This is a genomic window from Algimonas ampicilliniresistens, from assembly GCF_030159955.1.
Taxonomy (GTDB): domain Bacteria; phylum Pseudomonadota; class Alphaproteobacteria; order Caulobacterales; family Maricaulaceae; genus Litorimonas; species Litorimonas ampicilliniresistens.
The window spans coordinates 1,095,760-1,552,893 of record NZ_BSNK01000002.1 but is presented as its reverse complement, the minus strand read 5'-3'; the positions used below and the strand labels follow the sequence as shown (position 1 = coordinate 1,552,893).

The window sequence follows — 457,134 nt, the reverse complement described above, 5'->3', positions numbered from 1 at the left end:
GCTTCGTATCGGCAGCCATATGATGCAGTCGGAAGATCGCGGCGGAGCCTTCAGACTCGGTCGTCGAAAAGACGCGGTCCAGTGTTGGCAACGTATCACCCAGAACCTGCACATCGAGTTTACGCGCGACATCCAGATAAGCGCGATTCGCGAGGGTCGGTTTTCCATCGCGCGTGATCAGCTGCGGTCGAACGGATTGAAAGAACGCGTCGCTATACAGACTATCCCGGCGTTCTGCGCGGCGATCATTCCGTCCCCCGGCACGCATTACGATCAACATGGCTGAGGCCAGCAGGACCGCTAACGCGATCACGCCGCCGACCAAGACCTGCAAGCCCGGCTCAAGACTGTTCCAAGCCAAGGCGCCCCAAATACTACCGACAAGCACCAGCGCGACAAGCACGATAATGCCAATCCACCCCGCCAACTGGCTCGGTTCCTTATAGGGCGTCGTATCACTGGGAATCACGTCACTCATATTTCTAGCTTTAGCGTTTAAATTGACATTGTGGCGAGAGTTTAAGACCTTAGCGAACCATAGTGCTCCTTCCACGGATTTCCGCTTCATGAAACATCTCTCCACCGCTGCCATTGCTAGCTTGATGATCGGGGCGACTGTTCTGCCGGGATGTCTCCCTGGAAGCAGTCAGGACGTCAGTCGCGAAGCGATTGTGGAACAAGAGAGTGAGCGCCTCAACGCTTGGTTTGTCGAACGTTACGAGGAAGGTCTTGCACGATCGCCGATGAGTCAGACCTATCTGGGCCGATCTGAGGGTTTGGACCGCCTTGATGACATTAGCCAGACCGCAGCTGATGAGGAAGCCGCGCTGCGTCGCAGCTGGCTCACAGAAATGCGGCGCGACTTCGATATTGATCGCCTCGATACTCAGACACGACTGTCTTACGAACTGTTTGAAGTCGAACAGAATGATTGGCTAGCCACCCATTCCGTTTCGCAAAACGACTACGTTTTTCAGCATATGAACGGGCCACATTCGAACCTGCCGAGTTTTCTCATCAACTTCCACAAAATCGAAAGCGAAAGCGACGCCCGCGCCTATATCTCTCGTCTTGAAGCGTTTGACGACTATTTCGGACAAGCTGAAGCCCGCGCCCGCGCGCAAGCCAACGCCGGCGTGCTATTACCGCGCTTTGTCTATGACAAGATTTCAGGACCATCGCGCAATATCATTACTGGCGCCCCCTTCACCGAAGGGGATGGCGACAGCCCGATCCTGACCGACTTCAAAGCCAAGTTAGAAACAGCTAACCTTGGTGATGCGCTCACATCGGAACTGCTTGACCAAGCCGAAACGGCCATGCTGTCCTCTGTTCAGCCTGCCTACCTCTCTTTGCTACGCATGTTTGAAGAACAGGCCGCGATGACGACAGATGAAGACGGCGCTTGGAAACTGCCGGACGCGGACAATTACTACGCCACGCGCCTGAAACATTACACAACGACGGATATGACTGCCGAAGAAATCCATGAGATTGGCTTAAATGAGGTCGCCCGCATTCAGGCCCGAATGCAGGAAATCATGGACCGGGTGGAATTCGAAGGCAGCTTGCAAGACTTCTACGCTTTTCTTCGTAGCGACCCGCAATTTTCATATACAGATGATGCAGACGGTCGCGCTGCCTACATCGCTGATGCGACAGCGATCATCGACGATATGCGCGGGCAGTTGAACGGATTATTTCTGACCAAACCCAAAGCTGACATGATCGTCAAACGGGTCGAGCCTTTCCGCGAAGCCACAGCCTTTGGCGCTTTCTATGATAGCCCTGCGCTCGACGGCTCTCGCCCCGGCACCTATTATATCAATCTCAAAAGCATGGCTGATCAGCCGAAGTTTTTGCAACAGGCGCTGGCCTATCATGAGGGCATTCCGGGCCATCACATGCAGATCGCCATCGCACAAGAATTGCAGGGACTTCCCCAATTCCGCACGCTTGGCGGCCACACAGCCTTCGTTGAAGGATGGGCGCTCTATGCTGAGGAAGTCCCGAAAGAACTCGGTCTCTACACCGACCCCTATAAAGAGTTCGGGCAGTTGGGCATGGAGATTTTCCGGGCTGCGCGCCTCGTTGTCGACACCGGTATTCATGCCAAGAAATGGGACCGCGAAAAAGCGGTCAGCTACTATCTAGAAAACATCCCCAATCCCGAAGGCGACGTGCGGGCCGAAATCGACCGCTACATTGTCTGGCCGGGTCAAGCGACGGCTTACATGATCGGGAAGCTCAAAATCATCGAATTACGCCGGAAAGCCGAGGCCGAATTGGGTGACGATTTTGATATAAGAAAGTTCCATGATGCGGTCCTGACAAACGGATCTGTTCCACTCGAAATTCTCGAAGCCAATATTGATCAATACATCACTGATACGAAGGATAAGTCATGAGCTACCTCCGCCCCCTTGCCGTCACGCTCGCTCTACTCGCCGCTTGCTCTCAGGCTGACGTACCCGCGACCACATCGACCCCAACGCCGCAAGTTGACGCCGCGCCGATCGCATCCGATCAATCCGAGTCAGATCGCGTCAATGCGTGGTTCGCCCGCCGATTTGAAGAAGAAGCGCTCAACCGTCCCGAATATCTGGCGCAGCTTGGACGCAAACAACGTCAAGGCGAATGGAATGACGAAACCAAAGCCGCGTGGCTTAACCGCATGGACCGCGCCCAGTCCGACCTCGATTTCCTGACCGAGGAAGTCGATGTCGCCACGCTGGATGAAGACGCTACTCTATCCCACCGACTTTACGTCAAGAATGCCCAAGACCGGCTCGAAGGAATGCGCTGGTACGGCTATTCTTACCCATTCAATCAGATGCGCGGCACCCATTCCGGGATTCCAACTTTCTTGTTGAATCAGCACAACATCGACAATGAGGCCGAAGCGGAAGCCTATATTGCGCGCCTAGCTGGTATTCCAGAGAAGCTCGATCCCGTCATCCAACGATCGGCCGAGAGTTTTGATCGCGGCATCGCGCCGCCCAAATTCGTCTACGCCCATGTTTTGCGCGATATTAGCAACATATTGTCCGGAGCTCCGTTTGAGGACTCTGAAGACCTCAACCTGATCCTGGACGACTTTAAAAAGAAGGTCGATCTGCTCGACCTGCCTGATAACACGCGCGAGAGATTATTCTCTGACGCGATTGAGGCGATGGACGATGCTGTTGGCCCAGCCTATCGGCGTTTGGAAACGGAATTACGCCGCCAGCAGGCGGGTGCGAGTGACGATGACGGGGCTTGGAAACTCCCCGACGGTGCGGACTATTATGCGTATCGCCTGCGTCGGATGACCACGACAGATTTATCGGCCGATGAGATCCACGATATTGGCCTGCGCGAGGTCGACCGCATACACGGCGAAATGCGCGAGATCATGAAATCCGTCCGGTTCGAAGGCGATTTACAGGACTTCTTCGAATTCATGCGCACGAGTGAGCAATTCTACTATTCGAATGATGACGATGGAAAAGCGCGCTATCTGCGTGAGGCAACATCGATCATCGACGTGATGGAAGGCCGATTGGACGAAGTCTTTCTACGGAAACCAAAAGCGGAGATGGAAGTCCGCGCGGTCGAAGCCTTCCGCGAACAAAGCGCGGGCAAAGCCTTCTATTCGAGGCCGGCAGCCGACGGCTCTCGTCCCGGTTATTATTATGCCAATCTCTATAATATGGCGCGGATGCCGACTTATCAGATGGAAGCCCTCGCCTATCACGAAGGCATTCCCGGCCATCACATGCAGATCGCCATTGCTCAGGAATTGGAAGGTGTGCCGAACTTCCGCAAGTTTGGCGGTTACACGCCTTATTCCGAGGGTTGGGGGCTCTACTCAGAATATCTGCCCAAGGAGATGGGCTTCTATGAGGACCCCTATTCTGACTTTGGGCGTCTGGCGATGGAACTTTGGCGGGCCTGCCGTCTGGTTGTCGATACGGGCTTGCATCACAAACGGTGGACCCGTCAGGAGGCGATCGACTATTTGGCCGAGAACACGCCCAATCCTCAGGGTGACATCGTCAACGCTATCGAGCGCTATATCGTTATGCCGGGTCAGGCGACCGCTTACATGATCGGTAAAATCAAAATCCTAGAGTTGCGCGAAAGATCAAAGGCGGCCCTAGGCGACGCATTCGATATTCGCGACTTTCATGAGGTGGTGCTGTCAAGCGGTGCGGTGCCGCTCGACGTGATGGAAGAACGGGTCAACGCTTACATCGAAGCGGCCCGTTAGGCCAAACCACCTAACCTCAAAAACCGATTAGACAGATGCGGGTTGGCTTAGCCGGCCCGCAGGCGCTCTTCGCGCTCGTGCATTTCCTGCGCTTCGACCGACATAGTCGCGATGGGGCGCGCTTCGAGGCGGCGTGCGCCGATAGGGTCGCCCGTTTCTTCGCAATAGCCGTAAGTCCCGTCCTCAATGCGGGCGAGCGCCTTGTCGATTTTACGGACAAGTTTGCGAAGTCGGTCTTTCGTGCGCAGTTCGAGTTGACGGTCAGCATTATAGGTCGCGACGTCGGACGGGTCAGGGTGATTGACCCGCTCGCCTTGCAGATATTCGACCGTTCCGCGCGTCTCCACCGAGATTTCCTCTCGCCAATTGATCAGACGACGGCGGAAATATTCCCGCATCCGATCATTCATGAAGGTCTCATCATCGCTCGGCACATAGTTGGCCGGAATGATGACCGATTTGGCGGTTTTTGATTTGGATTTGGTCATGGTCGTTCCCCGAACAAGCGCTACGCGTTGATGCAGAGACCGCCGGGCATTTTGCCTCTGTCGGTCCAATTCGCTCATCCCATCGAGAGCGTTCCGAACACCGTCCGGATAGAGGCGCGTTATTTCGCAATGCGTTCAAGCTCAAGAGGCAGGCGCACATATAGCTGATAATTCCAAGGAACGCTTCAAAAGCCTGATTTTTTAGCGTCAGACGCTCTTGCGTTGGGCGGATTTACTCCCGACAGAGCGACCAATTAACCGGAACAGAGAGATTTTTAAGATGCGATTCGAGGGTACGAAGGATTACGTCGCTACCAAGGACCTGATGATGGCGGTCAATGCCGCGATCACTTTGGAACGTCCGCTATTGATCAAAGGTGAACCCGGAACCGGCAAAACTGTCCTCGCCCATGAGATCGCCAAAGGACTCGGCGCGCCCTTGCTGGAATGGAACATCAAATCCACAACCAAAGCACAGCAAGGTCTCTACGAATATGATGCTGTGGCTCGCCTGCGTGACAGTCAACTCGGCGATGGTCGGGTCAATGAGATCGGCAACTATATCAAGCGCGGCAAGATTTGGGATGCATTCGCGAGTGAAGAGCGCCCGATCCTGTTGATCGACGAAATCGACAAGGCCGATATCGAATTTCCAAACGACCTCCTGCATGAACTCGATAAGATGAGTTTTCATGTCTACGAGACCGGCGAAACGGTCACGGCTGAACAACGTCCCATCATCATCATCACGTCGAATAATGAAAAGGACCTGCCGGACGCGTTTCTGCGACGTTGCTTCTTCCACTATATCCAATTCCCGGACGAGCAGACGATGGCCGAAATCGTCAACGTTCATTTCCCGGATCTGAAGCCACGACTTCTGTCAGCTGCACTGAAACGTTTCTTCGAAGTTCGCGCCATGCCTGGTTTGAAGAAGAAGCCCAGCACGTCTGAGCTTCTTGACTGGCTGAAACTGCTGCTGGTTGAAGATATTGATCCGGAAACGCTGCGTGAAACCGACAAGTCCAAACTGATTCCACCGCTGCACGGCGCTTTGCTCAAGAATGAGCAAGATGTGCATCTGTTTGAACGTTTGGCGTTTCTGACCCGTCGCGAGGGGTAACGGCGTCACTTCGACTGTCGGCTATCGACATCACGGAAAGGTGAAGGGTCCTCTGGCGGAACTATTTCATCTGTTCGTTATGTTTTGAGGGGGCAGCCAATCGCGCTCAGCCAAGCCTCACCCGCAACCAAAATCACGATTCGGTGAGGTTAAAGGCCTAACAGCAGTGCTAAAAAGAACATCAGCACGGCCAGAAGAAGATGTTTGATCGCCTCAAGCATGATCGGCTTTTAACAGATTAAACCCTGCTCGCCTAGACGGCAAATGCCGAATGCCGAGGAACAACTCGGCATTCGGTTAACAAGACGATCAATCAAGATCAGACGATTTAGCCATCCATATCTTCTAGTTCCTTGCCCTTAGTTTCATTGACGAACCAGAGAACGAAGAAGACTGAGATCAGCGCGAAAGCCGCGTAGATCGAGTAGGCCGCTGCAAGACCAATACCTGCAAGGAAGATCGGGAAAGTGAAGGTGATGGCGAAATTCGTCAGCCATTGCGCCAGCCCTGCGATGGCCAGACCGGACCCGCGAATCTGGTTCGGGAACATTTCGCCGAGCATGACCCACATTACCGGCCCCCAAGACATGTTGAAACAGACCACATAAGCATTGGCCGCGATCAGCGCGATTAGGCCCATCTGACCTGGAAGCTGCAACGTCCCATCGACGACGACGCCTTTGGAGAAGGCAAAGGCAACAAGAGCCAATGAAATCGCCATGCCGACAGAACCCCAAACGAGGAACGGCTTGCGCCCGATTTTGTCAATCGTGGCTAGCGTGATCAAAACGGCGGCGATGGAGAGACCGCCCGACAGAACGTTGATCAGCAGGGCATCACTTTCGGTAAAGCCCACCGCTTGCCAAAGCACGGCGCCGTAATAGAAGACGACGTTGATCCCAACGAGTTGCTGGAACATGGCCAAGCCAATGCCGACCCAAACGATGGTACGGAAGACGACGCCTCCACTCGCTTTCGTGGCCAGTGTATCAGACAAGCGCGGCTTGTGGTCATTGGCAAGCGAGTCACGGATTTCACCGACTTTAACCGCCGCTTTCTTGGCGCCGAACAGTTTGGTCAGCGTGTTCATGGCGGTCGTTTCGTCGTCCTTGAACATAGAATAGCGCGGGCTCTTCGGAATGAAGAACAACAGGCCAAGGAAGAGGAAGGCCGGGATCAGTTCCATCCAGAACATCCAACGCCAAGTTTGGAACCCGCCCCAGAATTCCGCAGTCGAACCGCCAGCCATCTTGGCCAAGAAATAGTTGGACAGAAAGGAGAGGAACAGGCCGAAAATAATCGCGACTTGCTGAATGGAGGTCAGTCGGCCCCGCTTCTCAGCGGGTGCAATTTCGGAAATATAAGCTGGCGCCATCACGGAAGCCGCCCCAACCGCGAGACCGCCAATGATGCGGTAGATAATGAATTCCGTCGGTGCGCCTGCGACGCCCGAACCCCATGCGGAAATGATGAAGAAGATCGCCGCGGCAATCAGCATGTTCTTGCGACCGAACTTATCCGCCAGCCAACCCGCCGCAAAGGCACCAACAGCGGAACCCAGCAACATGGACGATACAGAGAAGCCCGTTCCGACGCTGTCAGAATTGAACGCTTGCTGTAGCCCGTCAACCGTGCCGTTGATAACACCGGAGTCGTATCCGAACAGAAAACCGCCCAGCGTCGCTACGATTGTGATTAGAAAGATGAAGCTGGCATTTGCCTGCCCGTCATTATCGACTGGCTTGACCGTCGTACTGGCCATGGTTTTCCCCTTGTGACGTGCCGCCCGATGAAAATTCGAGCTGACCTGTTTACGGTGAACATCTTGCAAAATGACAGCGGTGTCAATTCAGACTGAAAGATTTGCACAAAGCCAACCCGTGAGTTCGTCAGGCTCTCGACTTCCGATCCTGAGATTGGCATGGAGGCGCGCATGGCCAGCCCACTTTACGGAAAACATTTTCTCAAACTGCTCGATTTCGACGCGAGACAGATAAGCTACCTGCTCGATCTGGCGATTGAGTTGAAGCATGCGAAACGATCCGGCACTGAACAGCGCCGATTAGTCGGCAAAAACATCGCACTCATCTTTGAAAAAGGCTCAACCCGGACCCGGTGCGCGTTCGAGGTTGCGGCAGCCGATCAAGGCGCAGGCGTCACCTATCTTGGGCCGGAAGGCTCACACCTTGGCAGCAAAGAAAGCGTGAAGGATACGGCGCGCGTTCTTGGCCGCATGTATGACGCCATCGAGTATCGGGGTTTCGGACAGCAGATCGTCGAAACACTGGCCGAGCACGCGGGTGTCCCTGTCTATAACGGCCTGACCGACGAGTTTCATCCAACGCAGATGTTGGCTGATTTGATGACGATGCAGGAACATTCCGACAAGCCGCTTGGTAAAATAAGCTATGCTTATGTTGGCGACGCGCGGTGCAATATGGGTCACTCACTGATGATCGCTGGGGCTTTGATGGGCATGGATGTCCGCATCGCTGCGCCAAAAGATTTATGGCCGGACGACATCGTCCGCCAAGCGGCGCAGTCAGCCGCAGAGGCTAGCGGCGGTTCTCTGACCATTACGGAAGACCCAAAAGCCGCTGTTGCGGGTGTGGATTTCATTCATACGGATGTGTGGGTGTCTATGGGCGAGCCTGACACGGTCTGGGCAGAGCGCATCAAACTACTCAAACCTTATCAAGTGAATGCCGCACTGATGGCGGCATCCGGTAATGCGGAGACCAAATTCATGCATTGCCTACCCGCGTTCCACAATCCGGAGACCAAAGTCGGTCAAAATATCCAGAAAGCGTTCGGTCTCAGCGAAATGGAAGTGACGGATGAAGTCTTCGAAAGCCCTGCGGGCATCCAGTTCGATCAGGCGGAAAACCGGATGCACACGATCAAAGCTGTGATGGTCGCCACTTTAGCGAAATAGCCGAAAAGCTAGAACGGTTTGACGGCACCGAGGAACGCTGTCCCGGCAATCAGGATCCAATAGAAATAAGCGACGCCGCGACCAATCGCGATGGAACGTTTTAACGACGCTTCAACTTCCGCATTCGGTCCCTCGGCGAGTGTTCTGAAATGGGTGTGCCATTCGGACATCACCCAGCGCAGGACGACACCGATGCAAAGTGCCAAGGCAAAGGTCAGGATTTTCGCCGCATACCAATTCTGCCCCTCACCTGCTTCAAACGGTCCCATGCCCATCAAAGACGTGATGGAGACGATGAACAGCGTCGGAATAAGAAGGTAACGTGTCCAGTCTTCGATCTTGTAGAGCTTATCCGAGATTGGTTCTTTGCGTTTCGCAAAGGCAGTCCAAGTCAGCGCAAACCAGAGACCAAAGACAAGCCACATGCCGGTCATCCAAGCCCCGCCATAAGGATGGAAGCCCCAAATATATCCCATATGTAGGCCGAGCGGCAGCAAGGAAATAATCCCGGTCCGGGCCATGATATCAATGCGGTAGGCCGTATCCATATGCCGCATTCTCTCCTCTAGAGAGAGCTTCGGATTACAGACTTTGTAGGACGTTTGGAACACGCCCCATTCCCCGCCGAGCCAATACACCATCGCTAGGATGTGCAGCCATCTCAGAATATCAACTGTTGCCATAATATGTTCCCCTGCAGGACGTTATGAAACGAGCCTGCGGCGAACGTTATGATTATCCTCAAACTTGCCTTGGAGTGGGGCTACGGCATGATTTCCTTGAGCTTTGATGGCACTTTTTCTGTTAGTGACGGACCTTCCTCGGACGCCAACGCCGTCCTGATATTATCGATGCAGCGACTAATTTCGCGAAGAGCGAAGGCGACGGAGGCAGCCCCTTTGGTATCTGCGTCCTGAAGGTCTCGACCGGACAGGCTATCGTCGACATTGTCGATGGCCTGTTCGAAGGCGTCATCCGCCTCTCCATCATGATCCTCTTCCGACAACGCTTCAATCGCTGTCCGGCCCGCTTTTATAAGGTCGTCTCGTGTGATGACGCTCTCGTCAAAACGGGACAATGGACTGTCGACGCGATCCAGAAAAATGATCGAATTATAGAGTTCCTGAATGGCTTCTATCGTCGCGTGAAGCCTGTCCTTCTGTGTTGATTTCGCTGCCCCCGCTACTGTTCGACAAGATGACAGCGATTGATGAAACTTCTGACGCGCAGCCTCAGAGCGATCACTGTCTTCTTCGTCTTTTAACGCCCACTCATATCGGTCAGCAGCGGCTCTTAGGGCCTGCCGTCTATGACGGGCGGCCCGCTTAGCTGCGCTTTCAGGCCAGACGATCAAGCTCACACCAATCCCGACCACAATTCCGATACCAATGGCGATAGCGCGGGCTTGGGCGACATCAATATCACCACTCGTATCTGCGAGCGCGAGGGCCACGGCGGCTACCACGCCATATCGCCAATTTGAGCGAAATCCGGCGATGAAGTTCATCACGAACATGACAATAGCGAGCGCAACGGCAACGCCATACCCGTTCGGCAGCAAAAACAGGCATACCAATCCGATCGCGCTTCCGACCAGTGTCGCTAGAAGTCGCTCCCACCCCGCCGAAACCGTACGACCAATACTCGGCTGCACAATAAGGACTGCGGACAGGACCGCGAGGAAGGCATCGTCCGAGCCCATCCATTTGATAATGATATAACACAGGGTTGCTGCGACGGCGGATTGTAAACCTAGCCGGAAAGCATCCCGCGTTTGCTGGTGATCAAAGTCGAAATTCATGGGAAGCCTTCGGTTAACACGAACCAACCCATTCAACGAAGGACCGACCAAAAAGTGCCCAAAGAGTTACAGCGCGTCTAAAACCACCGACCCATTTTGACGGGCGATATTGAAACTCACATCAACCATCGCTGTGTAATCCGTTGTCAGTATCGTATCGACCCTGACGAAATCGGCCCGGGCAGAATCCCGACCAATAGAAAGATCGATATAGCCCTTTCCAAACGGGTTATGATGGCGAACCATCACATTGCGTTCGTTCAGCAGTCGAGAATAGGTTGCCGCATCTTCGCCGAAATAGGCCGACCCACCAGGCGATGTCACCGCGGATGTCGCAAGCTCTACCCCCATCCGTCGGCCATCTTTGGCGAACAGTTCATTCGCCCACCATTCATGCGTATCTCCCGTCAGCACGATAAGGTCGCTCGCGCCGGCGGCCGTCATCATGTCGTAGAAGCGCTCTCGTGCTGCCGGATAGCCGTCCCACGCATCTAAATTGAGCGGCACGTCTAGGGTCGTCAGCGCAATGTAATCTCGGATCTGAGGCACTTGCTTTGCCAATGCAGCTATTGATGGCGAGTTGATAAGAGGCATCAAATTCGGCGCTTGGACTTCCGCCATAATGATTTGATTGGCGATCAGGCGCCAGCGCGTTCCGGATTGAACGGACTGGGTCATGGTCATCTTTAGTGCGGCGGCTTGCGGCTGTCCAAGCAGTTCACGGCGTTCGTCCACTAGGTCAATCGTCTTGAATTGAGCCACCCCCTCAGGCGTAGCTAACGTTGGGCCAACCGTATCGTAATTGAGCGGTTCAGACCGCGCCATGAGCCGCGTTTCCAGAGTCGCAAGTGTCAGCAGATCGCCCCACTGAAACGTTCGTAGCAAAGCCTCGGCAGCTATCCCCGGTTTCGGATCACGAACTGGCATCCACTCATAATAGGCACGCAAGGCGGCGCTGCGGCGTTCGTCCCAATCCCCTTCGCTCAGATCATGATTTTCCGCCCCGGCCTTCCAACTATCATTACTTGTTTCATGATCATCCCAGATCGGAATCAGCGCATGAGCCGAGTGCATCGCAATGCTGCCCGGGTCCGATTTGTACTGGGCATGACGCGCGCGATAATCAGCGAGCGTGATGATCTCGTGGCTCGGCACATGCTCACGACCGATCTGTTTCGAGACCTCGCCGCCATACCCATCAATACCATATTCGTAGATATAATCGCCAAGATGGATGACCGCGTCGATATCGTCGCGCCGAGAGATGGCGTCATAGACATTGAAATGTCCGAATGCGTAGTTGGAACATGACACGACGGCGAACCGCGCTTTGTCAACCATCCCTGCGGGCAGTGTCTGACTGCGGCCTATGGGCGAAACAGTCTCCCCAACCCTGAACCGATAATGATAGACCTGACCCGGCTTAAGGTCTTGGACTTCACTCTTGACCGTCCAATCGCGGACGCCGTTTGTTCGCGTCTTGCCGCGCGCAACAATCCTCTCGAAATCTAAATCGATCGCGACTTCATAGGCGACCGGAACGTCACCACTGACACCGTCTGGCAGGCTGACGCGGGTCCAGATCAAGAACCCGTTCGTCATCGGTTCACCCGATGCGACACCGTGCAGGAACTGTGCGCCAGACAAGTCCGCATGCGGCTTTGACATAGAAGACGTGGCGCATCCTGACAGGCCGCCAGCCAAACCGCCTAATAGGCTTGTCTTCAAAGCTCCTCGTCTGGAAATCCGCATTCTGTCCTCCCAAAGCCGCGACTCGCTTTCTCTTTGCACTTGTTTCATGACCTTAGCATGTCAACCAACTCAGGCTTTGCCTCATCCGGCATCTGATGACGGTCGATTAATACAAGACAGGAGCCCTCACATGTCCAAGGATATCCCAGCTCTTCTTGAAGAGGCTGCCGAGCGGGGTTTCGTCAAGAATTTCGAAATCCGTGAAACAGCTTTATTCTGCCGAGAAACGAAACGGTCCTACATAGACCGAGCCATCCGCACCGTAGACATTATTCAAAAAGATGCGGGCACCGACCCGGGCGATGAAGCCACACTGTTCCTGCTTGAAGCGGAAGATGGCGAGCGAGGCATTTTGCTGATCGGCAACCCCGCGTCGCTATCGGCGGAAGAGCGCGCTATTCTGGACAGTCTACAAAGCTAAGTTTGACGTCTTAGCCACTCTTGGCTTCCGTTTCCGCCGCACTTTTTCCACCTAAAGCTTTGCTAAACGGCGCAGCGGTCATGCCGTGTAAAACGATGCTCATAAGTACGGTGACCGCTACAATCGCCTGAATGAATTCGGCATCTTTCACACCAAGATCTTCGAGGATCAGGAGCGCGAATAGAAGTGACGCCAATCCGCGTGGCCCAAACCACCCCATGAACGCAATTTTTGGCAGCCCAATTTTACTCCCGATCATGGCTATTGCGACCGGCAGCATTCGTACTAGGGTTAGGCTCAAACCGGCATAGACAACCATCTGGATCGTCACATGATGCAGGGCTTCCGGCAGGATCAATGCCCCGAACAAGAAAAATGTCATCTGAGCAAGAAACTGGCTTTCAGTCTCGGTGAACTCGTTCAAGAACTTCGCGTAATTCGCTTTGAGGTTTCCATACGTCAGACCCGCAATGAATGCGGCGATGAATCCGTTTCCGTGGAACGTCTCAGCAACGGCATAGGCGATGACAGCGAGCGCCATTGCGGCCACGCCTTGAAACTCCGGTGTAATCCATTGCTTGTCAGCCGCCTTCGCAATCAACTTTCCGCCGATCCATCCAACGATCACGCCCGCCAGAGGCCCAATAATCAACTGGAGCGCCAGAAAGATCAGCCAGTTTTCTTCGCCCGTCTGGTGGGTCATATTCAGGAAACAAGCGAAAAATAGAACGGCTGGAAGCGCGATCCCGTCATTCAGTCCGCTTTCAACATTCAGCCCCTGCCGAACTTGAAGTGGGACTGACTTATCCGCCAAAACAGCACTACCCAGAGCCGCATCTGTGGGGGCCAGAATGGCCGCGACTAAAGCCGCCATGAACCAAGGCATGGTTGGGAAAAGTAAAATTCCGACAATTGTGCCGGTTAGAATGATTAGAGGCAAAGCAATACCAAGAAGACGTCCGGGTATCGCCTTCATCATCTTCAGTTCGGACAATGAAATCTGCGATGCGTCTGCGGCCAACACCAGAATAAGTGTGAGTTCTGCCAGCGTGTGCAGCCCACCCTCATCATAGGTCAGCCCGCCCTGTTCCATAAGGACTCGGCTCAGCAGAAACCCACCGAGCGTGAACAGCATCGGCAAAGTCAGAATACTGCCCTGAATCCGCTTCGACACCAGCGCAAAAATAAAGAAGGCTGACCCAAAGATCAGAAACAGGTTCAAGGTCATGCGAGCCTCTGCAGGCTATCTTCAACCAGTGTCAGCCGAGACATATTACCCATACGGTCGAGCTTAGCCGTCATAGAAACCGGCACAGCGATATGATCCAATATAAGTTGGTTGATCGCACCACCATCCGGCGCTGCAAGAACAAAGCCGTTACCGCCACAACTCAGCCCGCCAGCCGCATCTTTAGATGGACGAATACCAGGCGAAAAATAGACAGGCTGCCCGCCCCGAATACATAGCGTGGCGCAGCCTCGGTGAGTCCGGCCATAGCCCGGGTTCATGATCCCCATAAAACATTGCGCATCGAGAATTTCACCGATCATCGAGACAGTTTCGGACGGCTGAGGAACTGGAGCCGCAGGCAGGTCAGCATCTATCGCCGCTATGTCGCCCTCAGCGACGCCCAGCATGAAGCAATTACCGCGTACAATACGAACGCCTGTCGCCCGAACCACTTGCCCGTCTAACGGACGTGTATAGCGATCCGAACCGTGCTTGCCGAAGCCTGCCAAGACAATGGCTTCGTCACCGATCCATAAGGTCGGGTAAGGATCAAAACTCAACCGTCCCGTCAGCGTTACCGGTGTCCCGGTTTCCCAGCGACCACCGCCAGATGAACGTGCGCGACTGCCAAGAACCGCTCCGGCCGCGGCTAGACCGATAAGTCCGGCAGGCACGGCTTTGAACAGGAAACGTCGGTCTTGATCGGGCAAAGGGCTGTAGCCGGCGTAGAAGTCGTTATTGTCTGTCATGTCGCCACCGGAACTGCGGGTCGTGTTGTCCCCAACGGATCGGGGGTCGAGCGAACCCAAATGGTCCCGTCTTCGAGCTTCACTTCGTGGGTTTGCACACGGTCTTCGAACGGCGGCGGGGCCGCACCCGTTTCAGGGTCGAATTGAAAGCCATGCCAAGGACAGGTCACTAAGCCGCCAAGAATACAGCCTTCGCCCAACGGACCATTCTGATGCGAACAGACGCCGACGATTGCTGAGATACCTTTTTCATATCGAAAAACCGCAATCCGTTCGCCCGATTTTGGAGTCAGCGTAATGGCCCGGTTGAGAGGGATTTCGTCTGGACGTCCTGCGGACATCCACTCACCAGACAGTTCAGACGCAAGATCGGCTTTCCGGCCTTTCAGGATGGCACCAATGTGGAGCGCAGTTAGGCTCACCGCGCCTAATGTCAGCGCAATCAGAAGTCCGCCCGATTTGTCAAATTGCGCGGTTCCAAGCGCGACATGGCCGATGAGGAGCGCATAGGCCGCATAGACGCCCATATGTAGCGCTTTCCAGACGGGCGGAGACAGGCGCGACAGCCAGAAATCATGGCTAGTTGCGGCCATTACGCCAAGGATAAGCAGTGCGGCGAGGCCAAGGCTTTCAAACGGAAACTCAATCGGCACAACATAATCACCGTAACCGCCAATCGCAGACGATATCGGGTTAATCGGCCCCGACCCGTGATACCACATCAAGGCCAGAGCCGCGTGAGCCAGCGAGATCAGAGCCGTCACCACGCCGAAATGTCGGCGGTTATAGAGCAGCGGCTTGATCCGATCTGACAGGCGCGCCAACGGGCCGATTGCCAAGATGATATGCAGAAGAACGATCGCACAGGTGCCCAAAGCCCGCATGATTAAGACAACTGGATCAGCAGCCTGTTGCGCGATGCCAACCGCGGTGAATGTTCCAAGATAGACGGCAATCGCGGCCAGCAATATTAGGTCATAAGCCTTCTTCTGGCCATTCCATTGTACCGAGACAAAGGCGTGACTCATAATCCTGTCCCGTGAATTTGGACCGCGACGATGAGAATGGCGGCCAGCACAATGGGCAGGCCCATCCAAATCAACGTGTGAGCCTTACGGTGTGCACGCTTCATGATTTTCGTCCGAGGATAAGCAAAGGCCAGAGCAGCAAGGCCCCCGGCATGAGCATCAGTCTTAGAATAACCGCCTTACCCTCAATCGGCGCTTCGCGGACGCCAAGGATCACAAACCAGAGGGCAAAGATTAGACCGATCAGCCCGTAAACGCCGAGACCGTAAGCGATCCAATTCGCGACCGTCAGCACGAGCCGCGGCCCACACCGCCAAAGCGGACGCCCGACAGGTCCGCCATATCACCTTTCCAAGTGATCAAATCGTCAGCGTTGAACTGAGACAGATCGTCATGGCCACAGGCGCGCGCTAGGATTTTCATCAGCTCGACTGACGTCTCGAAATACCGCGCCAACTGTTTGGCGGATGTCTCAGCAATCAGGCGCGCGACCAGATGTTCTTTCTGCGTTGCGATACCGACGGGGCAATTATTCGTATGACATGCCCGCATACCCAAACAGCCAATCGCTTGCAGCGCAGCATTGGAAACAGCCACGGCATCGGCGCCAAGCGCGAGAGCTTTAGCGAAATCACCGGGCGTTCTCAGCCCGCCTGTGATGACCAATGTGATATCACCCCGGCCCCGATCATCGAGATGTTTCCGAGCCCGCGCCAGAGCCGGAATGGTCGGCACCGAAATATTGTCGCGGAAGATCAGCGGTGCCGCCCCCGTGCCGCCGCCGCGTCCATCGAGGATGATATAGTCGACGCCCACTTCCAACGCGGCGTCGATATCCTTTTCGATATGCTGGGCAGAAAGTTTATAACCGATCGGAATCCCACCCGTGTGAGCGCGGACTTCTTCCGCAAATTCTCGGATCTGTGAGGGTTTCGTCCATTCCGGAAACCGAGCCGGGGAGATCGCAGGCTCTCCCTCTTTCAGGCCGCGAACCTCTGCAATCTTACCTTTGACTTTCTCGCCCGGAAGATGCCCGCCTGTTCCGGTCTTGGCGCCTTGCCCACCTTTGAAGTGAAACGCCTGAACTTTGAGGAGCTTGTCCATGGAAAAGCCAAACTTTGCAGAAGCGAGTTCGTAGAAATAACGCTGATTGGCTTCTTGTTCTTCAGGAAGCATCCCGCCCTCACCCGAACAAATCCCAGTCCCCGCCATATCCGCGCCCATCGCCAAGGCGACCTTGGCTGAGGCGGACAGGGCCCCGAAACTCATGTCTGACACGAATAAAGGGATGTCTAAAACCAACGGCTTTTTTGCGTTCGGCCCGATCACAGTCTTGGTCGACACATCGGCATCATCCAAAAGTGGCGGTCTGTGAAGTTGAGCTGTGACGAACTGAATATCGTCCCATTTGGGAAGCTCGCCGAGTGGAACACCCATAGCATCCGTTGTTCCGTGATGACCGGTCTTGGACAAGCCGTCGCGAGCATAAGATTGGATCATCGCCGTATGCGGTTCTTCCGATACACCGTGTGATGGGTCGGAAAAACGCCCGAGATACGTATCACGATCAAAGGGTTGCGGATTGCCAAGTTCCCACTCGCGAACTTCGTCCTCATCCACGAAGACATCTCCGTCCTCCGTCCAAGACGTAAACTTGTTCAGAGCCTCGCCATTATCGTATTCGCTAACACCCGTATCGATCCGGAAATCCCAGTTGTGAACACCGCAAATCAGATTGTCGCCGTCGACGTGACCATCTTCCAGCAAGGCACCGCGATGTAGGCAACGTCCGTAGAGAACAGAGACTTTGTCATCGTAGCGAACGATGACCAAGTCGACATTGGCTACAATGGCACCCGCAGGCTTACGATCTTCAAGTGCCGCCCAATTTGCGACCTTCACTGGAGTCATACTATATTCCTAAATCAGATGTTCCTCGGGAAAGAGGGCGATGACGGCGTGTTTTCGAGCGAAGTTAGTCTCACCCCTGCCGCTCCCACCACAAATAGATGGGACGCATACGTCTTTTGCCATGTGCTGATACAAACGCGCGCCCTTCCCCGTGGCTGACGGTCTCCGCCAGCCATTAAGACTGTTAGCCAGACGCCGGTCACAGGCAAATCACGTTATTTTTGTTCTGAGATGATTTTGGCGGCAGTTTTAGACCACGCAGTAAACAGCTGGTCTATAATGTGACGTCATAGATCTTGCGAGTAGAGGTCACAAAATCACACGCCGGGACTGTCTCAAAATAAAGTTAGTGGCGACAAACATCGCCCCCAAAAATAAGTCATCAATCTGACTAGCAGGCTACAGACCTGACTTAGAAATGGTGATGTCCAGACGGTGCCGAAGCGGCCGTCTGGACGTCTAAGCTGGCATCCAAGTTAGAACTGGACGCGGGCACCGACGTAGAATTCACGTCCGACGGGGTCAGCAAGATCCGAAACGATATTGCGGGACGAACCGCTATCCAAGCCACTCGGCAGGAAAGCGCCGTAATTGTCGAACATATTGTTCACGCCGCCATAGATCCTGTACTGATCGTCCCCGCCAAAGGTGTAGCTGGCGTAGACACGGTGGAAGGTTTCATTCCCGGTCTGGAAGAAGCGCTCATCCAATTGCGTTGGATCGTTGACCAAATCGTCGATCCCACCCTCTTCAAAGATCATCGTGTAGCGTAGGCGAAGACCATCATTGCGCCACCCAAATGAAGCCCGGAACTCATTTTGGGCTGTACCAATCTCGCCAAGACTCGTTGTCGTCAGGTCGACGCCGCCAATTGCAGAGAAAGTAACTTGGTCTTTGAAGTAATGCGAATAGCGCAAATCAAGATCCCAACGGCCCGGCAACTGTTCGATCTCGAAGTTGTAATCGAGTGAGGCATCAATCCCTTCGACGAGTTCGTTGTTGAGGTTTTCTTGGAAGTTGATCACCTCTGTGACCGCTCCATCGACAGGGTTCCGGGTGATGACATCGCAGAACTTATTGTTCGGGAAGTCCGTCGATGAATAGCAGAGATCAACCGTATCCTGCGTGCTCACTGAGGTGATCGCGTCATCAATATCGATCCGGTAATAGTCGACAATCAATGTCAAACCTTCAATGGCATTCGGCTGAAAGATCGCGCCGACTGTGAACGTGTCCGCTGTCTCTTCCTGCAAGTTGGGGTTACCCGCATTCGGACCCTGAACAGCGCCCGGCGCGTCGAAGGCTTCGACAACGCCGTTCACGATATTATCGGGATCAGCAAAATAGGCCTGAATACCGGCTTCGGAGAGGCAGTTGGCCGTGACAACGGCAATGTCAGCATTTTCGCCGCCCGTGCCCGTTGGCTGATCAATACCTGTACCATTTGGCAGCAGACCCTCGCAGGGGTCGTCCAGACCATCGGAGTCAGGCCGCGGCAGCGAGAAAAACTCTGTCAGGTTTGGGGCCCGCTGAGAGCGTGAATACTGCGCGCGTAGACCAAATTGCGGATCTGGTCGCCAGACGCCGCCCACATTGTAACTCGTGATCGTCCCGACCGTTGTATAATCACCGATCCGAGCAGCGGTCTGTAAGGTCAGTGTGTCCGTCAGCGGAATATCAAGTTCTACGAAGCCTTCGAACACGTCGAAACTAGCCTGAAGATCTGGGAAGGTCGCAAGTGTTGTGACATCCACATCAGCCGTAGTCGGATCACCGTCGATCCCGCCAACGAGATCGCCGTCTGGATCACCAAAGGTGGATTGTTCTTCACGACGATATTCGACACCGACAACACCTTGAATCTGGCGCCCGCGGAAATCAACTAGATCGCCCGTAACGTAACCGCCTGCGGAGTATTGGTCTCGGGTTTGTGACCCAAAGCCATTATATCGGATGTAATCGGCGGCGGCAGCCGTGATTGAGCCTTCGCCAAACGGGTTTAATGGGACACACCCACCCGCGCGGGCCGCTGCGTCAGCACACTGGAAGCCTCCATTGCCGTCTGATTCAATGTCGAGCGCGAACTGCGCTTTTTGAATATTATACTCGTTCGGATTTTGCTGATCCTGCGAGAAGTGGCCGTAGGTACCATAGATTTCCCAGTCATGTCCGCTGGCGAACTGACCTGTCAGATCACCCATCAGGCGGATCGTCTCACGATCATTGATCCGCTGTTGCTCGCCAAGCTCAACAAGACGCCGTGCGAAAGACACACTACCGGATCGAGTTTCTTCGACCTCAGGCGGAATGAAAGGATGGTCGCTAGCGATGTTTCCAAGCGTCTGCCCATCACCGAACGAGTCTGAATTATTCAGAGTTTCGAACCCGCCAGCTGTGACACTATCAACTTGGTTATAAAGCGCGAGGAGCGATCCTTTGACAGCGTCCGTAAATTCATATTCTGCGTAGCCACCAAGATTGACGATTTCCCGCGAACCAATCAGTGTCCGGCCTTCGCGGAAATTAAATCCATCCACATCGGAGAAGAAATCGGAACTCCCTGTACGGTCTGATGGCTGAAGCGAACGATCATTAAACCACTGGCCATCCACGAACCAAGCGTCACCGCCTTCAAAGACGCCACCCGGCGTTGATGAACTATTGTTCCCAAGGAAACAGTGGAAGTCGTTATTGACCGGCTGCGGCAGGCAACCCGGCTGGTTCGGTTGATCGGCAAAACTGTCATTGGATGAGAAGGACGGATCATCAAAACTGATCGCAGCGATCGAGAGCGGGCGTGACGAGTCTGCCCGGATCATATTGCGATCTTCATAATCAGCTGCGATCATGAAATAGCCACGCCCACCAGCGAAATCCTTGCCGTATTTGGCCTCGACTTGCCATTCCTCACCGCCTGACGCTTCGGGCGTTGAAAAGCGCGCATCGACTTCTCCGCCTTCAAAGTCATCTTCGATGAGAAAGTTCGCAACACCTGCAATGGCGTCAGAGCCATAAATCGCCGACGCACCACCCGTCGTGATTTCGGTCCGTTCAACCAAACCCGCCGGAATTGTCGAAAGGCTAACCCGGTCAGAGTTCCCTGAGTTCGAAACGGCGCGTTTGCCATTGATGAGAACCAGTGTCCGATCGTCACCCAAACGACGCAAGCTAATGGTCGACAGACCAGAGGTCTGGATCAAGTTATTTGATGATTGCGGAGAGATACTTTCTGAAACACCTGGAATTTCTACCAAAGCTTCGGCCAGATCGGTTGTGCCAACTTCATCAAAAGCCTGATTGTCGAAGACCTGCAACGGTACCGCAGAACTCGCATTGCTATCGCGACGAATCCGCGAACCCGTCACAACAATTTCATCCTCAGAGTTTGCGGCTGGACCTGCCGTATTATCGACCTGCGCGTAGGCTGGTCCTGCGGCTAAACCGACAATAAGTGCAAAGACCGCACTTCCGTTCAATATGGTAGATTTTTTCATTTTTGTCTTTCCCTGACTGGCACGCGGACACCTAACGGTACCGACAGTATGTCGTTAAGGCCCGGCACGAGCGCGTCTCGTCCAGTTCATAAATCAAAAATAGTGATGACAAAAATGCAAGACGTTGTAATATAAGGCATTATGGAACTCAAATGGATGGAAGACTTGATTAGTGTTGCAGAAATGGGACACTTTTCTCGCGCTGCTGCTCAACGGAACATCACACAGTCGGCGATGAGTCGGCGTATCAGCGCCTTAGAGACTTGGGTCGGCGCCACATTGCTCGACCGATCGCAGCATCCAATTCAGCTGACCAGTCCAGGCGAAGAGTTCATCAAATATGCGCGAGATATCGTGTCTCAGTCTTACGAAGGACGCGGAGTCTGCAGCTCCTTTTCCCGTCTTGAAAAGGACAGTCTTTCAATCGCGAGCCTGCATACTCTGGCCCTTAATTATGTCCCTCGGCTGGTGGGGTCGCTTCAAGCCAAAATTGGGCATTTTGCCGTTTCAGTCGTTGCTGAAACACGAACGATTGAAGAGTATTTTTCTAGCTTGCAGACTGGCGCTAGCGACGTTTTCATCTGTTACGCGCACCCGTCTCTGCCAATGGAAATTGAGCCGAACCTGTTCGAATGGTTCGACATTGTGAAACACAGCGTAAGACCTTACGTCGCCAAATCATTCCGAGAAATTGACCTAGATGATCCGAAGGAACGCGTCCCCTATCTGGAATATTCTCCCTACACTTACATGTCGCGCGTGGTGCGAGAGATACATCGTGCCAACAATCTGGCGCCTGTATTGCAACCCGTTTACCGGGCATCGCTGGCAGAGAGCCTGTTGACGGCCACCAGCGAAGGATTGGGACTCTCTTGGCTACCAGAAACAATTGTCACGCCTAGTCAAAATGGCGACGCGAAGGACCTTCGCGTGGCATCAGAAGACTATCAGACGGACCTAACGATCCGGATCTATAAGACCGTCGGCAATCCAAACGAACAAACCGAACGTGTTTGGAATGCCCTGACTGAAGGACAGGTTTAATAGCTCAACAGCAGGATCATACCTTGGGGCGTCTCACCTTAACCTGATCGGTCGTAAGCCGATTTCATCCACGCTTTAACATTATCATCAAAATCTGCCGACGTTTCCAATCGGACCCGATGGCTACACATCGCATTGTAGGTTTCAAGACGCCCCTCTGCCTCTTCGCCCTTCAAAGCTAAACCAAGGTCAACACGCGTTTTCGTGGCAGGCGTAATAAGCGCAAATTGCTTCTTTCGACGCAAGCTGACGCTGGACTTTTTGGGCGAAATTTCGACATCCGGCCCGAGGGACTGAGCGTAGTCGACAATCTCATTATGCAGAGGACGGAGGCCCGCTTTTGGACCTGAATATTGTGTAGCAACTAGATCGACGCTCTCTCCTGTGTCTAACGCCTTGCTCGCAATCAGATTGGCGAACCCGTGGGTCACGCCATGTTCGCTCTTGAGGAACTTTACAATTTGCCCGTGCTTCTCATGCGGACTTTGCGCGATCAGTGTCAGCCAGTCCGGAAGCGACTTGCCTGTTTTCTCAGGAATATTGGCGATCATTGTTGCCAGTTGATCGTTTGGTTTCGTTGTCATCTAAGCCTCCCCGCCAATTAAAGGTTTTCGATTTTATCGAACGGCCAGTTTTCTGATCGGCTCGCTTTTGGCGCCAAAGGCTCAAACAGTCCCATAACCCCTAACATCATCCGTGCCACTGAAGGGGGCCGTCCCGTCTCAACAACAGATTTAAGTGTTTCAACGATGAACTTGCCGCCTTGCTTCATACTCTTCTCGGTCTTCGTATCTCGCGGAACATTCGTGGTAATAAGCGAAAACTCGACACCCCCCTCCACTTCCTTGAGATCATAGGTGACCGTGCAAGGTGGATCATCATAATTGGTAAATTTAAACGAATGGGAATACCGGTGGGGTGGGGTGAATTCCAACACGACGCCCACGACGCTACGGTTTTTCCCGCTTGGGGTTTGCATCGCCATCGGGACCCCGACCTTCAACACACCGGGCGTCTTGCAGACGGCCCCGAAGAAAAAGGGCAACACCGCATCGGTCTTAACTAGCTCAGCCCAGACCGTTTCAATCGGGGCCGCGATAAACGTTTTATAGATTGCTTTTTCGGCCATTGGTGTTGGTTGAGTCATGATGTTCCTTTCAGTTTGGTCGCTTGCTCGGCGCCATATTTGAGCGAGGCCAGTCGATCAGACCAATAGCCGCTATAGCGGTCGGTCCAGCGGTCATAGACCATCTGGATCGGCATGAGATTGAGGTAGAGGCGCCGTGAACGCCCATCTTTCTCACTGATAACAAGACCCGCGGTTTCAAGCACACGCAGATGGTTGATGATGTTGATGCGGCTGACGTCAAAGTTGGACGCAAGATGCCCAACCGCCTGTCCGGGTTCTGCGCGCAAAAGATCTAGAATGTCGCGTCGTGTCCGATGCGCGAGCGCTTGGAACACTAAATCCATGTCTTCAGATGTATTCATGTAATTACATGATTACATATTGTATCACATGTCAAGTCCGATCGCAGAAACTGCGCTGTCAGTTGATAACGGCCAAGCGTGTTCTAGATTGGGAAGACCGCGGCCCTAAAACGTGATCCAAAAGAACTAATCTCGCCAATCCTTTGAGACCAAAACGACGAGCCATCGGGCGAGAGATGTAACGCATTAAGATGCCGCTTCGGAAAAATTTTCTCGGCCTCTTAATGCGTTCTAGGTGTCACACTCTTATGACACTGCGCCGAGATACACTGACACGTTAAATTTTGTGTGATGTCATACCCCATGGAGATCGTGTGACCCTCGCCCGTCAGTTCTTTCGCCGCACCGGATTTGGTGCAGTCTTGGCAGTGTGTCTGAGCTCGATAGTGTTTGCCGATAGTGCTGACAGCGTATCTCTCGAACAAACCAAGAGCAGCCTTGATGATCGCGCGACCGTATCTTTTATTTGGGAGAATGATTCCTTCGCCAATACGGACCGCAACTATACGAACGGCATGCGTATCTCTTGGCTCTCGGGACAGGCGCCCGTCGGTGGATTCTCGACGTTTGTCGCCGACATTTTGGGAAGAGGCGAAGGCACAGTAAGACGTCGAGGTTTTGCGTTAGGCCAGACAATTTTTACGCCTGAAGACATTGAAACAACCGAATTCGTTCCCAATCAACACCCCTATGCTGGCTGGCTTTACGCAGAAATGAATGCTGTGCTTGAACGCCCTGATGTGGTCGACACTTTTGCCCTACAATTTGGCATTGTCGGTCCCAGCGCACTCGGTGAAGCGGCCCAGAACAATTTCCACACGCTTCTGGGGATCGACGAGGCTCAAGGCTGGGATAATCAAATCGCAGATGAAGTCGGAATCAACTTTTCTTATGACCGCAAGATACGTCGCCGTAGTCGGTCGTTTCTTGAGGACTGGCGCGCTGACCTAACACCCAATGCGGGTTTTACACTCGGTACAATCTACACGAATGCTCATGTCGGTCTGACAGCCAGGGTCGGTCCCGGAGTCGGAGATGATTTCGGCCCGCCCCGTGTCGCACCATCATTGGGCGGCGCAGGCTATTTCAAATCACGGGATGGGTTTGGGTGGTATGTTTTCGCAGGAGTCCAAACGCGCTTTGTTGCTCACAATATGATCCGGGATGGAAGCTTGTTCCGCGATGACGTTAGAACAATTACCAGCCGAGATTGGGTCAATGACATTCAAGTTGGGCTCGTGCTTCAATATGAGGAAATTCAAGCCAGCCTAACGCTTGTGCAACGATCCAAGGAGTTCGCTGAACAATCCAGTCCGCAACAGTTCGGCGCATTCACCTTGGCTCGCAAATTCTAAACTCCATCTTGACCTCGCTCACAGAGTTCGCGATCCACAATAAGGACGGTGAAAACAGTCACATCTATTCCGCTTAGGACGAAACATGACGGATTTGGAAATCAACATCTCACGCATGGATGAAACCAAAGGCGGTAAGCTAATCGCTACGGTCATCGGCCGCGAGGGTGAAGCCGAAATGACTTGGTCTAGTACAGGAGATGCCTTGCGGATTGTGGACCACACCGCTGTCGCTGATAGCCTACGGGGGGCCGGGGTAGGCTTAGCCTTGGCCGACAGAATGGTCGAGGAAGCGCGCGCCGACGGAGTGCGGCTTTACCCACTCTGCCCTTTCTTTTTGGCAACCGCCAGAAAGCACCCAGAATGGCACGATGTCGTGGAGATGCCGCAGGCTAAGAGATAATCGAGCATCACGAACACGAAGCTGCTGACACTGAGAGACCTAAGAATAAGAAAAAAGATCAAGCACATTGGTTTTGTGCGACTATGCTAGGCATCCGAATAGACAAAATAACAAAGAGGGACGCTAGTGGGGATGCAAGTTTTAAAATCTGAGGATCTATCCAAGCAAGGGCAGCAGCGCATTCGACGCAATCTGTTCCAAGCCTTTCTGGATGCTTGCGAAACTCAAGGCGCCAAAAAGAAAATCGTGACCGATGGAGACGGACGCGTATTCAGTTACGGCGAGATTCTTAGAGCCGCGTTCGCCCTATCCTCACCCCTCAGAAAGCGCACTGATCCGCGCGACAATATTGGCATTCTTCTGCCGACGGGCGCAGGCGCAGTGATCGCGCTTTTGTCAATTCATGCCGCAGGCCGTACCCCGGCTATGCTAAACTTCACGGCTGGCATCAAAAACCTGAAAGCTGCAGCAAGTACCGCGCCACTTAAAACGGTCGTAACGGCTCGGAAATTTATCGAACTGGCTAATCTATCGTCTCTGATTGAGGGCTTCTCAGAGACTGTCGATATTATCTATCTGGAGGATATGCGAGAGGAGATTGGCTTAGGCGGAAAGCTAAAAGCGGTCCTTGGCCCCATAATACCCCAAATATTCTCTCCGAAATCTTCCCCCGATGAGACGGGTATAATCCTGTTTACATCAGGAACTGAAGGCAACCCCAAAGGCGTCGTGCTGAGCCACGCCAATATCCTAGCCAACATCGAACAGATCGAAGAACATGTTAAGCTGGAAGAGGGCGACAAGTTATTCAACCCCCTGCCCACATTTCATTGTTATGGGCTAACGGCAGGAACCTTATGGCCAATTTTCAGTGGTTATCCGGTCGTGCTGCACCCCTCCCCGTTACAGACAAAAACCATTGCGGAACGCATTGCAAAAACCCGCTCAACCGTCTTGTTCGCGACAGACACATTTTTGCAGCAATATATGCGCGCCAGCGTGGGCGACGGCCTGAATTCTTTGCGCATCGCTGTTTGCGGCGCAGAACGTGTACGCGAAGAAACCCGAAAAGTGGCTGAGGACCGTTTCGCCTTCGAAGTTTTAGAAGGATATGGCGTGACGGAATGCGCGCCTGTTCTCGCAGCCAACCAACCGGGCGATATTCGCGCCGGTACGATTGGCAAGATGCTGCCCGGAATCGAAACCCGGCTAGACCCAGTTGAAGGCCTAGAAGATGCTGGTCGTTTATGGGTCCGAGGACCCAATATTATGAAGGGTTATATCTCACCGGATAAACCCGGCGAAGTCATGCCCTTGGTGGAAGGTTGGCACGATACAGGCGATGTCGTCTCTGTCGATAGCGAGGGTTACTATGTCATTCGGGGTCGCGTAAAACGGTTCGCCAAAATTGGGGGTGAGATGGTCTCACTCACAGTCGTTGAAAATTGTGCGTCCGCGGTTTGGCCCGATCACACGCACGCCGCTGCGATTGTTCCTGACCCCAAAAAGGGTGAGCAAATCATCCTCATCACCAACCATCCCAAGCCTAAGCGTGAAGAGTTATTGCGCTGGTCACAGACACACGGCGTGCCGAAAATCGCTGTGCCAAAAAAAATCATATCCGTAGACAGCCTACCAGTTCTAGGGACAGGCAAGCTTGATTATGTGTCCGTCACCAATGTCGCCAAACAGGCGATGGGGCTTGTTGATTGACAGGGCCGCAATGCTAATTGGACGCGGGACGATAGGCTAGTTTGAGCCACTCTCTGACTAAGCCAGATAGTACTTCAATAAAGCCAGCTAGAATAATCCGGGCTCTTCGCTTTCATATCTTCATAGAGCCAAGCCATTCGATCGACGAACCAGACTTTCAAAGCTGATGCTAAGATTGCCCCTACAAATGCGGCCCAAGGGTCTAGCGCCCATAATCCCCATATCATCGGGATCAAGGCCACACCGCTAGCAATCGCTAATCCTAGCGCCCAGATTTCATGGTGCCGTGGTATTGGCACCATCTTACGGTTGAGCCAGACCCTTTCCCCAAATGTTCCCTTAGACGCCCAATTTTGGGTGCTGATGGGCACCGGAAAGATACGAGGGTTTATGAATGTCCAGACAGCCAGCAAGCTAATTGGGATCAAACAGAGCCCTCCGATCCAAACACGAGACCAGATTGCAAATGCCAACAATGGTAGCACGGGGATGCGCGTATAGACGCTCCACGGGTTAGCATGACGCTTCCAAGTTGCGTCGTTCATCGCCATGGAGGCTTCGAATGACTTATCCCATCTCATCTGCCGCCATACTGTCAGTCTTGACCAGCGATGCAATCTGAAAATTGAGGCTATAAGGTTGCAGATAACGCTTAAGCGAGCCCTTTCATACGGTGTGAGACCTCAGGTCATCCACAGACGAAACTGACCGAAGGACACACTCTCGATTGACTGGCACCATTTCGATCAAGGTCCGCTGACATTGACGAATTCTATGATAGTTGCTCTCGCCTATTCAAACCGATTCCGGATCCTTCATGACACACGCACTTGTAATCCATGGCGGCGCGGGCGCTCAGCCCGGAACGGACTATACAGTCCAGAAACGTCATATGCAGGAGTTGCTCAACCTCGGTGAAGAACAGCTCAAGGCCGGAGAGACTGCACTCAATGTAGTGACTCTGGTGGTTGAGCAACTGGAAGCCTCAGGCCTCTATGTCGCGGGCAAGGGATCCGCACCAAACACGGACGGCTTGTTCGAACTCGACGCCAGCATCATGGACGGAGCCACCCAGAAAGCCGGGGCTGTATCCGCCATTCCAAACATGGTCAGCCCAATCAAGGTCGCGCGGCTGATCCTCGATGACGGACAACATGTCATGATGACAAGCCAAGGGGCCCGTGATTTTGCCCTCGCAAATGGTCTTGAAAGCATTGACGATCCCGACGGCTATTACACCGAGCATGAGGGCCACGGCTCCGGAGCCGAGAACGCCGATCACGGGACAGTTGGCGCGGTAGCGCTCGACATAAAAGGTCAATTGGCAGCGGCGACCTCAACGGGTGGCATTTTCAATAAACGGCCCGGCCGCGTTGGGGACACGCCCCTGATCGGCGTTGGGACATGGGCTGATGATCAGGTCGCAATATCCTGCACCGGACATGGGGAACCCTTCATTCGCGCCTGTGCGGCCCACGATATTGCCGCCCAAATGCGCTATGGTGGAGCGGATATGAATGCGGCGGCGCGGGCGACTTTGGACAAGGTCAAAGCATTTGGTGGCGACGGCGGCATCATTGCCATCGACCGGTCCGGAAACATTATCATGCCGTATAATTCCGACGGCATGAAACGCGCGGCCATTTCAAGCCAGATGATGAAGGTCGTTCGGGTGTTCGAGCCGGAGCCTTAGACCTTTACCGCTTGTCCTGGCTGCCAGTTTTCAGCTTGTAGTTTCTGGATCAAAGCCAATGTTTCATCTCGGTCCGCATAGACAAGTAGCACGAGCATATCTCCGGGCTGGGCCCAATCAAAGGCCGTAACGACGGAGTCGAATTCGGACGCGGCGTCCAAAACTCGCTCTTCGGAATAATTCATTTCAGTCAAATATTGACGGATGAGCGCGGGGACTTCGCCTAACGCTCGCCCCCGCAATTTATTTGGTATCTCTTTAATAATAATCGCGTCCGGTTCAGCGTCGCGAATGACTTTTACCATGTGATGGATGTCCGCATCACTACGGTCCCCGCCCTGACCGCAAAGGTAGAGCCGTCTTTTGGCCGGGATGTTGTTCAGTGTTTCGGTCAGAGCTGAAAGCGCGTGCGGATTATGGGCGAAATCCAAGACGATTTTCACGCCTCCGACCTCCATAAAATTGCCCCGTCCCGGATTATCTTCGGGGGTGCTTTCAAAATTCAAGAGGCCGGTTTTGATGGCATCAGTTTCAACGCCCAAGACGCTCATCAAAAGGATCGCACCGAGCGCGTTGGACACATTATAGGTTGCTGCGCCGCCGAGAGCAGGAGCGAAATCTTTCACAGGCAAGATGGACGTCACCATTCCGTCTTTGGCTAAGGCGAAGCTGTCGTCGAGGATAAAGGCCGCATAACCGCTCGCTGGAACATCGTGTTCGCTTAGCGATAATCCGTACCACGCAACGGTCCCGGTAAAGCCTGTACCCCGAAATTTAAGCCGTGCATCGTCAGCATTTAAGATGAGAACGCCGCTCTGTTTGACCGCTTTGGAGACGGTGAACTTGGCGTCTGCCAAAGCTTCGACATCGTGAATGCCATATTCGCCTAAATGATCGGATGCGATATTCGTGATCAGGCAAGCCGCCGCTTTCGGCAGCGGAAGCCCTCGGCGTAAAAGCCCACCGCGCGCGGTTTCAATCACAGCAAGTTCGACGCGGCCATCCCTCAAGGCAAGACGTGCCCCTTCCGGCCCCGAATAATCGCCCGTCGCGATTTCCTCGTCGCCAACTTTTACCCAGTCACTGGTTGAAAACCCGACAGTTAGACCTGCCGCCGCACCAATTGCCGCAGCGAGGCGAACGGTTGTCGACTTACCATTTGTACCCGTCACAAACGCCGCAGGAATGTCGGATACACTGTTCCAGTCGACCTTATCGGGTGATGGAGTGGCATCACGCGCCCAGCTTTCGCTCGACGCGCCGAGCCCCAATGTCACTGTGTCATCGTCTGGCAGACAGGTAACACCTTTGGCATCAGCCACATCCGCGAGCCTAATCAAGGCAGGATGGCGCTCACTCGAAATCTCATCTTTAAGACGTTCGACAACCACAATGACATCAGGCGTCTTTCGACCCTCAATCTGAGCTTGAGCATACTCCCATGCCGCCTCAACGATCTCAGTTGCCGCATAGAGAGCGTCCATTGGCGCCGTTATGGCGAGCGTGGCACCCCCATTATATTCGCGAGTCGCCGTCTGCTCTTCCGTCCACCCAACCGCGTCAAGCAGCTCACGAACATGCGCGATCCAAAGTGCAATCGCTTTGATTTTATTTTCTTCAGGCAGACTGATTTCCGCTGCCGCGCCCGGACTATCCAGAACTAGACTTGGTCCCGTCAGCCGTCGTGAATCGGTCAACATCATGATTGAGGATCAGTCCGACTCTTCCGGTTCAACGGCCAATCGAACACCCCGCTTATCGCGTATCAATTTCATGCCTTCCAGATCTACGGAGGTAGGGTGATCCTCGCTGTCATCCCCATCAGGACGACTTTCGAGAGTCTCATAGCTATCAGGCGTGCCGTCATCATCCATTCTATTTGAGGCCGACTCTTCATAGCCCGGATTGGAATTGTGAGGGCGGTTGAAATAGATAATCTGCTTCCAGCACCGTGAAATCTCATCCCCGAAGACGACGACGAGATCTCCTGCACCTGCCATACGAAGGGCCGCATCGACGGCAGCTTCTTCCGACGGAATTACGCTGATATCTTTTTCGGCAACCCCGTTTTCTAGGAGTGCGGCTTTGATGATCTGAGGAACCTCGTCAGGACCACGCCCTCGGGGGTTGTCATCTCGCTTACAGATGTAGTGATCATAATGGCCTGCGATAATTCGCGCGGCTTCCGCCATATCCTCATCACGGCGATCGCCCGGAAGGGCAAAAACACCGATGCGTTTACCGGCAGGGGTAAGCTGATCGACGAGGTTCGTCATCGCCTCAATCGCGGCCGGGTTGTGAGCATAATCAAGAATGACTTTGAAGGGATGTTCATCGAAAACATTCATCCGTCCCGGCGCTTGCGAGAAGCTTGTCGCGAATGAGGACAAACCATGCCGTATGTCTTCAAGACTTTTACCCATGCTGAAAGCAATACCTGCCGCAAACATGGCATTGTTCACATTGTGCATGGCCCGACCTTCCATCGTAGACGGGATAAGATGCGTCCACATCAATGGGATGTGCGCGCACTTTTCATAAATAGTGATCATCTGGCCATTGATGCCTTGTTCGAGCACGACGGCACGACCGCCGACCCGGATATGCTCTTTCACCAGAGGGTGGGTCGCATGCATGGTCACATAACAGATGTTCTTGGCGTCCGTATGTTCCGCCATCTTGAGACAGTGTTCATCATCAGCATTGAGCACGGCGGTGTCGCGCGCGATTTCTACGACCAGACGTTTGACGCGCGCCATGTCCTCCAGCGTATCCACGCCTTTCAGGCCCAGATGATCGGCTGAAATATTCAAGACCGCACCAATATCGCAATGTCGGTAACCCATACCGCTGCGCACCATACCGCCACGCGCCGTTTCCAGCACCGCCACATCAACCGTAGGGTCACGCAATACCATTTGCGCTGACATAGGCCCGGTCAGGTCGCCTTTGACCGTCAGATTGCCATTAATATAAACGCCGTCAGTCGTCGCTAATCCGACCGTATGACCGCTCATTTTGCAGATGTGAGAGATCATGCGCGCGGTTGTCGTTTTACCATTTGTCCCAGTGATCGAAATCATCGGAATCCGGGCTGGAGAGTTTTCCGGAAACAGCATGTTCATCACGGCGCCAGCGACGTCACGCGGTTTCCCTTCCGATGGTGCGACATGCATCCGGAAGCCCGGCGCAGCGTTAATTTCACAGATCCCTGCGCCATTATCTTTGTAAGATTGCGAAATATCGGCCGAAAGGAAATCCACGCCGCCAATATCCAAACCAATCGCCTTAACCGCCCGGACCGCCATCTCACGATTATCGGGGTGGACGATATCGGTGACATCGATCGCGGTGCCCCCCGTCGACAGATTGGCCGTAGATCGCAGATAGAGTTCTTCACCGTCCGCCAAGACAGTCTTAGGCGTGTAATTCTTCTCTTCCAGATGCTCGAGTGCCTTGGCGTCAAGCTCAAGACGCGTCAGCACTTTCTCATGACCAACGCCCCGGCGCGGATCTGAATTGACCTCATCAATCAGCTCGCTCACCGTGCTCTTACCGTCTCCAATGACGTGACCCGGAACACGCTTGGACACGGCCACGAGGTCATCATTGACAACCAGCATGCGGTGATCGAACCCTTTTATGAAAGTCTCGACGATGATGCTTCGGCTTCGACTATGTTCCTTAGCAAAATCGAAGCCTTCGAGAATCTGTTCATCCTCTTCAAGTTCAATCGAAATTCCTCGCCCATGATTACCATCAAGCGGCTTGATGACGACGGGAAAGCCCAGTCGTTTGGCTGCTCGCAGAGCATCTTCGCGGCTGCGAACCAGATATTGCTTGGGTACTGGCAGACCGAGGTCGGCGAGGATTTTATTCGTCTCATCCTTATCTGACGCCAGTTCGACGGAGATGTAATTTGTCTCGCTCGTAATCGTGGCCTGAATGCGTTTCTGATATCGACCATGACCAAGCTGGATCAGGCTGCTGTAATTATTCAGCCGCATATACGGAATATCGCGGTCCTTTGCGGCTTTCACGAGCGAGGCAGTACTCGGTCCCAATGCTAGTCTTTGCGCGCTGCGGATGAAGCTTTCGAGTTCAGCCTCGAAGTCGAAATCCTCAATTTGGTTCTCCGGGTCGACCAACTCATTCGGCAAAAGCGAGGTCAGAAACTTCATCGCAAGGTCGGCAGCCTCTAGACCAACTCGTTCTTCTTCAAATTCGAAAACCATGTTGTAAACGCCGGGCTCATCGGCGCTACGGGTTTTGCCGAATGTGACATCAGCACCCGCGATATTTTGGATTTCAATCGCAACATGTTCCCAAACATGGGCAAACCATGTGCCTTCACCTTCGCGCAGGCGTCGTATGAACCCGCCCGCGACACCGTAAGAACAGCCATGTTCATGCAAGCTCGGTAGAGCGGCGATCAGAGGATTGGTAAAACTTTCTCCGAGACGTCCAGTGGGCCAGTCTTCCAGCACACCAATATCGACTTTGTGGCGGACGACAGGAAAGAGAGCGTAAACATTGGGCCCTCTGTAAACGGACGTTTCAAGGATTTTCATAGTCTCTCCCAACGTCCATTATATCTGGGCCCTTATCCAGATGCAGGACTCGCTTCACGCGTCGAGAGATCGTAGCGCCCCCCGTCCAGCAATATATGCAGCCTTATACCAATTAGACAAACGGGTTTTAAGCGACCGACGTCCGCCATTGAAGAATGTTGCAAATCTGTGGGGTCGATGACGGTTATTCCACCGCTTCCGATTACTTCGATCACATCATCGGGGCCGATGAAGGCGGCCGTGTCTTCATCAACGCCTAAACCGATTGCAAATGGATTATAGGCCAAGGCCGATAGGAGGCGACCCAAACGACCGCGTTCGCGAAAATGCTGATCAATGATGACTTTGTTTGTCAGGCCCAATCCTGGCGCAAGGGTCGCTAAACCGCTTTTCGGCGTGGCGCCGCCGCGGCCAAACGCAATCATATGTTCGGGAATAAACGCTGCGCCCGCCGAAGTCCCCGCAATATGAACACCTTCGGAATTTGCCTTGCGCATTAGTTTGGATACTGACGTTCCACCGATGATGGTCGAGAGCCTCAGCTGATCACCGCCCGTCATGAAAATGCCTGTCGCGTCTTCGAGCTTTGCGAGCTTAATCATATCCTCGCAGTCTTCACGCTGATCCAGCGAAACGACGCTCACACTCTTGACCCCGATCTCGGTAAACACTTCAAGATAGCGGTCCCCCGTATCCTCTAGCCGGGACGCGGTCGGTATAATCACGATACGGGCGTCTCGCCCGCCGGAAAGTTCAATAAAACGGTTCAAGATAGAAGAAGTTTTGACCTTCTTCTCTCCACCGCCGATCGGGATGATGAAGCCACGATCATATCGATCATTTACTTTTGCTGGGCACACAGTCCGAGGATCCTTTAAGACAATCTCGCGGGACTGGCCTGCTTCGATGAAGCGGCCCAGTCCATCATTAGAATCGGCGGGTTATGGTCGGACCGACTGGCTGAGGCAAGATCGTTTTCAGGTATGCGGTCAGCACACACATTGCGCCAATTAGCACCGATCTTTGCTTGCTCAAGATCAGACCCAGTGCGTTTTTGCCTGTCGTTGACGGTCCATTTGGCGCTGCGCACAGACTTTGAATATTACAACGGGATTGAGCGCAGAGCGGCCATTTAAGCCTGTAACCTTACCCTCAAAACAGGTCGAAAAAGCAATTTCGTGCCCACGCACCCTTTCAATTCATCCATACTTGTATAAAGATACCCTCTATGACAACAAAGCATGTGTACATTCTCGGCGGAACCCAGACCGACTTTTCAAAAAACTGGGCCCGAGAAAACCTTGATATTGAGCAGGCATTTTCCGAAACGCTTCACTCTGGCCTCGAGTCAGCCAAACTTGATGCCAGCGACATCGAAACCGGACATGTCGGCAATTTCGTCGCGGAATTATTTGCCGGTCAGGGCCTATTGGGCGGCTTTTTCGGCATGGCGGATACTACTTTAGACGGTCTGCCCACTGCCCGACATGAGGCCGCCTGTGCGTCCGGCAGTATCGCGATCCTAGCAGCGATGAGCGAAATCGAAGCAGGACGTTATGGCTTGGCCTGCGTTCTGGGGCTCGAACAGATGCGCAATGTTCCTGGCCATGTCGCCGCCGACTATTTGGGCGCGGCCGCTTGGCGGGGTCATGAATATCAAGACGCCAAATATATCTGGCCGCGGTCCTTTTCTGATCTCGCGGAGGAGTATGAGAGACGTTACGGGTTGAACTATGATCACTTGATGCGAATTTCGGAGATCAACTTCGACAATGCTAAGCGTAACCCTAATGCGCAAACTCGCAATTGGACCTTCACGCCTGATAACTTCACCGCGGATGACGACGCCAATCCGGTCATTGAAGGGCGAACGCGCAAGATGGATTGCGGACAGGTCACGGACGGCGCGGCGGTTGTCTTCTTAGCGTCCGAAGCGCGTGCGAAGCGCTACGCCGATGAACATGGGGTCGCATTAGAATCCCTGCCCCGTATTACGGGTTGGGGTCATCGCTCTGCGCCAATCTCTTACCAACGCAAGGTCGAAGCCAGCGCGAATGATGATTATGTGTTTCCGCAAGTCCGCCGCGCCGTGCTGGACGCGCGACAACGTTCGGGCGTCAACAGCATCGATGATCTTGATCTGGTAGAGACCCATGATTGCTTCGCCATGACTGAATATATGGCGGTCGACCATCTTGGCATCACGGCGCCAGGTGAAGCTTGGAAAGCTGTTGAGGACGGCAGCATTGAAATGGGGGGCCGCATTCCGGTCAATCCATCCGGCGGGCTGATTGGTCTCGGTCATCCTGTGGGTGCGACAGGGGTTCGCATGGTCCTCGACGCGGCCAAGCAAGTCACCAACACCGCGGGCGACTATCAGGTTGAGAGTGCCAACAGGGTGCAGACGCTCAACATAGGCGGATCCACGACCACCACAGTCAGCTTCATCGTCGAGACTGCAGCCTGATGTTGGGACGAAGAGACGTTCTCATCCTATCAGCCAGCCTGGCCGCAACAGCCTGCACTAAAACAACACATCCATTGGGGAGTACCGACGTGTCAGATAAGAGATTTCAGCAATTTAAGTCCGTGATCGAAGCGTGGACACGCAAGGATGTTGACGCTGTCATGGCAGCGATGGATGAAGATATAGTTTGGCACTATGCCGCTGCCATTGCCCCGCCCGCACGCGGTAAAGCGGAAGCCCGTGCATTTTTGGATCGGTTTGGTCCCGGTGTGCTGGATGTTCGTTGGCGTATCTTCGAACACGCCGAAACCGCGGACCGTTTGTTCGTGGAAGGCGTCGATGAATATACGACTCCGGACGGGACTGACGTGGCCGCACCTTATGCGGGTGTTATCGAATTTAAAGGCAATAAAATTGTCGGCTGGCGCGACTATATTGATCGCGCTGTCATCGATTCCATGAAGGCCGGAAATCCATACCCGGATCAAGTCAAGGAACTCATCAACCGCCCCGCTAAATGACAAACAAAAGTGATTACCGGGACGCGCCGTTCCGTGACGCAGAGTTTATGCCTGTCGACCTTACGGTTGAGCGGTCATCGGACGGTACGATTGTGTTGCATTCATCTGTTCCAATGCCGCCGCATGATCCCAATCTTGTCGCAGCGATCTTTGGCATGGCTGAAAGCCAGCCCGATGTTCTGGCCCTCGCTGAGAGGGGCTTAAACGACGGCTGGGAGCAACTAACTTACGGCCAATTTCAATCAAAAGTCCGCTCTGCGGCACAATGGATAATCGACACACTGCCGCGGGGACGGGCCTTTATGGTGGTCTCGGAAAACAGTCTCGATGCAGCGATCCTGAACATCGCCTGTTACTGCGCAGGCTTGATCCACACGCCTGTCAGCCCCTCTTTTGCGATGGTCCCGGACCCAACCCGCTTGCGTCATGTGGCCGACCTGACCAATCCTGCGGGGGTCTATGTCTCTGGCAACCCAGCCTTCGTCACCGCTGTGGAGCATGTAATCGGAGCGAATGTTCCGATCATTACGCCGCAGCCTGATAATTTCTCTCGCGCCGCAACTGCCCTCTCAGATATCTACGATACGGAAACACGCAACGACGTCTCTGAGTCCATCGCCGCGATCAATCCGCAGGATATCTGCACATATATGATGACATCCGGTTCGACGGGTCTGCCAAAAGTCGTCACACTGACCATGGCTGCTCTGGCGGCGAACACGGCTCAAACTTACGCGGCCGTTGGGCGCGCCGCCGGATGGGATGATGTGATGCTCGACTGGCTGCCTTGGCACCATGCGGCAGGCATGTCGGTCCTGCGATCATGCCTCGTCTTCGGCGGCAGCCTTTATATCGATGCGGGTAAACCCCTGCCCGGATTGATCGATACGACCATCCGAAATCTGACCGAAATTCCGATCACCTATTTCAACAATGTCCCGACAGGCTACGCCATGCTGGTCGAGGCGATGGAAACGGACGCCGCACTAAAACGCAACTTCTTTTCCAAAATGCGATTGATGCTCTATGGCGGCGCAGGCCTATCGCAAGACGTTTATGACCGTCTGCAGGCAATGGCCGTTGAGGAAACAGGCTGCCGGATCCACATGACCACCGGCTATGGCATGACCGAAACCGTCTCGGGTTGTCTGACTATCCATTACCCGACCCGCAAAGTCGGCATCGGCCTACCCTGCCCCGGCGTTATCATGAAACTGATCCCATCGGATGACCGTTATGAAGTCCGGCTTAAAGGCCCCAACCTCATGTCCGGCTACCTCAACGCACCAGAGAAAAATGCCGAGGCATTTGACGCAGACGGCTTCTACCGAACGGGCGATCTGGCACGGTTCGTCGCGGACGATAATCTTGATGAAGGGCTCGCCTTCGCTGGTCGGCTCGCAGAGGAATTTAAGCTGCTGAACGGTGGCTGGGTCTATGGCGGTGAGCTCAAAGCGAAGCTGCTGAGTGCGCTCACGGACGACGTTCTGGAACTGGTGCTGTGCGACGCGAACCGCCCATTTCTGACCGCGATGATCTGGGCTCGACCCGGCGGAGCTGACGGAGCGGCCGAACGAATTGCTGACACTATCGCGCGGTTCAATGCGGGTCCGGGCGGACAATCCACGACCATCCGTCGGTTTACGCTGCTGGACCAGCCCCCTAGCCCAGCTGCGCATGAAGTGTCTGACAAAGGCACGATCAATCGCCGCGCCGTGTTGAAAAACAGGGTCGATATTCTGGACGCGCTTTACGCCGACTCGCCGTCCCCTGCCATCCACAGCGTCCCCTAGACCCGGAACCCACCATGTCCCCTCTCTCCCTTCTATTGACCAACGCACTGATCCTCGTCGGAGGCTTCATCATCTTGTGGCTGATTTGCCTGAAGACGCGGGACGTCACACCTATCGACAGTGTTTGGGCTTTTGGCATGGTGGTTCTGGCGACCACGACCTTTTTCCTGACTGATGGCACACATATGCGGAAATGGATCCTGCTCGGTCTCTGTTCGGCTTGGGGGTTGAGGCTCGGCGGCTACATGTTGTGGCGCTGGCGCGATCATGGTCCCGACCGTCGCTATCAGGCGCTTATCGGCAAAGCGCAAAGAGACCGCGGTTGGGGTTTTGGCAAAGCTACAGCGCTTCTCGTTTTCGCCACACAAGCGCCATTATTATTCATCGTCTGCTTGCCCGTTCAGTTGGGGCAGGTGGGCAGTTCAGTACCGATTGGCCTACTCGCGATCTGCGGCATTGTGCTGGCCATCGTCGGCATCTTGTTTGAAACAATTGGCGATGCGCAATTAGTTCGCTTCAAAAGCGATCCAGCGAATGCGGGTCAGGTGATGGATAAGGGTCTGTGGCGTTACACGCGCCATCCCAACTATTTCGGCGACGCCTGTGTCTGGTGGGGTCTATTCTTGATTGCAGCGGAGACGCCTTACGGGCTGTTCGCTCTCCCTGGGCCAGTTCTTCTAACCTGGACGTTGATGAAGTGGAGCGGCGCGCCGACGGTCGAAGGTCGCTTGCACAAGACTCGTCCCGGTTATGCTGACTATGTCAAACGGACATCCGGCTTTATTCCAATGCCGCCGAAAAAGACTTAGCTAGAGCCTCCGTAGGCGGCCAATCGTTTCTGGGCCGCTTTGAATTCCTGCTCAATCTGATCAGTAATTTTGGCGACTGGCTCACTCGCCTCGATCGCGCCAACGCCCTGGCCTGCGGCCCAGACATCTTTCCAGCGCTTACCAACATCTGGTCCGCCATAATTGCGTGTGACCGCCTTGGCTTCGCCGCTGAGATCATAGCCATTGGCTTCTAGCGATGGCCGGAGCCAAGAGGCGGCTGTGCCTGTGACGATATCGCTCACGACAATATCCGTCAGCTGCGCGTCAACCACCATACGTTTGTAATCTGGGACGGCTAAGCTTTCCTCTGCGGCAAGAAAGCGCGTGCCCATATAAACAATATCCGCGCCTGCCGCGACCGCACCTGCAACGCCCGCCCCATCAGAAATTGCGCCGCCAACGCAGATTAAACCATCAAACATGGAGCGTAATTCTGAGATGAAGGCAAAGGGCGACAATGTGCCTGTATGACCGCCAGCTCCAGAGGACACAGCGACCAATCCGTCCGCGCCCGCTGCAGCAGCCTTAAGTCCCAAAGTAGGTGACGTGATGTCAGCCAGCACAATACCGCCATAGCCATGCACGACCGAGATAGCCGGAGCTGGACTACCCAGCGCCGTTATAACGACTGGCGGTTTGTGCTTAGCGACCAGCGCCAGATCATCCGCCAGCCTCGTATTGGTCCGGTGGGTGACGAGGTTCGCCGCCCACAATCCGGGCGCATCCTTCGTCTCAGCCACAATCTGGGTCATCCAGTCATCAAGCTGCTCACCGGTTCGACAATTGGGCGTGGGGAAAGCCCCGATCACACCACTTCGTGCGCTTGCAATGACCATCTCTGGTCCCGAGACAAGAAACATCGGCGCAACCATCACTGGAAGGCGTAGCGACAGTAAATGATCTGGTGTCATCGCAAACGCTCCACAATAATGGCGGCACCTGCGCCTTGGGCCCCTGTGACGACCACCAACCCGAAACGACCCTCTGCGAAGTCTAGCGCATCCAACAAAGTCGAGAGCAAAATAGCCCCGGTCGCGCCCATTGGATGACCTTTGGCAATATGGCCGCCCCCGACATTAACCTTGGATATATCAGGCACGAAATCCCGTTCGAAAATCGCCACGGGTGGGGCGAAGGCTTCCATGAATTCAATCCGGTCCATTTGCGCCAAATCCATTCCTGCCCGCGCCAGCACGGTCTTCATGGCGGCGATGCCAGCCAGTAAAGACGGTCGGGCGGCCCCGCCCGCTTCCGCGAAAGCCACGATGCGCGCGCGGGGCGAAGCAAAACTGTCCTTGCCGCCGAGTAGAGCCAGCGCAGCACCATCTGTCATAGGCGGGGCGTGGGATTTGGTCATACGGTGGTCAATGGCCTCACCGCTGAGCGCGTGCGCGAACTCTTCGGCGATCGCAGCAAAAGCCGGTCGTTGCTTGGCCAGAGTCTCCGCGTCTGTTGGGCGAATAGCTTCGTCTCGGTTGAGACCGCCTACGGCGATACGAGACGCTTGCAAGGCCGGGTCTGCGTCGGCGGCAAGTGCACGTTGCTGCGAACGGAGTGCAATAGCGTCCATAGTTTCGCGCGAGATATTGTGTGCTTCGGCTAACATATCAGCCGCAAGCGCCACAGGGATGTAGCGCTTATTCCGCGAAAAATCCTGATCCGAATAATAGCTTGCCTTATCCGCCATGAATGGAACGCGGGACAGCATTTCGACCCCGCCCGCCAAAGCCTGACCAGAATGTCCGCACTGAATTGCCGCCGCTGCAAGCCCAATCGCCGTGAGCCCAGAGGCGCAAAAATTATTAACCGAATGAGCCGTGCAGCTTGGGGTCAGGTCTGCGTGTATTTTCGCTGTCATTGCGACGTGACCGCCCTGCGCATCAACTTGACCGACACAACCAAGCGTCAGCCCGTCAACGTGGTCGCGCGACAGTCCGGCCCGGTTCTCAAATGCATCCACCAGATGACCGATCAAGCCATGTGGCGTTTCCTGCGCCAGCCCGCCAGTCGGACGCCCCTTGCCGCGTGGTGTGCGCAAACAATCCTGAATATAAACATCCATCTAAGCGAGTCCGATCGGGTCGAAGGCGAATAATCCCGGCGGCGCGGCGCACACGGCGGGGATGGCATTGATCGCCACTGCGCAGACGGCGTCCGTCAGAGCGCGCGATGGCGGCTTGGTTGGATCCGCCTCTGAAATATCAAGCGTCATGGTGATGTTGGGCCGCCCGACGACCTTCAACGTCCAGTGTCCTTGCTTATCGCTATCATGCAGCGACGGATCTGCCGTCCAAATGATGGATAGGATCAGAACGGTTCCGTTTTCGAGCATGGCCCGCCAATTCCATTCCGTCGCCGCCACAGTCCCTTTGGCGATTGTTCCTGGGATCAATGTAATATCATGGGGCGCCAAAGTGAGTTCATGGTGCGGTTCGATAGAACTTATCCGACTGCCCAAATGATGCGCGCAAAAGTATAGGACCTCGGAAAACAGCGCGCCGTAAAGCTTCGCCAAGGGGCCGTCTCGAATATCGCGAATGTCCGGATCTGACCCTAGACCCATTAGGTCAAAGACGAAGGCACCGCTGGCCATTGCCGATGCATCGACCGTCTCAAACAAACGAAGCTCATCGATCTCGACTGACATCGCCGTTGCACTGAGCAGAAGGCGCTCGGCCACAAGGCCCGGGTTTACGCCTACCCCTGCCAGCGTCACACCGCCTTTAATGGCCGCATCACGCAACCGATCCGCATATGCGTCGCCATGTGCTTGCGGCCAATGAAATCCCGCTGTCGAAATCACGTTCTTGCCAGATTCCAGCAGTCGAACAACATCCGGCACAAGGGCATCATATGGCAGAGTAATCCGTGGCATATGAATCACCACGTCTGCGTCCAATGCAAAAATTTCATCTCGATCACGAGTCGCTGCGACCCCCAAAGAAGGACGGTGGATCATCTCGCCAAGATCAACACCAACCTTTTTCTCAGAATAAACCAGAGCGCCAACCAGCTCCAGCTCGGGCCGATCGACAACCATTCGCATCGCTGTTCGACCCATAGACCCCGTCGCCCATTGAATGACTCGCCTGACCTCATTCACTCCCATAAATCCGGTCTAGACGAGTTGCCCTTGCCTGTCAGTATCTTTATGAAAGCGAGTTAATTGAGGACCGGCAATAGGGACCCATTCCATGATCTTGACGAATGCAGAGACTGTATCAGCTTATCTGGACAAGGGGTGGTGGGATCACCGCACCGTCGATGATCTGTTCAAAGCAGCCATCACCACAGGCCCAGATGCCATTGCCTTGGTTGATCCGATCAACCGGATCGACATGGATGGTCACGCGCCACAATCACTAAGTTGGGCAACGCTCGACGCAGCTGTCGACCAGGTTGCGTCAAACCTAATCAAAGCGGGTCTGAAGAAGGACGACCGCATTCTGGCGCAACTACCCAATACGGTGGATGCGGTCATCGTTTTTCTCGCGGCGGCGCGTTTGGGGCTGATCGTCAGCCCGGTCGTGATGCAGTATCGCGCGCACGAGTTGCGTCATATTATCGAACGGATTGAACCCGTCGCGTTTGTCACTGTCGAGACGTTTGCAGGTTTCGATCACGCCGCACTCGCGCGTGAATTGGCGAGCGAGACAACCGACTTGCGCGTCATGCATATGCACATGCATGACGGATCTGGCCTTCTCAATGGTGAGACAGATACAGTATCGCTTCAGCATTTTCGATCCAACAACCCGATCAACTCCGCCGAAATCCTAACAATATGCTGGACGTCAGGGACAGAGTCGCGCTCCAAAGGCGTGCCGCGATCCCACGCCCATTGGGTGCTCAATGCCGACGTCATTATCGATGCCACAGAGATGACGCCTAACGACGTGCTGCTTAATCCGTTTCCCCTCGTAAACATCGGATCGATCGGCGGGCTTGTCTTACCCTGGTTGCAGATCGGGGCGAAACTGGTGCTTCATCATCCCTTCGACATTAGTATCTTTCTGGAGCAGATTCAGACAGAGCGGGTCACGTATACGATTGCCCCGCCAGCTGTCCTAGGGGCGCTGCTCAAACAGCCAGCTCTGATGGAGCGTTTCGATATCTCATCCATGCGCGCCGTGGCGTCGGGCTCGGCACCGCTGTCGCCTTGGCTGATCGAGACTTGGAAGTCTGACCATAATATTGAGATCACCAATGTGTTCGGATCGAATGAGGGTTCATCGCTCTTTTCTACGCCGCGTTCAGTGCCTGATCCGGCCGAGCGCGCACGCTACTTTCCGAGGTTTGGGGCTGACGGTGTGAGCTGGAATAGCCGTGCCGCCGAAGTCATGCAATCTCGGCTCATTGATCCGGACACACGCGCAGTCATTACTGAGCCCGGTCAGGTTGGCGAACTGCAACTCGCGGGCGCGACAATTATCAGCGGTTATTGGAACAGCCCTGACCTAAACACTCGCGCTTTTGATGCAGACGGATGGTTCAGCACGGGCGATCTTTTTGAGATTGCCGGCACAGAGTCCCTGTCGCGCCTCTATAGTTTTGTCGGACGGTCTAAGGAAATCATCATGCGCGGTGGAGTCAATATCTCCCCCGCCGAACTGGATGATCTCATCGTCGATCATCCGAAGATCCGAGAGGCCGCAACCGTCGGTCTGCCGGATGATCGGCTCGGTGAACGGATCGCCGTCGCCGTCGTGCCGCATGACAATGAGACCGTTACATTATTGGATATTTCCCAATGGCTCGAAAATAAGGGAACGGCGATTTTCAAGCGCCCAGAATTCATCGTGACGGTCGACCGATTGCCGCGCAATGCCATGAATAAGGTCGTGCGCGACACGCTAAGAGATGTCGTAACGGCGAAACTCTAGAGTCGGTCGCGTCCGACCCAAGTCGAGTGCGTCCCACTGCTGATTTTGTGTGGCAGCTTAATGCGGCAAACTGGCCCTTCTGAGAAACGCAATGCATCGATTAGAATGCATTCCGACGTGCCCGTATTCTCATCAATGATAAAGCTCACAAGATAACCATCATCTTCTGACTTAGCATTGATCCGCGGCGCAAAAGGCGCCTCCGACGCATAGCGCCCGGTCTCCAGATGAATTTCTTCTGTCTCACCGGTTTCCAAATCATGCTTGTAGAAGCCAGTGAACAGGAACCAGCCTGGCTTTGACGTCACGCTGTAAATATAGCGATGCTTTCGTCCGTAATAGCTCTGATTGACCATGCCAAATTCGACCACCTTATCGAATAGGCGCTCTTCTTTCGTCGTCCCATCCGTCAGATTAAAGCGCCAACGATGAAGCTTAGTCTTCATACTGTGCAAATCTAAAAAGCCCATCATATGGCCATGTTCGCCGTGGCCTTCTATAGGTCCGGGGGTCGGGTCCTCTTGGAAATATCCGTCCAAGATCACTTCGTCGCCCTCTTCATAGGCGTTAAGAAAGTGAAGGACATAAGTCGGATCAGCTTCGAACCACCGAACATCCTCAGTCTTCCCATGTCGCGGAATCAGACCAAATCGAGATGGAATACCCTCATGCGCGCGCACGGCGTGAATTCCGCGTTTCAATAAGTCTTGGTCCCAGAAAACAGGCAGATCGTTGAGGATCGACCAATTTTCTGTGAATGACATATCATGCGGCAAGCGCGGGCCCGGCAAATCGATCGGCACATAGGTGACGAGTTTTCCGTCCCGATCAATCACGCCGTAATGCATGTAAGGGGCGGTTTTGCTATAATTGAAGAACATCAATTCTTCGGTGCTTTCATCCACTTTTGGATGAGCCGAGATTCCGTCAAGCGGCACCCAAGGGGCGAGCCCTTCATAATCTAATGTGTTTGGGTCCATCACATGACCTTCACCGCATTGGTAGAATGTAGCGAGCGCTTTGCCAGCGTGAACAACGATATCGGTGCTTGCACTATCTTTGAGGCCACCATGCGCACCAAAGCCGGGACGTTTCGAAACGCCAGCTGGATCCATCAACCCACCCCAGAGTGAGCCTTCCACAATCTGCTCAGCCTCGAAGCATCGTGTGCGGATAAACCTGTTCCGATAACTCGCGCGACCCTTGGAAAAGCTGATCTGGTGAATCATGCCATCGCCATCAAACGGGTGATGGCGACCTAGCGGCTGGTGTACTTGGTTCTCGGTATTGCGCAGATAAATCCCGTCAATGTCGTCCGGAATAACGCCCTCAATAACCTCCAAGTCGTCAACATCCACTTCCTCATACTGCGGTGTCCAAGCCCCTGTAAGATAAGGATGATTAGTCTGTTGCAGCGTTGTTTTTACGGGCGGGTGTCGGACGATGTTCATGGCAGGCATTTCCTTACTAAGCTCGGGGCAATCTGGGAAGCCTCACGCGCCCTCAGTGGGTTATCGATTGAACCAACATTCGGCTTGACGACATCTTCCCCATGCCTCAGACGTAACTTTCATAACAATACCGAGAGGGGAATTCCATGACTTTTCGCAAGATTATTCTTTTGACCGCGATGAGCGGGTTAACCTTGGCAGGATGCGCGCACTCTATGACATCAACATCGGACTATCGAGACCGCGGGATGAGCATGCAGCAAAAAGAGGCTCTCGTCGCAAGCGATCCTGATATTGCCGTTGTGCAGAAGATGATTACCGCTTGGAATGTGCGTGATTGGAACTTGGTCGCTGACCTCTTTACCGAAGACGGGAACCTTCATTCAATGATGATTGATCCGGTCATTGGTCGCGAGACCATTCGAAAACGCATCGTTGGGCTCGGCGCGGGCATTGACGACATTACGCTTCACATTGTGAATATGGGCCGCGTGGGCAATGTAATCATGATCGAGCGCGTCGACGAATTTACCTATAATGGCCATTACGGGAAAGTTCCCGTGGTCGGCATCCTCGAGATCGAAGGCGATTTGGTCAAAGAATGGCGCGAATATTACGATCGGGCTGAACTGATTCATGCTTTGGGGCTGGAGGAAGACTTCGGATAGGCGGCCCGTTCGATGAGCGACATCGACATAGAGCCCACGCTTTTATTGGATGAGGATGACACCCCGTTTCCTAGTGGTTGGATGGCGTGGGGCATCGTCGCCGCATTCTTTGTCGCCTATATATTCTCTTTTATTGATCGGATGATTATCGGGCTTCTGGTCGAACCCATTAAAGCGGATCTCGGACTGTCTGATACGCAAATCGGACTGTTACAGGGCTTCGCGTTTGCGCTTTTCTACACAGTCGCCGGCATTCCGATCGGCCGCCTGATCGACCGAGCCCCCCGCATGAAAATCGTTGCGGCCGGTGTCTTTGTTTGGAGCGTGATGACAGCGATTTGCGCGGGCGTGACCAATTTCTGGCAATTCTTCGCAGCCCGCATGGGTGTCGGCGTTGGTGAAGCCGTTTTGTCTCCAGCGGCGTATTCGGTCATTTCTGACAGTTTCCCGAAGCGTAAGCTGGGCTTGCCAATGGGTGTCTATGGCTTGGGGTCAGCCGTCGGTGCGGGGCTGGCTTTTATGGTTGGAGCCTTTGTTGTGGCAGCGGTTGCTAATGCAGGTGATGTGAGCGTTCCGATCCTCGGCGAAATCAAAGCGTGGCAAGTTGCGTTCCTCGTTGCTGGTCTGCCGGGACTTCTCATCGCGGTTATGTTTCTGTTTATTCCAGAACCTCGTCGACGGTTTTCTAAAGCGGAACAAGCTGCGACTGAGCCCGTGCCTTTCAAGGCTGTTCTGTCCCACATGCATGACAATCGGCTTTATTTCTGGAGCCTTTTTGTCGCCGTAGGGGCAATCAATTTGGCGGTGCTGGGCTCGATCTCTTGGCTACCGGCTATGCTCATGCGCAGCTTCGATATGGCTTTAGCCCCGACAGGCTGGTTCAGTGGCGGTATGCTGATCGTCGGAGGCCTCATCGGCATGATTGGAGGCGGGGCGATCATGGACCGGATTGGCGGCGGGACTCCGCAGGTCCGATTGCGCTTCTGCGGTTGGTCAGCCCTTATTGGTTCTTTCGGCGCTTTGCTCTTTCCTTTGACGGGGAGCATCCCTCTCTTAACCGTCTCATTTATTCTGTTTTTCTCTGCAGCCGCCGTCGCAGTGGGTGCGGCCCCATCGGTTATCCAACAACTCGCCCCCAATCGGATGCGGGCAACCATTTCCGCGGCCTATGTGTTCGTCATCAATGCCATAGGTCTTGGCGTCGGTCCCACGCTAACCGCCGTGATTGGAGATACGTTCTTCCCAACCGAATCGGGCATTCGGTACGCCATCGTGATTGTCGCTGTGTCCGGCTATCTAATTGGTGCCATCCTGTTCTTTGTCGCTGCAAAAAGCCTGGATCGGCAGACTAAATAGACCAAATCGAGGTCAATGAGGCTAAGAGCGGGTTTGAAAAGACGCGCCGTATAGACAAGAGGTTCATGAACTCCCATTTAGGTGAGGTCATGGAAGAAAAATTCATCCGTTCCTGTTCGATCTGGCGTGCCCTTGAAGTCGTCGGCGATTATCCAACGCTGTTGATCCTAGAAGTTAGCTGGTTGGGCGGAAAACGCTTTGATGGGATCCGGCGCCGTACGGGTTTGTTAAAAGCGTCGCTCTCCAGTCGCCTCCGGCGTCTAGTTGAAGCCGGACTGATGGAAAAACGGCGCTATTGCGACAGCCCTCCCCGATACGAATATATTATGACTGAAAAGGGCCAGGGCCTATATTGGGTGGCCCTTATGCTACTGCGTTGGGAACGACGCTGGCAGGAGCCTGGAAAGATTTCTGTCGAGCTCACTCACAAAACCTGCGGGAAAGTCTTCGATCCAGTCCCAGCTTGCGGAGCCTGCAATGTTGAGATTGATCCGAAAGAAGTCGAGTGGTCTGAGGGTCCGGGTGTCAGTCAAATGAAAGCCCTCTATAGCCGCCGACGCCGTAGCCGCGACGCCGAACAGAAATCAAATTCACTCATGGATCAAGCGGCGCAAATCATGGGTGATCGGTGGTCCAGTCTAATCCTGCGTTCGATCTATACAGGTATCAACAGGTTTGATGAAATCCTTGCCGACACCGCCATAGCGACGAACATTTTATCCGAAAGACTGGCCTGGCTCGAAGAGATCGGCATGATCCGTCCCAAACAATATCACAGCAACCCACCGCGATATGAATACCGTTTGCGCTCCAAGGGCGTGGATTACTACCACGCGCTCTTGATGCTGCAGAAGTGGGGCGACACGTATTATTGTGCGCCCGAAGGCCCGCCGCTTCTGCTGACCCATAAACTTTGCGATAGTTCGCTCGATCCCAAAGTCATTTGTTCGGAGTGTCAAGAACCTATCGATGTGCGTGCGGTGACTTACAAAATTGTTGGAGAGATTGATGTTACATCAACAGCCGGGGTCGTCGACGCCACGCAGGCCCCAGCAGCATAAAAACTAGCCCGCCTAGTTCCCTGCCTCCACTATAGACTTTCATTAACATACCGTCCCTGCTAAGCTTTGAGTTTAGGAGGTATGATGGCGGAACGACCGCGAACTGCACTTGTGACAGGCGCTGGAAAGGGACTTGGCGCGGCCTTCGCGACGGGCCTTGCAAATGACGGGTGTCAGGTCGTCGTCAATAATCGTACTCATTCCAATACACCAAGTTCGGCGCAGCATATCGCCCAGTCTATTCGTCAATCAGGCGGTATAGCGACCCACCAAGAATCCGCTGTGGATGATCCCGGTGCTGCCGCAGTGATAATCGATGACACAGTAGAGCATTTCGGCGGACTCGATATTCTTGTTCTCAATGCTGGCATTTCAGGTCCAGCCGTTAAAATCGACTCAGAGGCTGACACGAAACTCCGCGACGTCATGGAGATTAACTTCTTCAGCAACGCCGCTTTAATCGCGGCCGCCATGCCACATTTGCAAGCATCAAAAGCTGGTCGCATCCTCCTCATCGCGTCTTCCGCTGGCCTTTATGGCGTACGCGGCCGTGCCGCCTACGCCGCATCCAAAGGCGCGCTGATTGCTTATGGGAAAAGCCTCGCGGACGAGCATCGGCGCACGCCAATCCGGGTTAACATGCTGGCGCCCTATGCTGCTACGGCAATGACCGCTGGTGAAGGCGGCGCCGCAGACCCAAGACTGGACCCGGTTAACGCAACAGCCGCAGCCGTATGGTTATGCCGTCCAGAATGCGACCGAACTGGCGAGGTCTGGGTAAGTGGTGCGGGTCATGCAGCACGAGGCGCCGTGATCGAAAGCCAAGGCGGCACCATACCCGACGGAACGCCGGACGGATTTGGTCACGCAGTAGCGACTCTCGCCCAGCTAACCGACATACGTGAATATAACAGTGCGCAGCAAGCCTTTGCCAGTTTCATGCGCCCAATCACCCAATCATCCGTTTAATAGGAACACCTCAATGGCACGACCCAAATCCGTTGAAGAATTATTCGACCGTCAAGAGATTTACGATCTTCTCGTCAACTATGCGAGAGGCGCTGACCGCGGCGATATTACGCTCATCGAAAACGCTTATCATGATGACGCGATTGAAGATCATGGTGGAACTTTCATGGGCCCCGCGAGCGAATATGTGGACCTTCTTCGCACCGTTCTGCCCAAAGCGCCGCGCATGTCGCATATCGTCACGAACATAAATATCGAGCTCGATGGCGACCGGGCTTATACGGAATGCTATTTCCTGACCTTTTCACGCCGTGAAAAAATTGAAGACCCGTTCGACAGTTTTACAATGGCGCGCGTGATCGACCGCATGGAACGCCGCGACAGTGGCCCATGGAAAATCGCCCATCGTCGCCTGGCTTGGGATTGGAACCACGAAATGCCGCTTAATGAAAGCTGGGGTCGCGGCGAGATCGCGCCAAATCCTGCGAAACTGACACGCGGTGCGAAGAAGCCCGATGATATTCTGTATGGCAGCTGGTTACGCGCAAAATAATTATAATAGGGGAATTAAAATGAAAATAGACGGCTGTACCGCCATCGTAACCGGGGGAAACCGCGGCATCGGATTGGGCTTTGTTGAGGAGTTATTAGACGCAGGCGCAAAGCGCGTTTACGTAGCAGCCCGAAAACTTTCGGATGCACAAGCCATTGTCGAACGCGACCCCGACCGTTTGCATCCCATACAACTCGACGTGACCCGCATGGATGAGGTTGAGTCGGCAGGAAAAGCCTGCCCTGACGTTAATCTCGTCGTCAATAATGCGGGCGCATTCTCACGACAGACCCTTTTAGGCGCAGACGATATGTCCGGCATGCGCCAAGAAATCGAAACGAACTATATCGGCGTCGTTGCCATGTGCCGGGCGTTTGCACCCATCCTCAAAGACAATGGAGGCGGCGCGATCGTCAACGTCCTATCAGCAGGCGGTATCATCGCGGTGCCGGGCATGGGCGGATATAGCCCGTCCAAGTTCGCAGCCCGTGCCGCAAGCGACTGCATGCGCGCCGAGTTGGAACCGCAGGGCACGCATGTCGCCGCTTTGATCGTTGGGTCCGTTGACACACGCATGGCCAAACATGTGACTTGGCAGGAAAAATCAACCCCGCGCGATATTGGCAAAGCTGGCATCCTGGCTGTCGAGCAGAAGATCCCGGAGCATGATACCGATCCGCATTCCGTCTCCGTCCGCGCTTTCCTAGCTAGGGACCCTCACACAATTAAGCGCTCCATGGCCAAAGCTCTGCATAGTGGAAGATCCTGATGTATAAAAATACGATTGAAACCGTCATCGCAAAGCAGGACATCAGTGATGTCATTATGCGCTACGCCCGTGCGATTGACAGAGCGGATGGTCCCTTGCTGCACAGTTGCTATTGGGAAGACGCCATTGAAGAGCATGCCAATAGCTATACTGGGCCGGCACACGACTATATCGACGGGGCCATGAAACGTCTGCAGGGCGGTGACGTTATGATGCACAATGTCGGCAATATTCATACGGAGCTAGAAGGCGACACGGCTTGGGTTGAGACATATCTAATTACATTCGCCCGCTTCCCGAAAGATGGTGTGTCTTGGGACACATTGACCGGAGGCCGTATCTTCGACAAGTTCGAGCGCCGAAACGGTGAATGGAAGATCGCCCATCGCAAGATTGCACTGGATTGGAACCGGGATGAACCATCCTGCGAGGGTTGGTGTCTCGGCCTATTCAAACCTGAGGACCCTCGCACGATCATGGGCGAAAAGGGCAAAGGCGATTTGACCTACACGCGCTTCTAAATTCAACAGGTTTTGAGATAAAAAAAAGCCCGGACACTGTCCGGGCTTTTCAAGTTGCCGAGTTACGCTTTAGAACTTCACGGCGACGGAGGCACCGTAGGTTCTAGGCGCACTCAGTCGGGAAACTTCATCGCCGAAGAAAGCAATAATGTTCGTGCGGTACAGTTTGTCTGTGAGATTACGACCCCACAACGAGACTGTCAGATCGCCACCATTAGGGGTGACCGACAAGCGGCCATCCAAGGTCCCGTAGGCGTCTTCGAAGTTCGTGTTTTCGGGCGCCCAGAACATTTTGCCTTGATGCGAGTAACCAAGATGCGCGCGGAGGCCATCTTGCCAGTCACCAAGATCGGTTTCGTAATCGACCGAAACATTAAATTGATAATCAGGTGTGCGTTGCAGGAAATTTCCTGACGCGTCACGTCCGAGCGAGTCAACAAAGTCGATATATTCCGTGTCGAGATAGGTAAGTCCGCCAGACAGGACTAATCCGTCTGTCAGAAGGAATTCACCCTCAACCTCGAAACCGCGAATATCCGCATCAGCCGCATTGTCCGTAATATTGCACAGACATTGCGCATTCGTCTGCGTAACCTGAAGGTTCTGATACTTCATGTAAAACGCGGCCAAGTTGATGCGAGCTCGATTACCCATGAAATCAAACTTGCCGCCGATCTCATAATTATCGACATTCTCAGGGTCATAGCCTGCCCGTGCAGCAGCCGGGTTCGCAGGGTCGTCTTCGAAACCACCCCCTTTATAACCCGATGAATAGGTGGCGTAGAGGAACATATTTTCGTTGGGTTCAAATTCGAGTGTAACCTGCGGCGTCAACTCGCCCCAATCCTCACCATACTCAGTCGTGAAGAAGTCCCCTTCGGAGAAGGTGCCGGCGATAGGCGTGAGTGCGACTTGGTCATTGGGACTAAACTGGTCGCCGCCTTCAACAGCAATTGCTGTCACAACACCGGATTTCTCATCCTTCGTATAACGGAGACCACCCACCACACGGAACTGATCATTGAAGCGGTATCCGACTTGGGCGAATGCGGCATAACTGCGGTTTTCTGCCAAATTATTCCAATGGGATTCCCCGTTCAATGTCGGGATAGGCAGCGGCGTTTCTGCCCAAAACTTATCCTGCTTGTTGACGTGATCGCGCTGCAAATAACCTCCGATGATCCAGTCGAAACCCTGATCAACCGGAGCAGAAACCAAACGAATTTCCTGCGAGAACTGTTTAATCTCTTCGGTCTCATTCACTGGGAAAGAGAAGGTGGGTGGCAACACACTGAAACCAAAACCATTGTCCGGACCGATACCTGTCTGGTCATAGAGATTGAAAGCGTCGCCCTGGCGAAATCCCGTGATGGCCGTCAGCGTTGCGAAATCAAAATCATTCTCTAATTTCAAGCTGATGCCAAAGGCTTCACGATCCAGTTGTTGTGGGGTTTCCTGAGCATCACCTTTGTAGCGTGGCCATTCAGGAAGGCTTTCGCGAAGCGAGAGCGTGCGACCAAGGCCTGCACTGACAAGTTCGCGCGCCAAACTCCAACCACCTTGGCCTGGAAATGGATCGTCAATCGCAACGGAATGAAAACCGTTGGACTCGTCCTTCGTATAGTCAAAGCCAAGCTTTGCTGAAAAATCTGAATTTTCAGGTTGGAACAGTAGCTGTGTACGGAATTGCACTGAATCGACATTATCGAGGTCGACATTATGCAGAATGTCTTCGTTAAAACCGTTCCGTTTACGGGCTTGGAACGAAAAACGTCCGGCCAGTGAGTCTGTGATCGCTCCGGTAATGTGTCCGTTCGTCAGGACTTCGCCGTAATTACCGTAAGACGCCGAGACTTGACCGCTCGTTTCGAACTCAGGTTCTGCGGCATAAATGCTGATGGCCCCGCCGACGACATTTCGCCCGAGCAGCACACCTTGTGGACCGCGAACAACTTCGACCCGTCCAATGTCGTACATGTCGAAGTTAAAAAGACCGGACCGTCCGACATATACGTCATCAAAGAAGATGCCGATGGATTGGTCAGCCGACGGAGAATCCAAACGAGTATTCGTGATGCCGCGAATGTTAAATTCTTGGTCCAACGGGGATAACGCCGTGAAAGAAAGAGACGTCGCGCTACCTGCGAGTTCTTCGAAACTTAAGATCCGCTCATTTTCTAGGTTCTCACCAGTAAAGGCTGAGATGGCGGCTGATGTGTCCTGAACACTTTTGGATCGTCGCTGCGCCGTGACAATGATATTATCGAGTTGAAAGTCCTCAGCCGCCTCATCGTTATCCTGCGCCCATACGGGTTGGGCTGTCATGCCACTTAGAGCCAGACCCATGGTCAAGGCGAATACACTGCTCTGCAACCTAAACTTCATAAGATTTCCCCGATGATATGATGCCGTCTAACGTGCGGCTTGTATAAACAGACTGATATGCGAGTTTAGTAGGTTCGTCAACGCAAGTTACCCAAGCCAGTCTTTTTTCATGTCGACTGTGCCTCATTCGCCACAGGGTCACATGAGTTATTCGTACACGCAAAGATCGGCCTAAGCGTCTATCCGTATAGGCGGAGTACTTTTTGATTTAGTGAGAACCTTCTACGCGATCCGAACAGACAGCGTGATCTGTCCACTCGCTGACACCGTGAAACCAATAAATAGTAACGGTCATCCCCAGAAAGGGGAGTTTGCTTAGAAAGGTAGTGGCGGAGACGAAGGGAGCCACACCCATATATCTGGTAATCTCTAGCTGTCTCAAACTTTGCTGATTTCGTATAAAGCACAACGACTTCTATCTCATTCAACCCCCTAGCGCCTCTGACTGTCTCACGCTATAGATAGGGCTAGCGGTAGGGCCACGGTTTTGGCCCTACCCGAGACGGGCATAGCTATGGCAGGCATCAAACTACTGAACACGGCGCGCATAAACGCGCTCCCGCTTCCCGAAAGGGGTAAGCGCAGGGTTTCCGATGGCGGGGGACTTTACCTCGTCCTGCGCGCTACTGGATCGAAAGCTTGGGTATTCCTCTGGAAACGAAATGGGCAACCTACGGAGATTGGGTTAGGTAGGCTGTCAGACTTAGGTTTGGCTGATGCTAGAAAGATGGCAGAAATTGCACGGGTTGAAGTTGCCGCTGGTCGCGACCCTCGCGAAGCTTTCAGACCGAAAGACGAAAAAACGTTTAAGGACGCTGCGCTGGCAGTCGTAGAAATGAAATCCAGAGGGAGAGAAGCGAAAACGCGCCACCAGTGGGAGCGTGACCTACTCTACCGCTGCAAAACGCTACATAGCCGCCCTATTGAGAACGTCACGCGATCCGACATTCTCAAGCTCCTGCGGCCCATTTGGAATGATACGCCAGAAAGCGGCAGAAGATTTAGAGCGCGTCTAGAGGCGTTATTCGGCTACGCAATCGCGATGAAATGGAGGCAGGGCGGCAACCCTGCTGTTTGGAAACATGGCCTAGAGCACGTCCTTTCTGCCCATACCGACACAAAGGGCCATCATGACGCTATGCCTTGGCAAGATGTTCCCGCGTTCATGGTGGAGCTTTCCGAACGCAAGGCGATTTCAGCTAAAGCCCTCGCATTTACGATTTTGACCGCACCTCGCACAAATGAGGCTCTTCAGGCGCAATGGGGCGAATTCGATTTCTCAAAAGAGACTTGGACCATTCCCGCAGAACGGATGAAGGCAAAAACCGGGAAACGTAAGCCGCATACGATTCCACTCTCCCCCCAAGCCCTCGCGATAATTCATGAAATGGGCGAAACGAAAATCAGCGACTACGTATTCCCCGGTCAGAAGCGCGATAAGCCATTATCGAACATGGCCATGCTAAACCTGCTGCAAAGCCGAATGAAGAAACCTTTCACGGTACACGGCTTTCGCTCATCTTTTAGGGATTGGGTAGGGGAGACTACAGACTATCCGCGTGAACTCGCTGAAATGGCTCTAGCACATGTCGTGGGGAATATGTCGGAGCAGGCATATAGGCGCGGCAAGGCGATAGAGCGCCGCAGGCCGATGATGCTGGAATGGGCGGCATTTTGCGTTCCTTCAGAGATCAACGCGAACGTGGTACGCCTCCATGGCTGATAATCTTGAAAAGTTCATTCGGGACACAGCAAAACTTTTGTCTGCGTCTGATGCGGTAGGCTACAGTAAGCTTGAAATCGACCTCACGATAAAAATACTTGAGGGCGATTTGTCGGAACTATCTGCTATTTTACAATCGGATCCAGCGCGTGTTCCCAATGGAGTCCTCTATTTGCTTGGACAGCTAATGGATGAAAAAAGCGGGAGTGATGTTTTCTTAAAGTTAGTTGACGCCAAGAAACCGTACACGCTGCCTAAAGCGGCAAAACACCGAGCGGCGAATAGCGAAGCCGCTGCGATATTTGGACATTACATGGACTTGCGACTAATCGGCAAAGTCAGCTCTGAGGAAGCGATCAAATTACTCTGGGCTAAGTTCCCTACTAGTGAGCGCAATTTCCGCAGAAAGATAAGGCGCGGTAGGGGTGTGGTCTTGAAACAAATCGAAACCTTATCGCCTGAAGTTCAGGATATTCTCAAATCTGACTTTGGCATGTGAGGTGACAAAAAACTCGGAAATCTGTCATGACAGATATAAAAAATCATTGTCGGTTACTTCGTTCCCGCTGTGCTTAGGAAAGGTGTCGTTCACAGCAATATGGAGCGACACCAATGGACACCACAACACTGCAGAAGGGAGCGTTTTCGGTAAACGGCTTTCTAGAATGGGCTAGCATTAGTCGGGCGACGTTCTACCGCGAGGTAAACGCTGGACGAATAAAGACGCGCAAGCTTGGTAACAAAACCCTAGTAGCTCGCGCCGACGCCGACGCGTGGCTCGATGCGCTCCCAGAGGCCGCTTAAGATGGCCGCGCAGGTCAAAGCCCGCTTGCAGAAATTCCAGCGCGCGGACGGTTCAACACTCACAGTCACAGCCCGACGTGAGAACGAAACCATGGTTCACTTTATCGCAAATGGTGAGTTGGGCATTTCATCCCTTACCCATCCCGGTTTGCGGTTATCTCATTATGTTTTCATGCTGCGCACAAAATACGGCGTGCCTATCCATATGGAAAAGGTTGCGCAGCCGGGCGGCGTTGGTTGGTATGGCCGTTACACGCTTCGAGAGCGGATTAAATTACTGCCCGATGAAACGACGAAACCGACCACGGGGCAAACCGGGCCGGTTCCAATATCCAAGCTGGCAGGCAAAGGACGGGCATTAGATACCCCGACCGACTGCGATTTGCAAGGTCGCGGGGCTGGTCATGACGGATAATTCCACCGCCCCGATTACCTCGCCAGATACCTACCTAGAAGTGTCGCCTTATGACGCTGATAGAGGCGAAAAAGTGGGGGTTAACCCCGCCTCACTTTCTAAGCGGGAAATTCTGGACCTAGGACACCCGCCTAGCCCCATCAAAGCTATACGGGCCAAGTGCCTCGACTGTTGCGGCGGTGTGATTAGCGAAGTTCGCAAATGCACGGCGCTTGGTTGCGCCTTGTGGCCACTTCGGATGGGTAAGAACGTTTATCATGCTCGCGCCACCCGGTCGAAAGGGGGCGATGATGCATAATCCAGCCCTAGACTTTAATCGAGACGCAGCCGCCGCCTATGCCCGGTTTGGGACTATCGGAATGGTCACATTTGATCCGGTTCCAGACCATGAATGCGAGGCGCATGTTCGCGAAGCCTGCCACCTGTTAGGCGGAACGATGCACGGCGTTATTGCCCGCGTTCCATCGCCAGATAAGAGCCGGGCTAATCGGTCAACGGTCATCATGCCGAATCCTGGCCTGCAATATGGGATCGGCGTTCATTGCCATAACGACCCCGGCGCGTCCCTCGCGTTCAAAGCGGACATTGCCGCACGTTTGCACTGGTCTAATGCCTCACCACGGCGCGAAACCCGCCCTAAACAGCCTGCCATTCGGCACATGCCAAAGCCCGCCCATAAAGTCGCGAAAGACGACGATAGAGAGGCGCGGGCCAATGCGCGGTGTAAATCCCTATGGGGGGAGACGTTGGCGACAGGTGAGCCGCTTAGAGCTTATCTACACGGGGCGCGGGGCTTGTCCGCTGCAAGTCTACTGGACGGACTAAGCCATGACCTGCGGTTCCATCCTGCCTTGCCCTTTTGGGAGCAAGACGGCGTGAAGTCGGACGGCAAGCCTAAATGGGTCCAACGCTTCACCTCGCCTGCCATGATGGCCCGTGTGGTCGATTGCGTCACGGGTAAGTCTATCGGGCTCCATACGACCTACCTCACACCGGACGGGCGCAAGAACCCGAACGCTGGCGATAGGGTCCGCAAGATGCGCGGCAAGGTGAAAGGCGGAACGGTCGCGCTGGCAGGTCCAGACGGGAACGGCCTGATAGCGGTCTCCGAAGGGATTGAAAGCGCCCTGTCTCTCCAAGAGTTGATGGGCTTTCCCTGTCATGCCGCCTTGTCCGCTGACGGCGTTGCCAACTGGACGCCACCGACCGGGACGAAAGCTGTCTTGATCGCACATGACGATGATGCAGGGGGACAGGGCCAGAAAGCCGCTGCGGACCTGACGGCCCGCTTGTGCGCCCTTGGCATATCATCCCGTCCTTATCCGCCCGCCGCTGCAAACCCGGCCTTTGTCGGCTGCAATGATTGGAACGATGCCCTTTTGGGTCAGCGCACGAAAGGCGCGACATGACAGACACAAACCTAGATCCATTTGAAGGCGTTCCCGTCAATGGCGGATATGGCGACAACGTTACACCGCTGGACTTTAACGCAATCCCGACCGTCAATGCGCCGGAGCGATTGGGCAGCGCGCCCGCGATGCTCGAATATCCGATAGAGGCGCTAGGTCCATATCTGGCAGACAAGGCAAAGCACATTCAAGGCATGACCGGGGCAGACCCGCGCTTAGTCTGCCAATCGCTTTTGGCTCATGTGAACTTGACGGTTCAAGGCTTAGCCAATGTGCGCCGGGACGCAGGCAGTAGCCTACCTATCTCGCTCGCTATGCTTTCTATAGCCCGTAGCGGTGACAGTAAAAGCGAATGTGACAAACACATCGGGCGCGCTTTCGGAATTGTCGAGAGCGAGGCATGGGATGATTACCAAGCCGAGTTGGCAGATTGGCAGCTAGACAATGATTGTTTCGACCGGGATCGGGCCGAAGTCTTAAAGGCGAAGGGCGCGGTGAAGCGGAACGAGGCCAAAGCCAACCTTGGCGACCGCCCGGTAAGGCCGCTGTCACCTATCCGCCGCATTGACACGGCCACAGCCGAGGCGCTTGTGTCTAAGTTGCAAACGTCCTTTCCATCGCGAGGCTTGTTCTCAGATGAGGCCGCGACATTCTTAGGGGGGTATTCCGCCCGCGAAGCTAAAACGGCGATGCTAGGGACGCTCACAAAGCTATGGGATGGGCAAGGCGTCACATCTGAGACGAAGGGCGAGGACGGCACGACGCGCATTCCGGGACGGCGCTTTGCGATCCACCTTCAAGGCCAGCCGGAAATCATGAACCCGTTTTTGATGGATCGCCTTGCGACCGGGCAAGGCTTACTCCCTCGCTGTTTGTGGGTTGGCCCAAAGACTACTCTAGGCGTGGTTCGCACACCTAACGCAACACAGCTTCAGGTCCGCGATGATTTGACCGAGACAATGGCTCGCCTATTGCGAGCTGGGCTTGAAACCTACCGCGAAGGGTCCGACCGGATATTAGAACCGCCCGCGCTGGACTTGTCAGATGAGGCCCGCGCCCTTTCTCTCGCTTACACGAACGAGATGCGAATTGCTGCGAATGACGGTCATGAATTTGCCGAGGTTCGCGGTTATGCCGTCCGGTCTGGCGAGCAAGCTTTGCGGATTATGGCGACCCTCGCCCTATTCAACCGTTATGCCGCAGGAACGCCCCTGTTTGAGTCCCTGACAGCCGATGAGGCGCGAAGGGGAGTAGACCTAGCCCGCTTCTATTTGAATGAGGTTAAGCGCCTTAGAGCCGAGCAAATGGGCGATATTAGCGAGCGTCTGGCAACGGACTGGCTTGCAAAGATTGTGCGGCAATTCGCAGACGGCACGTTCACAAAATCGGACGCCTACCGCTTCGCCCCTAACCGCCTTCGCCCGAATGGATCGGCGGTGAATAGGGACGCTGTGAAAGCCGAACGTGAAGATATTTGGAGCCTGTTACTGCAAACCCGCAACGTCCTGTCATGCGGCCCGCAAGAGGTGGACGGCGTGAAGCGAACCGAAACATTCACCGTGAACCGGGAAAGCGAGGTGAGCCATGACTAGGCCGCTATTCCGCTATTCCGCTATTTTTAGAGGTGCATCATGAACCGCCTCACCTACTGCTATTTGCAGACACGCGACCTGCTGGACAGCTTTCTAGCCCCGCCCGCGCAGACCCGAACGCCAACGGTCCAGAACGTCCCGCCGTTGGTATGGGATAACGTGCTTTCGTTCCGCCCGTCTGAGTTGGAAGCGATGGACCCGGACACGATTGCTCACATTGACCGAGTGAGCTTGAACCACGGTGAAGCCTTAGCGCTATCGCGTGGCCTGCCCGCTGTTTCGGATCGGGGCGAGTTGCGAATGGCGCTCACAGCACTTGAAGCCGACACGCTGGCACACCGGGCTAAGGTCATCATGGCTTTGACGCACAGTGCGGGCCTTGAAGACGGGGGGCGCTGATATGAACCGCGTCTACACACCGTTTCTTATTCAAATCGACTTGCGTGCGAACCTTGAGGATTGCCCGGAGGTTATCGCGCTTATCAAACGCAAATTGTTGCGCAGCGCCTTTGACGGCAAAGATGGCCCGATGCGCCTCACCTTCGTCAAAGAGGAAGCCGGAACCGCTCATTCCATCATGGAAAAATATCGCGCAATTTGGGAGCATTCAGACGTGATGAACATGCGCGTTCTCAGCACAAACCCGAACAATGCGTCTAGCTCAGGGCCGGGCGATCCAGTCGCCGTCAAACTGGAAAGTATGTGGCTCAAAAACGGGAAGCGGCGCAAAGCCGAGAATGTGGCGAATGCCGACAGGGCGCTGGTCAAACAGATGCAGGGTGCAAGCGGTCAACCTGTCATGGGTAGTCGCCGTGGACGCAAAGCGTCTGCAAAGCCGAATAAGAGCGAGCTTCATAGGCAGGCTCATAACCTATTCGCCCCAGCTGGCAAACCGTCCACGCCGCGTCCGTTATGAGAGCGGGAAAGGTGCTAGATAAAACTTCACCTTGTCCGATGCGGACTAGGCTTTCATTTACGAGATGACAGCGCGAACCCCTGTTGAACAATGTTGAACCTAGGGCCGCTTCGCATGGGGTAAGACTGCGGATAGATTGCTAGGTGAATGTTGGTTTACGCGACTGGTCTAATCCGCCCGGCCATGACAGCGAGCGCCTAGCCCTAAGACCGCCCTAATGCGGTCGCCCTTGCCCTATGACAGCACGCCCATCACTGTAAGGGTTTCGGGACCACTACGCGCGCCTTGTGCGTGGTTTGAGAGCGGGAAAGCATGTCAACAAATGTTAACCTTGCAGCGCCCATCGCTCGTGGCCTTTTTGTGTGTAGAAAGCGGGGAAGTGGCCTGCCAAAACCTGACATTCCAGCGCGCTTTACCCGGCCCGCATTTTTGCCTTGAGAGCCGCGATATGGTATGAATCAGCGTGTCTATCGCGCCCTATAAATCCGATCCGCTCACCATCCCGCAAATCCCTAACGTGGCCGTCCCGCCGTCGTTTTGGGATGACCTGATTACCTACCGCTCGCCTAGCATGGTGCAACTCACATTGCAGGACCGTGACCGGATCAATCGGCTTACATTCGACAAGGCAACCGAGATATTCGCCAGCGACCTAACGACCACTCGAATTGAAACGCGCGGGCTCGACTTCGCCCTGCGCAAAGCTGGGGAGCGGGCTAAGAGCTATAAACGCTACTATGTCGATTGCGCTGTATGGGATCGCGACCACAGCAAGGCGACGAAACGCCGGGTTCCCTGTGGCGCTCGCAAAAAGGACGGGGCGCAATGCCGGGCTATGAGTGAGCCGGGCCGGAACCGTTGCCGCTTCCACGGTGGCTGTTCGACAGGACCGCGCACAGTGGAAGGGATGCGCAAAGCGTTGTCCTGTTTGCCGCAATATAGAAACGACCCGGAACGCCTTGAAGCGAAGCTATCGGAGTGGCCCAAGGCGTAGGATTTTCGGACTACCCCATGCCTGTTTTAACAGCCATTCGGTAAGCTGTTAATACAGCACAAGAACAGCACAGCGCCCGGCCTTTTTCTGACTGCCCGTTACCCTGTTAATACAGCGTAAGAACAGCGTAGCAGTTCACTGATAAAACAGTGACCGAACAGTGAGGCCGCCCGTCATTTTTCTGACAACTCTGCAAAGCAAAATGCGGGCGACCATACTTTGCTTTGCAGAAGGAGGCTGCAATCAGAGCAAAAAGGCGGCTACCCACCCTTTTGCTCGTAAGGAGATGGCAAGAGCCGCATCAGATTGAGACAACCTAGTGTCGCCGCCGTCACTAGGTTCCAGATCGGTCCGTTTTCCAGCCGCATCAGATTGCTTGAGCAACTCCCCGGCCCGGCGAACTGCGCGCCCGCAAAAACAAATGGTGGTCGCCCGCCCTTTGTTATCGCAAAAAGAGGCGGCACTTTTAGAACCTAGTGAGGGCGACCGCACTAGGTTGTCGAAATCGGATGCGGCTCAAAGCGAAAGTATGGTCGCCCGCATTTTCGGTCAGGCGGACGCGGCTCGCGAGGCGGGCAAAATCTGCCAACCGCTAAAAGCAACGCAGAAAAACAAAGTAACGGCAGCGACACTTTGGTTTCTCAAAAGCAGGTGGCTGAAAAGGCTGGTATGTCATTTCGGTGATAATACACCGATGGAACACCGAAGCTCTCCCCCTCGTAATGACGAAAATTTAGAGCCGCTTTGGCCTGTTAAAACAGGCGCAGAACAGGCGTGACGACGACAGCGCCTAAAGGTGTTTCGAGCGGCAAGACTACGGAAATGAAATCCACATAATTTCTCATAATATCGTTGCGCTGAACAGGATATTATGAGAAATATGGCAGGCATTGAACTTTTGGCACTGGCCTACAGGATTCACGACTTACACCGCGCCTTCCCCGCCCCGTTCAATGCACCCCGGCCCGCTTAGGGAATGGCGCGGTGTAAACTTTGGAGAGGGTGCATATGTTCGCCAAGGCAAAGAAGCGAAATTACGGCTCATCCGTCTTTGATGACGTTCAAGAGCAAGTGAGCGCACTTGCGCGCCATGCGAATGCACTCCCCGCCCCGCGAAAGCGCGGCAAGGGAATGTTCGGTAAGGGGCCCGGCTCAAGACCGCACTTACCCGGCGCTTTGCAATCGACAGCTTCACCGCAGACCCCGCCTGCAAAGGCAAACCCCGGTGGCAATTCCGCAACGAAACGAGAAAAACCCAAAGAGCCGGGCCGCTTCGACATTGCCCGTCTTCTGATTGGCGTTAGCGATGCCTTGGGCGGCGCATATGGCGCTAACATTCGGGCCTTCGATGACCAGCGAAATTCCAATTACAAAACCAAGCTCGCGAATTACAATCAGCAATCCACGCTGGATAGTATTTTTGGATCGCAGGGCGGGCCTTCTATGGCGGCGGTCCCGTCGAGGCCACAAAATACACCACAGCCGAATGCAGGCGCAACATTGCCCTATCTGCCAGCCGGGCAAGGTCAAGCCGGAGCTTACCACGTCCCCGCAGGCGGATCGTCGGGAATGACCTCGCAAGCGTCTGGACAGTCGTTCTCTCCTGCCATGCAGCAGCTTGCCAGAGCGAACCCCCAGGCCTTCCTTAGTCAATACATGGAGGGCGAATTTGAGAACCGTTCGACCATGCAGCAACGAACGCGCAATGAAGCTATGGCAGACGAGTATGGCCTGTCAGGGCAATCACGCCTCGCCTTTCTTGCGAACCCAGAGGAATATGGCGACAGCTTAGCGACGAACTTTGAAGCGTCCAATGTTGGAGCGGGTGAAAGCCGTGTCTTTGGCGATGGTCGCCCGGCCTTCCACAACACCGACTATATCGGGCTGTTGGATGCCGAAAACGATGCGGAGCGCAATAACGTTGCACGCTATGGCCATGACGTGACGGCGGACGGTCACAGTCTATCCTATCAGTCTGACATGGCTAAGAACCAGCTAGGCTACAGCGAGCTTGACCTTGCTCGCCAAGTAGAGGCCCGCGAGGCCGCAGGCGGTGGAGACCAGACATACGGCCTCACGCCTGAATACGTCCAGCTTCCAAATGGCGATTACGTGCCTGTCCAAATGTCCAAGCAAGGGGGCGCGCAGGTCGTGCCAATGCCGGACGGTTTGCCGGATGGAGCCCGCTTTGCCGGGCCAGCCGATGTAGCCGGGCAGCGGTCCTATGGCGCGGCGAGAGGTAAAGCCGACGCCGTGAGGGAAACAGGTCTGCCCAAACAGGCGCAAATGCTCCAGACCTTCGGCACAAAGGTCGATCAGTTGGACGGCTGGATTGATCAAGCGATTAATCAGGTCAACGACTTCAACACTGGCCCGCTCGCACAGCATAATCCCTTTGCGGGTGGGACGGACCTGTCTGGCACAATCAAAAGTATCGTTGCCAATAGCGGTTTTGATGAGCTGCAACGGATGCGCGATGAAAGCCCAACGGGCGGCGCGCTTGGACAGGTCACAGAACGCGAAATCAGCTTATTGCAAGCGTTGAAGGGCAATCTTGAACGTTCTCAATCTCCTGAACAACTTGTTGCAAATCTGACGGCTTATAAGTCGCAATATAGAAAATCCCTCACTGCGATGCAGTCTGCCTATCAGCGCGATATGGAGGCAGGTTTATTCAATGCGCCCGCACAGTCGGAACCACGCCGCCCGCTTGACTATGTTGGACATGGATCGGGAAGCGGGGCTGGATGGTCGCCGCAAGATGAAGATGAGCTTGCGAGACTAACACGCGAGATGGAGGGCGGACGATGAACCCTAACGTAAATCCCATGCTCGCAACGCGAGAGCCCGGCTTTTCGCCAGCGGCTTTACCGACAGACCCGTCAATTCAAGAAAAGCAGGCTCGTTTGGATCATCTTCGCAAACGTAAGCGGCTATATGAGTTGCAACAAAAGAAAGCCCTCGCCACGTCGAGAGCGCAGGTGGAGACCTCGCCTATCCAACCTATGCAAGAGCAAGAGAGCGCCCCGCGTCCGCTGGTGAGAAATAATCGACAGCGCGCATTGCCGCCTGAATATCAGCGCGCGCTTAATAGCGAGCTGCAATCCATGCCCAACGCCATGCGAAACGGCCCGATTGGCGGATTCGCCGATGGGATCGGTTCAGGCTTAGGCGGGAAGTATCTCGCGGCGGCGTCGGACTTTGCCGGACGCGGGATCGCGAACCTGTTTCGCCCGGAAGATATGGACAAGCCAAACAATTATGCCGACCACTTGGAGGCGCAGCGACAGCGCTATGATTGGCGCAATGAAGATGCGGGCGCGGGTGATGACCTTGGCTCGCTATTTGGAACCGGGTTAGGGCTTGGAAAACTGGCTAGAGGCGGTGTTACAGCCACGCGCTTCGTTCCGCAGGGTTTGAGCAAGGGAAAGGCCGCAATCGCCTCCACAGGGGCCTTAGCCGCCGATGGGGCCGCTCTTGGTGGATTGGATGCCCTATTATCCGGTGGCAGTGTCGGAAAGACGATGGCTCGCGACGGCGCTCTCACAGCCGGAGCCGATTTAGTCTTACGTGGATCGGGAAAGTCCCTTGCCCGCATGGCCGATCCAATCCGCCGTATGGACTTGCCGACCGCCTCGCAGATCAAAGGGAAAGCAAACGCCGCCTATGATGCTCTAGGCGCTCGAGCGGAGCCCGTGGGCGATAGCATTCAGGATTTACTTGCTCGTGTCACGGGACGGCTCAATGCCCCTGACGTGGCGCTAAACAAAGCCTTGCAGCCCGCCACATCCCGGGTGGTTCGCGACATGAAGAGGTTGACACCAGATGACCGCGTTGCCGAGCTGATTAACCTGCGCAAACGGGCGAAACGTGTCAGTGGCGGAAAGGGCGAGGATAACCACGCCGCCAAGCTTCTAAATCAAGAGTTAGACGGGTTTATGAGTGAGCAGATGCCGGATGCTTTTGCAGCGCTTCGCAATGCAGATGGTCTATGGGCGCAAAGTAAGAATGTTGGACGGATTGATGATGCTTTGAAAGCCGCTCGACAGTCTACATGGTCGTCTGGCAGCGGCGGCAATACGAACAACAATGTTCGCCGTGCGATGCAGAAAGTCGCCACCGGGAAGCACTCGAAGTATCTACCACAAGAGGCCAAGGATCAGGCCCTATCAGTTGTCAAAGGCTCGCCCCTGAACAATGCGGGTCGTCTTGTCGGGGGCGCGTTGGACCCTACGACGAGTAAATTGAATTTGGGAATACAAGCGGCTGCGGCGGCAGTCGGCACACCTGTAACAGGCGGAGTGAACCTAGCCGCACAGCTTCCTCTCGCCGCGGTAGGTTTTGGGTCAAGAGTAGCGGCGGATCGAGGAACAATCAGAGCCGCCCGCGACGTGTCATTGCGAATCCGGGCTATGGGTCTCGATATTCCAGAAAGTCAGATCCAAAAAATGTTAGCCGATCCACGACAAGCGGCGGCGCTCGCCCGACTGTTAGGGCAAGGGGCAGCACCAGCGGCGGCACAGTCAGACCGGACGGGTTATCGACAAAACAAGCAGGACGCAGCTCTTAGACTTGCGGGGCCGTCCCAATGACGGAAAGTTGCACAACCGAATGGAGCAAGATTGGCCTTCGCGGGCCGATCCTGCAAATCATGGCCGACCTTTGCTCGATCCTAAGCCCTCATATTCCTGCGGCGGGCGACCCGTATGCATGGACCGCCCTCGTTACCGAAACACAGCGGCAACTCGGACTGTCTGAGGATGTTGATGCGCTTGCTATCATAGTCGCGATTGGTGGGATGGGGTTCGGATTGCGCGAAGTAGCGGACTGGCCCGCAGCGTGGGAGGTGGCGAACCTTGGCGCGTCCGAGATTCAGCGTAGTGAGGATAATGGACAAAACTGGACGCCAGCCCGGATGAAGGATTTAGCCGCGTCTGAATTGACGGCTCGCCCGGCCTTTTATGAGATATTGAGCCGACTCTTTGATGATACCGAATACGAAAAAGCCGAGTTAACGTTCATGCAGCGGACGAATAGCGACCTGCAAACATTCTATACGGCTAGGGTTGATATGGAAACCGATGGGCATAGGAGCTTATGCCTGTTTGGACCGTGGCGCTATGTCATGGAGAAGCCGGATCAAACCGCCGCCGCAGCTATTCCATCCGAAGCGCTCAAGGCAGCGCAAGCAGCTATCAATCGCGAGGTTGGGTAATCGCGGCAATCTCAATATGGATCGTCAAAACTGTCTAAGCGGTCTTCCTCGTCTTCGTAACCAGCGTCACGAGCAAGCCGGTCAACCAGCTCATCAAAACGTCTTTCCGCAAGACCTGCCCGGTTATCAAGACGGATTATCCAGACAATAACAAGGGCGGCGATGAAACAGAATAAGCCGTAAGAAACGGGACTGTTTATCCAATCGATCACTATGCGCCTCGCATTCCAATGTCTGGTGATAGCCACATCGCCGCTACCAAGTAAACCAAGACAGCTCTAATCGCGAGCTGCCCTTAGCTTAGCAATCCCTAGGGCTCCCGATCAAGCGAACACCGGGCCTGCCCCCGTTGATAAATTCGACGCCAGCGGCTTCTAACGCCGCTCGAATTGCATCGCGTGTGCCGTCCCTGACAGACCCACCATTTTCAAACTTGCGCAGTGTCCGTGGGGCAACCTCATCGGTGCTATCCGCAAGCTCTTGCGCCGTCCACCCGACTAGCGCTCGCGCGGCCTTGCAAAGCGATGGAGTGAAATCGGAATCTGAAAGTCTAGCCATAACGGTCTTTAGAACGTGCATATTATTTGCACAAGGGGTCTTGTTTTCACATGTCTAATAGTGCATATAGTATGCACGTTAGGGGTTGCTCTAACAGAGTTGGACCGGGTGACAGTCGCCAAACACACCACCCGGCCCGCTAACCCGATGAAAGGCTAGACCCGATGAATAACACGACTCCATCCCCGGCAAGCAATAGCGAAGTTGTCTCGCGCTTCGGACGCCGGGCAATCATGTGGCGGGCGCATGGCTTCATGAAGCGCCCCCTAAAGGGCATTGTGACCTTCGCAGACGCCCTACGCGCCGCATGGGCTTCGTTCCGCTCACAAATCGACCGGGAGCGTCAAGCGCAAGTCCGTCGCGCCAGACAGCGGGCTATGATGGCAAAATATCGCCAGCCCCGCACCGCGTCCCTCTTGGATCGCAACCCGCGTCCTGCGCACCTCGCATGGGGCAAGGGTTCCGAGCGTTACCTTCACACTCAGATGGGAGCGTGAGGCCATGACCGATCCGACACCTCAAAACCATGACGCCGGGCCAATCTATATTCGGGCCATAGGCGAGCCGTTCCTATCGTTCCTGACTGCGCCGACAGGCCGTATTGTCGCAACCTATTGGGCAACCCACGCCAGACGCGAAAAGCACGGAACCGGGCTCACTTATGTCGAGCGGGAAGCTATCGAAACGCGAGAGCGCGAGGCGATGGCGTCAATGCACTACGGTGATGATGCGCGCCTTGATTGGCTCTTAGATCAATGCACCGAAACACTCACACTCACCACCTTGCAAGCCTACACACGACCTTGGTTTGCGCACTCGAAACCAGACGGGAAGGCCGCATGATGACCACAGCAACAAACCAAATCAGGGCGAAGCGCGAACGGCGCGGCCTATCCCTTGCAGAGCTTTCCGACATGACCGGGATTATCGAACAGACCCTACAGGGCTTGGAAGACGGGACAATGCCTTATAACCAGACACAGTTAGAAGCGATTGCCGTTTCAATGGAGTGTGAACCCGGACATTTGCTTGCACCCCTCGCCACTCCGTTTGCTAATCAAATGGCGGAATGGATCGACTATCATGCGGCCATGGAAAAGGCGCGGGAAGCCAACCCAAATTGGCTAGAAGACCTAGGCGCTGACCCGGTGCAGACGAAGGCCGCAGAAAGGGAAGATCAAGCGCGTTTCGATGCATTGGCGACGCCAGCGGCAACCGTGGCGGATTTGCTGGACAAGATGCGCCTCTATCTCGACTCAACAAATCCAGATGACGGAGACCATCCGCGACATAGCGAGGCGATGGAATCGCTACAATCCGACTTAGACGCTATTTGGCCCGGACAAATCCCGAATTACGATAGGCAATTCGATATTGAGAAAGCCGCATGACAGACGCGCCGGAACGTCACAGCGACAGGCAGGCGCGGGAAGCGAGCGAAGTCTTAGCCGAGATTGTTGAAGCGGGCGGCGTTCTGAATGTCCGCTTTGACAAGACCGGGGGCGCACGGTTGGCTATTCGGTTTGACACAATCGACGGACCCCATGCCGTGCGTCTATTCATCGCCTATAGGACCGCGAGAGAGCTTCGCCCGGACGCGTTGCGAGCCGCAGCATTGGGAATGGTTCGTGATGAACTAGAGCGGCCCATAACCGTAAATACTGTTGAATAACGGTTATGAGCGGGAGGCAAAGCCCCGCCACGAAGAAGTGGCGAAAGGACAGCCTTAGAGGCAAAATTTACCCTACGCAGGCTTAGACGGTCTTGGTCGACAATCTACTTAAAGGCTGAATCACAACTGAATTTTACCCCTTGATAGGAACTTTTAGTGTATCTACGTTGTATATACGCTGTGAAGGGAGCCACACACACCTTTGGTTCACGGCTAGGAGACCATTATGCAAACTATCAAAAAGTGGGGAAACAGCCTCGCAGTAAGGATACCAACACACATTGCCCTACAAGCTAGGCTAACTGAGGGCGCGCACGTTGCTATCGACGTAGACGACAACGGCGAGATCAACATTAAACCGCAAAGACCACGATTTAAACTTACTGAGCTTCTTGCTGATTACCAAAAGCCAGAAGACGACTCAGCCGAAATTCAATGGGGTGAGTTGATGGGTGAGGAAATCATTTAACGTGGCAGTTTATCAGCCCGAAAGAGGTGACTTAGTATTCCTAAATCTCGACCCAAGAACCGGGGTTGAGTTAGGAAAGCGCCGCCCCGCGCTCGTGCTGTCACCTCAGAATTTTAATATTGCCACTGGCACAGCCGTCGTCTGCCCCATCACGAGTACTATTACCGAGTCACCATTCGATGTAAAATTACCTCGTGGCGCGCGGTTAGATGGGTGCGTGGTGAGCAACCAAATGCGCTCCGTCGATTGGATCGCGCGCGAAGTCGATTTTCACTCCAAAGTAGACCGTCAGGTCATGCTTGAAGTGTTAGGGAGAGTCGAAGCAATTTTAGGCTTGGACTTAGACCCTGTCTAGCAAGAGCGAAAGCAGAGCGGTCAGGGGGATGAAATGAGATCAAGTCCAAGACTTACCAACATGGCAATTACCAACGCTAAGACGATCCAGCCGAGCCAACCGCTACGGCGTTGATTATTTCGAGGAATGCGGGACAGGAACAATCTCGATACCGTCGATGAAGAACTTACCATTTGGCGTCCATGCCGACACCGGGGCATGTTTTCGGATTATCTCATATAGATCACGGCTCACATCAATCGACCTAACAACGAGTAAATCAAGGTCAGTGAGGTTTTTCGAGAACGCCTCCACGTTGTCCCGAAAACCTCGATAGGCTTCGTACTCCAAATCTTCCAAATCGGTCATTGCTCGTATCCGATCCCATCGTTCGCATTTGGCTGGCCAACTTAGCTGATAATTCAGCTTAAGAATAGCTTGGCCCCTCGCCTGATAAAACAGGCGTGGAACAGGCAGCGCCACGCCTGTTAATACAGCCATAGAACAGCCATTGAGCAACCTCGCCTCTCGCTGATAATACAGCACAAGAACAGCACAGCCCGCCCCTGTTAATACAGGGAAAGAACAGGGAAATGACGACCCTGATAAAACAGTGTCAGAACAGCGTGGCGGTCGGTGATAATACACCGAAAGAACACCGAAGGCGATACGAGGGAACAATCCGTCTTTAGACGGCAAGATTGCAGCAAGTCTTAGACCCGGCTTTTACTGATAAAACAGTGAGAGAACAGTGAACGCGCATTCGCTGTGATGAATGGCAACGCGATACGGATGCACTAGCACTGGTGAAGGAATCGTCTCACATTCGTCTTCGTGGAAGAGCATGACCTAACTGTAGTCCCCAACTATCGCCAACATGAGGCGCGCGACGTTTTCGCCAGTGTTGGAACACTCATTGCAAGTTGGAACGGGACCTATATACTTAGCTAGCCAAGTTTCTCTTGCGTATTTTGGCTAGTTATGTTCTAAGGTCGTATGACCGAGACTCACCTTAGCCTGTTTAAGTTCTTCGAACAGTTCCCGAATGAAGAAGCCGCCCGCCTATACTTTGAGAAACGTCGCTGGAATGGTGAAGCGACTTGCGGTCACTGTGGAAGCGAAGACGTTTCTGAATGCAAAAATCATAAGCCAATGCCTTACCGCTGCAAGACGTGCCGTAAGCACTTCTCCGTTCGCACTGGCACCGTCCTAGCTGAAAGCCGTCTGCCGCTCCAGAAGTGGCTATTGGCGATGTATATGATGACAACAGCCCGCAAGGGTATCTCATCGGTGCAAATGGCTAAAGAGCTTGGCACGACACAGAAAACGGCTTGGTTCCTAGCCCAGCGCATCCGTGAGACGTGGATGAACAATGGCGACAGCGACAAGTTGGAAGGCACTGTTGAAGTCGATGAAACATATATTGGCGGCAAGTCCAAGAATATGCACGCGCGTGACCGCGCGGCGCGCAAGCAATTCACAAACAAGCAAGCCGTTGTTGGCGTTCTAAAGCGTGACGGTGAAGTCCGCGCCGCTCATGTCGAAAGACGCGCCGCAACACGCATGGTTCACGATAATGTCGCACAAGGCGCAACCGTTATGACGGACGCAGCGAGCGTTTATAAGCACCTCGACCAGACTTTCGATCATCACGTCGTAAATCATTCAGTCGGTGAATATGTGCGTGGTCAAGCTCATACGAACAGCATTGAGAGCTTTTGGGCGCTTTTGAAGCGCGGTCACTACGGTATCTATCACTATATGAGTCCGAAACACTTGCATCGCTATGTGACCGAGTTTGCTCATCGTCACAACACACGCAATCAACCCACCATGGACTTCATCGCCTCAACAATTACCAAGGCTGCTGGCAAACGCCTAACTTATGCGGAGCTGATCAGTGCCTAAGAAGATAATCGAACCCATCAATGCCGATTTTGACGACTTAGCGCTAGCTATCGTCACGCCAGAAAAGGACCCTGCTATGATTAAGACCGCTATCAGACTTCACGAAGCTGACCTTTACGTCCCAACGCTTCGTTATTTAGACTCAGCTCCGGGCGGGTTCGCTGAAACCTCAGATTTGATCGAACACCTAGAGACCATATTCAATATCTCTGGCGAGGACGCACAGATACTAGATGGTCGATCTGACACAAAGTTTTCACAGATAGCTCGCAATATGATCTCACATAGAACAAGTAGCACCAACTTCATCAAAAAGGGCTACGCGGAATACGATAACAACCGAAAGGGTTTGCAGATTACCGTGACAGGTCGCTCGTTGCTTAAGCAGATTTACGGTTAGCTGAAACGCTTTTTCAGGCCGGGGTTTATCCAGTTAAGTTGCGTTCCGATTTCTGCGGCTTTGTCCCAAACGAACCAAGCGTAGGCAGTCGTGCCAGACCCTTTTTTCTGAGCGCCCCTAGGGTAAAAAGTAATGCGTTCGCTGAAAATCCATACGCGCGATGGCGGGTGATCTGTGAAGATTGTTTTCGCTCTATGAGACCCCTCCAAGAAAGCGAGGCGGAGTAAAAGCGCAAGCTTATTGTTGGATTGTTGCAATCCGCGCTCAACAAAGCCTTGGGCTGAGTTGTAAGGGGGGTTCGTGATTATATTATTCGCCCGCCGATTATGGGTAAGGAAATTAACACCCGACTCGCCGAACCCGCGATCATATAAATCGGAACTGAAAACCTGCGCTCCACGATCTGCTAGAACGGAAGACATTGCGCCGTCTCCACATGCGCACTCCCAAATGTCGCCATCGAAGCACTCATTCTCTAAAAGAGCATGCGTTGCCCAAGCGGGTGTCGGGTAAAAATCCGGCCCGTCAATATCCGCGAAGCGCTTCTTAGTCGGCTTGAAACCGCCATTAATGTTGTAGGTTGTGTCCATGCTATCCTCCGCTTTCTAGCGGTTCGCATGTTGTTTCCAGCAATGAAAGCAGCTTGGGAATCCGGCCTAAATTAAACGATATCTTTCATTTGATCCGCATAGCTTTTCAATGCGTCGCTTACGATGTCCGCAGTGCCATCCGCTGCCGAAAGACTTATCAACTGGTCAATCGTGTGAACCGTATCATCATCAACTCTCGCAACCACGAGGTTCGAATATTGGCTGGCGATATATCCCCGTGCACCGCACCAAATATGCTCCGGGATGTTAACGCCATGATCTATAGCGAGTGAAACAATCGCTTCTGTTTTCTCTAGCAGCCCAGAGAAGTCACACCTTCCTATCGTAGTGTTGGTGACTTTATAGTTTGAATATTTAGTGAGGTAGATGTTGTGTGCAGGGTCAAGGAGAAGAACAAAGAATGTTGGGCCTTCGAAGAATCCCACGACCCTACCTAGAGACTGTGAGACAGAAAATTGAAAGAACGGATACTCGTTTTCGTTCTCAATTATTTCTTGGTCAACCCAATCAAAATCCTTTCGGTCAATGGGCGCATGATCCCACTTAATATCGTGATAATGAAATTGATCTTTGAGACTTGCTTCTTGGATGAATCGGTCTTTCGTGATTTCGCATAATGATCTCAGGCGCTTGAGTAATGCGACAAACCAAGTTTGGCTTTGCTCTCCCAAACCAAAGTTTTCGATTTGTTTCCAATACCTCAGTGAAAATCGGAAATACGACTCTGGGGGCGTTCGGGTAACCGGGCGGTTTGCTTGAGAGGGCGGATGAGCCAGCAGGGGCTTCATCGTCACTTAACTCAGGCGCGCGCGATAGAAGCTGCCCATCGTTTCTTGGCTAATGACTTCCGTGCTTCTTTCGGTAGGCGACAGGTTCGCCCGCGCTTCAAGCCAAGGCTGTTCTTCGTGCGTTAGCTGTTCCAGCTGATCTCCAGAAAACCCACCGTAAACGTCCAAAACCGAATTAATGTTGTTTACCGTCGCTTCTCGCAGCGAGCCCGCGTCAAAGCCTTCTCTTATGTCCTGGACACCGACTGATGAATAGAGGGACTTTGATTCTTTGAAGCGATCAAAAATTCTACGGCTGACCGGACCGTGAACCCAAGCTTGGAAATCTTCATCGAACATAGGCTCGTTATCATAGGCCAGCGCCCACGCTTGAACGTAATACAAAAGCTTGTGAAGCTTCAATAGATTTATGTGAACGCCAGCAGCTCTGAGGCGAGCAATGACGTAATCGCAAATATCATCAACGTCATACATAACCGTCGCCTTTCTATGCCGATAGCTTTACCAAGTTGTTCACAGGTGGCTTTTTGGCCGAAAAGATCAAGCCCACTAACTAGCCGCTCGCTGCCTTTATTTTTGGCTAGCTAAGTATATAGGTCCCGTTGGAACGCCTTAGAAACTACATTGCGAATGCTGTTGGTGGACATGATTGGGGCGGGCGCGCCCACAAGAATCATGGTAAATCACCTTCCTATCCTCGGTGTAATACGCTCACTCGAAGGTTACAGTCGCATTCGCGCAGACGTGCTGCCCCACATCTCTTTTGTTACGAAATCTGCTGATATGTTGAGAGAGCACCGTAATTTCTTATCGCACAGCATTAGCGACGTAAGGCTTCATAGCGCGACAAACAGAATAGTTCTCATCCTTCGCGACGAGGCCTATACCGCCAAACGATATTACCTGAAGGAACGAATAGTCGGGCGAGAAGAGATTGACGAGATTGTCATTTCGACTGCCGACTTAGCTGATTATATCAGAGCAGCGTGCAAAATCATTCAGAGCAAAATGTCTGATGAAACGATAACTCAGCTCTTAGCCCTACCAAAGCCTTCCTTGCCAAAAAGGCTCGAAAAGCGCCGACGAGATATGCCCCGCGTTCAGAGCCCGCCCACCGAAGGCTAGGACATCTTTAGCCAGATAGAGGTCAGCGTCCTGAAAAAAGGGAAATCAACGGAATAGCGGGAATAGCGGAATAGCGGCTTTCCCGGTTCTAAAATGGATTTAGCCGGGGGCGTTTAGCGACACGGTGAAAAGGGCACAGATTGGGCAAAAGTCGTCGGCTTGAGCGCCGTTGTTCCCGAAAGCGCCAATCATGCGGTAGGGGCCAGCGGTAGGGCCGGAACTACCCCGAGCGGGGAAACTTTAATAATTTCAATGGATTGCCAGAAGGTAGTGGCGGAGACGAAGGGATTCGAACCCTCGATGGGCTTTTGACCCATACTCCCTTAGCAGGGGAGCGCCTTCGACCACTCGGCCACGTCTCCGTCGGCGCGTCTAACGATGCGCACCCGCCCCCGCAAGCATTTGTCTGCCCAGAATTCAGCCAATTACAGATAGAGCGAGGCTGCCTTGTTTGCTCACTCGACCGTCTGTTTCCACACAAACAAAGCCGAACTGCAGATTCGTCAAGCTGTTTACCGGATGTTTCCGTGCCGCCTGTATTGGGCCCGCATAGAAATGGTGGAATAGATGGCTGAAAACCTGAAGACAGTTCGGACCGAGACTGCGGACACAACCGCGCAGACCCGAGCAAGACGCGAAGATGAACGCCGGGTCGCGAGACCCGGACCGGACGGTGCCGCGCCGGCTGTGGATAGGCGGCGAAAGCGTCGGACGATTGATGATCTGGTCGTGCCAACGCGCCAGACGAATATGAATGCGGTGCGCTTCGGGATGCAGGCCGTGGATATTGCCGCCGTGCTCGGTGTGATCGCGCTGGGTATTTGGCAAGGGTATGTCGGTGTGAATGAGAAGACTATTCTGGCCCCGATCATCGTTTCGATATTGGGCTCAGCCGTCTTCATCTTCATGATGTTCTTTGCGCGGGCTTACCGCTTCCCGCCGACCGAAACGATAGGAGCACATGTTAAAACCGTATTCGTTGCCGGTCTCGCGGCCCTTGGGGTCTGGCTGTCAACGGCCCTGATCATCCGCCCTGACAGCTTCTTGCCCGATGCGCTGGCTCAAGCCGGGCTCTGCGCCATTGCCGTATTGCTGGCTCTACACATGCTCTATTCGCGCCAACTACAGCGTCTGCATGCCAAGGGACGATTGGCCCCGACCGTTGTCATGCTCGGCGCAACCGATAGCGCGCGACGGATTATCGAAGAAAACGCCAAAACCAAAGAACTCAACATCGTCGCTATTTTCGACGAACGTTTGGCGCGCGCACCGCTTAATATTTACGGGGTCCCAGTTGTCGGCAAGATCGGTGATCTGCTGCAGTGGGAAGGCCTTCCCTACGTCAACCGGATCGTTGTCACCTTGCCAAGCGCCGCCGCCGCACGGAAGAAAGATTTTGTCGAAAAAGTCCGGCTATTGCCCAACCGTATTGCGTATGTGGCCGATGCGTTTGAAAATCTCGATCACGTCAAACAACGCCTCGCTGAAATCGCAGAGGTCTCGCTCAACGACATTACGGGCAATCCAAAATCCGGTAGCCATACGGCCCTGAAGCGTATGACTGACATTGTAATCGGTTCGGTCGCTCTAGTCGTCCTTGCCATTCCGCTAGGCATCATTGCTATTATGATCAAGCGCGATAGTCCCGGGCCTGTCTTGTTCCGCCAGCCCCGTCATGGGTTTAACAACCGCATTTTCGATGTGCTGAAGTTTCGCACTATGCGCACCGATCAATGCGATGTGAAAGCCGAACGACAAACCGAAGCCAACGATCCACGCATCACGCGCCTCGGTCGGTTCATTCGCAAAACCTCGATCGATGAGCTGCCACAGCTTGTTAATGTTATTCGCGGTGAGATGAGCCTTGTCGGTCCTCGCCCACATGCTGTCGGCATGAAGACGGCCGGACGCGACTCTATCGAACTGGTCGAAGAATATGCGCATCGTCACAAGGTCAAACCGGGCATGACCGGTTGGGCCCAAATCAACGGCTCACGCGGCCCGCTTCATAATGGAGATGATGTGCAGCGCCGGGTCCAGCTGGATGTGGAATATATTGAACGGTCCAATATCTTCTGGGATCTGCTGATCATGGCCAAGACGATCCCGGTCATGTTGGGTGATCGGGAGACAATCCGGTGAAAATGGGTCGGTCGCTTCTGGCCTACCTGCCCGTGAATCTGGCCAATATTGTGGTCAGTTTCGGGTTGATTGTGGTGCTCACACGCTTGCTGAGCCCTGAGGAATTCGGTCGCTACGCGATTGCGATGATTACCCTACAATTTGTGCATATGGGCGCGTTTACATGGCTCGAAGCCGCCATGGCACGCTTCCAAGCGCGGGCAGAAAAGGACGGCGACGTACCGTCTCACCTCCGGACTATCTATCTACTCGGTGGCGGCATCGGCGCGCTATCGGTTGGGCTCTTTCTTGGCATTATCTATCTTCTGCCTCTCGCCAGCGAACTTAAAACCGTGCTCGCCTTCGCGCTTGGCACAGCCGGACTACAACTCATCTTCAATCTCGGCATGGAAGCGCACAAAGCGGCTCACCGGGTGACGCGGTACAGCCTGACCTATTCGAGCCAGATGCTTCTGTCTTTTAGTATTGGTATTGCGCTCGTTATCTTCACACCGCTGCGTGAGAGCGGCCCTTATGTCGGGATCATTATCGGTCTGCTGATCGCTTTAGCGATTGACCTGCCCTTTATGCTCCTGCGGCAAAAGCGGGGCCAGTTTCAAACTGCGCGGGCGAAACGTTACGCGGCCTATGGCTTTCCGATCTGCATCAGTCTGCTGCTAGGCTACACACTGAATTCCTCGGATGTTTATATCATCGCCGCCATTATGGGTGAAGCCTCAGCGGGCCATTATAATGCGGGCTATAATCTCGCTAATCGGTCCCTTGAGATTCTGTTTATCTGGCTCTCAATGGCTGTCACGCCTGTCGCTGTCACAGCGTTTGAAAAAGCCGGACAGGACGGATCCCGCGACATTATGCGCGACTATGGCGCCAGCCTGCTCTGGCTCGCCATGCCGGCCGCAATGGGGATCGCGCTTGTGTCTAAGGATGCCGGGTTCATCTTAGGCGAAAGCGTCCGTGATGAGGCCGTTACGGTGATGCCGTTCATCGCCTTTGCCGGATTGATCAACGGCTTGATTACCTACTACGTCCAGCGCGCCTTTATGTTGTCTGGGAAGACCCGCGACTTTGTCTGGGTCATGGTGCCGCCTGTCGTTCTCAACATCGCGCTCAATATAATTCTGGTTCCGAAGTTCGGCTTGATGGGGGCAGTCTGGTCCACCATTGCCGGTTACGGGCTTGCCTTTGTCTTCGCGGTGCTATTGGCCCGTCGTCATTACCCGCTGCCTTGGCCACTGAGAGCCACCTTCGAGATCGCGCTGGCCTGTTTCGCAATGGCCGCCGTTGTGACAGCTTTACCGCTGGATACTCTTTCGCCTGGACCCCTGACCCTGGTGATTAAAGCATCAGTCGGAGCGCTCGTCTATCTCGGGACCTGCTGGGTTCTGAATGCAGCTGATTGCCGAACGATCATCCGAGGATTTGCCCAAGGTATAAGACAGAGAAACCAGATCATCGAGATGTCCGAATGACCCCTCGCCTATCTATACTAATCCCTTTCTATCGAGACGACCCGTCAGGGCTTTTGCGCTCGCTTGACGCCCAAGACGTTACGCCGAAAGCCATCGAAATTTGTATTATGGATGATGGTACGGGCGATGCGACGTTGACCCGAACCGCACAGACCACCGTGGAAGGGATGGCTCTGCCAACTCATCTCACAACCGCGTCTGCTAACCGTGGACGATCCGCCACACGCAACGCCTTACAGCAACAAGCCCAAGCCGATTGGGTCCTGTTTCTCGATGCTGATATGCGGATCGACCACCCAGATTTCTTAAGCCGCTATCTCGACCAGATCGCGGATAATGATTGCGATATTCTATTTGGTGGTTTCGGGGTTGAAGATCATTCTGACGACCGCGACACGGATTTGCACCGTCTTCTGTCCCACAGCTCCGATTGCCTCAGCGCTGAAGACCGCGCACGGAATGGCGCGCAAAATGTAGCATCATCCAACCTCTGTGTGCGCAAGAACGTGCTCGATGCGCAACCATTCGATCCAGAATTTAAAGGTTGGGGTTGGGAAGATAGTGAATGGGCGGCGCGCGTCTCGCAAAGCCATCGCCTGCGCCACATCGATAATCCAGCAGTTCATCTTGGACTTGAGAGTACGGAAACCCTCTTGTCTCGCTTCGCGACATCCGGAGCGAATTATCGCCGTTTCGTGCAAGCCCATCCGGGTCTCGCTCAAGCCTTGCCGCTTTACCGCATAACGACAAAGCTGCGGCATTTGCCGGGGCACAGCCTGGCTCGTTCGCCGCTACGGTGGCTCGTTCGGATGCAACAGCTGCCGACACGGCTTCGGGTTTTAGCGCTGAAGATGTGGCGTGCGTCTCACTATGCGGAGGCGCTGAAATGAGTGCAGCCGCCTACCAGCCACGCACTGACTTGATCGCTAAGCTGCGTCGACGCAGCGCGCGCTATCTGTCATGCGACACCGTTCGCCCGCAACTATCACGAGGCATGGTCAGCCTATCGTTCGATGACTGTCCCCTTTCGGCCTTCGAGACAGCATTGCCGATGGTCGAAGCCAAGGGGTGGCGAGCGACGATTTACGCGGCGATAGGTCTGTGCGGGACCACCAACCATCTCGGCTTACATATGAGCGAGGAGGACATGATTTCCGCTCACACACGCGGTCATGAGATCGGCGATCATACATTCTCGCATATTGACGCACTGGTTTCCGGCGCAAACGCTGTAACAGCCGACATCGCCCTCAATCGCGAGGCTTTTGCACGGCTTGGCCTACCTAGAGCTAAAACCTTTGCCTACCCCTATGGTGAGGTGACACCGGCAGTGAAACGGACGCTCGCTCCCGAATTCGACCTCCTTAGAGGCATACATGCGCCCGCGAACGATCAGCTCGACCTGCGCTTGACGGCTTCGGCCCGACTATACAGCAGTGAGATCGACACCACCCTGTCACTGATCGAAACTGCCGCGAAAGACCGCCGCTGGTTGATCCTGTTTGGTCATGACGTGCGCGAAAACCCCTCTGATTTTGGCTGCACACCCTCGGAACTCGCCACGGTTTTGAACACTATTGAACAATCCGGTCTCGACGTTTTGCCCGTGCGCGACGCTTTGGAACAGGTCCGATCATGACCCTCAGCGCCCCTCTCATAACCATCGTCATTCCGACGTTCAAAAGACCGAAGGACCTGACGCGCCTGCTCAACAGCATCGACGCGGATCTAGGCCAACGTGATGACACTGCAATTATAGTTGCCGACAATGACGTCGCGGAGACGGCGCGCAAGGCAGTCGAAACATTCGCCGCTGAGACGGGTCGATCCGTCGACTACCGGGTTGCACCAGAACCCGGTGTTTCCAATGCAAGAAATGTCGGAATGTCAGGCGTTCACTCTCGCTACGTTCTGTTTCTAGACGATGATATGGAAGTCGTCCCGCCCTATCTTGAACCGATACTGAAAACGTCGCGTGATCTCGGCACTGCGCTCACATTCGCCCCCGCTATAGCCGCGCTACCGGCAGGAACTGAGATGCTGGAACGCTGGCTTTCACCCCTCTTCTCACGGGTTGTGGAAGGGGACACGCGCGTCATCGAAGAGACTCTCGGCACGGGTGGCTGCCTTGTCGACTTAAAAGGGGTGTCGCTCCCCTCACCGATCTTTGATCCGGCCCTCAACGAAGTGGGCGGCGAAGACGATGCGTTCTTCGCCCACATCATCGCCCAAGGGGGAACAGTCGGCTGGTGTGCCAACACTAAAGCCTGGGAACATGTGCCCCCGCATCGCGCGACCCCGTCCTATCTCTGGCGTCGGCATTTCGCATTTGGTCAGACTCCCACACGCGAAGCGGCGGATCGCGGTCTACGCGGATGGCCCGAAATCGGTAAATGGACACTGATTGGTGGGGCGCAGACCCTCATACACGGACCACTTTACCTACTGCATCGTCTGCTTAAGCGCCCATCCCGTATCGGCCATTTTGGACGATTAGCCCAAGGCTTAGGGAAGATTTTCTGGTGGGACGGGTTAAGCCCGCGCCTTTACGGCTCTAAAGCGCGCTAGCGAAACGACCCCGCTGAGCGACCCCTAGACAAGTAGGGATTGTCTGACGTCTCGTCTTGCCCATCATACCCATATCCAGACTGCGGTGCCTCCGGATAGGCTAAGAGATTCTGTGCGGGAGGTTGCTGATAAGCCTGCGGATGCTGATCCCATTTATGGTGCTGCTGTGGAGGTTGATAGTGAGCCGCTGGCTGATACGGCTGCGGTGCGTAGGGGTCAGTCGCGGTTTGGCGTGGCTGCGGCGCAGCCTCATAGCGTTGCAACCGTGCATCGAGAGGACTGAGTTGCATTTGGCCGTGGGGCTCTGGATTAGGCTCATAAGGATGGTAAGCCTGTCTCGGCATCGGTTCTGCGGCAGCAGACATGGCGGGCGTTGCATAGAGACGCGGATCAGAAAAGACGCGGAACAGCGCCAGCATGAACAAGGTGAACGCCCACGCAAGTGCCGCGCCTGCAAACGCCATCAGACGCATGTTGCGACCTTTGATCGGATAGGTTGCCGCCGACAGGACGCGCACATTCTCAGCCGCCGCTTCAGCTTGCTGTTGATTGATCAGCGCTTCTTGTTCCTTGTTCAGATAGGTTTTCAATCGCGTATTAAGCGTCTCTTGTTCGCGCAGCAGGTCATTATAGGCCGGACCGAGTGAGGTCATGCGACGGAGCTTCCCATCAACGCTTTCAAGCTGACGCTGCATCGTGATTTCACGCTCACGCAGGCTGTCTGCTGTGGCTTGCAACGTATTGCGCGAACGTGTCAGATCCTGATGGACTGTATTTACACCGACACGACGACCACCCGTGGCCCGACCGCCATTGCTCTGTTGTAAAGACCTAAGCTGTTCAATTTCTTGTTGTTTTTGACGCACCGGGTCGGCGGTGGGGAGATATTTAGCGAGCAATTGTTTCAGTTCGAGTTCTGCCTGCGCGATCCGGTTCGACGCACGATCATCAATATAGAGATCGATAGAGGCCGGCGTTTGGCGGAGCTGATCTTCAACAATGGCGAGCGAGCGCTCTGTTTCAACGATCCGGGCACGGAGCGTATTCAGTGATGCACGCAAATCTTCGGTGCGTTTGCTCGCGCCTTTCTGTTCCGACTCGAAGTCTGAGATCTGATGGCGCGCCAAGAATGACGCCATTCGTTGCTCATTGGCCTTGAGTTGTCCTGCCGCATCCTCACGGCGCTGAGTCACAAGCACGCTGGCCCCATCGACAAAGACTTGGCGACGATAGTCCATATAGGCGTCAATGAAGTCATTGAGCGTTGAGACCGCGAGTTGCGGATCTTCATGTTTGAATGACAGGTCGATAATGGATGACCGAGGCCGGGCCGCAACATGGAAACTACTATCCATTGTCTTGCGCAATTCCATATAGGCCAATTTGTAATCCATCGACCCTTCGGAATGGCCGGCCATTTTCTTGGCAATGCGCTCATCAAACGCCATCAGCCCGCCGGGGCTATCAATGATCGATTGAATAACCCGGTCCATGACTTCAGGGTTTTTGATCAACGCCACTTCATTGAGAGCAATCGTGTCGGGCGTTTGCAATAAGCTCGACTGAGCGTCGCTCCCAGCAATCGGCTGATAGACATATTCATCGCCGAGCTGGACCAGCAACGTGCCCTCACCCGTATAAGTGCGCTTGAAATCGGCTGTCATCACCCATGCCACACCCCAGCCAATCACGAGTAACGGTATAAGCCATAGCAATTGACGCAGAAACGACACGAACATCGAGCCAAGCTTGATGTTCGGAATGCCGTTCGCATAGTCGCCGACCGTTAGATCGGCCGCGCGAACAGGCGCCGCATAAGCGGGCTGCGCGCCGCTGACCTGCTCAGGGGCCGATTTACGGCTCCGTCGGTCGCTGCGTTTGAACAATCCCATTCGACAACCTTCGACTCACGTCCCGGAGGTGGGGCGTTAACGTGGTTAATGCCTTGGGCTATTTAACAATTCCTTATCCATTCTTGTTAAGAAACAGAGCTTGCAGAACCGCTCAAACGGAATGGCTATGGCCGCGTGGATAACAACATCGAAAAAGACGACCGCTCTGGCTTTACTCGCCAGTCTGGCGCTGGTTGGCGCGAGCGTCGATGACGCCGAGGCTCAGTCTCGATATGGGCATACAACGCAACAAAAATCCGCCCCAGTGCAGCCTCAAACCCATAATTATCGCGTACAGACACCCCAATCTCCGACCATGGGACGATATGGTGTTGCTCCGCACCCATACCAAACCTCGCAAGGGCCTGCCACGCAGCGCGGCCAAGTCAGCACCGGACGCTATGATTTAAGCCAACAGCCTCCGAAGAAATATGACAGTATTTTCCATCGCTTGAGAGGGCAAAAGACGGTCGCCTATCAGACGCCGCACAGACCGCTCGGTCAATTTCAGCAATGGATTAACTGGGAACCGCAATATTTGCTCGTTCCCGGCGACCAACTCGATATCGTCGTTGGGTCCGCGCCTGAATTGTCACGCACGCTTACAGTCGGCCCCGATGGCCGCGTGGTTATGCCGATGAGTGAGCCGATCATGGCCGCCGGTCGAACCTTCGCAGACCTACAAACTGCTCTGATGGCAGAGTTGGGCAAACAGTTACGCGATCCGCGCGTATCCGTGACGCCGCGTGCCTATGCACCCGAACAAATTTATGTGGGGGGTCAGGTCGGCCAGCCTGGAACCTATACGTTAAACAACCGCGTCGGCGCACTAGAAGCCATCTTAATGGCGGGTGGTATGCGACCGACAGCCAAGGGACGCGAAGTGGCCGTATTACGACGCGCACCGAATGGCGGCATGATGCTGCGCACCGTCAATATCCGCGGCGGGCTTCTGAACATCCATGAGTATAATGACACGATCCAATTGCGCCGTGGCGACATCGTGTTTGTTCCGTCCTCAACGATCGCAGAGGTGGGTCAGTTTATGCAAAACTTCCGCAACGCCCTGCCCGTCGATTTCAACCTCAGCTACCAATTTGGCGCTGATGGCGGGAATGGGACGACGGTGATCTCACCTTAGTTTGGCTGCCCAGTCGGGTCTGCGGAAAAACCGTCATCCAGAGCTCGTTGGGACCACATGCGCCTGCAGAGCGCATTTCGTAAGTCGCAGAGACAAGCCGCGACATAACTTTATCTTAGACCGGATTTGACCGCTTTGCGGTCACACCCTCCAGGCCAACAGATTCACCTACCGCCCCTCGCTCACGCTCGAAGCGGTGAATCTGTTGATTACGCGGCCATCACTTCACGATGCTCGACCATCCAACCCCGCGCGGCTCTTTGGGCCAGCGTTAGATCTTCTGCGCTCATCTCAAACTTGATTTCGTCGCGATAGGCTTTGGCCGGAGCCGATCCCATCATCGCCGCAAGACTGAACCATTTATGTGCTTCGACATAATCTGGGCCGCGATCTTCGACATCAGTTGAGTAGATTAAACCGAGCTTGAACAGATCGTCCTTGCACGCCGCCTCTACGACCGCATCAGTCGCTTCTTTCACTTCCAACATTGTGTAGGCCATATCGCCCTCCAAAATTTCCATTCACCCAACCCTTCGGGTCGGATCATGCCGAGCATCGGTGTGTCCCGATGTCTGCGGTATGAGAGAACTTTTGCGGGGCGAGACTAACAACTGGTAAAGAGACTCAGCGTTAACCAGAGTTTAGTCTTGTTACTTCGCGTTTATACCCATTAATTCAAAGATAAAATTGAACGAAATACAAGTATAAAGAATACTATACTTTAAAAACAGCAAGCGCTGGCCAAGTATGCCAGTTCATCATTCAGTTACGAAAAAGATCGGATTTTCTGACTATTTGTAGAATTTTGCCACATCGGACAGCGACGCACGGTCTGAATAGAGCGTATTTACGGGAGCGTCGGGGTTGGCATAGCCTAGCGCCATGCCCACCATGACATGCTGTCCTTCAGCAATATCGAGCATTTCGTGACATACGGACGGCCAGTTTCGCCACCATCCCTGCGGTGCCGTATGCAACCCTTGCTCGCGCGCTAACAACATGATCGATTGCAACAGGATACCAATATCCATGTGTTGTGGCATCTCCAGCCTTGTATCGCCTGTAATAATCAGCCCAACAGGCGCGCCGAAGAAGCGAGCATTTTCGGCAAACCAGCGCAATCGACCCGGCTTGTCGTCACGCGGAATACCGAGCCGCGCATACATATCTTCGCCCAATTTGTAGCGCCAAGAGCGATGCGGTTCCCAGAGCGGACTTGGATAGGCGCGAAAAGTCGGCTCTTCCTGATCGCCGCGCAGCGTGCGTTCCGTCGCGATCCGTGTGAACTCGGCCAGCGTCTCGCCCTGCATCACATGGATATTCCACGGTTGAAGATTGCCCCCAGATGGGCTGCGCAACGAAGTTTCCAGAAGAGTCTTGAGCGTATCGTCCGGCACTGGCGTATCGAGAAAGTCACGAACAGTGATGCGCGACAAGATCGCATCGGTCACAGTGTGCGTTGGATCGGTCGTAAAGTTCATTTGCGGAAACGCTCTTGGATGAGGACGATGAAGAAGTAATCAGCCAAGCCAACAATCAGCCCAGCCCCGAGCGCCTGCCAAAGCGGAAAGCCCTTACCGTTCATCAGAAAGGCGAGACCCATTCCGATGATCAGCGCGCCAAAAGCCGGACCTTCACGGAGTTTCATTGGACCTGCCTAAAGGCCCAGCTTCTGGCGCAGCAACTCATTGACGGCTTGCGGGTTGGCCTTGCCTTGGCTCTTTTTCATCACTTGACCGACGAAGAAGCCGAGCAGTTTCGGGTTCTGTTTGGCTTTTTCGACCTGATCTGGGTTGGCGGCAATGACCTCATCCACGAAACCCTCGATCGCACCCATATCTGTGACCTGCTTGAGACCGTCGCGTTCGATGATCTCGTCGGCTGTTCCCTCACCCGCGAACATTTTACCAAAGACATCTTTGGCAATCTTGCCCGAGATGGTCTTGTCCGCGATCCGGTCGATCAAGCCGCCCAGCGCGTCCGCGCTAATCGGGCTGTCCGCCAAATCGGTCTCAGCATTGTTCAGCGCGCCGAACAGCTCACCCATCATCCAGTTAGAGGCGATTTTGGCGTCGCGGCCAGTGGCCACAGCTTCAAAATAGTCGCCCGTCGCTTTGTCAGCGGTCAGCACGCCCGCATCATAGGCCGGCACGCCATACTGCTCGACAAAGCGCGCTTTGCGGGCTTCGGGGAGTTCCGGAAGGTCCGCTTTGATCTTCGCGATGAAGTCATCGGTCAGCTCCAGCGGTAATAAGTCCGGGTCCGGAAAGTAACGGTAATCATGCGCGTCTTCTTTGGACCGCATTGTCCGTGTTTCGCCTTTTACATTATCAAAGAGCCGCGTTTCCTGATCAATCGAGCCGCCCGCTTCAAGAATTTCGATATGACGGCGCGCTTCGTAATGGATCGCTTGGCGAATAAAGCGCAGCGAGTTGACGTTTTTGATCTCGCAGCGCGTGCCGAGCTCGCCGCCTGGACGGCGCACAGACACGTTCACATCGGCGCGCAGATTGCCCTTCTCCATATCGCCGTCACACGTTCCCAGCGCGCGCACGATCTGGCGGAGCGCATCGACATAGGCCGAAGCTTCAGCGGCAGAGCGCATGTCCGGCTTGGACACAATTTCCATCAGCGCGACGCCGGAGCGGTTCAAATCGACATAGGTCTCATCCGGCGACAGATCATGGATCGACTTGCCCGCATCTTGCTCAAGATGAAGGCGCTCAATCCCGACACTTACGGGCTCACCACCTTCGGGCGTAATCTCAATCTCACCTTCACCGACAACCGGGAACTCGAACTGGCTGATCTGATAGCCTTGCGGCAGATCGACATAGAAATAGTTCTTCCGGTCAAAGCGCGAGAACTTATTGATCTGAGCATTCAGGCCCAAACCTGTGCGCACGGCCTGTTCAACGCAAAACTCGTTCACGACCGGCAACATACCCGGCAGGCCAGCATCGACGAGCGATACCTGCGTATTTGGCTCCGCGCCAAATTCGGTCGGCGCGCCGGAGAACAATTTGGCCTTGCTGGCCACCTGCGCATGGACTTCCAGCCCAATGATCAATTCCCAGTCACCCGTCTCTCCGGATAACCAGTCTTTCTTGTCCGCGACGCGGGGTGCAATGAAGGTCATTTTGTTATCTCAGTAAGAAGCACGTCGGCAGCCTCCCCGATCTTTGGATTGCTAGCAATAATCCTTAGCTCGGAAACGAATGGTCCAAGATTTCTCCAATGCCGAATGAAAGTTGAACGGTTCTGCGCCAGATAGAATCGCTCATCTAATGCACCTTGGCGAATTCCTTGAGCCGCGGTCTCATAGTGGTTCAGCATATATAGCAGAGCTTTGTATTCGTTCGAAGCGCTACGTCTTGCATATCCGGCCAGTTCTTCTTCAGATGCGCTCTCGCAAACGGAGTTGAAAAAGTCTCGGAACGACAAAAATTTGTCGTCTGCGTACATATTTGTAAAATAGTTGAACGTTTCCCTTGACCTCGCTTCCCTCCGAGCTTCGCGGAACTGATGCAGTGAAAAGACCAAGATGCCTACAGTCGCCAAAGCGGCGATGATAGATGGCAGCTGAGTAATAAATTCAGGAAAACTGAAGTGTCCGAGGTCCATCAAGCCCACCACTTCTCTGGCTTCGCCGTAAATCCAGCCGCCTTCTCCAACGCACCCGCAGCCTTAAACACCGTGCTTTCATCCAGCGCTTTGCCGATCACCTGCAAGCCGAGCGGAAGGCCATTGCCGTCGAGGGCGGCGGGGACAGAAATCCCGGGCAAACCCGCGAGATTGGCCGTCACGGTGAACACGTCATTCAAATACATTTGCACCGGGTCATTGATCTTGCGTCCAACCGGGAAGGCTGCGGACGGCGCGGTTGGTGTGAGCAACACGTCACAGCTGTCCCACGCATTGCGGAAATCGTCGGCGATCTTGGTGCGGACCTTCTGCGCGCGTAGATAATAGGCGTCGTAATAACCCGCGCTCAGCACATAGGTGCCGATCATGATCCGGCGGCGAACTTCGTCGCCAAAACCTTCTGTGCGCGTACGCTCATACGTGTCAGCAAGGTTCTCACCGTCCACCCGCAGACCATACCGCATGCCGTCATAACGCGCGAGATTCGACGACGCTTCCGCAGGCGCGACGACGTAATAGACGGGCAGCGCATATTTCGTGTGCGGTAAAGAGACTTCAACAATCTCTGCGCCTGCATCGCGCATCCAATCGACACCTTGTTGCCAGAGCGCTTCAATTTCGGACGGCATACCGTCGATCGTATATTCTTTCGGCACACCGACGCGCAGACCTTTGACGGATTGACCACAAGCCCCACGCCAATCCGGCACAGTCTCATTGAGCGACGTGCTATCTTTCGGATCGTAACCGGCCATCGACTCTAGCAGGATCGCCGCGTCTTCGACTGTTTTGGCAATCGGACCAGCCTGATCCAGCGAACTGGCAAACGCCACGATACCGTAGCGTGAACAACGGCCATAGGTCGGCTTGATCCCCACAGTGCCGGTGAAGCTAGCGGGCTGGCGAATCGAGCCACCCGTATCCGTGGCCGTCGCACCGAGGCATAAGCCCGCGGCAACCGCTGAGGCCGAGCCACCGGACGAGCCGCCGGGCACTAAATCTTCGCCATTACGCCATGGGTTGATCACAGGTCCGTAGAAGGATGTTTCGTTGGCCGAGCCCATCGCAAACTGGTCGAGATTGAGCTTGCCCAACATCACCATCCCGTCGGCTTTCATGTTCGCGCTGACCGTGGATTCGTAGGTCGGAGTGAAGTCGCCGAGAATCTTTGACGCTGCGGTGCTCTTCACGCCCTCCGTGCAGAAAAGGTCTTTCATGCCCAGTGGCGCCCCTTCGAGCTTCCCAACCGTTCCGGACGCCCGGCGCTCATCTGACGCTTTCGCCTGATCTCGCGCTAGGTCGAAGGTCGGCGTGATGAAGGCATTCAGTCCACTAGCCGCCTCGCAAGCCTCAATATGCGCGTCAGTCAGCTCAACGGAGGAGAAGTCGCCCGCTGTCAGGCCGTCAAGCGCCCCCGCGAGAGTTATTTTGGTGAGATCTGTCATGGTCTATTCCACCGAACGTGGGACGACAAAGAAGCCATCCTCAGCTTTAGGCGCATTGGCGAGAATTTGATCGCGGATACCACCGGCTGTGACGATATCAGGCCGCATCGGCGCACGCATATCGACGGCAGAGGTCATCGGCTCGACGCCTTCGACATTGACTTCGCCGAGTTGCTCGATCCAAGCGAGAATACCGTTCAAATCATCGGCGATAGCGCCGCATTGGCTATCTTCGACGTGCAGGCGTGCAAGACGGGCGATCTTTTTGACATCGTCACGGCTGACGCCATGTTCTGGTTCGGCCACGGGGCTCTCCAAAGGTTGAAACGACGCCCGTTACCAATGCGGCTGACGGCTCGCAAGCATTGTGCGCGTCATATACGTTGAAACATCCGAAACGCCTCGCTATCGGGCACTTCCTTATGAAATACGACAACCCACATATGTCTCCGCATTCGCCGCGTATGGGCAATGCCTTTACCCGCTGGGTTGGATCGTTCGGCCTTAGGCTGATCGGTTGGAAACTGAAGGGCCGGATGCCCGACGCACCAAAATTCGTCATCATTGGCGTTCCCCACACATCCAATTGGGACGCCATCGCCGCGTCCCTCGCTATGCTGGCCAGCGGGTTCAAATACACGTTTCTGATCAAGAAAGAGTGGTTCTTCTGGCCAATGGGGCCGATGTTTCGCGCGATTGGCGGCTATCCCGTTGATCGAAGCAAGGGCAGCAATGCCGTGCGGCAGCTTACGCGCATTTTCAAAGACAATGACCGAATCTGCATCGGTTTTCCGCCAGAAGGCACACGTAGTAGAGTGGATCGCTATAAGACTGGCTTCCTGCGGGTCGCCTATGCCGCCAATGTCCCCGTCTTCATTTGTGCCTTTGACGGCCCGAACAAACATGTCGTGCTCGATCGGGAATTCCCGCTGACGGGCGACATCGACGTCGATGCGAAAGCGATCAAAGACTATGTTGACGCTACTTGGGTCGGTATAAATCCTGAAAACCAGTTCCCGCCGACGACCTCCAACCTGTCAGACGTTTAATGAGGTCCGAAAGCGAACTATCGATCGCGACACATTAGGCTCGACCCTATGGACCCATATCCACATCTCGCCCCGACCTCTCTGGTCAAGCCGGAATACCGGATCGGAAACCGATTCACCCGGTGGATCGGGCGTAACCTCCTGTCGATTCTGGGCTGGAAAACTCTCGGTGATCCGCCGGACATGCCCAAGGTCGTCATTATCGCCGCGCCGCATACATCCAACTGGGACCTGATCATCGCCCTCAGCGCCATGCTGGCCTATGGGATGCCGATCTACTTCATGATGAAGAAGGAGGCCTTTTTCTGGCCTCTGGGTCTCTTGTGGAAGAAGATGGGCGGCATTCCCATCTCCCGGAAGTCGAAGAATGATGTAACCGGACAGATGGCGGACCGTTTTGCGGAAGAAGATACGCTATGGATCGCCATTACACCCGAAGGAACCCGGTCCAGCGTTCCCGGTTATAGGAAGGGCTATTTGCGGATTGCGCAGGCCGCCAATGTTCCGGTCTATCTGTTTGGCGTTGATGCCCGGCACAAAATCGTGATTTTCGACAAGGTGTTGGAAACGACTGGCGATATTGATGCCGACGCCGAGGCCCATCGAGCCTATGTCAGCGCGCATTATAACGGCATTAAGCCCAGAAATGGCTAAGCCAAATATAGGCCAGTCAGGCTCACGCTCAGGCGCCACCCGCTCGCGACGATCAGCCCCTTGAACACGCCAACACACGTCATCGTGGCTCTAGCCGCCCTGTCGCACCGCGAGAATCGCACCCGAAATATCTGGGTTTTGGCCGGAGCGCTCATCCCCGACGCCATCATCTTCCTGTGGGCCCCGTGGCAACGCTGGGGCCTCGGACGAGACTGGGGCGCGATCTGGGATCAGCATTATTTTGAAGAGCCGATGCAGACATGGGTCGCCCTGTTCAACAGTGTTCCGGTCTATGCCGGGCTGCTACTGATCGGTTGGTGGCAGCGAGGAACAGTATGGGGCGGCCTACTTTTGGCCTTTGCCGCTGCGGCTCTGCTTCACATTGCTCTTGATGCGCCCGTTCACGGCCATGACGCTTACCGCCATTTCTGGCCGATCAGCGATTGGCGCTTTTACAGCCCGGTCTCCTACTGGGAGGGGAATTTACACGCACGCTGGGTTTCGCTGGTCGAGGCCGCGCTGATGTTGGTCGGCACGATTGTGCTTTGGCGACGCTTTCCAAAGACTTGGGTTCGCGTCGTGCTGTCTATTTTGCTCGCTCTGACACTGATTGGCACAGCGATGCAGCAGCTTGCCGCCATGCAGGTCTCCGGCTAGGGCGCTCTCCCATGGCTTTTATCGATCTTTCCACGCTTGCCGCGACCTCTGGTGCGCTGCTCGGCCTTGATCCGGGGACGAAGACACTCGGTCTGGCCATTTCCGACCGGACCCGTCTGATTGCGACTCCCCTGCTGACCATCAAGCGTAAGAAGTTCACGCCCGATGCCACCCAGCTACTTGAGCATTACCACGTCAATGACTGCAGCGCGCTGATCGTCGGTCTGCCGCTCAATATGAACGGCTCTGAAGGACCGCGCGTCCAGTCCGTCCGTGATTTTTGTAACAACCTACTGCGTCTGGATGATCTTCCAATCTTTCTTTGGGATGAGCGCTTATCGACGGCGGCCGTCACGCGTGACATGATCGAAGCTGATGTCAGACGGTCCAAGCGCGCAGAAAAAGTCGATGCATTAGCGGCCGGATATATTCTACAAGGTGTGCTTGATAGGTTGCGCGCTTGATTGACTCGCCTGCCCTGCCTTTCTAAGGCCCGCACAGTTTTGCACCGGAGCGCTTGTGACCCCATTCGAGGGATATGAATTCACAAAGAGGCATTGCCTCGATATTTCCGATTTCAACCGTGCCGATATTGAAAATCTGTTGGCGCTCGGCGCGCATTATTCTGATCTCAATGTGCAGAAGCATGGACCGCGCGACGCTCTCGCTGGAAAAACGCTGATCAATCTCTTCTTCGAGAATTCGACACGGACAGAAAAATCCTTCGAGCTCGCCGGGAAACGACTCGGCGCGGACGTGATTTCAATGCAGATTGGTAGCTCTTCCGTAAAGAAGGGCGAGACCCTGCTCGACACAGCGGCCACTCTCAACGCGATGAACCCCGATTTGCTGGTCGTACGACATGGCTGTTCGAGCGCACCGTCATTGCTGGCACAGAAAGTGTCTTGCTCCGTCATCAATGCAGGCGACGGCATGCATGCCCATCCGACCCAAGCTTTACTGGATGCACTTACCCTGCGTCAGGCTTTCGACGGTGACTTCTCTGGCATCCGGATCGCAATCTGCGGCGATGTTCTGCACTCCCGCGTGGCGCGGTCCAATGTGCAGCTGCTCAATATGCTGGGCGCTGAGGTCCGGCTTGTCGGTCCCCCCACGCTGATCCCGACCGATGCGGATCAATGGGGCGTTGATGTGTTTCACGACATGAAGTCGGGCCTCGCCGGATGCGACGTGATCATGATGTTGCGCCTTCAAATGGAACGGATGAGTGGGGCGTTCGTCCCATCAAAACGCGAATATTTTCACTATTATGGGCTCGACAGAACCAAGCTGACTTACGCGAAAGACGGCGCGCTCGTCATGCATCCTGGCCCGATGAACCGCGGCGTCGAGATTAGCTCCAACATCGCTGACGATCCGGACGTGTCGCTGATTACGCAACAAGTCGCTGCCGGAGTCGCGATCCGCATGGCGGTCCTTCATGCCTTATCAGAGGGCATCCGATGAGCGCCCTAACCCTCACCGATATTCGCATCATGGATCCAGAAAGTGGCCGTGACGAGGTCGGCCATGTGCTGATCGAGGACGGGCGGATTGCCGCTCTCGGCGACACGCCCGTGCGCGGCGAGGTCATTGACGGACACCGCCTGACCTGTGCGCCGGGGCTGATCGATGCGCGCGTCAAAGCCGGAGAGCCCGGCCAAGAGAACCGAGAAACACTCGCCACGGCTGCGAAAGCTGCGCTGGCGGGCGGCGTGACGCAGATCGTTGTCCAACCCCAGACCGAACCGATCATTGATGATTTGTCGCTCGTCGACTTCATTCTACGCAAGGGCGAAGCGCTCGACGTTGACGTTCATGTCGCCGGCGCGCTGACCAAAGGGCTCGACGGGCGCACCATGACCGAAATTGGCCTGATGACCGATGCGGGCGCCGTGTTCTTCGCGTCCGGGCCGAACCCGGTCGAGGACGCACAAATCATGCGCCGTTTGATGGCCTATTCAGCGACCTTCAACGCGCTGATCAGCAACAGCCCAGTCACGCCCGCTCTGTCGAACGGCACTTGCGCGCACGAATCGGATGTTTCCGCGCGTCTTGGCCTGCCCGCCGCTCCAGCGATTTCCGAGCGCATTATGGCCGAGCGCGACATGGCGCTGGCCGAGTTAACCGGCGGTCGCCTGCTGCTCGACCTGATTTCCAGTGCGGAGACCGTCGATAGTGTGCGCCGCGTCAAAGGCCGCGACATTGACGTGTCCGCTTCCGTTTCGATCAACCATCTCGCGCTCAACGAACTCGACATTGGCGATTACCGCACCTTTGCCAAGCTCGACCCGCCGCTGCGCGAGGAACGCGACCGCCAAGCCTTGCTGCGCGGCGTCGAAGACGGCACGATCGACATTATCGTGTCCGATCACGATCCGCAGAGCGCCGGACGCAAACGCCTGCCTTTTGCCGAAGCCGCCCCTGGCGCGGTCGGGCTCGAACTTCTGCTCGCCGTCGGCCTGAAACTCGCCGCCGAGGAAGAGCTTGACCTGATGGCGTTCCTACGCGCCGTCACCATCAACCCCGCAGACCTGTTAGGCCTCAAGGGCGGACGGCTCAGTGTCGGCGCGCCTGCCGATCTCGTCATCTTTAGCGAAACTGATCCGTGGGTGCTCGATTCAGAGGCGCTGTTGTCGCGGTCTAAGAACACGCCGTTTGATGACCGGCGCATGACCGGACGCGTGCGTCACACGATCAAGGCTGGCCGAATCGTCTACTCCGCGACCTGATCCGGCGTGACCCCTGCCTTGCGCAGCTCTGCGCCCATCTGTCCGGTCAATACGCAAAACAACATGCGGAAATCCGAGAAGAGCGACCAGAGCGGATAGGTAAAGGTGGCGGGCTTGTTCTTTTCAATCAGCCCGTGGCTCACCCAGGCGAAGAAATAGCCTGCGACCAAAACCAACGGCAAAAACGCCCAACGCCCCGTCATAATCACAGCGATCAACACGCCAATCGCAATCGCCGTTCCGACATAGTGCCAGGCCCGTGTGGCTGGCCGCGCATGCTCGCGCAGATAATAGGGCCAGAACTCCGCATAGCTTGTGATCGTTTTCATGCTCCCACCCTACCAAAAACCAACAGGTTAAGCAAAAGTGACTCCTATTATCGCTTCATTAACCCTGTGTCTTTACCACACCCCTGTCTCCTATGAGACACCCACCATTCACCTAATACCTTCGGGCGCTTCGGCGCCCTTTTTTTTGCCCGTGCCTCACCCTCACCTTTTCGCCTCTGCGCAAAGATGAGGATCGGTGAAGAAAACGGCTTGAGGTGTGTGATGCGCGCGTTATATAGCGCGCCACCCCGCGTGGTGATCCGCAATAGCTCAGTTGGTAGAGCAATTGACTGTTAATCAATGGGTCGTAGGTTCGAGTCCTACTTGCGGAGCCACGCGCGGGGCTTTTCTCTTTACCATCCTCATCTCAATAGCCGTCCGGGCAAGCGCCATCGTGCGGTCAGACGGCTTGGCCTGACGGGGATCGGCACTCCCTTGGAAGTGACACAGGGCGCGGGTCTCTACCCGCCGAAGGATAGAGCAAAAGACACACCTATTTACGACGGGAAGACACCCGCGCGAGGTGATCGGCTTGATGCCGCCGCCTTTGCGCGCGGTCCATCTTTGCGGGGTCCCCGGCCTAACCTGAATTGCCAGACGCGGCGAAACAGGATGTTTGGCTCTCGGGGTCCGCATCGACCAACAACGCACAGAGGCGAGACATCAAAGGGCGCAGTGCGGGTGCATAAGCCCGCCCGCATCCCGCTTAAGTCTACGCGGTTCCCGTTTGACCGAGCGCCGCCAGATCACTCTGGCGCGGGACGTCCCCCGCACGCAAATCCAAGCCCTCACACCTGCTCGCTACGCCAAGGGTCATGCACCTCCCCGTGTCTGTAGCGAACGGTCGCCACTCTATCGGACCGGCGGGCCGGGTGGATGGGATTATGAGAATAGCCACCGCCATAAGGGCGCGACAGCGACAGAGTCGCGGACGGATCGTCCCCACAGCCGAAGGGCGGCGCGCGCAGCGCAGCGAGCACGGGGCACGCAGCGTTAAGGGAACATCCCTTTGGATGTTCATAGCGGAGTTGCCGAAATGCAATGCGTTTCGGACCGCGCACACCGTGCGTGGCTCAAGGCTAGCATCGCGAAGCGATCAAGCCCCAAAGGGGCTTTAATGGGTCGGGATTGAAAATAGCGTTGCGCCGAACGGCACAGGCCGCTCAGAGGTTTAGGTGAGGATAAAAATATTTATCATCATAAATCAGATGAGCCAGCAATGAAAACCAAAAGTAATTAAGAGCGACTTTTGACTCTTTGTGCTGAATAGAAACCTACGGCATATCCACGGACTTCCATTTGCTGGCTGATTACGGACCTCTTGTAAGGTAGAGGGGAGCTTGATGTGCTTTTTACTTCGCCTTTTAAAGTAGTATTGCCTGATTTTGCTCTCTTGGTCATAGTGTCCCTCCGTGGATGCTAAAGCGTACATAAAGTACGAGGTGTTGTCGCGGACTTAATGTGGGAAAAGTGAATGCAAAAAGTGGCGAAGAAGCAGCAGGTAAAAACGAAGCTAAAACCGGAGCTTGTAGTTGGTTTGGTCGCAAAGATCGGTACAGATATCGAAACGGTCAATGACGCGTTAGAAGATGAGCTGCGGTTATACGGTTACAAATCTGAGTGCGTTCGAATCACTGAAACACTGTCTGCAAACGACATAAAACGCCTTACAAAAGAGCAAATAGATAGATCAAGTTTCGAAACTTATTGCGGTTCAGCGATGGATGTTTGCAATGAACTCCGCTCAGAGATGGGTAACAGCGTAATGGCGGAACTCGCAGTGCGTGAGATCGTCGAAAAACGAAAAGAGTCAGGTGGTGATGAAACGAAGCAGTCTAGAGCTTTTATCGTAAGGCAGCTTAAACGTCATGAAGAAGTGGTCTTTTTGAGAGAACTTTACGGCGATAGGTTTGTCTTAGTGTCTACATACTGCCCGATAGATTTGAGAAAAAAATTCCTCGCAGAAAAAATTGCCAAGAGCAAAAGCTCTATTTCTTGGAAGGAGTATTTTTCTGAAGCTGAGGCGCTTATAAAAAGAGATGAAGACGAAGTTGGAAATTCATCAGGTCAGAATGTTAGAGATGTTTTCCCATTAGCAGATGTGATCATAAATGGAGCTTCGCGGGGCTCAATTAACGAGACAATCAGGAAATTTCTCCGAGCATATTTTGGGGATCCGAGTGTATCGCCTACTAATGATGAACATGGCGCTTACATTGCCTATGCTGCAAGTTTGAGATCTCTTGATCTCTCCAGACAAGTAGGAGCTGCGATATTTGGATCTGATCATATGGTTCTATCAATAGGCGCAAATGAGGTACCAAAATATGGAGGCGGAACTTATAAAACCGATGATATTATAGAACTTGGACAAGACGGTCGTGATGTTGCTTTGGGGAAAGACACGAACTCTGAAATGAAAGCATTGATGGCGAAGGATGCAGCTCTGAGAACTCTCGGTTATCTTGAGTCCAACAAGCTTATAAGTAAGAGGTCGTCGAATAAGTTCAAAAAGCAGCTGCAAGACAACCATTTGCTAAATCTTGATGGGCTGAAAGACATGCTCGTTCTTGATATTGGGGAGTTCGGACGTGCAGTGCATGCTGAAATGAATGCTATTACTGATGCTTCGCGATCACATGCATCAACGGCAGGCGCGACTCTATTTTGCACAACATTCCCGTGCCATAATTGCGCAAAACATATTGTTGCTTCGGGTATTATTAGGGTAGTTTATCTTCAGCCCTATCCAAAGAGCAAAGCCGACGAAATGTACCCTGATAGCATAGCCATTAATCCGGCCGATGAAGTAGATAAGAAGGTCCGATTTGAAGTATTAACTGGAGTTGCACCAGTAATATTTGAACGTATATTTGGCAATAAATCATCGAGAAAAGATAAGGACGGAAAGGCAATTCCTTGGTCAAAGCAAGAGGCTTGGCCGTTAGTTTCTCATCTTAAACAGAGTTACATGGCTGATGAGGATAATATACTCCATATATTAACGAAGGGCATTCGTACGATTTCATCTAAAAAGTAGCCCACCCCGCTTATAAATCACAATCCCACTTTTACTCTCCCCTCAATCAAAATCCTTCTTCCACTGCACGGAGAGCTTTTGGCGCTCATCTGGCAAGGTCTCCGCTTCGAGGGAGATGTTGTTTCGGACCTGCCATTCGACGGCAATGCCCGGTGTGCCTTCGGCGGCGGTTCGGACTTCCAGATAGACGTCGTCCGATAGATATTTGCCCGTTGTCAGCTGTGCCTGCCCCGTATCGTTCTGACCGATTTCGAGCGTGTCGAGCCCGACCGCATTTTCCAGCGATCCGAACAGATCGAAGCCCGACCCGCCGGAGAGCTGCGTCAAAGCGGCGGCGAGCCGTGCAGCTTCAATGGCGGAGAGTTGGGTTGGCGAGCGCCCAAATAGGATGCGCGAAAGCACTTCGTCTTCTGGCAAGTTTGGTTCTGACGTCAGTTTGATTTCGGGTCGATCCAGCGTCCCGGTAATAGCGACGACCGCCGTTAGGTCTGGCGTTTGCCGCACCGCTTCGAGCGAGAGGATTGATTGCATCACATCATCGCGCAGAATGACGGAGCTTTCCCGAAACTCGAACCGTTTGCTGAGGAAGTCAAACCGTCCGCGCGCGATGGACATGTCGCCGGCAACGACGGGGTTATCGAACGCGCCGCGCACGCGCGCATTCAAATTCATGGATGCGTTCAGGCCGCGACCCGTCACTTTGATCCGTCCGTTGGAGATGATTTTCACATCCAGTTCGGTGACAGCTGTGGCAAAACTTCGGTCGACCTCTTCTTCCGGCTGATCACCGAAATCGACGTCTAGCGTCGGCAGGCCCGGCTTGGGCAATCGCGCTATATTAAGATCGGCATCGGTGACGCGGAGCTCTCCCGCCAAGCGGAACAGCTCCGCCGTGCGGGACACGGTCAGCTCGCCGCTGACTTCGGCATGGCCTTCGCGGCGGTCGACGACCCGCAATTTCTCGGCCTGAATATCCACTGTCCCGGTGCCTTCGCCCAGCCCCATGCGCCCCGATCCGCTGAGTGTACCGCCGCTCACCCCTTCGGCGGACAGGGTCGGCACATTAATCGTTTCGCCGGATAGCTCGGCGATCATGGTAATGTTTTTCAGGTTGAGGCCGAGCACGCCTTGTTCAAACCGGCCCTCCGTCAGAGCGATCCGTCCCGCCAATCCAATCGGCGTGGCGGGAACAGTAAATTCGATATTCGTATCGATTTGCCCGGCCACATCCGTACGCGGCGGTAAGAAGAGCTCAACCACCGGGCCGATTTCGCCGCGCAGGTTAGCCCGACCTTGCAGCGGTGTCGTCAACGGATAGACCAAGAACGGCGCGGTGGGCAGCGTGTCGAGCGGGCCTTCGATCACGGCTTGACCGTCAAGGCCGCCTTCGGTCGCGCGCATCGTGGCGGTGAGCTGCTCGCCCACCAGCTCTATCTGCGTGACGACGGAGATCGGGACGGCGTTGCTGATCGGGCTGCGCAGATCATCAAGGCTGAACATGGCGGAGCCTTCAATCCCGTCTACAACAGGCGTGAAGCGGCCTTTCCCAGAAATTGTGCCTTCGCTGACTGGGCGCGCCAAGAGCCGCAAGATTTGCGCAATCGAGACGGATTTCAGATCGAATGACAGTCCTTGATTAGTGTCCGGTTCGAGCGCCGCTTTGATCTCGCCGCCCAGCCCGGCGGCGTCGAGCGCACCGGCCCAGCCCTGCTCTGTCTGGCGCGCGGACGCCTCGCCCGCCAAGGTCAGCGTGCCGATGGCAATGTCGAAATCGCCGCGTGTGGCGAGGGCGTCTGTTCTGAGGTCAGCCACGCCGTTCGTTGTAAGGGTTAGCGGGCGCTCAACATCCCGCACTGTGGTTCGGCCTTCAGCATCCACATCAAAGGCGACAGCGTCGCGCGGCCCTTTAGCGAGCAACCGGACATTGGCCTGATCCAAGCGCCACACATTCAAGCCTGTCAGGGTCGTATCAATATCCACCTGCGCATCGCTGAGCAGGATTTTCGCCTCTATCGCGTCAGCGGGGACAATCGGACTGGTTCCCGACACGATCAGATCCCCGCGCAAGGCGGCAATATCGCCGCCAATGCCCGACAGCGTGCCTGTCGTCATCAGGTCGCCCAGCGACCCTTGCAGCTCGCTGACACTCCACTCGCCGTCTTCCAGCACGACCTGACCGCTCGTCCCGATCCGGCCCTGTTCGCTATCGCCCGAAAGGTCGCCCTGCATCGCGATCACGCCCCCCGAATAAGTCCCGTCTGCGTCAATCTCGACCGCCGTCATGTTTAGAGCGCCCGCGTCCAGCGTCGCCACTGTCGCGCTCGTCTCGAAGCTGATCTCGCTCGGCGGGCCGGACAGGGTCGCGCGACCCTGCGCATCCGTCGCGGTCACGGCGGCAAACGCGTAACGCTCTACGTCATAGTCAATATCCGCCTTGATCCGTCCATCGCGCCAACGCGCCGAACCCTTGGCGTCGAACAGCGTGTTGGACGCGGTAAAACGCGGCACGATGACCGCACCGTTCTGGAAACGCAGCGTCGCTTTATAGGTGAACCCGTCCGGCACGAGCGGCTCAACCGCACTGGCGAGGCCCGTAATATTGCGAGCCCGTCCCGTGACATCAGCAACCGGGCCATCGGCCGTCGAGCGAAGGGTGGCCTGACCGGAAAGCTTGGCACGCGGTCGATCGCGGAACAGCTTTGTATCGACATCATAGCGCCCTGAAAATTCGGTGCTGCGCACCTCGCCATAGTCAATCGAACCGCGCCCCTGAAAACCGAGTCCCGGTAGGGCGATGTCGGCCCGAGACAGGGCAATATTCCGCGTCTCAATATTGATTTGTCCAGTCGCGATCACACGCGCACCATTGGCGCGGGTCGCCTGTGTCGTCGATGCACGCCCGGTCAGAGCCGTATCGAACGCTAAGAGTCTGTTGTCGGACAATGTCAGCGTCGCCGGACCATGCAAGCGATCGACGGCGTAATCCTTGTAACGAATGTTCTGGCCGTCAACCTGTCCCTCAAAGCTATAAATCTCACCCAGCCTCGCCTGACCGGTCGCGGTGAGCGTCCCGATACTCATATCCTCCAAATTGAACGACCGGAGCGGGTCGCGGGCAGCCATTGTGAGTTTATCAATGACAATGACATCGTTTTGCTGCGTCCCGCTTGCGTCGAGTGTCACCAAAGGCGACCGGATAGCGACTGTGGCGCGGACGCCCTGATCAAGCGGCAACGTCGCTTCAATCTTGGTTTCGCCGCCCAGTATATCCGAAAGCCGGGCCAGAACCGGAAGTTCGTCGGGCTGCAGCGTACCGGATACTGAGACTTGCGACTGGCTGCGCTGGATTAAAATATCCGCAAAGTCTGAGCTGTCAATTTGGGCGGCGAGCTGTGTTTGCTCATCCTTCGTCGTCACATCCGCTGTAATCCGCTGACCCGGATCTAAGCGTAGCAAGCCCGCGACCAGACCGCCGGGTGCGCCGTCAATATCGGCCTCGCCGCTCAGCACTAAATCCGGTGACCACGCCAGGTCGGCCTCAATACTATCGTCTTGATCGGAGCGAGCCGACAGTACGGCATCGCCACCATCCGGTCCGTGGCGTAGATCGCCAGAGGCTGACATCTGGATCGCCTGCCCGACAATCGGCTCTTCGACGAATATGTCCGGCAATTCAATGCCATCGACATGGAACGTCTCAATACGCTTTTCGCCATTGGACCCGCTCGGCACAAAGATCGGACGGTGCAAAATATCGAGGTCCGCTACCTGAACAGCATTGACGTCGAGCGTCTTGGATAAGAGCGCGCTCGGGCTCCAATCAACGCTAACATTACGGGCGACCAGCCAGACCCCGTCTCGACCTGTAAGCTCAATCCTGTCCACCTTGAACTGCCCCAATACGGAGCCGTGTAGACCATCAATCTCAATGCGCTGTCCGGCAATGTCCAAATCTTCGATCGTGGCTTCGACGAAAGCTTGACCTGCGCTGCTACCGATCCAAACGCGGACCCCGATCACAGCCAGTAAGGCCAGTCCGATCAACCCCAGAAGGATTAAGCCGATCCGTTTGGCCCAAGGGTTTTTCACAGCCCCGGACATCAAAATGCTTGTCCGATAGAGATATAGACTTGGATGGCTTCATCCCGTTCAGACGGATTGAGCGGCGTAGCGACGTCCAAGCGGAGCGGGCCTGCAGGTGTCATATAGCGCACCCCAACCCCGACCCCGGCGCGTAAATTATCGAAAGAGGGATATTGGGTGTCCGACACATTCCCGACATCAACAAATGCAACCGCCCCAATCGTATCCGTAATGCGCGCGCGGCCTTCAAAGCTGGCTTCAGCCAAGCTACGGCCTCCGAGCGGGACATTGTTGGCATCAAATGGCCCAATCGCCTGAAAGGCATAGCCGCGGACAGACCCCCCGCCGCCCGCAAAGAAACGATCATCACCCGGGACATTGACGGCTTCTGCACCGAGCAGCGTTCCCAACCGAACGCGACCGGCTGCTACGAATCGGCCCTCTGGTGACAGCGGTAAATAGTAACGGCCCTGAATCTGACCCCGCACATAAGGCGTATCAGGTCCGTCCGGCGAGAAAGCATAGGTCGGCTTTATACTGGCTTCAGCCCGCCAACCTTTGCGCGGGTCGAGCAGAGAGTCCGCATGGTCGAGTCGGGCGGAGCCGTTCAATGCGAGCACCTGAAAGTCACGGCGCACGCTCTCTCCAGACTGGCGGATGTAGCGCGCTTCAGCCCCATAACTATATTGAAAGACGGGTCCTTTGATAACTTCTACCCCAGCCCCGATTTTGCCGGTCTGCTGATCAAATGCATCCGTATTTTCGTCGAATGCGGAGGCAAAAAGGCTCAGACCTTCGCCATAGCCAAGCTGGTTGGGACGTCGCCAAACCAAATCGAGTCCATATTCGCGCTCGGCCAGCCGGGCCGTACTAATCAGTAAATCGCCACGGCCGGTCAGGTTGCGCCGTAGGAGCTCGGCATCGACACCAAAGCCTTCGGACGTATCGAAGCCGGCCCCGAGCGTCAGCGTATTGCGTTTGCGTTCACTCAGGATCAGTTGAACATCCCGCACTTCTGTCCCGTCGGGGTCTGTGCTGATCGGTTCGTCCGTCAATTTTGCCAATGAGTTCTGGAATAAACGCGTTTCTGCAAGCCGAGAATTATAGAGCGCTAATTCGGCTGGATCGTAGAGCTGCCCTACTTCCAGCGGATTAATCCGCATAATATAGCCGTCTTTGGTCCGCAGCCCATCGGGAATTTTGACGTCACCCAGTCGGACGCGTGGACCCGCTTTGACCGTGTAACGCACACTGATTGTCTTTCCTTCACGGTCACCGATGACCTCGCGCTCTGTAACTTCTGCGTAAGGGTAACCGATGCCGCGCAATTTCGCGCCAATTTGACGTTCCTGATCAAGCACTTCAGCCGAAATAGCTGGCATACCGGGTTGCAGACTGATCGACATACGCGCGGCGTCTTGATCGACTTCGCGCGGCGCTTCGCCATTATAGCGGATGACCAAGCGACGCACGGCGAATTGAACGCCAGGGGTCACAGTCAATTGCGGTCGCGCCTCCCCTCCGAGACCAACGACCGCTATCTCGACCGTCGGGTCAAAATAGCCATAGGCGTTCAGGACCCCCTCAATAAGGGTTTTGACGCGACGCGCTTGCCGCCGAGCGTGCAAAGGACTTTCTGCGTCCGGCTCTTCCGGCATCCGATCAATAATTTGCTCACGGATCTCTTCCGGCAGGTCGCCCTCATAGATGATTTCGGCGGGATAGGCAGACGCAATCGCTGGCAGAGACCAGACAACCAAGCAGCTAAAAATGGCAATGAGAATGCGCATGAAGGCCGTTCGTATCCCTACCCCGATAGGAATTAAATGCATTTAAGCACGGTGAGTTCCCAATGGTTGTCAAAGGGTAGACAGGCTATGAGCAGGCCGCCATGAACAGCGGGTGAAAACCCGCGACACCAGCACACTCAACCGGGTTTCCTATGGGGCCGGACATGGCCTCATCAGTGCGAAGAACATGCTCTTCCACTTCTTCTTTCTGTTCTACTTCGCCAATGTTTTAGGTCTGCCGGAATGGCAGGTCATGGCAGCGACATTCCTAGCCATTGTGATTGACGCCATATCCGATCCGGTCATGGGCCAGATCAGCGATAATACGCGGTCCAGACGGTGGGGTCGACGGCATGGGTGGATCCTAATTTCGAGCGTGCCAACCGCACTGGCTCTGACATTATTGTTCAGCCCACCAGACGGGATGAGTGAGACGGCGTTGTTCTTCTGGATGGCGGGATTCATGATCGGCACGCGGGTGATGATCACCGGTTACACCGTCCCCTACTTCGCCCTCGCCGCCGATATGAGCAGCCAATATGACGAACGAACCTCGATTGTCGGCCTGCGAACGATTTTCGAGAACCTCTTCAATTTACTGGTCTTCGTACTTGGATTTCTGGTCTTCCTGCCAGATCGAGCCGGGCTTGAGGATGGCATGTTGTTCGAGCTAGGCTATGCGCCACTGGCCCTGACACTCGGCCTTATCGGCATCATTGGGGCCTTGGTGATGACGGCGGGCACGTGGAACCGCTTACCCGCGACCCAGCCTCGCGACTGGAGCCCCGGCCCACCATGGCATCACGCCTTTAGCAATATCGCAAAAGCGTTCCGTTACGCCGAGTTCCGAACGCTCACGATTGGATTTTCACTTCTAGTCGCTCTCTATTCCTCGATCAGCCAACTCTCGATCTATGTGAGCGTCTATGTCTGGCGCTTCGATCAGGTGCAAAAGCTCATCGCCTCGCTTGTTCCCTTTGCCGTCATCATTCCGGCTGCGATTTTTGCGGGTTGGCTGTCACGCCGGAAAGACAAACGGATCGCCGTACTGTGGCTGACATGGACTTTCGGCCTATCCTTTTCGCTTCCTTTTGCGCTCTACCTATTAGGACTGACGCCGCCGCTCGGCTCTGACGCTTTGCTCTGGCTCGTCGCGATCACCAGCGGGACCGGATATGCGGGAATGGTCGGCGCTTTGATCCTATCCTATTCCATGATGGCGGATGTCTCAGATCTCGTGACTTTTAAGACGGGCCGTAAGCGCGAGGCGCTTTTATTCGCGTCCTTCACCTTTGCGAACAAACTCGCTTTTGCGATTGGCCTCGTCATGGCAACGCTCGGCTTGACCTTAATTGATTTGCCTGATGCCGCATTGCCCAGCGAAGTTGGCAATGAAACCACCCGTATGTTGGCCGTCTATTCCATTGCGATCAATCTGGGATTGGCGACATTGGCTTGGGCGTCATACCGCCGTTACGCCATGACGCGGACCCGCCATGCCGACCTACAGAAGCAACTCAGCCAGGCGCGCTCTGTGGAAGGCGGCATCTCCGAATTGTGAGGCAGCGAACATCGCCTTGCGGCGATAAAGCTGCGCGTCACAATCATAGGTGAAACCGAACCCGCCATGGAATTGGATTGAGCGGTCTGCGGCGTAAGATAGTGCGCCTTCCGCCTTGGCATTGGCCATACGCACCGCAATCTCGCCGTCACCCTGCTTCTCGCAATGGGTCGCCGCCGCATAAAGTAGCGACCGCGCATTCTCTGCATCCAGAAAGGCGTCGACCGTGGGGTGTTTGAGCGCTTGATAGGCGCCGATCAATTTGCCGAACTGTTTGCGGGTTTTCAGATAATCGACCGTATAGTCGACACAGGCTGCTGCAGCGCCAGACAGTTCTGCCGCTTGTAACAAGTTCGCGACCAGTTCGATGCGTTCCAGCGTTGCCACGGTCAGGTCCGCGGGCATCAGATCACTATCGTCAAACCTCGGCACGTCGAATGCGTAGCTTCGCTTGGTTTCATCAATGATGGTTTCGCGCCGCGCCTCGATCCGCTTGCGCGGGATGAGCGCCAATCGTGTTTCGCCCTCATGACGGACCGTCGTGATGACGATCTCTGCAGCGCCTAAATCCATCGCGAAAGTTTTGGTCTTGCCCTCCACCGCATCCAGATCCCACGCGCCGCTGGGCTCAAACAGAGCGACTGTTGCGATCGTGCCCGAGGCCAGTTTGGATAACCACTCGGCCTTCTGCGCATCTGTACCGCCTGTCAGGATAGCCTGCGCTGCTAGGTTTGTGGATAGGAAAGGCGAACTCATCAAATGTTTGCCCATCGCTTCAGCGACCGGAACCAAATCGGCCAATTCCAAACCGAGTCCGCCCTGCGCTTCCGGGATCGCGATACCCATCCAGCCCAGCTCCGCCATTTCTGTCCAGACGGCAAGATCAAACCCGTGTTCGTCTTGGATGAGCGCGCGCACGCGCGAAATCGGGCTCTTATCGGCGCAGAAGCGCATCGCCTGATCGCGCAGTTCAGCCTGCATCTCGGTCAGGGCAATTCTAGCGAGGTGACGAGTCATTAGCTCTTCGCCCTATTTGGACTTAGGGAGACCGAGGACGTGCTCCCCGACGATATTGCGTTGGATTTGCGAAGTGCCGCCGCCAATCGTGGCGGAGAAGGCGTTCAGATAAGATCGCTGCCAATACCCGTCTTCGCGACTATTCTCTTCGCCGACATAGTAGCCAGCCTGCGCCCCTTCGAGGTCTAGCGCCAGTTCCCCGGTTTCACGCGCATATTCCGTGAATTGCAGTTTGCTGAGTAGCGGCAAAGCAAAGGGTTTTTCGCTGACAAGCGGCGAGATTTTCGCGCGTTCACGGTTCGCCATCATCGCTTGCGCGTCGATAATGTGTTGCACCATCCGGTCGCGCATGACGGGGTCTTCTAAGGCAGGCTTCCCGTTTCGGATCGCCCGCTTGGCGAGGCCAAGAACTTCGAGTGGATCCGTCTGGCTCATCGTATAACCGCCAGCCTGTCCGCCGCGTGCGCCGCGCTCATACTCTAGCGTCCGCATCGCGACTTTCCAGCCGTCGCCCTCTTCGCCCATCAGCGTGTCCGCCGGGATATGCGCGTCGGTAAAGAAAGTCTGCGTGAAGCCAAACTCGCCAGTCAGCTTGCGAATTTTCGTGGTTTCAACGCCCGGAATACGCATTGGCGCGAGGAAGAAGGACAAGCCCGCATATTTGTTCGGCGCGTCGAAATTCGTCCGCGCCAGCAGGATCATATATTTCGCGTAATTGCCCTGCGTCGTCCAGATTTTGGAGCCGTTGAGGACATACTCGTCCTCACCTTGGGAATTAGTGGCACGGACCGCCTTAAGCTGCGCATTTCCGAGATCGGAGCCGTTATCCGGTTCGGAGAAGCCTTGGCACCAAATATCATCTGCCGAGAGGATGCCGGGTAGATATTTCCGCTTTTCTTCCTCCGTACCCGTATCGAGGATGAGCGGCCCAGCCCAACCAATGCCAATCGCGTTGAGCATGATTGGCACGTTGTATTTACGCATCACGCGGGTCGCCGCGTCCTGATGCGCTTGGGTCAGCCCGCCACCGCCATAATCCTTGGGCCAATGCGCACCGAGATAGCCTGCAGTGTAGACCTTATTTTGCCACGCGCGCAGAAACTCGAACTGCTCATCCGTGCCGACCTCCATAAAAGTCAGCGGCAACATGAACGGCACGTCGCGGGGCGTATGCTCCGCGAACCAAGCGTCGGCCTGTTGGGTAAATTCCTCGACGCTTATCATGGGGGTCTAGGTAAACAGAAGAGTCAGGGTTTCGGCGACCAAGGCCGGCTTATCTTCGCCTTCAATCTCGACTGTGACCTCCTGCGTCAGCAAGTGCTGACCCGGCGATTTTTCTTCATAGCCCGTCAGTTTGAAATGACCGCGAACCTTTTTACCGTTCTTGACCGGCGCGATGAAGCGCAGCTTGTTGAGACCGTAATTCACGCCCATGCGCGCACCGGCGATGGATGCGGCGGCGTCGCCATAGCTCATCTTCGGGATCAGCGAGAGGGTAAGAAAACCATGCGCAATCGTCGTGCCGAACGGCGTCATCTTCGCCATGTCAGGATTGACGTGAATGAATTGGTGATCGCCAGTACATTCGGCGAATTGGTTGATCCGCTCCTGATCGACTTCGATCCATTCCGATGTTCCCATCGCCTCACCGACGCGTCCCGCGATTTCATCTGCTTTGATAGCTGGCATTGTCACTCTCCCTCTTTGTTGTTTTTCTTAGAATGAATGCGCCTTGGCATGTTCATTCTGGTGATAGGCTGCGTCGCCGAGCAATTCCTGCAACACACGAATGCGCTTAAGGAACAGGCCAATATCATATTCGTCCGTCATGCCGACACCGCCATGCATTTGCACACCTTCAAGCGCGGCGAGTTTAGCCACATCGCCAAGTTTGGACTTCGCCATGGAACAATAACGGTCGGCTTTAGGATCACCGGCATCAAGCGCCGTCAGCGCGCCCAGAACGGCAGAACGCGCAATTTCCAGTTCAGAATAAAGATGACTAGACCGATGCTGCAATGCTTGGAAGCTACCAACCGCGACGCCAAATTGCTTGCGCTCTTTGATGTATTCGACCGTGGAGCGAAACGCTTCACCGCCCGCGCCGAGCAGTTCGGCAGCGACAATACCTCGACCCGCCGCCAACATTTTGTGCAGTGCAGCTTCGGCATTGCTGTCGCCGATCAGCGCATCGCCATCCACCTCGACATTATCGAGATCAATCCGCGCGGAATTATGCGCGTCGACCATGATCGTCCGTTCAATCTCGACGCCCTTGGCCTTGGGGTCCACGAGGAAGAACGCCAGACCGTCATCCGTCTTGGCGGCGACAATCAGTTGATCAGCCGCGTGACCGTCCACGACCATCGCTTTAGAGCCGTTAAGCCGGAAGCCATTACCGGATTTTTCCGCCGTCGTTTCGATGCCCGCCGGATTGTGCTTTGGGCCTTCATCCAAGGCGACCGCCATGACCGTTTCGCCGGACGCGATCTTCGGCAGCCATGTATTCTTTTGGTCATCGGAGCCCGCTTCGCGCAGCACCGTCGCGGCAAGAATGGCCGTTGATAGAAAGGGCGACGCCGTCAGATTGCGGCCCATTTGTTCCGCCAGCAAGCCTGCCGCTTGAAAGCCCATATCAACCCCGCCATGATCTTCGCCAATGGCAATGCCCGCAAAGCCCATATCGGCCATTTCGGACCATAGCGCCCGGTCAAAACCGGTTTCGTCCCGCTCATCACGGAGTTTTCGCAGGGCCTTTACAGACGCCTTATCAGCAAAGAAGCCTTCCGCCGTATCGCGGAGCATCACTTCATCTTCGTTGAGAACTAGAGCCATTGTCTGCTCACCTTATTGGGTCTGAATAGTGGAAAGGCGCGCTCGTGAGCGCGCCTCAAAAAATAGATGCGTTAAGCGCCGGGCAATTGGAGGATGTGCTTGCTGATAATGTTCAACTGAATCTCAGACGTGCCGCCCTCAATTGAGTTCGCCTTTGTCCGCAGCCAACCACGCGCCAGCTTGCCATCCTTGGACCGTTCGCTTTCCCATTCCAGCCCGTCATGACCGGCGGAGTCCATCATCAGTTCAAACTTCCGCTTATTCAGCTCCGTGCCGTAATATTTCAGCATCGAACTGTCCGCGCCCATGCTCTGACCCGCTTTCGATTCTGCCAGTTTACGGGACATGGTCAGGCCAAAGGCCCATTCGTCGATTTCCGCTTCTGCGATTTTGGCGCGCAGCATCGGGTCAGACAAACGGTCGGCATCGTCTAAGCCGAGGCTCATCGCTGCGATTTCGTGCAACGGTCGCATCGAGCTATTGCCCGCGCCAATGCCTTCGCGTTCATGCGTCAGCAGATATTTCGCAATCGTCCAGCCTTTGTTTTCTTCACCGACGAGGTTTTTCTTCAGAACCTTCACATCCTCAAAGAAAGTTTCGCAGAAGGGTGACCGGCCAGAGATCAGCTTGATCGGACGGGCTTCAACGCCCGGTGTTTCCATATCGAAGAGAACGAAGGAAATGCCATAATGTTTGCCCTGCGTGTTGTCGGTCCGGACGAGACAGAAAATCCAGTCTGCTTTGTCCGCATAGGACGTCCAAACCTTCTGGCCATTGACGATCCAGTGATCGCCTTTGTCTTCAGCTTTGGTCGCGAGTGCGGCGAGATCGGACCCGGCATTGGGTTCTGAATAGCCTTGGCACCAGCGGATTTCACCGCGCGCAATTTTGGGCAAATGTTCGGCTTTCTGTTCGTCATTGCCGAACTTCAACAAGGCTGGGCCAAGCATCCAAATACCGAAGCTGGTTAGCGGCGAACGCGCGCCAATGCGGCGCATTTCGCCGAGCAGAACCTTCTCTTCCACGCGCGTCAGGCCCGCACCGCCATATTCAGTGGGCCAGGTCGGCACGGTCCAACCCTTGGCCGACATGCGCTCAAGCCAGACCTTCTGTGCATCGCTTGAAAACTCAAAGTTGCGACCGCCCCAGCAGACATCTGTGTCGCCTGTAATCGGCGTGCGCATCTCTTCCGGGCAATTTTCTTCTAGCCAGACGCGTGTATCCGCGCGGAATGTGTCCAGATCAGTCTTGCTCATTTGGCAAACTCCCCATTCGCGATGCGGGTCAGGAACTTCGCGCCCTGCTGCCCGCCATTGGTAAACTCTTCCATGCCCTCATTGGACGCAATCCGGTCCCAATGCGCGGCGACATTCTCAGCCGTCTGTTCGCCTTCGGACAGGTTGATCCCTTGGGTCTCAAACACTTTGGTCAGCGCATAACCGCCCGCGCCCGCGGCGAGAATAACCCGGTTCGGCGCATCGTCACAGACAAGATAGACCAGCCCTGCACTCACCGGCTCAACCTTGAGCTTCTCAAGGATTTCTTCAGGCATCAGCCCTTCGGTCATGCGAGAACGTGCCGTTGGCGACAGCGTGTTGATGCGGATATCGTATTTTGCGCCTTCGAGGCACAATGTGCGCATGAAGCCCGACAGGCCCGCCTTGGCCGCGCCGTAATTGGTTTGGCCGAAATTGCCATACATACCAGAACTACTCGTCGTCATAACGATCCGACCATATTGGTTGGCCTTCATATGGTTCCAGACGGCCTTAGTGCAGACCGCCGAACCTTTGAGGTGAACCGCGACAACCAGGTCCCAGTCGGCCATCGTCATTTTGGAAAAGGATTTATCGCGCAGGATACCGGCATTGTTGACGAGGATATCGACTTTGCCAAATCGTTCGATAGCCTCGGCGACCATCGCTTCAACTTCGTCTTCTTTTGTGACGTTGGCACCATTAGCCATGGCCTCGCCGCCCATGGCTTCGATCTCAGCGACAACTTTTTGCGCCATCGTTTCCGAACCGCCCGTGCCGTCGACTGATCCGCCCAGATCATTGACGACGACTTTGACACCGCGCGCGGCCAGAGCCAGCGCATGGGAGCGGCCTAGACCGCCGCCCGCGCCCGTAACAATTGCGACGCGGTTATTGAACTCGATGGACATGAAAGGCCTTTGGGTAACGAGGTTGTAAGTTTGGTATTCTTCCGCGCCGGAGCGCGCAAGGGAGCGGCGGTAAGGGCCGCGTATGTGATGGGTTGCGTCTTCAAACTTTAGCCATCTTCAGTTTCACTATTATAAAAAGTAAAGCCGGAGCTTTCCCTTTTGAAGGCTCCCCAACAAGTTCATCAATTTCTTCAAAAGTGACACTCGCGTTGGGCGATCTTTGTATTAAAATATCATCTGACAGAAAGTCGTCCGCCCTGAGCAATTCTGGGGCTAAGAATTCAACATCCGATGATGAGGAGGCTTCTACAAAAATAATTTTGTAGAAGCCTCTGTTTTTTAACGTTCCTTCGGAACTTACGACAAAGTTTTCACCATGCGCTAAGCATCGGAACCAACGCATTTAAGCGACTTCGAAAAGACCCGCTGCGCCCATGCCGCCGCCGATGCACATTGTGCTGACGACATATTTTGCACCGCGACGTTTACCTTCGATTAGGGCGTGGGCGCTCATGCGCGCGCCGCTCATACCGTAAGGGTGACCGACCGAGATTGCGCCGCCATTGACGTTGAGCTTTTCCATCGGAATGCCGAGTTGATCGGCACAGTAAAGTACTTGAACCGCGAACGCCTCATTCAGCTCCCACAGATCAATATCCTCCATTGTCAGGCCAGCCTGCGCGAGCAGTTTCGGCACGGCATAGATTGGGCCAATGCCCATCTCGTCCGGCTCTAGGCCTGCGACAGCCATGCCGCGATAATAACCCAGAGGCGACAGGCCGCGTTTTTCAGCAGTTTTAGCGTCCATCAGGACAGAGACAGACGCGCCGTCAGACAGTTGTGAGGCGTTACCCGCCGTGATCGTCTTGTCCGGGCCCAAAACAGGCTTCAGCCCCTGCAGACCTTCGAGCGTCGTGGACGGACGATTGCCCTCATCCTTTTCCAGCGTCACGTCTTGCTTAGAGACTTCACCCGTTTCACGGTCCTTGACCATCATGGTCGAAGCCAGCGGAACAATTTCGTCGTCAAATGCACCCGCTTGCTGCGCCGCGTGTGTGCGTTGCTGGCTCATCAGTGCATATTCATCCATCCGGTCACGCGAAACTTTGTAGCGATCAGCGACGATCTCAGCAGTCTGCAACATCGGCATGTAAGCCGCCGGGTGATTAGCGATCACTTTCGGATCGGGCGCGACGCGCATTTCTGGGGTCTGCACCATAGAGATACTGTCCACGCCGCCGCCAATGGCGATATCCATTTCGCCGCACATGATCTTGCGCGCAGCAATACCGATGGCGACCATACCGGATGAACATTGACGATCCACGCTCATGGCCGGAACCGTCACAGGCAGGCTAGAGGCGAGAACTGCGTTGCGGCCGACCGTGACCTGCACGCCCTGCTGCAACGCGCAGCCGATAACGACATCTTGGATTTCAGCACCGTCAACGCCAGCACGCTTGACCGCGTGGTCGATACAGTGACCAGCCAATGTTGGGGACGGCGTGGCGTTGAACGCGCCGCGATAGGCGCGGCCAATCGGGGTTCGGGCTGTGGATACAAGGACGGCTTCGCGCATGGGTGGCTCCTAAAGTGAATTCTTATCGACGTGTTGGAGGCCTTTTGCGGGTCAAAGACCAAGAAGGCAAGTTTACGTTAACGTAAACATCCATGCGATATTGTTGCCCCATCGATCGCTGTCTCTTTGCAAGCCGTTTTCCCTGCCCTAGACAGGCTGGATGGATACAATCGAAATCGAACGCGATGCAGGCTGGGCCACGATCTGGCTCAACCGACCCGAGCGCCGCAACGCCATGAATGACCTCATGATCGACGAACTCATGGCCACCTTCACGGCCTTGGAGTTAGATATGACGGTTCGCGGCGTGACGATGCGAGGACGCGGCGGGTTTTTCTGCGCGGGCGGTGATCTGAACAGCTTTCAGGTCTATCAGTCTGACGAAAAGACACTGGCTGAAACGGCGGCCTTTAACCGCCGGATTGGTACGATGCTCGATGCCTTTAATCATTTGCCGAAACCGACCCTCGTTCTGGTCGAGGGGGCCGCGATTGCGGGTGGGCTCGGCCTGATGTGTTGCGCCGACGTCATCGCAACTACGCCAGACGCCAAATTCAGCCTCACGGAGACCATGATCGGCATTCCGCCTGCGCAGATTGCACCGTTCGTCGTCGCCCGCGTTGGGCTCTCAACAGCGCGGCGCATCATGTTAACAGGCGCGCGGTTTGACGGGACCGAAGCTCACGCGCTTGGCCTTGCGGATTATGCCACTGATGATCTGGACGCCGTTCAGGCTAGCGTGCGGCGTGGCGTCAGAAAATGTGCGCCGGGCGCCAATGCCGCGACCAAGGCGCTTATCCTCAGCAGCACGACTCTCTCTCGCGATGACGCGCTCGACCGCGCAGCGGACTCCTTCGCCGCCTGTCTTCGGAGCGATGAAGGCCGCGAAGGCGTGGCGAGTTTTCTGGAAAAGCGAAAGCCGAACTGGGCGGGATAGAGATCCAAGCCTGATCATATTCCAGTCCAATCATCGGTAAACCGGGATTGCCCCTGCCGATCTAACTGTTACACCCGGCCATGCTTTCAATCTTTGAAATTGCAGCGCTGCTGCTTGTCCTCTCTGCGGTTCTCTCTTGGATCAACCGCGCCTATCTAAAATTGCCGCACACAATTGGTCTATTAGTGATGGCGTTGCTGGCGTCATTTCTGCTCATCGGGCTCCACGCCATCGCCCCCGGACTGCAAGTCTATGAGACTATAACGGGAGCGATTGGGCAGATCGATTTCAACGAAACGCTGATGAAGGGCATGTTGGGCTTTTTGCTCTTTGCCGGCGCGCTACATGTCGATTTCGCCAAGCTACGCGACGCAAAATGGTCGATTGGCTTGATGGCAACGTTCGGCGTGGTGCTGTCTACCTTCATCGTCGGCACAGGCTTCTGGTTGCTGGCCGGTCTGTTTAATGTCGAACTACCCTATATTTGGGCGCTGGTTTTTGGCGCACTGATTAGTCCGACGGATCCCGTCGCTGTACTGTCGATCCTGAAGACCGTGAAAATGCCCAAGTCGCTCGAAACCAAGATTGCGGGCGAAAGCCTGTTCAATGATGGGGTCGGCGTTGTTGTCTTCACCCTGATCCTCGCCATCGCAACGGGCGGTGCCACAGCACATGCCATGATGGACACCACCCTATTGGCGGGGCCAATCATGGCGACCACGCCGGGTGCAAGCATTGGCGTACTGGACGTGGTTGAGCTCTTCATGGTCGATGCGGTCGGCGGCGGCGTGCTTGGCCTGATCGCAGGCTGGATCGGCTATCAGATGATGGAGCGGATCGACGAACCCGCCATCGAAATCTTGATCAGTCTGGCGCTCGTCGCTGGAACCTACGCCATCGCGCAGCGCATCGACATTCTTGGCCACCATCTCTCCGGCCCAATCGCGGTCGTCGTAGCAGGCCTGATGATTGGCAATAAGGGCGCGGCCTTTGCCATGTCCGATAAGACCCGCGAAGCGCTGTTTGGCTTTTGGGAGATGATCGACGAAATCCTCAATTCGGTTCTCTTCCTGTTGATCGGGTTGGAACTCCTCGTGCTCGGCCTCTCACCAAGCTTTGGAATTATCACACTCATCGCTATCCCGCTGGTCCTGCTCGCCCGACTTTGTGCCGTTTACGTACCCATGAAGGCGCTCGGTACGTTCAAGACCTTTACCCAAGGGGCAATCCCGGTACTGACATGGGGCGGTGTGCGCGGCGGTATCTCAGTCGCATTGGCGCTGTCTCTGCCCGACAATGAGTATAAACCTCTGATTCTGACCGCGACCTATGGCATCGTCGTCTTCTCTATCATCGTGCAGGGTCTCACGATCAAAAACGTCGTGCAGCGCACGGTCGATCCGAAGTTGCTTTGATCTATTGATCCACGCCAATAATGTGATTAGGTAACGCTCCGTGACCCGCTCACCGTTCATACCATCTGGCATGAAGACGCTCGCCGTCCTGTTTGCCGCTCTGTTCATGTTTGCACAGGGCATGGCGCAGGCGCACGTCGTCGAATTTGGCGCCAGTCACGAACATGACGGCGTTGCCTGTACAGTCTCAGTACTCGGTGAAGATCAGGCTATTGCACCTGTTCCACTTGAGACCGAAACCGTTCCGGTGGACGAAAGTCCGGTCATCACACTGCGTCCGACCAAAACAGTCACATTCCAAAACGCTCATCCTTGCCGGGCCCCGCCACCGCGAGCCCCACCCCACTAGACTTCACACCTCTTAAACCGGGGCAACGCCCCAAACGCACTCGTTTTGTGAAGTCTATTCCATGTCTAAATATCTTATGGGCTCTGCCCAAGTGGCTCTTCTGAGCCTATCTGTCGTCCTTTCCGCACAGGCGCAGGATACCCTACCCTTCGAAGACGAAATCATCGTCACCGGCTCTCCCCTCGCCCGCTCAGTTGACGAAGCCATTACGGGTGTCTCTGTCCTATCTGGCGAAGAACTGTCACGCCGCCTCGGAAGCACGATCGGCGAAACACTGAAAGCCGAACCTGGCGTATCTTCTACCTTCTTCGGAGCCGGCGCTTCGCGGCCCATCATTCGTGGACAAGGCGGAGACCGAGTTCGTGTTCTGACCAACGGCATTGGATCTATTGACGCCTCATCAGCGTCCCCAGATCATGCCGTCGCAGCTGAACCGGCCCAAGCAGAACAAATCGAGGTTCTTCGCGGCGCTGGTATTCTCCGTTATGGGAGCTCTGGCGCAGGCGGCATCGTGAATGTCATCGACGGACGTATCCCAACAGTCGTGCCAGAGGGCGGTACGGAGGCGGACTTCCGCATGAGCGCAACCACTGTCGATAGCGGGTTCGAAGCGGCGGCTTCAGTCGATCAGGCACTTGGCAGCAATCTCGTTCTGCATCTGGACGGCACATTCCGTGACGCCGGTGACTTCCGTATTCCTGACTTCGCCGAGAGTGCTGCTTTACGGGCCGAGGAAGAGGCGGAAGAAGAAGAGCATGGTGATGAAGATCATGATGAGCATGACCATGAAGAGGAAGAAGAAGTCCGCGGTCGCTTGCCGAATAGTTTCGTGGAAACAAAATCCGCCACTGTTGGACTAAGCTGGATCGGGGAGCGTGGTTTCTTCGGCGCAGCTTTGCACCGCTTTGAATCGGATTACGGCATCCCCGGCGGCCATGAACACGGCCACGAGGAAGACGAAGATCATGACGATGAAGATCACGATGATGAGGATCATGACGAAGAAGAGGAAGAAGAAAACGTCACCATCGGTCTGGAGCAAACCCGTCTTGACGTGAACGCCGCCCTAGAGCTGGACGGCGTCTTCGAAAGGTTGCAATTCTTCGGCGGTTATGCCGATTACACGCATACGGAGTTCGAAGGTCCGGGCGTGGTCGGGACCGTTTTCGCCAATGAGGGCTATGAAGGCCGACTTGAGTTGGTGCAGCGTCAACAAGGGAGTTGGTCTGCGGCGCACGGCATACAACTCCGCACCCGCGAATTCTCTGCCATCGGCGAAGAGGCCTTCGTCCCGCCCACTGAAACACGGCAATATGCCGCCTATACCTTCCATGAGATTGATACGGGCGATTGGCATTTTGAAGGCGCTGGTCGGATCGAACTAACCGATCAGGAAAACACCGTTACCGGTGCATCGCGCGATTTCACCGCTATCAGCCTCAGCGGCGGGGCCGACGTTCACCTCAGTGAAACGGTCCGGCTCGGAGCGACGCTATTCCGTACAGAACGCGCGCCGTCGACTGAGGAGCTGTTCTCCAATGGTCCCCACTTAGCGACCAACCAGTTCGAAATTGGCGATATTACGCTGGATAAGGAAACGGCACTGGGCGGCGAAGTCGCGTTCAGACACCGGGCGGACAATCATGCGGTAACAGTCAATCTGTTCTATACGAGCTATGACGACTATATTTTTGAGACTGAGACCGGTGCAGAAGAAGACGAACTGCCTGTATTCCAGTTTGTCGGCGAGGACGCAGAATTCTACGGTATCGAAGCTTTAGGACAGCTTGACCTGTTCGAAGCCGGCCGCTGGACTGTCAGTGGCGATGCGCTAGCAGAATATGTTCAAGCAGAAACCGATACTGAGAATTTGCCCCGCATTCCGCCCCTATCCATCCTGGCCGGGTTGGAAGCACAAAGCGACGCTGTCACCTTGCGGGCGGAAGTAGACTGGGCTGACGACCAGACCGAAACTGCCCCGTTTGAACGAGGCACTGAAGGCTACACTTTAGTCAATTTGTTCGCTCGATATGACTTTGGTGACAAAATCGGATTCTCGTTGGGTGTAAACAATCTATTCGATAAGGACGCGCGCCAGCACACCTCCTTCCTGAAGGACGATCTGCCGCTGCCAGGTCGGAACCTCAGGTTCACAGTCACCGCTAAACTTTAAAACTGTTTCGCCTCCAGCAGGTGTCACGACCTCCCTTGGAGACTGTTCCAACTTCAAGGGAGACCTGTTTCGACAGGTTAGGCGGCTGATTAGACGGTTTCGTCTTTAACGTCGTTGTGAACTCCCTTGGGGGCATACCCCGCCTTCAAGGGAGACTTTTTGCCCAAAACTTGAACAATCGACGTGGCTAAACCGTGTCGATTTTCAGCGTATTCGTCGTTCCCGGCACGCCGAAGGGGACGCCTGCGCTGATCATGATGCGATCGCCGCTCTCTAGCCCGACGCCTTTAGCGAGATCCCGCACACGCCCGAGCATATCTTCGAAACTGGCTGGGTCTTCAGTCACGACGGGATGTGTCCCCCAAATAAGCGCAAGGCGAGCCGCTGTGCCAGCGTCCGGCGTCAGACCAATGATTCGGCACGGCGGACGTTCTCGCGCGATACGCTGAACGGTAGACCCCGTGCGCGTATATCCGAACACGGCCTTCGCATTGATCGTTCGGGCGATGGTCTCAACCGAACGCGAGATGGCGTCTTCCGCGCTGGATTCATGCGGCAGCGTCGTCTGTTCAAAATATTCCCACAGGATCGGATCACCTTCGGCGGCGGTGATAATTCGGTCCATGATTGCAACGGCCGTTGCCGGATGGCGGCCGACGGCAGTCTCAGCCGACAGCATAACGCAGTCCGCACCCTGATAAATCGCTGTGGCCACATCGGAGGCTTCGGCGCGCGTCGGCGTCGGGGCGTCGATCATGCTCTCCAGCATGTGGGTCGCAACTATAACGGGTTTACCCAGTTCACGGCCTTTGCGGATAATTTTGCGCTGAACGACTGGAACCTCTTCAAGCGGCAGTTCCACACCTAAATCACCGCGCGCGACCATAGCGGCGTCCGCGATAGCAAGAATATCGTCGAGATCTTCGACGGCGGAAGGTTTCTCGATCTTGACGATAATCCCGGCGCGATCGCCGACGATTTTCCGAGCATCAATGACGTCTTGCGCATTTTGCACAAAAGACAAAGCGATCCAGTCCGCCCCATGTTCAAGCGCGAACGCCATGTCTTCACGGTCTTTATTCGTCATTGCCGACATCGGCAGTACTGCATTGACGACGTTGATCCCTTTGCGAGATTTCAGCAGTCCCGGCACATCGATACGCGCCTCGGTCTCGCTAATCATTGTGGCTTGTAGCTTGCCGTCGTCAAATTTCAGAACGAGACCGGGCTTGAGGATTTTTTCTAGCTCTGGGTGCGGGTGGACGATGGCGCCCTCTGACGCATCATCGGACCGAACTACGGAGACAGTATCGCCGTAGCGGAGCTCTAGCCCCTCACCCATCTCCCCCACACGGAGTTTCGGACCCTGCATATCGGCGACAATGGCAATCGGATGACCGACCTGCTCTGAGATTGATCGGATCGTTTTGATATTGGCGAGGTGGTCTTCGTGACTGCCGTGACTGAAGTTCAGTCGGAACGCATCAACGCCGACCTCATGCAGAAGCCGCATTGTGTCTGGGGCTCGTGAGGCTGGACCAAGGGTTGCCAGGATTTTGGCGAAACGTTTGCGCATGCCCCCGCCTAGCGGAGACAGCGCTGTCATGCACCCTAAAAGTCGGTTTTATGGTCGAATGGCTAGCAGCGAGACGCAGGTAGATTGAGCGTCTGGCCGATATCGATACCGAAATCAGACCGAATGCCGTTGGCTGTCATGATTTCAGTGATCGGTGTACATAAGCGCCGTGACAGCGAGTAAACCGTATCGCCGGGCTGGACCGTATAATTCGACGCCGTCGGCACATTGGCTGCCGTGCTGGACCTTGCAGCCGGTTCGTCCGTCACAATGATGTTTTGCGCATAATCGTAGGCAATCGGTCTGGGTCCGCTGACAGGTGCGGATTGTGGCACGGGCTGAGGCGCAGATTGGGGCGCTGGGGTCGCAGGCTGCGCTTGCGCACCTTCGGCCACAAAAATAGCATAACCGGGCGTGCCCTCCATAGCGTCGGCATTATAGGCCTGTTCCGTCGGAGACGTACTTTGACCATTGTCGTGGTTCGCAACAATTGTGGTTGAGCCCTGCATGACAGGTTCGATTGTGGCTTTCGCATAGGTCGGCTCTATCGTCGTCTGAGCGGCCACCTGTACATTGGGCGCTGTCTCAGGCGCACCATATTTCGACGAATATTGATAATTCGGGTTTTCCTGAACGGTCGAGCAGGCTCCAAGCAAAAGAGCGGCTCCAAGGGTAAGAATGCGGGCGGACATGTCTGTCTCCATTAAATTTCCAGCGAAAGCTGCGCGAATAGAGTCAATTTTCGGTTAAGGCGGGCTTTCGATTGTCGCGAAGACAGGCTATCCGTCGCGCGATTTAACGAGGACTTCATGACAATTTCGACCAAAACATTCGAATATGCGGACGGCGACACAAATTGTGTTGGCTATTTGGCGTGGGACGAGAGCATTGTTCGCGCCAAACCCGGCATTCTAGTCAACCACGCTTGGTCGGGCCGGGATGACTTTGCTGAGAGCGTCACCGTGCAGATGGCCGCCAACGGCTATGTCGGGATCGCGCTCGATAATTACGGTGCTGGCGCGCGCCCGGAAACGGTCGATGACAAAATGGCCCTGATGGGACCGCTCAAGGAAGATCGCGCAGCCCTGCTCAAACGTCTCACGGCTGGGTATAAGGCTGCAGCCGCCTTGGACATGGTTGACGAGACAGCCATGGCGGCCATCGGATTCTGTTTTGGTGGACTCTGTACGCTCGATATGGCCCGCGCGGGTCTCGATCTTAAAGCTGCGGTCTCTTATCATGGCCTGCTGGATGCGCCGGATCTCAAAGGTGGCAAAATCGTTGCCGATATCCTCGCCTGTCATGGCTGGGACGATCCAATGGCACCGCCTGACCATGTTATTACTTTTGGCGAGGAGATGGTCGCAGCGGGTTGCGACTGGACCTTGATGACCTTTGGCAACACCCAACACGCCTTTATGGTCCCGGACGCTAATGATGCAGATTTGGGTTTGAAATATAACAAGACCGCAGCCGCTCAGAGCTGGGCGGCCACTTATGATCTGCTGCGCAAACATTTCGAGCTGCACGGCGTCGATAGCGCAGAGGGCACAGCATAACCGATCCAGTCGACATTACCGTCATTCGTGACACGGATGCGCTTGCGCTATTCTGCGAGGATGCCCGTGAGCATGACTTTGTCTGCGTTGATACGGAGTTCATGCGGGAAACCACATTCTACTCCATTCTGTGCCTCATTCAGCTAGCCACGCCGGACAACGAAGTCATTGTCGACCCGATGGCCGAAAACATCGACATGTCGCCCTTTGTCGACTTGTTGATGGACGATACGGTCGTCAAAGTCATGCATGCGGCGCGGCAGGACATGGAAATCTTCTATGAGATGTGCGACGGCACTGTTCCTGGTCCAATCTTCGATACGCAAGTCGCCGCCATGGCCGCTGGGTTCGGTGATAGTGTCGGCTATAGCGGGCTCGTCAAAGGCCGGCTTGGCATCAGTCTCGATAAGGGCGCCCGCTTCACAGATTGGTCCCGCCGTCCGCTCTCCGACAAACAACTCTCCTACGCTCTGGCCGATGTGACACATTTGCGCGATCTGTTCCCGCCTATGGTCGACGAATTGGAAGAGGCGGGCCGTCTGTCTTGGGTGATGGAAGAAATGGCACCGCAGATGGAGGAGAGCCTCTACACCTTTGATCCTGAAGAGGCTTGGCAACGGCTAAAAGTCCGCAATCCGCGCAAACCTTATCTCGCCGCTTTGCGAGCCGCTGCTGCTTGGCGTGAACAGGAAGCCATTGACCGCGACGTCCCGCGCCGACGGGTTCTGAAGGACGATGCGATCTATGATCTCGCCACACAGAAACCGCGGACGCTGGATGCGCTTGGTAAGTTGCGCGGCATCCCACGCGGGTTCGAGCGCTCCAAGGCCGCAAAATCATTGATCGATAAAATGAACGAGGCCCTTAAGAATGCTGACGATTACGCACCGATCGTGACCAAACCGCTGGCCATGCCGCCTAATCTGGGGCCGCGTGTTGAAATGCTGAAAACCCTGCTGCGACTACGCACCGAAGTTGAAGGCATAGCCCCCCGTCTGGTAGCCGGTGCCCGCGACATCGACCAACTCGCCGCTTTTGGTGAGAGCGCAGACATTCAAGCCCTCAAGGGATGGCGGCGCACGCTCTTCGGCGAAGATGCTTTGGCATTGCTTCGTGGTGAGATTGGCTTGCGGCTCGACGGCGATGATGTGGTCGCAGAGCGGCTGTGATTCCTGTCCTTTATGAGGATGACGACCTCCTCTTTATCGACAAGCCCGCTGGACTTTTGAGTGTCCCCGGCAAGACCGAGCCGGATTGCGTCGAAGCCCGGTTACGGGCGCGTTATCCCGGCACGCTGACGGTGCACCGCCTTGATATGGCAACCAGTGGCGTCATGGTCTTCGCCCGCAACAAGGCGGCTCAGCGCCATATCGGCCTACAATTTGAACGCCGCCATTTGAAAAAACGCTACATTGCCGTCGTAGATGGTATCGTTGAGCCGGATGAAGGCCATATCGACCTGCCCCTGCGCGCCGACTGGCCAAATCGCCCCTTGCAGATGGTCTGTCATGAACAGGGCCGCGCGAGCCAGACAGACTGGCGCGTTCTGGAACGTGGCGAGGACCGGACACGGTTAGAACTCACGCCGTTAACGGGTCGCAGCCATCAGTTGCGCGTTCACCTGAAAGCGATCGGCCACGTCATTTTAGGCGATGAGTTTTATGCCAGCGGGCCCCAGCTGGCCGCCAGCGATCGACTTTTACTCCACGCCGAGACTTTGAGCCTGTTCAAACCATCGGGCGGAGACTGGCTTAGTGTGAGCGCGCCCGTTCCGTTTTAGGAGACCCATATGAAACGCTTCGCCCTCATCGCCATCTTCGCGTTCGCTGGATGCGCCCCCGCCGCCGACACAACCGCACCTGCTCCTATTGAAACGACAGACACCGCGATGCCCATCGGAGCCTATATGATTGTGCAGGGCAAGGGATACGCGCCCGGATCTCTGGGTCCATACGCCGCCGCCTTGCCGCCCATTTACGCAAAATATGGCGGGCGCTATGTCGCGTTTGAAACCGACATTGATGTGGCGGAAGGCGACAGCGATTATTCGGCGGTTATCGTCTCCGCATGGCCGTCCAAGATCGCGGCAAGAGCCTTCTGGGACTCACCGGAATATGCCGAAGCCATCAAACTACGTGAAGGCATTGGCGAGTTTGACGTGGTGATCGTCGGCGCGCTGCCTACTGGCTAAAGATAGTCGTCTGCATGGGAGGGCTTGAGCTGGCTGATGACCTGCTCGGCCCGATCCATCAGCGCATCGCGAGTATCACCATCCATATTGTCGAGATTACGGTAGACCATGTTAAGGCGGTTATTGCCGCGCAGCTTGTCCTCATTCCGCGCCATAAAGTGCCAATAAAGCGCGTTAAACGGGCAAGCATCCTCACCCACACGCTCCTTCACCTTGTAGCGGCAGTCACCGCAATAATCGCTCATCTTGTTGATGTAATTGCCGCTCGAAGCGTAGGGCTTAGAGCCGAGCAAACCGCCATCACCAAACTGGCTCATCCCCAGCGTGTTGGGCAGTTCCACCCACTCAAATGCATCTGCATAGACGGCCAGATACCACTCATGCACGCGAACCGGGTCAATGCTGGTCAACAGCGCGAAATTTCCCGTGATCATCAGGCGCTGGATATGATGCGCGTAAGCATGGTCAATCGTCTGATCGATACTCTGCTTTAAACAGTTCATATCGGTGTCCCCAGTCCAGTAAAAGTCGGGGAGCGTGCGTAGGTTGCCGAAGAAATTTTGGTCCTTGTAGTCCGGCATTTTCAGAAAATAGATGCCGCGCACATATTCGCGCCAACCAATGATCTGTCGAACAAAGCCTTCGACCGCATTGAGCGGCGCGGCATCATCTGCATAGGCCTGCGCAACCGTCTCGCAGACCTCTAGCGGACGTAACAGACCGCAGTTCAGATATAACCCAATCAACGAATGAAATAGGAAGGGTTCGCCGCCCACCATCGCGTCCTGATAGTGGCCGAAGCCATTCAGGCGATGGGCCACGAAATCCTGTAATGAGGCAAGCGCGTCGTCACGCGTCACCCCCCATTGAAAGCCTTCAATCGTTCCAAACCGCGTCGGGAATTCTGCCGCAACCATGTCGATGACGGAGCGCGTCAGCCGATCGGGTTGAAACTGTGGGGCCTCTGGATAGTCCAAGCCAGACTTGGGTGGCTTTCGGTTCTCTTGATCGTAATTCCACACGCCGCCTTCTGGTTTATCCCTGACCATGAGCAGCCCGGTTTTGCGCCGCATGTCACGGTAGAAATACTCCATCCGCAATTGTTTGCGCCCCTCCGCCCACTGTTCAAACTCGTCTGAGGAACAGATAAAGCGGTCATCCGGTACAATCGTGACACGCAGGTCGAACATCTCTTCCCAGCTTTTCACCACCTCTTGGACGCGCCAGTTCCCTGGCTGACAGACGAAAATCTCAGAGATGGTATGACGGTCCAGGGCCCGTTTCACTTCGTCCGTGAAACTGTGTGTATTCTGCGGATCCGTCAGCGCGATATAATCGACTCTCCAACCGTCTTCCCGCAGCTCTTCCGCGAAATGGCGCATCGCCGAAAAGAGGAAGATCAGTTTCTTGCGGTGATGTGGGACCGTCTCGGCCTCTTCGCGCACTTCAACCATTAAGATGCGTGCATCCGCCTTGTTCGCATATTGCAGCGCAGACAGATCATGCGACAAATGATCGGCAAATATTGGGATAAGCTTGGTCATAGGGTGATTACGCACCCGGCGGCCCAACCGTTTCACCATTCCGCCCGTAATCAATCCGTGAGCACGGGCAATAAGAGCTATCTTCCGAGCAAGGACTGCGTGACCTGCGGCCGCCCTTTTAGTTGGCGCAAGAAGTGGGAACGGTCTTGGGACGAGGTGAAATATTGTTCCGCCCGCTGCCGGAAGGACAAGCCCAATGCTAGATAGTTTCGAGGCCCCTATTCAAGCCTGCATTATTGGCAGCACTGGCGGGATCGGCGCGGCGCTGGTTGATGCGCTGAGTGAGAGCGCGCGGGTCGAAACCGTCTATGCCTTATCCCGGACAGGCGCGTCGCATCCCTCCTCTAAGGTTCACAGCCTGACTTTCGATTTCCTTGATGAGACGTCCATTATGGCTGCGGCAGAAACGCTCCGTGAAGTCGGCGCCTTCGACCTGATCATTGTTGCGACCGGACTATTGCAGGGCGACGGGATTGCGCCTGAGAAAAATATGCGCGCGCTTGACCTCGACGCCATGCGAACGAGTTTTGATGTCAACACATTTGGACCGGCTCTGACCGCCAAACATTTTCTGCCCTTACTTCGCCGTGACACTAAAGCCGTGTTTGCCGCTCTCTCTGCGCGAGTCGGGTCCATTTCTGACAACCGTCTGGGCGGTTGGTATGCTTACCGTGCGTCTAAAGCCGCGTTGAACATGATGCTCAAAACACTCTCGATCGAGGTCGCTCGACGCTTCAAAAACCAGATCATTATTGGGTTGCATCCGGGCACGGTCGATACGGACTTATCGCGACCGTTTCAAAGCCAAGTGCCCAACGGAAAACTCTTCACCCCCGACTATTCAGCCGCAAAACTTCTAACGGTGATGGATCAAGTCAGCGTGAGTGACACCGGGCAACATTTCGCTTGGGACGGCGAACCAATCCCGTTCTAGTCGAACAGGTCACCGTTTTCGCGCAGAACTTTTCCCGTAAAGGCCTTGGTGACATCCGCCTTTGCACTTGAAGCTGTCTCATCGATCAGGCGGATTGTTGCCCGCAGAGCTGGGACGCTTCGGTCCGTATATTTTAAGAGATAATCAACAACATCGGTCGTTACCTCACGTCCACGGCGCTGGAACAAGGCGCTTGTTATCGGGCGAAGACTGTCATCGTCAGGTTCATGCAATTGAATAATCGGCATCGCAGAGAGCCGAGAGCGCAGATCTGGCAGGCTGACGCCCCACTCGTTCGGCGGCACGCGAGAGGCGAGCAACAAGCCAGAAATCTCACCGCGCAACGCTCGATTGATAAAAGCGAACAGATCGTCTTCCGTTCGCGCATGTGCGTCATCTAGAAAAACGCCGTGGGATTGTTTGAGCCACGCTTCACCGAGATGGGTCTTTCCCGTCCCTTCCGGGCCTAGCAACATCATTGCGGGCGCGGGCCAAGCGGGCCAAGCGCGCACAACGTTAAACGCCCCCGTATTGGAGGGCGCTTCGATGAATGTCTCGAAGGTGAAGTCCGGCTCCGGTGCCAGATCAAACGGAATTTGGCGGATAGGCACCATAGATCCCTGACGGGCTACCGACGGATAACGAGACCCAATCTTGGGTCATCGATTACGCGCACGCCTTTTTGCGCCATTTCCGCCGCTAAGCGATCAAGGCTGCCATAACTCAAGCTCATCAAGGCGCCATCTTTAGACAAAGCATCAAGACGCGCGTCGCGAACTTGCGCTGAGTTATTGATGGCCTGCTGCAGGCCCTGCCACTCATCCATAGACCCATAAAGGACAGTCACCGCAGACGTTTGAGCGCTGTCGCTCGGCACAGCGGCATCGGCTTTCCAATCCGCCTCCATACGCGCGACCAAACCGGCCATGCCGCCACTGGCGTTTAAGCTACGCCGTGCACCCGTATCGAGTGATAGATCGGTCGCCTGAAGATTGCCTCCGCCTTGGGGGCGAATAATCAGAACTTGATTGACGCCATAGCGAGTCGCCAGTTCCTGCAGGCGGGCATTGGACGGTTCTTCATATAGAAACGCCATATCTTCTTCGCTCGGCACTTTGATCGGCGTGAGCGCATGGGCATAGCGACCTGACAATAGATCTGTGGCCAAGGAACCGTCGAGACCGACCCCGATCGGTAAAGCCAGCCGTTCACGGGCCTGACTGGTGACCATGGTCAGACCAGAACTGCGCAAAAGCGTCTGCACAGCCGATGGATTGAAGGAAATCGAGACATCCCCAAGATAACGAGTCGCGGAACGCCGTTCATTGTCAATCGACAAACCTCTTATCAATGGTCCGACCACCTCAATCGTCATAGGCGGCAAACCGCGCGCGGATCGCTCACTTTCCAACGTCAGCCGATCAAGCAACAGACGGGCCGCGGTGATCTGACCATTGCCGATCGCACGGGTTTGCGCCTGGATAGCTGAGTCCGCCCGAGCATCGACCGGGACCTTGGCGACCGTGAAGGGATCAGCGGCAAGGGCAGGCAGCGCCAGGAGGCTGGCGACAAGGGCAGTGACGAATAATTTCATAGGGCGGCTATAGCAGGCTTTGCGTTGTGGAAAAGGTCGCGCCTCATTGCTTGCGATTGCGGCGTTTTTGGCACACATCGCGAACCCATGACAAAACCGACCAAACCTCTGTCCTATAAGGACGCCGGCGTGGACATTGATGCGGGGGACGCCCTCGTCGACCGCATCAAGCCCATGGTGAAAAGTACACGCCGCCCCGGGGCGGACGGCACGATCGGCGGCTTTGGTGGCGTCTTCGACCTAAAAGCAGCCGGATTTAACGATCCGGTGCTTGTCTCCGGTACGGACGGCGTCGGAACGAAGCTCAAAGTCGCCATCGAAACGGGCAAGGTCGACACAGTTGGAATCGATCTGGTCGCCATGTGCGTCAATGACGTGTTGGCACAAGGCGCGGAACCGCTCTTCTTTCTCGACTATTTCGCGACTGGAAAGCTTGACGTGGAGAGCGCAGCCGCTGTCGTGTCTGGCATTGCGGAAGGGTGTCGCCAGGCAGGCGCCGCGCTGATTGGCGGCGAAACGGCCGAGATGCCGGGCATGTATGCAGACGGCGAGTTTGACTTGGCTGGGTTTGTGGTCGGCGCGGTCGAGCGTGACCGGATGCTGCCTCTGATAGAAAAAATGGCGGTTGGCGATGTGCTGATTGGGCTCGAATCGTCCGGACCGCATTCAAACGGCTATTCGCTAATTAGGCGTGTGGTCGAACGGTCTGGGCTATCTTTTGCAGACCCCTCACCCTTTGGCGATGGCACTCTGGGTGAAGCGTTGCTCGCGCCGACAACCATCTATGTCGACGCCGCAAAACCGGTACTCGGCGACATCTTAGGACTAGCCCATATTACAGGCGGTGGTTTGACCGATAATGTCCCGCGTATGCTGCCGGATCACCTGACGGCGGAGTTCGACTTTGACGCTTGGGACCGCCCTTCTGTGTTCCGCTGGCTGCAAGACACAGGCGGCATCGAGGAGGCCGAGATGCGCCGCGCCTTTAATTGCGGCATTGGACTGGTTCTATGCGTGAAACCTGAGTCTGTAATGGATGTTCTGTCCAAACTCGACCCCTCCGGCATAGCAGCCCATGTCATCGGAGAATTGCGCGCGGCATGACACCTTCCGTGCCTCGAAGACTGCGCACGGCGGTTCTGATTTCAGGACGCGGCTCGAACATGATGGCGCTCGTAAACGCTGCGCAGCAATCTGACTATCCTGCCGACATCCGTCTAGTCATCTCAAACAAGCCCGAAGCAGAGGGACTTCGCCGAGCTGATGCAGCGGGCGTCAAAGCCCTTGCTATCGACCACAAAGACTTCGAGACACGCGAGGCGTTCGAGCGCGAATTGGACGCGGCGCTGAACGACCATAATATTGAGTTCGTCGCCTGCGCAGGCTTTATGCGGGTTCTCACAAATTGGTTTGTCGCGCGCTGGGACAGTCGCCTCATCAATATCCACCCGTCTCTACTGCCAAAATATAAGGGTTTGCACACGCATAGACGTGCCTTGGAGGCCGGAGATACGGTCGCTGGAGCCTCCGTCCATTGGGTCGTTAGCGAGGTAGATGGTGGCAGCGTGATCGACCACGAAACGGTCAACATCACGCCGCAAGACACTGAAGATAGCTTGATGGAGCGTGTGTTGGCGCGCGAATTAATCCTCTACCCGAGAGCGCTCGCTACTGCGGCAAAAGACGTGTTGGCACGCCAGTTATAGCGAAGCTTTAACCCTGTTTCGCAACACCGCTGAAACATAGTTGACCTATATATTCGTCCATGACTGAATCTTCTCATCAGCTTGGGCACACCCCAACCAAAACATCTGGCCACATTACTGGCTTCAGGCGGTTCGTCAGACAGATTGGCGGAAAGCCATCCTCACGCATGGCGCGAGATTTCACGACCTCTGAGGGCGGGAACGTCGCGATCATGGCGTCGATTGGCATCACAGCCATCTTGGCCATTACCGGAGCCGCCATTGATTACACCATGGCATCGTCCTCCACAGCAAGGTCACAGCAAATTGCTGACGCCGTGGCGCTCAGCGCAGCCATTTATATGAAAAAGCATGGGGAGATTCCGGATGGATCGAATGGCGGTGTTCCACCCGGTACACATTCCGCAGCATCACTAGGGTATGATCTACAAGGTTGGGTCAATGGCGGTGCTGATGACGTGAATGTCAACGTGACTTATGATGAGGTGACACGCGAAGCGGTCGTGACCGTTCGAGGTAAGACTAACACAACATTTTCTAGCATCATGGGCTTCGACCAGTTGGATTTTTCAACTCAGGCGACCGTGAGTTTTGAAGCCTCACAATTGGCTGATGTCGCATCCGTCGCCCTGGTATTGGACAATTCCGGTTCCATGAAGTGGCACGACAAGCCTTATGTAAAAAACGGTAATGGGAACGGCAATGGGAATGGTGAATGGAAACCCCCGGCGGGCGCTGTCCAGCGAATCAGCGCGCTCAAAACCTCAGTCAATGGCTTCATGGACAACCTCGGCACTCTGGTCGGCGATCAAAGTGGGTCTAAACCCAAGATCGTGCGGACTGGCATGCTCGCTTATAATACAAGCACTATTAGTTCACGTACCAAGACGATGAAGTGGCAACTGCTGTCCAAGTCTGACGTTAATTCCATGAGCGCCGGCGGCGGTACGAACTCATCCACTTCCATGAAAAGTGCGAAAAACTGGATCAAAAGCGAAGATGCGATCCACCATGCCGCGAATGGCAAGACGCCCCTGAAATATGTGGTCTTCATGACCGATGGCGTAAATAATAATAATGGCAGTCAAGTGGTTCAAGCATCTGGCGGAGGCATTTGGCGCCGGGAACGTTGCACATTCAAGAAGAAGCACAAAAACAAGAAATGGAAATGGAACTGCTACACCGAAGAAAAGACGCAAACCAATAAGCCATCTGGATCTGTGGGCTATTGGAATAAGAACAAAGCCTATGACTATGCTTGGATCGAATATCGCAAGACCCTGCCCGATAATGAGGAAACGCTCGGATATTGTCAGGAAATGAAAGACGCTGGCGCCACAGTCTATACGATCGGTTTCGCCTTAGAAGAGGGAACCTATGGCGACGGTGGCTGGGGCACTGTTTGGCAAAACTCAAGTTCAACACAGATCGCGTATAGTTTCCTCGAGGAATGCGCGAGCGGTCCAGACTATTTTATTGCTGCGGAGAATGCGGAAGACCTGAATCAGGCTTTCACAACCATTGGCGAAGAAATCGTATCTGAGGTGATCCGCATCAAATCCTGATCTCAGACGCGGACGATATCGCAAAAGAAAAGGCCGGGTCACCCCGGCCTTTTTGTTTGGTTATGCGAGGCCTGCTTAGCCGACGATCTGATCGTCTGTGAAGAACTGAGCGATTTCTTCAGCGGCCGTTTCAGGAGCGTCTGAACCGTGGACTGTGTTCGCATCAATGCTCTCAGCAAACGCTGCGCGGATTGTGCCAGGCTTAGCTTCGGATGGGTTCGTTGCGCCCATCACGTCACGGTAAGCAGCAATGGCGTTTTCGCCTTCCAGAACTTGCACGACAACCGGGCCAGAGGTCATGAAGTTGACCAAGTCACCGTAAAATGGACGCTCGGCATGAACTTCGTAGAAGCGCTTGGCTTGAGCTTCGCTCAAGTGAACGCGGCGTTGGCCGACAATGCGAAGACCAGCGTCTTCGATCATGGCATTGACCTTACCGGTCAGATTACGCTTAGTCGCGTCGGGTTTGATAATAGAAAAAGTGCGTTGCACGGCCATGGTGTCATCCTTTGTTGGCAGTGATGAAATTTGCGCGGCCCCTAATCCGGGATGACCCGCAATTCAACCCATGTTAGCGGCGCGCTGAAATGCTTCACATCAATGACCTGACATACCGGATTGAAGGGCGACCGCTCTTTGAACAAGCGACCCTCGCCATCGACCAAGGCCAGAAGGTCGGGTTGGTCGGGCGCAACGGGACCGGCAAGTCGACCCTGTTCCGCTTGATCAAGGGTGAAATCGGCGCGGACGACGGCGCCATCACCATGCGCCAGAATATGCGTCTGGGCTGTGTCGATCAGGAAGTGCCGAGCGGGCCTGAAAGCCTGATGGAGACAGTTCTGGCGGCTGATACGGAACGCGTCGCCCTCATGTCGGAAGCCGAAACGGCGACCGATCCGATGCGCATCGCGCAGATCCATACACGGCTGGGCGATATTGATGCCTATACGGCGGAAGCCCGGGCCGGATCGATCTTATCAGGGCTCGGCTTTGACGGGCCCGACCAACTCCGCCCCTGTGCCGATTTCTCAGGCGGTTGGCGCATGCGCGTCGCACTGGCCGCCATGCTGTTCGCGCAGCCAGACATGCTGCTGCTTGATGAGCCGACGAACTATCTCGATATTGAAGGCGCGCTTTGGCTGGAAACCCATATCCGCAAATATCGCGGCACGATTTTCGTGATTTCGCACGATCGTGACTTCCTCAACACCGCCGTTACTCACATCGCCCACCTGCAATATGGCAAGATGACGATGTATGCGGGCAATTATGAGCGGTTTCAGCGGCGTCTGGCCGAGCGCAACCGTCTTGATATGGCCCTCATCGCCAAACAGGAAGATGAACGCCGCAAACTGGAAGCCTTTGTCACCCGCTTCAAGGCTAAAGCCTCCAAAGCCAAACAAGCGCAAAGCCGGGTCAAGCGCCTAGAAAAGATGGAGCCCATCGCGACCTTGGTTAGCGAACCCATCGCGCCCATCGACCTGAACGGGCCAGAACGGATGCTCTCCCCGCCCATGGTGCGCTTTGACGAAGCCGCGCTTGGCTATGGCGAGACGACAATCCTGCGCAATCTCAACCTGACGGTCGATCCGGATGACCGGATCGGTCTGCTGGGCCGCAACGGTGAAGGGAAATCGACTTTCGCGAAGGGCTTGTTGGCTATTCTGAAAGCCCAAGAGGGTCGCATCCGTGCACATCGGAAAATGCGTGTTGGATATTTCGCGCAGCATGAGGTCGATGCGTTGAACGAATCGGCGTCCGCTTACGACCATGTCGTCGAGCTTATGCCCGATGCAACCGAAGCGGAGCGGAGGTCCCGGCTGGCACAATTCGGGCTCGGGGCCAAAAATGCCGAGACGCCGGCGGGCGATCTGTCAGGGGGAGAAAAAGCGCGACTATTATTTTCACTCATCGGTTTCCACAAACCGCACCTTCTCGTGCTCGACGAACCGACCAATCACCTCGACATTGATAGCCGTGAAGAATTGGTCCGTGCGTTGAACAACTATTCCGGCGCTGTACTGCTGATCAGCCATGATCGGGCGCTGCTGGAAGCCACGACGGATCGTTTGTGGATGGTCAATGGCGGCACGGTGACGCCCTATGAAGGCACGTTGGACGATTACCGCGAAATGCAGGTTGAACGCGCGCGCCCAGATAAGAAACCCAAAGTCGATACGGGGCCGTCCAAGGCCGATGAACGCAAAGCTCGGGCCGACGCGCGCAAGGCCATCGCACCGCTAAAGAAAAAAGCGGCGACCCTTGAACGCGATCTCGACAAGGCGACTGCAACCATCAAGTCTATCGACGCCGAGCTTGCCGAACCGGGCCTGTTTGATCGTGATCCAGAACATGCCGTGCAACTCGGCATTGACCGTGGGCTGACAGCAAAGCGGGTCGATGAGTTAGAAAATCAATGGCTTGAAGCCCTCGCCGCCTATGAAGCCGCTGAACAAGACGCAGATCTTTAAAGAACTGTGCTCCCAGCGTCATTGAGACGCTGTTTACCGTGATCCCAATCTTTGCCCGCATTCCGCCATATTTTCTGCGATGGTCGCGCGCGCGGGGGCGCAGAAGGACGAAGGGCTTATGTTCCAGCAGAGACTAATCCGGGATGATGATGCACTGATCATGTTCGAAGCGTTGGCGTTCCTCATTCGCCAGTCTGGCTTGCCAGCTCGACCTCAAGTTCCCTCGCCGCTGCACAAAAGCCAGGGCCTTGATTCTATTGTTTATGATGAGCGCGACACACGTTCGGTACAAGATTGGGCGCAAGACAGTTTTGCGACCATCTTGGACGGCATGGCCATCGACCCCACCGACCTGCGCCTTATAGCGTCTACCAGACCGCTGTCCGACGACCGCAGCACGCTCACCTTCGATCCTGACCGCGCGCAGGAGCCCGGACAATTTATTTCCCGTCTGGCACTCCAGTTGATCGAGCAGCGTATGGTCCGGTTCAATCCGGGGGTTCCCCTGACCGCTATTCAGCGCGCGCTGATCAGACTGACGGGATGCGCCTATTATCGGCAGGGTTTCGCCCTGACCCAATGCCTCCCCGCCCTGACGGAGGAATTATCCGCTTGGAAAGTGCCGCAGCGCCTTGTTGAGAACGCCTTGGTGTTTTCATCCTGTTTGACACTGATCGTACGCCGTCAAACGCCCGAGCAAATTGTCGCGACGTACGGATCCATCATGAGCAAGTCTGTGCGGCGCAAGATCAGACCCGCCTGCCGCCAAATCGACAATTTTAAGCCGGAGGTGAAATTATTGCAGGTCATTGCCGAAGAGAAACGCGCGCACACTCAATCTGACGAATCAACCATGCCTATTTTCACGGAGACTCTTGGGGATCAGCCGCAGCGAATCTCTTGGACATAGCCATCACGGTCGAGCTCAATCGTCAAACGGGATGTGTCCTCGACCCCGATCGTGATTCGTTCTGACACATCTGAGATCGATGGCGCGTAAAGCTGCTGACCCGGAAGATAATTTTGAACCTGCACATAGGTCTCGTTCATCATTTCCCCATTGAGGAAATCATTATCTGCGCCTTCAAAGACGGCTGGGCGGATAATGCGTTTCTGCCCTGGTAATCCGGGAATATAGATCGCCCCTTCATTCACGCCGACCAGCGGCAAATACATTTGCGATTGGCATGGATCGATGGCCGGAAGGCGCGGTGTGGGTGCCGGATCGAGGTAGGCAGGCCGAACATACTGACCCTGCCCCGGTTGCGGCTGGAACGTATAGTCATATCCGCCAACAGCACTGGCGCAGGCTGATAGGCCTAAACATAGCGGTATGAGCAACAAACCTCGCATACTGAAAGCGTGGCGGATCGTGGTTAACGCGACCCTAACGAAGCTGTGACTCAGCTGTGACCCCGCACCCTAAATACGTTTGCTAGAGACTGATTGAGCGAAGATGGAATGTCCCCCAAACCTCTCCACTTCGCTGATCTCGGCCACTCCGTAGATCCCCGGAAGGGCGAAGACGACCTCCCCTTGCGTCTTCGCCCTTCCCCAAACTGCCCCAGTCCCCTACAGGCCCGCCGATGAGCGAAACCTCACATATGGATGGCACAAAGCCGTGGCACGCCACCGTGCTGAGCCTTTATCCGGACGCGTTTCCGGGCGTTTTGGGGGCGTCGATCATTGGAGGTGCTGAAAAAAGCGGTCTCTGGCAGCTTGACACAGTAGACATTCGTGACTTTTCCACTAATAGGCACCGCACTGTTGACGGCCCTCCGGCAGGTGGCGGCGCAGGACTTGTCCTGAAGCCCGACATCGCAGCCAAAGCTATCGACAGCGTGGTCTTAGCGGACCGCCCGTTGCTATACATGACCCCTCGGGGCCGGCCACTGACGCAAAACCGCGTGAGAGAGCTTGCTGCCGGGCCGGGTCTTGTTTGCTTTTGCGGACGGTTCGAAGGTCTCGACGAACGCGTCATCGAATCGCGCAATATGGAGGAAATCTCCATTGGCGATTTTGTTCTCGCGGGCGGAGAGGTTGCCGCTCAGGCCATGATCGAAGCGTGCGTGCGCCTGCTCCCCGGAGTACTCGGCAGCGCGGAAAGCCTCGATGAAGAGAGTTTTGAGACGGGTTTGTTGGAGTATCCACTCTATACCAAGCCCCGCGAGTTTGAAGGTCGGGAAATCCCGGCGGTGCTCACATCTGGCGACCACGGAGCCGTGGATCGCTGGCGACGGGCACAAATGGAAGAGATTACAAAGGCGCGCCGTCCCGATTTATGGGCTGCGTACCCACACAAAAAAGACCCGAAGGCGTAAGCCGTCATCGGCAAGAAAGTGAGTCGCTATGAACGTGATTGAAAAACTCGAGAAGAAAGAGGCCGAGCGCCTACTGGACTCCGGTAAAGTCATCCCTGATTTCTCCGCTGGCGATACGCTGGTTGTGCAGGTCCGCATTACTGAAGGCACGCGCACCCGTTTGCAGGCTTTTGAAGGCGTTTGCATCGCGCGGTCCGGCGCTGGCATCCATGAGAGCTTCACAGTTCGGAAAATCAGCTACGGCGAAGGTGTCGAGCGCGTCTTCCCTGTCTACAGCCCGCTGGTTGAAGAAATCGAAGTCAAACGCAAAGGCAAGGTTCGCCGTGCCAAGCTTTACTACCTCCGTGAGCGTCGCGGTAAGTCCGCCCGCATCGCTGAGCGCACGACAGGTCGCGGCATGGAAAAAGGCCGGGCTAAGAAGTAAGTCAATTTGCTTCCCTCCATTTCTTTTTGGCGGGTCTCCGGCGTAGCCGGAAGAAAATTGAGCCGTTAGGCCGAGCGCCCACAGGGCGCTTTACCAAACTCATAGATAGAAAAGCCCGCCCCTCGGCGGGTTTTTTGCGTTTGGCGAGCCTAATCTACCTATGGGCCGCTTCTAAGCCATCACGCTTTGGCGATCTTACGCATCATGTCGATATCGCAGCCCGTAGCGTAGCCCATGCCCCGCTTGATCCCGGGCAGCAGGGCCGCACCTGTCATGGCGAAACACAGTTCTATCAGAGCCTCTTCGCCGAATTTGCTGCGAATCATCTCTCTCGCGTCCGGGTCATCAGTGCGCTGACCTGTCACGGCGTCCGCTAAACGGGCTGTTGCTGCCAATGCTTCAGGTAGAGCTGAATAGGTCCCGCTGAGGACCTGATCGATCACTGCGGTGTCCATACCCGTCTGCCGCGCCAAATTGATTTCCGCTTCAACACAGGTTCCGCAATCCGCGCTGATCGCGCCGCGTAGGCGGGCGACATGATAGGCGTCCTGAGGCGCAAAGAGGTTCGGATCCAAAAACCTAAACAGGCGATTGTAACGGCTCAGCAAACTAAAGCTCGTATCCGCAATCGCGTGGACGTAATCGAACGTCACCCCCACGCGTTTTTCCGCCTGACCGATCAGGCCGTGAGCGATCTTTTTTAGCATAATTCTTTCCTACAAAGCGGAAACGTCCGCTACGTCGCATCCTTTAGCGCGCGCCGCCGCCCAAGTTCTTCGGCATTGCCAGCCAGCCAGAACGGGTTGGTTTTTCGTTCAACCGCCACCGTTGTCGGCACGGTCGGCTCGCCGCGTTCGCGCATCGCTTCATAGGTCGCAACGGCGTCCTGCAAGTCGGACAAATCGCCATCGACGCTGAGCGCAAATTTCGCGTTGGAGAGCGTATATTCGTGGGCGCAGTAAAGCTCTGTGTCCTCGGGCAAGCTCAGTATCTTGCCGAAACTGTCCCACATCTGCTCGGGCGTGCCTTCAAATAAACGCCCGCAACCCAGTGTGAACAGCGTATCGCCCACGAAACACGCGCCTGCAGCTTCCAGATAAAAGACAATATGTTCGGTCGTATGGCCGGGCGTTTCCATGACGCGGACCGGATGCGCGCCAAAGTCAAACGTATCACCTTCGCCCAGTTTACTGTCGATACCGGGAATGCGGCCTTCAATACGGCCGGGACCATAAATCTGGACGCCGAACCGGTCCTTCAGCCCCATATTCCCGCCCGTATGATCGGGATGCCAATGGGTGTTCCAGATTTCCGTCAGCGCCCAGCCTTTGGCCGCACACTGCCGCGCGATCTCCTCGCCGTCAGGCGTATCGATAGAGGCGGTGCGACCGCTATCCGGGTCGTGGACGAGAATGCCGTAATTATCAGACAGGCAGGGGAAGAGATGAATTTGGATATTGGACATGGCCCAACCCTAACGAGGGCCGATTGATTTGGCGAGGCTTGCGCCGTGAAGACAGCAATTCATCGCTGTCTTCACGGATCACGCCTTACGCCAACTCGTCCCCTCGGCACTGTCCTCAAACACAATCCCGCGCGCAGTGCCCTCATCGCGAATGCGGTCCGCCTCTGCCCAGTCGTTCGCCTGCCGCGCCGCGTGACGGGCAGCGGCGAGCGCGTCGAATTCGGCGGTTTCGTCATCGGAGGCATTGCCGCGGAACCAGTCTTCGGGGTCGCGTTGGAGGAGGCCGAGGAGGTTCGCTCTTTCCATAAAGACTTCGTACTCTTCAACTAGCAAGTTACCATGATACTCCGCGAGAGCATCACCTGCGAGATAGTAAATTAAATTTTTATCATTGTTCTGAATTTGGAAAATTTGTTGAACGGTATCTAAATCTTCTTTCAACAATCCATGGCGGTTTTTTTTCCGAATAGATGCTGTGAGGGCTTCAAATTTATTGCGCACTCCTAATTCAACTTGGTCGTATATGTCCTTGAAACGCGATAACGTATTATACCATCGATCGAGATTTCGCTTACTCTCACGCAGCAAATCCTCACTCCAAATCAGCTCATTCCGGTAATGCGCTTTCAACAGCGCCAACCGGATCACTTCCCCATCCCAGTCTTTCAGCAGGTCATGGACCAGCACGACATTGCCCAGTGACTTGGACATTTTGTCCTTGCCCATATTGAGGAATTCATTGTGGACCCAGTAGTTGGCGAAGGTCTTGTCGTTCGCCGTCTCTGATTGCGCAATTTCGTTTTCGTGGTGCGGGAAGCGCAGGTCGATACCGCCGCAATGAATATCGATCGTCTCGCCGAGCGTTTCCTTAGCCATGGCAGAACATTCAATATGCCAGCCGGGGCGGCCCGGTTTGGTCGCAAAGTCGCGATTGCCGTATTTTCCCCAATCAACAAAATAGCTGGTCGAGGTCTGTTGTTGGCTCCACCCCGGTTCGCCGTCCGGCGAGGGTTTCCACAGCACAAAATCGGCGGCATTGCGCTTGGCGCCCACCACCTCAACCCGCGCGCCCGCCAGATTATCCTCTAGCTTGCGCCCCGACAGCTTCCCGTAATCCTCGTCCTTGGTCACATCGAAATAGATATGCCCCTCGGCGAGGTAGGCCGCGTCCTTGTCCATCAGCGTGACGATAATGTCCGCCATTTGCTGAATATGCTCAGTCGCCTTGGGCTGGACCGTTGGCGGCAGGCAATTCAGCGCATCCAAATCTTCATTATAGATGCGGGCATATTTCTCTGTGATCTCAGAGATCGGCACGCCTAGCTCCATCGCGCTAGCAATGATCCGGTCATCCACATCGGTTAGGTTGCGCGCATAGCGAACGTGATCTTCGCCATAGATATGACGCAGAACGCGAAACAGCACATCCGCCACCACGGCGGCGCGCGCATTGCCGATATGGGCGTAGGAATAGACCGTCGGCCCACAATTATACATCGTCACATTCTTGGGGTCCTGCGGGACAAACCGACGGACCTCACGCGATAGTGAGTCATATAAAGAGAGGGGGTGGTCTTGGTTCTCCATGGGGTCGCTCCCTATATCCCTAGACTATGGCTTGGAACCCTTATGATCAGAATGAGTGGGATCGCGGTTGGACCGAACCCATTCCGAAGCGTCGGCGCTCGCCGATCACGGCGTTTATCGTCGTTCTGCTGGCCGCCATGTTCGTATGGGAAGCCTTACAAATGCCGCCAGATCCTGATGCACGCTTCAATCTCGTGGTCGAAGATACCATCGCCTATGCCTATGGCGGCACGGACAAGGATAGTTTCAACGATGTGCGTCGGCAGCTCGACGCCAATCCGCAACTTCGCACCATCGTTCTAAAACATGTGCCCGGCACGACTCATTTGGGCGAGAACACCCGTATTGCGCAGATGTTTCGCGCGCGCGGCTTGAACACGCATTTAGAGCGGACCTCATTTATTGCCTCAGGCGGGGTCGATCTGTTTTTGGCCGGACAGAGCCGCACAATGGACTGCGGCGCACGGATCGGTGTGCATAGTTGGAAGGGCGAGAATGGCGATACGCCGCGCAAGCTCGGCTATGATCCGATTGAAGAGCGGATGGAGGCCTTTCACAGCACGCTCGACGTCGATCCAGACTTCTACCAATTTGCTCGCGATGCCGCGCCGCACAGCTCACTCTACTTTTTGTCGAAAACCGATCTGGAGCGATTCAATATTCTGAGCGATGGAGCTTGCGAAGGCACCAACTGGTTCGGGTTTCTGAATGGATCCGCGCGGTGAGATGGGACGTGATCGGGCTGACGGCCGCCGCACTCATCATTCTCGGTGGTGCCATTCTGCAGTCGCCTGATCCGGACCGGTTGCGTTTTGAGGTCGATGGCACTGATGCCTATGGTTATGGCTACACCGATGGACGGTCCGAGACGGCTATCGACCGGCTTCTGCGCGATCATCCCGATGTGGACACGTTGGTTTTCATCGACATGCCGGGAACGCGGGATGTGACGTCAAATTACCGCTTAGCCCGGGACATTCGCCGCGCCGGACTGGCGACAGAATTACGCGCAGGCTCTCGCATCGCCTCTGGCGCTGTGGATTTATTTCTCGCGGGACAAAGCCGGACGGTGGCCTGCGGGGCGAAAATCGGCGTCCATGCGTGGGGATCAAGCGGGTTCGACGCACAGGACGTTAGATGGGACACGCATCGCCGTTATTCACGCGATTTCCTGTCCGACATGGGGGTCGATGCTGACTTCTATGATTTCAGGACCAAGGCTGCCGGGTCTGACGACATCCATTGGATGAGCGTGGAAGAGATCAATCATTGGCGCGTCGCCAGCGCGCCAATGATTTGCGATAGCGCATAAAAAACCCCCGGCACAGCATGCCGAGGGTCTCCACTCCCTCCCCTATCGGGGTTCGTGTTTGAGCGGTTTCAGCCGGATTATTGGTCAAGATTTGGCGTATAGTCGCCGGTAATCAGACAGGTCATATCGACTTGTGCGGTTGTGCCAGCTGGACAGGTCACGGTCGTGATCGTTCCGGCTGAGCCTGGAACAACAATTGCATTGTCAGCAATCATTCCGTCATCGTCGGCGGCGCGGAATGCGTCTTCCTTAATCGTGTAATCTTCAACGATAATGTCTTGGTCATCTTGAATGCTCGGCTCACCATCAGCTTGCAAAATTTCACCGACTGTATCGTTGACCTTAGAGGGATCCATCGTCTCTACAGAACCCATGACTTCACCGTTCACGTCTGTCTTTAGGACAACAGTTTCAGCCGTTGTCTTCATCACGACGTCGTTTTTCTTCTGTTTCATGTGACCGTCGCCAGCCAATGCTGGGGCAGCCACAGCAAGTGCAGCGGCGCTGATAAGGGCGGTTTTAAGATATGTCATAAATATGTCCTTTCAAAATTGTTTCGTTTTAAAAAGCCACTGAATTCAATGCATTGAACAACATTGACCACAGTTGCCTCCTTGCTAAAACAACGGGGCGTCCCCCACTTCCGTTCCAAGAAACATTAGCCCTATCATTCCGATTTCGTTGCAATCGCATGGGCGATAGGCGGATTTCACCCTTACGCAGACGCCATTCGCTCCCTATATCGCCGCCATGAGCAAACCGACCCTCAAACCCGTTCCCAAGAGTGAACGTCCTTCGCCCGAAGCCGCTATGGATGCTGTGCGCACGCTGATCGCGTGGGCCGGTGATGACCCGGACCGCGAAGGTCTGCGCGATACACCTAAGCGGGTAATCAACGCTTACCGCGAATGGTTTCGTGGCTACGATGTGGATCCAGCTGAAGAATTATCCCGCACCTTTGAAGATGTGTCGGGCTATGATGACATGGTTATCTTGCGCGAGATCGATGTGGAGAGCCATTGCGAGCATCACATCGCGCCGTTTTTGGGCCGCGCCTATGTCGCCTATCTGCCGACTGAAAAAGTCGTCGGGATCAGCAAATTAGTCAAAGTCGTCGAAGCCTTCGCCAAACGTCTGCAGACCCAAGAAACCATGACAGCTCAGATCGCTGATGCGATTGAGGATGCACTAAAACCGCGCGGCGTCGCCGTGATGGTCGATGCTGTCCACCAGTGTATGAGCACACGCGGCGTACATCACCCTGACGTGTCCACGATCACCACCCAGTTCACTGGCGAGTTCAAGACAAACCCAGCCCTGCAGGACCGTTTCCTCCGCGTAATCGGCAAATAAAAAGCCGCCCTCTGATTATTCAGATGGGGCGGCTCATCTATCTACGGTCGGCAATACGCCTTTTGTCGATCGGAATTGCGCGAACAGGCACGGCGCAGTCTAGCCAACCTCCTTCGCAATCCTCCGGATGACCGGGTTGGGGGTCGAAAGGCATGTTGCCCGTAAGTGCAGCGCATAGGCCCTCACAAATGGCGTCGAAATCAGTTTCGACAATCTCCCCTGACAACGCGCATTCGTCAGAGTGATTTCAGTCATGCGACGATTCGGTAAAGTTTGGTTAACGACCGTTAGGACTTTTTTGCACCGATAGTGTTTTGCACTCCGATTGTGCGGTTTCTACGGTCTAGCCGCCTGCCCAAGCGTCCGCTAAGGCGCGCTCATGCATGTACTTCTTATCGGATCCGGCGGTCGTGAACACGCGCTGGCTTGGAAAATCATCCAAAGCGAACACGTCACAAACCTCACGGTCGCGCCCGGCAATGCAGGTCTGGCCGAGATTGCCAATATTGTTGACGTGAAAGCTGATGACATCGACGGTATTCTCGCTTTGGTGCAACGCGACGGTTATGATTTTGTCGTTGTTGGGCCGGAGCAGCCTTTAGCGCTGGGTCTAGTCGATGCCTTACAGGCACGCGGCGTCAAGGTATTCGGGCCGACTCAAGCGGCCGCCCAGCTAGAAAGCTCTAAGGGGTTCACTAAGGATTTCTGCGACCGCTATAATATTCCGACCGCTGCTTACGGTGTCTTCACCGATATCGATGCCGCCAAAGCCTATCTGAAAACGATGGATGCGCCCTATGTGCTGAAAGCAGACGGGCTTGCCGCAGGTAAAGGCGTGGTCATTCCGGAAACGCTAAAAGAGGCTGAGGCCGAGCTAGAAGACTTCTTCTCTGGCAAGTTTGGCGATGCCTCGACCCGCGTTGTGATCGAAGAATTCATGCGCGGCCCGGAAGCCAGCTTCTTTGCCATCTGCGACGGCACGACCGCCCTGCCCCTGGTCGCGGCGCAGGATCATAAGCGCGCCTATGACGGCGACACAGGGCCCAATACGGGCGGGATGGGCGCTTATAGTCCAGCTCCAGTTTTCACGGATAACGTCCTCGCCGAGACCATGGAGCGCATCATCGCGCCGACTGTCTACGGCATGGCCAAAGACGGGCACCCATTCACAGGAGTCCTGTTTGCTGGATTGATGATCACGAATGAAGGCCCAAAACTGATCGAATATAACGTCCGCTTCGGTGACCCGGAATGCCAAGTCATCATGCGCCGTATGCAAAGCGATTTGATGGACGTCCTGATTGCCGCAGAAGCTGGCGAGCTAGATCGTGTCGAGGCGCCCGCTTGGTTTAACGATCCAGTCGTCAATGTCGTTCTAGCCGCCAAAGGTTATCCGGGGTCTTATGACAAAGGCACTGTGATCGAAGGCGTTCCTGCGGCCAATGCGCGCGACGACGTGGTTGTCTTCCACGCCGGAACGCGCCGTGGGCGTAATTGCGGCAAGCTGAAGGCCAATGGCGGGCGCGTTTTGAACGTGACGGCATCCGGCGACACGCTGCGTGACGCGGTCGATCTAGCCTATCGTGTGATTGATGAAGATATTGACTGGGCCGACGGTTTCTGTCGTCGCGATATCGCCCACCAAGCGCTTTAGGACGTTCAACTCTGGACGTAGCCGATCTATTCGGCCAATCCCCTTCCGAGACTGGGAGAGGACTTAACGATGAAAACGACTTTACTGATGACAGCGGCGCTGATGCTGGCTGCCCCGGCCTTCGCTCACGGCGACGGTCACGATACGCATGAAGGGTTCACCCTGATCCATGCCGGAACAGTCATTGCCGTTCCGGGCGAAACGCCACTGAGCAATCAGACAATTATCGTCAATGAAGGCAAGATCGTCGGGATCGAAGCCGGGTTCATGCCGGACGAAGAGGCCACGATCATCGACGGCAAGACCATGACGTTCATGCCGGGTCTGATCGATAGCCACGTTCATTTGCGAAGCGACCGTGACACCGGATCGCGCTGGGATGTCGTGACGATGGAATCTGGTGACGTCGCCTTGCAAGCCGCCGCCCACGCAAAGACCACACTGATGGCTGGGTTCACAGCTGTTCAGGATGTTGGCGGCCCGAAGGAAATTTTCTCCCTTCGTCGCGCGATCAATAAAGGCGTTATTCCAGGCCCCCATATCCGCGCTGCCGGCTCGGCCATTTCTGCCACAGGTGGACATGGCGACTTTCACGGCTTCAAGGGCGACATTCTTGAGATGTACCAGTCTCAGACGATCTGCGACGGGGTGGCTGATTGCCGCCGCGCCGTACGCCAAGCTGTGAAGAATGGGGCTGACGTTATCAAAGTCACTGCTACAGGCGGCGTGCTGTCCAACACCAACGCGGGCACAGGCCAACAATTAATGGATGATGAGTTGGAAGCCATTGTTCAGACAGCGGCCACAATGGGCCGGAAAGTCACGGCGCACGCCCACGATAAGGGCGGCATTGATGCCGCTCTGCGCGCGGGTATTCATTCCATCGAACATGGCTCTTTCTTGGACGCAGAGACTGCCGCCCTATTCAAGAAACATAACGCCGTACTGATTCCAACCGTTCTTGCCGGGAAAACCGTTGAAGGATGGGCCAATGATCCGGATACGTTCTTACCACCCAACTCTGTGAAGAAGGCGCTCGAAGTCGGTCCGGCGATGCAGGATATGGCTCGGCTGGCTTGGGAAAATGGCGTCACGATTGCCTTTGGAACAGACACAGGCGTGTCCAAACACGGCGATAATGCAAAAGAATTTGAATATATGGTCGCTGCTGGGATGACCCCCATGCAAGCCATCCGAAGTGCCACTGTCGTCGCGGCTAAACACATCGAAATGGATGACCGGATCGGCACATTGGAGGCCGGTAAAGAGGCCGATATCATCGCTGTCGATGGCGATCCGCTCAAAGACGTCGCCGAACTGATGGACGTCGATTTTGTGATGAAAGGCGGCGTCGTCTACAAGCACGACCGCTAGGCCTTTACGACTGACTGAAGTCGCTAAAACGATCCGCGTCTGATCCGTCGCTTCTGGCGGCGGGTCGGTAAGCCCCCCTTGTCCAGACCATAGCGCATCCGACCTAGAACCTCGGCTGGATTAGGAAGCCCGGCACGCGCCTTACGAAGCTGCGCCTTCGTTTTTTCGAACTGCATGACATTAGCGATACGGCGATCAAGAAAAGCGCGAGCATCCGGCTTGTTCGGCAACGCATCAGACAACCAGACCGGCGCGGTCGAGGCCAATACGACTGAGAGCACGGTTCGCTTAGAATAGAAATTCGCGTCCGTTGATGTGTCGCCAATCGCACGCCAGATCATATCTGCCGTTGACCAAGTGATCTTGGCCGCAGTCCCGACACCGCCCGGTAAAGACAGGCGCGCTTGAGCACGGCGTGCGGCCTCATCATGACGGCCAATCTCGGACAGGCGCAGCACGACAGCTTCAGTCACACGATCCCGAATTTTCATCGCCGCGAGATCAAGCGCTTCGATCTTTGATCGGGCAGCCGCATCCATCTGATCCGACCAGAACTGGATCACACCAATCACGCCATCAGGGAAATAGAGGGTGTCGGCGCCTTTTGGCAGGCCCGCCTTCTGCGCAGCCTTGCTCAGCATCACATCCGTCCAACCTTCAAAGGCTGCATCCACCAGCGCTTTGTTAAGAATGGCGATTTTGGCCTGTTCTGGGGTCATGGCAGACATATGGGGCTTAAGCAGCCTTTCGCAAAATGACCCGGCGGAACCAGCTTTTGATCGCGCCCACACCAGAGCCCGACAGGACCCCGAAACGGAAGATCCGCGCGCAGATCCACATCACAACGACGACTGAGGTCGCGAGCAAGAAAATCGACAAGAGTACCTGCCAAAGGGGTGGATCAGAGGCGAGCCGGATCATCATCGCAAAGGGTGATGTTAGCGGGAAGATCGAGGCAAATGCCACGACTGGACTATCTGGCGCGACCGCCCCAAATTGTATCACGCCAATGCCGAGGAACATTAGCAATACAATTGGCAATGATAAGGTCTGCGCATCCTGCATCGATTGCGCCAGCGCGCCCAGCGCAATCAAGATCGAGGCATAGAACATATAGCCCAAAACAAGGAAGATGAGCGACGTCAGGATCGTCGAGAGCGGAAACGCCTCGCGGATCGCGGCGACTTGCTCCGGATTACCGAACAGCAAAAACCCGATCAGACCACCCAACGCGATCAGAATATAAGGGGCTAATGAAGCAAAGGTCAGCATCGCTGCCCCCAGCATCTTACCCAGCATGATTTCTGAGAAGCGCGTGCTTGCCAGCATCATTTCTAGCAACTTATTCATCTTCTCTTCGATCATCGATGTGAGCAGCATGAAGGCCCCAGCAAAAATCGACATCAGAAGGAAGAAGGCGAGGCCCAGTCCGGCAAAGAATGGCAAACGGTCGAGCATTGACACGGCTTCAGCTTCGTCCTCACCGGATAATTCAGCCGGATTGAACAGTTCGACACGAGTCCGTCCCGAAACAGCTTCGTCATAGTCTTCTGCCGAAAGCCCACCAGACTCAAGGTAACGACGTTTAGCTAAGTCGCTAAAGTAGCGATTGATAAGACGTTCAGCCGGCGGACTATTGAAGTTTTTCGACCAATATTGCGCCTCTGGGTCATCCACGGTCCCGCGAATGACAATTACGCCGTTCAATCGTGGAGATTCGTCACCAACCGTCAATCGATCGTCTCCATCAAGATAGGAGGTCAGGGCCGACAGTGAGTTTTCAGGTGGATCAACAAAAATCATAGATGGCGTCGGCATCTCTATCCGTTCAGCGACAGTGGGATAGCGGTCCCGCAGCTCGCTCAACCCGGCTTCGTAGCCGTCCTCATCGACGGAGGTACGGAAAGCCTCTCTATCGGCCTCTGGCAGCAAGGCGGCCATAGCCTTGATCGCTTTCGCGCGAATATCCGATTGCTCTGTTTCATAGAAATCGAGAATGGCCGCACCGTGAACGCCGGTCTCATCCAGCACAGTTTCATAGCGTGGCGGTGACAGGTCAATATCCGAGCTAGCAAACATATAGCCGATCACGCCGCCCAAAATCGGAAACATGAAGGACAGCCAGAAGCCCCACGTCTTCACATAGCCCATGAAGTCTCGCATCGCGATCAGCCAGATACGAGAGAATTTTGGTAAGCCCATAGTGTGTCTGGTCGCCATTACGCCGCCTCCCCAGTCAAATCTGCTGCTGCGTCGGCCTCAAGATCCGCCCGTACATCTTCACCAACCAGCGCAACAAAGGCTTCGTGTAACGTGGCGCGGATCGGCTCAAACCGCGTCAGACGCACACCCGCTTCAACACAGCGTTCCAATATATCGGGCGTTTGCGCCTCTCGCTTTAGAAGCAGATCAAGCGCGCCGTCATCTCGGCGGTCCATATCTTCAGCAAAGGGCCGAACGACTTCGCCCAAGCCTGAATTTTCAGACGCCATAATGACCCGGCGCGGCGCGTGATCCAGCGCCTGCTCGACCGTTCCGTCAAACACCTTCCGGCCCCGGCTCATCAGCAATATCCGATCACAGAGACGCTCAGCGTGTTCCATGACATGGGTTGAAAATAGGATTGTGCGTCCGCGGGCCGCAATCTCTCGGACCATGCTTTCCAACACTTGTTGATTGACCGGGTCGAGACCTGAAAACGGTTCGTCGAGAATATAGAATTCCGGATCATGGGCGATGGCGGATAGGAGCTGCACCTTCTGCGCCATGCCTTTGGACATATCCTTATTCTTTTTGCGTTTTGCATCACCCAGCCCGTAACGCTCCAAGAGATCGTCAGCCGTCGTGAACGCTTCGCGTTTTTTCATTCCGTTCAGCCGCGCCATATGCGCGATCGCTTCACGGGCTGTCTGTTTCTTGTAGAGCCCCCGCTCTTCGGGCAGAAACCCGACACGCCCGAAGGCCGCTTCGCCCGGTTGTCCCCCGAACAAGCTAACGCGACCCGAATCGGGTTTTACATAGCCCAGCGCCATTCTGAGACTGGTTGTCTTACCCGCGCCATTGGGGCCAAGAAAACCAACGATTTCGCCCGGCCGAACATCAATACTGACATTGCTAACCGCGGGAACACCGCCATAGGATTTAGACACATCGTCCAGATGTAAGATTGGGGCCATTTTGCTCATGGCTGTGCCATGGCTCACCGCTTTGAGCGTTTCAAGCGAATAGACCTGTCACAAATACGACCTGCGACAATATTCCCTAGAATGATCGCTAACTGTCGTTTTTCACGATCCTTAGAAACGGTTTTCCTACAGGTGGTCGCGTGAGTTCCGGTTCGGGAATATAGGGCTCGGGCCGTCCGTCTTCAGAACGTGCTTCTGTTTCAGGCGTGAAATCTTCATCCAGCTGACGCACGCGCGGGGTAAATTTTGGGCGCTTTGATTTGAAGGACGATCGCGGCTGACTGCGCTCATAGCGTGGACGCTCAAGCTTATCATCGTCGCTCTCTGGGACAGGTCGTTTTTTGAGGTCTTTGGCCTTGCGGTTCATGCCCGCTAAGACACGTTTTTGTGCGAATGAGAGCGCATCACCGGGTCGACCTTTTTCACGATCTTGAAAGGCAGAGCCAAATCGGTCGAGACGCTCAGAAACGCTTTCAGCGAATTCGTCTTCGAACTCGCTGATCTCGCCTTGCTCTTTCAGCGTGCGCTGCAAACGTTCTAACTTACGCTGTGCATTGCGCGCCGATCGCTCGCGAGCCTTACGTTCTTTGTCGCGTTGCTTATCGAGCGCAACATCACGGGCGGCCTGTTCAGCCTGCCATTGCTGCTTATCCCAATCCGATTTTCCGGATGAGTCTCTATCGAAGTCACTCGCCACGAAAGAACATATAGCGAACAAATTTGTAGAGATCAATCAGTCGTCGAGGGCACCCAAATAGAGGTCGAGCAAGGCTTCCTGTTCGGCGCGCTCATTGACGTCCTGTTTGCGGAGCGAAATCAGCTTACGCATCACTTTACTGTCGAACCCGAACGCCTTCACCTCGGAATAGACTTCGCGGATATCGGTCGTCAGTTCAGCTTTCTCAGCTTCTAAACGTTCGATACGCGCAATAAACTGGCGCAGCTTCTCACGGGTGGCATCACCCATTTGGTCTTGGCGGTCGGCTTCACTCATCATGGCGGTCGTTTCCTCTATCGCGGTCAGGCAGTTTCCTAGCGGGACAGATTTAGTCACGGCAGCCGGAATCAACAGCTTTTCTGTGGATGAGGTCAATTAATAACAGCACCAACGCGTTCTGACGCGTATACAGAGAAATAAGCACAGAAAGTCAGACTCATGTTTTACATTCTCATCTTCTTCGCCGCTCTTGCCATGCTTTACGTGGTCGCAACGCTCGTCATTGGCGGATCGCAAATGGCCCGGACGGGAAAAGGCGCGCGGGAAAAATCCAATAGCTGGATGTGGAAACGCGTCGGCGCGCAAGCCGTCGCGCTTGGCTTGCTCTTTCTTGCCTATCAGATCCGCAAGAATGGCGGCTAACGAACGCCGCCATGGTCAAACTCAATAAGATCTACACGCGTACGGGCGATGACGGATCAACCGGTCTGGTCGATGGATCGCGCCTATCCAAGGATAACGCCCGGGTGTCCGCTTACGGCGACGTTGACGAAACCAATGCCGTGATCGGCTTGGCACGTCTGCATGTCACCAATACATCGCTCGACCAAATACTGGCGCGCATTCAGAATGAATTGTTCGACCTCGGCGCCGATTTGGCGACACCGCTCCCTGATAAGGGAGACGCCGATAGCGAATACGCGCTACGAATGATCGCCTCGCAAGTCTCTCAGCTGGAGTCCGATCTCGACAATCTCAATGATGATATGAGCGCCCTCACCAGCTTCATCCTGCCAGGCGGGTCTGCCCCTGCGGCGCATCTTCATCAGGCGCGAACCGTCGCGCGACGCGCTGAACGCAGCATGGTCACACTATCCGACATTGCAGCCGTTAATCCTCACGCGCTGGCTTACATCAACCGCTTATCAGACTTTTTGTTTGTCGCGGCCCGTTGGTGCAATGACCAAGGATCGGGCGACGTGCTCTGGGTGCCCGGCGGCAGTCGCTAAGTCAGCGCCCTTTGGCCAGGTAAAGCCGCGTCCGAGCCGCAATTTCTGCTGGTGTGCTGCGACTTGTAAAGAAATCGACGAACTTCCCGTCATTGCCGAGCAGGAAGATGATGTCCTGATGGTCGACGGTATAACCCATATCAGAGCCTTCCAGCGGCACTTTTTGAGAAAAGACTTTATAAGCTGTTTTGATCTCGTCGACCTGTTCGACCGTTCCGCTAAAGCCGCGTAGATTGGTCGGGAAGCCGTTATTTGTCACATAAACGGCCAACTGTTCGGGCGTGTCACGTTCTGGGTCGACGCTCACCAGCACGAACTGAGCATCCTCGCCCGCATCGCCCATCAAGTCTTGTGATCGACCGAGTTTTTGAAGCGCCGTCGGGCATACATCAGGGCAATAAGAAAACCCGAAGTAAAGCAGGGTGGGTTGGCCTTCAAAGGCCGCCTCAGTCACCACCGCACCTGTGTCATCAACCAATGTAAAGGGACCGCCGAGGTCGGCTGTCCCAGAACTCACCGTTGCGCCTGCCTGTCCAGCCTCGCCAGATGTGGTGGACGGTCCGCAAGCCACAACGCCAAGTAAGGCCGCGATTGTCAAAGATAAGATAGAAGCACGCATCAATAGTCTCATAAAGGATTGGGTCGGACAGTGTCTTGAATACGTATATAGTCAGACATCCTGTCGGCCACCATAGGGGAGCACGGTCAAATGAACGCATCGAAGGCCATGAATGCTCCGACGGGTCCGCTAAACTCGCAATCAATCCCTAGTCGTCAGCTCACCGGAGCACTTCGCCGATATACGCTGGTGCTGTTGAGGTGGGGCGCCGTCCTAGGTCAGGCCCTGACGCTGTTGATCATATGGCAGATCTTTGGTTTCGAGTTTGCCTTCTGGCCCTCTCTCGGCGTTATCGGCGTCACAGCCCTCGTCAATATCGGCGTCAGCCTGTTGCTGCCTTTGGACCGGCGCGTCTCAGATATTGAAGCCATTGCACAACTTGGCTTCGACATCTTCCAACTGGCACTCTTGCTCTACCTTAATGGCGGTATCGAAAATCCATTCGCGATGCTCTTTCTCGCACCCGTCGTCACATCGGCGACAACCCTATCCAAGTCTGTGATGATGACTGTTGCAGGATGGGCGCTCCTCTTGGCAACCTCATTGCTGTTCTGGCATCAACCGCTGCCTTGGACGCCCGGTGTCGAGTTTGAACTACCGCGTATGTACGAATTTGGGTTGTTGGCGGGCATCATCGTCGGAACGACCTTTACCTCCCTCTATGCCTGGCGCACCACAACAGAGAGCCGGACCATGAGTGCCGCCCTATCCGCGACGGAACAAATGTTAGCACAAGAGCAGAAGTTGTCCGCCCTTGGGTCCCTGGCCGCTGCCGCTGCGCATGAGCTCGGCACACCCCTTGCGACCATCACCGTGACCGCCAAGGAAATGACACGCGAACTGCCGCCCGGACCGTTGGCCGACGATGCAGAATTGGTTCTGAGTCAGGCGCAACGCTGTCGATCCATCTTAGAGCAACTGGCTCTGCGTGGGGACACCCCAGACCTAATCCACGAGACGCTGAGCCTGGAAGATCTTCTAGAAGAAGCCGCCGAGGGCTTTATCGACCGCAATAAGGATCTCATTATCGAGAGTTACCAGAGCGATGGCGGGTTACCGCTGACAATCCAACGACGACCGGAATTGCTTTATGCGTTGAAAAACTTCACGGAGAACGCAGTCGATTTCGCTCAATCACGGGTGCGCCTGACGGCCCGCGTCATAGACGGCGAAGTCACTGTGACCATTGATGATGATGGCCCCGGTTTCGAACCACTGATCCGCACACGTCTCGGCCAACCTTATGTGACCTCGAGAGCCAAGGGCGGCAGTGCTGGCGGACTTGGTCTCGGCGTATTCATCGCATCGACCTTGGTCGAACGGACGGACGGCCGCGTTTATTATGAGCGCTCCCCAATCGGTGGGGCGCGAGTCCGAGTTGTATGGCCAGTGGACCGATTGAAGGCCTGACAGAGGCCATCGACCGATTAGGCTGAGCTGCATCAGATAGCTGATAAACTGTTCTTTTCTACGACCGAACCAAGCCATCGCGACATTTCGTCCGTATTCATCTTAGAAGAGGATATAAGATGAGCGAATATACGCTACCCAACGATCACACGCTGATGATCCTAGACGATGATGCGCCGCTTCGCATCCGGCTCGGACGTGCCTTGGAACAACGCGGCTTTGACGTCAGAACCTGTGAAACTGTGTTCGAAGCCAAACGCGAAGTTCGTGACAATCCACCTGCCTTCGCCGTACTCGACATGCGGTTAGAAGATGGCAATGGATTAGACGTGATCGAACAGCTTCACGAAGCCCGACCCGACAGCAAGATGGTCATGCTGACCGGCTATGGCAATCTCGCAACCGCAGTGTCCGCCGTGAAGCGCGGCGCTGTCGACTACCTCGCCAAACCTGCCGATGCCGACGACGTCTGTAAGGCCTTGCTGGCTGAACGCGGCGAAACACCGGAACCGCCGGAAAACCCGATGAGCGCCGACCGGGTCCGCTGGGAACACATCCAGCGGGTTTATGAGCTGTGCGGCAAAAATGTTTCTGAGACGGCGCGCCGTCTGAATATGCATCGCCGCACATTACAGCGTATTCTGGCGAAGCGCGCCCCGCGCTAATTCGGTTTAACTCCCCAAACAATTAGGCCCGGTCGTTTATAACGACCGGGCCTTTCTTTTTGATCTGTGATCGAGTGTTATTTCGGCAGTAAAACCGACGTCACGACATGCACAACACCATTGGAAGTCTGAACATCAGCCGTTGCTACAGTGGCCTTGCCGCCATTTTCGTCCTTCACATAGACTTTGCCGTCTTTGACATAGGCTTTGAGCTCGGCGCCCGACAGGGTTGTCAGCTTGGCTTTACCGTCATTGGCTTTGGCCAGCGCGATAATTGACGCCGCATCATAGGATCCGGCGACAACATGGCTGGTCAGGATGTTGGACAGCGTGCCTTTGTTTTCCGGTTTCAGCAGCGTGTCGACTGTGCCCGCTGGTAGGGCGCCGAATGCGTCATTAGTTGGGGCGAAGACGGTGAACGGACCGTCTGCCGATAGAGCACCCGCAAGATCGGCAGCTTGAACAGCCGCGACGAGCGTGGACAGCGCGTCAACAGAAACGGCGGTTTCAACGATGTTCGACGTTGGGGTCGCGCTCATCTCAGTTTTCATTTTCGTACCAGCAAATGCCGGAGCGGCGATTGCCGTCGTCGCGAGGAGTGCGGCTGCAAGGAGGGGCTTAAATGTCATGGTCGGGTGTCTCCGATAGGTTTTAGTCGGTCCGGGGATGCGAACCTGTCATAGCTACGCGTCCCAAAGCCGCGCGGACGCCGATATAACGCGAGCGTGAAGAGCGTGACCCAGCTGTCATCTACCCGTAAGCTTGAAGATAGGCTCTGCAGCACGTCCAGCCGACAAGCAGACTGGATTTGCGCGGCCCGCTCTGACATGGCGGACGACATGGCCATCGCCACCCCATCCCGTCTGGATCATGTTCAGGCCCTGCGCGGTCTGGCCGCGATGCTGGTTCTGTTTGCTCACCTTGCTCTGATTGAGGGTCGGACAGCGACGAACCCTATTCTACCCAGCAGTCTCGATTGGGGCATGATGGGCGTGGACCTGTTCTTCGTCATTAGCGGCTTCATCATGGTCTATGTCACGCGTGACTGGCAGGCAGGTGGCGGCCAAAACCGTATGCTGGGGCGCGTGCCGGAATTTCTGTTCGCGCGCGCAACCCGGATTTACCCGCTCTACTGGGTTGTGACAGCAGCCCTGTTCGCCGTCTGGCTGGTTCGGCCCGATCTGGTCTTCTCCAGCTCCCCCAACAATCCCACCGTCATCAATACGCTGTTCCTGATACCGGGTTGGGCTTACCCGCTGCTCGAAGTCGGTTGGACCCTAGTTTACGAGATGATGTTCTACGTCCTCTTCGCTCTGCTGCTGTTCCTCCCGCGTCGGTTTCGTCCGCTCGGCCTGCTCGTATGGGCAGCGATCGCGTTGGCGGGTAATCTGTTCAGCTGGCAGAGCCAGATCCCGGCCCTATCTGTCACCTCCACAGCGATCGCCTTTCACCTGTTCAATCCGCTCGTATTCGAATTCCTCGCGGGCGCGGCGGTCGGCTGGCTCTATCTGACCCGCACGGGTGACAAGACTGTCTCGCTGGCCCTGATCCTCTTCGGCTTGATCGGCATGGGGATGTGGATATTCTCCGCCGTACCGTTTGAGGATGGCTGGCCGCGTGTGCTGCGCTTGACCCTGCCCGCTGGCGCGCTGGTGCTCGGCGCAGCATGGCTCGACCACAGCAAAGTCAAAGCCCCGCGCTTTGCAGTCACGCTCGGCGATTGGAGCTATTCGCTCTACCTCACCCATTTGCTGAGCTTGGTCGCCCTGTCGAAGCTTTGGCAAATGGCGGGCCTGCAAGACCTGCCATCCCCGCTGTTGATCCTCATCATGCTCAGCGGCGCGCTGATCGTCGCGGGGCTGACCTATCGGTTCATCGAGAAACCGCTGATCAATCTCGCCCGATCCGGACGCAAACGCCTGTTCACCTAGTCCCGCAGCGTAATCACCATGCCGTCGCGGCCAATCTCCGCGTCTGCATCGCCGAGAAATAACCGCTCCGCCATCCGGTTCGGGGCTGCTGGCACCAGATGGGTCAGCACAGTGCGCTTCGCGTCGATCCGCTGTCCCAACTCCGCCGCACCCTTCGGAGTCATATGATAATCGGGAATGTCGAAGAAAATCTTGGCGAGCCGGTCATTGCCCGTCGCCCGCGCCGCCGCTTCCAACGTCCCCACCATATCGACATTCAGGGCCTCGGCCAGCAACAGGTCCGAGCCTCGCGCCTCCGGCGGCAGGGACACATTGGCCGTGCTGTCCCCCGTCAACACGACGGTTTTACCCGCATGGGTGACGACATAGCCGAGGGCCGGGCTGACCGGGGCATGCTCCGCTAGAAATGCGATCACCCGCACCGAACCGTCATCATAGACCACACCGGGCGTGATCACCTCGGCCACCGCGCCAAAGCCCGACGGCGGCACGACCGCTTCGCCGTGATGCGCAATGCGAAAATCACGGTCGCGCGCATAGGCTTGCATCAGCCCCGCCACGACATCCTCCACCCCGTCCGGTCCGGCAATGGGCAGCGGCGCATCTGCCCCACCGCCAGCCCAATGTTGCAGCATCAGCTCGCCCAGCCCGTCAATATGATCGGAATGCAAATGGGTCAGAAAGGCGCGTTCGACCTGCCCGCCCGGAAAGCCGATCTCGCCCATCCGGCGCACGGCGCCGCCGCCCGCATCGAAAATAAACAGCCGCCCATCCGCAACAACCCCGGTCATCGGGCCAACCCGGCTCGGATCGGGCAAGGGCGCGCCCGTGCCGATCAAGACAACATGCAGGCCCGGACCCAAATCCGCGACCCGGTCCACGCTCATGCGCTGCGCGACGGCCCGCTCAAATAAGGCCGGGGCGAGCATGGGCCGCAGCCCAATAAACGCACCGCCCATCAGCACCAAAATGCCCAAAATCAAACTGATCCGAAATTTCATATGCGGCCCCTCATCCTCGGATCGACTCTAGGGCAGAACGGACGCGGGTCAAATCATAGTCGTGATGGATGAGACGGCACACGTCCACGTCCTACCGCCCATCACGGGGTCGGCCAATGTCTGCAAATCCCGTGAAGTGACACGAGCGCGGACGCCACCCATCGACGGATGACAAAGGAAATACCGTTTTACGACAGACAAACGTCCGCGCGCTCGGTTGGCACACCCGATCAAAAGCGTCGTGTCTACCGACGGCCCACCATGAGCACACGCCGGGAGGGAGTTAGACGAGAAATGCGCTTTCGACGCACACCCGCCTGCCCCCTGTCTTTCGAGGGACGCACTGTGCGCTGGATATCCGACCCGGCTGATTGCCGGTCCGGTTCCTAGCCAGTCCGTCCACAGGACGGCCTGACCGCGTCACAGCTCGCTCACGCCCGAAAGCCATCATCGATCACTTTGCCGGATGGACCTGACTGCGCCTCATGATCTCGCAGACAGATCAGCCAACCAAACACCCGCCAAAACCAAAGAGCATGCCTCCTTCGTGTCCGGAGCGGGTGAGCCTAACAGACCACGGAAATGATAAGCGGGGATTAGTTTAGGGAGAAATAAAAAGTAAGGTAGAGCCTATTCCCCTTCTTCTAATTCAGGGACGTCTTCCATAATTTTACTTCGAATAAACTCGTCTTCTATAGCAGCAAAAAATGGTCTGACATAGCTGACCTGATTTGCTTCTCGACACAGCTTTGCAAGTTGATGGATGGCAAAACCTTGCAAAAAGCCATCATGGATTTGCAGGACTAAAGTGACAGCCTGGTCGCGAAGTCCCTCGTAACGATTACGTTCATAGTTATCATCAGGACGTTCAATGAACCCTCGAGCTGAGATACTGCCAACCTGACACAAATGTTGAACGCTCTGCGCCATCTTTGCGAACTCATCGATCGATGGTTCTGCATTCTCCACCTCATTCTCGGGTGAGGTTATTTTCTTTTCTGACACATGATCCCAAAAGTTCATCTTTTCCCTTTTGACAATAATCTCGGCGTTAGAATTATATCCGGAAAACTATTTGATCGTTACAATCTTGATAAACCCATAAGCACGAAGCCAATTCGTAAATCAGTATCCTACTCCGCCGCCAGCTTCCCATCCTCCAGCTCGCGCCACCGCAACACGGGTTTCCGCGCGGCTTGGGTCTCATCCAGACGCCGCATCGGCGCGTAGACCGGAGCCTGTTTGAACATTTCTGTCTCTCCCGCTTTCGCCTTTTCTGCGAGGTGACGCATGGAGCCGATGAAGCGGTCTAGCTCTTGCTTGCTTTCGCTTTCCGTCGGTTCGATCAGCATCGCACCGTGGACGACGAGCGGGAAATACATGGTCATGGGGTGGTAGCCTTCGTCGATCATCGCCTTGGCGAAATCGAGTGTTTCCACGCCCGTATCTTTGAGGAAGCGGTCATCGAATAGGGCTTCGTGCATGCAGACGCCGCCAAAGGCCGGGGTCATCACATCGCTTAGCGACGCTTGGACATAGTTGGCGTTCAGCACCGCATCCTCGGTCGCTTGGCGCAGACCGTCAGAGCCGTGGCTCATCATATAGGTCAGGGCGCGCGTATACATGCCCATTTGGCCGTGGAAGGCGCACATGCGGCCGAAGCTGTCGCTATCCACCGCTTCGACGAGGTCATAGCCCTCTTTTGTTTCCACCACATAAGGCACGGGCGCATAGTCTTTGAGCGCGTCGGACAGCACAGTCGGGCCGGAGCCGGGACCGCCGCCGCCATGCGGGGTGGAAAACGTCTTGTGCAGATTGATATGCATCGCATCGACGCCGAGGTCGCCCGGACGGACGCGGCCGACGAGGGCGTTGAAGTTCGCGCCGTCGCAATAGAAATAGCCGCCCGCCGCGTGGATCAGGTCGGCAATTTCGATAATATCACGCTCGAACAGGCCGCACGTATTCGGGTTGGTCAGCATGATGCCCGCGACCGTGTCCGGGTCGCTGGCGATCTTCTCTTTCAGCGCGTCGAGATTGACGCGGCCATCGCCGGATGCCGGGATTTCGTCGACGGTGAAGCCACATTGCACGGCGGTTGCCGGGTTGGTGCCGTGGGCGCTTTCTGGCACCAGAACGCGGCGGCGCTGCGTCTGACCATCCGCGTCGAGCCGCGCGCGGATCGCCATCATGCCGCACAATTCGCCATGCGCGCCCGCTTTGGGCGTCAGCGCGACGGCGGGCATGTTGCAAAGCGTCATTAGCCAATGCGACAGCTCGCTCATCAGCTCCAGCGCGCCTTGCACGGTGCTGATCGGTTGCAGCGGATGCACATCGGCAAAGCCGGGCATGCGCGCGACTTTTTCGTTCAGGCGCGGATTATGCTTCATCGTGCAAGAGCCGAGCGGATAGACGCCGAGATCGATGGCGTAGTTTTTTTGGCTCAGCCGCACATAGTGGCGCATGGTTTCGGGTTCAGACAGGCCGGGCAGACCGATCGTGCCTTGGCGCGCATTTGCACCGAGGCGGCTTTTACCACCTTTAGGCTCGGGTAGGTCGATCCCGGTTGTTTCCAGATCCCCGACTTCGAAAATCAGCTTCACGGCTTGGTCGAGCGCTTTGGAACCCGACACAGTGTGCGGGGTAACAGCGTTCAATGCTGTCGGTGATGTGGGGCGGCCTTGGTTATTCATGACAGCACCTCCTTCAGAGCCGTCTCAAAGGCGGCGAAGTCATCCGTGTGATTGGTTTCGGTCGCACAGACGAGCAGCAGATGCGCGTCGCCGTCCGGTTGAATGCGGGTGAGCGGGACACCGCCGAGAATGTTCTTCTCGGCCAACGCATCGACCACCTCTGCGGCGGGTTTGGAGAGTTTCAGCGTGAATTCGTTGAAGAAGGTGTCATTGACCAACTCCACCCCGTCGATAGCTGACAGCCGATCCGCGAGATCGCACGCCGCTTCGTGGTTGAGCGCCGCCAGTCGCGTGATCCCGGCTTCGCCGAGCAGCGTCATATGGATCGTAAACGCCAGCGCGCAGAGGCCCGAATTGGTGCAAATGTTGGACGTCGCTTTTTCGCGGCGGATATGTTGTTCGCGCGTGGACAGCGTTAGCACGAACCCGCGCTCGCCATTGGCGTCGACCGTTTCGCCGCAGACCCGGCCCGGCATTTGGCGCACCAGCTTTTGCGTGCAGGCAAACAGACCGACATGCGGCCCGCCAAAGTTCAGGCCAACGCCAATCCCTTGCCCTTCGCCGACAACAATATCTGCGCCTTGTTCGCCCGGCGGCGTAATTGCGGCCAGCGCGACCGGCTCTGTGAACACAGCGATCAGCAGCGCCTTATGCGCGTGGGCTTTTTCGGCAATCGGGCGCAGATCAATGATCTCACCGAAAACATTGGGCGATTGGACCACGACGCAGGCCGTGTCGTCATCAATATGGTCGATCATGTGATCATCACGACCCGGACGGCAGTCACGCTCATTGATCTGAATATTGAGGGTTGAGGCGAGCGTTTGCGTCGCGGCAGCGTAATGCGGGTGCAGACCCGGCGCGAGCACGGCCTTGGTCTTGCGCGTCACGCGCTTGGCCATAACCACCGCTTCGGCACAGGCGGTCGAACCGTCATACATGGAGGCGTTGGCTACATCCATGCCGGTCAGCGCCGCGACCTGGCTTTGAAATTCGAACAGGGTCATCAGCGTGCCTTGGCTGACTTCGGGCTGATACGGCGTGTAGGCGGTCAGGAATTCTGAGCGCTGGATCAGGTGATCGACAGTCGCCGGAATATGGTGGCGATAGGCCCCCGCCCCACAGAAAAACGGTACCGATCCGGCTGAGACGGACTTGGCCGACAGCTTGCCCATATGGCGCTCAACCGCTTGTTCAGATTGATGTTTCGGCAGATCCACCAGATCCGACAGACGCGCCGATTTCGGCACATCCTGGAACAGATCATCAATGGAACTGACACCGACCACGTCGAGCATTTGCGCCCGATCGCTATCGGTCAAAGGAAGGTAACGCATCTATTTATCCTGTTTGTCGACGGGAAGACGTTTGAAAAGAAAGAGAACGGTCAGGCCAGTAATCGCACCGATTGCGGCCGATGCGAGCAGATCAAGCCATGCGGGCTCAAGATAGACCAAACCCGCTAGGGCGGGAGCCGCGATGATGGCGGCGAGCAGGGCAATAATACGGAGCCATTTATTGCTCATGCCGCACCCTTCCAGAGACAGACTGCGGCTAAAACGGCAATCACCAAACCGATCACGTCAGCCAAAACGATGGGGCGCAGCGCGCCAGACATTTCACCGTGCGCCCATGCAATCACCAGAAATCCACCCATGCTGACACCCGTCCCAATCAATACGGGCCAGCGCGCGGACGGGATGAAAATCGCATAGATCAGCGCCGCTGACAGGATCGCAAACAGCAAAGCACGGTGCTGCAATAGCGTCGTCAAAACGGTGTCGCTCGCGTCAAACCCATAGAGCGAAGACAGGCGCGCAGGCGCGATGACAGCCATGGCGGGCAACGCATGGATCAGCGCCAAAGCGCCGAAGAGAAACGGGAGAAGTTTAGTCATCTACGCCGTCATCCGCCGAAGAATTGTCATCGGTTTTTTCAGAGGTTTTGCCTGACATCGCCACGCCTAGACCCGCGCCGATCGCAATGCCCACCGCAAGCCAAAGACCGAGATTGCCTGTTGCGACGCCAACAGCCGTCCCGATGGAAATTCCTAATGCGATACCGACGCCTGTCTTCGGACCCTTTTTCATCCTTAAAGTCCCTCGCAATATTCCTTATACGCCGCTTCATCCATCAGTGTATCGAGCGCGCTTTTATCGCTGACACTCATTTTGACGAACCAGCCGCCATCCATTGGCGCGGCGTTTACGGTTTCTGGGGCCCCTTCGAGGTCTGCATTCACTTCGGTCACTTCCCCGGCGATGGGAGCGTAAACCTCAGACGCCGCTTTGACGCTCTCGACCACGGCGAGTTCATCGCCTGCATCGACCTCGTGACCCACATCTGGCAGTTCGACAAAGACGACATCGCCCAGCTGTTTTTGCGCATAATCTGAAATGCCGACTGTCGCGACATCGCCGTCAAGGCGGACCCATTCATGGTCCTTGCTGAATTTCAACATCGACTATTCTCCTCGGAAGTAGCGGTTGGGAACGAAAGGTAGTTTGCTCACAGTTGCCGGCATCGGCTTGCCGCGAACGATCAAATTGACGGTCGTGCCCGTCTTATTATGCGGCACATCGACATAGCCCATGGCGACGGGGCCGCCGACAGAGGGGCCAAAGCCACCGGACGTCACTTCGCCGATAGTCTGCCCGTCCAAATCCTGAATTTCCGTATGTTCGCGCGCCGGTGCACGGCCTTCGGGTTTGAGACCGACGAGGCGGCGTGTCTTGACCTTGAGATCATTGGCGACCCGCGCTGCACCCATATATCCCTCACCCGAGCGACGGTGTTTTTGTACGGACCAGATCAGACCCGCTTCAATCGGCGACGTGGTCGTGTCGATATCATGACCATAGAGGCACAGCCCAGCTTCGAGGCGCAGACTGTCGCGCGCGCCAAGTCCGATCGGCGCGACACCGTCCTGCGTCAGCAAATGGCCGACTAGGCGTTTCATGTGATCGTGGTGGGCAGAAATTTCGACGCCGTCTTCACCTGTATATCCGGAACGCGAGACATGGGCGTAAATCCCGCCATCGGGGAGTTGCAGCTCAAATTCGCCGTGGGTCATGAAGATTAGCTTAGCGATATCAGGGTTCAGACGCGCGATGATCTCCACCGCTTTCGGGCCTTGCAAGGCGACGAGGCTGAGCGTGTCGTCCTTCACATTGACCGCGACATTATCCGGCATATGCGCCTGTAGATGTGCATAATCCGCATCCTTACAGCCCGCATTGACGACCAGATAAATCATATGATCGTGGCCAGGCATATTGATACGACTGACCATCAAATCATCCAGAATGCCGCCCTCCTCATTCAGAAATTGCGTGTAACGTTGTTGTCCCGGCTCCAAATCAGTGATTGAGGCGGGCACGAGCGCTTCGAGCGCTTTCGCTGCCGTCGCAAACGTCTTGTCATCAGCGACTAGGAAGACCTGTCCCATATGGCCGACATCAAACAGGCCGACCGCATCCCGCGTGTGGAGATGTTCTTTCATAACGCCCATCGGATATTGCACCGGCATGGCGTAACCCGCGAACGGCACCATTTTTGCGCCCAGATCGACATGCATGTCGTGCAGGGCCGTTTTTTTCAGATCATCCGCCATAGTCGAGCACCTAGTCGCGGAGGAAATCCGCGCCGTGCCACCTGCTGTCTCGTTGGGCCTGAGAGATTTACTCCGTCGGCGGGACCCTTTCACCAATAGGTCCACTTTCCAGCAATTTAGCCGACCCACGGTCCTGGTTGCCTGAGCGTTTCCGGCGGCGGTTGCGCCTTCGGCGACAGACGTCGAGCGCCTGTTCTCTCCCGTGGGTCAGGAGAAACCGCGAAATGCGCGCGAATCGCCGGGGAGTCAATCAGTCGGGTCGATCAAAAGCTTAATGTCTGTGTGAAACAGAACAGCGCATAGCATTACAGCAAAGGTGCCTCATGACTGGCAAATCCAAAGAAGAAGTCGCGTTCGAAATTCTCTCTAAGCTCAAAGGTGTCGGCGTCTGGGGCGAAAATAACCGCGCCGAGATTTTGGACATATATGCGGAGTGTTTGGAAGCCACATCCGGCAATCGGTCCCGTCAGCCGCATTAATGAATGACAGGCAAGGCGTCACGCACAACTCGCCTGCTCTACATCCGCTCGGGCACGTCCAATCCGATGATGTTCAGCCCATGCTCAAGCTGTTCTAATGTAGCCTTGGCCAGCGATAAGCGTGAGGCGCGGACGTCGGCAGCCGTGCCGTCCACAAGGATTGGGCAGTTCGTGTAAAAACGCGAAAAGGTCTGAGCGAGACCGTAAACATGATCACACAGGAAATGCGGCGCGCGTTTTTCTGCCGCCAGAGCAATCGCTTTTGGATAGGCGTCGAGCGCGAGCACCAAAGCTCTTTCTGCCTCATGGTCGGGATGGATATCACCAAAACCTGCGCCCTCTTCTTCGGCGCGGCGTAGGATCGATTTGATCCGAACAGCGGCGTATAAGAGATAGGGACCGGTCTTGCCTTCAAAGGCCGTAAACCGGTCTGGGTCAAAGACATAGTTCGTCAGGCGGCCGTTCTGCAAGTCGGCAAATTTCAAAGCTGCGACACCGACCAGACGCGCCACTTCGGCGCGCTCTTCGTCGTCAAAGTCCGCACCAATCCCAGATTCTTCCAAGCGAGCCTCTGCCGCCGATTGCATGGTTTCCATCAGATCTTCGAGGCGCAGCACGCCGCCATCGCGGGTCCGGAAGGGCTTTCCATCCGTTCCGTTCATGGTGCCGAAGCCGATATGTTCCAACTGCTCATCGCGGAACCATTCGGCTTTAACGGCCGCGCGAAAGATCTGCTCGAAATGCAAAGCTTGGCGCTGATCCACGACATAGAGGATCAAATTGGGGTCGATCTCCGCTTTGCGGTCGACCAGCGTGGCGAGGTCGGTTGTGTGATAGAGGACCGCGCCAGAACTGGCGAGTAGCATGACAGGCGGCATCTCTTTTTTGTCTGAGTCGCGCTCAACCCGAATGATCAGCGCGCCGTCATCTTCCTCGGCCAATCCGTTATTGCGAAACTCCTCGACCATATCGGGAATCAGATGATCGACACAGGCTTCGCCGTTCCACAAATCAAATTCGACGCCGAGCTTGCCATATCCCTCTTTCAGCGCGGCAATCGATACGGCGATGAAGTGATCCAGCAGGGCGCGATATCCGGGCCGTCCGGCCTGTAATTCAGCCGTCGCCAGCCGAGACAGTTCCATTCGGTCTTCGTCATCCTTGGCCGCGTTGGAGGCTTTCGGGTAGAGCCGCGCCAGATCGTCCATCGTAACAGGTGGCGTGTCAGGATAATTATCCTCATAGTCCGGATCGAAATAGACGAGGCTGGGTTGTTCAATCGCCAGCTCAGAAATGAGATGGCCCATCTGCAGACCCCAATCACCCAAATGCGCATCGCCGATGACCGTATGGCCACGCGCGCGCATCAGACGCTTAAGCGCCTCGCCAATCACGGCGCTGCGTAGATGACCAACATGCATTGGCTTGGCGACATTCGCGCCGCCATAATCGATCACGATAGAGAGTTGTGCGCCCGCTTCCAGCCCGCGTATCGGGTCTTCAGCGAGAGCTTGTGCCGTATCTGTGAGCGCCTTTTCTGAAGGCGTAATATTGAGAAATCCCGGACCCGCGACTTCAAGCGATCCAACAAGAGGATGTTTTTCCATCCGCTCTGCAACCGCGCTCGCAACCTCACGCGGATTGAGCTTTTCACCGCGCTTCTTAGCCGCTCCGGCAACCGCCATAGCGCCGTTACACTGAAACGGGGCATCCCCCTTAATACTCTCGACAACGGCTCCGAAGGAGGCTTCATGCCCTAAAGCGGCAAAGGCCTCACCGAATGCGTCGGACAGGCTAGATTGCAGGGTCATGTCGAGGTTTATTCCTGTCCGGCGGAAACGCGAAAGCGACGGCCTTCAGCGTTGAACGCGCGTTGCGCCTCAGTGACTTCGAAACCGACGATGATTTCAAAGTTCTCGCCCGATGTTGTCTCGGTCACGCGCGCAATTTCATAGTCGGGAATCGTCTCTGTCACTGATATGCGGTCTTGCCCTTCCGGGAAGGTCACACGCAGCGGGAAAGTTTGTTTGTCGATCACGGCGATATTCTTACGCGTGATTGCCATCCAATATTGATAAACAGCTTCGGATTGACCCTCTGTGGCCGGACCCCGACCCAGATTGAAGGTGATGTTAACATCGCCCGTAATCGGATTGTCGCCAACATAGCGGCAGAGCGACGTCACTTTAGATATTTCACCCGTAAAGCCAACATTATCAAAACGCTGTTCACCCCCGCGGAACTCAACAATCCGGGCAGCATCGTAAAGAGCGAACGCGCGTGGACAGGGTCCAACATTCCGGTCTGCCGCTTCGCCGATCTGCAAAACTTCGGCTGTCGAGCGACACCCAACAAGTGTAAGTGCGCCCAAAATCGCGATAGTGAGTATCTGTTTCATTGCAGGATCAATCGTAGTCATTTTGTCGCCCCGGTCCTGACCCACAGTGGTCAGGCCTTGGCAGGGTTACGGCGCGTCTGTTAGGGCGCTGCTTAACCGCCGGGCGAAGGCGGCGCAACATCCACGCTGCGCCAATAGGCTTAGGTGACAGAGCTTTAAGACAGGTCCGAATGAACGTTTCCAGCCCGACCCCCGTCAATAGTGAAGGCCGCAAGGCGAAAACTGTTCTTTTGGCCAGTCCGCGAGGGTTTTGTGCGGGCGTTGATCGCGCTATCCAGATCGTCGAGGAAAGCGTCAAGAAATACGGCGCGCCCGTCTATGTCCGCCACGAAATCGTCCACAATAAACATGTTGTAACCCGACTAGAGGCTCTCGGCGCGATTTTCGTCGAAGAGCTGGATGAATGTCCCGATGATCGTCCCGTCGTCTTTTCAGCGCATGGTGTGCCGAAATCTGTGCCCAAAGCCGCCGCCGCGCGTGAGATGAACTTTCTTGATGCGACCTGCCCGCTGGTTTCCAAAGTCCATGTCGAAGCCGAACGCCATCACAGCAATGGCAAACACATCCTGCTGATCGGCCATGAAGGACATCCAGAGGTGATTGGAACCATGGGGCAGTTGGCGCCGGGCGAAATCACTTTGATCGAGACCGAGGATGACGCTCATAATTACCAGCCTGTCGATCCCGATAATCTGGCTTTGGTGACGCAAACCACGCTCTCCGTGGACGACACGGCGAATTTAATCGAGATTCTACAGTCCCGCTTTCCGACCCTAGCCCTGCCTTACAAGGAAGATATTTGCTATGCGACGACGAACCGCCAAGCTGCGGTAAAGGCCATTGCGGCAGAGTGCGACTTGCTGCTGGTGATCGGATCACAAACCTCGTCCAATTCTAAACGCCTTGTCGAAGTTGGCCAAAATATCGGCGCAGATGAAGCCTATCTGATTAGTTCGGCTGAAAGCATCGATTGGGATAAGGTCGATAGCGCTGACACGATCGGCCTGTCGGCTGGCGCGTCGGCCCCAGAATATTTGATGGACGGCGTGATTGCCGCCCTGCGGTCACGCTATGAAGTCAGCCTACGCGAAGTCGAAGTGACCAAGGAACAGGTTGTGTTCCGGCTGCCCCGTCAATTACTGCCCGCGGCTGGCACGGCAGCGTGAGCGCAGACTGCCTCAGCGATGACGAAAGCCTAGACGGCGCGCTGGTGATTTACACAGACGGTGCCTGTTCTGGAAACCCCGGCCCTGGCGGTTGGGGTGTGGTCATGTTCCACGGCTCCAAACAAAAAGAACTTAAGGGCGGCGATCCGGACACAACCAATAACCGCATGGAAATGCAGGCCGTGATCGAAGCGTTGAAAGCAATCAAACCAAGCTGGTCCGGCAAGACCGTGCTGTTTTCTGATTCGACCTATGTGCTGAAAGGTCTGCAGGAATGGATGCCCGGCTGGAAGAAACGCGGCTGGAAGACGGCGGCTAAAAAGCCCGTCAAAAATGTCGATTTGTGGAAAGAATTGGATGAACTTGCGGCCGCGCGAAAGATCGACTGGCGCTGGGTCAAAGGTCACGCAGGGGATTTCGGCAATGAACGGGCTGATGCGTTAGCCAGCGAAGGGGTTCCCAAGGCAAAACGCAAGTCACGGAAGAAGGCAAAATCATGAAACATTGGCTGATTGGCGCGACATTGTCGTTTCTGGCGATACCCGCCCTCGCTAATCCGCTCTTACTTGTTGGGAATAAGGGCGAGAACAGCGTCAGCTTCATCGATCTTGAAACCGGGGAAGAGCTTGCGCGCCCAGAGGTGAGCGGTCGTGCCCCTCATGAAATCGCACCGTCCCCCGATGGCTCTCAATTCGCCGTCGTCAATTATGGCGACAATGATATCGACATTTTCGATGTGGAGACCCGCACCATTGTTCAAACGATTGATCTCGGCGATGACACCCGACCGCATGGTCTGAAATGGCTGGCTGATAATCGCATCATTGCAACGACAGAAGGCAATCAATCCATCGTCCTACTGTCACCAGATCGGACCGTTCGCTCGATCAAAACGAACCAACGCGGCACACATATGGTCGTGGTCGACCCTGCAGGAGAGACCGCTTTTACGGCGAATATGGGAGCGGGCACGCTCAGCCGGATTGATTTAACCGATGGCGCCATTGTGTCTGCGGCCGCGGGCGTCGAGCCTGAAGGCATCGACATCACACCCGACGGCTCAGAAGTCTGGGTCTCTTCGCGCGGCGATAATCATGTCCGTATCTATGACGCTGACTCGCTGGAGCTAAAAGCAACAATCGAGGTCGGGCTCTTCCCGCTCAGACTCGTCATCTCACCAGACGGCCAGTTTGCAGTGACCTCTAACTTGGCTGATGGAGGCTTATCCTTGATTGACGTGTCGAGCCGTGACGTGGTCCGCACCATACCGGTCAGCGGATCACAGAACGCCGGGCAAGTGACGCTCTTATTCTCTGCCGATGGATCCCGTCTCTATGCCGCCGAAACGGGTACAGACACAGTTGCAGAGATTGATTTCAGATCGGGTGAGGTCTTGCGACGTCTTTCAGCGGGACAGCAAGGCGACGGCCTCGCAATCATCCCCTAGGTCTAAATCCTAGCTTGGAACGCCGACGAAACGGTAACGCAGACCGACGGCGCCAGCTGGTGGGTCCGCATATTCGGACGTGAAAACCATTCTTTCGCCGCCTGCTAACTTGGTCGACCCAATCTCCACATACCATTGCGCCAAACTCTGACCTGCATCATCGTGCAAGGTCAGCTCGATCAATGGAACGGTCTTAGCTTTGCGCGTGAGATTACGAACGGCACTCTCAATGCGAATGACAGAGGCCCCGTCGACAAGGACAGTGCGCGCATCTGGTGGAACAATTTCTAATCCACCTGCCCTGACATCCGCACCGAGCATTTGGTAGACGGACGCCATTTGCGGAATGCGGTTTACAATGCTCTGGCGGTTGAACCAGGCGGCGATGGCGGCGATCAGCACGATCAAAACAGGCACAGCCCAAATGATCCGAATTGTGCGCTGACGACGGGCGAGCTTCTCGCTGTCGGCCATATCCCGCATCATCACATCCGCGCCAATCGCATCAGGTCGCGCTAGACCCGGATCATCCACGGGTGGCTCATCCCGGTAGGTCGGTTCCGTCTGATGACCAGCTTCATCTTGATAGGCCGATGTGGACGGCAGATCAGGCGCATTGTCTGGCTGATATGTCGCTGCAAAGGCGGGTGTCGCTGATGACGCCACCGGTGGAATTGGATCAGAAATAGGGCTGGAGGATTGAACTTCAGGCTCATCCGGCTGACTGGCAGCGACATTGTCCGCATGCGCTAGAGCATCCGGGTCCGTGATGAGCTGATCGATAATATCTGGCGGCGGGACAAACCAAGTCACACCACAACGCGCACAGCGGACATTACGCCCACTTTCTCCAATACTATTGGCATCTGCGTTATAGCTGGTTTGGCAATCCGGACATGTAATGACAAGCCCGCTCACGAACAGGCCCCCACGTGTATGCGTGGTAACAATCCAGTCATTGAGCCCATCCCCCGATTCACGCTATAACTCGTGTTCTTGACCAGCGCGCCCGGATTGTCCAGCCAACGAACGAAAGACATTTGACCTACTGTCCTTTTCATCGAATTGCTCTGTCATGATTCCCTCTGATGACAATACGCTAGAATTACACCGTGTCGGTCTTCGATATGACCGTGGACCTGAAGTTTTGTCGAATATTGACCTAACCCTGCCAGCAGGGAGTTTCACCTTTTTAACCGGCCCCTCTGGAGCCGGGAAATCGAGCCTTCTGAAACTCTGTTACTTGTCGCTGATGCCGACACGCGGGCTGATCAATTTGTTTGGGCAGGATGTATCAACGCTACGGCAGAACCAATTGCAGGTGTTGCGTCGCCGCATTGGTGTTGTGTTGCAGGATTTTCGTCTGATCGATCACCTCTCCGTCTTCGAGAATGTCGCCCTTCCCCTACGGGTCGCGGGTAAACCGAGAGACAGCTATATTCCGGACGTCACCGAATTGCTCAACTGGGTTGGCCTCGGCCATCGGATGAATGCTCTGCCGCCAACATTGTCAGGCGGGGAAAAGCAGCGCTGCGCGATCGCGCGGGCAGTGATCGCGAAACCCGATTTGCTGATCGCCGACGAACCGACCGGAAATGTCGATCCAGAAATCGGCGGGCGTCTGTTGCGATTATTCGGAGAAATGAACCGGATGGGCGCGACGGTTCTCATTGCCACGCATGACCACGGTCTCATTGGCGAATTCCCGGCCCGGACCGTTCATTTACGTGACGGCGAACTTCATGAGGGTCTCGGCTCAATGGTTGTCGCGTGAGGGAGGTCGTCGCATGATCGAGGCAACCGATATCAGCGCGCCGACGCCTGCCAAAATGGCCGCGCCCCAAACTTTGCTGCCCGCGCGACCGGAGCAGGGTCGAGCTTTGCTCACGGTTCTTGTCGTGATGGCCTTCCTCGCCGCGCTGGCGCTATTGTTTGCGCGGGGGGCGGATCGACTGTCGGACCGCTGGACCGCGCAGCTTTCCAGCAGTTCGACTGTGCAAATACTGATCATGACCGAGGCAGAGCGTTTCGCACAAATGAGCGCGGCTCAGGACATTCTGATCAGAGCCTTGCCCAATGATGCGCGTATGACATCCCTCTCCCGCGCCGAGTCCGCACGCTTGCTTCGTCCCTGGCTTGGCGACACGGGCCTGCCTGACGACCTGCCCGTCCCCGGTGTGATCCGAATCGACTCCGAGGTGAGACTGCCGGCCGAAAGTCTTGAGACCCAATTCGAAGCGGCTGGTCTGCGGACGGTCATTGATGATCACTCGCGCTTTTCCGGTCAGTTAAAACGCACAGTGGGGCGTCTCGTCCTGTTTGGCATCGTCTTACTCGGCCTGATCGGCTTGGCAGCGACTGCCGTCAGCATGTTTGCAACCCGGGCCGGGCTCGCCGCCCAGCGCGACATCATCCATGTTCTCGTCCAAGCGGGCGCGACGGATGGCTTCATCGCACGCCTATTCGTAACTCAAGCCGCCCGGCGCGGTTTTATCGGTGCCGGAATTGGGGCCGCCATGGCTGCCGTGCTGTGGTTTCTTATCTCTCTGGGACCTGCGCGTGGGTCTGTCGGCTGGCGCGGGCTCACGGACGGTGCTCTTGATGGGGTCGCTCTCATCTGTCTTGCGATCTTGTTTGCGCTGATCTGTGCCAGCTCCGCGGGATGGGCCGCAATGCGTCAACTCGCCTATGAACGGCGACGCGCGTGAGCGGAAAATCCTCAAACACCAAAAAAGGCGGTGGCTGGCGACGTCTGTTCGGCTTTTTGGCTGCCATGTTGATCGGCGGCGTGGCGGGCGGGTTCATCGTCTTTGCCAGCTATGTCGACCGGCTTAATCCCCCGAACAACCTTCCCAAAGCCGATGGTATCGTCGTCTGGACTGGGGCCGGTGGCGGGCGGTTGGAAATGAGTGGGGCTTTGTTGGAATCGGGACTTGGGGAGCGCTTGCTCGTCTCCGGCGTCAACCCCAGCCTGTCACTCGAAACTGTGTCACGACTGGTTGGCGTGAAAGAGGAAACGGCAGCCTGTTGCCTCGACGTCGATTATGCGGCGCTGGATACGCGCGGTAACGCACGCGAGACTGCCGCCTGGGCCAACGCGCTCGGCTATGACCATGTCATTTTGGTGACCTCAGCCTATCATATGCCGCGCGCACAGGTCGAAATCGGTCATGAAATGGCTCAGCTGCGTATTACGTCTGTGCCGGTGCGCAGTGAATCCGACGCGCGCTGGTGGAATGATGGCGCCCGTTTTCGGCGGCTGTCGGCAGAATATGGCAAGTTCCTGCTCGCTATGGCGCGCGGCCGAGCGGACGATGGACAGGCCCGAGAACCCGTGCTGCCAGAACCGGAGCTGACTTCGCCGCAGCCCGAAGAGATTTAACTCGACACAATCCGTTCTGTTGACGCGGGAAACTTCTTCAACAGCTCAAGGCTGCGCGTCGGGCGCGGCATCAAATCACCCTTGCAATTGGGGCAAACGCCCTTGAGAGCCACTTCATTGCAGCGATCACACCATGTACATTCGAATGTACAAATAACCGCGCCCGGCTGATCCGCCGGAAGATCGGTGTCACAGCGTTCACAGTTCGGTCGCATCTGCAGCATATCTATGTCCTAATCATCTCGTCCAAAGTTGGGTTCGTCCTGTCCACTTTCAACAATACGGCGGCGAATATCTCGGGTCTTAGCAAAATGGTCGAGCAATGTTTCGCCGTCTGACCAACGAATAGCGCGTTTGAGTGCTGTCAGATCTTCGATGAAACGGTCGACCACTTCCAAAGTCGCCTCGCGATTAGACAAGAAGACGTCGCGCCACATCACCGGGTCGCTGGCCGCAATCCGCGTAAAGTCGCGAAAACCGCCGGCTGAGAATTTGACGACTTCGTCCCCCGTCACGGTCTCCATATCGACCGCAGTGCCGACCAGCGTATAAGCGATCAGGTGCGGGACATGGCTGGTTGTCGCCAAAACCGTGTCGTGACGGTCAGGATCCATGATGGCGACATCGGATCCAAGCGCCTCCCAAAATGCCGTTAATTTCGGCAAGGCCGGATCATCCGGGTTGATCGGCGTCAGCACACACCAGCGGTGGTCAAACAGTTCGGCAAAGCCCGCTTCCGGCCCCGAAAATTCCGTGCCCGCAATCGGATGACCGGGAATGACCGAAACATCGTCGCGCAAATGCGGGCGCATGGCCGTAATCACGGCACCCTTGATCGACCCGACATCGGACAAAACGGACCCCGCTTTCATCACGGGTAAAATGTCCGCGGCGACCTCAGCGATTTTGCCGGGTGGCACACAAACAATGATCAGGTCGGCTTTGGACGCGAAGTGATGAGCGGACCCTTCGGCCACACCGTCAGCAATACCCAACCGCTCAATCGTCTCGATAACATCGGCGGATTTATCAGCCATCCAGACGGTCGAAACCCCGGCGCGGGACTTGGCCGCGCGCGCAATCGAGCTACCGATCAGCCCGCCACCGATAATAAGAAGTGAGTCAAACGACATGGGTCAACCTTAAAGGAATACAGGCGGCGGCAGGTAGCCGATGATGCTGTCGCTTTCCACCGCTTCCACGTCCGACATTTCGTAAAGGCGCAGATCGCCGCTCTCAGCCCGCAATAGTCCGTCCGCCATTCCGCCTTTCTGGCCTCGCACAGCACAGAGAATGCGTCCTTCTGCCAGATCAAGATCGATAGCCGCGACAGCGACAGCTTGCGGCCAACCATCCGTCCCAATCCGCGGCAGAGACGCAACAATCTTAAAGTCGGGCATGGCGCCACCCGGCGCAAGCGAGGTCCACCAATTATTCATCCCACCTGGCGCGGGCACGACGGCGATCCCTTCCGCGTCGGCATAGGCAGCGGCCAGCGCCGCCGAACTGGTCGGATAGCTCAAGACGGGCAGGCTACCGCCAAATCGATCTCGGATCAGTGAGAGATTGGCGCGCGTATCACCTTCGAGCGCAAAATGCAGACGGGTTGAGCCTTGCACAGAAATCGACGCGCTCATCAATTCCGCCCAAATGCGCGAGACTAGCGCAGGCGGAGTGCCTGTGTTTTGCGCCATTTCGACCAAATCAGAAACATGACTATCTTCACGGGACGGACGCCAGAGCTTCGCCCCCGCTTTGGCTTTGCGCACATCAGAGGACAGCGCCAACCGTTCAGCAATCAGATCCAGCATCGCCCGGTCCACCCGGTCGATTTCACGCCGCACGCGTTCCAAGTCAGGATTGGCACTCTTAGAATGATTGCTCATTCGGTCCTCTCGACAGACGGTTGCGCCGATGTCCCAAATAAAGGGGCGCGCACCTTGGCCACTTCTAGCCGGTCCGGTTCGACATAGAGACGCTTGACCGCTTCGACCATCACCAATCCGGCAAAACCGGGCCAGACCGTTTCGCCAAATCGTTCAAACCCATGCGCAAATTTTCGACCCGACAAGCGAGCCAGTGGCGGACCATATAGTGCGCCCGATCCGACGGTCGGATGGAACCCAGCGCTGATCAGGCGGGCGCGAAGTTGGTTGCGTGAAAAGGGCCGTCCGGCCCCGAACGGTAGATGGTCCATACGCGCCCACAGGCCGGCGCGGCCGGCTGCGATCACGACAATACGGCCTTCGGGCTGGGTTACGCGCCACAGCTCGCGCAATAGACCCGGAAGATCATCCGCTTCCTCCACAGCATGGACGCAAAGCACCCGGTCAAATGTCGCGTCCGAGAAGGGCAATAAACCCTCATCCGCCACACAGGCCATGACTCCGCGCGAAGACCGATGAGCGATAGCCCCCTGCCCGCGCGGATTGACCAGAACAATCCGATTGGCGCTTTTACGATAAGCGGTCAGGATCGGCGCGGTATAGCCAAACCCGAGAGCGTTACAGCCTGCCAGATCCGGCCACAGCGTGCGCAATCGGCGCAAGGCCATATCCCGCGCCATCAGACCGAGCGGACTCGCATAGAAACTCTCAAGACTTTCGGCGGACTCGCGCATGTCGAAACCTTAGCATGACCGGCCTAACCCGTCATGCGACTCCAAACCGGAGACGGCGCCGGACGACCAAAATAATATCCCTGCAGATAATTCACACCTAATCGGGCTAAAATCTGGGCGTCGGCCTTATCTTCGACCATCTCAGCCACAGTATCGACGGAGAATGTCGCGGCTAGATCAACCATCATTCGAATGAAGGCCTGCTTATTCTCGTCGACCGCCACGCCGAGCACGAGGCTGCCATCAATTTTGATTGAGTCCGCTTCGACGGCGAGCAAATTACGAAAACTCGTATGGCCCGAGCCAAAATCATCGACTGCAAAGCGGCAGCCGAGCCCGCGGACTTCAGCCGCAAAGCGCGACGCTTTCGCCGGATCATCTACGGCTAAGGTTTCAGTCATTTCAATCGTTAGGCGCGCGGCAGCATCCCCAAGGTCGCGCAGGCGATCAATATATCGCGCGCTGGCCTCATCATCTGCAATCGTCCCGGCAGACACATTCAAAGCGAGGTGAACACTGTCGTCGGCTTCCAAATGCGGGATTGCCAAATCCAGCGCCCGAGTGTCGAGCTGATCGACCATGCCGTCTTTTTCTGCCGCCAGAATAACGCGGAAGGCACTTTCAATCCGCCCATCATCGGTCCGCACGCGCAGCAAGCATTCATGATGGTGCAGATCGCCTGAGCCTGCATGTACAATGGGCTGAAAGGCAAGGCTAAGCCGATCATTATCGAGCAGAGCCTGCACATCGACCGCTGTTGCCGCAGCGCGCTCTGGAACATCATCATTGTTCGAAAAATCTTCGCGCGTGGCCATCAAAGCTTCGTCCACTGTCGTCAGCGGGACGGCGCTGCATGTCACTTCGAGCGCCAAGGGTCCGAAGGGCGTCGCGTAGGGCTGGGCCGCGACCGTCGCGCGTAAAAACTGCGCCAAGGTCTCAGGGTCAGAATTCGGACTGCAAACGGCAAAATCGGCCCCGCCCAATCGCGCGACTAAATCCGGCGCGCGTTTGGCGCCGTGTATCCGGGTTGCCGCCGCACGTAAGAGGTGATCCCGCATATCTTCGCCGAAATTGAGGGTCAGGGCATCGAGATTGGAAAGCCGCAATCGGATCAAATGAACCGGAACACCAACACGCGCCCCGAGTGCCGCCATTTGCGTGGCGTCCGCCTGTAAAGCCGAGCGGTTCGGCAGTCGTGTCAGCGGATCGTGACGCGCACGCCAAGCAATCGCCTCATCCGCTCGCCTATCATCGGTCCGGTCGATCATCACGCCGCGTATCAAAGTCGCGCGATTGTCGGCACAGGCCTGTGCCTCTGCAATTTCTCTGACGTAACGGATTTCACCCATCGCATCGCGCAAAGCATAATCGATTTGGTAACGCGCGCCGATGAAACGCAGCGAGCTTATGGCCCGCCGACGCGCGCGGATATCTTCAGCGCTCAGACGGTTTTCCCAATCACTCTGCGCTGTACTCAGCTCACCCGGTCGTTCGACAATAAACCGTTCAACGCTCGGCACATCGGCAAAGTCGAGATAGCCATCTTCGCCCATTTCAAATGCATAGGCGCCAGCCAGTGCCAAGGCATCGGCCAGAAGCGCGGGTTCGGTCAGGGGGGAGCGGGCTTCGCCTGCGACCTTATCCGCTGCGATGTGAGAGGCGTCCAAGCGGCTAATCTGCGTAAGCGGCATCAACGCCGAAATCACGCCGGGCCGACGCGATGGTCACCATGAAGCCGGCGAGGACATCCAATAAGGTCATCGTTCCGATCAAGAAGAACACGCTGGTCGCGAAGGCAGGCATAAGTAAAAATTGCACTAAGCAGAGAATGAATAGAATCAGGGAGAACGCATGGTTCATCACCGCTGCACGACCCGTGCCTGTTGATTTGATCAGTTCGAAAAACAAGCAGACCAGAGCTAGCCCAATCAGGGCATGACCGGGGGTAATTGACCAGCTGACCCCACTTGCCATCGGCACCGACATGAAATCGGTATCGAGACGTATGCGCATGTCTTCCACGCTCGACAAAGCCTGCCCGGACAAGGCCAGCATATTATAAACGACAACCGGCACGGTCATCAGCGGGAATATAGACAGAGCGCCCATTTCGGCCCTCACAAACATAGTTAACCGTGGGTTACTGTGCGCTCATAGGCGTTAAAAGGCCGTTAAGTGCAGCTCAAAGTTCGTCGAACCCACCCGGCAAGCGTGATCGACTAATCAGCCAGCGCACGCCGCGCAGATCATTGATGCTGACTTTGAGGCGTCCGAAGTTGGTGTATTTGCTCTCGCCCTCCCCGCGCGAACGATGGCGGACGTCAACATATTCGCAGGCATAGCCCTCGCGCAGCATCAGAGCTGGCAGGTAGCGGTGAATATGATCGAAATAGGGCAGCTCCAAAAAAGCATGGCGCCGAAAGACTTTAAGCCCGCAGCCCGTATCGTCCGCATCATCATGCAGTAGCCGCTTGCGCACCCCATTACCGACACGGGAAGCCAGACGTTTCCAGATCGTATCAATACGTTTCGCGCGGCGTCCGCCGACCATCGCTAGACTATCTGGCGCATCGTCTCGCATGAGCTGCTTATACAAAGCTGGAATATCGCCCGGTACATTCTGTCCATCTGAATCCAGCGTGGCGATGATCGGGGCACGCGCGGCCATAATCGCCGTGCGTAAGGCGCGAGATTGTCCCGCATTTTTGCGATGCGCGATGACTCGCAACGACGGATAGTCCGTTTTCAGGGCAATCAGTCGTGCCTGTGTGTCATCGGTCGAACCATCATCTACGGCAACGATTTCATAGGCCTTGCCAGACAGGGCTTCATCAATCTCGGCAATTAGCGGGCCGAGATTACCGCTCTCATTATAGGCCGGAAGCACGACGGCGATCTCTGGTGCGATCTCTGGAATGACTGTTTTTGACATGGTGGGAGCTTTGGCAGGCACACCGGGAACGGACAAGAGGCCATTACCGCAAGCCTTGCTCTTCAGCGCCCATCGGGCCAAGGCGCTTTCATGTTGGATTGGTCCTCAAACACGCGGCGCGACTTGTTGATCTTGTCGCTGATCGGGCTGTTGGCGTTCCTGCCGGGACTCGCGTCCCTGCCCCCCATCGACAGAGATGAAGCGCGTTACACGCAAGCGACTGTGCAAATGGTGGAAACGGGCGATCTGATCGACATCCGCTTTCAAGACGATGCGCGGCATAAAAAGCCCGCTGGAGCTTATTGGGCGCAGCTAGCCAGCCTCACGGTCACGGGGCAAATTGATGATGTGAAGCGCGGCGAACGCGCCATCTTGGCGCACCGTTTGCCGAGCGTTCTCGGTGCCCTGATTGCGATTTGGGCAACCTACCTAGCGGGGTTGACCCTGTTTGGACGGCGCGAGGCGCTGTTGGGCGCGGGCTTGCTCGCTGTGTCCGTCTCGCTCGTGTTTGAAGCTCATATTGCCAAAACCGACGCCATGCTGGCCGGGGCCTGTGCCGTGGTTCTATATGGGTTGGCCGCCCGAAAGTCTTGGCCGGTTTGGTTGGGCATGGCCGCAGGCATGTTGCTGAAGGGCCCGGTCATCCTGTCCATCGCTTTTTTGGGTTTGATCGGATCGGCGATTTGGGATCGATCCATGGACCGGGTTCGAGCCGTGATGCGGCCCATGCCGATCCTCGTCGCTCTGTTGATCACCCTGCCTTGGTTCATCGCCATCGGCATTCAGACGGACGGCGCCTTTTTTGCCGAAGCGTTAGGTAATGATTTCGGGGGCAAGCTAGCGGGCGCGCAGGAAACGCATGGTGGAGCGCCGGGATATTATCTGATGACAACCCTCATCATGTTCTGGCCCGGTATTCTGGCTGTTCCTGTTGCAGCGCTCTTTGCATGGCGGAACCACCATCGAAGCAATGTCCGGCTGCTACTGGCGTGGCTCCTACCCATGTGGCTGATCCTGGAATTCGTCCCAACCAAACTCCCGCACTACACACTGCCGCTCTATCCGGCGCTGGCACTGCTAGCCGGAGCGGGGTGGGTGCAGTTGGTCGACGCGCGCAAGTCACGGCTATTTGGCTTGATCATCGTCCTGCTCATTGGGGGCGTTCTATCCGTCGTTGTCGCCGCGACGCTTTGGACAGCCTTATCACCGATTTGGGTTGGCCTCATCGCAGCCGGCTTGATCGGGTTGGCCATTGCTGCCTCTCTATCCATCTGGCGCGGACAGGATATGCGCGGCATCGCTCTGGCTGCGCTGTTCTTGGCGGCAGGGTTTGGTGGGGTTCTTGCTAATAGCCCGCTACTGGATCTGTCGCCTCGAATTGCCGCGCAACTGCCGTCTGGCCAGCGAGTCGTCTCCCCCGACTACCGTGAACCGTCGCTTGTCTTTCTTGCCGGAACGGACACGCACCTTTCCCGGCAAGAGGTAGCCCCAGGTGATGCGTTGTTGTTAAGCCAAGATACGAACGCACCTTCCTGCGCCGTTGCGAGTGCGACGGTAGAGGGGACGAATTATGCCAAGGGGCAAGAGATGGTGCTGACGGTTTTTGAGACCGAGAACTGCGGCACGGACGAGTTGTCGGATTGGGCGACTACCGCCCCCTAATACCTTTACGCACGCCCAACCAGAGCGTCCGGGCGAACAAGGCCCCCGCCATGAGTGGAGCGACTAGGATGGTGGCTACTTTCACGCCAAGCCCCGGACCTGCTGTCCAAAAATAGCGCAGCAGACCTTTGAGTTTATGGCATTCGACCCGCCACCGCGGAATATCGGACGTCGAGCCATAATGCATCGCTCTAGCCCCCGGTACAAAGGTGACCGATCCGCCCTTGCGCCGGACCGCCCGACATAAAGCGATATCTTCAACATGTAGGAAATAGGCTGGGTCAAATCCGCCAACCGCGTCAAACGATGCCCGATCCATCATCAGGCTCGCCCCAGAGATCGTCGGCATCGGCACTGGGCCAGATGGGAGCGGTAAGTTTTCGCGGTGGATGGACTGTAGGCCCGGCAATCGGTGCAGAGCCGTGAAACTGTTTAGAGCAGATCCTATTGTCAGCGCCCCGCGCCGGGCGCCGCGTTGTTCTTCTCCACTTGAATTGAGAAGCAAGCCGCCGGTGATCCAAGGCGACTGAGCGCGGTCGCCTGCATCGGCCATCTGCCGCGCCGCGCCGACTTCCAGAACGGCATCAGGATTGAGAAAGAGGAGATAGTGTCCGCTCGCCATAGCCGCGCCGTAATTACAACCGCGCGCAAAACCGACATTGCCGTGGCCCTGTAGTATGCGGACATTCTCAGTTCGCGATGCAACCTCTAACAGACGCGGGCGATCCGCTTGGGCATTGCCATTATCAACAACGATGAGTTCGTGAATATCCGGATCACGTTGAACCGCGCGGATCGATTCCATCAGCGCCGGTCCCGTCATGAAAGACACGATGATGACGCTGATAGAGCGATCATCAGCGCAAGTTTTGGATGTCGAAGAGGCGGACATGATCTGGACGCCTCTGCGCAAGCGCGTCTGATTTTTCAACCGTTTAATCCGTCAATCTATTCGTATTTAACCTATGTTGTGACGGTATTAATGCGGCTAAAGTGAGGCCGAGCCCGACCAAACCCCACCACCAATATTGCCACGCACCGACTGTGACAGCGCTGGCAATCGTCGCACTCATTAGAGTCCCAGACACAGCGGCACTGCGCCAAGGATCTACCCCAACAAGGCGGCGAAGCGGTCGGTAGAGCGTCAGCAGAGCGATCGTCAGAAGCACAGCCCCGAGCGCGCCTGCCTCCATCCAGGTCTGTAAGCCGAAATTATGCGGGTGTAGCGACACGAACGGCACATCCACACCGATTCGTGTGGTGAAAGCGTCCTGCATGTTCCGAGAGCTATCAAGTCCTTTACCGAGCAGTGGCGCTTCGCTGATCCGCGCGAGGCTGTAATCCCACATGCGCAAACGATGATCCCACGACATAGGCAGGCTGGCCATCACGCCCTCGCCCATCAATCGCGAGATAACCCCAACCAGCGGCGCCAATAGGATAGAAGCGCACGCGGCCCCTAATGAGAGACGCAAGCCCCAACGCGGCGAGCGAAACCCCATCCAGAATAATGGGGCGGCGCCGATGAGAAGAACAGGCGCAACGGCGAGCCGGTTCAACAATGTTCCGGTCAAAAGCACGGCAACAAAGCCGAGGCTCGCCGCAATGGCCCACCCACGCGAAAGCCGCGTTGCGAACAGAGCGATCAGGAGCGGTGTGAGAAGCGCATAGACGACATGGCCGCGCCCGATATTCATCTCGGCTTCGCCCTGACGCTTATTGAGGCTCTCCCCCGGTCCGATGGGATCGAGCAGCGTGTTAATGCCGTAGCCAGACGCTACATCGAGCGCGAGTACAGCCACTCCGCCGAGAGACATGGCCATGAGGATGTGGGACAAGGTATCACGCGTTTGCTCGGTCCGCGTGCGCAGCAAGATCGGAATTGAAGCGAATAATGCCATCTGCCCAGCAAGCCGGATCGCCGTTTCAGGCCCCGCGCCGCTCCAGAGCCCGCTCACGCCGAGCCAGAGAAAGAAAATCAGAAAGGCCGACAGGCAAACCAGGCCAGGACGTGTCAGGGCGGGATATTCCTGCCGCTGCGTCAACCAGACAACCCAGCCCACCGCTCCGAGCAGAATAACAAGACCCGCAAAGGCCAAGCCGCCCATATGAATATAGACCGCGAAAAAAGAGAGCCACAACAGCAACCAACCCGTCGCGACGCGGTCGATCAGGCTCCTGAAAGTCATCTCTAGAAACTAGCGTTTCAGATCGGGCGGTGTGGCTTCGTCCGTCAATGCGGCAATGGCCTCATCAATCGTTACGATCTCTTGGCCTTGTGAGCCAAGACGGCGCAGCGCCAGTTTACCTTCGTCGGCTTCACGGCGACCGACAACAGCAATCACAGGGATTTTCTTATCGGCAGAGAGTTCACGGATCTTATAATTGATCTTCTCATTGCGTGTATCTGCCTCGGCCCGCAGCCCTGCAGCTCGGAGCTTCGCCACAACGTCCTCGGCATATTCATCCGCATCCGACGTAATGGTCGCCACGACGATTTGCGTCGGGGACAGCCAGAGCGGGAATTTGCCCGCATAGTTTTCGATCAAGATACCGAGGAATCGCTCAAATGACCCAAGAACAGCGCGGTGCAGCATGACCGGCGCATGTTTGCCATCATCCGCGCCAATATAGGACGCGCCGAGACGTTCCGGCATGTTCGGATCAAGCTGAATTGTACCCGCTTGCCACTCACGACCAATTGCATCGCGCAGAACAAAGTCGAGTTTCGGGCCATAGAATGCACCGTCGCCTTCATTCAGCACGACTTCCAGACCCGAGGCTTCCGCCGCCTTGCCCAGCGCGTCTTCGGCGATATCCCAATACTCATCGGACCCAACACGAGTGTCAGGCCGGGTCGAAAAATTGACCTTCACATCGTCAAAACCCAGATCCGCATAGACAGACTTCAGCAGTTCCGTGAACGCCTTTACCTCATCGGTGACTTGTTCAAGCGTGCAGAAAATATGGCCATCATCTTGCGTGAAGCCGCGCACCCGCATGAGGCCATGCAGCGCGCCGGATGGCTCGTACCGATGACACGATCCAAATTCGGCATAGCGAACCGGCAGATCGCGATAAGATTTCATGCCCTGATTGAAGACTTGAATATGGCAGGGGCAATTCATCGGTTTGAAGGCGAGCACTTTGTCCTCGTCAGCAATCTCCGCCACGAACATGTTCTCGCGATATTTTTCCCAGTGACCCGACGCTTCCCAGAATTTCCGATCCATCATTTGCGGCGTCTTGATTTCGGCGTAGCCATATTCGCGTTGGCGGCGCGCCATATAGCTGCGCAGGACGGTGTAAAGCGTCCAGCCCTGTGGGTGCCAGAAGGCCTGTCCCTGCGCTTCCTCTTGGAAGTGAAACAACTCCAACTGTTTGCCCAAGCGGCGGTGGTCGCGCGCTTCCGCTTCTTCGAGTTGCTTCAGATACGCGTCCAGCTCTTCTTGGGTTGCCCAAGCCGTGCCGTAAATTCGCTGTAGTTGCGGGTTCTTCGCGTCGCCGCGCCAATAGGCTCCAGCGACCTTCATCAGCTTAAACGCCTTCCCGATCTTGCCTGTGCTGGGCAGATGCGGGCCGCGGCAAAGGTCAAACCATTTGCCCTGACGGTAGACAGTGATCGTCTCGCTCTCAGGCAGGTCTTCGATCAGCTCCGCCTTAAAGCTCTCGCCCATCTCTTTGAACATCTTGATCGCGGCGTCACGGTCCATCTCTTCGCGCACAAACTTGTCGTTGCGGTTGATGATGAAGGCCATCTTCTTCTCAATGGCGGCGAAATCATCCTCAGAAAAAGGTTCGTCACGATGGAAGTCGTAATAGAATCCGTTTTCGATCACGGGACCGATGGTGACCTGTGTGCCGGGAAACAGCTCCTGCACGGCTTCGGCCAGCACATGCGCCGCATCATGCCGGATCAGCTCCAACCCTTCCGGGTCTTTTGCCGTGACCAGCTCAATCTTTGCATCGCTCTCAATCGGATATGTCGCATCCAGCAAAACTCCATCCAGCTTCACAGCCAGCACTTTTTTGGCCAAGCCGGATGAGATCGACTTGGCGATCTCAAGCGCGGTGACGCCGGCGTCATAATCGCGCGCGGCTCCGTCTGGGAAAGTTAGGGTGGGCATGAGTGGATGAATCCAAAGTTTACGTCAGCCGCGCATGTGGCAAATGGGGGCGGTTGGGGCAAGAGCGGGCGTCAGGGTAGAGAACAAAACCGTTCAGGGGGACACTGTTAGAAGAATGTGGGTTTTTCGACCCCTATGCCGCTTCCGCCGACCGATTGAAGGTCCATTTGGCGATCATGGCATCTAGAGCTCCCTGCAGCAGGGGCTTGGACAGATGGTCATCCATGCCAGCCCCTAAAAACCGGTCCCTGTCATGCGGCAACACGTGGGCAGTCACAGCAATGATGGGACAGGGCGCCAGACCAGCTTCAGCTTCATAAACGCGAATATGGCCGACAGCATCTGGCCCATTCATGACTGGCATTGAAACATCCATAAGCACGAGGTCGTAATGTGCCGCTTTGAAAGCCGCGATGGCTTCCTGACCGTTTTCGACCATTTTCAAGCTGACATTTTGATCCTTGAGCATGCTCTCAAGGACCATCCGGTTGATCGCATTATCATCCGCTGCGAGAATGCGCAGCTTGGACGGATCAATTTTAACGGCGGGCGGCTCTTCCGAATTTGAAATGACGGGCTGAATCATAGCGAAATTCGGGTCATTACGAGTATCCTGAATTTGCGTCGCTCTGTCCGTCAGGGTGTAGTCCTGCAATTCGTGCAAGCCGACTTCCGAGAGTTGACTGAAGATCACATCCGTCAAACGGCGGGTTGGAAAAGGCTTTTCGATAATGATGGAAACCCCGTTTTTAGCGTAGCCCGATACGAGTTTATCGGCGCAGGCCGATGTGAGAATCACAAATCGCGTGTCCGATAATGCGGGTGTCTTTCGAACAGCCGCAACCAGATCCAACCCGCTCATGTCTGGCATCGCATGATCGGAAATCACTAAAGGAAAGCGGAAACCATGATCAGATTGAGCCCGGTTCATCAAGCTGATCGCCGTTCTTGCATCCGGAACGCAGATCGGGTGAGCCCCAATCCTCCGTAATTGCTGAGAAATGATATCGCGACTGGCATGCAGGTCATCGACGACAAGGATCGGGGTTTTCTGGGATAGGCGGTGGGTTGGTTCACTGACGCTCACCCCACCTTCACTTGAGTCTTCTACCTCGATTTCAAACCGGAATGTAGAGCCCTGACCCAACTCTGATTTGACGGATATCGTCCCGCCCATCGCTTTTGCGAGTTGCTGACTGATGGACAAACCAAGACCCGTGCCGCCGAAGCGGCGGGTCGTCGTATTGTCTGCCTGCTCGAACTGATTGAAGACTCGGTCCAGCTTTTCCTTGGCAATACCGATCCCTGTATCTTCAATTTCGAAACTCACTCGGACGCAATGACTTTTCAGAACGGGATCCATCTTACGAATGGTCAGTTTCACATAGCCCGTTTCGGTGAATTTCAACGCGTTCCCGATAAGGTTGATCAATATCTGACGAACCCGGCCTTCGTCGCCGATGAGATGCTCCGGCACCTCGACTGGCATATCGCCGAGAAGTTCGAGGTCTTTCTCTCGGGCTGTATGACCTAGCAAGGCCATGACATCTTCGACGGTATTGCGAAGATTAAAGGGTTGTTTCGCGATCCTCAATTCTCCGGATTGCAGTTTAGAGAACTCCAGAACATCATTAATGACGGTCAGCAGAGCGTCGCCAGACCGTTTGATAATATCCACTTGCTGCTTTTGTGAGGGTGTGAGCGCGGTTGAGGACAGAAGCTGTACCATGCCGAGCATACCGTTCATGGGCGTACGAATTTCGTGGCTCATATTCGCGAGAAACTCAGATTTAGCCTGACTGGACTGTTCCGCTTCGAGCCGAGCAATCTCGTTTCGATTCGCATCGCGCTGCGCCGCACGACCCTGCTCTAGCTTGAGACTCATTGTTTGGAAGGCGTTATATAGATCGCCGATTTCATCACGCCGACTCGTTGTGACTTCCCGACCAAAGTTTTCATTGCTGATGTGATCCGCTTCGACGACGAGCCGTTTTATCGGACGGGTTAAATGCCTGGCGGCAATAGAAGCCGTCATCACAGCAAGTGCTATCGCAATCGCAATCGCGCACATCATGACGAGTAAAAGCCTGCGACGGCTGGCGCGCCGCATGTCCGCCAACACCTGTTCAGCATCCGCAATAGCCGCCGATAAATCAGAAGCCGGAAGGGCCAATCGGAAACCACCGATTAGTTGTCCTTTATAAGTGATGAGCCGTGTAGCGACGACCTGATTATCTGCCTGCTTCAGATTTAATGCGTTTGGCTGTCTCGCAATTTGATCAATGGCATTCTGAAAGCTGACTGAGCGAGTTCTCTCGGCAAAGGCGCCTGCCGAAATCAATACACCCGATTGATCGAAAATTTCGAGACTCGCCACCCCTTCATCCTCGCCAAAATCTTTGGCCCATTTTTCAAGCCCGAGAAAATCATATTGGAGGAGAGGCGCTTCGAGCTTGGCAGCCGCCTGCCCCGAGAGATCCTTCACTTTCTTACGATCCTGCGCCTTATATTGCTCAGCCACGAGATCGAACGACACCTGTTCAGTTTGCTTTGTCACAGCGTCGATTTGCGTGAAGAAAATCACACTGACCGTCATGATACTTGCCACGATCAGCGCGACTATGATCGCCATATATTTGAGACCGAGTCTACTCATGCGCGAGGTAGTTCCCTTCAGTATGAGCGTAGGTCTCGATTAGAAAATCAATGTGTTGCTCATCTTCGGGCGAAAGCTTCTTAAAGGGAGCAATTCCGCCTTCGTAAGAGGTTAGTGTGTTCTGGATAACATCACGTCGCTGAACCGAATTCCGGCTCGTCAACGTGACATACTGGTCCATGGGCACATCTTCGTCGACAATCAGGCGGAACGTCTCACGAATATGTAGCGGGGTCTCTTCTTCATTGTTCCAGTCTGTCCGGTTAAACGCGATGGCATCAATGAGTCCGCGGTTGAGCCACGCGACCATATTCACCTCATCCCCAGCAAAAACGAAGTTTATGGCATCCGGCGTCACGTCATTTCGCACGGTGTCTAGATATTCCATTGGATAGCCTGCACGCTGAATGAGAGTAATTGGCCCGAAGTAACCACTCCGATTCCAAACGCCCTCAAATGCCAGCTTTCGTCCTTTCAGGTCCGCCATGGACCGAATGGGCGACCCATCGCGTACAGCAAAGACAACGGCCGCCAGATCCGTACTCCGTCCAGAAGCTTTCATGGCTGGGGTCATCGGGTTCTTGATCATCGCCTTGACCGCGACACGAGCGTCAGAGATCGCCAAATCAACCACCCCATCATTGATCAGATCTGTCAGATCTTTGTTTGAGGAAACGATTATGGGTTGAGGGGCAAATTTCCGGCCGTCAAAAGACGCGCTTTTTAGCCTGTCCATCACTGAATTTATGAGATCTTCGCTGGTCGTGTCGGTCGCAGCGACAATGAACGCATCCGCACTCGCATTGTCAGCACCATATGCGGGACCCCAAACAATGGAGAAGCCGACCGTAGCGATGAGCATGCCGCACCGCTTATTGATCTTGAGCCACCCCATCTCGACCATTCCCACAAACATCACGCGCTTAACTGTGCGTGCCGCAAATCCTTACGGGGAACAGGTTACAAGTTCCCTAAATGGACGACGGATCCAGCATCGCATCATATCGACCGTAAAGCACACTCTCCGCCCTTGGCGTTCTCGGTCCGTTCCCCTATCTATGCGCCATGCCTGTTCAAACTGAAATGCCTGTCCACGCGGCCCCGGCGCTGTGGACACCACACCGACCAGAAAAGCCGTCCAAGTCAGAGGGCGGCAAGACGTTCGTCCTAAATTCACCGTTTGAGCCGAAGGGCGATCAGCCCAAAGCGATTGAAGCCTTGGTCGCAGGTGTGAATGAGCATGAGCGCGACCAAGTGCTGCTCGGTGTGACCGGGTCCGGCAAGACCTTCACCATGGCCAAGATTATCGAGCAGACGCAACGTCCCGCTCTGATCATGGCACCGAACAAAACGCTCGCCGCGCAGCTCTATTCCGAATTTAAAAGCTTCTTTCCGCACAATGCTGTCGAATATTTCGTGTCCTATTACGACTATTATCAACCCGAAGCTTACGTGCCGCGTACCGATACGTTCATCGAGAAGGACTCCTCCGTCAATGAGCAGATCGACCGGATGCGCCACGCTGCGACGCGGGCAATCCTAGAGCGCGACGATTGTATCATCGTCGCGTCTGTGTCCTGCATTTACGGTATTGGGTCTGTCGAGACTTATACGGCGATGACGATTGATCTGGCGCGCGGTGAGGAGATTGATCCGCGCACACTAATGGAACAGCTCGTCAGCCTGCAATATCAACGTAATGATCTGGCCTTTGCGCGCGGCAGTTTCCGCGTGCGAGGCGATACGATTGAACTGTTCCCGGCGCACTATGATGACACGGCATGGCGGTTTGATTTCTTCGGCGACGAGATTGATAGCATTACCGAATTTGATCCGCTGACGGGGAAAACCGGACGGACCATCGACAAGGTCCGTGTTTACGCCAACAGCCACTATGTCACGCCGCGCCCAACCGTGCAGAGCGCGATGAAAGGGATTAAAGCGGAGCTCGACAAGACGCTGAAACTGTTCGAATCTCAGGGCAAATTACTAGAAGCGCAACGGTTGCAACAGCGCACCGAGTTCGATCTGGAAATGATGGCGGCGGCTGGGTTCTGCAACGGGATCGAGAACTATTCGCGCTACCTCACCGGGCGCGCGCCGGGTGAGCCACCGCCCACATTATTCGAATATTTACCCGAAAATGCGTTGCTCTTTATGGACGAATCCCATGTCGGCGTGTCGCAGATCGGCGGGATGAGCCGAGGCGATGCCAACCGCAAAGGTACGCTGGCCGAGCATGGCTTCCGCCTGCCCTCTTGCATCGATAATCGCCCGCTGAAATTTGAGGAATGGGACGCGATGCGCCCCCAAACCGTCTATGTCAGCGCCACGCCAGCCGATTGGGAAATGGAGCGCACGGGCGGCGTGTTTGTCGAACAGGTGATCCGTCCGACCGGTCTGATCGATCCGCCCGTGGAAGTGCGTCCTGTCTCTGGCGAGCATCATAATCAGGTCGATGATGTGGTCGATGAGGTCAAACGCGTGGCGGCGAATGGCTTCCGCTCACTGGTCACAACGCTGACCAAGAAAATGGCCGAAGACCTAACCGAATATATGTCTGATCAGGGCATTCGCGTCCGCTACATGCACTCGGACGTCGACACGCTGGAACGGATCGAAATCATCCGCGATCTACGGCTCGGCACGTTTGACGTGCTGATCGGGATCAACCTACTCCGCGAGGGTCTCGACATTCCCGAATGCGCCTTTGTCGGCATTCTCGATGCGGACAAAGAAGGCTTTCTCCGTAGTGAAACGTCGATGATCCAGACCATTGGTCGCGCAGCGCGAAATTCAGAGGCGAAAGTCGTGCTCTATGCCGACAAGATTACAGGCTCGATGCAACGTGCGATGGACGAGACCGAACGTCGCCGTACGCGCCAGATCGCGCATAATGAAAAACACGGCATCGTCCCGCAAACCGTCCTGCGCGGCGTTGCGGACATGGTCGGCGACAGCCAAGCGGCCCAGCAAATCAAAGACGAACGCGATAGCTACACGCCGTCAGGACGCAAAAAACAGACTGGCAAAGCCAAGCGCGGTCTATTGGAAGCTGCCGAAGGCCAAGAACCCTTCATGGGCGGCAACATGATCGCCGTCGCTGCCGACCTAGAAAAACGCATGTTCGAAGCGGCGGAGAATCTGGAGTTCGAGGAAGCGGCGCGGTTGCGGGATGAGTTGGTGAAGTTGCGGGGGGATGAGTAAGCGATCTGACCAGTCAGCGCTTATGCCTCGCTGAGGCAGGGCTCTAGACCGTAACGTTAAAGAGCCAGCCGACACCAAATGTCACGGCAAGGGCGAAGAGACCAAGGATAACGACACGCAAGACAGCGCGTATAATGGGCGCGCCACCTAGTTTGGCTCCGATCGAACCCAGAACGGCCAAACTCAACACAGTCGATATTAGAACAGCGCTCACGATCCGGTCCGCTGGTGCGGCCCCAGCGGCGAGTAACGGTATGGCCCCGGCCAAGCTAAAAGCGAGAGCCGACAAGAAAGCTGCCTGGAGCGGATTGGCCTCGAGACCCTCGACCATGCCCAGTTCGTCGCGCAGATGTGCGCCCAAAGCGTCAGCTTGGGTCAGTTCTTGCGCCACGCGACGAGCCGTCTCTTCGGTCAGCCCGCGCTTCTGGTAAATATCGACCAACTCATCGAACTCTGCATCTGGAAACTTTTCGAGCGCGTCAGCCTCTCTAACAATGTCCGCACGTTCGATATCCGATTGGGAGGACACAGACACATATTCTCCGGCAGCCATTGACGTCGCTCCAGCAGAAAGACCTGCTATCCCTGCAATCATCACGGCAGTGGGGCTGGCGTCAGCGGCAGCAACTCCGACAATCAACGCTGCAACGGAGATTATTCCGTCATTTCCACCCAGAACGGCGGCTCGTAACCAACCACTTCGAGTAACGTAATGCGGTCCCCCAGGATGATCGATCGGATTGGACATGTGGTTCTCCCTTTGGTCAGGGACAAGTTGACCGACTTAATCAATAACGCGGCACCGCACTGCTAATCAAATTCAACGGCAGCGCTGTCGTGTCCTTCGCTTGCCTCAGCACGATCCGGCTTTGGACGTCTGAGATCAGGTCGATGGACAGCAGGGTTTCGCGCAGGAAGCTTTCATAGGCGTGCATGTCGGTGGTGACGATGCGGAGCATGAAGTCGACGGCGCCAGTGACGACGGCACATTGCACGACTTCGGGCATGCGCGAGACGGATTGTTCAAACTTTTCCATATTAATACGGTTGGGTAGGCTGAGCTTAACCGCGACGAAGACTTCGAAATCAAGGCCGAGCAGTTCCCGGTCGAGTAGGGTCACGCGCTGGTCGATTATACCCAGTTCTTCCATACGCTTGATCCGGCGCCAACAGGGCGAGCTACTGAGCCCAACCTGTTCGCTGATTTCCGCGACGGACAATCCAGCATTCCCTTGTAGAAGATGCAGGATCTTGGCATCAATATTATCAATCTGGCCCGGTGTTTTCATAATCGGATCCCCTTGGCACCACACGGGTCGGCAGACCGCGCGAAGAAGTTTTCGGACTTCCTACTGCATCCCGGTATAATTTGCCAATGATTCTGCAATTGCCGAGGTGCGATGCACGCGATTGTGACATAGATGGGTAGCAATTGGGCGTTTTGAACCCAAAACAGGCTTATAGGGCATATCCAATTCATGGCTAAAACCAAGACCAATCAATCCCGTATGTATGTGCCAGAGCCGCCCTTTCGGCCAGGTGACACGCCGGATTATAGTCACATCTCTGTCCCGGCGGACCATACGCCGCCCCGGCCTGATCCGATGTGCGACGATCACGAAACGGCGGAACATGCGCTTAAGCTGATCCGCGTGATGCGGTTCAATGGCGATACGGCGGGCGAATGGATTCCGGGTCTAACGGCGGATGTGAAGCGCAAAATGCTGCACGACATGATGCTGACCCGCGCGATGGATGAACGCATGTTTGCTATGCAGCGCCAAGGCAAGATGAGTTTCTATATGAAGAGCGCGGGCGAAGAGGCCGTATCCGTCGGCCATGCCCAAGCTTTGCGCGATGACGACATGATCTTCCCGACCTATCGGCAGCAGGGCATTCTGATCAATCGCGGCGCATCGATGCTGGAAATGATGAACCAGTGTCTGTCAAATTCCGGTGACCCGCTACAGGGTAAGAATATCCCGGTCCTCTACAGCTTCCGCAAACATGGCTTCTTCTCGATCTCGGGCAATCTCGGCACGCAGCTGATCCAAGCGGTCGGCTGGGCGATGGCCGAAGCCTATAAGAACAAAGACAGTATTGCGTCGACCTTCACCGGCGAAGGCGCAACGGCGGAAGGTGACTTCCACTACGCGCTCAACTTCGCGTCGACCTACCGCGCGCCCTGCATTATCAATGTGGTCAACAACCAGTGGGCCATTTCCAGCTTCCAAGGCATCGCCATGGGCGAAGGCGAGAGCTTTGCCGCGCGCGGCACGGGCTACGGTCTCGCGACCTTGCGCGTGGACGGCAATGACGCATTGGCCGTTTATGCGGCGACCAGTTGGGCGGCGGAGCGCGCCCGTAAAGGCGGCGGCGCGACGGTCATCGAACATTTCACCTATCGCAAAGAGGGTCACTCCACGTCGGATGATCCGAGCAAATACCGCCCCGCCAATGAAGCCGAAGTCTGGCCGTTTGGTGATCCGGTGGACCGTTTAAAAACCCATCTCATCAAAATTGGCGAATGGGATGAAGAACGGCACGAAGCCCAAGCCAAAGAGGCTAAACTCTTCGTCCGTGAAACCTACAAAAAGGCCGAAGCCCTAGGCACCGTCGATAGCGGTCCACAGGTCGACGACTTCACCATGTTCGAACAAGTCTATGCTGATCCGCCGCAAATGCTGCTGGAACAGGAAGAGATGTTCAAGCGGGAGCTTGGCTAATGCCGCAAATGTCGATGATTGAAGCCATTCGCGACGCGATGGATGTCAAGATGGCCGAAGACCCGAACGTGCTGACGTTTGGCGAGGATGTCGGTTATTTCGGCGGCGTGTTTCGCTGTACGGCGGGCTTGCAGGAAAAACATGGGTTACACCGCTGTTTCGACACGCCGATCAGCGAAGGCGGCATTATTGGCATTGCCATCGGCATGGCGGCGAACGGATTGCGTCCGGTCGCTGAAATCCAGTTCGCTGATTATATTTATCCGGCTTATGACCAGATCGCGAGTGAGGCGGCGCGTTTGCGCTACCGCTCCAATGGTGATTTCTCTGCGCCGATCACGATCCGCACGCCTGTTGGCGGCGGCATTTTCGGTGGCCCGACGCACAGCCAATCCCCCGAATCCCTTTTTACCCATATTGCCGGGCTGAAGACGATCATTCCGAGCAATCCATACGATGCCAAAGGTCTGTTGATCTCAGCTATTGAGAGTGATGATCCGGTCCTCTTCCTTGAACCTAAACGCCTCTATAACGGACCGTTTGACGGCGACCATGAAACGCCGTCTGTTTCATGGAAGGGCCACGAACTCGGCGAAGTTCCGAGTGGCCGCTACACGGTCGAACTCGGCAAGGCGCGCACGGTGAGCGAAGGCTCTGACATTACCATCATCGCTTACGGAACAATGGTCTGGGTTGCAGAAGCTGTGGCGCAAAACCTTGGCATTTCTGCGGATATTATCGACCTACGTTCACTCGTCCCACTGGATATCGACGCGATCGAAGCCAGTGTGAAGAAGACCGGACGTTGCGTAATCTTGCATGAAGCGACACGGACGTCAGGCTTTGGCGCCGAACTCATGTCGCTCGTCCAAGAACGATGCTTCTACCATCTTGAAGCCCCGATCCAGCGCGTCACGGGCTGGGACACGCCTTACCCGCACGCACAAGAGTGGGCTTACTTCCCCGGACAAAAACGGGTTACCGCTGCCGTGCGGACTGCGCTAGAAGCCGCCTAATGGGTACCTATCGATTCAAACTACCGGACATTGGCGAAGGCGTCGTTGAAGCCGAGATTACGGCTTGGCACGTTGCACCCGGTGAGACAGTCGAGGAAGATCAACCCCTTGCCGACGCCATGACCGACAAAGCCACGATTGAGCTGACCAGCCCGGTCGACGGCGTGGTTCGAACGGTTGCTTGTGAAGAGGGCGAGAGCGTCGCCGTCGGGGCAGATCTGGTGGTGTTCGACATAGAGGGCGGATTAGAAGAGGCCGCTGCCGAGCACGCCGCTGACAGCGCACCTACGGCCACTCCGGAAGCCGCCGCACCAACCTCTGGGTCTGGCACCTATGAATTCAAGTTGCCTGACATAGGCGAAGGCGTCGTCGAAGCCGAAATCACGGCATGGCACGTTAAAGTCGGCGATACGGTCGAAGAAGATGATCCGCTCGCTGATGCCATGACGGATAAGGCCACAATCGAGCTAACCAGCCCGGTCAATGGCACGATCACGGCGGTTGCCGGCGACGAAGGCGATATGGTCGCCGTCGGCGCCACTCTGGTGCAATTCGCGGTCGAGGCGGTCGGCAATACCGAACCGGCTGCAACTTCATCAAGTCCGACTCCAGCACCTATAGCCCAAAAAACGAACAGCGATGCTGTTCAGCGCTCCACTAAGATCGATCCACCAAGTCGACCGTCCGGGGTTACGCGCCCCCTCGCCTCTCCCGCCGTGCGTAAACGCGCCCGTGACGCTGGCCTCGATCTGTCTGCGGCCAAAGCGACGGGCGCAGAAGGGCAGATCACTCATGCGGATCTCGACTTGCTGACCACTGTTCTGGAACCTGTCGAAGGCGAAACCCGGATCAAGGTCATCGGCCTGCGCCGCGTCATTGCGCAGCGTATGCAGGAGTCCAAACGCCACGTCGCGCATTTCACCTATGTCGACGAAGTCGACGTGACCGAGATGGAAGAGTTTCGGAAACGCGCCAACATTAAATTTACCGATGATCCAAGCCGGTCGAAACTAACCGTTCTGCCGTTCATCATCCGCGCCCTCGCCGCGACGCTGAAAGATTGGCCGCAATTCAATGCGCTCTATCAGGACGGCTCAGACGGTCTCAATCCGGGCGGCGGCAATTATATCTCGCAATTCTCGGACCTTAATCTTGGCATCGCAACACAGACCGAGATTGGCCTCGTCGTGCCCGTCCTGCGCCGTGCTCAAACCCTGTCGATCTGGGAGATGAGCAACGAAATTGCGCGTCTCGCCAATGGTGCGCGCGACAATCAGCTGTCTCCCGCCGACTTCCAAGGCGCAACAACAACGCTGACCTCGCTGGGCCCCCTCGGCGGCATTGTGACGACCCCGGTCGTCAACCGTCCACAAGTCGCGATCTTTGGTCCGAAAAAATCCGGCCCAAACTAGAACTCCGCAATGGCGAAGTCGTTGAACGCAAAGTGATGAATTTCAGCGTGTCCTGCGATCACCGTGTCATTGACGGGTTTGACGCCGCCTCGATGATCCAAGACCTGAAACGCCGCCTCGAAGACCCGCTTGAGATGTTTCTGTCTTAGCCCTTAGGCAATGGCGCGAGATCGGGCTCAACCCACCCTCGCCGTGCCTCAACTGAGAATAGCCGATCCTTTGAATAGTGCTGGAACAGCCAGTCCGGACGGTCAAACCCTTGACTCAAAAGCGCGTTGGTTCGCTGGGCGATCGAACCCTTACCCATATGCGCCGCAATCGACCGGAGTGAGGCCAAAGTGATCGTGTGGTGGTAACCTTCGCTATCCGTATTTTGCCCGCCGACAGATACATTATAGGTGCGAATTAAACCCGGCATGATCTCGGCTGCGGCATGACCGTGACGATCGAGTAACCAGACCGCCATTGCGATATGCGCAGCATGCGTCCACTCATCCTTTGGCAGCGTAGAGTCGCGCATGCCTTCAGCGATATGAGTGATTTCGTCGTCTGTATTGTACATTATTTTTCCTTCCTATGGAGAGACGGCGGGTGCCGCCTTGTCTGGGAAGGCCCCGCCAAATGGCGGGGTGAGAGCGCAGGCCGCTAGGCCAGCCGGAAACCCGTCCGCCGATATGACGAACGCTGTTGCTGGATAGAATGGGCGATACTGCGCATGTGGCTGCATTAGCGGCGAAATCTGCCTGAAACAAGGCTTGCCGCCTCGCGCGCCTCGCCTTATATCGCGCGCCTGCCGTATGGCGTGGTGAGGTAGCTCAGCTGGTTAGAGCGCAGGACTCATAATCCTGAGGTCGAGAGTTCAAGTCTCTCTCTCACTACGCCGCGGTCCCTACACCCAATATCCCAATATCCGCTCAATCACCCAATAGGCCGCGATCGCGCCGATGGCGTAGGTCGCGAGCGTTGCCGTCGGGCGCGTCAATTTCGGCGCAAATCGGTAGCCGATAAACCCCGCCAGTAAGGCCGCGGCGATAATTGCAAATTGTCCGGCTTCCACCCCAACATTGAACAGGAAAAGCGCAGCCAGTTCCTGTCCCTTGGGCAACCCTAAATCTGCCAGCGCGCCCGCAAAGCCAAGGCCGTGCAAGAGACCGATCCCGAAGCTGACCAGATAGGGCCGTTTCGCCGTCAGCCCGACCTGCCCGTCCCGTCTTCGAATAATCTCTATGGCGAGCAGCAGGATCGAGGCGGCAATCAGGATTTCGACGGGTCGTGACGGCAGGCTAAACAGACCCAGAGCTGAGACCGCCAGAGTCAGACTGTGAGCCAACGTGAAACTGGTAGCCACGCCTAGAATTTGGCGACGTTTAACCAGAAGGCAGAGCCCCAAAACGAACAAAAGATGATCCCAGCCCATGACAATATGGAGGATACCTTCGCCAAAATAGGCGCGCGCTGCAGGCGGAGTCGCAACACTCAAATCCATTACGGGATTGGACGGTTTGACGAGGGTGGAGCGAACTGATCCATCGGCTGCGTTAATTCGGACGAATACATCGGTGAGCGTGCGGTTAAGGCCGTCTATGCGGATAAACCCTCCGGTGAGATCACAAGTTAAGCGGTAGCGTTCTACCACCGTGTCTTCGTCTAGTGTCACGGATGGTTGGCTTGCCTTACATTGGGCTGGAAAAATGGGCGTTAGATCGAGGCGTCGGCCGCTGGTAATCGGCTGCTTCCACGTCACGGCATAGGCGTCGCCGTCTGCATCTAACGATAGCAGGGCAGGCCGGACTTCATGCGCCGATGCCGGACTTGCCAGCAGCAGCAGGATGAGAAAGAGGAGACGCCTCATTCTTCAACGATCACATCATATTTAGCGACGAGATCGCGCATGGCTTGATCGACGCGGGCTGTGTTGGCCTCATCCATCCAATCGGCGAGCACTTCCGCGCGGGCGCGCGTGAAATCTGGTTCAATGCGGGGTGTCACCTCCGTCACGCGAATGCGGTGGATGCCGAACGGGCTTCGGACCGGATCCGACCAGACCCCGACCTCGGCGTCAAATACCGTACTGGCAAAGGGGCCGCCATAATCCTGCTGGACTTTGTTTCGGCTAAGCGGGCCTAACTCTCGCGCAATGATGAAGGGATCACCGACTTGGGTCCAGTCGGTCAGGTCGGCTACCCCAGCATCAGCTTTGGCATCAGCGCGGCGATCATCAGAGAAGAAAACGTGTTGTAGTGACCTGCGTTCGGCCACCGCATAATCTTCTCGGCGGGTGTTGAACCATGTCTTTAGTTCAGCCTCGCTGGGTTCGGTGACAGGGCCTGTATCGGTCAGGAGGCGCATCTTTTGCGCTATACGGCGGCGGATAACCGTGTCGTCTTGATCCAAGCCCAGCCTCTCGCCTTCACGGGCGAGAACCTCTTCCTCGACAAAGGCGACAATGATGCCTTGCAGTTCCGCCTCAGTCGGCGCGCGGCCATTTTCAATGGTGAAGAGATCGGACTGACGCGCAATCTCTCGCGTCTCGACGATAAGCTGACGATCTGCCCGCGTGACGAGGGTCGACCAGAGCGCGTGACCGACAAATAGCAAAGCGCCAAGAGCCAGAAAATGGATCAGCGGATCACGGCTGAGTTTAGACATAAACGGCAGAGCCCCCGAAATCATTCAGGGGCTCATACGCATAGAGACGTCGTTCAGGAAAGCCTTGGCTCGCCTGAGGTGAGGACTATTCCGCCGGCACGATAGCTCCGGAGGTTGGTCTATCCTCGATCGTTGCGGCGAAACGCGGCTGTTCTTGGCCCTTCACCAGATAGATGAAGAAGCGGCGGATATCCGCGCCGATGCCGTAAAGCGCCGGAACGAAGAACAATGTCACGAACAGAGCGAAAAAGACGCCAAACGCCAAGCTAATCCCGATCGGAATGAGCCACTGCGCCTGCAGCGATTTTTCCGTCAGCAAGGGCAGAAGCCCGACAAAGGTCGTCAGCGACGTCAGCAGGATCGGACGGAACCGTCTGACGCCCGCTTCAACGAGGGCCTGAGCCCCATCCATACCGCGATCCCGCAGCTTATGGACGTAATCCAACAGAACGAGGTTGTCGTTCACCGCCACCCCGGCTGCGGCAAACATACCGAGCAATGAGAGTAGAGACATGGTGTACCCCATAGTCAGATGTCCCAAAATCATGCCGCAATAGCAGAATGGGATCGCCGCCAGCAGGATCAGGATCGGCTCAAAATAGGACCGGAACGAGACCGCGACGAGGAAGTAGGCCACACCAATCGCGATTAGGAAGAAGGTGAAGAGTTCTTGTTGGAACTCTGCCTCGCCTTGCGCTCGACCGATATTGCCGCGCGTTACAGCTGGGTGGATTTGTTCGAACGTCTCGAAAAAATCTTCGTTTAGCGCTTCACGGATTTCATCAATCCGTTCTTCCTCGACTTCCGCCGAGATGATGATGGCCCGTTGACGCTCACGCCGCAAAATACGGTTTGTGCCCGGTTCAAAGCGAATATCCGCAACCGTTTGCAACGGAAGTTGCCGTCCATCGCTCGTCCGAATGCGGATCGAATTCAGGAAGTCGAGTGATTCACGATCAATGCGGGGGTACCGCACATAGACGCGCACATCTTCACCGTCGCGGGGCAGTCGCTGCACCTCTTCACCGAAGAAGCCCTGACGAACTTGCCGCGCCACATCTGAGGCCGTCACACCGAGAGCTTCCGCGCCGGGCTTCAGATCAAATTGAACCTCTTCTGTCGCGCTTTCCATGTCGTTGACGACATTGAAGACGCCGTCATAGCTTCTCAATTGAGCCATCAGATCATCACCTGCGGCCGTTAGGTCCTCGAAGGATTTAGCGTTCAGGACATACTGAAGCGCGGGTCCATTATTGCCGTCGCCATATTCAACGGAGATATTCTCCGCATCCGGCACATCGCCAATCAATTCGCGAAGCCGCTCAGCCGCTTCACTGACCTGTAGCGCACGATCTTCTGGCGGCACCAGTTTGACGAGCGCAAGCACATTATTGTCACGCGAACGCGTGTACCAATTCTCGATCAGTTCGCCGTCTTTCGCCGCGATTTCTTGCTGTAGCTCATGCTCAGCGTCTTGGATTTGAGCCAGAACTTCGAGTGTGCGTGAGTAAGGTGTGCCTTCCGGAAGCTCGACCGTAATGTCGATTTGATCGGATTCGCCCTGCGGGAAGAACACGGATTTGACGAGGCCGTTACTGACCAGTCCGATGGACAAGATCATGATGCCGACAAAGATCGACGCGGTCAGGTATCGGCGACGCAAAGCCCCCGTGATCATCGGTCGATAGACCTTTTCGGCCAATGTCGTCAGGCTATCCGAAATCTTTTTCTGAACACGCATAATCCGGCTTTTCGGATTGATCGGTTTCATATGCACGAGGTGAGCCGGCAAGATCAGCAGTGACTCAATTAATGAGAACAGCAGCGACAGGATCACCACGAGAGAAATGGCCCGCGTAAATTCGCTCGTCCCGCCTGACAGATACATCCATGGGGCGAAGAAGATCATCGTGGTCAAGACCGCGAAAATCACCGGTTTCTTCACCATGTTCGTTCCGTTGACGGCGGCGTCTAGCCCGGTCTCACCCTCTTCCGTTTTGAAGTGAATGGCTTCGCCGACAATGATCGCGTCATCCACGATCACACCGATCACCAGCAAAAAGGCGAAGGTCGAGATCATGTTAAACGACACGTCAAAAAGCGGCAGCAAGGCCAGTCCGCCCGCAAAGGCGGTCGCAATCCCAATCGACACCCAGATCGCAATCTTGGGGCGGAGGAACAGCATCAATGTTAGGCAAACCAACAATAATCCGAAGAAGAAGTTCGACGTAATCGAGTTGATCCGGCCTTTATAATCGTCCGCAGAATCGTTCCAGACTGTGATCGACACACCGTCGGGCAGGTCTGCGTTGATCTTCTCCAGATAGCCTTTCACGTTCGCTGACATCTTGATGATGTCCATGCTGGGACCGCTCATAACTTGAACCAGAATCGTCCGCTGGCCATTCACTGTCGCCATCAGATTAACTTCTTCAAAGCCGTCGATCACGGTCGCGACATCCTTGACCCGGATGGTCGCCCCACCCGATTCTTGGCGAACAATGATGTTCTCGAAGTCTTCCTGACTGTCGGCCTGATTGCGTGTGCGAAGTTGCACCGACCCAATTTCCGTTCGGACTCGTCCCGACGAACTATTTACCGATGTGCCCCGCACGGCAGTCGCGACATCATTAAAGGTCAGGCCATATTGGCGCAAAGCTGTCTCTGACACTTCGATCGAGACTTCCTCATTCCGAACGCCAAACAGATCAACGGACGGCACATAACCCAGCAGGGCGACCTCACGTCGTGTCTTCTCGGCAAAGCGTTTCAGCTCGCGTTCCGTCACCGTGTCATCGCCCATAACGGCCAAACGGATCATTTCTTGTTGGTTTCGGAAAATATTGACCTGCGGTTCTTCGGCCGCTGGTGGGAAATTATTGATCCCATCAACCGCACGTTTCACGTCGGCCATCAGTCTCGCTTCATCGACGCCGTTCTTACCCTGAACCGTGACGGAGCCGCCGCCTTCGCCAGCGAAGGCCCACATTCGGTTGACTCCGTCCACGACGGAGAGAGCCTCTTCCATCCGCACGACAATCTGTTCTTCAACATCCTGTGGCGACGCCCCAGGCCAAGACACATAAGTCCAAGCCCCTGGAAATTCGACATAGGGTTCGAGCTCGCGCTCAATCGTGAGGTAACTGACCAATCCGCCAACAAGGCAGATGATCATAAGAAGATTTGCGGCGACTGAATTGGAGGCCCACCAGCGGATAATACGGTCCATGATCTATTCTCCCGCGCCAGCAGCGGTCGGTTCTACAACCTCGATTTTCATCCCATCAGCGACGCCACGGATCGGCGATGTAATGGTCGCATCCCCAGCCCGCAGACCGCTGCCAATGACAACTTGGGTCCGTTCGGACGACAGGACTTCGACAGTTTTGATAGTCAGCGTACCGTCGTCATTCGCGACATAGACCTGATCATCTCCGCGAAGGGCGGCACGCGGAATTGTGACAACATTATCTAGAGTCGGTCCTGCAATATCGGCTTCAACATAAAGCCCTGGCGCGAGCGGCGCCTTCTGAGATGCGTCGACACCGAACGGTTGGCGAACTTCGGCATAGGCATGCAACACGCGCGATTGGCTGTCATATCGGCTATCGGTGCGCGCGATGATGCCCTCCCATTCCGTATATTGCCCCGCCACATTAGCAGAGAGTGTGACTGGAACGGTCGTGTCGCCGCCCGCTTCATAACCAAGATAGAGCCCTGCCTGACGTAAATCAGACTGCGAGAGCGGCAAACGAACATCCATAATGTCCGTGGCATAAATATCGCCGAGACGGTTGTTCGCACCCACAAACTCACCCGCATCGACCAGACGTGTCGTCACACGGCCATGAAAGGGCGCGCGGATATTTGTGCGCGAGAGCTGTAGCTCAGCTTCAGCGAGTTGAGCCTTGGCAGCTTCCAATCGGGCAGCGGCTTCCGCCATTTGTGGTTCACGCAATGTCAGCGGCGTTGGTGTGCCGCCCGTGCCAAGGTCCGCCCAATCCATCCGGGCGAGTTCAGCTTCTGATTTCTCGCGTGCGAGAACCGTATCCGCCTGAGACACATTGGCCCGGGCCTGAATGACGCGCAATTTATACTCTGCCGGATCGATTTGGATGAGGAGATCACCGCGACTGAACCGTCCGCCTTCAATAAAGCTTGGCGACATGTAGGTAATTCGACCACTCACTTCGGTGACGATGTTGATTTCTGTCCGCGGCTGAACTTCGCCTTGGGCTTTGACGGTCAGCGTTACCGAGCCTGTCTGGGCACGCGTCGTCAGGACGGGCAAAGCCTTGATTGGATCTTCGGTTTCTTCGGGTTCTGGCGCAAATGCGCTCATGGCGACCGTTCCGCCGATGGCCGCCACTAAAACGACAACGGGCAGGACAAAAATGAGTGCCCTTAAAATCCAAAGTTTACGGGGCTTTCGGCGCGATTTCGCTGCCGATTCGTTCCCCTGCGCCAAAGTGTTTTGCGCTCCCAAGCTTTGCATCGTCATCTCCTTTAGCCGGCTGGCACGCCGGTGACAGTGTCTCAATAGCAGCATTATTATTGTTTTTCAATAAGGATTTATTGAAAAACAGCGCGCCACTCGTGTTGTCAGAGCCTTCCCACTTCAGTCCAAATGACCCTGAACCCTGTCGATCATCCTTGCATGATCAAGGTTATTTGCCCATTCAAATGGACCTCAAGAGTAGGAATTCACGACATGAAACGCGTAGTAATCGTTGGTGGCGGCTCGGCTGGATGGATGAGTGCGGCCTATTTGGACGGCGCACTCAATGATCGGGGTCGCAACAAAACCGTTGAGATCACATTGATCGAATCGCCTGATGTTCCCCGCATCTCAGTCGGGGAAGCGACTGTGCCGTCGATCCACCACATCTTAGATGTGGTCGGATTGAACGAAGCCGACTTCATGAAGAAGACGGACGCGACCTTCAAACAATCGATCAAATATGTGAACTGGCTGGAGAATAAAGGTGAAGCCTATCACCACCCATTTAGCCGTTTCACGCCGGGCCCGATTGACAGAACGGGTCAGCGCTGGATGGAAAGTCGCCGTGATATTCCATTCGTCGAAACTGTTTCTGCGCAGGCCGTCCTATCCGACATCAATTTGAGCCCACGCCCGTTAGGGCAGACCCAGTTCGCGGCCCAGCTCAAATATGCCTATCATTTCGATGCGCAGCTCTATGCCGACTATTTGAGCGAAGTCGCGGTTGCGCGCGGGGTCCAGCACGTCCGAGCTAATGTTGTCGGCGCAACAAAAGATGATGACGGCTACCTCGAAAGCGTGACCCTTGAAGATGGGACAATGGTCGAAGCCGACTTCTTTATCGACTGCACAGGCTTCAAAGCCTTGTTGATGGAAGGAGAGATGGGGGTTGGATGGGATAGCTACGCGCAGTGGCTACTCTGTGACCGCGCTGTGGTCGCGCAATTCCCTTATGAGGATCACTTCCCAGGTGTTGTCCGCCCCTACACCACCTGTACCGCTATGTCGGCCGGCTGGATCTGGGACACACCGACCCAAACCCGGCGCGCTATCGGCTATGTTCACAGCTCTGACTTCATTTCCGAAGAAGATGCGCGGGCTGAACTGCTCGCCTATCAAGATCCAACTCTAAAAGAGTACGACACGCGGACAATCCATTTCAAAGTTGGTCAGAGACAAAAAGTTTGGACCAAAAACTGTATGGCCATCGGCCTGTCGAGTGGTTTCATCGAGCCTCTGGAATCAACGGGCATCTATATGGCGGAGCTCGGCATTGCGATGCTGGCCGAACATTTTCCAAAACGCCGCGAAGATATGGCGGCTCACGCTTATCGCGTGAACCGGATTGTTTCTAATCGCTATTATGAGGTGCTGGACTTCATCAATTTGCACTACTGCCTGTCGCGACGAACCGACACGGCCTTTTGGCGCGAGGTCCAAAAACCCGACCGGATCAATGACCGGTTAAAGGCAAAGCTGGAGCATTGGACGCGCAAGGCGCCATCGCGATCAGATTTCGACGATCAATCCTTCTATGGCCATGATTACGGTCAGTCCGTCAAAAACGACCCTGAGATCGATCCAAGAGCGCCTGTCGATGCTGCCGGTCTATGGGATCACACCAGCTATGAAGCGATCCTGTTTGGAATGGACTTCCGTGGACCGGAATTTGCCGAGCTCGGTACTGACCGCCCCAATTCACATCCCGCTAGAGCCGTGATTGAGACCATCCAAGCCGGTGCCAAAGCGTTGCCACCCCATCATATTTGGCTGCATCAGGCGCTAGGGATGACACCGTGGCCGCCTGCTCAGCCCCCAGCGGGATGGGTCGCTCAGCCATCAAAATAGCCGAGTAAGGCCCGAAGACCGGGCGCGGTGAACTCGACGAGTTGCTTCTGCGCGTCTGGGAGTTCGTTCGGAACGCTGACGCCTTTAAGGTCCAAATTTTCACGCGCGGTCCCGCTTTGCTTCCGGTCCGATCCGATCCGGATACGCGCGCGCCAATCGTCCGGAAGCTCGATACCTGCAAAATCGAACAGATCACGGAAGAAGACTTCCGCAGCATCCGCATCGAGATTTTTCACATGCTCTAAAAGATCTTCATACTTCAACATGCGGGCCTGGGTTCCCATCCAGGCGGCCGCATTATGGAGATAGATTTCCTGCATATTTGGAAACCGTTCGTGGATGCCAAAAATCATCATGTTCAGGAAGTCGGGCATGTCGACGGCATTGTGTTTTAGATTTTCAAGTCCGCCTTGAAAATTGTCCGACAGGAAGAACCGGGCGCGCGCAAGAACCCAGTCATAGGGGTCACGAACAAGCACAATGTGCCGCGCTTCTCTGAGCAAGATGGAGGATGTGTCCGCAAACAAGAGATGACCCCAACTCAGTTTAGCTGGGTCAGCAATCAGCGCGTGATGGTGTTGTTTCAGCGTCGGAAACTGAATGAAATCAACATCATACTGCTGTTCCACGGGCACGAACATTCGGACGATATTTTTAAGCAGATGGCTCCCGCTTTTCGGGACACTATTCAAAAACAGGTTGGTCTTGAGGGGCGCCTGCTCAAATTCCAAATTACGCTCGTTCAAATTGTCGGGCTTAGCAATGACGACAGGCGGTTTCATAAATCTCGATCAAAAAAAAGGCGGGCCGAAGCCCGCCTTCTAACCTTGGCTGGTTGGAACGACTAGCCGAATTTCTTCGACACGTTGAGGAACGCACGGCGACCACGAAGGTCATACTGTGACCCTAGGCCGATAGTGTTGCCCCAAACTTGTGACAGCGTGCTGGCTGGTGGGTGCTCATCAAAGATATTGTTGATACCCGCACGGAACGTCCAGCCACCATCCATCTCATACTGAGTGGAGATGCTGTGGTACCAAGTCGGCTCAAGAATGTACTTGGCGTAAACCGTTGTACCATCTTGGTTGAGCGTAAAGCCACCGTCAGCATTAATCTGCGTCGAGTAATCTTCGATATCATCGAAGCGAGTCCGCAGCGTATCCATCTTGCCGATGTAATCGAAGCTATAACGGATTTGCCAATTGTCAGTTGCCTGAAGGCTGACGTTACCCAGACCTGTCCATTCAGGTTCGCCGACACCGCCATTCAGGAACTGAGAATTGCCGTCGGCCAACAGTAGGATTTCATCTTCCAACTGATGTGACCACTGCGTGTTCACACTCAAAGGACCCCAAGGCGTATCGGTGCGGTAGCGCGCTGTGAAATCAAGACCTTTGTTAGACTGGGTATTGATGTTGATGAACGACGCCCGAACTTCGTCAATCCGGAATGGACCCGTTGCATCAAGTCCGCGATCAAACAGATCGCAGAGAGGCTCGTTCGCGATATCTGCAGAGTCGAGACAACCCGTAACGATTTGGCTAGCGCTCAATGTCGAAATCTCATCATTGATCTGAATTTCGAAATAATCGACAGCCAAGCTAAGATCCGCAAACCCTGGGGTTAGAACGAAACCAATTGTTTTGTTGTCAGATGTTTCGGGTTCCAGAACACCAAAACCACCACCCGTGATAATTTGAGCCGCAATCGGAGCCCCTGTGTAATCGTCTGGGATACCCAGAGCCGCACAGTTTTGTCCAACTTGTGGCGTAATCGACCCGTTTGCGACGCCTGTTCCCCAACCGACACAAGGATCGATCGCACTCTGACGTAGGGCTCCAGTCTCATCCGCAAGGAACTGTTCAAACAGTCCTGGCGCACGGAACGAAGTCCCGATCGAACCGCGCAGACGCAGAATATCGCTAACTTTCCAATCCACAGTGGCGCGGTAGTTGAAACCGTCAACAGTCACAGTTTCTCCAGTGACCCGCTCCGATGTAATCTCTGTGAAGCGACCAGAAACAACGGCTGTCAGATCGTCAAACAAAGTCACATCTTTCAGAAGCGGAATACGCGCCTCAGCATAGATCGCTTTGGTTGACTGTGACCCTTCAGTGATACCCGCATTGGATTCACTGAAACCATTACCGGCCAAGATCGTGTCAGACGGACGGTCATAGATTTCGTCGTCTTGGTAGAACACACCCAGGGCAGCAGACAGCTGACCGGCAGGCAGTTTCAAGACTTCGCCAGAGAGGTAACCTTCAATGGTTGTCTGAGTGTAGTCAGTTTGACCAACGTCAGATGTCAGAAGGAAATCACGTTCCGCGTCAGTCAGTTCACCGGCCAAGAAGCCTGGATCAAACCAACGCACGTCAATACAGGGAATCCCAGCAATATTTGCACCGTCTTCACCTGTAGCACCTGATGTGGTCTGACCCGCACAGGATCCACGCTGGAAGAATTGGCCCGTCGTGGAGTCACCGCGGATAAATTCTTCCCAATATTCACCTGAACTCTTGGAGTGCTGTACGTAAACATCCCAGTCCCAACCAGGAAGAACCATGTTCTCGCTTAACTCACCACGAAGACCACCGACAAGGCGGTAGTAATCAACCGTTGTTTCCTGATCGCCATGATCCGCGATCGCGGTCGGGCTAAACCATGTGTTTGTGCCGCCCCAATCTTGGTAGAGGAAGTTTGGATTAACCTGATCGTCACCGAAAACATCATTGGCACCGTACTGGTAGGTCCAATATTGTTTTTGTGCGTTCGAATAAGTCTGACGACGATTGAACAGCGCTTCACCATAGGCTGTAATATTATCATCCAACTCATACTCACCATCGAACATCAGTGTGATGCGTTCACGTGACGGAATAACAGACTCAGCCCGTTCTAGAGGGGAATATGTGTCATACACATTGTTCGGATTATTGTTCGACACGTCAACACCCGCCCAAGCCGGAAGACCGTCAATGTGAGCTTGCGTGTAGTCGACTTGGTACCAGCCGGCCGGGGCAATAATGCCTGTTCCGTCCAGAGATGTCGGGATACCTGGAACCAGTCCGGCCAAGTTATTGCCACGGTCGAATTGGAAAATCAGGTTGCGTGGGTTTTGCGCGATATTGTCAGCAGCGCCGCCCGTTTGATAGACCCAGACGTGACCCCAAGGCGAACCACCACAGGTTGGAGTACCTGTCCGTGGGTCAATGTTATCGGCACGCGTCGACAAAGATGCGTCCGTAAATGTGTAATCCTCTGAACAATCAAGGTATTCACGATCTCCGCGAGTTAGCTCTTCTTCCTTGATGTAATCACCCGTAATCCGGAAACGACCATGATCGAATGTTTTGCCGTAAGTGGCGCTACCGCGGAACACTTCACCGCCGCCATTCTCAGGAATGGACGTGAACAAGTCGATCTCGCCACCTTCTGATTTGTCAGTCACATAGTTGATGACACCAGCAATCGCATCGGAACCATAAACAGACGAGGCACCATCTTTCAGGATATCAACGCGTTCAATACCAACGAGAGGGATCGAGCCGAGGTCAAAGGAACTCACTGAGCCACGAACCCCAGATGGACCGGCACGACGACCATTGATCAAATCAAGTGTACGATTGGCAGCCAGACCCCGAAGGCCAACTGTCTCACTCCCCAAACCACCATTCTGCACGAATGCATTCGATGACGCAGAGTTCACCTGTGACGAGCCGGATGCTGCTGTTGCGGTCTGCAAGAGACCCGCGATGTCGGCGATGCCTTCGATGCGAGCATCGTCAACACTCAGAACATCCATAGAAACGGGGCTACTGAAGGTACTGGCTTTAATCCGCGAACCGGTAACGACAACCTCGTCATCACCTTCGGTTTCATCATTAGGCACGTCCTGAGCAGCTGCGGTTGAGATCGCAACGGCGGTAATGGCGGATGTCTGTAGCAACACCCTCATATAATTTTTCATATTTAAGTTCCCTTGTGAGCGCGGAATCTCCCCAGACTCCACGCATTCCTGTGGCCGTGTTATTCGCCGACCTGTCCGTTCGTCAACCAAGCAGTCACGATCCTGTCATTTCCCAGTGATGTGAAACATAAAAGTCACACCCCTGTGCAAGGCGCATTCTTATTGTGCAGACGATAAGTCTATCGGGGCGTTAGTCGCGGCAATCGTCACGTCTGGCATGACGTGCGAGGAAATCGAAGGTGGCCGGATAGTTTTCAAGTTGCGCAGCTAAATTGTCCTGACCACCCCGGCGTAGCGGGTTCCCGCCCGAACCGTGTCCGGCCTTTGGATAAATATAGGCCTCGGTCTCAAGTCCATGCACATCACGCGTCGTCTTAATGGCCCGTGACATCTCACCGGATGGCCAGACCGTGTCCATATCACCGCCAACAACAAGCACAGGCTCATCGATCCGCTCGACGAAAATCCGAGCGGGCTCAACACGGTCCGGATTATCCTTGCGACCGAGAGCATGTGCATCGCTCATCGTATAATCGTCGTCACGCCCCCGCGCCGCGAGCGCTCGGCCTATATCTGTGTAAGGAACAAAATCGAGTGGCTCCCCACGCCAAGAAAAGCCTGACGTCTCTCCCGCATTCGCGCCGGCTCCCCAGCCTTCCCAGACAACGTCACTCGGAACGTTAGCGACAACGCTACAGAACCCGCCTCCCGCACTGTCATCTGAAATCAGTGAGCTTGCCAGCAGCACATATTCCGCGCCCTTGGACGTGCCCATCAGCTGGACCGAGTCTGGATTCACACCATCCAGCTGGCGGGCAGCCATGACGGCACGTTCCAGATAGTCGATGGGTAGATCGGCAAAGGCACGAGGCAAGTCGGGAATGGCAGCGCTATTTCCGAACCAAGCAGGCGAATAATAGGGCAAACCGACGACAGTATATCCTGCCTCGACGAAGGCGGGACTGCCGTAGCGCGCGCCGCCATCGCCGCCTTCGGACCCCCCCAGTACAAACAGAATAGGTTCTGCCGCATCAGCCTCGACCCTCCGCCACACAAAGGCGCCGGGAAACTCTGCACCCAGAGCAAATTCGGTATAACTCGCCGGATCGGTGCCAATTCCAATTGTCCGAGATGTTACAGGCTCTCGAGTCGACGTTAGCAGATCGATCTTAAGACGCCCGGGCTGGACCTGGCTGGGTTCATCCGCATAGCTCATCGACCGGATTGGAAAATAGGGATCAGCGGTAGGCTCATCTTTGGCAAGAGTTACGGACGTATCGATCCGGCCATTCGCATCGGATCGATACAGAGTCGATGATCGCTCCGTCGCCGTAGGCGTATAGGCAGACGCCCTTTCTAAATTCAGCCAGTAATCCGTCTCTGGCTCTAAACCCAACACGTCTATGACCGGGGCATCACGCCAAGTGAATCGCTCAGCAGTCTTGATCTCTGGACCCGGCGGCGGTGCTACACAGGCGACTAAAAGCATCAGAGTCGAGAGAGACAGAGCTTGGGTCATCATTGGTGAAGTCGTCATATGAAATTCAGTAGTTGGAAAGAGACGCTGCCAGCCCTTCTTTCCGTCAATCGACAGCATGTCTCCATGAATAGACAGACGGCTAGATCAGAATGCGCGGTCGCGCAGGCGTATGGCCCCGGCGCGACTCGTTGTCAGCGATTGTCCTTTTGGCAGGTGTAGGGTCAGTCGGCCATTGCCGCCGCTTTCGACTGAGAGGATGGCATCCGTACGGACGATGTGTGACCGATGAACGCGCAAAAATGAGTCAGACGGCAGTTCAGTTTCGAACGTATTTAATGACGTCGTTGACAGGAAGGTCGCGTCTCGCGTTACAACTTCCGTGTAATCCCCAGCGCCTGACAGAAGCAGAATATCTGCCAAGGGCGTGGGCCGAATGGTTTTGCCATCCTTGAGGAAAATTTGCCGCGACTGCGGGACTGCGCTCGGCTCCGCTTTAACTTGTCCTCGCTCAGCTTCCAGGCTCGCCAACCGCAAGCGATAGGTCATCGCATAGGCGAACAGCGCAACGACGGCGTAAAGTGTCATGCCCTGGAATAACTGCCAGGTGAGCGCGATTCCTAATAAGGGCCTGCCGACAATTCCGTCGCTCACCCAACCAGCCTGCAACCCATATCCGATCTGAATACCGATATACCAGAGCAGACCGAATCCGATTCCAAGACCCAGATGCCCCAGACTCTGAATGACAAGCCCAGCATCAATCAAGTAGCGCTCGACAAGTCTAACGACTGGCCAGGAGAGAAGAGCCGCCGGTAGCGTATTGATTAACGATCGCTGCACTCCGGATGCCAGACCATCGTCACTAAACGCCCAAAAAATAAGTGTGTAGGCAATGAAAAGCGTAGTCCAGCCTGTCAGGCCAAGCCATCGGCCCCGGCGCTCCAACACAGCTGACTCAATCATATATGCACCTGGATCATGGGAGCCGAACTCGCCGATACACTCTCAATCATCAACAGGCAGATGGTCACGGCTATTCTGAGCATCTCGCAGTTAGCGCTAGCCCAGTCACATTACCCACTCATCCGCCCGTCGATCAGCGCATCGACCACGCTCGGATCCGCTAACGTGCTCGTGTCGCCAAGATTACCATAATCATTGGCGGCAATCTTGCGCAGGATGCGGCGCATAATTTTGCCAGACCGGGTCTTCGGCAAGCCGGAACTGAACTGGATCAGGTCGGGTGACGCTATCGGTCCGATTTCGGTGCGGACATGTTTCACCAGCTCGGCCTTGAGTGCGTCCGTTTCCTCTGTGCCCGCCGTGGTCGTGACATAGGCGTAAATGCCCTGCCCTTTAATATTGTGCGGATAGCCGACCACCGCGCTCTCCGCGACAGATGGGTGAGATCCCAACGCGCTTTCAACCTCGGCGGTACCCATGCGGTGACCGGAGACATTGATGACATCGTCCACGCGGCCCGTAATCCAATACATGCCGTCTTCGTCACGGCGCGCCCCGTCGCCGGTGAAGTAGCTGCCAGGATAGGTGGAGAAGTAAGTCTGTTCGAACCGCTCATGATCGCCATAAACCGTGCGCATCTGGCCCGGCCAGCTTGTCTTCAGGATCAGATTGCCTTCCGTCGCGCCGCTCAGAGTGTTGCCGTCCGCATCCACCAAGGCAGGCTCCACACCGAACATTGGGAATGTCCCCGCCCCCGGCTTCATCGGTGTCGTACCGGGCAAAGGCACAATCATCGCCCCGCCCGTTTCCGTCTGCCACCATGTGTCGATAATCGGACAGCGCCCCTCACCGACCGTGTGAAAATACCATTCCCACGCTTCCGGGTTTATCGGCTCACCAACCGTGCCCAGCAGGCGCAACGAACTGCGGGACGTCTTTTGCACTGGGCCGTCGCCTTCGCGCATCAGCGCACGGATCGCCGTCGGAGCTGTGTAAAACAGCGTCACTTGATGGTCGTCACAGACCTGCCAAAAACGCGACGCATCTGGGTAAGTCGGTATGCCCTCAAACATCACCGTCGTCGCCCCGTTCGCAAGCGGACCATAGACGATATAGGTGTGACCTGTGACCCAGCCGACATCGGCGGAACACCAATAAACATCGTCCTCTTTCAAATCGAATACATAATCATGGGTCATCGCCGCCCAGACGAGATAGCCCCCGCATGTGTGCAGCACGCCTTTGGGCTGCCCGGTCGACCCTGACGTATAGAGGATGAAGAGCGGGTCTTCGGCGCTCATGGGTTCGGGCGAACAGTCACCAGAAACTGACGCGACCGCCTCATGCAGCCAGACATCGCGATCCGCATCCCAGCTAACATCCCCGCCCGTGCGACGCACCACTAGCTGCGTGTCCACACTGACGCCCGCTTTCGCCGCAATCTGGCAGGCCGCATCAGCATTGACCTTAAGCGGCACTGTGCGTCCGCCACGCACGCCTTCGTCGGCCGTGATCAGAATATGGCTGTCGCAATCGACGATCCGCCCTGCCAGCGCCTCTGGCGAGAAGCCGCCAAACACGACGGAATGCACCGCGCCGATCCGGGCGCAGGCGAGCATAGCCACCGCGGCTTCCGGGATCATCGGCATATAAAGCGTAATCCGGTCACCTTTGGTCGCGCCCCGCGCCTTGAGCACATTGGCAAAGCGGCAGACCTCACCGTGCAACTCCCGATACGTCAACTTACGAGAGTTCCCCGGCTCGTCGCCTTCAAACAGGATCGCAACCTTGTCGCCGCGTGTCTCCAGATGCCGATCGAGGCAACTCTCCGTGACGTTTAGAACGCCGTCCTTGTACCACTCAATCTTAACTGGGCTTTCAAACGACCAGTCCCCAACATGGCTCGGTGCCGTCATCCAGTGAACGCGCGCGCCTTGATCCCGAAAGAACCCCTCCCGGTCTGTGACGGATCGTTCGTAAAGCGTGCGGTAGTCAGATGGCTTCAGGTTGGACACTGAGGCGAAATCGGAGGGGATGGGATATTGGCGATCAGTCATTGCAATTGTGTAGCGGGCAGCGTTCGATTTGCAACGCTACCTATAAACATTGGTCAAATTGGTAGCGATCTATTTCCGGTGCACCCGCGTCATCACCTCTTCATAGCCCATGACAAAATTGCTGGAGACACGTTCGGGTTCTCCGATCACTTCGATCCGGTCGAACCGTTTCAGAGCTTCTTCCCACAGAATACGGAGTTGCATTTCGCCCACACGGTTGCCCATGCAACGGTGGATGCCAAAGCCAAATGACATGTGCCGACGGGCCTCATTACGGTCGATCCGATACACATCTGGATCGCCCCAAAACGCCTCATCGCGATTGCCAGAGACATACCACATCACGACGCGGTCACCTTCGCGGATCTTATGGCCTTTAAACTCGACATCGCGCGCCGCCGTGCGGCGCATATGACCGAGCGGGGTTTGAAAACGGATTGTCTCCGCTACCATATTGGGGATCAGGGACGGATCGGCTTTCAGCTTGGCCCATTCAGCCGGATTGCGATCCATCTGCACAACGCCGGCACTGATCGAATTGCGTGTCGTGTCATTGCCGCCGACAATGAGCAGCATGAGGTTGCCGAGAAACTCCAGCGGGTTGCACATCATGTCTTTCGTGTTCGGATTATGCGCTAGCAAGGACACAAAATCCATCTGTGGCGGCTTTTGCGCCCGCTCACCCCAAAGCGTGGCGAAATATTGCAGGCACTCCATCAGTTCGGCCTGACGCGCTTCCGCATCAACGTCTTCAATCCCAGCTCCTTCGGCGGTTGTGGCCACGTCGGACCACTCCGTCAGCTTGTAACGATCAGCCTGAGGAATATCGAACAAGGTCGCGAGCATTCGTGAGGTCAATTCACGCGAGACTGTGTCGACCCAGTTAAACTCGCCGTCCGGTAGATTATCGAGAATGTCGCAGACATGATCACGGATTTGCGGCTCTAGCACGATTAGTTGTGGGCGCTGCACGGCGGGCTGCGCCGCCTTGCGTTGGTCGTCGTGAATGGGGGGATCTTGCGCGATAAACATCGGCGTAATGAAGTCTTCGGGCGCATCGCCAATAACGATATTATCTTGGCTGGAAAAGTCGGCGTGGTTTGTATCCACTGCCATAATGTCTTCATAGGTCGTGATCGACCAGTAGGGACCGTGCATGCTGTCCGGACAATAATGGATGGGGGCTTCCTGACGCAAACGACGGAAATATTCGCCATGCGCATCAGCAGCGAAGAGCGCGGCTTTCGACACATCCAATGTCTCAAGCGGCAATGAATAAGGGTCAGGAATCTTCATCCCGCCTGTGGCCGCCTGTCCCATCACCGTCTCCCCGTGTACTTTTCAGCCTACGGTAAGGCTTTGGCGACACGCGTCAACGCGGGCCTTAGAATGACGCTTATTCAGAAAAAAAGCCGCCCCTGATGGGGCGGCTTGATGATTAAGACTGTGCATCCAGATTTAGGCAACGTCGCCATCACGGCGCTCCAGCAGGCCCGCCCGGAATGTTACTCCGGCCAGAACAGCGCCAATGGCCGGTGCAAGGATGAACAACCAGAGCTGGCCCAAACCGGTGAATAAAGCGGGTCCAAAGCTGCGGGCCGGATTAACAGACACGCCCGTCACTTGAATGCCAAGTAGGTGGATCGCCCAGAGCGTCAGGCCAATCGCGAGACCCGCCGTGGCAGCCGGAGCCGTCTTTTGCGTCGCGCCAAGAATGACGATGACAAAGATGAAGGTGGCGACGACCTCGAATGTAAAGGCTGCTGCAAGGCTGTATTCACCCAGATAGCCCGCGCCCCAACCATTCTGGCCTAATCCGTCTGTGGCAAGATCGTATCCGGCCGTGCCGCTAGCGATGAAATAAAGGATTGCTGCACCGATACTCGCGCCAATGAATTGAGCAATCCAGTGCCGAACCATCTCCGCTGCGTCGATACGACCAGAGACATAAATACCAAGCGAAACAGCCGGGTTGATGTGACAGCCCGATATCGGACCAATTCCGTAAGCCATTGCGACGATGGCCAGACCAAAAGCGGCAGCGATACCCGCCTGCCCGACTTCCGCGCCCGCGAGCACAGCCGTGCCGCACCCAATGAGAACAAGCACCGCCGTACCGACGAGTTCCGCGGCGAACATTTTAATTTTCATATGACCCTCCCAAGCCTGTTCCGGGTTGGATAGCCCCGTGAACGTGAACTGGAACTAAATGGTCCTAAGTCGCAATCAAGGACGTAATAAAGTGCGACCCGACGTGTCGCATTCGCGAGGCCGCGCTACAGCTAAAAGGAATATGGAGATCGACATGACTGACAAACCCAATCCTCGCCCAGACGGCGTCGGCACGCTGATCCAGTATGAGCGTGAGGGCAATGTCGCCATTGTCACGCTGAACCGCCCTGAGAAACGCAACGCCGTCTCACCAGAACTCGCCGAAGCACTGGATTGGGTGGTCAAGGATGTTGAGGCTGATGACGATATCTGGGTCGCGATCCTGACCTCATCGAATGACAAGACATTCTGTGCGGGCGCGGATTTGAAAGCGATCAGCGAGGGCAAAGGTCATCTGCTGTCGACCAAAGATGGCGGGTTTGCAGGCTATGCGTCCTCTAAACGTAAAAAGCCTTGGATTGCCGCTGTGAAAGGCTCCGCTCTGGCGGGCGGCATGGAACTCGCGCTGGCTTCTGACATGGTCGTCGCGGATAGCGCTGCGCGCTTCGGTCTGCCTGAAGTAAAACGCTCGCTCGTGGCGGCCGCCGGCGGCGTTCACCGCCTCGCTCGGCGCGTGCCACAAGCCATTGCCATGGAGATGATCGCGACCGGCGATCCGATTGACGCGAAGACGGCTCACCAACACGGCCTCGTCAACCGTATTGTGCCAATCGATCGAGTTCTGGACGAAGCCCGGTCTTTGGCGAAACAGATCGCAGCAAACGCGCCCATTGCAGTCCGCGAGTCTTTGTCGGTCACACGGCAAGCCTTTGACGCGACGGATGCAGAGCTGATGAATGCGGGACTGCAAGCCTTTGGTCGTGTCGCCCAGACAGAGGACATGCGCGAAGGACCCATGGCGTTTCTGCAAAAGCGCGCGCCCGTTTGGAAAGGCAGGTAAATAATCCGGCAGAGCCGGAATTTTCGCCCCTGAATGGGCGATAATAGCGTCCTGCTACGAGCTTGAGCGAGCAAACATACACGCCTTGAAATCTAAGCCCACGCCCCCATCTCCCGCCCATGCAAGATATTCAAACTAATGAACTCACCGTCTTCACGGTCGGTGGGACCGATGATGTAATCGCCCCTGTTCGCGGGCGGGCTGTGCGGCTGCCATCTGCGCTGCAAACCGCCCTCGCGGACCGCTATCCCGATCCTGTCGCGCGACTGCTCGGCGAGGCCATGATTGTCGGCGCCCTCGTCGCTCAATCGCTAAAATTTCAAGGGCGACTGGTGGTGCAATGCCACGGCACGAATGATGGCGCGGTCAGCCTGCTGATGGCCGATTGCACGACAGATGGCCAAATTCGCGGCTATGCCCGCTATGATGAGGCCGCTTTGCAATCCGTTATGTTGGATAATCGCGATCCGGGCGCGGAAGCCCTGCTGGGCGGCGGCACTTTCTCTATGACCATTGATCAAGGGCAGGACATGGACCTCTATCAGGGCCTTTCTGCGATTGAAGGCAAACGCCTGTCTGATTGTGCGGAACATTTCTTTGAACAATCCGACCAAATTCCAACCATGATGCGTCTCGCTGTCGGTCAATCTGTCGGCGACACTGGATCACTTTGGGCAGGTGGCGGCATAATGATCCAACGCGTCGCCGAAGACGGCACACGCGGCGACACATCGGATGTTTTCGACACGTCGAAAGCTCTGATGAGCACGGTTGAGGATGCTGAGTTGGTCGATCCGGAATTACCGATGGAGCGGCTGCTCTATCGTCTGTTTAATGAAGACGGTGTGCGTGTCTTGGACCGTCAGAGTGTCAGTGCGGACTGCCGTTGCTCACGCGAACGATTGGCCAATACGCTTAAGTCATTCGATGCAGCGGCCCGCGCCGAAATGGCCGATGAGGACGGCATGATCCGAGCCCTGTGTGAATTTTGCGACGTAGAACATGTCTTCCCCGTCGATGAGGTTGCACCCGCCTAAGCGCGCCAAAATGACGGTGTCACGACCACGAGGGCTGTGACGATTTCCAATCGACCCACGATCATGGCGCTGAGCAAGACCCATTTCGCGGCATTCGGCAGGTCTTGGTAGGTTCCGCTCGGCCCAATGATCTCGCCGAGTCCGGGGCCTACATTGGCGACAGCACTGCCCGCTCCGGACCATGCCGTCACGGGGTCGAGCCCCATCGCACTCAGCGCCCCAGCCGTCACGGCAACCGTGATGAAGAACAGGAAGAAATAGCCCAGCACCGAGTAAACCACCGTGTCGGGTAGCGGTCGCCCGCCATAGCGCATCGGGGCAATTGAGTGCGGGCGTGGCATGCGGAACAGATAGGCGCGCATCGCTTCCATCGCGACTTGGTAGCGAAAAATCTTGATCGAGCAGGCCGTTGACCCCGCACAGCCACCAATAAACATGAAGAAGAAAAACGCGCCAATCGCCAGCGTACCCCACGTCATATAGTCAGCCGTTGCGTAGCCCGTGCCCGTGATAATGGAGATGGTGTTGAACGCAGATAGACGCAGCGAATGTAATAGCCCCAACTCGCTATCTTGTGCGCCCGATGCAATCAGACCGACCATTACGAGCAGGCTGAGCATTGTAATCACGAAGATGAAAGCTCGAACCTGCGGGTCGCGTAGAGGGGCACCAAATTGCCCGCGCCGAACCATGAGCATATACATGCCAAAAGGTAATGCACCGAGCACCATGAAGATCATGCAGACAATATCTGCCCCATCATCCATGAACCCGCCCATCGACGCATCAGATGTCGAATAGCCGCCTGTCGCAATCGTCGTCATGGCGTGGGCATAGGCATCAAAGCCGCTCATCCCCGTCCACATATAAGCCGAAGCGCAAGCGACTGTCAGACCGAGATAGATGAGCGCGATTGTCAGCGCGATTGATTGCGCGCGCGGCAGAATTTTCTCGCCGACGTCGGAGCTTTCTAATCGGAAGAGCTGCATCCCACCGATCCCCAGCATGGGCAGGATCGCCATCGCCGTCACAATAATCCCGATCCCGCCGATCCACTGCAGCATGGCCCGCCAGAGCAGAATGCCTTTCGGCATATCGTCTAAGCCTGTCAGAATAGTCGAGCCGGTTGTCGTAATACCAGATGTCGCTTCGAACAGGGCATCCGTCAGCGATAGGCGAACCGGATCGAGCAGGAACGGAAGGGCCGCCAGTACAGCCAGAACGATCCAGGAAAAGACCGTCAAAACGAAGGCTCCCCGCGCGCGAAGATCAGGCTTTGGCGTGTAGGTCGCGGTCGCCAAGGCCCCGCCAACAAGGGTCACAATCACACCGGAAATCGCAAAGGCCTGCCAGGATTGATCGCCGTAGAGCAGATCCACTCCCATCGGGACAAACATCAGCAGCCCCATGGCCGACGCCATGAGCCCGATAACAAAAAAGACGGGACGAAGGTCCGGCATAGGCGGCTTATCGGTCGCGGCGGCGAAGCTGGCAAGACAATAGCCGAAGGAACTGACAACACCATTTCAGACACGAAACCGAAATCCTGCCTGTCATGTAGCTATAGTTGCGATTGTACGGGCTGCAGCGTAAGCCCGATGTAAACCTATGTCTCGACACCGGAGCTACGACCATGCGCCTTCGCCTTCTCACGACCTGTCTGCTCGGCGCAGCACTCATGGGCTGTTCCGGCTCATCCAGTGAGGACATATCTCCAGTTAGCGAAAGTGAGCCCAACGACACGGTTTCGGCCTTGCAGAAAGCCGCGTCTGACGCACTCACCCCCAGAGCACAGCGTAAGAGTTACCTGACCTCGGATCCGGGCGAAGGGCGACTGACCCCCGAACGTCTTCATGCCAGCACTGGACTGGACGGAGCGTCTCTGACGCGCGCGCGCATCGCGCCCAGCGGAGAATTCGTCACGGTGCTGCAAGGTCGCGACGATGATCCGCTGCAGCAAGATCTCTGGGCTTACGATATCGAAACAGGCGAAGGCCGCTTGCTGGTCAGCTCGACAGACTTACTCGGCGCGCCCGAAGAACTGTCCGAAGAAGAAAAAAATCGCCGCGAACGCGCGCGCCAATATGCGTCGGGCATTGTCGATTATAGTTGGGTTGGCGACAACCTACTCATGTTTCCGCTCGGCGGCGACATCTTCCTCTATGATCTGACAACGAATGAGGCGCGGCAGGTCACGGCAACGTCGAGTTTTGAAACCGATCCAAAAGTCTCCAAAGACGGGTCCTTAATTGCCTATGTTCGCGACAATGAGTTGTTCGTGAAAGAACTCGCAACCGGACTAGAGCGCCAGCTCACCAACTCGTCCTCAGACACGGTCCGCAACGCCACAGCGTCTTTTGTTGTGCAGGAAGAGCTCGCCCGCTCGACGGGATATTGGTTGTCGCCTGATGCCAGACGCGCCGCTTACACACAGATTGACGAAAGCCCGATTGCGATTGAGACGCGCGCCAATATCGGACCTGATGGCATCACCACCATTGATCAGCGCTACCCGTTTGCTGGGACAGATAATGCCACTGTTAAGCTGGGCGTTGTCAGAGTAACGGGCGGTGCAACGCGCTGGGTCGATCTTGGCGATGATGCAGACATCTATCTCACACGTGTCGCCTGGGCACCCGACAGCCGGGCCCTATATGCGGGCGTGCTGAGCCGGGATCATAAAACGCACACCATCTACCGGGTCGATTTATCGGATTATACGTCCGAGGTTTTTTATCAGGAAACCAGTGAGACTTGGCTCAATATCCGGTCGGGTTTCAAGCCCGTCAAAGACGGCCTACGCATGGTCAGTGAGCGCGACGGACTGCGGCATTATTACGAAATCACTGAAGACGGCGCCCAACAGCTGACACCATCCGACATTATCGTCGACAGCATTCGCTGTACCGCCAGTGATGGCTCAATCTATCTGACGGGCTGGCAGGACAGCCCAGTCTCAAAACATCTGTTCAAAGTCGAGACGATGGAAGTCTTGGCGCATGAGGGCGAAGAGGGCGCGACCGACAAACGGGTCATCGCCACCCAAGTGACGACAAGCGACGGCCAGCACGGCGCATCGTTCAATTCGGATTGCAGCCGCTATCTCGGCACCTACAGCAACGACAATGTGCCGTCACAGGTCAGAGCCTTTGAAGCCGACGGCACACCCTTGACCTGGTTGTCACAGAACGCGCTCGATGCGGATCATCCCTATGCGCCTTACCTGGATGCCCATATCGAGCCAGAATATGGCACGCTGAACGCTGAAGATGGCTCAGAACTCCACTACTCGCTCTATAAGCCGCTGGACCTCAAGCCCGGCGAGCCACGCGCATCAATCACGATCGTTTATGGCGGACCCGGAGTACAGCGCGTGATGAACCGGTGGGAGCGTAAGCACCTCGCCCGGATGCTCGCGCATCATGGCTTCGTCGTCTTCGCGCTCGATGGTCGCGGCAGCACGAACCGGGGCAAAGCTTTTGAGGACGTGCTCTACCGCGCCCTTGGACGCGCCGAAGTCGTAGATCAAAAAGTCGGGGCTGAATGGCTTAAGACCCAAGACTTTATCGATCCGGACCGGATGGGCGTTTATGGCTGGTCCTATGGCGGTTATATGAGCTTGATGATGTTAGCGCAGACCGATCTGTATGCTTCAGGAGTCTCGGGCGCACCTGTCACCGACTGGGCGCTTTACGACACGGCTTACACAGAGCGCTATCTTGGTGACCCTCGACCCGACCACCCGAACTATAGTGAAGGCGCTTATGAAAACGGCTCCGTTTTCCCGCATATTGACGGGCTGACAGAACCCGTACTTGTTATCCACGGCATGGCCGACGACAATGTCGTCTTCCGTCATACGGTGAAGTTCATGGATGCGATGCAGAAGGCGGGTCGCCACAATCTGCGCCTGATGACCTACCCGGGTGAAAAGCATGGCTTCCGGGCGGCGACGTCTAAGGTCCACCGTGACCGGCAGATCCTAGAGTTCTTCCTTGAAACCCTGGATCTACCCGCCGCAGAGTAAGGCCTTACTTATTCGGCGCAAAAACAGCGATCTTGTTGCCGTCGAGGTCGCGGAAATAGGCCATATAGAAAATATCGGCCCGGACCCCCGGGGCGCCTTCATCCGTGCCGCCGAGAGCTAAGGCCTTGGCGTGAAGACTGTCGACCTTGTCCTTCGTCCCCGCCAGCAAAGAGACCATCATTCCGTTTCCGACCGTTGCTTTCTGGCCATCAAATGGCGTGCAGATAGCGAAGCTTGGTTGGTTTGGCGCGACGCTGAAGCCTGTGAACGTGTCGGACGACCAGCCCGGTTTCGCGCCTAGTTCCGCCAACAGCTCTCCATAAAAGGCCTTGGCCTTGTCCATGTCGTTGGTGCCGACCGTAGTATAAGCAATCATAACGTCTCCTCTTCGAATTGAGCCAGAGTAGCGCACTCACACTCCGCCATCGATAACAGACGTCGTATGGCCTCTATTCGCTGAGCGTTGCTTCCTGATCAGACAATCGAATGGCCTCATTGATATGGCCGCGTAAGAGCGCCGTTTCGACCGATGTCGGGTCGGCTTTCAGCGACGTTTCAATGTCGTCCTTAGCCGCCACAAACCGCTTTTGCCGTAAGCGGGCATCGGCGCGGTAACGCAACGCTTCGGCGTGGCTTGGGTTTTGGAAAATCACAAGACTCAATTCCGCTTCGGCTTCTTCAAATTCTCCCTGCATGACATCGGCACGCGCGCGGGCAATGCGCAGATCGGCAAACTCATCATCATATTCGAGTCCCGCCGTGGCGGATGCATGGGCCTTTTCTGGCTTTGCGGCGGCTAGCCAAAAATTGGCCGCTTCCGAGCGGAAATTGCGCCGCATCTCTTTAGAACCGCCATCCGAGCCAGAGGCCAGTTGGTCGAGCCGGTTGGCGGCTTCTGCCTCATGACCCACAGCAAATAGCGCCATCGCCTCACAATGGCGCGCCCGGCGACCGCCGCCTTGATCGTTCCAGATCATCGCCTCTTCCAGCGCCAATTCCTGATCGACAGCAATTCGTTCCAAACAGGCCTTATGTTTCGCGTCGAGCGCTTCCGTCATATCTGCAGCATGTGTGGGCAAAGCCAAGGCTAAGCTTGCCAGAAGCGTCGCTGCGGCGGAAAGAAGAGTTTGGGAAAATCGCGTCATGTTGAGCGCGTTATAGAGGCTGGGGGATCATCGCGACAATGCGTCCGCGCGTTACATTGCAGTTACCTCTGACCTCTGGACCCGCTGTGACGCTATCTGGCGCGCATGTGCTGTTGATCGGCTATGGCTATGTCGCTCAGGCGATGGCGCCCGTATTGCAGCGCGCTGGTGCGACGGTCCAAAATACGTCACGAGCTAATGGCGACCTGCTCTTTGGGTCCGCAGCGATGCGAGACACATTTGAACGCGCAGACATCGTTCTCACCTCAGTTCCACCGAGCCGGGACGGATCAGACGCCGCTTTAAGCGCGTTGAGAGGCACAAAGAGCCATGCAAAATGGATCGGCTATTTATCCGCGACGTCCATCTATGGGGACCGGTCCGGACAATGGGCCTTTGAAGGGGAAGCGCCGACGCCGGGATTAGAGCGTGGATACCGCCGCGCGAACGCTGAGTTGGCGTGGCTGGAGACCTGTCCCCAAACGCACATCTTCCGTCTTGCAGGCATCTATGGTCCAGGTCGTGCGCCTTTCACAAAGATCATCGACGGCAGCGCCCGGGTCATTGATGCGCCCGGACATGTGGTCAATCGCATCCATATTGACGATATCGTCTCAGCCCTAATCGCGTCGATAGCCCGGCCAAGTCCGCAGGATATCTATAATGTTGCCGATGGCCATCCGGCTCCACCCGGGGATGTTCTGCGTTTCGCGGCAGACCTTATCGGGCGCGATGTCCCGCCTATTGTCCGCCTTAATGATCCATCCGTCTCGCCAATGGCGCGGAGCTTCTACGCTGAGTCTAAGAAAGTGGACATTTCACATATAAAAACGCGGCTCGGGTGGGAGCCGCGTTTCAAAACCTATCAGGACGGCTTGAGGGCCGTTTTGAAGTCTATGGATGAGACTTAAGGTGTGGGTTGGACATCCATGGCCAATTCAGCCGTTTCAGTAATCTCCAACACATCATCGCTATCGTCTAGGAAAACAGCTGGAAGATCGTCGCCCAGTTCTGTTTCAAGCGTGTAATCGAGACCCTGCATGCAGTTTTCGAAATCCGGATTAAGCGATCCGATCACGTTAGTTTCGTCAAACACCCAATAGCCGTTCGTGCGAGTTTCACAGGCACGCCATTCCGTCATGGACGCTTCACCATTGAGCCGAATGAACAACACATCATCGACGGTCACAATATCATAGGATTTGTTGGCAGAGATTTTGACAGTATCAAGGATATCGCCCGATTGTTTTGCCGTTGTGGTGGTTTTTGTCACCATGGAGGTGCCCATAACTGTGGGGCTCTCAACTTCAACAATTGTCTCAGCCATCAGCGTGATCGGTGCGGTCTCAACAATAGTCACGTCGCTTTCAAGCTCGGCGGCGGCCATCTTCATGTCCGTTTTCACAGTTTTGGTCTCTGTCACTGTTTCAGCCAGTAAGACTGTGTCAGACGTCTCTTTGACGTCATATTTAAGCATGGCGAGCATGGCGTCGCTCAGCTGGGTTTCCAGCGTATAATCCATAGCGCGCATGCAGCTTTCAAATTTCGGGTTGAGCGATCCGGTCATGTTTATGTCGTTATAAACCCAATAGCCTTTGGACTGCACTTCACAGGCACGCCAATCCTTCAGAGATCCCTCACCATTCAGCTGAATGAACGACGTGCTATCGACCGTCACAACATCGTAGGATTCAGTCGCAGAGAGGTTGACTGTCTCGACGATTTCAACTGTCTTCTGAGTTGAGGTTGTGGTCGTTGTCCCACCCTCAATGCTGGCCGTTTTGACCTCGACAACTTCTTCTGTTTCGACAGATGCAAATTGCGTGTCAGTGTCCGGTGCGCCGCGCAGGACCCTGCGAACAGGATATGTGGCGACACCCGCGACGGCTTTAGTACCGCTCCAGGCACCGTTTGCTGCTGACCCTACGATGGAACAGCCAGATAGGCTCGTCCCTGCGAGGGCGACAATAACGAGGGCTTTGATCGATGCGTTTGCCATGACGGCCTCCAAGAACTCACGACTGGCTCAGATAAAATGACTGAGCTTCCCACATCACCATTCAAGTTACGTGCCAGTGTCTTTGCGTATGTCTCGGTGAGGCCAGGAATTACTAGGGCCCGCTGAAGCGACCCTTCGCCTTGACAGTTCGGCGCGCAAATCGCACCGGGGCTCATGGCTAAGAATAAGAAAAAGTCGGACTCTACGGAGACGAAGACATCCAACGGAGCCCGCGCTCACGCACCCGACAGAGCTGCGCGTCTGGAGACTCTCTTCAACGTCGCTGGCCGTTATGGTGAGCTTAGCTTTGAAAACTATGCCCGAATTCGGAGTTTGGCAGAGACTTTGCGCGATGAATTATGCGCGTGGCTGAGCGATCGCCGTGATTGCGTCTATCTGGTTCCGCCCGAAGGCCGGTTTTCCGCTGAAAACTATCAGTCGGCCGCCTTTTCTGTCGCCGGGAAAGGCTATCTGCCGCTCAAACCGATCAGCTTCGGCCTTGCCGTACGCGTGTCTGAGGACAAGGATTTCATGCGGCTGAAAGTGACCTGTCGCAAAGAAGGCGATTCCATGTTCGTCCGCTTAGAGGACGGAGCCGAGATTCGCGTTCCCCAACCCGTCACTGAAAACGCGCTGCTACCGCTTTTCGAAGCGATTTATCGGCATGTGACCGACTTCTTCCAAGACCGGATCGATGATTATGACAATGGCCGCTACGGGACGCAGGAAATTGGTTTTGATATCCAGCGGATGACAACTTGATCGATCCTTTAAATAATACATGGATCATACGCTGCTAAAGCCTGTCTAGCCGCTTCCCCTTACTGACCTCAAACGCTAGAGCGTGTCCTTTGTAGCGGGTTCGCCCGCGTCATTACGGACCCCGCATGGCCGCTTCCGCCGCAGCAGACGCCGCGCATTACGCAGCATTCAGCTTGCCAATCAAGATCGCCCTCATCGGCGTTTTGGGGATTGGCGCACAATGGCTAGCCTGGCGCTTGCAACGTCCTGCCATCGTTCTGATGGCTGTCGCCGGATTGATCTTCGGACCGCTTCTCGGGGCCTTGTTGCAACTCGACCTTCCAGAAGTCCTGCGCACTATAATCACGCCTTTCAGGCTCGATCCCGTCAATGATTTCGGCGATCTTTATAGGCCGCTCGTCGGGCTATCGGTTGCCATTATTCTATTCGAAGGCGGGTTGAACCTGCGTTTCCGAGACTTGGGCGATGCCCGCAATGCTGTGATGCGGATGGTCTTCCTCGGCGGACCGATTGCTTGGGTTTTAGGGGCTGCAGCGGCCTATTATATCGTCGGCCTACCGCTTCTAATCGCGATTATGGTGGGCGGTCTGTTCGTCGTGACCGGCCCGACCGTGATCATGCCCCTGTTACGGCAAGCGCATCTCAAACAAAGACCCGCCAACGTCCTGAAATGGGAAGGCATCGTCAATGATCCGGTCGGGGCATTGTTTGCCGTGATTGGCTATGAAATCATCGTCTTTCAACTGACCGGCGTCAGTGCAGCCGCGATCTTCGGGCGGTTAGCCTTTGCTGCCATCTTCGGGCTCGTGGTTGGCATTGCATCAGCTTATGGACTCGCTTGGTCTTTCCGGCGCGGCCATATTCCAGAATATCTCAAAGCCCCTGTCGTGCTGGCTTGGGTCCTAGCCGTCTATGTTTTGTCCAACAAACTGGCGGATGAAACCGGGCTGCTGACCGTGACTGCCATGGGCATGACAATGGCGAATTTGAAGTTCGCGGCGCAAGTCGAAATGCGACGATTCAAGGAAACGATTACCATCATACTCGTCTCGGGCGTGTTCGTCATTCTAACCGCAACCCTGACGCCCGCCGTCCTCAAAGCCTTCTTATTGGAATGGCGCGTCTGGGCCTTCGTCGCCGCGATGATGATCCTTGTCCGCCCGATCGCCGTTATGTTGTCGACTTTGTGGTCCGGTCTAGATTGGCGCGAAAGCCTGCTGGTGGCCTTGATTGCCCCACGCGGTATTGTTGCCGTTGCCGTTGCCGGTCTCTTCGCTGCCGAATTGCAGGCTCTTGGACTGGATCAGGGTGCGCTATTTGTGCCCCTTGCCTTTGCCCTCGTCGGCGTAACCGTCATCTTTGCTGGCTTCTTTATCGGGCCCTTGGCCAAAGCGTTGGGACAGAGTGCCGGTGGTGGTGATGGGGTGCTGATTGTCGGCGCGAACCCTTGGTCACTGGGCCTCGCCAAAGCGCTGCGCGACATGAATATCGGGGTGTTGATTGCTGACACGAACTGGCGTCGCCTGCGGGCCGCACGTTTGGACGGACATAATACGTTTTTCGGTGAAGTCCTGTCTGAGAACGCTGATTACTCGCTTGATCATTCGCAGTTTAATCACCTGATCGCGGCCACACCCAATGACGCTTACAACGCGCTCGTCAGTGTCGAATTTGCCCCAGAACTCGGGCGTCACCGTGTATTCCAAGTCACCAATAATGACGGCAATGGCGATGCAGAGGATGCTGGCATTGCCTATACGTCGCGCGGACGCACACTGACCTCGCGCGGGCGATCATTCGATGCCCTGACCCGTGATTGGTGGTCGGGCTGGCGCTTCCGCGTCACCAAATTATCGGACGAATATACGCTTGAAGACCTCTATCGTGACCGGGGTGACAATCTCGATCTCATCGTGGCGAAAAAAGCTGAGGGTGGGCTTGAGTTCATCCAACCCGGACAGGAAGACCGCGCCCGAGGGGCTACCGTCCTGTCTTTCTGTGCCGCCACCGACCAAGATGTCACACGCGGTGAAGGCGCGAAACGGGCCGGCGGAAGCACGCTCGCCGGACCAACAGCAAAGCTGCCAAGCTGAACAAACTTAAGCGGACCTTAACCGTGATCGGAGCAATATAGAGGCTCGTTCACGCAAGGCCCGTTATGCGCGTCGCGCTTCCTAAAGTCCCAGCTTGGCTCACCCGCACCACACGCACTCTGCTGCTGAGCGCCGGTACGGCTGGCTACCTGATCGGGATGGCTGTGTTGGGCACATTTGCCTACATCAGCGCGGACCTTCCTGATCCATCCCGACTATGGGAACAGACACGGCCGCCGTCTATTCAAATTGTTGATCGGCAAGGCCGTGATCTTGCTGTGCGCGGCGCACATGCCTTAGCGCCCATGCCCATTGAGTCTCTGCCCGCCCATGTCCGGCAGGCCGTTCTCGCGACCGAAGACCGTCGTTTCTATGCGCATTCCGGTGTTGATCCCTATGGTCTAGCTCGGGCGACGCTCGCCAATCTGCGCGCGGGACGCGTGGTCGAAGGTGGATCGACGCTGACACAACAGCTGACGAAAAACGTCTTTCTGACACCTGAGCAGACCCTGACCCGCAAGGCTCAGGAAATGATTATCGCCGTGTGGTTGGAACGCCGGTTCACCAAGAACGAACTGCTGCGTCTTTATTTGTCCCGCGTTTATTTCGGTGGCGGCGCATGGGGTTTAGAAGCCGCTAGCGAAACCTATTTCGGACGCGCCCCCGATCAACTTTCGCTTTCGGAAGCGGCGCTGCTGGCCGGATTGCTCAAGGCCCCTTCCGCCCTCAACCCGACGCATAACCCCGCGCGCGCCGCAGACCGTATGCACACAGTCTTGCGCAGCATGAATCGTCAGCATCTACTGGACGACGGCGTATTGTCGGCGGCTCTGGCAACGCCGGTTGTGGTGCTACCTCCCCGACGTAGCGATACATCAGATTACTTTATCGACTGGATCTGGCCCGAAGTCGAAGCCCGCGTCGGCGTTCCGAACCGGGATCTCGTCATTCAAGTGACGTTAGACAAAGCTCTACAGCGTGCCGCGCAGACCGCTGTGTCGAGCCATCTCGACCCAGACCTCGGTGCGACGCAGGGCGCGCTGGTAATGCTAGGGGATCGCGGCGAAGTGCTTACCATGGTCGGGGGCGCGAACTATCGGGACAGTCAGTTCAACCGCGCGGTCCAATCCAAACGTCAACCGGGCAGCAGCTTCAAACCCATCGTCTATTTAAGCGCCTTAAGGGCCGGGCTTCGGCCTTGGACAGTGAGGATGGACGCGCCCATTTCCATCGATGGCTGGCAACCACGGAATTTCAAAAAGGAATTCGCCGGAGCGATAACGCTGGAGGATGCCCTCGCGCGGTCGATCAATACCGTATCTGTTCGGATCGCCGAAGAAGTCGGGCGTGAGCAGATCGTAGCCACGGCAGCAGAGCTGGGTCTAGACGGGCTACAACCCTTTGCCTCACTCGCATTAGGCGCGCAGGGCGTTTCTGTCATCGACATGGCGGAGGCTTATTTGCCGTTCGCGACTGCGGGCGACGCGTCTAGCGGCTATGGTCTATTGTCGATTTCGACCGGGGAAGGTGTGCCGCTATACGACCGTCTGTCACCCGAACCGGCCCGCGTGCTGAACCCTGAAGAAATTCGCTATATGAACCGGATGCTGGTGCGGACCGTTCAGGCAGGAACCGGACGGCGCGCCCAAGTCAATGGCCGCAGCGTGGCGGGTAAAACAGGCACCACCAATGATAATCGCGATGCTTGGTTCGTGGGATATGCGCCGGGTCTCAGTCTCGCCGTTTGGGTCGGTGACGATGACAATGCGCCGATGAAACGGGTTACTGGCGGCACGCTGCCTGCCGACATTTTCTCGGATGTTATGGGCGCAGCTTTGGAAACTCGCCCGATGGCTGAACTGCCGCAAATTGCCAAACCGGACAACATCTTGCAGCAATCATCGTTCAATGCCCTACTCGACCGGTGGGAAAACGCGGCTAGCGAGTCCGGCTCTGCATCGCCGAACCTGCCCTAGTTAGGACCTAAGTCAGCGTCTAGCGCAGAGAAATGTCGTTCGGACAGTTCTGGTTATAGATCTCCACCGCCTCTGGCATCCAAGTCTCAAAATCATTGATGCGTGTCTCAGGGCTGGGGTGTGTGCTTTGAAATTCTGGTGGTGTTGCGCCGCCTGCAGCCGCCATACGTTCCCAAAGACGCGGAGCTTCACGCGGATCGTAACAGGCCCGTGCCATGAGGATCAGACCAATATAGTCGGCTTCGGATTCGTGCGCACGAGAGAAAGGTAATGCGTAGCCATATTGGCTGATCCCGCCAAAAACGCCCATTACCGTGCGCTGCGCCGTCTGATCCATACCGCCCGCGCCCAAGGCCACTCCGGTCCCGACAATGCGCTGCATATTCTGCTGCGCCATACGTTCAGCACCGTGGTGGGCCAAAGCATGGCCAACTTCATGTCCCATGACGACCGCCAAGCCATCCTCTGTCTGAGCCACAGGGATCAAGCCCGTATAAACAGCGGTATAGCCGCCCGGCAAAGCAAAGGCATTCACTTGCGGACTGTCGATAACATTGAACGCCCATTCAAAGCCCGGATCTTCGGGCGCAGCCGCGCGGGCAATTCGAGCCCCAATTTCGCGGACAACGTCGACAACCGGCTCATTGGTCACAACTTGAGAGTCCGCCAAAATCTGTCGGTAGCTTTGCAGGCCGAGCTGCATTTCCTGTGCGGGTTCCATGGTCCGCAACTGTTGCCGACCTGTGAACGGGACTTCTTCCTGATTCACGAAGTAATAGATCGCTGCGCCGACTGCGAAGAGTAGCATGATCTGCCAACGAAACCCGCCGCCGCGTCTACTAACTCGGCGACCGCCAAAATTAGAACGTCCCTGCGATGCGCGCCGATAGACCATAGAAAAACCTCCGAAACAGACGTGTCGTTCTTAAACTACGCAGGACTCGCCAAGAGTTTCCACGAAAATCCAAAAACCCCTCACCTGAAGTAAGAAAAGCCGCAGCGACACTGTCGCCACGGCCCCAACATGAATGTCGCTAGACTTATAGTTTGGCATTCTGACGCGCGAGTAAATCGCGGATTTCGGCCAGCAATACTTCATTAGCAGGCGGCGCAGACGGCGCAGCTTCCTCTTTCTTCTTAGCTTTGTTCATCGACTTGATGATGAGGAACATGACGAAAGCAACGATGATGAAAGAGATCAATGACGTCAGGAACTGACCCCAATTGATGATCCATCCAGCGTCAACCACCGTGCCATCAGCGCCCGTGACGGGTTCGCGCAGAACCATCTTCCATTCGGACAAATCAATCCCGCCCATGATGGGTTGGATCGCTGGCATGAAGACTCCGTCGATAAAGTCTTTCACCACAGTGGCGAAAGCCGAGCCCATGACAAAGCCAACCGCCATGTCGATCAAATTGCCTTTCATGGCAAAATCTTTGAATTCTGAAATCATTCCCATCTGATTATCCCCGTCTTGTCGCACCGACATGGCGCGAACCTTAACACGACAATAGTCTGCCTTGGCCTGAATGGAAGATTAATGTGGGATATAGATGGCGACATATTAGCCGCTCAGCCTCACGAAACGTGGACGATCAGCTGGAAAAGTCGATCTTTTCGCGCAAATCCTTACCTGTTCGGAAGAACGGCACATGCTTTTCCGGGACAGCGACTGGCTCACCCGTGCGAGGATTGCGTCCGGGACGCGCTTTACGATGACGCACAGAAAAGGCGCCGAAGCCGCGCAGTTCAACCCGCGCGCCGCGTTCCAAAGTCTGCGTGATCGATTCGAGCACGACGGCGACCACGCGTTCCATATCCCGACGGGTCAGGTGTGGGTTTTCTTCGTGGAGTTTATCGATCAACTCAGAGCGCAGCATAGAGTGTGTAAACAGCCTCAAGGCGCGGCCCGTCAAGAACTATCCGTCATCGGACATAAAAAAACCCTCGTCCGGGCAGTCCGGACGAGGGCAATTCGATAAATCGGGACGTTCGACCCGATAGAAAGCTTAGTTCTGATCTTTCAGAGCTGCGCCCAAGATATCGCCAAGCGATGCACCTGAGTCGGATGAGCCATATTGTGCAACGGCTTCCTTCTCTTGGCTGATTTCCAGCGCTTTGATTGACATCTGATACTGGCGTGTCTTGCGATCCACGCGTGTAATCATGGCGTCGACCTTATCACCGACAGCGAAACGCTCTGGGCGCTGCTCTGTACGGTCACGCGACAGATCACCCTTACGGATGAAGGCTGCGACTTCTGTGTCATCTTCGCCGAAGGTCACATCCAGTCCAGCAGGCTGAACGTTTGTGACTGTACAGGTGACGATGTTACCTTTGCCGAAGCTCTTCGCACCGGCAGGCATTGTGTCTTTCTGCAGCTGCTTGATACCGAGAGAGATACGTTCTTTCTCAACATCGACTTCGAGGATCTTGGCTTCAACCATTTGACCTTTTTGGTAGTCTTTCAGGGCTTCTTCGCCAGACTTGTCCCAAGACAGGTCTGAGAGGTGAGCCATGCCGTCAATGTCGTCTTCCAGACCGATGAACAGTCCAAATTCGGTGACAGATTTGACTTCGCCAGAGATGGTCGAACCAATTGGGAAGCGATCGGTGAAGCTATCCCATGGGTTCGCCTGAACCTGCTTGAGGCCAAGCGAGATGCGACGCTTCTCTTCATCGACATCCAGAACTTCGACTTCGACTTCTTGTGATGTCGAGACGATTTTGCCCGGATGGACGTTCTTCTTAGTCCAAGACATTTCGGACACGTGGACAAGACCTTCGACGCCTTCTTCCAGCTCAATGAACGCACCGTAATCGGCGATGTTCGTGACGCGGCCTGTGTGGCGTGTGCCCGGAATGTATTTGGCGGCTGCCGCATTCCACGGATCGTCCTGCAGCTGCTTCATGCCGAGGCTGATACGCTGAGTTTCCGGGTTGATGCGGATGACTTTCACCTGAACCGTATCGCCGACATTCAGCACTTGGCTTGGGTGAGAGACGCGACGCCAGCTCATGTCAGTGACATGCAGCAGGCCGTCGATGCCGCCGAGATCCACGAACGCACCGTAATCGGTGATATTCTTGACCACGCCTTCGCGGACTTCGCCTTCTTGCAGTTGAGCAACAAGCTCTGCACGCTGTTCTGCACGGCTCTCTTCGAGGATCGCACGACGTGAGACCACGATGTTGCCACGTGAGCGGTCCATCTTAAGGATCATGAAGGGCTGCTCTGAATTCATCAGAGGGCCAATGTCGCGTACCGGACGAATGTCCACTTGGCTGCCAGGTAAGAACGCGTTGATGCCGCCAAGGTCGACTGTGAAGCCACCTTTGACGCGGCCAACAATGACGCCTTTGACTTGCTCTTCGCCTTCGTAGAACTTGGCCATCTTGACCCAGCTCTCTTCGCGGCGGGCCTTGTCGCGAGACAGGACAGCTTGACCGAGTGCGTTTTCGATGCGTTCCAGAAAGACTTCGACCGTGTCGCCGACTTTCAGCTTATTATCAGATCCGGGTTCGTAAAATTCGCGCAGTTCGACACGACCTTCGGTCTTCAGACCAACGTCGACAATTGCGACGTCTTTTTCAATGGCGGTGACGATGCCTTCGACAACTTTGCCTTCGCGCATTGGCGAGGCTTCGACGGCGGCTTCGAACATAGCGGCGAAGTCGTCAGTCGTCGGGGTGAGGGTTTCCTCAATGATGGACATGTTTGGGGTTTCCAGAATGTGTCATGCCAACAGATCTCATGACCTGCGGACTACCCCACGGGATTGCGGGGATGATTGATACGCACGAAATTTCTAGGGTTTGGACCTTGGAAAAGTCCGCTCAACCTTGAGCCTTCGCGTTCAGCACAGCATCGATCAAGATGATCGCTGAGCTAACGGCGGCGTCTATAGAGAGATGCGTCGTATCCAGCAAGTGCGCATCCACAGCGGGTTTAAGCGGCGCGACGGCCCGGTTCATGTCACGGTGATCGCGTTCGCGAAGATCGGATAAGACCGACTCTAACGTGACGTCCTCCCCATAACCGCGCAATTCCTTATAGCGCCGTTCGGCCCGAACCTCTTGGTCAGCATCGACGAAAAGCTTCACATCCGCATCAGGGCAAATCACTGTGCCAATGTCGCGCCCATCCAGCACGGCGCCCTTGGCCGCGAAATCTCGCTGAAACGCTAGAAGTGCGGCGCGGACCGGCGGGTGAACGCTGACCTTTGATGCCGCGGACCCCATACCGCCGCTTTTTAAAAATGGGTCATCAAGCGTTGAGGCGTCGATTGACGATGCGATTTTTGCCGCAGTCTTAGCGTCGTCGACCGAGCCACCCGCGGCCAGCACGTCGCGCGCCACGGCCCGATAGAGCTTCCCCGTATCCAAATGCGCGACGCCGTAATGCGTTGCTAATCGTTTGGAGAGCGTCCCCTTACCCGACGAAAATGTCCCGTCGACAGCAATGGTCAATGGCGTTTTGGTCATAGCGGTCTTCGTCATAGGGGCCTCTAAGAAAGGCTCGGCCCGCTATCAAGGACCAACCGCAAGACTATCTGGATCACGCGGGTCGGCTGCGCCGACAAACCAATCGCCATCCCGTCCGACCGAGTTGACAAGACCCAGCGTCGTGCGGGCTATGGTTCCTTCGCCGTCTTTCGGGAAAATGTGACCCATGGTTTCCAGAATGGTCAGCGTGTCGGGGCTAATTCCCGGTTCAATGATCACCAAATCGGGTAACCATTGATGATGGATACGCGGCGCGTGGAGGCTTTGTGCGACATTCATGTCCCATTCGACCACATTGAGCACGGCTTGCATAACGGACGTAATGATTGTCGACCCGCCCGGCGATCCGGTCGCAAGAACAGGGGATCCATCTTTCAAGACGATGGTCGGTGTCATGGATGAGAGCGGTCGTTTGCGCGGCTCAATTTCATTCGCCTCGCCCCCGATCAAACCATAGCCATTTGGACTGCCGGGCTTTGACGAAAAATCGTCCATTTCATTATTAAGCAGAAAGCCCGCCCCATCGACGGAATAGCCAGATCCATAAGAAAAATTCAGCGTGTATGTAACCGATACAGCGCGTCCATCTTTATCGATAACGGAGTAATGGGTTGTATCCATGCTCTCGACAGGGAGTTCAGATCCGGGCCGAATATCTATCGATCGGCTAGCAGCCGTCGGGTCGATCGTCTCCCGTAGAGCGTCCGCATAATCCCGCGCGGTCAGATCCGCCACAGGCACATCCGCAAAATCAGGATCGCCTAGATAGACACTTCGGTCGGCATAGGCGCGCCGCATCGCTTCGATCAATTTGTGCAAATAAGCCGCCGAATTATGCCCGTCCGCAGACAGGTCATAGCCTTCGAGAATGTTCATCATCTGCACCATGTGAACACCGCCTGACGATGGCGGTGGCATGGCGGTGACTGTGTAACCACGATAGCTCCCCACAATAGGTTCGCGTTCAACGACTTGGTAGTTGGCTAAGTCCTCATGCGTGATGAGCCCATTTCCTTGGGCCATTTCAGCCACAATCAAATCCGCCGTCTCACCGGCATAAAAACCCTCACGCCCATCTTTGACGATGCGACGCAAGGTTTCAGCCAGATCGGCCTGCACCATTTTATCGCCAAATTGATAACCGCCGAAATAGTCGAGCGAACTCTCATCCGCTTTCAAACTGCCAGCACTCGCCAATGATAAAGCAAAACTTGGGGTCACATCGAACCCACGTTCCGCCAATCGGATCGCCGGACCCATGACTTGACGCCGGGTCATCGTACCGTAGCTATCCAGCGCGTGGAGCAGTCCGGCCACAGAGCCCGGCACACCCGCTGAGGCGCGGGAGAATTGGGCTTTGTCATTATCGACCTCACCATCCGCACCCAGATACATGTCGCGAGTCGCGGCGGCGGGCGCCATTTCGCGAAAATCAATGGCCGTTACCTCACCCTCTGGCTGAGCCAGCATCATGAAGCCGCCACCCCCAAGATTCCCGGCTTGAGGGTGTGTGACCGCTAGCGCAAACCCAACGGCTACGGCCGCATCGACCGCATTCCCCCCGCGACGCAGAATGTCAGATCCAACTTGAGCCGCCACCGATTCCTGTGTGCTGACCATACCGTCGCGAGATAATTCGGGCTGGTGGATCGTTCCAGCTTGATAGATCGCGCGCGCCGCCGGATTGGCATCAGCTGCGAAACTGGTCGTCGGAATGAACAGGCAAGCCGCTAAGAAAAAGTGTTTCATAGCGTACTGTAACCGCATTCCCGCTAAACCGAATAGAAATTCAAAAGACAACGATGTCAAAACATGATATAGGATTGCGCGATAGGAGGTATGCGATGATCGGGCTGACACGAAGAACTATGTTGGCGGCCTCTGCGGCCACAACTGTCCTAGGCGGGTGTGGCTCCATTCCCTCCAAACACCTCGACCAAAGAGCGATAGGTTTGAATGCAATTGCTCAATCGCGTGGCCTTCGCTTTGGCACCGCAATTAACTCTAATGCGCTGACAGACCCGGCTTATCTCGACATCATCAAACGTGATTGCGGTGTTCTTGTCGCGGAGAACGAACATAAAATCTATGTCGTGCAGGGTACAGAGGGTCCCATGCAATGGGATCGCCCGGACGCGATTGTCGATTTTGCCAACCAGAATAATATGGCTATGCGCGGCCATGTCCTGCTGTGGAATCGTGACGATTTTCTACCGGGCTGGATGCCGGATGTAGGTTTCGATCAAGCCAGTATGGCGGCCTATCTCGATCGCTACTTTACCGACATGGCAATGCGATACCGGGGCCGGATAGACAGTTGGGATGTCGTCAACGAAACCATCGATCCGGGAACTGGGCTGCCGCGCGACACGCTTTTTACGCAAACATTTGGCCCCGATGTCATCGATTGGGCCTTCCGCAAAGCACGGTCACTGATGCCGGACACCCAGCTTGTTTATAACGACTATATGATTTGGGAGCCGTGGAATGAAAAGCACCGCATGGGCATATTGAAATTACTCGAAGGCTTCCGCGCCCGCGACGTCCCGATTGATGCGTTCGGCATTCAGAGCCATCTCGGCACAGGCGATGGGGACGTGATGGAGGCTTATCCGGACCCTCAGCGGCGAGAATGGCGTGACTTTGTCGACGAAATTGTCGGCATGGATTACGAATTAATTCTGTCGGAGTTTGACGTTAACGACACACGGATCACGGCTGACATTGCCAAACGAGATGCCCAAGTCGCCGCCTATGGCGGCGCATTTCTGGACATGATGCTGGACTATAAAGAGGTCGGCGACGTGCTCGCTTGGGGTATGGCCGACCATTATTCCTGGCTACAGACGTGGTGGCCGCGAAAGGACGGAATGCGCAAGCGGGCAACGCTTTACGATGAAGATCTAAATCCGAAACCGCTCTATGACGCCGTTGCCAACAGCCTTCGCAATGCGCCTGTCCGCCCGGTGCGATCCCCGTCAGCTCTCTGACCCATCAGCCTTCTGAGATGGATTCTGCCAGCATGAGCATATCGGCGATGGCCTGCTGATAGTCGCCGTCTTTGGCCCAGAATTCCAAGCCAATCGGGCGGTCATAACCACCTGCGCGCACTTGTCTGATGACATTGGCATAGTTCACATCGCCCGTGCCGGGCTGTTGGCGGTCTGGTGCATCGGCGATCTGAACATAACAAATGGCGTCAGCGCCTTTGCGCAGATTGCCGATCAACTCACCCTCGGCGCGCTGCATATGGAATAGGTCCCAGTTCAGCTTGATGAAAGGGGATCCGACCGTGCGGACAATCTCGACTGCATCTGCTGAACCATAGATGAAATGACCGGGATGATCATACGGATTGAACGGTTCAATCGCGGCGAACACTTTGGCGTCTTCGAAGATTAGCGCGGCGGCAGCCATGTGATCAGTGTAGGCTTTCAAACTGTCGGCTTTAGATATGCCCTCGACATCCTGATGGCCCACCAAGGTCACAATATCGGTTGAGAGAGTATGCGCACGTTCTACGGCCCGTTTGCAATTGTCGAGAAACTGCGCGCGTGTGTCTGAACGCGCCAATTGGGGCGCATCGCCGACAATCTGCGCGATGGACACACCCGCGTCGGACGCCAGCTTGGCGAGGGCTTCAGCCTTTCGGTCCGCATCATTGAGGAACCAGAATTCGACATGGCTAAAGCCTGACCGCGCCGCAGCGTCAAAGCGTTGCTGAAACGGACGATCAGTGAACCAACTTTCCGTATTCAAGGCAAAGCCCGACAGTCGCTGACGTCTGTCTATAGGGTGCGACGCCGTAGACACTGTCGCACAAGCCGTCGCAGCTGCCGCGCCGGCAATAATCAGAGCACGGCGGTCGATCATTTAAAACGGCATCTTCATGCCGGGCGGGAGCGACATGCCGCCCATCGCCGATTTCATCGTCTCGGCCGCCGCTTGATCGAGTTTAACCTTGGCGTCCTGGTAGGCGGCAATAATCAAGTCTTCGAGCATCTCTTTATCTTCGGCTCCGCCCAGCAAGGACGGATCAAGGTTGAGCGCTTTCATGTTGCCGCCACCCGCCAGGGTCACAGTAACAAGCCCACCGCCTGAGCGACCGGTCGCTTCTGTATCAGCGACTTGAGCCTGCGCAGCTTCCATTTTGGCCTGCATTTCTTTGGCCTGTTTCATCAGGCCCATCAGGTCTTTCATGTTTCATCTCCGGATTTGAAGTCTGCCGCGATTACATTGGGAGAGCGGTCCGTGATCTCAAGCAGTTTGGCATTTTTCAGCAGCGGATGGTCAAACGCGGGATGGGCGCGGTCTTTTTCCGCCTGCTCCGCTTTGGCCGTTCGGCGCTGGTCTGCCAACGGCGGTTCACCGATCTTATCTACTGGGCTCACCAACCACGGCTTACCAGTCAGTTCTTGTAGCGACCGCACCATGCGACCCAGCACGGCGTTGTGGCGCGGCTCGGTGATATGCACCTCGGCCGCACCGTCCGCAAAACTGACGACGCTCACATAGCGTTCGAGATCGGAGCGCAGGCGCAGATCATCAACCTGTTCGACATAGTCCGCGAAACTCTCAAGCTGTAGCGTCGGCGCAGCGGGCGTGATCGGTTTTGGCGCGGTCATGGCGGCTGTGTGGGACGCTGATTGGCTAACCGATCGACTGGGGGGCGGCGTGGACGGCCCAGATGCTGTCGAGGTTTTCGGCGCATCGGGCTTCAGTTGCGGTAACCCCTCACCGCCTTCGCTTTGCATTTTCTGCGCTTCGCGAATGATCTGAGCGGCGAGTTCAGGCGGCGGCATTTGTCCGGCTAGCGCGAGTTTAAGCAGCGCCATTTCCGCAGCCGCAAGCGGTACGGGCGCTTGGCGAACTTCACCGTGCGCGCTCATCAAAATCTGCCAGGCACGGGTCAGTTGGCCAGTAGAGAATTGTTCGCCGAGACCTCGCAACCGTTCGACCTGATCCGGAGCAAAATCAAAAGCCGCGTCTTCACCCAATGTCTGCGCGCGCGAGACTTCGTGGCAAATATCGAGCAGATCACCCATTACGACCTCTGGTGCTGCGCCGTCATCATATTGCGCCCGCATGGCAGTCAGAGAGGCTTTGGCGTCGCCGCTCATCGCATGTTCAAACAGATCGATCAGGCGCACACGGTCGGCCAGACCCAGCATAGACCGAACTTGTTCACCCGTGACTTCGTCGCCAGACAGACCGCTCTGCACGATGGCTTGATCGAGCAGCGATAGGCCGTCACGCACAGAGCCTTCAGCCGCGCGAGCGATCAGAGCGAAGCCGTCATCCGACATCGCGACCTTTTCTTTCGCTGCGATGGCTTTGAGATGTTCAGAGAGAATGTCCGCTTCGACGCGGCGCAGATCGAACCGCTGGCAGCGCGACAGCACCGTAATCGGGACTTTGCGGATTTCTGTTGTGGCAAAGATAAATTTGGCGTGGTCCGGCGGCTCTTCCAGCGTTTTCAGCAGTGCGTTAAACGCTCCCGCGCTGAGCATGTGGACCTCATCGATGATGTAGACTTTGTAGCGTGCGTCGGCAGGCGCGTAGCGAACCCCGTCGAGCAGCTCGCGCATATTATCGACGCCGGTGCGCGATGCCGCGTCCATTTCCAACACATCCATATGCGTCGACGACATGATCGCCTCGCAGTGTCGCCCCGGAGTGGCTAAATCGACGGATGGGTGATCAATCGTGTCCGTTTCATAGTTGAGGGCACGTGCCAGCAAGCGCGCCGTTGTTGTCTTGCCGATCCCGCGCACACCCGTCAGCATGAAGGCATGAGCGACCCGGCCCGTCTTGAAGGCATTACTCAGCGTCGTCACCATCGCATCCTGCCCGATCATATCCTCAAAGGTGGACGGGCGGTATTTGCGGGCGAGGACCTGATAGGTCTGATTGCTGGAACTGTCGGCCATGACCCTAACCTATATGCAGGCCAGCCATGCTTGCAAACATCGCTTGAATGGTTGCGCACAGGCGCAGGCGACCGCAGAGACAGATTATGGGCAAAAGCCGACACGACTATTCCTTTCGACCCGAACCGCGCTGGGAAGAGGGACGGTTCGTGCCGCCCGGCCCACTGCCCATTGAAAGATCCGTGTCCGATTGGGATCGGATCGACTGGATCCGCTACCTATTCGCCTCATCCAAAAACCCGATATTCGGTCAGACAGTCGAGTCTCTTGAAGGTTTTGATGACGTGGCAACTGGCATGGGTCGGACCTTTTTCACGCCCAGTCACCCCGATACGATTCGCGAAACCTTCGTCGCCAAAGCCGACGCTCTGCGTCTGTCCGGTATCCGCAATGCGATTCTCAAACCTGTTCTACGCGAAGGACTACTGACGTCAGAAGGGGAACGTTGGAAGCATGATCGCCGCGCCCTCGCCCCGATCTTCACACCGCGCCATGTGAATGGGTTCGCGCAGGGCATGGCGAGCACGACCGAGGGACATCTGGATCGATTACTGAGCAAAGAGACGGTAGCCTTCGACCAAGTCTGCGTCGATCTGACCTATCAGGTTCTTTCAGACGTTTTGTTCTCTGGTGAGTTGGACGGCGGACGACAGGCGAGCTTACACGATATTGATCGCTTCCTATCCAGCATGGGTCGCCCCGATCCGTTCGATCTGACCAATGTTCCGCAATGGGTTCCGCGCTTCACCCGGATCGGGCGCATGGGAATTGTGAAGCGATTACGCACGCGCATTGGGCAGCTTGGAGAAAACCGTCGAACGCGGATCGACACAGGCGAGACGGTCCCGGACGATCTTCTCACCCTACTTCTGACGTCCACCGATGCCGGCAGTGATCCCTTGAGCGAAGATCAACTAGTCGATCAGCTGATTACCTTCATTGCAGCCGGACACGAGACGACATCGCGCGCCCTGACTTGGTTATTCTACCTTTTGTCGCAGGACACAGAGGCCCGCGCGCGTTTGGAAGACGAAGTGGACGGGCTCGACATTACCCAGCCACCTCAGAATTGGCCGGACGCCCTGCCCTTCACCCGCGCCTGTCTGGACGAAGCCATGCGGCTTTATCCGCCCGCGCCGTTCCTCTCGCGCGAGCTTAACCGTGACGAGACGCTAGCAGGAAAAGCCCTACCCGAAGGCGCCATCGTGTTCGGTAATCTCTGGATGGTGCATCGTCATCGGCAGCTATGGGATCAACCGGACGCCTTTGTGCCAGAGCGCTTTCTACCAGAAGCGAAGACCAAGATCGGGCGCTTCCAATACCTACCGTTCGGCTTGGGTCCGCGTGTCTGCATCGGCGCGCGCTTCGCCCAAATCGAAGCTATGATTCTGACCACTCTGATCGCGCGTCGCTATAGATTAAGCCTCGACGGTCCACATCCATGGCCACTGGCCCGCGTAACGATCCGGCCCGAAAAGCCTTTGATGATGCGTGTGGAGAAACGGTGAAAGTGGAAGACCGGGATCCGACCCGCGAGCTGATCGTTACGGCTGCTTCGTTCCCGACCTGACCGGGTTGGCGAAAGCCCACGTCCGGGCCGATCTTCCGAGGCTGCATATGGCAACCTCATCAAGACCTGACAAGCCGGGCCGTGCACAAAAAAGCTCGCTGCGCGAGATGCGCAGCGAGCTCACATTCAATCGTTAGGACAGATCTAGAACTTACGAATGAAAGAGAGCGACCAAAGGTCTCCGTCTCCGTCCAGATTGGACGTCCCTGTATTGACATCAAGATAAGTATATTCGGCGCGGATGCCGTTCATATTGCCCGGACCGAAATTGAACTGACCACCAACACCGGCAGCAAATCCATCAACGTCTTCGCTAACGCTGACATTGCCAACAGAGCCTTCGACTTCGCCGAAGTAATAGCCAGCGCGACCAATCAACTCGAACTGATCTGACATTGGTAAGCGACCCGTCACAAAACCGGACAGATAATAGTCGATGCCAGCTTCGGCTTGAACGCCGCCGATGGTTTCTTCTTGATCAATGATGCCAAAGCCACCTTGGCCTTCAACGCCAAAGAATTCGTTGAAATTGTAGCCCAGTTTTCCGGATAGGTTGTAGCTGTCAAACTCGACAGCATCGACGCCGACGCCGACATAGGCTTGACCATCTTGGGCCATAGCCGATCCGCCGATCATGGCGATAGCGGCAGCCGCTGCGGTAATTTTTGCAATCTTCATGAGATGCTCCATAAAATGTATGTGCGGGGGTGCACTACGCATTCAACTGGAGACGTTTACGATCAGTTCCAACCCTCCCCTGACATTACAAAAGCAGTGTGCTCTCAACGCAACAGTTTGTTATCATTATATTAATTCCGTTTAATTGCCATGCGCCCTTGGAATGGTTAGGGCCGCTGAATGAACGACACTTTTATGCCCGACTGCCCTATTCCTTTTGCCGGATCGCGGGTCGATTTTGCCGAAATGGACCGAAGTGAGGGTTCGCTCGCCCTTTTACAGTCCCACCCCAAGGCTAGCGTTGTTCTGATGCATAAAGGTCAGGTCGCGTCAGACGGGCCGCAGCTTTTGCGCGCTGCGCCGAATGCAGTCGGCGGCCTACCGCTTTACGACCCGGGTCTGATCTTTCTGGGCCTGGAGAATGACGGCGATCCGGTCTTTGCCGCCTCGTTGAAAGATGACAGCCTGCTCCCGCCAGAGGCTTTGATCGATTTGCGTATGCAGGGCCATCAGCTCGCGCCGGATGAGCTCGCTGTCGCGGGTCGCGCCCGATCAATCTTTGATTGGCATCGGACCCATCCCTTCTGCGCCCAGTGCGGACAGGCGACGCAATCGAGTGATGGCGGCGCAAAACGGGTTTGCGGGGCGTGTGAGACGGAGCATTTCCCGCGCGTCAATCCGGTCGTGATCTTCCTGATCGAACATGAGGACTCTGTCTTGCTCGGTCGCGGACCGAGCTGGCCGCCGGGATATTATTCCGCCCTAGCGGGCTTTGTCTCACCCGGTGAGACCCTAGAGGAAGCGGCGACACGTGAAGGGATGGAAGAAGTTGGCGCCACGCTCAGCCAGCACCGCTATTTATTCTGCCAGCCTTGGCCATTCCCCTCACAGCTTATGGTCGGTCTGGTCAGTCAGGCGGCAGACAAGACGATCAATGTCGACAAAAATGAGCTGGAAGACGCGCGCTGGTTCACCCGCGCGGAGGTCGAAGCCGTGTTTGAGGGTACGGGTCAGGCCTTCATGCGGCCGATGCAAACCACGATTGCCCATCAATTGCTGAAAGCGTGGCTATCTCGACAATAAGACTAACCCCTAGTCGTTTAGTAGCTCTGGCCAACGATCATCGGCCTCTGTGATAAATTCCTCACGCAGCGCGTCCCAGCGCTTCTTCACACGCTTTGAATAGTTCAAATAAAGCTTACCGTCCTCGACATGCCAATGTTCGGCTTTGCCGGGCGCGAGCTTTTCCTTCGCCACAGCCCACGCACAATAGCCGCCATATTGGGGCTCAAAGGCCGATGGATTCATGAGAAAGAGATCCAGATTAGCCTGCGTATCAAACTGCCAGATCGCGGCCTTATAACGGGTCACATAATTGGTTCGGCCCTTAACGGGTTTGCCAGCGTGAAAGCTGACGACATCATAGCCGTCCACAGCCACATTATTACGCCAAGAGGTATAAATTTCTGGTTTTTGTGCGAGCGCTGAAGCGGGCACACACGCCGTTGTGACGGCTAGAAAGGCTGCAATTATAAGAGACTTCATCCAACCTATGTGGCCCGCCATACTCACCCTCACAAGGCCCATCCCATCACAGTTTCGAGCGTAGCGGGTCAGCTGGATAGGTGCCGAGATGACGCACATCTTCAGAGAAAAAGTCTAGCTCTTCCAGAGCATGACGCATCGCGTCGCTCTCAGGGTGTCCCTCAACATCGACGTAGAATTGGGCTGCCGTAAACCCGCCGCCAATCATATAGCTTTCTAGCTTGGTCAGGTTCAGTCCGTTGGACGCAAACCCGCCGAGCGCCTTGTAAAGAGAACTCGGCACGGAGCGGGTTCGAAACACGTAGGACGACACGACCGGCCCTGAGTCGCGTGCAGGAATCGCCGCTGCATTCGCGAGAACGATAAAGCGGGTCGTATTGGATCCTGAATCCTCTATGTCTTCTGCCAAAATTTCTAGCCCATAAACCTCAGCCGCAACCCGACTCGCGACGGCAGCGACAGTCTTATTGCCGCGTTCAGCCACTTTGCGCGCCGCCGCTGCGGTATCAACATCGGCAATCGGATTGATGCCGAGACCCGAGAGGCGTTCGCGCACCTGACCCAAAGCCATCGGATGGGACCGCGCAATTTCGATTCCGTCCAAAGTTGATCCCGGCACGCCGAGTAGTTGGTGGTGGATCGGTTGGTAACGTTCTTGGATGATGAACAATCCGCCCTCAGGCAGCAGGTGATAAATATCGCTGACCCGCCCTGCGACCGTGTTTTCGACAGGGATCATCGCCCGGTAGGCCTCGCCGTCGCGCACGCGCGCAAAGGCTTGCGCAAAGGATTGGCATGCCCACGGCTCTAGGTTGGGGAAATGTTCTTGGCAGGCAAGATGGGAGTAAGCCCCCGGTTCTCCCTGATAGACAATACGTTCGCTCATGCTTCCTGATCCGGCTAATCTCTTAAGCGATAGAATAGAGCGGTTGTGTCCCTGCGCCGCAAGGCCTTTTCCAATTGCAGACGCAACCTAAATCCTTATTAGATCGCTCTATATCGATGCTCACCTGTCGTGGGCTTAAATACGTGTTTTACAAGACGACAAGGACGCCGACCCACATGGATCCGCTTGGCAATAACAAAATTTTCGCTGCTATTCTTGCATCAGCACTCGTCTTCATGGGAATCCGCACACTGCCGGAAATCCTCATGCATCATGAAGTGCCGCATGTTCCCGCCTATATTGTTGGCGAGCTGGAGAGCTCTGGCGCTGAGGAAGAGATTGAGCTGCCGTTCCCGCAGGCGGAGTGGGTGGCCGCTATGGATGCCGAACGCGGCGCGAAAGTCTTCAAGAACTGCACATCATGCCATAGTGCCGAAGAGGGTGGTGCCAACGGAACTGGACCTGGTCTTTGGAATGTCGTCGGCGCGACCAAGGGCGTACACGCTGGTTTCGCCTATTCCGCAGCCATGTCGGATACAGGAACTAGCTGGACCTATGAGGCGCTGGATGGCTTCCTAGCTAAGCCGAAAAGCTATCTTCCAGGCACTAAGATGAATTTCGTCGGGATTCGCAAAGAAAGCGACCGCGCTGCTGTCATCGAATATCTTCGCCTGGCATCCAGCAATCCCGTGCCGCAGCCTGAAGCCGCACCTGGGGCCCTAGAACTGACTGCGGAAGCGGAAGGTGCATCGGATATACCAGAGGTCGCGCAGAGCGTTGATCCAACGACAGACCCGTCAGAGGATGATGGGAATAATGTCGCGGAAGGAGCCGATCAAGCGCCTGTCGTTGAGACACCGGACGGCGCTGAAGTCATGACTCCGGAAGAAATTGACGAAGTCGACTAAAGCCTTTTGACGGCGCGCAGCTTAGACCCTGCGCGCTCTATCCGCTTAAGCGCGGGCCCAAGACTTTCTTCCACGACCGTCATGTGCGTCGCATTGGCGTGAAGCAGACGTGTTTTGGTCGCCAATATCCCGACATGTCCCGGCCAGAATAAGAGGTCACCAACCTGTCCCGGCGCTGCAACAGCTTCGCCAAGCGCGGCTTCCTGCAAATCCGCATCCCGGGGCGCGTCTACACCACAGACGGACAAGCTCATCTGGACTAGACCCGAACAGTCCAGACCACGCGCGCCATTGCCACCCCAAATATAGGGTTGCCCGAGAAATCGGCGCGCAACGGTAACCAAGTCCGTCTCTGGATTAGATGTTAAGCGCAAATGCAAGCGGCTGAGATAGGCCCCGGCCCCGATCTGACAGTAGCCATCCGTCTCTCGCATCACCGTCACCCTCGCCCCCAGAGGGAGCGACATGACGATATGTGACTTCAGGTCAGCCCGGCAGAAAACCGGGGCGCTAATCGCGGTTACGAAATGGGTGGAGCGCGACTGCACATCCCCCAGTGCGCTAAGATTGACCCAACCGACATAGCCCGACCGGCGACTGCCACGAACCAAAGGGCGGGCACGCCCAAAGGCCCATCGTCCCTGTTCCACATGAACATCGAATTCCTGTCCGTGAACGAGCTCTGTCTGCTGCGCGGCACGCGGTTTGGGATGAGACAAAAGCGGCGTGTAAGCGATCACGATGCGCCGCCTCGCGATTCGAGGACCGGTTCCTTTGGGGAGGCTCAAGCGGGAGTCGCGAGCCATAATCCGTTAACGACGCGGTGTGCGGCTCGGATTGAGACTATCGGGCAGTTCGCGCTGGATGATATTCGCAAAAGCGCGGAGATAGTTGATGCCCTCTGGCGTGCGCCGCAACACGATCGAACGACGATCACGAGGATCATCTGCTCGCAGAATATAGTCGTAAGATTTCAACCGATCGATAGCGCGGGAAATAACGGCCTTCGTGACATTAAGGCGGGCCGCGAGAGACCGAACCGTATGCGGCCCTTCTTCCAGATAGACACACATGAGAACAGCCGTCTGACGCGCTGACAGATCCGGCATATCGCCAGCGACAGACGCAACCGTGACATCTTTCCATAACGCCAACGCCAAGGTCGAAGATAATCGTGACGCCCGGATTGGAGCACGGTCTTCACGAGTGGTCGCAGGTTGAGTGGCCGGCGTTTGAAGCGACGAAAGATCAGCATCCTCGGCTTGGGAGTCTGAAACAGGGGTCACCTTTGCCGACATGAACACCCCTCCCAAGGCCATCTGAATCACTTGCTCATGTAGGGACTCGCACGGGTGGGATTCACTGGTCAAGTACAAGCCGGGCTTGCACCCCATCGAATCAGCCAAGTGATTCAAAAGCCTGCCAACTTTTTTAAGACATTCCGTCTAGCCTACTGGCGTGTTCCGCTTACCCGCATATGACGCGTCAATTTCACAGCCTTCAGTTGAGGAAATGACAAGAGACCGCACCGTTCTAGAACGGCTCAACGCGGTCCGACTTATCGTCGTCGTGATGATCAGCATTGGCTACGCTTCAACCATGGCGGTCGGACCTCATGCGAAAGAATGGCTACACACATTCGGCTATGATCCGAGCTGGTTTGGCATTCAGGTCTTGTTCTTTTTATCCGGCTGGCTGGCATGGCGAAGTCTGACTCAGGGGCGGACCGGGCTGAGCTTCCTAGTATCCCGCGCCAAGCGAACTTTGCCTTGGGTTGCGCTCTACACATTGGTGGTCGTCGCCGTCCTCTATCCGGCGCTCTGCAATCATGACGCGCCCGTCGTAAAAGGAACGGGGCAACTCGGCCTCTACTTTATTAAAACGGTCTTGTTGATCGACCCGGGCGGCCCAATGCCGGGCGCACTTGATAACGCGCTCTATGCCTGCCTACTGCAAGGCACGATCTGGACCTTACGATGGGGCATGGTGGCCTATTTCGGTTTGCTGATTCTGTTCACGATAGGATTGCGCAACCGCGCCTGGCTCGCGGCCTTGTTCGTGATCACGCTTCTGGGTCACCTGAGCGTCAGCTGGTGGACTTTAAAAACGGGATCAACTTTGTTTGAGCCGATCATACCAGGACTACGGGTGGGTTATGCCTTCTTACTCGGGGCGCTTCTTTACGGTGCGCGAAACAGGCTGCCTTCTCGTGGACGGTCCTGGCTGGCGATCACAAGCGTCACCTTCGGACTCGCAGCATTCCACTATTATTTTCTACCTTGGACACATCTGATTGAAGTGATCGCCACGATCGGATTTTGCGCCCTGGCCATGACCGTCTTACAGAGCGGTTTCAAGCCGCTCGGGAACTGGCCCAATATCACCCTGCCTGCCTATCTTGGCATTTGGCCCGTCACGCAAACGCTGCTGGCGCTAAACCCGAACATTACTGTCCCAACGCTGGTTGTCGCCAGCCTCTCTGTCACTATCGCAATTGCCCTAATTTTGCGTGGGGTCGCAGACCTACTCAGTAGGCCCGTCCATCGGCGTGTTCAGCCCGCCTGACGCAAGCCAGGAAAACAGCCCTCGGACTGCATACATATCTGCCCCCTTAGGGTGAGCCGGGCGCAACGCAGGGTTCCAGCCATAGACATCAAAATGCATCCAAGGCCGCCCGTCGACAAACCGTTCCAAGAACAACGCCGCCGTGACGGCTCCGGCGAAAGACCCGCCCGAGTTCTTCATGTCCGCAATCGGGGACCGCAGCATGGCATGATAGGGCTGCCAAAGTGGCATGGGCCAGACTGGATCAAGTTCCGCCGACGCATGTCGCGCAACCGGGTCATGCAGATGCGGACGATTGGTAAAGAAAGGCGGGAGTTGCGGCCCTAGCGCGACTCGCGCCGCGCCTGTGAGAGTCGCAAAGTCGATCATCAAGACCGGATCGCTTTCTGTCGCCTTAGCGAGAGCATCGCCCAATACTAACCGTCCTTCAGCATCAGTATTATCGATCTCAACCGTCAGTCCGGCGCGCGATTGCAAGATATCGCCCGGTCGGTAAGCCCCCGCGCTGATCGCGTTTTCCGCAATCGCGACAAGGCAGTGTAGGCGAATCGGCAAACGGGCAGCCATAATCATTGATGCCAAAGCCAGCGCATGCGCGGCCCCGCCCATATCCTTCTTCATCAGTCGCGCCCCAGACGCGCCTTTGATGTTCAATCCACCCGTATCGAAGGTGATTCCTTTGCCGACGATAGCCAAACGCGGATGGGACGGATCACCCCATTCCAGTTCAACCAGACGCGGCGGCTCGTGAGCGGCCCGGCCGACCGCGTGGATCATTGGGTAATTCTCATCGAGCAGATCTTCCCCAACCACGGCGGTGACCGTCGCATGATGGATTTCTGCAAGATCAAGCACAGCTTGATGCAAAGCATCCGGACCCAAATCACCAGCAGGTCTGTTGATCAGATCACGCGCCAGCGCCGCAGCATCGACCGCTTGGCTCACCTGGCCTGCGTCAATGTCATCACTCAGGACCAAAACCGCCATTTCGGGCGTGTCTTTGAGATATTTCGTGAACCGATAAGAGCCCATGCCCCAGCCAATCGCTGCCAAGCGCTCTGACCATTCGGGCGGCGTTCCCGCGAGCTGATAAAACCCACCATTGAGCGAGGCGGCCAGCTGCCCCAACCGCATCTCACGATCAAAATCGACGTCCACCGTACCGCATCCCAGCAGAACAGCTGCAATGGCGCCGTCTTCAGCCGGAAGCTTGACGATCTGTCCCGCCTCGCCGGAAAATCCATTCGCATCGGCAAATGCGGCTTGCTGCGCACTCAGCGCCTCACGCGTATCAGCCCAACCCTCCGGGCGTATCCCGTGGATCGGCACAATCGGTTCGCCGTTTGGAACATCGGCCAGACGGGTTGTCGCTGCAGATCGTGTCATGGTTAGAAAGCTCATTCTCTTGGCGGATCGACCCAGAAAGCCGACCTAATCTGACTGAAACGCATTGAGACTTGTAAAGGTCCCGTTAACTCTGGCTGTTTACGATTGTTAACGAAATCCGGTGGTTACGCAATCGACTTAGCGACGCATCCCGGGACAATGGATCTATGGACCGAGGATAATATGGCGCTCGCACTTTCCCGATCCCGAAAACAGTTATCGTTTCTGCTTGGAACATCGTTCCTGCTATCTGCCTGTGCCATCGCGCCCGGCATAACGCCACAAGAAGCGGATATGCGCGATCAGATATCGGTTGACCGCTTCATGCCGGCCACGCGCGAGATGCGGGACAATATCGAGACACAGGAGCTGTTTGCACAAGCTGCCTTCTGGTCCCATGAGTATGATTTAAACCCCTCCGATCTGGAGGCGACGATCAAACTTGCCGCCGCCGTTCGTAAGCTCGGCAATCCGTCGCGCGCAGTCGAGATCACGCAAACGTCGCGCGCGATCCATCCTCGTGATCCTTATTTGCTGGCCGAACATGCGGCAGGCCTGATCGCGGACGAACGCGCGCTCGATGCCATCCCGGTTCTGGATCAAGGCCTCAGTCTTACGCCCGGCTATGGGCGTCTCTGGTCGCTTAAGGGGGCCGCCTTAGACCAAATGGAGGAGTATGAAGCCGCCCGAATGAATTATTCGAGGGCGCTTCAAATCACCCCGAATGATCCGAACGTATTGGCAAATTTGGGGCTAAGCCACGCGCTCTCCGGGGACTTGCAAACATCTGAAGGTTGGCTGCGACGGGCTGTTGCGATGCCGAGCGCTGGCCCAGGTGTTCGACAAAACCTCGCGCTTGTCTTGCAGTTGCAGGGACGGACAGAGGATGCGGAACGCGAATTGCGACGCGCACGTCTTACGCGCGGCGATAACCGCCTGCCGCCAGACCCAGTTCCCGCCTTAACGCCGCGTGGCGTGCCCGCGCAGATGTCGAGCCAAGACCCGTCCGGCTACCAAGGTCAATCTGGCTATCAGGCCCAACCTAGTTATCAAGCGCGACCTCAGGCTCAGACCGGATATCAAGGTCAATCTCAAAATCGGACTCAGGTCCAAAGCCAACCGCAAATGCGACAACAGCCCCAAGCTCAAGGACAGGCTTTCACGCGAGGCGGAATGCCCGCAACTCGCTTGACCACGACGACACCTGATGGCCGCGCGTTCAATTCCGCATCCGAAGCCGCGCGAGCAACCGCACGTAGACGCGGACGTAACCGTGGGCAAACACAGCAACCGACGCGAGCCCCATCGGCCATTCAGCCAAACTATCAGAACTCACCTATGACGCCTGAACAGCAATCCGTGATGCAGGATATTCAACGGTCGCTCCAGCCCGGCGCTGTCGGTCCGCAAGCGCCTGCTTACAATCAAGCTCAAGGCCAAGTTCAGGGACAAGTTCAGGCACCTAGCCAACCTCAGCCCCATGTGGTCGGACCTGCACTTAGAACGCAGTCTAACCCCTATCAGGCAACTCCGTATCAAGCCCCCGCTAGCCAAGCGCCGACGCCCCAAGGGACCACGGATTATTCGGGTCTTGCTGGATCGCCAGAAGAGGGACGCGCTCCCGCACGCCGACGCCGCTAAACCGTTTCAAATTGTGGAAGTCGCCCGGTCTTATGACCGGGCTTTTTTATGTCTCGTGCAAATCCTTCAGGACAAGGCACTGGCCAGTCGCATCGCGGCTGGAGTCAGAATAACAATGAAGAGAACTGGCAAGAAGAACACAATCATCGGCACGGTCAATTTGGCGGGGAGTGACGCCGCCTTCTTTTCTGCGGCCATCATCCGCAATTGCCGATTTTCATTCGCCATTGTGCGCAGAGAGTCACCAAGCGGCGTCCCGTAACGTTCAGCTTGGATAAGGGACGTGGCCACGGACCGTATACCGACATGGTTATTGCGACGGGCGAGATTTTCAAATGCGGCGCGGCGTGACGACAAGTAGGACAGCTCAGCCGTTGTCAGGTGAAGTTCCTCAGCCAGTTCGACCGAGTTTTCCGCCATCTCATCACCGACGCGCGCGAAGGCCAACTCCACGGACATGCCAGACTCGATACAGATTAACAGTAGATCGAGAGCGTCAGGAAAGACGGCCATGATCGACGCAAGGCGTTTATTGGCGGTATTCTTCACGTAGATGCCCGGTAGGTAGTAGCCAAACAATGTCAGGGCGAGGGTCGCCCCCAACCGTTGCAACATCTCCCAACCCGGCGTGTTCATAATAACCAAAAACAAGAGTCCAAACGTACCTAGGGCGATTGGAAGAATCATTCTGAAGAAATAGAATTTGTAGATCGGCCCCTGCCCGCGCATGCCGGCCTGAGCCATTTTGTCTTTGAGGTCTGATGCCTCCAATAATTTCTCAAGGCTGAACCGGTCCACCCATCGACTCGCCAAACCTTTGTCGCCAGCGCGCAGCGTTTTTTCCGCATTAAGCTGCTTCATCCGATCATCGCGTAATGTGTCACGCGCCGATGACACAGAGGCCATGCGTTTCTTAAGCTGATCCGCTTCGAACATAGGGGCCACAATCACATAGACTGTGGCGGCGAGCAGGAACGCGAGGGCCAGATAACCTGCATTCATCAACATTTGAATGGCGCCTTCGGTCATCTTGCCATCCTAATATTTAAAATCGATCATCTTGCGCATGATCCAAATACCCATGCACATCATGACGCCACCGATCATAAGGTTTTTCTGACCTCGATCAGTCGTGAACAGTTCGGCCATGTAATCGGGCGACATTACGGCCACCAAACCCATCACAACAATCGGCAGAGCGCCGATGATGTATGCGCTCATCTTTGCCTCTGCGGACAAAGCTTTGATTTTCTCGGCAAGAATTTTCCGAGAGCGCAAAACATTGGACAGATTGGCCAGCGACTCACCAAGATTACCACCGGTCGTCTTCTGAATATTCAGAACAGTGGCGAAGAAGTTCACTTCTGAAATCGGCATGCGTTCATACATTTGATCCAGACAGACCTCGATCGGAACTCCCAAGCCTTCGGCTTCGACCACCCGCCGGAATTCTGCCCCCATAGGGTCTGGACTCTCATGCGCGATAATTTTGAGACAATCGCCAAGCGGCAACCCTGTGCGAACGCCGCGAACGATGATGTCCATACCGTCCGCGAAATGGGCCACGAATTTTTTCTGGCGACCCTTAATCTTCTTATTCAAAATGAAGCGCGGCAACCCAAAACCGAAAATGAAAGACGCGGCTGCGATCAAGGCTGGCGGCAGACCTAGAATGAATGTGACGGCCGCTGCCACAACGGCTAAAATCGCTGAAATCGTGAGGAACTTTGAGCGTGTCATGTCGACATTGGCTTGAAGCAGTCTAGCCTCAATCGTTTTCGAGGCCTTCTTTTTTGATTTTTGGTTCTCTTCAATTTTTTTCAGCGTATCTTCGACTTGCCGACGGCGACCGCCTTGATCGCTGCTTTTCAAACGATTGCGCAGGTTAAATCGTGACGGCTTCTTGCCCGTATAGGCACCAACTCTCGCATTCGCGGTCGAGGGTTGTCCCCCCAGAAGCAAATATCCAATAATTCCAACGACACCGGCGCCAGCAATAGCGAGAATGAGTTGCCCTTCCATCAGCTACCCGCCTCATCGAGCGCCATGGCCAGGTCTTTCTCAAGATTGAAATAGCGCGCCCGATCCCAGAAGGCTGGGCGGGCGATGCCGGTCGAGCGGTGTTCACCAACGATATTGCCGGCAGCATCTTCCCCGTCCATCTCATATTTTAGCAAATCTTGGGTAACGATCACATCGCCTTCCATGCCGATGACCTCGGTGATGTGCGTGATACGGCGGGATCCATCACGCAGACGCGTGGCCTGAACGACCACATCGACTGAACCAACGATCATTTCACGGATCGTTTTAGCAGGCAGAGAGAACCCACCCATCGTAATCATGGACTCAAGACGCGACAGAGCCTCTCGCGGGCTGTTAGCGTGAAGCGTACCCATAGACCCGTCATGACCCGTATTCATGGCCTGCAGCAGATCAAAGGCTTCTGGTCCACGCACCTCACCTACGATGATCCGTTCTGGACGCATACGAAGACAGTTTTTAACGAGATCGGCCATCGTGACCTTGCCCTTGCCTTCAAGATTGGGCGGACGCGTTTCTAACCGGACGACATGAGGCTGTTGCAGCTGTAATTCGGCCGCATCTTCACAAGTAATGATCCGCTCGTCGGGATGAATGAAACCCGTCAGACAGTTTAACAGCGTGGTTTTACCGGAACCCGTACCGCCTGAGATGACGATGTTACATTGGCAAGCACCGATGATCTGGAGCACTTTTGCGCCCGCAGGCGAGATCGACTTAAAGCCCACCAAATCATTCAGTGTCAGCTTGTCTTTCTTAAATTTCCGAATTGTCAGAGCGGGGCCGTCAATCGACAAAGGCGGCGCAATAACGTTGACGCGGGAGCCATCCAAAAGGCGCGCGTCACAGATTGGACTGGCTTCATCAACGCGGCGGCCGACTTGGCTCACGATCCGCTGACAAATATTCATCAACTGCGTATTGTCGCGGAAACGAATATTCGTCTTCTGCATCTTGCCATTGGTTTCGATGAAGACGTGCTTGGCACCGTTCACCATGATGTCGGCAATATCGTCCCGAGCTAAGAGCGGTTCGAGCGGACCATAGCCAAGAATATCATCACAGATTTCCGTGATCAGTTGTGTTTGCTCGGCTACTGAAAGACGGACGTTACGGATAGCGATGATCTCATCGACAATGTTCCGGATTTCCGTCCGCGCCTTATCCGGCTGCATGCCTGCGAGCGCAGAGACATCGATCGTCTCGAACAAGGCGTTGAAGATTGTCGCCTTGGTTTCGTAATACTCCTCAGACGGCTCGTCGCTATTTCTCGACATCACCGGAGCAGGCGCAGGGCTAGGCATCGCCGGTTCCGGCGCGGGCGCAGGGGCGCTCTGATCGACCTTTAGAGCAACCGTATCGGAACGCTTACCGAACATGGCGACCTAGCCCTTTTTCCGGAGCAGCGAGGCGAATAGAGATTTGCTCTCTGTTCCCGCGACCACGGGCCCCGTGTCTCTGAGCTTGAAACCTAATTTTCGACCGGATCCGGACTCGGCTGGCGCCGTAAATTGTCCAGTGCGCAAACGATTAGCGAGATAATCAAGACCAGGCACAAGAGCATCGGTCGTCTTCATTTCTGGCAACATCTTGCCTTCATTACAGGCCCGATTGAATGTGTCCGGATCGAAACCAATCACCAGAGATGGATCAAGCCCGACAGCCCCCGCGAAGTTCTCGACGCTGATCTCGTCATCCTTGTTTTTGCAGCGTCCCGTCTGGTTCAAAATAAGCACCGGCTCAGCATCATTCGGGCGCTGGGCCTTAAGGAAATCGATGAGGTTTTTCGTATTACGCAAATTCGCCAAGTCTGGGACGGTCGTAATAACGACATCATCGACGGTGGTCAGGACATTTGTTGTCCAATCATTCCAGATATGTGGCAAATCTAAGATTGCCAACGGGCTGATCGAGCGGACAGCACCAATGATCGCTTCATAAGCTGCGCTATCGACCACCGGTTTGACGTTAAGTGAGCTTGAGGTCGGCAGGATCGACAAGCGCTCCGTGTGCCGCACCATAATACGGTCCAAAAGCGTGTCATCGAGGCGGTCAACCTCAGATAAAGCCTCTTCCAGACCGGACGCACTATCATAAGCAAAGTCCAAGGCCGTCGTACCCCAAGAACTGTCAAGGTCGATCAGAGAGGTTTCTTGCAACAGACGCTCAGAGAGTGTCCAAGCTAAATTATGCGCTAGCGTTGACGATCCGACGCCGCCTTTGGACCCGAAAAACGCGATCGCACGCCCTGTAAATGGCTTGTCTGGATCGGCGTAAATCTCGCTCAAAGAGCGGATCATGTTCAACGGATGTAACGGCGGAACAATGTAATCCGAGACACCCTTATCCATCAGCTGGCGATAAAGGCGTATGTCGTTCGCGGCACCGATGAGGACGACCTTCGTGCCTTCATCGCAAACAGACGCTAGCTGTTCGAGTTGGTTGAAGAGCTCCACCCCTCGCATACCAGATTCGATGATGATCAGGCCGGGCGTGGTTTCTTTGTGATAATAATCGACCGCAGCTTGGAGCCCACCCATATAAATTTTGGTGTTGGTTCGGCGCATGCGCCAGTCCCGTGTCATCTGATCTATGCAGCCCGCCGTGTCGTTACGATCACAAAAGGCATGGATTGAGAGTTGCGGTAAAGCACGCTCTCCGCCCTCTTGGGCGGGCTGATCCACCTGATTCATCAAAGCTGGATTAGCTTCAACGAGACCTGGATAATCAGCATGCGGAGCCGGAGCGGCATAATGCCCCTGGGGATCTGGGTTAGAATGCGGATCAGGGTTGAACTGAGGATGCATCGGCACGGCATTAGCATGGACTGGCGCTGGATAACCTGGCTGAGCGTGATGGGCTGGAGCCTGATGCGCAGGAGTGTGGTGCACTGGAGTGTGATGCACAGGGGCGTGCGGCGCAGGGGCATGTAGAGGCGCGTGAGGTGCTGGCACAGGATGTGCGGGCGCCCGCGGTGCCGGGGCATGACCCGCCTGTGGATAGGCTTGGCCGGGATATGGCGGCGGCGGAACCGGGGCGTTGGCCGCAACGGGGTGCGGCATAGGCATAGGTGATGGCAGCGGCATAGGCCGTGGCATCGGCTGTCCCGGTTGAGGGTGCGCAGGTCTAGACTGATCCATTGGCGGCTGTCCCGGACCGGTCGGCGGATATTGCGGAGGGTGTGTCATATCGTGCCCGCCTAGCCGCCTGCTTCTTGTGAACTTTGGGCCTGACCCGCTGGGCGCTCTGATGCCGTCGATACGCCTTCAATGTAGCGATCATAGACAACCTGACGACGCTGGGCATTCGGGGCCTGTGTCGCATAGGGTTCGATCAGTTGGCGCGGATCAGAAATCATGGCGGCAAGGTTTGCGGAGGCAAAACAGCCGAATTCTGGGGTGACCGTATTGCGGTGCGTGACCGTCAGGTCGCCTAAGCTCGAACAATCTTGCGAAATCGCTCGCAACGTTCGGTAAGAAATCACGACCGGAGCCGGATCGCCAGGGCGGGTATGATAAGTGCCTGATTGGGCGGTGCCAGACGCGATCCCATTCTGCCCCATCAGTCGATTTAAAAGCGCATCTGTCTGCGCGACGCCTTGCCCGGTCAAAGCCGCTGCAGGGCGATTAATGAAGATTGGGCCTGAACCTTCCGCTGCATAGGCTTGCAGGAAGTTAGACACAGCATATTCGTCGCGAGCTGAGAGCTCGAGTCCGTCCGGTCTGGCGTACAGCTCGAGACGTTCGACCGACTCCGCAACTTTCACAGGATGTAGCCTGTGTGTCGGCACCGGTAATGTTCCGCCTTGTATGCAACCACTCAGAAGCGCTGGTGCGATGAAGGCCAGACCTATTGCCGATGCTTTGTAGAATCCTGTCATCAATCTGCCCCTAATCGACCACATGTCCGAACGGACCCGGCAGGGTCTCGGATGTCGCCTTGTCCCCGTAGATCGTATTCAAACGACCGAGCAGAACACGATCACGCTCATTCGCTGGTTTGAACCCTTCAAGCGGGGTCTGAAGTTTATCGGGATGTGTCGGATCCACCAGATAAGGCGTCACGATCACAACTAATTCGGTCTGTACACTCTGGCTGTCGCGATTGCGGAATAAGGCGCCTATGCCTGGAATATCTTTTGCGCCGGGCACACCATCAAAGGCGTTGCGGGCTTCCTCACGGATCATCCCTGCAATGACAAGACTGCCGCCCGCTGGGAGCTCCACCACTGTTTCGGCGCGGCGGACCCGCAAACCCAGAATGTCACCACCTTCTCCGCCCGTCTCAAACGAATTTTCTGTTGTCGGCTCTGACACTTCGGTCGAGATATTCAGTGAAATCAGACCTTCAGACAGGACCACAGGCGTGAAGCCCAGCGAGACACCGAACGATTTGAATTCAAAAGATCGCTGCAGTTGACCATTTTGATCTGTGAAGACACCGCCCAGAACAGGAAATTCACCGCCCGCCAAAAACGTCGCCGTCTCGCCAGATATCGCGACCAGAGTAGGTTCCGCCAAAGTCCGAACCAGACCAACCCGTTCTAGCGCGGTGATTGCGCCGCCGAGAGAACGCAGATCGCCGCCTGTTCCATTGGCAAAGTCGAAACTACCCGTGAAACCAGCCCCGCTGCTCACACCGACATTATTGATCAGTGAGACGGTCGAATCGCCCAATTGCGCGACGGCCGAGAGGTTAAAGCCCATCTGTTTAACGACAGAGCGTTGTAATTCGACGATGCGGACCTTGAGCATCACCTGATCTTTGCCCTCAACAGAGAGGAGATTGACGATTTCGCCGGCGCCTGATGCTGTCCCCTGCCACATTTCTGCAATGCGCTCGACTTTTAGAGCCGTTTCAGCGTTCGGGACTGTACCGGTCAGCATGATATTGTTGTTGATCGACTGGACTTCGATCTGAGCCGACGGCGCATGTTTACGCACCAAATCGGTCAGGCCATTAATGTCGCGCTCGACCCGAATATCAATATTGAGCAATTCCTTGCCATCATGGCCGTAAAAACGGACATTGGTCTGCCCCGCCTCCTTGCCAATCAGCACAGTCCGGCGTGATGTGTGGGTAATGGCCTCCACAATCGCAGGATTGGACACGATTACATCCATCACATTGGCTGGCAGGTCGATGACAGTCGACTTTGAATAAGGCAGGACAATCGACCGGTTCAGGCCTTCTCCAGGCAATTGGATTCGAACCCCGTCCGTCTGGGTCGTCGTCTGAATAGAGGCCAAAGTTGTATAATTACGCTCTCCGGCTTGCGCAGGAATTGTCATTGCTGTCGACAGAGCGAGAGCGGGCAGTACGCTGCTGAGCAAAGCAAAGCGCGGTTTTTTCCGGGTCTTGGCGAACATCATCTCTACTGGCCTCGCACTGCGACAGTTTGCGCGTCGCCAGCGCGGTATATTGTCATGGGCGGTATTGTCTTTTCGGCATCAAGCGGCTGGCTGGCGTGACTGCGAGCCCGCGCGCTAGAACCCGAAAAGCCCCGCAAGACGAGCGACAGATCACCACGGACCTGAGCGACAGTGATGCGCTCGGAGTCTTGCGGCGATAATTCCAACGTTGCAGTGGATCCTGGAATAGCAGCTCCACCATCCGGATTATTTCGAAATGACTGGTCGATTGCGAGGACCGTGACATTCTCAAAAATAGTCGACGCAACGATTTGTGGCTGTGTAGGCCCACCAAGGCTGGTGTCCGGCTGTAGCGTTTCCTGCAAGATGACATCGACCTTATCGCCGGGCTGGATAAAGCCGCCTGCGGCCGTGTCGACGCTGATACGAACAGTGACTGCTCGCATGCCGGGGTTGAGTAATGCTGCCATGATACCGGCGTCCCCCGCTTGTATAAATCGCGACATGACGAGCGGATCGCCAGGTGTCAGCGGTTCCCGAACCAAAGCGCCAAAGAGCGATTCCATCACGGGCTGCTCAGCGTCAGCATCTTCAACAATTAGAGCAGGGGTCAGCGCATCTGTCGGCCAATCAATCCACGTCAGATCGCCGTCTTCAATCCGGTCGCCCATATCCATTGGCTCAGTCACGCTCAAAACCTGAGTGTAATCAATCGGCTCAACAACAGTGCGAACTTGGGCCGCGATTGGCTCGGTCGTCGCATTCATCGTGCGCAACGTATTGAAGACGATGGCCATAAGAATGACCAACGCGGCAATCAGTATAAGCCGTTTCTTGTCCACGTCATCCGCTCCAAATGGAAGGTTCCGAACTAAGGAGTAGACAAACACCCGCTAAGGCATGGTTAACATAAAGCTTTGAGCGCGGCTTTTCTCAGCCGCTTTAGACCGTGGTCGTTGGCTACCCAATCAAAGCTGCATTAATCTGGCTGCTTGGCCAGATGAAAAGCGCCCCAGCGGCCAAGGCCAGACCGTAAGGCATGTCGGAGCCGCCTTGAAAAAGGCGCATACCGACCGAGCTCGTGCGCAACCGAATAGGCATGAATTGGCTCCCGAGCATTAAGAAAACGCCCAACGCCGCACCGAATAAGGTCGTATAGAGAATAAAGGGCAGCATGTCGGGCCAACCTAGCCATAACCCTATCGCGGCCATCAGCTTCGCATCACCCCCGCCTAACCAGCCAAACGCAAACATCGCGAAGCCGGCCACAAGGAAAAACGCCCCGACCAACAGGTGATCTCCAAGAACGGGCAGACCCTGCCAATGCAGAGGTAATGTGAGGAAAAAACCAGCCGCCATTGCAAGGCTGACCTTGTTTGGAATCTTCATCGTCGAGAAATCAGTATAGGCCGCGATCAACAGTGGCACGGCGAAGACGATCAAAACGAACAAGGTGATAAACATGATTTAAACTCTGCTCCTTGGTTGGAGGAGCCTATGCCAGACGCATCCTAACATTCTCTTTCGCTAGCCATGATGGCGGAGCTTAAAATTATGGAGTGCGCCATAGCAAAACGGCCAACCCATAAGGTTGGCCGTCAGACATTTATGTGTTTTGGCTATGGACGATCAGTCGCCACCACCGCCTGCTGCGGCACCCGGGTTAGCATCGGCTACGCCGTCCATAGTCGCTCCAACATCATCCATCTTGTCTGAGATAGAACCTCCCAGCGATGTCGCGCCAGCGATCATCGCGACGGCGATCAATGCGGCGATGAGACCGTACTCTATGGCAGTTGCACCGGACTCGTCTTCAAGGAATTGTTTAAAAAGGGTCATTTGTCTTCCCACAATATGATTGGTGATCGAAAATCGATCAAAAAAAAGGCGCCACCAGTCGAAACCGGAGGCGCCCCGATTAGGTGACGGGCGGGCGTCTAAGCCCAGCCCGTCGCGACCAATCAGTCGCCACCACCGCCTGCTGCGGCGGCAGGTGCTGCTTCAGCAACGCCATCCAGAGTGGCGCCAACGTCAGCCATTTTATCTGAGATAGAACCACCCAGCGATGTAGCGCCGGCGATCATAGCGACAGCGATCAGAGCGGCGATAAGGCCGTATTCGATAGCTGTTGCACCAGATTCGTCATTGACGAAGTTCTTGATAAGGTTTTGCATAATTTGCTCCCACGTATGCTAGTTTAATTCGGGACATCCCGTTTGGCAGGATCATCCCTGACGAGGAGGCTTTTAGGGAACCCAGTTTAACATGGCGTTGGGAGACACGGTGAACGCGGAGTAAATTCGTCTTTTTCTCGCGAACTCCCGAGAATGCAGATTGTCTCCCGCATATATAAAGGCAGATCGCGACCGCCGACGCCATATAAAGACTTCATCAACCCTGCCACGATAGACCGAGCGGGAATTGACGGAGACGGGCCATGCACCGACTGACCAAAATAGGCACATTCGCCACCCGGGCTGCGATCACCGCTAGCCTGTTCTCGATCATGGCCCTCGCCAGCCCCGCGTCTGCGGGCGAACCGATCTATCGCATTGATATCAACAAAACGCAGATTGTACGCCTACCCGCACAGGCTGGCTCTATTGTCATCGGGAACGCGGACATTGCTGATGTGACAATCCACTCCCCGACGACAATATTTGTCGTTGGTCGCGGTTTCGGGGAGACCAATCTCGTCATTATGGATCGTGACGGTCAAACAATGATGGATGCCAACGTCCAAGTGACGTCCGTTACACCCACTAACGGGGTTCGGTTATTCAATGCCAAGTCGCGCGAGACTTATACATGCTCACCCTACTGCCAACCCTCACCCGTTTTAGGCGATGAGGCCGGATTCATTGGAGCGAACTCAGAAACACAATCGGCGCCAGTGTCCGGAGCCTTCGTCTTTGATCAAGGTCCGGCGACATCTTCCAGTTTAAGCCCAACCGAAATTGCCGGCGGCCCGCAAGCATTATCCGGGTCACAGCCAGCGAACAATATACCCTATTAATCATCTTTTAAGCCTGTCTTGCACGCCTTCTTTAACGGCCATCTTATAAACTGGTCACCAAACCCGGCGCGAGACAACGATAGAGCTCTGCACGCCGCAGGAGACGATCAATGACTGTCCGGACCGGATTCTTTGCTAGAAATTGGAAACGTGCTCGCACGCTGCAAGCGCGGTACCGCAAGGACTCTCAAGGCGCGACGGCCATCGAATTCGGGATTGTGTCCTTACCTTTCCTCGCCATCATCTTCGGCATTCTTGAACTGGCACTGGTCTTCTTCACAGGGTCCGTCCTGACGCAGTCTATCAGTGACACTGGCCGTATGGTTCGGGTGGGCTCGTTCCAGAGCTGTGGCCAAGCTGCAGAATTCAAATCTCTGGTCTGCGCCCGCATGAAGAACATGATGAACTGCAACGCCAATCTAAGAGTGGATCTCGTTACGGCGTCAAATTTTCAGGCTGTCACACTAGTAGACCCCGGCGATAGTGGGCTCGACCCTGATGATGAAGACAAGGAGATTGAAGAGGGTGTCTATACGAACACCGGACCAGGCGAACCGGTCGTGTTACGGGCAACCTTTTATTACCCTCTCATCTTGCCAAATGCGATGACACGGCTCGAAAATCTATCCGGCAGTGGGCGACGCGTTATCACGGCGTCGACAGCGTTCCGTAACGAACCTTTTCCAACTGGTGAGCCCTGCAATTCGTCGATTAGTGCCGAACTACAAGACATTGCTGACACTTAGACTGGGTGATGACAATGGCCACTAACATACGACCCATAACCTCTTTGAGGCAGCGTTGCCGTGCTTCTAAAAACCTAGGTAAACCTGTAAGTTTCACAGACGATGAGCGCGGAATTGCCGCACTAGAATTCGCGATCATCGCCCCAGTCATCCTCGGTGTTTATCTCGGCTTGGCCGAGCTTGCCTTGGTTCTCAGCATTGATCGACAGATTTCGCAGTCCGCCAGTGTCGCGGGTGATTTAGCAACCCAAACATCCAAGCTGGAGACAACTGACACGGCTGACATAGTCTCTGCTGTCCTTCGTGTTGCTGGCATCAGCAACACGTCGAACTACACGCTACATCTTGAGAGTTTCGAACGGGATGCTGGCGGCACGACAACAAGCTTAGGCTCGGTTGTCTACAATTCCAGTGGTAGTAGCTGGCTAAAGGATGTTGATGCCGATGGCATTTCTAACAGCATGCTCGACGAAAACTCTGGGATCGTCATCGCCCGTGTTGCCTATCGATATTCCCCAATGGGTTTAAAGAACACAATAGACGGTAGTGATAAAAAAGAATTTCTGCCTAGCGTTGTGACTCTCAGCGAAACATTCATGCTCAAACCGCGTCAGTCAGCCACCATTGATGTCGGCGCCGGAACGGGCACCGTTATTACCTGTACCGGGTCGGCCAACAATGTGAGTTGCAGCGAATCCTAAACGCGTTTTAGGCGAGATAACGCTGGCGCAGCCGATCCAGTCGATCGGCGCTCAATCCAAGCGTTTCGGACGCATAGCGCTCCATATCACCCATCGCGTCTAGACTTGCTTCTAGAAACCCCGGCTCGACACCGAACATGGGTCGAAGCGCATCCACATTGATTGGACGGCCATAACGCTGGGTGAACATGGCGGCGGCTGGTTTCAGGATCGCCTCAATGTCGACGGCGGTTTCCGTCAACATATAGTCGGTCATAATATCCTTATCAGAAACGCCTAAGAGACCTTGGATCAGCGCACATAATGTGCCGGTTCGGTCCTTACCGGCTGCGCAGTGAACCAAAATCCCTGGCGCATCACTGGGTTGATCAGCCGTCATGCGGTTCAAAGTCTCAGAAAACAGCACCCGGAATCCATCATCATGGGGCCGTGTTCGATAGGAATTTAACATATAGCGGCGCGCATCTGCAGCGGCATAAAGCTCTGTCTCGAGGAAGGCTTCATGCGGCGCGACTTTGACACGCTCTCTAGCACCGCTGATGGGTTGAGTCAGAACGACGGCCCGATCTGAATGCGGTGGCCACTTTGACGGTTGGCGTTCGCGTTCGGGCGCATGGCGGAGGTCGACAACCGTGCCCACCGGGAGTGCATCGATGTCTGAGACGTCTTCTTGGCCGAGATTATTCAGATGTGCAGACCGGAATAGCAGTCCAGTACGAACCGGACGCCCATTCAAACCCGAATAACCGCCAAAATCACGGAAATTATAGATCGATTGGTACGGTTTCAGGCGCTCGGATAAATCAATCAGAGACATAGGTCGCAGCTATCAGGGCTAGAGGATGTTGGGAAGCCTTCCCGCGATCACAGTTCCGTTTGTCCCTAACTTAGTGTTTACTCAGCGGGCTCGATGGCCTGCTTAGCATCATAAGTTTCGAATTTACTCCAAACACCACCATCGCCGTGCCAGTCGCCTTCCGTTGCACCCTTGGAATATTCTGTCGCGCGGGCTTCGAAGAAGTTGGCGTGCTCGACACCATTGGTGATCTCAGTCAGCCACGGCAGCGGATGTTCCTCGACGCCCGAATAAATAGACGGCAGGCCGAGCTGACCCATGCGCCAGTTGGCAATGTAACGGATGTAACGCTTGATGTCCTCGGCTGTCATGCCCTCGACCGGGCCCTTCTCGAACGCCAAATCGATGAACTTGTCTTCGAGTTTCACCACAGTTTTACAGCAATCGGCAATATCATCCTTCACTGCCGACGTCAGTGCGCCAGTTTCATGGGCGAAAGTGTGGAACAGCTTGATCATGCCTTCGCAGTGCAGGCTCTCATCCCGGATCGACCAAGACACGATCTGACCCATGCCTTTCATCTTGTTCAGACGCGGGAAGTTCATCAGCATGGCGAAAGAGGCAAAGAGCTGTAGCCCTTCCGTAAAGGCGCCAAATACGGCCATAGACGTTAGGATCTCGCGGTCGGAGCCGACGCCGAACTTGCCAAGATAGTCATGTTTAGCGGCCATCTCCTCATACTCCATGAACATGGAGAATTCGCTGTCCGGCATACCGATGGTTTCGAGCAACAGTGCATAGGCCGCGATATGGATGGTTTCCATATTGGAAAATGACGCCAGCATCATCCGGACTTCAACCGGTTTGAACAGCGGCATGTAGTTTTCCATATAGTTGCCGCCCACTTCGACATCCGACTGGGTGAAGAAGCGGAAAATCTGCGTCAGCAGGTTTTTCTCATGATCGGTGAGATTGGTTGCCCAATCTTTGCAGTCTTCACCCAAGGGCACTTCTTCCGGCATCCAGTGGATTTGCTGCTGACGACGCCAAAACTCATAGGCCCACGGGTAGCGAAACGGCTTGTAGGTCAGACTCGGCATGAGAAGACCCGAAGTTCCAGTGCTGATATAGTCCTGCTTGCCCATGTTCTGTCTCGATCTCAAAATATCAGCCTGCGATTTGTGATCGCTAGCGATTGTGGTGTCGGTCGGTCTTCACACTAGATGTAGTAGTGTTCCTTAATGAAATCCTAAAGCCCCGATTCCATTTGTCCAATCAAGGGCTGACTTTTCTGTGGTGGAAAACGGGGATGACTGCCCAAAACAAGCTAAGTCATTCCGGGCGCACAAAACTTACGTTTTTGTCGCGTCCGGTAATTAAGCCTTTAACCGTTTCGGGTGCGTCACTATAGGCGCGACAATGTTCCGCAAGCTGGCAACATTCCTCCGACTCTTACGCACCGCCTGGGTGCTGGTGCGTCATGATGCGCTAGTTCCGAAGGAATATGAACCGTTTGTCCCGGCTCCAGTGCGGTTCATCGCGGCCATTTCGCGATTCTTTTCCATCCGCGACCGCGACGATAACCCCGGCGCGCGATTCGCGAACGCGCTAGAAGCCCTTGGCCCGGCATACATCAAATTCGGACAAGTTCTGTCCACGCGCGGCGACATGTTTGATCCGGTTTTCGCCGAAGGCCTATCCCGATTGAAAGACAATGTGCCGCCCTTCCCCATGGCAGAGGCTGAAAAGCTGCTCGCCGCCGATTGGGGCGAGCCGTGGCAGAACCGATTGACCTCTTTGTCAGAACCCGTGGCGGCTGCATCCGTCGCGCAAGTCCATAAAGCTGTGATCAAGGCGAGCGGAGAGACTGTCGCACTCAAAATCCTGCGGCCCAATATCGTCAAGCGTATGACGCGCGACATGGATGTGATCGCGCTGGTCGCGAAAACCGCCCATGCCATTGTCCCCGACATTCGCCGGCTTCAACCCAAAGCCTTTGTGGCCGAAGCCCGCCGCGCCGTCATGCTAGAGCTTGATCTACGCTTAGAAGCCGCCGCAGCCTCTGAGATGGCCGATATTGCCGATGACACGGGCCTATTCAAAGTTCCCGCCATCCACTGGGAAATGGTCGATAAGAATGTGATGGCGACGGACTGGGTCGACGGCACCGCCTTCTCATCACCCGACATTTTGGCTTTGCCGTTGGAAGAACGTCAGAAGCTCGCCACTGCAGTGATCCAAAGCTTTCTATCATCTACCTTCACCTACGGCATCTTCCATGCCGACATGCATGAAGGTAATCTGTTCCGGGACCCCGAAGGCAATCTGGTTTTGCTAGACTTTGGCATTCTGGGACGACTGGGCGATGAAGAAATCCGCTTTGAGATCGAAACTCTCTACGGCTTCCTTCAACGCGATTATTACAAAATCGCGCAGGTCCATTTCGATATAGGCTATGTCCCACCGCACCATAGTGTCGAGGAATTCGCCACCGCCTTGCGTGCCGTTGGTGAGCCAATTTTCGGCAAGCAGGCCGAGGATGTCTCCATGTCTAAGGTCTTGCTACAACTGCTCGAAATCACAGACATGTTCGACATGCCGCTGCAACCGCAACTGATCCTGTTACAGAAAACCATGATGCAGGCCGAAGGCGTAGCCCGGCGACTCGATCCTCATTTTGATATGTGGGAAGCCAGCCGACCGATCGTCGAAGACGCAGTGCGTGCCGAGCTTGGCCCTGAACGCTATCTCAATGACTTCCTCGATGGTCTGGAGCGGACCCGTAAAACACTCAACCGGCTGCCAGAAGCGACGGATAATATTGCCAAGCTGGCGAAAGCCTGGGCTGATGGCGAGATCGACCTATCCGCCGCGCCCGTGGTCAAAACGGTCGAAATGCACCGTCCCAGCCCACTAAGGCCTATAGGTTACGCCGCTGTCGGGGCCGCGCTCGCGCTGGGTGGCGCATGGGTGGCGGCGCAGCTCTAGCCGCGCTAGGTTCAGACCATGAACAAATCTGTCCTGCTCATTATTGGTGGTGGTATCGCTGCCTATAAGTCGCTGCTGTTGATCCGCGAACTCGCGCGTCGCGGCGTCGATACGCGCGTCATTCTGACAAAAGGCGGGACACAATTCGTCACGCCCCTCTCCGCCCAAGCCCTCTCGGGCTCAACGGTCTATACTGATCTTTGGGATCTGACTGCCGAGTCGGAAATGGGCCATATTGAGCTGTCCCGTAATAGCGATTTGGTTGTTGTCGCCCCAGCAACAGCCAACATCTTAGCCAAAGCCGCACACGGAGTCGCAGGAGATCTGGCCACGACCACTCTTCTGGCGACGGATAAGCGGATCATGTTCGCCCCCGCCATGAATGTACGCATGTATGAAAGCGCAGCGACGCAAGCCAATATCGAGACATTGCGCGAGCGTGGGGCGCTGTTCGTGGGCCCGGATGCAGGCGAAATGGCCTGCGGCGAATTTGGCGACGGTCGCATGGCGGAACCAGACGTCATAGCAGATGCTATTCTGTCAGCTTTACAAGGCGACATGACGCTTGACGGGCTCAAATCCCACAAACCGCTGACGGGGCGGCGCGCCATCGTCACAGCGGGACCGACACGCGAGCCCATCGACCCGGTTCGCTACCTGTCGAACCATTCCTCTGGGCGGCAAGGTTACGCGATCGCGCAAGCTTTGGCCGATCTGGGTGCAGAGGTTGAATTGGTGACAGGCCCGACATCGATTGCCACACCTTTGGGTACAAAGAACACCACCATCGAAACAGCTTTAGAGATGCGGGCTGCTGTCGAGGCTGCCCTGCCTGCGGATATATTCGTATCGGTTGCCGCCGTGGCCGATTGGCGCCCGGCTGAGCGGACCTCAAAAAAGACCCAAAAGCCCGTCGACGGCCCAGCCCCATTACAGCTTATCGAGAATCCGGACATCCTACGTTCAGTTTGCGAGTCCGATAAGCGCCCCGAACTGGTCGTCGGATTCGCCGCTGAAACGCATGATGTGGTGGAACTGGCGCGGGCTAAACGCCTTCGCAAAGGTTGTGATTGGATTGTGGCCAATGATGTGTCCGGCGATGTGATGGGCGGACAGGAGAATGAAATGATTATCGTCACCGAGACAAGCGAAGACCGCCTACCTCGACAATCCAAACAGGCGGCGGCCCAGGCATTGGCGCGGAAGATCGCCAACCACTTCGGAGAGATTTGATGAGAGCGCTGCTCGCAACAATCGCCATCCTCCTGACGCCAGTTGTGGCGATGGCCGGTGATTTAAGCCGATGTGAAATCGTCGTCGTCAATGATGTGGTCGACGAAGATGGCGGTCGTATGACCGTGGCATCCTACCGGGCCGCAGATGGTTTCATTGCGGGTGTCTATGACGCCGACATCAACCTCGTGATCGAAGATAATGGGCACGCAATTCGTGGGCTCATTTGCGTTCGTAATGATCTGGTCCCGACCGAAAAAGACTATGCGATTCTCGCGACTGGTATTCCGCTATCCTTGTCGCAAGATCTCGATAGCGAAGATTCGGACATCCTCACTTTGTATTTTAGTGACGGTGCCTTTCGACATAAATATACGTCGGACTACCCGATGAGTGGCGAACTCGAAGACGCGCTCATAGCACAGCTCAGCGATTTTTCTGCCCGTGATCACGGTCTGGTCAGCGCAACCACTAACGAATAACGCTGGGCGCTTGATTCAGCACTGGCGAAATCAAAAAAACAGCTTACGATTAAGTCATGAAAACGATTTCAATCGAGGTTGTCCGCCTGCCTCATATGGACGGTATTGCCCTCCCCCAGTTCGAAACTGAACAAGCCGCCGGCGCCGATTTGCGCGCCGCTATTCATGAACCAGTGACGTTAGCCCCGGGAGAGCGCAAACTCATCCCGACCGGTTTTTGCATGGCTTTACCTGCGGGTTACGAGGCACAGATACGACCTCGCTCCGGCCTTGCCCTCAAACACGGAATCACAGTGCTGAACTCGCCCGGCACGATCGATGCGGATTATCGCGGTGAAGTCGGCGTCTTGCTGATCAATCACGGCGACACGGCGTTCACATTCCAACGGGGTGATCGATTCGCTCAAATGGTGATCGCGCCCGTCACACAAGGCATCTTCGACGTCACGACCGAACTCTCAGAAACGACCCGGGGATCGGGCGGCTATGGCTCGACTGGCACCGGATGATCGTCACCCCCGAAGAGACCCGGCTACTGGACGGTTCGTCCTTGCCGATGATGATTCTCGATAATGAACTTCGTTTTGTCTATGGAAATTCAGCGTATCTTCAGGCTGTTCACAAGACATTTGAGGAGCTCGACGGTGTCTTCGTCTTCGATGCCTTTCCCGAAGAGCCGGAGCGTGTCGCGTCCGTTTCCAGCCTTTTTCTGAAGGCACTCGCCGGCAAAACCACTCAATTAGAGGCTCAGCCGTTTCGGCTTGAGCTTGAGAATGGAGAGGTCACTGAAGTTGTCTGGCAAGCCACACAGGATCCAATCCGGGACAAAGACGGCACTGTCGTAGGCCTTATCCAGCGCGCTGAAGATATTACCAAGCAATATGAGTTGGAACAGCGCAACCGGGCGATAGGGTATGAGCTGTCACACCGCGTCAAAAACATCATGGCCGTGGTCAGCTCGGTCGCGCGTATAACGGGTCGCAACGCCGCCAATGTCGATAGTTTCGTCAGAAGTTTCACAGCCCGCATCAATGCTATGAGCCGCACCAATGATCTCTTGTCAGAGGGCGATTGGCATGGGCTGGATGTTGAAGCGATATTCCGCAACGAACTGAGTCCATTCGATATGTCCGATGAGCCGGTCTACTCTCTCTACGGCCAGCCTATTCGCCTTGCGATCGAGGCCGCCAAGGATTTGTCCATGGTCTGCCACGAGCTCACGACCAATGCTGTAAAATATGGATGTTTGCGCAAGGATGGGGGACATCTTAGCGTCAACTGGTCGCGCAAAGGTGATCAGTTGACGATTGATTGGCGTGAAACCTGTTCGCATGAGATCGAACCGGCCGGCGATAGTGGCTTCGGCACACGCCTATTCGACATGCTTCCTTACGCAACGGTGGAGCGGAACTTTACGCCAAACGGCCTGCAGCTTACCATAGTTATGGACGGCAAAAAGGTGTTTGCTTAGTCGACGACCGAAACAGCTTCTCCGGAGACAAACCATGCGCGCCCACGGCAAGATCTATGACAGCATTCTTGATACGATGGGCGGTACCCCGCTCGTCCGCCTTCCTCGGATAACCAAAGGCGTCCCAGCCGATCTCTGCTACAAGTTAGAGTTCTTCAACCCTTGTGCATCGGTCAAGGACCGGATTGGCATCAATATGCTGCGCGAGTTGGAAGCATCAGGCACGCTGAAACCCGGCGGGATTATCGTTGAACCGACCTCTGGCAATACCGGGATTGGTGTGGCCTTCGCCGCGGCGGCTATGGGCTATAAGGCGATCTTAGTTATGCCAGAAAGTATGAGCATTGAGCGCCGCAAGATGATGGCGATCTTAGGCGCAGAACTTGTTTTGACCCCTGCAGCCGGCGGCATTCCCGGCGCGATGGCCAAAGCCGAAGAAATCATTGCCAATACGCTAGGCGCAGTGCGCGCTGGACAGTTCGACAACCCCGCCAATCCCGCCATCCACTATGCGACAACAGGGCCGGAGATTTGGGAAGATTGCGCCGGCCAGGTTGATGCCTTCATCGCGGGCGTTGGGACGGGCGGCACTTTGTCTGGGGCCGGAAAATTCCTGAAGGAAAAAAACCCCAACTGCCGTATCATTGCGATTGAGCCGACAGAGAGCCCCGTCATTTCGGGCGGTGATAAAGGGCCGCACAAAATCCAAGGGATCGGCGCAGGTTTCATCCCTGATAATCTGAACACAGATCTGGTCGACGAGGTCGTGAAGATCAATTCCGATGCCGCATTTGGTACAGCCAAGCATGTTGCCGCCGAAGACGGTGTGCCTGTTGGCATCAGTTCCGGTGCGGCAATTGCGGCATCGCTACTGGTTGGGGCCCGGCCCGACATGCACGGCAAACGCATCGTAACTATCATCCCGAGTTTCGCTGAGCGTTATCTGTCTACGCCACTGTTTGATGACGACTCCGCTTAAACCTTGCCCACAATGCGCGGCCACAGTTCCTGACATTGAGGGCCCGGTTCACCCCTACTTTGCTGCATCCCCCGGGTGCTGGGCAATCTATGGGCAGATTTTGGAGCGCGAGTATTCCGATACGGCTTTCTGGGCGAACCATGGCCAGACCGTGGACGCTTACGCGTTACAACATCCAGGCGATGGAAGTCGTCGGGCAATAAGTTCTGTCATGATACATCTGGTCGGCGCGACGCTATTGTTTCAACATCATGCGCCTCAATCCCAACGAATCTTGATGCTACAACGGCTCAGTAAGATCACTAAGGCAGATCCTTCTCTCATTCCCAGACTCAGCTCACCGGACAATCTTGGTGAGATTACGGTGACAGATATTGCACCGCTTTCGAAAGCGCAGGATCATCTCGTCGGCGTTGACAATTGGGCGCGAACGACATGGCAGGCTTGGTCCGCTCATCACCCTGTCGCAGAATCCTTGATCCGGCGGATAAGCCATGATGCCTGACCAAATCGAGCGTTATGCCCGCCACCTTGTTCTAAAAGAGATTGGCGGGAGCGGGCAAAATGCGCTGCTGACAGCCCGTATCGCCATTGTCGGCGCGGGAGGACTTGGCGGTCCCGCTGCGCTTTATTTAGCGGCAGCAGGCATTGGCCAAATCACACTCATTGATGACGACACAATCAGCCTGTCTAACCTGCAACGGCAAATTCAGTTTGAGACGAAAGATGTGGGCCAGCGTAAAGTCGATGTGTTGGCGCAGCGTCTTCAGACTCTTAATCCCGACACCGCCGTTCGCCCGCGTCACGTCCGTCTGACTGAGGAGACCGCGCAGCCGCTGCTCTGTGATCATGATCTCATTCTAGACGGCACGGACAGCTTCGCGACGCGCTTCATGGTCAATGACGCGGCTCTCGCGCTCAATACGCCCCTCATTTCCGGCGCTGTCGGTCGGTTTGATGCCCAAGTCGGCCTGTTCGGGCGGCCCGGACCTTGTTACCGCTGCTTGGTGCCTGATTTACCGCCGCAGGAAGAGCGCTGCGCCGAAGTTGGCGTTGTCGGAGCGCTAACTGGCATTGTCGGGTCCGTCATGGCGATGGAAGCGATCAAGCACATTACAGCTGCAGGCGACACGCTCAGCGGGCGGCTTTGGATTTATGATGGGCTCACAGCGAAGAGCCGAACAGTGACCCTGCCACGCGACCCGGACTGTCCCGTTTGCGGCGTAAGCTAAGCTGCGATCATAGCGGCGATCCGTTCTAACGCCTCTGCATCAGTCTTATCAAAAGCCGCTGAGCGCATGCTGTCGACATCCAGAACACCAATCAGCGCATCGCCATCGAAGACAGGCACGACAATTTCAGACTCTGTGCGTCCGTCACAGGCAATGTGACCCGGAAAAGCGTGAACATCCTCGACAATCTGCGTTTTTCGTTCGGCGGCCGCCGTACCGCAGACACCGCGACCAAAGGGAATGCGCAAACAGCCCAGCGTGCCCTGATAGGGTCCAACAACAAGTTCGCCGGGCTTGTCCGGATCAACCAGATAAAAGCCGGTCCAGAAATAGTCGTCGAAAGCTTCGCTCAGCAGACAGGCAATCGTGGCCAGACGCGCAGTGCGATTAGGCTCGCCATCCAACACACCTTGAATTTGCATTTCGACATCAGAATAATCACGCATGGCGGGCGACCTAAGCGTCGTCTCCGACGTAATCAAGTCGCCTCGTGCTTTCGTAAGAGGGTCGTTATTTTGACTAAACCGGCCCGGTTGACCAAACAATCATTCCACGTCAAAGCGCCATAAACTGGGGATTACCGACATGAAAACTTTGCTCCTTGGCCTGATCACAGCCATCGGCCTATCCGCCCCTGCCGTCGCGCAGGTTTCAGAAATTCGTTTCGGCGCACATCAGCACGACATTGAATTTTTCGGTCTGGGCGGAAAGAAAGGCAAAGAGACGTCAGCGGCGCTCAATGCTGAGATCATTTTCGCAGAGCCGGACTTCCTTAAATGGGCCTTGTCACCCCAGCCCTATATCGGCGGGTCGCTAAACCTCGAAGACAATACCAGCTATGGCGGAGCCGGCCTGATGTGGCGGCAAACGCTCGGCGATAAACTCTATTTCGATTTTGCCTTCGGTCTAGTCGCCCATAACGGCACCAAGGAAGTGGCTTTGCCGTCCTATTTTGATGATCCGGCCATCGTCGCCGGGATCAATGGTGGAGGCCTGACGGCCGCGCAGTTACAGCGCATTCGGACTGAAAATGTCCCTTATTTCGAAAGCCTCAATACTGAGATCGAGTTCGGATCCAGCATCTTGTTCCGCGAAGCCCTAACGCTGGGCTTTCGAGTGAATGATCGTTGGGCAACGGAAATCTATGTTGAACATCTCTCGCACGGCAACATTCTGGTTCAAAACGAGCCGAATGAAGGCCTGGATGTACTCGGCGGACGTCTTTCTTACCGTTTCGATTGAGCTTATCCCCTCGCCATCGCGGCTAAGGTTCGCTAGACGGCGCGCGGCTCTCGTGATGCCGCGCCGCGAAGGATAGATCATGGCTAATGTCGTCGTCGTCGGCTCCCAATGGGGAGACGAAGGAAAAGGCAAAATTGTAGATTGGCTCTCCAGCCGCGCCGACGTAGTCGCGCGGTTCCAGGGTGGTCACAATGCGGGCCACACGCTGGTCGTTGACGGGACCGTCTATAAGCTCTCTTTATTGCCATCAGGCATCGTCCGTGGTGGCAAATTGTCGGTCATCGGCAATGGTGTGGTTCTGGACCCGTGGGCTTTTCTGGCTGAAGTCACGCGCATGCGTGAGCAGGGCGTGAAAATCACACCTGAAAATCTCAAAATTTCCGAGAGTGCGGCGTTGATACTGCCGATCCATTCCGAATTGGACGGCATCCGCGAAAATCGCGTTGACGGCATCAAGATCGGCACGACAAAGCGCGGGATTGGTCCCGCATATGAAGACAAAGTGGCCCGACGCGCCATCCGCGTTTGCGACCTCGATGATCCGGTGCACCTCAAGGAACGGGTCGAAAACTTGCTGCACCACCATAATGCGCTGCGGGTTGGACTTGGCCACGCCGAAGTGGATGCCGATGCATTGACGAAGAACCTGATCGACATCGCGCCCGAAATTCTGCCCTATATGGCTCCGGTCTGGCAGGTTCTGGACGATGCGCAAAAGAGCGAAAAGAAAATCCTATTTGAAGGCGCGCAAGGCGCGATGCTCGACATTGATCACGGCACCTACCCGTTTGTGACCAGCTCTAACACCATCGCCGGACAAGCCGCCGCTGGTACCGGGCTAGGCCCAAAATCGCTCAACTATGTACTGGGCATCACCAAAGCCTACACAACCCGTGTCGGCGAAGGCCCCTTCCCGACCGAACTGAATGACGCTGTCGGACAACGGCTCGGTGAACGCGGACATGAATTCGGAACCGTGACCGGACGGCAGCGCCGCTGCGGCTGGTTCGATGCGGTCATGGTCAAACAGGCGATTATTACGGGCGGCATTACGGGCATTGCGCTGACCAAGCTCGATGTGCTGGACGGGCTACCGGAACTCAAAATCTGTACTGGCTATAAGGTCGACGGTAAGATTATGCGGCGTCTACCCGCCGGGGCCAGCCAGCAAGCCAAGGTCAAGCCGATCTATGAAACAATGCCGGGGTGGCAAGGCAGCACGCGCGGGGCGCGGAGCTGGGCCGACCTGCCCGCCGAAGCCGTTAAATATGTCCGGCATATTGAGGAACTGATCGGCTGCCCCGTCGGCATGGTCAGCACCTCCCCTGAACGCGAAGACGTCATCCTGATGCGCGATCCGTTCAAATCGATCTAAACAAAGCTCTGCGGATCAATATCGATCTGGATCTTATACTTGGCGGGCGGACGTATCTTGGTCCGCCATGCCGTCATATATTTTGAGAGATCGACGCCCGGCTCAGCCCGGATAAACAAGCGTTGTCTATAGAGCCCGCGCAATCGCGCAATCGGTGCCTCGGATGGTCCCAAAATTTCTATGCCATCTGTGCGCGGCGCTTTGGTCACAAAGTCTTTTGCTAACTTCTGCGTTTTCTTCAGATCCGGCCCCCAGAAGATAACGGCGGCAATCCGGCCGAAGGGCGGAAGCCCCAGCATCTCGCGCATCTCCATCTCGACCCCGACGAACATGTTACGATCACCCGCCACCAGCGCTTGCAGGGCTTCATGCTCAGGGTGGTGCGTTTGGATAAACGCCTCCCCCGCCATGTCGGCCCGACCCGCTCGGCCTGCGACCTGAACTAATGTCTGATACGTCCGCTCTCCTGCGCGCGGATCAGCCCCGCCCATCAAGAGGTCGCCATCGACCACGCCGACAAAGGTCAAACGCGGGAAATTATGACCTTTCACGACCATTTGCGTGCCGACGAGAATGTCGATCTCGCCGCGTTCCATGCGCCCCAAGCGAGCCTTGATCTCATCGGGTGTTGCCGTTGTATCGGAGCTTAGAATTTCAACGCGCGCCTGCGGAAAATGGGTTTGGGCTTCATCGGCGATTCGCTCCACGCCTGGCCCGATTGAAGTCAGTCCATCTTCCGCCCCGCATTTTGGACAGGTGCGCGGCATCCGCATGGAAAAGCCCGTTAGATGACACATGGCGCGGCCCGTCGCGCGGTGTTCGACAAGCCAGCTATCCGTATCGGGGCTCTTTAGGCGCTCGCCGCACACTCGGCACAGGATCAGCGGCGCATAACCGCGACGGTTCATATAGAGCAGTGACTGCTCACCCCGTGACAAGCGCTCTGCGACTGCCTGCACCATCGGCCCAGACAGAAATGAGCCCGCCTCCGGCTTGTGTGACTTCATGTCGATCAAGCCGATGTCCGGTAAGGTAATCGCGCCCGGGCGTTCGGGTAGAACAACATGGGCGTAACGACCCGTTCTTGCATTATGGAGTGATTCGAGCGACGGCGTGGCGGACGCCAGAATAACGGGTCGGTCTTCCAAACGCCCCCGCAAGACCGCCATATCCCGCGCATTATAAATCACACCCTCTTCCTGTTTGAAGGACGTGTCATGTTCTTCATCCACGACGATCAGGCCGAGATTAGCGAAGGGTAGAAACAACGCTGAGCGCGCCCCGACCACGAGCTTGGCGCGCCCAGACGCCACTTCGCGCCACGCCCGGCGACGCGCCATATCGGTGATAGAACTATGCCAAGCGACAGGCTCGGCCCCGAAACGCGCGCCGAAGCGCGACAGCCCCGCCTGCGTCAACGCAATTTCCGGGACAAGGATCATCACCTGCCGTCCTTGTCGTAGCGCTTCGGCCACGGCCTCGAAGTAAACCTCTGTCTTGCCGGACCCGGTTACACCGTCGAGCAAGGACACGGAAAACCTATCCTTACGCACTTGCGTCACCAACTCGTCCGCCGCCGCTGTCTGCGCATCCGACAAATCCCGACCCGGCAGTTCTGGATCGGGCTCGTCATAAGGTGGATCAACGGGGCGTTCATCGGCGCGCATCAGCCCGACTTTGACCATGCCTTTGATGACGCCGGACGAGATCCTAGCCCGACTGGCGATTTCCGACGCTCGTGCTGGGAACGGCCCGCCCTTCGTCAGCGCGGCGCGGCGGGCCGGGGTAAGGTTCAAAGGCCGATCGCCTGTCGGTTCATATAAGGTTGCAATCGGAGATGGGTCGAGTGCTTTCCAACTGCGCAACACCATGCGCAGCACTTGTCCCGGCGAGGCCACATTGTAACGCGCGACCCATTCGATAAAATCCAGAATCGGATCCGGCAGAGGCCGCGTTGATTTGATTTCAGCGATGTCTTTTAGGTCGCGCCCCGTCTCGTCAGCTTTAGTCCCCATGACAATGCCGAGCTTCATCTGCTTGCCGATGGGGGCGAAAACGAAGTCACCCCGTTCCACGCGCATAGGCTCGGGTACCGAATAGTCGAACGCGCCGGGAACATTCACCGGAAAGAGAATTTGAGCATTTTGTCGGCTCATCGTTCGTGTTAGAACCTGTCCAGCGCTGTCATTTCAATTACCTCAGGCCACTCACAGAATCGGCCGCTATGTTCCAAGGGACGTTACCATGAAATTCTTCGTCGATTCCGCCGATATTGAGGCTATCTCCGAACTGGCCGACATCGGCCTCGTGGACGGTGTGACAACCAACCCATCAATCATCGCTAAGTCGGGCCGTGACTTCAAGGACGTGATCAAGCAGATTTGCGGCCTGACCGATGGTCATGTTTCCGCCGAAGTCGTCGCAACCGAAGCGCAGCAAATGATCAGCGAAGGTCAAACATTGCGGAAAATTGCTGACAATGTTTGCGTCAAGCTGCCGCTGACCTTGGAAGGGTTGAAAGCCTGCAAACAGCTTTCCGGTGAAGGCGTGCCGACCAATGTCACGCTGTGCTTCTCACCCAATCAAGCGCTGCTCGCTGCTAAAGTCGGCGCGACCTATATCTCGCCCTTCATTGGACGGCTGGATGACATTACGCTGGACGGGATGGAGTTGATCCAAGACATTCGCGAAATCTACGACAATTACGGCTATGAGACCGAAGTCCTCGCCGCCTCGATCCGCTCAGCCAATCACGTCAAGGACTGCGCCCTTGTCGGGGCCGACGTGATTACCGCCCCGCCGGGCGTCATCAAGGGCCTCGCCAATCACCCGTTGACCGACAAAGGGTTGGCCGCATTTATGAAAGACTGGGACAAGAGTGGGCAGTCGATTTAATGATCGCACCCTATTAACATGGCCTCATAAACGTGCAGGTGACGGCACTTCGTTTAATCTAGACAAACCTTGATCGCACCCGCTGCCTCTGGCAATTTCATGTCGGGGAGCTCTACACATGACATATGCAATCAATCGTTATCTTCAGCGTTTCTTAATCGGCTTCATCTGCCTAACCATATCGGCCACAGCTGCACTTGCTCAGGACACTTATGTCTGGGAAGAGTACGGTATTGGCTTTTCCGTCGCATCGGACATGGTCATCGATGATAGTGATCTCGAATCCTTCACAGCTGCGACAAGCGGAGGTGAAATATCGATCAATATCACACCCTGGAGCGATGATAGTGTCGACGAAGATAATCTAGGCGAAGCCGCTCTAGAGATGGCCGCTGAGCTATACTTGTTTGATGATAGCGAGGTTGATGGCGATTATATCGAGATCGACAGCTTTAACGGTTTCTACCTGATCGTCGCCCCAAGCGAACTCGACGCGCCCGATTTCATGATCATCGCACTTATGCTGGACACAGAATCAGATACAAATTTCGTCGTCGAGATTGGTTTCGAGGATGGCAATGATGACGAAGCCATCGACGTTCTGAACAGCTTTTTCAGTTACTGATTGTCATCAAACCCAGGATAATCCGATGAAGCACTGTCTTGCAGCCTGTCTGACACTTCTTCTGGTGGCTTGCTCCGCCAATGAAGGCGAGGTTTTGCCGGATGAAATCGTTGGTGCCGATCGCGATAATCATGGCTGTATTCCATCGGCAGGCTATCAATGGTCTCAACTTCGCAAAGAGTGCATTCGGCTCTGGGAAGCCGGAACAGAGTTGACCCATCAGGGCAGCGGCGATTCAAATTACAGCGCCTTTGCACTCACTCAAGACGATAAGGCAGAGGTGTTTCTGCCAGAGACCGATAAGAGTATAATGCTCTCCCGCGACGTTAGTGCAGAGGCTGTACAGTCTTGGACGGACGCCTCAGCGGAATATCATCTGACCTATGATCACATTGCCGCAATGATACTAACCGATCAAACTGGCTTCGTAATGTACAGAGACACATCGTCCGAGCCTCAATTCGATGAAATTCCCGATCATGCCTCCGACGAATTGGGCGGAGAGATCATTGTGGACACTGGGGTCGTCACCCGTGTCGAGGACGGTGCCTATCCGATGTTTACTATCGATATTAGACTCGATGAACAGACAGAGCCCACCACGTTCTCTCTCATAGTTGAAGGCGCAAGGATTACGGGCGCACCTGTCTATGAGCTGACCGGGCATACAGTCACTGTGGAATATATAAATCAGACCGAATGGGACCTTATGGATATCCATCCCGCAGACGCAGAGACTACTGACGATCTTGAGATTGGGAATGGTTGGCGTTTCGTGACCGGGCAGTTGACCGGTGCGTCCGAAATCAGCGGCGGTGACCTACCAGACCTTCTGAACATTCAGCTGATGGGTCCTGAGTCCGTCCAATTCGAACTCTATATCGATGAGGACATGGTGGCGCTGAATGAAACGCGCGTGTCGGCTTGGCTCGCACCGCGCAATAGCAAAAACATAATGAGTATCGCGGTCACGCCCTAACGTCCGCGACGCCCACCGCCGCGACCGCCTCTGCGTCCCTTAGCCGATGCCTCGCCAACGGGCGCACTCGGGAACGCCATCGCTTCGATGAAATAGGTTTGGAAACGCGGTTCGAGTGCGGTTTCGATCTTGACGATATCACGGACGGCGGTGCGGATGCGGTCGCGCTGGCTTTTATCCGTAAGACACATGGCCGCGCCCATGCCGGCGGCATTGCCGACAGCCTTGATCGTCGCGGCCCCATTATGCGGGATGATCCCGATTTCGGCGACATAGGCCGGATCAAGATGAGTCCCGAATGCCCCGGCGAGCAGGACCTCATCAAAGATCTCACAACCCAGTTCTTCCGCGACGAGGCGCGCACCCGCCATCAGCGCAGCCTTGGCCAGCTGTACCGCTCGAATATCGGTTTGCTTGAGCGTGATGTCGCCGATCAACCGATAGACTGAGATTTTGCCGTCCAAGCTAAACCGATCCGGCGCAATATTCGGGCGGAACAGACCTGAGCGATCGAGCAACCCCGCGCGGGCGAGTTCCACCATGACTTCAAAAATGGCCGAGCCGCACAGGCCCGGCACGGAGTGGTCACCGATTGTGTCTTCGGTCAACCACTCATCATGGCCAATGATTTTCACTTTGCAATCGTATGTGAGCGGATCGATGCGTAGGCGTTCAATCGCGCCTTCGCAGGCGCGCACGCCGCAGCTGATTTCCGCGCCTTCTAGCGCTGGTCCCGTTGGGGAACTGGCCGCCGCAATCTTGCCCTCATGGCTGAGCACGATTTCCGCGTTGGTGCCAATGTCGACCAAGAGCACAGATCGTCCGTCCATACGGTCCATTTGGGTCAGATAGGCAGCGGCAGTATCCGCGCCAACATGCCCCCCAATGAGCGGCAGCAATGCAACCCGTGCTTGTTGCGCCAGGCCCAGATCTAACTGGTCGCCCGGTAGGTCGAACCAGTCTTTGACGGCGAGCGTGAACGGCGATTGACCGAGCGGCGTCGGATCCACGCCGATCAGAATATGGTGCATGATCGGGTTACCGACACAGACCAACTCTAGCAGCTGATCTGCCTCCGCCCCAACAGTCTCGCGTGCCTCCGCGAGCATATCGCGCAGCTGTCCCTGAATGGCTCCAGACAGTTTTTCCTGCCCACCCTTATTCATCATGACGTAACTGACGCGGCTCATCACATCTTCGCCGAAACGAATTTGCGGGTTCATGGCGGAGGCTTGATGCACCAGCGCGCCCGTTCGCAGACTATAGAGATAAAGCGCAACGGAGGTTGAACCAATGTCGATGGCAGCACCGTAAAGCGCCTCCCGATCCGGGGACCAAAGATCAATCACCTCGGCCTCGTCACGAATGACGGCGATGACCGTGCGGTCATGGTCTGCCAGTAATGGCTGAATTTTTAGCGTGGCGCACGGCGCAACAGACAGATCGCCGCCGAGCTGTTCGATCAAGCTTTCCGTATCTGAAAGATGGTCATGCAAGGTCGGCTCAGGCAATTTGACCATATGCAGACGGATCGGAGGATCGACAGGACCGGATAGAGCAAAGGCCGCTTTACGAATGGCGCTTTGCGTGTGGCGTGCATGCGGCGGAATGTCGATAACGACGTCGCCCATGATCTTGGCGCGGCAGGAGAGCCGTAGCCCCTCCGCCATATCGCCGTCATGAATCGCTTTCTTCTCAGCCGGGCGCAGTTTGAACAGCGCGTCCTCGGCGACCGTCAGGCCAAATTTAGAGTGGTTGCCCGTCTGGAGCGAACATTGGCAGCGCTTGCAAATCCCCTGCCCGCCACAGACCGACTTGATGTCCACGCCAGATCGTAGCGCGACCTCATAGACGGTCTCACCCGCCTCACCCGTCGTCTGAACACCCGACGGGGTGAATATGATTTTATGGCTAGCCACGTCGTCCACGACGTCCGCCGCCGCCACGGCGTCCCCCTTCGCCAGCGACGGGCTTAGGTCGACTCCGAGCGATCCAATTGGCGCAATCCGGGTCATTCCCGGCCAGCATATCGCCAGCCTTAATGGCGGGGACGAGGCCCTCATCATAGACGTTGAGGATCGCGCTGGTCATGCCTGCGGCCTGCAACATCGGCAGAAATGCATTATGCACGGCGTGGCGATTGGGCAGACCAAAGGCGACATTGGACGCGCCGCAAGTCGTGTTCACGCCCAGTTCGTGACGCAAACGTCCGACCAGCTTGAACACATCCTTGCCCGCACTATTGACCGCGCCAATCGGCATAACGAGCGGATCAACGACAATATCTTCACGCTTAATGCCATAATCAGAAGCGCGATTGACGATACGCTTAGCGACCTCGAACCGGACATCAGGATCTTCGCTAATGCCCGTATCATCATTGGAAATGGCGACGACGGCGCAATCATATTTGGCGACGAGCGGCAGAATCCGTTCCATCACCTCTTCCTCGGCTGTGGTTGAATTGATCAGAGGGCGACCCTTATAAGCGGCAATTCCGCTCTCCAAGGCAGCCATGACTGAGCTGTCGATCACGAGCGGCGCCTCGACTTCAGTCTGTAACATGGTAATCACTTCTTCCATGATTTTGGCTTCGTCTGTCAGCGGCACACCAACATTCACATCGAGCACTTGCGCGCCTGCCGCGATCTGCGCTTCAGCTTCCTTCTTCACCCGCCAGTAGTTCCCAGCGCCCAACTCTTTGGAGAATTTCGGCCGGTTCGTCGGATTGATGCGTTCGCCAATCATTACGAAGGGCTGGTCAAACCCGATAACGACTTCTTTGGTCGGCGAGGTGAGAACTGTGCGGGCCATTGCGGGCTCCTTCTATGCAGCCAAATGGGCGGAAAGGCGTGCGAGATCGCGCGCAAATGGGGCAAGCCCGGTGGGGCGGTGTTCGAATTGCAGACCTAGTGTCCGTGCAGCCGATACGGCCTTTGCCAAAAGATCTGGGTCCTGCGTTTGCGACATGAAAACCAGACGTTTGTAATGTCCGAAATACATATCGCGCAATTCTGGCTTCCGGTCGAGGCCGAGCGGACGCATGACCATCGAGTCAAATTGGCGGGCCAAGAAATCTGTCAAGAAAAACGTCCCGAGCTCTTCACCCATCATCGTATCAAAGACGGGTGGGCCAGCGAAAAAGGCGTAGCAATGTGCACCGGGCAAACGCTGCAAACCACGCGCATCGCACAGGCGGTCCAATGCCCCGCCTGTCCCGCAATCACCAAAGGCGAGGATCGTGCGATCATACAGGCCGCCTGTATCGTCCAGAACGGTTTCAATCGCCGGGACGATCTGTTCAGGACGGTTATGCAGCGTGGCCGGAACGCAGCGCAGATCAAAGGCGGGAAGTTGGTCGGCGACGGCGCCGATTTCGCGCGCCAGCGCGCCACAAGCGATGATGAGGACGCTCATCGCCGCGCCTATCGGTTGACGCCGACGATTGTCTTAGCGAGCTCCGCTGTCGTCGCCGCATCTGGGCCATACGCGTTCGCTTTGACCGCATCAGCGAATTCTTGATTCACAGGCGCACCGCCGATCATCACAGGCAGGTTTTTAAGCATGTTCCGCTTTTCTAGGTCTTCGATGACCACGCCCATATAAGGCATCGTTGTTGTCAGCAGAGCGCTCATGCCAAGGATGTGCGGGTCATGTTTGTCGATAGCTTCAAGGAACTCGTCGAGTGAGGTGTTGATACCAAGATCGAAGACCTCAAAACCGGCCCCTTCCAGCATCATGCCGACTAAGTTTTTACCAATATCGTGAATGTCGCCTTTGACTGTTCCGATCACGACACGACCGGTGGAAACTTGCGTATCAGATGCGGCCAGGATCGGCCGAAGCAATTCCATGCCGCCCTTCATCGCATTAGCTGCTGACAAGACTTCAGGCACGAACAATATGCCGTCTGCGAAATCGAGACCGACAATCCGCATGGCTTCGACGAGACTTTCAGACAGGATTCTATTCGCGTCCCAGCCGCGATCCAACAGGATCTTTGTCCCCTCTGTAATCTCGGGGCCCATGCCGTCATACAGATCGTCTTTCATCTGTTCGACGAGGTCATCGTCGGACAGGTCGGCAAGGATCAATTCAGGCTCTTCACTCATGGTGAGGCACATAAGCGACACTCACACTGAAGTCGATATAAAAAAACCTTTATATGATACTCAAGGACAGCTAATAGACCCGCATGGCCAATGATATGACCGAGGAAGAGATAGCTGCGCTGGAGCCCGTCGAGAGCCCCTGCGTGCTGATTTGTTCGATGGACCGTGAGAGTGGCCATTGTTTTGGCTGTGGCCGGACGACAGACGAAATTGCCTATTGGGGGCTGCGATCCAAAACTGAACGCGACGCTATTATGGCTGAGCTGCCCGCACGGTTACCGCCATTGAAGAAAAAACTGGAAGAACGTCGCGCAAAACGACGCGTCAATCGTCGGAACCGCGGCTAAGCCTTCTTTTCCCAACCGCCGCGTTCGCCCTGCTGCCAATAACTCATGGTTGCGCCTGTATCGCTGAGCGTCTTCCAACGTGTTCGCTCGCGCTGCACAGCCTCATGCGAGCGGCCGTCGATCATGACCATGATCCGCGACACACCGGATACGTTCGCGACCTCTGCCCCATCGATTAGAAACACGGCGTCGAACCCGTCTGCTTCAGTCGCTGCGTTCGCTAGGAGAATGGGTTGTTGGTCGGCGCGGCCTGCATCTTCACGACCATGGGGCAGGAAGCTCTGATCCTGATAGGTCCAGAGATAGTCGTCCCAATCTGTCAGGTCTGTGCCTTCAGGGAAGCGCACCAGAGCGCGCCATCCCTTAGATAGAGTTTTCGTCAGAAGATCAGGCAGGACGCCTTTCAGCGTCGAGGCTTCAAGGTGATAGAACCAGTATTCCGGCTCTGAACTCACCTTATCCTTCGTAATTGTCGGCGACCCAACGGTTCAGCAGCCGCACACCAAAGCCAGTGCCAAATGTGGTTTCACGCGGGTCCGTGCGCTGGTTCTTCATGCCGGTCCCAGCAATGTCGATATGGGCCCACGGCGTATCCTTGCCGACAAACCGTTTGAGGAACTGTGCCGCTGTGATGGAGCCCGCAGCCCGGCCCCCAATATTTTTCATATCGGCATTCGGGCTGTTGAGCAGCTTATCGTAGCTTTTCGCCATCGGCAGACGCCAGACTTTATCCGTACTGGCTTCCCCCGCGAGGCTAAGCTGTTCCGCCAATCCATCATCATTGGAGAATAGACCCGCGTAATCATGGCCGAGGCTGATGATGATCGCGCCTGTCAGTGTGGCCAGATCAATCACGGCGTCAGGCTCATATTTTGTGATCCCGTAATGCAAGGCATCAGCAAGAACCAAACGGCCTTCGGCGTCGGTATTTTGAACTTCAATCGTCTGACCGCTCATCGAGGTGACAATATCGCCTGGAAGCTGAGCGCGGCCATCCGGCATATTCTCGACCAGTCCGACAATACCGATGACGTTGGCTTTCGCCTTCCGTTTAGCCAGTGACATCATGGCGCCCGAGACAGCTGCAGAGCCGCCCATATCGCCCTTCATGTCCCACATATTTGCACCGGGTTTAAGACTAATGCCGCCCGTGTCGAACGTTACGCCTTTGCCGACTAGCAAAGCCGGTTTGCCACCGTCCTTACCACCATTCCAACGCATGACGACGAGCTTACTCTCGCGCTCTGAGCCAACGCCGACACCGAGCAACGCCCACATGCCAAGCTTTTCCATTTCGGCTTCACCCAGAACGTCAACCTCAACCCCAATATCGGACAAAGTTCTTAGACGGGCGGCATAGTTCGAAGGATAAATGACATTGGGCGGCTCATTAACGAGGTCGCGCGCGAAAATGATGCCGTCGCCAATCGGACCATAATAATTATCATAGGCCCGCTGCGCCGCCTTAGGGTCATCCGTCGAGATATGAACAGCTTTGAGCGGTTTGACCTTAGAGAGCGTCGCTTTACTCTTATGGCGATTGAAAACATAGGTCGCGAGACGCGCGCCCAATGCGGCGCGGGCTGCATCATCTGCGCTAGCATCAGATCCACCAAGATGAACCGTCAGCTCACGGACGCCAGAGCCCTTCATGTCCTTGGCCGTCGACGCGACAGCATTTTCATAATCGAACACATCGTCCTTCCCACGGGCACGCACAAAGACTTGAACCGCACCCTCACCACTGCCGACAAATGTCGAGAATTTTTGGCCTGACTTCCCCTTAAAGTCCGTTGTCTTTGCGACAGCGTCTAGAACGTCGTCTGGATAGAGACGGTCATAGCCCTGCCCATTTCCGTGATCGGCAATAACGAGTGCCGCGCCGCTGGTTGCGGGGCCGTCCTCAACAAACGTTACGGTGACGGTTTCTGTCAGATCGGCAGAGTTGTTTTTGTGAGTGGCCATGTCTTCCATTCTTTAGGCAATATGATTGGTAAGTAATTGGGTTCTATCTGGTAAAGCGGCGCGCTTGGAATTAAAAGCACCATAACGACGGTGGCGTGTATGGATCGCAGCCATCAACCGTCAAATAAGGACTATTCAGCTTCATGCCGCTTTTGCAGCGATATCTCTGGACGCAAGCCTTCTGGCCAACCGTTCTGACTCTGGCTGCGCTTGCGCTGCTCGCGTTACTGACTCAATCCTTACAAACGCTTGATATTATTGTTGAAAATAGACAAAGCGCCCTAACATTCCTGAAAATTACGGGCCTCGCCTTACCGCAGTTGATCGGCATAATCCTACCACTCGCCGTGTTTATGGCGGCTCTCTACGCCCTCAATCGAATGAACGGCGATTCTGAGATCATTGTCGCAAAAGCCGCCGGTGCATCGCCTTGGCAGATCGGGTCTCCCTTAGTTCGCCTCGGCATTATGGCCATGATTGCCCATTTGATCATCACTATGGCCCTGCAGCCGCTGTCTTTCCGGGAAATGCGAGCCGAGGTGCTCAAAGTCCGTACTGATCTGGCGACACAGCTGGTTCAACCCGGCGAATTTGTCAGCCCAGCCCGGAATCTGACGCTCTATGCCCGCGAAATTAGTCCGAGCGGCGATCTGCTGGACATCATTATTCACGATGCCCGCGATGCCGAGGACGTCATCACACATACCGCCAAGACGGGCGAAATTCAGAGGACGCCAGCCGGCGCGGCCCTTCTGCTGCGCAACGGGGCCGTGCAACAGACATTAATCGATGGCAGCCTTGATGTCATTGAGTTCAAAGATTACCGGCTGGACCTGTCCGATGCCTTTGCTTTTGATACGCGGCTCAGGCTGAAACCATCTGATCTATATCTGCATGAGCTCCTTCGACCTGACCCGCGAACATTTGTTTACGGAACTCAGAAGCAGGAATTTGCCGCCGAGGGCCATTCGAGGTTGGCCGCGCCGCTTTATAATGTCGCACTGGTGATGATCGCGCTTTGCTTCATGATCCGTGGCGAACATTTAAGGATGGGCTATGGTCGCCGTATTATCGCCTGCGCGGCGATCGGCTTTTTTGTCCGAATACTCGGATTTGTTGCCGCCTCATCTGCGGAGGCCAACCTCAGTCTCAACATATTACAATACGCGATTCCTGGTCTGACCTTCTTGGTCTGCGGGGTCTACCTTTCGCGGCGGCGCAGGGTTTATGCGCGCGGTTCGCGCCGGAGACGTGAAGCTTACAAAGCGACCATTGCGGCCATGGATAATCCGGTTGAGGCGTCGAGTTGATGTCCAACACCCTATTTCGATACGTCTTTTTTCGCTCTCTTCGTAGCCTGCTGATTGCACTCTTCGTCGTGACCAGCATCATCATGCTGGTCGATTTCGTGGAAGCCAACCGGGATCTCAGCGCAGATATTGACGTATCGCCATTCCAGCTTTTCGCCCTAACAGTTTTAAAAACACCGAGCCTGATTGAGCAAACGATCCCCTTCGTCGTCCTGTTCGGTATGTTGGGGGCGATTAACGGCCTCAATCGCCGATCTGAATTGATCGTCATGCGCGCATCCGGTCAATCAGCTTGGTCGATCATTCGCCCGGCACTGTGCTTAGCTGGCGTCGTTGGCATCGCTTGGGCGCTCATCTTCAACCCCCTATCCTCCCGCATGTACGACCAATTTGAGGTTCAGTCGGCAAATTGGCTTGGCGCGGGTCCGAAGATATTTGAAAATGATGTCTGGCTACGCGGAGGTCGTGTCGGACAGCAAACCGTCATTCGAGCAAACAGCGTCGACCTGGCAAGCCGAACGATCTCTGATGCCACATTTTTCCTGATGGATGTCCAACCGGATGGGCAGACAAACTTCGCCCGGCGATTTGACGCCGAAAGAGCGCAGCTGATTACACAGGGCTACTGGCAGCTTATCAATGTCATCGAAAACGCACCCGGCGAAGCCATACAGCGCCATGACACAATATCCCTGCCCACATCCATCGACACAGAAGCCTTGAAGGAACAAACCAATCGAAATTCGCGGGCAAGTTTCTGGTCCATGCCCAACACAATTCGTGAGAATGAATCTGCTGGGTTTTCGGCGCGAGAACTCCGCCTTCGGTTTAATCGTCTCTTGTCCCTACCCGTCATGTTGATCGCTATGACCTTTATTGCAGCAGGAGTGTCGATGAGTTTGACCCGAGAGGGTGGAACCCTGAAATTATTAATCACGGGCGCGGTGCTTGGTTTTGCAGTGTTCTTTGCCGATTCGATGGTCGGTGCGTTCGGAGAAGTGGCTGTCGTACCCATCTATATGGCCGCCTGGTCAGTCCCTCTCATCGTTCTGCTACTCGGCATCAGCCATATGGCAAGAATTGAAGATGGGTGAGCCCCTGCCTCATGACTGATAATTAAGGCTCGCGCTGAGTTCGACGGACTATGTAATGGATGGCGTGTCTGGATTGCCGACGCGCGCACATCCGTTTAAGGCGGCGTCTGATTATTAACGGCCATGCCGATGATAGCCGCAATATTGGGAAGGTTCACACATGGGTCATGTGAGATTATCGCTGAACAAAGTCGCCATGGCGGCCAGCCTATTGCTGGGCTCAGCGCTCGTTGCGATGCCCGCATCGTCACAAGATGGCGCTTCAGCAGCTTCGCCCGCCGCTCACTCCATTGCTGCGGTTGTTAATAGCGATATCATTACCAGCCACGATCTGCGTCAGCGGGTCTTATTCATGTTGGCGACGACTGGTGTCGAACGCAATGAGGCCACGCTGGTCAGGATACAAAATCAAGCGCTTCGCAATCTGATCGATGAACATATTCAGATGCAAGAAGCAGAGAAGTTCGACCTGAGCATTGCAGACGGAGAAGTAAACCAATCTGTCGGCGCGCTGATCGGGCGCAATGGGCTGGACCCACAAGAGGTGGTGCAACGTCTGGCTGACGTTGGTGTCTCTATCGAAACTTTGCGTGATCAGGTCCGGTCGGAAATCGCGTGGCAGCGGATCGTCAACGGCCTGTTTGGTCAACGAATTCGTATCTCAGACACTGTCATTGATGAAACGCTCGATCGTATCACAGCCACAGCGGACCAACCCTCCTTCCGGCTTGCAGAAATCTATATTGAGGCGACGCCTGAAATCGGCGGACCCGAAGGCGCACTTGAAGGCGCTAACGCAATGATTGCTCAGCTGGCGCAAGGCGCCCCCTTCAATCTTCTGGCACAACAATTTTCTAGTGCGCCTTCCTCGGCCGCCGGCGGTGACATGGGATGGGTCAAGGCGGGCGATGTTCGGCCAGAAATCGCGACCGTTCTTCCAGAGTTGGATGATAATGAAGTGTCGGAACCGATTGTGGTTCCGGGCGGTGTTTACGTCATTGCTATGGTCGAGCGGAAAATTTCAACGTCAGATACGCTGTATAAATTATCCCAAATCGCGGCGACGGCTGATGATTTCGACACGGCCAGCGCTCGATTAGAAAGCTTGCGTGATCAACTCACGGGTTGCGAATCGCTCAAGGCTATTGCCGATGCATCAGATGATGTGACGACGGCATCTATGGGCGAATTGAAAGCGACGGATCTCGGCGAAGCAATTATGGCTCAACTGACAGATGTTGCCGTTGGCGAAATGTCTACGCCTATCGAACGCCCCACGGGCGCGGTCGGCATCGTTGTCTGCGACCGCCAAGCGACAGGATCGGAAATACCGACGCGTGACGAAATCGAAAACCGTTTGATGGATACACGACTGGCGCAAGCCTCACGCCGTCACTTGCGCGATTTGCGGCGTAAAGCGACTATTTCGGTTCGCGGTTAGATCAATGCGGCCGCTCGCCCTGACTTTGGGCGATCCGGCGGGCATTGGCCCTGAGGTCACGTGGAAGGCTTGGGAGCGGCTCCGCGGCAATCCTGAGCTAGCCTTTGCGGTTATCGCTCCACCATCGGCCTTGAAACGCGTCTCGCGGTCTGAGCATCCACTTGCGCTGCTTGAAGATATCTCTGAAGCATCCGATCAGTTCAGCCATGCGCTGCCTGTCCTGCCTATTGAGGGCAATGCCGCCATTCCCGGGCAGGCTGATCCAGTCCACGCTGACACGATCACACGCAGCATTCAGACCGCTGTAACACAGGCCCTGTTGGGTCAAGCCGATGCGGTCGTGACGAACCCAATCGCCAAAGATGTACTCTATCGGGCTGGCTTTTCTTTCCCGGGCCATACTGAATATCTAGGCGCACTTTGTAAGGGTGTCGCCGCTCCCTATCATCCCGGCCCGGTTATGATGCTCACGGCACCTGACAGCGAGAACCGAGATTTGCGTGTCGGGCTCGCGACCATTCATATTCCGCTTCAAACAACCAGCGGCTCGCTAACGCCTGACGTCGTGATGAGCGCCGCGCGGACCCTCCTCGGGGCATTAAAACTAGATTTCGGCATCGAAAATCCGCGCCTCGCTGTCTGTGGACTTAATCCGCATGCTGGCGAAAATGGCGCGCTCGGTACGGAAGAACAGGATGTGATCAATCCCGTCTGTCGGCTTTTGCGCAGTGAGGGACACGACATTAGCGATGCGCTCCCGGCGGATACGCTATTCCATGCTGAGGCACGCCTGACTTATGATGGCGTGCTTGCCATGTATCACGATCAGGGGCTTATCCCGGTCAAGACGTTGGACTTTCATCGCGGTGTCAATGTCACACTGGGTTTGCCGATTGTCCGAACGTCGCCGGATCACGGTACAGCTTTCAATATTGCCGGTCAGGGTATTGCCCGACCTGACAGTCTGATTGCGGCTTTACGGAAAGCGCGAGAAATCGCGACCCATCGCCATGGTCACTGAACGTATGGACGCGCTGCCGACACTGCATGAGACCGTTCGAATTCATGGGCTGCGCGCAGATAAATCTCTGGGGCAGCACTTTCTGCTCGATCTCAACCTGACCCGGAGCATCGCGCGGCTCGCCACACCCCTCGACGGCGTTCATGTCGCTGAAGTCGGACCTGGTCCTGGCGGCCTGACCCGTGCCTTGATCTTAGAGGGCGCAGAGTCCGTCCTTGCCATTGAGATGGATGATCGGTTTCTTCCTCTGCTAGATGATATCGCCCGCGCTTCCGGCAAACTCTCCGTTCACCACGGCGATGCGTTGAAACTCAATATCGCAGAAGCACTGCCTGGCCCACGGAAGATCGTCGCGAACCTTCCCTATAATGTCGGCACTAAAATGCTGGTTGATTGGATCACGGCCCGTCCGCGATTTTGGGAGCAGCTCGTGCTCATGTTCCAACTGGAAGTCGCGCAGCGTGTCTGCGCCCAGCCGGGAGAGAGCGCTTATGGTCGGCTGGCTGTCCTGTGTCAGAGTGTCGGTGAGTGCCGTATCGCCATGGAGGTTCCAGCGCGGTTATTCACCCCGCCGCCCAAAGTTGATAGCGCCGTTATTGTGATCGACCCTCTGGATACGCCGTTTGAAGATCTCAAAGCTTTGGGTGAACTGACCCAAGCCGCGTTCGGCCAAAGGCGAAAAATGCTGCGAGCCTCTTTGAAGACCTACGCGAAACGTAAGGGGCTCGACCTAGCCGATTGGTTGGGAGCGGCAGGTGTTGACCCGCAGGCTAGGCCGGAAACGATCAGTGTGGCGCAGTTTCAACAATTGTGTCGCGGCGCGGCGATTTAGCAGCGTCTTTGTCTTCAAACACTTGTGGGTTCTCGGCGACGAACTTCTCGATTGTCAGCGGCAGGAATTTTGAACCGCCGCGTTTTAGATACCAATAGCCGGCTCCCGCACCGATCAGGGCGCCAATAGCATCGACGATCAGATCCCCCATCGTGTCAATGAGACCTGATTTTTGCATGTTCAGCCCGAACATAACATCCATGCCAAACTCAAAAATTTCCCAGATCGCCCCGATTGATACGGCGAATGAGAATGCCATCGTTGCAAGTAATAAGGGCGGCGCGGAGAGACGGTCACCGCGCACGAAGATCAGCATGATCACTGTACCGATCATGGCAAACGCAATCGCGGAGCCAGTGTGCATCACCGCATCCCACCACCAGAACCGTTCGTAGAAATCACCAATTTCACCTAGAAAAATCGTACCGACTAGGAAAAACACGACCGCTCCGATGAAACTTTTCGGCAGTCTCAGATCTGTCCAGCTCTCGAAAACAAACGGTAATAGGGTCAGACCGAAAACAACGGCCGCCAGAAACACCTGATCCCAACTACCTGTAAAAACACCCGCTATCGCAGACGCTGCCAGCAACGCCCAACTCACCCACGTAAAGACGCTATGGCTTCGGTTTTTGAGTGTTCCGTTGGTCATCTGAATAGAAGCGCACGAGGTCCGATAGGGTTCCCGTGTGCGGATGACTTTTTGAAACTATTGCCCTTCAATCAGACCTTTAACAAATCCGCTCAGCCAAGGTTGGCGTTTGCGGCGCATGCGTTCTGCTGTGACGATTGATAGAAGCTCGCCCATGGCACGGTCGATATTCTCATTGACGAGAACATAGTCATATTCGGCCCAGTGGCTGATCTCATTTTCAGACTTGTTCATCCGCTTGGCAATCACATCGTCGCTGTCTTGGGCGCGCGTGCGGAGACGCTGTTCCAATTCTCGCATGTTGGGCGGTAGGATAAAAATTTTGACGAGGTCATCCGCTGCGGCTTCGGTCAATTGCTGCGCGCCTTGCCAGTCAATATCGAAGACGATGTCCTTACCGTCAGCCAGCGCCTCCTCCACGGGTTCGCGCGGCGTACCGTAATAATTATCGAACACGCGAGCATGTTCGAGAAGCTCATCCTCGGCTTCAAGTGCAGCAAATTTGTCCTTGGTGATGAAGTAATAATCTTCACCATCGCGCTCACCCGGACGCGGAGACCGCGTCGTGACAGACACAGACATGGCGATTTGTGGGTCTTGCGCCAGCAAGCGCCGAGTCATCGTTGTCTTGCCTGCTCCACTAGGTGAGGAGAGCACAATCATCAGACCACGCCTCTGATCTTTCAATGTATCGAGATTGCTCATCGTTTCTGTTTCACCTCAGTCCCCGGTCCCTCTGAATTTTGCGCCATTTCGCGACGTTGCGCTCATGCTCTTGCAGTGTTGCAGCAAAAGCATGTCCGCCTGTCCCGTCCGCCACAAAAAATAGGGCGTCCGTCTCCGCGGGGTTCAGAACCGCTCGGATAGCGTCTGCACCCGGATTGCAGATCGGCGTCTTTGGAAGGGCGGGGATCTGATAGGTATTCCAGTCCGTTACGCGGTCAATTTCTGATTGGTAAATGCGCCGCCCGATCGGTTCACCCTGTGTGATACCGTAGATAATCGTCGGGTCACTTTGTAATCTTATGCCGCGCCGCAACCGATTGATAAAAACACCGGCTACCTTGTCGCGCTCCATGCCGATGCCGGTTTCTTTCTCGACAACCGAGGCCAAAATGATGGCGTCTTGCTTCGTTTTTATAGGCAAGTCCGGCGCGCGCTTATCCCATAACTCATCCAGCAAGGCGGTTTGCGCATTCGACATTTTCGTCAGCAATGCGGATTGCGTCATGCCGCGCGGAGTCAGGTAAGTTTCAGGAAGCAATGTGCCTTCAGGCGGTATGGTTGGCTCATCATCAACGAGCGTCATCGTGCTATCGAGCGCTCGAACGATCTGCGCTGACGTCATGCCTTCGGGGGCTGTGAACGGATAGAGAATGGCGCGTCCATTGGCCAGATGGTCATAAATCGACGCCATCGACGCGCCGGGGATGACAGCAAATTCGCCCGCCTTGAAGTTCGCTTCATTGCCGCGCATCCGCGTGACGAGCTTAAACACATCCGCATTATCGATCAGGCCCGCGTCCTCTAGGCGATTGGCGATGGATGACAGGCCAGAGCCACGGGGGACATCAAAGGTAATCGCCGTCTCAGCGCTCGGATCAGGCGCACGTTCATATCGGTAATTCAGGTAAGAATAGCCCGCGATCAACAAACCGATGCCAAGCGTAATCAACCCGCCGAGCGCGACAATGACCAGAGTGACGCGATTCTTCCGGCGAAGCGCCTTATCCTGTTGAGGTTGAGGAGCGCGAGCCATCAACGGCTCTAGTCGACTTTAGCAAAAATCACGGCGGCATTCGTCCCGCCAAAACCAAAACTATTGCTCATCGCGGCCTTGGCGTTGAATGGCTTAGCTTTATGCGGCACCAAATCGAGCGATGTCTCAACGCTTGGATTATCCAGATTGAGGGTCGGTGGGGCCATGCCGTCGCGTAGAGCGAGGATAGAAAAAATTGATTCGATGGCCCCAGCAGCGCCGAGCAAGTGGCCCGTCGCGGACTTGGTGGAACTCATCAGGACGTTGGACGCGTGATCGCCAAGCAGCTTTTCGACTGCCTTGATTTCCAGCTCATCGCCCATTGGCGTCGAGGTGCCATGCGCGTTGACATAGCCAATGTCTGAAACCTTGAGCCCAGAATTGCCAAGCGCGGCTTTCATCGCCCGATAGCCACCTTCGCCTTCCGGCGCCGGGCTGGTAATATGAAAAGCGTCACCAGACAGACCGTAGCCACACAGTTCGGCGTAGATAGTCGCGCCGCGCGCTTTGGCGTGCTCATATTCTTCAAGAACGACAGCCCCCGCACCCTCACCCATCAAAAATCCATCGCGATCTTTATCATAAGGGCGTGACGCTTTTTCAGGCGTATCGTTGAATCCGGTCGTCATGGCGCGACAGGCCACAAAAGACGCAATTCCGAGGCGATTTATCGCCGCTTCACCGCCGCCAGCCACCATTACATCGGCGTCGCCATGCATAATGAGACGCCCCGCATCGCCTATGGCGTGCGCGCCCGTAGCGCAGGCTGTCACGACAGCATGGTTCGGGCCTTTGAGGCCATGTCGGATAGAGGTTTGTCCCGACGCCAGATTGATCAGCATAGCGGGAATAACAAAGGGAGAAAGACGCCGTGGTCCCTTTTCGTGCAGAGTGATTGAGGCTTCATAGGTGGTTTGCAAACCTCCTATGCCTGAGCCGAGCATGACGCCCGTGCGGTACTGAGCCTCTTCCCCAAGATCATTGGGAGCCCAATTGGCGTCCGCCAGAGCTTGGTCAGCCGCAGCAATAGAATAAAGAATGAAATCGTCGATGCGCTTGGCATCGCGGGCGCTCATCACACTGTCGGGATCGAAAGCGTCAGCGCGGTCTGGGAACTCGCTTTTCCGGGGAACCGGGGCAGCGATTTTGCAAGCAATGTCTGAGACATCAAAATTGGTGATCTTGCGGGCGCCGGAACGCCCTGCAAGAATATTTTGCCATGCGGCTTCAACACCGCATCCGACGGGCGTGACGAGGCCCAAGCCTGTGACGACAACCCGTCTTCGCATAAGGATGTGTCCTTAGCCGACTTTCTCGGAAATGAATTTGACGGCATCGCCAACAGTCTGAATGTGCTCAGCGGCATCATCCGGAATCTCGATGTCGAATTCTTCTTCGAAGGCCATGACTAGTTCAACATTGTCGAGGCTATCAGCGCCTAGATCATCGATGAAATGCGCGTTTCCAGTGACTTTTTCTTCTTCCACGTCGAGATGCTCGACAACCATTTTCTTCACGCGAGCCAGTACGTCAGACATAGATTTTCCTTGTTCGGCGCCGGACGATTCCGGCCAATTCTTTGGCTAGTTTGGGGTTAGTCCCTTGAAATACAACCCCAGCCGGGTTTTTTGCCCGCCCGCAAGTAGCACAGCAACTATCGCTTCGCTACCCCGCCAAAGGGGCTAAATCCCCAGTAAACTGCGGAGATCGCAGTATTAAATCATCGCCATTCCGCCGTTAACGTGCAGAGTTTGCCCCGTCACATAATTGGCTTCATCAGATGCGAGATAGAGAGCCGCATGGGCAATATCATCGCCTGTTCCGAGCGTTCCCATAGGGATTCGAGCCAATGTCGCGTCACGCTGCGCCTCATTCAGCTCATCCGTCATGGGCGAGCTAATAAAGCCGGGTGCAATACAGTTGACGGTGATGCCACGTGTGGCGACTTCTTGAGCCAAAGCCTTGGAAAAGCCAATCATTCCCGCCTTTGACGCCGCATAATTGGTCTGACCCGGGTTACCCGTCACACCCACGACCGACGTAATTCCAATGATTCGGCCTGACCGTGCCTTCATCATGGGCCGCAAACAGGCTTTGGCGAGACGAAAATAGGATTCGAGATTGATCTTGATGACATCGTCGAAATCATCCTGCTTCATCCGCATCAAAAGTCCGTCACGGGTAATGCCCGCATTGGCGATGAGGATGTCGAGTGATCCGCCGAGCGCGTCCGCCGCTTGTCCGGGCAACGCATCCACAGCGTCGCCATCAGACAGATTCGCCGGCGTGATGACCGCGCGATCACCGAGCTCTGCCGCGAGTGATTCGAGTTTTTCAGCCCGCGTACCCGACAAAGCGACATGGGCACCCGCCGCATGGAGTTTGCGCGCGATAGCCCCGCCCAGACCGCCCGTAGCGCCTGTCACCAGTGCGCGTTTTCCCTCGAGTGAGAACATTCCCTATCCCTTCAACAAGTCTGCGAATTCCGCCAAAGCTTCCGGCGTGTCGAGCGGCAAGCCCTTCGCGTCCGGCAAAGCACGGCGCATCATAACGGACAAAACTTTACCGCAACCCGGTTCCGCGAACAGATCAACCCCATTATCGAACATGAATTGCATCGTTTCACGCCAACGAACGCGGCCTGTCACCTGAGTAACAAGGTCCGTACGCAGCTGGATCGGATCCGTGACGGGTACGGCCTGAACATTATTCACCACGGCCACGCTCGGTACATTCATATCAACATCTTCCAAAGCGTCCGCCATCGCATCCGCCGCCGGTTGCATCAGTGAGCAATGAAAAGGGGCAGATACTGGCAAGATGACAGCCTTCTTCACACCGAGACCTTTCGCGCTACCCGCCGCCGCTTCAACGGCGCGCTTTTCACCTGAAATGACGATTTGACCCGGCGCATTATCATTCGCGATTTGGCAATCCCCTTCGGCCAGACCGGCATCCACAACCGCTTCAGCTTGTTCAAAAGACGCGCCCAATAGAGCGGCCATAGCGCCTTTGCCCGCCGGAACCGCTGATTGCATCGCATTGCCGCGAATTCGGAGTAGCCGCGCCGTGTCTTCAATGGACAGGCTACCCGCTGCGCATAGCGCCGTATATTCGCCGAGTGAGTGACCAGCGACGAATTGTGCCTGATCCACCGTGATACCGTGCGCTTCTTCCAACGCCGCCATCGCCGCCATGCCGCAGGCCATTAAGGCAGGTTGCGTATTCGCGGTCATTGTCAGCTCCTCAGCTGGCCCCGCCCACATCAAATCTGAAAGTTTTTCGCCCAACGCATCATCGACTCGGTCGAACACCGCGCGGGCTGAAGGAAAGGCATCAGCTAAGGCTTTGCCCATGCCCACGAATTGACTGCCCTGTCCGGGAAATGTGAATGCGAATGCCATGAATGCCTCGTCCAGCTGTTTGGCTGTGAAAGGCGAGTTCTAGCCGAAATGGTTCGGGGCTGCCAATGATTTACAGCCTCACAAATACGGCCATTTCTACTTGAAACCGCTTATCCCTCTCTATATGTGGCGCGCTTCACCGGTTGACGGTGGGTTTTCGGGAATGATCCCGTCCTACCCATCCATCGATGTTTGGTCTCACCTTCACGGGCCCACATCGCCGTCGCCACGATCTGAAGGACGATCCTATGGCTCTTTACGAGCATGTGGTGCTCACGCGCCCAGATATTTCCTCGACCCAAGTCGAAGAATTTATGCAAACCCTCGCTACCAAAATCGAAACTCTCGGCGCGACCGTCGAAGGTGCCGAATATTGGGGCCTGCGTAACCTCGCTTACCGTATGAACAAAAACCGCAAAGCGCACTACAGCTTGCTGAAAGTGAACGCTGAGCCCGGATTGCTGCACGAAATCGAGCGCCAGCACCGTATCAACGAAGACGTTCTACGTTACATCACGATCGTCGTTGAAGAGTTCAACGAAGAGCCGTCTGCAATTCTTAAAAAGCGCGAAGAGCGCAAGCGTCGCGACCGCAACTAGGAAAGGGCTAACATCATGGCAAAACAAGACATTCGCATTGAAAATCTGCCGTCCCGGACCCCGTTCCGGCGTCGTCGCAAAGTCTGCCCATTCTCCGGTGAGAACGGCCAGAAAATCGATTATAAAGACCCGAAGATGCTCCAGCGTTATATGTCCGAAAAGGGCAAAATCGCGCCGGCTCGTATCACGGCCGTCTCCCACAAGAAGCAGCGTGAGCTAGCCCGTGCGATCAAACGTGCGCGCTTCCTTGGTCTGCTTCCATACGAAGTTAAGTAGAGGAGCGAGACCAATGGAAGTCATTCTTCTCGAACGCGTTGAAAAACTCGGCGCCATGGGCGACGTTGTTAACGTCAAACCGGGCTTCGCCCGTAACTTCCTGATCCCTCAGGATAAAGCGCTACGCGCAACGAAGGCCAATAAGGCCCGGTTTGAAGCCGAGCGTGAATATCTTGAACAGCGTAATGCGGAAAACCGTGAACGCGCTGGTGAAGAGGGCAAGGGCATTGACGGCACGCAGGTCACCATGATCCGCCGCGCTGGTGATACAGGTCAGCTTTACGGCTCTGTGTCCGTCCGCGACGTCTATGAAGCGCTGATGCTCAAGGATATTTCGGTCAAGCGGAACCAGATCATCATCGACAAACCGATCAAAACGCTCGGTGTCCATGACCTTCTGATCCGCCTTCATGCTGAAGTTACTGTGCCGATCACGGTCAATGTGGCTCGCTCTGAAGACGAAGCCCTGCGTCAAGCCAAAGGCGAAGACGTGATTGCAACACAACAGGCTGAAGATCGCGCCGACGCCAACGAATCCGCTCAAGAACGGGCTGAAATCGCGGCGGAAATGTTCGACGGTGATGCACCTGAAGCTGTTGCCGATGAAACTGTCACTGAAGGTGACGCCAGCGAAGGCGTTATGACCGAAGCCGACATGTCTCGCGCGCAGCACCCAGAGCCAGTGGCTAAACCTGATGAGGCGGCTGTCGTCTCTACGGAGGAAGAGGAGTAATACTCCCTCTTCAGTCCTAAATAGAAAAGCCCGCCATCTTGGCGGGCTTTTTTTTTGGAATCACGACCATCCCCGTGACCCAAGCGCGGACCCTCATAAATCGGGCGCGCATTCAGACACGAAAAATCCTCACGACACTTTAAACTATTTTTCCCACTGAATTAGCGAAGATTTGATATGCCTAGCGCATGTCGAAACCCCTGCCCCCTTTAAACTCTATCCGCGCGTTTGAAGTCGCAGCCCGCCATACAAGCTTTTCTAGAGCCGCCGAAGAGATTGGGGTGACGCCTGGGGCCATCAGCAAACAGATATTGGCGTTGGAAGACTATATTGGGGTCAAGCTATTCGAACGATTACCCGGCGGTCTTACACTCACACCGGCCGGCTATACCGTCAGATCCTCTGTCGAGCCCGCCTTCGATTTACTCTCAAGTGCGTTTACGAGATATTCTCGCCGATCGCCGCGCTCCAATATCTGTCGGATTTCGACGATGGCATCATTTGCAGCGCAATTCTTTGTGCCGCGTCTCGACAAGTTCAAAGACGAAGTACCGGACATCGAATTAGAAATTCTTACATCCCAACGTCTCGTTGATTTCTCCAGAGAAGAAGTCGACTTAACAGTACGTTATGGACATGGAATCTGGGATGACGTCGTGTCAACACAGCTCGTCAAAGGGCAGCTTGTGCCCGTTTGCTCACCCGTATTATTAGCTGACATTGACGAATCTGATCGAGACGATTTCATTCGCAACACTCGCCGTATCCAAATTCATTCATCGGACGAATGGCGGGCGTGGAGTCAGTTAACCCAGTTGGACCTAACCGATTCACGTCGCCCCTTCATAATAGAGGATACGCTCGTCGCCGTTGAAGCCACCCTATCTGGACAAGGCATCGCCCTATTACCGGAAGTCATCGCGCGCCATAATATTGAAAACGGAAATTTGACGACCTTTTCCGATCAACGACTTCCATGGAATAAGACCTATTTTATAACGCACACCCCGAACGCAAACCGTAACCCCGTTATAAGGGACGTGATCGCCTGGATTACAAAAGAAGTCGCGACGTCATAAAATCCGAGCGTGAATTTTTCGACACGACCTTCGGAAAATAACGCGATTCCAAAATGATCTTTGCTCCAGCAGTCTTGTGAAGCGCGACATCGCGTATGACTTCAGGAGACAAAAATGCGCTCAAAGATACATTTAATTTTTGGCAGCTTCGCACTCGCCTTAGCTCTGACATCGACAACCGCGTCCGCAAAGACAGTTGAATTCAGCTATGCACAATCTGAGCTTTCGACCACTATCGGAGCGGAACAAGTCCTAGAAAGAATAAGCATTTTGGCCAAGGATATTTGTGGTCAAGAATTTGATCGTTTCTCGCCCAGGCATCAGATGAAAATCCAACGCTGCACACGTGAAGTCACACAAGAGATTGTTGAACAAATCTCTCACGTCAATTTGGATGTTGCATTGAAATTGGACTCGAAAGTCAGTCGAGCACAGCGCGATTATATCTAAAAAATCCCGAGGGGCGTTCCGATCGCCAAACCTATTCTGAATAGGGCTCACCCGTGCAGGATCGTGTGCGGGTGAGGATTATCTTATTGGCCCAGAAACTGGACTTTAGCGACATCCATGATGAATGAGGTCTCTCCGAGGACTATCACAGCCCCTCACCCATTCGCAGCCAGCGGGGGACTCACCACCTCATTATTCTCATCGAGCAGCACGATATTCGGCACATAACTTTTAGCCACTTCGGCGTCCATTTGGGCGTAAGTAATGATGATGATCTTATCGCCAAGCTGCACCCGACGAGCGGCAGCGCCGTTCAAGCCGAACGTCTTAGAACCCCGTGGCGCGGTAATGGCATAGGTCGTAAACCGTTCGCCATTGGTGATGTTCAGGATGTCCACCTGCTCATTGGGCAGGATTCCCGCCATTTCTAGCAGGTCCTGATCGATCGAGATCGACCCTTCATAGTGGAGATCGGCCTGAGTCACCGTGGCACGGTGGATCTTGCCTTTCATTAGGGTAAGGATCATGGGGGGCTCCGATTGCTTCACACTCTATATAGGGTGTGATGAAAGCGCGCAAAAGGAGAAGCCACGTTTCTGCAAGGCTGCTCTGTGGCGCATTTATCCTACGTTCAGGAGGCTAAAATGGACGTTCTTATCCTTACAACGGGCGGCACAATTGACAAAGTCCATGACGTGCGCACGGAAACGCTCGTTTTTGACGGCAGCACAGCCGTCTCCGACATTCTGAAATATGGGCGCATTGAGTTTCCGCGCGTCGAAAGTCTCATGTCAATCGACAGTCTGGATATGACGGCTGACCATCGCGACGCGATCCTACGGGCCGTTATAGACGCCCCGGAAAAGAACATTGTGATCACGCATGGGACCGGAACGATGGAACAGACAGCGCAGCATCTGCTCGGCCATGTCCGGGGCAAGACCGTTGTGTTGACGGGCGCTATGCGACCGCAATCGCTGTGGCGTTCCGACGCCGAATTCAACCTCGGCGGCGCATTGATCGCGGCACAAACTCTCCCTCACGGTATTTATGCGGTGATGAATGGCTGCGTCATCCCCGCCCGCGATGTGCGCAAAAACCTGCAGACCGGACGTTTCATCTAAGCTTTGCCCACAGCCCAGAGCGCGAAGGCATATTCCGTCGCCGTTTCCTTAAGCGATTGATAGCGCCCACTTTCGCCCTGATGCCCGGCTTCCATATTCATCTTGAGCAGGATTGGGGCCTCCCCCGTCTGGTGATCGCGCAGTCGCGCCGCCCATTTGGCTGGCTCCCAATAGGTCACACGCGGATCGGTCAGCCCACCCGTAATCAATATGGGCGGGTAGTCCGCCTTCTGAATATTCTCATACGGGCTATAGCTGAGGATCGTCCGGAACGCGGTTTCATCCTCAATCGGATTACCCCATTCCGGCCATTCGGGCGGCGTCAATGGAAGATCCGTATCGCTCATCGTGTTCAGCACATCGACAAATGGTACAGCCCCGATCACGGCCCCAAACAGACCGGGATCTTGATTAAGCGCGGCCCCCACGAGCAATCCACCAGCCGAGCCGCCATGCCCCACTACCTTGCCGCGCTTCGTCCAACCGAGATCAACGAGGGCGTGCCCAACATCAACGAAGTCATTGAATGTATTGATCTTACGGTCCAGCTTTCCAGCTTCGTACCAGCCATAACCCTTGGCCATCCCGCCGCGAATATGCGCTATGGCGTAGACGAAACCACGATCAACCAGACTCAATCGGCCGGTACGAAAGTCCGCCGGAATAGTCAGCCCATATGAGCCATAACCATAGAGCAAAACCGGGTTCGATCCGTCCGGCTTGACCCCTTTGCGGTATAGCAGCGTCACGGGAACGGTCTCCCCGTCCCGCGCCGTAATCTCTATCCGCTCCGTCACATAATCATCCGGGTCATGCCCGCTCGGCACAATCTGACGATGGACTAAGCTGCGTTCGCGCGTCGCCATATCATAGGCATAGACCGAGGCCGGAGTTGTCGGACTGCTATAGCTGTAATGGATCAGCGTCGTATCATACTCATAACCACCGACAAGACCGAGCGAGTAAGCCGCTTCATCCATTTCAATGGCGTGCTCCGTTTTGTCCGCCATGTCGCGGATAACGATACGCGGCAGGGCATTCTCGCGCTCCAGTCGGATGAGGTGACCGGAATAGGCCTCTAAACCCAAGATTAAACACCCGGGCTGGTGATCAATGTAAGAGGACCAACTTGCCGGATCACTTGTCTCGCCCAATGGCGTATTCGTTTGGAATACCGCAAAATCGATCGCGCCATGATCGTTCGACAAAATATACGTCACCCCGCCCTGTGGCGCGACATCATATTCGATACCGCTCCGACGCATCGCAAAGCAGACAGGGTTCGTCTCCGGCCTGTCCATCGGCACGGCCCAGACCTCACTGGTCGTATGATTATGGGCCGAGATAACAATATGCCTGTCATCGTCTGAACTGCCCACGTTCACGAAAAACCCTGGATCGGATTCCGTGAAGGCTGTGTTTGCCGCGCTGGACCTATCAATATCTCGATAGAGGACTTTTGACGGTCTTTGGTTCTCATCGCGCTCGACCCAGAAGAGGGTTTTTGAATCCATCGCCCAGACCAGAGCGCCTGCGGCTGTATCAATACCCGTGAAGTCTGCATCCCCGCCGGAGGCAGGACCAACAAACACTTGGTGGTTTTCAGCCCCCTTTAGATCCAGACCATAGGCAACACGGGCATGATCCGGGCTGTGACTCACATCGCCAACATCGAAAAATCCATCCGCATCCTGACTCAGCGCTTCGGCGTCCAGCAAGGTTTGCGCCGTGCCGCCCTCTCTAGGTTCGCGAATATAGGTGCCATGTTCCTGGCCCGCTTCAAAACGGTGGTAGTACCGCCAAGGACCATGCGGTAGTTTCGTCGAGGACCGGGCGGGTTCCAGTCGGGCCTTCATCTCTTCGAATAGTGCCGTGTCGAGAGCCTTTAATGGGCTCAACGCCGACTCCGTGTAGCGATTCTCTGCCTCTAAATGCGTTCTGATGTCAGATGAGAGTTTCGAGGGGTCGCGTAGCACCGCCTGCCAGTTTGTATCCTTCAGCCATGCATAATCGTCGGTCCATTGATGACCGAAACGACTTTGTTGGTAGGGGCGTTTTTCGGCCTTGGGGGCGTTGGGCGGAGTGTTAGTCATGGCGCGTCGTCTAGGCCGATGGTCACGGACTGTTAAGGGCTTCTGCTTACCCTTTTCATTGGAGGGTCGGTCTTTTGCCGCACCCCAGTCGTAGACCGGACACACAATGTCGTTGCCCGCCCAAGCTTTGGAGTTGGAGCCTGCCCAGCAGGTCGACACGCCCACGGATACCGTGCGTCGTCAATTGTCTCGGCGTCTAGCCGATGCGATCTGCCTACCTGCGTCAAAACTCACCCCCCAAGAACGCCACATGGCGGGCGACGTGTTGGTCGAGCTGCTCCGCTCAACAGAACCCGATATACGTGAGGCCGTAGCCAAACGCCTCGTTATGCTCAACGAAGCGCCTCGGACCATCTTGGTCATTTTGGCTAAGGACAAGATAGAGATTGCCCGGCACGTTTTGGAGAACTCCAAGAGTCTGACCGACTCTGACCTCATCCATATTGCGCGGAAGGTCAAAGAGGACCACCGGAAGGTCATGGCCCAACGTCGTCACATCTCGGACGCCGTCGTCGACGTTCTCGTCGAATTCATGGAAGAGGATGTCGTCGAGACTCTGCTTAAGAATAAAGGGTCGAACCTATCCGACACGGCGATCCAGCGGATCCTGACCATTTCACGATCCCATCAGCCTTATGTCGAACTCTTGGTCAAACGCGATGAGCTACGCCCGAGTCATGGTCTAACCATGTATTGGTGGGCAGATACGTCCAATCGTAGGCGGATTCTGCAACGGTTCGCAGTCACACGACATGTACTGCAAGAGAGCGCCGGAGATTTATACCCGCTCGCCGCACAAGATGGATGGCAAGATGCGGGCGTCCGCAAAGCCCTGCAATTTATCGAACGCCGCCAACGCAACCGCGCAGCCACAGAACGCTCTCCTTATGACAGCCTTGAACATGCGATTGAGGATATTGCGCGCACCGGATTAACGCGCAAAATGACCGAGGAAATTTCATATATGGCCGGGATCAAACCCGCCACAGGCGCGCAAATCCTGATGGATAAGGGCGGCCAGCCCATCGCAATTTTCTGTAAGGCGCCGGGCCTAAAACGTGACCACATGCGGACGCTTTGGAAAGGACTTGGGCGGCAGACCGAAACGCCGGACGGTCAAATAAATCCCGCTTTCGCGCGTGTTCTCGAGACCTATGACACAATCTCAACCGACAAAGCACAGACAGTCTTGCGCTATTGGAACTGGTCGCTGACGGCCTCCCTCAGCCCGGAAGTTTTGAAATATATCCAGAATGGCGTCATACCGCGCGAAGAAGACTTCGGAGCGGCGGCTATAACGGCAGCGCTCGTCTTTTCTCATCGAGGGTGAGTCAGCCAGGCGAAACGTTTGAAAGTCTAATAGGCATAAAAAAACCCAGCCATAGAGGCTGGGTTTATCTTGTGGGCGGTCGAGTGACCTATTCGGTTGTAGTCCGAACATAAAGGGCATCGTAATCCGCTTTGAACTTCATGCACTCTTCATCATCGAGCGCAAACTCGCCGCCAGCAAAGACGATATTGTCATATTCCAGCTTGATTTTTGAGTAGCAGAGTTCCCGCTCGACATTCTTTTCGAACTCACAACGACGTTCAACGGCATCGCGTTCTTCAGACACAAATTTGAGCCACTTACGAGCATTGCGCGATTCGCGTGACCCAGCCGGCACTCTATTGAAGGCTTCGATAGCTTGAGCCCGGATCCGAGTAATGGGGGCATTATCCATTTCTGCTTCCGTCATGGAGCAATCGAGCCGCGGCGCGGTCTGCGTTGAATCATAAATACAGTTTGCAACCTGCATCCAAGATTTACCCGCGTCATAGCCGCGATCAATAGCGCTACGGAACGAGGTTTCAGCCTTACCGCAATCACCTTCGTTAAAATAAGCCTCGCCCAAAGCGGCATAAAGCTTAGCCGAATTTGATTGCTGCGCAGCCTCTTCTAAGATCGGAATCGCTTTCTTATACTCGCGAGCCGTCCGATAATATTTCGACAGCTCTTCAAGATTTTCCGGGGTCCGCTTCACACGACCACTATTCATCTCGCGAGCGAGAATTTGAGCCGCTTGGTATGGCATCTCGTAATAGGAGTAATATTGAATGACTTTTTTGATTTCCCGTTCGTCGGTCATAGCACCGCCGAGATAGAGCATTTTGTTGACTTCAAAGGCGTCCTGTTCACGACCGCCATTGCCCAACATTGACGCCCATGTGTTCCAAAGCGTCTGATCACCCGGCCATTTTTGGATCATCTGTTTGACAATATCAGCCTGACGCTCAGGCATATTGAGATTGTTATAGAGGAAGTTCAGCAAATCAAAATGTTTGCGTTCCTTTGGATTCGCACTGTTGAACCATTTCTCAGCCCAAGGTCGCGCCCGAGCATAGTCTTCGGCTTCCACCCAAGCTTGGACAAGGAGCTCGACATAAGCAGGCTTCTCTTGACCGCCTTGCGCAAGGTAGTTTTCAAGAGCTGTTGCCCCTTCGCGGTACTGACCATTCACGATCATCAACTGGGCAATGACGACCTTGATGTTATCGACTTCGTTCGGCAGTAGGCCACCTGCATTAATGGCGTCCTGAAAGGCGCGAAGTGCGCCTGGTGTGTTGCCGACATCATTATAGCTCTGACCCAGCATCTGATAGATCGTGGATCGTTCATAAGGGTTGAGAGCCACACCAGAACTCAACAATGCATTGAGAACATTGAGCGCTCCCTGCGAATTTTCCGCATTCATCATCTGAAGCGCTTCATTCACTTTTTCGCCGGCCTTGGCTGAGAACTGGCGACCTTCAACAGCTGCCTCTTCATCTTGCGCATAGGCCACATCTAAAGTCGCCGGAGCGATTATGCCGACGCAGGCAATGGCAAACAAGCTCGCTCCTAAAAGCTTTGCGCTTTTCGCTTTGAGGCTCATCGATCTCGGACGAATAGTCATGAACGTCTCCCGTAATCTTGTTTGGGTTTGAGTACGACGCGCTGCGCCGAACCCTCACCGAATAAGCCTTTCGGCTTGTGTCGTGTCAGCCCAATTTACTCGGGAATGACATTGCCCCGCTCATCCGCAAGGCGGAATGTAATCCTTGATTCAACACCGGAGCGACCCACTGGGCGACCGTCTTGAATTTTCGGATTATACTTCCACTTCTGGACCGATTTGACGGTCGGACGTTCGAACAAAGACTGGGTGCAATAGGTCGCAACCACGTCAAATGGCGCGCCCTCAGGGCTCACATTAAAGCGAACTTTGCAATGTCCAGACTTCTCCGCGCGGGGCGGCATGATCGGTGGAATACGAACGAGTGGTTGTGCGTCGCGATCGGACACAGTGATCTGAAACTGCGAGCGATCAATTTCCGGCGCTTCAAATTCTGGAACTGCGCCTTCCAACGACGCGATTGGCTCAGCAGGACGGTCAGCTTTTTGACGTTCAATCTGAGGCGGCGGGGGCGGTGTTTCGATCTTTTTGATCTCAGTAATTTTAGTCTCACGCTCTAGCAGCTTCAAATCTTCAACCTTCGGGTTGATTTCAAAGGATTGTAGATCGAGTTTATCTTGAGGTTTGAATTCCTCAGAAATGAGACTCATCATTAGGACAAAAAGAACAACCGTAACGATTGCAGCGGGGACAATGGCTAACCAGCGTAAAAAACCCATAACGGCCTATCCTTCCTATTCAGTTCCGACCCGGGTGGTCACACCCAGATCTTGGAACAGCTCCTGAACACCCATAACGGTTCCGACGTCTGCATCGCGGTCCGCTTGAATGATGGCATTCGCCTTTGGTGTTTCGTCACGTAGCGCCGTCAAGATCGGACGAATTTCGCCAATCTTGTAAGGTCGCTTATCGATCCAGACATTAGATGCACTATCAACCGCCACTAGAATAGTCGGGTTCCAAGCAACATCCGTTGTCGCCTCAGGCTTTAAGGGCTCAAGGCCGGGAGTTTTAACAAACACCGATGTGACGATGAAGAAGATGAGTAGAATGAAGACGACGTCGAGCATCGGCGTCATGTTCAATTCGGTGCCTTCGTCTTCAAGGACAGTGCGAGAGCGTCGTGCCATAGTGTTACCTTATATCATTTACAAAGCAGCGTGACAAGCGGGTGGCGCAGAATAGTGCGTCACCAGCCAGACAGCCGTTAGGCCGTGTCTTTGACGACTTCGATTTTGGATTGCATGCCGCGTCCATCCAGCCCGTCTTTCAACTGAACAAGGATGTTGTGCTTCGCATCCGGATGGAAGCGCAAGATGACCGATGCACCGGGTTTATCAGCAAGTTGACGTTCGATGCGGGCGAGAACGCCGCCACAGGTCGACCGCAATGAGTCAACTGAACATTGGCTATTTTCGTCGACATAAACGGTAATCGCTGGCGGAGGATTAGTCGGTGGTGGCTGGTCTTCCGGCGGTGGTGGCGGCTGGGTCATATCCAGACCGGTTTCGTCAAGAAAGACAGCCGTCACGATGAAGAAGATGAGCATGATAAACACGATGTCGAGCATCGGTGTCATATCGACATCGGCTTCGTCGTCATTATTTCGGCGGCGGGCGCGTCTCATGGACAGTGCCTCCTAGTAAGCGCCGCGGTCGACGACGAGTTCGTCGGCAAACCGGGCGGTTTCGCGTGCGCTCCAGCGCGGCAAAACAGTGGAGAAGTAAAGACCCGAAAGTGCAGCCATCATACCGGCCATTGTCGGGATGGTCGCCCGGAACACACCACCCGCCATCAAGCGGGCTGAACTGGATCCGGAATAAGCCAACACATCAAACACGTCGATCATGCCCGTTACGGTTCCAAGGAGACCGAGCAGCGGCGCCAGAGCAACCAATGTTTTAATAAGGGCGACGTTGGAAATAGTGCGTTCTTTGACCTGACTGATCATTTCGTCACGGATTGCGAGAGCACGCCATGAAGACCGATCTGTGCGAGCCTCCCATTCGGACCTCAGCCGACTTTTCATCGGCTTGTGAGCCAGAAGATAATAAGCGATCCGTTCGAGAATGAAGGTCCACATCGCGAAAATAACAATCGCAATCGGGATGAGAACGGGGCCGCCCTGTTGCAGAAAGCCTTGAAGGCCGCCGATGATATTGCCCATTGGGTCGTCCTTTCGGGGTCAGTGGAATAGCGGCGAGACAAAAGCCTCGCCACAGGTTCAACCGCAGGTCCGCACAACGTGCGCAGACCTACTTCAAGCTAGATTTTTGTAACCGGAGCTACACCAACCGAGCCAGCGCTGCGCGATTCCACATGACGCGCCACGATACCGGCAGACTGTTCTTCCAGTGTTGACTGGACGGAACGTGCCAGAGAGGCGGCAAAGCTGTGGATGATCAGCAGCGGGATCGCGACGATCAGGCCGAGCATGGTGGTCACGAGGGCCACGGAGATACCGCCAGCCATCAGTTGTGGATCACCAGCACCATAGATCATCATGGCTTGGAAGGTTTGGATCATACCTGTGACCGTACCCAGAAGGCCAAGCAGCGGCGCGATACCAGCGATCAACTTGATGAAGTTCAGGCCGAATTCCAGTTTCGGACTCTCTTGCAAGATAGCTTCGTCCAACTTCAGCTCAACTGTGTCTGCATCCGCATTCCGCGCGCCTTCATAGGCCAGCATAACGCGACCCAGAGCGTTGGACTTAGATGGCTGCGACTTCCGCTTCTGACCAGCAACCGCCATGCGGATGAGGAACAGACGGACAATCAACAGAAGACCAAGAAGACCAGTCACCGCACCCAGCAACATGATGATGTTACCAATGATACCACCCTGTTGAGCACGCTCCCACGGACCAGGACGCAAGTCGAAAGTCTTGAGAAGCTCGCCGCGGGTTGGGTCGATCGGCGCATAAACAACTTCACCTGCACTGGCGTTCAACACGCGATCAGCTGCGGATTGAATGGCGCCACCGGGTTGAGCCGGAAGCAGAGACAGGCGCGGCAAATCTTCGCCGCCTGAGGATGGAGGGTTATATTGAAGGAACTCACCGCCATCTTCTGTGAAGGCGACAAAAGGACCAACGCGCGTCACACCAGTTTGACCATCAATGCCAGCAACTTGAGCGGAGAAACTCGCCACTTTGCGCTGCTCAACGATCTCTTCCAACATTGTGCGCCAGATAGCATTCAAATCAGATGTTGACGGCAAGGCGTCAGATTCTGCAACGCGTCCGAGAACTTCTGTCCGGTTCGGCAGTTGCGCCGTGATCAGTGAGCGATCCAATGTAGATTTGAATTCACCGGCCATTGACCGTGCGAGGCCAAACACTTCGCCGAACTCACCTTGGGCCGCTGTAAGCTCACCCTTAAGTCCGTCGATCTGGTTTTGGTTGGCCGAAAATGTGCTTTCCACGCGACGCGCTTGAGCTTCGAGTTGTGCCAGCTCAGAACGAGCCCGACGCAATTCTTCAGTCTGCTGTGCTGCATTGGATTCGAATTCGCGGACGCGTTGCGTGTTGATCCGATCCTGCTCGGCCGCATCGGCGCGAACCTGGTTAAGCAGTTCTTGTATTGATGTAATCTGCGCGGATGCCGGAGCGGCAACGAGCAGGGCCGAACCCATCAGGGCGGCCATGGCGGATTTATAGAACTTCATGGTCTTGTCTTCCCTGTTGACTAGTTGGCGGCCGTGACGGGCGCGTAGATCACTTCCGGCGCAGCTTGTTCACGAGCAACGCGGATGGTTTGGCGAATTTGGCGAGAATCGACATCATCGAGAGGCACCCAACTGTCGCTGCCTGTGTCATAACGTTTGGCCGAACCATCGCGCTTATCGACAAAGATAAACGAGGTCCGTCCAAACCGGATGAAATCGACGACATTGCCCGGCTCTTCCGGATGAACACCTTCATAGCTTTCCGTGGAATAACCGTAAGTCGCCTCAATCTTATACGCGTTCAAAACCTGACGATATTGCTCGGCAGGCGAAACACTCGGATTTGCAAGAGCGTTCTGAACACGTGTGACGCGCGAGAGGCGCTCAGCTACACGGAAAGGCACATCAGCCTTAATCGCATCTTCAAGCGCAACCGCCATCCGCAACATCATCGGGCTCATGCCCTGCTTGATCTGCTCCACAGTGCCGAGCTGATTGCGAACGGAATTGATCTCCGACGCTTGGCTATCAAGGAAAATTTGCTGCTGCGCGACGAACAATTTGGTGTTGTCGAGCTGTTGCAGAACGGCGCGATATTCGCGAACCGCAGAGCCAGCAGTGTCATCAGCCTCTTCCACTTGGCGCTGAGCTGCAGCAGATGCCGCAGAAGATTGGCGCGCGGCGGAGAGGGCGGTTTCAAGCTGGGCCTGAGCCGGCAGCGCCGCGGTCAGGGCCATAGCCCCGGCGGCGCAGACGAGCCAGGCTCGCTTGGCGTTGGATGTGATCAGCATGGTTTCCTTCCAGGTCTGGTTCATGTCGTTTTCCCGTAATTCTTTTCGTTCACCGATAGGCTAGCTGGCATCAGATCCACCCTCACCGATTTGAATCGGTGCTGTCATAGTTCCAATGGCACTTTCGCCACGCGCAATACGGACGTTCTGGCGAAGACCCAGAAGTTCGGAGTTAGACAGCGGATCCCACTGTTTCGTTGCTTCGTTATAGCGGTAGCCTTCGGAACTATCACGCTCAAGATAGAGCAGCGCCAGACGCCCGAAGTGGATATAGTTGCCGTCGTAAAGCTGAGATTGAAGATCTTCCATCTCAGCGCCTGTGGCCAAAGCCTGACGTTGTTCTTTGTTCAGATCACAGACAGGGGAGTCAGGATCCGCCATGCAGGCCTGGAAGCGGTTGCCCTGCCGGTCGGCAATCGGGCTGACCCCAGAATAAGACCCAACCTGAAGACCGTAAGCTACCTCAAAACCATAAAGCTGCAAAGCGCGGCGATAAACGTCGCTCACAAGCACGTCTTCGGCCTGCAAATCATCCCGTAGATCATCGAGAAGACCGAAACGGCGCTCAATCCGGAACGGCAAATCAGCAACCATAACTTTTTCAAGCTCGGCCACCATTTCGCGTACCATTGGCAGCAACTCCTCGCTCGCACTACTATCGTTAGCCAAAGCCAAGCGAGCAGCGAGCGAGTCGATCTCTTTTTGCTGTTCTGTAAGATAGTATTCGCGCAGCAAGACATTGGTGCGGCGATCAGAAATTTCTTTCAGGACGGATTCATACTGAGACGCGAGCGAAGTCGTCGTCTGAGATTGATCTTGGGCTTGAGCCTGACTGGCCGGAACCGCACCCAGGGCGATCCCAAAACAAGCAGCTGCGCACATGGCAAGCTGCCGGGCAGGTAGGGTTAGCACCACTCACGTCCTCCATTTATTGCCGGCTTCTTTAGGAGCCGTGCGAACGGTCGCCTACACGGACGACTTTTGTTAATCAATCATTACCTCGACCACCTCGCAACGGTTTTTTATAGTTTTTTTCCGTGGACAAGAGCGGCAAAATTTGCCTTGGCACCCGCAAAGAGAATGCTCAGAGCATCCTTATTGTAAACGGACGCGGTTCAGTCAAGCAACGACTCCCGCGCTCGGAAGGTTCCTTAAAACCATAAAATTTTTTAGCGGGAAACCACGTCACGCGTGAGGATGGCTGGGGTGGCTGGACTCGAACCAGCGGTACATGCTACCAAAAAGCATTGCCTTACCAACTTGGCTACACCCCATCAATCCGAACAGTAGAAAGCCGCGGCGCGACTCCTATCCGTCTGTGATGAGCGCGGCTTTTATGAGCGAGTATCAAAAAAGGCAACGGCGAAATCCGACGGATTGCACACGGAATACGCCTTATATCACCTGTGGCGAATCAGACGCCGCCCACGCGACATCATTCATGCCCTGTAAGCGCTCTGTATCCGCCTCTTTCCTTAATCCGTTCGACGTGGCACATATCGAAAAACAGTAAGAAACAACCTTTTTCGAAAGTGAGCATGCGTGGCTGACACTTCTCCTGCCTATTCCTATCCGCAAAAACGACTCAGCGGGACCAAGGTATTTTTCATCACGATCCTAAGTGTGGTGATTGGTCTTTTCGTCTTCTTCTTTCTTCTGGTTATGTTGCTGGCCTCCATCGGAGCAATGGCTGCGGGTTCAGACAAAGTCACCAAGCCGATCGTGCTTGAGATCGACCTTCGCATGCCAATTCTCGACGCTCCAGTTGGTCCAACCCTGTTCGCTGACAGCCCCACATCTATTGTTGGTATTGTACAATCTCTGGACCGAGCCAAGACCGATGACCAAGTCAAAGGCGTCTTCATACGCGGTGAGAGTGGCGGCCTTGCGCCTGCCAGCGCTGAGGAACTCCGCCTGGCGATCCTCGACTTCCGCGCATCCGGGAAATTCGTGGTGACCCATGCCCAGGGCCTGAACAGCACATCCGTTATTCCCTACCACGCCATCAGCGCGTCTGATGAAATTTGGCTGCAAGCGAGCACGTCGATGGCCACAGCTGGCCTCTATTCACAATCCGAGTTCTTTGGCGGCGTCATGGAAAAAATCGACGCCGAGCCACAATTCATTCGTCACGGCGCGTATAAGAATGCCGTCAACACCTATACGGAAGAGGGCTACACACCCGAACACCGCGAAGCGACAGAGAGCCTGATCACGTCTATTTTCGACAATACGGTCGATAATATCGCAGATGATAGAGATCTGCCCCGTGAAGACGTTCTGCGCCTACTGGCCACCGCACCTCACAGTGCGAGCGATGCTCTTGATGCCGGATTAATCGACAAGCTCGGTTATCTTGAAGAGATGAAGGACTGGATCGCCACAAAAGCTGGCGACGAAGACACGGTCTTCAAGTCCATCGCTGATTACAAACCGAAAGGGAATTTCGGCAAACCTGTCATTGCGGTCGTTGAAGGCCAAGGCACGATCCTGCCCGGAAGCGGCGGTGGCGATAATATCTTCTCCCCGACCACGAATATGGGCGGCGACACTTTGGCCGCAGGCTTAGACTCCATAATCGATGACGAAGACGTCAAAGCCGTCGTCTTCCGGATCAGTTCGGGCGGCGGCTCCGCTGACGCCTCTGACCAGATTATGGCTGCCGTGATACGTGTTCAAGACGCTGGCAAACCTGTTGTTATCAGCATGGGTCAATATGCGGCCAGTGGCGGCTATTATATTGCCGCCCCAGCCGATCACATCGTCGCCCTACCCCAGACCATTACTGGATCCATCGGCGTATTTGGCGGTAAAATCGCGCTGGAAGGTGCGTTTGCCAAAATCGGTTACAATATCGACGGCATCCGGGTCGGCGGGGACTATGCCGGCGCCTATAATGTAGATGAGCCTTTCACTGAGGCGCAACTCGCTGGCTATCAACGCACCATGGACAATATCTACAATAACTTTGTCGGTATTGTCGCGGACGGACGAAATATGCCTCGCGAAGCGGTCATTGAAGTCGCTGAGGGCCGAGTTTGGACAGGTGAGCAAGCTTTAGAGCGTGGACTTGTTGATGAGTTGGGCGGCTTTGACACGGCGCTGCGGGCGGCCAAGCGCTTGGCCGAGATGGACGAAGATGCAGACGTCCGCATCAAACGCTTCCCACGCGCAAAGACGCGCGAAGAACTGTTCAACGATCTGTTTTCCGGAACAGTCAGCACTGGGCGTGATTTGGAAACGCTGAGTGCGCTGATCAATATGCCGGAAGTTCAGAACGCTTTGAAAGCCCGTGAAGCCCTCTCCGCACAAGGTCACGAACTGAAGGCGACGCTCCCAGACTTTCTAGAACGCTAACCCTGCGTTAGCCTGCTATAGAGTCCTTAGGGGTCAAATTCGTTGACCCTGTGGTCATCTTGGAATGCACGACAGCAATCCGTTTCGGACCTCATCAACGTGCGGCCTTCACGGAAGGCCGCACGCTGGCTGCTGATTGCGCCACAGTAAAGCTCAAGATTTTAAGCGAATAACCGTCTGGCCTACGCCGCTCACGATAAGCCAATACAAAAGGCGTGACCGTCCTTAGCGGTGACACCTTCTATTAGCGATGACAGTGTCGGTTAGTGAGGGCGCTTGGCCCAGAGGCTCGACCTTCCGCGGTAATAATCGCCAGTAGATGATCAAGTTTGATCGTCCCGGCTTTCAAACTAAGATGATCTTGGCATAGGCGATACGTGCGCGGCGAAGCCCCTCTGATCTCGGCCCCTTCCAGCCCTTTAGACACGCCTGATCGTTGATGGCCTAACTGTATTGCCGATGCCCGACCGGCCCAGCGCTAACCACTGAGGAAAGCGTTTACAGTCAGTCGTCGCTCATTCGAACTATGTCGTCAGCAGAGATTGTCCGGGCTCACTCTGCAAGTCTTCCATAAAAAAAGCGCGCTCCGAAGAGCGCGCTTTCAATTTGAGATCAGTTCAGCCGGATCAAACCGGCTGTTCCGGGCTTTCTAGAAGCGCTTCGTGACATTCGCGAAGAATGTACGACCACCGATATCGTAACCAATACCGCCAAGGTTAGCGAGATCGTTGTTGTCCGTGATTGGAGGCGCATCGTTGAAGATGTTGTTGACGCCAACGCGGACTGCATATGTGTCCCGGTTGAATGTCAGTGACATGTCGTGAACCCAATACTCGTCCAAGCCATCATACTGGATACATGGAACATCAGCCGTGCGATCATTAGCTTGCACACAACGACCGAAGCCTGACGTCAGGATTTCCGTATCAACATCACCAGCTCGCTGACCCGTTGCAGGGTTATCTTCGTTGACGAAGTTTTCGATTTGGCTGTCGATGTAACGTGACTGGAACAGGAACTGGAAGTCTTTGTAACCAAAGACGTTCGTCAGATTCATGCGCCATTCCGGGTTACCAAACTCACCAAGATCATTGTCGAGGATCGTCCCGTTAGCCAGGAACAACTCTTCAGTCTGTGTCAGCATCTGAGTTGCACGACCGATCAAACGATAATCAATCGGAGCGTCAAGGAAGGAAGGCTCAACATCGAAACCAAATTCGAGGTTGTAATCGATACCTTCGACGATTTGCTCACCAAGGTTTTGGTTCGTCGCCGAGACGAAGCTGACTTCACCCGAGGAGTCGTTACCTGCAACGCGTGGGTCACGTGTAAAGAACCCACATGTCGGATCATCGAGGTTAGTCGAGTTGTAACAACGGTTTACGATCGTGACACCTGTCAATTGATCGATTTCATCCCGAACTTTCAGTTCGAAATAGGTCACCGCGACGCGGAAGTCGAAATCGTCCATCCATGGTTGATCAAACGTGAAACCCGCCGAGAAGGCTGTTGAAGTTTCAGGCTCTAGATCGGGGTTGGAACCACTCGCGATACGTGTCGGTGCACCGATGAAGCCCGCACTTGGCGTGCCAAGACCTGTTGTACCCAAAGAGAAGGGGTCCGTTCCAGGAATGTTGAAGGGTCCACCACCATTGACACAACGTGCAATCAGATCTGCAGCGCGTTGATCATTTGCAGGGATATATTCCCGTGTATCCGGTGTTGATGGATCGTTATCGGCATCAATGAACTGGATCGCAAAACCCGGGACCCGGCAAGGGTCTTGAGGGCTTTGGAAGCTAACGACACGACCGCCAAACTGGTCACCAACGGACGGCGCACGGAATGATGTACCGTATGTCGACTGGAATGAAAGCCAATCTGTTGGCTGATACTGACCCTTAACAGAGTAAGTCTCAGCACCACCGAAGTTGCTCTCTTCTGTATAACGGCCAGCAAGGTTGACTGTCAGAGACTCGATAAGTGGCTTGTCTTTAACCAGAGGAATCTCGAGTTCACCAAAGATTTCCTTAAAGTCACGTTCGCCATTGGCGCCCGGATCGCTTGTGAAGCCCAAAAACTCACCTGACAGAGAAGTGCGCGTTTCGATTTCATCCTGACGATATTCAGCACCAATACCAATAAGGACAGTATCACCAAACGGGATGTCAAAGAGGTCACCTGAAATGTAACCCGCAAAGACAGTCTGGAACACTTCCGTGTCCGTCAGACGGTTCGGGAACAGGTAAGCTGTATCATCAGGATCGGTAAATTGACCACCGAACAGGAAGGTCGGCTCAAAGAAGTTCAATGGACGACAATCGACCGTTTGTCCTTCATTCGGGATTGTCCGAGAATCACAGACAAACTCACCAGTTGCAGCGTCGAAGCGTGTGTTCGTCAACGTCTGCTCCAAACGCGGCACATATGGCAGGCCACTAACAGAGTCTTGACCGCTTGAGCGGGAATAGCTTCCGTAAACGTCGTAACCGAAGTTGCTCATAAAGTCGTTGTCAAGGAACGGGAGATCGCCCTTGAAACCACCGATCAAGCGCGATTGCGCAACAGACGTATCTGCGACTAGGCGCGTTTCGAAGAACAGAGTTGTTGGACGACCTAAGTTAAGAGGATCGCCGAAGTTGCTTGGCCCATAAGTCGTTGGGATCTGAAGACCGACCTGGTTTGGACCTTCTGTGTAAGTCCGGCGCTCACCGTAAGACGCTTCGAAATAGGCTGTCATGTCACCATATAGACCGGTGTCATATTCACCAAAGGCGAAGATAGATGTACGCTCAAAGTCCGGTGCGAACGCCGCATTAAATTCTTCTGGGAAGTTAAGCAGACGCTGACCACCGACACTGTCGGGTTGTAGAAGATCACCGGTGATACCAACTGGCGACCAGTTTACCGGAAGCCCAGGAATATTAGCCCCTGGCTCATAAGCAATGAAGCCTGCGGGACCGAAACCGGCAGAACCACCAGCAAATTGACCGTTGCGGCAAGTATCAGGGTTATAGATCGTACCACTTGCACCGATAGATACGGATGCGCGACAACCATTGGCATACGGCTCGTAGAAATCAGTCAGAGCAGTTTCGTTGAAGCCATCGACTTCATTGTGCTCAACAGCGACACTGATAAAGCCATTGTCATTAACAAGACCCGCTTTGGCGGAGTAGACTTCCTGATGTCCGGCATTGCCAGCAAATTCAGGCAATGTTGCGAAGACGTCAAATTCCAAGCCTTCAAAACCGCGTTGCAGTTGGTAGTTGATAACACCGGCAACGGCGTCAGAACCATAGATGGACGACGCGCCGTCCAGCAGGATATCAACGCGCTCAACGAGCGTACCTGGGATCAAGTTCAAATCTGGATTGGATGGCGCTCCGCGAACACCCGCTGGGGCGAGGCGACGACCATTGACAAGAACCAGCGTCCGGTCGGCGGTGAGGCCGCGCAGCGCTGCGTTTGATGCGCCAGGACCGTTATCCGTAGCAAGACCCGCAGATGTCGAAACACCGGTCGTGATTTGCTGACCCTGAACAACTGTTGTTTGCTGAAGAAGATCAGCAGCGTCGACAAGACCAAGATCACGAGCCAGCTCGCCATCAACAACCTGCAAAGGCGAAACGGATGTGAACTCATTCCGGCGCAGACGCGAACCGGTTACGACGATCGTATCTTCGTCTTCGGCAAAATCGTCCAGCTCTTCAGCAGCTGTTGTCTCTTCGACTTCGTCTACTGGCTGATTGTCCTGTGCGTAAACTGGAGCGGCAGCGAACAGAAGCCCTCCAAGTATAGACGTCTGCAGGAGACGCGCCTTGTCAAGAAATGTCATTCTTGTACCCTTCGAATGTGATTTGGGCGCGGGACCTCCCCTGCGCACTTGGTTTCCGTTAAAAATTAGAAAGGCGAGTCGAGCAAGTCCCTATATGGATAAAAATACAGAAAATTTTCCCTTTTGACCAAACTGTTGCAAATTTGTCACCTTAGTCGGTCGGAACTCGTTCTATCTTAAGTCTATGGTAATAATAGGCGCCCTGCCCTTTGCTCTTTCCAATCCCTGCGATTGATTGCTACACCTTTAAAACAATTCAAACGCGTTAAACGCGTCGTTTCGGGACTCGATCATGATGGCTGCAGTAGAATATAAACGGTCAATCACTCAGGCGGCTGTCTATATATCATTGGCGGCGATTATTATGACGCCGGCATGGGCCGCGCCTCTCGACCCAGTCTACGCGTGTGCGGAGGTTGAGGATTCAACAGCCCGCCTGGCCTGTTACGACGCGGCCGTCGGTCGACTTCAGCAGGCTGAAGCGAGCGGTGAGTTGACGACCGTTCTCCGATCAGAAGTTGAAGCTGTGGAGCGGGATGCGTTCGGATTCAATCTTCCCGCTTTGCCGCGACTTAAGGGCTTATTCGGTGGCGGCGATAAATCATCCAAAACCGCTAAACCGTCTGAGCGTGACGCCTTGACCGCGCCCGTCATCAGATCAGAGAGCGCCGCACTGACCCGTGAAGTCGACGCTAACCAAAGTCTTTCAGAAGCCGTATTGCGACCTGCCCGGGAAATCGAGGACATACGGAACATTACACTGGGTCTACGGTCGACCAAAGAATTTGGCGGATCAAAAAAGATCCGCTTCTATCTCGATAATGGTCAAGTATGGGATCAACAGGATACGCGCCGCGTCCGAATTCCAAAGGATAAAGCGGGCCGGACCAACACGGTTGAAATCCGCAAGGCGTCGTTGGGGTCATACCTTCTGAGGGTCAATGGCGAAGGCGCCGCAATCCGGGTCCGCCGGGTCCGCTGATCTCACGGAACTGTCACTGAGGCGGGCTGGACGGAGCTAAGCCGGCGCTTTAGTCGATACGAAGCGACTTATCACAGTCACCCAGGACGATAAGGCTTAGGACGTTGAGCATTCCATTCATCAAAGATTTCACCTTCGATTATGGGGTTGCAGAGCAGCTCAGCCCCCTGATCGTCCGTGTTATCGCCGACAATCCCGGGCCCTTCACCTATACAGGCACGGGCGTATATATCGTCGGCGCCGGTGACAGCGTCTGCGTGATCGATCCCGGCCCGACGACCCCCAACCATGTGACGGCCATCGATAAGGCCCTAGAAGGCAAGTCCGTCAGCCATGTTCTGGTCACTCACCATCATATTGACCATAGCCCCCTCGCCGCGCCTCTGGCAGCCAAGCATGGTTGCAATGTTTATGGCTACGGCACGCAACCCGTCGCGCCACAAGGCGGAGAAATCCGGCTGGAGGCGGGCGATGATCTCTCTTTTAAACCGGATGTCGAGATCCGCGACGGCCATCGGTTCGAAGGGCCGGATTGGACGATCACGGCAGTCCACACGCCGGGTCATACGTCCAACCATCTGTGCTTCGCTTTGACAGAAGAAAACACCTTATTCTCCGGCGATCATATTATGGGCTGGTCGACCTCAGTCGTCTCACCGCCCGATGGGGATATGGGCGACTATCTGGCGTCGCTGAACCGCGTCTTGGACATGGACTTCGACATCATCCGTCCGACCCATGGTCCAGCAATCACAGAGGTCAGAACGTTTGTTCAGGCCTATATTGACCACCGTTTGGCGCGAGAGGCCCAGATCATCAATGCGATTGACTCTGGTCTGACCTGCATTGGGGACATTGTCGCCAGCCTTTATAAAGACGTCGACAAGCGTTTGCATCCGGCGGCGGCGCACAGTGTTTTATCGCATCTGATCCATATGCGGAAAACCGGCCGCGTCGTGGCGACAGGCCCGGACGGTCTGCGCCAAGAATACCAGATAGCGGCTTAGGTCGCCTCAGATCACCACGCGGGCGAGCGCAAGTGCGCTAATCTGCCAACGCATCCAAGAATTTTTTGACCCGCGCCGCATTGGCGCCAATGTCAGACAGTCCGACGCGGCTGACCGACCGGACATCAACCCGGGTTCCATCCCCTTGCGCTGGGCGCAGGCGGATCGAAATATCATCTTCAAAGCCATACCAGAAGGTGGTCGCCGTCGCTTCGATACTGCCAGCTGCACTGTCTGAGTCCTTGATGGCCCAGCCCATATCGCGCGCCACCTGTTCAACCCGACCAAAGACTACATCTGGCGCTTCACTCAGGACCAGCGTACGAATTTCTGGATAGGCCTGCGTTTGCAGGGCTGACACTAGCTTTGTCACGGGTTCGCCATTCGCATCGCGTTGCCGCGTGGGGGCTCGCTTACCCGCATAATCGATTGTATTTACGCCTTTGACGGCGTTGCGTTCGGCCATAATCGTTGCCCCAAACACGGGCGGGTCTTGCGTGTCCGTCGTAATATCGTGGATCAGCGGCAAGCTTGCGACTTTAGCTTGCGTCGCTTTGAGGTTAGCAAATCCTGCGATTGGGATGATGATTGCGAACACCGCAATAACGATGCCTTTGCGAGGTTTGATCAGCAATGCGAAAGCCAGCGCGATCAATCCGGCCACCAGCGTCGCGATCAGCAAGACCGGGCCGACTTCCCGTGTCAGAGTGCCGAGCCCGAATTGCCAAGACCAGAGGCCAAACTTCGCGCCAAATCCGGCAAGGATAAACACCAGCGGTGATAGAATGGTGAGACCCAGCGTAATTCGCAGCACCCAGCGCCGCGCAATCATCCGCTTCTTCTCGCTTGTGTCGAGATCGAAAACCTTCGGCTCAGGCGTTTCGGTCACAACCGGATTGTGATCAGGGTTGTCAGTCGGCTCGGGAGTTGGATCAGTCATGGGCGCGCTTTAGCTGGGCTTAGGGATAAAGACGAGTCTTCTCCCACGCATCACCGGACCGCGTGAACAAGATGCGGTCATGCAGGCGAAACGCACCGTCCTGCCAGAACTCGATAGAATCTGGGACCACGCGGTAACCAAACCAATGATCGGGGCGTGGAACATCGGCATCCTCAAACCGCGCTTCGGTTTCTTCCATTGCAGTGATCAAAGCGTCCCGGTCTGCAACCGGCTGTGATTGTTGGGAGGCCCAAGCGGATAATCGCGACCCCCGCGCGCGGTTGCGATAATAGGCGTCCGACGCGTCAGCCCCCACTTCGATCACCGATCCACGCACCCGCACTTGCCTGCGTTGCGTTTTCCAATGGAAACCAAGCGCGGCCTTGGCGACCTCACCCAATTGCTGCCCCTTGGCTGAGCGAGAATTAGTATAAAAATCAAATCCTTCATCGCTGAGTCCCTTTAGCAAGACGATCCGCACATCGGGCTGTCCGGATCCATCAACTGTGGCCAAAGACATGGCGTTTGGATCATTCGCTTCCGTGGTCATCGCATGTGACAGCCATTGATCGAACAAAGCCATGGGGTCGGCGGCGTCAATCCAAGACAGATCTCGCTCGCTTGTATCGGACAGGTAATCTGTCGCCGATGGAGAGGATGGAATGGACTGGGTCATGCGATATTTTTCTCGAATTATGATCCGTTAACTACGTCCGTTAGGGGGACGTTGACTCTCTGTAGCGCAATTTAGGATTAGTTAAGTACAATGTCCCGCACATATTGAATAGGATGCCCGCCTCAATGACTCGCCAAAAAGCGCTTCTGATCCTCGGTTGCCCGATGAATGCTCGCGAAGCCGATATTCGCGGCGCTTGGCGTAAAAAGGCGAAGTTCTTTCACCCGGACAGCCCCTACGCCAATATTGGCGCGTTCATGCAGGCCAAATCTGCCTTCGAAACGCTCATCCCTCCCGCACCGCAAACGATGCGGGTTCGCGCGGGCGCACGTCGGTTCTAGGCCTTACAGATTTCCCCTAGATAGAGATCAAGTAGCGAATTTCTTCGTTTCGATCCTCGGTCAAGCGCGGAATTAAGAACGCATCGACAACAAACCAGACCACCGTTACGACAAGCCCCACGACGCTGAGCGATAGCAAAAACATAATCACGGCTGACCCCGTACGCCCGAGATAGAATCGGTGAGCCCCCAGCAAACCCAAAAAGAGCCAAAGTACATAAGCGCCTGCGACAGATTTCTTTCTAGCTTCGAACGCTAGGTTTGCTTGCATATCTCTGCGGATAGATGGATCAGCGAGGCTATTCATTATTGTCTCGGTCTTGCACACGGTTTGGCGTTTCCCGTCTTCTCTACAATGGGAGCGCCCGCAAGCAAACGCGCATTTGTGATGCCAACAGATACAGTCGACCAAGCCGCTGGCATCACAATACTTAAGCCGCTAAGTCAGCGGCCATGTCGTTTAATTCCTATGGTCATTTGTTCCGCGTCACGAGCTGGGGGGAGTCGCATGGCCCCGCCATTGGTTGCGTCGTCGACGGCTGCCCGCCGCGCATTCCCCTGACAGAATCCGACATCCAACCTTTCCTTGATGCGCGCCGTCCCGGCACGTCGCGCTTCGTCACCCAACGCCGTGAACCCGATCAGGTGCGTATCCTGTCTGGCGTGTTCGAAGGGATGACGACCGGAACGCCGATCAGCCTGATGATCGAAAACCAGGATCAGCGATCTAAAGACTATTCTGAGATCAAAGACCGGTACCGCCCCGGCCATGCCGACTACACTTATGATGCCAAATATGGCCATCGCGACTATCGCGGCGGCGGACGGTCCAGCGCCCGCGAAACGGCGACCCGGGTTGCCGCTGGGGCCATCGCCCGCAAGATAGTCGGCGACGTCACCGTGCGCGGCGCGGTCATTTCAATCGGAGATCAAGACATTGATCGCTCACAATGGAATTGGGACGAGACTGGCAACAATCCCTTTTGGTGCCCAGATGCCGCCGCTGCTAAACAGTGGGAAGACTATCTCGACGGTATTCGCAAATCGGGAAACTCGGTGGGCGCCATCGTTGAAGTCCAAGCGGACGGCGTGCCCGTCGGCTGGGGCTCCCCCGTCTATGCCAAGCTCGATACAGAGATCGCGGCAGGCCTGATGAGCATCAATGCTGTCAAAGGCGTAGAGATCGGCGACGGCTTCGCCGCCGGACGCGCCAAAGGCACAGATAATGCCGACGAAATGAGGATCGGCGAAGACGGCCAGATTGAATTCCTCGCCAACCACTCCGGCGGCGTTCTGGGTGGGATCAGCAGCGGTAACACGGTCGTCGCACGCCTCGCCATCAAACCCACCTCCTCCATGCTCGCCCCGACTCGCTCAGTGAATGCGAAGGGCGAAGAGGTCGACGTTGTTACTAAAGGCCGCCATGACCCCTGCGTCGGCATTCGCGCAGTTCCTGTTGCTGAAGCGATGATGGCCTGCGCCCTCGCCGACGCCTTCCTGATGCACCGCGCCCAAATCGGATAGTCTCTATGCTCCACCTTCTCCTTATCCCCCCGGCTTTTGCGGGTCTTGTCGGTCTTGTCGCTTGGGGTGTAACCAAACGTCTGTCTGGGAAAGACCTCAAGGCCTTTGATCAAGCGCCGCCACTCCACCGCGACACGGACCCGAATAGTGACGGGCTCAAAGTCGTGAACGACTATCTGGTCGAGAACTTCATCAAACCGGCCCAAGCTGCCAATGCCAAAACCGGCTGGGAGAATAAGCGTGAACGTTTTGAGCAAGCGGGCCTAGCACGGACCGATCTGGTGGCTGAATATCGTGACGCCACTGTCGAAATGAACGGCCAGACCGTGCATGGTCGTTGGACCTTGTTGCCGGGTTACGACCCGGACCGACGCATTCTCTATCTACACGGCGGAGCGTTCACTGTCGGGTCTGACATCTCGCACCGTCCGATCACATGGAACCTCGCCAAGCGAACGGGATGCGCTGTATTCACGCCGAATTATCGGCTGATGCCAGAAAACTCGCGCCGTAATACGATTGAGGATAGCCGCGCAGCCTATCATTGGATTTTGGACAATGGGCCGGATGGTCCAGCGCCCGTCGAAGCGCTCGGCGTGGCGGGCGACAGCGCTGGTGGCAACCTGACCCTAATGATGATCAATTATGCGCGTGATCATGGATTGCGCCAGCCTGATGCGGCCTACGCGCTGTCCCCGTCGTCAGACGCCACCGCCGCATCACCAACGTTCAAAGAGAACATCGAAACCGATCTGATGCTGCAGCCCTTGTTACGCCCATTGCTTAAACTGCCGCGTCCGCTTCTACTTGCGGGGATGCGTTACACGGCCAAAATCAACCCGTCAGACCCGGACGTCAGCCCAATCTTCAATGACCTTAGCGACCTGCCACCCACCCTTGTGCAAGCCAGCCAAGAAGAGATGCTGTATGGCGACGCCGTGCGTTATGTGAATAAAGCCAAGGCCGCCGGATCGCCCATCGAGCTACAGGCTTGGTCGCATATGCCGCATGTGTTCCAAATCTTTGACGATGTGCTGCCCGAAGCTCGCGACGCACTCGATGAAGCTGGGACGTTCTTCCGCAAACACGGAGTCGCCAAACCATGAAGCATCCGTTTCGACGTATCGGGGCCTATCTGGTCGACTATGGCGTGATCCTTGTCTGGTTAGCCGCGCTGTTTGCAATGGCCAGCCTAGGCTGGCTAACAATCAGCATACCAGAGGTCTTTTCGACGAAAGCCCGGTGGATCGCCCAAGGGCAAGCCTTTCTGATGGTGACACTGCCTGTCTGCCTATATTTCATCCTCTGCGAGATGGCGGGGCGGAAAGCGACGTTAGGCAAACGGGTGATGAAGCTGACCGTTGATGGGCGTCCGGCGAAGGTCATCCTGCGCAACATTTTGAAATTTGCGCCATGGGAAATGGCGCACACCGGCATCTGGCACGGCATGGATGTGCCGTTCGGTAGCGCCCCGACCGCTTTGGGCTGGTCCCTCTTTGCGGTCTCTATGGGTCTTTCGGGTCTCTATCTGATCTCGCTTTTCATTGGCGATGGACGCCCGCCCTATGACAGATTGGCGGGCACACGGGTCACCCGTCTGAGCTGACGGCGACCATTAACCATTCTTAAACCGCGCATGAACGCACGGCTCAGAGTGGCTTCAAAGAGCATCCCCTAGTTACATCTCATCGGCGGGACTTCCCCCAGCCCGAGCCAACCAGGAGATGTTTCCATGCGAAATACTTTTACAAAATCCCTGGCTGCCGTCTCCCTGGCCGCAGCTGCCCTCGCCCTTCCGACAGTTGCGTCGGCTGGCGATTACCGCAAATGCAAAGACACTGAAGCTACAATTGCCGGCGGCCTAATCGGTGGTTCGCTCGGCACCGTCCTTGGCGAAGAAATCGCAGGTCACGGTGACAAGACCGAAGGCGCAATCGCCGGAGCCGTCATCGGCGGCATCATCGGCGCGGCTATTGGTGACGGCGCGAGTGATTGCGAGAAAGATGGCCGCATCTACCGCAATGGCCGGGTCATCAGCACCTATCAGAATGCCAATTATCGTCAGCCTGCCTATCAGACAGTCGGCCATAATGGACATCAAACACGGTCTCGCGGTCATCGTCCGCACCATCGCGGCTATGATGACCGCCAGCGTCAATCCAGCTACGGCTATTCGTCCCGTCAGCACGATCGCGACTTGCGCCGCATCGACCGCCGCATTGACCGGTTACGCGATGAACGCCGCGATCTGAAGCAGCGTCAACGCTATGAGCGTCGCGGCCGCTGGATCCAGCGGCGTCTGAACGAGATCAGCTATGAGCTGGATCATCTGAAGGATGAGCGTCGCCGGGTGAAGCGCGCCTATGATAATCGTCGCGACCGTCGGGATTATCGCCCCCGCAACCGCCGCGGCCACTATCACGGTCAGACGGTCTGTTACTCAGATCACTAGCCCTATTCGGTCTCATCGGTGGACGGTCCGTCCCATCTAGCCGACCTACTGAAGAGCTGAAGGAACCCCGGTCCGAAAGGATCGGGGCTTTTTTCGTCTAAAAAGAGAAATGGCCCGACGCTTGCATCTCCTCAGGGGAACCCGGCGCTTCACTTCGACAAAGCGACGGACAAAATAGATAGCAGGAGTTCGACATGAAACTATTTCTATTAGGCGCTGTAACGCTGGCGGGGTTCGGCGCACCGATGGCCGCGAATGCGCAGCTTTTTGGCAGCGTGGATAATAACACGCTACTTTATGGCGGTGCCGGGGCTGGGCTCGGGGCCTTTGCGGGCTCACAGATCGCCCCGTCCGGCAATCGAACAGAAGGCGCTGCGATCGGTGCGGTCACAGGCGGGCTTTTGGGCGCAGCCTATGGTAACTCTCAATCGACCTATTACGGAAACCCTTATGCTGGACAGTTCAATCCCGGTTTTAATCAGCGCAACCTGATCGGCACTGGGATCGGTGCCGGCCTGGGCGGTGTCATCGGTTCAAACATTGCCGGCTCCGGACAGCGGCAAGAAGGCACGGCCATCGGGGCTGCGCTCGGCGGTCTCGCAGGTTACACGATCGCTAACCGGACAGCTCAGCGACCAATGCGATACGGTAGCATGCCACAATATTCGTCTTATGGACCTAGTTATGGGCCATCCTATGGCCACCCACATCAGCCGCGCGTGACATACGCTCGCGCGCAACCGCATTATCAGCCCTACTATCAAAGCCATTATACAACCCAGGCCTATTACCCGTCGGTCTATCATGGCCAAATCGCCCCCGCGCCAGCATGGCCATCAACGCCGACCTATTACAGCCAGCCTACGACATCTGGTTGTTCAGACGGAGTTTGCCGACGCCGTGTTTGGTAGTGGCGACCCTTAATATTGGGTTCAGCCTTCATTCAGCTTCGGTAGGTTTATGGAACGCTGCACGGTCTTAACTCTTTGTTAAGACTCGAATCCACCGAGGTGCCGGGACGGGCGCTTTGCCATGCAAAAGGACACGACCCATGATGAAGAGACTTGCAACGGCCTTGGCGGCCGTGGGCGCATTGGCCCTTTCACCGTTGAGCGCTCAGGCTCATAATACGAGCTATCAGCACTACCATCAGGGTTCTAGCTCTAACAATAATCAAGTCGTCGGGGGGCTCGTTGGCGCTGGCGTCGGCGCCGTACTTGGCAGCCAAATCGCCGGCAGCGGTGCGCGCACTGAAGGATCCGTGATCGGCGCTGTCGTGGGCGGTCTAGCCGGAGCAACGATTGCTGGAAGCGGTAATCGGAACCATAGTTACTCCGGTGGCCACTATTATCAGCAGCCTCGGTCAACTTATTACCACCAGCCGCGAACATATTACCAACAGCCGCGCACGCATTATCAACAACCGCGGACCTATTATCAGCAGCCGCGGACGCATTACCAACAACCGCGTACTTATCATCAACCGCGGACGCATTACCAAACGCGCACTTACTATCAGCAACCTCGGACCTATTATCAGCAGCCGCGGACTTACCATCAGCCGCGCGTGATCTATCAGCAGCCCCGCACACATTATCGTCCGCGGCCCGCACGTCGCGGCCACTATCATGGTCGGACGATCTGCTATTCCACGCACTAGCGAAGACGCGCTTGTGAAAAATGATCACACCCCAAAATCAAAAGGCCCGGCGATTGCCGGGCCTTTTTTATTTCATTCGAGGTCTCTCGCCGACCTAGCGTATGTTCACTTTGGCCATTCGACTGCTCTCAACATCCCTGTCTGATGGATTGCCATAAACATCGATCTTACTCATACCGCCCGAGTCAGCTTTGATACTTTTTGCTGCATAAACGGACATTTTTCCGACCCCGCCCATATCGGCATAGACATGATCACATTTCAGCGCCTCGGCATCGACTTTGCCAACACCGCCCATATCAATATTCAACCGTGAACAGGCACCCGATAACGTCAGATCACTCACGCCGCCCACATCGATACTGATACGACCGCCAGTAAAGGCTGAAATCTCTCCCGACGCGACACCGGAAACATCTAAATCCGTCAACTTAGGCATCGTTACAATGACTCGAACCGCGTGATCGTGACGATCATCGTCCCGATCAAAGAATTTATGGTTGTTTTTCTTACTCAGATAAAGCGTGTCGCCCTTCAGCTTCACTTCAAGCCATTCTGCACTGTCCTCTGTCGCCTCAGTCCTGACTGAGAAACGTTTTCCGGACCGGACATCCAGTTCGTAAACGCCACTTACATCGATGCTGTCAAACCCGCGAAAATCGTAATCGGCGATGACGTCGCGTTCAATATTATCGCCATCATGCGCGACCGCTGTTCCAGCAATCAAAAGTGTCGTTGCGGCCGCAGCCAGAAGATATTTCATACTGTCCTCCTTAGGGGACTATAACTGATGAGAACTATGAGACGCGACGTGGAACGTCGCACCCCCGTTAAGTGGATCAGCGAATTTTGATCGACGAGAACATCGACTTATCCGTCGAAACATCTGTCGGACCGCCATGAACGTCGATACTGCCCATACCGCCGACGGTCGCGTCGATACGCTCTGAGGCATAGACATCCATCGACCCCATGCCGCCGAGTTCAGCATTTACATCGGCACATTTCAGATCGTGTGCGTCGAGGTCACCCATACCCGCGAGCTGAATATCGAGCCGATCGCATGTTCCGCTTAAAGCCAGATCGCTAATCCCGGCGATATCGACATCGACATCGCCGCCCGTAAACGCGCTCACTTCGCCTGTCGCAATGCCGGCAACCTCTAGGCTCGATAATCTAGGCATCGTGACGATGGCCAATATGCCTTTATTATGGCGACCTCTGGTCTTGTGACCTTCATCATCTTCTGCGCCCAGAACGAGCGTATCGCCCTCTTGGCGAACCTTCATCCATTTCGCGTCTTTTTTGCGCGCCTCTGTGCGGACTGAAAATTTGTCGCCGGAACGGATGTCGAGCTTATAGACACCAACGACTTCGATCTTGTCGAAATCCTTGAGGTCGTGAGTCTGTTTGACGTCGCGCTTTACATCATCATCGTCGCCATGAGCCATAACCGGACTGGCCAACAGGGCCGCGGCTATCACGCCGCTCAATAAAGTTTTCATCAGGGTCTCCTCTCGATCCTTATTGAAAAACGATAATAAACGACAAGTGTCGTGTCAACCTAGATATTCATCTCTGACTCGTCGATAGTGACTCATAGATATCTCAGAGGCATTCCGCGAAGCGGTATGGTTTGCCCTGTGCCTCGCCTATAATCTCGTCCTCTTGCATCACGATCCGACCATCAATGATCGTATGAGTCGGCCAGCCCTGAACCTCTCGGCCATGATAAGGCGTCCAACCGGATCGGTTCGCTTGATCTTCATCGCGCAAGGTTCGGGTTGCTTTCATATCAACAATTGTGATGTCAGCATCATAGCCTGCGGCCAGTCGGCCTTTGCCGACAACACCCCAAACTCTGTTCACGCCGTGGCTGGTCAAATCGACAAAGCGTTCCAAGCTCAGCGCGCCTTTATTGACCCAGTCTAGCATCAGCGGAACGAAGGTCTGAACGCCCGGCATGCCGGACGGGCTGGCGGGATAGGGCATGGATTTTTCTTCCAGCGTATGCGGCGCATGGTCGGTCCCCATCACATCGAATGTGCCATTACGCACGCCTTCCCAAAGCCCCTGAGCGTTTTCATAATCGCGGATTGGTGGGTTTTGCTGCACCCGACCTTCAAGCTGCTCATAAGCCTCTGGCCCGTAGATCGAGAGATGGTTCGGCAGGATTTCGCAGGTCACGAGATCCTTGTTCGCGGCCAGTATCGGCACTTCCTCGGCCGTCGAAATGTGTAGCACATGAATGCGCTTATTGGCTTCGCGCGCCATGCGGATCAGGCGTTCGGTCGAGATGATAGCCGATTGTTTGTCGCGCACATCCGTATGTGAGGTCCAGTCGCCTTCGCGGGCCAAATGACGCCGCTCCGCCATGCGGGCCTCGTCCTCGCTATGGAAACTGGCGCGGCGATTGATGGATTTCAGCACGCGCCGAAGCCCCTCATCATCGGCGATCAGCAAGTCACCCGTCGACGCTCCCATAAACACTTTCACCCCGCAACAGCCGGGCAAACGCTCTAGCTCATTCAAATGATCGGCATTGGCGTGAGTGCCCCCGACATAGAAGGCATGATTGCAAAACATGCCGCCATGATCGACCTTGCCCGCCGCGCGGTCGAGCTTGTCCTGTAACATCGCCGCCGTCGAGGTTGTCGGATTGGTATTGGGCATTTCGAACACGCCCGTCACGCCGCCGAGCACCGCGCCCATCGATCCCGCGCGCAAATCTTCCTTATGCGTGGGTCCAGGCTCCCGGAAATGAACTTGGCTATCGATCACGCCGGGCAGCACGTGCAAGCCAGTAGCATCGATCACCTCGCCCGCGCTGGCTTGGCCGAGCGATCCGATGGCGACGATCTTTCCGTCCCTCACGCCGACATCGGTGACGCTGCGCCCGGAATGATTGACGATGGTGCCGCCGCGAATAAGAAGATCAAAAGTCATAGCTGGGGTCTGGGTCATAATGTCACCTTAGCCAAGTCTGGGCGGGCTCGCGACTCCCGTTCGTCACAGAATTCCGTATAAAGCTGTATGAGCCCGGAACGCCTATCCCAACGCTGGTTGAGTCTGCGGTGCTGGCTCGTCCTCACGGTCTTGCCTGCGGCCCTCACCCTATTAGCTGTCTTGGCGCTGCTCAAACTCATCGGCCCCGATGAGAGAACCTTAGATCACACGGCGGTCATGGTCGGTTTTGCGGCGCTCTATTTTACCATATTTCGCGGCGGTCACATGCTGATGATTCGAAGCTTGCACCGTGACATGATGCGCCACCATGAGGAAGCCTATCGAGAGGCGCTCGCCCAGTTATCGCAAGGCGAGCTGCGGCGCGCCAACCTCGGCTTCACCTTGGCCCGCATAAAGCGGGATATCCTCGTGAAAAGCCGCGGCGAGGATTAATCCTCCACCTCATACAGCACGATCATATGGCCGTCCGGATCAATGAAAGCGACTTCGGTGAAGATGAACTCCGTGCCGCCCGTCGTTTTAGGCTCTGTCATCTCAAGCCCCATTTTCGCCAGTTGATCCATCTTGTCGGCTAAGCCCGTCACACCAATCACGACCGTGCTCATATAGGGACGGTCAGCGGGGCGCGGCAAATCGACATTCTTGACCTCGGTCAGGCCAAGCACGCGATCTTCCCCCGGTTCACCCAAATAGGTGTAACGCATCCGGCCTTCGCGCGGGATGTTGAAGACAGGGTAGGAATAGCTGTCGAGCGAACTCTCGCTAACGGGCGCGCCTTCAAACCCCAAAATATCGCGATAGATTTTCAGCGACCGGTCTATGTCGGCGACCAGCAGATTTGGGCGCTTAACATGCGGATAGACGAAGCTGGTCTGTTTGGCCGGTTCAGCTGACAAGGTGGTGGTTGTCACACTCGTCGCGCAGGCTGGAAGGATTAGAAGGAGGGGGAGAAGAAGCTTTTTCATGCTCGCCCCATAGCGGCTCGACACAAGGACGCTTTGACCTGTGTTCAACGCTGTGGCAGCGGACCATCATGGACGACACAAGCGCAGCCGAAGATTGGGAGCAAGTTCAGGCGCTGTTTCCAGCGCAGAATAGCATAACATCAAAAAGCTGGACCTTTGGGTTCAGCGGTCGCCTGCCGCGCACGCGGATAGACCGGCTGATGCAGACCCAAGCCGCAGCCAAGCTCGCCCTGATGCTCGATCAACGCAGCAATATGCGTATCAAAGCCCTGCGCACCTTCGCGGCCGTCAATCTGGAACAAGCCACCGCGGCCTTCCGGATTTCTATTATCGCCAATGTGTCGGTTCCGATCTTATTGTTGACCGTTATCAACCTGTTGTTTCCGGGCAGCCTTGGCCGCATCTTTCTATCAACGTTCGAAGTGAGTCAGCAGTTTTTGATGATACAATTGGGAGTCATGTTTCTCACTCTGTCATGGCTCCTGGCTGTTCTCATCTACGCCGTGGCTTGTCTGAATCAGGCCCGGGATATTCGTCATCTGATCGATCTGACCGCGGCGGAGCGCGGCATCTATTTCGGGCTTGAAGACATTGATGAGATGCAAAGCGACTAAGCCCTGCCGCCTTGCCATCGACCGCTGGCCCGGTTAACCCGCTCCTATGTCGACCATTCGAATTATCACCCCGATACGCGCCCTCTAGGCAGAGTGGCCTGCGCGTGTCGGCACATCCGAACTCCCCGACAATTTTATACCTGAAGACATCATCATGACGACTGACAGCCAAGACTCTTCCCCTGATTCTGGGCCGCGCGATTATCGCGACACGCTCTTCCTCCCAAAGACGGATTTCCCCATGCGCGCCGGCCTGCCCAAGGCCGAACCGAAATGGATCGAGTTTTGGGACGAGCAGAAGCTCTACCACACGCTGCGCGAACAATCCGAAGGGCGCGAAAGCTACACGCTGCATGACGGCCCGCCCTACGCCAATGGCCACATCCATATGGGTACGGCGCTGAACAAGATCCTCAAAGATCTGATCAACCGTTCGCACCAGATGCTCGGACTCAACGCCAATTATGTCCCTGGTTGGGACTGTCACGGCCTGCCGATTGAATGGAAAGTGGAAGAAGAATTCCGCGCCAAAGGCCGTGGTAAAGACGATGTGCCAGCGTCCGAATTCCGCGCCCGCTGCCGCGAATACGCCAAAGGCTGGGTCGATATTCAGAGCGAAGAATTTCAGCGCCTCGGCGTCGTCGGCGATTGGGACAATCCCTATCTGACGATGCGGTTTGAGTCTGAGGCCGTGATCTGCGCCGAGCTGCTCAAGATTGCTAATTCAGGCCAACTTTATCGCGGCTCCAAACCGATCATGTGGAGTCCCGTCGAACAGACCGCGCTGGCCGAAGCCGAAGTCGAATATGCCGACCGAAGGGTTACGCAGATCTATGTGCGGTTTCCGGTGAATTATCGACGAGGAAAGTCCGTAAACGTTGACGATTTCGATAAGGTGGTAAGTTCCAATAGTAATTTACGTGACGACCAAAAGGAACAACTCAGCGCACTTCAAGATTTCACTGAAACCGGAAAAGGAATGCTTGAAACTGGCGGCCAATCCTTCGCCACGGATAATATTTCGATCGTCATTTGGACAACAACACCCTGGACAATTCCGGCTAATCGAGCCGTCTCTTACTCGCCTTCAATTCAGTATGGTTTGTATGAAATCACGGAATTGGAAGAGGTTGAATTCGACCTCGGTCAGTCCATCGGCGACAAATTGATCGTTGCCGACGATTTATGGGAGAGTGTCGCCAAAGCCAGCTTCATCAAAGATTCAAAACGCGTCACTGACATCAATACCAATGACCTCAGCGATTTTGTCCTCGATCATCCCCTTCGCCACATGCCCGGCGCGGACGGCAAATATGATTTCCCCATCCCCATGCTCGAAGGCGACCATGTCACGGCCGAAGCCGGTACGGGTTTTGTCCATACAGCGCCGTCCCACGGCGAGGACGATTTTAATGTCTGGATGAGCAATGGTGACAAGCTGGCGAGCCTTGGCATCGACCCCGCTGTGCCACTGACCATGGATGATAAGGGCTGTTACACCGACGTGATGCCGGAGCGCTTCGAAGGTCTCGACGTGATCCGCACGTCCGGCAAGAAGCGCGGACAAGACGGCAAGGCCAATCCTGAAGTCATCAAAGCACTTGTCGAAACGGGCAATTTGCTGGCCCGCGCGCCGATGACCTTGCGCGACGCGCATAGCTGGCGCTCCAAAGCTCCGGTCATTCGCCGCGCCACGCCGCAATGGTTCATCTCTATGTCCAAGGACAGCCTGCGCGATAAAGCGCTGGCCGAGATCGAGCGGACGAAGTTCTGGCCCGAGCGCGGTCGCAACCGCATTGGCACGATGGTCAAGGACCGCCCGGATTGGCTGATCAGCCGTCAGCGCAATTGGGGCGTACCGATCACACTGATCGTTGGCCCGAATGGCGAGCTTCATACTGAGCGCGCCGATGCCGACGCCGTCAACGCTAAGATCATAGAAGCCGTCTTCCATCACGGCGTCGACGGCTGGTTCAACACACCGATTGAAGAACTGATGCCGGAGAATAATGCGGGTTGGGAAAAGGTCAGCGATATTCTGGATGTCTGGTTTGACAGTGGCTGCACCCACGCGTTTTGCCTCAAACAACGCGACGATCTGCCCGACCGCGCCGACCTCTATATGGAAGGCTCGGACCAGCATCGCGGTTGGTTCCAGTCGAGCCTGATGGAGAGCTGCGCCGTTTACGGTGAAGCGCCTTATAAAGGCATTCTGACCCACGGTTTCGTGGTCGACGCCAAGGGGCTGAAAATGTCCAAGAGCCTCGGCAATGTCATGGCGCCGGAAGATCTGATCAAGAAATTCGGCGCGGATATTATCCGCCTCTGGGTATCGTCTTCCGACGTCACCGAAGAAATCCGTATTTCCGACGAGGTCATCAAGACCAATACGGATAGCTATCGCAAGCTGCGCAACACGCTGCGCTATATGATCGGCGCGCTGGATGGGTATGACGAGAGTGAAGCTGTCGATTATGCCGACATGCCCGCGCTGGAACGCTGGGTCTTGCACCGCTTGCACGAACTCGGCTCAGATCATGAAGAGCTTGTGCGCAATCACGACCACCGCGTGATCTTCTCTCGCCTGTTCAACTTCTGCACCAATGATTTGTCGGCCTTCTATTTCGACATTCGTAAGGACGCGCTCTATTGCGATCCGCTGGACAGCACCCGCCGCCGCGCCTGCCGCACGGTGATGAATGCGCTGTTTGAACGGCTAACGACGTGGCTCGCCCCGGTCCTCTGCTTCACCATGGAAGAAGTCTGGCAAGCCCGACGGCCTGGGTCCAGCGTGCATCTAGAAACCTTCCGCGACTGTCCAGACGCGTGGCAGGATAACGCCTTGGCAAAGCATATTGAAACCGTTCGCGCGACCCGTGAGCAGATCAATGAGACCATCGAACCCATGCGGGCCGAGAAGGTTATCAAATCCAGTTTGGAAGCGTCTGTTGTCGCGCCGACGAGTGGATTGGCGGAGGCGCTCGACGCGCTCAGCGTGATCATCGCGGATGATTATGCCAACCCTTCTGATCCGACCGACACATTGGCCGACTATCTGATCGTATCGAATGCGGTCCTTGGCGAGGTGATTACGGTCAGCGACTTGAAAGAAACAGACGCCAAGAAATGCCTACGCAGTTGGAAATACTTCCACGGCGAGGGCGAGATCACACCGCGCGATGCAGTGGCCGTATCACGGTTGGATTAGGCGAAAATCGGCATGACTAAACAGGGCTACAACACGCAAACGGTCACTCCGTCAGCCCTCCTTCTGACGGTCATGTTGATCGCGGGGTCTGCCACGGCTCAGGACGCCCCATCCGCACCAAACTTTCGGGCTCACCCGTTCTTGCAATTCGATGCTGGTGATGGCCGGACGGCGGATATTGCGCTCGCCGATGTGGACGGTGACGGTGATCTGGATGCGCTCGTGGCCAATGGCAGGCACTGGGCGCAGCAGGATTTCGTGTTTCTCAATGCGGGCTCTGGGCGCTTTCTGGAAGCCAGACGTTTGGGCGATGGTCTCGCGGCCAGCTACGCGCATTTGGTCGCCGATTTTAATGCCGATGGTCACCCTGACATAGTCACGCTTGGCGATCAGATCCCCGCCATGCTGCGACTGAATGACGGATCGGGCCAGTTTGGCGCGGCGCTTCGCTTGGCAAATACGGACGGCCATGTGCGCTCCGGGACCGTGCTGGATGCCAATAGCGACGGCCAGCCGGATATCGCCATTGCGACACGTCGTGGCGCCGATGTGATCCTGCTCAGCGACGGTCTAGGCAGCTTTTCTGCGCCGATTGATTTGCCGGGTGACGGCAAAGGATCGACGGGGCTTGCGACCGGAGACTTCAACGGTGATGGCCGTACTGACATCGTCGTCGCGCGCCGTGATGGCTCCGCCAGTGTGGTGATGATGAATAGAGGCGATGCCAAGTTCGGCGCCGTGCCCTTGAACGGTAGTGTTGGCGATCACCGCAAGGCGGTTGTCGGAGATTTCAACGGCGACGCAACCCCAGACATTTTGCTGGTCAGCACGGATGGCGACCACAAACTCTACACTGAGACGAACTCGGACGGTTTTGGCGGCCCCCTATCGATCAACCGGGACGGGCACGCCACGCAGGCGATGGCAGCGGCGGACCTAAATGCTGATGGTCGGCTGGACCTTATCGAGGGGAATGATGGGACCAATTATATCCTGCTCAACCGGGGCGACGGGACGTTTGCTCCACACCCACTGTCTGATGACACAGACGACACTTACGGCGTCAGCGTCGCGGATATGAATGGGGACAACCGATCGGATATTATTATCGCCAATTCAGGCGCGGCCAACCGCGTCCTGACCCAGCGATAGAGCGATCAATCGCCACTCGGTATGTCTTTGCCCGCATGTCTGACTGCACCGGGCGTCTTGCTTAATTTCGGAAACACACCCTGCATCGGCACTTGGCCGTAACGGTCGCTCTCCACGGTCACGATCGCATCGCGCGCCGCATAATGCGGATCGTTCAGCATATCCGCTGCCCGGTAGAGCTTGCTGCAGGGCACGCCATGTTCATCCATGATGCGCTGCACGGCGTCCGCTGGATGTTGGGAAGTCCACTCTGTAATCCGCGCGTCCAACTCCGCTTGGTTGGCGCCGCGCGCAACATGGTCCGCATAGCGCGGATCGCTGGCTAGTGTCGGCGCGCCCATCGCGTCCGCCAACCGCCCAAACACTGTGTCTTGATTGGCCCCGATGACAACTTGCCCGTTGGCGCATTCATAGATGTTGGACGGCGCGATACCGGGTAGATAGCTCCCCGTACGTTGGCGGATGAACCCCTCAATCGCGTGTTCTGGAATCGTCGCCTCCATCAACGATAAGACGGATTCGTAGATTGAGGCATCGACCACCTGCCCCTCACCCGTCTTGTCGCGGTGGTGCAGCGCCGTCAGCGTGCCAATCGTCGCAAACAGAGCCGCCAGACTGTCGCCCAGAGAAATGCCCGCCCGCGCCGGTTTGCGGTCTGGCTCCCCAATCAGCGCGCGCAATCCGCCCATCGCTTCACCGACCGAGGCATAGCCCGCACGTTTCGAATAAGGTCCGGTTTGACCATAGCCAGAAACGCGCACCATAATGAGACCGGGATTGATCGCGGACAGCGTGTCATAGCCGAGCCCCCACTTTTCCATCGTGCCGGGTCGGAAGTTTTCAATCAGAATATCGGCATCTGCGACAAGCGCCTTGAGCGCCGCCTGCCCGTCAGCTTCACGCAGGTTCAGAAACACGCTCTCTTTATTGCGGCCCAATATTTCCCAAGACAGCGGATAGCCCTCGCGGCCCCAGACCCGCATCGGATCGCCGACACCCGGCTGCTCGACTTTGATGACGTGCGCGCCGTGATCGGCCAGCATTTGGCCGCAAAACGGCCCCGCGATCAGCTGCGCGACCTCGATAACTTTCAGATCGGTGAGCGCACCTTGGCGGGACGAAACCATCGTTGAACGGCGCTAGAGCCGGTCCGGGCGGTAGTCGTCAGCGCGGCGCAGGCTCTCATTACGCTCGGGCGCGACGCAGCCAATCACCCAAACGTCGTAGACGCGGTGATCCAGCGCACTAATGGCGGGGCGCGACGCGAACATCCAACCCGAGAACACCCGTGCGCCCTCTTCTGCGGCTTCGCCTGTCTCTTCCAACAGCCGATCATCAATCTGCAGAAAGGCATAAGTTTCTGGCAGTTCGGTCGGCGGCGTTTTTTCACAGTGGCGTGCATGAATGGTCAGGCTCCCAAACTCGAGCGAGTCACCAATCGGCACCGTGTAATCAAAGGTCCGCGCCGTTACTTTATCCAGCGCCCGTAGCTCAACCGCCTCGCCCATCAAATTGGGCGGCGGCGTAGCGGCACTCGCCAGAACAGGCAGAGCCATCGCTATCAGGATCGATATGCGGCGCAGTGCGGGCATTAGTCCCCGGGTGTCCAGGCTTCGTAATCGGACGCAACCTCATCACGGTTAGCGCCCCTGTCGAGTGACCCTTTTGGCTTGTAAGCCCCCGGTGTCCCGGTCAGGTTCTTCTGATGTGGCAATTGCCAGTCATGGCGACGAATACCCAACTCATCCGGCTTTTCGTCATAGGTATGGTGCAGCCAACCATGCCATTCGGCGGGCACAGTCGTCGGATCGGCATAGCCCTTATAAATGACCCAGCGGCGTTTTCGGCCTTCAAATTCAGGGCTGGCCGTCTTGGCCTCATGGTAGGTATTGCCGGACGCGTCCTCACCGACGGTCACGAATCCGCGCTTAACGGAGAATAGCGTGCCCAGCGTTGCGCCGTTCCACCAAGTAAAAAGCCGTTTGAAAAAAGCCATGTGAGTCGGATCCGTCTTCGGTTCGGGCAGCTTATGCCCGCGCAGGCAACGCGCGTAAAGCGCAAGGGTGACAGGAATATGGTCAGTTTGGGCCTGTTTTCGCCGTAAACACTCTATCAACCATTACTGACAAAATCTTACTTTCTTACGACTCCGTAAGTGGAGCTTTGGCCATTGGCCCATCTATAACCCCCTCGTGCGCTATCACTCCCAAGCCACAACCTTCCGCGTCATGCTAGGCGCCGCGCTGCTCGCTTTGCCCGTATCGGCAAGCGGGCAGTTGCGCGTGGACACGCGGATCGTTGCTTCATCCAGCTCCTGCTCGCAGTGTGATCTATCGGGCAAGCGCATGAATGGTATGACGCTTAAAAACGCGAATTTCGCGGGATCGCTCTTTAACAACTCAAACCTGTCTGGCGGTAAACTGCATGGGTCTGACCTGACTGGCGCGCATTTCCGCAAAGCCATGCTCTACGGCGTCACGGGCGAACAGGTCATTATGCGCGGCGCCGTCATGGAAGACGCGACCCTGACAGAAGCCAGTCTTTCGCACTCCACTATGCGCCAGGCGAATTTGCACCGGGCTGAGCTGACCCGCGGGACATTCAGCGACAATGATTTTCAGTCGGCCAATCTGATTGGCGCGAGCGCGGCGTCTGCGGACTTTACGCGATCCAATTTCGACCGGGCGCGCCTCGATAATGCTGATTTGACCAAAGCCACGCTCGATGCTGGCCAGTTTACAGGTGTGCGGTTTGGGTTTGCCAACCTGGAAGAAGCCTCACTGAAAGACACCAACCTGTCAGATGCCGACATGACCCATGTGGTTGGATTAACGCAGGGACAGTTGGATCAGGCCTGCGGTAACATGAATACGCGCCTGCCGGACGGGTTGAACTTGTCCTATTGCGAAGGCGCGATTGGTACGAAACCAAACGCCCATCCGCCGCGCCATCCGCGTCGCGTTCAGGCTGCTATGCACGGGCTCGACCGAGCGATTTTGGACATTGAAACCTTACTCGCCGTGGAAACCGACGCCCCGACACGCTCGCGCCTACAACGGGTCCACCGCGACCTCACCCAATCGCGCGAAGCGATCCGGCGTTAGACCAGCAGCCGAACGGCGCCGCCGTTCGACAATTCGCTGGTCAGTCCTTCTCAACCGGCACTAATTTCAGGTGAAGTTCCTTTAGCTGAGCGGAATCGACTTCCGCTGGCGCGTTCATCATCAGATCTTGCGCCTGACCGTTCATTGGAAACAGGATGACGTCGCGGATTGTATTGGTGCCCGCCAGCAACATGACGATCCGGTCGACACCCGGTGCAATCCCGCCATGCGGCGGCGCGCCATATTTGAACGCGTTGATCATGCCCGCAAATTCTGTGTCGACGACGGACTTGTCATAGCCCGCCAGTTCGAACGCTTTGTACATAACGTCCGGCTTGTGGTTTCGGATCGCACCGGATGATAGCTCTACACCGTTGCAAACGATATCATATTGGTAGGCCAGCAGATCGAGTTGTTTCTCGGCCGTGTCGGCGGCTTCCAGCGCCGCCATGCCGCCTTGGGGCATGGAGAACGGGTTGTGAGAGAACTCGACTTTTTTATTGTCTTCATCCCATTCATACATCGGGAAATCGACGATCCAGCAGAATTTGAAGATACCTTCTTCAATCAGACCCAGATTGGCCCCAACCCGGTCACGGGCCGCGCCCGCCAATTTATAGGCATCCGATTTCTTACCGGCAGAGAAGAACACGCCGTCGCCCGCGCCGAGACCCATTTCAGCCAGTAGAGCTTTGAGATGCTCCGGATCGAAATTCTTGAGCGCGGGATCTTGCGAGACGACCGTGCCGACTTCTTCGCCCTCTCCTGCTCTTAAGCGGGCATAGCCGAGGCCGGGAGCCTGCATTTCCTTTTTCGCCCATTTGTCCATCTCGTCAAAGAACTTGCGGGATTGGCTATCGGTCGCGCCCGGGGCTGGAATAGCGATGACTTTACCGCCGCCTTTGGTGATCTTGGCAAAGATTCCGAAACCCGTCTTGCTCTCATCCGTGAAGAAAGCCGACACATCTTTGAGGAGGATCGGGTTGCGGAGGTCCGGCTTGTCGGAGCCATATTTATCCATCGCTTCGAGATAGGGAATGCGCGGAAACGGGGTTTCAACAGTACGGCCATCGGCGAATTCTTCAAACACGCCCGCCATGACGGGTTCAATCGCGTTGAACACATCTTCCTGCGTCACGAAGCTCATTTCGATATCAAGCTGGTAGAACTCACCGGGTGAGCGATCAGCACGGGCATCTTCGTCGCGGAAACAGGGCGCGATTTGGAAATAGCGGTCAAAGCCCGCGACCATGATCAGCTGTTTAAACTGCTGCGGCGCTTGCGGCAGGGCATAAAATTTACCGGGGTTGAGTCGGGACGGCACGAGGAAGTCGCGCGCACCTTCTGGCGAGCTGGCCGTCAGGATCGGCGTTTGAAACTCGGTAAAGCCTTGGTCGATCATGCGGCTGCGCAATGAGTTAATAACCTGTCCCCGCAGCAAGATGTTCTTGTGCAGCGTCTCGCGGCGCAGATCGAGATAGCGGTGCGTCAGGCGGATATCTTCAGGATAGTCCGGCTCACCAAATACGGGCAGTGGCAACGGATCGGCTTGGCTTTCAATCACGAACTCCGCCACGCGCAGTTCAATATCGCCTGTAGCGATTTCAGCATTCTTCGCGTCCGCGTCGCGGGCCAGCACTTCGCCGGTCACGGTGATCACAGACTCTGCGGGAACGCGTTTGGCGGCTTCGTAGAAGTCGACGTTCGGATAGACCACGACTTGGGTCAGACCGTAATGGTCGCGCAGATCGATGAAGAGCGCATTGGCATGTTCGCGTTTACGGTGGACCCAGCCCGAAAGGCGGGCGGTTTGTCCGACATGGTCGGCGCGTAGGTCGTTGCAAGTATGGCTACGGAAGTCGTGCATCTGAAATAGTCCTAAAAGGAGGTCGCGCGCGCCTTAACGCCAGAGCTGCGCCGCTTCAAGCCGTGGTGGCGGTTGTTATGGAGTTAGCGGTTCGCGAATACCGCGCTTTGCGCTAGGCTTGCCCCTATGATGCGCGTGATGAATTGGGCTCTGCCCGGCCTGGCAGCCGTTCTGATCTTACTCGTGATCCGACGTTGGCTCGCTGACGGCACGTTAGACATCGCCAGCCTGGTCATTGCCATCGCCGCAATTGCGCTGATGATCCTGACGCGCATTCAGGACAAATCGCCCTAACGCTAGTCCTGGATTCGCTGGGCATGCAGGAGAAACTCGGCATTACCGGACCCGCCCTCAATGGGGCTATCGGCTGTCGCGACCGTCCGCCAGCCCTCGCCGCGCAGCCAGATTTTAACCGCCTCTAGCGCCTCGTGAGCGCCGTCGCGCACAATCCCGCCGCGCCCGATATTCTCCCGCCCGACTTCAAATTGCGGTTTGACCAACATGACAGCTTCACGGGTCAGCGATAAAGGCACAGAGAGGACTTTGGACAGCGCAATAAAACTGGCGTCACACACCATCAGGTCGAGCATTTCCGGGAATTGGGCCGCGCTCAAGGCGCGCGCATCTTGTCCTTCCATGGAAACGACCTGTTTATGACCCCGCAAGCTTGGGTGTAGCTGATCGCGCCCGACATCAACGGCATAGACGCATGATGCGCCGCGCCGCAGCAACACATCTGTAAATCCCCCCGTCGAACTGCCGATATCGAGGCATACGCGTCCGGCGGGATTTACCTTAAATGTGTCGAGCGCATGGACCAGCTTCAACCCGCCGCGCGAGACATAGGGATGGACGTCCCCCGCCTCGACCCGCGATCCATCTGCAATCGTCACAGACGCTTTCTTTAACACCCGCCCATTCACCGACACTAAGCCAGCCTTGATCGCGGCCTGCGCCCGCGCGCGGCTGTCAAAGTGACCGTGTTGAACAAGATAGAGATCGGCGCGCATGACGCCGTTCTAGCGGTTAAATGTCCCGTTGTGGACTCCGACGGCCTCTATTGCGCTGTCTGAAACCAGTACAGATCAAAGCGAGAGATCGCAGACTGAAACGCGGCAGCATTGTCCTTGTAACCCTGGGTCCGGCCCAACCCAGCAAGGTCTGGACCGTTCGACCATTCAACAATCGTTAGCTGCGATGGATTCTCTGCGTCATCCGTCTGCGATTGCAGATCCACTTCGCCCAATTGCGCAATATAGCGCGCGCCGATTTGTTCAAAATCAGCTTCGATCCCGTCGAGATATTGCTGATAATTCGCCATGGTACCTGGGCGCGTCCAAGCCGCAGCCAAAGTGTAATCCTTGGACGGATCGAATTTCAGAAGTGTATCGGCAGACAGGGTCGCAGAAAAAACGTGCAATTCTTCCCATCCCTCACGCCTCATGCGCTGATAGTCGGACCAGTCCGGAGACGCTTGAAAGGTTTCCATCGCGGCTTCATCAGGGAAAGCATAGAGAGCCATGGCAACGGGTTTATTCACGCCGAGCATCGTGTCCCGGATGCGCATCGTCCCTAAATATCGGTCACCGAGGCTTTCTGCATATGGTATCGCGGTTTGAAAATATCGGGTTCGGATGGCCTGAGCCGCATCGCCCTCTCGCGGTCGCACAAGGGCGAACTGCAAAACCTCACCCGCTTTCAAATCGAGTATGGTCGATTGTACAGCCTCAGCAGTGACAGTCTTGGCCACGACGGTCTTGGACATTGTCGGTCCTGGAGCACAGGCTGACAGAGTGAGTAAGGCAGTCAGGCAAGCCCCCGCCAGAAGCAGTCCGGGTCGATTTAGCATTCTCGTCTCCTTGATATTCGTAGATATGTTCGAAAATGTGCCTAACCACCGAGAACTCACTCGGAAATGCGAGAATACTTGCCACGATGGTGCATAATCGTTACAAACGATGCATGTTTGATTGGGACGATCACAGACTTGTCTTAAGCTTGCATCGGCATGGGACCTTGCGTGCGACGGGTGAGGCCCTGGACGTGACTCACACAACTGTCGCGCGTCGATTGGCGGCTCTGGCCGACCGTGAACCCACCCCTTTATTCACAAGACGAAACCGCGCCTATGTCGCGACGGAATATGGGTTAGAACGCGTCGCCATCGCCGAACGTATGGAGGCACTGCACGCATCGGCAACACGCCTCAGACGGTCATCAGGGGACGGCCTGTCGGGCCCGCTGAGCCTTTCCATTCCGCTTGCTGTCTATAAACATGTGCTGTTGGACACGATCCAAGAGTTCGTGGCTCGCTACCCCGCCATTCAACTCACAGTGGTCGGAACGGACAGGTTGGCAGATTTAGATCGGGGTGAAGCCGACGTCGTGATCCGGGGTCATGCCAGCCCACCCGACCATCTTATCGGACGCAAACTCTGCACAGTGGCGATTAGCGATTATGCGCATAAGGACTATTTCGCCCAGACGTCGCCGGAAAACCGACACTGGATTGCTGCGGATTGGAGCGCGGAGTGGATCGCCGAGAGCGCCTATCCTGACTATCCCGTGGGTGTCGTCATTCATGACATACAGTCCCGCTTCTTAGCGCTGGAAAGTGGTCAAGGCTTGGCCCGCGCCGCCTGCTTCATGGCCGATGCACACCCGGACCTCGTCCGTATCGATGACAGGCCCCCAACACCGATTTATGGTCTCTGGGCGCTCACCCATCCAGACTTGCGCGGATCACCCAAAGTCAGAGCCTTGATGGCCGCGCTGAGCGACAAATTGATCGCGTCCCGCACCTTGATTCAAGGAGACAGGATAGACGGTCTCTCCGGTTAAGCCCGGTTCGCGGCCTGCTCACGCCCTAGCGCTGCGAAGACGCGCTCAACTATCGCGTCCGCATCAAGTCCGGCTTGTTGATACATCAACTCCGGCGTGTCTTGATCAATGAAGGTGTCGGGCAACGTCATGGTGCGGATTTTAACGCCTGTATCAAGCGCGCCAGAAGCGGACAGATCGTGCAGGCAGAAGGCGCCGAAGCCGCCGACCGAACCTTCTTCGATAGTGATCAGCACTTCATGATTACGGGCCAGTTGATGCAACAAATCACTATCAAGTGGCTTGGCAAAACGCGCATCCGCGACAGTGGTCGAGAGGCCGTGACTGTCGAGCTTTTCTGCCGCCAGCAAGGCTTCACCTAAACGGGTGCCATAGGAGAAAATCGCGACCTGCGAGCCTTCACGTAGAACGCGACCTTTACCGATTTTGAGCGGCTGCGGATCTTCTGGAATTTCAATGCCTGTGGCTTCGCCCCGCGCATAGCGGAAGCCCGTTGGGCCATCATCACGCGCCACTGCGGTCGCGACCATGCGCGCCAGATCCGCTTCGTCCGCAGCCGCCATCAGCACCATATTTGGCAAGCAGCCGAGATAGGCAATATCGAACGCGCCCGCATGGGTGGGTCCATCAGCCCCGACTAGGCCAGCCCGGTCCATGGCAAAGCGCACAGGCAGGTTTTGGATGCAAATATCGTGGACGACCTGATCATAACCGCGCTGCAGGAAGGTCGAATAGATCGCGCAGAACGGCTTGTAACCATCGGCCGCGAGCCCGCCCGCAAAGGTCACAGCATGTTGTTCGGCAATACCAACGTCGAACATGCGATCTGGGAAGACCTCGCCAAATTCTTTCATCCCGGTACCGCCTGGCATGGCCGCCGTTATACCGACAATCTTGTCGTCTTTTCGGGCCTCATGGATCAGGCTGTTGGCGAACACTTTGGTATAAGACGGCGCGTTCGGGATTGATTTGGACTGCTCGCCCGTGACCACATTGAATTTGGACACGCCGTGATATTTATCGGCGGAGTTTTCAGCCGGCGCGTAGCCTTTGCCTTTTTGTGTAACGACATGGATCAGGACAGGGCCTGTTTTCATATCGCGAACATTTTCTAGCACAGGGATCAACGCATCCAGATCATGGCCATCGACGGGGCCAACATATTGAAAGCCCAGCTCTTCGAACCACGTACCGCCCATAAACATGCCGCGCGTATATTCTTCGGCCTTTTTCGCCGTGTTCTTGATCGGTCGCGGCGCGTCCTTGACCAGCGCTTTCGCGGCTCCGCGCAGCGCTTGATAACCGCCAGAAGACACGGTGCGGCTGAGCAGATGGCTCATCGCGCCAACGGGCGGCGCAATCGACATGTCGTTATCGTTCAGGATGACGATCTGACGGCTGTCTGATGCGCCTGCATTATTCATCGCCTCATAAGCCATGCCTGCTGTGATCGAGCCGTCGCCGATGACAGAGACAACATTGTTATTCCGGCCATCCAGATCACGCGCCACCGCAAAGCCCATACCCGCACTGATCGACGTTGAGCTATGCGCCGCGCCGAACGGGTCATATTCGCTCTCCGCGCGCTTGGTGAAGCCCGACAGGCCGCCGCCTTTGCGGATCGTGCGTATACGCTCACGGCGTCCGGTCAGAACTTTGTGCGGATAGCATTGGTGGCCGACATCCCAGATCAGCTTATCGTCTGGCGTGTCGAAAACATGGTGGATCGCGACAGTCAGCTCGACCACACCCAGACCCGCGCCCAAATGGCCGCCCGTTACTGAGACTGCGTCGATCACTTCGGAGCGAACTTCCTCGGCCAGTTGTTTGACTTGCTCGCGCGAAAAACTGCGCATGTCGGCAGGTACAGTAACCGTATCTAGCAGGGGCGTATCGACCATCAAATCAAATCCATTCGCGTCAAGGGAAACCCCTTAATGACGACGCTCCAATACAAAATCCACAGCACCGATCAGCGTGTGCGCTCTTTCTCCGTAGGGGGCAAGGGCGGCACGCGCCGTATCGCCGAGCTGCCTCGCCTTGTCTTTTGCCCCATCAAGACCCAGCAAAGACACGAATGTGGCCTTACCAAGACCCGCATCTTTTCCGACCGCTTTACCCACAAGCTCTGCATCGCCTTCAACGTCGAGAACATCGTCCTGTATTTGAAAGGCCAACCCAAGAGCGGTGGCATAACGGTCGAGCGCGGCAAGGTCATGCGGCTGCGCGCCAGAGATTAATCCGCCCGCTTTGGTCGCATAGCGGATCAACGCGCCAGTCTTCATCGCCTGCAAATTAGTGATCAGGGCCGTATCGCGGGCATCCTCGGCGACGGTGATATCGATCACCTGTCCACCGATCATGCCGTTCGCGCCAGAGGCGCGGGCCAGTTCAAGCATAAGCTGGGTTCGGATCGCTGGGTCGGGATGGGCTTCCTCGCGCGCTAGAAATTCAAACGCGTGGGTCAACAAGCCGTCGCCCGCCAGCACCGCCATCGCATCGCCGAAAACTTTATGCACGGTCGGCTTGCCGCGACGCAGATCGTCATCATCCATACAGGGCAAATCGTCATGGACCAGTGAGTAGACATGCAGACATTCCAGCGCGCACCCTACTGTCAGAGCATTACCCGGATCACCGCCCAACATCCGGGCCGTTTCCATAACGAGGAAAGGCCGCATCCGCTTGCCCCCGCCCATGGCAGCATAGCGCATAGCCTCGGCAATGACGGCATGATGCCCGTTCGGCGACGGCAAAAGGCGGTCCAGAGCAGACTCGACCGCATTCGCGACATGCTGCAGCTGATCGACAAACCCAGTCGGGGACGACGTTCTGTCCATGACCTTAGTCAGCGTCGAACGCTTCCGTGCTGGCGCTACCATCTGGGGCGAGGACGATTTTCTCGACCTTCAACTGCGCACTTTTGAGCTTACCTTCGCAATGCGCCTTCAGCTTCGCGCCGCGTTGATAGATGGTGATGCTTTCTTCCAGCGGCGCATCCCCTGCTTCCAGCTGGCGCACGATTGCTTCGAGTTCAGCGAGCGCATCCTCGAAGCTCATATCCTTGATAGCTGTGTCGCTCACGCGGACTCCTCTTGATGAACGCCCATTGCATGAACGTCTGTCGGCCTGACCATGCGGCGACGGCTCCAATGGAGGTCGCCATTCTGGCTCTTGCAGCGCCAACCTCGCGCCATCAGACTGCCCTTCACCATACGGTTAAACCATCCATGACCAGAGACATAGACGATTTTGCCACCTGCGGCATGGTGTTCCAGGTCGCTACAAACATCATTCGCGCGCGTCCGCGCTTCAAAATGGCTTTCCATGCCGTCACTATAGCCAATGAACCAGATAATCCGGGCGATTGTGCCCCAGCTCTTTGGGCGCATTTTCAGCGGGCCCAGCGGCGGTGAAGGTAACGCCGCCTCGACCAAGCCGGGCAAAGTCGCGTCGGGCTCTCGCCCCGCCGCGAGCGCTGCGCTTTCAACGGCCCGGGGCAGCGGGCTCGATAGAACCGTGTCAGCTTCGCGCGCCCATTGGATCACCTTTTTCGGCGGCTTTTGCCCCGGCTTGATCCCGCCTTCATCATAGCGGATCCACCAGTCACGAAACTCCCGCCATGTCAGCCGTACTTTGCGCGACAAAGCGGGCTTACCGTGCCGCACGAGGATGATCGTGTCCTGCTGCGGCGACTTTTTCGGCTTGGTGCGCGTCATAGCCGTGACGGCGCGCGACCGACATCCGGGCAGCGCAATCCTTCTGTGCGGTCGCAGCGATTGAACGAGAACATGAGAAAATCAGCCCGACCAATCAGGTGATCGAGCGGGACAAAGCCCGGACCGAAATCACTCTCGCGCATGTCGTTTCCAAACGGGTCCGTCCGGGTCAGACGCGAATCGGTTGAGCGTTCCCGATTATCGCCCATGAAAAAGATATGGCCCTGCGGCACATCGAAAATGTCAGTATTGTCGAGTGGCGCGTCATCTGATTGCTCAAAGATGAAATGGGGTTCGTCATCGCTCGGTAACGACTCGGCATAAAGGGACGCGCCTAAAATCGACCCGAACGTATCGTTGACCCGGTAGAGTAAGTCGCCTTGCGACTCGCGCGGAACCATCCCGCCATTAATGATCAGCCGTCCCTCGACGACTTGGACTTCATCGCCGGGCAAACCGACGGCCCGCTTGATCATCACCGTGCCATTATTCGGATTACGAAAGACGACAATGTCGCCACGGTTGGGCAGGCGCGAAAAGACTTTACCGTCCGGCAGAGGCAGCTTGTGCAGACCCAGCGGCAGCGAGTGGCGCGAGTAGCCATAGGCAAATTTGGAGACATAAATGTGGTCGCCCACTTCCAAGGTCGGCTGCATCGATTCTGAGGGGATTTTGTAATGACCCCAAACCAGTGTCAGGATCGCCAGCATGAAGATGGACAGCTTGATGAAAAAGCGCAGTTCTTCGACCAGGCGCGCGAAAACCCCTGACGGCTTGACCCGCTTGGTCGACCGGGTCGTCATATGCTGGCTATTTCCTCGCATCGTCTGCGCCAATGGCAAGGGTGGACCGCGCTTTCAACTGTCAATACACAGCCCGGATTGATAGTCGGACGCCATGACAGCCCGGATTATGACCGCTGGCCCCGATGCCTATGCCCATGCCGCAGAGATATTGCGCGCAGGCGGCCTTGTCGCGCTCCCGACTGAAACCGTCTACGGATTGGCTGGCGATGCCCGGTCTGACGTTGCGATTACGGCTATTTATGCGGCCAAAGGTCGACCCTCGAACAATCCGCTCATCACGCATGTTCTGAAGAGCGGCCAAGCCCATGACTATGCCCATATCAGTGATCTCGCCGTCAAACTTATGCAGCATTTTTGGCCCGGCCCGCTAACGATCGTTGTGCCGCGCCGTGACAGTGATTTAGCGCTGCGCGCCGCATCGGGGCTCTCAACCATCGCGCTGCGAAATCCAGACGCACCTTGGGTCGACGGCTTATGTCAGGCCGGTTGGACCGGACCGCTAGTCATGCCGAGCGCCAATTTGTCCGGCCATGTCAGCCCAACGACCGCCGCCCATGTCATGCACGATCTGGGCGAGCGGATCGACCTGATCATCGATGGCGGCCCCTGCAAAAAAGGGGTCGAGTCCACCGTTATCCGCGTAGAAGAGACCCGCGCGGTCTTGTTGCGCAGCGGGGCGATTGCCCGCGCTGACATTGAAACGATCACCGGACCCTTAGCCGAGCCAGACCCGGCGGGACCCCTCGCCTCACCCGGCATGTTAGCCCGTCATTACGCCCCGGAGGCTACGCTGCGGCTGAACGCGACAGAGGCCCTTATCGGTGAAATCCTGATTGGCTTTGGCCCCGATTATGGCGCGCCAAACTTGTCAGAGGCAGGCGACCTGTCGGAGGCCGCGCGAAACCTTTATCGCATGATCCGCGAATTCGACGGGTCAGGGCAAAAACTGGCTATCGTCCCCATCCCCGAAACCGGGTTGGGCGTGGCGATTAACGACCGCTTGCGCCGCGCCGCGCTTGGCCGCTAGAGCGCACTCATGGCCTCGACACCTCATACCCAAGACAGCCCCGGCATCAGCGCTCTGAAAGCTGCATTGCCCGCCAAAGCTTGGACCCAGGACCCCGATATCATCGCTCCGCATTTAACGGAATGGCGCGACAAATATTTTGGCCAGACGCCGATCCTATTGACACCAGGCACGACCGATGACGTCGCGACCGCCGTTAAAATTTGCGCCGAACACAAAATGCCCATCGTCCCGCAAGGCGGCAATACTGGCTTGGTCGGCGGACAGACCCCGCAGGGCGAAGTGCTGCTATCACTCAAACGCATGACACGGGTGCGCGACGTCAATCCCATTGCCAACGCCATGACCGTCGAGGCGGGGGCCACGCTGCATGCCGTCCACGAGGCCGCAGACGCCGCGGACCGCAAGTTTCCGCTGACCCTGTCCTCGCAAGGATCTTGCACGGTCGGGGGGGTCCTTTCGACCAATGCGGGCGGCAATCATGTGCTGAAATATGGCACAACCAAAGAGTTGGTCTTTGGCGTGGAAGCGGTGCTGCCCGACGGTCAGATTTTCAATGGCCTGACCTCTCTGCGCAAGGACAATACGGGTTATGATTTATCGCGAATGTTTCTCGGCGCCGAAGGCACATTGGGCATCATCACCGCAGCGACGCTAAAACTCTTTCCCAAGCCGAGCTATATTGCGCGCGTCATGATGGGGATTGCCTCGGTTGAAGATGCGGTGGCCCTGCTGACGCGACTGAGCGGCCCCTCACTCGCCATGTTTGAAGTGATGCCGCATATCGGTTTCGCTGCCGTCGTCGATAATATTGAGAATGAGCGCGACCCTTTCTCTGAGCCCCACCCTTGGTACGTCCTCACTGATTTCGAGGTCGCGACGGCGGAGGCGGGCGAAGCGCTTGTCACCGCACTGCTTGAAGACGCCTTTGCGGCCGGCTTGGTGCGGGACGCCGTCTTGGCTCAATCCGACACGCAATTCCTAGCGATGGGGTCGATCCGCGAACATATGAGCGCGGGACAGAAGTTCCTCGGCGGATCGATCAAGCAAGACATCACCGTGCCTATCAATCACATCCCAGAATTCTTCGCCAAAGCCGATGCCGCCGTGCAATCCATCGTCCCCGGCTGCCGACCCGTTGGCTTTGGCCATTTTGGCGACGGTAATATCCACTATAATATCGCCCAACCCGATAGCGACGATATGGCCGCAAACCGCGACGCCTTCCTCGCCCGCTGGGACGATATTTCAGAAGCTGTCTTTGATATTGTCGACGCGCTGGGCGGATCGATCAGCGCCGAACATGGTATTGGCATCATGAAGCGCGACACGCTCGCCACCCGCGCTGACCCCGTCAAAATGGCGCTACTGCGCCGTGTCAAAACAGCGATGGACCCAGACGGGATCATGAATCCGCGTGTTATGGTTTAATTCAACGAATCGACCGCTCTGAGCTTTAGCGAAGGCGGTAGGTCGATTGGTTGGCCCGGAGGGTGAGGGCCCGAGAGGGCCCTGTTTGTGACGTCTTGGCGATATCAACTCCGCCATTATCCGGCATGTCCGGACATGCCACCTTCGGCTGCCTCGTCAAAACCCAGTTTCGGTAAGGTGCATTGAATAGAGGATAAAAGTGGATATTGAAAAATTATCCACGCTGACCCACAAAAATGCGCCGCGTCTAATCCCGCCCAATAATTACGGACGATAGATATGAAATTTTCTTTGTCGCTTTTGGGTGCGCTTCTAGCCCCACTCTGCGTTTATTCCACGGCCTGCAGCCAGAAGCAGAGTTTAAAAATAGAACACGATATCGTGGTGAGTGAACAGGATGTGACGTTCATCATAAAAAACCCCAGCACAGAAAAATTCTGCTTGGGGCAGAATGCGCGTACATACTTTTACATCTATCAAACAGGATCAACGGAGTCGACATCTTTTGGTGACTGGGATACTGATTATACGGAAGTTTCTTCTAGAAGCGAAGTCAAGTTTGTTTATAGATTGAGAAGCAATATAACTCTAGGTGACGATCCCAAGTATAAATTTGATATTGATGTATACGATTGTAAAGTTAGAGAGTTGAGCCAAATGACTTTCGAAAATATGGAGCAAAGTCATCCTCACTATTACTTCCTTGGAAACTTCGCGGGTTCCGGAAAGTTGCGTTAATTTAGGAATTTGTCCGGCTTCAAGTTTCCGGTTCACCCCCGCCTAAAAACAAACCAATCCCCGCTCTCCCAACCCCACTTACTCTCACTGCGTTCGCTGCAGACACGGGGAGGTGCATGACCCTCGGCGTAGCGAGCAGGTGTGACGGCTTGGATTTGCGTGCGGGGGACGTCCCGCGCCAGAGTGATCTGGCGGCGCTCGGTCAAACGGGAACCGCGCAGGACTAAGCGGGATGCGGGCGGGCTTATGCACCCGCAAGATATGACTAGAGTGTATGATGAATCTCTTAGGAGAACTTTCTTAACTCGATGAGGAAATATTGATGCCACAATTTTTTTGGACTTCACTGTTTTTATTAAGCTCATGCTCGGTAGTTGTTGAGCCTATCGAAATTCAATCGCTTGATGGCGGGAAAACAGGAGTAGCACTTAATACTACGAACGAGAGTTTTTGTTTTTTCGTCACTAGCATGAGTGAGGTGGAGCCCGAAAGTTCATCTGATCTACTGGATAGAGAATCTGCTGTCGAACTGCATGTTCATGTGGCACCGAGTTCCGAATTAAAGTTTCCTTGGCTAGCAGAGGGTAATGTTTGTGAGGCAAATTATCCTCTAATTAAAATTTATGATTGCGGTGACTTGGACCGAGCTTTGACCAGTGGTTTTCCGCAGGTGATGGATGACGGATATTCTGGAGAACATACTACCTCCCGTGGGTTGAGAGTATTCGATCTCAATATTGCAGAGGAGCCTGATATTAAACATAAACTTCGTGTTAAGTGCTAAGACTCAATAAAAATTGAACATGATAAGTCTAAGCAAGGCAATATCTGCATATTATCTTTGTCAAGTTTTTAGATTTAAATTGCTGGCTAGAATGGATTGTAGAATTATACTCCTTCTTATACACGACTCCATCCGCACCTAAAAACAAACCAATCCCCCCTCTCCCAACTCCGCTTACTCTCACTGCGTTCGCTACAGACACGGGGAGGTGCATGACCCTTGGCGTAGCGAGCAGGTGTGACGGCTTGGATTTGCGTGCGGGGGACGTCCCGCGCCAGAGCGATCTGGCGGCGCTCGGTCAAACGAGAACTGCGTAGACTTAAGCGGGATGCGGGCGGGCTTATGCACCCGCGCTGCGCCCTTTGATGTCTCGCCTCTGTGCACTGTTGGTCGATGCGGACCCCGAGAGCCAAACATCCTGCTTCGCCGCGTCTGGCAATTCAGGTTAGGCCGGGGACCCCGCAGAGATGGACAGCGCGCAGAGGCGGCGGGATCAAGCTGATCGCCTCGCGCGGGCTTTCGTCTGTCGTAAATTGGTGTGTTTCCCTTTTCATCCATCGATGGATGAAAGCCCGCGCCCTGTGTCACCTTTCGGCACTCACGCGATAGTAGCCGCGGCCCCGATGCCCGGTGGGACGCGGGCGCTTGCACGCAAATGTCATCCACCCCGAACTTGACTTCGGGCGCCGAGCTTGCGACCCCGCGTGTTCACCCACGCGGACAAGCCTATCCCGGCTCGCTGTTATGAGGACGCATCAATGCTGACCCTTCTCTCCCCTGCCAAAAAATTGAACATGGACGCCTATGATGGCGACGTGCCGGTTACCCGTCCGCGCCTGTTGGACGATACAAAAATCCTCGCCAAGACCGCCAAATCGCAAACGCTTGGCGATCTGAAACGACTAATGCATCTGTCGGACAATCTCGCCAAACTCAATGTTGACCGGTTCGATCGGTTTGATCTGGACGGTAAAGCCGACGGTATGAAACCGGCGGCCCTTGCCTTTGACGGCGATGTCTATTGGGGCCTAGACGCCAAGAGCCTGTCTGACGCGGACCTCGACTATGCGCAGGGTCATTTGCGACTTCTGTCAGGGCTTTACGGTCTGTTGCGCCCTATGGATGAAATCCAACCCTATCGGCTTGAGATGGGCACGCGGCTGCAGAATGATCGCGGCACCAATCTCTATCAATTCTGGGGCGAGCAAATTGGCGATCAGATTCGCGCGGATATGAATGGTCATAACGATCAAACGGTTTTGAACCTTGCCTCCAACGAATATTTCAAAGCGGTCAATGCGAAGACGTTGGGTCGCCCCGTGATCAATGTGAAGTTCCTCGAAGAGAAGGACGGTAAAGCCCGGCCGATTCAATATTACACCAAATTTGGGCGCGGCCTGTTTGCACGCTGGGTCATCCAGAACCGGATCAATGCCGCCGAAGATCTGAAAGACTTCAACGAAAACGGATATAAGTTTTCTGCCGAGCGGTCGTCAGAATCAGAACTCATTTTCGAGCGTCCGCAACCGCCCAAAAAATCCTGAGAACGCGCTGTTCCGATGAACCTCGCCTCTCTCGAATTCGTCCAGCGTAAAGTTGAGAGTCCGCTTCATTTTCGAGGGGTCGAATATCTGCAAATCGTCTCGCGCGTATTTGTGCAGACCAATAAGGACAATGTCCCAGTTGTAGCCGCCGGTGTCGCATTTTTTGCACTCCTATCGGTGTTCCCGCTGATTTCGGCTTCGCTATCCATCTATGGATTTTTTGCCGATATTTCGGATGTTCAAGGTCTCGCCAACTTCCTGCGACCGCTCATGCCGGAAAGCGCCTGGGTGATCATATCTGAGCAAATTGCAGCCGTCGTCAGCGCGCCTGACAAGGAGTTATCGATGCGGATCATCTTCTCCCTACTGTTTGCATTTTATACGGCAGGCGCAGGCATCCGTGCAGTGCTGCGCGCCATGAATGTTGCTTACGGCGAAGATGAAAAACGCAGCATTCTTGGTTTCTATGCCGTGGCCTTTGTCATGACATTGGGCATGTTCGCCTTCGTCTATATTTCGCTGATGGTCATTATCGGCATTCCAGCGGCCTTTGCCTTTTTCGACTGGGACCGGACGGCATCTGTCCTGTCGGGCAACCTACCTTGGTTCCTCTTGATCCTAATGTTCATGCTGGGGGCCTTCATCGTCTATCGCTTCGGACCGTCACGACGACCCGCCCGCAAACGTTGGGTTGTGCCGGGCGTTCTATTTACGACGATTAGCTGGCTGTTTCTGAGTTGGGGCTTCTCGGCCTTCGTGCGCAATTTCGGCCAATATGAAAGCACCTATGGCGGCCTTTCGGCGGTGATCGTGCTGCTGCTCTGGTTTTGGCTCACGGCGATGACCGTGATTATCGGTGCGGAACTGAATGCCGAGATGGAGCGCCAAACAATCGCCGACACAACACGCGGACCCGAACGGCCCATTGGGATGCGGCACGCGCGGATGGCGGACTTCCTCTCGGTCGCGATGCGGCGTCTGTTTCCAGAGCGGTTTCCGACTGCGCAACCTCTGTCGGAACAGGACAAACCCCTCGATCCGAGCGCGCCAGACATGCCGATTCCCGCGATTGACCCACCCAAGCGAGAGCCCGAAAACCCTTAAGCAGATGGTGCGATCAGCTCAGGCCCACTGGACCGGTTTGAATTGACGGCTCGGTCGACCTCCCAGAAAATCAGATCGTCAGCGCTCAGTTTGGTTTCGATGATCCGATCCGGATGAGACTCCGGGTCGAGCCAATGGTCCCACTGCGCGTCCGGCAACAGAACCGGCATACGGTGATGGAGCTGCTGCAGCGGTCCATCGCTCTCCGTTGTCAGGATCGTGCAACTCAGCAAATTGATGCCTTCATCCACCCGCCATAGGTCCCACAAACCCGCAAAGGCAAAGACTCCATCCGTTTCCGGCTTGATACACCACGGGATTTTACCGCCCTGCTCCCCGGTCCATTCGTACCAGTGTGTTGCCGGGATCAAACAGCGCCGACGCCGCCACGGCGTGCGGAAGGACGGCTTCTCGTTCGCCGTTTCCGTGCGCGCATTAAACAGTGGCGCATATTTGCTCTCCGTTGGGCTCTGCTGGCTCCAATGCGGATGCAAACCCCAGCGCATCGGCACGAGCTTGCGTCGTTTATCGCCGTCAAATGCTAGAACCGGAACAACATCCGTCGGACAGATATTGAAGTTGGGACCGTACTCCCAATAGCCCTCATCAGAAATATCGGCGTCATAAGCCGCCTTCAAACTTTCGAGGGTAGCATCCAAAACATAACGACCGCACATGACAAGCGGGCTAGCACAAGGCAAAAGCGGCGCAATGAGGACAAACACGACAGATCGAACGGATTGCGTCGGCGTGATCTGTTTTCGCGGTGACGAGGTGCTGCTGATCCGTCGCGGAAAAGCGCCGCGACAAGGTGAGTGGTCGCTTCCCGGCGGTCGGATCGAACCTGGCGAGAGCGAGCCGGACGCGGCGCTGCGAGAACTGGCTGAAGAAACTGGGGTGACGGCGACGCTTGGCCCGAAAATTGCGACGATCGATGCTGAATTTGAAGGGGTTCGCTACCGCTTGCATGACTATGTCGCCCTCTGGGATAGCGGAACACCGAAAGGCGCTGACGATGCATTGGACGCCCGCTTCGTTGCCATCGACACGGTTGACGAACTCGGCATGTGGGCCAAAACTGTCGACGTTATTCAGAATGCCTATTCTGCAATCGAGCCTCGCGCCAAGAAACAAGGGACGCTAGCGTAAGTTTATGAGACTGTGGCTCGCCATAATTTTACTATTGCTACCGCTCGCGGCCCTAGCTCAGGATTCCGCGATTGATGACGCGCGCCGCGAAGCGGCCATGAAAGCCCGCGAAGAGGCAGAGCTGCGCGTCGAAGCCGATATGGTCAAAATGACTAGCCTCTCCGAAGCCCTCGCAAAAAATCTTGGTCAGATGCATTATCTTCGCACGCTCTGTTTCGGTGCGGGCGATCAGCAATGGCGAGAATATATGGCCGGAATGCTGGAGATCGAAGCCGCGTCCGACACAGCGCTACAGCGTGACCTAACCCGCGCCTTCAATGCGGGATATTATCAAGAAGAAGAGCGTCACCCGAACTGCAATCAATCGGTCAGCGTTGATGTCGCAGCGCTTGCAGAGAATGGCCGATCTATCGCCAGAATGCTCGGCGATCCTTATCGGGAGACAGAATGATGTGGGTTCGTATTGTCGGCTCGCTGGCAGTCATGGCGGCTTTAGCGGCATGCCAGAAAGTCTTGAACGACGCACCAAAACGCCCTTTGGCGACGCTGGCCGGGACTGAATGGGGACCGATGCAAGGCGAGTTGGATCAGTTTATTGGCTTCAAGACCGGCGGCGACGTTGTGGGGTCCGGCGGCTGTAATAATTTCTTCGGCAGCTTCAGCCAAAACGGGCGGCTGGTCACATTCGGACCATTAGCCAGCACGAAAATGGCGTGCCCGCCTGAGATCATGGACGCAGAACGCGAGTTTATGACAGTGCTCGGCAATGTCCGTGCCATCGAAGCGACCCATCTTGAGCTGACATTATTCGGCGATGCCAACCAAGTTCTCATGGTTCTGCGTCGTCGCGACTGGGATTAACCCATAAAAAAAAGCCCCGGCATGTCTGCCGAGGCCCAGAATTCAGCTTGGTAACGCTTAGGCGTCTTCTTTAGGCGTCTCTGTTGGAGATTCGCCTTCGGTTAGTTTTGGCTTCGGTGCCGGGACGAATTTGAACGTCAAATTCTCCTTCTTCCGATCCACGCCAACCTTGACCAGACCGCCATATTTCAGCTTCCCAAACAGGATCTCATCAGCCAGCGGCTTCTTGACATATTCCTGGATCGTGCGGCCGAGCGGACGCGCGCCATAGCGTTTGTCATAGCCTTTAGCCGCGATCCACTGGTTCGCCGCCTTAGAGACTTCAAACTCAATCTTGCGATCAGCCAATTGGGCTTCGAGCTGGATGATGAATTTGTCCACGACCCGCGCAATATGCTCCTTGGACAAAGCGGAGAACATGACGACGGCGTCGAGACGGTTGCGGAATTCCGGCGTGAAGCGACGTTTGATGGCCGCCTCTTGCTCATCATCCTTGGTCCCGCGACCAAAGCCAATTTCAGACTTGGCGGCATCAGCGGCACCCGCATTGGTCGTCATGATGACAATCACATTGCGGAAGTCGACCTTGCGACCATTGGAGTCAGTCAGGAAGCCATTATCCATCACCTGCAACAGGATGTTGTAGATATCTGGATGAGCCTTCTCGATCTCGTCCAGCAGCAGAACACAATGCGGGTTCTGATTAACTGCATCAGTTAGCAGACCACCTTGATCATAGCCGACATAGCCGGGAGGCGCGCCGATCAGGCGAGACACGGTATGACGCTCCATATATTCGGACATGTCAAACCGCAGCAGTTCCAGACCTTGGGTCATGGCGAGCTGACGCGCGACTTCGGTTTTACCGACGCCGGTTGGTCCCGCGAACAAGTAAGAACCGATTGGCTTATTGGGTTCACGCAGACCAGCACGGGCAAGTTTCACCGCCGCCGCGACCTGTTCAATCGCTGTTTCCTGACCGAACACCATCCGCTTGAGATCCTGCTCAAGGCTCTTCAGCGCTTTCTCATCATCGCGAGAAATCGATTTGGGCGGAATGCGCGCGATCTTGGACACGACAGCTTCGATCTCTTTGGTGCCGATGATTTTTTTGCGTTCATCTTCGGGCACCAATTTAGTCCGAGCCCCGGCCTCATCGATAATGTCGATAGCTTTGTCCGGCAGTTTGCGATCCGTAATGTGACGAACGGCCAGCTGCACAGCCGATGTAATGGCTTCCGGCGTATATTCGACCTTATGGAATTCCTCAAAATAGGACTTCAGACCTTGAAGGATCAGAATGGCGTCATCAGACGTCGGCTCAGACACATCAATCTTCAGGAAGCGACGTGACAGCGCCCGGTCCTTCTCAAAATGCTGACGATATTCCTTATAGGTCGTCGAGCCCATACAGCGCAGCTTACCACTTTGCAGAGCTGGCTTCAGCAGATTGGACGCATCCATAGCCCCGCCACTGGTTGCGCCAGCGCCGATGATCGTATGAATTTCATCAATGAACAAAATCGCACCAGGCGTATCCTGTAGCTTCGACACGACCGCCTTCAGACGCTCTTCAAAATCACCGCGGTAGCGCGTGCCCGCGAGCAGCGCGCCCATGTCGAGCGAGTAGATTGTCGCATCAGCAAGCACGTCCGGCACATCATCATTGACGATGCGGCGGGCAATGCCTTCGGCAATGGCCGTTTTACCAACGCCTGGATCACCGACGAGCAGTGGATTATTCTTGCGACGGCGGCTCAGCACCATGATGCAACGCTCAACTTCGTCAGCGCGCCCGATCAGCGGATCAATATCGCCTTCACGCGCTTTCTGATTGAGGTTGACCGTATATTCGGCCAGCGGATCTTTGCCCTGGGCTTCCTCGCCGTCTTCACCCGCACCCATGGGCGGTTTCGGTGATGAGGCCGCGCCATTTTTGGCGATGCCGTGACTGATATAATTGACGGCGTCATAGCGCGTCATGTCACGCTCTTGCAGGAAGTAGACGGCGTGTGATTCACGTTCCGCGAACAGTGCGACTAGCGCATTGGCGCCCGTGACTTCTTCTCGACCTGACGATTGCACATGAATAACGGCGCGTTGGATGACGCGGTGGAACCCAGCCGTCGGGCGGGCTTCCTCAAATTCCTCGACCACAAGCGATGCGAGATCATCATCGAGATATCGCGTCACGTCCGTGCGCAGAGGTTCAATATCGACGCCGCAGGCCGTGATGACAGCCGCAGCGTCCTTATCATCCAACAGCGCTAGTAGCAGGTGCTCAAGCGTCGCCAGTTCGTGTTTACGATCACTGGCGAGCGTCAGGGCGCGGTGGATAGTTTCTTCCAAGACTGGAGAAAATGATGCCATAATTAGCTTTCCTTTCGACTATCCGACTTGGGAAGCCGCAACCGCGTTTGCAATGTAATCCCTGTATCAAGCCCCGCACGAAGATGTGAACGGCTCATTCCCTGTAGTCCGGCACAAGAATTGTGCAAGTTCGTGACCGGATTCACGCTTTCTCCAAAGTGCATTGAAGCGGATGCTGGTTGCGCTTCGCCGCGTCCATGACTTGCGCCACTTTGGTCTCGGCCACTTCAAATGTGTAAACACCACATGTCCCGATGCCGGTCTGGTGGACATTGAGCATGACCTGTGTCGCTTCTTCTTGCGTCTTCTTGAAGATACCCATCAAAATCGAGACAACAAATTCCATCGGCGTATAATCGTCATTCATCAGCAGGACGCGATACATGGACGGCTTTTTGGTCTTATCGCGGGTCTTGGTTGCAACGCCGCGCTCCATCCCATCGTCTGATCCATCATCGGGGCCGCCCGGTACGCCGTCGGCACCCTTACCAGGCCCTTTATTGGGTCCCGTCATTTGAAGTTCGGTCAATGTGATGAATTCCAGAATGTCCAACATGGTCCTGTCTTATTACGGTCCTGCCCGGACATTGAAACCCCGCCCGCATAAGGATGTCATGCTTGTCACGGACAATAACGGGGATGATCATGGTTAAGAGGCGTTAACACCTCTCTAACCGGGCCAGTTTAGCGGTTCGCCATGATCTGGGTTCGCCTTCTTACGATTGCAATAGCGCTATGTCTGGTGAGTCCCACCGCGTCGGTCGCCAAGACCCAAGGCCGTTACGCCTCCATTATCGTCGATGCGGACTCGCTCGATGTGCTGCATGCGCGTCAGATTGATGCCCAGCGCCACCCCGCCAGCCTGACAAAGATCATGACACTCTACCTCACCTTCGAAGCTATGGAGCGCGGCGACATCACTCTCAGCAGCTCGGTCGTAACCTCCGCGCATGCGGCCCGCACGCCTGCGGTCAAGATGGGATTAAAGCGCGGACAAAGCGTCACCATCGACACCCTCATTCAGGCCGTCGCTGTCCGCAGCTCCAACGATGCGGCCGTCGTTTTGGCCGAAGCCATCGCCGGCAGTGAGGGCGCTTTCGTCACACGGATGAACGAGACAGCGGCGTCGCTGGGCATGCGTCAAACTGTCTTTCGTAATCCGCACGGCCTGCCAGATGATATGCAGGTGACGACGGCTCGAGACATGGCCAAACTCGCCTTGGCCACATTGACCCGATATCCGCAGCACTATCATTATTTCGGCCAGACGCATTTTCGGGGACGCAAAAGCACCAATAAGCTGTTGAGCGAACGCGACGATGTCGACGGGTTCAAGACTGGCTACACACGCGCGTCGGGCTACAATCTTGTGATCAGCGCAACGCGGGATGACCACCGCATCATCGCCGTTGTGCTTGGCGGCGCATCGAGCGGATCGCGTAACAGTCACATGTCGGACTTGATCGACCGAGGGTTTGAGGTCATGGACAGCGTTGCGTCGCCCGTCATTGCAGCGCGCGCGCCAACCGTTCAGACACCTGTCAATCGCAATTGGGCTTTGCAGATCGATGGCTTTGATAGCCCTGCCGAAACTGCGATTTTCGCCGATGCGCTGATCCGCTATGCCGGAACTGGCGAAGTTGGCATGCGATCGGTGAGCATCAACGACCGAGCCTATCATAGCGTCCGAGTCGAGGCCCTCGACAACCGAACGGCCCGTAGTCTTTGCGCAGATCACCCCAAAATCCTCCAGATCGCCGCACGTCAATGTAAGGTTTTATCCATCATCAATCCCGGCTAGGGACCTCTGCGCACATGTCTGCACCGGAGTTCCCTGTTCGATGAGTTTCATCCTGCCCACTGTCGAAACGCTCACGGCCTTGCGCGCGCGCATGGATGGGTATGGGGCCGACCAAGCCCGTACAGCCTTGGTCCCAACGATGGGCGCACTCCATGAAGGTCATCTGTCACTCGTTCGGATCGCAAAGCGAGTCGCCGACCGGGTCATCGTGTCAATTTTTGTCAATCCCACACAGTTTGCGCCTGGCGAAGACTTTGAAGCGTATCCGCGCGACATGCAGGCTGATTTGAAGCTACTGGCTCAAGAAGGTGTCGATCTGGTCTACCTGCCATCGAGACCCAGCATGTATCAGGACGATCATAGTACGAGCCTGATCATTGGCGGGGTCGGAGATGGGTTGGAAACTGATCACCGCCCGACATTTTTCCACGGTGTCGCCCTTGTCGTGAACAAGCTGTTTAACCGTGTTCGACCTGATATAGCCGTGTTTGGTGAGAAAGATTTTCAGCAGCTTGCCGTCATTCGTCGCATGGTTCGCGATCTCGATATGCCCGTCGAGATCATCGGCGCACCGATTGCGCGCGATGCGCAGGGCCTCGCCCTATCATCGCGCAATCGCTACTTCGATGCAGAGGCTTTAGCCGTTGCCCGTCAGCTTAATCGCATCCTGTTCGACGCACGCGATCATTTGCAAACTGGCGCCGACGTCGCGACAACCCTCCAACATACCCATCGCAATATTCTAGATAGCGGTTTCTCAGATGTCGACTATGTCAGTTTGGCAGATGCGACCTCACTTAACCTTCAAAATGAAGGCGTCGTGACTGATAAGTCGCGCTTGCTGATCGCTGCGCACTGCCGGGGCGTCCGCCTCATCGATAATTGCGCTGTTAATGCGCCGACCACGGAAGACACCTCGCTATGATCACGCTGCACCATCTGGAAAACTCGCAATCCATCCGTATTCTTTGGCTGCTCGAAGAGCTGGGCGAAGAATACGGCTTCAAAATGTATGATCGCGATCCAGAGACGATGTTAGCGCCTGCTAATTATAAAGCGCTCTCGCCGCTGGGCACAGCGCCCGTGATTACAGACGACGCAGTCGCCCTGTCTGAGAGCAATGCGATTATCGACTATATTCTCGACCAAACTGACATCCAAGACCTGCGGCCTGCACCGGGCGACGCGGACCGAGCGCAATATCTGTTCTGGTTCCACGCCGCCCAAGGCAGCTATCAGTCCCTGCAAACCGGACGGTTCGTCAACAGTTTGGCGGTCGAGCGGTCTCCGCGTCTTGTTCGTGGCATCATTGGCAAAGTGATGGGTATGCTGGATCAGGTCTTTTACGGCCCGCGCTTGAAGGCTGTAATGACCAAAATGGAAGACGATCTGTCGCGTCATCCATTTTTGGCCGGGGAACGCTTTACCGCAGCTGACATCGCTATGGGTTATACCTTGCAGATGGCCGCAATGCGCGGCGATCTAGCCGAAGATTACCCGCACACGCAGGCCTATGTTGAACGGATGGAAGCTCGCCCAGCTTGGCAGGCGGCATTGACCAAGGACGGAAAATTCGTCGGTGTGCCGAGCTAGTCGACAGGCGTAAGCGCCTTCACCATTGTGTAAAGTGGTACGGCCACGCCGCCATTGTGATCGAAAAAGCTGTTCTCAACAGCGTAGCCACAACGCTCGTAAAAAGGCCGGCCTGCTTCGGTGGACGCCATTTCGAGTGCCTTAAAACCATGGTTGCGTGCAGCAAACTCTGACGCCATCAAGATAGACCGACCAATCCCGCGCCGCGCGTGATCCGGATGGGTATACATGGCACGAATTCTCGCACGGTCCGTTGCTGGATCGAGCTTCCGAGCGCTCCGGCCTGCGGAATGATCGCCGCCATAGAGTGTGGCTCGATTGGACCACCCCCCACACCCAACCAGGGTTTCATCGTCGAATACGCAGAAATATGTTCCATCATCAATCAATTGCGTATCGAGACCCATAGATACTCGAGACGCCTCAATCTGCGCGTCATCAAGATAGCCGCGCTGTAGAATAGCAATTGATAAAGCCTGAAGAGTGCGAATGGCGGGGATATCGCCAGAACCAGCAACCCGCAGCATTAGGCCATCACTCAATCCCATTTCCTCATTCCGTAAGATTTCATTCATGTTGCAAGAAAGACACAACACATGCTCAAACTCAACTTAATCTAGGTAATCTTTGTTGCAGAACTGTCATTTTCTGCATAGCTCCGGGAAGGTTTGCCGATTGAGCCTAATCAACCAATGATTTTTTTGTTGATCGCGGCCTTCGAAAAAAACGACCTAGGGAAATAAAGGAAAAAAAATGGATACCAAGGAAATGAAACGACTACTCGCGGTGAGTGTCTCGACCGCAATGTTGGCCGCGACGATGAGCGCTGGCACAGCCTATGCGCAGGACAATGACGATTCAGCCGATAATGATGAGATCATCACGATTGGTACGCGACGGACGCAAAGGTCCGCCGCAGACACGCCTGCCCCAGTTGATGTCATTTCCGGTGTTGAATTTACGCGTAACGCCGCGGACGATGTTCAAGATCTGCTCCGCACGTCGGTTCCGTCCTTCAACATCAACACACAACCGATTTCTGATGCAGCATCGATTGTTCGCCCGGCCAACCTTCGCGGCCTCTCACCTGACCAGACACTGGTCTTGCTGAACGGCAAACGCCGTCATCGTGGTTCTGTTATTTCATTCCTTGGCGGTGGCATCTCTGATGGCGCCCAAGGCGTGGACATCTCTGCAATCCCATCGATTGCGCTCAAGCAGGTTGAAGTTCTGCGTGATGGTGCATCCTCGCAATATGGTTCCGATGCGATTGCTGGCGTTCTGAACTTCGTTCTGAAAGATTCACCTGAAGGTGGCACAGTCGAATTCAAATACGGCTCTACATATGCGGGCGACGGCGACAATTTCCGCGTCTCTGGCAATGTCGGCCTACCGCTTGGCGATCAGGGTTTCGTCAGCCTTTCGGCTGAATATGGCGAAACCGATGGCACGGTCCGGTCTGTCATTCGCGACGATGTCCGCTCACTCGTCGCTGCGGGCAATAACGCCGCTGGCGACTTCCTGACTATCAACACATTTACGGATGAAGTGCCTCAATATTGGGGACAGCCTGACGTTAAAGATGACATCAAACTCTTCATTAACTCGGCACTTGAACTCTCCGATAATGCTGAAGTCTACGCCTTTGGTAACTATGCATCCCGCACGGTCGAAGGGGGCTTCTTCTACCGCAACCCAACGAACCGCGGCGGCGTTTATGCAGGCCCACTCGTGGACGCGAATGGCAATCTTGATCCAAATGGCGGCGCGTCAGTCCGTGTCGGCGATCTGGACGGTCTGGGTGTCGGTGGGTCTTGCCCAGCCGGTATTCCACTGAACGGTTTGATCCCAGATGCCACGATTACGGGTCAAGTCGTAGGCGATCCGAACTGCTTCTCTTTCATTGAGACCATTCCAGGTGGTTTCGTCCCGAGGTTCGGCGGCGAAAACGAAGATTATGGCGTGTCCCTTGGACTCCGCGGTGAAATCGGCCTTGGCGACGGACTAACGTACGATCTCTCAGTCACACATGGCCGGAACAAGACCGACTTCTTCATCGGCAATACAGTCAACGCCTCACTAGGGCCGAACACACCTCGCGATTTCAATCCGGGTGGTCAGCAACAGACCGAAATCATCTTGAATGCGGATTTCGCCTATCTGTTGCCAACAGGCATGGCGTCTGATCTCTCAATCGCCTTCGGCGGAGAATATCGTGAAGAGACATTTGATCTGTTCCAAGGCGATGCAGCATCGTTCGCACTCGGTCCACTCGCCGATCAGGGCTTCTCATCCAGCTCGAACGGATTTGGTGGGTTCGCCAACAATTCATCGGCAACACAGGATTCCTACGCGCTTTACACAGAGCTAGAAGCCGATGTGACCGACCAGCTGACCGTTCAAGGCGCACTGCGTTACGAAGATTACACGGCATTTGGCGACACGCTGGACTATAAGATCGCAGCCCTGTTTAAGGTGAATGATAGCCTGCGGTTCCGCGGCTCGCACTCAACCGCGTTCCACGCTCCAACAGCTGGCCAGGCTAACATCACCAACGTCACGACACAGAATGTCGGCGGTGTCCTTGTCGATCAGGGTACAGTCCCACTATCGTCGGCAGCAGGTCAGTTGGCTGCTGACTTTATTCAGGCCACATTTGGTGATCGCCCAACACTCGGCCCTGAGGATGCAGAAGTCTTCACAGCCGGTATGGCATTCGATGCGGGTCCAACAAACTGGACAATCGACTTCTATCACATTGACGTTGCAGACCGGATCGCACTCGGTGCCAACGTGGATTTCTTAGCCGCCCTGCAAAACGCCGGCGCAACATCAACGACTGTTTCTGCTGCTCTGACGGAATTGTCCAACAACGGCACGATCAACCGATCTGACTTTACAGGTTTCGAAGATCTGTCTGAGTATCGCTTCTTCAGCAACTCGTTCGATACCCGCACGAAGGGTGTCGATGTCGTAGGTCGCTATCCATTCGACTTCATGAATGGGTCATCGGCCCTGACGGTCGCTGCGAACTATAATAAGACGGACGTTACAAATGTTGGTACGATCAATCCGATCAATGCGACCCGCGTCTCCAATCTTGAGGACCAGCTTCCAAACTGGAAGGGCTTCGTCCAATGGTCGCATGAAGACGGCAAATGGCGCACACTCCTGCGGGCCAACTATTACGGTCAGTGGGATGATGTCGGAAACGGCTTCCCAGATCGTTCGTCTGAACTGCTCGTCGACGCCGAAATCGGTTATGAAGTTGTCTCAGGTGTCAACTTCGTCATTGGTGCCAGCAATTTGTTCGACAATTTCCCGGATGAAAACCCAGATGCAGGATCGCTGGGTCAACTCTACCCAGAGGCCGCTCCAACAGGGTTCACCGGTGGTCAGTATTACGGCAAGATCCGGATCAATTTCTAGGATCTAAACACCAGACAAAAATGAAAAGGCCCGGTCAGATCGACCGGGCCTTTTTCATACCTACCAAGCGCCGAGTTCGACCAGCTTTCGCATCAATTTTGGCGGGAGTTCGTCGCCGTCCCCAAGCGCCTCGCCGAGATCTTGCGGTGCGTCCTCGGGCTTGAGGTAGCGCCAACCCTGAAAGGCACGACGCGGAACCGGAACGACCGGTATAAGCGTTGGCTCCATCAAGATGGCGCAGGCTTTAACGCCGTCACGCCTCACCACCTCCTGCAAGTCGGCAATCGGATTGCGGCACAGGATCATGCCTTTAATGACCCAATAGATGGACCCGCCCGACAGGAGCGCGTCCTTCTGTTTCGGGAACATACGCGTCACATGTTCATGGTGCGCAGAAAGCCCTTGGGCCACGCGCCGCTCCACAACACCCGTCTGCCAATTGGCCAACGTCTCGATCGACTTCGATCCGACGGAAAGTTTCTGCAAGTGAATCACACTTCAGAGATAGCGGTGAGCCGTCGAACCGCAAGGGAGTAGCGCCGTCTGCCCGACACGCCTATGGTCGCGTAATGAAACACTATCTCCTTCCCCTCCTCTTCACTCTAACTGCCTGCGCTGCTGCCGATGATCCGCGACCGAATGTCGTGCTAGATACGGAGCTGGGCGAGATCGAAATCGAGGTCCACACTGACACAGCCCCGATATCCGGAGCGGACTTCCTGCTTCATATTGATCTGGGTCTCTATGAGGATCAGGGTTTTTACCGCGTGGTCCATGCTGACAATGATCCGCGTGACATGGGGATGAGCTTGATTCAGGGCGGAATCCTATCGCAAGAACTCGCGACAACTCCGATCGCACATGAGCGGACGACGGAGACTGGCCTGTCGAATACGCGCGGCGTAGTCAGCATTGCCCGCGACGCGCCCGGAACAGGCAGCGCCGCTTACTTTTTCATCAATATCGGCGATAATAGCTTTCTCGACACGGGCGGCGAACGCAATCCAGACGGCGAAGGCTATGCCAGCTTCGGCCAAGTTGTGCGCGGCATGGACGTGGTTGAAGCGATCCAAGCCCAAGACGCCTCCGGTGATAGTGACGAGGAGGTCACATCAGGCCAAATCCTGACTAAACCCGTAACCATCCGCCGGGCTTACAGGGTCGAGGATTAGACATCAGCGACGCCCTTCGCTAAGCGCCGGGCATGAGCGATACCCCTATTCAGGTCGATATGGTCTCGGACTTTGTGTGCCCGTGGTGCTGGCTCGGCTACAAGCAATTTGCTGCCGCCGCCAAGGGCGCAAACCCTAAGCCAAAGCTGACCTTCCGACCCTATATGCTCGATCCGACCGTACCAGACGCAGGTCAGGACTATCGCGAATATATGACGGCCAAATTCGGGGCTGATTCGAAAGATCGATTCAAAGAATCTCGTGCCCATCTGGAACGCGCTGGTAAAAACTACGGCATAGACTTTGACTTTTCCGCAATCACCCGCCGGCCCAATAGTCTGAACGCCCACCGCCTGCTGAAATGGGCGCAGGGACAGGATAAAGGCGATGGGGTCGCAGAGGCTATTTTCCGTGCTTATCATGAGCAGGGTCGCGATATTGGAGACACAGAGGTGCTCGTCACGATCGCGTCAGACGCTGGCCTTGGTGGTGATTTGGTGATGGATTTACTGAGTCAAGATCAAGACAAATTAGAGATACAGCAAGAAGTTATGTTCTTTCGAGGCCTCGGCGTCTCAGGCGTGCCGACGTTTATTTATAATGGCCAGTTCGCCGTTCAGGGTGCACAAGAGCCCGACAAACATAAGCGCGCTTTCAAAGAAGCCCTCAATAATCCACCCAACCCATAGGTAGATCCTTATGACCACTTTCCAGATCGTCGCGTTTTACATCGCGCTTAGCCTGTTTCTAAATCCGGTCCTGATGTTCCGCATCGGCCTTGTCCGGCAGAAGAAGAAGATCAACCTCGGTGACGGGGGCGATGCCGACATGCTGGCGCGGATCCGGACTCATGGCAACTTCACCGAAGTCGCGCCGCTTGCTCTGATCGGTTTGATCGCCATCGCGATGATGAACGGCTCACCCATAATGTTGCATTTGTTCGGTGCGGTTTACTTCGTCGGACGCATCTTGCACTTCCTCGGCATGAGTGGCCGATTTGGTCAGGGTCGCTTTTTCGGCACTTTGATGACGCTGTTCGTCTTCTTCGGCGAAGGTCTGTACTTGCTTTATCTCATCTTCGCTCACGGCCCTGTCTAGACCTTGGCCCTTGCTGACCCGCTATCGCTGGAACCGCTTGATGCGCCACTGACGGCGCTGATCGACCATGCCCTCGCGGCTGGTGCGGACGCGGCCGACGCGCTAGGTCTTTATGGTCGAGCCGCCTCTATAACGGTGCGCGGCGGCGAGCTCGAAGACATCGACAATTCAGAAGGGTTCGACATTGGCCTTCGCGTCATGGTCGGCCAACGCCAAGCCTGTGTCTCGTCGTCAGATTTATCGAGCGGGGCCATTCAGCGGCTCGCCGAACGCGCTGTCGCCATGGCGAAACTCGCGCCGGAAGACCCCTATTGCGGTCTTGCGCCGCAAGACCGACTTTCACCCCGGCGTAGTGGTGACGGGCTTGATCTTTTCGACCCGACAATATTGCTCCCAGCGGAGTTAAAAACCCGAGCGCTGGAAGCCGAAGCCGCAGCTCTGGCTATTCCGGGTGTCAGACAAGCCGAAGGGGCACAAGCCAGCTTCGCTTGGTCCGCCGTGCGCTTACGGACCAGTGCCGGATTTGACGGTGGCTATGCCGCCTCTCGCCACGGCGTCTCCGTATCTGCTGTGGCAGAGCGAGACGGCAGTATGGAACGCGACTATGACCATGACGGCACACGGTGGCTGTCAGATCTACGCACGCCTGAGGATGTCGGCCGTGAAGCCGGCGAACGGGCCGTGGCCCGCCTCGGCGCAACCTCAATGAGTTCAGCGGCCCTACCCATTATCTTTGATCGGCGGGTATCCGCCAGCCTAGTCGGCGCTTTGATTGGAGCGATTAGCGGTAATGCTGTCGCGCGCGGTGTCTCCTTCCTTAAGGACGATCTCGGCGCGACGCTGTTCCCCAGCAACATTCAAATTATCGAAGACCCGCTCCGTCGACGTGGCCTGTCATCACGCCCATTTGACGGCGAAGGCATCGAAACCGGGGAGTTTGAGATCATCAAAAATGGGGGTCTGTCCTCTTGGCTCATGAATACCAGCGCGGCACGTCAGCTAGGCTTGGAATCAACCGGTCATGGCGCGCGCGGTCTCAGCAGTCCGCCGGGGATCAGCACATCCAACGTCGCCCTGATGGCAGGTGATGAGAGCCCGGAGGCGTTAATCGCGAAGGCTGGTCACGGCCTGTTCGTGCGCGAAATGTTCGGCCCGTCGCTTAATCCGACGACAGGTGATTACTCAGTCGGCGTGTCAGGGTTTTTGATCGAAAATGGCGTGCGTTCGCATCCGGTTAGTGAAGTAACCATTGCCGGTAATCTGCGTGACGTTTTTGCCAGCCTCATTCCAGGATCAGACCTACATTATGAGCATGAAACAAATGCGCCGACTGTCTTGGTCGAGGGGTTGACGATTGCCGGACGTTAGGTCTGATCCGACCGACGCAGACGACCTTGCCCTGATCGAACGCGCCGTGCGTGAGGCCGGACGAATCTGTCTCGACGCCTATCATCGCAATGATGCGCGCGTTTGGGACAAATGCGAGAACCATCCTGTCACCGACGCCGATATTGCCGTAAACGATTACCTGCAAGCCGAATTGATGGGCGCACGCCCGGATTATGGCTGGCTGTCCGAAGAAACGAAGGATGATCAGTCGCGCCGAACGTGCCGTCGAACATTCGTAGTGGACCCGATTGATGGCACCCGCGCCTTTATCGACCGCAAGCCGGGCTTTGCTGTGTCGGTCGCTATTGTCGAAAATGGCTTTGCCGTTGCAGGCTGTGTGTTCAATCCGCTGAAAGACGAGTTTTATTCCGCCCGGCAAGGCTGCGGCGCAACATTGAACGGGAAAGCCTTGCAGGTTGGCGGATGCAGCGCCGTCGATGGCTGCATAATGGTCGGCTATTCGCGCAAGTTCAAACGCCTCAACTTCCCGGACATGCGCTATAAAATCAGCAATAGTATGGCCTACCGGATGGTGATGGTCGCCGGCAGTCATGCTGATGCAACCGTGTCCTTCACGCCCAAATCCGACTGGGATGTGGCTGCGGCCACATTGATCGCGACCGAAGCTGGCGCGCACGTCACAGACCTCAATGGTAAGCTACACCGCTATGATGGTGAGACGACCTCAGGAATGGGCGTGATTTGCGCTTCCCCGGCTCTTCACGCCTTGCTATTGGAGCGCGTGAAACCCGTGATGGCAAAGCTCGCAAGCGGCGAGGCCACACTTCAGGACTACCGATATCTAGGAACCACCATGAGCGACCGTGACACAGCGCCCGTACAACTTCTCCACCTCGTCATTGGCGGCGAGCTGGTGGACCCCAACAAAACGACCTTCAAAGATCTAAAAGCTGTCGATTTCGTCGGTGCTTATGCCAATTATGCTGAAGCGCATGATGCTTGGAAGTCAGCGGCCCAACGCACCGTCGATAATGCCCATGCGCGCTATTTCATCCTGCATGCGCATGAGCTGATCGATCCGGACAAAGACGGCGTCATTGGCTGAGCCAAGCCCGGAACAGGCAGTAGCGCCGCAAAAGGACGTAGATCCGGATCGCGCGCTGCTTACACGTCTTTGGCGTGACTATCTGGCTCCGCAACGGGGTCGGTTGATCCTCGCCTTCGTCTATATGGCGATCTATGCGGCCGCGACGGCCGCATATTTGTTCGTCGTCCAAACTGTAATTGATGCCGGAGCGGACACATCCGTTGGTGATTATGCGCGCCTGATCCTTCCATTCATTATCGGCATTCCGCTGATCAGTGCCGCAACGAACTATTTACAACGCGTTGCAACGAACTCGATTTCTCTCAATGCCGTTGCTGCGATGCAGCAGGACATGTTCGACGCCGCGTTGAATGTCGATCTGGCAACCTTGTCGCGCGAACCGACTGGCACTTTGATCTCACGGTTCGTGTCTGACGTGGGTGTGGTCGGAAACGCCTTGATCCGCGTCGTCGGCAATCTGGTGCGCGATCTGTTATCTGTTCTTTTCGTGATCACGGCGATGCTGGTCCAAAGCTGGCAGCTCTCACTGGCGATGGCCGTGTTCGGTTTGGCGCTCGCACCCTTGATCGCGCTGTCTCGGCGGATGCGCGGCTCTGCCACCGAAGCGCAAGCTCATGTCGGTCTGATTACGGCACAGTTAAAAGAAAGCCTCGACGGGGCAAGACTGATCCGAGCGTACGGATTAGAAGACCGGGAACGCGCGCGATTGGGCGAAAGCTTTACGACGCGCATCCGTCTCTTCCTGAAACTGGTTAGCCAACAGGCCCGGGTCGATCCGATCCTCGAAGTGCTAGGCGGGCTCGCCATCGCTGGCGTCCTGATCTTTGGCATTTGGATGATCCGGCAAGATGCTGTCACGCCCGGTGAGATTGTCGCTGTGCTGACCGGGCTGCTAATCTTGGCGCCTCGTCTGCGGGCTTTGGGGACAATGAACAATGTGGTGCAGGAAATGCTCGCCAGCCTGTCGCGCGTCTTCGCCCTCGCCGATCTACGCTCGAACGTCTTAGAGGCGCCGGATGCGATTGCGCTGGACAACATTCAAGGTTCTGTCGAGCTGCGCAATGTGTCCTTCGCCTATGCTGACGGCACGAAGGCCCTTAAGGGTGTATCCATTAGCGCGAAAGTCGGCGAGCGGATCGCCCTGGTCGGCCCGTCCGGCGGCGGCAAGTCGACCATCCTCAATCTTGTCCCACGGCTGTTCGACGCGAGCGAAGGCGAGGTGTTGATCGACGGTCACAATGTTCGGTCTTTAACGCTAGCCAGCCTTCGGCAACACATCGCGCTCGTCAGTCAGCACGTCACGCTGTTCTCTGATACGATCGCCGAGAATATCGCATTAGGTCGCGCCGGGAGTCCTCGAGACGCCATCATCGCCGCTGCGAAAGCCGCAGATGCGCATGACTTCATTAACGCACTTCCAGCTGGCTACGACACAGTCTTGGGTGAATCCGGCGACACATTATCTGGTGGCCAGCGCCAACGGCTGTCCATCGCTCGCGCTATCCTTCGGGACGCAACGATCCTCCTATTGGATGAAGCGACGTCAGCTCTCGACGCTGAGTCAGAAGCCAAAGTGCAGGCTGCATTAGACCGCTTGTCAGAAGGTCGCACCACACTTGTCATCGCGCACCGCCTCGCCACCATCAAAGGTGCAGACCGCGTCTATGTCATCGAAGACGGACAAGTCACTGAACAGGGCACTGAAGCCGAGCTACGACAAAAGCGCGGCGTATTCGCGCGCTTAAAGGCACTACAAAGCGACTGACGACACACTCAGACCCGGTTAAGGTTTGAAATTGTAGCGGTATGCCCGCTAACTATGATGACCCCACCCGGAGCCGCTACATGCGTATGTCCCTAATTTTCCTGCTCGGCGCCTCCATGCTGGTGACGGGCTGCGCCTCTACGGCAACGGGCATCCAAACGTCAGCGCTCGGAACGGGGCCAGAGATTTCGGTGCAGCAGACCGCACCATCTGGCACCGCGCTCGCCATCGTTCGATATCCCGCTTTCGTCGAGGATGACGCTGAGGACGATTTCTCCCAAGCCTATGCCGGGATGGCGATTGGCGGCGGGAGTGTGAATACAGACCCGGTCGAGACAAAAGCCTTGGCCAACTCGATTTTATTGAAATCCAATTATTTCGCCATGTCGCTTTACCGGGAACTGGCAGCGCGCTTGCCGGAGCATTCTGTCCTGCTCAGCCCACACAAGGTCATGAAAGCATCGGACGGGACACTGACCTCTGAGCCGATGACGCAGGCAGAAAGCCTCGCCTCCGTCGTGACCGTTGATTTCACCGCCTATAGCTATCCGGATGCGGAGCGGATGATGGGCGATAAGCCGCTCTCCTTCGGCGATCTGGTTACGCCCGTCGTAACGGTTCGCACGGACCCGCGCGCTGCCGTCGGCACGGAAGGCATTCTTATGGCCTCAGCGCCCTTAATCGGGGCCGCAGCCGGTCAAAACTATGCGCAGGGCATTACGGATGCGACGACGCTGCAAGAGGGCCGGATTGAAGCGGGTGTCCCCGAGCTGGATTTCATCAGTCATATTTCTGGCACGCCGAGGCTGTCCCCCGCGTCCACCGGACTTCGAGGTCGGGCGCAAGGCGCTGTCCGCGCTTACCCCATTGAAAAAATCCAGTTGGATGGATCAGCGCTTGCCGAAATGAGCAAGGATAGTGGCGACATTTTAGAGGCCCCCTTCACGAATGGGTTTGCGAACCAGATCATTACATTGATCAACGCAACCGACGCGAACAAAGCGGCCATGTTTCGCCGCGCGGACGTTATCGCCGACTATGATGAAAGCCTCGCCGCCCTGACGCTAGTTGGCAGTACCGACCCCGATTACCTGGCTCGCCTGCGCTATGCGGATCGTCTTCTAGACGCAGAGCAGAACTACCTCTCGGTCCAATCTTTGCGGCTCTATGACGGGGTGATTAATGGTGAGATGGGGGCTCAAGTTCGGGATATGCTCAAGGAAGAGCACCGGGTTCTGGAACGCCGTCGCCAACTCGCACGCCAGCAAAACATAGCCACAGCAGCGGCCTTTGCGGCGGCGATTGGCGGCGTTGCCATCGCCAGTCAGGACGATAACAGCTTTGGCGAAAAACTAGCCGCTCAAGCCATGATCCAAGGCGCCATCTTTTCGGCCACAGAAGCGATGCGTAAGAACCGCCTCTCCAAGGGCGTTGGCAATAATTATATTCAATCCGTCGTCCCGGCATTAACCGCGCAAACGGAAATCCAAGTCGACCTTATCGACAGTAGCGAGACGATTACGGCCATCCGGTTTGAGGACTTAAAGAGCAAACTCGGCGAACTTTACGCCGAGAACCAGCGCGCGCTGGATACGATTGCGACGCGTTGCACCTATAATGCTCCGTCTGACCCAGGCACATGGCTCGGGACTTGCGAGAACGGCCTCGCCAACGGATCGGGCGTGGGCGTCTTCCGTAACGCAAACGGAGATCTGGTCGAACATTATGGCTATGCCCGTAACGGTCTTGCCGACGGCCCCGGCTACCGGATCGTACGCGCAGCCGAGGGCTCTTACTCCATTGAAGGTAACTTTTCGGCCGGATCGGCCAATGGAGCCGTTCAAGTCGAGCGTTCAGGTTCTGTTGCACTCAGACGGTATAAGGCGGGTCGAGATATGGGGGCAGCACCGGCCGGATCGGTGATTGCCTCGCCTTTTAGATTGGGAGACCAAACCGGATGAAACAGTTCTTTTTGACCGCTGTTGCGTTGCTGCTCCCAACATCCGTCATGGCGCATGTGCCTGCGGTGACGCTCACGGCAGAGCAAACGGAGCAATGCGTAGTGATGATGTCGGGTTTCCCCGATGACAGCCCAGAGTCGCGCTATGTTTTCTTCCGTCTTAGCCAAGAATTGGCCAAAGATGTCTCGCCAGAACTTTCCGTTCTTATGGCGCGCTACATGGCCGAGAATGAAACCCGACGCCTCCCCGCAGGCTGGCCGATGATCGATGTAATCGAAGACATCGCCGACCCGGTCCTTCGTCAGGCTGCTCCGGCCCAAACCGTCGCCAGCATGTCGCATATTGCCTATTTTGATGCGCTTTGCGGCCCCTTTGTCCAAGGGCAAGTCGATAGCCTGCTCGCGTTTGATCCCGATCTTGCCGACACCGATATCGTCATCCGGGAAGATGCGCTTTATCTGCGCCAGATTCTGTCCGAGGCGCTGGATCGTCTCGGCGGCGGCGATAATAATGCCGCGCAAGCCTATGCCGCGTCACTTGTGACCGAACGGGACGACATTGAATATGTTGGTTTTGTTGATGAGGTTGATGAACTGGAAGCGCTGTTCATGGGCGACCTAGATACTAAATTATCGCGTTCCAACGATGCCGTAAACGAAAGCGTCAACGTCGAAGCCTTTCAGGACGCCGCCACGCTGGCGCGCGATATGGATGCGCAGGCGCGTGAAAAAGCGCAGCAGGAAAGACTTTATTCCCTCGTTCGCATTCTTGGCTCGGTGGGCTAACGCGCAGCCATGCGCTCACGCCGCCGCAACATTACGGTCTTTTCCATCTCAGCTTTGGACCTGTTCGCGGCTGCGCTCGGGGCATTCATTCTGATCGTTCTGGTCCTGTTTCCCTATTACAAGCTGGGCGGCACGGACACGTCGATGGAAGAGCTAGAGGAAATGGTCGAGAAACGCCGACTGGTTGCCTCGTCCACCCAATCGGAAATGGCGGAAATCCGCGCGATCCAAGCTGAAATCCGCCTGCTTGATCGACAATATCGTACGACCGAAGAGAATATGTCCGAGGTCGAAGCGAAAATCCGCGAAGTGCAACAGCAGACGGCGGAAATCGAAATTCCTGACCCGCCCCCAATCCCGAAACCCGTCCCAGAACCCGACCCCATACCTAATCCTCCGCGCTCCACTGGACGCGGCGTCGAGTTTTCTATTCTCGGTATTGGCACATCTCGGAAAGATGTGATGATCGTGGTCGATATGTCCGGATCAATGCGGTCGCATACCGGCAATGTTGTCTCCGCTCTGGAAGAAATTCTCGGCCAGATGCAATCCGACAACCGCTTCGCTATTCTCGGCTATCGAGGTGGCCCGAGCTATTCAGTCTATCCGCCGGGAGGGTCACTGACGCGGGCGACGCCCGGTGAAGTTCGCGGCGCTCTGCGGTTCGTGCAGGGATTGCCACGCCAATTTGGCGGCGGGACACCGACGCAAAGCGCGCTGGTCCGAGCGCTGAACGTACAACCCGGCGCGGTCATCCTTATTAGCGACGGTCAACCTGATGATGGCGATCCGGGCAATATCGTCACCAACATTACGCGCCGAAACCGGGGTCGAACGGAGATCCATACGGTCGCCATTGGTGACTATACATCCGACCCGCAGCTCACTCTGTTCTTGCAGGAACTCGCCAATAATAATCGCGGCGACTTTGTCGGGAGAGCCCGATGAAGAGACGTCCCGACAGAGAGGTGAACGTCTTCTCGATGAGCGCGGTCGACTTGTTCGCCGCCGCGATGGGGGCGTTCGCCCTGCTCGCGATTATCCTGCTGCCTTATTATCAGAAGGAAATCCGCGAACTCACGCCTGAGAATGCGATCAGCGACCTGCTCCGCGCTGCCGAAGATAGTTCGGTCGAAACGGTTGAGAAACGCAAGGCACTGGAGGCGAAGCGGTCAGCGTCGACGCAAGCGGTCTCAGATATTCGCTCAGACGCAGAAAAACTCTTGGCAGAGTTACGCGCAGCGGAAGCGGCCCTGTTAGAAAAACAAGCCGAAGTCATTCGCGCTGCACCCGTACCTGAACCCATGGAAGACAAACCTGCCCCGCAGGACAGTCCAAAACCCGCCCTCGTATCGTTCCGCTTTTTGGGCCTCAAAACAGCGCAGGACGATGTCACCATCGCACTCGACATGAACCGCTGCATGGCGGGTCACGAACGTAGTGTCGGTCGCGCCGTGGACCGTATCATCGATAGTCTCCAAGATAATCACGCGCTGTCTATTTTGGGTTTTCAACAAACCGATAGTGGCCCACGCACGCAAAGCTGGCCGCCCGGCGGCGGCCTGCGCAACATCAATGCCGCTGGCACGCAAGGACAGGCCAAGCAGTTTGCTGCACGTCTGACTGGGCAGTTCGGTGGTTCCGCTTCCATGCTCAATGCTTTTGAAAAATTGCTGTCCGGTCCGGGTGACGCAATTTTCCTCGTCTCAGACGGGTTACCCAATCCACGCGCCAATAATGGGCTGTCGCCCACGCGTCTGGTCCGCGAACTGACGCAAATGAATGGCGGGCGGAAAGAAATCCACACCGTCGTCGTCGGCAACTATTTCGATTATGACGGCACTGTCGAATTCATGGAAGATTTAGCCGCGCGCAATGGCGGTCAGTTCATGGCGCTGGCCAGTTCCGACAAAGGGGTCTGCGATTGATGCCCCATTCCCAAAATACACTCAGCCGAATAGGACTGACGCAATGAACCAGACTGACACCCTTCTCAAACGGACCTTCGTGTTCATTGTGGCCATTGTCGCAGCGATCGTACTAATCGGCATTATCCGCTTCACAACTGGGCCGCAGCTGCAGGAAATCCTGCTCGATAGCGACGCCAGCTTCTGGCCGTTCACCATCCAAAACATCATGTGGGTTGCACTGTTCATTGGCTTTGGCGAGCTCGTGCTGCGCTGGTCTGCAGCCAAGGATGAGGAAAGCCAGCTCGCGCGGGGTTACCTCCCAACCGATGGACGGCGGCTCGATATGGACGTGCTCGGCAAAATTCGCGACAGTATTGCGAGCCGTAAATTCGCCCGGAATGCATTTCTGCCTCGCCTAATCGCCCGAACGATCGACCAATACCGCGTCAGTGGGAAAGAGGATCAAGCCCTCGGCGTGATGAACGCGTCGCTTGAGCTTTACATGCACGAGATTGACTTGCGCTATTCGATCCTCCGCTATCTGACATGGCTAATCCCGTCGCTCGGCTTCATCGGTACGGTGATGGGCATCATGTTTGCGCTGCAATATGCGGGGGTTCCCGCCAATGCAGAAGCCGAAGACTTCCTCTATCAAGTTACGCAAAGATTAGGCGTCGCTTTTACCACGACTCTACTCGCCCTGATCATGTCTGCCGTACTGGTCCTGATCCAGAGCATGGTTCAGGCAAAGGAAGAACGCGCCCTGAACGCCGTCGGTCAATATACAATCGATAATCTGATCTTGAAACTTGGACGACGCGCGACGGCTGCAGAGGCGTCGGAATAATGTCGGACAAAAATACAGACTGGCAGCCGCCCAACGACAATTTCAACGTGCGGGAAGAACGCGCCCCATGGGGTCGTTATTTTGTCTATATGTTATTGCTCGGGGCTGTCGCGGCTGGCGGGATCTGGCTGGCGTCACAAGTGGTTGTGACTGACAAGATTCCCGATCAAGCGCGGATCGACCTTCCGGCTGAGACGCCGAGCGAAGCACCGCCAATGGGCGCCGATGAGGCCGCTTGGGTGCTAGCGCTCGAAAAGGATACGTTGGACGGCTACCGCGAATATCTAGCCGAATTTCCAGAGGGACGCTTTGCTGCCAAGGCGCAGGAACAAATCGACATCTATGACAACCGGGCGTGGGCCACAGCTGAACAGCGCAACACGATTGCGGGCTATGAAGATTACCTCACTGACTGGGAAGACGGGCTTCACGCTGACAAGGCGCGCGAACGCGTTGCCGAGATGAAAGCGGCGATAGACGCTGCCGAACGAGACGCGGCGGAACGTGCCGCGCGCGAAAGAGCCGATTGGACGCAGGCTGCGCGCGACAACACCGTCGCAAGCTACCAAACCTATCTTGACCAGCACCCAACGGGGGTCAATGCCGGTGAGGCCCGCAGTCGGATCGCCACCATGCGAGCCTCCACTGCTGACACCGCCGCGTGGAACGCCGCGAAAGCGGCCAATCAGGCCGATGCCTATCAGCAATATCTGACGAGCTTTCCGCAAGGGGCCTTTGTAGCTCAAGCGATGGCCGCCATTGAGCAATTACGACCCTCTGTCGGTAAGATATTCTCCGATTGCGACGCCTGCCCCTCCATGACGGTCCTGCCCAGCGGCAATGACACGCTCGGGGCGCTGGACACGGACGAGACTGCGCGCGCCAATGAGAAACCAGCGCGGCCCGTGACGATTGGAACACCCTTCGCAATAGGCGTCCGGGAAGTGACATTCGCCGAATATGATGCGTGTATCGCTGCAGGCGGTTGCTCAACGCGGCCCGACGATAAAGGCTGGGGACGTGGCACACGCCCGGTCATCAACGTGTCCTTCGCGGATGCCCAAGCCTACGCATCTTGGCTGTCCTCCTCCACGGGCCACACCTACAGCCTGCCGACCGAAGCCCAGTGGGAATATGCGGCGCGCGCGGGCGCAAACGACCTCTACCCCGGTGGATCATTGAGTGCGCTTTGCGCCTTCGCCAATGGCGCATCTAAGGAAACGCCTGTCGCTTGGGCCAATGCCGATTGCACCGATCCGGGCGTCGGACGTACCCTACCCGTCGGCACTCTATCGGCCAACGCCTTCAAGCTGCGCGATATGGTCGGCAATGTCGCGGAATGGACACTGGACTGCAACACCCTCAATCTGCGCGACGCGCCGGTAGACGGTAGCGCCGATGCACGCGGATCCTGCGGGCAGCGGGCTGTGCGCGGTGGGTCTTGGTTCTCTGGCCCGGACGATTTGCGCTATTCAGCGCGCATGATGCTCCGCCGCGGTGACCGGAACGACTTTACGGGCTTCCGGGTCATCCGAAAAATTGCGGGATAACAGCAATCTGACCGTTCATGCCGCACTCAGATGAAATCTGTTATGGGGATGCCATGATAATGCGAACCCTTATAGCGAGTTTAGCCGTTAGCGCGGCAATGAGTGTCGCCCTACCCACCTATGCGCAGGACACGGATCAAACGGACCAGTCCGAGGAGGATTGGCGCAAATCCCGAAAAAAAAGCGGGAGTTCCGACATTTACCGCAAGACCAATCCGAACTCGACGGGGTCTGGGGCACCGATGGTGGACTATAAACCCGTCAGCCCGGTTGAGCGTCTGCCGTCCGAGTCGCGCCGCCACGTGATGCGGGAACGCGCCAAGGCGATCGCCGAGAGTGATGATGGCGACATTTCCGATGTTGAATATAACCCCTCCGATGCGGCTCAGAGCGATGAGCAGCTGATGCGGGACGAACAGGAAGCTTGGGATACAATTGTCACCGACATGAAAGGCGACGGCGGCACGGCAAAAGCCGAAGGCGGGCCGAACAAGGTTGCTGTGGTTGGTGAGAACGGCGCAACAGCCGAAAAAGGATCGCGGGGCGGTTCGACCAAAACTCTGCAAGAAATCATGGACTCCATTAAGAATGGGCAGTCTGGTGGGAGTGGGAGCGCGTCGGAGGGTCAAAAGGACGGTGCCAGTGATGGCTCTAGTGAAGCTCAGGGCGAATCCCAAGCTGACGCATCACAAGGTCAATCTGGACAAGGTGACGCTCAATCCGAAAGCGAAAACCAAGGTCAAAATCAGGGTGACGGTCAGAGTGATGCTCAAAACCAGATTGATGGACAAGATGGCGGCGATTCTGGCGCAGACGGAGACAATTCCGGTGCGCAAGCCGCTGCCGAAGCATGGCCTGCCGCAACGCGCGCCGAAGAACCGTTGAGCCCGCTCGAACGCATCCGCCGCGCCAAGGAAGAACAGCCCGCACGTGGCACAGAGCGCAGCGCGTCAGACTATCTCGGCAATAAACCGGACGACTGACCCACATACTGATCTTAGCCGCACCGGCTTGGCGCATGGCGGCAAGCCGCGTTAGGTAAGCTCCATATCCGTTACAGAGCTTAAACATGATCGAATCCAAAATGGACCTCTCCAACGACGTCGCCATCGTGACTGGCGCAACCTCCGGCCTCGGTTGGCGCTTCGCCAAAGTGCTCGCCGCACAGGGTGCCAAAGTTGCGCTCGCTGGCCGTCGGGTCGAGCGCCTACAGGCGCTGGCAGAAGAAATCACAGCAGATGGCGGCACGGCGCTCAGTATCCCGACCGATATGTCAGATATGGCGCAGGTTGAAGCCCTAGCCGCGACGGTGGAAGATCATCTCGGCCTACCGACAATCCTAATCAATAATGCGGGGATTGCTGACGGTCAGTTGGCGACCAAGATGGATATAGGCTTCATGGAGCGGCTAATTGCCGTCAACCTGACTGGCCCGTTCTTGCTCGCCCGCGAAGTCGCAAAACGGCTTATTAAGGCGAAACAACCAGGCCGCATTGTCAATATCGCTTCCATCGCCGCCTATAATTACGATGGTAATGGGGCGGCGCTCTATTCAACCAGCAAGAGCGCGATTGCACGGATGACAGAAACGCTGGCGGTTGAATGGGCGCGCTTCTACGTCAATGTGAACGCCATCGCGCCAGGTCTCGTAAAGTCCGAGATGACGGATGGTATGGCGCAGCGGATGCAGGCCGGAGATCAAGCCGAAGATTTTGCCGCGCATACAAAACGTGGACGCGTGCCAACACCAGACTGGCTCGACAGCACACTTCTTTACCTCGTCGACCCGGCGAGCCATGCGGTGACTGGCACCGTCATCAAGATCGATGATGGGCAGCAAGACCGTTAAACCCTGAGCATCGTTGCGGCGGGACATCTGGCGCATTGACTGTCAATTCGGCAAAGAAAAACCCACCTCGCGGCGGGTCAATCACATAAATTTTGTCGGCTAATTACTCAGCAGGTGCGCTGGTCGCTTCGATGCTGGCCGCAACGGCTTTTTTCATCGTCCGCGCTTTGTCAGTCAGCTTGTGATTCTTCGTGCCCATCAAGAAGCCGTCGAGGCCGCCTTTAAAATCGACAGTGCGCAGTGTTTTCGCAGCAATACGCATCCGATAGTCTTGACCAAGAGCATCGGAACGAAGTGTGACGTTACACAGGTTCACTTCGAACCGGCGTTTAGATTTGATATTAGAGTGGGACACATTGTGGCCGCTCATCGGGCCAGTGCCCAAAAGGTCGCAGGTGCGGGACATGTTGCTTGCCTCAAAAAGTTCGTGGCGTTTTGAATAGAAAAAGGCCCGCAGGTGCGGGCGATCAGGCGCGGCCATTAGGCTCCATGGCGGTCCGGGTCAAGTCCGACCCGCATTCTTCCTGATAACTCTCACATAACGCTGCGACCTGACCAAAGCTTAATTCAGATCGGTCTGTTGTTCATGGGCGCGTTAGACAAGTCAGCGTAAAGCGTCCTTATGAAAAAGCTACTTTTTACGACTTTAGCCTTAACCGCAGCCATGCCCGCACTCGGCCAGAGCACCGCAGGCAATGCACGTGTCGATCTGATTCAAGAAGGCCGGCACATGCCCGTGCTAAATGAGCAAAATCTTGGTGAAGCTCGCTATATCGTCCCTGCAGCCCCTGAAGGCTCGACCCAATTCGCCTTCACATTGAAAGGTTATGTCTTTGGGATTCGCCTGATCAAAGCCTCCTATCTGGGCTATGAAACCGACACGGACTATGCCGCCTATACGGACATGAAGACATCAGGTCTGGGCGCCTTGGTCAAAAAGCTGGATATCTGGGCCGTATCGCGGGGATCCGTTTCTGCTGATGGGGCTTTGCGGCCCGACTTCCATGTTCAGCAAAATACGGACAAAAAGAATCGCCGTGTTGAGATGAATTATGACAATGCCAGCCGCAAAATCGATGTGAACATTGTGCCGCGACTCGGGAGCCAGGGCCTACCGCCCGCAACGCCTAAACAGCGATTCGAAGCTTATGATACGGTGACGGCCTTGCTGCATATGACGCGACGGGGTCGCACTGACGCCGACGACCTGTGCCGTGGCAGCGTGCCCATTTTCGATTCAAAACAGCACTATAATCTACGCCTTGCTCCCGTCGGAGAGAACCGCGTCAAATTTCTCGGCGACAAGCAGCAGGCCATCCATTGCTACGCCTATTATGAGCCCGTCTCAGGCTTCGACCCCGAAGACCTTCCGGATGCGGAAGAGGCAGGCACGCCGATTGACGTTTACTTCCAATATTATCCGGAAGTGGACATGCATGTACCCGTCCGATTTGCCTACCGCATCAGTAGCTTTAAGGCCATTATCAAGATGACGGGCCTGATGTTAGTGACGCCAGACGGCGAGATCATCATGGATGAGAGCTAAGGACGCGCCAAGAGTTTGGCTACAGCCGCTTGTGCCTTAGGATCAAAACCTGCGGAGAAGTGTGTGGCTTGTGGCAATTCCAGATAGGTCGCCTGTGGCATGGCTTCGGCCAGTTCACGGGCCAGTTCGACCGGCAAAACCCGGTCCCGCCCCGCCCCGATGATTAAGATCGGCCTGTCGAGATTTGCTAAGGCGTCCGGTATGTCAAAGCGAAGCAGATCTTCGTTAAAGGTAACGCGAATCGGAATGCCCATTGGGGTCCAAGCTTTCGCAACGGACCGAATGCTCTGTGCCGTCGTCTCTAGAATGACCGCATCGACCTGTGTGGCGCGTCCCGCCAGGTTTGAGCAAACGAAGCCGCCCAGCGAATGCCCCCAATAGATAATAGGGCGACCCGCTGCCCGGTCTTCAACGAGAGCGACAAATTCGTCGGCAACGTCTTCGATGGCCACGACCCCAGCCGCGCCACTACTGTCGCCATAGCCTGGATAATCCCAGACCAGCACTTGCCCAAACGGCGCAATCTTATTCGCATAGTCAACCCCATGCGCATATCGGTCCGATGCATTGCCGAAGCAGGACACAATGAGGGGCCCAACATCCGGACCAACCGTTGTGATCGCGATTGTTTCGTTGCCCAATAAGGCCCGCTTATGCTGAACATGATCGCCAAGCGTCCCTTCACCCCGGATAGCCAGCTCTACTCTGTCAGGACGCTGGACCGGTAAGAAGACGACATTTTCGTCAATATGAACACCGCGCACGAACAGAATAGCGGCCAAACCGAGAGCAACCAAGATCAACACATTCAGGACAATTAGGAACGCTCGCATTTCACTACGATACTGCCTCACAACCTATGAGCAAAGCGTGCATGCGCTGCCTTGCCTTTGTCAGCGTGGCCCCCAATGTGGTCACCATGGCGTTCGAGCCGATTCTTAAGGCCGTTCTGGGCCCGACCAATACCGGTAAAACCCATTATGCGGTGGAGCGGATGCTCGGGCGAAGCTCGGGCGTCATCGGCCTGCCGCTGCGTTTGCTCGCTCGCGAAGTCTATGACCGTATCGTGGCGAGGATTGGGGCCAATCAGGTAGCGCTGGTCACTGGCGAAGAAAAAATTATCCCGCCACATGCGCGCTACTTCGTCTGCACCGTTGAGGCGATGCCACCCAATACAGGCAAACATGGACGTCGGTTCGCTTTCCTCGCGGTCGATGAGGTTCAACTGATTGCCAACCACGAACGCGGTCACATTTTTACCGATCGTGTTTTGAACGCCCGTGGTTATGAAGAAACATTGTTTCTGGGCGCAGAAACCGCGCGGGACGTATTGCGGACCTTAGTCCCGGACATTCAGTTTGACAGGCGAGAACGCTTCTCAGAACTCACCTATGCTGGTGCAACCAAACTTAATCGCTTGCCCAAACGCTCTGTCATCGTCGCCTTCTCGGCTAAGGAGGTTTACGCGCTGGCCGAAGCTATTCGTCGCTTTCGGGGCGGTGCCGCCGTCGTCATGGGGGGTCTGAGCCCGCGCACGCGCAACGCCCAAGCGGAGCTGTTCCAGAGCGGTGACGTCGATTTCCTTGTTGCAACCGATGCCGTGGGCATGGGGCTTAATCTTGATACCAACCATGTCGCCTTCGCTGGCCTGTCAAAATATGATGGCCGTCGGCGGCGTTACCTTACGCCTATGGAAGCAGGGCAAATTGCTGGGCGAGCGGGCCGCTTTCGTGAACATGGTACATTTGGCACGACGGGCGACTGCCCCCCGATGGATGACGGGCTCGTCGAACGCATCACGCGCCACGAGTTCGAGATGCTGAATTACGCGGAATGGCGTAATTCAGACCTCGATTTTTCGTCTCTGACCACATTGGTCGAAACTTTGCATGCCCCGCGCCCGACCAAGCGCCTACGTCGAATCAAGGGGGCAGGAGACGAGCTGTCACTGGAGCGCCTGATGGCCATCCCAGAAATCGCGAATGGGGTGCGCGTGCCCGCCCAAGTGAAGCAACTCTGGGACGTTTGCCAAGTGCCGGATTTCCGAAACCTGACCATCGACGCCCATGTTCGACTGTTACAAGATATCTATCGAACACTGGTTATGGGCGGCGGACGCCTGTCCAATGATTTCATGGCGCGGAAGATCGCCCGGTGCGACGATATTAACGGCGATGTCGATGCCTTGTCCGCACGGCTTGCGAACATCCGAACTTGGACGTATTGCGCAGCTAAATCTAGCTGGATGCCCGATCCCGAGCATTGGGCGCAGGAGGCACGTGCGGTCGAAGACCGATTGTCTGATGCGCTCCATGAAGGCCTCATCGCCCGTTTCGTCGATCACCGGACATCTAAGCTGCTCAAGGGAATCGGATCAGGAGCCCTCATGGACGCGTCCATCAAAGATGACGGATCAGTTTTTGTCGACGGTCATCATATTGGCCAGCTCGACGGGCTGAATTTCACGCGCGACGCCGAAGCGTCGGACTTGGAAGCCAAGGCGCTAGAAGCGGCTGCGGTTAAAGCCGTCACGCCTGAAGTCGATCGCCGCCTGACTTCACTATCCTCTGGCCAGCACGCGATTTTCACACTGTCAGATACAGGGCAAATTCTGTGGGGCGGCATGGCAGTTGGCCGTATCGCCAAGTCAGGATCCGTCTTCTCACCAGATGTCGAAGTGATCGGCGGCGAGCTCGGTAATCCAACCTTGCGGCAACTGGCCGAAGACCGGATGCGTGAATATTTGCGCGCCGAGGTGGCGACCCATCTTACGCCTTTGAAAAAACTGAAAGAACTTCAGGACAAGCCGGACGTGTTGGCTGGATCCAAGGGCTTTGCGTTTCTTCTGCTCGAAAATCACGGATCATTGGACCGACGTCAGCACGGCAAAGCCGTGCGTGATGTGTCGCCAGAAGAACGGCGGGATCTGCGCAGCGTCGGCGTCCAGTTCGGGCAGTATAATGTTTATATGCCAGAACTCACCAAGCCAAAGCCAGCCCGGCTGCTCTCACTTCTCATCGCCTATGGCGCTGGCGGCGACCGCAAACCCTTTATTCCTTTTGCGGGGGTGACCTCAATTCCCAATGATGGGGATATGAAGTCAGATAACTTCGGCACTGGGGCGCTCGCTTTGGCAGGCTATAAAGCCGTCGGTCCGCGCATTGTACGCTTTGACATTCTCAATCGTCTGGCAACGCAGATCCGTGACGCACAGGGACAGTTCGAAAAAGTCGCTCTTGAAAAACCCAAACGCCCGACCTTTCAAATCATGTCAGAAATGTTGGCGCTGCTAGGCGCGTCGCTGGAAGAAACGCAGGGCGTGCTGAGCGCGCTCGGATTCCAGTCTGCGACAGTCGATGCGCCATTAGAAAAACCCGCTGCTCCCGTGGCAGATGCCTCTGAGCCGATGGAAAGGCCAACTGAATCCCCAGCTGATTCAACTTCAGAGGCGGGAACTGACACGCCTGATGCCGCTCAGTCTAAGGCCCCTGAAGCCAACCCGGTTCTGACCGCTGAACCGCCCAAACCACAAAAGCGCGACCGAACGCGTCCAGCCCTTACCGTCCATGTTCCCCGCGAACAGTTGGAAGACGGTACGTCTCGCGATGTTCCCAGCTTAGAATATTGGACACTGCCAGCCCGTCAGTCCCGGCCAGCGCGCGGCGACCGCGCCAGCGGTGGCCAAAATAAAGGTAAGGGGCGACGGGATTCCAAAGGCCGTAGTTCAAAGCCGCCGCGTCAAGGTAGCGGTTATTCCGCTGGCAAAGCCCCGCGGCCGCGCAAATCCATCGAAAACTCACCGTTTGCGGCCCTTGCCGCACTTCAGGGTAAGCCCTCTGATAAGAAGGATGGCGACTCCTGAGCGATACGCCCCCAGAGACGTGCCGCCTCGACATCTGGCTCTTTCGTACGCGTTTGACCAAGTCTCGCCGTGAGGCTCAAACCCTGATCGGTAAGCGGAAATTACGCCTGACCCGCGCGGGTGAGACGACCCGTGTGACAAAGCCTCACTTTCAAGTTCGCGCTGGCGATCAGCTCTCTTTCATGCGCCATAAAGGGCTCGTTCACGTTGAAATGATCGCGCCCGGCACGCGGCGCGGCCCCGCACCGGAGGCCCAAACACTCTATCTTGATCTTACGACTGAGGACGCGCCGCAGACTCGTAGTAAGATATAACGTATTCGGGCGTCTTAATTCCAAAGGAGCACGTTCGTGCCATTGACGCCGGACGTTAGATCAGTTCGTTCATGCCACTCTTATTCCACATCGTTCTTGCCTTAGGCGTCGTGCATGCTTTTTTACTGATTGCCCTATTAACGCGTCGGATTTCTGAAAATCCATTCGGGTTTTTAAGCCTCATCGTCACATTATGCGCTGTGACACTCATCATCATTGAAGAATGGGTTGTCAGCAGTGGGGCGTGGCAGCGCTACCCCAACATATTGCGAATTTCAGCTTGGATGCCGTTCCTGATAGGCCCCGGAATCTGGGGTTTCGTCAAATCCTTGGAAAGCCCCGATTTAAGGCTTCGCTACCTCATTCACTTCGTGCCCGCACTTTTTGCCCTTACATTGTTTCTGCCCTTTTATGCGCAAAGCGGCGACGCCAAAATCGCTGCGGTTATGAATACGCATTCCATTCCAATTTCTGTGTCTTTGTTGGCAGTCGCAAAAGCCGGATCACTCTTTGCCTATTTCATTTACGTTAGAGTGCGATTGGGTCAGTTCTCACCATCGGCTCGCCAACGGAAATTGGTCCGATATGCGAGTTGGGCTTTGAACGCAGTCATTGTCTTCATGATGATTATCGCGATAGCCTTCTCTGCTGAGCACGTTGTTAAGCGCCTCCCAGTGTCATCGGACTTGGCCGGAGCCCTTGGGCTTGGGGTTTTTGTGTTTTTCTTTTCACTCATCTCGATTGCGAATTGGTCCGATTTCACCACGCAAAAAGAGCCTCCAAACCCAAGTCGGAATGAACCGCAAGGTCCCCGTGTTGAGCTTTTAGACGATGCGTCGACAGAGGCCGTTTTCAATGAGATCAGCAAGACTGTCCATGAAACCGAAATGTACAAGATCGCAGGATTGCGCATGACGGATCTCGCCGTGCATGTGGGAGTCGCCCCGCATTACATATCTTATGTCGTCAACACTGTTACCGGTCGCAATTTCAATAGCTGGTTGAATGGATTGAGGGTCGCCGCCGTGCAACAAGACCTTAAACTGAACACCGAGTCCACGCTGTTGGATGTCGCGTTCGACAATGGCTTCAACAGCAAGGCTTCGTTCAATCGTGCCTTTCAAAAAGAGTTAGGCTTGTCTCCGTCGAAGTATCGAGATTATTTGTCTCAAATTATAAAGTAAGGCGACGGGAGTGGTCGTCTGGCTATGGCCGAGTTCATCTAACGAACTGGAGCCAACCTAATGAAAACCCCTCACCCCTTTCTCATACCGCTAATCTTGGTGGCCGCAGCTATGACGGCCTGTGCCTCTCCAGCCGAAACACCGCAGCCCGTTTTTCACTCAACCAAAGACGTTTTCCACGATCCAGTTCTTCCATTCGAGATTATGTCAGGCTCCATCACAATTGCCGGAGACGTTCATCGTGCGCCGGGATCCAACCCTCATGATGTCATGATTGTTATTGGTGGCTCCGGTTCTCACTTAAGAAGTGATGTGGCGCCTGCCATTCCGATGTTTCTCAATGATGAGGTCGCAGTTGCGATTTTTGACAGACGAGGCTCTGGCTCATCCACTGGAACTTTACAGACCCCAGGAACCATCAACAGCGAATGGCAAATCCCAGTTTTGGCCGATGATGTTTCGGCTGTCGCCAATTCGCTTTCAGCAATGGGTTTCGAACGAATCGGGGTTGTGGGTAGCAGCATGGGCGGATGGATATCAATTGCTGCAGCGGCTCGGAGCGATTTGATCGACTATGTTGTGGCGATCAATGGCGGCGCCAGTTCGGTTGCAGTTTCAGACGCTTTTGATTCTCTGACAAACCAAGGATTGAGCATCGATCAAGCAATTATTCAGCTCGACGGTGTTTCTCTTTCCAAGAGCTACTCTCCTGAAGCCGACTTGGCCCGGATTGATCAACCTATCTTATGGATCATGGGAGAACTAGATGACAGCAACCCAACCCAGTTGGACTTAGAGGTTGTTGAACGCTGGAAGCAGAAGGGCAAACGTTTCCAGACCATTGTGATTGATGGCGCAGATCACAACTTCATCAACGTAGAGACTGGAGAACCTAGTCTGGCGTGGTTGCAAACTGTTTCTGAGTTTGCGCGTATCGAAGGTGGACAGTGAAATACTTGCGCAATCGGGACCATACCGGTTGCGCCCGGCACGCGCCAAGGCCCCGCGCCGGAGACCCGAACACTCTATCTTGATCTCACGAATGAGGACGCGCCGCAGCCGCCCGGTTGACACGCTCTCGCCTCGCCGCCAAAGCGCCGCCCATGACTTACATCGTCAAAGACGAATGCATCAAATGCAAGTTCATGGACTGCGTCGAAGTCTGTCCTGTCGATTGCTTTTATGAAGGCGAGAACATGCTCGTCATTCATCCCGATGAATGTATCGATTGCGGCGTTTGCGAACCGGAATGTCCGGTCGATGCGATCGTACCGGATACTGAGGATGATCCAGACGGTAAGTGGTTGGAGATCAACAGCAAATATGCCGAGCTGTGGCCGGTCATCACGGTCAAAAAAGAGCCGCCCGATGATCGTGAGAAATATGAGGACGAGACAGGTAAGTTCGAGAAATATTTCTCGCCAAAGCCTGGAACTGGCGACGAGTAAGACGCATGAAAAGTCCGCTGAGACGCCTTCTCAAAAGCGATCCGTCTTGGCCCGACGCTTTTGAGCGTCATGTCACGCGTCTGCGACCGCTTGTATCCGCTCAGAATATCTCATTTCATCATATTGGCAGCACAGCCGTATCAGACCTAATTGCCAAGCCGGTTATCGACATACTCCTTGTCGTTCCAAACCTTCCGGACTTGGTCAGTGAATCCAAGCGGTTCGAAGAGCAAGGCTACGACGTGCGTGGCACATATGGTATTGAAGGGCGCCATTACCTAAAATTCCCAAACACTCATTTGAATTGCGCGGCGAATATCCATGCCTTCGAAATGGGGGCGCCAGAAATTGACCGTCACTTGAGATTTCGAGATCGACTACGTCTCAACTCTGAACTCAGGGATGAATATTCGGCTCTAAAGCAGGAACTCTGCCGTGGATCGGATACGATTCCACCACATTATCAGAGCGGGAAAACCAGCTTCATTGAGAAAGTTCTAGCAGACTCCATTGAAGAAATACGGCTCAAATAGCATCACTGGACGTGAGGAACTGTCACGAGAGTCGCATCCGTGACAAATTTGTGTTATACTGTAGTCACACACGGCGTTGAGTGTCCCATATTGGGACGTTCGCGCCGTTGTTTTTGGCAACAACGCTTTTCGAGCAGGCTCCACACCCCTTACTTCTGATAAAACAAGGCATCCACTTTATGGCAACGAGAAAAAAATCCAGCTCAAAAAAGAAGAAGAACGTCAGCTTTAAAGTTGGTCAGCACATCATCTATCCGGCGCACGGCGTTGGTGAAGTGATTGGCATTGAGCAAGAAGTCATCGCCGGCTTCGATATTGAAGTTTACGTTGTGAAGTTCGAGCAGGACAAAATGACCTTGCGCGTTCCAACGTCTAAAGCTGGCAATTCTGGCATGCGCGCGCTCTCAGATGATCTAATCCTGAAAGACGCCTTTACGACGCTGAAGGGCCGCGCCCGCGTTAAACGCACTATGTGGTCACGCCGTGCGCAGGAATATGAAGCGAAAATCAATTCCGGCGATCTGATCCTTGTCGCCGAAGTCGTTCGCGACCTGCACCGCACCGAAGCCCAACCTGAGCAGTCCTACTCTGAACGCCAACTCTATGAGCGCGCTTTGGACCGTATGGTTCGGGAAGTGGCCGCGATTCGTCGCAGCTCGCGTGATGCCGCCATGGAAGACATTATCGACACGCTAACCAAGGCACGCACCAGGCAGGCAGCCAAGGCGGCGAAGACTGCCGAAGACGCAGAAGATAATGACAATGATGACAGTGAGGCTGCTGCATAAGCGCCAAGCTTGAGTTCAGACCAGATCGGTCAAACTGTCAATGTGATAAGGCCCTCGCTTGTTCGGGGGCCTTTTTACGTTCAGAGGTAGAGCTTATCGCGATGTGGAGTAGACGATGACGCTAAGGCTCAGTTCCATCATGCAGAGTTTGATAGGCCTTACCGGAGCTTCGCTTTTGGCCGCTTGCGGGGGTGGGGGAGGCTCTTCAACACCACAGAGTGTGACGCCAACGCCCACAACACCACCCTCCTCGCAAAACAATGTATGGACGCAGGGTCAGTTCGCAGCCGCTTCGTCTTTCAAAGATCTCTGTGCTACCCCGAGGGCGGGTAGCGATGCCAGCGGGACGGCATTCCCAGATCGGTCCGGCATACTGTCCGATGAGTTGTTCTGGCTTCGGTCATGGTCGGATGAAACCTATCTCTGGTACAATGAAATCACCGACCGAAATCCGAACGACTTCACAACGGCTCTGTCCTATTTCGATGAACTCCGCACCACGGCGACGACAGCCAGCGGCAATCCCAAAGACCGATTCCACTTCACCTATGACAGCGCCGATTGGCTGCAGTTGACAACATCTGGCGCAAGTGCGGGATATGGAGCCGAGTTCTCACTGATCCAGTCAACACCGCCGCGTGACATTCGCATCGCTTATGTCGAAGCCAATACGCCAGCGACCAATGCTGGGTTGGTCCGGGGCGTTAAACTGATCACCGTTGATGGCGTCGACGTCCAGACTGGTTCAAATACGATTGCACTAAACGCTGGGTTATTTCCGGAGGCGGCGGGTGAGGTCCACACATTCGTCATTGAACGCTTAGACGGAACGCGCGAGACGATCAGCCTCACCTCTCAGATCATTACTGAAGACCCAGTCAATGTTGTGTCGACCTTCGACCAGAATGGGCGAACCTATGGCTATGTCCACTTTACGACCTTCTCTCCGCGGACAGCAGAAGAGGCGTTGTTCGACGCGTTTGATCAACTCCAAGCCGCCAATATCGATGATATTGTGCTCGACCTTCGTTATAATGGCGGGGGCCTGCTCACGATTGCGTCGCAACTCTCCTACATGATTGCTGGCCCTGCCCAGACAAACGGGCTGAATTTCGAGACCTTGCAGTTCAATGATAAGGCGGCTGGGACGAACCCAGTCACCGGCCAGCCGATCGCGCCGACCCCCTTTTACACGACGGGTCGCGGCTTAACGGTCCCTCAATCACGACAGGCGCCGTCAGTCTCTAAACCACGGGTATTCGTTCTGACCACAGGCCGATCCTGTTCGGCCAGCGAAGCGGTAATCAACGGTCTTCGCGGCATCGATGTCGAGGTCATTCAAATCGGCAACCGCACTTGCGGCAAGCCCTACGGCTTCTACGCGACGGATAATTGCGGGACGACCTATTTCACGATCCAATTCCGGGGCGTGAATTCTAAGAACTTCGGCGATTATGCTGACGGGTTCGCGCCTGGACAGGCTGTTGGGACCATCGGTGGTGTGATGCCGGGTTGCCGTGTCAGCGATGATTTCACACGCGCGCTCGGCGATCCCACCGAAGCGCTTCTCTCAACGGCTGTAGCCTATGCGGAAACCGGGTCTTGCCCGGCAGGTACTGTTCCGCAGGAAAAATTCGTCGGCGACGCCGCACAGAAAACAGCATCCGACCCTGAGTTGGATTTGATGAATGATCCACGGCTACAAGCGCGGGAGATTGCGCGGACTCGGCGGATTAATCCGTAATGCTGCTTAGGGTCACCTGCTTCGCGTTGGCGACATGTCTGCTGGGTTGCGTAACCCAGACCGACAAGATGGACAGTGCAATCTATAGCGCGACCCTGACCGATCAGCCGGACAATGCGACGCGAGACCTGATCCGCACCTATGTGTTCGACACGCTCGGGCCTGACTATATCGTTGACGTAGGAACGCTGACACGAACGGACAGATTGACGGCGCAGGATCGCGGACGAGGATCCGCGATTGGTCAACCAGTTTTAGTGCCCGACGTAGTTTTCCGACTCGAACTCACCGAGACTGAGCAGGGTTCAATCTGCCGATTAGTTCCTGATGCCCAAGTGGGTGATGCACCCGTTCTACTGTTTCCGCCCGATATTCTCTGTCGGCGCTTACCCAATGAAATCTAGCTCAGCACTTCGATCCGGGCGGGATGACTGGCCCAGATCATGGGACCGTTTGTCAGCTCAATCCAGCCCCGGACACGAACCTGCGCGCCTTCCAAGCCAATAGGATCGAGTGTTTTAAACCGTTTCCGGTGTTTCTTGGCGACGGCGACAGTAAAATCCGTGCGGTAGTCAGCACCAAAATTGAGATAGGCGCGGCCGCGCACATCAGCCGTGCTCGTCACAATGCCTTCGACTAGCTGCAAACTATCGACCTTTTGAGCGAGGCTATTCGGGTCCGGGTCGCGCACAGCGTAATCAGTATGACTCCACAGCCCGCGTCCTTGCTCCCGCGCCTCCCGTTCAATCGAATATAGCGTCGCCGCGTCTATTTCCTCATCCGGCCATGTATAGACCCGCGCTAGGCCGAGCCGGATCAGTTCAGCTTGCACCCATAAATCCTGCAGCCCGTCAGGCGCGAGCGTGTGAACTTGCGCCAGCGCTCGGTCATAGCGGTCACGTGTGTCGCCGCCATATGAAAGCCGCACGCGCCGTCCACGCAAAAGCCCAGACAGACCCTCGCGCGCTTCGCGGCCCCAAGGCTCAGATCGCTTGGGTGTCATGATGCCGGCCAAACGGACCTGTAGACCAGAGGCAAGCGTCACCGTTTGCCCGCTAGATACGGATGCGACCTCATCCACCTCACCTGATTTCAGGTCCGCCGCGCGTAAGGCACCTGAGAGAGTCCCGGACAGTGCCAAGGCCGCTCCAGCGCCACCGATCAGCCCGGCTCGGCGTGTGATATGAGGGACGTTCGCCACAGAGGGATGCTACGCTTCGCTTACGCCACTGTCGAATCCGACTTGGCGTTCTGCGCGCCCTTCGCTAGTTCGGGCTCACGATCCCGTAGCTCAGTCGGATAGAGCACCAGATTCCTAATCTGGGGGCCGGTGGTTCGAATCCACCCGGGGTCGCCAATTCAAATGGTTAGTTTAGCGGCGTGTTTTCACCCAGGGGGCCATGCGTTTCAGCACGTCATCACGGTCGGTAAAGTGATGTTTCAGCGCCGCGCCGACATGCAAAAAGATTAGAGCAATGAAGAGTTTAGCTCCGATTTCGTGCAGGAACTTGAACCGCTCTGCCGAGGCCTTGGACTCAGACACGCCCGGCATATCTGGCAGAGTCATCAGGCCATAAATTACGGTCGGGATCGGTAAGTCTGACGCACTAACCATGGCCCAGCCTAGCAATGGCATCGCGAACATCAGTGCGTAAAAAGCCCCATGCATAAAGTGGCTGGCCCTACGCTGCCAACCCGGCATGGCGTCGGGCAGAGGCGGTGGTCGATGACCGAGTCGCCAGAGCAAGCGAGCGAGCGATAAAACCAAGACCGTCATCCCAATGCTCTTATGCCACTGATAGATGGCGAAGCGGTTGGGCATCCACTCTTGCGTCATTAGCAGACCAAAAAGGATCAACCCGATAATCAGCAGCGCAATCGTCCAGTGCAGGACGATTGCGACTTTATTATATCGGACCGACAAAGACCTACTCGTCTTTCTGGAATTCAACTTCCATGACCAGATCAACATCGTCACCGACGAGTGGCGCATAGAGATCAACACCAAAATCCGACCGCTTCAGTTTGCCCGTACCAGACAGACCAAACATGTCGGTCCCGCTGCGCGATTTCCCGATTTTATTGATCGTGCCTTCAAAGCTGATCGGACGCGTAACGTCTTTGATGGTCAGGTTTCCGGTAACAATACCATGGCCACCCGGATGAATTTCAACGTTGGTGCTTGCAAATGTGATGGTCGGATATGTCGCCACATCGAAGAAGTCCGCGCTTTTCAGATGCGTATTAAAGGCGTCCACATTGCTATCAATGGATGCGACTGGAATGACCACGTTAAGCGTAGAATTTTCTGGGGTTTCAGGATCGTAATTGACCGTTGCATCGAAATCACTCCAACGCAGGATTGGGCGCGAATAGCCCTGATGATCATAGGAGAACTGGATGTAGGCGTGACCCATTTCCGCAGAATACGCGCCCGCTGGCAAAGTAGTCAGGTCAACACCGGGGCCCATATCTGCCATTTCAGACTTTTCGACCTCGCCCGCCACAGCCGTGGATGGGTCAACGGCGTCGGCCTCGACACGGGGTTCAGCGTCAGCACAGGCCATCAATACCGGAAGTGCGGCCAAAATAATCAAATGTCTCATAAGTCTCTCCGTTTCACTCGCTATAGTTACGGCGATCATATGACGCCAGTTTGTCGCGAAAATGTGACCAGTCATCAGCTTTAGCGATCGTGTCCCATAGCGCGCCGATCTCTTCGTACAGCAAGGTTGCGGGGCGTTCGGTTGCGGGGCGCGGCCCTGTGGGGCTCAAAGCTGCATAGGCCGCTTTCCAGTCGCCCCAGACACTATCGGGATAATCCTGAAGCGGCGCACGGGCTGCACCACCGGACCAGTCGTGGAAAAAATTCGGCCAGCTCACCCGACTTTTGTCCAAGACATTAAATGTCAGTTTGACGAAGGCGGCACCGTCTTTGGGCATCTCAATTCGTAAACGCCGAGCCATATTCTGAACTAGCGCAGCTTCATAATTGTCAGCATAGGCTCGCAGTGCATCAATCAGCGCATCGTCCTCTTCGATCAGGGACAAGCTTTGCGCCAACTGGCCCAAATTCCAACCCATCGCTTCAGGCTGGCGAGCGAAGGCATAAAGCCCGGAATGATCGAAATAAGCCGCCGTGAACGCCGGGTCGTAATGTGGCAGGAACCGATAAGGGCCGAAGTCAAAAACCTCGCCAGTGATGTTCATATTATCCGTATTCATGACGCCGTGTACGAAGCCGGCCGCCATCCAACTCGCGACCAAGTCAGCGCTGCGGACTGCAACGGCACGCAACAAATCCGCAGGGCGGTTGATGTCAGGATAGAAGTAGCGATGGCAATAATCGACCAAAGCTTCGAGATTATCCGTCCGTCCAAAAAACGCCTGCCGCTGAAATGTACCGAAGCGAATATGGCTGTGCTGCAACCGCGTCAGAACAGCAGAACGAGTCGGCGACGGCTCGTCATGACGCTGAAGTTCCTCGCCGGTCTCAATCAGACAGAAACTGCGCGATGTGTTGACGCCGAGATGTTCAAGATAGCGCGTTGCGAGCACTTCACGCACACCGCCTAATAGGGTCAGCCGTCCGTCGCCGCGCCGTGAAAATGGCGTCTGGCCTGAGCCTTTAGTGCCAAAGTCGAGCAATCGCCCATTTGCATCCCGGCACTGCGCATAGAGAAAGCCGCGCCCGTCACCGATCTCTGGATTGTAATTACGAAATTGATGACCGTGATAACGCAGAGCCAGCGGCTCAGGCAGTGATCCCTCAAAGGGGTTGAACCGCCCAAAACGGGCGACCCAATCGATATCATTCAAGCCAAGCGACGCCGCACTATGGTCATCCGCATAGCGGAGTGTGTGTTGAGGAAACTGCGCCGGGACGACACCGTCATAGAAGTCTTCGCCGAGCTCCAATATTGACTGCTCGGGTTTGAACATTTGCTACAGACCGAGTTCCGCACCGAAATGCGTATGAACTGCCTGATACCAAGGCTCCTGACGCATACGCTCCAACCATTCGGACAGGACGGGCGCATATGAGATGTCGATCTTCGCAACGTGCTGCGGTTCAAAGGCTGCGACGAGAGCAATATCTGCCAAAGTTAGCCGATCGCCATGCAAATGCCCGTCACCACTCAAAGCCACCTCAATATGAGGTAGATTGTCAGCCAAAAACCGAAGCCCTAAATCAATTGAGGCCTGATCCGGTTCAGCCCCAACCATGGGGGCGATGAATCGGTTGAAGTTGATCCGTCCAACATTGATGCGGATGTGATGGACCACGAACTCGACCCATTGATCGATCAAAGCGGCTTCGCGCATATCTTCGGAATAAATGTCGCTGCCTGACTTGCGCGCCAGATACCGCCCAATGGCACTACTTTCCCCAATTGCCAGATCATCGTCGACCATGGCGGGCACTCGTCCAAAAGGGTTCACGGATAGGTAATCGTCGCTCTTTTGCTCCTGCGTCTGCAAATTCACCACCTTGCGCGTATAATCGAGGCCAGACGCTTCCGCGATAAAGACAGGATAGAGCGATGGGTTAGACAAAGGATGGTAATAGAGCGTGGTCATAAAATGACTTTCTAGGGTTGCGGAAGGCGAGGAAACTGATGTCGAAGAAACTCTGCGGCCTCCAGCGGAACAGTGTTGGCTTTGGGAAAAGCTTTGGCGAAATTCAGAAAGCCGTGCGGCATCGTCTTTTCATACCGATGTTCGACCTGATTGCCCGCTTCTTCCATCTTTTCATAATAGAGTTTGCCTTCGTCCCGTAAGGGATCAAGGCCACATGTCAGCACCCAGGCAGGGGGTAGCTTGTCGAGATCGTCTTCGAACAAAGGCGACACTTTCGGGTCTTTTGGATCGGCCCCAGCGACATAATTTTCCTGAATATATTTCAGGGCCACGGCACCGATTTGCAGCCAATCCTGCGGCCCTGGATTGGATGGCTTAATGTCTTGCAGCTGCATTAACGGGTAGAACAAGATCTGCGCCTTGATCTGGTCACGATAAACTTGCGCAATCCACGCCGCCATATTGCCCCCGGCACTGTCGCCGCCAATCGCAATACTGTCCGGATCAATCCCGCGAGACGTTCCGCTCCCAGAAAGAGCCCAATCGACAACTGTCTTCACATCATCCGGTGCGGCTGGAAATGGATGTTCAGGGGCCAGCCGATACTCGACCGAAAGAACCCGGCAGAGCGATGCATTGGCGAGGCGGCGAATAATGCCTTCATGCGTTTCCGTATCGCAGGTCACAAACCCGCCACCATGCGCATAGATCAGCGTCGGTCCCAGTTCAGGGATTGGGCCAAACGGCACGAATAATTTTACAGTGACGTCGTCAATTTGAAATTCGTCCTTCGAACGCACTTCAGGGCCCGGCGCATCAAAACGGCGCGTCATACGACGAAAATTATCTTGAAAGCGATCCAGAAATTGATCGTCCGGGGTCAGTTTTGAAAACTGCTCCGATACAGCCTCAGACAGAGACTCGAGAAAGGCTTTGGGGGTCATCACGATGTTTAGATAGCGATCAAAGGTCCGCCGCGTAAGGCGGAACCGGATCATATTGCATGGCGCGGGCAACATCCCGTGACATTTGTGGATCGAACCATTGGCCGACTAGCCAGAGCGACATGTCGATCCCGGCTGAAACACCGGCCGCGGTGACTACGTTTCCGTCACGAACATAGCGCACATGCGGCACAAGCTCTCCGTCCAGCTTCAAGCGATCAAATTCGTTGAACGCCGCCCAATGCGTGGCCGCCCGCCGCCCTTTCAGAAGGCCTGCCTTAGCCAGAACAAACGCCCCTGTGCAGACAGACGTGACCCATTCACAATCAGGCGCAATCGCCTGAACCCACGCCATGATTTCGGGATCCTCAATGACTGTGCGGGTCCCCAGCCCGCCGGGGATCAAGATGACGTCCAACGCATCCACATCAGTCATAGAAGTATGCGCTCCAACGCGCATGCCCTTCACAGCTGTAATGTCCGAGCCATCCCGCGAGATTAGTAAATTGTGTAGAGGCTCTGGATCACCGCGATGTCCCGCCACCTCATTGACCATCTGGAAGACTTCCCAAGGTCCGACAAAATCCAGCTCTTCGACATCGTCGAAAATGAGAATACCGACAGATTTCATTGCGGCCACACACAATCAAACTGTTCGCAAATTCCGATCATACTATCATCATACACAAAGCCCTCAGCGGTTGCCTGCCGCTGGAAATAAGCATCATGCTCAGTCTTCCAATAGGCGAGCGACTTGTCACCTTCGCCTTCTATATGGGCGAAACTATCGTCCACATCACAAATCGCTTTAAGCTCAATATGGCAGGTGCGGATTATAGCGCGCGGCGTGCCTGCTCCATCAGCAATAATCCAATAATCACCAATTTTGGGCTGATCACCCTCGGCAAAGTCCCTGGCTAGGCAACAGGTTGCGCGCTTCGTTCCCTCTAGAACTAAATCCAGCAACTCGTCATTCATAACAGGATTGTCGCCGAAAACATCGATTGGCGGAACAGGACCACTTTCACCGATTGCAGCGCAATAGTCTGCCCATAGCGTTTCAGCGTTCATGATGGATCATACCCACCGTTTTTCAGAAAGTCGTATTCCTCCGGCGTACTGTCACGTCCCAAAACAGCATTCCGATATGGAAAGCGCCTAAATTTCTCAATCACATCGCGGTGCGCCTTGGCGTGTCGCAGTGTGCTGCCACCATCATCTAATCGCGACCCGGACAGCTCGACACATCGGTTCTGCGCCGTCAGATCCTCAGCATGCATAAGAGGCATATAGACGAAAGACCGTTTTTTCGTAGGGATTTCCAAGTCCCAGCCGCTATCAACCATACGGTCTGTAACGCCCAAGGCATGCCCGTCCCAAGCAAAGGCACGAGGCGACCCGCGGAACATATTTCGCGGGAACTGGTCCAGCATAATGATAAGAGCTAGGGCACTCTGCGCGTCGGCTTCCCAAACTGGATGTGGAAACGGTCCTTTGGCGAGCGTCTCAGCCGCAGCTTGAAACGTCTGGCTAATCTCAGCGTCAAAGCTAGGCGTACTGTTGAACCAATGTGCCTTGGTTTCATCTGCGAACCAAAAGTCGAGAACGTCTGAAGGCGTGATCAAAGCCTGATGGCCCCACTGTTGATCTTCTCAAAAACATCCACGTCTATGCGTTCATAAGCTTTTGTCTGCGGATTACAGAAATAGACAGGCTCCGTAATCCGGTCAGGGTCAAAGCCGGCTTTGACGAGATTCGTCTTCTTGAACTTGAACGTTGAGGTCGTTTCAGACTCGCTACTCAAGCGTAGGAACACGGGCCGCGCATAATGCGGCAATTCTTTATCAAGATAGGCTTTCAGCTTTGCGAGGTCGGGCGGTGTTTCTGAAACAAGAGACGCCATACCGGCACGACCGTCATAGCCTGGAACTTCGACACCGTAGACATTGGCTTGGGTAATGCCTTCAAAGCCAGATAGAGTGCCCGCAACTTCATTCGTTGCGACATTTTCTGCTTTCCAGCGGAACGTATCACCCACCCGGTCCATGAAATAATAATAGCCATAGGCGTCTCGCTTCATCAGATCACCCGTACGGAACCATGCGTCGCCCGGTTTGAATACATTGCGTAAGATTTTTTTCTGCGTCGCCTCTTTGGTTTCATAGCCGTCAAAGCGGAAACGCGGATCATCTTCGCGAATTTCGCCAATCACTTCTCCGACTTCATCATCGTCGACACGCAGGCAAAACCCATCAGATCCGCGCGGATTTTCGCCTGTCTCAACATCATAGCGAATGATGTCGATGTTAAACTTCCATTTCAGGTAGGACGGCACACGCCCAACCGCACCGATGGGACCATCGAGATTGATTAGGCTGACATTCCCTTCCGTCGCTCCGTAAAATTCGATGACGTGCGGGATGTTGAACCGAGTGACAAAGCTCTCCCAAACTTCGGGGCGCAAGCCGTTACCGACGATCCACTGAATTTTGTGCGCGTTTTCTAGCGGATGCGGCGGTGTAGACAGGAGGAACCGACACAGCTCTCCAACATAAGTGAACATGGTTGCACCCTGGCTCACCGCTTCGTCCCAGAAGGTCGACGCGCTAAATTTTGGTCGGATGATACAGGCTCCGCCATTGGAAAAGGCTGCGCCCATTCCGACCAAACCGCCTGTGGCATGATAGAGGGGCAGAACCAGCATCATCCGGTCTTTCGCACTCGCCCTCGCGCCAGCGCCCAGACCGCGCATATAGTTCTGTGCCCGCACATGAGTGACTTTGGCCGCCTTAGGCAGACCCGTCGTCCCCGAGGTGAACATCTTCATCCCCTGCCCGCCAGCCTTGAGACCTTCGCGGGTAGATTTGGCGGGGCGATGCGGCACAATGTCCAGCAAGGCCGCGTCGAATGTCTTCATGCGCCGCTTATGCCCCTTGGGGACCTCTCCGAACGCGGCCCATTCGATCAGCCCATCATTCAAATGTTCACGCGCGCTTTTCCATCCCTCGATCAGATCGACATCGACGACAACATGGGACGCCTCGCTGATATTGACGCAATGCGCCAACGCGTTGCCGGAAAGTTGGAAGTTGATCAGAGCGGGAATCACGCCGCGTTTGGTCAGACCGAACCAGAGCGCCACATATTCGAGACGATTCCGCACAAAGACGGCGACCGTATCGCCTTTGCCAATGCCGTTCGCTTCGCACCAACCCGCCACGCGGTTGGCATAGTCTTCGGTCTCATCATAGGTCCACTGACGCTCATCTTCGATGAAAGCTACATTGGAACCGAACGCATCGACCCGCATCTCCAGCTCATCTGCAAGCAGGTGATTGGAGCTCGCATCGACGGTTTTGACCGATTTGAGCATGCGTAACATGCCCGACAAATATTTCGCTTCACGCCGCAGAGTGGAGATCATGAATTTACCCGGTCCTTGTCTATGTTCGAGCGTCCTTAAGGCAAGATCAGACAAAGAAAAACCCCGCACGAACGGCGAGGTTTTTCGTGACTAGCACACTAGCAACCTTTGGGAGGAAGGCTGACATTGCGGGACCCGTTTTCAGGTGCGTGGGACACACGCTGTTGGGTTCCTAAACCTTCTTGCAAGCAGAGTGCCAGTCCCCTCACAGATGCCTCAAGGGCGCGTGGAGGCGAGCCGGAAACCTTCAATATAGTTTGGCGGAATATAGAGCGGTTGCTCATCATAAACCGTCGTCTGGCCAGAGCGTTGATTATAGGTCACATCGCGCAGGATCAGCGTCATGCCGTCAAACCGAGCGGCGTCGAGCCGCTCATTCGGAATGAATAAGACAAGCTGATCCCGTCGCGCGCAATCGCGCTCTGAACTCACAACGATAGAATCACTGCGTCCATCACCTGGAAACATTTGGAACTCATCGAACGTATCGGCGGGCTTTTCTGACTGCGTCCGATCCGGCCGTGGACCCTTGTCGCGCTGAGGCGGAGCCGGGCGCGGGCGGCTGACAGGTGGCCGGACGGTAGGCTTAGGGGCTGGCTTGGCCACCCTTGGAGGGGTGGGGCGAGACACGGGTCGCGACGGAGGTTCACGGACAACTGACGGTCGAGGTGTTCGGCGGCGGACTGTCGGTGCCGGGTCACGTGTCTCTGGACGACGCCTCACTCTCTCAGTCGGACGCGGTGTCGGCCGTGCGACGCGATCAGGCGTCACAGACGGCGTGGTTACAGATGGATCGACGCGACTCGGTCGACGGGGTCGACGATCCGGCTTTGGCTTTGTGCCGGTCTTGCGGCCATTCTTGAAATAGTCCGCACGACCGCGTGGACGCCCTTGCCCGCTATCATCAACAATAGATGGCACGTGTGGTGTCGGTGTATCGGTTCCGGGGCGAGGTCTGGGTCTTGGTCTCGGTCTAGGCCGTGGACGAGGTCGCGGATAGGTCGGGCCGTAACCGCCATATCCATGCCCACCATAACCGTAGCCATAATCAAAGCCTCTATGCCCGAAATAAATCGGTGGAATACCTGACAATCCGCCATAGCCGGGCCTGTAATACCGATCATGATGATAGATCGTTTCTGTCACACGGGATGAACATTCCAACTCATGACTATCGCGACGGATGATCGGGACCGTTTCGCCGTTCAAAAACACAGCATCCCGCATGCGCCCAAACGAACGATCGCCTGTGTCCGTGTAAAAGAGTTCGACCTCTAACAGAACACCGTCAGTCAACGGGTCGTTATTCAGATCCCGGGCTGAGACAGTGCTACGCAGATTGACGGTCGCAGCGAGCCGGTCATCTTCTTCGAAGGGATCGAAGGTCGGGGCGACCTGTTCCGCTGCCCCTGTTCGAGAATTATATTCGGTGACAACATCATCAGCAATTTGGTCGGCCGGAATATCCGGGAAAGACAAATCGTTGGAACCGCGCTGATAGTTGGCCGATGATTGCGCTGATCCGTAACTCTGCGAGCCAGTGCTGTAGGTCTGAGCCATCACTGTAGAACTGGCTGATATAAACAGCGCGGTGGCAGACAGGACGATCACAGAACGATTTTTCATAGGGCTCCTTATGCTAGTCAGACTGAGGCTTGGCTGACATCAGCGTTAATCTGCGGTTCATCACGCCGGCTCTGCCTCATGCAGCAACTCTGCAAATCCTGAGCCGTGCGCCCAATAGGGTGAGATCATGGACAGGCTTTGATAGACACCCCGGTCGATCAGAGCCTTGGTTGGCACCTCACCCTCGCGCAGACTGTGATATTGAAGCCAGAAGGTAAAATGCTGCGCCAGACGCGCTGTGAGCGCCGCTTTTTCCCCCTCACCAAACGCTAGATGCCCACCCTCTTCCAAGTCGGACAGCAACGAAAACGCTGTTCGCTCTTTCAGCCCTAGAAGCCGAGAAAACGGAACCTTCAGTTCAGGCACGCGGTCGATCAATTCGGTCGGGTTGCGATAAAAAAAGCGGAAATCCCAAATTTCCTCAAAGATAATATAGAGGAATATCCAATTATCCTGCAGAGCCAACGGCTCACTAATCGGGGCGCTCAGAACCTGACGCAGCTCAATCTCGAAATCCGAGAACAGCTCGCGAATAATCGGCTCTTTGCCTTTGTAATGGTAATAGAGATTACCTGGTGAGATCCCGATGACCGAGGCGATGTCGACCGAACTCACCGCATGTTCGCCCTCATTATTGAACAGGGCCAGCGCGGTGCGAAGGATCGTATCCTTAGTCTTGGATCGGGCTGGCCGTTCCTCTGACATAACAGATCAGCTCGTCTTTTTTGTCGCTGGTTTCTTTGTCGCCGCTTTCTTAGCAGGCGCCTTCTTGGCAGGCGCCTTCTTGGCAGGCGCCTTCTTGGCAGGCGTTTTTTTGGTGGTCGCCTTTTTCGCTGTGGTCTTGCGCGTCGTCGTCCGCTTTGGCGAGGGGCTCGCCTTTAGAAGGGCGTCGAGTTTCGCTTCGATACTGGTCAGGCGCGCTTCAACGGCGTCGATCCGATCATCGGACGATCCGCCTGAAAGGCGATCGCGCATGGCCTGAATCCGGTCATCAATGCCCAGGCTATCGTTCAGATCGGATGCCTTACCGGCCAGTTGCGCCCCTTTGACTTTGGCCGCCATTTCCAGCTTCTCACCCTTTTCGGCGAGGCTTTCAAACACATCAGACGATGATCCGCTCAGATTACCGCTCAAACCACGAATGGCTTCGCGGCTATCTTCGAACGCCTTGCCATACGCGCCAATCCCCGCGAGCCAGATACGTCGTGCCATGTCACTCGTTTTTTTCGGGTTCTTATCGTCGGCCATGGCGGTGTCCTTTGGTTGCGGGGTTAGAAACTAAGCGTGGGCGCGAGCCGAATCGTTGGCGTGAACGAAGCTCGCCGCGACGGACGGCACTTCGACCGGTTCGGCATGCGGGATCGGCATTTCGGGTTCGCTGAAGAAATCACGAATGAGGTCAACGGTCTCTTCCCGGCGGGTCAGCAGGAATAGATGACCTGCGCCATCGATAATTTCCAGACGAGACCGGCGATAGAGGGCGTGCAGGATACGACCATTGATTGGCGGGACAATATGATCCTTGCTGCCCATAATGATGAGCGTCCGTGCCCGGATGCGGCGAGCAATCGGTAAGGACGACCACCCCATCATAGCGCCGAGCTGGAACAGATAGCCCTTCACGGATGGCGGCACCATATTGACAGTGAATTCACCGGAATGCTCGGCCGCATCGCCGTAGAGAGTTTCAAAATTCTTCTTCAGAAAATCGCGGTCAATATAGCGTTTTGGCGACGCCATCTTAGACAAGGCTTTGGGATTACCCGGCACCATCGTCCAACCGGGCGAAGTCGCGCACAGCACCAGACGTCGCGTCATAGCTTTGTTTTGCCATGCAAATTGCTGCGCCGGACCGCCGCCCCAGGACACGCCCAACACGTCGACACGGTGATAGCCATTGTCAGTCAGGATCTGCTTGGCGGCCTTCGCAACCCACCAAGGACGGTAAGGGAAGGTTGGATCGGGCGACCCGCCAATTCCGGGCATGTCGAAAGTGATGATATCGCGACCGGTGAATGTATCGGCAAAGAGCTGCGCGATTTCGAGGTTGGCGCCAATGCCATTGAAAAACAGCAGCGGTGTGCGTTTCCCAAAACCCTTATCCACCCCGGTCCAGATCGCTGTGCGAAGCTTCTGATTGCCGATCTTCGAAAAGAAGATACGCGGCAGGTTCGGCTGAAACGGCATTAAGGTCTTTCCCGGTCACTGGACCGTGTCCCTACGGCCACAGGTCTTATGCCTTGGTCCGTCGTTAATTCCTTGTAGTAATGGGTTAACCTCGCTTTGTGAAAGGTTAAAATCAGTCGGGAAAGGCAGGGCAAAACGTCCCACCGCCCATCACGGGGTCGGCCTGTGTCGCGGGAGTGTCGAGTGACACGAGCGCGGACGCCACCCATCGACGGATGACAAGGGAAATACCGTTTTACGACAGACAAACGTCCGCGCGCTCGGATGGCACACCCGATCAAAAGCGTCGTGTCTACCGACGGCCCACCATGAGCACACGCCGGGAGGGGGTTAGACGAGAAATGCGCTTTCGACGCACACCCGCCTGCCCCCTGCTTCGGAAGGGGCGCATCGGGCGGGTCTTACCGCTGCCGACTCGTTCGCGCTCCCGAACCATCATCAATCGCTTCGCCGGATGGAGCCGCGTACGCCGCATAAGATCGCACACCGCCCAGCCTACCGAACCCCGCCAAACTCCCAAGGGAGTCTGTTCTTCCCGAAAGCAATGCACTCTCTCGTGTCCGGAGCGGGTGAGGCTAAGAGAACACGAAAATCGATGGCGGGGATGGATTGGGGTGAGTTTCTTTGAACTCACCTGTATTATCCTGAACAAGGAGGTGGGCCATCAGATTCAGTGAGCGTTAGATAACCCTCACATCCTTGATCGGGCTGTCCGGGTCGAAATAGCCTTTTTCCTTGGGGAAGCTGACCTCGATCATCCGCATGACGGCGTCATAGGCGCGGGCGCGCATAGGCTCCGGGACAAGGACTTCGTTGGTCTCGTCACGAAGACATTCATAGAGGTTTTCCAGCGTAATCCGCTTCATGTGCGGGCAAAGATTGCAGGGGCGGACGAAATCAACCGTCGGATTGGCCATCGCAACATTATCGCTCATCGAGCATTCGGTTAGCAGGATGACCTTGCCCGGACTGTGGTCGCCGACATAATCACTCATCGCTTTCGTCGACCCAGTAAAATCGCTCTCAGCGACGACTTCTGGCGGACATTCAGGGTGCGCTAGCACGACCACGCCCGGATGAGCCTCGCGCATTTCGCGCACATCTTGGGCAGAGAACCGCGCATGAACTTCGCAGCGACCATGCCACGCGATGATCTCAATATCGGTCTGACGGGCAACGTTTTTGGCTAGAAACTCGTCCGGCAACATGATGACTTTGTCGACACCACGTGCCTTCGCGATGTGTTCGACAATCGCCACCGCATTAGAGCTCGTGCAGCAAATATCGCTCTCCGCTTTCACATCAGCGGACGTGTTTACATAGGTCACGACCGGGATGCCGGGATAACGCTGCTTGATCAGTTGCACATCCGCGCCCGTGATCGAACTCGCCAGCGAACATCCGGCGCGCATGGATGGAATGAGCACTTTTTTGTTCGGGCAGAGGATTTTGGACGTTTCCGCCATAAAATGGACACCGCCTTGGATGATCAGATCCGCCTCGGTCTTCGTCGCTTCAATCGCGAGACCGAGACTGTCGCCAACATAATCACCGACCAAGGCGAAAATATCCGGCGTCATGTAATTATGCGCCAACACCACTGCGTTTTTCTGTTTTTTTAATTCGTTGATGGCGTGAACCAACGGCGCGTAGGCTGGCCATTCAAATTCAGGAATGAAATCCGACACTTGCTCATAGAGGTGATCCGTCGCGGCTTTAACCTCATCCGTGTAGGGCAGGTCTTTGGGATAGCCGTCCAGATCCTTCCCCGGCACGGCGCAAACGCCGTTCTCGACCTCAAGCGTTTGCCCGATCCAGCGGCCATTTTCCCAATTTAAGAGCTCTTTACCCATGTCGGTCCTTCGTGTGACTCAGGTTCAATATAAGGGTTATCAGCCGAACACGAAAGGCACGGCGAGGACTAAGGCCCCGCACAGAAAGCCGAGTGCTATAGCGGCATCGGAGAGTTTTGATGCCGGACGCGGCGCGCGCCGATCAATGATGCGCCCCATAAAGCCAAATATGATCGCTGCTGCAGAACCAACCAGCGCCCAGAGCGGAACGGTGACATTGGCAAAGCCCTGCGGTCCGTCCGCGTTCATACGCAAGCCATACAGATTAAAGGTCGACGTTGTACCGATGGCCAGTCCGAGCAGGGCGAGAACGTTGATAAACAGGCGCATTTGATCCTCCGAAACAGCAGGTTTGCGCTGCGAATGGACAGAGCGAGGCGCGGCGTCAAGGCGCGGTAGATTCCACAGGGCCGAGCTAGCGCGGTCAGACCGGGCGGGTTAAAGCGCCGCCATGATCAAGACCGCCCTCTATCACCTCTTCGTGCCGTCCGGTCGGACCGACCGCAAAACGTTCTGGATCACGCTGGCTGCTTTTGCTGCGTTGGTCGTTGGGTTCAAGGCTGGACTATTCATGAACGATACGGGGGGCGCCGTTTACTTTTGGGGATTTCTGATCTGGCTGACCATGTTCTTTTGCGGTGTTTTCGCGATCTATGGCAAGCGATTGAAGGATTTCGGCCGATCCGTCCTACCGATTGTCACGGTGCTGACAGCCATCATCATCGTTTTGATTATCATTATGCTCGCCAATGGCGGCGCTGAATATTTCGACGCCTATTCCCAATATGACCGCAAAGCGACGATCGACCCAGAGATTCGCCGCGAAATCAATGCCCGTTACGAGGCCCGGATGGCCGGGGCTGCCCCGCTCGTGACGCTCTCGACCAGCGCTCTTATCATCGGTTTTACGCTCTGGGTCGGGCTGACAAAAGGCGACCCTAACGACAATCGCTACGGACCACCGCCAAAATAGGAGTCGGAATCTTCTTGCAAAAGCGCGGAATTTTGCCAGTTTCCCCTCAACAACCTTGAGAGGGAAAGAATCCATGGGTAATCTACTATTTTCACCAAGCGGCCGTATCGGCCCATCTGCCTATATGAAGGGCATGATCGTCTTGGCCGTCATCAGCGCTATCATCAGCATCATACCGCTCTTCAGCCCTGGCTTGGCCATGATCCTTGGACTGGCGTCCATCATCTTGATCATTCCATTCGTCTTCCTGGGCATCAAACGAAGCCATGACGCCGGCAAGTCAGGCTGGATGGTTCTCACTCACATTCTACTCTTCATCGGCGTCAGCGTGGCTTTGACGTTCATTCTCGGCGCCTTGGGCCTTGGCCCCTCGCCTGAAATGGAAGCAGCTGTAAACGCCGCCGGCGAGGCAGGCGATCTGGGTGAAGTCATGCGACTGAGCGGTGAAATGGCTAAGGAATCGGCTATCCCGGGCGCAGTCGCAAGCTTGGTAGGAACGCTTCTCAGCGCCTATCTGATTAACATGTTCAACAAGCAAGATGGCGGCGACAATCAGTACGGCCCCGTTCCAGCGGCTTAAAATAAGTCACATCTGAAACATTGAAGCCCGCCTTTTGGCGGGCTTTTTCATGGCTAAAGCACAGATCCAAAGAGACGATTGAAGTTTCGCTGCAAAGCCTCGTCCACATCTGCCAGAGTCGCCGGCACACCCAGATCAGCCAATGACGTCACACCGAATTCGCGAATGCCACACGGCACGATCCCATCGAAGTGAGAAAGATCTGGGTTCACATTGATCGAAAGCCCATGAAAACTGACCCATCGGCGAATACGAATACCAATGGCTGCGATCTTCGCTTCAGTGCCGTCATCGCGGGCAACCCAAACCCCAATCCGTCCCTCGCGACGCTCGCCCGTCACGCCGAATTCTGCCAGCGCATCAATAACCAACTGTTCTACACCCGACACGAAGCAACGCACATCACGACCGCGGTCACGCAGATCTAGCATCAGATAGGCCACACGCTGGCCTGGGCCGTGATAGGTATATTGCCCGCCTCTTCCGGCCTGAAAAACGGGAAATCGGTTTGCATCGACCAGATCCGACGCATTGGCACTCGTGCCAGCCGTATAGAGCGGCGGGTGTTCCAGCAGCCAGACCTGCTCACGCGCCTCATGCGCTGCGACTGCGGCGGCCCGCGCCTCCATCTGGTTAAGCGCGTCTTCGTAAGCGACGGGCGCTTGCGCATGCGTCCACTCGACGGGCTGTTCAGAGACAAGCGCTGCACGCCCCCCCTCGACGACAGGCCGAGGGTTTACGTCCGCAGCCACGTTAGGGTCGGCCAAAACCGTCTAACGCTTCGCGCAGCACCTCGGTGGCCTCTGGGTGGTTTGTGTAGATACGCCGCAATTCTTCCATCACCGTCTGTTGCGACTCTGCCAATTCAGAACCGCGAGAGGCGAGCGCTGCAATGTCTGAAAAACTCGGCTGATCCATCGTCTCGAACCGATCAAACATGATCTTATAGTCTTTGATCATCGCTTCAATATTAGGGCGAACGGCTTCGGCGGTCTCGGCACTATCGACGCTCGCAAGCAGCTTACCGAGTTGATTTCCATCAGCAATCATGCGGTCAGCCATCGCCGGCACACCCATTTCGGCCACCGATTCTTTATTCAGAGCGGCAGTCTCAGGCGTTTCTGTGACTTGTTCTACCTTCGTTTCATCCCCGCTACAGGCGACAAGAAGGGACAAGCTAGCAATAGCGAAAAGATGTTTCATACCACGCACATATGATGGGGGCCGACCCATCGCAAGCGTGTGCAGCGGGGCTAACAAGCATGTAGAGCCATCGCTGAGCAATCCGACTGTCACTCTATCGCATAGAAGCCGCAAAAGCCGCTTGCCAGACCGTTGCACCCATCGTTATAGGCGCGCCACCTTAGACGTGCGGCCGTGGCGGAATTGGTAGACGCGCAGCGTTGAGGTCGCTGTGGGGTAACACCCGTGGAAGTTCGAGTCTTCTCGGCCGCACCATTATCTTTTGTAAGAACCTGCTCTTTTTACGACGGGTACGTTCAGGCTTAGTCATGACGGTTGAGCAACAAGAAACGCTCTGGCCAATGTGCTTACGACGTCTCGTCACGACCGCCAAATTCGCAACCATATATGTCGCGGACTGACTGTCTTGCATACTAGATCCAACAAGAACTCTCGGAACGATTAGCACCCATAATTGTTGTTACAGCTCACCGCGCCTTTCCGTTTTATCGGTTGAGGACTCGTTACTTTCGATAGGAAGCTTGTGTCCGACCCCGTAACACCTTTTGAACTTGGTCGAATGATGCTCGCGAGCAGTCAGCGTTGTTTTACCTCGAAATCGTATTCCGAACGACAATCATTTACGCATACACGTTTGCACTCCTGCGTTTCTTTGGTCGGCGTACAAAATCTCAGCTGTCTCTTATGGACGTCATTGTCGTCGTTGCACTAGGCTCCGCCGTTGGTGACGTCGCCTTTTACCCTCAAGTTCCACTGCTTCATTGTTTGCTCGTGGTCACCCTGATCGTAGGTTTTAACAAAGCCATTGTTCAACTGACACAGTCCAACAAACGGATTCGACAATTGGTCGAGGGTGAGCCGACCAAGGTTGTTGAGGACGGTGTCATCCAAATGCAAAAACTTGAATCGACCAGTCTTGGTCTGCGGGCCTTACTCGAACTGTTGCGGCTAAAAGGTGTCTCAAATTTGGGACAACTTGATCTCGTCATCCTTGAACCCAGCTGTCAGCTGAGCCTCTATAAGAAGGATGAACCCGTTGCCGGTCTTTCTATTTTGCCAGAGGATGATGGTGATATCGACGCTGTTGAGGCGCACCAATCTGATAACAGATGCTGCAAAAGTTGCGGCGCTAGACGCGAGGATGATGGCAACGCTTGCTTAAATTCAGGCTGCCGAGACAGCGCTGTTCAGATGCGAACAATGCCGAGGTTTGCAGCATGAGAAAAGTCATTAAAAAACATCTGAACAACCAGATGAGCCACCGACTAACGGCGCCGACGCTCGGTGAAACAGCCATTGCGACCCAAGCGATTGAATTTATCCAAAGCGACAATTTTCCGTGCGTCGGAGCCAAAGCGGCGCTGGTCCAAGGCAATATTGAGTTTCGGATTTATGAGTCCTTGGACAGCGCTGACTGCGAGACATCATTGCATTTGGATCTACAAGAATATGTCACTCAGTTGAATGTTGACGATCCGCGAGTTCAGTCCTTTGCGGCCATCTTCCTGAATTCTCCAAATCAGACTGAAGCCCAGTTTGAAGTGTCTTTATGGAGCCGATTAAAGGGCCTATCTGACATGAATGCGGATCTGGACTATGAGTGGAGCCCAAACACATCACCTGACCCTGAGAACCCTCATTTTTCTATGAGCCTTGCGGGACACCCTTTCTTTATCGTCGGGATGCATCCGGGCGCATCTCGGCTCGCGCGTCGATCTCCTTTTACGATGCTCGTGTTCAATTCAAACCTTCAGTTCAACGCACTCAAAGCCGATGGACGTTATGCCAAGCTCCAAAAAGTAATTCGTGAAAGAGACGCAGCCTTGCAGGGGTCGATCAACCCCAACCTTGCTGACTTTGGTGAAAGTTCAGAAGCTAGACAATATTCAGGACGGCCCGTCGGCTCAGAATGGCGTTGCCCTGTCGATTTCGAGGATAAACCATGACGAAGACGACGCTTATAGAAGGTCGCATTCAACCACGGTCGGGGGTCCATCTAAGCTTGGCCAAAGGCGATATTCTGACGGTTATTGATCCTGAGGGTGAGCAGGTTTCTGACCTGATCGCCTATAATGCCGATGACTTGTCGGAATATATCTCATCGGGCCGGAGCATAGATTATGCCAGCCGCATGTTCTTGACAGTGCGGGATGTCGTATATTCAAACCGATCCAATCCTATGCTGACGATCATCCACGACGAGGTTGGACGGCACGATTTTACGCTGACCCCGTGTTCAGCCGAGATGTTCAGAAAGCTCTACTCAGAGGACGAGCCGCATCGGGGTTGTGAAGGAAATCTGACCGCTGCGGTCGCGCCCTTAGGTCTTTCGCGCGACGATGTGCCGGTCGCGTTTAACATATTCATGTATGTCCACGTCGATAGCGAAACGGGAAAAATCGAGGTCAGGCCGCCGCTGAGTAAGCCAGGCGACTGTATCCGCTTTCGCGCTGAGATGGATCTTGAGATCGCATTGACGGCATGTTCCGCCGGGCAGTCAAACAATTTTCGGTATAAGCCCATCGACTATGTTGTGACGCGCTAACCAATCAATCTCACGACGGATATAGAGAGACCGACAGTCTAAGGATCGAAGGTCGCATCGAACAACATTTGCGCGATACTCGTTGCCAATGTCACAAAATTGGCAGACTCAATTTCTGAAAAGAGAGCCTCATACTCTGAAGACGCAATGGCGCGCAGTGACCAGTGAGGGTACGCTCTTATAGTCTCATTTGACCAAAGCTGCGTTGTGACATTCAAATGTCTCTCATCCGCTTGGATTTTTCCCTTTAAAACCTCTGTATCCCCTTCTGGCCCTTCAAGAAGCTGCATGACTGAGCGGCCATCACTGATAAGGAAACCCGAAATATTTCTGCGCTTATTTTCCGCAGCAAATCCTGCGACCAGCTGATCAATCTCAACCTGACTCTGAGGGGTCGAGAACTGACTCGTATAGAGCCAGACCATCACTCGATCTGGTTGACTTGTCATAGGCTCCCACCCGGAATAGCAGTGCCCTCGGTCAGAGCGATTTAACTCAGCAATCGATTATTGGGGGCGATATCCATCAAAACCTCCAGCAATGTCATTAACACCAGATAGTTCGATATTCAATTCGTTCCCCTTAGCTTTGGCTTTCAATATGTCTGTTCCTGAGTTTCGTATCTGATTGTAAAGAGGCGGTCATGATAGGTTAAAGACACAGCGCCCAAGTCTGGCATGACGTCTACGAATGCTGGATCTGAAACATATAAGCCGCCTGTGAACGTGCCAAAAGACGGCATGATGATCCGGTCTTCACTGATCGCAAAACAAGGCGCCGTCACGGATCCCGCGCGGGATCCAATTTTGGCTTTGGGATGGTAATGCCCGCAAATATTGATCCCGGCAGCGTGGTCATGTGGGTGATGCGTGAGTAGGAAGCCGTCTATCTCGACATGGTCCTGTCTTTCACCAGATACAGCACTCGGAATATCTGGATCATGGTTGCCCAATATCCAGATCAGCTTGCAGTTTTCAGAATGAATAGCCCTTAATTGAGACGAGGCCTCTGGTGATAATCGCTGATCGGCGTGAATATCGTGAAAACTGTCACCCAATGCGATGATACGCGCCGGGTTATATGCATCTGCCAGATCGCGTAATCGAGCGATCGTGTCCTGAGTGTCGAAGGCAGGCAAAACAGAGCGACCAACCTCACGCAAATAACTGCCCTTTTCGAGGTGCATATCGGCGACCAGCAATGTCTGGCTCGATGGAAGAAAGGCCGCTTTTCTTGCGTCTAGTATAATGTCTCCGGCGCGGGTTTTAAGAGTTTGTCTCTCGGTCATTTATGAACTCTTGAACCTTGTTTAGTCGCATGGCGGCCTGAGAGTCGTGACTAGCACGTTCCAAAATCGCGATCTTCGCGTCGCCAATAACCGTCTCTTTTCCCAACTGCATCATGGCCGGAATCGATAAGGGTGATGCATGGGGCAAGGCTTTGTGAGTAACCCTACCCTGCACATCTGCAAGCCAGTTTCGCAGGCGCGGAATGTCCAAAAGGTCGCGCTCAGCCTCTTCTCGTGCGATCCTTAGTAAGATGTGATCCGGATCGTATTTCAGCAAAACATCATAGATTAAATCTGTGCTGAATGTGACTTGCTTCATTGTCCGCTTAGCACCCGGAAGGCGCTGCTCTGTTAGCCCTGCAATCGTCGCAATTTTCCGAAAACTACGTTTGACCATTGGGGCTTCAACGACCCACATTTCATATTCTTCGGAGAGGACGTCCTCAGATAATAAGCTCTCAACATCCTCAACAGGCTCCATCGATGTGATCGTCAACGCGTAATCGGTAATAGAATAAGTCAGAGGTTTAAATCCGAGTGTTTCCATCCTTCGGGTCATCAACAGGCCTAAGGCCATATTGACCTTTCGACCTTCGAAACTGTGCACGACAATAACGTTCACACCGCGATCAAAGAAACTCTCGATGAGAACACCGGCCTCTTGCGGCAGGTCCGAAAACTGTGCCTGAAGCGTCAGCCAGTTTTGAATCTGCTCTGGAAGAGTATTCCAGTTCTGCGAGTCCGCCAGCAGAGTGCGTACCCCGTCCGCCAAGAATGTGGAAAGCGGCATCATACCGCCAGCATAGGCTGGAACTTTAGGCGGCGTGCGTTTCGGTGCCGGACTCGCTTCCAGAGCCATATCGCGCACGCCGTGATACCTCAGAACCTCGCCGCCAAATAGGAATGTGTCCCCGGGCGCGAGACCCATCACAAAACGTTCTTCAATATCGCCAATATTTCGCCCGCGCTTGGATTTCATATTTGGAAAGCGCCGGACCTTCAGCTTGGCATATTCGACAATTGTGCCGATGTTCATGCGATGACGCCGGGCTTGTTGCGGCGTCGATATTTCATAGCCGCGTGACGTGGAATTTAGTCGTGAAAACCGGTCATAGGATCTGAGCGCGTAGCCACCATCTTCTGCAAATCTGACGAGAAGGTCGAAATCCGATTTGGCTAAATTACGATAGGGCCATGCGCTTCTGATCTCATTCAGGGTTTGGCGTTTCTTGAATTTTCCAGCGCACGCCCGGTTGACGATATATTGGACGGCCACATCCATGGCCCCGTCCGTGTAATCCTCACCATCACGCTGCCCGGCATCAATCGCCTTGATTGCCACAGCGCATTCGACCGCTTCCAAGGGGTTACACGGCACCATTAACGCCTCAGATGGTTCGTCCATCCGGTGATTGGAGCGACCAATCCGCTGTAGCAATCGACTAACACCTTTGGGCGCGCCAACCTGCAAGATGAGGTCCACATCTCCCCAATCAATGCCCATCTCTAGGGCGGATGTGGACACGACCGCCCTGATCTTTCCGGATGCAATCATCGCTTCTGTTCGCTGTCGCCGCTCGCGCGATAAAGAACCGTGATAGAGCCCGATAGGCAGGTGATCGTCGTTGATTTGCCAGAGTTGTTGGAACAGCAATTCGGTTTGCGCCCGCGTATTGACGAAAACGATCGTGCTATTGGCCGTCTTAATAGCCTTATAAATCTCCTTTACTGCGAACCGTGAGTTATGCCCGCCCAGCGGATAGCGTGTTTCAGGATCCATGATCTGAATACGAGGCGCCGCATCACCTTTGACCTCAAGAACATGTGCAGGGCTTCCCGTCGGACCCAACCATTTTGCAGCAGAGTCTGCATCCGCGATGGTTGCTGAAAGCCCGAACCTTATATGACCCGGGGCGAGCGTTTTAAGGCGCGATAGGGCTAAGGATGTAAAGTCACCCCGTTTGTTCGTTGCAAAACTATGCAGCTCATCAATGATCACAGTCTTGAGATTTGAGAAATAGTGTTCTGCGTCCGGGTAGGACAAAAGCAGCATCAAACTTTCTGGCGTCGTCAATAATATGTCAGGCGGCGTTTTACGCTGTTTCGTCCGTTGATAGGACTTCGTGTCCCCTGTGCGGACGCCGATTTTAATCGGCAAATTAAGATCATCAACGGGCCTATTCAAATTCCGTTCGATGTCATTCGTCAGCGCGCGCAGAGGCGAGATATAAAGGGTATGAAGGCTCGCGGGTGCACCGTCTGGCTTGTCTGACAGGTCGATCAAACTCGGTAAAAAGCCTGCCAGCGTCTTTCCGCCACCTGTTGGCGCGATCAGCAATGTGTTTTGGCGACGCTCAAACGCTTCGACCATTGAACGTTGATAGTCGCGTATCCGCCAATTCTGATCGGTGAACCAATGTTCAATTTTTGCGGGAACTTCTATCATCGTCATTCGCTACTTCATCAACAGACCATCATCCTCACAGGCCGACTGCTATGTCTAACTCCCCAGCTGAACAATGGATGCAAGTTCGGCCAGAGGGTCTCTATTGCGCGCCTGCAGACATTTACATCGACCCGATTGAGCCCGTCACACGTGCCATTATCACCCATGGACATGCTGACCATGCCCGGTCCGGCCACGGAGAGGTGTTCGCAACGCCCGAGACAATCGACATCATGCGAACCCGCTACTATCTGGGCGATGAGACGCGCGAAAACGGATTAAAATATGGTCAGCGCTTTGACCTTGGAAACGGTGTGACGCTTTGGTTCGCCAGTGCCGGCCATATTCTCGGCTCCGCCCAAGCCGTTATTGAATTTGAGGGAACCCGAGTTGTCGCAGCAGGGGATTATAAGCGCCACCCTGACCCCACCTGTGCCCCGTTCGAAGTCATCCCTTGCGATGTGTTCATTACCGAAGCCACGTTCGCCCTTCCCGTTTTTCAGCATCCCCCTTTAGAGACCGAAGTCGAAAAACTTTTACGGTCCCTCCGCACCTTACCCAATCGCACCCACATCGTCGGTGTTTATGCACTCGGCAAATGCCAGCGCGTGATGAAGACCTTGCGCCTCGCTGGATATGAAGCCCCCTTCTACATTCACGGAGCTCTCAAGAGACTCACCGAGCTGTATGAAAGCTACGGGCAAGACTTTGGCGCGTGGGAACTGGTCAGCGACATTCCGCGCGCGGACAAGCATCTGTTTCAAGGCAAGATCGTTTTATGCCCACCCGCGCAGATCAATGATCGATGGTCTCGCCGCTTTGCTGATCCCCTGCCGACGGTCGCGAGCGGATGGATGCAAATCCGAGCCCGAGCCCGTCAGAAGCGCGCAGAGATGGCATTGGTCGTCTCGGACCACGCGGACTGGGGCGACCTCATCCGAACCTGCGAAGAGACTAAAGCGGGGGACATTTGGATCACGCATGGTCGCGTCGAAGCCCTAGAATATGCCCTGAAGCAACGCGGGATGCAGGCGAAGGCTTTGAACCTGATCGGTCGCGATGAGAGCGTCGAATAATGGAGCGTTTTGCCGAACTCTTGGATGACCTCTACTTCACCAATTCAAACTTGGCGAAAGAGACGATCCTTTCCAACTATCTGAGATCTACACCAGACCCAGACCGGGGATGGGCGCTCGCAGCCATTGCTGGCACGCTGACATTTGATCTATTCAAGCGCAACGTCATCAAATCCTTGATGATGGACCGCATGGACCCATTCCTGTTCGACATATCGCGACACTATGTCGGGGAAATGAGCGAAACCGTCGCCTTGGCGTGGCCTCGGTCTGATGACCCCGTCAGGCTTAACCGACTCCCAAGCTTGCATGAAGTCATTGGCGAATTCCAATCGCGCAGCAAGGTTGAGATCAGAGATTATCTGATCATATTGCTCGACAATATGTCGCCGTCACAACGCTGGGCGCTCCTGAAGCTTGGGACGCGTGGATTACGGATCGGCATGTCCGCGCGGTCCGTGAAGCAAACATTGGCGAAGATGAAGGGCGTCGACATCGATATTGTCGAAGCGGCCTGGCACGGGCTGACGCCGCCCTACCAAGACTTATTCGCATGGGTAGATGGTCGGGCCGAGTTGCCGGACATGAGCCAGATCGTGACATTCTCGCCTGTTATGCTCGCCCATCCTATTGATGAAGAAAAAGACCTAGCGCGGATTACGCCCGCCACCCATCAGGCGGAATGGAAGTGGGATGGTATCCGCATCCAAATCGCGTCGAATGGAAAAGAGGGCGATGATCGGGAAGCCAAAGTCTTCTCTCGTAAGGGTGAGGATATTTCGGCCAGTTTTCCCGACCTCATAGACGTTGTCGATTTTAATGGCGTTATTGATGGCGAACTTGTTGTTCGGCCAAATGGAGACATTGGGTCTTTCAATGACTTGCAACAGCGGCTGAATAAGAAAAAGCCCACGAAAACGCTCATCGAAAAATTTCCCGCTCACGTCATCGCTTATGATGTTATGGAATGGGAGTCTGAGACCCTACGACACCTGCCCTTGATACGTCGCAGGGAGACGTTGAAACGGGTCGTTGAGGCTTATTCAGACGACTATATCACCCTATCGGAAACCCTGCCCTTCAAGACCGTAGAAGATCTGATAGCCCTGCGCGAACAGGCTGCCCAAACGGGCGGATTGATTGAAGGCTTGATGGTGAAAGACATCAATAGCGTCTACACGTCAGGCCGCCCCAAACACGCCTGGTATAAATGGAAGCGCGACCCCTTTCTGCTTGACGCCGTGCTCATGTATGCGCGTCGCGGGACTGGCAAACGCTCATCATTTTATTCTGACTACACCTTTGGTCTTTGGGATGAAGACGGCGCACTTCTACCTATTGGCAAAGCCTATTTTGGCTTCACCGATGAAGAACTCAAAAAGATCGATAATTGGGTCCGGAGTCATAAGTTAAATCGCTTCGGGCCCGTCCAAGAGGTCAAGAAAGAGCTCGTGTTCGAGGTCGCCTTCGACGCCGCTCAAGTCAGTAGCCGTCACAAATCAGGCTACGCACTCAGATTCCCCCGCATTCATAGAATCCGCTGGGACAAACCCGCTGCAGAGGCCGATAGAATAGAGACTTTAGCGAAGTTAGTCGGCGCTTAAACTCTCTAGAGTCTCTAACTTATCCTGCAAATGAGATGCCGCTCTAGAAGCGGCGTTTCAAACTTGCTGAAAAGGTTGTCCCGATCTCATAATCATCGACGACGATTGTGTTGCCGAGCGTCTGCGTGGCCTCATACTTGTCGTTGAGAATGTTCTGGACCTTGAGGCCCAGCTCATAGTCCCCCCCCCTAATCTCAAAAGGCAGATTGACGACGAGGTCCAGACTGATCGGCAATTGCTCAATAATGGCAGGCGCTCTGTCTGAGAGGGACTCAACCGCGCGGATCCGGTCGCTACTATAATTGAGCAACAGGAACACATCCCAACCAGCATCGTAACTCTCGATGCCCAATTGCAAGTTGGCCAAATGATCCGACTGGCCCTGCAAGCGACGCCCATCAGAGTAAAGACCTGCTGCGGGGATGATGTTCGGCGTAAAGCCTTGGGCGAAGTTCACGACAGGTTGCACGATTGGCACATCGCCATCGGCGGACACTGAGCTGTCAACATAGGTATAGTTCGAGCGGATGACGAAGTCCTGACCGCCCAGAAATCCAGCAAAGACCGGAAAGTCTTCGGCAATGGCGAACTTTTTCTCAAACTCGACTTCAAGACCATAAAGCTTCGCGCTCGGCGCATTGATAAAGCTGGTTGTGAGCACACCATCGGCTTCATCAAAGACAAATTCTTCAATCGGATTGGTTAGATCCTTGTAGAAACCGCCAACTGTGAAGAACTGGTTCGCGCCGAAATAATATTCCAGACGCGCATCCAGATTGGTTGACTCGGAATTGGTCAAGAATGGGTTGCCGACGAAACGGTCTTCCGTATCCGTATTGACGAAAATGGACGGGGTCAGCTCGCGAAATTGTGGTCGGTTGATTGTCTTCGACGCAGCGGCGCGGAATTGCCAATCACCGAATGTATAGGTTGCCGTGATGCCCGGCAGGATGAAGTCTTCTTCAAGGGGGTCGAAAGTGAACCGATCTGTACCAAAGCTCGTGTCCTGAATCGTCGTCGTCTGTTCGGAACTTTCGTAACGAAGCCCCGCCGCAATCCTCAGATCGGGGATGACCTCGCTTTCAAGTGCCGCATAGCCGGCGAACACTTCAAGCCCGGTTTCCGAAACCAGTGGGAAACCCGCTGAGCCAGACCGTCTGATCTCAAGGATATTCGCATTGACCACCGCGTCGGAGAATATCTGATCAATCCGCGACTCTCGTAGCGGAACAGGGATGATCCCAAAATAATTGAATCGGTCTTCTTCCGTGTCGCGCGTTTTATCCAGATAGGTCCCGCCGACTTTGAATTCGACTTCGCGGTCTGCAACACTCGTTGGCAGAATAATGTCGAGACCCAGATCCAGTGTTTGGTCATCAAGTTTGGAGAAATTCAATCCATTATTGGAGCCCGGACGGTTAAATTCAAACAGGAAGCCCCGGCCATCGAGATCATCAATGTAATTGACGCGGCGCTCGTAAGGCGCCTCTCGGCCCGCTTGGGCATAGGACGCACGCCACGTGACTTCAGCATCATTCAGGGATGGAAGGTAATGCTCGCCGAGCAATTGTCCCATATAGACTTCGCGTTCAAACCATTCGGTGAAATCGCGACGAACCACGTCGCCTGCACGGTTTGTTCCTGAAACAATTCGAGCTTCCGCCGAGGATTGGCGGGTCGCCAAACCGACGACTTCAACCTTGTTGTTTTCGTCAATTTCCAGGCCAACGGTTAGAAGCCCGTTCAGCGACACTACATTTTCCGTCGAGACGCGGTCAAAATCGTTCCGGATTTCAAGCTCGTTATTATTCCCGATAGCCGTGGAGTTATCCTGACCGCGACGGGTCTCCCAAGCATTATCATAACCGAGCGTAGCCAACACGCCGATGCGCTGACCGCCAGAGAGATCAACTACATGACCACCGGATAATCGGACGCCGCCATTGAACGGGATGTTATTGTTCGTATCAATGATCAGGGTCGAGAAATTATCAAAATTCTCAGTCGGAATGCCGTTTGCATCCAGAGTGGGTAGGTCGCGCAGGCCGTCGTCAAACCCGATCCAGTCAGTGTCTGATCCGCCATAGACCAAGCCTTCTTTCAGGGTTGTTTCCGTATTGGCAGATCCAGAAATGGCCACTTCGAAAAAGGCCTCATCCGGCAAAGCTTTAGTCCGAAGACTAATGGCACCACCACCAAATTCACCGGAAAATTCCGGCGAGAACGTCTTTTGCACCACCGCATCGGCGAGGACCGATGTCGGGAACAGATCAAGCGGCGCGACGCGGCGGAGCGGCTCGGGTGACGGCAGCGGTGAACCATTCAAGGTCGCACTCGAATAGCGTTCATTCAAACCGCGGACGATTACGAATTTCCCGCGACTTAACGAGAGACCTGTGACCCGGGTCAGGGCAGAGGCAATGTCGCTCGCCCCGATCTGAGCAAAGACTTCTTCGTCGAGAACCGACGTAATCTCGGAGGTGATTTTCTTCTCGTTCGGGATGAAGGTGCCGACCGCAACCACTTCATCATTGAAGGCGGGTGGCGTGTCATCAATTATCGGATCGGGTGCCGTATCTTGGGCCAGCACTGTCAGCGGATGGCTGAGCGCCGTCCCAAGAAGCAATGTACTAATAAGGGTTTTTTGAATGTGCGTCACGGCGGTGATCCGTCCTGTGAATGATGGTCTAAAAAGGGCTGGCAATCGAAAACGCCAGCCCGGTCAGTCGTGCAGATATTTAGCTATTGATCGACCAGCAGGGTCCAGCCCTGATACCAATCGTCGTTCTCGTTCTCGACCGCGCCGATATAGGTGACCGGGTCAAAGAAGCTGTCGACAGCATTGACGTTGGTCGCCGTGACGGCCTGTTCCGGCGCGCCCGGTGCGTAACGATCACCCCCAACAGGGCGGGCACCAAAGTCAGTCACGGCACCGCCGATCTGATTATTGGCGCCATTATTCAGCGCTGTTTGTTGCGGGGTAGCACCGTCACCATCATTGCGGAGATCCTCGGCGTTGCCTGCAATCAGAACGGAGTTGAAAGCAATCGTCCCGGCCGTGGCCTGCGCGATGGTCGCGCTATTATCGATATCGAAACCGGCTTCATCAAAGTCTGTGATCACTGCATTATAGATGTCGCCCGCCGTTCCTTCGCGCAGCAGGATGCCAATGTCGCCACCATCACCCCCGACAAAAGTCAGATTGGATAAGGTCGGGTTGGACCTTGGCAGCACGTCATTGTTGGACGAGCGGTTATCCGCTTCAATGCCTTGGTCGCCGACGCCGTTGGCCTGATCGATAATCACGTATTGGACGTTCCCAGTCCAACCGTCCGTCCAATCAAGGCTGTCATCGCCAATGCCCGTCAGCACCAAATGCTTCACATTGACGTTGCCGCCGAAGAACTCGACGCCGTCATCGACATTGTTGTGAACTTGAACATAATCAACTTGCGTGGCTGACCCAACAGCTTGGAAGGCGATGCCGTTCAGTTCGTCCGAGTCGTTGATCAGGTTTCCTGCGAAAGACACGCGTGTGTAGAACAGATTACCAGAGTTATCGTCAGTCGTGCCGCCGCCATAGAGACCGGATGATCCCTCGCCAGAGCGTTCGCAACCCGTCGTGCCGGGTGTCGCGGTACCGTCAATGCAACGGTTAATTGGCGCGCGGCCATTAATGACCAGACCGCCCCACTTGCCGCGATCATTCGCCGTATCGGCTGTGCCAAAGACTTCGTCGCGCGATGTCATGATGACCGGATTATTGCGTGTGCCATTAGAACGAATTTGACTGCCGCGAGAGATGACCAGATAATCCTCGCCCGCTGCGCCGTAGAGGGTCGTGCCCGCATCAATCGTCAAAATCGCTGGGTTTGCTCCGGCGATGGGCGCGGCAGGATCGCCGCCCTGATCCTCACCAATGAAGACCGCGCCTTCGAGCTGATAGATGAAGTTATTGTTGAGGCGGGTATTTTGCGTAATCGTGCCTGTGAGTGAGCAGATTTGCTTGCCGCCAACCACATCACCCGTGCTGAGTGTGCCTGACGGGCATTCCGTCGGGCTCTCAAAGACTGAGAAGGTCCAACCCTGCGCCCAGTTGCTGTCAGCCGTCTCTGTGTCCGAAAACGCACCAATATAGTTATAGGTCATGAAACCCGGTTCCATCGACACATCGGTCGCCGGAACAGCCTGTTCGTTCGAACCCGGGAAAAAGCGGTCGGTGAGCGAGCTATTGCCTTCAACAATGTTCGGGCTACCGGCGATGATTGCGCGTGTATCAACGGTTTCACTACTATCGCCGGACAGAATATTCGTCGGATTGTCGAGGAAGATTGAGGCGAAAGATAGTGTTCCCGCCTGCAAATTACTCAGCGTCAGGTCATTATCGACATCGATACCGGCATCCGGGAAGTCGACAATGATGCCATTGACGATCTGACCTTGTGTACCTTCGCGAGCTAAAATACCGATATCGCCGTCATTACCAACGAAAGTGAAATTTGAGATTGTCGGATCAGAAATCGGTGTCGCGCCATTATTGCTCGACCGATTATCCGCCTCAATACCCTGATCACCTGCCCCTTCCGTGTGGATGATAAGCACGCGCTGTGCGCCGCCCTTCCAACCATCTGTCCAGTCGAGACTGTCATCACCATTGCCAGTGAGCACGAGCTCGGAGCAAAAAACATTCCCGCCGAAAAACTCGACGCCGTCATCCGTATTATTATGTACTTGAATATGGTTGCAGGTCGTGCCCGATCCGACGCCTTGAAAAGCGATGCCGTTCAGCTCATCCGAGTCGTTAATCAGGTTCCCGGCATATTTAACCTGAAGATATTCAAGCGTGCCCGCATTATGGGCTGAGTTGCCGCCGCCATAAAGACCCGAAGACCCCTCGCCGGAGCGTTCACATCCGGCAGTGCCCGGTGTTGCGGTGCCATCGATACAGCGATTGATCGGCGCATCCCCATTAATCACCAGCCCGCCCCAGAGACCGCGATCATTCACGGCATCGACACTGCCCTGAACATCTTGGATAGATGTCATAATAATCGGATCCGTCGCCGTGCCGCGCGCATTGATGCGCGACCCACGTGTGATGACCAGATAGTCCTCACCCGTTTCACCAAAGATTGTTGTGCCTGCCGGAATGGTCAGTGTCGCATTGGATGAACCATCTTCGCCGACGAAGACTGCCCCTTCGAGCGCGTAGCCATTCTTGGCTTCGAGCGTCAGATTTGAGGTGATGACGCCCGTAATCGTGCAAGCTTCCACTTGTCCGACAACTGCGCCGTTGACCGTGACATCCGTTGTTTCCCGCGTTGTACCCGCCTGACAATCATCACCCGGCACCAGATCGACCAAGTTGGCATTAGGGGTCGGGTCCGTCGGCGTCGTTGGGTTGATTGTAACGGGCCCAGCAGAACCGGGAGACGAGGTCGACCCGCCTCCACAGGCAACGAGAATAAGGCTGGCGGTTGTAGCGAGAAGGGCCAGCTTCAGGGACGGGTTGAACATGGGTGAGCCTCACGAGGGACAAGAATTCGTGCGTGAGGGAATCGATCGATCAGCCCTCACTGTGTGAGGCAGCCATCACCATTTGAATGTGACGAGGCGGCTATGAATCCGTGTCTCTTCGATGAAAGGACGATGAAGGTTCAATGACGTCATGTGACCTAAGCTAAAGCAAGTGATTGTAAGATAAAGAAAAAGGCCCGTTCCGAAGGAACGAGCCTTTAATCATCAAATCCAGCCCTTTGGGTTTAGGGCATTTCGAGTGTCGCCATCTGTTCTGCGACGGCCGTCCAGCCGGGCCGCAAGGCCAAGGCCCGTTGATAAGCGTCCCGTGCTTCCAACGTTTCGCCCGCCATTTGATAAGTCAGGCCAAGACCATATTCCGCGATCGGGGCGATCTTGCCGCGATTATTGCAATCTTCGAATTTCCGGCGGGCTTTGCTCAGATCATTCTGCATCATAGCCGTGAAGCCGTGCCCGAGTAATTCCAACCCATCGTCATCCTTTAATTCTCCGGCGCGCGTAAAATCACTGGCAGCATCGTCGTAACGACCCAAGGCCATACGGTGCAAAGCCCGGCGGGTGTAAAGATGGGCGCGCACATCGTCGTTCGGTTGTGCAGCGCGGATGGTTTTCGAACAGGCGCGTATCGCGCGTGAAGAGCTCTCAGTCGACAGACAGTCATTGAGATCGACTTGAGCTGCGACAGGCACAACATTCAGACTGTTGGTACTAGATGCGTTCGTAAAGGTTTCTGTGGCCGATGAGGCTGTCGCCGTCGCGAGGATCAGTCCAGCAGCAAGATAGAGAGCTTTCATCATGTATCTCCTAATCAAATGCGGGCTTCTACTGGCGTCACGACCACTATCAGGATCATGAGCCGTACCTATCCGCTCTGTGAAGATTATGTGACACGAATGTCACCAAACTGTCAATCCGGAAACGACAGTTTCATGACATTCACTGTCACAAAACTGTAAAACTATGAGATTTTGAATCAACGGCCATAGAAAAACCTGCGTCGCAATAAGCGCGGCGCAGGTTCATTCAGACTGGATGCGACCGCAACAACAGGCGCAAGTATATGGCTTTGGAGTTAAGCTTCCGCGCCCATTTGCGTGATCGTGTCTTTGATCTGAAGCTTCTGGCGCTTGAGCTGGGATATTTTCACATTGTCAGGGGCAGGACTTCGGAGTTCTCGATTGATCTGGTCTTCTATATTAGTATGCCGGGATTGCAGTTGTTCCAGATGAGCCGATAGCGCCATGAAGACCTCCGATATAAAAATGGCTGATAAATAGATTGTAGCACAAGCTGGAGCCGCTCGCTACAATCAACGAATGAACGATGAGTCAGACTTTCCAAACCCAGAAGACGTCGCCTCCCCGGAGGCTGAAGCTCAGGAATCTGCTCTGCTGTTGGATCAGCTGAAGTCAGAGCACAGACGCATCGATCAAGAAATCAATGCGCTGATTGAAACGGGTGTCGCCGACATGCTGAAGGTCCGTCGGATGAAGAAAATTAAACTCTCCATGAAGGACCAAATCGCCTATTTGGAAAACCAGATCACACCTGACATCATTGCGTAACCCTTGACTTAGCGATCGTTAGTCCGACCGCTTATCCAAATACATGGCACGGTCCGCGCGCTCTAAGACCTTTTCGACGCTATCCTCTGGATCACAGGTTGACGTCCCCCAACTGGCATTAATCCCGATCATCCCGTCCGGATGAGCCAAAGCTAATTCGTCGACACGGCACGCCAGCACACCTGCTTTGGCGTTGGCGACCTGCTTGTCACACTTGAATAAGAGGACGCCAAATTCGTCTCCGCCAAGACGCGCCACCATATCGCATTGACGCACTCCAGACAGGAGGCTCTGCGCCACTAGCTCTAAGATCTTATCGCCGATCCCATGACCATAGCGGTCATTGATCTGTTTGAACCCATCTAGATCGAAGAAAATGATCGATGACATAAGTCCGTAACGGGACATAACGGACTGTGCTCGAGAGACTTCTCGCATGAAGGCCCGGCGATTATAGAGCGGCAGCAGCGCATCCATGTCGACCGCAGCTTCCAATTCGAGCACGCGCAAGCGTAGACGTGTGACCTCTTCTGACAGAACGCGATTACGCTCAGCCAATTGGGTATCGGTCACACCGATCTGAACCGACATTGGGTCAGAGGCCGTTTGTAGCATTGTGGCGATGCGGGTTGGGTCAGCCAAGCGAAACTATCCTTACGGAATTGAACCCCAACAATCGCCCATGCCGGGTTAATGCCGCGCTAAGAAAGGTGTTACGATTGACCGGTGCGGCGTAATCGCTATGGTAACTCGCTTTCCAACGCTGGAAGCGAGACACCCGACCATGTCATCCCCACCGATCGCCATTATCATGGGCTCTACGTCCGACTGGCCGACGATGGAACATGCCGCCACTGTGCTCGACGCGCTCGGCATTGCTTATGAAGCAATAGTGATTTCCGCACACCGTACGCCCCAACGACTCTATGATTTTTCAACGACGGCCGCCGACAAAGGCTTCAAAGTCGTCATTGCGGGGGCGGGCGGCGCAGCGCATCTACCCGGTATGTGCGCCTCTATGACCCGGCTTCCCGTCTTGGGCGTCCCCGTTGAAAGCAAGGCGCTGTCCGGCATGGATAGCCTGCTATCAATTGCCCAAATGCCCGGCGGCGTGCCTGTCGGCACTCTGGCTATCGGCAAGGCTGGGGCCAAGAATGCAGGCCTCTTGGCTGCTGCTATCCTCGCCACAACGGACGATGCGCTAGCAGCCCGACTCGACGCTTGGCGCGCTGCGCAAACGGACAGCGTCGGCACAGACCCACGCGGATAAAATGACCCCGCTTCCTCCCGGCTCCACTATCGGCATATTGGGCGGCGGACAGCTGGGCCGGATGCTTGCACTCGCCGGGGCCAGATTAGGTCTGAAGACGCACACATTTGGGCCATGTGACGAAGACCCGGCGGGTCAAGTCTCGAACGCTCACACCCAAGCAGACTATGACGATGAAGACGCGCTCACCCGCTTCGGCGCAAGCTGTGAGGCAATCACTTATGAATGGGAATCGATCCCAGTCCGAGCCGTTGAGGTTGCAGGCGCTGGAAAGCCCATAGCCCCAAACTTAACCGCGCTGAAAACTGCACAGGACCGATTGCTAGAAAAACGCTTCCTGTCTGATTTGCCCGACGTCAACGTTGCGCCTTTTCGTGATGCCGGGAACAGCATTCATGACTTTAAGCGCGCTGTTCAATTTGTCGGCCTGCCCTGCGTCGTAAAAACGCGACGCGGTGGATATGACGGCAAAGGGCAAGCTGTGCTTCGCAGCGAAAGCGATATTGTCGATGTTTGGGAATCGCTTGGCGCCTATGAGTTGATTGTGGAGGGGTTCGTCAATTTTTCACGTGAAACGAGCGTCGTCTGTGCCCGTAGCTATGACGGTGATGTGCGGGCTTATCCGCTGACCGAAAATGTCCACCGCGACCATATCCTCCACACATCGACAGCCCCGGCTCAAGGTGATGACGGTCGTCCCGGACAGATTGCCCGGACGATTGTGGACGCGCTCGATTATGTTGGCGTGATTGGAGTCGAGCTTTTCGACACGCCGCAAGGTTGGCTGGTCAATGAAATCGCGCCGCGCGTCCATAATTCAGGTCATTGGACCCAAGATGCTGGCTGCACCGATCAGTTTGAGCAGCATATGCGCGCCGTGGCTGGATGGCCGCTTGGCGACGCTGCACCGGCATGGCCGGTTCAGATGACCAATCTAATCGGCCATGATGTGGAAGGCTGGGACGCTATGGCGCGCGAACCGGGCACACGACTCCACCTTTATGGCAAAAGCGACGTCAGACCGGGCCGCAAGATGGGCCACATCAATCGGCGGATTGGCTAGCGGTTCAACACCCGCCCGGCGACTGCATCCAGCTTGGCCACCAGTTTCGGGTCGCGCGCGTCTGGCGGCGTGATGATCGCGACATCCAAATTGGTTTCTATCCCGGCCGCGCACGTCGTTCGATCCGTTTTGGACAAGGTCTCACACAATGTCTTCACAGCCGAACTGGCGGTCTTCGCATTCTGCATCAGAATGGCGATGACACTGGCCACATCAACGCTACCATGATCCGGGTGCCAGCAATCATAGTCCGTGACCATTGCGAGCGTCGCGTAAGGCAGCTCTGCTTCACGCGCGAGTTTGGCTTCCGGCATATTCGTCATGCCGATCACGTCGCACCCCCATTGGCGGTAGAGTGCGGATTCCGCCTTTGTCGAGAATTGCGGACCTTCCATCGCCAGATAGGTCAAATGGCTATCTTTTGCGGGTCGATGCACGGTCGCGCCAGCCGCTTCGGCTGCGTTAGCCGCGAGCTTTGACAAGCGCGGACAGACCGGGTCGGCAACGCTAACATGGGCCACACAACCGGGTCCGAAAAAGCTCTTCTCCCGCGCAAAGGTTCGGTCAATAAACTGATCCACAGCAACAAAATGACCGGGTTCATACTGGTTTTTGAGAGATCCGACTGCGCTGATCGACAGCACATCGGTGCAGCCTGCGCGTTTCAGCGCGTCAATATTGGCGCGGTAATTGACCGAGGATGGAGACAGAACATGCCCGCGTCCGTGACGCGGCAAAAATCGCAGTCGCACATTGCCATAGTCGGCAAACAGAATGTCATCGGACGGCGCCCCCCAAGGCGTATCGATCGTTACCCACTGAGCGTTCTCTAGCCCGTCAATCTCGTAGAGGCCGGAACCGCCTAAGACCCCGATCGTCCATTGTGACATCTAATGGTGCCCACCCGGAGCCGCGTTTGGATCAAGTTTGAACACCCGGTCACAATATTTACAAATGACGTGAGTCTCTTCGCCCATATCAAGCCACGTCACTGGATGACCCAACGCATCACCGCCACCATCGCATTTAACGTAAGTTGACGCGACGATGACGACATCGTTTTCTGTCTCTTCCAGGCGGGGCTTCGGCGAAATATTATTAGCAACCATGGCGGGCTGATCCTTGTCGTTGGGCGAGTCCGCGTCTAAGCGCCTGACCTATGTCAGACAACCCACAAGATACGCCTGCGATCGAACTGATCGCGCTGAAGAAGACCTATGCTGCGACGAAAAAGGCAGAGGCCAAAACGGCACTACATGGCATTGATCTGACGATCCCGCGTGGCTCAATCTTCGGATTGCTTGGTCCCAACGGAGCCGGCAAATCAACCGCGATTAACATTTTGGCCGGCCTCGTGAACAAGACATCAGGCACGGCACGGATCATGGGCTATGATATCGACGCCCAGACCCGCCAAGCGCGCGCCTCAATCGGCATTGTCCCGCAGGAAATTGCCATGGACGTGTTTTTCACACCATTCCAAGCGCTGGAGCTGCAAGCGGGATATTATGGCGTGCCTAAATCAGAGCGGCGCAGCGAGGAAATTCTTGCAGCGCTTGGCCTATCGGACAAACGTGACGCTTATGTGCGTCAGCTCTCGGGCGGCATGAAACGGCGCCTTCTGATTGCCAAAGCCTTGGTTCATAATCCACCCGTTCTCATCCTGGACGAGCCGACAGCGGGCGTGGACATTGAGTTGCGCCGCCAACTTTGGGCCTATGTTCAGGAACTACATGAGCGCGGGACCACGATCATCTTGACGACCCATTATCTGGAGGAAGCCGAAGCTCTCTGCGACCGAATTGCTATCATTCATGAAGGCCGTATCGTCGCTAATGAAAGCAAGGACTCGCTCCTGTCGCGTATGGATAAGCGGATGTTGGTCATCACACCGACAGAAACTCTGACATCAATGCCGCCTGCCCTGTCAGGCCTCGACGCCCAGATTGATGACGGCAATCTGGTGATCACGTATCAAAAAGGCTCAGATTCAGTGACCGGCTTGCTGAACCAAGTGAAGGATGCAGGCCTGTCCATCGCCGACTTACGCACGGACCAACCCGATCTGGAAGATATCTTCCTGCAGCTGACTTACGGGTCCGATGTCGCGACCTAATTACACGATTGGTTTGCTGGGCGCGTCACGGATCGCGCCCAAGGCGATCATTGCTCCAGCCCTGCGCCGCGAAGATTGTGAGATTGTCGCGATAGCGTGTCGCGACGTTAAACGCGGCCAAATCTACGCGGCAGAAAACGGAATCCCGGACGCTGAGATCATCGAAGACTATCGCGCCCTGTGCGCACGTCCTGACATCGACATCATCTACAACGCCCTGCCCCCATCCCAACATCTCGAATTAGCGCTAGCGGCAGCAGGCAAAGTCCAGCTGATCGAAAAGCCGTTCGCCATGAACGCCGAGGAAGCGCAAGCTATTGCTGCCCTACCCGGCACGATCATGGAAGCATTCCACCACCGATATCACCCGGCCTTTATCCACTTCATGGCTGCCGTCGATGCGGTTCGGCCCCTCACCCATATGGTAGGGCGATTTCACGTTACGATCCCGGACACACCGGGACAGTTACGCCACATCGCAGAGTTGGGCGGCGGCGGCCTGATGGACCTCGGCACTTATCCGCTGCAGATTGCACGCACGCTAGCGGGCCGTGAACCAATGGTGCGAAGCGCTCGCGCGACCGAAGGCCAGCCTCGCATTGACCTATTCATAGAAGCCGAGCTTGATTTCGGAGACGGTCTCACGGCGACGATTTCGAGCGATATGAGCGAAGACATTGAGCGTCTGAATTTTTTCGAAGTCAAAGGTGCGGGCGGAACGGTTCGTATGGATAACCCCGTTCATCCCTATCGCGGTTGCACGATCACCACACCGCAAGGCACAGTCACAGAGGCCGATCACCCGCGCTGGTCGGTGATCACGACCTATGATGCCCAACTCGCCCATCTGATTGGGAGCCTAGGCATGGGGGTCCTGCCCTTGACCCATGCGGCCTCCGCCGTGCAGCAGATGCAGGCGATCGATGCCATCTATGAAGCCAGCGGTCTGGGTATGCGGGTCAGAAAACGCTAAGGAGAACCTCATGAAGACACTATTGATCACCGGATGCTCAACTGGTCTGGGTGTCTCCATCAGTGTGAAGGCGGCACAAGCGGGCTACCGCGTCGTTGCGACCATGCGCAATCTGGCGAAGCGAGAGACATTAGAGGCTGCGCTCAAAGAGGCAGGAGTCGAAGCCGATATCCGCGCGCTCGACGTCACGGATTTGGACAGCATCCAATCCTGCGTCGACGTCGTTCTCGCGGATCATGGCGGAATCCACGCTCTCATCAATAATGCCGGCGCCGCGCAAATCCGCACGACCGAACAAGCTTCTGACGCGGAGCTGCAATGGATGACGGAGGTCAATTATTACGGCGTTGTGCGTATGACCAAGGCTGTCTTGCCCGGCATGCGCAATGCACGCGAGGGCCGTGTCATCAATATTTCATCCGTGGGCGGGCTCGTCGGACAACCGTTCAATGAGCTTTACTGCGCGGCCAAATTTGCCGTCGAGGGCTATACGGAAAGCCTGTCCACCTATGTCGGTCCGGCTTTCGATCTGCATTTCTCCGCCGTAGAACCCGGCGGTATTTCGACGCCCTTCGCCCAGAATGCGCTGGCCCATTTCACAGAGACGGGCGGCATGCTGGACGACGAATATAAGCCGATCTTAGAGGCCTATATTGGCGGAGCCCAGGCCCGTGCCGCAAGCGGCAGTTCCTATTCCTTCCAGACCGCCGACGAAGTCGCCGATGTGGTCATGGATGTATTGCAAGCCGAAAAACCTCCGGTCCGGATCAGAACTAGCAAGTGGGCAGAAGAATTCACTAAGTTCAAGACCCAAGCGGATCCGGACGGGACCAAACAGCAGCAAGACGTGATCGATCGGTTTTTATCGAGCGTCGATTTCGGGAACTAAAAAGAAGTCGCGCGCGGTCATTTACTTATCAGCCGCAACAGTATCGAGCCACTCTAGGATTGCATCATAATAGCCGGGCGCCATTTCGTGCGAGCCCAGAATACTGATCATTTCCTCAAACCCGCCTGTCTGGCTGACATGGAGATTATGATTGGCGTTCGGAAAGGTCCGGACTGTCAAGCTGGCGTTCGGGTTTTGGCCGACCGTGTCTTCATAAAGTGACTTTGTGGACTACCAATCGACACTCATGTCCTGTTCGCCGAACAGGGCGAGAACCGGAATATTGAGCTTACTTAAAGTCGATGCGAAACCCTCAACATAGATCCGAAGCCCCGTTGTGGGGTTAAATCGAGGTGGTTCGGCTTGCCAAGTTGCCCGCAAACTATTGTAGGCCGCCTCACTCATCGCCTCTTCCCCGTTTTGAAGAAACAAAACGAAGGGATCGGTGCGGTAAGCTTCCGTCTCCGAAAGGTAATCCTCATAGGACCCGCCCGTGACAGCGATTTCCGTGCCTCGGCGCCATTCGGCGAGCAAACGGGCGATCACGGCCTCATCATATCCTTTAATCCGCCAATTTGATTCCAGCAGATATCCGAAACTCTCGTCAGCATCGACGCCGCTCACTGAAATCCAGAAGGCGAGATCTTCATCCTGGGATAGAGCCAACGGTGCAATCCATCCCGCGCGACTGATCCCCCAAAGGCCAATCCGTTGAGCGCCCGGCACCTTCTGGTCCCTCAGATAGGCGGCTGCGGCCAACACCTCATCTGCACTGCTGGCAACCGGCTGATCCGCGTCGAATGATCCTTCGCTGTCACCGCACCCCGGCTTGTCCCACACAAAACTGGAAATGCCGGTCGCAGCAAAACGTGAGCGCAGATCATAGTACCAGTTTTGCTCGACCACATTGGTTTGGCCATAACCATGAATAAGGATGACGAGCGCGCGAGCGTCCCTGTTTTCGGGCATGTCGAGCAGACCAGACAGGCGCTGACCATTGACGTCAAAGGATCGCGGTTCAGTGACCATGCCCTGCGGTTGGTCAGATAATTCAACAGGCGGTTCTTCGGATGCCTGACAGGCCGAGAGAAGCAAGAAGCACCCGACCCACATGATTGTGATAAACCGCATTTTCATACCTTGTCTGAAAATCATGCTCAGCCAAACCGTCCGGTAATATAATCCTGCGTGCGTGTGTCGGTCGGATTAGTGAACATATTTTCGGTCTGATCAAATTCGATCAACGCGCCATTGTGCAAGAATGCCGTCTTGTCTGAAATACGGGCTGCTTGGGCCATACTGTGTGTGACGATGATGATGCAGTAGCGGGTCTTCAATTCCTCGATTAAGGCTTCCAAACGGGCAGTAGCGATTGGGTCAAGCGAACTCGCAGGTTCGTCCATCAGGATGACTTCAGGATCAATGGCCAGCGCCCGTGCCAGCACGAGCCGCTGCTGCTGCCCAACTGACAGGCCGGGCGCAGGCATCTTCAATCGGTCTTTGACCTCTTCCCATAAACCCGCGCGTCGCAGGCTCTTTTCGACTTGGCCGTCCAGATCAGCCCGGGATCGGCTAAGACCATGCAATCTTGGACCGTAAGCCACATTGTCATAGACGGAGCGAGGAAACGGGGCGGGTTTCTGAAACACCATGCCGACACGGGCGCGCAGCAGAACCGGGTCGATGTCGGGACCATAAATATCGATGTCGTCCATCAGCACAGTGCCGCTCACGCGGGCATTGGCGATAGTATCATTCATACGGTTAAACACGCGTAGCAAAGTCGACTTACCGCAGCCAGACGGCCCGATCAGCGCCGTGACACTGCGGTCAGAAATATCGATGTCGATCCCTGACAGAGCGCTAAAACCATCATAACGCACGGAAACATCGCGGCAGGTAAATTTGGGTCTGTCACTTGAGGGCTTATCGGTCACGCTCAGCGCCTCCGTTTTCGTTGCAACCGTTCGCGCAGCATGATGGCCAGCCCGTTAATCAGCATCAGCACAACCAGCAAGGCTATGATCGCCGCCGATGTCCGTTCCGCCCAAGCCACTTCCGCCGATCCAGACCATAAGAAAATCTGCACGGGCAAGGCTGTGGCCGGGTCCATAGGAGAGGCCGGAACAGCGGTGACGAAGGCAACCATGCCGATCATCAAGAGTGGTGCGGTTTCACCCAGCGCCTGCGCCATACCGATGATCGACCCGGTCAGGATCCCCGGCGCGGCCAGTGGAACCTTGTGATTAAACACGGCCTGCATACGCGACGCGCCTAAACTCAGCGCACTATCCGTCAGTGAATCCGGAATCGCTTGCAGCGCAGCGCGGGAGGCAATCACAATGGTCGGAAACATGCGTAAGGCCAACACCAGTCCTCCAACCAGCGGGATGGACCGGGACAAGCCAAAGAAGTTGATGAAAACGGCAAGGCCAAGCAGACCAAAAACAATTGACGGCACGGCGGCCAGATTATTGATATTGACCTCGACTAAGCTGATCATCCGTCCACCCCAACCAGTCTTGGGCGCGAAATTATCTAGATAGATCGCCGCGCCCACTCCGACGGGCAGGGCTAAGGCGCTGGCGATAATAAGGATCATCACTGACCCAAAAATGGCCGACGCCAATCCCGCACGCTCGGGATCGCGGGAATCCGGGTTTAGGAACAAAGCGCGATTAAACCGTCGCTCAACGCGACCTGTCTCGACCAGCTGATCAATCCATTCGATTTGACGATCCGTGACCGGGCGTTGCGACGGCGCAAGACCCCGGTCAATATGACCTTTGAGAAACTGATCCGTGAGGTCGGATGCCGGAATCCTCAAGGTCACGGCGCCCGCTCTTGGCTCGACCTGCCCCCGCCGCCGTAATTGCGCCGTGGCTTCTGAAGCCGACAAGATTTGCAACAACTCACCCCTAACAGACGCATCTTGGGCCAACTCATCTATTGTGATTTCGAATTCTTCCGCCATCGCATCGGCCAGAAGATCACGGTAATTCGGCGCGTCACCAGACACGGTTTTTACCTCCAGATCCAAGTTCAACCAATGTTGGGTAAAGGCCGATAGACCTGTCGAAAATATGGAGAATAACAGCCAAGCCAGCGCGGTGACCGAGAAGGCTATGGCCGCGCGGCCATAGAGGCGGAACCGACGTTCCGCCGCTCGGCGCTTGCGCAAGCGGGCTAAGGCGGCGGGCGTTGCAATAGATTGTAAGCCGCTCATTCGAACCGCACCCGATAGCGATTGACGACGGCTAGGGCGACGATGTTGAGTAAAAGAGTAATGATAAACAGCACGAGGCCGAGCGCGAAAGCGGCCAGCGTGCGCGGACTGTCAAAGACTTGATCCCCGGTCAGCAACGCAACGATCTGCACCGTCACCGTGGTCACGGCATCGAACGGATTGGCCGAGAGGTTAGCGGCCCGACCCGCCGCCATCACGACAATCATCGTCTCGCCGATCGCGCGCGAAATGGCGAGTAAAAACGCGCCAATAATGCCCGGTAAGGCACTTTGAAACACGACGCGGATCAAGGTCTCTGATCGCGTCGCGCCGAGCGCCGTCGAGCCGTCGCGCAAGGATTGCGGGACAGCCCGAATGACATCATCGGACAAAGAGCTGACCAAAGGAATGATCATCACGCCCATAACCAACCCGGCTGCCAATGCTGATTGTGTCGGTACATTCGCACCCATCATTTCGGCGACATGCCGGATCGTCGGGCCAACGCTGATCAGAGCGAAGAAACCGTAAACTACGGTTGGAATCCCTGCCAATATTTCAATAGCAGGCTTCACCACAGCGCGTGTTCGCGTTGAAGCATATTCCGACAAATAGATCGCAACCATAAGGCCAACGGGGCCCGCTACAGCCAAGGCGATGGCTGTAATCAGGAATGTCCCCGCGAAAACAGGAACCGCGCCGAACGTCCCGCTTTGTCCCGCCTGCCCAGCCCGGATTGCGGTTTGTGGCGACCAATGTGTCCCGAAAATGAACTCAAAAACGGAAACATCCTGAAAAAACAGGGTCGCTTCAAATACCAGTGAAGCCACAATGCCGAGTGTTGTGATAACAGCGACAAGCGACAGCAACATCAACCCAGTTTCCGCCATGCGTTCAATGTGCGCACGCGCAGCAAAGTCGGGGCGAACTTTGGCGAGCGCGATGCCGATTATAAGGGACGGCAACCCAACCAGAGCCGCCAACCAGAGCCCGTCGCCCACGACGCTCGGCTCATGGGTTCGCAAACCCAAACCCACGAGATAAACGCAAACACCCGCTAAACCTGCCATCACAGCCGCCAGCCGAGCGTGATGACGTGGCTGCGCCCGAGGTCGCGCCATTCCACCAATAGCGAGCTGTGCAAAACGCGCGGCCCGCCCATAGGCAAGCCGATAGGCCCCCACAATCAGGGCCAGAATAATCATCAACATATAGATCGGGACCGGATCACTCACCGGGCTTGTCCCTCATTCTGCTCAAATGTCGCCAAAATGCGGCGGCGCATCAAGTCGCGCTCACCCTCAGGGAGAGGGATCAAACCAATCGCTTCGAGATACCCGCCCAAGCCAGAAGCTTCATCTGAGGCAAGCTCAAGGGCGTATCCAGCAATTCCCGTTTCGTCATCGCCGCGCAGATAAAGATACAGGTCGCGCACGACGGGATAGTCCCCTGAACGAATAGTCCTTCGGCTAGGGAAAATACCGTCAATACTCACGGCCGCGACCTTATCCGTATTCTGTTCGAGGAAGGAAAATCCGAACACGCCGAGCGCCGTGGGAGTATTGATCAAAGTTTGCACTAACGCATTGTCGTTTTCACCCGCGTCAATCCAATGGCCATCTTCGCGCAGTTCATGTGCGCGTGCCCGGAATAGGTTAGGCGTGTCGCGCTCCACCTCAGCCAGACAGGGATAGTGGCGCGCGCCTGTCTCCATCGCCGTTTCCACAAAAGCGTCGCGCGTACCGGAGGTCGGTGGCGGGCCGTAAGCCTCGATCCGGTTGTTAGGCAAATCAGGGCTGATCTGTGACCATGTCGTGTAAGGGTTCGGCATGGCCGTACAATCTGTATCAGATGTCGGCAGTTCACGCGCCAAGGCACGATAGAGGGTCGCCTCATCAATCGCCATCGGCGCAGCCGCGACCGAACGCGCCAAAACAATGCCGTCAAACCCCAGACGGATTTCCACGACGGGCTTTACGCCATTACTCGCGCAAAGTGCAGCCTCGGACGGCTTTTGTGGGCGTGACGACGTTGTCGCATTGATTGACCGATCACCGGAACAGAACAGCTTGTGCCCGCCGCCGCTGCCCGTTTGCTCGACCACCATGCGAATGCCTGTACGTTCCGAATAGGTTTCAGCCGTCTTGGCAGCGAATGGGAAAACGGTTGAAGACCCAACAACACGGACCGGCTCAGGTCCCTCATTCGCGCACGCCAATAATAACATCGCAAGCGTTGCGATCATCATAGGTCGTCGGGCTGGACGCGAAATCCTCAAAACGGACTTCCTTAAGAGATGGGTTTAGTCGGTCCCTGATGACTTCGGACGGACATTGCAACCGTCCACATAACGACACGAGCCAGAGATCGGCTTTACAGCATAAAAAAGAAAGCGCAGGGGCGCGCCTCATGTCGTCTGACACGTCGATACCGACACTCCCGCGCACAATGCGCGGAGAGATAGCCGCCCTGCTTGCGCTTGGCGGACCAATGGCGCTCACCCAAATGGTGCAATTTTCGATCTATACGATCGATACGGTCATGATTGGTCGGGTTGGCACGGAAAGCCTTGCCGCGGCGGCCATAGGGGGCGTCGTTTATTTTATGCTCTGGATGGTCGGAGCTGGACCTGTGTTCTCTGTGACACCGATGGTCAGCCAAGCCTTGGGCACAACGATTGGCGATACAGCCCGCGACGCCCGAACCGATGTACGGCGGAGTGTCCGCATGACACTCTGGCTGATCTTCGGCCTGATCGTCCCTATGCTGGCTATTTTGCTAGCAACAGAGCCAATCCTGCTCGCTCTCGGGCAGGATGCAGACGTTGCAAAACTAGCCAGCGAATATGTAATCGTGCTGGCCCCCGGCCTGCCGTTCGCGCTGGGTGTTATGGCCTTGCGCAATTTCCTTGCCGCGCTGAACAAAACGATGGTCCCCTTGCTGCTGGCCACAATCACGGTCGGCATTAATGCGGGGCTGAACGCGCTGTTGATTTTCGGTCTATTCGGCTTTCCCGAACTGGGACTCGTGGGCGCCGGCATTGCCAGTTCGATCAGCTATATCATCTGCTTCTTCCTGTTCGCCGCCTATATCAGTCTTGACCGTGAAGCCCGGGTGTTTGAGATTTTCCGCAACATTTTTGGCTTCGACCGCGAACGGTTTTTCGAAGTTATGAAACTCTCTTGGCCGATCAGCCTGACAACAATCTTTGAGGGTGCGCTTTTCAACGCCGCTGTCCTAATCATGGGATTGATCGGTGTGCGCGAAACGGCGGCCTATAATGTCTCGCTCAATGTCGTTGCCATGTCCTTTATGCTGCCATGGGGCTTTTCGATGGCAGGAGCCGTCAGGATCGGCCTCGCGGAAGGCGCTGCCGACAAAATAGCGCGGCGGCAGGCGGCGCAAGCGACACTGCTCATTTCTATCGGGGCAATGGGTATTCTCGCCCTTTTTGTTGCATTCATGCCGGATCTGATCGCGCGCGCTTATATGGATGTGAACAATCCAGAGAACAGCGCGACTATCGCCTTAATCACCCTATTCTTACCTCTGGCTGCCGCCTTCATGATTTTCGACGCCGCACAAGTGGCCTGCAACCAACTCCTGCGGGGATTGAAAGATGTCACGGCGCCCATGGTCATCACGGGCATCAGCTATTGGGTGATCGGCTTTCCGCTCTGCTATGGCTTGGCCTTGCATACGCCGCTGGGCGCATTGGGCGTATGGTACGGATTGATGGCGGGACTGTTTGCAGCCTTTATCGGCCTCGGAATAAGGCTTTGGCGGCAGCTTCAAGTTCCGCCGCGTCCTCCCGAGCTTCTTGATCCGTCAGAACCGCTTCTTCAATGAAGTGACGCCCGTCCGGATCTTCGATCTCGACCACAATCAGGTCGGAGTCGAAATCCAGACGTGACTTGATCGTGGCGGCCAAACCCGCCTCGTCCAGCTCCTCACCGCGCCAGACCCGGGCCCCGTCCATGTCCCGCTCTGGCGTGTAGATTGACAAGACCTCACGGCTCCGCACTGTCACCAGAACCGTACCAGCATCCCGGTCGCCCCGATGGATGACGCATGCATAGGCCCCACCGACTTGCGCGCGCCGCATCAGCGCATCGACCCACATGCCGGTTTTAAGCTGGGCCATGCCCTGTTCTCCTCTTTCGGGAATGCGCTGAGATTACTTCGCCTGTGGCGGGGTGCGTGGCATGGTCCTTGCTTTGTAAGACCCGTATCAATGACGGGGTCCCCCACAATGAACCGCACGCACGTCCGGTCTCTACTTATCAGCTCTGTCGCCCTGCTACCACTGCTGGCTGCGACGGCCAACGCTGAACCTGTTCCTGCGGACACGGCGAGTCCGTCCACAGATGCCGGATTCGTGCTGTACCGCCCGATCGCTGAAGCGCTTATTCAAGACGATACAGAAATTGAAACGGACTTAATCGTCGAGCCTGACCTTGAACCGGAAATCGAGCCAGAACCTGTGCCTGAGCCCGAACCGCGCGACTATTCCGTCAGCTTACAAGACGCCACGCGGGATCGATCCTCCCGAACTCTTGATTGGCGCACACCGCAAGCCGAGCTCCGCTTCGATCTCTCTCATGCGGATGTCACTCAAGCGCTCTCCGTCACGCTATCTGCTGAGCCTCTGCCCGGCGTCGATGCCACCATTCCGCTGATAATGCAGTTTAATGGCAGCGACCCCATCGAGATTGAGACTCGCGGAGACGCTACGAATACGGTCATCAATCTGGATCCGGGTCGCGCGCGGGACATTGGCAATGTATTACGCGTCTCCTACGCAACCAGCTGCAAAGCGCCCATCGGCGGTTATCAGATCAACCTTGATCGCTCACGATTGGACGTCACAGCTTTGCCTAAAGGCCATCAACTGGAGTTAAGAGACGTAGAACGTCGCTTTTCCAGCCTAACCTTTGCCCCGAAAAGCGTCGGACTCATCTCAAGTGGAGATATGGCGACGAAGAGCCAAGCTTTGGCCGCGCAAGGCGTCGGTTTACGCACGGACAAAATTCCAACGTTCCTGACAAGCCCGCGCCAGTCGGATTTTGACATCATCATGCTGACGCGGTCAGAATTGTTTGAGTTCACACAGGATGATGCGGTCTTATTGAGCGCGGGCCCTCTGATCGCGCTGTCTAACACACACGCTAACAGGCTGTTCCTAACAGGTGACACAGAGGCAGAGGTTTTAGAGGCTGTCAGTGCCTTTGCGACCGCCTCGCTACCGGACTCGCGTCTGTCGATGACAACGCCCGATATTGTGTTTGCACAAAGCCCATTGGATGTGAATCGCCGCCTCGTTGAGGGGTCCGCTAATCTTGATGTTCTAACGGTCCAGACCGGAACGCAACGCGACTATGTGTTCGATGTTACCGATCCGGCCGCGAGTGAAGGGGCTCTTGTCCTGCGCTTGAACCGGGATGAGCAAACTCAGGCCGGCACACGATTGAAAGCCTCCCTCAACGGGGTCGATCTGGGTGAAGCCGCTGTCCGCGGTCGCCGCAAAACTGTGTCCTATCCGATCCAAAAAGGCTTACTCCTCGGCACCGGCAACCGCCTCGAACTAACAACACAAGACGCCAATAACCGACCACGCTGCGATGCCAGCGTGCCCTTTATCGCGATTTCCGAAGGTTCGGAGTTACGCCTTAACGCAGCGCTCCCCACTCATCCGAGTGATCTATCCCGCTTTGCCGCTAACGGATCCTTATTCGGCCAAGATGCTGGGGCTGAAACCGTCATGGTTCTGCCAGAGACAGATCGAGACTTTACAAGCGCCCTCACGGTCGTTGCGAAGATGGCACGCGCCAGTGGTCGCGGCTGGATTGATGCCGCATTCGCACGCGGACAGACAGAGATTACGGACAAGCACACGCTGATTATTGAACCCCATTCAGAAATTGAACGAGAGTTCCGGATCGACGCACCTCTTGCCTTACAAAGCGCATGGCGGGGACAAATCCCAAACGTCGATAATTCTCAGTTCGTCGAGAAATTTGCCAGTTTGGACGGCGAGTCGGCTGTGCGTCAGGCTGCCTTCACTTTGCGTTCGGCAAGCACGACACATTCTGGTGGCGTGGCTGCGATCTTCCCTGTCGACGACGGGCGACTTATCGGCGTTATTTCTAATACGGCAGACAGCGATTTCTCGACAGCCATCCAGCCCTTGGCCAATGACCTGCATTGGAATGGCCTCAAAGGCGGCGTAACCCGATGGGATGAGCAAGACGTGATAATGGCGCAAGCCGCGCTGCCCATGCCAATCATAGAGCCTATTACTGAAACAATCGAACCAACGACAGTATCATTGTCCTTGGGTGATCGCGCCAAAGGGTTGGCGTCTAACCTGCCAGACCTTCGCCTTCCGAAACCTGAAACGGAAGCACTAACCCATTGGATCGACAGCCAGTGGACGCGGTTTTCAACCGCACGTCAATCCAACACTCTGATCGTTGAACCGTTCAAAGCTGATACGGTCACCGCGCCTCAGTCACAGGCTATCAGTGAAAACACATTCGAGGATACGCAACGTCCAACTATGACCTTACCCCACACTCTCTCGCCAGCTTTGGTGCAACCGGCTGCGTCTGGATTACAAGGCCGCGTCGAAGGATTCGGGAATGTGGCTGCGGGTCTTCGGGTCGATCTTTGGCGGCATCTGGATATCCCAGAGCAGGACATGAAGTCGGCGAGACTGGGGCAAGCGCAGATTATTCCAGCGGCATTGACGTTGATCGTACTGTTTCTGATGTTTCTGGTCGGGCTGACCTTCGCCTCACCCCCCGCGAACAAACCGCATCGCCGATAGACGGCTGCTTTCGTTTACTCGCTGAGTATGGGCACGCTGACCCGTGCCTCTGTACCCTCACCGACTTGGCTTCGCAGGTCCAGCTGACCACCGTGAAGTTCGGCCAAGCTTCTCACGAGAGAGAGTCCCAAACCCGATCCACGTGCGTCTGCATCTTGTCCAGAACGACCTTGCGTAAACGGCTCACCGACGCGAGCAATATCCTCGGCACTCATGCCTGAACCTTCGTCCATCACGGAGACGAGCATCATCTCGCCTGCTTCGTCTGCGCGGGCAGAAACCTTAACCGTGCTGCCCTTGGGCGAAAACTTCACAGCGTTCGACAGGAGATTGAGCAAGATTTGACGCATAGCTTTCCGGTCCGCCGTGATCAGGAGCACATCATCGTCTGGCACATCAATCTCGACCACAATTTCATCCGAATCTGCTGACGGTCGGATCATTTTGACTGAGCTGCGCACAACGTCGCTGACATCGAACGTATCCAGTACAAGCGTATATTTGCCCGCTTCAACTTTGGACAGGTCGAGGACATCGCCAATGAGGTCGAGCATGTATTGGCCGCTATCATGGATCAGATCCGCATATTCGGCATATTTTCCGGGTAGAGGACCGAAGAGACGTGAGCGCATCATGTCAGAAAAACCGATTATGGCATTGAGCGGTGTGCGAAGCTCATGGGAGACGCCAGCAAAGAACAATGTCTTCTCACGGGCTTCTCGTTCGGCCACTGTCTGAGCCTGACGCAAGGCTTCGAGTTGCTCCGCTTCATTCGTCCGATCCAAACTGTGCAAAAGCAGCCCGCCCCCTGAAAGCGGTGTGAAACTCATGTCAAAACTGGTCACTGTACTGCTGCTATCGCGAATGCTCACCCGCGATATGGCAGGCTGTTGCGATCGGCGTGCAAGCTGCGCGGTATCCAGCATTCGCAGGCTGGCATCGCCGCCGCCTGCCATATCACCAAGCAGGATATCTTCGCTCAGGCGATCAAGACCGAACTGGGCCCGCGCGTCCTCATTTGCGCCGACCAATCGGTCATCAGGGCCGAACTCAAGCAAGCCACCTATTACAGCATCGCCCCACGCACCCGCAGCGATGCCGTTCCCCACCGCCGAAAAATCAGAATCCCGAGCCTGTGTCCCTGCAATCATAGCGGCAATCGTCAGTGCTAACGTGCCCGCTGTCCCAAGCATCGCCAGAAGTCCAATACCCGTATCAGAAAGCGGCGATTCACCCAGGCCAACCAAGCTAAGCGACAGGAATGTGGCGATGAGCGCGAGTACGGCCAATATGAGGGCTTCGACAACGCGTTCGCGTGTGAACAGCATCGCAATGGCCGGGATACAGAGGAAAGTTATCGCCAGAGGGAATAGCCCGCCGATGAGCGTGGAGACCACTGCAAAGCCGGTCCAGAGCGCTAGCAGAACAACTTGCGACCATGTCCGGTGCAGAGCAGGCATCAATAGAAGGGACAGGAGAGCGGGGACAGCAAGTCCCACTGCAATCTTGGCAACGGGGTCAATATTTCCTGTTGCGAACAGAGCAGCCGCCGTCCCAGCGGCCATGACCGCGAGCCAAATCAGCATGGGACCCATTAGGCGCGGCCCCAGCGACGTGTCGGCGACTCGACTCATATCTCTCACTAACTATAGATTTTAACCATAAAAGGGCGATTTTCAGCGTTTTTGCCACCGAATTCGTGTCTGAGGGGAATTTTGGACTGCTATTTCCCTCAATATCGCAGCGCTTGTAGGACCCGGCTACGCCCCCTATCTGCACCGCAATGACTGATACTCAAACATGGCCCGAGGATGTTGCAGAGCTGATCGAGGACTTCACGTTCCTCGATGGTTGGGAAGAGCGCTATATGCATGTCATTGATCTTGGCAAGGCAATGGATCCGTTACCCGAAGCCGACCAGATCGAGGCCAACAAAGTTCGCGGCTGCGCCTCCCAAGTTTGGCTGGTTAGCGACCGTAATACCGAGGGCCATCTGGTCTTTCGGGGCGATTCTGACGCGCATATTGTGCGCGGCCTCGTCGCCATCGCCGTCCAGGTCTTCTCAGACAAGTCAGACGCTGTGATCCAGGGTCTCGATACGGAGGCGTTGTTTGACGATCTGGGTCTATCCGAACATCTCTCCAGCCAACGCGCCAATGGCCTGCGCAGTATGGTCGAGCGGATAAAACGCGAGGCAGGCGCAAGACCTTAACCGAAAGTAGGTGCGCCGCTATCAGGGTCATACTCGCCCTTCAGCTTCAAGAGTTCTACATAAGTCGAGCTGACAAAAGCTGTTGAGACAGCCGTGCCGATCACTCCGGCCAACGATTGCATAGACGCAAACAGGAAGATTTTTATGGGATCAGCGGACACGTCCATATTGACCGCTTCGAGTCCCAGCACACCGCCACCGATCCCGCCCATGACAGCGCCCGCAAGCGCAGCAATCACAGTTCCAATAAGAACAATGGCGAAGATTTGCCACTTGTAACCGCGTGTCAGTTCCCAACTGCGAGTCAGAGACTCCACTGGATCACGCTTCTCTCCAACAACGATTGGGAGCAAAATATACCAGCCGCAATACAGGATAAAAGCAGGAACGATTAACAGTACAAAACCACAAATCATCCCAATGCCAGCTATGATCCCTGCACCCAGCATGGGCCAGAAACGCGCCATCCCGTCACGCAAAGCTACGTCTAGCTCTAAATGCTCACCCCAGAAACCACGCACAAAAATCTGTACGAGCACGGCAGGCAGTAAGATCGCCCCGACAATGAAGACAATGACCCCAACAATGACCAGAAGCGGTCCTCCAACATTTGACGTTTCCGTTATGTAGGACGATGCGTTGACGATCACACCTGGCCCGCCAATCAACAGCAACGAGATTAGAGCAACGTCCTTCAGCCGATCACGCAACCCAGCAAAGCCCCGTGTCAGAACATCGCCTATTTCAAATTGATGATAACCGCTTCTTTGCCAGTCATGTTCAGGATCATCGGGCATAGCTGATCTCAAAACCGTAAGCGTATCAGCGCTTCTTAGGCCAGTCCTTGGTCACCCGAATAACCATGTCGATGCCAAGAATGGCGATAAGGCCGGCCATGGCGGCAAATACAGGATGGCGCAGCGCGTAAAGGCTCATAATGCCAATACCGATACCAAGGATGATCGCGTAGGGATGAATTTTCATGCCTCAAGCTCAACGTCCCAGTAGAGATAGTCAAGCCAACTTTCATGTAGATGGTTCGGCGGGAAGCGCCGTCCTTGAGTTTGCAACTGGTGCATCGTTGGTCGGCGAGGCTTTATCAGCGGATGCATGCCCGCCTCTTTGGGGTGGCGGCCTCCCTTGCGCATATTGCAGCTCGAACAAGCCGCAACGATATTGGACCAGCTGGTCTTACCCCCAAGCCGACGCGGCAAAACATGGTCAAAGGTCAACTCATCCGGTGAGGCGCAATAAACGCATTGAAATCCGTCGCGCAGAAACAGGTTAAAGCGCGTAAAAGCGGGCGTGCGATTTTGCGGTACATAATCCTTGAGCGCGACAACGGACGGCATCTGCATCTCGAAATTCGGGCTGCGGACACATTGTTCATAATGATCGACAACATTGACCCGGTCCAAGAAGACAGCCTTGATGGCGTCCTGCCAAGACCAAAGCGAGAGCGGAAAGTAAGACAATGGTTGGTAGTCCGCATTCAGAATGAGGCACGGATAGTTACCCTGACTGACAGGCAGAGCGCCAACAAGAGCCTCTGGTGTGGCGGAAATCGCACTCATGTGCAGCCTCTCCAGTAGCGAGAGCTGACGATCAAATTGTCATTTACGTGAGTAATACTGAAAGCGATGAACTCCGTGTCGAATCGTAACCTTAGCTATGCCGAAAATCAGGCGGCTGACAAGCCACAGCTCTATGACACCCCGCGTCGCGTCGCTGTCATTTATAGAAAAGCAGCGATCATCGACATCCCTCACCGGGCATTCACCTCGTTTTAGTAGGTCGCACTGAGACAGATACCCTACCCTAAAAAGGTCATAATGATTCGTGTTGTTTTCATATCCATCTTGATCGCCCTTGTATCGATTAGCGCGGCTACTGCTCAGGATATGCGTCTGTTGAGTGGTGGAGCCGTCGCCAATGTGACCGCTGCAGACGGCTATGAACTCACAGTCTTCGCGCGTCGGCTGGGTGATATATCGGCGATGGACCGTCACGAGGATGGAACCCTCTATGTCGCAGAGCGCGGCGCAGGGCGGATTTTTCGCATTCAAGACCGACAACTGGACGGCGCTGCCGACACCACTCAACCCTTAGCGCACAGGTTTGATCATCCTTCGGGCTTGGCCCTGATGGGTGACGTACTGTTTGTGAGCGACCGCAGCGGGCTGTGGCGGATCAATGCGGGAGGCGGAACACCTGATTTGATCGCGCCGTTCGCGCGGTCCGGGTCGACGGGGTATCCTCACCCGATCGCACCCATCGGAGCAGATCGGCTACTTCTGGGTCTAAATCGGTCGGACGGAACGGTGCGGTTATTGGAGATCGAGATCGCCACTGGCGCCGCTCGTCTACGTGAAGAGGGGCCGGGACAAATTATCGGCTTTTCTAAAGCCCGCTCAGAAGACGGAAAATTCCCAGAGCCTTGGGTGCTTTTGACACGCGGGGGTGAAACCTGGTTCGGTCAAACGCTGGCGACGTCAAGAAATCTCAATATGGAGGTCAACGCGATCTGGTTGGATGAAGCGCAGGGCCAAGCCGTATTAGCTCTACCCCACGGTGTCTCAACCACAGTTGCGACTTTCGCCGGAATTCGGGACAAAGGTCAAAGCCTGCTAAGCGGGTTTGGTAGCGGAACCAATGGTATCCGGCCCGGCGCTATGCTGGCCGATATGCGCGGCCTATTCGTCAGTGATCAGGCGGGTGGACGAATTTGGCACATATCCAAAACGCCTGAACCAGAGCCCGTCGACATCAAGACAGAGGAGATTGTTTCAGAACAGCTTGAGCAAAAAGTGCCGAGGGCCCGACCTGACCTATTGCGCGGGTCTGGAATCACGCGGTCTTCAACCATGGGACCAGCGTCAACAATGGGTCCAGCCTCTACGCTCAAACCCGCAGATCAAGTGTCGGAAGACACTCCACCCAAAGAATAGTTGAGACCAAGCCGATCCGCCAGTTTTCGTAAACGAAACTCCACCTGCTCAGTTATCAATTCAGGCACGTCGCTGCGTAGAACCAATTCATCGCCCTCATGTGACAATTCCAGCGCGTCCACCAGATCTGGCGTGCGACCCGTCGCCACAATCGCTAATCTGATCACATCACCCAACGCCTCGGCCGCACCGATCTGATCACTGTTCAACAAGCGGTCCACGGCCGGAATATTGGGCGGTTTTCGGTTGCGCGATACGGATCGGAACAAGGTCAAGGCCAACCAAACCCGCTCCGGATGAGACAAGCCCGAGATCGGCGCATACAACACGTTTTCAAAGATTAGCTCAGCACGATAATCGGGGTGCAGGTTTTTGCCCAATCCCGCCAACAGGCAAGCCGCCTGTCGCAAACGCCGATCCATTCGGGAGTTAAATGCGGTCGGCAACACATCGGCAATGGCCTCAACAAAAGTCATGAGCGGCAGACCGAAACGTTCTGATTGCAAGAAGCCAGAGGCGAAATCTCGGCATCCATCAAGCAGGGCATCGCGCGCCTGAACCGATTTTGGGAGGTGGTCAAAGACCAGACCTTCGCGCAGGCCCGTTAAAGAGACTTCAATGCGGCGCGGTTGCACAACTCGGATCAACCGCTCTAGCAATAGTCCTGAATAGGGGAGCGTTTCTGCCCGGCGCTGACGCAGACCCGGCCAGTTGAAGAGTTGCTCTCTACCTTCATTATAGGCCCAGCGGGCCAGCAAAGCGGCATCAAGCGGATCGAGCGCATAATTCTGCATCGTCTTCAGCGGGTAGAGCGAGCGCGTCATATGGATCGCGGCTAAGTTTCGCCAAGCCCCGCCAATCAAGTAAAGTGTTTTCGTGTCTGAGAGTGCGGTTGGTAGGTCTGACAGCGCAGCATCGATATTAGGGATCAACGCCTTATAATCAGCCTCACGCAGGTCGCGACCCACTGCATCAAAGGGGCCGAGTGGGAGCGAGATACGTTTACCGGGCTTATGGTCATCAATGCGGATCAGTTCCAACGACGCTCCGCCCAGATCAGCCGCCAGGCCCGTCGCACCCGGATCAGCGGAGAGCAGACCCAGTGCCGACAATCGTGCCTCTTCCTTGCCCGATATCGGCGTCACGGTCAGGCCCGTATGACTGCGGATATCTTCAATGAAGTCTGCTGCGTCCTCAGCCTCGCGCATGGCCGCCGTGGCACCGATCAAAATATGTGTCAGGCCCCGTGCATCGGCGATGGCCTTAAACCGGGACAGGCTATTGAGGGCGAGTTGCTTGCCATCTTCGGACAGATGTCCCGTTTCTTTCAAGTCGCGTCCGAGACCCGCCAGAACTTTCTCATTATAGACGGGCGTGAAATGGGAGCCATAAATGTCGTAAACGACAAAACGGATCGAGTTCGAACCAATATCGAGCACGCCGGCCTGCTGCGGACCACTTTCGGGAACGTTGAATGGATCGGTCAGATGAAGGACCCGTCTATTGGCGTGATCAAGACACTAGCCTCGGTTTGAAGCGCGGTGGGTCAGGCAATTCCTGCGGGCGAGACGTTTTCAACGCCTGCCCACGCCCAGACAAAGATGGATTATCCATGAAATATTGGTGCGCAGAGAAAGAGGTTTCGCCGTCTTCCAATTTCCGACGGGCATATTTGCCTGACGGTTGTAGCTCCCAACTATTTTGCGTGTCCATCAAATTGGCAACCATGATCTGATCGAGCACTTGATCGTGCACAGTTGGGCTTTCGATCGGCACGAGAGTCTCGATCCGCCGATCCAGATTGCGCGGCATCCAATCGGCTGAACTCATGAACAATTTCGCGTTTTCTGACGGCAGGGCATGGCCATTACCAAAGGCAACGATGCGCGAATGTTCGAGATAACGACCGACGATAGACTTCACTCTGATCGTGTCCGACAGACCTTCGACACCGGGACGCAGGCAGCAAATGCCGCGCACCACCAGATCGATTGGGACGCCGGCCTGACTGGCCTCATATAATTTATCGATCACACCTTGATCGACGAGGGCATTGAGCTTCGCCCATATCCCTGATGGCTTGCCCGCTTGAGCATTGGCGATCTCAACATCAATATATTCGAAAAGCTTGCCGCGGAGGCCGTGCGGCGCGAGCGCCAATTTTTCCATATTGCGGGGGCGTGAACTGCTGGTGACATAATTGAATAGCTTGCCCACATCCGCACCGATCACCGGATCAGCGGTGAACAGCGCTAAGTCGGTATAGATCTTGGCATTTAGCGCGTGATAGTTGCCCGTCCCCAAATGAGTGTAAGTCTGCAATCGATCGCCCTCGCGCCGAATGACAAGACTGACCTTGGCGTGGGTCTTGAAGCCCAACAGACCATAGACAACTTGTACGCCAGCCCGCTCCAAATCGCGCGCGAACTTTAGATTTGAGGCCTCGTCAAAACGGGCCTGTATCTCCACAAGCGCAGTGACGCTTTTTCCGGACTCAGCCGCGTCAATCAGAGCGCGGACAATCGGGCTATCATCCGACGTCCGGTAGAGCGTTTGTTTTATAACTACGACATCCGGGTCGCGCGCAGCCTGACGCAGGAACTGAATGACGACATCAAATTCTTCATACGGGTGGTGAACCAAAATATCTTTAGCCGCGATGGCCGCAAAATGATTGCCATCATAGTCGCGAATGCGTTCTGGGAAACGGGCCGTAAAGGGCGGGAAAAGTAGGTCGTGACGGCCACTATCGATTAAGCCTTTGAGGTCCACCATGCCAAGATAGTCGGCGTCTTGGATATCCTCATCCCAGCATTCAAAGCTCTCAATCAGGAAATGACGCAGCTCTTCATCGATCCCCTCATTAAGTTCTAGCCGGATAACACGCCCGCGACGGCGTTCCTTCAGCAAAAATTCGAAGTGCTGGACAAGGTCCTCGGCCTCTTCATCAATGGCGATATCGCTATCGCGCGTGATCCGAAACAGACCCGTGCTGTTGACCTCGAAGTCTGGGAATAGGTCGGGGAGGAAATGTCCGATGACATCCTCGATCATGACATAGTCGCGTTTCTTGGACCCTGCCGCGAGCTGTAGGAAGCGTGGAACATGGGACGGCACAGGCACCAAGGCAAAGGCTTGCTCATCCTCTGGCTCAGTCCGCGTCAGCGAGGCAACAAGGCCCAAAGACAGGTTGGACAGAAATGGAAAGGGATGCGCCGCATCCACGCAGAGCGGAGATAGCAACGGCAAAATCTGCGACTCAAACCGCTCGCGCAATTCGACCAAGGCTTCATCGTCTAAGTCTTTAACCGCGAGGACAGAAATTTTGCGCGTGGCCAGAAGCGACCGCAATGTTACCCAGCACCGTTCTTGTGCCTCGATCAGTTTGTCGACCTGTTTGGCGATTTTATCCAACTGACGCGCGGGGGTTAGACCATCAAAACTTGGCGCGTTCATACCCGCCAGCATCTGCGTGCGCAGACCTGCAACCCGAACCATATAGAATTCGTCGAGATTAGACGCTGAGATCGAAAGAAACCGCAGCCGTTCGAGCAGAGGCACGGATTTGTTGCGTGCTTCTTCCATCACCCGAGTATTGAACTGCAGCCAAGACAGTTCGCGATTAAAGTATCGCTGCGAGGATGTGAGGGCCATGGACAGGCTATGCCCCGACTGAGCGGGCGCGTCCAGACTTGGCAACGGCTAATTAGGCCGCAGCGCTCGATGTATCGTCGGCCAAAATAGCAAACAGAGCTTCAGAGGTCGGGGCGGCGCGCAAACGTTGACGCGTCTCTTGGCGACGCAGCAGACGCGACACACGGGCCAGCGCGCGCAAGTGAGCACCGCCACAATCAGCCGGCGCTAGCAGAAAACAAACGAGATCGACGGGACGACCGTCAACCGCATCAAAATCCATGGGTTCAGACAACCGTGCAAACGCTGCAACAACGCGGTCCATACCTTCAATGCGGGCATGTGGAAGGGCAACACCATTACCAACGCCCGTTGAGCCTAAACGCTCACGTTCGATGGCAGCCGCAACGACATCGCGACAATTGATCCCTTTAGCGTCAAGGTCATGCGCACTGATCAGTGTCCGCGCGAGATCACGAAACATCTGTTTCGGACTTGTCGCGACGAGATCGGAAATCATGCTATCGGCGCTGAATAAGGCGCGGTCGGTCATAACGAGGCTCAAGGGTTCGATCGGCGGTGGGGGCCACCGTGAATAGGTTTGTCGTCCGTCGCCCAGCCGTTTGGGCGGGCTCCGACGGGAACGGTGCGGCCCATAGCGACTAGAGGCCGATGGGACAAGCCCGCGTCACAGAGGCCTGGACTGATTTACCCGTTACTATCCGGATCGATCCAACCAATGTGCCCATCCGGGCGTTTATAAACAACATTCAACCCTCCATGGCGTGAATTGTGGAACACAACGACCCCGGAATCGGCCAGACCGACTTCCAATGCCGCCATGCCTGGAGTCAATGTGCGGACGCGACCGACGCTTTCCGCGATCACCATAGGCTCGTCAGATATCTGGGCCGAATCGGCGTCATCGTCGGCGTCATTCCCAGCAGGGTTGCTTAGAACATACAGACCCGCCTCTTTGGCTTTGGCTTTCTGGCTGTGATCCTTGAGGCGGCGTTTATAGCGGCGCAGACGCTTTTCAATATGTTCAAGCGCTTCGTCGGTCGCCGAATAGGCCTCATGCGATTTACCTTCAGCTTCGAAGGTTGCGCCGCTGGACAAATGTACAGAAATGCTGGTCTTAAAACCTGAGCCATCGCGCGCGACAGCCACTTGGGCGTCGCCGTCTCGGTGTATGTATTTATCCATCATCTCTTCGAGTCTGTCCGAAATTCGCTCTTCGAGAGCCTTCGACACATCAATGCCTTTTGAGACGATCTGGATTTGCATACGCGACCTTTCTGGGTTTCTGAACGACCTTCTCCTTAGCATGAAGATCGGCAATCGGGCGAAGATTTTATCAAAAATTCTGCAACGTCATAAACATAATCACGACACTTTTTTGGTTCACGCGCGTATGAAGGTCATGACACACCGACCTGCGACCCCCTCCGACTATCTCCGCCAGAGCGCGAACCTGATCACGGCACCCGCCATGTGGGTCTTGTCGTCTATAGGGTTTTTCACTGAGGGCGCGCGGACGGCCAACGAGTTTTCAGACATGTCCGACAATTTGCTTGTGCCCCTCGGCCCAGCTTTTTCAATCTGGTTTCCGATTTTTGTCGGCTGTATCGCCTATGCGGTTCTTCAGGCCTTGCCGAAAAACCGAACCCGCGACGTGTTCCGAGCCGTTGGCTGGTGGACGGCGGCTGGGTTTGCGTGCGTCTGTGGATGGGCCCTCATTACAGCCTATGCACCCACCAATCTTGTGCAGTGGGGCACGGCCCTAATATTTATCCCGGCTGTCGGTGCACTGATTGTGGCAACGAAGATTTTCACCGAGCGGATTAACGAAGTCAGTGCCATAGAGCGGATCTTGAGCTGGGTGCCAATCAGCCTGATCGCAGGCTGGTGTAGTCTTGCCATCTTCCTCAACTGGACACCGATTGCCTATGACGCTTTTGCCCATGAGACTGCGAGCGTCACGAGTAGCTTACTCATTTTGGCAGCGGCGCTGGGTCTTATTATTGGTGTGTGCCGATGGTCATTATGCAATCGAGTCTATGTGTTTCCAGCAATTTGGGGCCTAGCATGGCTCGCTGGGCGTCACCTTGTGGCCGGACCGGAGGTCCCTATCATCGGCTGGGTGGCCATCGGAGGTATTATTCTGTTGATCGCCTCCGCTTTGACCAAGCCGCGCGTGCCGATCACCGGATATGACGCCGAGACGGCTTAAGCGTCGTCTCGTTTGTCGGCAAGCGGATCAGGGCCAAACCGATTAGGTCCAGATGTGCCGGGAAAAACAAACCAGATATATTCGGCCAGCGCGACTAACGGCGCAAATGCGCTGGCAAAAAAGAAGATCAGGTGAAGCCAGCCTGGCTTATTAAGATCATGAAACCGTCTCCAGGCAATTGATAGATCTGGGATCAGAGTCAGCAACCCAAAGATCACTGCAAAGGTGAGCGAGAATTTCGCTAAGGACGGCAAAGGTCCCATGTCGAGCTGTTCCAAATCCGCTGACCCTGCCGCCAGCCAATCCAACAACGCCTCCGTCCCATCAGGGCCGACCGACGTCATGAACAGGGTCAGCAAAACGAGATTAACGCTAAAGACGAGCAAGCGCGTCCACCAATAATCGGACCGAGTTGAGCGCCCCTGAAAGTCAAACCCTTGGCGGATCCAGTTATAGATAGCGACGTTGGGGGGAGTCATAGCTCGAACCTACTGGAAGATCGCGTCAGCTTCGCTATATTTAGGGCTTGGCCCATAGCGATTGGGGCGTGGATCTGAATCTCTTGCCAACAAAACGATGACGTAAATAGCGGCGGCGAGTGTCGTCGCAAATCCCATTACAGCGGCTGCGACCGCAACCGGATTTTCGTTATCCCCCAATTCTGACAAAATGATTGCCGCAACAACAGCCCAAATCAACGGTGCGACGGGGAAGAAGTTCCACCAGCCGGATTTACCCAGATCATGCATCCGTCGCCATCCCAAAGCCAGAGTCGGGATCACGGTGGCGAGATTCCAGATCGCTTGAGACCGGATCAACTCACCTTCTTCCCAACCGAAACCAATCTGGCCAACAAGACTAATGGCAACGCTGACCAGTATGACGAACAGCTGGAACCACCAATACTCGGCCCGCTGCGCACGTCCGCTGAAGTCTGCATAGTTCCGGAAGCCGAGACCAGCAGCCTTTAATAAACCGACACGGCGGACATAGCTCATGATTGGACCTCAGCGTCGCCACCAAACTGTTCCGTCCAGTCTTCAATCTGCGTGTCTTCGATCTTGGCGAATAAAACATCCGGCGCAGCGACTGGAAGCCCGACTGGCAGACCGTTTGCCCAGCCGTCGAAGGATGACCAGTTGCGATGTGCCTCTGGAATATTCATCGCATCGAGGATCGACTTGGCGGCTCGCGGAATGATCGGTTGCGCAATAATGCCAAATAAGGAGACGAGGTTCAGTCCCATACGCACGCCCACGGCCGCCTGATCAACATCCGTTTTGTAATGCGTCCAAGGCGCAGCGCGGGTTAGATATTCGTTCCCTGCGGCCCAAATGGCCCGCATTTCACCCAATGCCTTACGAAATTCGCGCGCTTCAAAAAGGGCGATCATCAGTGGCAAGCGCGTGCTGACTTCTGCAATAATCCAATCTTCGTGACCGCCGGAAACGCCGCCATCTGGCACCTGACCATCGAATTTCGACACCGTATATTTAGTGATCCGATTGACAAAATTACCCAGCACATTGGCGAGGTCCGAATTGACCGAGGCTTGAAACTCTTCCCACGTGAATGCCGCGTCTGAGCTTTCCGGCGCATTTGCCATGAGGTGCCAGCGCCAGCAATCGGACGGTGCCAGAGCAATCGCCTGATCCATGAAGACGCCGCGTTTGTTCGAGGTGCTAAACTTGCCGCCATACCATGTGACCCAGTTGAACGCTTTGAGCGTATCAACCAGTTTCCACGGCTCGCCTTCCTCCTCGAGGTTTGCGCCCATCAGCGTGGTTGGAAAACTCAGCGTATGGAAGGCGACATTGTCTTTGCCCATGAATTGGACATAAGTGACGTCATCCGCGCCTTGATCGGTGCGCCACCAGCGCGCCCAGTCGCCGCCAGTGTCCGCTGCCCAGTCCTGAGTCGCACCGATATAGGCGATGGGGGCATCGAACCAGACATAGTAGACTTTGCCGTCAAATCCGGCGCGTTGATTGCCGTCCATATCCACGACGGGAATACCCCAATCCAGATCGCGCGTGATGGACCGGTCGCGTAATCCTTCATCAAGCCATTTCAATGCGATGGACGTCGCCAGCGGCGGCCAGCTGGTCTGAGCCTCGACCCATACTCTTAACTTGTCGCTCATCTCGGATTGTTTGAGATAAAGGTGTTCGGTCTCGCGCACCTCAACATCATGACTTCCTGAGACAGACGAATAGGGATCGATCAAGTCAATTGGGTCGAGCAGTTTTCCGCAATTGTCGCATTGATCCCCGCGTGCTTTCTCGAACGCGCAGTTCGGACACGTCCCTTCCACATAGCGGTCCGGTAGATAGCGGCCATCGGCATTGGAATAGACCTGTTTGGAGATACGCGCTTCGATCAGACCATTTTGCTCTAAGGTTGCCGAAAACTGCTGCGTTAGCTTGGCTGTCGCCTCAGATGAGCTGCGTCCGAACCAGTCATAAGACAGATCAAAGGCCGCGCCGGCCTCGCGCTGTTTCTCATGCATCAGCGCGCAATACTCAGCCACAGCCATCCCGGCTTCAGCGGCCGCCAGTTCCGCCGGTGTGCCATGTTCGTCCGTTGCGCAAATATAGAGCACGTCATGACCAAGCAAACGCATGACGCGCGCATAGACATCGGCTGGCAGCATCGACCCGGCCAAATTGCCGAGATGCTTAACGCCGTTAATGTAAGGCAGCGCTGACGTGATCAGGATACGGGATTGACTGTCGCTCATAGGAGCGAGCCTCTAGGCAGGCAGGCCGCCCGCGACAAGGGCTAGCAGCGTTGTGGGCAAATTCTGCGCAGTTTCCGCTGTAGCAGTCTCCGCTGTATCAGTAGGCGCCGCATCGATGGGGGCCGCCAAGGTTTGGGCCACAAGAAACAGGCCAATCAGAAAACTATTATAGACGGCGTGAAAAACTATGGCCGCCAATATCCCAAACCGCATCCGCACATATCCAAGCAAGAGCCCGACAATAGCCTGCGGAAGCACGGCCAGCAGCATGATTGGCGAGGACAGACCGCCTTCATAATTCGACAAATGCAACAAGGCGAACAAGATGGCAGACCCGTAAAACGCATATGGGAATAGGTGCCGCCTCGCTATGGACTGCCGCTCGGTTGTCTGGGACGCATATTGTCTAGCGACCGCTAAGATCAGTAACGCCAGCACGATCGCTAATCCGAACGAAACGCTCGGCAGTAGATCGACCCCCACCGTTGCGAGCACGGCCAGTGCAGCCGCCAAGATCGGCAGACCCAAGATCGCAGCGCGGGGTCCCCCTAACCAGCTTCGGAACATCAACTCTTCGATGACGGGCGCGATGAGGATGCCCATTAGGAGAAGCATGCGTGGATCGCTCTGCCCCAGTGTCTGGTTCACATTGTCCGGCACAGACCCCAGAACACTCGAAATAATCACTCCAACCAGACCACTCAAGATGAGCATGATGAAGAGGCACGCGAATAAGAGCTGTACTAAGTGGCGTAATCCGGCCGCATCAACAGCATGGCGTTGAGATAGAAATCGCGGCGCGAATATATAGCGCGTTACATCGCTCAGAGGAATTTGGGGGATTTGTGGCTGGTTCATCAGCGTCCGCGCTACAGAGCAAGAATGTCGCGCGCAAGCGCCTGATTCGACTAAATCCTGCTTTCTGCTATGGTTAACCCTCGGTCACAAAGGGGGACACCAATGCCGAAAATCTTCAACACATCCTGGCTCGCCGTTATTGCCGCGACCATTGCCTTCTTCATACTCGGTTCGCTTTGGTATGGACTGTTATTTGCCGACCCATGGCAGGCTGCGTCTGGTGTGACAGAAGCTATGGCAGAAGCGCGAATGGCGGAAATGGGTATGGCCATGTGGCTATTCTATGCCCTGCTGATCACACTCGCCCAAGCCATCGGCTTACTCATGGTTCTGAACCTAGCTGGCGTGAAGCGCCTGCCCGCTAGCCTGAAGACCGCATTCTGGCTGGTCATCACAATCGTCGCACCGGTTCTTGCCTATGCCTGCATCTACACAGGCTACTCACTGACGGGCTTTCTGATCGACTTCGGTCATATGCTGGTTGGCTATCTGATTATGGCGGCCATCTACTCTGCCTTCCGCGGAAAAGACGCCGTCGACGCCTAACTGCGTTGCCCTCGTTTAGATCTGAAAAAAGACTGAAACGAGGGCTTGCCAGACTTCGGAACGCGTCTTATTGGCGCGCTCCTGGTCAGCCCCTATAGCTCAGCTGGTAGAGCACCTGATTTGTAATCAGGGGGTCCGCGGTTCGAGTCCGTGTGGGGGCACCATTTTTCTCAGATTGCTAGGCGCGAAGACTCCGAAACACTTTCGGTGAGCACCGGATGAAAAAGAGATCCCCAATGGGAGATTCAACAGTCGTTTTACGGTTACCTTGATAGCTCGGCAGCGTGTCCATGATCTCGTCGCTCATCGCGGCGGGTTTACCAACGATGAGGTCATCCCGGCCCGACCGCATTCATCCTCATCAATGTTGTGTTCATGAGCCGATGGCTTTCGCCTCAGAAACGCTATCGCCGAACGTCGAAACGCAAGGGATGTCGGCGACGTGTAATCGCATGGCCGACTAGAGCCCTTCAACACTTACGACTGTATCGTCCTTACTCCAGGACACAGCGCAGACTGTAAGCGCTTTGCTCTTCTCAAACCTTTTTGGCGAAAGATGGCGCGATGTGTCCTCCGGTAGATCATCGCTCGCCCATCACCCGGAATAGGCAATCAACTCGCCTTGATCGTTATGAATGGGAAAGCATACGCAATAAAGCGCCGCGTTAACGTCGAGAGAAACGCACGTTTCTAAGTCGGTCATTATTAAGGAGAATTGAATCTACCTTGCCGTTATCCGCTCTCTTCACTTTGAAACGATATCCGAAAGCCCGGAACGAATCTTTAATCTTCATGTCCAAAGGCATCTGATTTCCAAGAGCATGCAAAATGAGCGCGTTATTTGAATCCAGCTCTATTGTAAGCTCAGCACTTGTTTCAGGGTTTGCGTAGGCACCAACAAACATCTGCTTATACGACAAGGTATTTGAAGACACATCCACATTTACAGCTTCCAAGGGGTCACTAGAAACGAAATAAATAGTAAAACGTTTGGTTCCATCTTCATTTTTATCGAAAACCACGCGCCAGTCAGGGTTGCTTTCATAATAGAAAATATTGCCTGTCTGATGCAGTAATTTCACTGGATTGAGACCCTCCATCTCTCTCCACAACTCGCCATTCCGCTCGACAATATGGAATAGTGGGCGGCTTGTGTTACTGTCATAGTATCCAACAACGGAACTATTGGCGGGCCTATTATAAAGTGCCTCAGGATTCCATTTTTTTGGATACGTTCTTAGTGTCTCGCCTAGAACAACATCCGTAATTTTATCAGTGATGTTTCGCGTTGAAATTTGACCGTTATTGCTAATCGCGAGAATACTGAGATTCTCCTCAGGGAAGCGAGAAAAACTAGCGTTCAAAGCCCCTGTTGAGCCATCATGATAGATGTGATGTGTGCCGCGGTAAGTGGAGTGTTCCAATCCGTAACCATATTTATCTATGGTGCTGCCCGGAACAAGAGCCTGGGACTGCCTCAACGGATCGTCAAAGGCCTTGATCCCCTTTGATTGCAAGGCAATCTCATAATTGAGCTGATCTTCCAGCGTTGTGTACAACCAACCGTCACCGGAAAAGTTTGTTACGGCTGGAAAAGCGACCCATTGACCGAAATTGCCATAACCGCGAGCACGATTAGGAATGACATCCATATAGCTGTCAGTGAATCCTGTGTCTCTCAACTCAAGCGCTTCAAACATAGAGGCTGCGTATTTCGAAAACGTTTTACCGGAAACTTTGGCTATAATCTCAGCGAGTAGGATGTAGTTCGAATTGCTGTATAGAAACTGAGTTCCGGGTTCGAAATTTAGATCATTTTGTCGCGTTAACAGCGCCATCGCGTCCGCATTACCGATAAATTCCTGCCACCATGTGATGCCCGAAATGGCCCACAGATCATAGACGTCCCTGATACCGCTCGAATGGTTCAGCAGGTGCCGAACAAGAATTGGATCATCAACATTCTTGTATAGATCAGGAAAGAATATCCTTATGTCATCATCAAGGGACACCTTTCCGTCTTCAACTAAAACCTGAAGGGCAAGAGCCGTGAATTGTTTTGCATTTGACGCTATATTAAAACGCGTTGCCTTTTTAATCGGTACTTGATGTTCTAAGTCGGCCAAACCAATATAACGCTCATATATTACTTGCTGATCACGCACGATGCCTATCGCGAGTCCAGGCGT

General features: G+C 55.5%; 445 protein-coding genes, 7 tRNA genes, 1 other RNA gene, 2 pseudogenes and 1 riboswitch (2 of these 456 cut by a window edge). Of the genes and pseudogenes, 217 read left to right on the top strand and 238 right to left on the bottom strand.

The window, feature by feature from the left end; genetic code table 11:
• Positions 1-478, bottom strand: the beginning of a protein-coding gene (locus tag QQL54_RS15345; RefSeq protein WP_284392450.1) for an ATP-binding protein. 2,048 nt of this gene lie to the left of the window's left edge; 478 of the gene's 2,526 nt are visible here — the first part of the coding sequence; it begins with the start codon at positions 476-478; its stop codon lies off the left edge, out of view.
• A gap of 88 nt (positions 479-566) precedes the next feature.
• Here QQL54_RS15345 and QQL54_RS15340 point away from each other — a divergent pair, with 88 nt between their 5' ends.
• Positions 567-2,408: a DUF885 domain-containing protein gene (locus tag QQL54_RS15340; RefSeq protein WP_284392448.1), complete on the top strand. Its 1,842-nt coding sequence runs from the start codon at positions 567-569 to the stop codon at positions 2,406-2,408.
• Positions 2,405-4,252, top strand: coding sequence for a DUF885 domain-containing protein (locus QQL54_RS15335; protein WP_284392446.1), 1,848 nt, complete (start codon positions 2,405-2,407; stop codon positions 4,250-4,252). The genes QQL54_RS15340 and QQL54_RS15335 overlap by 4 nt, the downstream gene beginning before the upstream one ends.
• Before the next feature lie 47 nt (positions 4,253-4,299).
• On the opposite strand, the gene dksA is transcribed toward QQL54_RS15335, so the two are convergent.
• Positions 4,300-4,740: an RNA polymerase-binding protein DksA gene (dksA, locus tag QQL54_RS15330; RefSeq protein WP_284392443.1), complete on the bottom strand. Its 441-nt coding sequence runs from the start codon at positions 4,738-4,740 to the stop codon at positions 4,300-4,302.
• A gap of 280 nt (positions 4,741-5,020) precedes the next feature.
• On the opposite strand from dksA, the gene QQL54_RS15325 reads away from it, so the two are divergent.
• A complete protein-coding gene (locus QQL54_RS15325) occupies positions 5,021-5,863 on the top strand; it encodes an AAA family ATPase (protein WP_284392441.1) in 843 nt (280 codons plus the stop codon).
• Between the two features lie 328 nt (positions 5,864-6,191).
• Here the strand turns inward: QQL54_RS15325 and QQL54_RS15320 are convergent, their stop codons facing one another.
• Positions 6,192-7,625, bottom strand: a complete 1,434-nt coding sequence (locus QQL54_RS15320; protein WP_284392439.1) for a sugar porter family MFS transporter — start codon at positions 7,623-7,625, stop codon at positions 6,192-6,194.
• 171 nt (positions 7,626-7,796) lie between these two features.
• Here QQL54_RS15320 and argF point away from each other — a divergent pair, with 171 nt between their 5' ends.
• Positions 7,797-8,798 (top strand): ornithine carbamoyltransferase, encoded by a 1,002-nt coding sequence (argF, locus tag QQL54_RS15315; RefSeq protein ID WP_284392438.1) that lies wholly within the window; start codon positions 7,797-7,799, stop codon positions 8,796-8,798.
• Between the two features lie 8 nt (positions 8,799-8,806).
• Here argF and QQL54_RS15310 read toward each other — a convergent pair whose 3' ends face one another.
• From QQL54_RS15310 to QQL54_RS15300, 3 genes are all read right to left on the bottom strand, one after another.
• Positions 8,807-9,481 carry a hypothetical protein gene (locus QQL54_RS15310; protein ID WP_284392437.1) on the bottom strand — a complete coding sequence of 225 codons (675 nt, stop codon included), beginning with the start codon at positions 9,479-9,481 and terminating at the stop codon, positions 8,807-8,809.
• A gap of 80 nt (positions 9,482-9,561) precedes the next feature.
• A complete protein-coding gene (locus QQL54_RS15305; RefSeq protein ID WP_284392435.1) occupies positions 9,562-10,599 on the bottom strand; it encodes an FUSC family protein in 1,038 nt (345 codons plus the stop codon).
• Positions 10,600-10,665: 66 nt separating this feature from the next.
• On the bottom strand, positions 10,666-12,351 hold the full coding sequence (locus QQL54_RS15300) for an alkaline phosphatase D family protein (RefSeq protein WP_284392432.1): 1,686 nt from the start codon (positions 12,349-12,351) through the stop codon (positions 10,666-10,668).
• Positions 12,352-12,481: 130 nt separating this feature from the next.
• Here QQL54_RS15300 and QQL54_RS15295 point away from each other — a divergent pair, with 130 nt between their 5' ends.
• On the top strand, positions 12,482-12,772 hold the full coding sequence (locus QQL54_RS15295; RefSeq protein ID WP_284392430.1) for a hypothetical protein: 291 nt from the start codon (positions 12,482-12,484) through the stop codon (positions 12,770-12,772).
• 10 nt (positions 12,773-12,782) lie between these two features.
• Here the strand turns inward: QQL54_RS15295 and QQL54_RS15290 are convergent, their stop codons facing one another.
• From QQL54_RS15290 to QQL54_RS15265, 6 genes are all read right to left on the bottom strand, one after another.
• A complete protein-coding gene (locus QQL54_RS15290; RefSeq protein WP_284392428.1) occupies positions 12,783-14,000 on the bottom strand; it encodes a cation:proton antiporter in 1,218 nt (405 codons plus the stop codon).
• Positions 13,997-14,752, bottom strand: coding sequence for a hypothetical protein (locus QQL54_RS15285; protein WP_284392426.1), 756 nt, complete (start codon positions 14,750-14,752; stop codon positions 13,997-13,999). The genes QQL54_RS15290 and QQL54_RS15285 overlap by 4 nt, the downstream gene beginning before the upstream one ends.
• Positions 14,749-15,780: a Rieske 2Fe-2S domain-containing protein gene (locus QQL54_RS15280; protein ID WP_284392423.1), complete on the bottom strand. Its 1,032-nt coding sequence runs from the start codon at positions 15,778-15,780 to the stop codon at positions 14,749-14,751. Before QQL54_RS15280 ends, QQL54_RS15285 begins: the two co-directional genes overlap by 4 nt.
• A gap of 100 nt (positions 15,781-15,880) precedes the next feature.
• Positions 15,881-16,075, bottom strand: coding sequence for a hypothetical protein (locus QQL54_RS15275; protein ID WP_284392419.1), 195 nt, complete (start codon positions 16,073-16,075; stop codon positions 15,881-15,883).
• The gene (locus tag QQL54_RS15270; protein WP_284392415.1) at positions 16,069-17,691 is read right to left on the bottom strand and encodes a glutamate synthase-related protein; all 1,623 of its coding nucleotides are present in this window, start codon (positions 17,689-17,691) and stop codon (positions 16,069-16,071) included. The genes QQL54_RS15275 and QQL54_RS15270 overlap by 7 nt, the downstream gene beginning before the upstream one ends.
• A 476-nt stretch (positions 17,692-18,167) precedes the next feature.
• The gene (locus QQL54_RS15265) at positions 18,168-21,185 is read right to left on the bottom strand and encodes a TonB-dependent receptor domain-containing protein (protein WP_284392413.1); all 3,018 of its coding nucleotides are present in this window, start codon (positions 21,183-21,185) and stop codon (positions 18,168-18,170) included.
• 141 nt (positions 21,186-21,326) lie between these two features.
• Between QQL54_RS15265 and QQL54_RS15260 the strand changes: the two genes are divergently transcribed.
• Positions 21,327-22,229, top strand: a complete 903-nt coding sequence (locus QQL54_RS15260; RefSeq protein WP_284392411.1) for a LysR family transcriptional regulator — start codon at positions 21,327-21,329, stop codon at positions 22,227-22,229.
• A 38-nt stretch (positions 22,230-22,267) separates the two neighbouring features.
• Here QQL54_RS15260 and QQL54_RS15255 read toward each other — a convergent pair whose 3' ends face one another.
• Genes QQL54_RS15255 through QQL54_RS15245 form a run of 3 tightly spaced genes read right to left on the bottom strand, consistent with a single transcriptional unit; the run spans position 22,268 to position 23,720 of the window.
• On the bottom strand, positions 22,268-22,813 hold the full coding sequence (locus QQL54_RS15255) for a DUF4287 domain-containing protein (protein WP_284392409.1): 546 nt from the start codon (positions 22,811-22,813) through the stop codon (positions 22,268-22,270).
• 17 nt (positions 22,814-22,830) lie between these two features.
• A complete protein-coding gene (locus QQL54_RS15250; protein WP_284392407.1) occupies positions 22,831-23,376 on the bottom strand; it encodes an SRPBCC domain-containing protein in 546 nt (181 codons plus the stop codon).
• Complete coding sequence (locus QQL54_RS15245; protein ID WP_284392404.1) at positions 23,373-23,720, bottom strand: ArsR/SmtB family transcription factor; 348 nt, start codon at positions 23,718-23,720, stop codon at positions 23,373-23,375. Before QQL54_RS15245 ends, QQL54_RS15250 begins: the two co-directional genes overlap by 4 nt.
• A gap of 314 nt (positions 23,721-24,034) precedes the next feature.
• On the opposite strand from QQL54_RS15245, the gene QQL54_RS15240 reads away from it, so the two are divergent.
• The 3 genes from QQL54_RS15240 to QQL54_RS15230 all read left to right on the top strand — a co-directional run bounded on the left by QQL54_RS15240 (position 24,035) and on the right by QQL54_RS15230 (position 27,191).
• Complete coding sequence (locus QQL54_RS15240; protein WP_284392401.1) at positions 24,035-25,075, top strand: lipid A deacylase LpxR family protein; 1,041 nt, start codon at positions 24,035-24,037, stop codon at positions 25,073-25,075.
• 85 nt (positions 25,076-25,160) lie between these two features.
• Positions 25,161-25,478 carry a GNAT family N-acetyltransferase gene (locus tag QQL54_RS15235; RefSeq protein ID WP_284392398.1) on the top strand — a complete coding sequence of 106 codons (318 nt, stop codon included), beginning with the start codon at positions 25,161-25,163 and terminating at the stop codon, positions 25,476-25,478.
• A gap of 132 nt (positions 25,479-25,610) precedes the next feature.
• Positions 25,611-27,191 (top strand): AMP-binding protein, encoded by a 1,581-nt coding sequence (locus QQL54_RS15230; protein ID WP_284392395.1) that lies wholly within the window; start codon positions 25,611-25,613, stop codon positions 27,189-27,191.
• A gap of 74 nt (positions 27,192-27,265) precedes the next feature.
• Here QQL54_RS15230 and QQL54_RS15225 read toward each other — a convergent pair whose 3' ends face one another.
• The gene (locus tag QQL54_RS15225; RefSeq protein ID WP_284392392.1) at positions 27,266-27,772 is read right to left on the bottom strand and encodes a DUF6653 family protein; all 507 of its coding nucleotides are present in this window, start codon (positions 27,770-27,772) and stop codon (positions 27,266-27,268) included.
• Positions 27,773-28,008: 236 nt separating this feature from the next.
• Between QQL54_RS15225 and QQL54_RS15220 the strand changes: the two genes are divergently transcribed.
• Complete coding sequence (locus tag QQL54_RS15220) at positions 28,009-28,884, top strand: isoaspartyl peptidase/L-asparaginase family protein (protein ID WP_284392389.1); 876 nt, start codon at positions 28,009-28,011, stop codon at positions 28,882-28,884.
• Here the strand turns inward: QQL54_RS15220 and QQL54_RS15215 are convergent.
• Genes QQL54_RS15215 through QQL54_RS15205 form a run of 3 tightly spaced genes read right to left on the bottom strand, consistent with a single transcriptional unit; the run spans position 28,881 to position 34,315 of the window.
• Positions 28,881-30,587: a Mur ligase family protein gene (locus tag QQL54_RS15215; RefSeq protein WP_284392387.1), complete on the bottom strand. Its 1,707-nt coding sequence runs from the start codon at positions 30,585-30,587 to the stop codon at positions 28,881-28,883. The two genes, QQL54_RS15220 and QQL54_RS15215, sit on opposite strands and share 4 nt — an antisense overlap.
• A 9-nt stretch (positions 30,588-30,596) precedes the next feature.
• On the bottom strand, positions 30,597-33,455 hold the full coding sequence (gene cphA / locus QQL54_RS15210) for a cyanophycin synthetase (RefSeq protein WP_284392385.1): 2,859 nt from the start codon (positions 33,453-33,455) through the stop codon (positions 30,597-30,599).
• 32 nt (positions 33,456-33,487) lie between these two features.
• Positions 33,488-34,315: a cyanophycinase gene (locus QQL54_RS15205; RefSeq protein WP_284392383.1), complete on the bottom strand. Its 828-nt coding sequence runs from the start codon at positions 34,313-34,315 to the stop codon at positions 33,488-33,490.
• 368 nt (positions 34,316-34,683) lie between these two features.
• Here QQL54_RS15205 and QQL54_RS15200 point away from each other — a divergent pair, with 368 nt between their 5' ends.
• From QQL54_RS15200 to QQL54_RS15185, 4 genes are all read left to right on the top strand, one after another.
• Positions 34,684-35,922, top strand: a complete 1,239-nt coding sequence (locus QQL54_RS15200) for an acetyl-CoA acetyltransferase (protein WP_284392381.1) — start codon at positions 34,684-34,686, stop codon at positions 35,920-35,922.
• 89 nt (positions 35,923-36,011) lie between these two features.
• A complete protein-coding gene (locus QQL54_RS15195) occupies positions 36,012-36,443 on the top strand; it encodes a nuclear transport factor 2 family protein (protein ID WP_284392379.1) in 432 nt (143 codons plus the stop codon).
• Positions 36,440-38,236, top strand: coding sequence for an AMP-binding protein (locus QQL54_RS15190; protein ID WP_284392377.1), 1,797 nt, complete (start codon positions 36,440-36,442; stop codon positions 38,234-38,236). Before QQL54_RS15195 ends, QQL54_RS15190 begins: the two co-directional genes overlap by 4 nt.
• 14 nt (positions 38,237-38,250) lie before the next feature.
• Positions 38,251-39,045: a DUF1295 domain-containing protein gene (locus tag QQL54_RS15185; protein ID WP_284392375.1), complete on the top strand. Its 795-nt coding sequence runs from the start codon at positions 38,251-38,253 to the stop codon at positions 39,043-39,045.
• On the opposite strand, the gene QQL54_RS15180 is transcribed toward QQL54_RS15185, so the two are convergent.
• The 3 genes from QQL54_RS15180 to QQL54_RS15170 are packed head-to-tail and all read right to left on the bottom strand — an operon-like array spanning position 39,042 to position 42,127.
• Complete coding sequence (locus tag QQL54_RS15180) at positions 39,042-39,977, bottom strand: NAD(P)H-dependent flavin oxidoreductase (protein ID WP_284392373.1); 936 nt, start codon at positions 39,975-39,977, stop codon at positions 39,042-39,044. The genes QQL54_RS15185 and QQL54_RS15180 overlap by 4 nt on opposite strands.
• Positions 39,974-41,128, bottom strand: coding sequence for an acetyl-CoA C-acyltransferase (locus tag QQL54_RS15175; protein WP_284392371.1), 1,155 nt, complete (start codon positions 41,126-41,128; stop codon positions 39,974-39,976). The genes QQL54_RS15180 and QQL54_RS15175 overlap by 4 nt, the downstream gene beginning before the upstream one ends.
• The gene (locus QQL54_RS15170) at positions 41,129-42,127 is read right to left on the bottom strand and encodes an NAD(P)H-dependent amine dehydrogenase family protein (RefSeq protein ID WP_284392370.1); all 999 of its coding nucleotides are present in this window, start codon (positions 42,125-42,127) and stop codon (positions 41,129-41,131) included.
• Between the two features lie 133 nt (positions 42,128-42,260).
• On the opposite strand from QQL54_RS15170, the gene QQL54_RS15165 reads away from it, so the two are divergent.
• A complete protein-coding gene (locus tag QQL54_RS15165) occupies positions 42,261-43,949 on the top strand; it encodes a class I adenylate-forming enzyme family protein (protein ID WP_284392366.1) in 1,689 nt (562 codons plus the stop codon).
• Here QQL54_RS15165 and QQL54_RS15160 read toward each other — a convergent pair.
• Entirely contained in the window at positions 43,946-45,400 is a 1,455-nt protein-coding gene (locus QQL54_RS15160) for a carotenoid oxygenase family protein (RefSeq protein ID WP_284392364.1), read from the bottom strand. The two genes, QQL54_RS15165 and QQL54_RS15160, sit on opposite strands and share 4 nt — an antisense overlap.
• Before the next feature lie 146 nt (positions 45,401-45,546).
• Here QQL54_RS15160 and QQL54_RS15155 point away from each other — a divergent pair, with 146 nt between their 5' ends.
• The 7 genes from QQL54_RS15155 (at position 45,547) to QQL54_RS15125 (ending at position 51,297) form a co-directional block, all read left to right on the top strand.
• Complete coding sequence (locus QQL54_RS15155) at positions 45,547-46,068, top strand: nuclear transport factor 2 family protein (RefSeq protein ID WP_284392362.1); 522 nt, start codon at positions 45,547-45,549, stop codon at positions 46,066-46,068.
• A 12-nt stretch (positions 46,069-46,080) separates the two neighbouring features.
• Positions 46,081-47,424, top strand: coding sequence for an MFS transporter (locus QQL54_RS15150; RefSeq protein WP_284392361.1), 1,344 nt, complete (start codon positions 46,081-46,083; stop codon positions 47,422-47,424).
• A gap of 65 nt (positions 47,425-47,489) precedes the next feature.
• The gene (locus QQL54_RS15145; protein WP_284392359.1) at positions 47,490-48,485 is read left to right on the top strand and encodes a winged helix-turn-helix transcriptional regulator; all 996 of its coding nucleotides are present in this window, start codon (positions 47,490-47,492) and stop codon (positions 48,483-48,485) included.
• An 81-nt stretch (positions 48,486-48,566) separates the two neighbouring features.
• Positions 48,567-49,454, top strand: coding sequence for an SDR family NAD(P)-dependent oxidoreductase (locus QQL54_RS15140; protein WP_284392356.1), 888 nt, complete (start codon positions 48,567-48,569; stop codon positions 49,452-49,454).
• A gap of 13 nt (positions 49,455-49,467) precedes the next feature.
• A complete protein-coding gene (locus QQL54_RS15135) occupies positions 49,468-50,007 on the top strand; it encodes a nuclear transport factor 2 family protein (RefSeq protein WP_284392352.1) in 540 nt (179 codons plus the stop codon).
• A 19-nt stretch (positions 50,008-50,026) separates the two neighbouring features.
• On the top strand, positions 50,027-50,776 hold the full coding sequence (locus tag QQL54_RS15130) for an SDR family NAD(P)-dependent oxidoreductase (RefSeq protein WP_284392350.1): 750 nt from the start codon (positions 50,027-50,029) through the stop codon (positions 50,774-50,776).
• Positions 50,776-51,297 carry a nuclear transport factor 2 family protein gene (locus QQL54_RS15125; protein WP_284392349.1) on the top strand — a complete coding sequence of 174 codons (522 nt, stop codon included), beginning with the start codon at positions 50,776-50,778 and terminating at the stop codon, positions 51,295-51,297. Before QQL54_RS15130 ends, QQL54_RS15125 begins: the two co-directional genes overlap by 1 nt.
• 69 nt (positions 51,298-51,366) lie before the next feature.
• Here the strand turns inward: QQL54_RS15125 and QQL54_RS15120 are convergent, their stop codons facing one another.
• Complete coding sequence (locus tag QQL54_RS15120) at positions 51,367-53,682, bottom strand: TonB-dependent receptor (RefSeq protein ID WP_284392348.1); 2,316 nt, start codon at positions 53,680-53,682, stop codon at positions 51,367-51,369.
• 514 nt (positions 53,683-54,196) lie between these two features.
• Between QQL54_RS15120 and QQL54_RS15115 the strand changes: the two genes are divergently transcribed.
• The 12 genes from QQL54_RS15115 to QQL54_RS15060 all read left to right on the top strand — a co-directional run bounded on the left by QQL54_RS15115 (position 54,197) and on the right by QQL54_RS15060 (position 66,750).
• Positions 54,197-55,405, top strand: coding sequence for a tyrosine-type recombinase/integrase (locus QQL54_RS15115; protein ID WP_284392346.1), 1,209 nt, complete (start codon positions 54,197-54,199; stop codon positions 55,403-55,405).
• Positions 55,398-55,904 carry a hypothetical protein gene (locus tag QQL54_RS15110; protein ID WP_284392344.1) on the top strand — a complete coding sequence of 169 codons (507 nt, stop codon included), beginning with the start codon at positions 55,398-55,400 and terminating at the stop codon, positions 55,902-55,904. Before QQL54_RS15115 ends, QQL54_RS15110 begins: the two co-directional genes overlap by 8 nt.
• A gap of 306 nt (positions 55,905-56,210) precedes the next feature.
• Entirely contained in the window at positions 56,211-56,624 is a 414-nt protein-coding gene (locus QQL54_RS15105; protein ID WP_284392342.1) for a winged helix domain-containing protein, read from the top strand.
• Between the two features lie 257 nt (positions 56,625-56,881).
• Complete coding sequence (locus QQL54_RS15100) at positions 56,882-58,033, top strand: DUF7146 domain-containing protein (RefSeq protein ID WP_284392340.1); 1,152 nt, start codon at positions 56,882-56,884, stop codon at positions 58,031-58,033.
• A complete protein-coding gene (locus QQL54_RS15095) occupies positions 58,030-59,625 on the top strand; it encodes a DUF3987 domain-containing protein (protein WP_284392339.1) in 1,596 nt (531 codons plus the stop codon). Before QQL54_RS15100 ends, QQL54_RS15095 begins: the two co-directional genes overlap by 4 nt.
• A 39-nt stretch (positions 59,626-59,664) precedes the next feature.
• Positions 59,665-60,024: a hypothetical protein gene (locus QQL54_RS15090; protein ID WP_284392337.1), complete on the top strand. Its 360-nt coding sequence runs from the start codon at positions 59,665-59,667 to the stop codon at positions 60,022-60,024.
• Between the two features lies 1 nt (position 60,025).
• Positions 60,026-60,541, top strand: coding sequence for a hypothetical protein (locus QQL54_RS15085; RefSeq protein WP_284392335.1), 516 nt, complete (start codon positions 60,026-60,028; stop codon positions 60,539-60,541).
• Between the two features lie 463 nt (positions 60,542-61,004).
• Positions 61,005-61,535 (top strand): HGGxSTG domain-containing protein, encoded by a 531-nt coding sequence (locus QQL54_RS15080; RefSeq protein ID WP_284392333.1) that lies wholly within the window; start codon positions 61,005-61,007, stop codon positions 61,533-61,535.
• A gap of 421 nt (positions 61,536-61,956) precedes the next feature.
• A complete protein-coding gene (locus QQL54_RS15075; RefSeq protein ID WP_284392331.1) occupies positions 61,957-62,313 on the top strand; it encodes a hypothetical protein in 357 nt (118 codons plus the stop codon).
• A gap of 230 nt (positions 62,314-62,543) precedes the next feature.
• The gene (locus tag QQL54_RS15070; RefSeq protein ID WP_284392329.1) at positions 62,544-64,346 is read left to right on the top strand and encodes a hypothetical protein; all 1,803 of its coding nucleotides are present in this window, start codon (positions 62,544-62,546) and stop codon (positions 64,344-64,346) included.
• Entirely contained in the window at positions 64,343-66,127 is a 1,785-nt protein-coding gene (locus QQL54_RS15065; RefSeq protein WP_284392327.1) for a hypothetical protein, read from the top strand. Before QQL54_RS15070 ends, QQL54_RS15065 begins: the two co-directional genes overlap by 4 nt.
• Positions 66,124-66,750, top strand: coding sequence for a hypothetical protein (locus QQL54_RS15060; RefSeq protein ID WP_284392326.1), 627 nt, complete (start codon positions 66,124-66,126; stop codon positions 66,748-66,750). The genes QQL54_RS15065 and QQL54_RS15060 overlap by 4 nt, the downstream gene beginning before the upstream one ends.
• 11 nt (positions 66,751-66,761) lie before the next feature.
• On the opposite strand, the gene QQL54_RS15055 is transcribed toward QQL54_RS15060, so the two are convergent.
• Positions 66,762-66,962: a hypothetical protein gene (locus QQL54_RS15055; protein ID WP_284392323.1), complete on the bottom strand. Its 201-nt coding sequence runs from the start codon at positions 66,960-66,962 to the stop codon at positions 66,762-66,764.
• 88 nt (positions 66,963-67,050) lie between these two features.
• On the bottom strand, positions 67,051-67,308 hold the full coding sequence (locus QQL54_RS15050) for a helix-turn-helix domain-containing protein (RefSeq protein WP_284392322.1): 258 nt from the start codon (positions 67,306-67,308) through the stop codon (positions 67,051-67,053).
• A 164-nt stretch (positions 67,309-67,472) separates the two neighbouring features.
• Between QQL54_RS15050 and QQL54_RS15045 the strand changes: the two genes are divergently transcribed.
• The 6 genes from QQL54_RS15045 to QQL54_RS15495 all read left to right on the top strand — a co-directional run bounded on the left by QQL54_RS15045 (position 67,473) and on the right by QQL54_RS15495 (position 69,804).
• Complete coding sequence (locus tag QQL54_RS15045; RefSeq protein WP_284392319.1) at positions 67,473-67,805, top strand: hypothetical protein; 333 nt, start codon at positions 67,473-67,475, stop codon at positions 67,803-67,805.
• Positions 67,806-67,809: 4 nt separating this feature from the next.
• Positions 67,810-68,151 carry a hypothetical protein gene (locus QQL54_RS15040; RefSeq protein WP_284392317.1) on the top strand — a complete coding sequence of 114 codons (342 nt, stop codon included), beginning with the start codon at positions 67,810-67,812 and terminating at the stop codon, positions 68,149-68,151.
• Entirely contained in the window at positions 68,148-68,699 is a 552-nt protein-coding gene (locus QQL54_RS15035; protein ID WP_284392315.1) for a helix-turn-helix domain-containing protein, read from the top strand. The genes QQL54_RS15040 and QQL54_RS15035 overlap by 4 nt, the downstream gene beginning before the upstream one ends.
• Positions 68,696-68,980: a hypothetical protein gene (locus tag QQL54_RS15030; RefSeq protein WP_284392313.1), complete on the top strand. Its 285-nt coding sequence runs from the start codon at positions 68,696-68,698 to the stop codon at positions 68,978-68,980. Before QQL54_RS15035 ends, QQL54_RS15030 begins: the two co-directional genes overlap by 4 nt.
• Positions 68,981-69,206: 226 nt before the next feature.
• Positions 69,207-69,449: an AbrB/MazE/SpoVT family DNA-binding domain-containing protein gene (locus QQL54_RS15025; protein WP_284392312.1), complete on the top strand. Its 243-nt coding sequence runs from the start codon at positions 69,207-69,209 to the stop codon at positions 69,447-69,449.
• The gene (locus QQL54_RS15495; protein WP_348520739.1) at positions 69,433-69,804 is read left to right on the top strand and encodes a type II toxin-antitoxin system PemK/MazF family toxin; all 372 of its coding nucleotides are present in this window, start codon (positions 69,433-69,435) and stop codon (positions 69,802-69,804) included. The genes QQL54_RS15025 and QQL54_RS15495 overlap by 17 nt, the downstream gene beginning before the upstream one ends.
• A gap of 114 nt (positions 69,805-69,918) precedes the next feature.
• On the opposite strand, the gene QQL54_RS15020 is transcribed toward QQL54_RS15495, so the two are convergent.
• Positions 69,919-70,284: a hypothetical protein gene (locus tag QQL54_RS15020; protein WP_284392308.1), complete on the bottom strand. Its 366-nt coding sequence runs from the start codon at positions 70,282-70,284 to the stop codon at positions 69,919-69,921.
• Between the two features lie 495 nt (positions 70,285-70,779).
• Between QQL54_RS15020 and QQL54_RS15015 the strand changes: the two genes are divergently transcribed.
• Together QQL54_RS15015 and QQL54_RS15010 are read left to right on the top strand one after the other, a co-directional pair.
• Positions 70,780-71,691, top strand: coding sequence for an IS1595 family transposase (locus QQL54_RS15015; protein WP_284392306.1), 912 nt, complete (start codon positions 70,780-70,782; stop codon positions 71,689-71,691).
• Positions 71,684-72,091: a hypothetical protein gene (locus tag QQL54_RS15010; protein ID WP_284392304.1), complete on the top strand. Its 408-nt coding sequence runs from the start codon at positions 71,684-71,686 to the stop codon at positions 72,089-72,091. Before QQL54_RS15015 ends, QQL54_RS15010 begins: the two co-directional genes overlap by 8 nt.
• Here the strand turns inward: QQL54_RS15010 and QQL54_RS15005 are convergent.
• The 4 genes from QQL54_RS15005 to QQL54_RS14990 form a co-directional block, all read right to left on the bottom strand.
• Entirely contained in the window at positions 72,088-72,681 is a 594-nt protein-coding gene (locus tag QQL54_RS15005) for a hypothetical protein (protein WP_284392302.1), read from the bottom strand. The two genes, QQL54_RS15010 and QQL54_RS15005, sit on opposite strands and share 4 nt — an antisense overlap.
• 71 nt (positions 72,682-72,752) lie before the next feature.
• Complete coding sequence (locus QQL54_RS15000; RefSeq protein ID WP_284392300.1) at positions 72,753-73,490, bottom strand: hypothetical protein; 738 nt, start codon at positions 73,488-73,490, stop codon at positions 72,753-72,755.
• A 6-nt stretch (positions 73,491-73,496) separates the two neighbouring features.
• Entirely contained in the window at positions 73,497-73,964 is a 468-nt protein-coding gene (locus QQL54_RS14995) for a Panacea domain-containing protein (RefSeq protein WP_284392298.1), read from the bottom strand.
• Positions 73,965-74,886: 922 nt separating this feature from the next.
• Positions 74,887-74,977 (bottom strand) — tRNA-Ser (locus tag QQL54_RS14990).
• Between the two features lie 205 nt (positions 74,978-75,182).
• On the opposite strand from QQL54_RS14990, the gene QQL54_RS14985 reads away from it, so the two are divergent.
• From QQL54_RS14985 to QQL54_RS14965, 5 genes are read left to right on the top strand one after another with little or no spacing between them, the layout of a single operon-like run.
• Complete coding sequence (locus tag QQL54_RS14985) at positions 75,183-76,757, top strand: exopolysaccharide biosynthesis polyprenyl glycosylphosphotransferase (protein ID WP_284392296.1); 1,575 nt, start codon at positions 75,183-75,185, stop codon at positions 76,755-76,757.
• 2 nt (positions 76,758-76,759) lie between these two features.
• Entirely contained in the window at positions 76,760-78,229 is a 1,470-nt protein-coding gene (locus QQL54_RS14980; protein ID WP_284392294.1) for a lipopolysaccharide biosynthesis protein, read from the top strand.
• Positions 78,226-79,119 (top strand): glycosyltransferase family 2 protein, encoded by an 894-nt coding sequence (locus tag QQL54_RS14975; protein WP_284392292.1) that lies wholly within the window; start codon positions 78,226-78,228, stop codon positions 79,117-79,119. The genes QQL54_RS14980 and QQL54_RS14975 overlap by 4 nt, the downstream gene beginning before the upstream one ends.
• Positions 79,116-79,868 (top strand): polysaccharide deacetylase family protein, encoded by a 753-nt coding sequence (locus QQL54_RS14970; protein WP_284392289.1) that lies wholly within the window; start codon positions 79,116-79,118, stop codon positions 79,866-79,868. Before QQL54_RS14975 ends, QQL54_RS14970 begins: the two co-directional genes overlap by 4 nt.
• On the top strand, positions 79,865-80,797 hold the full coding sequence (locus QQL54_RS14965; protein ID WP_284392287.1) for a glycosyltransferase family 2 protein: 933 nt from the start codon (positions 79,865-79,867) through the stop codon (positions 80,795-80,797). Before QQL54_RS14970 ends, QQL54_RS14965 begins: the two co-directional genes overlap by 4 nt.
• Here QQL54_RS14965 and QQL54_RS14960 read toward each other — a convergent pair.
• Positions 80,794-82,689, bottom strand: coding sequence for a hypothetical protein (locus QQL54_RS14960; protein WP_284392285.1), 1,896 nt, complete (start codon positions 82,687-82,689; stop codon positions 80,794-80,796). The two genes, QQL54_RS14965 and QQL54_RS14960, sit on opposite strands and share 4 nt — an antisense overlap.
• Positions 82,690-82,816: 127 nt before the next feature.
• Here QQL54_RS14960 and QQL54_RS14955 point away from each other — a divergent pair, with 127 nt between their 5' ends.
• Positions 82,817-83,830, top strand: a complete 1,014-nt coding sequence (locus tag QQL54_RS14955) for a polysaccharide biosynthesis/export family protein (protein ID WP_284392283.1) — start codon at positions 82,817-82,819, stop codon at positions 83,828-83,830.
• Positions 83,831-84,039: 209 nt separating this feature from the next.
• On the opposite strand, the gene QQL54_RS14950 is transcribed toward QQL54_RS14955, so the two are convergent.
• The 7 genes from QQL54_RS14950 to gatC all read right to left on the bottom strand — a co-directional run bounded on the left by QQL54_RS14950 (position 84,040) and on the right by gatC (position 89,226).
• Positions 84,040-84,351 carry a hypothetical protein gene (locus QQL54_RS14950; RefSeq protein WP_284392281.1) on the bottom strand — a complete coding sequence of 104 codons (312 nt, stop codon included), beginning with the start codon at positions 84,349-84,351 and terminating at the stop codon, positions 84,040-84,042.
• A gap of 270 nt (positions 84,352-84,621) precedes the next feature.
• The gene (locus QQL54_RS14945; RefSeq protein ID WP_284392279.1) at positions 84,622-85,311 is read right to left on the bottom strand and encodes a nitroreductase; all 690 of its coding nucleotides are present in this window, start codon (positions 85,309-85,311) and stop codon (positions 84,622-84,624) included.
• Positions 85,308-85,478 carry a hypothetical protein gene (locus QQL54_RS14940; RefSeq protein WP_284392277.1) on the bottom strand — a complete coding sequence of 57 codons (171 nt, stop codon included), beginning with the start codon at positions 85,476-85,478 and terminating at the stop codon, positions 85,308-85,310. The genes QQL54_RS14945 and QQL54_RS14940 overlap by 4 nt, the downstream gene beginning before the upstream one ends.
• A 9-nt stretch (positions 85,479-85,487) precedes the next feature.
• A complete protein-coding gene (gatB, locus tag QQL54_RS14935) occupies positions 85,488-86,969 on the bottom strand; it encodes an Asp-tRNA(Asn)/Glu-tRNA(Gln) amidotransferase subunit GatB (RefSeq protein ID WP_284392276.1) in 1,482 nt (493 codons plus the stop codon).
• Positions 86,966-87,454, bottom strand: a complete 489-nt coding sequence (locus QQL54_RS14930) for a DUF4760 domain-containing protein (protein WP_284392274.1) — start codon at positions 87,452-87,454, stop codon at positions 86,966-86,968. Before QQL54_RS14930 ends, gatB begins: the two co-directional genes overlap by 4 nt.
• The gene (gatA, locus tag QQL54_RS14925; protein ID WP_284392271.1) at positions 87,454-88,920 is read right to left on the bottom strand and encodes an Asp-tRNA(Asn)/Glu-tRNA(Gln) amidotransferase subunit GatA; all 1,467 of its coding nucleotides are present in this window, start codon (positions 88,918-88,920) and stop codon (positions 87,454-87,456) included. The genes QQL54_RS14930 and gatA overlap by 1 nt, the downstream gene beginning before the upstream one ends.
• A 3-nt stretch (positions 88,921-88,923) precedes the next feature.
• Positions 88,924-89,226: an Asp-tRNA(Asn)/Glu-tRNA(Gln) amidotransferase subunit GatC gene (gene gatC / locus QQL54_RS14920; protein ID WP_284392269.1), complete on the bottom strand. Its 303-nt coding sequence runs from the start codon at positions 89,224-89,226 to the stop codon at positions 88,924-88,926.
• Between the two features lie 116 nt (positions 89,227-89,342).
• Here gatC and QQL54_RS14915 point away from each other — a divergent pair, with 116 nt between their 5' ends.
• From QQL54_RS14915 to pyrC, 6 genes are read left to right on the top strand one after another with little or no spacing between them, the layout of a single operon-like run.
• Positions 89,343-89,969 (top strand): 1-acyl-sn-glycerol-3-phosphate acyltransferase, encoded by a 627-nt coding sequence (locus QQL54_RS14915; protein ID WP_284392267.1) that lies wholly within the window; start codon positions 89,343-89,345, stop codon positions 89,967-89,969.
• Between the two features lie 48 nt (positions 89,970-90,017).
• Positions 90,018-90,623 (top strand): 1-acyl-sn-glycerol-3-phosphate acyltransferase, encoded by a 606-nt coding sequence (locus tag QQL54_RS14910; RefSeq protein WP_284392265.1) that lies wholly within the window; start codon positions 90,018-90,020, stop codon positions 90,621-90,623.
• A 60-nt stretch (positions 90,624-90,683) separates the two neighbouring features.
• A complete protein-coding gene (locus QQL54_RS14905) occupies positions 90,684-91,280 on the top strand; it encodes a hypothetical protein (RefSeq protein WP_284392264.1) in 597 nt (198 codons plus the stop codon).
• An 11-nt stretch (positions 91,281-91,291) separates the two neighbouring features.
• Positions 91,292-91,744, top strand: coding sequence for a Holliday junction resolvase RuvX (gene ruvX, locus QQL54_RS14900; protein ID WP_284392263.1), 453 nt, complete (start codon positions 91,292-91,294; stop codon positions 91,742-91,744).
• Between the two features lie 55 nt (positions 91,745-91,799).
• Positions 91,800-92,747, top strand: a complete 948-nt coding sequence (locus QQL54_RS14895; RefSeq protein ID WP_284392262.1) for an aspartate carbamoyltransferase catalytic subunit — start codon at positions 91,800-91,802, stop codon at positions 92,745-92,747.
• A complete protein-coding gene (pyrC, locus tag QQL54_RS14890) occupies positions 92,744-94,012 on the top strand; it encodes a dihydroorotase (protein WP_284392260.1) in 1,269 nt (422 codons plus the stop codon). The genes QQL54_RS14895 and pyrC overlap by 4 nt, the downstream gene beginning before the upstream one ends.
• On the opposite strand, the gene QQL54_RS14885 is transcribed toward pyrC, so the two are convergent.
• Positions 93,997-94,341 carry an Mpo1-like protein gene (locus QQL54_RS14885; RefSeq protein WP_284392258.1) on the bottom strand — a complete coding sequence of 115 codons (345 nt, stop codon included), beginning with the start codon at positions 94,339-94,341 and terminating at the stop codon, positions 93,997-93,999. The genes pyrC and QQL54_RS14885 overlap by 16 nt on opposite strands.
• Before the next feature lie 259 nt (positions 94,342-94,600).
• Here QQL54_RS14885 and QQL54_RS14880 point away from each other — a divergent pair.
• Positions 94,601-94,676 (top strand) — tRNA-Asn (locus QQL54_RS14880).
• A gap of 1,139 nt (positions 94,677-95,815) precedes the next feature.
• On the top strand, positions 95,816-97,381 hold the full coding sequence (locus QQL54_RS14875) for an anti-phage dCTP deaminase (protein ID WP_284392252.1): 1,566 nt from the start codon (positions 95,816-95,818) through the stop codon (positions 97,379-97,381).
• A 42-nt stretch (positions 97,382-97,423) separates the two neighbouring features.
• Here the strand turns inward: QQL54_RS14875 and QQL54_RS14870 are convergent, their stop codons facing one another.
• Together QQL54_RS14870 and QQL54_RS14865 are read right to left on the bottom strand one after the other, a co-directional pair.
• Positions 97,424-101,482 (bottom strand): translocation/assembly module TamB domain-containing protein, encoded by a 4,059-nt coding sequence (locus QQL54_RS14870; protein ID WP_284392249.1) that lies wholly within the window; start codon positions 101,480-101,482, stop codon positions 97,424-97,426.
• The gene (locus tag QQL54_RS14865; protein ID WP_284392247.1) at positions 101,482-103,254 is read right to left on the bottom strand and encodes an autotransporter assembly complex protein TamA; all 1,773 of its coding nucleotides are present in this window, start codon (positions 103,252-103,254) and stop codon (positions 101,482-101,484) included. Before QQL54_RS14865 ends, QQL54_RS14870 begins: the two co-directional genes overlap by 1 nt.
• A 112-nt stretch (positions 103,255-103,366) precedes the next feature.
• Between QQL54_RS14865 and QQL54_RS14860 the strand changes: the two genes are divergently transcribed.
• Positions 103,367-104,815: an MFS transporter gene (locus tag QQL54_RS14860; RefSeq protein WP_284392245.1), complete on the top strand. Its 1,449-nt coding sequence runs from the start codon at positions 103,367-103,369 to the stop codon at positions 104,813-104,815.
• On the opposite strand, the gene QQL54_RS14855 is transcribed toward QQL54_RS14860, so the two are convergent.
• The 8 genes from QQL54_RS14855 to QQL54_RS14820 form a co-directional block, all read right to left on the bottom strand.
• A complete protein-coding gene (locus tag QQL54_RS14855; protein WP_284392243.1) occupies positions 104,759-105,832 on the bottom strand; it encodes an acyl-CoA dehydrogenase family protein in 1,074 nt (357 codons plus the stop codon). The two genes, QQL54_RS14860 and QQL54_RS14855, sit on opposite strands and share 57 nt — an antisense overlap.
• A gap of 12 nt (positions 105,833-105,844) precedes the next feature.
• Positions 105,845-107,056, bottom strand: a complete 1,212-nt coding sequence (locus tag QQL54_RS14850; RefSeq protein ID WP_284392241.1) for an acyl-CoA dehydrogenase family protein — start codon at positions 107,054-107,056, stop codon at positions 105,845-105,847.
• A 6-nt stretch (positions 107,057-107,062) separates the two neighbouring features.
• Entirely contained in the window at positions 107,063-107,521 is a 459-nt protein-coding gene (locus QQL54_RS14845; protein WP_284392239.1) for a MaoC family dehydratase, read from the bottom strand.
• A gap of 27 nt (positions 107,522-107,548) precedes the next feature.
• The gene (locus QQL54_RS14840; RefSeq protein WP_284392237.1) at positions 107,549-108,667 is read right to left on the bottom strand and encodes an acyl-CoA dehydrogenase family protein; all 1,119 of its coding nucleotides are present in this window, start codon (positions 108,665-108,667) and stop codon (positions 107,549-107,551) included.
• 71 nt (positions 108,668-108,738) lie between these two features.
• Positions 108,739-109,923 (bottom strand): acyl-CoA dehydrogenase family protein, encoded by a 1,185-nt coding sequence (locus QQL54_RS14835; protein ID WP_284392235.1) that lies wholly within the window; start codon positions 109,921-109,923, stop codon positions 108,739-108,741.
• Complete coding sequence (locus QQL54_RS14830; RefSeq protein WP_284392232.1) at positions 109,920-110,834, bottom strand: SDR family NAD(P)-dependent oxidoreductase; 915 nt, start codon at positions 110,832-110,834, stop codon at positions 109,920-109,922. Before QQL54_RS14830 ends, QQL54_RS14835 begins: the two co-directional genes overlap by 4 nt.
• A 100-nt stretch (positions 110,835-110,934) precedes the next feature.
• Positions 110,935-111,237: a hypothetical protein gene (locus QQL54_RS14825; RefSeq protein ID WP_284392230.1), complete on the bottom strand. Its 303-nt coding sequence runs from the start codon at positions 111,235-111,237 to the stop codon at positions 110,935-110,937.
• Entirely contained in the window at positions 111,238-112,413 is a 1,176-nt protein-coding gene (locus QQL54_RS14820) for an acetyl-CoA C-acyltransferase (protein ID WP_284392228.1), read from the bottom strand.
• Between the two features lie 160 nt (positions 112,414-112,573).
• On the opposite strand from QQL54_RS14820, the gene QQL54_RS14815 reads away from it, so the two are divergent.
• The 4 genes from QQL54_RS14815 to QQL54_RS14800 all read left to right on the top strand — a co-directional run bounded on the left by QQL54_RS14815 (position 112,574) and on the right by QQL54_RS14800 (position 117,287).
• Complete coding sequence (locus QQL54_RS14815) at positions 112,574-113,350, top strand: enoyl-CoA hydratase/isomerase family protein (RefSeq protein ID WP_284392226.1); 777 nt, start codon at positions 112,574-112,576, stop codon at positions 113,348-113,350.
• A gap of 80 nt (positions 113,351-113,430) precedes the next feature.
• Positions 113,431-114,765 (top strand): cation:proton antiporter, encoded by a 1,335-nt coding sequence (locus tag QQL54_RS14810; RefSeq protein WP_284392224.1) that lies wholly within the window; start codon positions 113,431-113,433, stop codon positions 114,763-114,765.
• Positions 114,766-114,835: 70 nt separating this feature from the next.
• Entirely contained in the window at positions 114,836-115,114 is a 279-nt protein-coding gene (locus QQL54_RS14805) for a hypothetical protein (RefSeq protein ID WP_284392221.1), read from the top strand.
• A 61-nt stretch (positions 115,115-115,175) separates the two neighbouring features.
• Positions 115,176-117,287: a TonB-dependent receptor gene (locus QQL54_RS14800; RefSeq protein WP_284392218.1), complete on the top strand. Its 2,112-nt coding sequence runs from the start codon at positions 115,176-115,178 to the stop codon at positions 117,285-117,287.
• 187 nt (positions 117,288-117,474) lie between these two features.
• Here QQL54_RS14800 and pyk read toward each other — a convergent pair whose 3' ends face one another.
• Entirely contained in the window at positions 117,475-118,863 is a 1,389-nt protein-coding gene (pyk, locus tag QQL54_RS14795; protein WP_284392216.1) for a pyruvate kinase, read from the bottom strand.
• Positions 118,864-118,925: 62 nt separating this feature from the next.
• Complete coding sequence (locus QQL54_RS14790) at positions 118,926-119,555, bottom strand: LysM peptidoglycan-binding domain-containing protein (protein WP_284392214.1); 630 nt, start codon at positions 119,553-119,555, stop codon at positions 118,926-118,928.
• A gap of 117 nt (positions 119,556-119,672) precedes the next feature.
• Between QQL54_RS14790 and QQL54_RS14785 the strand changes: the two genes are divergently transcribed.
• From QQL54_RS14785 to QQL54_RS14770, 4 genes are read left to right on the top strand one after another with little or no spacing between them, the layout of a single operon-like run.
• Complete coding sequence (locus tag QQL54_RS14785) at positions 119,673-120,422, top strand: dienelactone hydrolase family protein (protein ID WP_284392212.1); 750 nt, start codon at positions 119,673-119,675, stop codon at positions 120,420-120,422.
• Positions 120,423-120,436: 14 nt separating this feature from the next.
• Entirely contained in the window at positions 120,437-121,591 is a 1,155-nt protein-coding gene (gene rnd / locus QQL54_RS14780) for a ribonuclease D (RefSeq protein WP_284392508.1), read from the top strand.
• Entirely contained in the window at positions 121,588-122,202 is a 615-nt protein-coding gene (locus QQL54_RS14775) for an RluA family pseudouridine synthase (protein ID WP_284392210.1), read from the top strand. The genes rnd and QQL54_RS14775 overlap by 4 nt, the downstream gene beginning before the upstream one ends.
• Positions 122,203-122,211: 9 nt before the next feature.
• A complete protein-coding gene (locus tag QQL54_RS14770) occupies positions 122,212-122,613 on the top strand; it encodes a DUF1330 domain-containing protein (protein WP_284392208.1) in 402 nt (133 codons plus the stop codon).
• Here QQL54_RS14770 and QQL54_RS14765 read toward each other — a convergent pair.
• Entirely contained in the window at positions 122,610-124,157 is a 1,548-nt protein-coding gene (locus QQL54_RS14765) for a cryptochrome/photolyase family protein (protein ID WP_284392206.1), read from the bottom strand. The two genes, QQL54_RS14770 and QQL54_RS14765, sit on opposite strands and share 4 nt — an antisense overlap.
• A gap of 57 nt (positions 124,158-124,214) precedes the next feature.
• Between QQL54_RS14765 and QQL54_RS15490 the strand changes: the two genes are divergently transcribed.
• Positions 124,215-124,364, top strand: coding sequence for a DUF2256 domain-containing protein (locus QQL54_RS15490; protein WP_348520767.1), 150 nt, complete (start codon positions 124,215-124,217; stop codon positions 124,362-124,364).
• Positions 124,354-125,091 (top strand): SDR family NAD(P)-dependent oxidoreductase, encoded by a 738-nt coding sequence (locus tag QQL54_RS14755; RefSeq protein WP_284392204.1) that lies wholly within the window; start codon positions 124,354-124,356, stop codon positions 125,089-125,091. Before QQL54_RS15490 ends, QQL54_RS14755 begins: the two co-directional genes overlap by 11 nt.
• Here QQL54_RS14755 and QQL54_RS14750 read toward each other — a convergent pair.
• Both QQL54_RS14750 and QQL54_RS14745 read right to left on the bottom strand, forming a co-directional pair.
• On the bottom strand, positions 125,088-125,705 hold the full coding sequence (locus QQL54_RS14750; protein WP_284392202.1) for a DnaA ATPase domain-containing protein: 618 nt from the start codon (positions 125,703-125,705) through the stop codon (positions 125,088-125,090). The genes QQL54_RS14755 and QQL54_RS14750 overlap by 4 nt on opposite strands.
• Before the next feature lie 14 nt (positions 125,706-125,719).
• Entirely contained in the window at positions 125,720-126,685 is a 966-nt protein-coding gene (locus tag QQL54_RS14745) for a hypothetical protein (protein WP_284392200.1), read from the bottom strand.
• Between the two features lie 87 nt (positions 126,686-126,772).
• On the opposite strand from QQL54_RS14745, the gene purM reads away from it, so the two are divergent.
• From purM to QQL54_RS14730, 3 genes are read left to right on the top strand one after another with little or no spacing between them, the layout of a single operon-like run.
• Positions 126,773-127,789, top strand: coding sequence for a phosphoribosylformylglycinamidine cyclo-ligase (gene purM, locus QQL54_RS14740; RefSeq protein WP_284392198.1), 1,017 nt, complete (start codon positions 126,773-126,775; stop codon positions 127,787-127,789).
• Entirely contained in the window at positions 127,786-128,391 is a 606-nt protein-coding gene (gene purN, locus QQL54_RS14735) for a phosphoribosylglycinamide formyltransferase (protein ID WP_284392197.1), read from the top strand. Before purM ends, purN begins: the two co-directional genes overlap by 4 nt.
• A gap of 59 nt (positions 128,392-128,450) precedes the next feature.
• A complete protein-coding gene (locus QQL54_RS14730; protein WP_284392195.1) occupies positions 128,451-129,956 on the top strand; it encodes a TadE/TadG family type IV pilus assembly protein in 1,506 nt (501 codons plus the stop codon).
• Positions 129,957-130,031: 75 nt separating this feature from the next.
• On the opposite strand, the gene ndk is transcribed toward QQL54_RS14730, so the two are convergent.
• Complete coding sequence (ndk, locus tag QQL54_RS14725) at positions 130,032-130,454, bottom strand: nucleoside-diphosphate kinase (protein ID WP_284392192.1); 423 nt, start codon at positions 130,452-130,454, stop codon at positions 130,032-130,034.
• An 89-nt stretch (positions 130,455-130,543) separates the two neighbouring features.
• Between ndk and QQL54_RS14720 the strand changes: the two genes are divergently transcribed.
• Both QQL54_RS14720 and QQL54_RS14715 read left to right on the top strand, forming a co-directional pair.
• On the top strand, positions 130,544-132,427 hold the full coding sequence (locus QQL54_RS14720; protein ID WP_284392190.1) for an ABC-F family ATP-binding cassette domain-containing protein: 1,884 nt from the start codon (positions 130,544-130,546) through the stop codon (positions 132,425-132,427).
• Positions 132,428-132,545: 118 nt separating this feature from the next.
• Positions 132,546-133,337 (top strand): hypothetical protein, encoded by a 792-nt coding sequence (locus tag QQL54_RS14715; RefSeq protein WP_284392188.1) that lies wholly within the window; start codon positions 132,546-132,548, stop codon positions 133,335-133,337.
• Here the strand turns inward: QQL54_RS14715 and QQL54_RS14710 are convergent.
• Complete coding sequence (locus QQL54_RS14710; protein ID WP_284392186.1) at positions 133,310-133,780, bottom strand: hypothetical protein; 471 nt, start codon at positions 133,778-133,780, stop codon at positions 133,310-133,312. The genes QQL54_RS14715 and QQL54_RS14710 overlap by 28 nt on opposite strands.
• Positions 133,781-134,013: 233 nt before the next feature.
• Between QQL54_RS14710 and trmD the strand changes: the two genes are divergently transcribed.
• Positions 134,014-134,748 (top strand): tRNA (guanosine(37)-N1)-methyltransferase TrmD, encoded by a 735-nt coding sequence (trmD, locus tag QQL54_RS14705; protein WP_284392184.1) that lies wholly within the window; start codon positions 134,014-134,016, stop codon positions 134,746-134,748.
• A 28-nt stretch (positions 134,749-134,776) separates the two neighbouring features.
• A pseudogene (gene rplS / locus QQL54_RS14700) lies at positions 134,777-135,169 on the top strand (50S ribosomal protein L19); the annotation flags it as partial.
• Between the two features lie 182 nt (positions 135,170-135,351).
• On the opposite strand, the gene QQL54_RS14695 reads toward rplS, so the two are convergent.
• The 3 genes from QQL54_RS14695 to cysS form a co-directional block, all read right to left on the bottom strand.
• Entirely contained in the window at positions 135,352-135,879 is a 528-nt protein-coding gene (locus QQL54_RS14695) for a carboxymuconolactone decarboxylase family protein (RefSeq protein ID WP_284392179.1), read from the bottom strand.
• A 29-nt stretch (positions 135,880-135,908) separates the two neighbouring features.
• Positions 135,909-136,637 carry a hydroxyacylglutathione hydrolase gene (gene gloB, locus QQL54_RS14690; protein ID WP_284392175.1) on the bottom strand — a complete coding sequence of 243 codons (729 nt, stop codon included), beginning with the start codon at positions 136,635-136,637 and terminating at the stop codon, positions 135,909-135,911.
• A 78-nt stretch (positions 136,638-136,715) separates the two neighbouring features.
• Positions 136,716-138,224, bottom strand: a complete 1,509-nt coding sequence (gene cysS, locus QQL54_RS14685; RefSeq protein WP_284392174.1) for a cysteine--tRNA ligase — start codon at positions 138,222-138,224, stop codon at positions 136,716-136,718.
• A gap of 26 nt (positions 138,225-138,250) precedes the next feature.
• On the opposite strand from cysS, the gene QQL54_RS14680 reads away from it, so the two are divergent.
• Together QQL54_RS14680 and QQL54_RS14675 are read left to right on the top strand one after the other, a co-directional pair.
• Complete coding sequence (locus QQL54_RS14680; RefSeq protein WP_284392172.1) at positions 138,251-138,949, top strand: hypothetical protein; 699 nt, start codon at positions 138,251-138,253, stop codon at positions 138,947-138,949.
• A gap of 8 nt (positions 138,950-138,957) precedes the next feature.
• Entirely contained in the window at positions 138,958-139,536 is a 579-nt protein-coding gene (locus tag QQL54_RS14675) for a hypothetical protein (RefSeq protein WP_284392170.1), read from the top strand.
• Between the two features lie 77 nt (positions 139,537-139,613).
• Here the strand turns inward: QQL54_RS14675 and QQL54_RS14670 are convergent, their stop codons facing one another.
• Positions 139,614-140,069, bottom strand: coding sequence for a hypothetical protein (locus QQL54_RS14670; RefSeq protein WP_284392166.1), 456 nt, complete (start codon positions 140,067-140,069; stop codon positions 139,614-139,616).
• A 217-nt stretch (positions 140,070-140,286) separates the two neighbouring features.
• Between QQL54_RS14670 and folE the strand changes: the two genes are divergently transcribed.
• From folE to QQL54_RS14655, 3 genes are all read left to right on the top strand, one after another.
• Positions 140,287-140,889: a GTP cyclohydrolase I FolE gene (gene folE, locus QQL54_RS14665; RefSeq protein WP_284392164.1), complete on the top strand. Its 603-nt coding sequence runs from the start codon at positions 140,287-140,289 to the stop codon at positions 140,887-140,889.
• Positions 140,890-141,268: 379 nt separating this feature from the next.
• Positions 141,269-142,543: a phosphoribosylamine--glycine ligase gene (gene purD / locus QQL54_RS14660; protein ID WP_284392162.1), complete on the top strand. Its 1,275-nt coding sequence runs from the start codon at positions 141,269-141,271 to the stop codon at positions 142,541-142,543.
• A 69-nt stretch (positions 142,544-142,612) separates the two neighbouring features.
• Complete coding sequence (locus QQL54_RS14655; protein ID WP_284392160.1) at positions 142,613-143,917, top strand: metal-dependent hydrolase family protein; 1,305 nt, start codon at positions 142,613-142,615, stop codon at positions 143,915-143,917.
• A 23-nt stretch (positions 143,918-143,940) separates the two neighbouring features.
• On the opposite strand, the gene QQL54_RS14650 is transcribed toward QQL54_RS14655, so the two are convergent.
• From QQL54_RS14650 to QQL54_RS14630, 5 genes are all read right to left on the bottom strand, one after another.
• Positions 143,941-144,645, bottom strand: coding sequence for a COQ9 family protein (locus QQL54_RS14650; protein ID WP_284392155.1), 705 nt, complete (start codon positions 144,643-144,645; stop codon positions 143,941-143,943).
• A gap of 7 nt (positions 144,646-144,652) precedes the next feature.
• Positions 144,653-146,137 carry an ABC transporter permease gene (locus QQL54_RS14645; RefSeq protein WP_284392153.1) on the bottom strand — a complete coding sequence of 495 codons (1,485 nt, stop codon included), beginning with the start codon at positions 146,135-146,137 and terminating at the stop codon, positions 144,653-144,655.
• Complete coding sequence (locus tag QQL54_RS14640) at positions 146,137-147,102, bottom strand: ABC transporter ATP-binding protein (protein WP_284392151.1); 966 nt, start codon at positions 147,100-147,102, stop codon at positions 146,137-146,139. The genes QQL54_RS14645 and QQL54_RS14640 overlap by 1 nt, the downstream gene beginning before the upstream one ends.
• An 88-nt stretch (positions 147,103-147,190) precedes the next feature.
• Positions 147,191-147,799 (bottom strand): hypothetical protein, encoded by a 609-nt coding sequence (locus tag QQL54_RS14635; RefSeq protein WP_284392149.1) that lies wholly within the window; start codon positions 147,797-147,799, stop codon positions 147,191-147,193.
• 36 nt (positions 147,800-147,835) lie between these two features.
• Positions 147,836-148,156 (bottom strand): DUF2312 domain-containing protein, encoded by a 321-nt coding sequence (locus QQL54_RS14630; protein ID WP_284392146.1) that lies wholly within the window; start codon positions 148,154-148,156, stop codon positions 147,836-147,838.
• Between the two features lie 102 nt (positions 148,157-148,258).
• Between QQL54_RS14630 and QQL54_RS14625 the strand changes: the two genes are divergently transcribed.
• The gene (locus QQL54_RS14625) at positions 148,259-148,462 is read left to right on the top strand and encodes an HIG1 domain-containing protein (protein WP_284392144.1); all 204 of its coding nucleotides are present in this window, start codon (positions 148,259-148,261) and stop codon (positions 148,460-148,462) included.
• Between the two features lie 11 nt (positions 148,463-148,473).
• Complete coding sequence (locus QQL54_RS14620; protein ID WP_284392141.1) at positions 148,474-149,049, top strand: cob(I)yrinic acid a,c-diamide adenosyltransferase; 576 nt, start codon at positions 148,474-148,476, stop codon at positions 149,047-149,049.
• A gap of 1 nt (position 149,050) precedes the next feature.
• On the opposite strand, the gene QQL54_RS14615 is transcribed toward QQL54_RS14620, so the two are convergent.
• Positions 149,051-149,668 carry an SCO family protein gene (locus QQL54_RS14615; protein ID WP_284392138.1) on the bottom strand — a complete coding sequence of 206 codons (618 nt, stop codon included), beginning with the start codon at positions 149,666-149,668 and terminating at the stop codon, positions 149,051-149,053.
• 90 nt (positions 149,669-149,758) lie between these two features.
• Here QQL54_RS14615 and QQL54_RS14610 point away from each other — a divergent pair, with 90 nt between their 5' ends.
• Together QQL54_RS14610 and QQL54_RS14605 are read left to right on the top strand one after the other, a co-directional pair.
• The gene (locus tag QQL54_RS14610) at positions 149,759-151,078 is read left to right on the top strand and encodes an ActS/PrrB/RegB family redox-sensitive histidine kinase (protein ID WP_284392134.1); all 1,320 of its coding nucleotides are present in this window, start codon (positions 149,759-149,761) and stop codon (positions 151,076-151,078) included.
• A 119-nt stretch (positions 151,079-151,197) separates the two neighbouring features.
• Entirely contained in the window at positions 151,198-151,743 is a 546-nt protein-coding gene (locus QQL54_RS14605) for an ActR/PrrA/RegA family redox response regulator transcription factor (RefSeq protein ID WP_284392132.1), read from the top strand.
• A 77-nt stretch (positions 151,744-151,820) separates the two neighbouring features.
• Here the strand turns inward: QQL54_RS14605 and QQL54_RS14600 are convergent, their stop codons facing one another.
• Entirely contained in the window at positions 151,821-152,372 is a 552-nt protein-coding gene (locus QQL54_RS14600; protein WP_284392129.1) for a fasciclin domain-containing protein, read from the bottom strand.
• A 105-nt stretch (positions 152,373-152,477) separates the two neighbouring features.
• Between QQL54_RS14600 and QQL54_RS14595 the strand changes: the two genes are divergently transcribed.
• A complete protein-coding gene (locus tag QQL54_RS14595) occupies positions 152,478-153,674 on the top strand; it encodes an acyltransferase family protein (protein WP_284392127.1) in 1,197 nt (398 codons plus the stop codon).
• Here QQL54_RS14595 and QQL54_RS14590 read toward each other — a convergent pair.
• The 9 genes from QQL54_RS14590 to gcvT form a co-directional block, all read right to left on the bottom strand.
• Positions 153,671-154,675 carry an MBL fold metallo-hydrolase gene (locus tag QQL54_RS14590; protein WP_284392126.1) on the bottom strand — a complete coding sequence of 335 codons (1,005 nt, stop codon included), beginning with the start codon at positions 154,673-154,675 and terminating at the stop codon, positions 153,671-153,673. The two genes, QQL54_RS14595 and QQL54_RS14590, sit on opposite strands and share 4 nt — an antisense overlap.
• 630 nt (positions 154,676-155,305) lie before the next feature.
• On the bottom strand, positions 155,306-155,698 hold the full coding sequence (locus QQL54_RS14585) for a hypothetical protein (RefSeq protein ID WP_284392124.1): 393 nt from the start codon (positions 155,696-155,698) through the stop codon (positions 155,306-155,308).
• Positions 155,699-155,808: 110 nt separating this feature from the next.
• Positions 155,809-157,368, bottom strand: a complete 1,560-nt coding sequence (gcvPB, locus tag QQL54_RS14580) for an aminomethyl-transferring glycine dehydrogenase subunit GcvPB (RefSeq protein WP_284392122.1) — start codon at positions 157,366-157,368, stop codon at positions 155,809-155,811.
• Positions 157,365-158,705: an aminomethyl-transferring glycine dehydrogenase subunit GcvPA gene (gcvPA, locus tag QQL54_RS14575; protein ID WP_284392120.1), complete on the bottom strand. Its 1,341-nt coding sequence runs from the start codon at positions 158,703-158,705 to the stop codon at positions 157,365-157,367. Before gcvPA ends, gcvPB begins: the two co-directional genes overlap by 4 nt.
• Positions 158,706-158,894, bottom strand: a complete 189-nt coding sequence (locus QQL54_RS14570) for a hypothetical protein (RefSeq protein WP_284392117.1) — start codon at positions 158,892-158,894, stop codon at positions 158,706-158,708.
• Positions 158,891-159,265 (bottom strand): hypothetical protein, encoded by a 375-nt coding sequence (locus tag QQL54_RS14565; RefSeq protein WP_284392115.1) that lies wholly within the window; start codon positions 159,263-159,265, stop codon positions 158,891-158,893. Before QQL54_RS14565 ends, QQL54_RS14570 begins: the two co-directional genes overlap by 4 nt.
• Complete coding sequence (locus tag QQL54_RS14560; RefSeq protein ID WP_284392113.1) at positions 159,258-159,458, bottom strand: glycine zipper domain-containing protein; 201 nt, start codon at positions 159,456-159,458, stop codon at positions 159,258-159,260. The genes QQL54_RS14565 and QQL54_RS14560 overlap by 8 nt, the downstream gene beginning before the upstream one ends.
• Before the next feature lie 2 nt (positions 159,459-159,460).
• Entirely contained in the window at positions 159,461-159,829 is a 369-nt protein-coding gene (gene gcvH / locus QQL54_RS14555; RefSeq protein ID WP_284392111.1) for a glycine cleavage system protein GcvH, read from the bottom strand.
• 3 nt (positions 159,830-159,832) lie between these two features.
• On the bottom strand, positions 159,833-160,981 hold the full coding sequence (gene gcvT / locus QQL54_RS14550; RefSeq protein WP_284392109.1) for a glycine cleavage system aminomethyltransferase GcvT: 1,149 nt from the start codon (positions 160,979-160,981) through the stop codon (positions 159,833-159,835).
• Positions 160,982-161,099: 118 nt separating this feature from the next.
• A riboswitch (glycine riboswitch) is annotated at positions 161,100-161,194 on the bottom strand.
• A gap of 110 nt (positions 161,195-161,304) precedes the next feature.
• On the opposite strand from gcvT, the gene QQL54_RS14545 reads away from it, so the two are divergent.
• A complete protein-coding gene (locus QQL54_RS14545; protein ID WP_284392107.1) occupies positions 161,305-161,460 on the top strand; it encodes a hypothetical protein in 156 nt (51 codons plus the stop codon).
• A gap of 38 nt (positions 161,461-161,498) precedes the next feature.
• On the opposite strand, the gene argS is transcribed toward QQL54_RS14545, so the two are convergent.
• Both argS and QQL54_RS14535 read right to left on the bottom strand, forming a co-directional pair.
• Positions 161,499-163,271 carry an arginine--tRNA ligase gene (argS, locus tag QQL54_RS14540; RefSeq protein WP_284392105.1) on the bottom strand — a complete coding sequence of 591 codons (1,773 nt, stop codon included), beginning with the start codon at positions 163,269-163,271 and terminating at the stop codon, positions 161,499-161,501.
• Between the two features lie 8 nt (positions 163,272-163,279).
• Positions 163,280-163,858, bottom strand: coding sequence for a hypothetical protein (locus tag QQL54_RS14535; protein ID WP_284392103.1), 579 nt, complete (start codon positions 163,856-163,858; stop codon positions 163,280-163,282).
• A gap of 170 nt (positions 163,859-164,028) precedes the next feature.
• On the opposite strand from QQL54_RS14535, the gene ispH reads away from it, so the two are divergent.
• The 3 genes from ispH to QQL54_RS14520 are packed head-to-tail and all read left to right on the top strand — an operon-like array spanning position 164,029 to position 166,471.
• Positions 164,029-165,024, top strand: coding sequence for a 4-hydroxy-3-methylbut-2-enyl diphosphate reductase (ispH, locus tag QQL54_RS14530; protein ID WP_284392101.1), 996 nt, complete (start codon positions 164,029-164,031; stop codon positions 165,022-165,024).
• A complete protein-coding gene (gene rnhA / locus QQL54_RS14525; protein WP_284392099.1) occupies positions 165,021-165,524 on the top strand; it encodes a ribonuclease HI in 504 nt (167 codons plus the stop codon). The genes ispH and rnhA overlap by 4 nt, the downstream gene beginning before the upstream one ends.
• Positions 165,521-166,471, top strand: coding sequence for a beta-propeller fold lactonase family protein (locus tag QQL54_RS14520; protein WP_284392093.1), 951 nt, complete (start codon positions 165,521-165,523; stop codon positions 166,469-166,471). Before rnhA ends, QQL54_RS14520 begins: the two co-directional genes overlap by 4 nt.
• Positions 166,472-166,480: 9 nt before the next feature.
• Here QQL54_RS14520 and QQL54_RS14515 read toward each other — a convergent pair whose 3' ends face one another.
• Positions 166,481-167,389: an MJ0042-type zinc finger domain-containing protein gene (locus tag QQL54_RS14515; protein WP_284392091.1), complete on the bottom strand. Its 909-nt coding sequence runs from the start codon at positions 167,387-167,389 to the stop codon at positions 166,481-166,483.
• A gap of 157 nt (positions 167,390-167,546) precedes the next feature.
• Here QQL54_RS14515 and ftsE point away from each other — a divergent pair, with 157 nt between their 5' ends.
• From ftsE to QQL54_RS14500, 3 genes are read left to right on the top strand one after another with little or no spacing between them, the layout of a single operon-like run.
• Positions 167,547-168,245 (top strand): cell division ATP-binding protein FtsE, encoded by a 699-nt coding sequence (gene ftsE, locus QQL54_RS14510; protein ID WP_284392089.1) that lies wholly within the window; start codon positions 167,547-167,549, stop codon positions 168,243-168,245.
• Between the two features lie 13 nt (positions 168,246-168,258).
• Positions 168,259-169,179, top strand: coding sequence for a cell division protein FtsX (locus QQL54_RS14505; protein WP_284392086.1), 921 nt, complete (start codon positions 168,259-168,261; stop codon positions 169,177-169,179).
• The gene (locus QQL54_RS14500) at positions 169,176-169,853 is read left to right on the top strand and encodes a YdcF family protein (protein ID WP_284392083.1); all 678 of its coding nucleotides are present in this window, start codon (positions 169,176-169,178) and stop codon (positions 169,851-169,853) included. Before QQL54_RS14505 ends, QQL54_RS14500 begins: the two co-directional genes overlap by 4 nt.
• Here the strand turns inward: QQL54_RS14500 and QQL54_RS15485 are convergent.
• The 7 genes from QQL54_RS15485 to QQL54_RS14470 all read right to left on the bottom strand — a co-directional run bounded on the left by QQL54_RS15485 (position 169,850) and on the right by QQL54_RS14470 (position 175,405).
• Entirely contained in the window at positions 169,850-170,077 is a 228-nt protein-coding gene (locus QQL54_RS15485; protein ID WP_348520738.1) for a DUF1272 domain-containing protein, read from the bottom strand. The genes QQL54_RS14500 and QQL54_RS15485 overlap by 4 nt on opposite strands.
• A gap of 9 nt (positions 170,078-170,086) precedes the next feature.
• On the bottom strand, positions 170,087-170,986 hold the full coding sequence (locus QQL54_RS14495; RefSeq protein WP_284392080.1) for a prephenate/arogenate dehydrogenase family protein: 900 nt from the start codon (positions 170,984-170,986) through the stop codon (positions 170,087-170,089).
• A gap of 9 nt (positions 170,987-170,995) precedes the next feature.
• Positions 170,996-171,739 carry a chorismate mutase gene (locus tag QQL54_RS14490; RefSeq protein WP_284392078.1) on the bottom strand — a complete coding sequence of 248 codons (744 nt, stop codon included), beginning with the start codon at positions 171,737-171,739 and terminating at the stop codon, positions 170,996-170,998.
• A complete protein-coding gene (locus tag QQL54_RS14485; RefSeq protein WP_284392076.1) occupies positions 171,736-172,473 on the bottom strand; it encodes a class I SAM-dependent methyltransferase in 738 nt (245 codons plus the stop codon). The genes QQL54_RS14490 and QQL54_RS14485 overlap by 4 nt, the downstream gene beginning before the upstream one ends.
• Positions 172,474-172,496: 23 nt before the next feature.
• A complete protein-coding gene (locus QQL54_RS14480; protein ID WP_284392073.1) occupies positions 172,497-174,164 on the bottom strand; it encodes an EAL domain-containing protein in 1,668 nt (555 codons plus the stop codon).
• Complete coding sequence (locus QQL54_RS14475; protein ID WP_284392070.1) at positions 174,145-174,582, bottom strand: hypothetical protein; 438 nt, start codon at positions 174,580-174,582, stop codon at positions 174,145-174,147. The genes QQL54_RS14480 and QQL54_RS14475 overlap by 20 nt, the downstream gene beginning before the upstream one ends.
• 73 nt (positions 174,583-174,655) lie before the next feature.
• A complete protein-coding gene (locus tag QQL54_RS14470; RefSeq protein ID WP_284392068.1) occupies positions 174,656-175,405 on the bottom strand; it encodes a glycosyltransferase family 2 protein in 750 nt (249 codons plus the stop codon).
• A gap of 90 nt (positions 175,406-175,495) precedes the next feature.
• Between QQL54_RS14470 and QQL54_RS14465 the strand changes: the two genes are divergently transcribed.
• A complete protein-coding gene (locus QQL54_RS14465; RefSeq protein ID WP_284392066.1) occupies positions 175,496-177,067 on the top strand; it encodes an ArnT family glycosyltransferase in 1,572 nt (523 codons plus the stop codon).
• On the opposite strand, the gene QQL54_RS14460 is transcribed toward QQL54_RS14465, so the two are convergent.
• From QQL54_RS14460 to QQL54_RS14440, 5 genes are all read right to left on the bottom strand, one after another.
• Complete coding sequence (locus QQL54_RS14460; protein WP_284392064.1) at positions 177,054-177,959, bottom strand: glycosyltransferase; 906 nt, start codon at positions 177,957-177,959, stop codon at positions 177,054-177,056. The two genes, QQL54_RS14465 and QQL54_RS14460, sit on opposite strands and share 14 nt — an antisense overlap.
• Positions 177,960-178,002: 43 nt before the next feature.
• Entirely contained in the window at positions 178,003-179,256 is a 1,254-nt protein-coding gene (locus tag QQL54_RS14455; RefSeq protein WP_284392061.1) for an O-antigen ligase family protein, read from the bottom strand.
• 9 nt (positions 179,257-179,265) lie between these two features.
• On the bottom strand, positions 179,266-181,194 hold the full coding sequence (gene thrS, locus QQL54_RS14450; protein WP_284392059.1) for a threonine--tRNA ligase: 1,929 nt from the start codon (positions 181,192-181,194) through the stop codon (positions 179,266-179,268).
• Between the two features lie 133 nt (positions 181,195-181,327).
• Positions 181,328-183,850, bottom strand: a complete 2,523-nt coding sequence (locus tag QQL54_RS14445; protein ID WP_284392057.1) for a HAMP domain-containing sensor histidine kinase — start codon at positions 183,848-183,850, stop codon at positions 181,328-181,330.
• Positions 183,843-184,766 (bottom strand): PhnD/SsuA/transferrin family substrate-binding protein, encoded by a 924-nt coding sequence (locus QQL54_RS14440; protein ID WP_284392504.1) that lies wholly within the window; start codon positions 184,764-184,766, stop codon positions 183,843-183,845. The genes QQL54_RS14445 and QQL54_RS14440 overlap by 8 nt, the downstream gene beginning before the upstream one ends.
• Positions 184,767-184,915: 149 nt before the next feature.
• Here QQL54_RS14440 and uvrB point away from each other — a divergent pair, with 149 nt between their 5' ends.
• Complete coding sequence (gene uvrB, locus QQL54_RS14435) at positions 184,916-187,057, top strand: excinuclease ABC subunit UvrB (RefSeq protein WP_284392055.1); 2,142 nt, start codon at positions 184,916-184,918, stop codon at positions 187,055-187,057.
• Positions 187,058-187,100: 43 nt separating this feature from the next.
• Here the strand turns inward: uvrB and QQL54_RS14430 are convergent, their stop codons facing one another.
• Both QQL54_RS14430 and QQL54_RS14425 read right to left on the bottom strand, forming a co-directional pair.
• A complete protein-coding gene (locus QQL54_RS14430) occupies positions 187,101-187,805 on the bottom strand; it encodes a VIT1/CCC1 transporter family protein (protein WP_284392053.1) in 705 nt (234 codons plus the stop codon).
• 40 nt (positions 187,806-187,845) lie between these two features.
• On the bottom strand, positions 187,846-188,346 hold the full coding sequence (locus QQL54_RS14425; RefSeq protein ID WP_284392051.1) for an Lrp/AsnC family transcriptional regulator: 501 nt from the start codon (positions 188,344-188,346) through the stop codon (positions 187,846-187,848).
• Between the two features lie 189 nt (positions 188,347-188,535).
• Between QQL54_RS14425 and QQL54_RS14420 the strand changes: the two genes are divergently transcribed.
• From QQL54_RS14420 to QQL54_RS14405, 4 genes are read left to right on the top strand one after another with little or no spacing between them, the layout of a single operon-like run.
• Positions 188,536-189,783, top strand: a complete 1,248-nt coding sequence (locus QQL54_RS14420; RefSeq protein ID WP_284392049.1) for a thiamine pyrophosphate-dependent enzyme — start codon at positions 188,536-188,538, stop codon at positions 189,781-189,783.
• Positions 189,783-190,799 (top strand): alpha-ketoacid dehydrogenase subunit beta, encoded by a 1,017-nt coding sequence (locus QQL54_RS14415; RefSeq protein WP_284392047.1) that lies wholly within the window; start codon positions 189,783-189,785, stop codon positions 190,797-190,799. Before QQL54_RS14420 ends, QQL54_RS14415 begins: the two co-directional genes overlap by 1 nt.
• Complete coding sequence (locus QQL54_RS14410; protein ID WP_284392045.1) at positions 190,799-192,211, top strand: 2-oxo acid dehydrogenase subunit E2; 1,413 nt, start codon at positions 190,799-190,801, stop codon at positions 192,209-192,211. The genes QQL54_RS14415 and QQL54_RS14410 overlap by 1 nt, the downstream gene beginning before the upstream one ends.
• A 35-nt stretch (positions 192,212-192,246) precedes the next feature.
• Complete coding sequence (locus tag QQL54_RS14405; protein WP_348520765.1) at positions 192,247-192,360, top strand: 2-oxo acid dehydrogenase subunit E2; 114 nt, start codon at positions 192,247-192,249, stop codon at positions 192,358-192,360.
• On the opposite strand, the gene QQL54_RS14400 is transcribed toward QQL54_RS14405, so the two are convergent.
• Entirely contained in the window at positions 192,357-192,773 is a 417-nt protein-coding gene (locus QQL54_RS14400; protein WP_284392043.1) for a hypothetical protein, read from the bottom strand. The two genes, QQL54_RS14405 and QQL54_RS14400, sit on opposite strands and share 4 nt — an antisense overlap.
• 242 nt (positions 192,774-193,015) lie before the next feature.
• On the opposite strand from QQL54_RS14400, the gene QQL54_RS14395 reads away from it, so the two are divergent.
• A tRNA-Met gene (locus tag QQL54_RS14395) sits at positions 193,016-193,089 on the top strand.
• 11 nt (positions 193,090-193,100) lie between these two features.
• On the opposite strand, the gene QQL54_RS14390 is transcribed toward QQL54_RS14395, so the two are convergent.
• The 4 genes from QQL54_RS14390 to QQL54_RS14375 form a co-directional block, all read right to left on the bottom strand.
• Positions 193,101-194,063, bottom strand: coding sequence for a HupE/UreJ family protein (locus tag QQL54_RS14390; protein ID WP_284392041.1), 963 nt, complete (start codon positions 194,061-194,063; stop codon positions 193,101-193,103).
• The gene (locus tag QQL54_RS14385; protein WP_284392039.1) at positions 194,060-194,860 is read right to left on the bottom strand and encodes a peptidyl-prolyl cis-trans isomerase; all 801 of its coding nucleotides are present in this window, start codon (positions 194,858-194,860) and stop codon (positions 194,060-194,062) included. Before QQL54_RS14385 ends, QQL54_RS14390 begins: the two co-directional genes overlap by 4 nt.
• An 85-nt stretch (positions 194,861-194,945) precedes the next feature.
• Positions 194,946-198,089, bottom strand: a complete 3,144-nt coding sequence (locus tag QQL54_RS14380) for an efflux RND transporter permease subunit (protein ID WP_284392037.1) — start codon at positions 198,087-198,089, stop codon at positions 194,946-194,948.
• A gap of 3 nt (positions 198,090-198,092) precedes the next feature.
• The gene (locus QQL54_RS14375) at positions 198,093-199,355 is read right to left on the bottom strand and encodes an efflux RND transporter periplasmic adaptor subunit (RefSeq protein WP_284392035.1); all 1,263 of its coding nucleotides are present in this window, start codon (positions 199,353-199,355) and stop codon (positions 198,093-198,095) included.
• 216 nt (positions 199,356-199,571) lie between these two features.
• Between QQL54_RS14375 and QQL54_RS14370 the strand changes: the two genes are divergently transcribed.
• A complete protein-coding gene (locus QQL54_RS14370; RefSeq protein WP_284392033.1) occupies positions 199,572-201,209 on the top strand; it encodes a tryptophan halogenase family protein in 1,638 nt (545 codons plus the stop codon).
• On the opposite strand, the gene QQL54_RS14365 is transcribed toward QQL54_RS14370, so the two are convergent.
• From QQL54_RS14365 to QQL54_RS14335, 7 genes are all read right to left on the bottom strand, one after another.
• Positions 201,194-201,991 (bottom strand): hypothetical protein, encoded by a 798-nt coding sequence (locus tag QQL54_RS14365; protein ID WP_284392031.1) that lies wholly within the window; start codon positions 201,989-201,991, stop codon positions 201,194-201,196. The two genes, QQL54_RS14370 and QQL54_RS14365, sit on opposite strands and share 16 nt — an antisense overlap.
• Before the next feature lie 62 nt (positions 201,992-202,053).
• Positions 202,054-205,179, bottom strand: a complete 3,126-nt coding sequence (locus QQL54_RS14360; protein WP_284392030.1) for a TonB-dependent receptor plug domain-containing protein — start codon at positions 205,177-205,179, stop codon at positions 202,054-202,056.
• Between the two features lie 190 nt (positions 205,180-205,369).
• Positions 205,370-206,716 (bottom strand): alpha/beta hydrolase family protein, encoded by a 1,347-nt coding sequence (locus QQL54_RS14355; RefSeq protein WP_284392029.1) that lies wholly within the window; start codon positions 206,714-206,716, stop codon positions 205,370-205,372.
• A gap of 87 nt (positions 206,717-206,803) precedes the next feature.
• On the bottom strand, positions 206,804-207,622 hold the full coding sequence (locus QQL54_RS14350; protein WP_284392026.1) for a LytR/AlgR family response regulator transcription factor: 819 nt from the start codon (positions 207,620-207,622) through the stop codon (positions 206,804-206,806).
• A gap of 110 nt (positions 207,623-207,732) precedes the next feature.
• On the bottom strand, positions 207,733-209,679 hold the full coding sequence (gene acs, locus QQL54_RS14345) for an acetate--CoA ligase (protein WP_284392024.1): 1,947 nt from the start codon (positions 209,677-209,679) through the stop codon (positions 207,733-207,735).
• Positions 209,680-209,748: 69 nt separating this feature from the next.
• Complete coding sequence (locus QQL54_RS14340; RefSeq protein ID WP_284392019.1) at positions 209,749-210,999, bottom strand: cytochrome P450; 1,251 nt, start codon at positions 210,997-210,999, stop codon at positions 209,749-209,751.
• A 138-nt stretch (positions 211,000-211,137) separates the two neighbouring features.
• On the bottom strand, positions 211,138-211,824 hold the full coding sequence (locus QQL54_RS14335; protein ID WP_348520764.1) for an aquaporin: 687 nt from the start codon (positions 211,822-211,824) through the stop codon (positions 211,138-211,140).
• A gap of 160 nt (positions 211,825-211,984) precedes the next feature.
• On the opposite strand from QQL54_RS14335, the gene QQL54_RS14330 reads away from it, so the two are divergent.
• Entirely contained in the window at positions 211,985-212,791 is an 807-nt protein-coding gene (locus QQL54_RS14330) for an enoyl-CoA hydratase-related protein (protein WP_284392016.1), read from the top strand.
• Between the two features lie 119 nt (positions 212,792-212,910).
• Entirely contained in the window at positions 212,911-213,828 is a 918-nt protein-coding gene (locus tag QQL54_RS14325; protein ID WP_284392014.1) for an Hsp33 family molecular chaperone HslO, read from the top strand.
• On the opposite strand, the gene QQL54_RS14320 is transcribed toward QQL54_RS14325, so the two are convergent.
• A complete protein-coding gene (locus tag QQL54_RS14320) occupies positions 213,825-215,288 on the bottom strand; it encodes a TrkH family potassium uptake protein (RefSeq protein ID WP_284392012.1) in 1,464 nt (487 codons plus the stop codon). The genes QQL54_RS14325 and QQL54_RS14320 overlap by 4 nt on opposite strands.
• 173 nt (positions 215,289-215,461) lie before the next feature.
• On the opposite strand from QQL54_RS14320, the gene QQL54_RS14315 reads away from it, so the two are divergent.
• The gene (locus QQL54_RS14315) at positions 215,462-217,855 is read left to right on the top strand and encodes a S9 family peptidase (RefSeq protein ID WP_284392010.1); all 2,394 of its coding nucleotides are present in this window, start codon (positions 215,462-215,464) and stop codon (positions 217,853-217,855) included.
• A gap of 4 nt (positions 217,856-217,859) precedes the next feature.
• On the opposite strand, the gene QQL54_RS14310 is transcribed toward QQL54_RS14315, so the two are convergent.
• Entirely contained in the window at positions 217,860-218,231 is a 372-nt protein-coding gene (locus tag QQL54_RS14310) for a VOC family protein (RefSeq protein ID WP_284392008.1), read from the bottom strand.
• 73 nt (positions 218,232-218,304) lie between these two features.
• On the bottom strand, positions 218,305-219,000 hold the full coding sequence (locus QQL54_RS14305; RefSeq protein WP_284392005.1) for a tetratricopeptide repeat protein: 696 nt from the start codon (positions 218,998-219,000) through the stop codon (positions 218,305-218,307).
• 38 nt (positions 219,001-219,038) lie between these two features.
• On the opposite strand from QQL54_RS14305, the gene QQL54_RS14300 reads away from it, so the two are divergent.
• The gene (locus tag QQL54_RS14300; protein WP_284392003.1) at positions 219,039-219,911 is read left to right on the top strand and encodes a Rossmann-fold NAD(P)-binding domain-containing protein; all 873 of its coding nucleotides are present in this window, start codon (positions 219,039-219,041) and stop codon (positions 219,909-219,911) included.
• Here the strand turns inward: QQL54_RS14300 and QQL54_RS14295 are convergent.
• Positions 219,908-220,999 carry a hypothetical protein gene (locus QQL54_RS14295; protein WP_284392002.1) on the bottom strand — a complete coding sequence of 364 codons (1,092 nt, stop codon included), beginning with the start codon at positions 220,997-220,999 and terminating at the stop codon, positions 219,908-219,910. The two genes, QQL54_RS14300 and QQL54_RS14295, sit on opposite strands and share 4 nt — an antisense overlap.
• Positions 221,000-221,173: 174 nt before the next feature.
• Here QQL54_RS14295 and QQL54_RS14290 point away from each other — a divergent pair, with 174 nt between their 5' ends.
• The 3 genes from QQL54_RS14290 to QQL54_RS14280 all read left to right on the top strand — a co-directional run bounded on the left by QQL54_RS14290 (position 221,174) and on the right by QQL54_RS14280 (position 225,830).
• Entirely contained in the window at positions 221,174-221,761 is a 588-nt protein-coding gene (locus QQL54_RS14290; protein ID WP_284392001.1) for a hypothetical protein, read from the top strand.
• A gap of 125 nt (positions 221,762-221,886) precedes the next feature.
• Positions 221,887-223,854, top strand: coding sequence for a cation:proton antiporter (locus tag QQL54_RS14285; RefSeq protein WP_284392000.1), 1,968 nt, complete (start codon positions 221,887-221,889; stop codon positions 223,852-223,854).
• Positions 223,855-223,919: 65 nt separating this feature from the next.
• The gene (locus QQL54_RS14280; protein WP_284391999.1) at positions 223,920-225,830 is read left to right on the top strand and encodes a transglycosylase domain-containing protein; all 1,911 of its coding nucleotides are present in this window, start codon (positions 223,920-223,922) and stop codon (positions 225,828-225,830) included.
• 19 nt (positions 225,831-225,849) lie between these two features.
• Here the strand turns inward: QQL54_RS14280 and QQL54_RS14275 are convergent, their stop codons facing one another.
• From QQL54_RS14275 to ggt, 6 genes are all read right to left on the bottom strand, one after another.
• Positions 225,850-226,725 carry a M48 family metallopeptidase gene (locus tag QQL54_RS14275; RefSeq protein WP_284391998.1) on the bottom strand — a complete coding sequence of 292 codons (876 nt, stop codon included), beginning with the start codon at positions 226,723-226,725 and terminating at the stop codon, positions 225,850-225,852.
• A 145-nt stretch (positions 226,726-226,870) separates the two neighbouring features.
• Positions 226,871-227,323, bottom strand: coding sequence for a large conductance mechanosensitive channel protein MscL (gene mscL / locus QQL54_RS14270; RefSeq protein WP_284391997.1), 453 nt, complete (start codon positions 227,321-227,323; stop codon positions 226,871-226,873).
• Positions 227,324-227,429: 106 nt separating this feature from the next.
• Positions 227,430-227,714: an integration host factor subunit beta gene (locus QQL54_RS14265; RefSeq protein WP_284391996.1), complete on the bottom strand. Its 285-nt coding sequence runs from the start codon at positions 227,712-227,714 to the stop codon at positions 227,430-227,432.
• Between the two features lie 129 nt (positions 227,715-227,843).
• Entirely contained in the window at positions 227,844-229,550 is a 1,707-nt protein-coding gene (rpsA, locus tag QQL54_RS14260; protein ID WP_284391994.1) for a 30S ribosomal protein S1, read from the bottom strand.
• 121 nt (positions 229,551-229,671) lie between these two features.
• A complete protein-coding gene (cmk, locus tag QQL54_RS14255) occupies positions 229,672-230,334 on the bottom strand; it encodes a (d)CMP kinase (protein ID WP_284391992.1) in 663 nt (220 codons plus the stop codon).
• Between the two features lie 30 nt (positions 230,335-230,364).
• Positions 230,365-232,089, bottom strand: coding sequence for a gamma-glutamyltransferase (ggt, locus tag QQL54_RS14250; protein WP_284391990.1), 1,725 nt, complete (start codon positions 232,087-232,089; stop codon positions 230,365-230,367).
• 95 nt (positions 232,090-232,184) lie between these two features.
• Between ggt and QQL54_RS14245 the strand changes: the two genes are divergently transcribed.
• Entirely contained in the window at positions 232,185-233,330 is a 1,146-nt protein-coding gene (locus QQL54_RS14245; RefSeq protein ID WP_284391989.1) for an endo-1,4-beta-xylanase, read from the top strand.
• Between the two features lie 4 nt (positions 233,331-233,334).
• Here QQL54_RS14245 and QQL54_RS14240 read toward each other — a convergent pair whose 3' ends face one another.
• Genes QQL54_RS14240 through QQL54_RS14230 form a run of 3 tightly spaced genes read right to left on the bottom strand, consistent with a single transcriptional unit; the run spans position 233,335 to position 236,270 of the window.
• Complete coding sequence (locus tag QQL54_RS14240) at positions 233,335-234,213, bottom strand: TIM barrel protein (protein ID WP_284391987.1); 879 nt, start codon at positions 234,211-234,213, stop codon at positions 233,335-233,337.
• The gene (locus QQL54_RS14235) at positions 234,214-234,540 is read right to left on the bottom strand and encodes a YbaB/EbfC family nucleoid-associated protein (protein ID WP_284391985.1); all 327 of its coding nucleotides are present in this window, start codon (positions 234,538-234,540) and stop codon (positions 234,214-234,216) included. It abuts the gene before it with no gap.
• On the bottom strand, positions 234,537-236,270 hold the full coding sequence (locus QQL54_RS14230) for a DNA polymerase III subunit gamma/tau (RefSeq protein WP_284391983.1): 1,734 nt from the start codon (positions 236,268-236,270) through the stop codon (positions 234,537-234,539). The genes QQL54_RS14235 and QQL54_RS14230 overlap by 4 nt, the downstream gene beginning before the upstream one ends.
• 86 nt (positions 236,271-236,356) lie before the next feature.
• On the opposite strand from QQL54_RS14230, the gene QQL54_RS14225 reads away from it, so the two are divergent.
• On the top strand, positions 236,357-237,778 hold the full coding sequence (locus QQL54_RS14225; protein ID WP_284391980.1) for a cytochrome P450: 1,422 nt from the start codon (positions 236,357-236,359) through the stop codon (positions 237,776-237,778).
• Between the two features lies 1 nt (position 237,779).
• Here QQL54_RS14225 and ffs read toward each other — a convergent pair.
• Both ffs and QQL54_RS14215 read right to left on the bottom strand, forming a co-directional pair.
• Positions 237,780-237,877: signal recognition particle sRNA small type (ffs, locus tag QQL54_RS14220), an RNA gene on the bottom strand.
• Positions 237,878-237,984: 107 nt separating this feature from the next.
• Entirely contained in the window at positions 237,985-238,518 is a 534-nt protein-coding gene (locus QQL54_RS14215; protein WP_284391978.1) for a porin family protein, read from the bottom strand.
• 180 nt (positions 238,519-238,698) lie between these two features.
• Here QQL54_RS14215 and nudC point away from each other — a divergent pair, with 180 nt between their 5' ends.
• Positions 238,699-239,601, top strand: coding sequence for an NAD(+) diphosphatase (gene nudC, locus QQL54_RS14210; RefSeq protein ID WP_284391976.1), 903 nt, complete (start codon positions 238,699-238,701; stop codon positions 239,599-239,601).
• 9 nt (positions 239,602-239,610) lie between these two features.
• Here nudC and QQL54_RS14205 read toward each other — a convergent pair whose 3' ends face one another.
• Both QQL54_RS14205 and QQL54_RS14200 read right to left on the bottom strand, forming a co-directional pair.
• Positions 239,611-240,063, bottom strand: coding sequence for a YHS domain-containing (seleno)protein (locus QQL54_RS14205; RefSeq protein ID WP_284391974.1), 453 nt, complete (start codon positions 240,061-240,063; stop codon positions 239,611-239,613).
• Positions 240,064-240,109: 46 nt separating this feature from the next.
• The gene (locus QQL54_RS14200) at positions 240,110-240,949 is read right to left on the bottom strand and encodes a prephenate dehydratase (protein WP_284391972.1); all 840 of its coding nucleotides are present in this window, start codon (positions 240,947-240,949) and stop codon (positions 240,110-240,112) included.
• Positions 240,950-241,125: 176 nt separating this feature from the next.
• Here QQL54_RS14200 and QQL54_RS14195 point away from each other — a divergent pair, with 176 nt between their 5' ends.
• Complete coding sequence (locus QQL54_RS14195; protein ID WP_284391970.1) at positions 241,126-241,857, top strand: c-type cytochrome; 732 nt, start codon at positions 241,126-241,128, stop codon at positions 241,855-241,857.
• Here the strand turns inward: QQL54_RS14195 and QQL54_RS14190 are convergent.
• Both QQL54_RS14190 and QQL54_RS14185 read right to left on the bottom strand, forming a co-directional pair.
• Positions 241,854-242,597: a C40 family peptidase gene (locus QQL54_RS14190; protein ID WP_284391968.1), complete on the bottom strand. Its 744-nt coding sequence runs from the start codon at positions 242,595-242,597 to the stop codon at positions 241,854-241,856. The two genes, QQL54_RS14195 and QQL54_RS14190, sit on opposite strands and share 4 nt — an antisense overlap.
• 72 nt (positions 242,598-242,669) lie before the next feature.
• Entirely contained in the window at positions 242,670-243,155 is a 486-nt protein-coding gene (locus tag QQL54_RS14185; protein ID WP_284391965.1) for a MarR family transcriptional regulator, read from the bottom strand.
• A 214-nt stretch (positions 243,156-243,369) separates the two neighbouring features.
• Between QQL54_RS14185 and QQL54_RS14180 the strand changes: the two genes are divergently transcribed.
• On the top strand, positions 243,370-244,422 hold the full coding sequence (locus tag QQL54_RS14180; protein WP_284391963.1) for an acyltransferase family protein: 1,053 nt from the start codon (positions 243,370-243,372) through the stop codon (positions 244,420-244,422).
• Here QQL54_RS14180 and QQL54_RS14175 read toward each other — a convergent pair.
• Entirely contained in the window at positions 244,381-245,808 is a 1,428-nt protein-coding gene (locus tag QQL54_RS14175) for a leucyl aminopeptidase family protein (RefSeq protein ID WP_284391961.1), read from the bottom strand. The genes QQL54_RS14180 and QQL54_RS14175 overlap by 42 nt on opposite strands.
• A 159-nt stretch (positions 245,809-245,967) precedes the next feature.
• Here QQL54_RS14175 and QQL54_RS14170 point away from each other — a divergent pair, with 159 nt between their 5' ends.
• Positions 245,968-247,449 (top strand): tetratricopeptide repeat protein, encoded by a 1,482-nt coding sequence (locus QQL54_RS14170; protein WP_284391959.1) that lies wholly within the window; start codon positions 245,968-245,970, stop codon positions 247,447-247,449.
• A 66-nt stretch (positions 247,450-247,515) separates the two neighbouring features.
• Here QQL54_RS14170 and QQL54_RS14165 read toward each other — a convergent pair whose 3' ends face one another.
• The 10 genes from QQL54_RS14165 to QQL54_RS14120 form a co-directional block, all read right to left on the bottom strand.
• Entirely contained in the window at positions 247,516-248,478 is a 963-nt protein-coding gene (locus QQL54_RS14165; protein WP_284391958.1) for a type II secretion system F family protein, read from the bottom strand.
• Between the two features lie 9 nt (positions 248,479-248,487).
• Positions 248,488-249,471 carry a type II secretion system F family protein gene (locus tag QQL54_RS14160; protein WP_284391957.1) on the bottom strand — a complete coding sequence of 328 codons (984 nt, stop codon included), beginning with the start codon at positions 249,469-249,471 and terminating at the stop codon, positions 248,488-248,490.
• Entirely contained in the window at positions 249,471-250,871 is a 1,401-nt protein-coding gene (locus QQL54_RS14155; protein ID WP_284391956.1) for a TadA family conjugal transfer-associated ATPase, read from the bottom strand. The genes QQL54_RS14160 and QQL54_RS14155 overlap by 1 nt, the downstream gene beginning before the upstream one ends.
• Before the next feature lie 6 nt (positions 250,872-250,877).
• Positions 250,878-252,383, bottom strand: coding sequence for a CpaE/TadZ family protein (locus QQL54_RS14150; protein ID WP_284391955.1), 1,506 nt, complete (start codon positions 252,381-252,383; stop codon positions 250,878-250,880).
• A gap of 308 nt (positions 252,384-252,691) precedes the next feature.
• Positions 252,692-253,372, bottom strand: coding sequence for a CpaD family pilus assembly lipoprotein (locus QQL54_RS14145; protein WP_284391954.1), 681 nt, complete (start codon positions 253,370-253,372; stop codon positions 252,692-252,694).
• Positions 253,373-253,382: 10 nt separating this feature from the next.
• Positions 253,383-254,864 carry a type II and III secretion system protein family protein gene (locus QQL54_RS14140; protein ID WP_284391953.1) on the bottom strand — a complete coding sequence of 494 codons (1,482 nt, stop codon included), beginning with the start codon at positions 254,862-254,864 and terminating at the stop codon, positions 253,383-253,385.
• A gap of 2 nt (positions 254,865-254,866) precedes the next feature.
• On the bottom strand, positions 254,867-255,706 hold the full coding sequence (gene cpaB, locus QQL54_RS14135) for a Flp pilus assembly protein CpaB (RefSeq protein WP_284391952.1): 840 nt from the start codon (positions 255,704-255,706) through the stop codon (positions 254,867-254,869).
• Positions 255,707-255,824: 118 nt separating this feature from the next.
• Positions 255,825-256,328, bottom strand: a complete 504-nt coding sequence (locus QQL54_RS14130; RefSeq protein ID WP_284391951.1) for an A24 family peptidase — start codon at positions 256,326-256,328, stop codon at positions 255,825-255,827.
• 165 nt (positions 256,329-256,493) lie between these two features.
• Entirely contained in the window at positions 256,494-256,703 is a 210-nt protein-coding gene (locus QQL54_RS14125) for a Flp family type IVb pilin (protein WP_284391950.1), read from the bottom strand.
• Between the two features lie 122 nt (positions 256,704-256,825).
• Positions 256,826-257,038: a Flp family type IVb pilin gene (locus QQL54_RS14120; protein ID WP_284391949.1), complete on the bottom strand. Its 213-nt coding sequence runs from the start codon at positions 257,036-257,038 to the stop codon at positions 256,826-256,828.
• A 263-nt stretch (positions 257,039-257,301) separates the two neighbouring features.
• Here QQL54_RS14120 and QQL54_RS14115 point away from each other — a divergent pair, with 263 nt between their 5' ends.
• The 3 genes from QQL54_RS14115 (at position 257,302) to QQL54_RS14105 (ending at position 259,327) form a co-directional block, all read left to right on the top strand.
• Positions 257,302-257,880 carry a pilus assembly protein N-terminal domain-containing protein gene (locus QQL54_RS14115; RefSeq protein WP_284391948.1) on the top strand — a complete coding sequence of 193 codons (579 nt, stop codon included), beginning with the start codon at positions 257,302-257,304 and terminating at the stop codon, positions 257,878-257,880.
• 110 nt (positions 257,881-257,990) lie between these two features.
• Complete coding sequence (locus QQL54_RS14110) at positions 257,991-258,626, top strand: TadE/TadG family type IV pilus assembly protein (protein ID WP_284391947.1); 636 nt, start codon at positions 257,991-257,993, stop codon at positions 258,624-258,626.
• Between the two features lie 14 nt (positions 258,627-258,640).
• Positions 258,641-259,327 carry a TadE/TadG family type IV pilus assembly protein gene (locus tag QQL54_RS14105; RefSeq protein WP_284391946.1) on the top strand — a complete coding sequence of 229 codons (687 nt, stop codon included), beginning with the start codon at positions 258,641-258,643 and terminating at the stop codon, positions 259,325-259,327.
• A 7-nt stretch (positions 259,328-259,334) separates the two neighbouring features.
• Here the strand turns inward: QQL54_RS14105 and QQL54_RS14100 are convergent, their stop codons facing one another.
• On the bottom strand, positions 259,335-260,144 hold the full coding sequence (locus QQL54_RS14100) for a tyrosine-protein phosphatase (protein WP_284391945.1): 810 nt from the start codon (positions 260,142-260,144) through the stop codon (positions 259,335-259,337).
• Between the two features lie 77 nt (positions 260,145-260,221).
• Positions 260,222-261,268, bottom strand: a complete 1,047-nt coding sequence (locus QQL54_RS14095; protein ID WP_284391944.1) for a ribonucleotide-diphosphate reductase subunit beta — start codon at positions 261,266-261,268, stop codon at positions 260,222-260,224.
• 274 nt (positions 261,269-261,542) lie between these two features.
• On the opposite strand from QQL54_RS14095, the gene QQL54_RS14090 reads away from it, so the two are divergent.
• From QQL54_RS14090 to QQL54_RS14055, 8 genes are read left to right on the top strand one after another with little or no spacing between them, the layout of a single operon-like run.
• Positions 261,543-263,111, top strand: a complete 1,569-nt coding sequence (locus QQL54_RS14090) for an ABC1 kinase family protein (RefSeq protein ID WP_284391943.1) — start codon at positions 261,543-261,545, stop codon at positions 263,109-263,111.
• Positions 263,112-263,129: 18 nt separating this feature from the next.
• Entirely contained in the window at positions 263,130-264,344 is a 1,215-nt protein-coding gene (gene coaBC, locus QQL54_RS14085; RefSeq protein ID WP_284391942.1) for a bifunctional phosphopantothenoylcysteine decarboxylase/phosphopantothenate--cysteine ligase CoaBC, read from the top strand.
• Positions 264,344-264,826 (top strand): hypothetical protein, encoded by a 483-nt coding sequence (locus QQL54_RS14080; RefSeq protein ID WP_284391941.1) that lies wholly within the window; start codon positions 264,344-264,346, stop codon positions 264,824-264,826. The genes coaBC and QQL54_RS14080 overlap by 1 nt, the downstream gene beginning before the upstream one ends.
• 56 nt (positions 264,827-264,882) lie before the next feature.
• Positions 264,883-265,335 carry a dUTP diphosphatase gene (dut, locus tag QQL54_RS14075; protein WP_284391940.1) on the top strand — a complete coding sequence of 151 codons (453 nt, stop codon included), beginning with the start codon at positions 264,883-264,885 and terminating at the stop codon, positions 265,333-265,335.
• Positions 265,332-266,297 (top strand): sensor histidine kinase, encoded by a 966-nt coding sequence (locus QQL54_RS14070; RefSeq protein ID WP_284391939.1) that lies wholly within the window; start codon positions 265,332-265,334, stop codon positions 266,295-266,297. The genes dut and QQL54_RS14070 overlap by 4 nt, the downstream gene beginning before the upstream one ends.
• Positions 266,298-266,331: 34 nt before the next feature.
• Entirely contained in the window at positions 266,332-267,276 is a 945-nt protein-coding gene (gene cysK, locus QQL54_RS14065; RefSeq protein ID WP_284391938.1) for a cysteine synthase A, read from the top strand.
• Entirely contained in the window at positions 267,260-267,781 is a 522-nt protein-coding gene (locus QQL54_RS14060) for a DUF5946 family protein (RefSeq protein WP_284391936.1), read from the top strand. The genes cysK and QQL54_RS14060 overlap by 17 nt, the downstream gene beginning before the upstream one ends.
• Entirely contained in the window at positions 267,771-268,508 is a 738-nt protein-coding gene (locus tag QQL54_RS14055; RefSeq protein WP_284391934.1) for a HesA/MoeB/ThiF family protein, read from the top strand. The genes QQL54_RS14060 and QQL54_RS14055 overlap by 11 nt, the downstream gene beginning before the upstream one ends.
• Here QQL54_RS14055 and QQL54_RS14050 read toward each other — a convergent pair.
• Positions 268,505-268,954 carry a GAF domain-containing protein gene (locus tag QQL54_RS14050; RefSeq protein ID WP_284391931.1) on the bottom strand — a complete coding sequence of 150 codons (450 nt, stop codon included), beginning with the start codon at positions 268,952-268,954 and terminating at the stop codon, positions 268,505-268,507. The two genes, QQL54_RS14055 and QQL54_RS14050, sit on opposite strands and share 4 nt — an antisense overlap.
• A 139-nt stretch (positions 268,955-269,093) precedes the next feature.
• On the opposite strand from QQL54_RS14050, the gene QQL54_RS14045 reads away from it, so the two are divergent.
• Both QQL54_RS14045 and QQL54_RS14040 read left to right on the top strand, forming a co-directional pair.
• A complete protein-coding gene (locus QQL54_RS14045) occupies positions 269,094-269,750 on the top strand; it encodes an acyloxyacyl hydrolase (RefSeq protein WP_284391929.1) in 657 nt (218 codons plus the stop codon).
• A 79-nt stretch (positions 269,751-269,829) separates the two neighbouring features.
• Complete coding sequence (locus QQL54_RS14040; protein ID WP_284391927.1) at positions 269,830-271,125, top strand: adenylosuccinate synthase; 1,296 nt, start codon at positions 269,830-269,832, stop codon at positions 271,123-271,125.
• On the opposite strand, the gene QQL54_RS14035 is transcribed toward QQL54_RS14040, so the two are convergent.
• Positions 271,122-273,281 (bottom strand): primosomal protein N', encoded by a 2,160-nt coding sequence (locus QQL54_RS14035; protein ID WP_284391926.1) that lies wholly within the window; start codon positions 273,279-273,281, stop codon positions 271,122-271,124. The genes QQL54_RS14040 and QQL54_RS14035 overlap by 4 nt on opposite strands.
• Before the next feature lie 88 nt (positions 273,282-273,369).
• Here QQL54_RS14035 and fsa point away from each other — a divergent pair, with 88 nt between their 5' ends.
• The 3 genes from fsa to QQL54_RS14020 all read left to right on the top strand — a co-directional run bounded on the left by fsa (position 273,370) and on the right by QQL54_RS14020 (position 275,624).
• Entirely contained in the window at positions 273,370-274,020 is a 651-nt protein-coding gene (gene fsa, locus QQL54_RS14030) for a fructose-6-phosphate aldolase (RefSeq protein WP_284391924.1), read from the top strand.
• A 118-nt stretch (positions 274,021-274,138) separates the two neighbouring features.
• Positions 274,139-274,645 (top strand): amidohydrolase family protein, encoded by a 507-nt coding sequence (locus tag QQL54_RS14025; protein ID WP_284391922.1) that lies wholly within the window; start codon positions 274,139-274,141, stop codon positions 274,643-274,645.
• A 25-nt stretch (positions 274,646-274,670) separates the two neighbouring features.
• The gene (locus tag QQL54_RS14020; protein ID WP_284391920.1) at positions 274,671-275,624 is read left to right on the top strand and encodes a hypothetical protein; all 954 of its coding nucleotides are present in this window, start codon (positions 274,671-274,673) and stop codon (positions 275,622-275,624) included.
• On the opposite strand, the gene QQL54_RS14015 is transcribed toward QQL54_RS14020, so the two are convergent.
• From QQL54_RS14015 to QQL54_RS14000, 4 genes are read right to left on the bottom strand one after another with little or no spacing between them, the layout of a single operon-like run.
• Positions 275,621-277,639, bottom strand: a complete 2,019-nt coding sequence (locus tag QQL54_RS14015) for an ASKHA domain-containing protein (protein WP_284391916.1) — start codon at positions 277,637-277,639, stop codon at positions 275,621-275,623. The two genes, QQL54_RS14020 and QQL54_RS14015, sit on opposite strands and share 4 nt — an antisense overlap.
• Complete coding sequence (locus QQL54_RS14010) at positions 277,536-278,438, bottom strand: dihydropteroate synthase (protein ID WP_284391913.1); 903 nt, start codon at positions 278,436-278,438, stop codon at positions 277,536-277,538. Before QQL54_RS14010 ends, QQL54_RS14015 begins: the two co-directional genes overlap by 104 nt.
• Before the next feature lie 12 nt (positions 278,439-278,450).
• Positions 278,451-279,041: a DUF1638 domain-containing protein gene (locus QQL54_RS14005; RefSeq protein WP_284391911.1), complete on the bottom strand. Its 591-nt coding sequence runs from the start codon at positions 279,039-279,041 to the stop codon at positions 278,451-278,453.
• An 8-nt stretch (positions 279,042-279,049) separates the two neighbouring features.
• Complete coding sequence (locus tag QQL54_RS14000; RefSeq protein WP_284391909.1) at positions 279,050-279,736, bottom strand: corrinoid protein; 687 nt, start codon at positions 279,734-279,736, stop codon at positions 279,050-279,052.
• Between the two features lie 83 nt (positions 279,737-279,819).
• On the opposite strand from QQL54_RS14000, the gene QQL54_RS13995 reads away from it, so the two are divergent.
• A complete protein-coding gene (locus tag QQL54_RS13995) occupies positions 279,820-280,083 on the top strand; it encodes a DUF1289 domain-containing protein (protein ID WP_284391907.1) in 264 nt (87 codons plus the stop codon).
• Here the strand turns inward: QQL54_RS13995 and QQL54_RS13990 are convergent.
• The gene (locus QQL54_RS13990; RefSeq protein ID WP_284391905.1) at positions 280,080-280,538 is read right to left on the bottom strand and encodes a DNA polymerase III subunit chi; all 459 of its coding nucleotides are present in this window, start codon (positions 280,536-280,538) and stop codon (positions 280,080-280,082) included. The two genes, QQL54_RS13995 and QQL54_RS13990, sit on opposite strands and share 4 nt — an antisense overlap.
• Before the next feature lies 1 nt (position 280,539).
• Positions 280,540-282,048 (bottom strand): leucyl aminopeptidase, encoded by a 1,509-nt coding sequence (locus QQL54_RS13985; RefSeq protein WP_284391903.1) that lies wholly within the window; start codon positions 282,046-282,048, stop codon positions 280,540-280,542.
• 143 nt (positions 282,049-282,191) lie between these two features.
• On the opposite strand from QQL54_RS13985, the gene QQL54_RS13980 reads away from it, so the two are divergent.
• From QQL54_RS13980 to rsmA, 5 genes are all read left to right on the top strand, one after another.
• A complete protein-coding gene (locus QQL54_RS13980; RefSeq protein WP_284391901.1) occupies positions 282,192-283,358 on the top strand; it encodes an LptF/LptG family permease in 1,167 nt (388 codons plus the stop codon).
• Positions 283,358-284,452 (top strand): LptF/LptG family permease, encoded by a 1,095-nt coding sequence (locus QQL54_RS13975; protein WP_284391899.1) that lies wholly within the window; start codon positions 283,358-283,360, stop codon positions 284,450-284,452. Before QQL54_RS13980 ends, QQL54_RS13975 begins: the two co-directional genes overlap by 1 nt.
• Positions 284,453-284,612: 160 nt before the next feature.
• The gene (locus QQL54_RS13970; RefSeq protein WP_284391897.1) at positions 284,613-285,893 is read left to right on the top strand and encodes a peptidylprolyl isomerase; all 1,281 of its coding nucleotides are present in this window, start codon (positions 284,613-284,615) and stop codon (positions 285,891-285,893) included.
• 4 nt (positions 285,894-285,897) lie between these two features.
• Positions 285,898-286,914 (top strand): 4-hydroxythreonine-4-phosphate dehydrogenase PdxA, encoded by a 1,017-nt coding sequence (gene pdxA / locus QQL54_RS13965; RefSeq protein WP_284391896.1) that lies wholly within the window; start codon positions 285,898-285,900, stop codon positions 286,912-286,914.
• A complete protein-coding gene (gene rsmA, locus QQL54_RS13960) occupies positions 286,904-287,746 on the top strand; it encodes a 16S rRNA (adenine(1518)-N(6)/adenine(1519)-N(6))-dimethyltransferase RsmA (RefSeq protein WP_284391894.1) in 843 nt (280 codons plus the stop codon). Before pdxA ends, rsmA begins: the two co-directional genes overlap by 11 nt.
• Here the strand turns inward: rsmA and QQL54_RS13955 are convergent.
• The 7 genes from QQL54_RS13955 to fabD form a co-directional block, all read right to left on the bottom strand.
• Positions 287,700-288,398: a DUF2238 domain-containing protein gene (locus QQL54_RS13955; protein ID WP_284391893.1), complete on the bottom strand. Its 699-nt coding sequence runs from the start codon at positions 288,396-288,398 to the stop codon at positions 287,700-287,702. The genes rsmA and QQL54_RS13955 overlap by 47 nt on opposite strands.
• 57 nt (positions 288,399-288,455) lie before the next feature.
• A complete protein-coding gene (gene gmk, locus QQL54_RS13950) occupies positions 288,456-289,103 on the bottom strand; it encodes a guanylate kinase (RefSeq protein WP_284391892.1) in 648 nt (215 codons plus the stop codon).
• Positions 289,104-289,113: 10 nt separating this feature from the next.
• Positions 289,114-290,157, bottom strand: coding sequence for an endolytic transglycosylase MltG (gene mltG / locus QQL54_RS13945; RefSeq protein ID WP_284391891.1), 1,044 nt, complete (start codon positions 290,155-290,157; stop codon positions 289,114-289,116).
• An 8-nt stretch (positions 290,158-290,165) separates the two neighbouring features.
• Positions 290,166-291,446: a beta-ketoacyl-ACP synthase II gene (gene fabF / locus QQL54_RS13940; RefSeq protein ID WP_284391889.1), complete on the bottom strand. Its 1,281-nt coding sequence runs from the start codon at positions 291,444-291,446 to the stop codon at positions 290,166-290,168.
• 12 nt (positions 291,447-291,458) lie between these two features.
• Entirely contained in the window at positions 291,459-291,695 is a 237-nt protein-coding gene (locus QQL54_RS13935; protein WP_284391882.1) for an acyl carrier protein, read from the bottom strand.
• Positions 291,696-291,872: 177 nt separating this feature from the next.
• Entirely contained in the window at positions 291,873-292,613 is a 741-nt protein-coding gene (fabG, locus tag QQL54_RS13930; protein WP_284391880.1) for a 3-oxoacyl-[acyl-carrier-protein] reductase, read from the bottom strand.
• A 3-nt stretch (positions 292,614-292,616) separates the two neighbouring features.
• Positions 292,617-293,561: an ACP S-malonyltransferase gene (gene fabD, locus QQL54_RS13925; RefSeq protein ID WP_284391878.1), complete on the bottom strand. Its 945-nt coding sequence runs from the start codon at positions 293,559-293,561 to the stop codon at positions 292,617-292,619.
• A gap of 248 nt (positions 293,562-293,809) precedes the next feature.
• Here fabD and rpsF point away from each other — a divergent pair, with 248 nt between their 5' ends.
• The 5 genes and pseudogenes from rpsF to QQL54_RS13900 all read left to right on the top strand — a co-directional run bounded on the left by rpsF (position 293,810) and on the right by QQL54_RS13900 (position 296,698).
• Positions 293,810-294,160 (top strand): 30S ribosomal protein S6, encoded by a 351-nt coding sequence (rpsF, locus tag QQL54_RS13920; RefSeq protein WP_284391876.1) that lies wholly within the window; start codon positions 293,810-293,812, stop codon positions 294,158-294,160.
• A 15-nt stretch (positions 294,161-294,175) separates the two neighbouring features.
• On the top strand, positions 294,176-294,436 hold the full coding sequence (gene rpsR, locus QQL54_RS13915) for a 30S ribosomal protein S18 (protein ID WP_284391874.1): 261 nt from the start codon (positions 294,176-294,178) through the stop codon (positions 294,434-294,436).
• A 13-nt stretch (positions 294,437-294,449) separates the two neighbouring features.
• Positions 294,450-295,031 (top strand): annotated as a pseudogene (gene rplI, locus QQL54_RS13910) (50S ribosomal protein L9); the annotation flags it as partial.
• A 326-nt stretch (positions 295,032-295,357) separates the two neighbouring features.
• Entirely contained in the window at positions 295,358-296,248 is an 891-nt protein-coding gene (locus QQL54_RS13905; RefSeq protein WP_284391870.1) for a LysR substrate-binding domain-containing protein, read from the top strand.
• Between the two features lie 114 nt (positions 296,249-296,362).
• Positions 296,363-296,698 carry a UrcA family protein gene (locus QQL54_RS13900; protein WP_284391867.1) on the top strand — a complete coding sequence of 112 codons (336 nt, stop codon included), beginning with the start codon at positions 296,363-296,365 and terminating at the stop codon, positions 296,696-296,698.
• A 155-nt stretch (positions 296,699-296,853) separates the two neighbouring features.
• Here QQL54_RS13900 and panD read toward each other — a convergent pair whose 3' ends face one another.
• Positions 296,854-297,225 carry an aspartate 1-decarboxylase gene (panD, locus tag QQL54_RS13895; protein ID WP_284391865.1) on the bottom strand — a complete coding sequence of 124 codons (372 nt, stop codon included), beginning with the start codon at positions 297,223-297,225 and terminating at the stop codon, positions 296,854-296,856.
• 117 nt (positions 297,226-297,342) lie between these two features.
• On the opposite strand from panD, the gene QQL54_RS13890 reads away from it, so the two are divergent.
• On the top strand, positions 297,343-297,822 hold the full coding sequence (locus QQL54_RS13890) for an asparaginase (RefSeq protein WP_284391863.1): 480 nt from the start codon (positions 297,343-297,345) through the stop codon (positions 297,820-297,822).
• On the opposite strand, the gene QQL54_RS13885 is transcribed toward QQL54_RS13890, so the two are convergent.
• On the bottom strand, positions 297,819-299,915 hold the full coding sequence (locus QQL54_RS13885; protein ID WP_284391861.1) for a S9 family peptidase: 2,097 nt from the start codon (positions 299,913-299,915) through the stop codon (positions 297,819-297,821). The genes QQL54_RS13890 and QQL54_RS13885 overlap by 4 nt on opposite strands.
• A 106-nt stretch (positions 299,916-300,021) precedes the next feature.
• Between QQL54_RS13885 and QQL54_RS13880 the strand changes: the two genes are divergently transcribed.
• A complete protein-coding gene (locus QQL54_RS13880) occupies positions 300,022-301,245 on the top strand; it encodes a DUF2336 domain-containing protein (RefSeq protein WP_284391859.1) in 1,224 nt (407 codons plus the stop codon).
• Between the two features lie 88 nt (positions 301,246-301,333).
• Here QQL54_RS13880 and QQL54_RS13875 read toward each other — a convergent pair whose 3' ends face one another.
• From QQL54_RS13875 to QQL54_RS13835, 9 genes are all read right to left on the bottom strand, one after another.
• Complete coding sequence (locus QQL54_RS13875; RefSeq protein WP_284391857.1) at positions 301,334-302,851, bottom strand: tetratricopeptide repeat protein; 1,518 nt, start codon at positions 302,849-302,851, stop codon at positions 301,334-301,336.
• 95 nt (positions 302,852-302,946) lie between these two features.
• A complete protein-coding gene (locus tag QQL54_RS13870) occupies positions 302,947-303,570 on the bottom strand; it encodes an energy transducer TonB (RefSeq protein WP_284391853.1) in 624 nt (207 codons plus the stop codon).
• 15 nt (positions 303,571-303,585) lie between these two features.
• The gene (locus tag QQL54_RS13865; RefSeq protein ID WP_284391850.1) at positions 303,586-303,981 is read right to left on the bottom strand and encodes an ExbD/TolR family protein; all 396 of its coding nucleotides are present in this window, start codon (positions 303,979-303,981) and stop codon (positions 303,586-303,588) included.
• 77 nt (positions 303,982-304,058) lie between these two features.
• Positions 304,059-304,478, bottom strand: coding sequence for an ExbD/TolR family protein (locus QQL54_RS13860; RefSeq protein WP_284391847.1), 420 nt, complete (start codon positions 304,476-304,478; stop codon positions 304,059-304,061).
• A 12-nt stretch (positions 304,479-304,490) separates the two neighbouring features.
• Positions 304,491-305,018 carry a MotA/TolQ/ExbB proton channel family protein gene (locus QQL54_RS13855; protein ID WP_284391845.1) on the bottom strand — a complete coding sequence of 176 codons (528 nt, stop codon included), beginning with the start codon at positions 305,016-305,018 and terminating at the stop codon, positions 304,491-304,493.
• 98 nt (positions 305,019-305,116) lie between these two features.
• Positions 305,117-306,520 carry a MotA/TolQ/ExbB proton channel family protein gene (locus QQL54_RS13850; RefSeq protein ID WP_284391842.1) on the bottom strand — a complete coding sequence of 468 codons (1,404 nt, stop codon included), beginning with the start codon at positions 306,518-306,520 and terminating at the stop codon, positions 305,117-305,119.
• 20 nt (positions 306,521-306,540) lie between these two features.
• Complete coding sequence (locus QQL54_RS13845) at positions 306,541-307,335, bottom strand: DUF3450 domain-containing protein (protein ID WP_284391839.1); 795 nt, start codon at positions 307,333-307,335, stop codon at positions 306,541-306,543.
• Between the two features lie 36 nt (positions 307,336-307,371).
• Positions 307,372-308,223, bottom strand: coding sequence for a DUF3450 family protein (locus QQL54_RS13840; RefSeq protein WP_284391837.1), 852 nt, complete (start codon positions 308,221-308,223; stop codon positions 307,372-307,374).
• A 286-nt stretch (positions 308,224-308,509) separates the two neighbouring features.
• Positions 308,510-308,585: transfer RNA gene (locus tag QQL54_RS13835), tRNA-Gln, on the bottom strand.
• 268 nt (positions 308,586-308,853) lie between these two features.
• Between QQL54_RS13835 and sppA the strand changes: the two genes are divergently transcribed.
• Positions 308,854-310,668, top strand: coding sequence for a signal peptide peptidase SppA (gene sppA / locus QQL54_RS13830; RefSeq protein WP_284391835.1), 1,815 nt, complete (start codon positions 308,854-308,856; stop codon positions 310,666-310,668).
• A gap of 649 nt (positions 310,669-311,317) precedes the next feature.
• Here the strand turns inward: sppA and QQL54_RS13825 are convergent.
• Positions 311,318-314,506 carry a TonB-dependent receptor domain-containing protein gene (locus QQL54_RS13825; protein ID WP_284391832.1) on the bottom strand — a complete coding sequence of 1,063 codons (3,189 nt, stop codon included), beginning with the start codon at positions 314,504-314,506 and terminating at the stop codon, positions 311,318-311,320.
• A 292-nt stretch (positions 314,507-314,798) separates the two neighbouring features.
• Here QQL54_RS13825 and QQL54_RS13820 point away from each other — a divergent pair, with 292 nt between their 5' ends.
• Both QQL54_RS13820 and QQL54_RS13815 read left to right on the top strand, forming a co-directional pair.
• On the top strand, positions 314,799-315,488 hold the full coding sequence (locus QQL54_RS13820; RefSeq protein ID WP_284391830.1) for a hypothetical protein: 690 nt from the start codon (positions 314,799-314,801) through the stop codon (positions 315,486-315,488).
• A gap of 104 nt (positions 315,489-315,592) precedes the next feature.
• A complete protein-coding gene (locus QQL54_RS13815) occupies positions 315,593-316,495 on the top strand; it encodes an MBL fold metallo-hydrolase (RefSeq protein WP_284391828.1) in 903 nt (300 codons plus the stop codon).
• Positions 316,496-316,532: 37 nt separating this feature from the next.
• Here the strand turns inward: QQL54_RS13815 and QQL54_RS13810 are convergent, their stop codons facing one another.
• Both QQL54_RS13810 and pdxH read right to left on the bottom strand, forming a co-directional pair.
• Positions 316,533-317,435 (bottom strand): DUF1499 domain-containing protein, encoded by a 903-nt coding sequence (locus tag QQL54_RS13810; protein ID WP_284391827.1) that lies wholly within the window; start codon positions 317,433-317,435, stop codon positions 316,533-316,535.
• Between the two features lie 19 nt (positions 317,436-317,454).
• Entirely contained in the window at positions 317,455-318,111 is a 657-nt protein-coding gene (pdxH, locus tag QQL54_RS13805; protein WP_284391826.1) for a pyridoxamine 5'-phosphate oxidase, read from the bottom strand.
• A gap of 125 nt (positions 318,112-318,236) precedes the next feature.
• Between pdxH and QQL54_RS13800 the strand changes: the two genes are divergently transcribed.
• Positions 318,237-318,452: a J domain-containing protein gene (locus QQL54_RS13800; protein ID WP_284391824.1), complete on the top strand. Its 216-nt coding sequence runs from the start codon at positions 318,237-318,239 to the stop codon at positions 318,450-318,452.
• 16 nt (positions 318,453-318,468) lie between these two features.
• Here QQL54_RS13800 and QQL54_RS13795 read toward each other — a convergent pair whose 3' ends face one another.
• On the bottom strand, positions 318,469-318,759 hold the full coding sequence (locus QQL54_RS13795; protein ID WP_284391822.1) for a TM2 domain-containing protein: 291 nt from the start codon (positions 318,757-318,759) through the stop codon (positions 318,469-318,471).
• A 146-nt stretch (positions 318,760-318,905) separates the two neighbouring features.
• On the opposite strand from QQL54_RS13795, the gene aroC reads away from it, so the two are divergent.
• From aroC to QQL54_RS13765, 6 genes are all read left to right on the top strand, one after another.
• On the top strand, positions 318,906-319,976 hold the full coding sequence (gene aroC / locus QQL54_RS13790) for a chorismate synthase (protein WP_284391820.1): 1,071 nt from the start codon (positions 318,906-318,908) through the stop codon (positions 319,974-319,976).
• Between the two features lie 5 nt (positions 319,977-319,981).
• Entirely contained in the window at positions 319,982-321,082 is a 1,101-nt protein-coding gene (locus QQL54_RS13785) for an alpha/beta hydrolase (protein WP_284391817.1), read from the top strand.
• Entirely contained in the window at positions 321,079-321,582 is a 504-nt protein-coding gene (locus QQL54_RS13780) for an RDD family protein (protein WP_284391815.1), read from the top strand. The genes QQL54_RS13785 and QQL54_RS13780 overlap by 4 nt, the downstream gene beginning before the upstream one ends.
• 126 nt (positions 321,583-321,708) lie before the next feature.
• Complete coding sequence (locus tag QQL54_RS13775) at positions 321,709-322,428, top strand: hypothetical protein (RefSeq protein ID WP_284391813.1); 720 nt, start codon at positions 321,709-321,711, stop codon at positions 322,426-322,428.
• 194 nt (positions 322,429-322,622) lie between these two features.
• On the top strand, positions 322,623-323,339 hold the full coding sequence (locus tag QQL54_RS13770; protein ID WP_284391811.1) for a YMGG-like glycine zipper-containing protein: 717 nt from the start codon (positions 322,623-322,625) through the stop codon (positions 323,337-323,339).
• 140 nt (positions 323,340-323,479) lie between these two features.
• A complete protein-coding gene (locus tag QQL54_RS13765) occupies positions 323,480-324,088 on the top strand; it encodes a glycine zipper 2TM domain-containing protein (RefSeq protein ID WP_284391808.1) in 609 nt (202 codons plus the stop codon).
• Positions 324,089-324,182: 94 nt separating this feature from the next.
• On the opposite strand, the gene QQL54_RS13760 is transcribed toward QQL54_RS13765, so the two are convergent.
• The 3 genes from QQL54_RS13760 to QQL54_RS13750 all read right to left on the bottom strand — a co-directional run bounded on the left by QQL54_RS13760 (position 324,183) and on the right by QQL54_RS13750 (position 327,052).
• A complete protein-coding gene (locus tag QQL54_RS13760) occupies positions 324,183-324,851 on the bottom strand; it encodes a GIN domain-containing protein (RefSeq protein WP_284391804.1) in 669 nt (222 codons plus the stop codon).
• A gap of 76 nt (positions 324,852-324,927) precedes the next feature.
• Entirely contained in the window at positions 324,928-325,593 is a 666-nt protein-coding gene (locus QQL54_RS13755; RefSeq protein WP_284391802.1) for a head GIN domain-containing protein, read from the bottom strand.
• A 103-nt stretch (positions 325,594-325,696) separates the two neighbouring features.
• Positions 325,697-327,052 carry a dihydroorotase gene (locus tag QQL54_RS13750; RefSeq protein ID WP_284391800.1) on the bottom strand — a complete coding sequence of 452 codons (1,356 nt, stop codon included), beginning with the start codon at positions 327,050-327,052 and terminating at the stop codon, positions 325,697-325,699.
• A 69-nt stretch (positions 327,053-327,121) separates the two neighbouring features.
• Here QQL54_RS13750 and QQL54_RS13745 point away from each other — a divergent pair, with 69 nt between their 5' ends.
• Positions 327,122-327,487 (top strand): hypothetical protein, encoded by a 366-nt coding sequence (locus tag QQL54_RS13745; RefSeq protein ID WP_284391793.1) that lies wholly within the window; start codon positions 327,122-327,124, stop codon positions 327,485-327,487.
• Here the strand turns inward: QQL54_RS13745 and QQL54_RS13740 are convergent.
• Complete coding sequence (locus tag QQL54_RS13740; RefSeq protein ID WP_284391791.1) at positions 327,484-328,020, bottom strand: VOC family protein; 537 nt, start codon at positions 328,018-328,020, stop codon at positions 327,484-327,486. The two genes, QQL54_RS13745 and QQL54_RS13740, sit on opposite strands and share 4 nt — an antisense overlap.
• Positions 328,021-328,088: 68 nt before the next feature.
• Between QQL54_RS13740 and QQL54_RS13735 the strand changes: the two genes are divergently transcribed.
• The 3 genes from QQL54_RS13735 (at position 328,089) to QQL54_RS13725 (ending at position 332,994) form a co-directional block, all read left to right on the top strand.
• Positions 328,089-328,634: a hypothetical protein gene (locus QQL54_RS13735; protein WP_284391788.1), complete on the top strand. Its 546-nt coding sequence runs from the start codon at positions 328,089-328,091 to the stop codon at positions 328,632-328,634.
• 154 nt (positions 328,635-328,788) lie between these two features.
• Positions 328,789-331,842, top strand: coding sequence for an isoleucine--tRNA ligase (gene ileS, locus QQL54_RS13730; RefSeq protein WP_284391786.1), 3,054 nt, complete (start codon positions 328,789-328,791; stop codon positions 331,840-331,842).
• 12 nt (positions 331,843-331,854) lie between these two features.
• The gene (locus QQL54_RS13725) at positions 331,855-332,994 is read left to right on the top strand and encodes an FG-GAP repeat domain-containing protein (RefSeq protein WP_284391782.1); all 1,140 of its coding nucleotides are present in this window, start codon (positions 331,855-331,857) and stop codon (positions 332,992-332,994) included.
• A 5-nt stretch (positions 332,995-332,999) separates the two neighbouring features.
• Here the strand turns inward: QQL54_RS13725 and QQL54_RS13720 are convergent, their stop codons facing one another.
• From QQL54_RS13720 to QQL54_RS13710, 3 genes are read right to left on the bottom strand one after another with little or no spacing between them, the layout of a single operon-like run.
• Entirely contained in the window at positions 333,000-334,121 is a 1,122-nt protein-coding gene (locus tag QQL54_RS13720) for a CaiB/BaiF CoA transferase family protein (RefSeq protein ID WP_284391767.1), read from the bottom strand.
• A 12-nt stretch (positions 334,122-334,133) separates the two neighbouring features.
• On the bottom strand, positions 334,134-334,586 hold the full coding sequence (locus QQL54_RS13715) for a DUF2155 domain-containing protein (protein ID WP_284391765.1): 453 nt from the start codon (positions 334,584-334,586) through the stop codon (positions 334,134-334,136).
• Positions 334,586-334,990, bottom strand: a complete 405-nt coding sequence (locus tag QQL54_RS13710; RefSeq protein WP_284391764.1) for an NADH:ubiquinone oxidoreductase subunit NDUFA12 — start codon at positions 334,988-334,990, stop codon at positions 334,586-334,588. The genes QQL54_RS13715 and QQL54_RS13710 overlap by 1 nt, the downstream gene beginning before the upstream one ends.
• Before the next feature lie 196 nt (positions 334,991-335,186).
• Between QQL54_RS13710 and QQL54_RS13705 the strand changes: the two genes are divergently transcribed.
• Positions 335,187-336,098 (top strand): pentapeptide repeat-containing protein, encoded by a 912-nt coding sequence (locus tag QQL54_RS13705; protein ID WP_284391762.1) that lies wholly within the window; start codon positions 335,187-335,189, stop codon positions 336,096-336,098.
• A gap of 40 nt (positions 336,099-336,138) precedes the next feature.
• Here the strand turns inward: QQL54_RS13705 and aspS are convergent, their stop codons facing one another.
• Complete coding sequence (gene aspS, locus QQL54_RS13700) at positions 336,139-337,965, bottom strand: aspartate--tRNA ligase (protein WP_284391760.1); 1,827 nt, start codon at positions 337,963-337,965, stop codon at positions 336,139-336,141.
• 126 nt (positions 337,966-338,091) lie between these two features.
• Between aspS and QQL54_RS13695 the strand changes: the two genes are divergently transcribed.
• On the top strand, positions 338,092-338,259 hold the full coding sequence (locus tag QQL54_RS13695) for a hypothetical protein (protein WP_284391758.1): 168 nt from the start codon (positions 338,092-338,094) through the stop codon (positions 338,257-338,259).
• 2 nt (positions 338,260-338,261) lie between these two features.
• On the opposite strand, the gene QQL54_RS13690 is transcribed toward QQL54_RS13695, so the two are convergent.
• On the bottom strand, positions 338,262-338,975 hold the full coding sequence (locus tag QQL54_RS13690) for a TlyA family RNA methyltransferase (protein ID WP_284391757.1): 714 nt from the start codon (positions 338,973-338,975) through the stop codon (positions 338,262-338,264).
• Positions 338,976-339,022: 47 nt separating this feature from the next.
• Positions 339,023-339,814 carry a hypothetical protein gene (locus QQL54_RS13685; RefSeq protein WP_284391755.1) on the bottom strand — a complete coding sequence of 264 codons (792 nt, stop codon included), beginning with the start codon at positions 339,812-339,814 and terminating at the stop codon, positions 339,023-339,025.
• A 35-nt stretch (positions 339,815-339,849) separates the two neighbouring features.
• On the opposite strand from QQL54_RS13685, the gene QQL54_RS13680 reads away from it, so the two are divergent.
• Positions 339,850-340,806 carry a LysR family transcriptional regulator gene (locus QQL54_RS13680; protein ID WP_348520737.1) on the top strand — a complete coding sequence of 319 codons (957 nt, stop codon included), beginning with the start codon at positions 339,850-339,852 and terminating at the stop codon, positions 340,804-340,806.
• Here QQL54_RS13680 and dxs read toward each other — a convergent pair.
• The 5 genes from dxs to lepB are packed head-to-tail and all read right to left on the bottom strand — an operon-like array spanning position 340,803 to position 345,328.
• The gene (gene dxs / locus QQL54_RS13675; protein ID WP_348520736.1) at positions 340,803-342,710 is read right to left on the bottom strand and encodes a 1-deoxy-D-xylulose-5-phosphate synthase; all 1,908 of its coding nucleotides are present in this window, start codon (positions 342,708-342,710) and stop codon (positions 340,803-340,805) included. The genes QQL54_RS13680 and dxs overlap by 4 nt on opposite strands.
• A 30-nt stretch (positions 342,711-342,740) precedes the next feature.
• The gene (locus QQL54_RS13670) at positions 342,741-343,646 is read right to left on the bottom strand and encodes a polyprenyl synthetase family protein (protein WP_284391748.1); all 906 of its coding nucleotides are present in this window, start codon (positions 343,644-343,646) and stop codon (positions 342,741-342,743) included.
• Positions 343,647-343,650: 4 nt separating this feature from the next.
• The gene (locus QQL54_RS13665) at positions 343,651-343,890 is read right to left on the bottom strand and encodes an exodeoxyribonuclease VII small subunit (RefSeq protein WP_284391746.1); all 240 of its coding nucleotides are present in this window, start codon (positions 343,888-343,890) and stop codon (positions 343,651-343,653) included.
• Positions 343,887-344,525 (bottom strand): histidine phosphatase family protein, encoded by a 639-nt coding sequence (locus QQL54_RS13660; protein WP_284391744.1) that lies wholly within the window; start codon positions 344,523-344,525, stop codon positions 343,887-343,889. Before QQL54_RS13660 ends, QQL54_RS13665 begins: the two co-directional genes overlap by 4 nt.
• Positions 344,522-345,328 carry a signal peptidase I gene (gene lepB / locus QQL54_RS13655; RefSeq protein WP_284391742.1) on the bottom strand — a complete coding sequence of 269 codons (807 nt, stop codon included), beginning with the start codon at positions 345,326-345,328 and terminating at the stop codon, positions 344,522-344,524. Before lepB ends, QQL54_RS13660 begins: the two co-directional genes overlap by 4 nt.
• A 94-nt stretch (positions 345,329-345,422) precedes the next feature.
• Between lepB and QQL54_RS13650 the strand changes: the two genes are divergently transcribed.
• From QQL54_RS13650 to QQL54_RS13625, 6 genes are all read left to right on the top strand, one after another.
• Positions 345,423-346,358: an L-threonylcarbamoyladenylate synthase gene (locus tag QQL54_RS13650; RefSeq protein ID WP_284391740.1), complete on the top strand. Its 936-nt coding sequence runs from the start codon at positions 345,423-345,425 to the stop codon at positions 346,356-346,358.
• Positions 346,359-346,367: 9 nt separating this feature from the next.
• Positions 346,368-347,789: an FAD-binding oxidoreductase gene (locus tag QQL54_RS13645; RefSeq protein ID WP_284391738.1), complete on the top strand. Its 1,422-nt coding sequence runs from the start codon at positions 346,368-346,370 to the stop codon at positions 347,787-347,789.
• 279 nt (positions 347,790-348,068) lie between these two features.
• Complete coding sequence (locus QQL54_RS13640; RefSeq protein ID WP_284391736.1) at positions 348,069-348,527, top strand: hypothetical protein; 459 nt, start codon at positions 348,069-348,071, stop codon at positions 348,525-348,527.
• Between the two features lie 322 nt (positions 348,528-348,849).
• Positions 348,850-349,311 carry a hypothetical protein gene (locus QQL54_RS13635; RefSeq protein ID WP_284391735.1) on the top strand — a complete coding sequence of 154 codons (462 nt, stop codon included), beginning with the start codon at positions 348,850-348,852 and terminating at the stop codon, positions 349,309-349,311.
• Positions 349,312-350,069: 758 nt separating this feature from the next.
• The gene (gene yaaA / locus QQL54_RS13630; protein ID WP_284391733.1) at positions 350,070-350,855 is read left to right on the top strand and encodes a peroxide stress protein YaaA; all 786 of its coding nucleotides are present in this window, start codon (positions 350,070-350,072) and stop codon (positions 350,853-350,855) included.
• A gap of 15 nt (positions 350,856-350,870) precedes the next feature.
• Complete coding sequence (locus QQL54_RS13625) at positions 350,871-351,959, top strand: YihY/virulence factor BrkB family protein (RefSeq protein ID WP_284391731.1); 1,089 nt, start codon at positions 350,871-350,873, stop codon at positions 351,957-351,959.
• Here the strand turns inward: QQL54_RS13625 and QQL54_RS13620 are convergent.
• Positions 351,956-352,636 (bottom strand): SOS response-associated peptidase, encoded by a 681-nt coding sequence (locus QQL54_RS13620; RefSeq protein WP_284391729.1) that lies wholly within the window; start codon positions 352,634-352,636, stop codon positions 351,956-351,958. The genes QQL54_RS13625 and QQL54_RS13620 overlap by 4 nt on opposite strands.
• 34 nt (positions 352,637-352,670) lie before the next feature.
• Here QQL54_RS13620 and QQL54_RS13615 point away from each other — a divergent pair, with 34 nt between their 5' ends.
• From QQL54_RS13615 to QQL54_RS13605, 3 genes are read left to right on the top strand one after another with little or no spacing between them, the layout of a single operon-like run.
• A complete protein-coding gene (locus QQL54_RS13615) occupies positions 352,671-353,108 on the top strand; it encodes an NUDIX hydrolase (protein ID WP_284391726.1) in 438 nt (145 codons plus the stop codon).
• A gap of 4 nt (positions 353,109-353,112) precedes the next feature.
• Positions 353,113-353,559: a TIGR02301 family protein gene (locus tag QQL54_RS13610; RefSeq protein WP_284391724.1), complete on the top strand. Its 447-nt coding sequence runs from the start codon at positions 353,113-353,115 to the stop codon at positions 353,557-353,559.
• Positions 353,556-353,969, top strand: a complete 414-nt coding sequence (locus tag QQL54_RS13605) for an META domain-containing protein (protein ID WP_284391722.1) — start codon at positions 353,556-353,558, stop codon at positions 353,967-353,969. Before QQL54_RS13610 ends, QQL54_RS13605 begins: the two co-directional genes overlap by 4 nt.
• Positions 353,970-354,026: 57 nt before the next feature.
• On the opposite strand, the gene clpA is transcribed toward QQL54_RS13605, so the two are convergent.
• Both clpA and clpS read right to left on the bottom strand, forming a co-directional pair.
• A complete protein-coding gene (gene clpA / locus QQL54_RS13600) occupies positions 354,027-356,339 on the bottom strand; it encodes an ATP-dependent Clp protease ATP-binding subunit ClpA (RefSeq protein ID WP_284391720.1) in 2,313 nt (770 codons plus the stop codon).
• Between the two features lie 142 nt (positions 356,340-356,481).
• Positions 356,482-356,853 carry an ATP-dependent Clp protease adapter ClpS gene (clpS, locus tag QQL54_RS13595; protein ID WP_431355943.1) on the bottom strand — a complete coding sequence of 124 codons (372 nt, stop codon included), beginning with the start codon at positions 356,851-356,853 and terminating at the stop codon, positions 356,482-356,484.
• Positions 356,854-357,036: 183 nt separating this feature from the next.
• Here clpS and QQL54_RS13590 point away from each other — a divergent pair, with 183 nt between their 5' ends.
• Genes QQL54_RS13590 through QQL54_RS13580 form a run of 3 tightly spaced genes read left to right on the top strand, consistent with a single transcriptional unit; the run spans position 357,037 to position 359,733 of the window.
• The gene (locus QQL54_RS13590; RefSeq protein ID WP_284391715.1) at positions 357,037-358,140 is read left to right on the top strand and encodes a D-alanyl-D-alanine carboxypeptidase family protein; all 1,104 of its coding nucleotides are present in this window, start codon (positions 357,037-357,039) and stop codon (positions 358,138-358,140) included.
• A 40-nt stretch (positions 358,141-358,180) separates the two neighbouring features.
• Entirely contained in the window at positions 358,181-359,065 is an 885-nt protein-coding gene (gene panC / locus QQL54_RS13585; protein ID WP_284391713.1) for a pantoate--beta-alanine ligase, read from the top strand.
• Positions 359,062-359,733, top strand: coding sequence for a glutathione S-transferase family protein (locus tag QQL54_RS13580; RefSeq protein ID WP_284391711.1), 672 nt, complete (start codon positions 359,062-359,064; stop codon positions 359,731-359,733). Before panC ends, QQL54_RS13580 begins: the two co-directional genes overlap by 4 nt.
• Here QQL54_RS13580 and QQL54_RS13575 read toward each other — a convergent pair.
• Positions 359,730-360,308: a GNAT family N-acetyltransferase gene (locus QQL54_RS13575; protein WP_284391708.1), complete on the bottom strand. Its 579-nt coding sequence runs from the start codon at positions 360,306-360,308 to the stop codon at positions 359,730-359,732. The genes QQL54_RS13580 and QQL54_RS13575 overlap by 4 nt on opposite strands.
• Before the next feature lie 178 nt (positions 360,309-360,486).
• On the opposite strand from QQL54_RS13575, the gene QQL54_RS13570 reads away from it, so the two are divergent.
• Positions 360,487-363,162: a TonB-dependent receptor plug domain-containing protein gene (locus QQL54_RS13570; protein WP_284391706.1), complete on the top strand. Its 2,676-nt coding sequence runs from the start codon at positions 360,487-360,489 to the stop codon at positions 363,160-363,162.
• 60 nt (positions 363,163-363,222) lie between these two features.
• On the opposite strand, the gene QQL54_RS13565 is transcribed toward QQL54_RS13570, so the two are convergent.
• Positions 363,223-363,657 (bottom strand): DUF1489 family protein, encoded by a 435-nt coding sequence (locus QQL54_RS13565; RefSeq protein ID WP_284391704.1) that lies wholly within the window; start codon positions 363,655-363,657, stop codon positions 363,223-363,225.
• A gap of 74 nt (positions 363,658-363,731) precedes the next feature.
• On the opposite strand from QQL54_RS13565, the gene QQL54_RS13560 reads away from it, so the two are divergent.
• The 14 genes from QQL54_RS13560 (at position 363,732) to QQL54_RS13495 (ending at position 378,557) form a co-directional block, all read left to right on the top strand.
• Positions 363,732-364,334 (top strand): peptidylprolyl isomerase, encoded by a 603-nt coding sequence (locus QQL54_RS13560; RefSeq protein WP_284391702.1) that lies wholly within the window; start codon positions 363,732-363,734, stop codon positions 364,332-364,334.
• A gap of 32 nt (positions 364,335-364,366) precedes the next feature.
• Positions 364,367-365,023 carry a DsbA family oxidoreductase gene (locus tag QQL54_RS13555; RefSeq protein ID WP_284391699.1) on the top strand — a complete coding sequence of 219 codons (657 nt, stop codon included), beginning with the start codon at positions 364,367-364,369 and terminating at the stop codon, positions 365,021-365,023.
• A 10-nt stretch (positions 365,024-365,033) separates the two neighbouring features.
• Complete coding sequence (locus QQL54_RS13550) at positions 365,034-365,432, top strand: MAPEG family protein (RefSeq protein ID WP_284391697.1); 399 nt, start codon at positions 365,034-365,036, stop codon at positions 365,430-365,432.
• 3 nt (positions 365,433-365,435) lie between these two features.
• On the top strand, positions 365,436-366,800 hold the full coding sequence (locus tag QQL54_RS13545) for a TldD/PmbA family protein (protein ID WP_284391696.1): 1,365 nt from the start codon (positions 365,436-365,438) through the stop codon (positions 366,798-366,800).
• Positions 366,787-367,887, top strand: a complete 1,101-nt coding sequence (locus QQL54_RS13540; protein WP_284391693.1) for an inositol monophosphatase family protein — start codon at positions 366,787-366,789, stop codon at positions 367,885-367,887. The genes QQL54_RS13545 and QQL54_RS13540 overlap by 14 nt, the downstream gene beginning before the upstream one ends.
• On the top strand, positions 367,880-369,655 hold the full coding sequence (locus tag QQL54_RS13535) for an ABC transporter ATP-binding protein (RefSeq protein WP_284391691.1): 1,776 nt from the start codon (positions 367,880-367,882) through the stop codon (positions 369,653-369,655). The genes QQL54_RS13540 and QQL54_RS13535 overlap by 8 nt, the downstream gene beginning before the upstream one ends.
• 80 nt (positions 369,656-369,735) lie before the next feature.
• The gene (locus tag QQL54_RS13530) at positions 369,736-371,616 is read left to right on the top strand and encodes a hypothetical protein (protein ID WP_284391689.1); all 1,881 of its coding nucleotides are present in this window, start codon (positions 369,736-369,738) and stop codon (positions 371,614-371,616) included.
• Positions 371,613-372,401, top strand: coding sequence for a hypothetical protein (locus QQL54_RS13525; RefSeq protein WP_284391687.1), 789 nt, complete (start codon positions 371,613-371,615; stop codon positions 372,399-372,401). The genes QQL54_RS13530 and QQL54_RS13525 overlap by 4 nt, the downstream gene beginning before the upstream one ends.
• Positions 372,402-372,410: 9 nt before the next feature.
• Complete coding sequence (locus QQL54_RS13520) at positions 372,411-373,349, top strand: vWA domain-containing protein (RefSeq protein WP_284391685.1); 939 nt, start codon at positions 372,411-372,413, stop codon at positions 373,347-373,349.
• Positions 373,346-374,329 carry a vWA domain-containing protein gene (locus QQL54_RS13515; RefSeq protein WP_284391683.1) on the top strand — a complete coding sequence of 328 codons (984 nt, stop codon included), beginning with the start codon at positions 373,346-373,348 and terminating at the stop codon, positions 374,327-374,329. The genes QQL54_RS13520 and QQL54_RS13515 overlap by 4 nt, the downstream gene beginning before the upstream one ends.
• 43 nt (positions 374,330-374,372) lie before the next feature.
• Positions 374,373-375,158, top strand: coding sequence for a MotA/TolQ/ExbB proton channel family protein (locus QQL54_RS13510; RefSeq protein WP_284391680.1), 786 nt, complete (start codon positions 374,373-374,375; stop codon positions 375,156-375,158).
• A complete protein-coding gene (locus tag QQL54_RS13505) occupies positions 375,158-376,708 on the top strand; it encodes a formylglycine-generating enzyme family protein (RefSeq protein ID WP_284391678.1) in 1,551 nt (516 codons plus the stop codon). The genes QQL54_RS13510 and QQL54_RS13505 overlap by 1 nt, the downstream gene beginning before the upstream one ends.
• Positions 376,709-376,767: 59 nt before the next feature.
• Positions 376,768-377,691 carry a hypothetical protein gene (locus tag QQL54_RS13500; RefSeq protein ID WP_284391676.1) on the top strand — a complete coding sequence of 308 codons (924 nt, stop codon included), beginning with the start codon at positions 376,768-376,770 and terminating at the stop codon, positions 377,689-377,691.
• 86 nt (positions 377,692-377,777) lie between these two features.
• Positions 377,778-378,557: an SDR family NAD(P)-dependent oxidoreductase gene (locus QQL54_RS13495; protein WP_284391675.1), complete on the top strand. Its 780-nt coding sequence runs from the start codon at positions 377,778-377,780 to the stop codon at positions 378,555-378,557.
• Positions 378,558-378,660: 103 nt separating this feature from the next.
• Here the strand turns inward: QQL54_RS13495 and rpmB are convergent, their stop codons facing one another.
• Entirely contained in the window at positions 378,661-378,963 is a 303-nt protein-coding gene (gene rpmB, locus QQL54_RS13490; protein ID WP_284391674.1) for a 50S ribosomal protein L28, read from the bottom strand.
• Between the two features lie 216 nt (positions 378,964-379,179).
• On the opposite strand from rpmB, the gene QQL54_RS13485 reads away from it, so the two are divergent.
• A complete protein-coding gene (locus QQL54_RS13485; protein ID WP_284391673.1) occupies positions 379,180-380,103 on the top strand; it encodes a DUF3108 domain-containing protein in 924 nt (307 codons plus the stop codon).
• Here the strand turns inward: QQL54_RS13485 and QQL54_RS13480 are convergent.
• Complete coding sequence (locus tag QQL54_RS13480; protein WP_284391672.1) at positions 380,100-380,936, bottom strand: alpha/beta fold hydrolase; 837 nt, start codon at positions 380,934-380,936, stop codon at positions 380,100-380,102. The genes QQL54_RS13485 and QQL54_RS13480 overlap by 4 nt on opposite strands.
• A gap of 41 nt (positions 380,937-380,977) precedes the next feature.
• Between QQL54_RS13480 and QQL54_RS13475 the strand changes: the two genes are divergently transcribed.
• From QQL54_RS13475 to QQL54_RS13435, 9 genes are all read left to right on the top strand, one after another.
• Complete coding sequence (locus tag QQL54_RS13475) at positions 380,978-383,965, top strand: helicase-related protein (RefSeq protein WP_284391671.1); 2,988 nt, start codon at positions 380,978-380,980, stop codon at positions 383,963-383,965.
• 53 nt (positions 383,966-384,018) lie between these two features.
• The gene (locus QQL54_RS13470; protein WP_284391670.1) at positions 384,019-384,279 is read left to right on the top strand and encodes an Hsp15 family protein; all 261 of its coding nucleotides are present in this window, start codon (positions 384,019-384,021) and stop codon (positions 384,277-384,279) included.
• 71 nt (positions 384,280-384,350) lie between these two features.
• Entirely contained in the window at positions 384,351-385,463 is a 1,113-nt protein-coding gene (locus QQL54_RS13465; RefSeq protein ID WP_284391669.1) for an AraC family transcriptional regulator, read from the top strand.
• A 111-nt stretch (positions 385,464-385,574) separates the two neighbouring features.
• Positions 385,575-386,414 carry an alpha/beta hydrolase family protein gene (locus tag QQL54_RS13460; protein WP_284391668.1) on the top strand — a complete coding sequence of 280 codons (840 nt, stop codon included), beginning with the start codon at positions 385,575-385,577 and terminating at the stop codon, positions 386,412-386,414.
• A 152-nt stretch (positions 386,415-386,566) separates the two neighbouring features.
• On the top strand, positions 386,567-386,911 hold the full coding sequence (gene fdxA / locus QQL54_RS13455; protein ID WP_284391666.1) for a ferredoxin FdxA: 345 nt from the start codon (positions 386,567-386,569) through the stop codon (positions 386,909-386,911).
• Between the two features lie 5 nt (positions 386,912-386,916).
• Entirely contained in the window at positions 386,917-387,444 is a 528-nt protein-coding gene (locus QQL54_RS13450) for a GrpB family protein (protein ID WP_284391663.1), read from the top strand.
• Positions 387,445-387,623: 179 nt separating this feature from the next.
• Complete coding sequence (locus QQL54_RS13445; RefSeq protein WP_284391661.1) at positions 387,624-388,232, top strand: CarD family transcriptional regulator; 609 nt, start codon at positions 387,624-387,626, stop codon at positions 388,230-388,232.
• Between the two features lie 220 nt (positions 388,233-388,452).
• Positions 388,453-389,976, top strand: a complete 1,524-nt coding sequence (locus QQL54_RS13440; RefSeq protein ID WP_284391659.1) for a S41 family peptidase — start codon at positions 388,453-388,455, stop codon at positions 389,974-389,976.
• A complete protein-coding gene (locus tag QQL54_RS13435) occupies positions 389,976-390,380 on the top strand; it encodes a hypothetical protein (protein ID WP_284391657.1) in 405 nt (134 codons plus the stop codon). The genes QQL54_RS13440 and QQL54_RS13435 overlap by 1 nt, the downstream gene beginning before the upstream one ends.
• On the opposite strand, the gene QQL54_RS13430 is transcribed toward QQL54_RS13435, so the two are convergent.
• Positions 390,377-391,177, bottom strand: a complete 801-nt coding sequence (locus QQL54_RS13430) for a thermonuclease family protein (RefSeq protein ID WP_284391655.1) — start codon at positions 391,175-391,177, stop codon at positions 390,377-390,379. The genes QQL54_RS13435 and QQL54_RS13430 overlap by 4 nt on opposite strands.
• Positions 391,178-391,256: 79 nt before the next feature.
• Between QQL54_RS13430 and QQL54_RS13425 the strand changes: the two genes are divergently transcribed.
• Positions 391,257-391,333 (top strand) — tRNA-Arg (locus QQL54_RS13425).
• Positions 391,334-391,348: 15 nt separating this feature from the next.
• Here QQL54_RS13425 and QQL54_RS13420 read toward each other — a convergent pair.
• The 15 genes from QQL54_RS13420 to QQL54_RS13350 form a co-directional block, all read right to left on the bottom strand.
• Positions 391,349-391,900 (bottom strand): cytochrome b, encoded by a 552-nt coding sequence (locus QQL54_RS13420; protein WP_284391653.1) that lies wholly within the window; start codon positions 391,898-391,900, stop codon positions 391,349-391,351.
• 4 nt (positions 391,901-391,904) lie between these two features.
• The gene (locus QQL54_RS13415) at positions 391,905-392,582 is read right to left on the bottom strand and encodes a YceI family protein (RefSeq protein ID WP_284391651.1); all 678 of its coding nucleotides are present in this window, start codon (positions 392,580-392,582) and stop codon (positions 391,905-391,907) included.
• Positions 392,583-392,595: 13 nt separating this feature from the next.
• Positions 392,596-393,918: a protein adenylyltransferase SelO family protein gene (locus QQL54_RS13410; protein ID WP_284391649.1), complete on the bottom strand. Its 1,323-nt coding sequence runs from the start codon at positions 393,916-393,918 to the stop codon at positions 392,596-392,598.
• Positions 393,919-393,921: 3 nt separating this feature from the next.
• A complete protein-coding gene (locus QQL54_RS13405) occupies positions 393,922-394,557 on the bottom strand; it encodes a glutathione S-transferase family protein (RefSeq protein WP_284391647.1) in 636 nt (211 codons plus the stop codon).
• Between the two features lie 11 nt (positions 394,558-394,568).
• Complete coding sequence (locus QQL54_RS13400) at positions 394,569-395,501, bottom strand: alpha/beta hydrolase (RefSeq protein WP_284392498.1); 933 nt, start codon at positions 395,499-395,501, stop codon at positions 394,569-394,571.
• A 19-nt stretch (positions 395,502-395,520) separates the two neighbouring features.
• Positions 395,521-396,132: a DJ-1/PfpI family protein gene (locus tag QQL54_RS13395; RefSeq protein ID WP_284392496.1), complete on the bottom strand. Its 612-nt coding sequence runs from the start codon at positions 396,130-396,132 to the stop codon at positions 395,521-395,523.
• Positions 396,129-396,572 (bottom strand): ASCH domain-containing protein, encoded by a 444-nt coding sequence (locus QQL54_RS13390; RefSeq protein ID WP_284391645.1) that lies wholly within the window; start codon positions 396,570-396,572, stop codon positions 396,129-396,131. The genes QQL54_RS13395 and QQL54_RS13390 overlap by 4 nt, the downstream gene beginning before the upstream one ends.
• Entirely contained in the window at positions 396,569-397,126 is a 558-nt protein-coding gene (locus QQL54_RS13385) for a DUF924 family protein (protein WP_284391643.1), read from the bottom strand. The genes QQL54_RS13390 and QQL54_RS13385 overlap by 4 nt, the downstream gene beginning before the upstream one ends.
• The gene (locus QQL54_RS13380; RefSeq protein ID WP_284391641.1) at positions 397,123-398,925 is read right to left on the bottom strand and encodes a long-chain-acyl-CoA synthetase; all 1,803 of its coding nucleotides are present in this window, start codon (positions 398,923-398,925) and stop codon (positions 397,123-397,125) included. The genes QQL54_RS13385 and QQL54_RS13380 overlap by 4 nt, the downstream gene beginning before the upstream one ends.
• 216 nt (positions 398,926-399,141) lie before the next feature.
• Positions 399,142-400,551, bottom strand: coding sequence for a hypothetical protein (locus tag QQL54_RS13375; RefSeq protein WP_284391639.1), 1,410 nt, complete (start codon positions 400,549-400,551; stop codon positions 399,142-399,144).
• Positions 400,552-400,611: 60 nt separating this feature from the next.
• On the bottom strand, positions 400,612-401,256 hold the full coding sequence (locus tag QQL54_RS13370) for a TetR/AcrR family transcriptional regulator (RefSeq protein WP_284391637.1): 645 nt from the start codon (positions 401,254-401,256) through the stop codon (positions 400,612-400,614).
• 6 nt (positions 401,257-401,262) lie between these two features.
• Complete coding sequence (locus tag QQL54_RS13365; protein ID WP_284391635.1) at positions 401,263-401,799, bottom strand: phasin family protein; 537 nt, start codon at positions 401,797-401,799, stop codon at positions 401,263-401,265.
• 30 nt (positions 401,800-401,829) lie between these two features.
• Entirely contained in the window at positions 401,830-402,738 is a 909-nt protein-coding gene (locus tag QQL54_RS13360; RefSeq protein WP_284391633.1) for an alpha/beta fold hydrolase, read from the bottom strand.
• Between the two features lie 680 nt (positions 402,739-403,418).
• Positions 403,419-404,591, bottom strand: coding sequence for a quinolinate synthase NadA (gene nadA, locus QQL54_RS13355; RefSeq protein ID WP_284391631.1), 1,173 nt, complete (start codon positions 404,589-404,591; stop codon positions 403,419-403,421).
• A 39-nt stretch (positions 404,592-404,630) separates the two neighbouring features.
• A complete protein-coding gene (locus QQL54_RS13350) occupies positions 404,631-404,921 on the bottom strand; it encodes a hypothetical protein (RefSeq protein ID WP_284391629.1) in 291 nt (96 codons plus the stop codon).
• Positions 404,922-405,042: 121 nt separating this feature from the next.
• Between QQL54_RS13350 and QQL54_RS13345 the strand changes: the two genes are divergently transcribed.
• Together QQL54_RS13345 and QQL54_RS13340 are read left to right on the top strand one after the other, a co-directional pair.
• Complete coding sequence (locus QQL54_RS13345) at positions 405,043-405,564, top strand: DUF805 domain-containing protein (RefSeq protein ID WP_284391627.1); 522 nt, start codon at positions 405,043-405,045, stop codon at positions 405,562-405,564.
• A gap of 73 nt (positions 405,565-405,637) precedes the next feature.
• Complete coding sequence (locus QQL54_RS13340; protein ID WP_284391624.1) at positions 405,638-406,144, top strand: DUF805 domain-containing protein; 507 nt, start codon at positions 405,638-405,640, stop codon at positions 406,142-406,144.
• A gap of 53 nt (positions 406,145-406,197) precedes the next feature.
• Here QQL54_RS13340 and lipB read toward each other — a convergent pair whose 3' ends face one another.
• Together lipB and QQL54_RS13330 are read right to left on the bottom strand one after the other, a co-directional pair.
• Positions 406,198-406,911 (bottom strand): lipoyl(octanoyl) transferase LipB, encoded by a 714-nt coding sequence (gene lipB / locus QQL54_RS13335; RefSeq protein ID WP_284391622.1) that lies wholly within the window; start codon positions 406,909-406,911, stop codon positions 406,198-406,200.
• Positions 406,898-407,347: a hypothetical protein gene (locus tag QQL54_RS13330; protein ID WP_284391620.1), complete on the bottom strand. Its 450-nt coding sequence runs from the start codon at positions 407,345-407,347 to the stop codon at positions 406,898-406,900. Before QQL54_RS13330 ends, lipB begins: the two co-directional genes overlap by 14 nt.
• A gap of 168 nt (positions 407,348-407,515) precedes the next feature.
• Between QQL54_RS13330 and QQL54_RS13325 the strand changes: the two genes are divergently transcribed.
• The 4 genes from QQL54_RS13325 (at position 407,516) to QQL54_RS13310 (ending at position 409,892) form a co-directional block, all read left to right on the top strand.
• Positions 407,516-407,602 (top strand) — tRNA-Leu (locus QQL54_RS13325).
• A 429-nt stretch (positions 407,603-408,031) separates the two neighbouring features.
• The gene (locus tag QQL54_RS13320) at positions 408,032-408,568 is read left to right on the top strand and encodes a DUF421 domain-containing protein (RefSeq protein WP_284391615.1); all 537 of its coding nucleotides are present in this window, start codon (positions 408,032-408,034) and stop codon (positions 408,566-408,568) included.
• Entirely contained in the window at positions 408,565-409,293 is a 729-nt protein-coding gene (gntA, locus tag QQL54_RS13315; RefSeq protein ID WP_284391613.1) for a guanitoxin biosynthesis heme-dependent pre-guanitoxin N-hydroxylase GntA, read from the top strand. The genes QQL54_RS13320 and gntA overlap by 4 nt, the downstream gene beginning before the upstream one ends.
• Positions 409,290-409,892, top strand: coding sequence for an urea carboxylase-associated family protein (locus tag QQL54_RS13310; RefSeq protein ID WP_284391611.1), 603 nt, complete (start codon positions 409,290-409,292; stop codon positions 409,890-409,892). Before gntA ends, QQL54_RS13310 begins: the two co-directional genes overlap by 4 nt.
• A 38-nt stretch (positions 409,893-409,930) precedes the next feature.
• Here the strand turns inward: QQL54_RS13310 and QQL54_RS13305 are convergent, their stop codons facing one another.
• The 3 genes from QQL54_RS13305 to QQL54_RS13295 form a co-directional block, all read right to left on the bottom strand.
• Positions 409,931-410,341, bottom strand: coding sequence for a BLUF domain-containing protein (locus tag QQL54_RS13305; protein WP_284391608.1), 411 nt, complete (start codon positions 410,339-410,341; stop codon positions 409,931-409,933).
• A gap of 146 nt (positions 410,342-410,487) precedes the next feature.
• Positions 410,488-411,180: a ligase-associated DNA damage response endonuclease PdeM gene (pdeM, locus tag QQL54_RS13300; protein ID WP_284391606.1), complete on the bottom strand. Its 693-nt coding sequence runs from the start codon at positions 411,178-411,180 to the stop codon at positions 410,488-410,490.
• Positions 411,158-413,632, bottom strand: a complete 2,475-nt coding sequence (locus tag QQL54_RS13295; RefSeq protein ID WP_284391604.1) for a ligase-associated DNA damage response DEXH box helicase — start codon at positions 413,630-413,632, stop codon at positions 411,158-411,160. Before QQL54_RS13295 ends, pdeM begins: the two co-directional genes overlap by 23 nt.
• A gap of 44 nt (positions 413,633-413,676) precedes the next feature.
• Here QQL54_RS13295 and QQL54_RS13290 point away from each other — a divergent pair, with 44 nt between their 5' ends.
• Positions 413,677-414,702: a ligase-associated DNA damage response exonuclease gene (locus QQL54_RS13290; RefSeq protein WP_284391602.1), complete on the top strand. Its 1,026-nt coding sequence runs from the start codon at positions 413,677-413,679 to the stop codon at positions 414,700-414,702.
• Positions 414,702-416,306 carry a cisplatin damage response ATP-dependent DNA ligase gene (locus tag QQL54_RS13285; RefSeq protein WP_284391600.1) on the top strand — a complete coding sequence of 535 codons (1,605 nt, stop codon included), beginning with the start codon at positions 414,702-414,704 and terminating at the stop codon, positions 416,304-416,306. Before QQL54_RS13290 ends, QQL54_RS13285 begins: the two co-directional genes overlap by 1 nt.
• 43 nt (positions 416,307-416,349) lie before the next feature.
• On the opposite strand, the gene QQL54_RS13280 is transcribed toward QQL54_RS13285, so the two are convergent.
• The 4 genes from QQL54_RS13280 to QQL54_RS15550 form a co-directional block, all read right to left on the bottom strand.
• Complete coding sequence (locus tag QQL54_RS13280) at positions 416,350-418,965, bottom strand: TonB-dependent receptor domain-containing protein (RefSeq protein ID WP_284391598.1); 2,616 nt, start codon at positions 418,963-418,965, stop codon at positions 416,350-416,352.
• An 83-nt stretch (positions 418,966-419,048) separates the two neighbouring features.
• A complete protein-coding gene (locus QQL54_RS13275; RefSeq protein ID WP_284391595.1) occupies positions 419,049-421,823 on the bottom strand; it encodes a hypothetical protein in 2,775 nt (924 codons plus the stop codon).
• A gap of 245 nt (positions 421,824-422,068) precedes the next feature.
• A complete protein-coding gene (locus QQL54_RS13270) occupies positions 422,069-422,641 on the bottom strand; it encodes a tetratricopeptide repeat protein (protein WP_284391593.1) in 573 nt (190 codons plus the stop codon).
• A gap of 275 nt (positions 422,642-422,916) precedes the next feature.
• Positions 422,917-423,087 (bottom strand): YdcH family protein, encoded by a 171-nt coding sequence (locus QQL54_RS15550; protein ID WP_431355933.1) that lies wholly within the window; start codon positions 423,085-423,087, stop codon positions 422,917-422,919.
• Positions 423,088-423,160: 73 nt separating this feature from the next.
• On the opposite strand from QQL54_RS15550, the gene QQL54_RS13260 reads away from it, so the two are divergent.
• Positions 423,161-423,409, top strand: coding sequence for a YdcH family protein (locus QQL54_RS13260; protein ID WP_284391588.1), 249 nt, complete (start codon positions 423,161-423,163; stop codon positions 423,407-423,409).
• A gap of 18 nt (positions 423,410-423,427) precedes the next feature.
• Here the strand turns inward: QQL54_RS13260 and QQL54_RS13255 are convergent, their stop codons facing one another.
• The gene (locus tag QQL54_RS13255) at positions 423,428-424,051 is read right to left on the bottom strand and encodes a GGDEF domain-containing protein (RefSeq protein WP_284391586.1); all 624 of its coding nucleotides are present in this window, start codon (positions 424,049-424,051) and stop codon (positions 423,428-423,430) included.
• Between the two features lie 142 nt (positions 424,052-424,193).
• Between QQL54_RS13255 and purE the strand changes: the two genes are divergently transcribed.
• Complete coding sequence (gene purE / locus QQL54_RS13250; RefSeq protein ID WP_284391584.1) at positions 424,194-424,679, top strand: 5-(carboxyamino)imidazole ribonucleotide mutase; 486 nt, start codon at positions 424,194-424,196, stop codon at positions 424,677-424,679.
• Position 424,680: 1 nt separating this feature from the next.
• Entirely contained in the window at positions 424,681-425,742 is a 1,062-nt protein-coding gene (locus tag QQL54_RS13245) for a 5-(carboxyamino)imidazole ribonucleotide synthase (protein ID WP_284391582.1), read from the top strand.
• Here the strand turns inward: QQL54_RS13245 and QQL54_RS13240 are convergent.
• Both QQL54_RS13240 and QQL54_RS13235 read right to left on the bottom strand, forming a co-directional pair.
• Complete coding sequence (locus QQL54_RS13240; protein WP_284391580.1) at positions 425,739-426,632, bottom strand: S-methyl-5'-thioadenosine phosphorylase; 894 nt, start codon at positions 426,630-426,632, stop codon at positions 425,739-425,741. The two genes, QQL54_RS13245 and QQL54_RS13240, sit on opposite strands and share 4 nt — an antisense overlap.
• A complete protein-coding gene (locus tag QQL54_RS13235) occupies positions 426,633-426,851 on the bottom strand; it encodes a zinc-finger domain-containing protein (RefSeq protein ID WP_284391578.1) in 219 nt (72 codons plus the stop codon). It lies immediately after the preceding gene.
• A gap of 50 nt (positions 426,852-426,901) precedes the next feature.
• Between QQL54_RS13235 and QQL54_RS13230 the strand changes: the two genes are divergently transcribed.
• Genes QQL54_RS13230 through QQL54_RS13220 form a run of 3 tightly spaced genes read left to right on the top strand, consistent with a single transcriptional unit; the run spans position 426,902 to position 429,720 of the window.
• Positions 426,902-427,858 carry an ABC transporter ATP-binding protein gene (locus QQL54_RS13230; RefSeq protein ID WP_284391576.1) on the top strand — a complete coding sequence of 319 codons (957 nt, stop codon included), beginning with the start codon at positions 426,902-426,904 and terminating at the stop codon, positions 427,856-427,858.
• Positions 427,845-428,831 carry a Gfo/Idh/MocA family protein gene (locus tag QQL54_RS13225; RefSeq protein ID WP_284391574.1) on the top strand — a complete coding sequence of 329 codons (987 nt, stop codon included), beginning with the start codon at positions 427,845-427,847 and terminating at the stop codon, positions 428,829-428,831. The genes QQL54_RS13230 and QQL54_RS13225 overlap by 14 nt, the downstream gene beginning before the upstream one ends.
• Before the next feature lie 10 nt (positions 428,832-428,841).
• The gene (locus QQL54_RS13220; protein ID WP_284391572.1) at positions 428,842-429,720 is read left to right on the top strand and encodes an SDR family oxidoreductase; all 879 of its coding nucleotides are present in this window, start codon (positions 428,842-428,844) and stop codon (positions 429,718-429,720) included.
• A gap of 21 nt (positions 429,721-429,741) precedes the next feature.
• On the opposite strand, the gene QQL54_RS13215 is transcribed toward QQL54_RS13220, so the two are convergent.
• Genes QQL54_RS13215 through QQL54_RS13190 form a run of 6 tightly spaced genes read right to left on the bottom strand, consistent with a single transcriptional unit; the run spans position 429,742 to position 435,194 of the window.
• Complete coding sequence (locus QQL54_RS13215) at positions 429,742-429,900, bottom strand: hypothetical protein (protein WP_284391570.1); 159 nt, start codon at positions 429,898-429,900, stop codon at positions 429,742-429,744.
• Between the two features lie 51 nt (positions 429,901-429,951).
• A complete protein-coding gene (locus QQL54_RS13210) occupies positions 429,952-430,851 on the bottom strand; it encodes an alpha/beta fold hydrolase (protein WP_284391568.1) in 900 nt (299 codons plus the stop codon).
• 26 nt (positions 430,852-430,877) lie between these two features.
• Entirely contained in the window at positions 430,878-431,657 is a 780-nt protein-coding gene (pstB, locus tag QQL54_RS13205) for a phosphate ABC transporter ATP-binding protein PstB (protein WP_284391566.1), read from the bottom strand.
• A gap of 2 nt (positions 431,658-431,659) precedes the next feature.
• On the bottom strand, positions 431,660-432,946 hold the full coding sequence (locus tag QQL54_RS13200; RefSeq protein ID WP_284391564.1) for a PstA family ABC transporter permease: 1,287 nt from the start codon (positions 432,944-432,946) through the stop codon (positions 431,660-431,662).
• On the bottom strand, positions 432,943-434,181 hold the full coding sequence (pstC, locus tag QQL54_RS13195) for a phosphate ABC transporter permease subunit PstC (RefSeq protein WP_284391562.1): 1,239 nt from the start codon (positions 434,179-434,181) through the stop codon (positions 432,943-432,945). Before pstC ends, QQL54_RS13200 begins: the two co-directional genes overlap by 4 nt.
• Positions 434,178-435,194 (bottom strand): substrate-binding domain-containing protein, encoded by a 1,017-nt coding sequence (locus QQL54_RS13190; protein ID WP_284391560.1) that lies wholly within the window; start codon positions 435,192-435,194, stop codon positions 434,178-434,180. The genes pstC and QQL54_RS13190 overlap by 4 nt, the downstream gene beginning before the upstream one ends.
• Before the next feature lie 161 nt (positions 435,195-435,355).
• On the opposite strand from QQL54_RS13190, the gene QQL54_RS13185 reads away from it, so the two are divergent.
• Positions 435,356-436,795 carry an MATE family efflux transporter gene (locus QQL54_RS13185; protein ID WP_284391559.1) on the top strand — a complete coding sequence of 480 codons (1,440 nt, stop codon included), beginning with the start codon at positions 435,356-435,358 and terminating at the stop codon, positions 436,793-436,795.
• On the opposite strand, the gene QQL54_RS13180 is transcribed toward QQL54_RS13185, so the two are convergent.
• Complete coding sequence (locus QQL54_RS13180; RefSeq protein ID WP_284391558.1) at positions 436,704-437,090, bottom strand: DUF1491 family protein; 387 nt, start codon at positions 437,088-437,090, stop codon at positions 436,704-436,706. The genes QQL54_RS13185 and QQL54_RS13180 overlap by 92 nt on opposite strands.
• Positions 437,091-437,198: 108 nt before the next feature.
• On the opposite strand from QQL54_RS13180, the gene QQL54_RS13175 reads away from it, so the two are divergent.
• Positions 437,199-439,775 (top strand): hypothetical protein, encoded by a 2,577-nt coding sequence (locus QQL54_RS13175; protein ID WP_284391557.1) that lies wholly within the window; start codon positions 437,199-437,201, stop codon positions 439,773-439,775.
• A gap of 14 nt (positions 439,776-439,789) precedes the next feature.
• Here the strand turns inward: QQL54_RS13175 and QQL54_RS13170 are convergent, their stop codons facing one another.
• A complete protein-coding gene (locus QQL54_RS13170; RefSeq protein WP_284391555.1) occupies positions 439,790-441,409 on the bottom strand; it encodes a sensor histidine kinase in 1,620 nt (539 codons plus the stop codon).
• Positions 441,410-441,558: 149 nt separating this feature from the next.
• On the opposite strand from QQL54_RS13170, the gene QQL54_RS13165 reads away from it, so the two are divergent.
• The gene (locus tag QQL54_RS13165; RefSeq protein ID WP_284391553.1) at positions 441,559-441,987 is read left to right on the top strand and encodes a SufE family protein; all 429 of its coding nucleotides are present in this window, start codon (positions 441,559-441,561) and stop codon (positions 441,985-441,987) included.
• On the opposite strand, the gene QQL54_RS13160 is transcribed toward QQL54_RS13165, so the two are convergent.
• The 3 genes from QQL54_RS13160 to QQL54_RS13150 are packed head-to-tail and all read right to left on the bottom strand — an operon-like array spanning position 441,984 to position 443,561.
• Positions 441,984-442,784, bottom strand: a complete 801-nt coding sequence (locus QQL54_RS13160) for a glycerophosphoryl diester phosphodiesterase membrane domain-containing protein (protein ID WP_284391549.1) — start codon at positions 442,782-442,784, stop codon at positions 441,984-441,986. The two genes, QQL54_RS13165 and QQL54_RS13160, sit on opposite strands and share 4 nt — an antisense overlap.
• 25 nt (positions 442,785-442,809) lie before the next feature.
• Entirely contained in the window at positions 442,810-442,971 is a 162-nt protein-coding gene (locus QQL54_RS13155; protein ID WP_284391547.1) for a hypothetical protein, read from the bottom strand.
• On the bottom strand, positions 442,968-443,561 hold the full coding sequence (locus tag QQL54_RS13150; protein ID WP_284391545.1) for an HNH endonuclease: 594 nt from the start codon (positions 443,559-443,561) through the stop codon (positions 442,968-442,970). The genes QQL54_RS13155 and QQL54_RS13150 overlap by 4 nt, the downstream gene beginning before the upstream one ends.
• 258 nt (positions 443,562-443,819) lie before the next feature.
• Here QQL54_RS13150 and QQL54_RS13145 point away from each other — a divergent pair, with 258 nt between their 5' ends.
• On the top strand, positions 443,820-444,935 hold the full coding sequence (locus QQL54_RS13145; RefSeq protein ID WP_284391543.1) for an SMP-30/gluconolactonase/LRE family protein: 1,116 nt from the start codon (positions 443,820-443,822) through the stop codon (positions 444,933-444,935).
• On the opposite strand, the gene QQL54_RS13140 is transcribed toward QQL54_RS13145, so the two are convergent.
• The 4 genes from QQL54_RS13140 to hpf form a co-directional block, all read right to left on the bottom strand.
• Positions 444,902-446,374, bottom strand: a complete 1,473-nt coding sequence (locus QQL54_RS13140) for a Ppx/GppA phosphatase family protein (protein ID WP_284391541.1) — start codon at positions 446,372-446,374, stop codon at positions 444,902-444,904. The two genes, QQL54_RS13145 and QQL54_RS13140, sit on opposite strands and share 34 nt — an antisense overlap.
• A gap of 73 nt (positions 446,375-446,447) precedes the next feature.
• The gene (locus tag QQL54_RS13135) at positions 446,448-448,589 is read right to left on the bottom strand and encodes an RNA degradosome polyphosphate kinase (protein ID WP_284391539.1); all 2,142 of its coding nucleotides are present in this window, start codon (positions 448,587-448,589) and stop codon (positions 446,448-446,450) included.
• Positions 448,590-448,641: 52 nt separating this feature from the next.
• Entirely contained in the window at positions 448,642-449,121 is a 480-nt protein-coding gene (locus tag QQL54_RS13130) for a PTS sugar transporter subunit IIA (protein ID WP_284391537.1), read from the bottom strand.
• Positions 449,122-449,276: 155 nt separating this feature from the next.
• Positions 449,277-449,855: a ribosome hibernation-promoting factor, HPF/YfiA family gene (gene hpf / locus QQL54_RS13125; protein WP_284391534.1), complete on the bottom strand. Its 579-nt coding sequence runs from the start codon at positions 449,853-449,855 to the stop codon at positions 449,277-449,279.
• A gap of 136 nt (positions 449,856-449,991) precedes the next feature.
• Here hpf and QQL54_RS13120 point away from each other — a divergent pair, with 136 nt between their 5' ends.
• Entirely contained in the window at positions 449,992-450,801 is an 810-nt protein-coding gene (locus QQL54_RS13120; RefSeq protein WP_284391532.1) for a hypothetical protein, read from the top strand.
• Here the strand turns inward: QQL54_RS13120 and QQL54_RS13115 are convergent.
• From QQL54_RS13115 to QQL54_RS13100, 4 genes are read right to left on the bottom strand one after another with little or no spacing between them, the layout of a single operon-like run.
• Complete coding sequence (locus QQL54_RS13115; protein WP_284391531.1) at positions 450,798-451,280, bottom strand: DUF805 domain-containing protein; 483 nt, start codon at positions 451,278-451,280, stop codon at positions 450,798-450,800. The genes QQL54_RS13120 and QQL54_RS13115 overlap by 4 nt on opposite strands.
• A gap of 9 nt (positions 451,281-451,289) precedes the next feature.
• The gene (locus tag QQL54_RS13110; RefSeq protein WP_284391529.1) at positions 451,290-451,799 is read right to left on the bottom strand and encodes a DUF805 domain-containing protein; all 510 of its coding nucleotides are present in this window, start codon (positions 451,797-451,799) and stop codon (positions 451,290-451,292) included.
• Entirely contained in the window at positions 451,796-453,541 is a 1,746-nt protein-coding gene (metG, locus tag QQL54_RS13105; protein ID WP_284391527.1) for a methionine--tRNA ligase, read from the bottom strand. Before metG ends, QQL54_RS13110 begins: the two co-directional genes overlap by 4 nt.
• A gap of 12 nt (positions 453,542-453,553) precedes the next feature.
• Positions 453,554-454,399 (bottom strand): CPBP family intramembrane glutamic endopeptidase, encoded by an 846-nt coding sequence (locus QQL54_RS13100; protein ID WP_284391525.1) that lies wholly within the window; start codon positions 454,397-454,399, stop codon positions 453,554-453,556.
• A gap of 102 nt (positions 454,400-454,501) precedes the next feature.
• Here QQL54_RS13100 and QQL54_RS13095 point away from each other — a divergent pair, with 102 nt between their 5' ends.
• Together QQL54_RS13095 and QQL54_RS13090 are read left to right on the top strand one after the other, a co-directional pair.
• A complete protein-coding gene (locus QQL54_RS13095; protein ID WP_284391523.1) occupies positions 454,502-454,945 on the top strand; it encodes a DUF1761 domain-containing protein in 444 nt (147 codons plus the stop codon).
• A gap of 88 nt (positions 454,946-455,033) precedes the next feature.
• Positions 455,034-455,109, top strand: a tRNA-Thr gene (locus QQL54_RS13090).
• A 501-nt stretch (positions 455,110-455,610) separates the two neighbouring features.
• Here the strand turns inward: QQL54_RS13090 and QQL54_RS13085 are convergent.
• Positions 455,611-457,134, bottom strand: the 3' portion of a protein-coding gene (locus QQL54_RS13085; protein ID WP_284391521.1) for a serine hydrolase domain-containing protein. The gene runs 147 nt beyond the window's last position; only the last 1,524 of its 1,671 coding nucleotides appear in the window; its start codon lies beyond the right edge, outside the window; its stop codon occupies positions 455,611-455,613.

Excerpts from the sequence above, each read along its gene's own strand:
- fsa (WP_284391924.1), top strand. The coding sequence starts at position 273,370 with ATGAAATTCTTCGTCGATTCCGCCGATATTGAGGCTATCTCCGAACTG.
- QQL54_RS13190 (WP_284391560.1), bottom strand. The coding sequence starts at position 435,194 with ATGATGATCGCAACGCTTGCGATGTTATTATTGGCGTGCGCGAATGAG.
- fdxA (WP_284391666.1), top strand. The coding sequence starts at position 386,567 with ATGACTTACATCGTCAAAGACGAATGCATCAAATGCAAGTTCATGGAC.
- QQL54_RS13825 (WP_284391832.1), bottom strand. The coding sequence starts at position 314,506 with ATGACATTTCTTGACAAGGCGCGTCTCCTGCAGACGTCTATACTTGGA.
- QQL54_RS14710 (WP_284392186.1), bottom strand. The coding sequence starts at position 133,780 with ATGCGAGGTTTGTTGCTCATACCGCTATGTTTAGGCCTATCAGCCTGC.
- gloB (WP_284392175.1), bottom strand. The coding sequence starts at position 136,637 with ATGTCCAATATCCAAATTCATCTCTTCCCCTGCCTGTCTGATAATTAC.
- ndk (WP_284392192.1), bottom strand. The coding sequence starts at position 130,454 with ATGGCCGTGCAACGCACTTTTTCTATTATCAAACCCGACGCGACTAAG.
- QQL54_RS13405 (WP_284391647.1), bottom strand. The coding sequence starts at position 394,557 with ATGACCACGCTCTATTACCATCCTTTGTCTAACCCATCGCTCTATCCT.
- QQL54_RS14415 (WP_284392047.1), top strand. The coding sequence starts at position 189,783 with ATGCCGCAAATGTCGATGATTGAAGCCATTCGCGACGCGATGGATGTC.
- QQL54_RS13740 (WP_284391791.1), bottom strand. The coding sequence starts at position 328,020 with ATGAAAAAGCTTCTTCTCCCCCTCCTTCTAATCCTTCCAGCCTGCGCG.
- QQL54_RS14300 (WP_284392003.1), top strand. The coding sequence starts at position 219,039 with ATGCGTCCGCGCGTTACATTGCAGTTACCTCTGACCTCTGGACCCGCT.
- QQL54_RS15110 (WP_284392344.1), top strand. The coding sequence starts at position 55,398 with ATGGCTGATAATCTTGAAAAGTTCATTCGGGACACAGCAAAACTTTTG.
- QQL54_RS14265 (WP_284391996.1), bottom strand. The coding sequence starts at position 227,714 with ATGCTGCGCTCTGAGTTGATCGATAAACTCCACGAAGAAAACCCACAC.
- QQL54_RS14035 (WP_284391926.1), bottom strand. The coding sequence starts at position 273,281 with ATGAGCCGACAAAATGCTCAAATTCTCTTTCCGGTGAATGTTCCCGGC.
- QQL54_RS14560 (WP_284392113.1), bottom strand. The coding sequence starts at position 159,458 with ATGAAAAAGGGTCCGAAGACAGGCGTCGGTATCGCATTAGGAATTTCC.
- QQL54_RS14610 (WP_284392134.1), top strand. The coding sequence starts at position 149,759 with ATGAACGCATCGAAGGCCATGAATGCTCCGACGGGTCCGCTAAACTCG.
- gcvT (WP_284392109.1), bottom strand. The coding sequence starts at position 160,981 with ATGGCGGATGATCTGAAAAAAACGGCCCTGCACGACATGCATGTCGAT.
- QQL54_RS15090 (WP_284392337.1), top strand. The coding sequence starts at position 59,665 with ATGAACCGCCTCACCTACTGCTATTTGCAGACACGCGACCTGCTGGAC.
- gmk (WP_284391892.1), bottom strand. The coding sequence starts at position 289,103 with ATGAGCAATCTCGATACATTGAAAGATCAGAGGCGTGGTCTGATGATT.
- QQL54_RS13095 (WP_284391523.1), top strand. The coding sequence starts at position 454,502 with ATGCCGAAAATCTTCAACACATCCTGGCTCGCCGTTATTGCCGCGACC.
- QQL54_RS14820 (WP_284392228.1), bottom strand. The coding sequence starts at position 112,413 with ATGCGCGAAGCCGTCCTTGTATCCACAGCCCGAACCCCGATTGGCCGC.
- QQL54_RS13660 (WP_284391744.1), bottom strand. The coding sequence starts at position 344,525 with ATGACGCGCACCAAGCCGAAAAAGTCGCCGCAGCAGGACACGATCATC.
- aroC (WP_284391820.1), top strand. The coding sequence starts at position 318,906 with ATGTCGTTTAATTCCTATGGTCATTTGTTCCGCGTCACGAGCTGGGGG.
- QQL54_RS14465 (WP_284392066.1), top strand. The coding sequence starts at position 175,496 with ATGTTGGATTGGTCCTCAAACACGCGGCGCGACTTGTTGATCTTGTCG.
- QQL54_RS14010 (WP_284391913.1), bottom strand. The coding sequence starts at position 278,438 with ATGGCCCGCACAGTTCTCACCTCGCCGACCAAAGAAGTCGTTATCGGG.
- QQL54_RS13460 (WP_284391668.1), top strand. The coding sequence starts at position 385,575 with ATGACGGCCTGTGCCTCTCCAGCCGAAACACCGCAGCCCGTTTTTCAC.
- QQL54_RS13115 (WP_284391531.1), bottom strand. The coding sequence starts at position 451,280 with ATGACTCCCCCCAACGTCGCTATCTATAACTGGATCCGCCAAGGGTTT.
- QQL54_RS15060 (WP_284392326.1), top strand. The coding sequence starts at position 66,124 with ATGACGGAAAGTTGCACAACCGAATGGAGCAAGATTGGCCTTCGCGGG.
- purN (WP_284392197.1), top strand. The coding sequence starts at position 127,786 with ATGACACCTTCCGTGCCTCGAAGACTGCGCACGGCGGTTCTGATTTCA.
- QQL54_RS13500 (WP_284391676.1), top strand. The coding sequence starts at position 376,768 with ATGCGAACCCTTATAGCGAGTTTAGCCGTTAGCGCGGCAATGAGTGTC.
- QQL54_RS14225 (WP_284391980.1), top strand. The coding sequence starts at position 236,357 with ATGGGCAAAAGCCGACACGACTATTCCTTTCGACCCGAACCGCGCTGG.
- QQL54_RS13340 (WP_284391624.1), top strand. The coding sequence starts at position 405,638 with ATGGGTAATCTACTATTTTCACCAAGCGGCCGTATCGGCCCATCTGCC.
- QQL54_RS13465 (WP_284391669.1), top strand. The coding sequence starts at position 384,351 with ATGCCACTCTTATTCCACATCGTTCTTGCCTTAGGCGTCGTGCATGCT.
- cysK (WP_284391938.1), top strand. The coding sequence starts at position 266,332 with ATGCGCGCCCACGGCAAGATCTATGACAGCATTCTTGATACGATGGGC.
- QQL54_RS15140 (WP_284392356.1), top strand. The coding sequence starts at position 48,567 with ATGATGGCGGAACGACCGCGAACTGCACTTGTGACAGGCGCTGGAAAG.
- QQL54_RS14170 (WP_284391959.1), top strand. The coding sequence starts at position 245,968 with ATGGATCTATGGACCGAGGATAATATGGCGCTCGCACTTTCCCGATCC.
- QQL54_RS14025 (WP_284391922.1), top strand. The coding sequence starts at position 274,139 with ATGACATATGCAATCAATCGTTATCTTCAGCGTTTCTTAATCGGCTTC.
- QQL54_RS14670 (WP_284392166.1), bottom strand. The coding sequence starts at position 140,069 with ATGACATATCTTAAAACCGCCCTTATCAGCGCCGCTGCACTTGCTGTG.
- QQL54_RS14235 (WP_284391985.1), bottom strand. The coding sequence starts at position 234,540 with ATGAAAGACCTGATGGGCCTGATGAAACAGGCCAAAGAAATGCAGGCC.
- QQL54_RS14460 (WP_284392064.1), bottom strand. The coding sequence starts at position 177,959 with ATGTCCGCCTCTTCGACATCCAAAACTTGCGCTGATGATCGCTCTATC.
- QQL54_RS13175 (WP_284391557.1), top strand. The coding sequence starts at position 437,199 with ATGAACCGCACGCACGTCCGGTCTCTACTTATCAGCTCTGTCGCCCTG.
- QQL54_RS14105 (WP_284391946.1), top strand. The coding sequence starts at position 258,641 with ATGGCCACTAACATACGACCCATAACCTCTTTGAGGCAGCGTTGCCGT.
- QQL54_RS14840 (WP_284392237.1), bottom strand. The coding sequence starts at position 108,667 with ATGGCTCTAGTTCTCAACGAAGATGAAGTGATGCTCCGCGATACGGCG.
- QQL54_RS14390 (WP_284392041.1), bottom strand. The coding sequence starts at position 194,063 with ATGAGGCGTCTCCTCTTTCTCATCCTGCTGCTGCTGGCAAGTCCGGCA.
- QQL54_RS14855 (WP_284392243.1), bottom strand. The coding sequence starts at position 105,832 with ATGACTCGTCACCTCGCTAGAATTGCCCTGACCGAGATGCAGGCTGAA.
- uvrB (WP_284392055.1), top strand. The coding sequence starts at position 184,916 with ATGCCTGTTCAAACTGAAATGCCTGTCCACGCGGCCCCGGCGCTGTGG.
- QQL54_RS14495 (WP_284392080.1), bottom strand. The coding sequence starts at position 170,986 with ATGTCGTTTGACTCACTTCTTATTATCGGTGGCGGGCTGATCGGTAGC.
- QQL54_RS15035 (WP_284392315.1), top strand. The coding sequence starts at position 68,148 with ATGATGACCACAGCAACAAACCAAATCAGGGCGAAGCGCGAACGGCGC.
- pyrC (WP_284392260.1), top strand. The coding sequence starts at position 92,744 with ATGAGCGCCCTAACCCTCACCGATATTCGCATCATGGATCCAGAAAGT.
- QQL54_RS14505 (WP_284392086.1), top strand. The coding sequence starts at position 168,259 with ATGATCGAGGCAACCGATATCAGCGCGCCGACGCCTGCCAAAATGGCC.
- QQL54_RS13710 (WP_284391764.1), bottom strand. The coding sequence starts at position 334,990 with ATGGCTTTTTTCAAACGGCTTTTTACTTGGTGGAACGGCGCAACGCTG.
- QQL54_RS13820 (WP_284391830.1), top strand. The coding sequence starts at position 314,799 with ATGATGGCTGCAGTAGAATATAAACGGTCAATCACTCAGGCGGCTGTC.
- QQL54_RS14915 (WP_284392267.1), top strand. The coding sequence starts at position 89,343 with ATGAAATACGACAACCCACATATGTCTCCGCATTCGCCGCGTATGGGC.
- QQL54_RS15095 (WP_284392339.1), top strand. The coding sequence starts at position 58,030 with ATGACAGACACAAACCTAGATCCATTTGAAGGCGTTCCCGTCAATGGC.
- QQL54_RS13305 (WP_284391608.1), bottom strand. The coding sequence starts at position 410,341 with ATGACAAGTCAACCAGATCGAGTGATGGTCTGGCTCTATACGAGTCAG.
- QQL54_RS13240 (WP_284391580.1), bottom strand. The coding sequence starts at position 426,632 with ATGTCACAATGGACGATCGGGGTCTTAGGCGGTTCCGGCCTCTACGAG.
- QQL54_RS15245 (WP_284392404.1), bottom strand. The coding sequence starts at position 23,720 with ATGAATACATCTGAAGACATGGATTTAGTGTTCCAAGCGCTCGCGCAT.
- QQL54_RS14615 (WP_284392138.1), bottom strand. The coding sequence starts at position 149,668 with ATGCGTGCTTCTATCTTATCTTTGACAATCGCGGCCTTACTTGGCGTT.
- QQL54_RS13130 (WP_284391537.1), bottom strand. The coding sequence starts at position 449,121 with ATGACCGACCGCGCCTTATTCAGCGCCGATAGCATGATTTCCGATCTC.
- QQL54_RS13370 (WP_284391637.1), bottom strand. The coding sequence starts at position 401,256 with ATGTCAGAGGAACGGCCAGCCCGATCCAAGACTAAGGATACGATCCTT.
- QQL54_RS14015 (WP_284391916.1), bottom strand. The coding sequence starts at position 277,639 with ATGACCCGGATTGCGCCAATTGGATCGCTCGGAGTCGACCTAAGCCCG.
- QQL54_RS13610 (WP_284391724.1), top strand. The coding sequence starts at position 353,113 with ATGAGACTGTGGCTCGCCATAATTTTACTATTGCTACCGCTCGCGGCC.
- QQL54_RS13330 (WP_284391620.1), bottom strand. The coding sequence starts at position 407,347 with ATGAAACATCTTTTCGCTATTGCTAGCTTGTCCCTTCTTGTCGCCTGT.
- QQL54_RS13450 (WP_284391663.1), top strand. The coding sequence starts at position 386,917 with ATGAAAAGTCCGCTGAGACGCCTTCTCAAAAGCGATCCGTCTTGGCCC.
- QQL54_RS14425 (WP_284392051.1), bottom strand. The coding sequence starts at position 188,346 with ATGAAAACACCGGGCCAGATTGATAATATTGATGCCAAGATCCTGCAT.
- QQL54_RS13275 (WP_284391595.1), bottom strand. The coding sequence starts at position 421,823 with ATGTTCAACCCGTCCCTGAAGCTGGCCCTTCTCGCTACAACCGCCAGC.
- QQL54_RS13905 (WP_284391870.1), top strand. The coding sequence starts at position 295,358 with ATGTCGAAACCCCTGCCCCCTTTAAACTCTATCCGCGCGTTTGAAGTC.
- QQL54_RS14295 (WP_284392002.1), bottom strand. The coding sequence starts at position 220,999 with ATGGCAAACGCATCGATCAAAGCCCTCGTTATTGTCGCCCTCGCAGGG.
- QQL54_RS13435 (WP_284391657.1), top strand. The coding sequence starts at position 389,976 with ATGCTGCTTAGGGTCACCTGCTTCGCGTTGGCGACATGTCTGCTGGGT.
- QQL54_RS14485 (WP_284392076.1), bottom strand. The coding sequence starts at position 172,473 with ATGCGCGAGTCCGCCGAAAGTCTTGAGAGTTTCTATGCGAGTCCGCTC.
- QQL54_RS13110 (WP_284391529.1), bottom strand. The coding sequence starts at position 451,799 with ATGAGCTATGTCCGCCGTGTCGGTTTATTAAAGGCTGCTGGTCTCGGC.
- QQL54_RS13685 (WP_284391755.1), bottom strand. The coding sequence starts at position 339,814 with ATGCTAAATCGACCCGGACTGCTTCTGGCGGGGGCTTGCCTGACTGCC.
- QQL54_RS13620 (WP_284391729.1), bottom strand. The coding sequence starts at position 352,636 with ATGTGCGGTCGTTATGTTTTGGATGCTACCCTCGAAAGTTTGAAGGCG.
- QQL54_RS13345 (WP_284391627.1), top strand. The coding sequence starts at position 405,043 with ATGATCAAGACCGCCCTCTATCACCTCTTCGTGCCGTCCGGTCGGACC.
- QQL54_RS13180 (WP_284391558.1), bottom strand. The coding sequence starts at position 437,090 with ATGGCCCAGCTTAAAACCGGCATGTGGGTCGATGCGCTGATGCGGCGC.
- cmk (WP_284391992.1), bottom strand. The coding sequence starts at position 230,334 with ATGACGAAGACCGCTATGACCAAAACGCCATTGACCATTGCTGTCGAC.
- QQL54_RS13350 (WP_284391629.1), bottom strand. The coding sequence starts at position 404,921 with ATGCGCCTGTTTATCAACGTTCTCGCCCTGCTCGGACTGGCCATCGGT.
- QQL54_RS14830 (WP_284392232.1), bottom strand. The coding sequence starts at position 110,834 with ATGTCCATCGAGTTCAATAACCGCGTCGCAATTGTTACGGGCGCGGGC.
- QQL54_RS14380 (WP_284392037.1), bottom strand. The coding sequence starts at position 198,089 with ATGGACCGTATTATCCGCTGGTGGGCCTCCAATTCAGTCGCCGCAAAT.
- clpS (WP_431355943.1), bottom strand. The coding sequence starts at position 356,853 with ATGACGGGACCCAATAAAGGGCCTGGTAAGGGTGCCGACGGCGTACCG.
- ggt (WP_284391990.1), bottom strand. The coding sequence starts at position 232,089 with ATGAAACACTTTTTCTTAGCGGCTTGCCTGTTCATTCCGACGACCAGT.
- QQL54_RS13760 (WP_284391804.1), bottom strand. The coding sequence starts at position 324,851 with ATGAAATATCTTCTGGCTGCGGCCGCAACGACACTTTTGATTGCTGGA.
- QQL54_RS14050 (WP_284391931.1), bottom strand. The coding sequence starts at position 268,954 with ATGCGTGATTATTCTGATGTCGAAATGCAAATTCAAGGTGTGTTGGAT.
- coaBC (WP_284391942.1), top strand. The coding sequence starts at position 263,130 with ATGAACAAATCTGTCCTGCTCATTATTGGTGGTGGTATCGCTGCCTAT.
- QQL54_RS15145 (WP_284392359.1), top strand. The coding sequence starts at position 47,490 with ATGAACTCCCATTTAGGTGAGGTCATGGAAGAAAAATTCATCCGTTCC.
- QQL54_RS14040 (WP_284391927.1), top strand. The coding sequence starts at position 269,830 with ATGGCTAATGTCGTCGTCGTCGGCTCCCAATGGGGAGACGAAGGAAAA.
- QQL54_RS14125 (WP_284391950.1), bottom strand. The coding sequence starts at position 256,703 with ATGACCCTTTTTAAACAATTCCTTGAAGACGAGTCCGGTGCAACTGCC.
- QQL54_RS13775 (WP_284391813.1), top strand. The coding sequence starts at position 321,709 with ATGCGAAATACTTTTACAAAATCCCTGGCTGCCGTCTCCCTGGCCGCA.
- QQL54_RS14180 (WP_284391963.1), top strand. The coding sequence starts at position 243,370 with ATGACAAGAGACCGCACCGTTCTAGAACGGCTCAACGCGGTCCGACTT.
- QQL54_RS15085 (WP_284392335.1), top strand. The coding sequence starts at position 60,026 with ATGAACCGCGTCTACACACCGTTTCTTATTCAAATCGACTTGCGTGCG.
- QQL54_RS14720 (WP_284392190.1), top strand. The coding sequence starts at position 130,544 with ATGCTTCACATCAATGACCTGACATACCGGATTGAAGGGCGACCGCTC.
- QQL54_RS13320 (WP_284391615.1), top strand. The coding sequence starts at position 408,032 with ATGGACGTCATTGTCGTCGTTGCACTAGGCTCCGCCGTTGGTGACGTC.
- QQL54_RS14305 (WP_284392005.1), bottom strand. The coding sequence starts at position 219,000 with ATGACGCGATTTTCCCAAACTCTTCTTTCCGCCGCAGCGACGCTTCTG.
- QQL54_RS13170 (WP_284391555.1), bottom strand. The coding sequence starts at position 441,409 with ATGAGTCGAGTCGCCGACACGTCGCTGGGGCCGCGCCTAATGGGTCCC.
- pdeM (WP_284391606.1), bottom strand. The coding sequence starts at position 411,180 with ATGACCGAGAGACAAACTCTTAAAACCCGCGCCGGAGACATTATACTA.
- QQL54_RS15255 (WP_284392409.1), bottom strand. The coding sequence starts at position 22,813 with ATGACAACGAAACCAAACGATCAACTGGCAACAATGATCGCCAATATT.
- QQL54_RS13810 (WP_284391827.1), bottom strand. The coding sequence starts at position 317,435 with ATGACTGATCCAACTCCCGAGCCGACTGACAACCCTGATCACAATCCG.
- QQL54_RS15155 (WP_284392362.1), top strand. The coding sequence starts at position 45,547 with ATGACTTTTCGCAAGATTATTCTTTTGACCGCGATGAGCGGGTTAACC.
- QQL54_RS14590 (WP_284392126.1), bottom strand. The coding sequence starts at position 154,675 with ATGAAATTTCGGATCAGTTTGATTTTGGGCATTTTGGTGCTGATGGGC.
- QQL54_RS14865 (WP_284392247.1), bottom strand. The coding sequence starts at position 103,254 with ATGCGCATTCTCATTGCCATTTTTAGCTGCTTGGTTGTCTGGTCTCTG.
- QQL54_RS13580 (WP_284391711.1), top strand. The coding sequence starts at position 359,062 with ATGATCACGCTGCACCATCTGGAAAACTCGCAATCCATCCGTATTCTT.
- QQL54_RS13285 (WP_284391600.1), top strand. The coding sequence starts at position 414,702 with ATGGAGCGTTTTGCCGAACTCTTGGATGACCTCTACTTCACCAATTCA.
- QQL54_RS13150 (WP_284391545.1), bottom strand. The coding sequence starts at position 443,561 with ATGAGTGCGATTTCCGCCACACCAGAGGCTCTTGTTGGCGCTCTGCCT.
- QQL54_RS14330 (WP_284392016.1), top strand. The coding sequence starts at position 211,985 with ATGACTGACAAACCCAATCCTCGCCCAGACGGCGTCGGCACGCTGATC.
- cphA (WP_284392385.1), bottom strand. The coding sequence starts at position 33,455 with ATGAAAATCCTTGAAACGTCCGTTTACAGAGGGCCCAATGTTTACGCT.
- QQL54_RS14400 (WP_284392043.1), bottom strand. The coding sequence starts at position 192,773 with ATGTACAATACAGACGACGAAATCACTCATATCGCTGAAGGCATGCGC.
- QQL54_RS13560 (WP_284391702.1), top strand. The coding sequence starts at position 363,732 with ATGAAACACTATCTCCTTCCCCTCCTCTTCACTCTAACTGCCTGCGCT.
- pyk (WP_284392216.1), bottom strand. The coding sequence starts at position 118,863 with ATGCGCAAACGTTTCGCCAAAATCCTGGCAACCCTTGGTCCAGCCTCA.
- argS (WP_284392105.1), bottom strand. The coding sequence starts at position 163,271 with ATGACCCTGCAATCTAGCCTGTCCGACGCATTCGGTGAGGCCTTTGCC.
- QQL54_RS13510 (WP_284391680.1), top strand. The coding sequence starts at position 374,373 with ATGAACCAGACTGACACCCTTCTCAAACGGACCTTCGTGTTCATTGTG.
- QQL54_RS13505 (WP_284391678.1), top strand. The coding sequence starts at position 375,158 with ATGTCGGACAAAAATACAGACTGGCAGCCGCCCAACGACAATTTCAAC.
- QQL54_RS14245 (WP_284391989.1), top strand. The coding sequence starts at position 232,185 with ATGATCGGGCTGACACGAAGAACTATGTTGGCGGCCTCTGCGGCCACA.
- QQL54_RS14360 (WP_284392030.1), bottom strand. The coding sequence starts at position 205,179 with ATGAAAAATTATATGAGGGTGTTGCTACAGACATCCGCCATTACCGCC.
- QQL54_RS14535 (WP_284392103.1), bottom strand. The coding sequence starts at position 163,858 with ATGAAACAGATACTCACTATCGCGATTTTGGGCGCACTTACACTTGTT.
- QQL54_RS14945 (WP_284392279.1), bottom strand. The coding sequence starts at position 85,311 with ATGAACTTTACGACCGATCCAACGCACACTGTGACCGATGCGATCTTG.
- QQL54_RS13975 (WP_284391899.1), top strand. The coding sequence starts at position 283,358 with ATGTCCAACACCCTATTTCGATACGTCTTTTTTCGCTCTCTTCGTAGC.
- rpsF (WP_284391876.1), top strand. The coding sequence starts at position 293,810 with ATGGCTCTTTACGAGCATGTGGTGCTCACGCGCCCAGATATTTCCTCG.
- QQL54_RS13160 (WP_284391549.1), bottom strand. The coding sequence starts at position 442,784 with ATGCCCGATGATCCTGAACATGACTGGCAAAGAAGCGGTTATCATCAA.
- gcvPA (WP_284392120.1), bottom strand. The coding sequence starts at position 158,705 with ATGCGTTACCTTCCTTTGACCGATAGCGATCGGGCGCAAATGCTCGAC.
- pdxA (WP_284391896.1), top strand. The coding sequence starts at position 285,898 with ATGCGGCCGCTCGCCCTGACTTTGGGCGATCCGGCGGGCATTGGCCCT.
- panC (WP_284391713.1), top strand. The coding sequence starts at position 358,181 with ATGAGTTTCATCCTGCCCACTGTCGAAACGCTCACGGCCTTGCGCGCG.
- QQL54_RS14060 (WP_284391936.1), top strand. The coding sequence starts at position 267,260 with ATGACGACTCCGCTTAAACCTTGCCCACAATGCGCGGCCACAGTTCCT.
- QQL54_RS13395 (WP_284392496.1), bottom strand. The coding sequence starts at position 396,132 with ATGAAATCTGTCGGTATTCTCATTTTCGACGATGTCGAAGAGCTGGAT.
- QQL54_RS13495 (WP_284391675.1), top strand. The coding sequence starts at position 377,778 with ATGATCGAATCCAAAATGGACCTCTCCAACGACGTCGCCATCGTGACT.
- QQL54_RS14355 (WP_284392029.1), bottom strand. The coding sequence starts at position 206,716 with ATGACGACTTCACCAATGATGACCCAAGCTCTGTCTCTCTCGACTCTG.
- QQL54_RS15250 (WP_284392407.1), bottom strand. The coding sequence starts at position 23,376 with ATGACTCAACCAACACCAATGGCCGAAAAAGCAATCTATAAAACGTTT.
- lepB (WP_284391742.1), bottom strand. The coding sequence starts at position 345,328 with ATGACGACCCGGTCGACCAAGCGGGTCAAGCCGTCAGGGGTTTTCGCG.
- QQL54_RS14620 (WP_284392141.1), top strand. The coding sequence starts at position 148,474 with ATGGTCAAACTCAATAAGATCTACACGCGTACGGGCGATGACGGATCA.
- QQL54_RS14205 (WP_284391974.1), bottom strand. The coding sequence starts at position 240,063 with ATGAAGTCTCTTATAATTGCAGCCTTTCTAGCCGTCACAACGGCGTGT.
- rpmB (WP_284391674.1), bottom strand. The coding sequence starts at position 378,963 with ATGTCCCGCACCTGCGACCTTTTGGGCACTGGCCCGATGAGCGGCCAC.
- QQL54_RS13765 (WP_284391808.1), top strand. The coding sequence starts at position 323,480 with ATGATGAAGAGACTTGCAACGGCCTTGGCGGCCGTGGGCGCATTGGCC.
- QQL54_RS14140 (WP_284391953.1), bottom strand. The coding sequence starts at position 254,864 with ATGATGTTCGCCAAGACCCGGAAAAAACCGCGCTTTGCTTTGCTCAGC.
- QQL54_RS15075 (WP_284392331.1), top strand. The coding sequence starts at position 61,957 with ATGGTGGTCGCCCGCCCTTTGTTATCGCAAAAAGAGGCGGCACTTTTA.
- QQL54_RS13360 (WP_284391633.1), bottom strand. The coding sequence starts at position 402,738 with ATGCCGTTTCAGCCGAACCTGCCGCGTATCTTCTTTTCGAAGATCGGC.
- QQL54_RS13680 (WP_348520737.1), top strand. The coding sequence starts at position 339,850 with ATGTGCCTAACCACCGAGAACTCACTCGGAAATGCGAGAATACTTGCC.
- QQL54_RS13900 (WP_284391867.1), top strand. The coding sequence starts at position 296,363 with ATGCGCTCAAAGATACATTTAATTTTTGGCAGCTTCGCACTCGCCTTA.
- QQL54_RS14240 (WP_284391987.1), bottom strand. The coding sequence starts at position 234,213 with ATGATCGACCGCCGTGCTCTGATTATTGCCGGCGCGGCAGCTGCGACG.
- argF (WP_284392438.1), top strand. The coding sequence starts at position 7,797 with ATGGCCAGCCCACTTTACGGAAAACATTTTCTCAAACTGCTCGATTTC.
- QQL54_RS15050 (WP_284392322.1), bottom strand. The coding sequence starts at position 67,308 with ATGGCTAGACTTTCAGATTCCGATTTCACTCCATCGCTTTGCAAGGCC.
- QQL54_RS15340 (WP_284392448.1), top strand. The coding sequence starts at position 567 with ATGAAACATCTCTCCACCGCTGCCATTGCTAGCTTGATGATCGGGGCG.
- dut (WP_284391940.1), top strand. The coding sequence starts at position 264,883 with ATGAAAACGATTTCAATCGAGGTTGTCCGCCTGCCTCATATGGACGGT.
- QQL54_RS14405 (WP_348520765.1), top strand. The coding sequence starts at position 192,247 with ATGAATTTCAGCGTGTCCTGCGATCACCGTGTCATTGACGGGTTTGAC.
- QQL54_RS15065 (WP_284392327.1), top strand. The coding sequence starts at position 64,343 with ATGAACCCTAACGTAAATCCCATGCTCGCAACGCGAGAGCCCGGCTTT.
- acs (WP_284392024.1), bottom strand. The coding sequence starts at position 209,679 with ATGACTGATCGCCAATATCCCATCCCCTCCGATTTCGCCTCAGTGTCC.
- QQL54_RS13720 (WP_284391767.1), bottom strand. The coding sequence starts at position 334,121 with ATGGTTTCGTCCCGCCAAGGTGCGCTCACCGATCTGAAAGTTATCGAG.
- QQL54_RS14750 (WP_284392202.1), bottom strand. The coding sequence starts at position 125,705 with ATGGTGCCTATCCGCCAAATTCCGTTTGATCTGGCACCGGAGCCGGAC.
- QQL54_RS15165 (WP_284392366.1), top strand. The coding sequence starts at position 42,261 with ATGATCTTGACGAATGCAGAGACTGTATCAGCTTATCTGGACAAGGGG.
- QQL54_RS13550 (WP_284391697.1), top strand. The coding sequence starts at position 365,034 with ATGACCACTTTCCAGATCGTCGCGTTTTACATCGCGCTTAGCCTGTTT.
- QQL54_RS13230 (WP_284391576.1), top strand. The coding sequence starts at position 426,902 with ATGTCAGACAACCCACAAGATACGCCTGCGATCGAACTGATCGCGCTG.
- QQL54_RS13890 (WP_284391863.1), top strand. The coding sequence starts at position 297,343 with ATGGACGTTCTTATCCTTACAACGGGCGGCACAATTGACAAAGTCCAT.
- trmD (WP_284392184.1), top strand. The coding sequence starts at position 134,014 with ATGAGCGAAACCTCACATATGGATGGCACAAAGCCGTGGCACGCCACC.
- QQL54_RS14445 (WP_284392057.1), bottom strand. The coding sequence starts at position 183,850 with ATGAGTAGACTCGGTCTCAAATATATGGCGATCATAGTCGCGCTGATC.
- rpsR (WP_284391874.1), top strand. The coding sequence starts at position 294,176 with ATGGCAAAACAAGACATTCGCATTGAAAATCTGCCGTCCCGGACCCCG.
- cysS (WP_284392174.1), bottom strand. The coding sequence starts at position 138,224 with ATGGAGAACCAAGACCACCCCCTCTCTTTATATGACTCACTATCGCGT.
- purE (WP_284391584.1), top strand. The coding sequence starts at position 424,194 with ATGTCATCCCCACCGATCGCCATTATCATGGGCTCTACGTCCGACTGG.
- QQL54_RS13410 (WP_284391649.1), bottom strand. The coding sequence starts at position 393,918 with ATGTTCAAACCCGAGCAGTCAATATTGGAGCTCGGCGAAGACTTCTAT.
- QQL54_RS14755 (WP_284392204.1), top strand. The coding sequence starts at position 124,354 with ATGCTAGATAGTTTCGAGGCCCCTATTCAAGCCTGCATTATTGGCAGC.
- QQL54_RS15125 (WP_284392349.1), top strand. The coding sequence starts at position 50,776 with ATGTATAAAAATACGATTGAAACCGTCATCGCAAAGCAGGACATCAGT.
- QQL54_RS15215 (WP_284392387.1), bottom strand. The coding sequence starts at position 30,587 with ATGATGTTGACCGATTCACGACGGCTGACGGGACCAAGTCTAGTTCTG.
- QQL54_RS13145 (WP_284391543.1), top strand. The coding sequence starts at position 443,820 with ATGATTCGTGTTGTTTTCATATCCATCTTGATCGCCCTTGTATCGATT.
- QQL54_RS15235 (WP_284392398.1), top strand. The coding sequence starts at position 25,161 with ATGACGGATTTGGAAATCAACATCTCACGCATGGATGAAACCAAAGGC.
- QQL54_RS15320 (WP_284392439.1), bottom strand. The coding sequence starts at position 7,625 with ATGGCCAGTACGACGGTCAAGCCAGTCGATAATGACGGGCAGGCAAAT.
- QQL54_RS14605 (WP_284392132.1), top strand. The coding sequence starts at position 151,198 with ATGAGCGAATATACGCTACCCAACGATCACACGCTGATGATCCTAGAC.
- dksA (WP_284392443.1), bottom strand. The coding sequence starts at position 4,740 with ATGACCAAATCCAAATCAAAAACCGCCAAATCGGTCATCATTCCGGCC.
- QQL54_RS15180 (WP_284392373.1), bottom strand. The coding sequence starts at position 39,977 with ATGACACCAGATCATTTACTGTCGCTACGCCTTCCAGTGATGGTTGCG.
- ileS (WP_284391786.1), top strand. The coding sequence starts at position 328,789 with ATGACGACTGACAGCCAAGACTCTTCCCCTGATTCTGGGCCGCGCGAT.
- QQL54_RS14120 (WP_284391949.1), bottom strand. The coding sequence starts at position 257,038 with ATGCAAAACCTTATCAAGAACTTCGTCAATGACGAATCTGGTGCAACA.
- QQL54_RS13100 (WP_284391525.1), bottom strand. The coding sequence starts at position 454,399 with ATGAACCAGCCACAAATCCCCCAAATTCCTCTGAGCGATGTAACGCGC.
- QQL54_RS13155 (WP_284391547.1), bottom strand. The coding sequence starts at position 442,971 with ATGAAAATTCATCCCTACGCGATCATCCTTGGTATCGGTATTGGCATT.
- purM (WP_284392198.1), top strand. The coding sequence starts at position 126,773 with ATGACAAAACCGACCAAACCTCTGTCCTATAAGGACGCCGGCGTGGAC.
- QQL54_RS14110 (WP_284391947.1), top strand. The coding sequence starts at position 257,991 with ATGACTGTCCGGACCGGATTCTTTGCTAGAAATTGGAAACGTGCTCGC.
- QQL54_RS13530 (WP_284391689.1), top strand. The coding sequence starts at position 369,736 with ATGCGTATGTCCCTAATTTTCCTGCTCGGCGCCTCCATGCTGGTGACG.
- QQL54_RS14545 (WP_284392107.1), top strand. The coding sequence starts at position 161,305 with ATGACTGGCAAATCCAAAGAAGAAGTCGCGTTCGAAATTCTCTCTAAG.
- QQL54_RS14155 (WP_284391956.1), bottom strand. The coding sequence starts at position 250,871 with ATGTTCGGTAAGCGTTCCGATACGGTTGCTCTAAAGGTCGATCAGAGC.
- QQL54_RS14960 (WP_284392285.1), bottom strand. The coding sequence starts at position 82,689 with ATGGGATTGTTCAAACGCAGCGACCGACGGAGCCGTAAATCGGCCCCT.
- QQL54_RS13670 (WP_284391748.1), bottom strand. The coding sequence starts at position 343,646 with ATGGACAGAACGTCGTCCCCGACTGGGTTTGTCGATCAGCTGCAGCAT.
- QQL54_RS14810 (WP_284392224.1), top strand. The coding sequence starts at position 113,431 with ATGCTTTCAATCTTTGAAATTGCAGCGCTGCTGCTTGTCCTCTCTGCG.
- QQL54_RS14340 (WP_284392019.1), bottom strand. The coding sequence starts at position 210,999 with ATGGGACAGGCGGCCACAGGCGGGATGAAGATTCCTGACCCTTATTCA.
- QQL54_RS13310 (WP_284391611.1), top strand. The coding sequence starts at position 409,290 with ATGACGAAGACGACGCTTATAGAAGGTCGCATTCAACCACGGTCGGGG.
- QQL54_RS13220 (WP_284391572.1), top strand. The coding sequence starts at position 428,842 with ATGAAGACACTATTGATCACCGGATGCTCAACTGGTCTGGGTGTCTCC.
- QQL54_RS13715 (WP_284391765.1), bottom strand. The coding sequence starts at position 334,586 with ATGCCCGCACTGCGCCGCATATCGATCCTGATAGCGATGGCTCTGCCT.
- QQL54_RS14650 (WP_284392155.1), bottom strand. The coding sequence starts at position 144,645 with ATGTCTGCCATGACCCCAGAACAGGCCAAAATCGCCATTCTTAACAAA.
- QQL54_RS13970 (WP_284391897.1), top strand. The coding sequence starts at position 284,613 with ATGGGTCATGTGAGATTATCGCTGAACAAAGTCGCCATGGCGGCCAGC.
- QQL54_RS13390 (WP_284391645.1), bottom strand. The coding sequence starts at position 396,572 with ATGAACGCTGAAACGCTATGGGCAGACTATTGCGCTGCAATCGGTGAA.
- QQL54_RS13875 (WP_284391857.1), bottom strand. The coding sequence starts at position 302,851 with ATGACTATTCGTCCGAGATCGATGAGCCTCAAAGCGAAAAGCGCAAAG.
- QQL54_RS15020 (WP_284392308.1), bottom strand. The coding sequence starts at position 70,284 with ATGGCTGTATTAACAGGCGTGGCGCTGCCTGTTCCACGCCTGTTTTAT.
- QQL54_RS13575 (WP_284391708.1), bottom strand. The coding sequence starts at position 360,308 with ATGAATGAAATCTTACGGAATGAGGAAATGGGATTGAGTGATGGCCTA.
- QQL54_RS15040 (WP_284392317.1), top strand. The coding sequence starts at position 67,810 with ATGACCGATCCGACACCTCAAAACCATGACGCCGGGCCAATCTATATT.
- QQL54_RS13870 (WP_284391853.1), bottom strand. The coding sequence starts at position 303,570 with ATGGGTTTTTTACGCTGGTTAGCCATTGTCCCCGCTGCAATCGTTACG.
- QQL54_RS15485 (WP_348520738.1), bottom strand. The coding sequence starts at position 170,077 with ATGCTGCAGATGCGACCGAACTGTGAACGCTGTGACACCGATCTTCCG.
- QQL54_RS13635 (WP_284391735.1), top strand. The coding sequence starts at position 348,850 with ATGCCACAATTTTTTTGGACTTCACTGTTTTTATTAAGCTCATGCTCG.
- QQL54_RS13185 (WP_284391559.1), top strand. The coding sequence starts at position 435,356 with ATGTCGTCTGACACGTCGATACCGACACTCCCGCGCACAATGCGCGGA.
- QQL54_RS13955 (WP_284391893.1), bottom strand. The coding sequence starts at position 288,398 with ATGACCAACGGAACACTCAAAAACCGAAGCCATAGCGTCTTTACGTGG.
- QQL54_RS14835 (WP_284392235.1), bottom strand. The coding sequence starts at position 109,923 with ATGAGCAAGACTGATCTGGACACATTCCGCGCGGATACACGCGTCTGG.
- nudC (WP_284391976.1), top strand. The coding sequence starts at position 238,699 with ATGAACGACACTTTTATGCCCGACTGCCCTATTCCTTTTGCCGGATCG.
- ruvX (WP_284392263.1), top strand. The coding sequence starts at position 91,292 with ATGGCTTTTATCGATCTTTCCACGCTTGCCGCGACCTCTGGTGCGCTG.
- QQL54_RS13295 (WP_284391604.1), bottom strand. The coding sequence starts at position 413,632 with ATGACGATGATAGAAGTTCCCGCAAAAATTGAACATTGGTTCACCGAT.
- QQL54_RS15290 (WP_284392428.1), bottom strand. The coding sequence starts at position 14,000 with ATGACCTTGAACCTGTTTCTGATCTTTGGGTCAGCCTTCTTTATTTTT.
- QQL54_RS14870 (WP_284392249.1), bottom strand. The coding sequence starts at position 101,482 with ATGTCCGGGGCTGTGAAAAACCCTTGGGCCAAACGGATCGGCTTAATC.
- QQL54_RS14805 (WP_284392221.1), top strand. The coding sequence starts at position 114,836 with ATGAAGACGCTCGCCGTCCTGTTTGCCGCTCTGTTCATGTTTGCACAG.
- nadA (WP_284391631.1), bottom strand. The coding sequence starts at position 404,591 with ATGGGTAAAGAGCTCTTAAATTGGGAAAATGGCCGCTGGATCGGGCAA.
- QQL54_RS14160 (WP_284391957.1), bottom strand. The coding sequence starts at position 249,471 with ATGGAAGGGCAACTCATTCTCGCTATTGCTGGCGCCGGTGTCGTTGGA.
- fabG (WP_284391880.1), bottom strand. The coding sequence starts at position 292,613 with ATGTTCTCACTCGAGGGAAAACGCGCACTGGTGACAGGCGCTACGGGC.
- QQL54_RS13850 (WP_284391842.1), bottom strand. The coding sequence starts at position 306,520 with ATGAAGTTCTATAAATCCGCCATGGCCGCCCTGATGGGTTCGGCCCTG.
- mltG (WP_284391891.1), bottom strand. The coding sequence starts at position 290,157 with ATGGCTCGCGCTCCTCAACCTCAACAGGATAAGGCGCTTCGCCGGAAG.
- QQL54_RS15305 (WP_284392435.1), bottom strand. The coding sequence starts at position 10,599 with ATGAATTTCGACTTTGATCACCAGCAAACGCGGGATGCTTTCCGGCTA.
- QQL54_RS14200 (WP_284391972.1), bottom strand. The coding sequence starts at position 240,949 with ATGAGCGAACGTATTGTCTATCAGGGAGAACCGGGGGCTTACTCCCAT.
- QQL54_RS14875 (WP_284392252.1), top strand. The coding sequence starts at position 95,816 with ATGCAAAAAGTGGCGAAGAAGCAGCAGGTAAAAACGAAGCTAAAACCG.
- QQL54_RS13400 (WP_284392498.1), bottom strand. The coding sequence starts at position 395,501 with ATGACCCCCAAAGCCTTTCTCGAGTCTCTGTCTGAGGCTGTATCGGAG.
- QQL54_RS13415 (WP_284391651.1), bottom strand. The coding sequence starts at position 392,582 with ATGAGACATTTGATTATTTTGGCCGCACTTCCGGTATTGATGGCCTGT.
- QQL54_RS14320 (WP_284392012.1), bottom strand. The coding sequence starts at position 215,288 with ATGCCGGACCTTCGTCCCGTCTTTTTTGTTATCGGGCTCATGGCGTCG.
- QQL54_RS13555 (WP_284391699.1), top strand. The coding sequence starts at position 364,367 with ATGAGCGATACCCCTATTCAGGTCGATATGGTCTCGGACTTTGTGTGC.
- QQL54_RS13520 (WP_284391685.1), top strand. The coding sequence starts at position 372,411 with ATGCGCTCACGCCGCCGCAACATTACGGTCTTTTCCATCTCAGCTTTG.
- QQL54_RS14770 (WP_284392208.1), top strand. The coding sequence starts at position 122,212 with ATGAAACGCTTCGCCCTCATCGCCATCTTCGCGTTCGCTGGATGCGCC.
- QQL54_RS14680 (WP_284392172.1), top strand. The coding sequence starts at position 138,251 with ATGGCTTGGAACCCTTATGATCAGAATGAGTGGGATCGCGGTTGGACC.
- QQL54_RS14655 (WP_284392160.1), top strand. The coding sequence starts at position 142,613 with ATGAAAACGACTTTACTGATGACAGCGGCGCTGATGCTGGCTGCCCCG.
- panD (WP_284391865.1), bottom strand. The coding sequence starts at position 297,225 with ATGATCCTTACCCTAATGAAAGGCAAGATCCACCGTGCCACGGTGACT.
- QQL54_RS13750 (WP_284391800.1), bottom strand. The coding sequence starts at position 327,052 with ATGACCCAGACCCCAGCTATGACTTTTGATCTTCTTATTCGCGGCGGC.
- QQL54_RS15000 (WP_284392300.1), bottom strand. The coding sequence starts at position 73,490 with ATGAAGCCCCTGCTGGCTCATCCGCCCTCTCAAGCAAACCGCCCGGTT.
- QQL54_RS15115 (WP_284392346.1), top strand. The coding sequence starts at position 54,197 with ATGGCAGGCATCAAACTACTGAACACGGCGCGCATAAACGCGCTCCCG.
- QQL54_RS13625 (WP_284391731.1), top strand. The coding sequence starts at position 350,871 with ATGAACCTCGCCTCTCTCGAATTCGTCCAGCGTAAAGTTGAGAGTCCG.
- QQL54_RS13615 (WP_284391726.1), top strand. The coding sequence starts at position 352,671 with ATGAGGACAAACACGACAGATCGAACGGATTGCGTCGGCGTGATCTGT.
- aspS (WP_284391760.1), bottom strand. The coding sequence starts at position 337,965 with ATGCACGACTTCCGTAGCCATACTTGCAACGACCTACGCGCCGACCAT.
- QQL54_RS15260 (WP_284392411.1), top strand. The coding sequence starts at position 21,327 with ATGGAACTCAAATGGATGGAAGACTTGATTAGTGTTGCAGAAATGGGA.
- QQL54_RS14475 (WP_284392070.1), bottom strand. The coding sequence starts at position 174,582 with ATGGGCGCTCTGTCTATATTCCCGCTGATGACCGTGCCGGTTGTCGTT.
- QQL54_RS15100 (WP_284392340.1), top strand. The coding sequence starts at position 56,882 with ATGCTCGCGCCACCCGGTCGAAAGGGGGCGATGATGCATAATCCAGCC.
- purD (WP_284392162.1), top strand. The coding sequence starts at position 141,269 with ATGCATGTACTTCTTATCGGATCCGGCGGTCGTGAACACGCGCTGGCT.
- gatB (WP_284392276.1), bottom strand. The coding sequence starts at position 86,969 with ATGACCTTCATTGCACCCCGCGTCGCGGACAAGAAAGACTGGTTATCC.
- QQL54_RS13260 (WP_284391588.1), top strand. The coding sequence starts at position 423,161 with ATGAACGATGAGTCAGACTTTCCAAACCCAGAAGACGTCGCCTCCCCG.
- QQL54_RS15170 (WP_284392370.1), bottom strand. The coding sequence starts at position 42,127 with ATGGGTCGAACAGCGATGCGAATGGTTGTCGATCGGCCCGAGCTGGAG.
- QQL54_RS15160 (WP_284392364.1), bottom strand. The coding sequence starts at position 45,400 with ATGAACATCGTCCGACACCCGCCCGTAAAAACAACGCTGCAACAGACT.
- QQL54_RS15105 (WP_284392342.1), top strand. The coding sequence starts at position 56,211 with ATGGCCGCGCAGGTCAAAGCCCGCTTGCAGAAATTCCAGCGCGCGGAC.
- QQL54_RS15030 (WP_284392313.1), top strand. The coding sequence starts at position 68,696 with ATGACAGACGCGCCGGAACGTCACAGCGACAGGCAGGCGCGGGAAGCG.
- QQL54_RS14070 (WP_284391939.1), top strand. The coding sequence starts at position 265,332 with ATGATCGTCACCCCCGAAGAGACCCGGCTACTGGACGGTTCGTCCTTG.
- QQL54_RS14115 (WP_284391948.1), top strand. The coding sequence starts at position 257,302 with ATGCACCGACTGACCAAAATAGGCACATTCGCCACCCGGGCTGCGATC.
- QQL54_RS15295 (WP_284392430.1), top strand. The coding sequence starts at position 12,482 with ATGTCCAAGGATATCCCAGCTCTTCTTGAAGAGGCTGCCGAGCGGGGT.
- QQL54_RS14410 (WP_284392045.1), top strand. The coding sequence starts at position 190,799 with ATGGGTACCTATCGATTCAAACTACCGGACATTGGCGAAGGCGTCGTT.
- QQL54_RS14600 (WP_284392129.1), bottom strand. The coding sequence starts at position 152,372 with ATGACATTTAAGCCCCTCCTTGCAGCCGCACTCCTCGCGACGACGGCA.
- QQL54_RS15025 (WP_284392312.1), top strand. The coding sequence starts at position 69,207 with ATGCAAACTATCAAAAAGTGGGGAAACAGCCTCGCAGTAAGGATACCA.
- QQL54_RS14285 (WP_284392000.1), top strand. The coding sequence starts at position 221,887 with ATGGCCGCTTCCGCCGCAGCAGACGCCGCGCATTACGCAGCATTCAGC.
- QQL54_RS14955 (WP_284392283.1), top strand. The coding sequence starts at position 82,817 with ATGGCCGCGTGGATAACAACATCGAAAAAGACGACCGCTCTGGCTTTA.
- QQL54_RS14325 (WP_284392014.1), top strand. The coding sequence starts at position 212,911 with ATGCAAGATATTCAAACTAATGAACTCACCGTCTTCACGGTCGGTGGG.
- QQL54_RS14310 (WP_284392008.1), bottom strand. The coding sequence starts at position 218,231 with ATGATTGCTTATACTACGGTCGGCACCAACGACATGGACAAGGCCAAG.
- QQL54_RS14005 (WP_284391911.1), bottom strand. The coding sequence starts at position 279,041 with ATGAGCGTCCTCATCATCGCTTGTGGCGCGCTGGCGCGCGAAATCGGC.
- QQL54_RS13935 (WP_284391882.1), bottom strand. The coding sequence starts at position 291,695 with ATGTCTGACGTACTGGCTCGCGTGAAGAAAATGGTTGTCGAGCATCTC.
- QQL54_RS13270 (WP_284391593.1), bottom strand. The coding sequence starts at position 422,641 with ATGATGAAAGCTCTCTATCTTGCTGCTGGACTGATCCTCGCGACGGCG.
- QQL54_RS13485 (WP_284391673.1), top strand. The coding sequence starts at position 379,180 with ATGAAAAAGCTACTTTTTACGACTTTAGCCTTAACCGCAGCCATGCCC.
- QQL54_RS14845 (WP_284392239.1), bottom strand. The coding sequence starts at position 107,521 with ATGCCAGCTATCAAAGCAGATGAAATCGCGGGACGCGTCGGTGAGGCG.
- ftsE (WP_284392089.1), top strand. The coding sequence starts at position 167,547 with ATGATTCCCTCTGATGACAATACGCTAGAATTACACCGTGTCGGTCTT.
- QQL54_RS14765 (WP_284392206.1), bottom strand. The coding sequence starts at position 124,157 with ATGACCAAGCTTATCCCAATATTTGCCGATCATTTGTCGCATGATCTG.
- QQL54_RS14045 (WP_284391929.1), top strand. The coding sequence starts at position 269,094 with ATGAAAACTTTGCTCCTTGGCCTGATCACAGCCATCGGCCTATCCGCC.
- QQL54_RS13525 (WP_284391687.1), top strand. The coding sequence starts at position 371,613 with ATGAAACAGTTCTTTTTGACCGCTGTTGCGTTGCTGCTCCCAACATCC.
- QQL54_RS14455 (WP_284392061.1), bottom strand. The coding sequence starts at position 179,256 with ATGACTTTCAGGAGCCTGATCGACCGCGTCGCGACGGGTTGGTTGCTG.
- QQL54_RS13780 (WP_284391815.1), top strand. The coding sequence starts at position 321,079 with ATGAAGCATCCGTTTCGACGTATCGGGGCCTATCTGGTCGACTATGGC.
- QQL54_RS14970 (WP_284392289.1), top strand. The coding sequence starts at position 79,116 with ATGAGTGCAGCCGCCTACCAGCCACGCACTGACTTGATCGCTAAGCTG.
- gatA (WP_284392271.1), bottom strand. The coding sequence starts at position 88,920 with ATGACAGATCTCACCAAAATAACTCTCGCGGGGGCGCTTGACGGCCTG.
- QQL54_RS13650 (WP_284391740.1), top strand. The coding sequence starts at position 345,423 with ATGACAGCCCGGATTATGACCGCTGGCCCCGATGCCTATGCCCATGCC.
- QQL54_RS13735 (WP_284391788.1), top strand. The coding sequence starts at position 328,089 with ATGGACGACACAAGCGCAGCCGAAGATTGGGAGCAAGTTCAGGCGCTG.
- QQL54_RS13995 (WP_284391907.1), top strand. The coding sequence starts at position 279,820 with ATGGCCAATGATATGACCGAGGAAGAGATAGCTGCGCTGGAGCCCGTC.
- QQL54_RS14365 (WP_284392031.1), bottom strand. The coding sequence starts at position 201,991 with ATGAAACCGCCTGTCGTCATTGCTAAGCCCGACAATTTGAACGAGCGT.
- ispH (WP_284392101.1), top strand. The coding sequence starts at position 164,029 with ATGAACGTTTCCAGCCCGACCCCCGTCAATAGTGAAGGCCGCAAGGCG.
- QQL54_RS15200 (WP_284392381.1), top strand. The coding sequence starts at position 34,684 with ATGACAACAAAGCATGTGTACATTCTCGGCGGAACCCAGACCGACTTT.
- hpf (WP_284391534.1), bottom strand. The coding sequence starts at position 449,855 with ATGCAAATCCAGATCGTCTCAAAAGGCATTGATGTGTCGAAGGCTCTC.
- QQL54_RS15120 (WP_284392348.1), bottom strand. The coding sequence starts at position 53,682 with ATGAAGTTTAGGTTGCAGAGCAGTGTATTCGCCTTGACCATGGGTCTG.
- QQL54_RS13725 (WP_284391782.1), top strand. The coding sequence starts at position 331,855 with ATGACTAAACAGGGCTACAACACGCAAACGGTCACTCCGTCAGCCCTC.
- QQL54_RS14385 (WP_284392039.1), bottom strand. The coding sequence starts at position 194,860 with ATGTCTAAACTCAGCCGTGATCCGCTGATCCATTTTCTGGCTCTTGGC.
- rsmA (WP_284391894.1), top strand. The coding sequence starts at position 286,904 with ATGGTCACTGAACGTATGGACGCGCTGCCGACACTGCATGAGACCGTT.
- QQL54_RS15230 (WP_284392395.1), top strand. The coding sequence starts at position 25,611 with ATGCAAGTTTTAAAATCTGAGGATCTATCCAAGCAAGGGCAGCAGCGC.
- QQL54_RS15175 (WP_284392371.1), bottom strand. The coding sequence starts at position 41,128 with ATGGATGTTTATATTCAGGATTGTTTGCGCACACCACGCGGCAAGGGG.
- QQL54_RS14625 (WP_284392144.1), top strand. The coding sequence starts at position 148,259 with ATGTTTTACATTCTCATCTTCTTCGCCGCTCTTGCCATGCTTTACGTG.
- QQL54_RS14930 (WP_284392274.1), bottom strand. The coding sequence starts at position 87,454 with ATGGACCTCGGACACTTCAGTTTTCCTGAATTTATTACTCAGCTGCCA.
- QQL54_RS14950 (WP_284392281.1), bottom strand. The coding sequence starts at position 84,351 with ATGGAAATTTTGGAGGGCGATATGGCCTACACAATGTTGGAAGTGAAA.
- QQL54_RS15335 (WP_284392446.1), top strand. The coding sequence starts at position 2,405 with ATGAGCTACCTCCGCCCCCTTGCCGTCACGCTCGCTCTACTCGCCGCT.
- QQL54_RS14280 (WP_284391999.1), top strand. The coding sequence starts at position 223,920 with ATGCGCGTCGCGCTTCCTAAAGTCCCAGCTTGGCTCACCCGCACCACA.
- QQL54_RS13290 (WP_284391602.1), top strand. The coding sequence starts at position 413,677 with ATGTCTAACTCCCCAGCTGAACAATGGATGCAAGTTCGGCCAGAGGGT.
- QQL54_RS13695 (WP_284391758.1), top strand. The coding sequence starts at position 338,092 with ATGATGCGCGTGATGAATTGGGCTCTGCCCGGCCTGGCAGCCGTTCTG.
- QQL54_RS14375 (WP_284392035.1), bottom strand. The coding sequence starts at position 199,355 with ATGCAAAGCTTGGGAGCGCAAAACACTTTGGCGCAGGGGAACGAATCG.
- QQL54_RS13165 (WP_284391553.1), top strand. The coding sequence starts at position 441,559 with ATGACTGATACTCAAACATGGCCCGAGGATGTTGCAGAGCTGATCGAG.
- QQL54_RS13795 (WP_284391822.1), bottom strand. The coding sequence starts at position 318,759 with ATGAATAGCCTCGCTGATCCATCTATCCGCAGAGATATGCAAGCAAAC.
- pdxH (WP_284391826.1), bottom strand. The coding sequence starts at position 318,111 with ATGACCCAGTCCATTCCATCCTCTCCATCGGCGACAGATTACCTGTCC.
- QQL54_RS13245 (WP_284391582.1), top strand. The coding sequence starts at position 424,681 with ATGACCCCGCTTCCTCCCGGCTCCACTATCGGCATATTGGGCGGCGGA.
- QQL54_RS13365 (WP_284391635.1), bottom strand. The coding sequence starts at position 401,799 with ATGGCCGACGATAAGAACCCGAAAAAAACGAGTGACATGGCACGACGT.
- QQL54_RS14145 (WP_284391954.1), bottom strand. The coding sequence starts at position 253,372 with ATGACAGGATTCTACAAAGCATCGGCAATAGGTCTGGCCTTCATCGCA.
- QQL54_RS15270 (WP_284392415.1), bottom strand. The coding sequence starts at position 17,691 with ATGACTCCAGTGAAGGTCGCAAATTGGGCGGCACTTGAAGATCGTAAG.
- QQL54_RS14000 (WP_284391909.1), bottom strand. The coding sequence starts at position 279,736 with ATGAGTGAAGAGCCTGAATTGATCCTTGCCGACCTGTCCGACGATGAC.
- QQL54_RS14785 (WP_284392212.1), top strand. The coding sequence starts at position 119,673 with ATGACAATTTCGACCAAAACATTCGAATATGCGGACGGCGACACAAAT.
- QQL54_RS14185 (WP_284391965.1), bottom strand. The coding sequence starts at position 243,155 with ATGTCGGCAAAGGTGACCCCTGTTTCAGACTCCCAAGCCGAGGATGCT.
- QQL54_RS14055 (WP_284391934.1), top strand. The coding sequence starts at position 267,771 with ATGATGCCTGACCAAATCGAGCGTTATGCCCGCCACCTTGTTCTAAAA.
- QQL54_RS13800 (WP_284391824.1), top strand. The coding sequence starts at position 318,237 with ATGACTCGCCAAAAAGCGCTTCTGATCCTCGGTTGCCCGATGAATGCT.
- QQL54_RS14290 (WP_284392001.1), top strand. The coding sequence starts at position 221,174 with ATGGCTAAGAATAAGAAAAAGTCGGACTCTACGGAGACGAAGACATCC.
- gntA (WP_284391613.1), top strand. The coding sequence starts at position 408,565 with ATGAGAAAAGTCATTAAAAAACATCTGAACAACCAGATGAGCCACCGA.
- yaaA (WP_284391733.1), top strand. The coding sequence starts at position 350,070 with ATGCTGACCCTTCTCTCCCCTGCCAAAAAATTGAACATGGACGCCTAT.
- QQL54_RS14520 (WP_284392093.1), top strand. The coding sequence starts at position 165,521 with ATGAAACATTGGCTGATTGGCGCGACATTGTCGTTTCTGGCGATACCC.
- QQL54_RS14910 (WP_284392265.1), top strand. The coding sequence starts at position 90,018 with ATGGACCCATATCCACATCTCGCCCCGACCTCTCTGGTCAAGCCGGAA.
- metG (WP_284391527.1), bottom strand. The coding sequence starts at position 453,541 with ATGAGCGACAGTCAATCCCGTATCCTGATCACGTCAGCGCTGCCTTAC.
- QQL54_RS14940 (WP_284392277.1), bottom strand. The coding sequence starts at position 85,478 with ATGAAACTCCGTGAAGGTCCGGCTTTTGGCGCGCTGATCATCGGAATG.
- QQL54_RS14430 (WP_284392053.1), bottom strand. The coding sequence starts at position 187,805 with ATGTCCAATCCGATCGATCATCCTGGGGGACCGCATTACGTTACTCGA.
- QQL54_RS14790 (WP_284392214.1), bottom strand. The coding sequence starts at position 119,555 with ATGTCCGCCCGCATTCTTACCCTTGGAGCCGCTCTTTTGCTTGGAGCC.
- QQL54_RS13690 (WP_284391757.1), bottom strand. The coding sequence starts at position 338,975 with ATGCGCGCCGATCTCTATCTTGTTCAACACGGTCACTTTGACAGCCGC.
- QQL54_RS14975 (WP_284392292.1), top strand. The coding sequence starts at position 78,226 with ATGACCCCTCGCCTATCTATACTAATCCCTTTCTATCGAGACGACCCG.
- QQL54_RS13745 (WP_284391793.1), top strand. The coding sequence starts at position 327,122 with ATGAGCCCGGAACGCCTATCCCAACGCTGGTTGAGTCTGCGGTGCTGG.
- clpA (WP_284391720.1), bottom strand. The coding sequence starts at position 356,339 with ATGGCATCATTTTCTCCAGTCTTGGAAGAAACTATCCACCGCGCCCTG.
- QQL54_RS14995 (WP_284392298.1), bottom strand. The coding sequence starts at position 73,964 with ATGTATGACGTTGATGATATTTGCGATTACGTCATTGCTCGCCTCAGA.
- QQL54_RS14215 (WP_284391978.1), bottom strand. The coding sequence starts at position 238,518 with ATGAAGATTGCAAAAATTACCGCAGCGGCTGCCGCTATCGCCATGATC.
- QQL54_RS13770 (WP_284391811.1), top strand. The coding sequence starts at position 322,623 with ATGAAACTATTTCTATTAGGCGCTGTAACGCTGGCGGGGTTCGGCGCA.
- QQL54_RS14980 (WP_284392294.1), top strand. The coding sequence starts at position 76,760 with ATGGGTCGGTCGCTTCTGGCCTACCTGCCCGTGAATCTGGCCAATATT.
- QQL54_RS13380 (WP_284391641.1), bottom strand. The coding sequence starts at position 398,925 with ATGATCTCCACTCTGCGGCGTGAAGCGAAATATTTGTCGGGCATGTTA.
- QQL54_RS13590 (WP_284391715.1), top strand. The coding sequence starts at position 357,037 with ATGATCTGGGTTCGCCTTCTTACGATTGCAATAGCGCTATGTCTGGTG.
- QQL54_RS14850 (WP_284392241.1), bottom strand. The coding sequence starts at position 107,056 with ATGATAAGCGTCGAGGAATTTACCCAACAGGCCGACGCTTGGTTCGCG.
- QQL54_RS15015 (WP_284392306.1), top strand. The coding sequence starts at position 70,780 with ATGACCGAGACTCACCTTAGCCTGTTTAAGTTCTTCGAACAGTTCCCG.
- QQL54_RS13640 (WP_284391736.1), top strand. The coding sequence starts at position 348,069 with ATGAAATTTTCTTTGTCGCTTTTGGGTGCGCTTCTAGCCCCACTCTGC.
- QQL54_RS14985 (WP_284392296.1), top strand. The coding sequence starts at position 75,183 with ATGGCTGAAAACCTGAAGACAGTTCGGACCGAGACTGCGGACACAACC.
- QQL54_RS13880 (WP_284391859.1), top strand. The coding sequence starts at position 300,022 with ATGTCGTTGCCCGCCCAAGCTTTGGAGTTGGAGCCTGCCCAGCAGGTC.
- QQL54_RS13845 (WP_284391839.1), bottom strand. The coding sequence starts at position 307,335 with ATGAACCAGACCTGGAAGGAAACCATGCTGATCACATCCAACGCCAAG.
- QQL54_RS13480 (WP_284391672.1), bottom strand. The coding sequence starts at position 380,936 with ATGCGAGCGTTCCTAATTGTCCTGAATGTGTTGATCTTGGTTGCTCTC.
- QQL54_RS14565 (WP_284392115.1), bottom strand. The coding sequence starts at position 159,265 with ATGACTAAACTTCTCCCGTTTCTCTTCGGCGCTTTGGCGCTGATCCAT.
- QQL54_RS13120 (WP_284391532.1), top strand. The coding sequence starts at position 449,992 with ATGACACACCGACCTGCGACCCCCTCCGACTATCTCCGCCAGAGCGCG.
- QQL54_RS15135 (WP_284392352.1), top strand. The coding sequence starts at position 49,468 with ATGGCACGACCCAAATCCGTTGAAGAATTATTCGACCGTCAAGAGATT.
- QQL54_RS14165 (WP_284391958.1), bottom strand. The coding sequence starts at position 248,478 with ATGACCGAAGGCGCCATTCAAATGTTGATGAATGCAGGTTATCTGGCC.
- QQL54_RS13200 (WP_284391564.1), bottom strand. The coding sequence starts at position 432,946 with ATGAGCGGCTTACAATCTATTGCAACGCCCGCCGCCTTAGCCCGCTTG.
- QQL54_RS13210 (WP_284391568.1), bottom strand. The coding sequence starts at position 430,851 with ATGCGGTTTATCACAATCATGTGGGTCGGGTGCTTCTTGCTTCTCTCG.
- QQL54_RS14230 (WP_284391983.1), bottom strand. The coding sequence starts at position 236,270 with ATGGCCGACAGTTCCAGCAATCAGACCTATCAGGTCCTCGCCCGCAAA.
- gcvPB (WP_284392122.1), bottom strand. The coding sequence starts at position 157,368 with ATGAATAACCAAGGCCGCCCCACATCACCGACAGCATTGAACGCTGTT.
- QQL54_RS14420 (WP_284392049.1), top strand. The coding sequence starts at position 188,536 with ATGGCTAAAACCAAGACCAATCAATCCCGTATGTATGTGCCAGAGCCG.
- thrS (WP_284392059.1), bottom strand. The coding sequence starts at position 181,194 with ATGCCCACCCTAACTTTCCCAGACGGAGCCGCGCGCGATTATGACGCC.
- rpsA (WP_284391994.1), bottom strand. The coding sequence starts at position 229,550 with ATGTCCATCATTGAGGAAACCCTCACCCCGACGACTGACGACTTCGCC.
- mscL (WP_284391997.1), bottom strand. The coding sequence starts at position 227,323 with ATGTCGGTGCGACAAGACGGGGATAATCAGATGGGAATGATTTCAGAA.
- QQL54_RS13785 (WP_284391817.1), top strand. The coding sequence starts at position 319,982 with ATGCTCCACCTTCTCCTTATCCCCCCGGCTTTTGCGGGTCTTGTCGGT.
- QQL54_RS15070 (WP_284392329.1), top strand. The coding sequence starts at position 62,544 with ATGTTCGCCAAGGCAAAGAAGCGAAATTACGGCTCATCCGTCTTTGAT.
- QQL54_RS14800 (WP_284392218.1), top strand. The coding sequence starts at position 115,176 with ATGTCTAAATATCTTATGGGCTCTGCCCAAGTGGCTCTTCTGAGCCTA.
- QQL54_RS14020 (WP_284391920.1), top strand. The coding sequence starts at position 274,671 with ATGAAGCACTGTCTTGCAGCCTGTCTGACACTTCTTCTGGTGGCTTGC.
- QQL54_RS14745 (WP_284392200.1), bottom strand. The coding sequence starts at position 126,685 with ATGAAATTATTCGTCACTGCCCTTGTCGCCAGCCTCCTGGCGCTGCCT.
- QQL54_RS14370 (WP_284392033.1), top strand. The coding sequence starts at position 199,572 with ATGAAACGCGTAGTAATCGTTGGTGGCGGCTCGGCTGGATGGATGAGT.
- QQL54_RS15045 (WP_284392319.1), top strand. The coding sequence starts at position 67,473 with ATGAATAACACGACTCCATCCCCGGCAAGCAATAGCGAAGTTGTCTCG.
- QQL54_RS15150 (WP_284392361.1), top strand. The coding sequence starts at position 46,081 with ATGAGCGACATCGACATAGAGCCCACGCTTTTATTGGATGAGGATGAC.
- QQL54_RS13980 (WP_284391901.1), top strand. The coding sequence starts at position 282,192 with ATGCCGCTTTTGCAGCGATATCTCTGGACGCAAGCCTTCTGGCCAACC.
- QQL54_RS15005 (WP_284392302.1), bottom strand. The coding sequence starts at position 72,681 with ATGGACACAACCTACAACATTAATGGCGGTTTCAAGCCGACTAAGAAG.
- QQL54_RS14440 (WP_284392504.1), bottom strand. The coding sequence starts at position 184,766 with ATGTTTGTGGGAATGGTCGAGATGGGGTGGCTCAAGATCAATAAGCGG.
- QQL54_RS14815 (WP_284392226.1), top strand. The coding sequence starts at position 112,574 with ATGGATACAATCGAAATCGAACGCGATGCAGGCTGGGCCACGATCTGG.
- QQL54_RS14100 (WP_284391945.1), bottom strand. The coding sequence starts at position 260,144 with ATGTCTCTGATTGATTTATCCGAGCGCCTGAAACCGTACCAATCGATC.
- QQL54_RS15310 (WP_284392437.1), bottom strand. The coding sequence starts at position 9,481 with ATGGCAACAGTTGATATTCTGAGATGGCTGCACATCCTAGCGATGGTG.
- QQL54_RS13885 (WP_284391861.1), bottom strand. The coding sequence starts at position 299,915 with ATGACTAACACTCCGCCCAACGCCCCCAAGGCCGAAAAACGCCCCTAC.
- QQL54_RS14275 (WP_284391998.1), bottom strand. The coding sequence starts at position 226,725 with ATGGTCTATCGGCGCGCATCGCAGGGACGTTCTAATTTTGGCGGTCGC.
- QQL54_RS15280 (WP_284392423.1), bottom strand. The coding sequence starts at position 15,780 with ATGAGTCACGCCTTTGTCTCGGTACAATGGAATGGCCAGAAGAAGGCT.
- QQL54_RS14095 (WP_284391944.1), bottom strand. The coding sequence starts at position 261,268 with ATGGGCAAGCAGGACTATATCAGCACTGGAACTTCGGGTCTTCTCATG.
- QQL54_RS15220 (WP_284392389.1), top strand. The coding sequence starts at position 28,009 with ATGACACACGCACTTGTAATCCATGGCGGCGCGGGCGCTCAGCCCGGA.
- QQL54_RS15130 (WP_284392350.1), top strand. The coding sequence starts at position 50,027 with ATGAAAATAGACGGCTGTACCGCCATCGTAACCGGGGGAAACCGCGGC.
- QQL54_RS15190 (WP_284392377.1), top strand. The coding sequence starts at position 36,440 with ATGACAAACAAAAGTGATTACCGGGACGCGCCGTTCCGTGACGCAGAG.
- QQL54_RS13860 (WP_284391847.1), bottom strand. The coding sequence starts at position 304,478 with ATGAGACGCGCCCGCCGCCGAAATAATGACGACGAAGCCGATGTCGAT.
- QQL54_RS14175 (WP_284391961.1), bottom strand. The coding sequence starts at position 245,808 with ATGACACGATCTGCAGCGACAACCCGTCTGGCCGATGTTCCAAACGGC.
- QQL54_RS13855 (WP_284391845.1), bottom strand. The coding sequence starts at position 305,018 with ATGGGCAATATCATCGGCGGCCTTCAAGGCTTTCTGCAACAGGGCGGC.
- QQL54_RS14470 (WP_284392068.1), bottom strand. The coding sequence starts at position 175,405 with ATGTCAAAAACAGTCATTCCAGAGATCGCACCAGAGATCGCCGTCGTG.
- QQL54_RS14315 (WP_284392010.1), top strand. The coding sequence starts at position 215,462 with ATGCGCCTTCGCCTTCTCACGACCTGTCTGCTCGGCGCAGCACTCATG.
- QQL54_RS14640 (WP_284392151.1), bottom strand. The coding sequence starts at position 147,102 with ATGAGCAAAATGGCCCCAATCTTACATCTGGACGATGTGTCTAAATCC.
- QQL54_RS13225 (WP_284391574.1), top strand. The coding sequence starts at position 427,845 with ATGTCGCGACCTAATTACACGATTGGTTTGCTGGGCGCGTCACGGATC.
- fabD (WP_284391878.1), bottom strand. The coding sequence starts at position 293,561 with ATGGCATTCGCATTCACATTTCCCGGACAGGGCAGTCAATTCGTGGGC.
- QQL54_RS14090 (WP_284391943.1), top strand. The coding sequence starts at position 261,543 with ATGTTCCGCAAGCTGGCAACATTCCTCCGACTCTTACGCACCGCCTGG.
- QQL54_RS13445 (WP_284391661.1), top strand. The coding sequence starts at position 387,624 with ATGGCAACGAGAAAAAAATCCAGCTCAAAAAAGAAGAAGAACGTCAGC.
- QQL54_RS13645 (WP_284391738.1), top strand. The coding sequence starts at position 346,368 with ATGGCCTCGACACCTCATACCCAAGACAGCCCCGGCATCAGCGCTCTG.
- QQL54_RS14570 (WP_284392117.1), bottom strand. The coding sequence starts at position 158,894 with ATGAGCAATAAATGGCTCCGTATTATTGCCCTGCTCGCCGCCATCATC.
- QQL54_RS15185 (WP_284392375.1), top strand. The coding sequence starts at position 38,251 with ATGTCCCCTCTCTCCCTTCTATTGACCAACGCACTGATCCTCGTCGGA.
- QQL54_RS15285 (WP_284392426.1), bottom strand. The coding sequence starts at position 14,752 with ATGACAGACAATAACGACTTCTACGCCGGCTACAGCCCTTTGCCCGAT.
- QQL54_RS14730 (WP_284392195.1), top strand. The coding sequence starts at position 128,451 with ATGACTGAATCTTCTCATCAGCTTGGGCACACCCCAACCAAAACATCT.
- QQL54_RS13605 (WP_284391722.1), top strand. The coding sequence starts at position 353,556 with ATGATGTGGGTTCGTATTGTCGGCTCGCTGGCAGTCATGGCGGCTTTA.
- QQL54_RS14350 (WP_284392026.1), bottom strand. The coding sequence starts at position 207,622 with ATGATTGAGTCAGCTGTGTTGGAGCGCCGGGGCCGATGGCTTGGCCTG.
- QQL54_RS14715 (WP_284392188.1), top strand. The coding sequence starts at position 132,546 with ATGTTCCAGCAGAGACTAATCCGGGATGATGATGCACTGATCATGTTC.
- QQL54_RS13475 (WP_284391671.1), top strand. The coding sequence starts at position 380,978 with ATGCGCTGCCTTGCCTTTGTCAGCGTGGCCCCCAATGTGGTCACCATG.
- QQL54_RS13570 (WP_284391706.1), top strand. The coding sequence starts at position 360,487 with ATGGATACCAAGGAAATGAAACGACTACTCGCGGTGAGTGTCTCGACC.
- QQL54_RS13235 (WP_284391578.1), bottom strand. The coding sequence starts at position 426,851 with ATGGTTGCTAATAATATTTCGCCGAAGCCCCGCCTGGAAGAGACAGAA.
- QQL54_RS14585 (WP_284392124.1), bottom strand. The coding sequence starts at position 155,698 with ATGAACTTTTGGGATCATGTGTCAGAAAAGAAAATAACCTCACCCGAG.
- fabF (WP_284391889.1), bottom strand. The coding sequence starts at position 291,446 with ATGCGAAGACGGGTTGTCGTCACAGGCTTGGGCCTCGTCACGCCCGTC.
- folE (WP_284392164.1), top strand. The coding sequence starts at position 140,287 with ATGAGCAAACCGACCCTCAAACCCGTTCCCAAGAGTGAACGTCCTTCG.
- gcvH (WP_284392111.1), bottom strand. The coding sequence starts at position 159,829 with ATGTTGAAATTCAGCAAGGACCATGAATGGGTCCGCCTTGACGGCGAT.
- QQL54_RS14695 (WP_284392179.1), bottom strand. The coding sequence starts at position 135,879 with ATGCTAAAAAAGATCGCTCACGGCCTGATCGGTCAGGCGGAAAAACGC.
- QQL54_RS13985 (WP_284391903.1), bottom strand. The coding sequence starts at position 282,048 with ATGGCCACTCACAAAAACAACTCTGCCGATCTGACAGAAACCGTCACC.
- QQL54_RS14965 (WP_284392287.1), top strand. The coding sequence starts at position 79,865 with ATGACCCTCAGCGCCCCTCTCATAACCATCGTCATTCCGACGTTCAAA.
- QQL54_RS14130 (WP_284391951.1), bottom strand. The coding sequence starts at position 256,328 with ATGTTTATCACCTTGTTCGTTTTGATCGTCTTCGCCGTGCCACTGTTG.
- QQL54_RS15550 (WP_431355933.1), bottom strand. The coding sequence starts at position 423,087 with ATGGCGCTATCGGCTCATCTGGAACAACTGCAATCCCGGCATACTAAT.
- QQL54_RS14195 (WP_284391970.1), top strand. The coding sequence starts at position 241,126 with ATGGATCCGCTTGGCAATAACAAAATTTTCGCTGCTATTCTTGCATCA.
- QQL54_RS14885 (WP_284392258.1), bottom strand. The coding sequence starts at position 94,341 with ATGAAAACGATCACAAGCTATGCGGAGTTCTGGCCCTATTATCTGCGC.
- QQL54_RS13135 (WP_284391539.1), bottom strand. The coding sequence starts at position 448,589 with ATGGCCCTCACATCCTCGCAGCGATACTTTAATCGCGAACTGTCTTGG.
- QQL54_RS15225 (WP_284392392.1), bottom strand. The coding sequence starts at position 27,772 with ATGAGATGGGATAAGTCATTCGAAGCCTCCATGGCGATGAACGACGCA.
- QQL54_RS14080 (WP_284391941.1), top strand. The coding sequence starts at position 264,344 with ATGAGAGCGCTGCTCGCAACAATCGCCATCCTCCTGACGCCAGTTGTG.
- QQL54_RS13755 (WP_284391802.1), bottom strand. The coding sequence starts at position 325,593 with ATGAAAACTTTATTGAGCGGCGTGATAGCCGCGGCCCTGTTGGCCAGT.
- QQL54_RS13375 (WP_284391639.1), bottom strand. The coding sequence starts at position 400,551 with ATGAAAAATCGTTCTGTGATCGTCCTGTCTGCCACCGCGCTGTTTATA.
- QQL54_RS13865 (WP_284391850.1), bottom strand. The coding sequence starts at position 303,981 with ATGGCACGACGCTCTCGCACTGTCCTTGAAGACGAAGGCACCGAATTG.
- QQL54_RS14490 (WP_284392078.1), bottom strand. The coding sequence starts at position 171,739 with ATGAGCAATCATTCTAAGAGTGCCAATCCTGACTTGGAACGCGTGCGG.
- QQL54_RS14480 (WP_284392073.1), bottom strand. The coding sequence starts at position 174,164 with ATGCCGCTTACGCAGATTAGCCGCTTGGACGCCTCTCACATCGCAGCG.
- QQL54_RS15300 (WP_284392432.1), bottom strand. The coding sequence starts at position 12,351 with ATGCGGATTTCCAGACGAGGAGCTTTGAAGACAAGCCTATTAGGCGGT.
- QQL54_RS13515 (WP_284391683.1), top strand. The coding sequence starts at position 373,346 with ATGAAGAGACGTCCCGACAGAGAGGTGAACGTCTTCTCGATGAGCGCG.
- QQL54_RS14645 (WP_284392153.1), bottom strand. The coding sequence starts at position 146,137 with ATGGCGACCAGACACACTATGGGCTTACCAAAATTCTCTCGTATCTGG.
- QQL54_RS15265 (WP_284392413.1), bottom strand. The coding sequence starts at position 21,185 with ATGAAAAAATCTACCATATTGAACGGAAGTGCGGTCTTTGCACTTATT.
- QQL54_RS15325 (WP_284392441.1), top strand. The coding sequence starts at position 5,021 with ATGCGATTCGAGGGTACGAAGGATTACGTCGCTACCAAGGACCTGATG.
- QQL54_RS14825 (WP_284392230.1), bottom strand. The coding sequence starts at position 111,237 with ATGCGTTGGTTCCGATGCTTAGCGCATGGTGAAAACTTTGTCGTAAGT.